388 protein-coding genes, 2 tRNA genes and 23 pseudogenes (2 of these 413 cut by a window edge) are annotated in these 461,373 nt (G+C 70.3%); 184 read left to right on the plus strand and 229 right to left on the minus strand.

Annotated elements, in window-relative coordinates:
* The 3 genes and pseudogenes from BX283_RS01860 to BX283_RS01870 all read left to right on the plus strand — a co-directional run.
* Positions 1 to 154, plus strand: the final stretch of a protein-coding gene (locus BX283_RS01860) for a DUF72 domain-containing protein (RefSeq protein ID WP_101385924.1). It extends 707 nt beyond the left edge of the window; 154 of the gene's 861 nt are visible here — the last part of the coding sequence; its start codon lies off the left edge, out of view; the stop codon is at positions 152 to 154.
* Positions 155 to 554: 400 nt separating this feature from the next.
* Positions 555 to 868: pseudogene (locus BX283_RS01865) on the plus strand (helix-turn-helix domain-containing protein); the annotation flags it as partial.
* Positions 869 to 963: 95 nt separating this feature from the next.
* On the plus strand, positions 964 to 1,395 hold the full coding sequence (locus tag BX283_RS01870) for a VOC family protein (protein WP_101385925.1): 432 nt from the start codon (positions 964 to 966) through the stop codon (positions 1,393 to 1,395).
* 68 nt (positions 1,396 to 1,463) lie between these two features.
* On the opposite strand, the pseudogene BX283_RS01875 reads toward BX283_RS01870, so the two are convergent.
* Positions 1,464 to 1,708 (minus strand): annotated as a pseudogene (locus BX283_RS01875) (transposase family protein); the annotation flags it as partial.
* A gap of 131 nt (positions 1,709 to 1,839) precedes the next feature.
* Here BX283_RS01875 and BX283_RS01880 point away from each other — a divergent pair.
* Positions 1,840 to 2,523: a GNAT family N-acetyltransferase gene (locus BX283_RS01880; RefSeq protein WP_107503661.1), complete on the plus strand. Its 684-nt coding sequence runs from the start codon at positions 1,840 to 1,842 to the stop codon at positions 2,521 to 2,523.
* A 439-nt stretch (positions 2,524 to 2,962) separates the two neighbouring features.
* On the opposite strand, the gene BX283_RS01885 is transcribed toward BX283_RS01880, so the two are convergent.
* The 3 genes from BX283_RS01885 to BX283_RS01895 all read right to left on the minus strand — a co-directional run bounded on the left by BX283_RS01885 (position 2,963) and on the right by BX283_RS01895 (position 4,395).
* Positions 2,963 to 3,400: a DUF2267 domain-containing protein gene (locus tag BX283_RS01885; protein ID WP_373979083.1), complete on the minus strand. Its 438-nt coding sequence runs from the start codon at positions 3,398 to 3,400 to the stop codon at positions 2,963 to 2,965.
* A 71-nt stretch (positions 3,401 to 3,471) separates the two neighbouring features.
* Positions 3,472 to 3,867: a DUF2267 domain-containing protein gene (locus BX283_RS01890; RefSeq protein WP_101385927.1), complete on the minus strand. Its 396-nt coding sequence runs from the start codon at positions 3,865 to 3,867 to the stop codon at positions 3,472 to 3,474.
* 96 nt (positions 3,868 to 3,963) lie between these two features.
* On the minus strand, positions 3,964 to 4,395 hold the full coding sequence (locus BX283_RS01895) for an Hsp20/alpha crystallin family protein (RefSeq protein ID WP_101385928.1): 432 nt from the start codon (positions 4,393 to 4,395) through the stop codon (positions 3,964 to 3,966).
* Positions 4,396 to 4,542: 147 nt separating this feature from the next.
* Between BX283_RS01895 and BX283_RS01900 the strand changes: the two genes are divergently transcribed.
* Together BX283_RS01900 and BX283_RS01910 are read left to right on the plus strand one after the other, a co-directional pair.
* Positions 4,543 to 5,202, plus strand: a complete 660-nt coding sequence (locus BX283_RS01900; RefSeq protein WP_101385929.1) for a type III effector protein — start codon at positions 4,543 to 4,545, stop codon at positions 5,200 to 5,202.
* Between the two features lie 1,091 nt (positions 5,203 to 6,293).
* Positions 6,294 to 6,764 carry a hypothetical protein gene (locus BX283_RS01910; RefSeq protein WP_257581733.1) on the plus strand — a complete coding sequence of 157 codons (471 nt, stop codon included), beginning with the start codon at positions 6,294 to 6,296 and terminating at the stop codon, positions 6,762 to 6,764.
* 314 nt (positions 6,765 to 7,078) lie between these two features.
* Here BX283_RS01910 and BX283_RS01915 read toward each other — a convergent pair whose 3' ends face one another.
* The 3 genes from BX283_RS01915 to BX283_RS40405 form a co-directional block, all read right to left on the minus strand.
* Positions 7,079 to 8,254: a glycerophosphodiester phosphodiesterase gene (locus BX283_RS01915; protein ID WP_101385931.1), complete on the minus strand. Its 1,176-nt coding sequence runs from the start codon at positions 8,252 to 8,254 to the stop codon at positions 7,079 to 7,081.
* A gap of 1,632 nt (positions 8,255 to 9,886) precedes the next feature.
* Entirely contained in the window at positions 9,887 to 11,095 is a 1,209-nt protein-coding gene (locus BX283_RS01925) for a caspase family protein (RefSeq protein WP_101385932.1), read from the minus strand.
* A 255-nt stretch (positions 11,096 to 11,350) separates the two neighbouring features.
* A complete protein-coding gene (locus tag BX283_RS40405) occupies positions 11,351 to 11,518 on the minus strand; it encodes a hypothetical protein (RefSeq protein ID WP_180357012.1) in 168 nt (55 codons plus the stop codon).
* Positions 11,519 to 11,879: 361 nt separating this feature from the next.
* Here BX283_RS40405 and BX283_RS01930 point away from each other — a divergent pair, with 361 nt between their 5' ends.
* The gene (locus BX283_RS01930; protein WP_055568388.1) at positions 11,880 to 12,245 is read left to right on the plus strand and encodes a PH domain-containing protein; all 366 of its coding nucleotides are present in this window, start codon (positions 11,880 to 11,882) and stop codon (positions 12,243 to 12,245) included.
* A 147-nt stretch (positions 12,246 to 12,392) separates the two neighbouring features.
* On the opposite strand, the gene BX283_RS01935 is transcribed toward BX283_RS01930, so the two are convergent.
* Positions 12,393 to 14,705, minus strand: coding sequence for an ABC transporter permease (locus BX283_RS01935; protein WP_101385933.1), 2,313 nt, complete (start codon positions 14,703 to 14,705; stop codon positions 12,393 to 12,395).
* Positions 14,702 to 15,412: an ABC transporter ATP-binding protein gene (locus tag BX283_RS01940; protein ID WP_101385934.1), complete on the minus strand. Its 711-nt coding sequence runs from the start codon at positions 15,410 to 15,412 to the stop codon at positions 14,702 to 14,704. Before BX283_RS01940 ends, BX283_RS01935 begins: the two co-directional genes overlap by 4 nt.
* Before the next feature lie 137 nt (positions 15,413 to 15,549).
* Between BX283_RS01940 and BX283_RS01945 the strand changes: the two genes are divergently transcribed.
* The 3 genes from BX283_RS01945 (at position 15,550) to BX283_RS01955 (ending at position 17,963) form a co-directional block, all read left to right on the plus strand.
* Positions 15,550 to 16,389, plus strand: coding sequence for a sensor histidine kinase (locus BX283_RS01945; RefSeq protein WP_257581735.1), 840 nt, complete (start codon positions 15,550 to 15,552; stop codon positions 16,387 to 16,389).
* Complete coding sequence (locus BX283_RS01950) at positions 16,386 to 17,111, plus strand: response regulator transcription factor (protein WP_101385936.1); 726 nt, start codon at positions 16,386 to 16,388, stop codon at positions 17,109 to 17,111. Before BX283_RS01945 ends, BX283_RS01950 begins: the two co-directional genes overlap by 4 nt.
* Before the next feature lie 474 nt (positions 17,112 to 17,585).
* Positions 17,586 to 17,963: a hypothetical protein gene (locus tag BX283_RS01955; RefSeq protein WP_101385937.1), complete on the plus strand. Its 378-nt coding sequence runs from the start codon at positions 17,586 to 17,588 to the stop codon at positions 17,961 to 17,963.
* A 71-nt stretch (positions 17,964 to 18,034) separates the two neighbouring features.
* Here the strand turns inward: BX283_RS01955 and BX283_RS42360 are convergent.
* From BX283_RS42360 to BX283_RS01985, 3 genes and pseudogenes are all read right to left on the minus strand, one after another.
* Positions 18,035 to 18,269: pseudogene (locus tag BX283_RS42360) on the minus strand (IS630 family transposase); the annotation flags it as partial.
* Between the two features lie 115 nt (positions 18,270 to 18,384).
* Positions 18,385 to 18,537, minus strand: a pseudogene (locus BX283_RS42365) (IS630 family transposase); the annotation flags it as partial.
* A gap of 329 nt (positions 18,538 to 18,866) precedes the next feature.
* Entirely contained in the window at positions 18,867 to 19,445 is a 579-nt protein-coding gene (locus BX283_RS01985; RefSeq protein ID WP_101385939.1) for a TetR/AcrR family transcriptional regulator, read from the minus strand.
* A gap of 167 nt (positions 19,446 to 19,612) precedes the next feature.
* Between BX283_RS01985 and BX283_RS01990 the strand changes: the two genes are divergently transcribed.
* Positions 19,613 to 20,374: an SDR family NAD(P)-dependent oxidoreductase gene (locus tag BX283_RS01990; protein WP_101385940.1), complete on the plus strand. Its 762-nt coding sequence runs from the start codon at positions 19,613 to 19,615 to the stop codon at positions 20,372 to 20,374.
* 120 nt (positions 20,375 to 20,494) lie between these two features.
* Here the strand turns inward: BX283_RS01990 and BX283_RS40415 are convergent, their stop codons facing one another.
* The 3 genes from BX283_RS40415 to BX283_RS02000 all read right to left on the minus strand — a co-directional run bounded on the left by BX283_RS40415 (position 20,495) and on the right by BX283_RS02000 (position 23,514).
* Positions 20,495 to 20,647: a hypothetical protein gene (locus BX283_RS40415; RefSeq protein WP_180357013.1), complete on the minus strand. Its 153-nt coding sequence runs from the start codon at positions 20,645 to 20,647 to the stop codon at positions 20,495 to 20,497.
* A gap of 53 nt (positions 20,648 to 20,700) precedes the next feature.
* Complete coding sequence (locus BX283_RS01995) at positions 20,701 to 20,967, minus strand: GlsB/YeaQ/YmgE family stress response membrane protein (RefSeq protein WP_101385941.1); 267 nt, start codon at positions 20,965 to 20,967, stop codon at positions 20,701 to 20,703.
* 612 nt (positions 20,968 to 21,579) lie between these two features.
* The gene (locus BX283_RS02000; RefSeq protein ID WP_257581736.1) at positions 21,580 to 23,514 is read right to left on the minus strand and encodes a PAS domain S-box protein; all 1,935 of its coding nucleotides are present in this window, start codon (positions 23,512 to 23,514) and stop codon (positions 21,580 to 21,582) included.
* A gap of 705 nt (positions 23,515 to 24,219) precedes the next feature.
* Between BX283_RS02000 and BX283_RS02005 the strand changes: the two genes are divergently transcribed.
* Complete coding sequence (locus BX283_RS02005) at positions 24,220 to 25,275, plus strand: M4 family metallopeptidase (RefSeq protein ID WP_101385943.1); 1,056 nt, start codon at positions 24,220 to 24,222, stop codon at positions 25,273 to 25,275.
* A gap of 667 nt (positions 25,276 to 25,942) precedes the next feature.
* On the plus strand, positions 25,943 to 26,497 hold the full coding sequence (locus BX283_RS02010; RefSeq protein WP_180357014.1) for a YcxB family protein: 555 nt from the start codon (positions 25,943 to 25,945) through the stop codon (positions 26,495 to 26,497).
* Positions 26,498 to 26,816: 319 nt separating this feature from the next.
* On the opposite strand, the pseudogene BX283_RS42370 reads toward BX283_RS02010, so the two are convergent.
* Positions 26,817 to 27,398 (minus strand): annotated as a pseudogene (locus BX283_RS42370) (rRNA adenine N-6-methyltransferase family protein); the annotation flags it as partial.
* 84 nt (positions 27,399 to 27,482) lie between these two features.
* On the opposite strand from BX283_RS42370, the gene BX283_RS02020 reads away from it, so the two are divergent.
* Both BX283_RS02020 and BX283_RS02025 read left to right on the plus strand, forming a co-directional pair.
* A complete protein-coding gene (locus tag BX283_RS02020; RefSeq protein ID WP_257581737.1) occupies positions 27,483 to 29,168 on the plus strand; it encodes a sensor histidine kinase in 1,686 nt (561 codons plus the stop codon).
* A complete protein-coding gene (locus BX283_RS02025; RefSeq protein ID WP_101385947.1) occupies positions 29,165 to 29,842 on the plus strand; it encodes a response regulator transcription factor in 678 nt (225 codons plus the stop codon). The genes BX283_RS02020 and BX283_RS02025 overlap by 4 nt, the downstream gene beginning before the upstream one ends.
* 144 nt (positions 29,843 to 29,986) lie before the next feature.
* On the opposite strand, the gene BX283_RS02030 is transcribed toward BX283_RS02025, so the two are convergent.
* The gene (locus BX283_RS02030) at positions 29,987 to 30,868 is read right to left on the minus strand and encodes a GNAT family N-acetyltransferase (protein WP_101385948.1); all 882 of its coding nucleotides are present in this window, start codon (positions 30,866 to 30,868) and stop codon (positions 29,987 to 29,989) included.
* A gap of 375 nt (positions 30,869 to 31,243) precedes the next feature.
* Here BX283_RS02030 and BX283_RS02035 point away from each other — a divergent pair, with 375 nt between their 5' ends.
* The 4 genes from BX283_RS02035 to BX283_RS02050 all read left to right on the plus strand — a co-directional run bounded on the left by BX283_RS02035 (position 31,244) and on the right by BX283_RS02050 (position 37,979).
* Positions 31,244 to 32,020: an ABC transporter ATP-binding protein gene (locus tag BX283_RS02035; RefSeq protein ID WP_101385949.1), complete on the plus strand. Its 777-nt coding sequence runs from the start codon at positions 31,244 to 31,246 to the stop codon at positions 32,018 to 32,020.
* Positions 32,021 to 32,087: 67 nt separating this feature from the next.
* Positions 32,088 to 34,655 (plus strand): ABC transporter permease, encoded by a 2,568-nt coding sequence (locus BX283_RS02040; RefSeq protein ID WP_101385950.1) that lies wholly within the window; start codon positions 32,088 to 32,090, stop codon positions 34,653 to 34,655.
* A gap of 392 nt (positions 34,656 to 35,047) precedes the next feature.
* A complete protein-coding gene (locus BX283_RS02045; protein ID WP_306822770.1) occupies positions 35,048 to 35,650 on the plus strand; it encodes a hypothetical protein in 603 nt (200 codons plus the stop codon).
* Positions 35,651 to 36,398: 748 nt separating this feature from the next.
* Positions 36,399 to 37,979: a PQQ-binding-like beta-propeller repeat protein gene (locus BX283_RS02050; protein WP_101385951.1), complete on the plus strand. Its 1,581-nt coding sequence runs from the start codon at positions 36,399 to 36,401 to the stop codon at positions 37,977 to 37,979.
* Between the two features lie 563 nt (positions 37,980 to 38,542).
* On the opposite strand, the gene BX283_RS42100 is transcribed toward BX283_RS02050, so the two are convergent.
* Complete coding sequence (locus BX283_RS42100) at positions 38,543 to 40,273, minus strand: aminoglycoside adenylyltransferase domain-containing protein (RefSeq protein ID WP_101385952.1); 1,731 nt, start codon at positions 40,271 to 40,273, stop codon at positions 38,543 to 38,545.
* Between the two features lie 441 nt (positions 40,274 to 40,714).
* On the opposite strand from BX283_RS42100, the gene BX283_RS02060 reads away from it, so the two are divergent.
* The 3 genes and pseudogenes from BX283_RS02060 to BX283_RS02070 form a co-directional block, all read left to right on the plus strand.
* Positions 40,715 to 41,284, plus strand: coding sequence for a hypothetical protein (locus tag BX283_RS02060; protein ID WP_101385953.1), 570 nt, complete (start codon positions 40,715 to 40,717; stop codon positions 41,282 to 41,284).
* Positions 41,285 to 41,398: 114 nt separating this feature from the next.
* Positions 41,399 to 41,836 (plus strand): hypothetical protein, encoded by a 438-nt coding sequence (locus tag BX283_RS02065; RefSeq protein WP_101385954.1) that lies wholly within the window; start codon positions 41,399 to 41,401, stop codon positions 41,834 to 41,836.
* Between the two features lie 158 nt (positions 41,837 to 41,994).
* Positions 41,995 to 42,282, plus strand: a pseudogene (locus tag BX283_RS02070) (IS256 family transposase); the annotation flags it as partial.
* 54 nt (positions 42,283 to 42,336) lie between these two features.
* Here BX283_RS02070 and BX283_RS02075 read toward each other — a convergent pair.
* Positions 42,337 to 42,526, minus strand: a pseudogene (locus BX283_RS02075) (DUF2637 domain-containing protein); the annotation flags it as partial.
* Between the two features lie 397 nt (positions 42,527 to 42,923).
* Between BX283_RS02075 and BX283_RS02080 the strand changes: the two are divergent.
* Positions 42,924 to 44,342, plus strand: a complete 1,419-nt coding sequence (locus BX283_RS02080) for a non-reducing end alpha-L-arabinofuranosidase family hydrolase (protein ID WP_101385955.1) — start codon at positions 42,924 to 42,926, stop codon at positions 44,340 to 44,342.
* 56 nt (positions 44,343 to 44,398) lie between these two features.
* Positions 44,399 to 44,620 (plus strand): annotated as a pseudogene (locus BX283_RS02085) (SDR family NAD(P)-dependent oxidoreductase); the annotation flags it as partial.
* Between the two features lie 24 nt (positions 44,621 to 44,644).
* Here BX283_RS02085 and BX283_RS02090 read toward each other — a convergent pair.
* Genes BX283_RS02090 through BX283_RS02105 form a run of 4 tightly spaced genes read right to left on the minus strand, consistent with a single transcriptional unit; the run spans position 44,645 to position 50,113 of the window.
* Positions 44,645 to 47,098 (minus strand): beta-glucosidase, encoded by a 2,454-nt coding sequence (locus tag BX283_RS02090; RefSeq protein ID WP_101385956.1) that lies wholly within the window; start codon positions 47,096 to 47,098, stop codon positions 44,645 to 44,647.
* Positions 47,099 to 47,109: 11 nt separating this feature from the next.
* On the minus strand, positions 47,110 to 47,928 hold the full coding sequence (locus BX283_RS02095; protein WP_101385957.1) for a carbohydrate ABC transporter permease: 819 nt from the start codon (positions 47,926 to 47,928) through the stop codon (positions 47,110 to 47,112).
* Positions 47,928 to 48,824 (minus strand): carbohydrate ABC transporter permease, encoded by an 897-nt coding sequence (locus tag BX283_RS02100; RefSeq protein WP_101385958.1) that lies wholly within the window; start codon positions 48,822 to 48,824, stop codon positions 47,928 to 47,930. The genes BX283_RS02095 and BX283_RS02100 overlap by 1 nt, the downstream gene beginning before the upstream one ends.
* On the minus strand, positions 48,821 to 50,113 hold the full coding sequence (locus BX283_RS02105) for an ABC transporter substrate-binding protein (protein WP_101385959.1): 1,293 nt from the start codon (positions 50,111 to 50,113) through the stop codon (positions 48,821 to 48,823). Before BX283_RS02105 ends, BX283_RS02100 begins: the two co-directional genes overlap by 4 nt.
* Before the next feature lie 193 nt (positions 50,114 to 50,306).
* On the opposite strand from BX283_RS02105, the gene BX283_RS02110 reads away from it, so the two are divergent.
* Positions 50,307 to 51,344: a LacI family DNA-binding transcriptional regulator gene (locus BX283_RS02110; protein WP_257581741.1), complete on the plus strand. Its 1,038-nt coding sequence runs from the start codon at positions 50,307 to 50,309 to the stop codon at positions 51,342 to 51,344.
* A gap of 117 nt (positions 51,345 to 51,461) precedes the next feature.
* Positions 51,462 to 52,898, plus strand: a complete 1,437-nt coding sequence (locus BX283_RS02115; RefSeq protein WP_257581742.1) for an endo-1,4-beta-xylanase — start codon at positions 51,462 to 51,464, stop codon at positions 52,896 to 52,898.
* Between the two features lie 170 nt (positions 52,899 to 53,068).
* Here BX283_RS02115 and BX283_RS39945 read toward each other — a convergent pair whose 3' ends face one another.
* Both BX283_RS39945 and BX283_RS02120 read right to left on the minus strand, forming a co-directional pair.
* The gene (locus BX283_RS39945; RefSeq protein WP_143676346.1) at positions 53,069 to 53,299 is read right to left on the minus strand and encodes a hypothetical protein; all 231 of its coding nucleotides are present in this window, start codon (positions 53,297 to 53,299) and stop codon (positions 53,069 to 53,071) included.
* Positions 53,300 to 53,418: 119 nt separating this feature from the next.
* On the minus strand, positions 53,419 to 53,595 hold the full coding sequence (locus BX283_RS02120; RefSeq protein WP_373979524.1) for an ROK family protein: 177 nt from the start codon (positions 53,593 to 53,595) through the stop codon (positions 53,419 to 53,421).
* Between the two features lie 291 nt (positions 53,596 to 53,886).
* On the opposite strand from BX283_RS02120, the gene BX283_RS02125 reads away from it, so the two are divergent.
* Complete coding sequence (locus BX283_RS02125) at positions 53,887 to 55,401, plus strand: glycoside hydrolase family 43 protein (protein WP_101385961.1); 1,515 nt, start codon at positions 53,887 to 53,889, stop codon at positions 55,399 to 55,401.
* Positions 55,402 to 55,422: 21 nt separating this feature from the next.
* Here the strand turns inward: BX283_RS02125 and BX283_RS02130 are convergent, their stop codons facing one another.
* On the minus strand, positions 55,423 to 55,656 hold the full coding sequence (locus BX283_RS02130; RefSeq protein ID WP_101385962.1) for a hypothetical protein: 234 nt from the start codon (positions 55,654 to 55,656) through the stop codon (positions 55,423 to 55,425).
* Between the two features lie 78 nt (positions 55,657 to 55,734).
* Between BX283_RS02130 and BX283_RS02135 the strand changes: the two genes are divergently transcribed.
* The 3 genes from BX283_RS02135 (at position 55,735) to BX283_RS02145 (ending at position 59,149) form a co-directional block, all read left to right on the plus strand.
* Positions 55,735 to 57,402, plus strand: coding sequence for a glycoside hydrolase family 9 protein (locus tag BX283_RS02135; protein WP_373979089.1), 1,668 nt, complete (start codon positions 55,735 to 55,737; stop codon positions 57,400 to 57,402).
* Positions 57,403 to 57,426: 24 nt separating this feature from the next.
* A protein-coding gene (locus BX283_RS02140; RefSeq protein WP_373979516.1) for an IS5 family transposase occupies positions 57,427 to 58,214 on the plus strand; the annotation gives its coding sequence in 2 pieces (ribosomal slippage) (positions 57,427 to 57,760 and positions 57,760 to 58,214; 789 coding nt in all).
* The gene (locus BX283_RS02145; protein WP_373979090.1) at positions 58,211 to 59,149 is read left to right on the plus strand and encodes a cellulose binding domain-containing protein; all 939 of its coding nucleotides are present in this window, start codon (positions 58,211 to 58,213) and stop codon (positions 59,147 to 59,149) included. The genes BX283_RS02140 and BX283_RS02145 overlap by 4 nt, the downstream gene beginning before the upstream one ends.
* Positions 59,150 to 59,321: 172 nt before the next feature.
* Here BX283_RS02145 and BX283_RS02150 read toward each other — a convergent pair whose 3' ends face one another.
* Positions 59,322 to 59,651: a hypothetical protein gene (locus BX283_RS02150; RefSeq protein ID WP_101385963.1), complete on the minus strand. Its 330-nt coding sequence runs from the start codon at positions 59,649 to 59,651 to the stop codon at positions 59,322 to 59,324.
* On the minus strand, positions 59,648 to 59,794 hold the full coding sequence (locus tag BX283_RS02155) for a hypothetical protein (protein ID WP_373979091.1): 147 nt from the start codon (positions 59,792 to 59,794) through the stop codon (positions 59,648 to 59,650). The genes BX283_RS02150 and BX283_RS02155 overlap by 4 nt, the downstream gene beginning before the upstream one ends.
* Positions 59,795 to 61,119: 1,325 nt before the next feature.
* On the opposite strand from BX283_RS02155, the gene BX283_RS02165 reads away from it, so the two are divergent.
* The 3 genes from BX283_RS02165 to BX283_RS02175 all read left to right on the plus strand — a co-directional run bounded on the left by BX283_RS02165 (position 61,120) and on the right by BX283_RS02175 (position 64,096).
* The gene (locus BX283_RS02165) at positions 61,120 to 61,563 is read left to right on the plus strand and encodes an NUDIX domain-containing protein (RefSeq protein ID WP_101385965.1); all 444 of its coding nucleotides are present in this window, start codon (positions 61,120 to 61,122) and stop codon (positions 61,561 to 61,563) included.
* Positions 61,560 to 62,078, plus strand: a complete 519-nt coding sequence (locus BX283_RS02170; protein WP_101385966.1) for an NUDIX domain-containing protein — start codon at positions 61,560 to 61,562, stop codon at positions 62,076 to 62,078. Before BX283_RS02165 ends, BX283_RS02170 begins: the two co-directional genes overlap by 4 nt.
* Positions 62,079 to 62,215: 137 nt before the next feature.
* Entirely contained in the window at positions 62,216 to 64,096 is a 1,881-nt protein-coding gene (locus BX283_RS02175) for an ABC transporter ATP-binding protein (protein WP_257584219.1), read from the plus strand.
* A 223-nt stretch (positions 64,097 to 64,319) separates the two neighbouring features.
* Here the strand turns inward: BX283_RS02175 and BX283_RS02180 are convergent, their stop codons facing one another.
* Together BX283_RS02180 and BX283_RS42375 are read right to left on the minus strand one after the other, a co-directional pair.
* Positions 64,320 to 64,577: a DUF6461 domain-containing protein gene (locus BX283_RS02180; RefSeq protein ID WP_306822858.1), complete on the minus strand. Its 258-nt coding sequence runs from the start codon at positions 64,575 to 64,577 to the stop codon at positions 64,320 to 64,322.
* Between the two features lie 414 nt (positions 64,578 to 64,991).
* A complete protein-coding gene (locus BX283_RS42375; RefSeq protein WP_373979092.1) occupies positions 64,992 to 65,120 on the minus strand; it encodes a GNAT family N-acetyltransferase in 129 nt (42 codons plus the stop codon).
* A gap of 184 nt (positions 65,121 to 65,304) precedes the next feature.
* Between BX283_RS42375 and BX283_RS02190 the strand changes: the two genes are divergently transcribed.
* A complete protein-coding gene (locus tag BX283_RS02190) occupies positions 65,305 to 66,030 on the plus strand; it encodes a hypothetical protein (RefSeq protein WP_143676347.1) in 726 nt (241 codons plus the stop codon).
* A gap of 430 nt (positions 66,031 to 66,460) precedes the next feature.
* Here BX283_RS02190 and BX283_RS02195 read toward each other — a convergent pair.
* The 4 genes from BX283_RS02195 to BX283_RS02210 form a co-directional block, all read right to left on the minus strand.
* Positions 66,461 to 66,535: transfer RNA gene (locus tag BX283_RS02195), tRNA-Trp, on the minus strand.
* A 338-nt stretch (positions 66,536 to 66,873) separates the two neighbouring features.
* The gene (locus BX283_RS41305) at positions 66,874 to 67,410 is read right to left on the minus strand and encodes a helix-turn-helix domain-containing protein (protein ID WP_306822859.1); all 537 of its coding nucleotides are present in this window, start codon (positions 67,408 to 67,410) and stop codon (positions 66,874 to 66,876) included.
* A gap of 22 nt (positions 67,411 to 67,432) precedes the next feature.
* A complete protein-coding gene (locus BX283_RS02205) occupies positions 67,433 to 68,860 on the minus strand; it encodes an MFS transporter (protein WP_101385968.1) in 1,428 nt (475 codons plus the stop codon).
* Positions 68,857 to 69,513 carry a TetR/AcrR family transcriptional regulator gene (locus tag BX283_RS02210; protein ID WP_101385969.1) on the minus strand — a complete coding sequence of 219 codons (657 nt, stop codon included), beginning with the start codon at positions 69,511 to 69,513 and terminating at the stop codon, positions 68,857 to 68,859. The genes BX283_RS02205 and BX283_RS02210 overlap by 4 nt, the downstream gene beginning before the upstream one ends.
* Before the next feature lie 181 nt (positions 69,514 to 69,694).
* Here BX283_RS02210 and BX283_RS02215 point away from each other — a divergent pair, with 181 nt between their 5' ends.
* Positions 69,695 to 69,985, plus strand: coding sequence for a hypothetical protein (locus BX283_RS02215; protein WP_101385970.1), 291 nt, complete (start codon positions 69,695 to 69,697; stop codon positions 69,983 to 69,985).
* On the opposite strand, the gene BX283_RS02220 is transcribed toward BX283_RS02215, so the two are convergent.
* The 3 genes from BX283_RS02220 to BX283_RS02235 form a co-directional block, all read right to left on the minus strand.
* Positions 69,982 to 70,488, minus strand: coding sequence for a CAP domain-containing protein (locus tag BX283_RS02220; protein ID WP_143676348.1), 507 nt, complete (start codon positions 70,486 to 70,488; stop codon positions 69,982 to 69,984). The two genes, BX283_RS02215 and BX283_RS02220, sit on opposite strands and share 4 nt — an antisense overlap.
* A 783-nt stretch (positions 70,489 to 71,271) precedes the next feature.
* The gene (locus tag BX283_RS02230; RefSeq protein ID WP_101385972.1) at positions 71,272 to 71,727 is read right to left on the minus strand and encodes an NUDIX domain-containing protein; all 456 of its coding nucleotides are present in this window, start codon (positions 71,725 to 71,727) and stop codon (positions 71,272 to 71,274) included.
* A 76-nt stretch (positions 71,728 to 71,803) separates the two neighbouring features.
* The gene (locus BX283_RS02235) at positions 71,804 to 72,280 is read right to left on the minus strand and encodes a DUF2867 domain-containing protein (RefSeq protein ID WP_101385973.1); all 477 of its coding nucleotides are present in this window, start codon (positions 72,278 to 72,280) and stop codon (positions 71,804 to 71,806) included.
* A gap of 303 nt (positions 72,281 to 72,583) precedes the next feature.
* On the opposite strand from BX283_RS02235, the gene BX283_RS39950 reads away from it, so the two are divergent.
* Positions 72,584 to 72,847: a hypothetical protein gene (locus tag BX283_RS39950; RefSeq protein ID WP_143676349.1), complete on the plus strand. Its 264-nt coding sequence runs from the start codon at positions 72,584 to 72,586 to the stop codon at positions 72,845 to 72,847.
* A gap of 98 nt (positions 72,848 to 72,945) precedes the next feature.
* On the opposite strand, the gene BX283_RS02240 is transcribed toward BX283_RS39950, so the two are convergent.
* Positions 72,946 to 74,787 carry a hypothetical protein gene (locus BX283_RS02240; RefSeq protein ID WP_101385974.1) on the minus strand — a complete coding sequence of 614 codons (1,842 nt, stop codon included), beginning with the start codon at positions 74,785 to 74,787 and terminating at the stop codon, positions 72,946 to 72,948.
* Positions 74,788 to 75,511: 724 nt separating this feature from the next.
* Here BX283_RS02240 and BX283_RS39955 point away from each other — a divergent pair.
* The 5 genes from BX283_RS39955 (at position 75,512) to BX283_RS02270 (ending at position 79,314) form a co-directional block, all read left to right on the plus strand.
* Positions 75,512 to 76,771: an RICIN domain-containing protein gene (locus BX283_RS39955; protein ID WP_143676350.1), complete on the plus strand. Its 1,260-nt coding sequence runs from the start codon at positions 75,512 to 75,514 to the stop codon at positions 76,769 to 76,771.
* Positions 76,772 to 77,113: 342 nt separating this feature from the next.
* Complete coding sequence (locus tag BX283_RS02250; protein ID WP_101385976.1) at positions 77,114 to 77,329, plus strand: hypothetical protein; 216 nt, start codon at positions 77,114 to 77,116, stop codon at positions 77,327 to 77,329.
* A 244-nt stretch (positions 77,330 to 77,573) separates the two neighbouring features.
* Positions 77,574 to 77,921 carry an ASCH domain-containing protein gene (locus tag BX283_RS40425; protein ID WP_180357015.1) on the plus strand — a complete coding sequence of 116 codons (348 nt, stop codon included), beginning with the start codon at positions 77,574 to 77,576 and terminating at the stop codon, positions 77,919 to 77,921.
* Positions 77,922 to 78,477: 556 nt separating this feature from the next.
* Complete coding sequence (locus BX283_RS02265) at positions 78,478 to 78,648, plus strand: hydrophobic protein (protein ID WP_101385978.1); 171 nt, start codon at positions 78,478 to 78,480, stop codon at positions 78,646 to 78,648.
* Between the two features lie 252 nt (positions 78,649 to 78,900).
* The gene (locus BX283_RS02270) at positions 78,901 to 79,314 is read left to right on the plus strand and encodes a VOC family protein (protein WP_101385979.1); all 414 of its coding nucleotides are present in this window, start codon (positions 78,901 to 78,903) and stop codon (positions 79,312 to 79,314) included.
* 169 nt (positions 79,315 to 79,483) lie between these two features.
* On the opposite strand, the gene BX283_RS02275 is transcribed toward BX283_RS02270, so the two are convergent.
* The gene (locus BX283_RS02275; RefSeq protein WP_101385980.1) at positions 79,484 to 80,422 is read right to left on the minus strand and encodes a LysR family transcriptional regulator; all 939 of its coding nucleotides are present in this window, start codon (positions 80,420 to 80,422) and stop codon (positions 79,484 to 79,486) included.
* Positions 80,423 to 80,512: 90 nt separating this feature from the next.
* On the opposite strand from BX283_RS02275, the gene BX283_RS02280 reads away from it, so the two are divergent.
* Entirely contained in the window at positions 80,513 to 81,358 is an 846-nt protein-coding gene (locus BX283_RS02280) for an alpha/beta fold hydrolase (protein ID WP_101385981.1), read from the plus strand.
* A gap of 916 nt (positions 81,359 to 82,274) precedes the next feature.
* Here BX283_RS02280 and BX283_RS02295 read toward each other — a convergent pair.
* Together BX283_RS02295 and BX283_RS02300 are read right to left on the minus strand one after the other, a co-directional pair.
* Positions 82,275 to 82,469, minus strand: a complete 195-nt coding sequence (locus tag BX283_RS02295) for a hypothetical protein (RefSeq protein ID WP_101385983.1) — start codon at positions 82,467 to 82,469, stop codon at positions 82,275 to 82,277.
* Between the two features lie 643 nt (positions 82,470 to 83,112).
* Positions 83,113 to 83,547 carry a peptidoglycan-binding protein gene (locus tag BX283_RS02300; protein ID WP_180357016.1) on the minus strand — a complete coding sequence of 145 codons (435 nt, stop codon included), beginning with the start codon at positions 83,545 to 83,547 and terminating at the stop codon, positions 83,113 to 83,115.
* A 488-nt stretch (positions 83,548 to 84,035) separates the two neighbouring features.
* Here BX283_RS02300 and BX283_RS02305 point away from each other — a divergent pair, with 488 nt between their 5' ends.
* The 3 genes from BX283_RS02305 (at position 84,036) to BX283_RS02315 (ending at position 89,018) form a co-directional block, all read left to right on the plus strand.
* The gene (locus BX283_RS02305; RefSeq protein ID WP_180357017.1) at positions 84,036 to 87,815 is read left to right on the plus strand and encodes a helix-turn-helix domain-containing protein; all 3,780 of its coding nucleotides are present in this window, start codon (positions 84,036 to 84,038) and stop codon (positions 87,813 to 87,815) included.
* Positions 87,816 to 88,002: 187 nt separating this feature from the next.
* Positions 88,003 to 88,128 carry a hypothetical protein gene (locus BX283_RS41315; RefSeq protein WP_257581752.1) on the plus strand — a complete coding sequence of 42 codons (126 nt, stop codon included), beginning with the start codon at positions 88,003 to 88,005 and terminating at the stop codon, positions 88,126 to 88,128.
* Positions 88,129 to 88,577: 449 nt separating this feature from the next.
* Positions 88,578 to 89,018 (plus strand): pyridoxamine 5'-phosphate oxidase family protein, encoded by a 441-nt coding sequence (locus tag BX283_RS02315; RefSeq protein ID WP_101385987.1) that lies wholly within the window; start codon positions 88,578 to 88,580, stop codon positions 89,016 to 89,018.
* A gap of 878 nt (positions 89,019 to 89,896) precedes the next feature.
* Here BX283_RS02315 and BX283_RS02320 read toward each other — a convergent pair.
* The 5 genes from BX283_RS02320 to BX283_RS02340 all read right to left on the minus strand — a co-directional run bounded on the left by BX283_RS02320 (position 89,897) and on the right by BX283_RS02340 (position 94,612).
* A complete protein-coding gene (locus tag BX283_RS02320; protein WP_101385988.1) occupies positions 89,897 to 91,288 on the minus strand; it encodes an amidase in 1,392 nt (463 codons plus the stop codon).
* Positions 91,275 to 91,484, minus strand: a complete 210-nt coding sequence (locus tag BX283_RS02325; RefSeq protein ID WP_101385989.1) for a hypothetical protein — start codon at positions 91,482 to 91,484, stop codon at positions 91,275 to 91,277. Before BX283_RS02325 ends, BX283_RS02320 begins: the two co-directional genes overlap by 14 nt.
* 170 nt (positions 91,485 to 91,654) lie before the next feature.
* Positions 91,655 to 92,587: an MBL fold metallo-hydrolase gene (locus BX283_RS02330; protein ID WP_101385990.1), complete on the minus strand. Its 933-nt coding sequence runs from the start codon at positions 92,585 to 92,587 to the stop codon at positions 91,655 to 91,657.
* Positions 92,588 to 92,730: 143 nt separating this feature from the next.
* Positions 92,731 to 93,951, minus strand: a complete 1,221-nt coding sequence (locus tag BX283_RS02335) for an MFS transporter (protein WP_101385991.1) — start codon at positions 93,949 to 93,951, stop codon at positions 92,731 to 92,733.
* Positions 93,952 to 94,033: 82 nt separating this feature from the next.
* Positions 94,034 to 94,612, minus strand: coding sequence for a TetR/AcrR family transcriptional regulator (locus tag BX283_RS02340; RefSeq protein WP_101385992.1), 579 nt, complete (start codon positions 94,610 to 94,612; stop codon positions 94,034 to 94,036).
* 291 nt (positions 94,613 to 94,903) lie between these two features.
* Here BX283_RS02340 and BX283_RS41320 point away from each other — a divergent pair.
* Positions 94,904 to 94,999: pseudogene (locus BX283_RS41320) on the plus strand (nuclear transport factor 2 family protein); the annotation flags it as partial.
* 101 nt (positions 95,000 to 95,100) lie between these two features.
* Positions 95,101 to 96,573 (plus strand): FAD-dependent monooxygenase, encoded by a 1,473-nt coding sequence (locus tag BX283_RS02345; protein ID WP_101385993.1) that lies wholly within the window; start codon positions 95,101 to 95,103, stop codon positions 96,571 to 96,573.
* Between the two features lie 977 nt (positions 96,574 to 97,550).
* Here the strand turns inward: BX283_RS02345 and BX283_RS02350 are convergent.
* Positions 97,551 to 98,408, minus strand: coding sequence for an aminoglycoside phosphotransferase (locus BX283_RS02350; protein ID WP_143676351.1), 858 nt, complete (start codon positions 98,406 to 98,408; stop codon positions 97,551 to 97,553).
* Positions 98,409 to 99,063: 655 nt separating this feature from the next.
* On the opposite strand from BX283_RS02350, the gene BX283_RS02355 reads away from it, so the two are divergent.
* A complete protein-coding gene (locus BX283_RS02355) occupies positions 99,064 to 99,516 on the plus strand; it encodes a hypothetical protein (RefSeq protein ID WP_101385995.1) in 453 nt (150 codons plus the stop codon).
* A gap of 35 nt (positions 99,517 to 99,551) precedes the next feature.
* Here the strand turns inward: BX283_RS02355 and BX283_RS02360 are convergent.
* Positions 99,552 to 99,698, minus strand: a pseudogene (locus tag BX283_RS02360) (IS5/IS1182 family transposase); the annotation flags it as partial.
* A 90-nt stretch (positions 99,699 to 99,788) separates the two neighbouring features.
* Here BX283_RS02360 and BX283_RS02365 point away from each other — a divergent pair.
* Positions 99,789 to 100,022 carry a sensor histidine kinase gene (locus tag BX283_RS02365; protein ID WP_101385996.1) on the plus strand — a complete coding sequence of 78 codons (234 nt, stop codon included), beginning with the start codon at positions 99,789 to 99,791 and terminating at the stop codon, positions 100,020 to 100,022.
* Between the two features lie 66 nt (positions 100,023 to 100,088).
* On the opposite strand, the gene BX283_RS02370 is transcribed toward BX283_RS02365, so the two are convergent.
* From BX283_RS02370 to BX283_RS02385, 4 genes are all read right to left on the minus strand, one after another.
* Positions 100,089 to 100,547 carry a hypothetical protein gene (locus tag BX283_RS02370; RefSeq protein ID WP_143676352.1) on the minus strand — a complete coding sequence of 153 codons (459 nt, stop codon included), beginning with the start codon at positions 100,545 to 100,547 and terminating at the stop codon, positions 100,089 to 100,091.
* A 226-nt stretch (positions 100,548 to 100,773) separates the two neighbouring features.
* On the minus strand, positions 100,774 to 100,986 hold the full coding sequence (locus BX283_RS41325; RefSeq protein WP_257581757.1) for a DinB family protein: 213 nt from the start codon (positions 100,984 to 100,986) through the stop codon (positions 100,774 to 100,776).
* 188 nt (positions 100,987 to 101,174) lie between these two features.
* Complete coding sequence (locus BX283_RS02380) at positions 101,175 to 102,161, minus strand: helix-turn-helix domain-containing protein (protein ID WP_101385998.1); 987 nt, start codon at positions 102,159 to 102,161, stop codon at positions 101,175 to 101,177.
* A 485-nt stretch (positions 102,162 to 102,646) separates the two neighbouring features.
* Positions 102,647 to 103,654, minus strand: a complete 1,008-nt coding sequence (locus BX283_RS02385; RefSeq protein WP_101385999.1) for a hypothetical protein — start codon at positions 103,652 to 103,654, stop codon at positions 102,647 to 102,649.
* A 560-nt stretch (positions 103,655 to 104,214) separates the two neighbouring features.
* Between BX283_RS02385 and BX283_RS02390 the strand changes: the two genes are divergently transcribed.
* The gene (locus BX283_RS02390) at positions 104,215 to 106,506 is read left to right on the plus strand and encodes a hypothetical protein (protein WP_101386000.1); all 2,292 of its coding nucleotides are present in this window, start codon (positions 104,215 to 104,217) and stop codon (positions 106,504 to 106,506) included.
* 540 nt (positions 106,507 to 107,046) lie between these two features.
* Here BX283_RS02390 and BX283_RS39960 read toward each other — a convergent pair.
* Positions 107,047 to 107,367, minus strand: coding sequence for a hypothetical protein (locus BX283_RS39960; RefSeq protein WP_143676353.1), 321 nt, complete (start codon positions 107,365 to 107,367; stop codon positions 107,047 to 107,049).
* A gap of 298 nt (positions 107,368 to 107,665) precedes the next feature.
* Between BX283_RS39960 and BX283_RS02395 the strand changes: the two genes are divergently transcribed.
* From BX283_RS02395 to BX283_RS02415, 5 genes are all read left to right on the plus strand, one after another.
* On the plus strand, positions 107,666 to 108,358 hold the full coding sequence (locus tag BX283_RS02395; protein ID WP_101386001.1) for a hypothetical protein: 693 nt from the start codon (positions 107,666 to 107,668) through the stop codon (positions 108,356 to 108,358).
* The gene (locus BX283_RS02400; protein WP_101386002.1) at positions 108,355 to 108,699 is read left to right on the plus strand and encodes a transcriptional regulator; all 345 of its coding nucleotides are present in this window, start codon (positions 108,355 to 108,357) and stop codon (positions 108,697 to 108,699) included. The genes BX283_RS02395 and BX283_RS02400 overlap by 4 nt, the downstream gene beginning before the upstream one ends.
* 44 nt (positions 108,700 to 108,743) lie before the next feature.
* Positions 108,744 to 109,913: an acetylhydrolase gene (locus BX283_RS02405; protein WP_257581758.1), complete on the plus strand. Its 1,170-nt coding sequence runs from the start codon at positions 108,744 to 108,746 to the stop codon at positions 109,911 to 109,913.
* 157 nt (positions 109,914 to 110,070) lie between these two features.
* Positions 110,071 to 110,610 carry a hypothetical protein gene (locus BX283_RS02410; protein WP_257581760.1) on the plus strand — a complete coding sequence of 180 codons (540 nt, stop codon included), beginning with the start codon at positions 110,071 to 110,073 and terminating at the stop codon, positions 110,608 to 110,610.
* A gap of 621 nt (positions 110,611 to 111,231) precedes the next feature.
* Positions 111,232 to 111,429, plus strand: coding sequence for a hypothetical protein (locus BX283_RS02415; RefSeq protein ID WP_101386004.1), 198 nt, complete (start codon positions 111,232 to 111,234; stop codon positions 111,427 to 111,429).
* Between the two features lie 458 nt (positions 111,430 to 111,887).
* On the opposite strand, the gene BX283_RS02420 is transcribed toward BX283_RS02415, so the two are convergent.
* The gene (locus BX283_RS02420) at positions 111,888 to 112,295 is read right to left on the minus strand and encodes a RidA family protein (RefSeq protein ID WP_101386005.1); all 408 of its coding nucleotides are present in this window, start codon (positions 112,293 to 112,295) and stop codon (positions 111,888 to 111,890) included.
* Positions 112,296 to 112,433: 138 nt separating this feature from the next.
* Between BX283_RS02420 and BX283_RS02425 the strand changes: the two genes are divergently transcribed.
* Positions 112,434 to 112,814, plus strand: a complete 381-nt coding sequence (locus BX283_RS02425; protein ID WP_101386006.1) for a helix-turn-helix domain-containing protein — start codon at positions 112,434 to 112,436, stop codon at positions 112,812 to 112,814.
* Here the strand turns inward: BX283_RS02425 and BX283_RS02430 are convergent.
* Complete coding sequence (locus BX283_RS02430) at positions 112,747 to 113,394, minus strand: methyltransferase domain-containing protein (RefSeq protein WP_101386007.1); 648 nt, start codon at positions 113,392 to 113,394, stop codon at positions 112,747 to 112,749. The two genes, BX283_RS02425 and BX283_RS02430, sit on opposite strands and share 68 nt — an antisense overlap.
* 80 nt (positions 113,395 to 113,474) lie before the next feature.
* On the opposite strand from BX283_RS02430, the gene BX283_RS02435 reads away from it, so the two are divergent.
* Positions 113,475 to 114,539: a hypothetical protein gene (locus BX283_RS02435; RefSeq protein ID WP_101386008.1), complete on the plus strand. Its 1,065-nt coding sequence runs from the start codon at positions 113,475 to 113,477 to the stop codon at positions 114,537 to 114,539.
* 688 nt (positions 114,540 to 115,227) lie between these two features.
* Positions 115,228 to 115,731 (plus strand): ATP-binding protein, encoded by a 504-nt coding sequence (locus BX283_RS02440; RefSeq protein WP_101386009.1) that lies wholly within the window; start codon positions 115,228 to 115,230, stop codon positions 115,729 to 115,731.
* A 1,229-nt stretch (positions 115,732 to 116,960) separates the two neighbouring features.
* Here the strand turns inward: BX283_RS02440 and BX283_RS02445 are convergent.
* A complete protein-coding gene (locus BX283_RS02445; RefSeq protein WP_101386010.1) occupies positions 116,961 to 117,605 on the minus strand; it encodes a TetR/AcrR family transcriptional regulator in 645 nt (214 codons plus the stop codon).
* 68 nt (positions 117,606 to 117,673) lie between these two features.
* Between BX283_RS02445 and BX283_RS02450 the strand changes: the two genes are divergently transcribed.
* Positions 117,674 to 119,275 (plus strand): FAD-binding oxidoreductase, encoded by a 1,602-nt coding sequence (locus tag BX283_RS02450; protein ID WP_101386011.1) that lies wholly within the window; start codon positions 117,674 to 117,676, stop codon positions 119,273 to 119,275.
* 161 nt (positions 119,276 to 119,436) lie between these two features.
* Here the strand turns inward: BX283_RS02450 and BX283_RS02455 are convergent, their stop codons facing one another.
* From BX283_RS02455 to BX283_RS02475, 5 genes are all read right to left on the minus strand, one after another.
* Positions 119,437 to 119,781, minus strand: coding sequence for a hypothetical protein (locus BX283_RS02455; protein WP_143676355.1), 345 nt, complete (start codon positions 119,779 to 119,781; stop codon positions 119,437 to 119,439).
* A gap of 165 nt (positions 119,782 to 119,946) precedes the next feature.
* A complete protein-coding gene (locus tag BX283_RS02460) occupies positions 119,947 to 120,474 on the minus strand; it encodes an asparaginase domain-containing protein (protein ID WP_257581766.1) in 528 nt (175 codons plus the stop codon).
* A gap of 143 nt (positions 120,475 to 120,617) precedes the next feature.
* Positions 120,618 to 121,388 (minus strand): hypothetical protein, encoded by a 771-nt coding sequence (locus BX283_RS02465; RefSeq protein ID WP_306822771.1) that lies wholly within the window; start codon positions 121,386 to 121,388, stop codon positions 120,618 to 120,620.
* Positions 121,389 to 121,520: 132 nt separating this feature from the next.
* On the minus strand, positions 121,521 to 122,657 hold the full coding sequence (locus BX283_RS02470; protein WP_101386014.1) for a sensor histidine kinase: 1,137 nt from the start codon (positions 122,655 to 122,657) through the stop codon (positions 121,521 to 121,523).
* A complete protein-coding gene (locus BX283_RS02475) occupies positions 122,654 to 123,358 on the minus strand; it encodes a response regulator transcription factor (RefSeq protein WP_306822772.1) in 705 nt (234 codons plus the stop codon). The genes BX283_RS02470 and BX283_RS02475 overlap by 4 nt, the downstream gene beginning before the upstream one ends.
* Positions 123,359 to 123,711: 353 nt before the next feature.
* Here BX283_RS02475 and BX283_RS02480 point away from each other — a divergent pair, with 353 nt between their 5' ends.
* Complete coding sequence (locus BX283_RS02480) at positions 123,712 to 126,624, plus strand: AAA family ATPase (protein ID WP_101386016.1); 2,913 nt, start codon at positions 123,712 to 123,714, stop codon at positions 126,622 to 126,624.
* Positions 126,625 to 126,680: 56 nt separating this feature from the next.
* On the opposite strand, the gene BX283_RS02485 is transcribed toward BX283_RS02480, so the two are convergent.
* The 4 genes from BX283_RS02485 to BX283_RS02500 are packed head-to-tail and all read right to left on the minus strand — an operon-like array spanning position 126,681 to position 132,938.
* Entirely contained in the window at positions 126,681 to 129,248 is a 2,568-nt protein-coding gene (locus BX283_RS02485; RefSeq protein ID WP_257581768.1) for an acyl-CoA reductase, read from the minus strand.
* Positions 129,245 to 130,459 carry an acyl-protein synthase gene (locus tag BX283_RS02490; RefSeq protein WP_101386017.1) on the minus strand — a complete coding sequence of 405 codons (1,215 nt, stop codon included), beginning with the start codon at positions 130,457 to 130,459 and terminating at the stop codon, positions 129,245 to 129,247. Before BX283_RS02490 ends, BX283_RS02485 begins: the two co-directional genes overlap by 4 nt.
* 3 nt (positions 130,460 to 130,462) lie before the next feature.
* The gene (locus BX283_RS02495) at positions 130,463 to 131,635 is read right to left on the minus strand and encodes a GNAT family N-acetyltransferase (protein ID WP_101386018.1); all 1,173 of its coding nucleotides are present in this window, start codon (positions 131,633 to 131,635) and stop codon (positions 130,463 to 130,465) included.
* A 58-nt stretch (positions 131,636 to 131,693) separates the two neighbouring features.
* Positions 131,694 to 132,938: an MFS transporter gene (locus BX283_RS02500; RefSeq protein WP_101386019.1), complete on the minus strand. Its 1,245-nt coding sequence runs from the start codon at positions 132,936 to 132,938 to the stop codon at positions 131,694 to 131,696.
* 402 nt (positions 132,939 to 133,340) lie between these two features.
* Here BX283_RS02500 and BX283_RS02505 point away from each other — a divergent pair, with 402 nt between their 5' ends.
* The 3 genes from BX283_RS02505 to BX283_RS02515 all read left to right on the plus strand — a co-directional run bounded on the left by BX283_RS02505 (position 133,341) and on the right by BX283_RS02515 (position 136,974).
* A complete protein-coding gene (locus BX283_RS02505; RefSeq protein ID WP_143676356.1) occupies positions 133,341 to 134,468 on the plus strand; it encodes a hypothetical protein in 1,128 nt (375 codons plus the stop codon).
* Between the two features lie 95 nt (positions 134,469 to 134,563).
* Entirely contained in the window at positions 134,564 to 135,181 is a 618-nt protein-coding gene (locus BX283_RS02510) for a winged helix-turn-helix domain-containing protein (RefSeq protein ID WP_101386021.1), read from the plus strand.
* Between the two features lie 5 nt (positions 135,182 to 135,186).
* A complete protein-coding gene (locus BX283_RS02515) occupies positions 135,187 to 136,974 on the plus strand; it encodes a long-chain fatty acid--CoA ligase (protein WP_257584225.1) in 1,788 nt (595 codons plus the stop codon).
* A gap of 82 nt (positions 136,975 to 137,056) precedes the next feature.
* Here the strand turns inward: BX283_RS02515 and asnB are convergent, their stop codons facing one another.
* The 7 genes from asnB to BX283_RS02550 all read right to left on the minus strand — a co-directional run bounded on the left by asnB (position 137,057) and on the right by BX283_RS02550 (position 145,398).
* Positions 137,057 to 138,904: an asparagine synthase (glutamine-hydrolyzing) gene (gene asnB / locus BX283_RS02520; protein ID WP_101386023.1), complete on the minus strand. Its 1,848-nt coding sequence runs from the start codon at positions 138,902 to 138,904 to the stop codon at positions 137,057 to 137,059.
* Positions 138,905 to 139,003: 99 nt separating this feature from the next.
* Positions 139,004 to 139,423: an aspartate 1-decarboxylase gene (panD, locus tag BX283_RS02525; RefSeq protein ID WP_101386024.1), complete on the minus strand. Its 420-nt coding sequence runs from the start codon at positions 139,421 to 139,423 to the stop codon at positions 139,004 to 139,006.
* A 42-nt stretch (positions 139,424 to 139,465) separates the two neighbouring features.
* A complete protein-coding gene (locus BX283_RS02530) occupies positions 139,466 to 140,938 on the minus strand; it encodes an aldehyde dehydrogenase family protein (RefSeq protein WP_257581769.1) in 1,473 nt (490 codons plus the stop codon).
* Positions 140,935 to 141,936: an alpha/beta hydrolase gene (locus BX283_RS02535; RefSeq protein WP_101386026.1), complete on the minus strand. Its 1,002-nt coding sequence runs from the start codon at positions 141,934 to 141,936 to the stop codon at positions 140,935 to 140,937. Before BX283_RS02535 ends, BX283_RS02530 begins: the two co-directional genes overlap by 4 nt.
* A gap of 34 nt (positions 141,937 to 141,970) precedes the next feature.
* The gene (locus BX283_RS02540) at positions 141,971 to 143,455 is read right to left on the minus strand and encodes an NAD(P)/FAD-dependent oxidoreductase (protein ID WP_101386027.1); all 1,485 of its coding nucleotides are present in this window, start codon (positions 143,453 to 143,455) and stop codon (positions 141,971 to 141,973) included.
* Positions 143,452 to 144,852, minus strand: coding sequence for an FAD-binding oxidoreductase (locus BX283_RS02545; protein ID WP_101386028.1), 1,401 nt, complete (start codon positions 144,850 to 144,852; stop codon positions 143,452 to 143,454). The genes BX283_RS02540 and BX283_RS02545 overlap by 4 nt, the downstream gene beginning before the upstream one ends.
* A gap of 81 nt (positions 144,853 to 144,933) precedes the next feature.
* Positions 144,934 to 145,398 (minus strand): thioesterase family protein, encoded by a 465-nt coding sequence (locus BX283_RS02550; protein WP_101386029.1) that lies wholly within the window; start codon positions 145,396 to 145,398, stop codon positions 144,934 to 144,936.
* A 447-nt stretch (positions 145,399 to 145,845) separates the two neighbouring features.
* Here BX283_RS02550 and BX283_RS02555 point away from each other — a divergent pair, with 447 nt between their 5' ends.
* The 11 genes from BX283_RS02555 to BX283_RS02605 all read left to right on the plus strand — a co-directional run bounded on the left by BX283_RS02555 (position 145,846) and on the right by BX283_RS02605 (position 156,864).
* Positions 145,846 to 146,271, plus strand: coding sequence for a holo-ACP synthase (locus BX283_RS02555; RefSeq protein WP_180357018.1), 426 nt, complete (start codon positions 145,846 to 145,848; stop codon positions 146,269 to 146,271).
* A complete protein-coding gene (locus BX283_RS02560) occupies positions 146,268 to 147,254 on the plus strand; it encodes an ACP S-malonyltransferase (RefSeq protein WP_218976496.1) in 987 nt (328 codons plus the stop codon). The genes BX283_RS02555 and BX283_RS02560 overlap by 4 nt, the downstream gene beginning before the upstream one ends.
* Positions 147,251 to 147,997, plus strand: a complete 747-nt coding sequence (locus tag BX283_RS02565) for an SDR family NAD(P)-dependent oxidoreductase (protein WP_101386032.1) — start codon at positions 147,251 to 147,253, stop codon at positions 147,995 to 147,997. The genes BX283_RS02560 and BX283_RS02565 overlap by 4 nt, the downstream gene beginning before the upstream one ends.
* 69 nt (positions 147,998 to 148,066) lie before the next feature.
* Positions 148,067 to 148,348, plus strand: coding sequence for a phosphopantetheine-binding protein (locus tag BX283_RS02570; protein WP_218976497.1), 282 nt, complete (start codon positions 148,067 to 148,069; stop codon positions 148,346 to 148,348).
* Positions 148,345 to 148,836, plus strand: coding sequence for a 3-hydroxyacyl-ACP dehydratase FabZ (gene fabZ / locus BX283_RS02575; protein ID WP_101386034.1), 492 nt, complete (start codon positions 148,345 to 148,347; stop codon positions 148,834 to 148,836). Before BX283_RS02570 ends, fabZ begins: the two co-directional genes overlap by 4 nt.
* Positions 148,833 to 149,873: a glycine cleavage T C-terminal barrel domain-containing protein gene (locus BX283_RS02580; protein WP_257584226.1), complete on the plus strand. Its 1,041-nt coding sequence runs from the start codon at positions 148,833 to 148,835 to the stop codon at positions 149,871 to 149,873. The genes fabZ and BX283_RS02580 overlap by 4 nt, the downstream gene beginning before the upstream one ends.
* 106 nt (positions 149,874 to 149,979) lie before the next feature.
* Positions 149,980 to 152,445: a beta-ketoacyl synthase gene (locus BX283_RS02585; RefSeq protein ID WP_101386036.1), complete on the plus strand. Its 2,466-nt coding sequence runs from the start codon at positions 149,980 to 149,982 to the stop codon at positions 152,443 to 152,445.
* Positions 152,442 to 152,825 carry a holo-ACP synthase gene (locus BX283_RS02590; protein WP_101386037.1) on the plus strand — a complete coding sequence of 128 codons (384 nt, stop codon included), beginning with the start codon at positions 152,442 to 152,444 and terminating at the stop codon, positions 152,823 to 152,825. Before BX283_RS02585 ends, BX283_RS02590 begins: the two co-directional genes overlap by 4 nt.
* Positions 152,825 to 153,583 carry an SDR family NAD(P)-dependent oxidoreductase gene (locus BX283_RS02595; protein WP_101386038.1) on the plus strand — a complete coding sequence of 253 codons (759 nt, stop codon included), beginning with the start codon at positions 152,825 to 152,827 and terminating at the stop codon, positions 153,581 to 153,583. The genes BX283_RS02590 and BX283_RS02595 overlap by 1 nt, the downstream gene beginning before the upstream one ends.
* 21 nt (positions 153,584 to 153,604) lie before the next feature.
* On the plus strand, positions 153,605 to 155,494 hold the full coding sequence (locus BX283_RS02600; protein ID WP_101386039.1) for a DHA2 family efflux MFS transporter permease subunit: 1,890 nt from the start codon (positions 153,605 to 153,607) through the stop codon (positions 155,492 to 155,494).
* A 128-nt stretch (positions 155,495 to 155,622) separates the two neighbouring features.
* Entirely contained in the window at positions 155,623 to 156,864 is a 1,242-nt protein-coding gene (locus tag BX283_RS02605) for an acyltransferase (RefSeq protein WP_101386040.1), read from the plus strand.
* 98 nt (positions 156,865 to 156,962) lie between these two features.
* Here BX283_RS02605 and BX283_RS02610 read toward each other — a convergent pair whose 3' ends face one another.
* From BX283_RS02610 to BX283_RS02665, 12 genes and pseudogenes are all read right to left on the minus strand, one after another.
* Entirely contained in the window at positions 156,963 to 159,158 is a 2,196-nt protein-coding gene (locus BX283_RS02610) for an MMPL family transporter (RefSeq protein WP_101386041.1), read from the minus strand.
* A gap of 342 nt (positions 159,159 to 159,500) precedes the next feature.
* A complete protein-coding gene (locus tag BX283_RS02615; RefSeq protein WP_101386042.1) occupies positions 159,501 to 159,743 on the minus strand; it encodes a hypothetical protein in 243 nt (80 codons plus the stop codon).
* Positions 159,744 to 159,959: 216 nt separating this feature from the next.
* Entirely contained in the window at positions 159,960 to 160,574 is a 615-nt protein-coding gene (locus tag BX283_RS02620) for a hypothetical protein (RefSeq protein WP_143676357.1), read from the minus strand.
* A 169-nt stretch (positions 160,575 to 160,743) separates the two neighbouring features.
* The gene (locus tag BX283_RS02625) at positions 160,744 to 160,992 is read right to left on the minus strand and encodes a peptidoglycan-binding protein (protein WP_101386044.1); all 249 of its coding nucleotides are present in this window, start codon (positions 160,990 to 160,992) and stop codon (positions 160,744 to 160,746) included.
* A 335-nt stretch (positions 160,993 to 161,327) separates the two neighbouring features.
* Positions 161,328 to 161,693 (minus strand): peptidoglycan-binding protein, encoded by a 366-nt coding sequence (locus tag BX283_RS02630; protein WP_180357019.1) that lies wholly within the window; start codon positions 161,691 to 161,693, stop codon positions 161,328 to 161,330.
* A 418-nt stretch (positions 161,694 to 162,111) separates the two neighbouring features.
* On the minus strand, positions 162,112 to 162,480 hold the full coding sequence (locus BX283_RS02635) for a peptidoglycan-binding protein (RefSeq protein ID WP_101386046.1): 369 nt from the start codon (positions 162,478 to 162,480) through the stop codon (positions 162,112 to 162,114).
* Positions 162,481 to 162,945: 465 nt separating this feature from the next.
* On the minus strand, positions 162,946 to 163,722 hold the full coding sequence (locus tag BX283_RS02640) for an endonuclease/exonuclease/phosphatase family protein (protein WP_101386047.1): 777 nt from the start codon (positions 163,720 to 163,722) through the stop codon (positions 162,946 to 162,948).
* A 472-nt stretch (positions 163,723 to 164,194) separates the two neighbouring features.
* Complete coding sequence (locus BX283_RS41330; RefSeq protein ID WP_107503664.1) at positions 164,195 to 164,878, minus strand: CHAT domain-containing protein; 684 nt, start codon at positions 164,876 to 164,878, stop codon at positions 164,195 to 164,197.
* A gap of 125 nt (positions 164,879 to 165,003) precedes the next feature.
* A pseudogene (locus tag BX283_RS41335) lies at positions 165,004 to 165,750 on the minus strand (CHAT domain-containing protein); the annotation flags it as partial.
* A 149-nt stretch (positions 165,751 to 165,899) separates the two neighbouring features.
* Positions 165,900 to 166,565 (minus strand): MSMEG_1061 family FMN-dependent PPOX-type flavoprotein, encoded by a 666-nt coding sequence (locus BX283_RS02655; RefSeq protein ID WP_101392088.1) that lies wholly within the window; start codon positions 166,563 to 166,565, stop codon positions 165,900 to 165,902.
* A 389-nt stretch (positions 166,566 to 166,954) separates the two neighbouring features.
* Positions 166,955 to 167,941 (minus strand): LLM class flavin-dependent oxidoreductase, encoded by a 987-nt coding sequence (locus BX283_RS02660; protein ID WP_101386050.1) that lies wholly within the window; start codon positions 167,939 to 167,941, stop codon positions 166,955 to 166,957.
* A gap of 485 nt (positions 167,942 to 168,426) precedes the next feature.
* Positions 168,427 to 168,720: a hypothetical protein gene (locus BX283_RS02665; RefSeq protein WP_101386051.1), complete on the minus strand. Its 294-nt coding sequence runs from the start codon at positions 168,718 to 168,720 to the stop codon at positions 168,427 to 168,429.
* A 603-nt stretch (positions 168,721 to 169,323) separates the two neighbouring features.
* Between BX283_RS02665 and BX283_RS02670 the strand changes: the two genes are divergently transcribed.
* The gene (locus BX283_RS02670; protein ID WP_101386052.1) at positions 169,324 to 169,674 is read left to right on the plus strand and encodes a hypothetical protein; all 351 of its coding nucleotides are present in this window, start codon (positions 169,324 to 169,326) and stop codon (positions 169,672 to 169,674) included.
* Positions 169,675 to 169,911: 237 nt separating this feature from the next.
* Positions 169,912 to 171,909 carry a GDSL-type esterase/lipase family protein gene (locus BX283_RS02675; protein ID WP_180357021.1) on the plus strand — a complete coding sequence of 666 codons (1,998 nt, stop codon included), beginning with the start codon at positions 169,912 to 169,914 and terminating at the stop codon, positions 171,907 to 171,909.
* Positions 171,910 to 172,375: 466 nt separating this feature from the next.
* Here BX283_RS02675 and BX283_RS02680 read toward each other — a convergent pair whose 3' ends face one another.
* On the minus strand, positions 172,376 to 172,720 hold the full coding sequence (locus tag BX283_RS02680; RefSeq protein WP_143676358.1) for a hypothetical protein: 345 nt from the start codon (positions 172,718 to 172,720) through the stop codon (positions 172,376 to 172,378).
* 215 nt (positions 172,721 to 172,935) lie between these two features.
* On the opposite strand from BX283_RS02680, the gene BX283_RS02685 reads away from it, so the two are divergent.
* The gene (locus tag BX283_RS02685) at positions 172,936 to 176,799 is read left to right on the plus strand and encodes a hypothetical protein (RefSeq protein ID WP_257581790.1); all 3,864 of its coding nucleotides are present in this window, start codon (positions 172,936 to 172,938) and stop codon (positions 176,797 to 176,799) included.
* Positions 176,800 to 176,805: 6 nt separating this feature from the next.
* On the opposite strand, the gene BX283_RS42380 is transcribed toward BX283_RS02685, so the two are convergent.
* The 4 genes from BX283_RS42380 to BX283_RS02705 form a co-directional block, all read right to left on the minus strand.
* Positions 176,806 to 177,216 (minus strand): transposase, encoded by a 411-nt coding sequence (locus BX283_RS42380; protein ID WP_373979098.1) that lies wholly within the window; start codon positions 177,214 to 177,216, stop codon positions 176,806 to 176,808.
* 385 nt (positions 177,217 to 177,601) lie between these two features.
* Positions 177,602 to 178,192, minus strand: coding sequence for an alpha/beta hydrolase (locus BX283_RS02695; RefSeq protein ID WP_101386055.1), 591 nt, complete (start codon positions 178,190 to 178,192; stop codon positions 177,602 to 177,604).
* Between the two features lie 181 nt (positions 178,193 to 178,373).
* The gene (locus tag BX283_RS02700; RefSeq protein WP_101386056.1) at positions 178,374 to 178,715 is read right to left on the minus strand and encodes a GNAT family N-acetyltransferase; all 342 of its coding nucleotides are present in this window, start codon (positions 178,713 to 178,715) and stop codon (positions 178,374 to 178,376) included.
* Between the two features lie 74 nt (positions 178,716 to 178,789).
* Positions 178,790 to 179,713: a pirin family protein gene (locus tag BX283_RS02705; protein WP_101386057.1), complete on the minus strand. Its 924-nt coding sequence runs from the start codon at positions 179,711 to 179,713 to the stop codon at positions 178,790 to 178,792.
* 61 nt (positions 179,714 to 179,774) lie between these two features.
* Between BX283_RS02705 and BX283_RS02710 the strand changes: the two genes are divergently transcribed.
* Positions 179,775 to 180,299: a carboxymuconolactone decarboxylase family protein gene (locus tag BX283_RS02710; RefSeq protein ID WP_101386058.1), complete on the plus strand. Its 525-nt coding sequence runs from the start codon at positions 179,775 to 179,777 to the stop codon at positions 180,297 to 180,299.
* Between the two features lie 72 nt (positions 180,300 to 180,371).
* Here BX283_RS02710 and BX283_RS02715 read toward each other — a convergent pair whose 3' ends face one another.
* Both BX283_RS02715 and BX283_RS02720 read right to left on the minus strand, forming a co-directional pair.
* A complete protein-coding gene (locus tag BX283_RS02715; RefSeq protein ID WP_101386059.1) occupies positions 180,372 to 181,418 on the minus strand; it encodes a sulfotransferase in 1,047 nt (348 codons plus the stop codon).
* Between the two features lie 71 nt (positions 181,419 to 181,489).
* Positions 181,490 to 182,659, minus strand: coding sequence for an NAD(P)/FAD-dependent oxidoreductase (locus BX283_RS02720; protein ID WP_101386060.1), 1,170 nt, complete (start codon positions 182,657 to 182,659; stop codon positions 181,490 to 181,492).
* Between the two features lie 151 nt (positions 182,660 to 182,810).
* On the opposite strand from BX283_RS02720, the gene BX283_RS02725 reads away from it, so the two are divergent.
* Entirely contained in the window at positions 182,811 to 183,416 is a 606-nt protein-coding gene (locus BX283_RS02725; protein ID WP_101386061.1) for a TetR/AcrR family transcriptional regulator, read from the plus strand.
* A gap of 84 nt (positions 183,417 to 183,500) precedes the next feature.
* Here BX283_RS02725 and BX283_RS02730 read toward each other — a convergent pair whose 3' ends face one another.
* The 4 genes from BX283_RS02730 to BX283_RS02745 all read right to left on the minus strand — a co-directional run bounded on the left by BX283_RS02730 (position 183,501) and on the right by BX283_RS02745 (position 187,442).
* Positions 183,501 to 185,378 carry a caspase family protein gene (locus BX283_RS02730; protein ID WP_101386062.1) on the minus strand — a complete coding sequence of 626 codons (1,878 nt, stop codon included), beginning with the start codon at positions 185,376 to 185,378 and terminating at the stop codon, positions 183,501 to 183,503.
* Positions 185,375 to 185,899, minus strand: a complete 525-nt coding sequence (locus BX283_RS02735) for a hypothetical protein (protein WP_143676359.1) — start codon at positions 185,897 to 185,899, stop codon at positions 185,375 to 185,377. The genes BX283_RS02730 and BX283_RS02735 overlap by 4 nt, the downstream gene beginning before the upstream one ends.
* A gap of 81 nt (positions 185,900 to 185,980) precedes the next feature.
* Positions 185,981 to 186,577, minus strand: a complete 597-nt coding sequence (locus BX283_RS02740; RefSeq protein ID WP_101386064.1) for an NADPH-dependent F420 reductase — start codon at positions 186,575 to 186,577, stop codon at positions 185,981 to 185,983.
* Positions 186,578 to 186,623: 46 nt separating this feature from the next.
* Entirely contained in the window at positions 186,624 to 187,442 is an 819-nt protein-coding gene (locus BX283_RS02745; protein ID WP_101386065.1) for a 3'(2'),5'-bisphosphate nucleotidase CysQ, read from the minus strand.
* A 139-nt stretch (positions 187,443 to 187,581) separates the two neighbouring features.
* On the opposite strand from BX283_RS02745, the gene BX283_RS02750 reads away from it, so the two are divergent.
* Positions 187,582 to 188,475, plus strand: coding sequence for a LysR family transcriptional regulator (locus BX283_RS02750; RefSeq protein ID WP_101386066.1), 894 nt, complete (start codon positions 187,582 to 187,584; stop codon positions 188,473 to 188,475).
* Between the two features lie 181 nt (positions 188,476 to 188,656).
* Here the strand turns inward: BX283_RS02750 and BX283_RS02755 are convergent, their stop codons facing one another.
* A complete protein-coding gene (locus tag BX283_RS02755) occupies positions 188,657 to 189,394 on the minus strand; it encodes an SDR family oxidoreductase (protein ID WP_101386067.1) in 738 nt (245 codons plus the stop codon).
* Positions 189,395 to 189,489: 95 nt separating this feature from the next.
* Between BX283_RS02755 and BX283_RS02760 the strand changes: the two genes are divergently transcribed.
* Entirely contained in the window at positions 189,490 to 190,353 is an 864-nt protein-coding gene (locus tag BX283_RS02760; protein ID WP_101386068.1) for a LysR family transcriptional regulator, read from the plus strand.
* 140 nt (positions 190,354 to 190,493) lie between these two features.
* On the opposite strand, the gene BX283_RS02765 is transcribed toward BX283_RS02760, so the two are convergent.
* From BX283_RS02765 to BX283_RS02775, 3 genes are all read right to left on the minus strand, one after another.
* Positions 190,494 to 190,988: a hypothetical protein gene (locus BX283_RS02765; protein WP_143676360.1), complete on the minus strand. Its 495-nt coding sequence runs from the start codon at positions 190,986 to 190,988 to the stop codon at positions 190,494 to 190,496.
* 206 nt (positions 190,989 to 191,194) lie between these two features.
* On the minus strand, positions 191,195 to 192,115 hold the full coding sequence (locus tag BX283_RS02770; protein WP_143676361.1) for a hypothetical protein: 921 nt from the start codon (positions 192,113 to 192,115) through the stop codon (positions 191,195 to 191,197).
* 116 nt (positions 192,116 to 192,231) lie between these two features.
* Positions 192,232 to 193,155, minus strand: coding sequence for an oxidoreductase (locus BX283_RS02775; protein ID WP_101386071.1), 924 nt, complete (start codon positions 193,153 to 193,155; stop codon positions 192,232 to 192,234).
* 76 nt (positions 193,156 to 193,231) lie between these two features.
* On the opposite strand from BX283_RS02775, the gene BX283_RS02780 reads away from it, so the two are divergent.
* The 3 genes from BX283_RS02780 (at position 193,232) to BX283_RS02790 (ending at position 196,281) form a co-directional block, all read left to right on the plus strand.
* Positions 193,232 to 194,218, plus strand: a complete 987-nt coding sequence (locus BX283_RS02780) for an ArsR/SmtB family transcription factor (protein WP_373979099.1) — start codon at positions 193,232 to 193,234, stop codon at positions 194,216 to 194,218.
* Between the two features lie 472 nt (positions 194,219 to 194,690).
* The gene (locus BX283_RS02785) at positions 194,691 to 195,176 is read left to right on the plus strand and encodes an ArsR family transcriptional regulator (protein WP_101386072.1); all 486 of its coding nucleotides are present in this window, start codon (positions 194,691 to 194,693) and stop codon (positions 195,174 to 195,176) included.
* A 625-nt stretch (positions 195,177 to 195,801) separates the two neighbouring features.
* Complete coding sequence (locus BX283_RS02790) at positions 195,802 to 196,281, plus strand: transglycosylase SLT domain-containing protein (RefSeq protein WP_101392091.1); 480 nt, start codon at positions 195,802 to 195,804, stop codon at positions 196,279 to 196,281.
* A 661-nt stretch (positions 196,282 to 196,942) separates the two neighbouring features.
* Here the strand turns inward: BX283_RS02790 and BX283_RS02795 are convergent.
* From BX283_RS02795 to BX283_RS02805, 3 genes are all read right to left on the minus strand, one after another.
* On the minus strand, positions 196,943 to 198,169 hold the full coding sequence (locus BX283_RS02795; RefSeq protein WP_101392092.1) for a cytochrome P450: 1,227 nt from the start codon (positions 198,167 to 198,169) through the stop codon (positions 196,943 to 196,945).
* A gap of 164 nt (positions 198,170 to 198,333) precedes the next feature.
* Positions 198,334 to 199,521, minus strand: coding sequence for a cytochrome P450 (locus BX283_RS02800; protein WP_218976498.1), 1,188 nt, complete (start codon positions 199,519 to 199,521; stop codon positions 198,334 to 198,336).
* Between the two features lie 529 nt (positions 199,522 to 200,050).
* Positions 200,051 to 200,440, minus strand: coding sequence for an STAS domain-containing protein (locus BX283_RS02805; protein WP_101386074.1), 390 nt, complete (start codon positions 200,438 to 200,440; stop codon positions 200,051 to 200,053).
* Between the two features lie 347 nt (positions 200,441 to 200,787).
* On the opposite strand from BX283_RS02805, the gene BX283_RS02810 reads away from it, so the two are divergent.
* From BX283_RS02810 to BX283_RS02825, 4 genes are read left to right on the plus strand one after another with little or no spacing between them, the layout of a single operon-like run.
* A complete protein-coding gene (locus BX283_RS02810; protein WP_101386075.1) occupies positions 200,788 to 201,387 on the plus strand; it encodes a chemotaxis protein CheB in 600 nt (199 codons plus the stop codon).
* Entirely contained in the window at positions 201,387 to 203,252 is a 1,866-nt protein-coding gene (locus BX283_RS02815) for a CheR family methyltransferase (RefSeq protein WP_101386076.1), read from the plus strand. The genes BX283_RS02810 and BX283_RS02815 overlap by 1 nt, the downstream gene beginning before the upstream one ends.
* A 22-nt stretch (positions 203,253 to 203,274) precedes the next feature.
* On the plus strand, positions 203,275 to 204,129 hold the full coding sequence (locus BX283_RS02820) for a GAF domain-containing protein (protein ID WP_101386077.1): 855 nt from the start codon (positions 203,275 to 203,277) through the stop codon (positions 204,127 to 204,129).
* A 12-nt stretch (positions 204,130 to 204,141) separates the two neighbouring features.
* Positions 204,142 to 204,873: a GAF and ANTAR domain-containing protein gene (locus BX283_RS02825; RefSeq protein ID WP_101386078.1), complete on the plus strand. Its 732-nt coding sequence runs from the start codon at positions 204,142 to 204,144 to the stop codon at positions 204,871 to 204,873.
* A gap of 1,532 nt (positions 204,874 to 206,405) precedes the next feature.
* On the opposite strand, the gene BX283_RS02830 is transcribed toward BX283_RS02825, so the two are convergent.
* From BX283_RS02830 to BX283_RS02935, 22 genes are all read right to left on the minus strand, one after another.
* Entirely contained in the window at positions 206,406 to 207,119 is a 714-nt protein-coding gene (locus BX283_RS02830) for an alpha/beta fold hydrolase (RefSeq protein ID WP_101386079.1), read from the minus strand.
* A 171-nt stretch (positions 207,120 to 207,290) separates the two neighbouring features.
* A complete protein-coding gene (locus BX283_RS02835; protein WP_257581798.1) occupies positions 207,291 to 208,109 on the minus strand; it encodes a helix-turn-helix domain-containing protein in 819 nt (272 codons plus the stop codon).
* 149 nt (positions 208,110 to 208,258) lie between these two features.
* Entirely contained in the window at positions 208,259 to 209,110 is an 852-nt protein-coding gene (locus tag BX283_RS02840; protein ID WP_101386081.1) for an alpha/beta fold hydrolase, read from the minus strand.
* Between the two features lie 137 nt (positions 209,111 to 209,247).
* Complete coding sequence (locus tag BX283_RS02845) at positions 209,248 to 210,495, minus strand: CdaR family transcriptional regulator (protein WP_101386082.1); 1,248 nt, start codon at positions 210,493 to 210,495, stop codon at positions 209,248 to 209,250.
* 136 nt (positions 210,496 to 210,631) lie between these two features.
* Positions 210,632 to 213,463 (minus strand): helix-turn-helix transcriptional regulator, encoded by a 2,832-nt coding sequence (locus BX283_RS02850; RefSeq protein WP_257581801.1) that lies wholly within the window; start codon positions 213,461 to 213,463, stop codon positions 210,632 to 210,634.
* Positions 213,464 to 213,582: 119 nt separating this feature from the next.
* Complete coding sequence (locus BX283_RS02855) at positions 213,583 to 214,197, minus strand: FMN reductase (protein ID WP_101386084.1); 615 nt, start codon at positions 214,195 to 214,197, stop codon at positions 213,583 to 213,585.
* Positions 214,194 to 215,279: an LLM class flavin-dependent oxidoreductase gene (locus tag BX283_RS02860; RefSeq protein ID WP_101386085.1), complete on the minus strand. Its 1,086-nt coding sequence runs from the start codon at positions 215,277 to 215,279 to the stop codon at positions 214,194 to 214,196. Before BX283_RS02860 ends, BX283_RS02855 begins: the two co-directional genes overlap by 4 nt.
* A 104-nt stretch (positions 215,280 to 215,383) precedes the next feature.
* On the minus strand, positions 215,384 to 216,220 hold the full coding sequence (locus tag BX283_RS02865) for an alpha/beta fold hydrolase (protein ID WP_101386086.1): 837 nt from the start codon (positions 216,218 to 216,220) through the stop codon (positions 215,384 to 215,386).
* 132 nt (positions 216,221 to 216,352) lie between these two features.
* Positions 216,353 to 219,118 (minus strand): AAA family ATPase, encoded by a 2,766-nt coding sequence (locus BX283_RS02870; RefSeq protein WP_101386087.1) that lies wholly within the window; start codon positions 219,116 to 219,118, stop codon positions 216,353 to 216,355.
* A complete protein-coding gene (locus BX283_RS02875; protein ID WP_101386088.1) occupies positions 219,115 to 220,002 on the minus strand; it encodes a carbohydrate ABC transporter permease in 888 nt (295 codons plus the stop codon). Before BX283_RS02875 ends, BX283_RS02870 begins: the two co-directional genes overlap by 4 nt.
* The gene (locus tag BX283_RS02880) at positions 219,999 to 220,964 is read right to left on the minus strand and encodes a carbohydrate ABC transporter permease (protein ID WP_101386089.1); all 966 of its coding nucleotides are present in this window, start codon (positions 220,962 to 220,964) and stop codon (positions 219,999 to 220,001) included. Before BX283_RS02880 ends, BX283_RS02875 begins: the two co-directional genes overlap by 4 nt.
* Complete coding sequence (locus BX283_RS02885) at positions 220,964 to 222,295, minus strand: ABC transporter substrate-binding protein (protein ID WP_101386090.1); 1,332 nt, start codon at positions 222,293 to 222,295, stop codon at positions 220,964 to 220,966. The genes BX283_RS02880 and BX283_RS02885 overlap by 1 nt, the downstream gene beginning before the upstream one ends.
* Before the next feature lie 74 nt (positions 222,296 to 222,369).
* A complete protein-coding gene (locus tag BX283_RS02890) occupies positions 222,370 to 223,122 on the minus strand; it encodes an alpha/beta fold hydrolase (protein WP_101386091.1) in 753 nt (250 codons plus the stop codon).
* Positions 223,123 to 223,257: 135 nt separating this feature from the next.
* A complete protein-coding gene (locus BX283_RS02895; protein WP_101386092.1) occupies positions 223,258 to 223,995 on the minus strand; it encodes a GPR1/FUN34/YaaH family transporter in 738 nt (245 codons plus the stop codon).
* A gap of 16 nt (positions 223,996 to 224,011) precedes the next feature.
* A complete protein-coding gene (locus BX283_RS02900; protein ID WP_101386093.1) occupies positions 224,012 to 225,898 on the minus strand; it encodes an amidohydrolase in 1,887 nt (628 codons plus the stop codon).
* Positions 225,895 to 226,848 carry an alpha/beta hydrolase gene (locus BX283_RS02905; RefSeq protein ID WP_101386094.1) on the minus strand — a complete coding sequence of 318 codons (954 nt, stop codon included), beginning with the start codon at positions 226,846 to 226,848 and terminating at the stop codon, positions 225,895 to 225,897. The genes BX283_RS02900 and BX283_RS02905 overlap by 4 nt, the downstream gene beginning before the upstream one ends.
* A 47-nt stretch (positions 226,849 to 226,895) precedes the next feature.
* The gene (locus tag BX283_RS02910) at positions 226,896 to 227,720 is read right to left on the minus strand and encodes an alpha/beta fold hydrolase (protein ID WP_101386095.1); all 825 of its coding nucleotides are present in this window, start codon (positions 227,718 to 227,720) and stop codon (positions 226,896 to 226,898) included.
* A 208-nt stretch (positions 227,721 to 227,928) separates the two neighbouring features.
* Positions 227,929 to 229,353, minus strand: coding sequence for an NAD(P)/FAD-dependent oxidoreductase (locus tag BX283_RS02915; protein ID WP_101386096.1), 1,425 nt, complete (start codon positions 229,351 to 229,353; stop codon positions 227,929 to 227,931).
* The gene (locus BX283_RS02920) at positions 229,353 to 229,931 is read right to left on the minus strand and encodes a Dps family protein (protein ID WP_101386097.1); all 579 of its coding nucleotides are present in this window, start codon (positions 229,929 to 229,931) and stop codon (positions 229,353 to 229,355) included. The genes BX283_RS02915 and BX283_RS02920 overlap by 1 nt, the downstream gene beginning before the upstream one ends.
* Positions 229,932 to 230,030: 99 nt before the next feature.
* Positions 230,031 to 230,552, minus strand: coding sequence for a DoxX family protein (locus BX283_RS02925; RefSeq protein WP_101386098.1), 522 nt, complete (start codon positions 230,550 to 230,552; stop codon positions 230,031 to 230,033).
* Between the two features lie 5 nt (positions 230,553 to 230,557).
* Complete coding sequence (locus BX283_RS02930) at positions 230,558 to 231,220, minus strand: hydrolase (RefSeq protein ID WP_101386099.1); 663 nt, start codon at positions 231,218 to 231,220, stop codon at positions 230,558 to 230,560.
* A gap of 444 nt (positions 231,221 to 231,664) precedes the next feature.
* Positions 231,665 to 232,381 (minus strand): SDR family oxidoreductase, encoded by a 717-nt coding sequence (locus BX283_RS02935; protein WP_101386100.1) that lies wholly within the window; start codon positions 232,379 to 232,381, stop codon positions 231,665 to 231,667.
* A gap of 143 nt (positions 232,382 to 232,524) precedes the next feature.
* Here BX283_RS02935 and BX283_RS02940 point away from each other — a divergent pair, with 143 nt between their 5' ends.
* A complete protein-coding gene (locus BX283_RS02940) occupies positions 232,525 to 233,472 on the plus strand; it encodes an AraC family transcriptional regulator (protein ID WP_101386101.1) in 948 nt (315 codons plus the stop codon).
* A gap of 56 nt (positions 233,473 to 233,528) precedes the next feature.
* On the opposite strand, the gene BX283_RS41340 is transcribed toward BX283_RS02940, so the two are convergent.
* Both BX283_RS41340 and BX283_RS42105 read right to left on the minus strand, forming a co-directional pair.
* Positions 233,529 to 233,672 carry a hypothetical protein gene (locus tag BX283_RS41340; RefSeq protein WP_257581813.1) on the minus strand — a complete coding sequence of 48 codons (144 nt, stop codon included), beginning with the start codon at positions 233,670 to 233,672 and terminating at the stop codon, positions 233,529 to 233,531.
* A gap of 80 nt (positions 233,673 to 233,752) precedes the next feature.
* Entirely contained in the window at positions 233,753 to 234,412 is a 660-nt protein-coding gene (locus BX283_RS42105) for a hypothetical protein (RefSeq protein WP_306822773.1), read from the minus strand.
* 272 nt (positions 234,413 to 234,684) lie between these two features.
* Here BX283_RS42105 and BX283_RS02950 point away from each other — a divergent pair, with 272 nt between their 5' ends.
* Entirely contained in the window at positions 234,685 to 235,536 is an 852-nt protein-coding gene (locus tag BX283_RS02950; protein ID WP_101386102.1) for an MBL fold metallo-hydrolase, read from the plus strand.
* A 75-nt stretch (positions 235,537 to 235,611) separates the two neighbouring features.
* Here the strand turns inward: BX283_RS02950 and BX283_RS02955 are convergent, their stop codons facing one another.
* Positions 235,612 to 236,418, minus strand: a complete 807-nt coding sequence (locus BX283_RS02955) for an MBL fold metallo-hydrolase (protein WP_101386103.1) — start codon at positions 236,416 to 236,418, stop codon at positions 235,612 to 235,614.
* A gap of 92 nt (positions 236,419 to 236,510) precedes the next feature.
* On the opposite strand from BX283_RS02955, the gene BX283_RS41005 reads away from it, so the two are divergent.
* The 4 genes from BX283_RS41005 (at position 236,511) to BX283_RS39965 (ending at position 238,794) form a co-directional block, all read left to right on the plus strand.
* The gene (locus tag BX283_RS41005; protein ID WP_218976499.1) at positions 236,511 to 236,861 is read left to right on the plus strand and encodes a cupin domain-containing protein; all 351 of its coding nucleotides are present in this window, start codon (positions 236,511 to 236,513) and stop codon (positions 236,859 to 236,861) included.
* Entirely contained in the window at positions 236,849 to 237,430 is a 582-nt protein-coding gene (locus BX283_RS41010) for an AraC family transcriptional regulator (protein ID WP_257584227.1), read from the plus strand. The genes BX283_RS41005 and BX283_RS41010 overlap by 13 nt, the downstream gene beginning before the upstream one ends.
* Before the next feature lie 82 nt (positions 237,431 to 237,512).
* Positions 237,513 to 238,151, plus strand: coding sequence for a hypothetical protein (locus BX283_RS02965; RefSeq protein ID WP_101386105.1), 639 nt, complete (start codon positions 237,513 to 237,515; stop codon positions 238,149 to 238,151).
* A gap of 148 nt (positions 238,152 to 238,299) precedes the next feature.
* The gene (locus BX283_RS39965) at positions 238,300 to 238,794 is read left to right on the plus strand and encodes a hypothetical protein (protein WP_143676362.1); all 495 of its coding nucleotides are present in this window, start codon (positions 238,300 to 238,302) and stop codon (positions 238,792 to 238,794) included.
* A gap of 37 nt (positions 238,795 to 238,831) precedes the next feature.
* Here the strand turns inward: BX283_RS39965 and BX283_RS02970 are convergent, their stop codons facing one another.
* The gene (locus tag BX283_RS02970) at positions 238,832 to 239,665 is read right to left on the minus strand and encodes an enoyl-CoA hydratase/isomerase family protein (RefSeq protein WP_101392093.1); all 834 of its coding nucleotides are present in this window, start codon (positions 239,663 to 239,665) and stop codon (positions 238,832 to 238,834) included.
* A gap of 122 nt (positions 239,666 to 239,787) precedes the next feature.
* On the opposite strand from BX283_RS02970, the gene BX283_RS02975 reads away from it, so the two are divergent.
* Entirely contained in the window at positions 239,788 to 240,189 is a 402-nt protein-coding gene (locus tag BX283_RS02975) for a helix-turn-helix domain-containing protein (protein ID WP_101386106.1), read from the plus strand.
* A 39-nt stretch (positions 240,190 to 240,228) separates the two neighbouring features.
* Here BX283_RS02975 and BX283_RS02980 read toward each other — a convergent pair.
* From BX283_RS02980 to BX283_RS03015, 8 genes and pseudogenes are all read right to left on the minus strand, one after another.
* Positions 240,229 to 241,010, minus strand: a pseudogene (locus tag BX283_RS02980) (FliA/WhiG family RNA polymerase sigma factor).
* 257 nt (positions 241,011 to 241,267) lie between these two features.
* Positions 241,268 to 241,789 carry an RNA polymerase sigma factor gene (locus BX283_RS02985; RefSeq protein WP_257581821.1) on the minus strand — a complete coding sequence of 174 codons (522 nt, stop codon included), beginning with the start codon at positions 241,787 to 241,789 and terminating at the stop codon, positions 241,268 to 241,270.
* Between the two features lie 36 nt (positions 241,790 to 241,825).
* Positions 241,826 to 242,044, minus strand: a complete 219-nt coding sequence (locus BX283_RS02990; RefSeq protein ID WP_101386108.1) for a hypothetical protein — start codon at positions 242,042 to 242,044, stop codon at positions 241,826 to 241,828.
* Between the two features lie 196 nt (positions 242,045 to 242,240).
* Entirely contained in the window at positions 242,241 to 243,173 is a 933-nt protein-coding gene (locus tag BX283_RS02995; protein WP_101386109.1) for an amino acid ABC transporter permease, read from the minus strand.
* Complete coding sequence (locus BX283_RS03000; RefSeq protein ID WP_101386110.1) at positions 243,170 to 243,835, minus strand: amino acid ABC transporter permease; 666 nt, start codon at positions 243,833 to 243,835, stop codon at positions 243,170 to 243,172. Before BX283_RS03000 ends, BX283_RS02995 begins: the two co-directional genes overlap by 4 nt.
* Before the next feature lie 78 nt (positions 243,836 to 243,913).
* Complete coding sequence (locus tag BX283_RS03005; protein WP_101392094.1) at positions 243,914 to 244,747, minus strand: glutamate ABC transporter substrate-binding protein; 834 nt, start codon at positions 244,745 to 244,747, stop codon at positions 243,914 to 243,916.
* A 32-nt stretch (positions 244,748 to 244,779) separates the two neighbouring features.
* A complete protein-coding gene (locus tag BX283_RS03010) occupies positions 244,780 to 245,559 on the minus strand; it encodes an amino acid ABC transporter ATP-binding protein (RefSeq protein ID WP_101386111.1) in 780 nt (259 codons plus the stop codon).
* 181 nt (positions 245,560 to 245,740) lie between these two features.
* Positions 245,741 to 247,459, minus strand: coding sequence for a GAF domain-containing protein (locus tag BX283_RS03015; protein WP_101386112.1), 1,719 nt, complete (start codon positions 247,457 to 247,459; stop codon positions 245,741 to 245,743).
* Between the two features lie 257 nt (positions 247,460 to 247,716).
* On the opposite strand from BX283_RS03015, the pseudogene ppdK reads away from it, so the two are divergent.
* From ppdK to BX283_RS03045, 6 genes and pseudogenes are all read left to right on the plus strand, one after another.
* Positions 247,717 to 250,400: pseudogene (gene ppdK / locus BX283_RS03020) on the plus strand (pyruvate, phosphate dikinase).
* Positions 250,401 to 250,618: 218 nt separating this feature from the next.
* On the plus strand, positions 250,619 to 251,323 hold the full coding sequence (locus tag BX283_RS03025; protein WP_101386113.1) for a CBS domain-containing protein: 705 nt from the start codon (positions 250,619 to 250,621) through the stop codon (positions 251,321 to 251,323).
* Positions 251,324 to 251,425: 102 nt separating this feature from the next.
* Entirely contained in the window at positions 251,426 to 254,119 is a 2,694-nt protein-coding gene (gene adhE / locus BX283_RS03030; protein WP_101386114.1) for a bifunctional acetaldehyde-CoA/alcohol dehydrogenase, read from the plus strand.
* A 69-nt stretch (positions 254,120 to 254,188) separates the two neighbouring features.
* Positions 254,189 to 255,403, plus strand: a pseudogene (locus BX283_RS03035) (globin domain-containing protein).
* Between the two features lie 40 nt (positions 255,404 to 255,443).
* Positions 255,444 to 255,866 carry a hypothetical protein gene (locus BX283_RS03040; RefSeq protein ID WP_101386115.1) on the plus strand — a complete coding sequence of 141 codons (423 nt, stop codon included), beginning with the start codon at positions 255,444 to 255,446 and terminating at the stop codon, positions 255,864 to 255,866.
* A gap of 278 nt (positions 255,867 to 256,144) precedes the next feature.
* On the plus strand, positions 256,145 to 256,609 hold the full coding sequence (locus tag BX283_RS03045; RefSeq protein ID WP_101386116.1) for a pyridoxamine 5'-phosphate oxidase family protein: 465 nt from the start codon (positions 256,145 to 256,147) through the stop codon (positions 256,607 to 256,609).
* Between the two features lie 6 nt (positions 256,610 to 256,615).
* On the opposite strand, the gene BX283_RS03050 is transcribed toward BX283_RS03045, so the two are convergent.
* Positions 256,616 to 257,440 carry a universal stress protein gene (locus BX283_RS03050; RefSeq protein WP_180357024.1) on the minus strand — a complete coding sequence of 275 codons (825 nt, stop codon included), beginning with the start codon at positions 257,438 to 257,440 and terminating at the stop codon, positions 256,616 to 256,618.
* 513 nt (positions 257,441 to 257,953) lie between these two features.
* Here BX283_RS03050 and BX283_RS03055 point away from each other — a divergent pair.
* Positions 257,954 to 258,271: pseudogene (locus BX283_RS03055) on the plus strand (STAS domain-containing protein); the annotation flags it as partial.
* 43 nt (positions 258,272 to 258,314) lie between these two features.
* On the opposite strand, the gene BX283_RS03060 reads toward BX283_RS03055, so the two are convergent.
* Positions 258,315 to 259,361 carry a hypothetical protein gene (locus BX283_RS03060; RefSeq protein WP_257581827.1) on the minus strand — a complete coding sequence of 349 codons (1,047 nt, stop codon included), beginning with the start codon at positions 259,359 to 259,361 and terminating at the stop codon, positions 258,315 to 258,317.
* Between the two features lie 250 nt (positions 259,362 to 259,611).
* Between BX283_RS03060 and BX283_RS03065 the strand changes: the two genes are divergently transcribed.
* Positions 259,612 to 260,193, plus strand: a complete 582-nt coding sequence (locus BX283_RS03065) for a hypothetical protein (RefSeq protein ID WP_101386118.1) — start codon at positions 259,612 to 259,614, stop codon at positions 260,191 to 260,193.
* 162 nt (positions 260,194 to 260,355) lie between these two features.
* On the opposite strand, the gene BX283_RS03070 is transcribed toward BX283_RS03065, so the two are convergent.
* From BX283_RS03070 to BX283_RS03110, 9 genes are all read right to left on the minus strand, one after another.
* Entirely contained in the window at positions 260,356 to 263,049 is a 2,694-nt protein-coding gene (locus BX283_RS03070; RefSeq protein WP_101386119.1) for a bifunctional GNAT family N-acetyltransferase/acetate--CoA ligase family protein, read from the minus strand.
* Between the two features lie 138 nt (positions 263,050 to 263,187).
* Positions 263,188 to 264,201, minus strand: a complete 1,014-nt coding sequence (gene gap, locus BX283_RS03075) for a type I glyceraldehyde-3-phosphate dehydrogenase (RefSeq protein ID WP_101386120.1) — start codon at positions 264,199 to 264,201, stop codon at positions 263,188 to 263,190.
* Positions 264,202 to 264,293: 92 nt separating this feature from the next.
* Positions 264,294 to 265,199 carry a universal stress protein gene (locus BX283_RS03080; RefSeq protein WP_101386121.1) on the minus strand — a complete coding sequence of 302 codons (906 nt, stop codon included), beginning with the start codon at positions 265,197 to 265,199 and terminating at the stop codon, positions 264,294 to 264,296.
* Positions 265,200 to 265,308: 109 nt separating this feature from the next.
* Positions 265,309 to 266,055 (minus strand): pyruvate formate-lyase-activating protein, encoded by a 747-nt coding sequence (gene pflA / locus BX283_RS03085; RefSeq protein WP_180357025.1) that lies wholly within the window; start codon positions 266,053 to 266,055, stop codon positions 265,309 to 265,311.
* Positions 266,052 to 268,310 carry a formate C-acetyltransferase gene (gene pflB, locus BX283_RS03090; protein ID WP_101392097.1) on the minus strand — a complete coding sequence of 753 codons (2,259 nt, stop codon included), beginning with the start codon at positions 268,308 to 268,310 and terminating at the stop codon, positions 266,052 to 266,054. The genes pflA and pflB overlap by 4 nt, the downstream gene beginning before the upstream one ends.
* Before the next feature lie 148 nt (positions 268,311 to 268,458).
* Entirely contained in the window at positions 268,459 to 269,382 is a 924-nt protein-coding gene (locus tag BX283_RS03095) for a carbamate kinase (RefSeq protein WP_101386122.1), read from the minus strand.
* A 4-nt stretch (positions 269,383 to 269,386) separates the two neighbouring features.
* Positions 269,387 to 270,388 (minus strand): ornithine carbamoyltransferase, encoded by a 1,002-nt coding sequence (argF, locus tag BX283_RS03100; protein ID WP_101386123.1) that lies wholly within the window; start codon positions 270,386 to 270,388, stop codon positions 269,387 to 269,389.
* A gap of 29 nt (positions 270,389 to 270,417) precedes the next feature.
* Positions 270,418 to 271,632 (minus strand): arginine deiminase, encoded by a 1,215-nt coding sequence (locus BX283_RS03105; RefSeq protein ID WP_101386124.1) that lies wholly within the window; start codon positions 271,630 to 271,632, stop codon positions 270,418 to 270,420.
* A 47-nt stretch (positions 271,633 to 271,679) separates the two neighbouring features.
* On the minus strand, positions 271,680 to 273,167 hold the full coding sequence (locus tag BX283_RS03110) for an APC family permease (RefSeq protein ID WP_101386125.1): 1,488 nt from the start codon (positions 273,165 to 273,167) through the stop codon (positions 271,680 to 271,682).
* 488 nt (positions 273,168 to 273,655) lie between these two features.
* Between BX283_RS03110 and BX283_RS03115 the strand changes: the two genes are divergently transcribed.
* Positions 273,656 to 274,363 carry a response regulator transcription factor gene (locus BX283_RS03115; RefSeq protein WP_101386126.1) on the plus strand — a complete coding sequence of 236 codons (708 nt, stop codon included), beginning with the start codon at positions 273,656 to 273,658 and terminating at the stop codon, positions 274,361 to 274,363.
* 314 nt (positions 274,364 to 274,677) lie between these two features.
* Entirely contained in the window at positions 274,678 to 275,265 is a 588-nt protein-coding gene (locus tag BX283_RS03120) for a universal stress protein (RefSeq protein ID WP_101386127.1), read from the plus strand.
* 254 nt (positions 275,266 to 275,519) lie between these two features.
* On the opposite strand, the gene BX283_RS03125 is transcribed toward BX283_RS03120, so the two are convergent.
* Together BX283_RS03125 and BX283_RS03130 are read right to left on the minus strand one after the other, a co-directional pair.
* A complete protein-coding gene (locus tag BX283_RS03125; protein WP_101386128.1) occupies positions 275,520 to 276,362 on the minus strand; it encodes a universal stress protein in 843 nt (280 codons plus the stop codon).
* 191 nt (positions 276,363 to 276,553) lie between these two features.
* Positions 276,554 to 277,507 (minus strand): nitroreductase family protein, encoded by a 954-nt coding sequence (locus BX283_RS03130; RefSeq protein WP_257581836.1) that lies wholly within the window; start codon positions 277,505 to 277,507, stop codon positions 276,554 to 276,556.
* Positions 277,508 to 277,727: 220 nt separating this feature from the next.
* On the opposite strand from BX283_RS03130, the gene BX283_RS03135 reads away from it, so the two are divergent.
* Entirely contained in the window at positions 277,728 to 278,639 is a 912-nt protein-coding gene (locus tag BX283_RS03135; protein WP_257581837.1) for a universal stress protein, read from the plus strand.
* Between the two features lie 188 nt (positions 278,640 to 278,827).
* Entirely contained in the window at positions 278,828 to 279,481 is a 654-nt protein-coding gene (locus tag BX283_RS03140) for a CBS domain-containing protein (RefSeq protein ID WP_101386131.1), read from the plus strand.
* A gap of 52 nt (positions 279,482 to 279,533) precedes the next feature.
* Here the strand turns inward: BX283_RS03140 and BX283_RS03145 are convergent, their stop codons facing one another.
* Entirely contained in the window at positions 279,534 to 280,448 is a 915-nt protein-coding gene (locus tag BX283_RS03145; protein ID WP_101386132.1) for a universal stress protein, read from the minus strand.
* Between the two features lie 215 nt (positions 280,449 to 280,663).
* Here BX283_RS03145 and BX283_RS03150 point away from each other — a divergent pair, with 215 nt between their 5' ends.
* The 6 genes from BX283_RS03150 (at position 280,664) to BX283_RS03175 (ending at position 284,458) form a co-directional block, all read left to right on the plus strand.
* Positions 280,664 to 281,296, plus strand: a complete 633-nt coding sequence (locus BX283_RS03150; protein ID WP_101386133.1) for a hypothetical protein — start codon at positions 280,664 to 280,666, stop codon at positions 281,294 to 281,296.
* A gap of 221 nt (positions 281,297 to 281,517) precedes the next feature.
* On the plus strand, positions 281,518 to 282,249 hold the full coding sequence (locus tag BX283_RS03155) for a CBS domain-containing protein (RefSeq protein ID WP_101386134.1): 732 nt from the start codon (positions 281,518 to 281,520) through the stop codon (positions 282,247 to 282,249).
* Between the two features lie 15 nt (positions 282,250 to 282,264).
* Entirely contained in the window at positions 282,265 to 282,876 is a 612-nt protein-coding gene (locus tag BX283_RS03160) for a flavodoxin domain-containing protein (protein WP_101386135.1), read from the plus strand.
* Between the two features lie 19 nt (positions 282,877 to 282,895).
* Entirely contained in the window at positions 282,896 to 283,111 is a 216-nt protein-coding gene (locus BX283_RS03165) for a hypothetical protein (protein ID WP_101386136.1), read from the plus strand.
* Entirely contained in the window at positions 283,108 to 283,572 is a 465-nt protein-coding gene (locus BX283_RS03170) for a Crp/Fnr family transcriptional regulator (protein WP_257581840.1), read from the plus strand. Before BX283_RS03165 ends, BX283_RS03170 begins: the two co-directional genes overlap by 4 nt.
* A 220-nt stretch (positions 283,573 to 283,792) precedes the next feature.
* Positions 283,793 to 284,458 carry a CBS domain-containing protein gene (locus BX283_RS03175; RefSeq protein WP_257581841.1) on the plus strand — a complete coding sequence of 222 codons (666 nt, stop codon included), beginning with the start codon at positions 283,793 to 283,795 and terminating at the stop codon, positions 284,456 to 284,458.
* Positions 284,459 to 284,478: 20 nt separating this feature from the next.
* On the opposite strand, the gene BX283_RS40430 is transcribed toward BX283_RS03175, so the two are convergent.
* Positions 284,479 to 284,634, minus strand: coding sequence for a hypothetical protein (locus BX283_RS40430; protein ID WP_180357026.1), 156 nt, complete (start codon positions 284,632 to 284,634; stop codon positions 284,479 to 284,481).
* A 13-nt stretch (positions 284,635 to 284,647) separates the two neighbouring features.
* Between BX283_RS40430 and BX283_RS40435 the strand changes: the two genes are divergently transcribed.
* The 3 genes from BX283_RS40435 (at position 284,648) to BX283_RS03185 (ending at position 287,769) form a co-directional block, all read left to right on the plus strand.
* The gene (locus tag BX283_RS40435; RefSeq protein ID WP_180357027.1) at positions 284,648 to 284,800 is read left to right on the plus strand and encodes a hypothetical protein; all 153 of its coding nucleotides are present in this window, start codon (positions 284,648 to 284,650) and stop codon (positions 284,798 to 284,800) included.
* Positions 284,801 to 285,106: 306 nt separating this feature from the next.
* A complete protein-coding gene (locus tag BX283_RS03180; RefSeq protein ID WP_373979104.1) occupies positions 285,107 to 286,690 on the plus strand; it encodes a M48 family metallopeptidase in 1,584 nt (527 codons plus the stop codon).
* Between the two features lie 401 nt (positions 286,691 to 287,091).
* Entirely contained in the window at positions 287,092 to 287,769 is a 678-nt protein-coding gene (locus BX283_RS03185) for a pentapeptide repeat-containing protein (protein WP_180357028.1), read from the plus strand.
* A 64-nt stretch (positions 287,770 to 287,833) separates the two neighbouring features.
* Here the strand turns inward: BX283_RS03185 and BX283_RS03190 are convergent, their stop codons facing one another.
* Positions 287,834 to 288,037, minus strand: coding sequence for a sigma factor (locus BX283_RS03190; RefSeq protein WP_373979529.1), 204 nt, complete (start codon positions 288,035 to 288,037; stop codon positions 287,834 to 287,836).
* Between the two features lie 29 nt (positions 288,038 to 288,066).
* Here BX283_RS03190 and BX283_RS03195 point away from each other — a divergent pair, with 29 nt between their 5' ends.
* The 6 genes from BX283_RS03195 to BX283_RS03220 all read left to right on the plus strand — a co-directional run bounded on the left by BX283_RS03195 (position 288,067) and on the right by BX283_RS03220 (position 292,564).
* Positions 288,067 to 288,462 carry a hypothetical protein gene (locus tag BX283_RS03195; protein ID WP_373979105.1) on the plus strand — a complete coding sequence of 132 codons (396 nt, stop codon included), beginning with the start codon at positions 288,067 to 288,069 and terminating at the stop codon, positions 288,460 to 288,462.
* A gap of 277 nt (positions 288,463 to 288,739) precedes the next feature.
* Positions 288,740 to 289,327 (plus strand): hypothetical protein, encoded by a 588-nt coding sequence (locus tag BX283_RS03200; RefSeq protein WP_143676363.1) that lies wholly within the window; start codon positions 288,740 to 288,742, stop codon positions 289,325 to 289,327.
* Between the two features lie 209 nt (positions 289,328 to 289,536).
* Entirely contained in the window at positions 289,537 to 289,785 is a 249-nt protein-coding gene (locus tag BX283_RS03205) for a hypothetical protein (RefSeq protein ID WP_101386140.1), read from the plus strand.
* Between the two features lie 82 nt (positions 289,786 to 289,867).
* On the plus strand, positions 289,868 to 290,293 hold the full coding sequence (locus BX283_RS03210) for a hypothetical protein (RefSeq protein WP_101386141.1): 426 nt from the start codon (positions 289,868 to 289,870) through the stop codon (positions 290,291 to 290,293).
* Between the two features lie 287 nt (positions 290,294 to 290,580).
* Positions 290,581 to 291,810: a hypothetical protein gene (locus BX283_RS03215; protein WP_101392101.1), complete on the plus strand. Its 1,230-nt coding sequence runs from the start codon at positions 290,581 to 290,583 to the stop codon at positions 291,808 to 291,810.
* Positions 291,794 to 292,564: an alpha-ketoglutarate-dependent dioxygenase AlkB gene (locus tag BX283_RS03220; RefSeq protein ID WP_101386142.1), complete on the plus strand. Its 771-nt coding sequence runs from the start codon at positions 291,794 to 291,796 to the stop codon at positions 292,562 to 292,564. Before BX283_RS03215 ends, BX283_RS03220 begins: the two co-directional genes overlap by 17 nt.
* A 175-nt stretch (positions 292,565 to 292,739) precedes the next feature.
* On the opposite strand, the gene BX283_RS03225 is transcribed toward BX283_RS03220, so the two are convergent.
* The 19 genes and pseudogenes from BX283_RS03225 to BX283_RS03310 all read right to left on the minus strand — a co-directional run bounded on the left by BX283_RS03225 (position 292,740) and on the right by BX283_RS03310 (position 327,247).
* Positions 292,740 to 293,768, minus strand: coding sequence for an SGNH/GDSL hydrolase family protein (locus BX283_RS03225; RefSeq protein WP_101392102.1), 1,029 nt, complete (start codon positions 293,766 to 293,768; stop codon positions 292,740 to 292,742).
* Between the two features lie 455 nt (positions 293,769 to 294,223).
* Positions 294,224 to 294,427: a hypothetical protein gene (locus tag BX283_RS03230; RefSeq protein WP_257581846.1), complete on the minus strand. Its 204-nt coding sequence runs from the start codon at positions 294,425 to 294,427 to the stop codon at positions 294,224 to 294,226.
* Between the two features lie 148 nt (positions 294,428 to 294,575).
* A complete protein-coding gene (locus tag BX283_RS41350; RefSeq protein WP_257584229.1) occupies positions 294,576 to 295,181 on the minus strand; it encodes an isochorismatase family protein in 606 nt (201 codons plus the stop codon).
* A 39-nt stretch (positions 295,182 to 295,220) separates the two neighbouring features.
* Positions 295,221 to 296,528: pseudogene (locus tag BX283_RS41355) on the minus strand (MFS transporter); the annotation flags it as partial.
* A gap of 230 nt (positions 296,529 to 296,758) precedes the next feature.
* Complete coding sequence (locus tag BX283_RS03240; RefSeq protein ID WP_101386144.1) at positions 296,759 to 298,867, minus strand: phosphocholine-specific phospholipase C; 2,109 nt, start codon at positions 298,865 to 298,867, stop codon at positions 296,759 to 296,761.
* A 420-nt stretch (positions 298,868 to 299,287) separates the two neighbouring features.
* Positions 299,288 to 300,580: an MFS transporter gene (locus tag BX283_RS03245; protein WP_101386145.1), complete on the minus strand. Its 1,293-nt coding sequence runs from the start codon at positions 300,578 to 300,580 to the stop codon at positions 299,288 to 299,290.
* Complete coding sequence (locus tag BX283_RS03250) at positions 300,577 to 307,728, minus strand: non-ribosomal peptide synthetase (protein WP_101386146.1); 7,152 nt, start codon at positions 307,726 to 307,728, stop codon at positions 300,577 to 300,579. Before BX283_RS03250 ends, BX283_RS03245 begins: the two co-directional genes overlap by 4 nt.
* Before the next feature lie 39 nt (positions 307,729 to 307,767).
* Entirely contained in the window at positions 307,768 to 315,618 is a 7,851-nt protein-coding gene (locus BX283_RS03255; protein WP_101386147.1) for a non-ribosomal peptide synthetase, read from the minus strand.
* A gap of 25 nt (positions 315,619 to 315,643) precedes the next feature.
* Positions 315,644 to 317,317 carry a condensation domain-containing protein gene (locus BX283_RS03260; RefSeq protein ID WP_101386148.1) on the minus strand — a complete coding sequence of 558 codons (1,674 nt, stop codon included), beginning with the start codon at positions 317,315 to 317,317 and terminating at the stop codon, positions 315,644 to 315,646.
* Positions 317,318 to 317,357: 40 nt separating this feature from the next.
* Positions 317,358 to 318,878 carry an AMP-binding protein gene (locus tag BX283_RS03265; RefSeq protein ID WP_101386149.1) on the minus strand — a complete coding sequence of 507 codons (1,521 nt, stop codon included), beginning with the start codon at positions 318,876 to 318,878 and terminating at the stop codon, positions 317,358 to 317,360.
* Positions 318,879 to 318,912: 34 nt separating this feature from the next.
* Positions 318,913 to 320,214 (minus strand): PLP-dependent aminotransferase family protein, encoded by a 1,302-nt coding sequence (locus BX283_RS03270; protein ID WP_101386150.1) that lies wholly within the window; start codon positions 320,212 to 320,214, stop codon positions 318,913 to 318,915.
* Positions 320,211 to 321,302, minus strand: a complete 1,092-nt coding sequence (locus tag BX283_RS03275) for an alpha-hydroxy acid oxidase (protein WP_101386151.1) — start codon at positions 321,300 to 321,302, stop codon at positions 320,211 to 320,213. Before BX283_RS03275 ends, BX283_RS03270 begins: the two co-directional genes overlap by 4 nt.
* The gene (gene hppD / locus BX283_RS03280) at positions 321,299 to 322,357 is read right to left on the minus strand and encodes a 4-hydroxyphenylpyruvate dioxygenase (protein WP_101386152.1); all 1,059 of its coding nucleotides are present in this window, start codon (positions 322,355 to 322,357) and stop codon (positions 321,299 to 321,301) included. The genes BX283_RS03275 and hppD overlap by 4 nt, the downstream gene beginning before the upstream one ends.
* 14 nt (positions 322,358 to 322,371) lie before the next feature.
* Positions 322,372 to 323,139 (minus strand): thioesterase II family protein, encoded by a 768-nt coding sequence (locus BX283_RS03285; RefSeq protein ID WP_101386153.1) that lies wholly within the window; start codon positions 323,137 to 323,139, stop codon positions 322,372 to 322,374.
* Positions 323,136 to 324,857 (minus strand): non-ribosomal peptide synthetase, encoded by a 1,722-nt coding sequence (locus BX283_RS03290; protein ID WP_101386154.1) that lies wholly within the window; start codon positions 324,855 to 324,857, stop codon positions 323,136 to 323,138. The genes BX283_RS03285 and BX283_RS03290 overlap by 4 nt, the downstream gene beginning before the upstream one ends.
* On the minus strand, positions 324,850 to 325,860 hold the full coding sequence (locus BX283_RS03295) for a TauD/TfdA family dioxygenase (protein WP_101386155.1): 1,011 nt from the start codon (positions 325,858 to 325,860) through the stop codon (positions 324,850 to 324,852). Before BX283_RS03295 ends, BX283_RS03290 begins: the two co-directional genes overlap by 8 nt.
* On the minus strand, positions 325,857 to 326,699 hold the full coding sequence (gene ddaH / locus BX283_RS03300) for a dimethylargininase (RefSeq protein WP_101386156.1): 843 nt from the start codon (positions 326,697 to 326,699) through the stop codon (positions 325,857 to 325,859). Before ddaH ends, BX283_RS03295 begins: the two co-directional genes overlap by 4 nt.
* A 3-nt stretch (positions 326,700 to 326,702) precedes the next feature.
* Positions 326,703 to 326,915, minus strand: coding sequence for an MbtH family protein (locus BX283_RS03305; RefSeq protein ID WP_101386157.1), 213 nt, complete (start codon positions 326,913 to 326,915; stop codon positions 326,703 to 326,705).
* Positions 326,912 to 327,247 carry a hypothetical protein gene (locus BX283_RS03310; RefSeq protein ID WP_101386158.1) on the minus strand — a complete coding sequence of 112 codons (336 nt, stop codon included), beginning with the start codon at positions 327,245 to 327,247 and terminating at the stop codon, positions 326,912 to 326,914. The genes BX283_RS03305 and BX283_RS03310 overlap by 4 nt, the downstream gene beginning before the upstream one ends.
* 358 nt (positions 327,248 to 327,605) lie before the next feature.
* Between BX283_RS03310 and BX283_RS03315 the strand changes: the two genes are divergently transcribed.
* Positions 327,606 to 328,583, plus strand: a complete 978-nt coding sequence (locus BX283_RS03315) for a LuxR C-terminal-related transcriptional regulator (protein WP_101386159.1) — start codon at positions 327,606 to 327,608, stop codon at positions 328,581 to 328,583.
* 296 nt (positions 328,584 to 328,879) lie between these two features.
* A pseudogene (locus BX283_RS41360) lies at positions 328,880 to 329,283 on the plus strand (serine hydrolase).
* Between the two features lie 86 nt (positions 329,284 to 329,369).
* Here BX283_RS41360 and BX283_RS03330 read toward each other — a convergent pair.
* Together BX283_RS03330 and BX283_RS03335 are read right to left on the minus strand one after the other, a co-directional pair.
* The gene (locus tag BX283_RS03330; protein WP_101386162.1) at positions 329,370 to 330,272 is read right to left on the minus strand and encodes a GNAT family N-acetyltransferase; all 903 of its coding nucleotides are present in this window, start codon (positions 330,270 to 330,272) and stop codon (positions 329,370 to 329,372) included.
* Between the two features lie 314 nt (positions 330,273 to 330,586).
* Positions 330,587 to 331,666, minus strand: a complete 1,080-nt coding sequence (locus BX283_RS03335; protein WP_218976501.1) for a serine hydrolase — start codon at positions 331,664 to 331,666, stop codon at positions 330,587 to 330,589.
* A gap of 196 nt (positions 331,667 to 331,862) precedes the next feature.
* Between BX283_RS03335 and BX283_RS41365 the strand changes: the two are divergent.
* The 5 genes and pseudogenes from BX283_RS41365 to infA all read left to right on the plus strand — a co-directional run.
* A pseudogene (locus BX283_RS41365) lies at positions 331,863 to 333,704 on the plus strand (DNRLRE domain-containing protein); the annotation flags it as partial.
* 1,701 nt (positions 333,705 to 335,405) lie between these two features.
* The gene (locus tag BX283_RS41370; RefSeq protein ID WP_257584230.1) at positions 335,406 to 335,912 is read left to right on the plus strand and encodes an amidase domain-containing protein; all 507 of its coding nucleotides are present in this window, start codon (positions 335,406 to 335,408) and stop codon (positions 335,910 to 335,912) included.
* 2 nt (positions 335,913 to 335,914) lie between these two features.
* Positions 335,915 to 336,421, plus strand: coding sequence for a hypothetical protein (locus tag BX283_RS03345; RefSeq protein ID WP_101386165.1), 507 nt, complete (start codon positions 335,915 to 335,917; stop codon positions 336,419 to 336,421).
* Positions 336,422 to 336,682: 261 nt separating this feature from the next.
* A complete protein-coding gene (locus tag BX283_RS03350) occupies positions 336,683 to 337,474 on the plus strand; it encodes an N-acetyltransferase (protein ID WP_101386166.1) in 792 nt (263 codons plus the stop codon).
* On the plus strand, positions 337,471 to 337,695 hold the full coding sequence (gene infA, locus BX283_RS03355; protein WP_069759925.1) for a translation initiation factor IF-1: 225 nt from the start codon (positions 337,471 to 337,473) through the stop codon (positions 337,693 to 337,695). The genes BX283_RS03350 and infA overlap by 4 nt, the downstream gene beginning before the upstream one ends.
* Positions 337,696 to 337,747: 52 nt before the next feature.
* Here infA and BX283_RS03360 read toward each other — a convergent pair whose 3' ends face one another.
* Both BX283_RS03360 and BX283_RS03365 read right to left on the minus strand, forming a co-directional pair.
* Complete coding sequence (locus BX283_RS03360; protein ID WP_143676367.1) at positions 337,748 to 338,569, minus strand: hypothetical protein; 822 nt, start codon at positions 338,567 to 338,569, stop codon at positions 337,748 to 337,750.
* 90 nt (positions 338,570 to 338,659) lie between these two features.
* Entirely contained in the window at positions 338,660 to 339,298 is a 639-nt protein-coding gene (locus BX283_RS03365; protein ID WP_101386168.1) for an RNA polymerase sigma factor, read from the minus strand.
* Positions 339,299 to 340,001: 703 nt separating this feature from the next.
* On the opposite strand from BX283_RS03365, the gene BX283_RS39970 reads away from it, so the two are divergent.
* Both BX283_RS39970 and BX283_RS03375 read left to right on the plus strand, forming a co-directional pair.
* A complete protein-coding gene (locus tag BX283_RS39970) occupies positions 340,002 to 340,358 on the plus strand; it encodes a hypothetical protein (protein ID WP_143676368.1) in 357 nt (118 codons plus the stop codon).
* A gap of 14 nt (positions 340,359 to 340,372) precedes the next feature.
* A complete protein-coding gene (locus tag BX283_RS03375; protein WP_257581849.1) occupies positions 340,373 to 342,592 on the plus strand; it encodes a bifunctional polysaccharide deacetylase/glycosyltransferase family 2 protein in 2,220 nt (739 codons plus the stop codon).
* 108 nt (positions 342,593 to 342,700) lie between these two features.
* Here the strand turns inward: BX283_RS03375 and BX283_RS03380 are convergent, their stop codons facing one another.
* A complete protein-coding gene (locus BX283_RS03380) occupies positions 342,701 to 343,144 on the minus strand; it encodes a transglycosylase SLT domain-containing protein (RefSeq protein WP_101386171.1) in 444 nt (147 codons plus the stop codon).
* 430 nt (positions 343,145 to 343,574) lie between these two features.
* Entirely contained in the window at positions 343,575 to 345,203 is a 1,629-nt protein-coding gene (locus BX283_RS03385; protein ID WP_257581853.1) for a class I adenylate-forming enzyme family protein, read from the minus strand.
* Between the two features lie 577 nt (positions 345,204 to 345,780).
* Between BX283_RS03385 and BX283_RS03390 the strand changes: the two genes are divergently transcribed.
* From BX283_RS03390 to BX283_RS03400, 3 genes are all read left to right on the plus strand, one after another.
* Positions 345,781 to 346,272: a DUF2975 domain-containing protein gene (locus BX283_RS03390; RefSeq protein WP_101386173.1), complete on the plus strand. Its 492-nt coding sequence runs from the start codon at positions 345,781 to 345,783 to the stop codon at positions 346,270 to 346,272.
* Positions 346,272 to 346,493 carry a helix-turn-helix transcriptional regulator gene (locus BX283_RS03395; protein ID WP_101386174.1) on the plus strand — a complete coding sequence of 74 codons (222 nt, stop codon included), beginning with the start codon at positions 346,272 to 346,274 and terminating at the stop codon, positions 346,491 to 346,493. Before BX283_RS03390 ends, BX283_RS03395 begins: the two co-directional genes overlap by 1 nt.
* Before the next feature lie 167 nt (positions 346,494 to 346,660).
* Positions 346,661 to 346,867 (plus strand): cold-shock protein, encoded by a 207-nt coding sequence (locus tag BX283_RS03400; protein WP_101392103.1) that lies wholly within the window; start codon positions 346,661 to 346,663, stop codon positions 346,865 to 346,867.
* A gap of 87 nt (positions 346,868 to 346,954) precedes the next feature.
* On the opposite strand, the gene BX283_RS03405 is transcribed toward BX283_RS03400, so the two are convergent.
* On the minus strand, positions 346,955 to 348,274 hold the full coding sequence (locus tag BX283_RS03405) for a CdaR family transcriptional regulator (protein ID WP_257581855.1): 1,320 nt from the start codon (positions 348,272 to 348,274) through the stop codon (positions 346,955 to 346,957).
* Positions 348,275 to 348,517: 243 nt separating this feature from the next.
* Between BX283_RS03405 and BX283_RS03410 the strand changes: the two genes are divergently transcribed.
* Complete coding sequence (locus tag BX283_RS03410) at positions 348,518 to 349,858, plus strand: lipase family protein (protein WP_101386176.1); 1,341 nt, start codon at positions 348,518 to 348,520, stop codon at positions 349,856 to 349,858.
* Between the two features lie 113 nt (positions 349,859 to 349,971).
* Here BX283_RS03410 and BX283_RS03415 read toward each other — a convergent pair whose 3' ends face one another.
* Together BX283_RS03415 and BX283_RS03420 are read right to left on the minus strand one after the other, a co-directional pair.
* Entirely contained in the window at positions 349,972 to 351,192 is a 1,221-nt protein-coding gene (locus tag BX283_RS03415) for a lipase family protein (RefSeq protein WP_101386177.1), read from the minus strand.
* Positions 351,193 to 351,336: 144 nt separating this feature from the next.
* Positions 351,337 to 351,903, minus strand: a complete 567-nt coding sequence (locus tag BX283_RS03420) for a TetR/AcrR family transcriptional regulator (RefSeq protein WP_101386178.1) — start codon at positions 351,901 to 351,903, stop codon at positions 351,337 to 351,339.
* A 150-nt stretch (positions 351,904 to 352,053) separates the two neighbouring features.
* Between BX283_RS03420 and BX283_RS03425 the strand changes: the two genes are divergently transcribed.
* Positions 352,054 to 353,526 (plus strand): MFS transporter, encoded by a 1,473-nt coding sequence (locus BX283_RS03425; RefSeq protein ID WP_101386179.1) that lies wholly within the window; start codon positions 352,054 to 352,056, stop codon positions 353,524 to 353,526.
* Between the two features lie 56 nt (positions 353,527 to 353,582).
* Here the strand turns inward: BX283_RS03425 and BX283_RS03430 are convergent, their stop codons facing one another.
* On the minus strand, positions 353,583 to 354,761 hold the full coding sequence (locus BX283_RS03430) for a cytochrome P450 (RefSeq protein WP_101386180.1): 1,179 nt from the start codon (positions 354,759 to 354,761) through the stop codon (positions 353,583 to 353,585).
* Positions 354,762 to 355,511: 750 nt separating this feature from the next.
* Here BX283_RS03430 and BX283_RS03440 point away from each other — a divergent pair.
* Positions 355,512 to 355,706, plus strand: coding sequence for a DUF1737 domain-containing protein (locus BX283_RS03440; protein ID WP_101386181.1), 195 nt, complete (start codon positions 355,512 to 355,514; stop codon positions 355,704 to 355,706).
* A 25-nt stretch (positions 355,707 to 355,731) separates the two neighbouring features.
* Here the strand turns inward: BX283_RS03440 and BX283_RS41380 are convergent.
* Positions 355,732 to 355,902 (minus strand): annotated as a pseudogene (locus tag BX283_RS41380) (GNAT family N-acetyltransferase); the annotation flags it as partial.
* A 216-nt stretch (positions 355,903 to 356,118) separates the two neighbouring features.
* A complete protein-coding gene (locus BX283_RS03450) occupies positions 356,119 to 356,799 on the minus strand; it encodes a TetR/AcrR family transcriptional regulator (protein ID WP_101386182.1) in 681 nt (226 codons plus the stop codon).
* Between the two features lie 66 nt (positions 356,800 to 356,865).
* On the opposite strand from BX283_RS03450, the gene BX283_RS03455 reads away from it, so the two are divergent.
* Positions 356,866 to 357,975, plus strand: a complete 1,110-nt coding sequence (locus BX283_RS03455) for an NAD(P)/FAD-dependent oxidoreductase (RefSeq protein ID WP_101386183.1) — start codon at positions 356,866 to 356,868, stop codon at positions 357,973 to 357,975.
* Positions 357,976 to 358,099: 124 nt separating this feature from the next.
* Here the strand turns inward: BX283_RS03455 and BX283_RS03460 are convergent, their stop codons facing one another.
* Positions 358,100 to 358,984: a tyrosine-protein phosphatase gene (locus BX283_RS03460; protein WP_180357031.1), complete on the minus strand. Its 885-nt coding sequence runs from the start codon at positions 358,982 to 358,984 to the stop codon at positions 358,100 to 358,102.
* Positions 358,985 to 359,493: 509 nt separating this feature from the next.
* On the opposite strand from BX283_RS03460, the gene BX283_RS03465 reads away from it, so the two are divergent.
* Positions 359,494 to 360,447: a triacylglycerol lipase gene (locus tag BX283_RS03465; RefSeq protein WP_101386185.1), complete on the plus strand. Its 954-nt coding sequence runs from the start codon at positions 359,494 to 359,496 to the stop codon at positions 360,445 to 360,447.
* Positions 360,448 to 360,835: 388 nt separating this feature from the next.
* Positions 360,836 to 361,414: an RICIN domain-containing protein gene (locus BX283_RS03470; RefSeq protein WP_101386186.1), complete on the plus strand. Its 579-nt coding sequence runs from the start codon at positions 360,836 to 360,838 to the stop codon at positions 361,412 to 361,414.
* A gap of 64 nt (positions 361,415 to 361,478) precedes the next feature.
* Here the strand turns inward: BX283_RS03470 and BX283_RS03475 are convergent, their stop codons facing one another.
* From BX283_RS03475 to BX283_RS03485, 3 genes are all read right to left on the minus strand, one after another.
* Positions 361,479 to 361,952: an RICIN domain-containing protein gene (locus BX283_RS03475; protein WP_143676369.1), complete on the minus strand. Its 474-nt coding sequence runs from the start codon at positions 361,950 to 361,952 to the stop codon at positions 361,479 to 361,481.
* Positions 361,904 to 362,671, minus strand: a complete 768-nt coding sequence (locus BX283_RS39975; RefSeq protein WP_143676370.1) for a trypsin-like serine protease — start codon at positions 362,669 to 362,671, stop codon at positions 361,904 to 361,906. The genes BX283_RS03475 and BX283_RS39975 overlap by 49 nt, the downstream gene beginning before the upstream one ends.
* Before the next feature lie 159 nt (positions 362,672 to 362,830).
* Positions 362,831 to 364,672 carry a sugar-binding protein gene (locus BX283_RS03485; RefSeq protein WP_257581857.1) on the minus strand — a complete coding sequence of 614 codons (1,842 nt, stop codon included), beginning with the start codon at positions 364,670 to 364,672 and terminating at the stop codon, positions 362,831 to 362,833.
* 373 nt (positions 364,673 to 365,045) lie between these two features.
* Between BX283_RS03485 and BX283_RS03490 the strand changes: the two genes are divergently transcribed.
* The 8 genes from BX283_RS03490 (at position 365,046) to BX283_RS03525 (ending at position 375,282) form a co-directional block, all read left to right on the plus strand.
* On the plus strand, positions 365,046 to 365,453 hold the full coding sequence (locus BX283_RS03490; RefSeq protein ID WP_101386190.1) for an FKBP-type peptidyl-prolyl cis-trans isomerase: 408 nt from the start codon (positions 365,046 to 365,048) through the stop codon (positions 365,451 to 365,453).
* A gap of 23 nt (positions 365,454 to 365,476) precedes the next feature.
* Positions 365,477 to 367,354: a DUF4157 domain-containing protein gene (locus tag BX283_RS03495; RefSeq protein WP_101386191.1), complete on the plus strand. Its 1,878-nt coding sequence runs from the start codon at positions 365,477 to 365,479 to the stop codon at positions 367,352 to 367,354.
* Between the two features lie 172 nt (positions 367,355 to 367,526).
* Positions 367,527 to 368,132: a DUF3995 domain-containing protein gene (locus BX283_RS03500; protein WP_101392104.1), complete on the plus strand. Its 606-nt coding sequence runs from the start codon at positions 367,527 to 367,529 to the stop codon at positions 368,130 to 368,132.
* Positions 368,133 to 368,462: 330 nt separating this feature from the next.
* Positions 368,463 to 369,722 (plus strand): SLC13 family permease, encoded by a 1,260-nt coding sequence (locus BX283_RS03505; protein WP_101386192.1) that lies wholly within the window; start codon positions 368,463 to 368,465, stop codon positions 369,720 to 369,722.
* Positions 369,723 to 369,727: 5 nt separating this feature from the next.
* A complete protein-coding gene (locus BX283_RS03510; protein ID WP_101386193.1) occupies positions 369,728 to 370,228 on the plus strand; it encodes a universal stress protein in 501 nt (166 codons plus the stop codon).
* A gap of 326 nt (positions 370,229 to 370,554) precedes the next feature.
* Complete coding sequence (locus BX283_RS03515; RefSeq protein WP_101386194.1) at positions 370,555 to 371,232, plus strand: DUF4232 domain-containing protein; 678 nt, start codon at positions 370,555 to 370,557, stop codon at positions 371,230 to 371,232.
* A gap of 342 nt (positions 371,233 to 371,574) precedes the next feature.
* Positions 371,575 to 372,876 carry a DUF11 domain-containing protein gene (locus tag BX283_RS40445; protein ID WP_180357032.1) on the plus strand — a complete coding sequence of 434 codons (1,302 nt, stop codon included), beginning with the start codon at positions 371,575 to 371,577 and terminating at the stop codon, positions 372,874 to 372,876.
* A 495-nt stretch (positions 372,877 to 373,371) separates the two neighbouring features.
* Positions 373,372 to 375,282 carry a PIG-L family deacetylase gene (locus BX283_RS03525; RefSeq protein ID WP_257581862.1) on the plus strand — a complete coding sequence of 637 codons (1,911 nt, stop codon included), beginning with the start codon at positions 373,372 to 373,374 and terminating at the stop codon, positions 375,280 to 375,282.
* Positions 375,283 to 375,387: 105 nt separating this feature from the next.
* Here BX283_RS03525 and BX283_RS03530 read toward each other — a convergent pair whose 3' ends face one another.
* From BX283_RS03530 to BX283_RS03540, 3 genes are all read right to left on the minus strand, one after another.
* Positions 375,388 to 376,653: an MFS transporter gene (locus tag BX283_RS03530; protein WP_218976569.1), complete on the minus strand. Its 1,266-nt coding sequence runs from the start codon at positions 376,651 to 376,653 to the stop codon at positions 375,388 to 375,390.
* A gap of 17 nt (positions 376,654 to 376,670) precedes the next feature.
* A complete protein-coding gene (locus BX283_RS03535; RefSeq protein ID WP_101386197.1) occupies positions 376,671 to 377,210 on the minus strand; it encodes a transcriptional regulator in 540 nt (179 codons plus the stop codon).
* A gap of 192 nt (positions 377,211 to 377,402) precedes the next feature.
* Positions 377,403 to 380,342, minus strand: a complete 2,940-nt coding sequence (locus BX283_RS03540; RefSeq protein ID WP_101386198.1) for a glycoside hydrolase family 48 protein — start codon at positions 380,340 to 380,342, stop codon at positions 377,403 to 377,405.
* Between the two features lie 472 nt (positions 380,343 to 380,814).
* Here BX283_RS03540 and BX283_RS39985 point away from each other — a divergent pair, with 472 nt between their 5' ends.
* Together BX283_RS39985 and BX283_RS03550 are read left to right on the plus strand one after the other, a co-directional pair.
* Positions 380,815 to 381,489 carry a hypothetical protein gene (locus BX283_RS39985; RefSeq protein WP_143676371.1) on the plus strand — a complete coding sequence of 225 codons (675 nt, stop codon included), beginning with the start codon at positions 380,815 to 380,817 and terminating at the stop codon, positions 381,487 to 381,489.
* A gap of 260 nt (positions 381,490 to 381,749) precedes the next feature.
* The gene (locus BX283_RS03550) at positions 381,750 to 383,921 is read left to right on the plus strand and encodes a hypothetical protein (protein WP_101386200.1); all 2,172 of its coding nucleotides are present in this window, start codon (positions 381,750 to 381,752) and stop codon (positions 383,919 to 383,921) included.
* Between the two features lie 4 nt (positions 383,922 to 383,925).
* On the opposite strand, the pseudogene BX283_RS42385 reads toward BX283_RS03550, so the two are convergent.
* The 4 genes and pseudogenes from BX283_RS42385 to BX283_RS42390 all read right to left on the minus strand — a co-directional run.
* A pseudogene (locus BX283_RS42385) lies at positions 383,926 to 384,018 on the minus strand (IS5/IS1182 family transposase); the annotation flags it as partial.
* A gap of 27 nt (positions 384,019 to 384,045) precedes the next feature.
* A complete protein-coding gene (locus tag BX283_RS03555) occupies positions 384,046 to 386,979 on the minus strand; it encodes a BTAD domain-containing putative transcriptional regulator (RefSeq protein WP_101386201.1) in 2,934 nt (977 codons plus the stop codon).
* Between the two features lie 327 nt (positions 386,980 to 387,306).
* Positions 387,307 to 387,450, minus strand: a pseudogene (locus BX283_RS03560) (hypothetical protein); the annotation flags it as partial.
* Positions 387,426 to 387,608: pseudogene (locus BX283_RS42390) on the minus strand (hypothetical protein); the annotation flags it as partial. The pseudogenes BX283_RS03560 and BX283_RS42390, both read right to left, overlap by 25 nt.
* A 777-nt stretch (positions 387,609 to 388,385) precedes the next feature.
* On the opposite strand from BX283_RS42390, the gene BX283_RS03570 reads away from it, so the two are divergent.
* The 3 genes from BX283_RS03570 to BX283_RS03580 all read left to right on the plus strand — a co-directional run bounded on the left by BX283_RS03570 (position 388,386) and on the right by BX283_RS03580 (position 392,431).
* A complete protein-coding gene (locus BX283_RS03570) occupies positions 388,386 to 390,236 on the plus strand; it encodes a M6 family metalloprotease domain-containing protein (RefSeq protein WP_257581866.1) in 1,851 nt (616 codons plus the stop codon).
* 177 nt (positions 390,237 to 390,413) lie between these two features.
* On the plus strand, positions 390,414 to 391,922 hold the full coding sequence (locus tag BX283_RS03575) for a DUF4246 domain-containing protein (RefSeq protein WP_101386204.1): 1,509 nt from the start codon (positions 390,414 to 390,416) through the stop codon (positions 391,920 to 391,922).
* Positions 391,923 to 392,065: 143 nt separating this feature from the next.
* The gene (locus BX283_RS03580) at positions 392,066 to 392,431 is read left to right on the plus strand and encodes a hypothetical protein (RefSeq protein WP_218976503.1); all 366 of its coding nucleotides are present in this window, start codon (positions 392,066 to 392,068) and stop codon (positions 392,429 to 392,431) included.
* A gap of 118 nt (positions 392,432 to 392,549) precedes the next feature.
* Here BX283_RS03580 and BX283_RS03585 read toward each other — a convergent pair whose 3' ends face one another.
* The 4 genes from BX283_RS03585 to BX283_RS03605 form a co-directional block, all read right to left on the minus strand.
* On the minus strand, positions 392,550 to 393,320 hold the full coding sequence (locus tag BX283_RS03585) for a hypothetical protein (RefSeq protein WP_101386206.1): 771 nt from the start codon (positions 393,318 to 393,320) through the stop codon (positions 392,550 to 392,552).
* A 731-nt stretch (positions 393,321 to 394,051) separates the two neighbouring features.
* A complete protein-coding gene (locus BX283_RS03595) occupies positions 394,052 to 394,747 on the minus strand; it encodes a hypothetical protein (RefSeq protein ID WP_143676373.1) in 696 nt (231 codons plus the stop codon).
* Positions 394,748 to 395,008: 261 nt separating this feature from the next.
* Positions 395,009 to 395,353 carry a hypothetical protein gene (locus tag BX283_RS41385; RefSeq protein ID WP_101386209.1) on the minus strand — a complete coding sequence of 115 codons (345 nt, stop codon included), beginning with the start codon at positions 395,351 to 395,353 and terminating at the stop codon, positions 395,009 to 395,011.
* 387 nt (positions 395,354 to 395,740) lie between these two features.
* Positions 395,741 to 396,055, minus strand: a complete 315-nt coding sequence (locus BX283_RS03605; protein WP_101386210.1) for a hypothetical protein — start codon at positions 396,053 to 396,055, stop codon at positions 395,741 to 395,743.
* A gap of 646 nt (positions 396,056 to 396,701) precedes the next feature.
* Between BX283_RS03605 and BX283_RS03610 the strand changes: the two genes are divergently transcribed.
* Positions 396,702 to 396,781, plus strand: a tRNA-Tyr gene (locus tag BX283_RS03610).
* A 96-nt stretch (positions 396,782 to 396,877) separates the two neighbouring features.
* Here the strand turns inward: BX283_RS03610 and BX283_RS03615 are convergent.
* Complete coding sequence (locus BX283_RS03615; RefSeq protein WP_101386211.1) at positions 396,878 to 397,633, minus strand: hypothetical protein; 756 nt, start codon at positions 397,631 to 397,633, stop codon at positions 396,878 to 396,880.
* A 330-nt stretch (positions 397,634 to 397,963) separates the two neighbouring features.
* Here BX283_RS03615 and BX283_RS03620 point away from each other — a divergent pair, with 330 nt between their 5' ends.
* Both BX283_RS03620 and BX283_RS03625 read left to right on the plus strand, forming a co-directional pair.
* Positions 397,964 to 398,350, plus strand: a complete 387-nt coding sequence (locus BX283_RS03620; RefSeq protein ID WP_143676374.1) for a hypothetical protein — start codon at positions 397,964 to 397,966, stop codon at positions 398,348 to 398,350.
* Between the two features lie 262 nt (positions 398,351 to 398,612).
* Positions 398,613 to 398,831 (plus strand): hypothetical protein, encoded by a 219-nt coding sequence (locus tag BX283_RS03625; protein ID WP_101386213.1) that lies wholly within the window; start codon positions 398,613 to 398,615, stop codon positions 398,829 to 398,831.
* Between the two features lie 119 nt (positions 398,832 to 398,950).
* Here BX283_RS03625 and BX283_RS03630 read toward each other — a convergent pair whose 3' ends face one another.
* The 3 genes from BX283_RS03630 to BX283_RS03640 form a co-directional block, all read right to left on the minus strand.
* Positions 398,951 to 399,787 (minus strand): DUF1206 domain-containing protein, encoded by an 837-nt coding sequence (locus BX283_RS03630; RefSeq protein ID WP_257581871.1) that lies wholly within the window; start codon positions 399,785 to 399,787, stop codon positions 398,951 to 398,953.
* A 142-nt stretch (positions 399,788 to 399,929) separates the two neighbouring features.
* Positions 399,930 to 400,913 carry an endonuclease/exonuclease/phosphatase family protein gene (locus BX283_RS03635; RefSeq protein ID WP_107503665.1) on the minus strand — a complete coding sequence of 328 codons (984 nt, stop codon included), beginning with the start codon at positions 400,911 to 400,913 and terminating at the stop codon, positions 399,930 to 399,932.
* A 166-nt stretch (positions 400,914 to 401,079) separates the two neighbouring features.
* A complete protein-coding gene (locus BX283_RS03640) occupies positions 401,080 to 402,774 on the minus strand; it encodes a serine/threonine-protein kinase (RefSeq protein ID WP_257581873.1) in 1,695 nt (564 codons plus the stop codon).
* Positions 402,775 to 403,045: 271 nt separating this feature from the next.
* On the opposite strand from BX283_RS03640, the gene BX283_RS03645 reads away from it, so the two are divergent.
* From BX283_RS03645 to BX283_RS03655, 3 genes are read left to right on the plus strand one after another with little or no spacing between them, the layout of a single operon-like run.
* Positions 403,046 to 405,907, plus strand: coding sequence for a peroxidase family protein (locus BX283_RS03645; RefSeq protein ID WP_101386215.1), 2,862 nt, complete (start codon positions 403,046 to 403,048; stop codon positions 405,905 to 405,907).
* Positions 405,908 to 405,920: 13 nt separating this feature from the next.
* Complete coding sequence (locus BX283_RS03650; protein ID WP_101386216.1) at positions 405,921 to 407,294, plus strand: hypothetical protein; 1,374 nt, start codon at positions 405,921 to 405,923, stop codon at positions 407,292 to 407,294.
* An 18-nt stretch (positions 407,295 to 407,312) separates the two neighbouring features.
* Positions 407,313 to 409,019 (plus strand): thiamine pyrophosphate-binding protein, encoded by a 1,707-nt coding sequence (locus tag BX283_RS03655; RefSeq protein WP_101386217.1) that lies wholly within the window; start codon positions 407,313 to 407,315, stop codon positions 409,017 to 409,019.
* 18 nt (positions 409,020 to 409,037) lie between these two features.
* Here the strand turns inward: BX283_RS03655 and BX283_RS03660 are convergent, their stop codons facing one another.
* On the minus strand, positions 409,038 to 410,717 hold the full coding sequence (locus BX283_RS03660; RefSeq protein WP_143676375.1) for an RICIN domain-containing protein: 1,680 nt from the start codon (positions 410,715 to 410,717) through the stop codon (positions 409,038 to 409,040).
* Positions 410,718 to 411,036: 319 nt separating this feature from the next.
* Here BX283_RS03660 and BX283_RS03665 point away from each other — a divergent pair, with 319 nt between their 5' ends.
* The 4 genes from BX283_RS03665 to BX283_RS03680 all read left to right on the plus strand — a co-directional run bounded on the left by BX283_RS03665 (position 411,037) and on the right by BX283_RS03680 (position 415,450).
* A complete protein-coding gene (locus BX283_RS03665; protein ID WP_101386219.1) occupies positions 411,037 to 411,534 on the plus strand; it encodes a hypothetical protein in 498 nt (165 codons plus the stop codon).
* Positions 411,535 to 411,808: 274 nt separating this feature from the next.
* Positions 411,809 to 413,269, plus strand: coding sequence for a phenylacetate--CoA ligase family protein (locus BX283_RS03670; RefSeq protein WP_101386220.1), 1,461 nt, complete (start codon positions 411,809 to 411,811; stop codon positions 413,267 to 413,269).
* A complete protein-coding gene (locus BX283_RS40455; protein ID WP_180357034.1) occupies positions 413,266 to 414,516 on the plus strand; it encodes a hypothetical protein in 1,251 nt (416 codons plus the stop codon). Before BX283_RS03670 ends, BX283_RS40455 begins: the two co-directional genes overlap by 4 nt.
* Positions 414,517 to 414,646: 130 nt before the next feature.
* Positions 414,647 to 415,450 (plus strand): GNAT family N-acetyltransferase, encoded by an 804-nt coding sequence (locus tag BX283_RS03680; protein WP_257581879.1) that lies wholly within the window; start codon positions 414,647 to 414,649, stop codon positions 415,448 to 415,450.
* A 39-nt stretch (positions 415,451 to 415,489) separates the two neighbouring features.
* On the opposite strand, the gene BX283_RS03685 is transcribed toward BX283_RS03680, so the two are convergent.
* Complete coding sequence (locus BX283_RS03685; protein WP_143676376.1) at positions 415,490 to 416,824, minus strand: hypothetical protein; 1,335 nt, start codon at positions 416,822 to 416,824, stop codon at positions 415,490 to 415,492.
* A gap of 197 nt (positions 416,825 to 417,021) precedes the next feature.
* Positions 417,022 to 417,969: a LysR family transcriptional regulator gene (locus BX283_RS03690; protein ID WP_101386222.1), complete on the minus strand. Its 948-nt coding sequence runs from the start codon at positions 417,967 to 417,969 to the stop codon at positions 417,022 to 417,024.
* 65 nt (positions 417,970 to 418,034) lie between these two features.
* On the opposite strand from BX283_RS03690, the gene BX283_RS03695 reads away from it, so the two are divergent.
* Entirely contained in the window at positions 418,035 to 418,973 is a 939-nt protein-coding gene (locus BX283_RS03695) for a DMT family transporter (protein ID WP_101386223.1), read from the plus strand.
* Positions 418,943 to 419,440 (plus strand): YbaK/EbsC family protein, encoded by a 498-nt coding sequence (locus tag BX283_RS03700; protein ID WP_101386224.1) that lies wholly within the window; start codon positions 418,943 to 418,945, stop codon positions 419,438 to 419,440. The genes BX283_RS03695 and BX283_RS03700 overlap by 31 nt, the downstream gene beginning before the upstream one ends.
* A gap of 59 nt (positions 419,441 to 419,499) precedes the next feature.
* On the opposite strand, the gene BX283_RS03705 is transcribed toward BX283_RS03700, so the two are convergent.
* The gene (locus BX283_RS03705) at positions 419,500 to 419,928 is read right to left on the minus strand and encodes a thioredoxin family protein (protein ID WP_101386225.1); all 429 of its coding nucleotides are present in this window, start codon (positions 419,926 to 419,928) and stop codon (positions 419,500 to 419,502) included.
* A 7-nt stretch (positions 419,929 to 419,935) separates the two neighbouring features.
* The gene (locus BX283_RS03710) at positions 419,936 to 420,385 is read right to left on the minus strand and encodes a DUF4395 domain-containing protein (RefSeq protein ID WP_101386226.1); all 450 of its coding nucleotides are present in this window, start codon (positions 420,383 to 420,385) and stop codon (positions 419,936 to 419,938) included.
* A 441-nt stretch (positions 420,386 to 420,826) separates the two neighbouring features.
* Between BX283_RS03710 and BX283_RS03715 the strand changes: the two genes are divergently transcribed.
* Both BX283_RS03715 and BX283_RS03720 read left to right on the plus strand, forming a co-directional pair.
* Positions 420,827 to 421,489, plus strand: a complete 663-nt coding sequence (locus BX283_RS03715; protein WP_306822774.1) for a hypothetical protein — start codon at positions 420,827 to 420,829, stop codon at positions 421,487 to 421,489.
* Between the two features lie 113 nt (positions 421,490 to 421,602).
* Positions 421,603 to 423,051, plus strand: a complete 1,449-nt coding sequence (locus tag BX283_RS03720) for a PepSY domain-containing protein (protein WP_101386228.1) — start codon at positions 421,603 to 421,605, stop codon at positions 423,049 to 423,051.
* Positions 423,052 to 423,101: 50 nt separating this feature from the next.
* Here BX283_RS03720 and BX283_RS03725 read toward each other — a convergent pair whose 3' ends face one another.
* The 3 genes from BX283_RS03725 to BX283_RS03730 form a co-directional block, all read right to left on the minus strand.
* Positions 423,102 to 424,526: a sulfatase gene (locus BX283_RS03725; RefSeq protein ID WP_101386229.1), complete on the minus strand. Its 1,425-nt coding sequence runs from the start codon at positions 424,524 to 424,526 to the stop codon at positions 423,102 to 423,104.
* A gap of 69 nt (positions 424,527 to 424,595) precedes the next feature.
* Complete coding sequence (locus BX283_RS42395) at positions 424,596 to 424,691, minus strand: putative leader peptide (RefSeq protein WP_373979107.1); 96 nt, start codon at positions 424,689 to 424,691, stop codon at positions 424,596 to 424,598.
* Positions 424,692 to 424,853: 162 nt separating this feature from the next.
* Positions 424,854 to 425,645 carry a DUF4394 domain-containing protein gene (locus BX283_RS03730; RefSeq protein WP_257584233.1) on the minus strand — a complete coding sequence of 264 codons (792 nt, stop codon included), beginning with the start codon at positions 425,643 to 425,645 and terminating at the stop codon, positions 424,854 to 424,856.
* Between the two features lie 435 nt (positions 425,646 to 426,080).
* On the opposite strand from BX283_RS03730, the gene BX283_RS03735 reads away from it, so the two are divergent.
* Entirely contained in the window at positions 426,081 to 427,310 is a 1,230-nt protein-coding gene (locus BX283_RS03735) for a CdaR family transcriptional regulator (RefSeq protein WP_101392108.1), read from the plus strand.
* 183 nt (positions 427,311 to 427,493) lie between these two features.
* Here BX283_RS03735 and BX283_RS03740 read toward each other — a convergent pair whose 3' ends face one another.
* Both BX283_RS03740 and BX283_RS03745 read right to left on the minus strand, forming a co-directional pair.
* Complete coding sequence (locus tag BX283_RS03740; RefSeq protein WP_101386231.1) at positions 427,494 to 428,261, minus strand: hypothetical protein; 768 nt, start codon at positions 428,259 to 428,261, stop codon at positions 427,494 to 427,496.
* 415 nt (positions 428,262 to 428,676) lie between these two features.
* The gene (locus tag BX283_RS03745) at positions 428,677 to 429,198 is read right to left on the minus strand and encodes a MarR family winged helix-turn-helix transcriptional regulator (RefSeq protein WP_101386232.1); all 522 of its coding nucleotides are present in this window, start codon (positions 429,196 to 429,198) and stop codon (positions 428,677 to 428,679) included.
* Positions 429,199 to 429,379: 181 nt separating this feature from the next.
* On the opposite strand from BX283_RS03745, the gene BX283_RS03750 reads away from it, so the two are divergent.
* A complete protein-coding gene (locus BX283_RS03750; protein ID WP_180357035.1) occupies positions 429,380 to 430,690 on the plus strand; it encodes an SgcJ/EcaC family oxidoreductase in 1,311 nt (436 codons plus the stop codon).
* A gap of 179 nt (positions 430,691 to 430,869) precedes the next feature.
* On the opposite strand, the gene BX283_RS03755 is transcribed toward BX283_RS03750, so the two are convergent.
* From BX283_RS03755 to BX283_RS03770, 4 genes are all read right to left on the minus strand, one after another.
* Positions 430,870 to 431,532: a deoxynucleoside kinase gene (locus BX283_RS03755; RefSeq protein WP_101386234.1), complete on the minus strand. Its 663-nt coding sequence runs from the start codon at positions 431,530 to 431,532 to the stop codon at positions 430,870 to 430,872.
* A gap of 348 nt (positions 431,533 to 431,880) precedes the next feature.
* Positions 431,881 to 432,621: an alpha/beta hydrolase gene (locus BX283_RS03760; RefSeq protein WP_101386235.1), complete on the minus strand. Its 741-nt coding sequence runs from the start codon at positions 432,619 to 432,621 to the stop codon at positions 431,881 to 431,883.
* A 208-nt stretch (positions 432,622 to 432,829) separates the two neighbouring features.
* A complete protein-coding gene (locus tag BX283_RS03765; protein ID WP_101386236.1) occupies positions 432,830 to 434,146 on the minus strand; it encodes a phospholipase D-like domain-containing protein in 1,317 nt (438 codons plus the stop codon).
* A gap of 169 nt (positions 434,147 to 434,315) precedes the next feature.
* Positions 434,316 to 434,684 carry a hypothetical protein gene (locus BX283_RS03770; RefSeq protein WP_101386237.1) on the minus strand — a complete coding sequence of 123 codons (369 nt, stop codon included), beginning with the start codon at positions 434,682 to 434,684 and terminating at the stop codon, positions 434,316 to 434,318.
* Between the two features lie 240 nt (positions 434,685 to 434,924).
* Between BX283_RS03770 and BX283_RS03775 the strand changes: the two genes are divergently transcribed.
* Positions 434,925 to 436,286, plus strand: coding sequence for a VWA domain-containing protein (locus BX283_RS03775; RefSeq protein ID WP_101386238.1), 1,362 nt, complete (start codon positions 434,925 to 434,927; stop codon positions 436,284 to 436,286).
* Between the two features lie 162 nt (positions 436,287 to 436,448).
* Here BX283_RS03775 and BX283_RS03780 read toward each other — a convergent pair whose 3' ends face one another.
* From BX283_RS03780 to BX283_RS03795, 4 genes are all read right to left on the minus strand, one after another.
* Entirely contained in the window at positions 436,449 to 436,775 is a 327-nt protein-coding gene (locus BX283_RS03780) for a hypothetical protein (protein ID WP_306822775.1), read from the minus strand.
* Positions 436,772 to 437,338, minus strand: a complete 567-nt coding sequence (locus BX283_RS03785) for an RNA polymerase sigma factor (protein WP_218976570.1) — start codon at positions 437,336 to 437,338, stop codon at positions 436,772 to 436,774. Before BX283_RS03785 ends, BX283_RS03780 begins: the two co-directional genes overlap by 4 nt.
* A gap of 291 nt (positions 437,339 to 437,629) precedes the next feature.
* A complete protein-coding gene (locus BX283_RS03790; RefSeq protein ID WP_101386240.1) occupies positions 437,630 to 437,956 on the minus strand; it encodes a hypothetical protein in 327 nt (108 codons plus the stop codon).
* A gap of 168 nt (positions 437,957 to 438,124) precedes the next feature.
* The gene (locus tag BX283_RS03795) at positions 438,125 to 439,174 is read right to left on the minus strand and encodes a helix-turn-helix domain-containing protein (RefSeq protein ID WP_101386241.1); all 1,050 of its coding nucleotides are present in this window, start codon (positions 439,172 to 439,174) and stop codon (positions 438,125 to 438,127) included.
* Positions 439,175 to 439,448: 274 nt separating this feature from the next.
* Here BX283_RS03795 and BX283_RS03800 point away from each other — a divergent pair, with 274 nt between their 5' ends.
* Positions 439,449 to 440,633 (plus strand): acyltransferase, encoded by a 1,185-nt coding sequence (locus BX283_RS03800; RefSeq protein ID WP_101386242.1) that lies wholly within the window; start codon positions 439,449 to 439,451, stop codon positions 440,631 to 440,633.
* A gap of 67 nt (positions 440,634 to 440,700) precedes the next feature.
* Here the strand turns inward: BX283_RS03800 and BX283_RS03805 are convergent, their stop codons facing one another.
* Entirely contained in the window at positions 440,701 to 441,465 is a 765-nt protein-coding gene (locus tag BX283_RS03805) for an anti-sigma factor (RefSeq protein ID WP_101386243.1), read from the minus strand.
* A complete protein-coding gene (locus BX283_RS03810; RefSeq protein WP_101386244.1) occupies positions 441,462 to 442,031 on the minus strand; it encodes a sigma-70 family RNA polymerase sigma factor in 570 nt (189 codons plus the stop codon). Before BX283_RS03810 ends, BX283_RS03805 begins: the two co-directional genes overlap by 4 nt.
* A 128-nt stretch (positions 442,032 to 442,159) precedes the next feature.
* On the opposite strand from BX283_RS03810, the gene BX283_RS03815 reads away from it, so the two are divergent.
* From BX283_RS03815 to BX283_RS03840, 6 genes and pseudogenes are all read left to right on the plus strand, one after another.
* The gene (locus BX283_RS03815; RefSeq protein WP_101386245.1) at positions 442,160 to 443,704 is read left to right on the plus strand and encodes a DUF4331 domain-containing protein; all 1,545 of its coding nucleotides are present in this window, start codon (positions 442,160 to 442,162) and stop codon (positions 443,702 to 443,704) included.
* Positions 443,705 to 443,953: 249 nt separating this feature from the next.
* Complete coding sequence (locus tag BX283_RS03820) at positions 443,954 to 445,303, plus strand: lipopolysaccharide assembly protein LapB (RefSeq protein ID WP_101392110.1); 1,350 nt, start codon at positions 443,954 to 443,956, stop codon at positions 445,301 to 445,303.
* Positions 445,300 to 446,820 (plus strand): nickel transporter, encoded by a 1,521-nt coding sequence (locus BX283_RS03825; RefSeq protein WP_101386246.1) that lies wholly within the window; start codon positions 445,300 to 445,302, stop codon positions 446,818 to 446,820. Before BX283_RS03820 ends, BX283_RS03825 begins: the two co-directional genes overlap by 4 nt.
* 190 nt (positions 446,821 to 447,010) lie before the next feature.
* Positions 447,011 to 447,892 carry an NmrA/HSCARG family protein gene (locus BX283_RS03830; protein ID WP_101386247.1) on the plus strand — a complete coding sequence of 294 codons (882 nt, stop codon included), beginning with the start codon at positions 447,011 to 447,013 and terminating at the stop codon, positions 447,890 to 447,892.
* Between the two features lie 245 nt (positions 447,893 to 448,137).
* Positions 448,138 to 448,352, plus strand: a pseudogene (locus tag BX283_RS41390) (SAM-dependent methyltransferase); the annotation flags it as partial.
* A gap of 43 nt (positions 448,353 to 448,395) precedes the next feature.
* Positions 448,396 to 448,896, plus strand: coding sequence for a DinB family protein (locus tag BX283_RS03840; protein ID WP_101386248.1), 501 nt, complete (start codon positions 448,396 to 448,398; stop codon positions 448,894 to 448,896).
* A 43-nt stretch (positions 448,897 to 448,939) separates the two neighbouring features.
* On the opposite strand, the gene BX283_RS03845 is transcribed toward BX283_RS03840, so the two are convergent.
* The 4 genes from BX283_RS03845 to BX283_RS03860 form a co-directional block, all read right to left on the minus strand.
* Positions 448,940 to 449,500 carry an ABATE domain-containing protein gene (locus BX283_RS03845; RefSeq protein ID WP_101386249.1) on the minus strand — a complete coding sequence of 187 codons (561 nt, stop codon included), beginning with the start codon at positions 449,498 to 449,500 and terminating at the stop codon, positions 448,940 to 448,942.
* A gap of 64 nt (positions 449,501 to 449,564) precedes the next feature.
* Entirely contained in the window at positions 449,565 to 449,759 is a 195-nt protein-coding gene (locus tag BX283_RS03850; protein WP_101386250.1) for a hypothetical protein, read from the minus strand.
* An 80-nt stretch (positions 449,760 to 449,839) separates the two neighbouring features.
* Positions 449,840 to 450,892, minus strand: a complete 1,053-nt coding sequence (locus BX283_RS03855; RefSeq protein ID WP_101386251.1) for an alpha/beta fold hydrolase — start codon at positions 450,890 to 450,892, stop codon at positions 449,840 to 449,842.
* A 168-nt stretch (positions 450,893 to 451,060) separates the two neighbouring features.
* Entirely contained in the window at positions 451,061 to 451,954 is an 894-nt protein-coding gene (locus BX283_RS03860) for an isopenicillin N synthase family dioxygenase (RefSeq protein WP_373979110.1), read from the minus strand.
* A gap of 166 nt (positions 451,955 to 452,120) precedes the next feature.
* On the opposite strand from BX283_RS03860, the gene BX283_RS03865 reads away from it, so the two are divergent.
* A complete protein-coding gene (locus BX283_RS03865; protein ID WP_101386252.1) occupies positions 452,121 to 452,789 on the plus strand; it encodes a hypothetical protein in 669 nt (222 codons plus the stop codon).
* A 35-nt stretch (positions 452,790 to 452,824) separates the two neighbouring features.
* Here BX283_RS03865 and BX283_RS03870 read toward each other — a convergent pair whose 3' ends face one another.
* The gene (locus BX283_RS03870; protein WP_101386253.1) at positions 452,825 to 453,235 is read right to left on the minus strand and encodes a MerR family transcriptional regulator; all 411 of its coding nucleotides are present in this window, start codon (positions 453,233 to 453,235) and stop codon (positions 452,825 to 452,827) included.
* A 73-nt stretch (positions 453,236 to 453,308) separates the two neighbouring features.
* Here BX283_RS03870 and BX283_RS03875 point away from each other — a divergent pair, with 73 nt between their 5' ends.
* Complete coding sequence (locus tag BX283_RS03875) at positions 453,309 to 454,448, plus strand: alkene reductase (protein ID WP_101386254.1); 1,140 nt, start codon at positions 453,309 to 453,311, stop codon at positions 454,446 to 454,448.
* A 122-nt stretch (positions 454,449 to 454,570) separates the two neighbouring features.
* Here the strand turns inward: BX283_RS03875 and BX283_RS03880 are convergent, their stop codons facing one another.
* The gene (locus BX283_RS03880; RefSeq protein ID WP_101386255.1) at positions 454,571 to 455,173 is read right to left on the minus strand and encodes a PASTA domain-containing protein; all 603 of its coding nucleotides are present in this window, start codon (positions 455,171 to 455,173) and stop codon (positions 454,571 to 454,573) included.
* Positions 455,174 to 455,356: 183 nt separating this feature from the next.
* Between BX283_RS03880 and BX283_RS03885 the strand changes: the two genes are divergently transcribed.
* Positions 455,357 to 456,166, plus strand: coding sequence for a response regulator transcription factor (locus tag BX283_RS03885; RefSeq protein WP_101386256.1), 810 nt, complete (start codon positions 455,357 to 455,359; stop codon positions 456,164 to 456,166).
* Positions 456,167 to 456,252: 86 nt separating this feature from the next.
* Here BX283_RS03885 and eno read toward each other — a convergent pair whose 3' ends face one another.
* Positions 456,253 to 457,560, minus strand: coding sequence for a phosphopyruvate hydratase (eno, locus tag BX283_RS03890; protein WP_101386257.1), 1,308 nt, complete (start codon positions 457,558 to 457,560; stop codon positions 456,253 to 456,255).
* A 164-nt stretch (positions 457,561 to 457,724) separates the two neighbouring features.
* On the opposite strand from eno, the gene BX283_RS03895 reads away from it, so the two are divergent.
* The 4 genes from BX283_RS03895 to BX283_RS03910 all read left to right on the plus strand — a co-directional run.
* Complete coding sequence (locus BX283_RS03895; RefSeq protein WP_101386258.1) at positions 457,725 to 458,147, plus strand: MarR family winged helix-turn-helix transcriptional regulator; 423 nt, start codon at positions 457,725 to 457,727, stop codon at positions 458,145 to 458,147.
* A gap of 239 nt (positions 458,148 to 458,386) precedes the next feature.
* Positions 458,387 to 459,313, plus strand: coding sequence for an alpha/beta hydrolase (locus BX283_RS03900; protein ID WP_373979534.1), 927 nt, complete (start codon positions 458,387 to 458,389; stop codon positions 459,311 to 459,313).
* Positions 459,314 to 459,327: 14 nt separating this feature from the next.
* On the plus strand, positions 459,328 to 460,848 hold the full coding sequence (locus tag BX283_RS03905; RefSeq protein ID WP_101386260.1) for a peptidoglycan DD-metalloendopeptidase family protein: 1,521 nt from the start codon (positions 459,328 to 459,330) through the stop codon (positions 460,846 to 460,848).
* 11 nt (positions 460,849 to 460,859) lie between these two features.
* Positions 460,860 to 461,373, plus strand: the start of a protein-coding gene (locus BX283_RS03910; RefSeq protein ID WP_257581890.1) for a transglycosylase SLT domain-containing protein. It continues 953 nt past the right edge of the window; only the first 514 of its 1,467 coding nucleotides appear in the window; the start codon lies at positions 460,860 to 460,862; its stop codon lies beyond the right edge, outside the window.

Genomic DNA, 461,373 nt, shown 5'->3' on the forward strand with positions numbered 1-461,373 from the left:
CCAGTACACAGCCGAGGAACTCAAACCCTGGGTCCCACGCCTGCGGGCACTCGCCCGTGCCAGCGCCCACGTGCACGCGCTGTTCAACAACTGCTGCGGCGACGCGGCGGTCCGGGCGGCCGAGACGATGGCAGAGCTACTGGCAGCGCGGTAGAGGCCGCGCACACGGGCACTGTCGGTACCGAGCGGCGGTTACCCCTCCTCCCCTGCGGGCGCGCTCACCTGGCGCATTCAACGCCTCACCCAGCAGTCCACTCCGGCCGTCCGAGCACGAGCCGCCCGATACCGGACGGCCCGGGGCACCCGAACGGACCTCGCGGCCCCGCGTCAGCCGCTTCCTGCGCAGCAGCCCAGCTGGGCACGGGGACACGGCAGCCGCTGACCGCCGAGCACTACGCGTCGCCCAGCGGGGGGGCATCGGCCTTGTCGGAGCCACCTCGCCGTTGGGCTGGCTTGGGTACCGTTCTGGGGGGAGACGCCTGAACGGACGGAGGCACCATGCCCTGCCGAACGCTTGAGCCGATCCGGCCCCTCAACAGGTCGGGGGCGAGTTGATGCTGGAAGAAGCCGAGGAGATCGGCCGCCGGGCTCGGCGTGCCCGCCTGCGCCTGGGCATGCCCCAGGCCGACCTTGCCGCCGCCCTGGGCAAATCGCAGGGCTGGGTCTCCAAGATGGAACACGGCCTCATCGAACTGGACCGGTCGGCGTACTGACCCTGCTGGCGGCCGAACTCCACGTACACCCCAACGACCTGATCGGCCGCCCCTACACCAGCTCTCCCGACGAGAACCAGTGGCAGGTCGCCGCGACCTCTATCCTGCGGGAGCTGCGCCGCTACGACCGGGCACCGACGGTCAGCCGAGCCCCCCCCCCGTCAACCTTGTCGGTTCGAGGCCGTCCTCCCGGCTACGTATGGATCCACCCGCCCGGGGAGATGAACAGCGCCCCTGTTATCGTGCGCCGATGTCCATGATCAAGCAGTTCCAAGTGACCTTCGACTGCGCGGAACCTGCGCGCCTGGCCGCCTTCTGGTGCGAGGTGCTGGGGTACGTCGTACCAGCAGTCCCGGAGGGCTTTGCCACGTGGGAGGAGTACCACCGCTCGCTGCCTCCTGAGGATGAGATCTACTTCGCGTGCACTGATCCCTCGGGTGTGGGCCCGCGTGTGCTCTTCCAGCGAGTTCCCGAAGGCAAGGTCGTCAAGAACCGGGTGCATCTCGATGTGCGGGTGGCCACCGGCCTCGTGGGTGAGGAGCGCCTGGCCACACTCGAGGCCGAATGCGCACGACTGATGGCGCTCGGCGCGAAACACGTGCTGACGCAGCGCGCCGACGGCGTCAACGAGTCGTGCATCACGATGCAGGACATCGAGGGCAACGAGTTCTGCCTCGACTGATTCTCCTCCGAGACTGCGAGGGGGGGAGCCGTCTCCCGGGGGCCTCTCAGGCCCACCTGCGGCGGGAGCTATCCCGTGAGAGCGAGGCTGCGCAGTAGGGCGATGCCGAGCATGGCGTGTCGGGCGCCGTCGCCCTGGAGACGGGGTCGCGGAGGATCTTCCAGGTCTTCATGCGGGCGAAGACGTGCTCGACGCGGGCCCGGACCTGTTGGTGCGAGCGAGAGTGCTCGCGCTTCCAGCCCGGCAACTCTTCGCCCAGGGTGCGGCGGTGGGGCGTGAGGAGGCCACTGCCCGGATAGCCGCCGTCGGCCATCCTGCCCCCTGCCACCTACACCGGTTTCAGACCGACCAACAAATGGAGGGGCGGCGTCGCCTGGCGGCGGCGAATGACGGGGGGATGGCTATGCGCCCGTCCACTGGTTGCGGTCATGCTCTAATCGCCGCATGACGAAGATCGAATCAGAGCTGATACGGCGTTGGCTGAACGGCTGGACCGTGGCTCGCTGCCTGCCCGAGGCCGAGCCGGTCGGGTCCACCGGCGACGGCCTGCGGTCCAAGTGCGACCAACCCGGCCGCGAGGTCGAGGTGTTCGCGCTGCGTGCGGACGAGGAGCCCGAGTCCTTGGCACGGCTGGCGACAGCCGTCGCCGCCGCAAGGCAGACCACCTGGCTCACCGTACCTACGCTGCGCCCCGAAACCGTCGAAGCCGTCGTCGGCGCCGCCGGACTGGAGTTGCTCCACCGGTCCGAGTGGTTCATGACGACCGATCTGACCGAGCACCCGCAGCACGCGCCAGCCGCGCCGTACGAGCGCGAGGTCCGCACGGAGGGACCAGTCACAGTCGTCTCCCTCCATGACTCCTCCGGAGGGGTGGCGGCGCGCGGCACCGTCGCCGTGGTCGGCGCCGATGCGATCGCCGATCGCATCGAGACGGACGCGGCGCACCGTCGACGCGGCCTCGGGCGCGCCATGATGAGCGCTCTGGCGGAGACCGCCGTGGCCCAGGGCGCCCGTACCGGTCTCCTCATCGCCAGTGAGGAAGGCCAACGCCTCTACTCCGCCCTCGGCTGGCGCCACGAAGCCGACGTCCTGATCGCCCGGGGACCGGTGGTTCCCTCCAACCGGTAGGGCTGGCTCACACCAGCCGATCTGCCCGTATGCACGGCGCGCTCCTGCGGATTTCACCACGAAGATGGCTGGTTCGGGCGTCAGCCCGACCGTCGGGGCTCGGTCAATCCTCCGAGGCGACGGGCTCCCTCTGGAACTCGCCTCGGTACTGAGCCTGGACGAGTACGCCGACAGCCGTACGGCCACGGCGCGGCCCGAGTGCCGGTGCGTCCTGTCCCTCAGTCCGTCCGGAGCGGCATGCCGTGACGGCGATGCTGTGGGGAACGCCCGGGCTTGCCTGCGCTGCCGCAGCCCATGAGTAACGTTGAACCAGTCGACGGTTGGCGCAGGAACGGGTTGACGGTTGTATCCATCGTCGGCCGCACGAATTCCCTACGGCCTGTGCGACCCGTGCAGGCGTTCCGGGCCTCACGGTTGCGGTGCCGGCGGCCACGGCTGCCTATGCGGCTTGGGTGAGTTCGGCGCGGCCGAACAGCAGGGCGTAGCCGGAGGGGAGTTGGCGCAGGATGCGGGTGATGAGCTCGGGGCCGGCCAAGGCTGCGACGGCATGGAGGACGGAGCCGGTGTCCCAGCGGGTGGTGCCCGCAGCGGTGCCGGCGCGGGCAGCGAGGTCTTTGACGAAGGCCCAGCCGGTCAGGGGCTGGGTGGCGGGGATCTGTGCGGTGAGGATGCGTGCCGCCTCAAAGGGCAGGCGGGCAGCCAGTTCGACGCGTTCGTCGCCCGTCAGCTGGCGTCCGAGTCCGGAAAGGACCAGGCGGAGGGCTTCCTCGGCCCGTTCCCGGGTGGGGTAGGCACCTTCGTAGCGGACTGTCTCCAGCAGCTGCTCGTACGTCATCGCGGGCACGCGCTGCCACGGAGCCCGGTGGTCGCGCATCATGGGGCGAGTGCCTTTCTCTCGTCGCGGTCGCTGACAGCCGCGGGGCCCGGAGAGCGCAGGGTGTGTGGTTGTCAGGTGGGCTGGGGGCGGCCGAAGAGCAGGTCGTAGCCAGCGGGGAGCTGGAGCAGGATCTGCCCCAGCAGGTCGTCGCCGGCTGCGTCGGCGACCGTGCTGAGGACGGCGCTGACATCCCAGGCCGCGGTTTTTTCGGTGGCCCCTTCGATCCAGGCCGCCGTCGCGCGCACGAACCGCTCCGGGGAGAGCGGTTCGGCGCTCTGCAGCGGGTTGAGGAGGATCAGCGCGAAGCCTTCCGGCAGGCGCGCCGCCAGCTTGGCACGCACCTCTCCGACCAAATGCGCGCCCAGCAGGGCGAGCACCACCCGGGCCGCACGCTCCGCTTCGGCCCGCATCCGGTATTGGCCGCGCTCCACCACATCATCGAGGAACGCTTCCCAGCGCAAGGTCATGTCCGCCGCCTTCCTGGTGCGGTCCCACGGGGCTGCGCAGAACGGGCGAGGCCAAGACCATGCACCTGTCCTCCGCCGCCAGGGGTGTCGTCCGGCTCAGCCGGAGATCTCCTTGCGGGCAGATTCCCCGCCGATGCTGATCTTGCGGGGCTTGGCGCGCTCAGCGATCGGGATGCGCAGGGTGAGCACCCCGGCGTCGTAGTCGGCCTGGATGTGCTCGGTGTCCAGGGTGTCGGCCAGCACGATCTGGCGGGAGAACACGCCCAGCGGCCGCTCAGAGAGTTCCATCTGCACGTTGTCGGACTTCACAGCGGGGCGGCGCTCGGCCTTGACGGTCAGCATGTTGCGTTCGACGTCGATATCGATCGCGTCCGTACTGACACCGGGAAGGTCGAAGGCCACCACGTACTCCTCGCCCTCGCGGTAGGCATCCATCGCCATCGCGGACGGCTTCGACCAGGTTCCGGGGCTCATCAGCTGCTGGGTCAGCCGGTCGAGCTCACGGAAGGGGTCAGTGCGCATCAACATGGTGAAACACCTCCAGACGGTCACGGCAGTAGCGGTCACGGCAGTAGCTGTGGCTGCCAATGCGCCTCACAAAACCGTTGTAACATGTCGTCCAATAGATGACAAACATTATGTCATCCTAAGGATGACAATTCGAGGGCGGTGCCCATGACAGCAGCCCGTCACCCCGACTCGTCCAGCACGGACGCCCAGGGACCGGCGTCGTTCCTTGCCGCCGCCGCGGCCCTTCGATCCATAGACGACGCCCTGCGCACCGCCCGCCACGACGCCCCCGAGGCCCCCGACGCGCCCGGCGTAGACCCCGAGCAGGCGCTGGCCTCCTTGCTGCTGCTGCGACAGGTTCGCGAGCAGCTCGCCGGATGGGAGACGGGGCTGATCGATACGGCCCGCCACGCCGGCGCCAGCTGGGCCGACCTCGCCCAGCCCCTCGGCGTCGCCAGCCGTCAGGCCGCCGAACGCCGCTATCTGCGCAACCGTCCCGGCCTCGCCGGGAGCACCGGCGAACAGCGTATCCAGGCCACCCGCGAACGCCGCGCAGCTGACCGCGTCGCTGCCGCCTGGGCCCGCGATCATGCCGCCGACCTGCGCCGCCTCGCCGGCCAGATCACCGCCCTTACCGACCTGCACACCGCCGCCCGCCTCCCGCTCCGCCAGCTCCACGCCGCCCTCGCCCAGGACGACCCCGCAGCCCTCATCCGTCCGCTGAACGCCACTCGCACCCCTCTGGCCACCACCCACCCCGACCTCGCCGCCCGGCTCGACCCCCTGGCCGGGCCCGCCACGACGACAGACACCGCCCCCGACTGACCGACACACCACTCCCCTGGGCAAGGCGCCCCAGCGGGGGCTCCGCACACCCCCGGGGGCTCCTGCTCTGCAATCAATCCCGGTCAGCCGCAGGTGATGTTGGTGGCGTCGGAACCCGCGGCGCCACCGTTCAGGTCGAGGGCGCGCGTTCTCGCGGTCGGCGCCAGCACCACCTGCCCCAGTCACCGCGCATCACGCCATCACGCCGTCCGGCGACCATGCCTGTCGCGCATCCGCCCCTCGTACACGCCCTCGCGGGCTTCACCCCCGTCGGCTTTACGAGGAAGCCCGGCGACGGGATACAGAGGATGCGAACTCCCCAAACCCACGTCGAGGTCCGCGTTGCTGATGTGGACGGCCGCCGCGCGTCCCACGGCGGCCGCCGTGGGCGCGAGGAACGAGGCTCCCTCATCGTCTCCTCGCGCGGCGTCCTCCGTGGTCCGGCGGCTCGCGGGAGTTCCCGCCTAGAACCGGAAGGACTCGGCTGGAGCCGCGCGGACGGTGGTCCGCCAGCCACCGCAGGGCCCGATTTCGCGCTGCGATCACTGAACTGACCGTCGGAGGCGCGCAGTTCACCTGTCCCGTCGACCCCGGCGTGGAGCGTGGACTGCAAGGTGCATGTGGGCCGGGGCCGCCACCCGGGCGCGCAACTCGAGGATACGGAAGGCGGCCCACATGCGCACGCCCTCGGCAATCTGCCCGACCGCCTCGCCGATGCGGTCGATCTCCCTCCGGGGGCAGCGGCGTTACCCGCCCGCCGATTGCAGCCTTTGAGGCCGCACCTCGCGCCGATCGCGTGGACGTACGAGGACTGGCAGCGGTAGTCGGTGATCGGGCGCTGGTTCTTGTCCCGGCGGCGGAGAAAAGCCTGACAGCAACGGTCAACCTCGTCCGCGGTGGCGCCGGTATTCGAGGACCTTGACCGGACCGGTGGAGCGTCCCGGTCTTTCGACCGATGATCGAACCTTCAGCCGGATCAACGTTCCCTCGATCAGGGGTAGTTCGCCGTGATGGTCGAAGACGTCCAGGACCAGACCGTGACTGTGCCGGATACCGGGGCGACCGATTGAACGAGCGGATACGGTTCCCCCATGACGAAAACTGCCCGGACCATGAAACGTACGGGAGCCCTCGGCGCGGCAGCCGCCGTGGCCGCGCTCGCCTTCCCCGCCCAGGCCCACGCCGCTGCCGTCGCCTGCGGCGGCGGGGTGTCGACGCAGGACATCGGCGCCCGGGGCTGTATTTCCGCCGAACGCTGGAAGGACGGGAAGATCTTCTGGCGCGACATCACCGCCCATGCCCTCATCACCAACTCCCGCTCCCACGCCTCATGGGTCGAGTACGAGGCGTACCTCCACGTGCAGGGGGACGGCGACGACTGGATGAAAATGGGCAGCGGCCGGACCCTCGTGGAGCGGCGTTCCACGATCGGCCCGATCGCCGTCGCCACCTCCACCCGCATCTGTGGCCCGGTCAAAATCACGATCCGCGTCCACGTGAGGCCGGCCGGGGGTGCCTGGTCCAACTGGTCCAGCGCGACGACCTCGCAGTGCCAGACCTGACGCTGCCAGACCTCGCAACCCAACGCCCGCGCCTCCACCTCCGCAACCAGCAGGACGGGGGCTCTCCGGGCGGCTGGAACGCCTACGACACAATCGTCGGCGCGCCCCGGACCTGACAGGGGACGGCCTGCGACGGATACCGCCGCGCGCACCGGCGTAGGCAAACTCTGCCTGCACGTCGGCACGGGCAACTCCGCCTCACCCTTCACAAGTCCCGTACGAGACGCAGCGGCGCTGTGTGCGCCTGCGACCGCTCCCCCCTCTCAGGAGTGCTCGGGCGGATGGAATACGGGCGCTGGTCGGAGGCGGGCGGGTCAGTGCCGACGGAATTCCTCGGCGGCCAGCAGCGCGGTATCCGGGTCGTCGGAGAACAGGCCGTCGATGCCGGTCGCGAAGAGCGCCTTGCAGTAGGCGAGCGACCTGCCGTAGTCGCCGGGGTTCTTGCCGACTCGGAAGTCCAGCGGCAAGAAGCTGTTCTCGTTCCGCAAGGTATAGGGGGTGAGGAACAGTCCCGCGGCGTGTGCGTCGCGGACGAGCGTGGTGGGCTTGCCGAGTCTGCCCTTGGCGTCCTGTGTGATGATCTGCGTCAGCGAGGGACCAATGCCCTGGGCGAAGCCGGCGATCCACTTGAGCCCCTTGGGCCTGAGAAGGTCGGCCGTGGTCCGCGGGTCCCCGGACTCGACGAAGTCCGCGGGTCTGACGGACGGCTCGTCGAGCAGGACGACCTTCGGGCACTGCACACCCAGCTCGTTGAGCCGCTCAAGACTGCTGGGCTCGAAGGACTGCACGAGGTTCGGAGCGTGCACAGTGTGCCGGCCGTAGCGGCGCAGCAGCTTGGCAAGCGGCTCCTCGATACCCAGGCCCAGTTTGCGGAAGTACGTAGGGTGCTTGATCTCGGGGCAGATCCACAAGGGACGCCCGCGGCGGCGTCCCTCACGCTCCGCCCACTGAAGGACCTCTTCGAAGGTGGGTACCTCCCAGTAGCCGTTGTACAAGGTGTTGTGTTGGCGGAGGAGGGGGATACGCTCCTTGGCCCGCAGAGTCTTGAGCTCGGCGAGCGTGAAGTCCTCGGTGAACCAGCCGGTGATTTTCTTGCCGTCCACGGTCTTGGTGGTCTTGCGTCCGGCAAACTGGTGATGGTCGGCGACGTCAGTGGTGGTGGAGATGTCGGGCTCGTGCCGGCACACCAGGTGCCCGTCCCTCGTAGGGACGAGGTCACCGGCTTCGATGACGTCCGCACCCATGTCGAGGGCGAGTTGGTAGGCACCGAAGGTGTGCTCCGGGCGGTAGCCGCTGGCACCTCGGTGGCCGACGACGAACGGTACGGGCAGCCTCGCGAGCCCCCCGGAGGCTGCCGGCGGGGCAGCCCGGTCCGACGGCTTGGGACCAACCGCGTTCGCCTGTCCCGCTCCGGCCAGTACCACCGCTCCGGTGCCCAGGGCCGCGGCTCCCAGCACCGTCCGCCGCCCTGGCTCCTGCCGTTTATGCATGCTTGCGCTCCTTTTACTCTGTGTCCGGTCCGCACGGCCCAGTGAAGATCTCGGCCTCTCAGAGATCTCCGGTGCGTCAACCTGCTCCGGGAGACCGCCTCACACGTCCCTCAAAGCACCTTGATCGTAAACATGGGCGGCTGATGCCCAGGAGACGCAGGGCCGCGACTTATGGACGCAACGCACATCGGCTCTGCGCACAGCCCCGGTGACCGCAGGGCCGACCAAGCACAAGATCATGGCGGCAGGCGCGATGGGGCCGCGCCTGCCGCCATGCGTACGTCGTCGATACTGACGGCCACCACAGGGCTCCCGGACCAGGCGTTGCCGCGTGTGGGCAGAGCTCGCCGGTGATGCCCGACAAGGTTCGCTTCACCCCCGCCTGCGCGGAGACCACGCCAACCCGCCTCGAACACGTCTCGAACGGCCCTTATCGAATCGACCGTCGGAGAACCGGAACCGCTCCGATCCGATCCCATCCGAAAGCCTCACCGGCCGTCGCCTTGAAGCGAAATCCTCAGTAGCGGATTCTCGTTGCGTCGCGGGCTGGGCGACGACGTTTGCCCCGCCAGAGAACCGGCGTTGCTTTCAGAAGCCTTCACAGCGTGCGATCACGCCCAGGGTCAGTGTCGGAGCAGCCAGAGCACGCGGTCCCACGACAGAGCGTGGTAGACGATCAGCACGCCAGCGAGCGTGATGGCCAGAACATGGGACCCCGCCGGTTCACCGAACAGGGATACGCCTTCAGCTTCCCGAAGGCCGGCTGACCGCGCCCCGGCATCGCTCTCGACGCCCCGGCGCCCCTATGCCCGCACGTGAGCAGGCCGTACGCCGCTCATGACCGCCCTTTCCCCACTTCGTGACGAAGCGAGGACGAGCCACCGCCCGACCCCGCCGAAAGATTCCGCTAGAAACATGAAGAACACCGTCACCCCCACCCGCCCCGGCCGGCGACCAGAGCCACACGGCCGGGACCGCGGCCAACGCCACCAAGCCGCGCAAACTGCTGTGGATGGGCGACTCCATCGACGAGGCGCAGGCCCCAGCCCCGGGCGCCGCGATCAAAGCGGGCGGGGCCGAGTTCGCCTCGATGGCCGCCGCGGGAGGCGGCGGCGTCATCGGTGAGATAGCCGCTCCCACCTGGAAGGAACTCCCGAAGAAGTTCGCCTCCTTCAAGCCGGACGTCGTGGCCCCGCCCTCACATCGGCACTGGGACCGTCGACATCACCCAGCTGACGGCACGCGGCGATGCAGTGTCGGATCACCGCCCCACGCAGCCCCATGACAGCGGCGACAGTGAACTCCCCACGTACAGCCAGCTACATCACTCACGTTGAGTGACGGCTGGGAGTCGGAAACTCCTGACCCCATGGGCACGACCACCTCGCCACCGGACACTGCCTACCGCAGGGTCGCTGCCATGAGGGTGACGTTCCCACCTCCGTATTGCCTCTCGAGTGTGATGTTGACTTCCAACAGTGAGGGTTCTGGGGTGCGGAAGACCATTTCGTACACCTGGAAGTAGTTCTCGTTGAGGGGGCCGGTTCGTGTGTCCGAGGTGACGGAGTAGGCGTGTGATTCGCTGTTCTTGAGGAAGGCGGAGAATCGGATCGCGCCCTGGCGGTGGGAAACCTACAGGCGGAACACACGGGTCCTGGCGGTCGTCGGTACGAGGATGCGGAATCCTGCGCCTGGGCCGCCCTGGTAGACCACGGAACGGACCTCGCTCGCCGACTGGTTCGGGGCGGCGCCTCCCCTCCACGAAAACGACACCGGCTGGCGGCTGGCGTGAAGCCTGACCGGTGCCTCGGTGCCGAGTGCCCTGTAGTCCCCGATGACGAAGGAGTCCGCTCTGCGAGTCACGCAGTAGACGTTGTACTGACGGCACTCTGACTCTGCGGGCCCGCCGGAGAATTCGGCCGTGACATTACGGTCCTTGGGAAGGTAACCCCACTGCACCCAGTCGATCCTGCCTTCCTCCGACAGGTCGACATTGCCGGTGAAGCTACCCCTGGAACCGCGCAGCATGCTGTCGGCGGCGGGCGAGGACTCTGAACTCCTCCCACCCTTCGCATCCTCGCCCATAAAGGTTCCGAGCACCGCGATGGCCACGGCCACGGCCGCAACTGCGACCATCAGGACCAGCCCACCGATGACCTTGCCCAACCGCTGCTCGTCGCGCGCCGACTGCTCCGGTGCCGTGCCGGGCAGCGGCTCCCTGTACTTGCAGTTGCGCGCCAGAGCAAGCCGGGCGGCGCTGCTCGGGGCGACCAGCTGCGGGTGCGTTTTGTTGCGTAGGCGCATCCTCGTGTACAGGTGGGCGTGCAGGGTCGCCAGGTCCAGCAACGGAGGGCCCTGCCGGATTCCATCCGACAGGAGCGCCAGGAGCTCGGCGGTAAAGTCGGTGAAGGTCCGGTCGCCGGGCGAGCGTGCCTGCTCGTTTCGCTTCGTGGCGGTCAGCAGGAAAATGCCTTCCACGGGCGCTTCCTCGGGCGGCGACGATTTTGCTCCCATCCCGTCTGCCGAAGCCGCGCCGCTATAGCAGCAGTCCAGGATGACAATGTTGCGCTCCGCACCGGACCGCGGATTCCGAAGGATGCTGACGACGGAGCTGTAGGAGAGGGACCGGTACGGCCTGCTGCTGGAGGACTTGGGCATGGCCAGGTGGAGCCTGTCGTTTCCGTCCATGTCGAGTAGGCCGTGTCCCGCGTAGTACAGCACGAAGGTGTCCTTGGTCTTCTCCACGAGGGAGTAGACCTGATCAAGTACCTCCTCGGCGTGCGACGGCTGCAGAACGACGCACTGCTCCTCAGGCAGACCCCAGATTGCCGGGTCCGTCAACGCCGCCCGCAGACCCTTGAGATTGTTCGCGACCGCGGTTGGTCGGTGAGGTCACTGTCGTTGTGGGCGGGCACACCGACCAGTAGGCACCAGGAGGACGCCGGATCGGGAAGTACGGCCATTCTTGTGGCGGTTACGCGTGGTCCGAAGCGGAGGGGAGGTTTGCGAGCACTACCCGCCTTGGCGCGCCAGGGGCGCGGACGGCCCGCCCGGCGCCCAAACCCCACACTCCGTCGCGCAGACGTTGTTACCTCTCTACGGCAGGCCGGACTTGAGCCCGAACTCGGCCGAGCCCAGCGCGAACACCATGCCCGGCTCTGCCTCGACTCCGCCCAGGGCCTGCGAGAGGAGAGCCGCGAACTCCTTCGTGACTCTCAGTTCCGTGTCTGTGATCTTGAAGGACAGGTCGAGTACGGGGATCACCGCACCCCCCTCTCTCCCTCCGCGTCCGCTCCCGGCGCAGCACCGGGCGCCTCAGCGCTGGCGCCGGCGCCGGGCACTGGCGTCGACACCCCCCGAGGCCCCTGGCTGTGCGGGGAAGCAAACCTCAGGGGCAATCCTACGGAGGCTCACTGGTCGACCTGGCGACGCCGACGCCAGCAGTAGGCCTGCACCAGCCACCCTCGGGCGGCGCGAGCCGGGCCCGGAACACTTCCGCATACTCACCAAGACCCCACAGTCGCAAGGGTATTCGACTCCCTTCACTCGCCACCGTATACAGTGGCAAGATCCCGTATTTCACCGAGGATGCGGGGCTACAGATCCATCGAGTGGGGGGCCTGACATGGCACTGTTCGGAAACGCGCACACCGTCGACCCGATGAAGGCGCAGAGCGAGTACGGGCGGCTGCTCGGCCACGGTGAGCAGGTGCACGCCGCGTACACGCTCATACGTGACACCATGCTGTTCACCGACCGTCGTCTGATCATGGTCGACAAGCAGGGGATCACCGGCAAGAAGGTCGAGTATCACTCGGTGCCGTACCGCAGCATCACTCACTTCGCCGTGGAGACGGCCGGCCACTTCGACCTCGACGCGGAGCTGAAGATCTGGATCTCCAGCAACCCGACGCCCCTGCAGAAGACCTTCACGAAGGGCGTCGACATCTACGAGGTGCAAGCGATCCTTACGCAGTTCGTGGCCCGCTGACGCCCCCGCCGCAGCGGGAGCAACACGCGGTGCGGCAACCCGCTGGCTTGCGAGTTCGAACGTGGTAGCCGGGGGGACGTACTCGGGCTGTGAGGGACGTGGTTGATCGGTCGATGGTGGCGCATCCGTTGTTCACGGGTGGCTGCTCTACTCGGTGTGCAGCACCGAGGCGATGGTCATCCGGGCCGCCGACCTGGCCGGGACCAGGGCACCGAGGACGGCGATCGCCACACCGGCCAGGAGCATCGTGGCCAGCTGCGGCGCGTGCCACACGTCCTTCATGTACGGGGGGAAGTCGACTACCCCGACGTGGTCCACGACCAGGCGGTGCGCCACGATCCCGAGCGGGATGCCGAGCAGCCCGCCGACCGCGCCCAGCCCGGCGACCGAGGTCACCGTCATCACCACCACCTGCCGCGGGGTCATCCCGATCGACTTGAGCATGCCCAGGTCCCGGCGCCGCTCGCGCGTGTTCAGCAGGACGGTGTTGAAGACACCGAGCGACGCGACGAGGGTCAGCAGCACCGTGAACACCGTGGAGAAGGTGACGACGGTGGTGGTGCCGGCGTTCGCCGAGTCCGCCACCGACGCGCGCAGGCCTGGGTCGAGCGCCTCGACCGCCTCGGCGTAGGCGCGAGCGTCAGCGCCGGGAGCGAGCCGTACCGTGTACTCGGTGGCGTGGGCGGCGTCCGGGGCGAGCTGGGCAAGGCTTTCCCACGTGGCCTCCAGGGCCCGGGCGTTGCCCTCGATGAGCTGACCCACGACCGTCGCGGTGATCTTCCTGCCGTTCAGTCCCAGCGTGACCCGGTCACCGAGCTTCAGCCCGCGCTGGGTCAGGAACGCCGGCCCGGCCACGATCTCGCCCGCCGCGGCCGGGGCCCGGCCCTTGACGATGGTGTGGTCGTACAGGGAGTCGTCTCCGCGGTAGAAGTCGGCGAAGACGGGCTGGGTCTGCCCGGTCATGTATGCCTGGGCCAGCGCGCGGGCCCGTACCCCCCGCGCGCCGGGCAGCGAGCGCAGTTGCTTTTCGATCTGGGTGTCACTGAGGCGGGGCGGGGTCCGGTCGTCGCCCGATCCCCCGGTCCTCACGTGGATCCTGGCGCCTCCGTCCTCCCGGCCGACCTCGCTGTACGCCACCATGGTGCTGGTCAGTCCGGTCGCCAGGGTCACCGTGGTGACTCCGAGGACGATGGCCGCCAGGGTCAGCAGGGTGCGGGCGGGGCGGGCGAAGGGCTGGCCCAGGCCCAGGCTGACCGGGCGCGGCAGCCGGGTGGCGCCGAGCAACCGCTGAACGCGCAGCCCGCGCCCGGTCCGCGGCGCGCCGCCCGCGCTGATGGCCCGTGCGGCGGGCAGCCGGTGGGCTCGCAGGGCGGGGACCAGCGCGGCCAGCAGGACCAGGGCGGGCATGCCCACGAGGCAGGCCACGGACACCCACGGGCTGATGTCGCCGACCGAGGCCCGGCCCACGTCGATGCCGGTGAACGCGACCTTCAGGATCGGCCCGGCCAGCGCGTTGCCCAGCAGAGTGCCCAGCACGCAGCCCACCACCGCTGGTACGGAGAGCATGGTCAGGTAGACGGCGACGACCTGGTTGGGGGTGAAGCCCAAGGCCTTGAGCACCCCGATGTGGCGGTAGCCGGAGACCACCGCTCCGCTGACCACATTGCCTACGATCAAGGTGGAGACCAGCAGGCCGAGGACGCCGAAGAGCGTCATGAACGGGAGGTAGGAGTCGGCCAGCGCGGAGAAGGCCTGCTTGAGGGTGAGGTAGGTCTGTGTGCCGGTCAGCGAGTCCTTGGGCAGTCCGCTGGTGGCCCGCGCCAGGGCAGCGCTCAACTCGGCCTGCGTGGAGGAGTCGGTGAAGCGGTAGAGCATCTGGGCCGAGGCCGGGTGCAGTGCGGCCATCTGCTCGGGCGAGACCCAGGCGCTCGCCGACTTGCTCATGCTGGCGGCGAATCCGACGACGGTCAGTTTCGCACCGCCGGGTATCTCCAGTGTGCTGCCGAGGAGTTCCCTGCCGGGTGAGCCCTGGACGGACCAGTTGACGACGATCTCACCGGGAGCGGTGGCCCAGTGGCCCTCCAGCAACTCGATCCGGTCCACGGGGCCCGCCGGGTCGGCCCGGCCCACCACGGTGAGGGTGCCGCCCGCCATCCAGAGCCAGTCCTTGGGGATGTCGACGACGGCCTGCCCGAACGGTCCGGCCGCGGCTTCCACCCCGGGCTGATGGGCGGTCCGCGCCAGTTGCTCCCGCGAGACCTTCGTGGTGTCGAAGGCCGCCACCGTATGGGCACCGCGCTGTTCGGCGAACGCCTCGTCGAAGGGGCTCGACGCGGCGCCCAGCAGCGCCAGCGCGAGCAGGACGGTCGTGGTGGAGCAGAGCACCACGAGTCCGATGACGAAGGTCTGGAGCCGACGGCGCTTCACGGCCGCTCGCGAGGCTCTCCATACGGCGCTCACGCGGCCACCTCCAGCGTGCTTTCGCGGGCGACCCGGCCGTCGGCGACTTCGATCAGCCTGCTGGCACAGCGGGTGGCCAGCTGCGGGTCGTGGGTGACGATCAACAGGGTCTGGCCGATCTGGTTGAGGTCGATCAGCAGATCCATCACCTGCTCGCCCGACCGGCTGTCGAGGGCGCCGGTCGGCTCGTCGGCAAGGAGCAGGGCCGGGCGGTTCATCAACGCCCGGGCCACGGCGACGCGTTGGCGCTCGCCGCCGCTCAGCGTCGCCGGATAGTTGTTCCGGCGCTCGGCGATTCCGAGCTCGTCCAGGAGCTCCAGGGCGCGGCGGCGTGCCTGCCGGGCCGGGGTGCCGGTCAGCTGCGCGGCCAGGGCCACGTTGTCCAGGACGGGCAGATCGTCGATGAGGTTGAAGAACTGGAAGATCATGCCGACGTTCCGTCGCCGGAACAGCGCCAGGCCCGTCTCGTTCAGTTTCCCGAGGTCGTGGCCCTGCACCTCGACCGTGCCCGAGGTCGGCCGGTCCAGGCCGGCCACCATGTTGAGCAGAGTGGACTTGCCACAGCCGGAGGGACCCATCACGGCGACCGCGTCGCCCGTCCGGATCTCCAGCGAAAGGCCGTCCAGGGCCTTCGCGTCGCCGTACTCCTTGTGTACGCCGTCAAGCCGCACCACTACGGGCCGGGCACTGCCGTGATCAGTTGTCATGGCTTGAACTTAGGCCGGAGCCGATCACGGGGCGTCACCCCCCGGATGTATCCGTCCGGGCAGGTCATCCTGGGGATGTACGGGGCTGCGTCCGGGGGCCGATGCGGAGCGTGCCGTACACCTGCGAAGATGATCAGGTGGGGGAATCATGGACGATCTGGCTGGTCATCGCGTTGGTGGCGGCAGTTGGCGCCGATGGGTGGCTGGGTGTGGCGGCGCTGCGGGCGCGGCGGCGGCACCGGGCGGCCATCGAGGAGCGCGGCTGGCTGCTGGAGCGGGAGCGCGAGAGCGCGACGCGGAGCGCGGTGGATGCCGAGCGGGCCAGGATCGCCGCCGAGCTCCACGACATCGTCAGCCACAACGTGAGCCTCATGGTGGTCCAGGCCGGGGCGGCCCGCGAGGTCCTTGCCACGATGCCCGCGGAGGCGGCGGCCGCGATGAGCGCGGTCGAGACCGCGGGCCGGAACACGATGACCGAACTGCGCCACCTTCTCGGCCTGCTCGCGCCCGCGCAGAACGGCGAGGACGACCCCTACGACGTGGACCTGTCGCCGCAGCCGAGCCTGAGCCGGCTCGGCCCGCTGGTCGACCGGATCGCCTTTGCCGGCCTGCCCGTGGAGATGCGGATCTCGGGTGAGCCGCGCCCGCTGCCGACCGGGATCGATGTCACCGCTTACCGGATCATCCAGGAGGGTCTGACCAATGCGCTCAAACACGGGAACGGGGCGAAAGCCGAGGTGACGGTGCGGTACGCGGACCACTACCTGCGCGTCGAGGTGTTGAACAGCGGACCCAGCGTCCTGTCGGGCGGCGCATCCGTGCAGAAGGAGCCCGGCCGGGTCCGGGCCGAGGGAACGGGACGCGGGCTGCTCGGCCTGCGGGAGCGGGTCGCCGTCTACGGCGGCGACCTGGACGCCCGCCGCCGCCTCGGCGGCGGCTACCGCGTCCGCGCCCGGATCCCGCTGGACCGCCCATGACGACGCCCGCCGAGCGCGCCCCCCGCGTCGTGATCGCCGACGACCAGGAGCTGGTACGCACCGGCTTCCGCCTGATCCTGACCGCCCGCGGCGTCGACGTGGTGGGCGAGGCCTGCGACGGGGCCGAGGCCGTTGCCGCCGTGCGGAGGCTTGCGCCCGACGTCGTACTGATGGACATCCGGATGCCCGTCATGGACGGCCTGGAAGCCGCCCGCCGCATACTCGCGCAGGCCCCGGGCTGCCGTGTGATCATGCTGACCACCTTCGATCTCGACGAGTACGTCTACGCCGCCCTCGCCGCCGGGGCCAGCGGATTCCTGCTCAAGGACGTCACCCCCGCGCATCTGGCCGCTGCCGTACGCCTGGTCGACACCGGTGACGCCCTGCTCGCACCCTCGATCACCCGCCGCCTGGTGGAGCGCTTCACCCCCAGCGCCCCCAGAACCGGTTCAAGCCTCGCAGCCCCGGCCGTCCACCGGGACCTGGCCGCGCTGACGCCGCGCGAGCGCGAGGTCCTGACGCTGATGGGCCGGGGGCTTTCCAATACCGAACTGGCGCAGGAGCTGACGCTCAGTGAGGCGACAGTGAAGACCCATGTGGCCCGGATCTTCGCCAAGCTGACCCTGCGCGACCGGGCCCAGGCCGTCGTCCTCGCCTACGAGACAGGGCTCGTCTCACCGGGCGAGTCCGCTGACACCGCCAAGCCATGGGGGCGAAATTGAGCGTCGCGCGGTGATTACGTGGGGCACGGCGCGGTCGGCGGTGACTACGAAGCTTCGGCGGTGGCTTCGGCGGAGCGTGGATGCGGCCCGCTGACCGGCAGTCCCATTCGACGGGGCCACGCGGATGACGCCTACTTCGTGGTGACCTGCAACGTCGTAGCGGGCGCCCGCGTCACGCGCAGCGGCCGCCGTCCAGCTCGGTTCAGCGGTGTTCCCCCAGCACTCTGCGGGAGGGCCGCCCCGTGGTGTGCGCGACGGGCCCGACGCCGGGGTCACCACCGCGCTGGCTCTGACCGCCAGCCGCAAACGACCGGCGGTCAGGGTTCGTGACCGCTGTCTTCTTCCGCTTCGGCCAACTAAGCACGATCTTGGTCTTGTCCAGTGCTGTGACCAGCATGGTTCACCGTGATCGGAAGGCGGCTTGGGGGACGAGCACACGCGAAATGGCTGCTGTCACTCTGGTATTACTGGGGCATGCAGGAAGAGACCGCACGCTCCGCGATCGACACGTTCATCTCCGCTTTCAACGCCTCGGACGACAGCTATGTGACTTCCCTGCTCTCCCAGGCCCTGACCTCAGACGTGGTCTTCTGGGGACCGTTGGGTCGCAGCGAAGGAATCGCGGCGGTCGAGCGGTTCGTGCTGGACATCCGGCGCCACCCGGCGGGGACCGGCACGATGGTGCGCTGCTCAGCGGTGGACATGCCTGACGAATGGGCCCGGTACCAGTGGGTCTTCACCACGCCTGATGGAGGCCCCCGCCTGGCGGGAACGGATGTCGTCCATCTGCGACGGAGCCTCATCGACCAGATCATCGTCTTCGCGGGAGAGATCGAGCCGTCCGCCTCCTGAGTCGTCCTTCTGTCGCTGTCCTTCTCCTGAACTTGCCCCTTCGGCGTTCGGGAGCTGCGGTTCGCGGTTGGTCAGGCTGCGGTGGTGAGGGGGCGTCCGCCCCAGCGGATGCCCCTTTCGCTGCGGATGCGGGCGCGTTCCTTGCGCTGGGCGGCGAATACGTCGGGGTGGCGGGCGTTGGTGTTGTGCCAGCGCAGGTAGCGGTGCAGTGCCTGGGTTTGAGCGGGGTGGCTGCGGTGGTGGGGAGTTGGCCAGGGTGAACTGCCGCAGCGGGCCGAAGCGGGCCTCGATCGGGTTGGCCCAGTAGGCCGGGGCCCCGCAAGGGCACCGCCAACACCCTGGCCGCGCTCAAGTCGATCCGCGCCACCCAACCCGACGGCGCCCCCCCGATCTACATCATCCTGGACAACCTCTCCGCCCACACTGGCGGTTGACGCCCCACAGGTGGTCGTCGCCCACGGAGTAGCAGCCGTGGAAGTAGGTTACGCCGTGGGGTGCGGTGGTAGGTCGCCGGCAGCCGGTTTGGCTTGCCCTGCTTCGCCCAGCAGGAGCCTGCGGTGGGCCGGATCCCCAGGGCCCGAACTCGTGCCCCTCCTGGTCGGTCAGCTGCGTACACGGACAGGCTCAGCCACCGCGCCTCCAGCGGCCGGATCGGACGTCACCGCACATCCAACCGTCGCGACCGCCAACCCGGCGAACCTTCCCGGTCAGAGCACCAGGTGTCGTAGACCGTCTACCGGGAGCACGCCGAACACGTCAGCGGTCTGCTGGACGGCTTCCGCCCGCTCGTTGTAGAGCCGTTTGGCGAGCGCGGCCCCGTCCTCGGTAAGGCTTCGGTCAGCGCGCGCCGGCCCGGCCGCGGGCTCGCACGCAGGCGAGCTCGTCGGCACTTCCGGCATGGCATCAGTGCGCCGTGCCGTACCTGAGTCCGTCGAGGGTGAGGTCGAGGAGGCGTTCGGCCTGCTCGCGCTCCTCGGGCTTTCCCGAGGTGAGGGCGACGCCGGTGAGGGCGGCAAACATGACGGCCGGGCTGACGTCCGACCGTATGGTCCCAGCGGCCCTCGCGGCGTCCATGAGCGAGGTGAGGGCGGTCATGATCAGCTCACGGCTGTGCGCGTAGGGGTTGACGCCGGAGTCGACGACGGCGCGGAGGGCCTCGGCCATCCCCAGTTTCGCGGTGGCGTAGTCGATGAAGCGCCCCATCCAGGCGCGGAGCGCCTCGCGGGGCGGCATGGCCGCCAGGAGTTCGGAGGCGGCCTCGCACAGCCGGCTCAGCTCCTTGCGGTAGGCGGCCTCGATCAGCGCCTCCCGAGTGGGGAAGTTCCGGTAGAGAGTGCCCGAGCCCACGCCCGCCTCCTTGGCGATGCGCTCAAGGTGCGCCTCCAGCCCTTCTTCGGCGAAGACGCGCACAGCCGCGGAGAGGATCTTCTCCCGGTTGCGCCGCGCGTCGGCCCGCAGCGGTCGCCCGGTCTCTGCAGTCACGGGAGGGCCCTTCCTCATCAGATGTACGTGGAGGAGCCTCCACTCTTGCTAAGTGGAGGTGCCCCCACTTATGGTTCGAAGAACCGGCGACGCCTCCACTTACGGAGTGTAGAGCACGTACCGCCGCCGTCCGCAGGGTGCGGGCCAATCACTCAGGGGAGAAAACGATGAGCCTCCCGCTCGAAGCCAAGGTCGCCGTGGTCACCGGCGGCGCGTCCGGCGTCGGCCTGGGAATCGCCCAGGAATTCGTCGACCAGGGCGCCCGCGTGGTCATCACCGACCTTCAGCAGAAGGCGTTGGACGAGGCGGTCGCCACGGTCGGCCCGAACTGTTCGGGCATCGTCGCCGACGTCACCAAACTCGCCGACATGGAGGCGATGTACCAGGAGGTCATCGCGCGCCACGGACGCCTCGACGCGGTCGTGGCCAACGCCGGCATCGGCGCCCACGCCCCGCTCGGCGCGATCACCGAGGAACAGTTCGAGCGGACCTTCAACGTCAACGCCAAGGGCGTCCTGTTTACCGTCCAGCCGGCGATCCCGCTGCTGCCGGCCAGCGGCACGGTCGTCATCATCGGCTCTACCGCCTCCATCCAGCCCCCGGCCGGCATGGGCCTGTACGGCGGCGCCAAGGCCGCCGTGCGCGCCTTCATCCGGTCCTGGATCCAGGACATCAAAGGCACCGGTATCCGCATGAACGTCCTCAGCCCCGGCGCCGTGGACACCGAATCCCTGCGCCGCGCCCTCGGCATGGCGCAGGGCGCCGACGCCGTTGCCGCCGCGGTCCAGAAGATGGGCGAGGGAAACCCCACCGGCCGGATCGCCGACCCCCGCGAGATGGGCAAGGCCGCGGCCTTCCTCTCCAGCGACGCCTCCAGCTTCATCACCGGTGTCGAGCTCTTCGCCGACGGCGGCATGGCTCAGGTCTGAGAGCCTGCCTTTCAACCTCGGGTGATCGTGGAGAGGTCTCCGGCGCACTCAGAAGCAGCAGCGGTGTGCCGTGGGCCACGGGGCGGGCGTGGCCCACGTGGCCACAGGGCTGACGGGCTCTCAGGGCCTTAGCGTGCCGTCGAATTTGTACCAGTCGGACCAGCCGCTGCCGGAGAAGGTCTGCCAGCGGTGCCACACGCCCCCGGCACTGTCGACGCCGAACAGTTCTACCGAGGTGCCGAGCTCGGACTTCAGGGATGCGGACGTCCCCACAGGGGCCCGCGCGGGAAATCCGGGCCCGGACAGATGTGGAGCGCCGGTCGCCCTCAGCGCGAACGCTGTCCGGTGACGAGGCGGTACACCAGGAGCACGATCACCGAGCCGACGATCGCGGCGATCCACGTCGAGAGGTGGAAGAAGCCGTTGATGGAGTGCACGCCGAAGATCACCTTCCCGAGCCAGCCGCCGAGCAGACCGCCGACGATGCCGATGAGCATGGTGACGAGGCAGCCGCCCGGGTCCTTGCCGGGCGTGAGTGCCTTGGCGATGGCACCCGCGATGAGGCCGATGAGAATCCAGGCGATGATGCCCACGGTGTGCGTCCTTTGCTGTAGGTGGCGCTGTGCAGGGCCCGTCGGGGGTTCCGCCGGGGCTGTCCGCCGGCTGCTCCACGCGGGCGACCGGCGACATACGGATATCCGTTCGCGACCACTCCACACGGGACCAAGGTCCCATTCCCCCGACTGGCCCACCCGGCACCCAACCCGGTCGACCGCCGATCCGGTGACTGGTCCGCCGTCGATGGCAACCGGACCAGGTCCGCGGGCACAGGTCAGCCGGGACCCACGCTCCCTGGCGACGCTGCGGCCAACACGCGCCGTCCCTCGATACCCGCCCGTACTGTTCCGGCCGACCGCCTGTCCTCCCCGTACTGCCAGCCGACCGGCATGATCACGTACGGTCACACCACCCGGCACCGCCCAGGTGGGCCAGCAGAGCGGGGGCCATCCGCATGACCATGCACCACAACCGCCGCGACACGAACTGGGGCCTCACCGAGGGCGACCTCGCCTGGGGCACCACCGCCGCCCGCGACACCCGGTGGGACTGACGCACTGCACTCGACTGCCGCCCCCAGTGTCCTGTACGAGCGAACCCCGCGAGTTCCGCGTCGAGTCTGAGAGGGACCCACGGAAAGCTCTCGTTCACAGACGCAGGGTGAACCAGGTGGTCTTTCCCTCATCGGTGGGGCGTACGCCCCAGGTGTCCGCCAGGGCGCGCACGAGGTTGAGGCCGCGGCCGGATTCCTCGTGTTCATCGGCGCGGCGGGGCGCGGGCAGGTGGGGGCTGGCGTCGCTCACTTCGACGGTGAGTTCTGTGGCGGTGCGGCACGCGCGCAGGGAGAGGGGGCCCTGGGCGTGCTGCACGGCGTTGGTCAGGAGTTCGGACAGCAGCAGACGTGCGTCGTCGGCCTGCTCGTGGCAGTCCCAGGACGCGAGGGCTTTGGTGAATAGGGCGCGTCCTTCGGGGACGGCCTCCGGGCGGGCGGGCAGTTGGGCGGTGAGGGAGGCCAGCGGCGGGGCGGGCAGTTGGGCGAGCAGGAGGGTGACGTCGTCGTCGTGGCCTTCGGCGTCGGGTCTGAGCGTGGCCAGGATACGGTCGGCCACCCTCTCCAGGGAGGGCGTCTGGGCGCTGAACAGAGCTGTGCAGGTGGCGGCGAGTTCACCGAGGCGGTCTTCGATGTCGCAGTCGGGGGTTTCGATGAGGCCGTCGGTGTAGAGGACGAGGGTGGCGCCGGGTGGCACGGTGGTAGTGGACTGCTCGTAGAGGATGTCGCCGACGCCGAGCGGGGCGTTGATGGGGGTGGGCAGCGGGCGGGCCTTCTGGCCGGGTGCGGCAACCAGGAGCGGGAGATGGCCGGCGGAGCACATGGTTACCTCTGCTTCGTCGGCGGCGACGACGAGGTAGCAGCAAGTGACCAGTTGGTCGGGGACATTGAGGTCCGTCACACAGGTGTCGAGTGTCTGGATCAGGCGCCGGGGCTGCATGCCGGTCTTGGCCAGGGCATGGGCTGCGGAGCGCAGCTGGCCCATCGCGGCGGCCGCTTCCAGGCCGCGACCCATCACGTCGCCGATCAGGATGCCGACGCGGCCTGCGCCCAGGGGAATCAGATCGAACCAGTCGCCGCCGACGCCGGCCCCTTGGGTGGCGGGCCGGTAGCGGCTGGCCGTGACCAGGCCCGGGACGGCGGGCGGAGTGCCCATGAGGCTGCGCTGCAGGGTGAGGGCGACGTGGCGCTGCTGTTCGTACAGAGCGGTCAGTTCGGCCTCGGCGGCCTTGCGGTCGCTGACGTCACGTACGGCGGCGGAGACCAGCAGCCCGTCGGTGGTCTCCAGAGGGCTCAGGCTGATCTCGACCGGGAACTCACTGCCGTCCTTGCGCAGCCCGTACAACTCCAGCCCGGCCCCCATCGGACGCACCTGACGGCTGCCGGCATAGGCATCGCGGTGCTGACCGTGGTGGCCGCGCAGATGGGTTGGGACGAGTAGTTCCACGGGCTGACCCAGGAGTTCTTCGCGCCGGTGGCCGAACAACGCCTCGGTCTGTGCGTTGACGAGTCGGATGGTTCCGTTGCCGTCCACGATGACCATGGCGTCCGGCGCCGCTTCCAACAGGCCACGGAAGCGCTCCTCGGCTGCCTTGCGGTCGCTGACGTCACGGACGGCGGCGGAGACCAGCAGCCCGTCGGTGGTCTCCAGAGGGCTCAGGCTGATCTCGACCGGGAACTCACTGCCGTCCTTGCGCAGCCCGTACAACTCCAGCCCGGCTCCCATCGGACGCACCTGACCATTGGCCGCGTAGGCATCGCGGTGCAGCGTATGGTGCGCCCGTAATCGCTGCGGCACGAGGATTTCCACGGGCAGCCCCAGGAGTTCGTCGCGCTGGTAGCCGAACAGCGCCTGGGTCTGCGCGTTGACCACTTTGATGGTTCCGGTGTCATCGACGATGACCATGGCATCCGGCGCCGCCTCCAGCAGGCCACGGAAACGTTCCTCGGCGACTTCCGGCGCGACGGGCTGCGCCGAGGCCGCGAAGGCACAGTGGTGTCGCGCCGCCTGCGCAGCGCGAGGCTCGGGCACTGCACTCGTCGTGTCGTTCATGTCCGTCCCCGGCCGCCCTGCGTCAGTGATGCGGGACATCCCAGCGCACGCACCGTCACCCCATCCGCGTTTGTCCCTAACTGGCATTTGTGGGACGGTCCTGGCCCTTCGTCACCCGTTTATGAGCGACTTCGGGTGACTGGCCGCCGCAATGTCAGACCTCCGGCCGCCGAAGCACCCGCGGGGGCAGCGCGGCGCAGCTGCCCGGCCCCGCGCCCCCCCGTTCGGCCTTCGTCTTGCGCACCGGTCCCCCATGCGGGACGCCGACCACGCCCTGCCGACCGCACAGGCTGTGCGCGTCGACCGGTGGCGCCGTTCAGGGGTGAGACGGTGCGGCAATCGGGTGCCGCGCAGGCCCACCGCGGGCTGAACAGCAGACAGTTGCAGCAGCGCAGCGTCCCGGGCCCCGCCGCCACGCCCGACGACGCCCCACACACCGAGACCGATGATCAGCAGCAGCCCGCTGGACTCGATGACGGTGGTGACCCGGTACCGCTGGTCACCGGGCCGGGGCTGCCTTGCCGTATGACCTTGAGGGCCGACAGGCAAACCCGGGCGACGGTCCCGCACCCGCCCGCGTCGCCAATCTCGTCCTGGGCCTGGTCAAAGCGGGGTCACGTACGCAAGGATCGCCGCCGCACCACGCTCGCCACCTCCCCGCCACCCCATCACAGGAGGATTCGTATGGCACGCCGCACATCCCGCGGCCTCGTCGCCGCAGCCGCTGCCACCGTGGCGCTCCTCACCTTGGCCGGCCCGGTCTCGGCCATTCCCTCGGGAGCCGGCACCGCCGCCGGCGGCGCGCTGCCCCAAGCCCGGCTGTTCATGGTCAACCCCGTCCAGTCCTCCGGCGACCAGACGCTGACCGACGGCAAAGACGGCAACGCCGCTGTGCCCGCCTCCGCGTACGCCGTGGCCGCGTTGCGCAATCTGGACGCCAGCGGCTCACTCTCGGGCCGGTGGGCAACCGTACGCTCGGACACCGGCGCCTCGGCGCGGCTGGCGGACGTGGGGACGTACAGCCGCAGGGACGACCAGTTCGAGCAGGTCATGGCGTACTTCTGGGTCAACGAGGCACAGGAGTACCTGCAAAGCCTGGGGTTCGGCAGCGAACTGCCCGGCGCCAACGACCGAGCGCAGCCCGTGCGGATCAACCAGTGGGGTGCAGACAACTCCTTCTTCACCGACAAGAAAGCCGAGATCCGCTTCGGCAAGGGCGGGGTGGACGACGCCGAGGACGCCGAAGTCATCGTCCACGAGTACGGGCACGCCGTGCACAACGCGCAGGTTCCCGGCTTCGGCGCCTCGCCGCAGGCCGGCGCGATCGGCGAGGCGTTCGGCGACTACCTGGCCGTCACGGTCGGCGCGTACGCCGACGCCAAGTACGGCTGGCCGCTCAAGACCGACCTGGCCTGCGTCGCCGACTGGGACTCAGTCGCCTACAGCACGGCTCCGCACTGCCTGCGCCGCATCGACGGGAACAAGGTGTACGCGGACCAGGTCGGGGAGGTCCACGCGGACGGAGAGATCTGGTCCCGGGCGCTGTTCGACATCCGCAAAGCCCTGGGTGCCCGCACGGCCGACCGGATCATCGTGAACGCCCAGTTCGACTTCCGCGCGGACACCAGCTTCCAGGACGCGGCACTGACGACGATCACGACCGCGCAGCGCATGTACGGAGCGAGCGCCGCGGACACGGTACGCGCCGCGTTCAAGGCCCGGGAGGTTCCCGGGGTCTGATGGCGCTGCGGCCGCAGGTAACTTCCCACCCTGCTGGGCCGCTCGGTAGCGCTGGCCGTATGCGGTGCCCTGCCCGGCCGTGACCAGGCAGTGTGCGGCCATCCCGAGGGCGACCTCCTGGTCATCGGGCTCCTCGGGATGCGTCCAGCTCAGCGAGTGGTGCCACAGCTGCTACGTACGGCACCTCGCCGACCTCTCTCTCGGGGGCGACTGTGCGCATCGCCTTGTCCATGCGCCGTTTGTGAGTCCGTCCTCAAACCCGAGATCGGCCTCGGCGGTCGATCTCGTGAACGGCCGGGTGGAGGTTTCGCAAGCGTCGGTGCGAGATCAACCGCCGAGGCCGATCTGAGGGGTGCCGCCTGCTGGCCGGCCCCGGGCGCATGACCCTCAGGTGCCAAGCGCCTGCCGACAAGGGGCCCATCCGAGCCAACGCGGCTGATGGAGAGCCGATGGCGAGTCAAGCGGCGGGGCGCTGCGCCCCCTCCAACCTGTCGGCTCGACGATTCAAGCTTCGGAAGTCGGGGTGAAACGACGATGAACCCGCAGTTCAATCGCGCAGGGGCTGTGCGCCGTGCTTCTTGGTGGTCACGCATAATGAGCTGGGAAATCGGCAGACAGCATGCTCCGGCTCGGCTCACTGGCGATCCAACACACCAGGGAGACAACGATGAGTACGGAAGCCGGTCAGCTCGATGCGGCCGCGACGGTGCAGGTGGCCTACCAGGCGACAGCAGCGGAGTGCCAGGAGGCGATACGCGTCCTGGTGAAAGCCTCCCCCGCCGGTCGGCGCAGCAGGTGGATCTTCACCGGGATGGGGCTGATCTTCCTGGCGCTGGGCCTACGGGTCGACGATCCCGGTGCTGCATGGGACGTGGGGTCGCTGGTGTTCGGCACCGTCACCCTGGTGTTCTTCCTGGCGATCGCGCCGCGTCTGCAGGCACGTCAGGTCTACCGGCAGGGCCAGGCGCGAGGACAGCGTTATATCACCGTGGACAGCTGGGGAGTGACGGCTGCGACGCAGGACGAGCGCCAGTGGTCCTCCTGGGCCATGTTCAGCCGCTACCTGGAGACACCCCACCTCTTCGTCCTGCTGAGTGCCGACCAGAAGTGCATGACCTTCCTGCCCAAGCGGGCGTTTCACACGCCCGACGACACCGACCGGCTGCGGCAGATCCTGGACCGGCACCTTCCCTCTGCTGCCCCCACCACTCCTCGCGGGTGAGCGATCGCACCCGATTCGCGGCATAACCCGCCGCAGTCGGTGTGCTACCTCTTCCCACTCGGCTCCGTCGCGCGCACGGCAGGCCTATCCAGCCACATCCATTGGTCGCTTGGGGTGACGGTGAGGCCAAAGCGGGTCCGTTCGGGCTCGCCTGCCCTCTGCCACCACTCCAGCGCGGCTTCTGCTTCGTCCCACAGACGGCGCGGCCCGTGCTGTGCCACCTCCACATGAACGAGCAGTCACCGATGACCGGCCCGGAGGCGGTGGTGTCGGCATGGACGTCGAGGGCGACCAGGACGCCGTTGTACAGGCCGGTGCCCCAGGGGAGCACGATCCGGCCGCCGGAACGTGTCCGGCTGACGAGTGGGGAGGGCACGCTGTCGAGGGCGCAGGTGACGATGGTCCGGTCTACCGGCTGTAGTTCGGGCACGCGAGCGGTGCCGTCGCCAGTCAGGATGCGGGGATGGTGTCCCGTCTTGGCCAGGTGCTCGCGGGCATCGTCGGCGAGCACGGGGTCGATCTCGATGCTGGTGACCTGCTCACCGCCGAGGCGGTAGGACAGCAGTGCGCTGTTGTAGACGGTGCCGGTGCCGATTTCCAGCACCGTCATCCCCTCGGCTACCTGGAGGGCTTCCAGCATGCCGGCCACCACACGGGGCATGCTGGATGAGCTGGACGGGACGAGCGCGAGTCGATCGTGTTCGTCTTCGACTTGGGTGACCAGCGCGACGTCGTCGTAGACCAGGGAGAGCCACCGGCAGGAACTCCGCCGTAGCCGCGTCCCCGCCAACGCGAGCCGACCCCGCAGACCGGAAGCTCCGTTGCGGAGCCAACAAAGACGGTAACGAGCGGCGTCGCACAGCTGACGTGGAGCGAGACAGCGGGCCCTGCGCCGGCGCATCCTCCCGTCTCTGTCTTTCGGCAGAGACACACATCCCCCGTGCGGCGCATGCCGTCGCGGGTTCCGGTATCGATACTGGTCAGCGTGCCCCACACTCTCGCCTCCCCTGTCGCCCTCAGCCGTTCGCCCGGACCGGGCCGGGCTGCACGCGCGGCGGCGGAGACGGCCGGGGTGGTGCTGGCCGGGTTCGGTGTGTGGCTGGCACTGGAGCGGCTCGGGTTTCTGGACCGCCCGTATCTGGAGGGGTCGGCGCTGGCCGTCGGCGCCGGTCTGTTTCCGCTGCGCCAACGCTTCCCCGTCGCCGTTGCGCTGCTCCTCGCCGCTCTGACCGGGCTCGCGCCCTGCGTCGGCCCCGTCGCGGCGGTGGCCTCGTACACCGTCGCGCGCGGGACCGTCCGGGCGCGGCAGCGCGCGCGGCTGCTGGCCGCGGCGGGCGCCGTGGTCGTGGCGTGCGCGACTGTGTCCGCGCCCTGGCTCGGTCCGGGATCGGTTCCGTACGGGCTGGCGCTCGGCCTCGTCCTCGCGCCGACCGCGGTGATCGTTCCCGGGCTCGTCGGCACGTCGTACGGGCAGCAGCGGCGTCTGGTGCGGGCGCTGCGCGAGCGCGGGGACGCGGCGGAGCGGGCCCGCCGGTTCGCCGACAGCGAGGCCCGCCTCCATGAGCGGTCCCGTATCGCCGCCGAGATGCACGACCTGGTGGGGCATCGGCTCAGCCTCATCTCGCTGCATGCCGGCGGCCTTGAGCTGGCCCTGGACCGGGCCGATCCCGAACTGCGCGAGGAGGCCGTCCTGGTCCGGCGGACCACCCAGGACGCCATGCGCGAGCTGCGTCAGTCCCTCGGGGTGCTCGGGCCACTGGGCCGGGACACCGGAGCGGACGCACTCACTGACGCCACCGGCACCCGCGCCGACATCGAAACCCTGGTGGCGGAGTCCCGCGACGGAGGCATCGCCGTAGGACTGGACTGGACGGGGCCGGACCTGGACACCCGCCCGGCGCGGGTGCGCCGGGCCGTGCACCGGGTGGTACGGGAGTCCCTGACCAACGTGCACCGGTACGCCAGCGCGGCCCACGTCACCGTCACGGTGGTGCACGGCGAGGAGACCGTACGGGTCAGCGTGCGCAACGGCGCCCCGCCCGCGCCCGTGGTCCGCGCCGCACACATCGGCAGCGGCCGCGGACTCACCGGCCTGCGGGAGCGGGTGGAGCTGCTCGGTGGAACCTTCGACGCCGCTCCCCTGCCGTCCGGCGGCTTCCACGTGGACGCGGCCGTACCGGCCGAGCCCGGTGACGCCCCGGCCCCCCAGCGGCCCGGCTCCGGAGCGGAGACAACGGACGGGGTGCCCGGCACCGTCGGTGACCCAGCAGGCGTGGTGCCGGGGCGCCCCACCGCACAGGCACTGACGCTCCTCCTCGGCCTCGGCGCGTTGTGCGTACTGATGGTCCTCGGGACCGCCTTCGTCTACGCCGGCGCACCTCACAAGGACGCCGGACCGCTCCCGCTGCCCCGGGTGGGCATGACCTACCAGGAGGTGACCGGGCTCGGCGTCCTGGACAACCGGGCGGTCCGGGCCGCGGCCACCGGCCACGAACCGCCGCGCCCCGCCGGTGCGGTCGGCTGTGTCTATCCGTTCACCGGCGCCACCGAGTCCCGCCCCGGCGCCCTCACCATCGCCCGCTACTGCTTCGACAGCGCCGAGCGCCTCATCGCCATCGACCGGTTCACCGTTTTGTCGGTCCAAGACGCCTCACCCTGGGAGACCCCGTGACCGAGCCCAACCGGCCGATCCGTGTCCTGCTCGCCGACGACGAGGAGATGATCCGCCATGGAGTACGCCTGATCCTGCGGCACGCCGACGGCATCGAGGTCGTCGCCGACGCCCCCAACGGACAGCAGGCCGTCGAGCTGGCCGCCGCACACCACCCCGACGTGGTGCTGCTCGACATCCGTATGCCGGTGTGCGACGGGCTGGCCGCGATCGCCCCGCTGCTCGCCCTCGACCCCGCGCCGCGCGTGGTGATGCTGACGACCTTCGGCGACGACGACAACGTCGTCCGCGCGCTGCACGAGGGCGCCGCGGGCTTTCTCCTCAAGGACGACGGCCCGCAGGAGCTGATCAGCGCGGTACGGGCGGCCGCCGCCGGAGACGCCGTGCTCTCCCCGGGCGTGACAGGGACGGTGATCTCGCGGATGCTGCGCGCCGGGGCCCCGTACAACGCCGGCGGTGCACTCGTGGACGAGCGCATCGCCCGGCTCACCGGCCGGGAGCGGGAGGTGCTGGCGATGCTCGGCGAGGGGCTGTCCAACCACGACATCGCCGCGCGGCTCGGTATCGGGCTCGGCACGGTCAAGACCCATGTGGGCGCCATCCTGGACAAGACCGGTTCGGCGAGCCGCGTGCAGGCCGCGCTCCTGGCGCATCGCACCGGCCTGGCCTCCTGACGCCCCCACCCGCCAGGGGGATCCACTGCGGCGTGCTGCGAACGGATTCGCCTACCTCACCCCCTGCCCCGACGGTCGCGTGCTCATCGAAAGCATGGACGGGTCGGGCAAGGTGATGTCCGGGCCCGGCCCGTCCGTCCGCCGCTAAAGGTCGAGTTGGTACTGGTGTGTCGTGTGCGTGGGCGTATAGCCGAGGCTGTCGTTGATCTGTCTCATGTGTGTGTTGCTTTCGGCGGTGTCAGTCAGGAGGCTTCCGAGGCCTGGATAGCGCCCACGGGCGTATCGGATCGACTCGGCCTTCATCCATCGGCCGAGGCCGTGTCCACGGTGCTCGGGCAACACGCCGGTGCCGTAATGCTGGCCATCACCTCTGCCATCGCCCGGGACGACCAGTTCGGTGAACCCGGCGATCGAGTCGTCGGAGGCGTCGACGGCAACGACGGTGTGCAGGTGGTCGCCACGCTGTTCGACAGCCTTCGCCGCGGCCCGGACGCGGTCCACGTCCCAGGTCACCGTGCCGTAGTCGGTGTCGTCCATGGGCATGTCGTCCATGGCGCGACGCGAGGCGGCGAACGTCTCGGCGAGGCCGTCGGGCACGGTTCCGTGCCATGACATCAGCCGGTAGCCCGGATACGGACGCTCGATAATGCGGGCGAGGGCGGTGGTGTCCGCGTCGGCGAGCGGCAAGCGGGAGAACCTCAGGGTGAGGACCTTCCTGAAACCGCGCGCCGAAGCGAAGTGGTCGCCTGGCGATCCGGCCTCGGCCTGCGCGATGACGCAGCGTCGGGCATCGGCCCGGGCAGCGGCCACGGCGGCGTCGAGGAGCTGCGAGCCGACGTGCTGGCGTCGTTCCGCGGGGTGGACACCGAGGGTCAGTTCGGCCAGGTGCTCCTGTCCGGGGCTGTTGAACAGGCGCAGAAAGGCGGTTCCGAGGGGGATGGCGTCAGCGTCGGACGCCAGCCATGCAAGACGCCGGCTGTTCGCGCCGTGAGCGGGGTCGGTCAGTGGGGTGATGCGAGACGACAAGGTGTCTCCGTCGTGAGGAAGTGGCCAGGGTCAGTACGCGGACTCAACTGCTGGGCACTCCTGCGCATGTGCTCCACACCTCCTCGTCGACAGCACCGGTCCCGAACAACATCGGACGGCTGGGAGAACCTAGCTGTCCCCTCGTCTCCTCAGCAACGGGTTAACTACACGTCCTGGCGGGCCCTCCCGTACGGCAGGCATCCGTCAGCCGCTCCTCTGCCCTTCGGTAGAGAAAAACCCCGAGCCGCCGGTCTTTCGGCAGAGGTCAACTCCCGCCTTCAGCGCGATGTTTACGCAGTTCAGGGCCGTGAGGATGGACACGTCCCCCGGCCCGCCGAACTCCTGGCGGGCCGCCGCACTGCAGGCGGAGTATCCATGTCACAGACCTTCCCTCCCTCCCGTACCACCCTCACGGAACCGGCCGCCCGCGCTTGCGGCCTGACCAAGACGTACGGGAAGGGCGAGACCCGGGTCACCGCGCTGGACGCGGTGTCCGTCGAGTTCGCGCGCGGCCGGTTCACCGCCGTCATGGGCCCCTCCGGCTCCGGCAAGTCGACGCTGATGCACTGCATGGCCGGTCTGGAGTCCGTCACCTCCGGCTCGGCCCGGATCGGCGGAGTCGAGCTGTCCTCCCTGGACGACCGACAGCTCACCCAGCTGCGGCGCGAGAAGGTCGGATTCGTCTTCCAGGGCTTCAACCTGCTGCCGACCCTCACCGCCCTGGAGAACATGACGCTGCCCCTGCGTCTGGCCGGCCGTCGGCCCGACGCCGCGTGGCTGGACACCGTCGTCACCACCGTCGGCCTCGCGGACCGGCTCGCGCACCGCCCCGCCGAGCTCTCCGGCGGTCAGCAGCAGCGCGTCGCCGTGGCCCGCGCCCTGGTCTCCCGCCCGGAGATCGTCTTCGCCGACGAGCCGACCGGAAACCTCGACTCCCGCTCCGGCGCCGAAGTACTCGGCTTCCTGCGCGACTCGGTACGCGAGCTCGGCCAGAGCGTGGTGATGGTCACCCACGACCCCGTGGCCGCGGCCCACGCCGACCGTGTGGTGTTCCTCGCGGACGGCCGTCTGGTGGACGAACTGCACCAGCCGACCTCGGGGGCCGTGCTGGACCGGATGCTCGCGTTCGAAGCCCACGACCGGGCCCGCTGACCGCGCCCCGCCCGGTCCCCTCTCGTCCACGTATCTCGTCCACGTAGAAGGTCTCCGAAAGCCCACCATGCTGCGAACAGCCCTGCGCAACGTCCTCGCGCACAAGGCCCGTCTGATCATGACCGTCCTCGCGGTCGGTCTCGGGGTCGCGTTCATCTCCGGCTCGCTCGTCTTCGCCGACTCCACCACCTCCGCCTACCGCGCCTCCATGGCGAAGAACTACGCCGGCATCGCGGTCACCGTGGACCCGAAATACCCCCCGGGCACCCCCGCGGACGCCCGCGCGACCGTCCTGGACGACGCGCTCGTACGCAAGCTGGCCACCGTGCCCGGTGTCAGCGCGGTCCGCCCGACGGTCGACGGGTCCGTCACCCTGGCCGCCAAGGACGGCTCGCCGATGCGCGCCGACAACGCCATGGGCAAGCTGGCCGCCGCCTATCTCCCCGGCGCCGACGGCATGGACAGCCGATACCGGCTGACGGCCGGGCGCGCACCGCGCACCGGCGGCGAGGTGGTCCTGGACCAGGGCACCGCGAAGGCCGGCAAGTACGCGCTGGGTGACACCGTCACCCTGGCCACGGACGGCCCCGTGCTGCGGATGCGGCTGGTCGGCACTGTCTCCACCGACGACACCCGGGTCACCTCCGGCGGCACCCTGGCGGTGTTCGACCGGACCACCGCGCAGAAGCTCTTCGCCACCCCGGGCTGTTACACCGGCATCGACGTGTCCGCCGCGCCCGGCACCGACCAGTTCACGCTCGCCCAGCGCATCGGCGCACTGCTGCCGGCCGACCGCGCCGAGGCCACCACCGCCACCGCGAAGGCCAATCAGCAGTCGATGTTCATCGACACCAAGACGCGTAGCTATTCACGGCTGCCCATGATCTTCGCTGTGGTGTCGCTGTTCATCGGTTCGTTCCTCATCATCAACACATTCACCATGCTCATCACGCGGCGCTCCCGCGAGATCGCACTGCTCCGCGCGATCGGCGCCACCCGCCGCCAAGTGGTCCGCTCCGTGCTCGCCGAGGCGGCCCTGGTCGGTCTGGTCGCCTCCGCGGCGGGGTTCGTCCTCGGGCTCGGCGTCGCCACCGTCCTGCCCGGCCTGCTCGGTACCGATGAGGATCTGCTGCCCCGGGGCCCGCTGGTGATCGGGGCCGCCCCGGTGCTCGCCTCCCTCGCCGTCGGCGTCGGCGTCACGGTCCTGGCCGCCTGGCTGCCCACCCGGCGCGCGGCCAGGATCGCCCCCGTCGAGGCGATGCGCACCGCCGAGCAGCCCGCCTCCACGGCGCTGTCCCGCCTACGGGGCGTCGTCGGCACGGCCGTGCTCCTCGTCGGCGCGGGCCTGCTCTTCTCGCTCAACGACGCCAAGGACGCCAAGGACGCGAACCTGCAGACCGCGATGCTCGGCTGCGGCATCCTGGTGACCGGTCTGATCGTGCTGGCGCCGCTGCTCGCGAGCCCGGTGATCCGTCTGTTCGGCCGGCTCACCGCCCGCCTCGGTGTCGTCGGCGACCTCGCGAAGGACAACGCCCTGCGCGATCCCCGCCGTACCGCGGCCACCGCCGCCGCCCTGATGATCAGCACCGCGCTGGTCTCCGGACTCGCCGTCATCGACCACTCCTCCAGCCGGGCCCTGGACAGTCAGGCGGCTGCCGGTCTGAGCGCCGACTACGTCATCAGTACCCGCAACACCACCACCGCCATCGACACGGCCGCCCTCCGACGGGTCGCCGACCTGCCCGGTGTGCGGACCGCTTCGGCCGTCGCGGACTCCACCATCTCCACCGGCGCCTTCGCCCGCCAAGTCTCCGGCGTCGACCCGAAGACCGTGGGCAGCGTCATGAAACTGCACTTCACGAGCGGTTCCGCCACCGACATCGGACCGGGCCGGATCGCCGTCTCCACCGGCTTCGCCCAGGAGAACCGGATCAGCACCGGCCAACAGATCAAGGCGAGCATCGGCCCCGGCGAGGGCGACCGCGAAAAGCCGTACACCGTCGTCGGGATCTACCAGGACAACCCCACCGCGCAGGACGCTCTCGCCTACCGCGGCGACGTGCAACAGCACGGCTATCTGCGGAACTCCGTCCAGCGCATCCTGGTGGCCACCGACCACCACACCTCCTCCCCGGGTATGGAGAAGCGGTTGCGCGGCGCCGTCGACAACAGCCCCCTGCTGAAGGTCCAGACCCGCAGCCAGCTCGTCCAGGAACAGGCCGGTGTCGCCGGCGGCCTGATCACCATGGTCTTCGGACTGCTCGCCATCGGCGTGATCATCTCCGCACTCGGCATGGTCAACACACTCGCCATGTCGGTCGCCGAACGCACCCGGGAGATCGGCGTGCTGCGCGCCATCGGCATGGACCGCACCGGCATCCGCCGCATGATCCGCGTCGAATCCCTCACGGTCGCCGCCTACGGCACGCTACTGGGCCTCACCGGCGGCCTGTTCGGAGCGTGGAAGGTCAGCGGACTGGCCAACGGAGCAATCCCCCAGTACGCCTTCAGCCTCCCGTGGGGCACCCTCGCCCTGGTCGTCGCCCTCTCCCTCGCCGTCGGCGCCGCCGCAGCCGCCCTCCCCGCACGCCGGGCCGCCGCACTGAGCCCCATGCAAGCCGTCAGCGACTCCTGAGGGAGGGCAAAGTGCCGCGCACGGCGGCGTCCTTGACGGCGACGGCAGGTCCGGTCAGCACGACGGGACGCGGGCGCTCGTCGGCGCGGGCGAACTGGACGACGTCGTCGCGGCGGCCGAGGCTGATGTGGGTGAGGAGGTAACCGATCCGTACGGGGCCCCGGTTCGCTGCCCGTCAGCCGGGCCGCCAGGACGTCGGCGAGGCCCTGCCAGAGGACGTACAGGCACGTTCACCTTGGGGATGCACGCCCTTCTGAACTCGGTCTGGGAGGGCGTCCTCGGCTATTCGACGGCGTTCACGGCGATCAACGTGGAGTGGCCGAGTACATGCGCAGCGACCACCGCCACAACTCGGAACAGTGACTGTCAGTGGCGTCGGCTTGGATAGGCGTATGACTGTTCATGACGTAGCCCGTGTGCTGCCGGACGTGGGTGTGCTGCGGGACCTGTGCCGCTCGATGGCCATGGTGGAGGCCGTGCTCAGCCCGGGCGGGGAGCGCCAGTACGCCTTCACCGCGGGCTGGTCGCAAGCCGAGGAGGCGGCCTCGATGCGTAACGGTACGGGCGACGAGTATGACATCGTCTTCGCTCCCGAGGGCGCCTACATCCGGGGGTTCGATCACGAGTCGCCGATGAGCCCCTACCACCGTGACGATGTGCCAGAGCCCTGGCCCGGCGTGGTGGACTGCGTTCCCGAAGAGTTGCGCCGCTTCGTGGACGAGCCGGCCTTCACAGACGAGGACGGCACCCCCGTCGTCACCGTGTGCCTGTGGCGCCTGAACGGAAGCAGCCACTGGCAGACCGGGACGATCGACTTCCCACAAGGCCATCCGGACCCGGACGGCTCCGAGTGGCTGTTCCCCCTGCTCGTCGACCCAACGCCGGAAGGTTCGTGGAGTTCGCCGAGTACTACTACGAGACTCCCGTCGATCCGAATGCGGTGCGGCACGTCTATGACCTGCGGCCGCTCACCCGAGACATCGCTGAGCGCCTGAACGCGCAGGCGTCCCTCGCTGAAATCGCCCGGGCGGCCGCGGAGATCGGCTATCCCGTGGACGGCACGGTGGCCTGAACCCCCCGGTGGTGCGGGATCGGCACCGGTCAGGTCGGCCAGACCACCGGGGCAGATCAGGCCGATGACCCGCTGGTGTGCCTGCCCTTCTCTCCCCTCCCAGGATGCCGCTCACACCCAACGGGGGGTTTTCTGCGCGCAGCGCCCCCTGCGCGTCTCTCGTCACGCGCGGGAGACGGTGTACGGCGCTTCGCCGTAGCGCGCTCCATCGCACGCAACCGTGTGCCCTGTCGTCTGTATGGCCAGATCTGGTCTGTCGGCGGACACTCCCCACACGCGCCGTACCGAGACAAGAGTGCTCCACAACTGGCTGTCTGCAGTAGTCCGGGCGTAGGTGGCCCGGCGCTCTGCTCCACCAATTGCGGTACGCGTCCTGGCTCGCGCGTACGACGCAGGAAGGGGCCCTTCGTACCGGGAGCCGTCAGTGGTGGACTCTGCCTTGTTGGCCTCCACGCGCGTGGTGATTGTCGCGGTTCCGACCGGGACGGTGTCAGTCGGCAACCGCGTCTGTCCGGCCGAGCGCGCACGTGCTGCTCGGGTGAGCGGAGTTGACCGAGGCCGGTTTCCGGCCGCACCCCTGACACGGTGTCAGGCACGGACGCGGCCACGACAACGGCCACGGCAAGGGCACACCTTCCGCATCATCCCCCCTTCGCGTCAGGAGGTCCGTCATGCGACAACTCGCCATGATGGCCAAGGCCGTGGCCGTGGCCGCGGTGATGGTTCTCAGCAGTGCACTGGCCCCTTCGGGAGCGGCGGTTTCGAGCAGCCCGGGATGCTCGGGCCCGATGGCGCCCGGGGGCGACTGGCCGATGTACGGGAAGGACTACGCCAACACGCGCACGCAGCAGGCCGAGAGAGGGCTGCCGCCGGCCAAGGCCGCCACCCTCGCACCGCGGTGGGTCTACGACACCGGCAACCCGTCACAGGTGGTGGGCTATGAGGATCTCGCCGGCACACCGGCCGTCGCACGAGGATGTGTGTACGTGGGTGACGCCGCCGGCGACGTGGCCGCCGTGAACGCGGACACCGGCCGCCGGGTGTGGCGGACGCACATCGATCTGACCATCGCCGAGACCGGCGCCCGGGCAGGCGTCGTGGTCTCCACGATCGCCGTCGACGGGCAGCGGGCATTCGTGGCGGTGAACAAGTCCGGCGGCCCGTACGTACTGGCGCTGGACGCACAGACCGGGGAGCAGGTGTGGCAGAGCCCCCCGCTGGACTCGCAGCCCGGCGCCTACACCCACGCCAGCCCGATCGTGTACCGGGGGGCCGTCGTCGTGGGCTTCTCCGGCCCGGAGGGAGTACCCACCGCCCAGGGTGGTTTCACCGTCCTTCGGGAGTCCGACGGCCAGCTCCTCAAACACACCTACACCATCCCGGCCGCCGACCAGCTGGCCGGTGATGCCGGCGGCGGAATCTGGAGTACTCCGGCCGTGGACACGGCGACCGGATACGCCTATGTCGGCACCGGCAACCCCTTCAGCAAGCAGCACGAGAACGAGCGGTCCAACGCCATCCTCAAGATCGACCTGATGCAGAGGAGGCCGACCTTCGGCACCATCATCGCCTCCTACAAGGGACTGATCGACCAGTACGTCCCCATCGTGCGCGACCTGGCGCGGCCGACCTGCATGCTGCTCCCGGAAAATCCCACGATCCCGCCCTTCCCGCCTTTCCTCCCCCCGTTCGAGGAAGCCCGCGACAGTGTGGGCTGTCTGCAACAGGACCTCGACTTCGGTGCGGCGCCCAACCTGATGCGCGGCCCGGACGGCACACTGCTCGTCGGTGAGCTGCAGAAATCGGGGGTCTACCACGTGGTCCGGGCGGACTCGATGGCGGCCGAGCGCCGGATCCTGCTCGGCGTCAGTTGCCTGGTGTGCAACGGTGCCTCCACCGCCTACGACCCTGTGGCCCGCCGGGTGTACGCCGATGTGTCCCCCGGCACGCTGATGGTCGCCTTCCCGCCCGACGCGAGCACGGCCACCTGGCTCTCGCCCGTCGGGGACGGCATCCACTACCAGCCGGTCGCCGCCGCGGACGGCGTCGTGTACACAGTCGACTCGATCGGCTTCCTCGACGCCTACGACGCACGCACCGGCCTTCAGATCCTCCGCCGGCCCCTGGCCGTCGACGGCGCGATCGACGCCGTCGCCGCGCTCGCCAGCAACGGGGTCTCCGTGGCCAACCACACCGTGTACGTGGCCGCGGGCAGCCGGATCATCGCCTACCGGCCACTCGGCCTCCCGTAACTGCCTCCTGTAACGGCACGGCCTCTGTAACTGGGGCAGGCGAGGAGGAGTTCTGGTGCAAGCCATCGGATGCGGCGACCGGCAAACCGGACCAGATGGTGCGCACGGCGCTGTCCCCGGTGAGGTGTGCGGGCTGGACGTCCCGGCCATGGTGGCTGGCCGGGACGTCCAGCCCGCAGAGTGTCACGGGCAGCGGCGGACACAGTGGATCAACGTGCGGTCATCAGTCGTGTCGGCAGGACGTCGGCACCGGGACCGCCGTAGATCCTCAGCCACACCCGACCTGTCTCGCCCGGCTTGAGCAGGCGGTCTTTCCCGTCCTGGGACTCCGTCAGCGAAGGGGGATTGTTCGGCAGCCCGGTTCTGGGGTGCCGAACAATCCTGATGTCGATGCGGGACGCGCACCGGGAAGCCCCGGGCCAGTTGTTCGTGTCACCACAGGCCGCGAGGCAGCGGTCAACGGCTGGGGCGTACCCGACCGGACCTGCCCGGAGCCGTGACGAGCGGATGCCACCACTGCTCGCCCGCGCCCGCACGCCCGCCGCAGACCTGCTCCCGCCCACCTATTCCCGCGCCACCTTCCGCGCGGCACATAGCAGGCACAGGCCCTCCGCCGACGGCGAGGCGGTCAAGTCCCGGCAACTGGCGCACTGGTCCCGCATCACCCGGCCGTCGTACAGGCACACATCGACTTCGGCATCGGGCCGGGCGGCGATCGGGGTGTTGTTCAGAATAGAGTTGTGGCCGCAGTCGGCGCACCGTTCGGGTTCGTACGCCGGTGCCAACGGGGCGAGCTCCGAGGCCGCGTACTGGGTGGCGAAGCCGAACTCCCGGTCGCACAGGAGGCAATCGATCCTGTCGTCGCCCCCCAGTACGGCGAACTGGCCGCAGTACGGGCAGGGGACGACGGCCTCCTCGTGCGACAGCCACGCGATCGCACGCCGGCGCTCCTCGACGGCCTCGCGGATACGCTCCGTGGCCGCGCGCACCCGCCTCACAGAACGCCGTACGCCACGCGCGTGCTGGCCGAAGACGTCCTGCGCCAGCTGCCCGAGGATGTCGGTCTCCACCAAGGCGAGCGTCAGGTCGAGCACCGGAAGGGCCCGGCACCTGATCGCCGTCAAGCTGTCGCTGTCCTCGTCCGACGACAGCAGAACCCGGTTGCGTACGTGTGCGAAAGCCATCAGGTCGGCGCGCGCCGCCTCGATGTCCGTGTCGCACCAGCTGTCAGCGACCTCTGCCGCCTCGTGCAGCCCGAAGGGCTCGTACTCACCGCGCGTATGCCGGTTGCTGTCCCGCTCCCCGTTGCCGACGGGCCAGACGTCGCCCAACGGGCGCATGGCCATACGCCCTCGCAGGAGGGCTTCCGCCGCCGTGTGGAGATGGAGCACGGGGTACGCGACCTCGTCCCGGTCGGGTTCCCCGGCGAGGGCGACCGCAGCGTGCTCCAGCATGCGCAGCCCGTTGGCGACCAGAGGGTACCGCCTGTTGACGAAGAGTGCCTCCTCTTCGGCCGTCGCATCCCAGAACCGGTCGATCTCGGTGACCATCCCCTCCACGCATGGCCGCACCCGGGCCCTCAACTCCCCGCCCCAGCCCTCCCCGTTGCGACCGTCCCTGCTCCCCCTGTCCATGGCACGCTCCAGGACCGGACGGTGTTCCGGCGCGAGGTGCGCCAGGGCCCAGTCAGCCGCGGCGCTCTTCGACCGGACCTCGCCGGTGGCCAGAAGGCACCAGATGCGGGCCAGGCCCAGTAGGGCGCCGCGAGGATCGCCGTCCAGACCAGCGACCAGACGCGTCACGCACGCCGCACTCGCCTCGACCACGTCCGCATGCGGCACCGGATCCAGGATCAGCTCCGGCCGGGGGCCGGTGAGAGGGCGGGCGCCCGACAGCGCCATCGTGACGTCGAGGGCCACGGCGGGCATCTCCCCCGGCCGCGTCTCCTCGCCCGCCTCGAACTGCGCGCGCAGCCCCTCGCCGTAGTGGAAGTCGCCGTTCGCCGGGTACCGCCAGGGGCGGATTTCGGACTGTACGACGACGGTGAGGCTGATCGGCCGCCGCGCCCCCTCGTCGGCCCCGTCCCTCAGATGCGTCCCGGAGATCGTGAGCAAACCGCGCAGCAGGGCCTGCCGTTCCTCGTCACGCAAGCTGCGCTGAGCGACGACGAGGACGTCCAGCTCACCGGCCGCCTGGAGGCCACCGGACACGGCGGAGCCGTGCAGGTAGCCACCAATGACCTCGGGACCCCATACGTCGTCGAGCAGCTCAACGAGCTCGGCAATCTGTTCCATTTCCCCAGTGTCCACTGCCGAACAGGCCGGTCGCACCAGAGTTTCCGCAGGTCGGACTGGCTAACTGGAGTGGGGGTGGCGCCGGGCCGATTGACCGCTACCGCTCTCGGCGAGACATACTGCCGACTTCCCCGAGTGATTTCCGGGCCTTTTCGTGCCTCTGACAGGCCCCAGCATCCCGAATCCCCTGCATCCCCCAGCAATTGAGAACGGCTGCCCCCCTGCTGACCTGGCCTTAGGACGAACCTAGGACGACCGACGGACGCACGTTCCTAGCATCACCGCAGCGAGGCTCACCGAAGAGCGACCACTTCGGTCGGCGCACCTCCCAGCGGATGCAGCCAGGGCATCGCCAGCGTCAGTCGACGCTGCTTACGTGCACGACGAGCGTGACGGCGTCACGACGGCCGCCACTATCGACACAAGGGGGAAACCAAACCCATGCGCAAGCTCAACAAGGCCAAGCGCGCCATCGCCATGACCGCCGCGACGCTCGCGGCCGCCCTCGGCGCCACCCTCACAGCCTCGGGAAGCGCCAGCGCGACCATCGGCTGCACCGGCGGCGACGGCTGCAGCCACCAGACCACCATCTACATGGATGGCAGGGCGTACTCGCCCACCCATGAGTGGTGGGGGCCGTTCACGGTGCTCAAGATGCAGAGCGACGGCAATCTCGTGCTGTACTGCCAGGGGAAGGGGAGCAGCAAGGCCGTCTGGGCCACGGGCACCGCCTACCACCGCGCCTACCCGTACGTCCTGTTCGAGGGCGGGGCCGGCGGCGGGAGCATGGTCGTCTACGACTCCGTCCTGATCAACACACCCAACGGTTCCTACTTTCAGAACCAGGCCGAGTGGTCCTCGCTCACCAAGCCGCCCACCCACAGCACGAGCGGCACCAGGGCCATCGTCCAGGCCGACGGCAACTTCGTGATCTACGACGCCAACGGCAACGCCCTCTGGCACTCGAACACGTACCACGCCTGCCCCGGCACCGAGGGCTACTGGGGCTGAGGAAGCCGAACGAGGCGCGGCGGGAGGACCCGTCGCGCCACCAGCCTTGATCGCCGTACATCAGCGAGCTCATGCACCAACTCCCACACCCACCCCGCAGGAAGGCATCCCGTAATGCGGATCGGACGCGCACTCACCGGCGCCAGCGCCGCTGCGGCCCTCGCCGCCGCAACCCTCATCAGCCTCAGCCCCTCCGCGCAAGCGGCCGGCGGAACATGCACGCCCCTCACGCGCCTCGCGTACGGCTGGACCGTCCAGGAATGCGTCGAGACCACCGGCTACCGGGGCTACACCAACCAGACGGTCACCGACAGTGGTGCGTCGACCGACGTGCGGTTCTACGACGAACTATGGAGCGACTGCACCGGCGCCTGGAGCGTCGTCGCATCCAACTACCGCACCGGCGGAATCCATGCCGTCCCCAAGCAGGGCCCCTTCCACGCCAGCGACTCGTGGTCCTGCACCCACAACGCGCACTACAAGGCCCACGCATACGAGACCGAGTCCGGCCGCGTGGTCGGCGAAGTGTGGACGGGCATCATCTCGACCTGATGCCCGGGGCGCTGGTGCCCCGGACAGGCCCGTGGACAGGGCAACGGGGCACCGCCTGGACGAGCCCGGCCGCCGCTTCCCGAAGGGGCAGCGGCGGCCGCAGTGCCGGGGGCGGGTCGTGCCCCCGGCACTGTCATCGCAGGCCGGTTCACCGACCTCTGCTGTTCGAGGCACCACGCCCCGAGCCTGTCCGTGAGGGCGCCCGGCGGATGCTGGCCGCTGCGCTGGAAGCCGAAGTCAACGCATACATAGCCGAGTCGGCCCACGAGAAGGACGAGAACGGGCGGCGCCTGGTGGTGCGCAACGGCTTCCACCAGCCTCGGGAGGTCACCACAGCTGCCGGCGTCATCGAGGTCAAGGCCCGGCGCGTGAACGACCAGCACGTCGATGAGGCCACCAGCGAGCGCAAGCGGTTCTCCTCGGCAGCGCGGCCGGCCTGTCGCCGCCCACCGTGATCAGGCTGACCGCCCAGCGGCAGGCCGAGCAGGCCCGGCGCCGCCTATCACCCAGCGCCTCAGGCGCACCCCCTCCATGTGCTCGTCGGCGCTGATGTCGGCGGTCCGGCCCGCCGCGTGGCGAGCGGCCTCCACCGCGACGACGAACAGGACCGGGATCACCGCGTGCATCCGCACGCGCAGCCGGTCAGGCCGCGGCACTGTTGAAGGCGATCGTGGGCGCCGCCAGCTGCCACGGGACGCGTCGGCCGGGCAGACGGCGAACGGCGCGACCCGCGAAAACTATCGGCCCATTTCTCGAATCATGCGAGAAGCATTGACGTCGTTCTCCAGTTCCCTATGATCCTGATTGCTCGATACTTCGATCCTCGTTCGATATCCCGAACACGCTAGAGCCGCCCCACTACCGCGCAGGCGCCTACGAGTCACCGCCCCAGCCAGCCAAGTCACAAGGAGCACTCCGCAGGATGCCGATGTCATGTCCTCATCACCTCCATCGCCGCCTCCCCTTCGCCGCACGTCGACGCGCGGCCCGGTGCCCACCCATCGCTCCGAACCGCACCACATCGACAGTCCGCACAGCCCCTGGCGGGGCCGGCCGGAACCGCTTCTTCAAGGATGACGAGGTCCCCATGCGCAGACGAAGTTCCAGCCGCGGACGCCTGTCCACGGTGCTCGCCGCCGCGGTCACGGTCCTGATCGCGTTAGCGGCCATGCTCGTCGCCAACCCGGCTCAGGCAGCCGCCAGTGGCGCCTTGCGCGGTGTTGCTTCAGGACGGTGTCTGGATGTGCCGGGCGCCAGCCAGACCGACGGCACAGCCCTGCAGATCTGGGACTGCCACGGCGGGATCAATCAGCAGTGGACCTCGACGGACGGCAACCAGCTGACCGTGTACGGCAACAAGTGCCTGGACGTTCCGGGCCACGCCACCTCTGCCGGTACCCGCGTGCAGATCTGGACCTGTAGCGGCGGTGCGAACCAGCAGTGGCGAGTGAACGCCGACGGCACGGTCGTCGGCGTGGAGTCCGGGCTGTGCCTGGACGTTTCGGGCGCCGGTACGGCCAACGGCACGACGGTGCAGATCTGGACGTGCAACGGTAGCAACAACCAGAAATGGACCGGTCTGTCGGGAACGCCCCCGCCCAGCACGTGTTCCCTGCCGTCAACATACCGGTGGACATCGACAGGTGTGTTGGCACAGCCCGCCAACGGATGGGCCTCGCTGAAGGACTTCACCAGCGTGGTGCACAACGGCAAGCACTTGGTCTACGCGTCGAACGTGTCGGGATCGTCCTACGGTTCGATGGCATTCAAGCCCTTCACCAACTGGTCGGACATGGCATCGGCCGGCCAGACCGGGATGAGCCAGGCCGCGGTGGCGCCCACGCTGTTCTACTTCGCGCCCAAGAACATCTGGGTCCTGACGTACCAGTGGGGTGCGTGGCCCTTTATCTACCGCACGTCGAGCGACCCCACCAACCCCAACGGCTGGTCCGCGCCGCAGCCGCTGTTCACCGGGGGCATCCCGGGCGCCGCCCCGATCGACCAGACCCTGATCGCCGACGGCCAGAACATGTACCTGTTCTTCGCCGGTGACAACGGCAGCATCTACCGAGCGAGCATGCCGATCGGGAACTTCCCCGGCAACTTCGGCTCGTCGTACACGACGGTCATGAGCGACACGGTGAAGAACCTTTTCGAGGCGCCGCAGGTCTACAAGGTCCAGGGCCAGAACCAGTACCTCATGATCGTCGAGGCCCGGGGAGCCAATGAGCAGCGCTACTTCCGCTCGTTCACAGCCACCAGCCTGAACGGTACGTGGACACCACAGGCCGCCACCGAGAGCAACCCCTTCGCGGGCAAGGCCAACAGCGGCGCCACCTGGACCAACGACATCAGCCACGGTGACCTGGTCCGCAACAACCCCGACCAGACCATGACCATCGACCCCTGCAACCTGCAGTTCCTCTACCAAGGAAAGAACCCCACCGCGAGCGGCCCCTACGACCAGCTGCCCTGGCGGCCGGGCGTCCTCACCCTGCAGCGCTGACCTGCTGCTCCGCGGACCTCACCATCTGGTGAGGTCCGCGGGCTCGTCGACGCGCGGTGTACGGCGCGCAGGCTTCTCTCCGCGCCGACCGCTACGCACCAGTTGAAGGGCCCCCAGCCGCGCGTCGGCTGGGGGCTCCTGTCGTCGCCCTGATCACCGGGGCCTCAAGCGGCATCGGCCACGCCACTGCGCCAGAGCTCCCCCGGAAGGGTGCCGTTGGGGCCTTGGTCTGCCGCAGCGAGGAACGACTCACAGGGCTCGCCCCGGAGACCTCCGAAGCAAGCGGCCAAACATCGCCCGCGCTACCCCGTCGCACCCCCGCCCGGACCGCCGCCCGTGTCCGCGGGATCGTCGACTGGTCGGCCGTCGTCGCACTGAAGTGCCGGGCGGACAGTGAAGACCGGGTGCAGGCGACGGGTGTGGTCGCACGTGTGGACGGGTCCGGTGAGACGCAGCGGTACGGTGAAGCGGGCGTCGGTGCTGGAGGCGGAGATACGCAGTTCCAGCGCGCCAGGTTCGACGATCCGGTGTCCCTCGCGGCCCGTGAAGGAGGCCAGGTCGGCGGGGAGCTCCAGGTCCACGCGGCACCGGGCGCCCGCGGCCAGTTCGATACGCCGGTAGCCGATCAGCCGCTGCACCGGCTGGACCACGCTCGCTGCCGGGTCGTGGAGGTAGAGCTGTACGGTCTCGCTGCCTGACCGGTCGCTCGTGTTGTGCAGTTCGAAGCCGAGCCGGAACTCGCCGTCGGTGCCGGTCTCGTCGGTCTCGACCGCCAGCGCGGTCCAGGTGAAGTCGCTGTAGCCGAGCCCGTGTCCGAAACCGTAGGCGGGGGTGGGGTCGGTGCTGGAGACAGCGCTCGCCTGGGCGAGGCGTGCGGCGAGGTACGTGGACGGCTGGACGGCGGGGTGGGCGGGGATGCTGACCGGGAGCCGCCCCGACGGGTTGACCCGTCCGCTCAGTACGCCCGCCACCGCGCGCGTGCCTCCCTCGCCGGGGAAGAAGCACTGCACGATCGCCGCCGCCTCGCTCACCGCGCGTCCCAGCGCGTACGGCCGCCCGGCCAGCAGTGCCACCACGAGCGGGGTGCCGCAGTCCAGGACTGCCTCCAGCAGCTCGCCCTGGCGGCCCGGAAGGTCGAGTGAGGCGGCGTCACAGCCCTCACCACTGGTGCCGCGGCCGAACAGGCCCGACCGGTCACCGAGGGCCAGCACCACCACGTCCGCCTCGCGTGCCACCCGGACGGCCTCGGCGATGCCGCTCGCGTCCTCGCCGTCGACGCTCACCCCGGGTAGCGTCCACAGCTCGCTGCCGGCGAACTCCGCCTTCAACGCGTCCTGCAAGGTGGGAAGTTCAATGCCCAGGGGCGTCCCCGGGTGCTGGCCGCCGACGTGGACCGGAAAGGCGTAGCAGCCGAGTACCGCAGTGGGTTCGTCGGCGTTGGGGCCGATCAGTGCGATCCGGGCGGGGTGGCGCAGGGGCAGGAGGCCGTCGTTGCGCAGCAGCACCACGGCCTGTTCGGCGAGTTGGGTGGCGAGGGTCCGGTTGGCGGGCGGGTCGAGGTCGACCGTGCCGCGCAGCGCCTCCGGTTGGCTCAGGTCGCGACCGGCGAGGGCTTCGGGCACGCCGGTCCAGTCCGGGTCGAGGAGTCCGAGCTGGGCCTTCTGGGCGAGCACGCGGCGCAGCGCCCGGTCGATCAGCTCCTCCGATACTGCCCCGGCTTCCACCGCGTCGAGCAGGGGCTGCCCGAAGGTCTTCACGGTCGGGAGCTCAACGTCGACGCCGCTGGTGAGGGCCAGGGCGGCGGCCTGCGCCCAGTCCTCGGCGACACCGTGCAGGCTCTTGAGGAAGGCGATGCCGAAGTAGTCGGCCACGACCGTGCCGGTGAAGCCCCAGGTGCCCCGGAGCAGGCCGGTGAGCAGGGCTTCGTCGGCGGCGCTGGGGATGCCGTCGGTGTCGGTGTAGGCGTGCATGACCGAGCGGGGGCGGCCTTCGCGGATCGCCATCTCGAACGGCGGCAGGATGGCGTCGGCGCGTTCGCGCGGGCCCATGGAGACGGGGGCGAGGTTGCGTCCGGCGCGGGAGGCGGAGTAGCCGGCGAAGTGCTTGAGGGTGGCGACGACACCGGCGGACTCCAGGCCCTGTACGTATGCGGTGGCGATGGTGCCGACGAGGTACGGGTCTTCCCCGATGGTCTCCTCGGTCCTCCCCCAGCGAGCGTCGCGCACGACGTCGAGGACCGGCGCGAGGCCCTGGTGCACTCCGACGGCCCGCATGTCGCGGCCGATCGCGGCGGCCATCCGCCGCACCAGTTCCGGGTCGAAGGAGGCACCCCAGGACAGCGGGACGGGGTAGGCGGTGGCGCCCCAGGCGGCGAACCCGGCGAGGCACTCCTCGTGGGCGAGGGCGGGGATGCCGAAGCGGTTGGCGGCGGCGATCCGGCGCTGGGTGCGCAGCAGCGAGAGTGCGCCGAGCGCCGGGTCGACCGGTGCGGTGCCGAAGGGGCGGGTCAACTGGCCGAGCCCGTGGGGAAGCAGGGCGTCGAGGTCGAGCGGGTCCTCCATTTCGTGCTGGTGCGGGGCGACTTCGCCGCCCTCGTCGCTGGCACCGACCCATACGCCGATCAGCTGGGCGGTCTTCTCCCGCAGGGTCATCGCCGCGATCAGGGCGTCGGCCCGGGCCTCCGGGGTGAGCGTGGGGTCCCGCCAGGCGGGTACGCCGTCCGGCACGCTCGCCGGGGTGGCGTCCGGGGCGGGCATCGCAGTGGCGCTCATTTTCCTCCCACGCCCATCAGCCCCTGGACCAGGGCGCGACGGGCGAACAGGTAGACGACGAAGATGGGGATCATGGACAGGACCACGGCGCTGAGGAGTCCGGGTACGTCTACGCCGTGTTCGGTCTGGAACTCGTACAGGCCGAGGGTGATGACCTTGGTGGAGTCGGACTGGGTGAGGATCAGCGGGAACAGGAAGCCGTTCCACGCCTGGAGCGCGGCGAAGACCACGATGGACGACAGGCCGCCTTTGGACAGCGGCAGGACCAGCTGCCGGAAGGTCCGGGCCGGAGAGGCGCCGTCCATGGCCATCGCCTCGTACAGTTCGGGGCTGATGTCGCGCATCGCACCGGTCAGGATCAGGGTGCAGACCGGGAGGCAGAACGCCGCGGTCGGCAGGATGACACCGATCAGGTGATCGTAGAGGCCGGCCTTGCTGATCAGATAGAACATCGGCACGATCACTGCCTGGGCGGGGATCGCCAGGCCGAGCAGGAACAGCCGGAACACCCAGCCGGTGGCCCGTCTCTGGGATCGTACGATGGCGTACGCGAGCGGCGGGACGACCAGCAGCACGATCCCGACCACGCTGGCGGTGACGGTGAGGGTATTGCGGAAGTCCTCGCCGAAGCCGTTGGACAGGTCGGTGAGGTAGTTCTGCACGGTCCATTGCGCCGGCAGGCTGAGCGGGCCCTCGGTGGAGTAGTCGGAGCGGGTGCGCAGGGTGGCGAGCACCAGGACGTACAGGGGCAGGCCGACGAGCAGCAGCCACACCAACGAGCCGAGCCCGGCGAGGTAGTTGGGGCGGGTGCGCATCACAGGCCCTCCGCCGTACCGTGCATCCGGTCGTAGCCGGAGAACTTGACCACGGCCAGTGAGATCAGGGTGGCGACGACCACCAGGACCAGGGCGATGGCCGAGCCGGCGCCGAAGTCGAAGCTCTTGAAGGCCTTTTGGTACATGTAGAAGGAGCTGACCGTGGAATCGGTGCCGGGGCCGCCCTGGGTGAGGATCAGCACCGTGTCGAAGGTGGTGAGTCCGCCGACCACCATCAGCACCATCGAGGTGATGATGGTGTTGCGCAGGTGCGGCAGGGTGATGTGGAAGAACTGGCGGACGGTGCCCGCCCCGTCCACCGCGGCCGCCTGGTAGAGCACTTGGGGGATGGCGCGGGCGCCGCCCTGGTAGATCAGCGCGTGCAGCGGGGTGAATTGCCACACCCCGACGAAGGTGAGCACCGCGATCGCGCCGCTGCGGCTGCCGAGGAGGTTGCCGTCGCCGAACAGCCAGGTCAGGCGGGACGGCACGCCGAAGTTGGGGTCGAGGACAGCCCGCCACACCACGGAAACGGCGGTCGCCGACAGCAGCAGGGGTACGAAGTAGATCGCCGAGAGCACGGCCCGGTTGCGCTGGTGGCCGGCGGCCCAGACGCCGAGCAGGATGCTGACCGGGGTCTGGGTGACCACACCGAGGCCCGTGAGGAGCAGGGTGGTCCAGATCGACTGGATCATCACCGGGTCGTGGACCAGTGCGGTCCAGTTGTCCAGGCCGTTGAAGTGCGGTTCGGTGATGCCGTCCCAGCTGGTGAAGGAGAGAAGGGCGACCAGGACCAGCGGCACGATCGCGAAGAGCAGGAAGAACACCGCGGCGGGCGCCGCCCAGAGGAAGCCCGGTCGCGTCACCCCCGCGCCGGACTTCGGGGCGGCCCTCATGCGGTGGGCAAGGCCTGCATGGCCTTGACGAAGCCGTCGGCGTCCAGCTTGCCGTCGAAGAACTGCTGGATGGCGGTGTGCATTCGGGTGGACGCGCTCTGCGGGTAGGCCTGGTCCCAGGAGAGCTGGAACGAGGGGGCGGCCTTGACCAGCTTGTACTGGTAGGTGGAGTACTCGGGGTTGGCCGAAGAGCCGAGGTGGTTCACGGTGTTGACGGTGGTCGGCAGGTTGCCGATGGCGAGCTGGGCCTTGACGAACTCTTCGGAGTACATGAGCTTGAGGAACTCGGCGGCGGCCTCCGGGTGCTTGGTCTTCTTGAGCACCGAGTAGAAGTTGTTGGTGTTGCCGACCACGTCGGCCGGGTCGCCCTTGCCGCCGCTCACGGTGGGGAAAGGGGTGTAGCCCAGGTTCGACTTGGCGAAGTCCGGGTTGGCGTCCTGCTGAGTGGAGTAGTACCAGGAGCCCATCAGCTCGAAGGCGGCCTTGCCCTTGGCCACCAGGGCCGGGGAGCCGCCGTCGGTGAACTTGACGGAGTCGAAGTGGCCGCCGAACGCGCCGGAATCCGCAAGCTCCTTGAGGGCGGCGAGCGCCTTGCGGCTGTCCTCGCTCGCCCACGCCTCCTTGTCGCCGCTCACCGCACGCTGGAAGAGGCCGGGCCCGGCGATCCGGTCGTACAGGTACTCGAACCACATCAGTGTGGGCCACTGGTCGGCGCCGCCGAGCGCGATCGGGGTGATGCCCTTGGCCTTCAGTGTCTTGGTGGCGGCGAGCAGCTCCTCCCAGGTCCGCGGCGGCGTCAGTCCGGCGTCGGCCAGCACCTTCTTGTTGTGGAACAGCAGCACCGGCTGGGTGCCGCGCATCGGCACGCCGTACGGTTTGCCGTCCACTACCGAGGAGTTGAAGACCGCCGGCAGGAAGTTGTTCTTCAGTCCTGGGTCCTTGGCGATGAAGTCGTCCAGGGGGAGCAGCAGTCCTGCCTTGGCGAACGGCTGGATGGAGCCGCCGCCCCAGTGGAAGAAGATGTCCGGGGCCTGGCGGGTGTTGATCAAGGTCTGCAGTTTCTGCTGGTAGTCCGCGCCGGGGACGGTGTCGAGCACCACCTTGACCTTGGAGGTCTTGTTGAAGGTGTCGACGATCTGCTTCTCCACCTTGTTGGCGGCGTCACCGTAGACCATCACGTGGATCGTCCCGGATCCCTTGCCGGAGGAGGTACCGCCCGATCCGCACGCTGCGGTCATGCCCAGGACGAGTGCGGTGGCCGCGGCGGTCGCGGCGAATCTCGTGCCCATACCCTGCCCATCATTCGAATGTTTCGGCCATACTTGCGAATGTTGGAGGAAACCTAGGATCGCTCCTGTCCCCCGTCAAGGGTTCCGGCAGGAACCGGTGCCATCGGCCGCCGACATCGGCCGACCGGCTAGCATCCGTGCCGTCGGCCACCCACAGCGGATTTCGCCCCTCGGGGCGGTACAGGAGGGGCTCGTGACCCAAGCGGCGACGCTCGCGGAGATCGCACGGGAGGCGGGGGTCTCGGCCCCCACTGTTTCGAAAGTCCTCAACGGCCGGTCCGATGTCGCCCCGGCCACCCGGGAGCGGGTCGAGGAGCTGCTGCGCCGCCACGGCTACCGGCGGCGGCGCGGCACCCAGGCCAGTCCCCTGCTCGAACTGGTCTTCCACGAGCTGGAGAGCGCCTGGGCGATGGAGGTGATCCGGGGCGTCGAGAACGTGGCGCGCGACGAAGGCCTGAGCATCGTGCTCTCGGAGTCCTCCGGGCGGCTCACCCCGGGGCAGTCGTGGGTGGACGGGGTGCTCGCCCGCCGCCCCACCGGCGTCCTGCTCGTCCTGTCCGGCCTGAACCGCTCCCAGCAGGAGCAACTGGCCGGCCGCGACATCCCGTTCGTGGTGATGGACCCGGCCGGCGACCCCGGCCAGGAAGTGCCCGCCGTGGGGACGACCAACTGGGACGGCGGCCTCGCCGCCACCCGCCACCTCCTCCACCTCGGCCACCGGCGGATCGGGCTCATCGGCGGTCCGGCCGGGATGATGTGCGGCCGGGCCAGGGCAGACGGCTATCGGGCAGCGCTCGACATGGCGGGCATCGCGTACGACCCGGAGCTGGTCCGCGAGGGCGACTTCCACCACGAGGCGGGCCGCCGGTTCGGGCTTGAGCTCCTGGGCATGCCCGACCGGCCCACCGCCGTGTTCGCCGGGAACGACCTCCAGGCCCTCGGGCTCTACGAGGCCGCCCGCGAACGGGGGCTGCGCATCCCCGAGGATCTCAGCGTGGTCGGCTTCGACGACCTGCCGCTGGCCCGCTGGGTCGGTCCTCCGCTGACCACCGTCCGCCAGCCGCTGACCGAGATGGCCGAGGTCGCCGCCCGCATGGTGATCGACCTCGCCCACGGCACCCGGCCGGGCACCCTGCGGGTGGACCTGGCCACCAGCCTGGTCGAGCGGAGCAGCACCGCCCCTCCACGAACCCCTCCCCGGACGGTTGACGGAGCATCAGCCGGGTTCTAACCTCACTCGACAGAATCGGCGGAGACTTCGAAACATTCGACCCGTCTCCGCGCGGTCAGCGTTCCCTGTCCCACCGCACGTCCCTCTCTTCTCCCCCACAGAGAAAGGACCACGCCGGTGTCCGTCCGGACGCTCCGTCTCCCCAGCCCCACACACCCCCGGCGCGCCCTTGGCGCAGCCGCCGCCACCGCCGCCGTAGCCCTGGCCGCCGTCACGCTCCTGCCGACCGGCCAGGCCGGCGCGGCAGGTACCACCCTGCGCTCGCTCGCCGAGGCGAACGGCCTCTACTTCGGTACCGCCATCTCCCAAGGCGACCTCAACAACGCCCCCCTCACCGCCGTCGCCGGCAGCCAGTTCGGCATGCTCACCCCCACCAACGAAATGAAGTGGGACACCATCGAACCCTCCCGGGGCAGCTTCAGCTACGGCCCCGCCGACCGTCTCGTCTCCTTCGCCCAGACCCACTCGATGCGGGTGCGCGGCCACACCCTGGTCTGGCACAGCCAGCTCCCGTCCTGGGTGAACAGCCTCCCCGGCTCGCAGGTGAAAACCGCGATGGAGAACCACATCAACAACGAAGTGACCCACTACAAGGGCAAGCTGTACGCCTGGGACGTGGTGAACGAACCCTTCAACGAGGACGGATCCTTCCGCACCGACGCCTTCTACAACGCGATGGGCAGCGGTTACGTCGCCGACGCGCTACGCACCGCCCGCGCGGCCGACCCGACCGCCAAGCTGTACCTGAACGACTACAACATCGAGGGCCTTAACGCGAAGAGCGACGCCATGTACAACCTGGTGAAGTCGCTCAAGGGCCAGGGCGTCCCCCTGGACGGCGTCGGCTTCCAGGCGCACTTCATCCTCGGCCAGATCCCCTCGTCTTTCAAGGCCAACCTCCAGCGGTTCACCGCACTCGGCGTCAACGTCGCGATCACCGAGCTCGACGACCGTATGCCACTGCCCCCGAGCGCGGACAAGCTCGCCCGACAGGCCGGCGACTACGCGTCCGTGGTCAACACCTGCCTCACCGTCAGCGGCTGTGTGGGCCTCACCCAGTGGGGCGTCGGCGACCCGGACTCCTGGATTCCCGGCACCTTCCCCGGCTACGGCGCCGCCACCCTGTATGACGCCAACTACCAGCCGAAGCCGGCCTACACGGCCTCGGCCAACGCCCTCGGCGGCGGCACCACCAGCCCGACCCCCACCCCCACTCCCACTCCCACTCCCCCGGGCGCCTCCTGCCAGGTCAGCGGCAAAGTCAGCCCCTGGAACACCGGCCTGACCGAGGACATCACGATCACCAACACCGGTTCGACCGCACTCAACGGCTGGGCCCTGACCTACACCCTCCCTGCTGGCCAGACCGTGACCAACAGCTGGAACGCCTCACTCACCCCGGCCACCGGCCGGGTCACCGCCACGAACCTCAGCTACAACGCCACCCTGGCCCCCGGCGCCGCCACCTCGTTCGGCTTCCAGGCCACCCATACCGGCGACACCGCCTTCCCCACCTCGTTCAGCCTCAACGGCACCGCCTGCACAACCTCCTGAAGTGATGCCCGCGACGGCACGTCTGCCTAAACGGTGTGCGTACCTGGCTGCCGTGTCGATCACCGCAACCACCTGCGTCCTACGGGCACACCGCGCCCGGCATCGCCACCAGCCCGGCCCGCGCCACCGCACCAGCCCGGCCCGCCACGCCACCGCTGGCACTGCTCCCTTCAGCGCACGGGCAGCCGGGTGGGATCGGCGATGATCTGCTGGACCATCACCAGTGCCGCACCCCGTACGGGGCCTCGCCTGCCCAGGGTGGAAGGGCACAGCGCCTTGGGAGTCCAGGGCCGAACAGTGACGCGGGCGACCAGTTCGGCGCGTACCGACAACAAAAGCCAGTCGGCGAGTTCGGTGCAGGCGTCGCCGAGGACGGAGGCGTCGGGGTCGATCAGGTGCACCGCCGAGGCGAGGGCGAGGCCCAGGGCTCGCCCTCGCCTCGTCGAGGGCGCGCAAGGTGGGTGCGTCCCCGGCGCTCGCCCGCTCGACCAGCGGAGCGACCAGGTCACCGGCGACCGGGTCACCGGCGCCCGTGTCGGCGAGCCCGGCCACACGGAGCACAGCCGTCCCCCGCGTACAGTTCCAGGCAGCCGCGTGCGCCGCAGGCACAACGGGGCCCTTCCAGGTGGACGGGCAGATGGCCGACTTCGCCCGCGAAACCGTGGGCGCCCCGCAGTAGTTGACCGCTCAGGATCAGTGCGGCCCCTCTTCCGGGCGCGGTCTCCTCGTACTCGCCGCCTCGACGAAGTCGCCTTCACCAGGCCACCGCCCTCCTCGGCCACATCCACGCCTCCGAGGGCTCCACGAACTCCGACCCCAGGCCGGCACCTCGGCCCACCAGGCCGTGGCCGTCCAAAAGGCACCGCGCGCCGACCTGCCCCACGCCCTGACTGCCTGGCCGCTCAGCATCCCGGTCTGCGACGCCCCGTGCCCCCGTGCGCGCCGATGAGCCAGGGCGTCGGCTCCCTCCGCGAAAGGAACTCATCCCATGCCAGGCCAGCAGGCAGTGGACCGCACCGTCACCAACCCCGTGATCCCCGGCTTCCATCCCGACCCCAGCATCTGCCGCGTCGGCGACGACTACTACCTCGTGTGCTCCAGCTTCGAGTACTTCCCCGGCGTGCCCGTCTTCCACAGCCGCGACATGGTGCACTGGACCCAGATCGGCAACGCCCTCGACCGGCCTAGCCAGTTGCGCCTGCCATCAGACTCCCCCTCGTCGGGCGGGATCTACGCACCCACCCTGCGCCACCACGACGGCCGTTTCTGGCTGATCGTCACCAACGTGGCGCACGGCGAGGGCAACTTGCTGTTCACCGCCACCAATCCGGCCGGCCCCTGGTCCGAGCCCATCAGGCTGCCCGGCGTCCACGGCATCGACCCGGACATCGCCTGGGACGAGGACGGCACCTGCTACTGCACCGTCGCCGGGGTGTCCCAGGTCCGCATCGACCCGCTCACCGGCCTGACGTCCGGCCCCTCGCAGCACCTCTGGTCCGGTACGCCCGGCGCCCTGGCCCCCGAAGCGCCGCACCTGTACCGGATCGGCGCCTCCTGGTACCTGCTCATCGCCGAGGGCGGCACCGAGCGCGGACACGGCGTGTCCATCGCCCGCGGCCGTACGCCCTCCGGCCCGTTCGAGCCGTGCCCGGCCAACCCGATCCTGACACACCGCGGCACCAGCCACCCCATCCAGAACACCGGGCACGCCGACCTCGTGCAGGCGCCCGACGGTTCCTGGTGGATGGTGCTGCTCGGCGTGCGCCCGCAAGGCGGCACCCCCGGCTGGCACGTGCTCGGCCGCGAGACTTTCCTCGCCCCGGTCGACTGGGTGGACGGCTGGCCGGTCGTCGGCGAGCTCTCCACCGAGCAACCCGCACCCGGCTGGCCGCTCAAGCCCGGCCCGGACACACCGGTCCGGGACGACTTCGACCACACCGAGCTGCACCCGCGCTGGATATCGGTACGCGAACGGCCCGCACGGCTCTGCACCACCGTGGAGCGGCCGGGCTGGCTGACCCTCCGCGCCGCCGGGAGCTCACTCGACGAACCGGACGCGGTGTTCGTCGGCCGTCGCCAGCAGCACCTGTCCTGCCGGGTGCGCACACTGATCGACCCGGCGCAGGGACGGGGCGGCCTTGCCGTCCGGCTCGACGAGCGGCACCACTACGAGATCGAGGCAGCCGCCGGAGTGGTCAAGGTGTTCGCCCGCATCGGCCCGCTGCGCCCCGAGGCGGCGGCCCTGCGGGTGCCCGACGGGCCGGTGATCCTCGGCGTCGAGATCACGCCGCACCCCCCGCAGGACGCGCGGACCGGTCCCGACCTCCTCTCCTTCGGAGTCGAGGAGGCCGACGGCACGCTCACCGTGCTCGCCACGCTCGAAGGCCGGTACCTGTCCACCGAGGTGGCGGGCGGCTTCACCGGACGGGTCATCGGCATGTACGCCTCGGCCGGGACCGTCCACTTCGACTGGTTCGACTACGAGTCGCATCCGGATTCCTGACGGTCCGTCAGGCCCCCCCACTCACGAAAGGGACGACACGTGAAGGACATAGAACAACCAGCGCACCGCCGCGTCCGGAGCCGCGGCCGCCTGGCCCGCCCTGCTGTCGGCGCTCGCCGTCGTGCCCGGGCTGACCGGCACCACGGCACTCGCCGCGCCCGACAGCACGAGGGAACCGGCACGGGCGACGGCCAGAGTCCCCTCCTCCGCCGTGGACGCCGTCGCCAAGATGCGGCCCAGCCGGAACCTGGGCAACCAACGTCTCGTATTTGAGGGTCCGTCACCTCTCCTGCCTTGCAGGCATCTTGACGCGTACCCCACAAGGCTGGCTTGATGGGATGGGAGCGCTCCCATATCCCCTTCCCGTCCCCACCCCCACCGAGGAAGGCCCCACCCGTGCCTCCTGCCCACACTCGTCGTCGCCTGTCGCACCACGCGGCCGCCGTTCTCGTCGGCCTCGCCCTCGCCGCCGGTGGTCTCACCGCCACCGCGTTTCCGGCGCACTCCGCCGACGCGACCACCGCCGCCCTCGCCCAGTCCGCCGACAGCCCCGTGCGGGTCAACCAGCTCGGCTACCTGCCCGACGGCCCCAAGCAGGCCACTGTGGTCAGCTCCGCGTCCGGACCGCTCGCCTGGCAGCTGCGCAACGGCTCGGGTGCGGTGGCGGCCTCCGGCTCCACGACAGTGCACGGCGCCGACCAGGCGTCCGGCCAGTCCACCCACCTGGTGGACTTCGGCGCGTTCGCCGGCACCGGGACCGGGTTCACTTTGACCGTCGGCGGCCAGGTCAGCCATCCGTTCGACATCTCGGCGTCGCTGTACGACGCGCTGCGCGCCGACAGCATGTCGTTCTTCTACCAGCAGCGCAGCGGCATCGCGATCGACGCCGCCCTCGCGGGCAGCGCCTACGCCCGCCCCGCCGGACACCTGGGCGTCGCCCCGAACAAGGGGGACACCAGCGTCCCGTGTCAGGCGGGCGTGTGCGACTACCGCCTCGACGTGCGCGGCGGCTGGTACGACGCGGGCGACCAGGGAAAGTACGTGGTCAACGGCGGGATATCCGTCTGGGAGATGGTCAATTCCTTTGAGCGCGCCAAGCGTTCGGGCGGTGACGCGGCGGTCGGTGACTCCACCCTGCGGGTGCCGGAGCGCGGCAACGGCATACCGGACGTGCTGGACGAAGCCCGCTGGGAGCTGGACTTCCTGCTGCGGATGCAGGTCCCGGCGGGCAAGCCGATGGCCGGGATGGCCTTCCACAAGGTGCATGACGACCAGTGGACCGCACTGCCGACCCGTCCCGAACTCGATGACGCACAGCGCGAGCTGCACAAGCCGTCGACCGCCGCCACACTCAATCTGGCGGCCACCGCCGCGCAGTGCGCCCGGGTGTACGCGCCCTACGACGCCGGCTTCGCGGCCCGCTGTCTGGACGCGGCCCGCCGCGCCTGGACAGCCGCCAAGGCCAACCCGAACGTGTTCGCCCCCGCGACCGACAACACCGGTGGCGGGGCGTACGAGGACGCCGACGTCAGCGACGAGTTCTACTGGGCGGCGGCCGAACTCCTCGCCACCACCGGCGAGTCGCAGTACCGGGACGCCGTCACCTCCTCCCCGCACCACACCAAGCCGGTCGACGCGTTCTGGTGGGGCGGCACCGCGACGCTGGGCCGGATCACCCTCGCCACCGTGCCCGGCGTGGCCCTGCCCTCCGACGACATCGCCCGGCTGCGCTCTCTCCTGACGTCGGCCGCCGACAGCCACCTGTCCACCATGTCCGGCCAGGGCTACGCGGTACCGCTCGCCACCACCGGGTACGTGTGGGGCTCCAACAGCGCCGTCACCAACAACGCGATGGTGCTGGCCGTCGCGTACGAGCTGACCGGCCAACAGCGCTACCGTTTCGGGGCATTGGAGTCCCTGGACTACCTGCTCGGCCGCAACGCGCTCGACCTCTCCTACCAAGCTATTTCGTTTGGTGTGATCTTGCGGGATGCTGGCTGAGTGGCAAGCCAGATTGTTGAGCGGATGGTGCCGGACGGTTTGTGGGAATTGTTCCAGCGGGTGGTGCCGCCGGCGCCGGTTCGCCCGCAGGGCGGCGGGCGCCGACGCCAGCACGGCGACCGTGAGGTCCTGGCCGCGATCGTCTTCGTGGCCACGTCAGGATGCACATGGAACCAGTTGCCGCCCGGCTTCGGGCCGTCGGGCGTGACCGCGTTCCGGCGGTTCACCGAGTGGTCCGAGGCCCGCGTGTGGGCCAGGCTCCACCGCCTCGTCCTTGACGAACTCGGTGCTCAGGGCGAGCTGGACTGGTCGCGGTGCGCGATCGACTCGGTCAGTGTCCGGGCGACAAAAGGGGGCAGCTGACGGGACCGAATCCGACCGATCGCGGCAAGAACGGCTCGAAGATCCACATGATCGTCGACCGGAACGGACTGCCGATCTCGATCGGCATCTCCGCGGCCAACCTGCACGACAGCCAGGCCTTCGAGGCCTTGGTCCGTGGCATCCCACCCATCCGATCTCGTCGTGGACCCCGTCGGCGACGGCCGGACAAGCTCCACGGCGACAAGGGATACGACTATCCCCACCTGCGACGATGGTTACGCTCGCGAGGCATCACGCCTCGCATCGCACGCCGGGGTGTGGAGAGTTCTGAACGCCTGGGCCGGCACCGGTGGGTGGTGGAGCGGAGCATCGCCTGGTTTGGCGGATGCCGACGACTCCACCGCCGATACGAGCGCAAGCCCGAACACTTCCTCGCCTTCACCGCCCTCGCCGCCACCCTCATCTGCCACCGCAGGCTCCCCAAATGAAATGTCCTTTACGTCACCGGCTACGGAGAGCGCTTCGCGGAGAACCAGCACCACCGCTTCTGGGCGCACCAGAACGACGCCGCGCTGCCGCACCCCCGGCCGGCTCCTTCGCGGGCGGGCCGAACGCGGGCCTTGAGGACCCCGTGGCCAAGGCCAAGCTCCCGGGCTGCGCCCCGGCCGCGTGCTACGTGGACGACATCGGCTCGTACTCGACCAACGAGGTCGCGATCAACTGGAACGCCTCTCTGGCGTGGCTGGCGGCCTTCGCGGCGGAGCGGCGCGGGACCCCGGCGACGCCCTCCGCCCAGGTGACACCGACGGCGGTGACGGTCCCGGAAGGGGGTTCGGCGACGGTGGGGGTACGACTGTCGGGCGCGCCCGCGCAGAACGTCACCGTGACGGCAGCCCGGAGCTCCGGCGACCCTGACCTGGCCGCCGGGTCGGGGAGCACACTCATCTTCACACCGGCCAACTGGGCGACGGAGCAGCGGGTTTCGGTGTCCGCCGCACAGGACGCGGATGCGCTCGCGGGCACCGCGACGTTCACGGTCGGCGGACCAGGGGTGAGAGCGACGACATTCACCGCGACGGAAGCGGACGACGACACAGCACAGCCGGGGCCGTCCTGCTCAGTGACGTACAAGGTCGACAACTCCTGGGGCGACGGATTCACGGCGACGGTGACCGTGAAGAACACCGGGTCGTCGACGGTCTCGGGCTGGACCCTCGGGTGGAACTTCGCGGGCGATCAGCGGATCACCAACGCCTGGAACGCCACGGTGAACCAGACGGGTGCCGCGGTGACGGCCAGGGACTCCGGCTGGAACGGCACGCTGGCGCCCGGGGCCGAGGCGAGTTTCGGATTCCAGGCGACGTACTCGGGTGCGAACCCGGCGCCGACACGGTACTCCCTCAACGGTGCCCTCTGCTCCTGAGTGCCTGAGTATCGGCCCCGCCCGGTGGGCCGTCGCCCGCGTCCATGACGACGCGCGCGGCGGCACCACTGAGCCGACGATGAGCGGCGAGTCGCCCGGACCGGCGAGCAGTTCACAGCCAGCGCGTACAGGCCGTCCGAATGGGCCCAGCTGGCCAAGGACTTGGGCGTCGTCAAGCTTCCGCCCGCACCTCTACGATCCGCTCGAAGATGAACTCGTGCTTGAGAAAGGACACGTCGTACTCGTGCCCTCCGACGGGCGGGATCAGTTGCGCGGCCTGGAGCAGCCGCCAGCCGTCACGCAGAGCCGCCACGCCCGAATCGTAGGGCGGCTCGTCGCTGTCGCCCGTGGTCGGGGAGGTCAGACCGGTCCCGTCGTACTGTGACCAGCCGACGACCCAGGAGTCCAGGGCGGAGGTGGCCAGGTACAGCACCAGCACTTGCTGCCGCAGTACCGAATCGCCTGCGGCCTGCCAGGCGGGGATCGTGGTCTCGACGGTCATACCGCAGCCCCCTCGGGACGGTTGGCGACCCTGGTGACCCAGTAGTCGAGGTCGAAGGCGCTGCCACCGGTCAACTCGCGCCACAGCAGGACGCGGTTGTACTTCTCCAGGCGCCCGGTGGCCTGCCCGTACCACGGCAACAAGCCTTCAGCACCTCTACACCCATCCCACCCCCGCTCAGCGGCGCGCCGCCTGGATGATGGCCTGCTGGGCCCTGGATTGCATTGCCCGCTCCTTCCCCACACGGACTGGGTGCGCTGCACGGTGCCCCACCCCCGCCTGCTTCACCACGTACGCGACCGATGGGGCTGGCAGCACGTGCGCAGCGGACCCGGCCAGGACGGCGGCGACGTGCACTTGCTCCAGCACCGGCCCGAAACCAAACCCGGCCTCCCCGCACTGATCACACCAGCACGCCCACCCCGCCGAGCGAACGCTCGTCAGCTGGCCTTGGCCGCTGCTGTGCCCAGGGGCCCTCACGTGGAGGCCGGTTCGCTCCAGGGCCTGCTCAACCAGATGGGCATCGCCTATGTGGGCTCCGGTGTCCTGGGCAGCTCCCCCGCCGCCCACCAGTACAGCGCCCGCCAGCTCCTTCTTCACACTGGCGTCCGCCTACCCCATCACACGCAGAACAACACGCGCAGTCGGCCGCGCGCCGAAGCCCGCCGCATCTTCGACACCCTGCCCCTGGGCCCCGGTGCGCATCCTGCCCGTCCAGCCACCCACCGCACCCCTGCCCACCGACACCGGGGGCGGTGAGGAGTGGCGGTGCACCGCCGTGGCCCGCAGTCAGGACGCACTCACCGACTTCCTCCTCCGCCACGGCGAAGGAGTAGCGCTGCTGGCCGAAACCGACCCCCCGGCCATGCCCTGCAGGTGGGAATCCTGCCCGAACGCAGCGGACGTGCCCGCGCACTCACCCTTCCCGCACAGGCCCACCCCCTGAGCGAGGACGCCCTTAACCTCGCCCGCGACATGGCCCGCCGCGCGCACGCAACCTGCCAACGAAAGACAACCACACTGACCAGCTCACCGGCGTCAGAGACACCGCCCTGCCCCGCGCCCCCAGTGGGTGCTGCACAGCTCGGATACCGCGCCAAACCGGTTCGTCGTCACCGGCCGCACCAACAACACCGCCTGGTGGTAGCACGGCACCGCCGACGAGAGCCGCCAAGACACACACAAGAAGCGCCTGATCACGGCCCGCTTCACCGGCCTCCGCTGCCACGACTGTGAGCAGGCAGCGGCTTCCCCACCGCAGAGCCGGTGCGCAATCACCGGATCGGGTACCGGCTCCCGGGCGGGTGGTTCGAACATCGCAATTGTGGCGTGCTGGGCCCGCATCGGCGGGGACAGCACGCCACATGGAATATTTGTCCGAGTATTCGCCCGGTCGTCACCGTTACGCGTGGCGGCCCGGCCCAGTTTTCCGAGCACCTGTCCGCACCCGTGCACCGGAGGAGCTCTCATGCCCTTGCAGACCGCCATCGTCGGCGTTCACCTCTTGTTCGAACAGTCCGGCCAGGTACTCCTCCAACTGCGGGCCCCGTCCGCCCCGTTCGCCCCCCATACATGGCATGTCCCCGCAGGCCACCGCGAAAAGGAATCCTCAGTGGCCTGCGCGGTCCGTGAGAGCACGGAAGAGCTCGGCGTGAGTGTCGATCCCCAGGACCTGCGCCTGGTCCACGTCCTCGATCACTACGACGCGGGCTCCGCTGCCCCGCGTATGCAGTTGTTCTTCCGCGTCCTTGCCTACCGGGGCACGCCGAAGGTCTGCGAACCCGACCGGCACACACGGGTGGCCTGGTACCCGTATGCGTCGCTTCCCTCCCCGCTCGTCGACTACACCGCCGTCGCCCTGACCGCGATCGCCGCCGGCCGCCCCTACACCGACATGGGGTGGGGCGCATGAACACCGTCAAGCCTCAGCGCGCGATGGCCACTTCGGCGGCCGCCGCGTTCATCCAGCGCGCCGACGGTCGTGTCCTGCTCGTCCACCATGCCGGGACCCGGCGCTGGGTGATGCCGGGCGGAAAGGCCGACGACGGCCCCCACGGGGGTGAGACTCCGCTTCAGTGCTGCGAACGCGAGGGCCGCGAGGAGACCGGTGTGGCGGTCACCGCGGGCCGTCTGCTGGTGGTGCAGTGGCTGCCCGCGGGCCGCATCGGGGCATACGGGCACCAGCCGTTCGCCTGCCACCTGTTCGTCTTCGCCGCGACCATCCACCCCGACGCCCGCATCCGCGTACCGGCGAGGGAACTGCTCGGATGGGACTGGTGGGATCCGGCCGAGGCCTCGGGCGCGATGTGCGCGACGAACGCGCGGCTTCTGGCGGCGGCCGTCCGCGCGGCCGCCCACACCGGTGCGGCGCCGGTCTACCTGGAAGGGCTGGCGCCGTCCGCACCGGCGGGAGGTGACCGTCCGTGAGGTTCTTCCGGAAACCCGAAACCGTCGACACCGCGGTGGTGTCCGCCTCCGAGGAGGCCCTGTTCGGCGGGTCCCTACGCTACGACCTGGGCTGGAACAAGCATGACGAGGCGTTCCTGGAGCTGAATCTGCGAGCCATGCTCGTGCGGTTGCCGCGGCTCATCGCCCTCACGGTCAAGCTGGCGTGGCAGGCCGACCGCCAGGCGCTGCGCCTGGTCACAGGCGCGGAGGTCGGCCGGGGCATCTGCCAGGCTGTCGGGCTGGTCGCGGTGAACCGGGTCCTGGCGCACATGCTGGCGGGCGGGACCACGGCCCAGCGGCTCTCCGCCGCGGGTACGGCCATCATGGTGGCCGCCGTCGCCGCCGGTGTGGGAGCGGTGCTGCGGGCCGCTTCGACCGCCGGGACGGGGCGGCTGGAGCCGAAGGTGGAGCGGGTGGCCACCGAGCAGTACCTCGCCCACACCGCCACCGTGGAACTGGAGGCCATCGAGGACGACGAGTTCCACCGGCTCCTCGACAGCGCTTCCTACGGGGCCGGATCGGCGCGGCGCCTGGTCAAGTACGTGCAGAACATTGTCACCGGCCTGATGTCGCTCGCCGCGGCCGCCTCCGTGCTCGTGGTCCTGCACCCCCTGTTGATCGTCCTGCTGGTCGCGATGACGGTGCCCAGCTCCTGGTCGGCGCTGACGGTGGCACGGCGCCGTTACGCCTCCTTCCAGACGTGGGTCCAGCACTCCCGGGCCGGGCAGCTGATCAGCCGGCTGCTGATGTCGACTGAGGCCGCCGCCGAGATCAGGGTCCACCACGTGGGGCCGTATCTACTGCACCACTACCGGCAGATGTCGATGGCCCAGGAAGCCGAGCAGCACCGTCTCGCCCGCCTCGCCGCACGTACCGGGCTGATCGCCGCCGCGTGGACGGGACTTGCCACCGCAGCCGCCTACGCCACCCTGGGCGTCTTGCTGTGGAGCGGCGCGATGGCGCTGTCCGTGGGCGGCACGGCCGTCCTGGCCATCCGCTCCGGTTCTGCCAGCCTGTCCAACCTCGTCCTGCAGATCAACTACTGCCACGAGGAGTCCCTGTTCGTCGCGGACCTGAACCAACTGTGCGAGGAAGCCACCGCCCGGGCCATTCCCGACGGGGGCCGTCCCCTGCCATCGGCGCCACGCGAGATCCGTTTCGAGGATGTGGTGTTCAGCTACCCCCGCAAGGCAGGCAGCGCCACCCACAACGGGGCGGGACACAAGCGGGCGCTCGACGGTGCCTCCCTGACCATTCCCACCGGCAAGATCGTCGCCTTGTGCGGGGAGAACGGCAGCGGCAAATCCACCCTGGTCAAACTCCTCGCGGGCCTCTACCAGCCCGAGACCGGACGCATCTGCTGGGACGACGTGGACACCCGCACAGCCGACCGCCAGGAACTCGTCTCCCGCATCGCCATGGTCGGCCAAGACTTCTACCGCTGGCCCTTCACCGCCCAGGTGAACATCTGCATCGGCCGCTCCGACATCCCCGCGAGCACCGAACGGCGTGACCGGGCTGCCCGCTACGCGGGTGCCGAGAAGCTGATCGCCGAGCTGCCCAACGGCTGGAAGACCCTGCTCGCCCGCGGATACAAGGACGGGCACAACCCCTCGGGTGGGGAATGGCAAAGGCTCGGGATCGCCAGGGCCCACTACAGGCGGGGAGAGATCTTGATCGTCGACGAGCCTACCTCTGCCCTCGACGCGAAGGCGGAACAGCGCCTGTTTGACGAGTTCCGCAGCCTCGCCGACGAGGGCCAGACCGTCATCCTCATCACCCACCGCCTCGGCTCCGTACGCGCCGCCGACCTCATCCACGTCCTCGACCACGGCCGCGTCGTCGAAAGCGGCACCTTCGAGGAACTCCTCTCCGACCACACCCCCGGCCCGAAGGCCTTCCGAGCCCTGTACGAACTGCAGGCTGCCCAGTACCAGTCCGCTGTCATCCCGCACCCGCCTGTCCGCACCGTCCCCGCTGAAAAACCAGCCCCGTAAGCGCACCGACCGTCTCAGTGCGGCCCCACTGCTTCCACGGGCATGGGGCCGCCCACTGACGCGCGACTGACTGTCGGGATGTGTGCCCATCGGCTGAATGCGCCGCGGTACGACAGGAGCACGCGTCGGCCTCGGTGGCGGAACCACGACCGGCGGTCTGCTGAGTCATCACTCAGCCCGAGTGCCGCACCGTAGAACGCGAGGGAGGTCATGGCCGGGTGCCTCACCGGATCGGCGCGCTGGCACAGCTGAAGGTGGTGTCCTGGAGGAGTTCGGGTGTGATGCGGACTCCGGTGAGGTGTTCGGCCAGGGCGAATGCTGCCTCCGCGGCCAGGTGTTCTGCGGTGTCGGAGGTCTCGTCCCAGAACTGGAAGCCGCTGCGGTGCATGGCTTCAAGAAGTTCGTCGGGAGTTGTTCCCCAGCGACGGTCGGGCACTGCGGGCTCGACCGTCAGGCGCTCGGTCGTGTCCTCGGCCCACAGGAACGAGTCGAGCCGCTGATGTTGACGAAGTGCGAGACCCGCTGCCGCTCAGCACCACGCCGGTCACGAAGCTCCGACTCGCACCGGGCAAGCCAGAGATCGGCCAACTCTTCGATTAAGGAGCCGAGATGTGCATGCGAGACGCCGCAGAAGGCAGGATGGGTCAAGGCCGCACGAGCCCACTTCTTGGTCACACTCGAAAAAACCGTGCGGTCACTGCCACGTCACGGCTGCCCGCCAATGATCAATCGTGTGGCTCTTCTGCGGGAAACTGTCCGACCTGGGAACTTCCCTGCGTGAGAGCAAACGCGGCCGGCCAAGCACCGGACCGAGCATCAGGGCCTCAGCAGTCCACCCACCCACCAGTCGTGCGGCTGGCCGTCGTTGGCGATGCCGCGATTGCGCAGTGTCCCTTCAGACGGTGAAGCCGAGTTTCTCGGCGACGACACGCGAGGCAGTGTTCCCAGCCATGGCCCACCACTCGATGCGGTGGACGTCGAGGGTGTCCCAGCCCCAGTCACACAGGGCCCGAGCGGCCTCCACCGAGTACCCACCCCAGATCAGCTGCCCCCGAGATGGAGCTACTCCCACCTCAATCAAGCCGTCTTTCCGGGTCGGCAATGCCTCAAAGTGAAGCTACGGGGCGACAATAGCGAGAGCACGATGAGCTGTCTGTACACAAGGAGCTCCTGGGTACTTCGGCAGACCACTGAGTCACATCAACCAGTTGCCGACGCTGCACGGTAACTTCGATCGTGGATCGGAGAACACGATGAATAGGCCACCCGATCCGCAGCCACCACCACATCCGGACCCGGACCGGGGCCATCTGCTGGCGCGCACCGGCGTGCGCTGGACCATCATCGGTGTGCTGATCAGCGCGGTGCTGACGGTGGTCGGCTGGGTGGTCCAGGCGCAACTGAACCACCAGCCTCACACGGGCGGCGGCCCGTCTCCGATCGTCTCCACTGCGAGCAACGTGTCAGGCCCCAGCGAAACCGCGACTCCGCCCGCCGACGGCCTGACGACCGCCGAGCACGAGCTGCGCGACTCCCTCAACAGCGACCAGTGGCAACGGCAGAGTTGTGAGCACGACAAAGCCCCCGGCGCGAAGGCAGCCCTGCTGTGTTCAGTGACCACGGAAGGCGGCACATTGAAGGCAGACATCGTGACGTACCTGTCCAAGGACAAGCTGCAGGAGGTGTACCGGACTTACGCCAGAGGGCTCCCCTTGGGCAACTGCGACGTGAGCCGGAACGTCCACGGCTCCTGGCACGAAAAAGACTCCACCATGCCCACCGGAGACATGGCTTGCTTCACCCTCGCCAACGGGCAATACCTCATCACCTGCACGTACTACGACCGGCCCGCGCTCTTCCAGGTCAGGTACGCCAGCGCTGAGGCGATCACCCGGTGGTGGCAGACCCTGGACCCGGTCTTCCGCACCGGTTGACACTCCCAGATTCCTTTGTCGGCGCGGCCCACACGGCCCTGGACGAGGTCTGGCATGCCTGGTGGCGCTCCGTCCTGCACGGTTATCCCAGTACTTGCCGCATCAGCGAGGTTCTGGAAGTTCTCTCCCTCTCCACCGGCACCCTCACCCCCTGGTCGGCCCTCGGGAGCGCAACCCAGACCGAGACCGCAAACCTCCACCTCAGTCACGCACTTGACGTCTGGCTTCCGAGGATGATCTCGCCGACCTTCAACTCGGCTTCTACGGCGAACTACATGCCACACCACAACCGCTGCCCTGGCTGCTGTCCCTGGAGGCCGCATCGGCCCACCCAACTCAGGGAAGTCGAGCGCATCGCGGTCAGCTGAGCGACCCTGCTGAGGAGATGCGGCCGCCCGATGAGAGGCGTACGGCGAATCGGCTGCGCAGACGGAGCCGACCGGATTCGAACCGGCGTCCTCACGGTTTTGGAGACCGCGCGCGTCGACCTCTGCGCTACGGCCCCGCCTGCCCTCACACCCTATCCGAGCCGCGCTGTCGACTCTTCCCCCGTGCCGGGACCGTGCCTGTACGCGCCCTGTGCAAGGGCGACACAGGCGGCACTTGCTCAACCCCGCCGGGCGAGCTCGTCGGCGTCAACAGCCGTTCATGGCAGGGCGGCTGCCTCGGCGCCCCCCCCCACCGCCGAGACCCGCACCGGCGCCATCTCCGCACACATCGACAACCTCGGCGCCTGGATACAAGACACTGTCCGCCGGCTTGCCGCACAACGCGACATCAACGGCGACGGTCGCAGCGACATCGGCATGATGTACCGATTCGCCGACGGCGCGATCAAGATGTTCATCGGTGCTCGCCGACACGGCCGGACACATTCAGCCCTTCACCAGCAGCTACAGCGTTCCCGCCAGCGCGGGCTGGGACTGGAACGCGATCCGTCTCCCGTAAACCACTGTTCACGTGCGTCCGCCAGTGCACATGCGTCCGCCAGTCAAACGCTATGGCCGTCGCAGCCATCCTACGGATCTGCTCGGGCGACCAGCACAGAGCCGGCTCGGCCTCCACCAGGACGCGCAGAGCGGGCCGTTGAGCAAGGTTGGCCTGCTTGGGCCTACGACCGCGTCCGTAGGAGGCTGCATCGGCGAAGGCGGCTCGGTAGCGGTCCCGGCTACCGTTGCGGGCGATCTCGCGGAAGACAGTCGAAGAGGATCTGCCCAGCCGCTTGGCCAGCTGCCGGGCCGATTCTCCCGCGGCGATGCCGCGGGATGCCTCCTCCCGCTCGCCGCCCCTCAGATGCCGCTCTGACGGCGTCTGCCGGGGGGAGAGGCGGACGCCACCGCCCTGCTTATCGGAGATCGGCCTGGTACATGTCCGGATCAGCCTGAGTGTGTTCGGCGGTTGCTCAACTGCTTGTGTGTCGGGCGGGTGCCGCCTGTGATGTTGGTGCTTGCGTCGGGCGGATGCGGGTCGTGCCGTCTCCTTCCTGGTGGGCCGGGCGCCGGGGCAGTCGCGACGCGGGCAGCAGGCCGAGAGCGGCGAGTGCGGCCAGGATCAGCAGAGTGGAGCTCATGGTTGAAGCAGCTGCGCCAGATGCGCTGGCCGCGACGGCGATGCCGAAGGTCGGCCCGATGTTCATGGCGGTCTGCTTGAGTCCGCTGACGACCCCGGCGTACCCGGGTGGCGCGTCACCGACGACGGTCCCGGTGGCGGTGACCATCACAGTGGCGAACCCGGCACCCATGGCGGCAAAGACCACAGCCATGGCCATCCATGTGCTGGCGGGACCGAGCCGGGACAGCCCCGCGATGCCGACCACGACGAGGACCGTACCGGCCATCGCGGTGCGGCGCGCACCGTACCGGCGCAGTGCGGCGACCGCGGCGGGTGAGCCGAGGACCATGAGCACGGTCAGCGGGAGTACGCGCAGACCGCTGTCGAGCGGGTCAAGTCGAAGTACGTCCTGGAGGTAGAAGGTGGCCCTGAACAGCGCGCCGAACAGGCCGGCAGTGATCACCAGCAGGATCGCCATCGACGCTGTCACCGGTACGGACCGCGCTACGGCAGGTGGAACGATGGGGTGCGTGGTGCGGCGTTCGTGCCAGATGAGCACCGTTGCGACGCCGGTGACGGCGAGGAATGCGAGCAGCGTCGTCGCGGCGGTCCACCCCCGTGCGGGTACGTCGGCCAAGGCGTGGACCAGGATGGCGAGCGCGACTGCCAGCAGGCCGGCGCTGGTCAGGTTGAGCCGTGGAGAGTCGGCACGTTGAGGTGCCGGTGTGCGTACGGCGAGGGCGAGGACGGCGATGACGAACGTGAGCGGCACGTTGACCCAGAAGACGGCGCGCCATCCCAGATGAGCCACGAGAACACCGCCCAGGAGCGGACCGGTTCCTGCCGCCACCGCGATTGCACTGGTGCGGATCGCGATCGGCTTGCCGAGCTGGTCCGCGGGATACGCCAGCCGTAGCAGCGCGAGCGTCGCAGGCTGGAGGAACGCGGCGAACCCGCCCTGCACCGCGCGCAGGAGGATCACCCAGCCGACGGTCGGCGCGAGCGCGATCCCGGCCGAGGCAACCCCGAAACCGAGGAGGCCGACGAACAGCAGGCGCGAGTGCCCATACCGATCCCCGAGGCGCCCGGCGATCACGAGCAACGCGGCCACGGCGACCAGATAGCCGGTGCTCGTCCACTGGATCTGCACCACGCTCGCGCCGAGCTCACGCTGCATCCCGGGCTGCGCCATGAGCAGGATGGTTCCGTCCAGGGCGACGATCGCCGCGCCGACCACGCTGACCAGAAGTGCAATCTGCCGCTGTGCGGGGGCGGTCATGAGGTCACCGGGCCGAGATGGGCGTCCAGAACTGCCGTGATGAGCCGGTCGCGTTGGTCGTCGCCGGGGTCACCGCCCAGCGGTGGGCCGCCGAGGGCGAGTTGCAGGCTGCCCCATGCCCACAGCTGGGCCATGCCGTGCAGGTTCGACCACAGGACGGCGGCGGTCACCTCAGGCCGCGGTCCAGCCTCGTTCGGCCCGTCGGCGCATCGCGCGGCTTCCCTCTCCGATAGGCATCGGGCGACGAGTCCGGTGAAGTGCCTGAACAGCGGGAGGGTCGACTCGCGCAGCCTCGGTTGGTCCGATGCCTGCGCCGCGCCGTCGAGCAGGTCGTGCCGCCACATGAGTTCGAACATGCCGCGGCGTTCCAGCGCATACCCGACGTACGCCCGCGCGAGAGCCTCCAACTGGCCGCGCGGTGTGGTCGGCCCGGCGACCGCGGCCTCGAACATCGCTGCGAGGTCCTCGAAGCCGCGACGGCCGATAGCCGAGAGTAGCGCGTGGTGCGTGGGGAAGTACCGACGCGGCGCACCGTGCGACACCCCTGCTCGACGAGCAATTTCCCGCAGGCCCACGGACGCGGAGCCCTCGGTCAGTACAAGTTCGACCCCGACGTCGATCAACCGCTCCCGAAGGGAGCTCTCATCAGTCATAGACAGTGTCTACCCTGCATACGTAGACACTGTCTACTCGTTGGATGGGCGATCATCCCGCCCAGCAAGAGGCGGGATCCGCCTCGGCTCGCTCACCCACGGCGGCAGCTGACCGGGAAGGGTCACACCCTTGCCCAGTTCAGCGAACAGCCTGCGAAGCGCGTGACTGTGGTCCCGCCCTATGGTCGAGCGAGATGGGCAGTACCGAGATCTGCGCTCGTTCGTCGTACTGCGGGGCGGGCCGCTCCTGGAGACCCGCAACGCCTGGGAGCCGTATCGGCTGCTTGATCCCGCCGGGGTCGTCGAGCCGGTCGCGGTGTACCTGAAGCACTTACCTGACATCGGACGGCCCGCGACGACGCAGCGTTGCGGCCTGTTTGTTCTCTCTCAGGTCGTCGATCCCGTTGGCGGGCAATTAGGCGAGGCGTTCGTGACCGGGACCGGGCTGCACCGCGATGGCGTCCGATTTTAGAACGGCCCCGTCTTCCTGCCCATGTCCAGCGTCCAGTAGTGGGTCCATGGGCCACCTTGGGAATAGCCAAAGCCAGCCTCGCGGGTGTCGTCTGGCGTATACCAGTCATCAAACAGGATGGCATTGCGATGCCCCCAGCCCCACGCCTCGTCATCTTGCATCCAGAAGCGCACGACCTTCTCGGCTGTGTCGAATCCCACGGCTACGTTCTCCGCCCGCCAGGTATGGAACCCCGCCTGCTCAATCGGCTGTCCGACCTCCCAAACCAGTATCCCGTCAGGACCGCGGTGCATGTTGAGATCGTCAACAACCCAGTTCTTGTCCTGGCCTTTCAAGAAGTCGCTGTGGGCGCGCGCTATCTGGGTCAGCGCTCCGGAAAGCATGAAGTCTGGGACGCCGGGCGGCATGGTAGCGCCTGCGGAATTCCCGTGAGGTGGGTAATTTTCCGGATGTGTACGTGCGTCTGTGACGAAGCACTGTAGTTCACATTCCTCGGCAGACATAGCGGTCATCATGAGGTCCCATCGCCAAGGGAGAACATCCACGTCGCGTGGTGCATGGCGATTCTCCTTGCATGCGTAGGGCGTGCACGTACGGCCTGGCTAGCTAGGTACAGGCTTCAGCAACCAGAAAATCGCTGAGATGAGCTCCGTCGCTAACGAAATTTCCAGCCTGATGCGCCTAATTGGCGGGAGTGCAGTCATCACTCATTGCCGCCTCACTCTTCCAGGACATCACCGCCCCAACACCTTCGCAAATTCACAGGAAGGATCGTCAAAGAAGGTGCCCTTCTGGGGACAAGGTGGGGATCTTGCCCAGGGAGTTGCATAACGCCATCAAGTATTTACCCCACCTGCCTCGTTTGGCGGGCGTCGTTCCGTAGCGGCCCAGACGGGACAACCGCCTGGGCATGCAATTCGGGGCATCCGCGGAGGCTGCTCCCGCCCCCGTTCCCGAGGCCGTACACCCAAGGCGTTCATGGCTGCGACCAGCACCGTCGCCCCGTAGCGCACGGCCAACTTGCAGCACCAGTACAGGATGTGGCCGATGGTAGGCGAGGCCGCGGATCGAGCCGTCTGAGCTCTGGGAGGCTCAGAGGAACGAGGCCGGAGGATCCGTTTCGGCTTTCCCCGTGTCGAGTTCGCGGGCCCGCAGAACGGTGAGGGCGGCGTGGGCAGCCCTGGACAGGCGAGTGCGGCACCAATCGCCTCAAAAGACACCCGCCGTGGCTACGAGATACGACGAACTCGCCGTCCACTACGAGGCAACCATCCTCGTCGCAGCCATCAACGAGTGGCTGTGAACGTCGCCTCGGCACGGCCCAGCATGCGCACAGCGTCGGCAGCCGCAGGCGACAGCACCGTGTCATCCTGCACGTCGGCCAGAGGGATCCATGCTGCCGCCTCAGTAGAGCCAGCGACCTCACTCACCGTCGGTACCCCTGCCTTGAGGGCCACAGCGTAGAACAATGCTGTCAGGCTCCAGCTCACGCCGCTTCTCTGGGCTGAGTACGTCCTCGCCTCGAGCAGGTGAGCCTCGGTCAGTTCAAGGCCCGTCTCTTCCAAGAGTTCGCGGGCCAGTGCCTCGACAGGCTGCTCGCCCGGATCGATCCCACCACCAGGCAAATGCCACAGCCCCGGCTGGAAGACGGGCGAAGCATCCGACAACCGAGCCAACAGCAGTCGATCATCTTCCATAGCGATTGCGTACGCCGAAATGCGGGTCCTCACCTGCGACTTCACGAGCTCTGATCCTCCCTGTATCGAACCAAGTCAGACGGAACCTTAACGCCATCAAGATCGACTTTCTCAACAGGCCCTAGCGGCTTGGTGAGGTGAAGCCTCCGGCGACGAGGCGGGGGATGATCAGGTTGTGGAGGGGCTGGATGGCTTTGAAGTACAGGTGCCCGGCTTGGTTGTGGTAGCGGATGACGGTGGTGAACACGCCCTCCAGTCCGCCGGTGGGAGTCGGGCGCACGGCGAAGGAGGCGCGGAAGCCCAGGTGCTTGTCGTCCTCGCCGCCCAGCACTTCTTCCTCGCTGACCGTCCGCACCAGGATCGGGCCCAGCTTCCGTCCGGGCTCGATGCGGATGTCCGGCACGGCGACGCGTGTCTGGGTGTGGAGCCCGAAGGGTGCGGTGATCTTGTCGCGTATGTCCAGGAGCCGGTGCACCCACTCCGGGGTCGCGGCGAGGACCTGGTGGGCGAACTCGGGGGCACTGGTGCCTTCGGGGATGTCCACGGCGACCGCGTCGACGTGGTCGTAGCCGCCCAGACTCGCCACTGCACTGGCCATGACCGGTCGGGCGTTCCTTCGGACGCGGGTGTCAGCCACGGCTCTTCAGCTCCCCGGACAGCGCACGCGCCGACGTATCCCTGATCGAAGACATCACAACGGACTCCCTCTGACGACCCGTGCCGTGCCCTTCAAGATCCTAGCCACCCCCGGATGTCGGGCATCCGGCCGACCCCGCACAGGCCGGGGTGCGGCGGGGCCGGCAACTCCTCAGCCCTGGCGCGCTTACGGTGCCCCGCCGGGCAGATTCGCTCCGTCAGCGGCCGCGGGGCAATGCCTTATGTGCGGACAAAAGCGTGGCTGGTGCACCGGGCAGCTCGCGCGGCCACCGGCGGCCCGTGGTTCGGCATGCCCCTCTACGCCGTCGCCAACGGCGAGGTCATCCCCGAGAAAGCTGAGCCCGACCGGCTCACCGCACGGCCGCCGACGGGCAAGGGCCCGCTGGGCCGTCCTATTGTGGATCACTCCGGGGAGCGGGACGATGGCGCCCATGGTCTCTCAAGAAACGCCCACCCGTCCCGCAAAGGCAGCGCCACCAGCGGCCCGATCAGCCCGCCGGAAGCCTGACCCCGCACCCGGCCCCGCAGGCCGTAGGCCCCTCTGCGCTCGCAGCGAAGCCGACGTTCCGGGGCCGGGGTATGCGGGGTCGAGGTCAGTCCGCGGGCTCAGGTAGCGGAAGCCCTGACGGCACCTTTCCCTCGGTAGTCCGCGGGCTTGGTCTGCGTCTTGTCTTTGTGGGGCTTGCGCTGCCCGTGAGGCGTCGTGGGCGTTGCGGCGGCCCTCTCCTTCTGGTCCCGCAGCTTGTGGGTGCGGTCGGTGACGCAGGTGTCGTATCCCCCACACTCCCTACGGGCCTGCTGATACAGGGGGTCCGCGTTGGACTTCTTCGCCTTCCTCGTTGACTCCGCGATCGCCTTCGCGTTCTGCTGGCGCAGCTTGTGAGTGCGCTCCCTGACGCAGGTGTCGTAACCCCCACACTCCGTACGGGCCTGCTGATACAGGGGGTCCGCGTTGGACTTCTTCGCCTTCCTCGTTGACTCCGCGATCGCCTTCACGTTCTGCTGGCGCAGCTTGTGAGTGCGCTCCCTGACGCAGGTGTCGTAACCCCCACACTCCCTACGAGCCCGCTGATACAGGGGGTCCGCGTTTGACTTGGCGGCGACTGCTTTTGCCGTGTCGAGCGCCTTCTGCTGCTTGATCAGCTCGGGAGCGATCTCGCGGGTGGCGCCCTGGGTGAATCCCTTGTGTTCGAAGGAGCGGAACAGGACCTCGATTTCGTTGTTGTCCTTGATCTCGTTGTAGTCGTCGATGATCCGCTTACGCAGATCTGGGTTGTTGCGTGCCTGCTCCAGCAACTGCTGGTTCCTGCGGTCCAGATAGGCTGCGTAGTCCTGGCTGATGCCGTCGGCGATGACCGCGGCAATGGCGTCAGTCATCTGGTGGGTGCCTGTGCCGCCCCGGAAGCCGGTCCTCGGCACCTTGACACTGCGCCATCCCTTCAAGGACGTCGTGGCCCTCCACGACGCCGAGGGGCCGGTGGCGGTCGTGCTCTTGCTTGCCCTGGTCTGCGTGGTCGCGTTCGCTGTGGTCGAGTTGGTGGTCGGGGTCGACTTGGCGGTCGGGCCCGTGGAGGCTGGTCCCTTCGGGGGCTTCTTGGGGTCGCGCGGTGTGGTGCGCGTCCCTGGGGTGTCGTCGTCATCATCCGGCGGCTCCTGGAGCCGACGACGTTCGGCCTCGGCCTCAGCCAGGTTCACTCGGGCCGTCTTCAGCTGCCGCACCTTCTCCCGGCGGCCCGGACGGGCCTTCTTCGTCTCCTCCTCCAGGCTGCTGACCTTGTCCTTGAGGTCGCTGATCCTCCTGTCGAGGCCTTGGATCTTCGCCTCGGCACTTTCCGCGTCCGGCTGAGTTTCCTTGACCGCGAGGTACTGCTTGAACTTGTACTTGTACGCCTTGCGAGCCGCCTCCAGATCCTTGCCAATCTCTTCCCGTTCAGCGTCAGTCCGGGCCTGCGCGGCTTTCTGGGTCAGATCGTGGATCTCGCCCGCAGCCTTGGTCAGTTGCTTGCGCAGCCCGGGCAGGGTCCCCTGCGACCGATGGTGGTACTCCAGTACGCCCCCCACCAGTTTCGGCGTATCAGAGACCGAGAGGCTGAGGCTGTCGCCTCCCATCTTCTTCAGAACGAGCTGGACGAAGCCCTGCCAGCCCAACTTCGGCTTGTATTTAGGGTCGTGAGGGTCCAGCGCGCCCCCGACCAAGGACTCGTACATGAACCACTTCAGACCTTGCCAGCGGCTGGGCTCATCGCCGGAGGAGTCCGAGGTGGGATGCGGCGGGCGTGGAGCGGCCGTCGCCGTCGCCATCGGCCCGATGAGAGCGAAGCCGACCACGGCAACGACCGCCACCAGGACCGCCCGCAAGAGCGCGGGCCAGCTACGCGGCTGCCGATGCAGCCCCCAACCGACCGTTCGCTCCCGGTGGGAGCCGGGATTACGCCATGGGATGTTCACGGGATTCCTCCTGATGCGAGTGGATGGGTGCAGGGCGGCCGGATCCGCCGCGGCTTCGACCTGTGGCCTCACTCCGCCGTTCTGGACTGCTGGAGGAAGCCCTCGCCACGCACGCCGTCGAACGGCCCCGCAGCGGTACGAGAAGCCTCCGGGGCCGGCGCCCCGGGCACAACGGATCACGGCGTCCGGGACAGTCCGGGACGCCTCCCGACCAGGTCAGCACCTACATCAGGACACTCCAGGACACCGTCGGCAGGCGCTGCACGGTCCTGCGAAGCAGGGATGTTCCTGATCCGCCCCCGTGTGGGCTGCCGCACCATCGGCACTCGCGCCGCCGCCGGCCGACACTCCCGAGTTGCGGGCCTGGCAGAGCGCCGCCGCGACGTTGCCCCGCACCCCCCTGGGCAGATCCATGCCGGGGCCCGCCACCCCGCGCAGCCGCCTGGCCCCGGCGACCGCGGGCTGCTCTACGGCGGCCCTCACATCGGGCTGCACATCGGCAACCCATGTGCCATCCACTCCCACCAGGCTCGCAACCGCGCTGTCCCAAGCCGCGCCACGCACTTCCCACCGATGGGCTGTCCGCCCGACAGCACGGGCGGGCGCCCTCGCGGACAACCGGCACCGCATCGTCGGGCCGACACAACGATGCTGAAACAGAGTGCTGATGGACGGATCGAATGCCTTTAAGCTCCCTTGCTACTTACGAGATAGGGGAGCGGTGATGGGACAGGGGCCCGATCCGGCAGCGGCACACAGCCCTGCCCAATTCGTTGAGCTGATGCGGCAGTTACGCCGTTGGGCGGACCTCAGTTACCGCCAGCTGGAGCGACACGCAACCGACGTCGGCGACGTCTTGCCGCGTGCGACGATCTCCGCCGCCCTGAGCCGCGACGAACTGCCCCGCGCCGAACTCCTGGCCGCCTACATACGGGCGTGCGGCGGTGACGAAGACTCAGTGACCGCATGGCTGAACGCCCGCAGACGCCTCTCCATATCCGGCTCTACGACCTCTACGACACCACCGCTTAATCCAGCAGGCGAGGACACACAGCGGACCCCCGCCGACAAGAACGACGACACGCAGCAGAAAACGGTGCGGGTTCCGGGGGAATCAGCAGCTGACCAACAGGTTCCGGGCGCCGACCCAGCCAGCGAGCCGACGCCGCACAAAGCGGCTGCCCCGGCCGACGACACCACCCGCCCAGCGAACACTGCGTCCAAGCGGCCCCGACGAGGCCAACTGACCGCGATCACCGCCATCGCCGCGTGCACCGTCGCCGGGGTACTTGCGCTGGTGGCGTTGTGGCCATCCGACGACGGTTCCGATGACCACGCCGGCCGCGCGCCCCAGAGCGCCCGGCCCGGCAACCCCACCGCTACCGGCACCGCATCCAGGCAGCCGCCTGCTCCGGCCACCGAGCGCCGGACGGCCACAGCCGGGCCCACCCTCTCCCCCACCGTCTCACCGGCCGAACAGGAGAAGACGGCAGCTCCCCGTCCCAACCGCAGCTCTGAGTCTGGTTCCGCTCGGCTGCCGGCGGCCGGCTGGACCCTCATGCACCCGGCAGCCTCGGCCTCCCTGTGCCTCACCGAGGGACGCGAACGCAACGGCCGCACCAACCGGGAAATCGCCGTCCAGCACCCCTGCGCAAACGCCCCACTCCCCCGCGTCTACCTCGAAAAGCTGAGCGGGCCCACCTACCGCATCCAGTGGCACAACCCCGACCCCGGCAAGGGCATCGGCTGCCTGGCCGTCGACGGAGCCTCCGCCGCTCCCGGCGCCCTGATCGCACCGCGAGACTGCGCGGACAGCAACAGCCAGAAGTTCCGCCTGGAACCTGCCGACAGCGGCTTCCGGCTCCGCCCCCTCCACAGCGGCCTGTGCGTGGGCTTACTGCCTCCGCTCACCGACGGCGCCGAAGCCATCCAGACCGACTGCACCACAGACACCAGCCAGGCATTCACCTTCACCCGAACCTGACAGCCTGGCTATGGCTCCCGTTGTCCGCCCGGAGACCGGGGCACGGGCCGACGAGCAAGGGCAGGCTCTACCAAGTGCGGTCGCAGGTGCGACCGCACTTCCCGCAGCGGAGTGCAATCAGCCGGTCCGCGACGGTGAAGAATACGTAGGCTCCATGTGCCCCGCCGTCTCGGCCCGTACGCGTTGTCTGCGCTGACCGCAGGAGGCGCTTCCGCCCGACGCCTACGGTCCGCTGCGGATGTACTGACGAACGATGCCGTTGCCCGTCTGCAAGTGAAAACCGTGCCGCTCCAGTAGAGCGTCGGCTTCTTTCTGGGGGAGAAGCCGGAACCGGAGCCGCTGGTGGGACAGGACCTCCTCCTGCCTCTTGATGTGGTAGTCCTTGGTGTACCGGCCCTCGGGATCGACGTCGACATACTGGACGTAGAGCAGGCCACCAGGCAGGGGGCGTTCTGCGAGGACGTGCGGTCCCTGGACGCCGAGGGGAAGCAGTCCGCCGGGTTTGATGGCCGCGGCGAGGTTCTTGAGGCCTGTGGCAGCCGCTTCCCCGTTGTGTGACGTAGGTGAAGCCTGTGCTGCCGAACTCCACGCGCAGGTTTCCCTGTTACCGCGGTCCGCCGCAGCGCTACCATCGACCACTTTGTCCTTCGCCCTCGACACGCTGCGCCCGCCCTGCCCGGCCCAGCCGGCCCGAGCCGCCTTCGTCGAGTGCTGGGACCGGAACGTTCACCCGCCCAGGGCCCGGGGCATCCACCGGATTATGGGACACATGGGGTTTGCTCGTTCGGTTAGGGTGCGTCGAATGGACGACAGCACTTCACTGCAGCACTCAACGGCGACTCGGCCCCTGTACTTCCATCCTGACTATCTCGATGCCGTACGCGCCGGACAGAAGACGACCACCATACGTTTCCGTGACCCGGTGGAGACAGGCCAGGTGAGCCTGGTGTTCGAGTTGGACGACGAGGTGGCACTACCGGGTGTCGTCACGCAGGTCACTGCTAAGACGATGGCTCAGCTGAGCGAGTCGGACGCCCGAGCGGACGGCTTCCGGGACCTCGCCGAGCTTCACGACAGACTGCGGTTTCACTACCCCCAGATCGAGCCGACCGACACCATCTCCATCGTGCACTTCCGGTTGGCGAAATGAGTGAGTGACCTCAGGCATCGACTGGAGCGCCTCCCCGCGGGATCACGCCACTTCGGGACGTGGGCGACCCCAGCTCCGCTGACCATCCCTGCGGATGCGGGCACGTTCATGGCGCTGGGCGGCCACGACGTCGGGGGCAGGCATTGTTGTTGCGCCAGCTCATGTGGGCTTGCAGGACCCGGGTCTGGAACGTACGTTACGCGCGGTCGCGGAGTTCGAGCCGGTACGCATCCACTCGGCCTGGCCGTCCCGCAGAAACCACAGAGCCACCTGACGCGAGCCGTGCCCGAAGGCAGAGCGTCACCCAAGCGCCCCTCCAACTCCTCGCCACCTGCATCCCGCTCCCGTTCGCTCCCCACTCGCAGCCGACCGGTGCAAACCCCGAGCGAAACCACGTCAGCCCCCAAACCGCCGCGACGCGCGCCCAAACCACCAAATGCCGCAGCCCGGGCCACCTGCCTGGCGCATGTTCCCCCTCAGCCGTTGCTGGAACTTCTGTTTTTCCGTGCATGCAGAGGCGGTGTGAGGGAATCCGCTGGCCAGGAGGTTGATATCGATGGTTCCCCTGCTTCTGGTTCTTCTGCTGGCTCTGCTTCTCTTCGGTGCGGGCTTCGCCCTGAAGGCACTGTGGTGGATCGCGGTGATCGTGCTGGCCGTGTGGCTGTTGGGCTTCGTTGCCCGGTCCGTGGACAGCGGCGGCCGTAGGGGCCGCTGGTACCGCTGGTAGGTGGGCAGGCACCCCCTTCGCGATGAGGATCACCGCGGGTGACACGGGCATGAGGTGGGACCCAGCCAAGGACGGCTGGGTCCCACCTCATGCCCGCGATCACTTCTCCTGGGGAGCGTGAGTCGGCCCGGGCGTATCGGGCGCAGGGCTGGGTACGTGCACGGTGCACCGGCCCCGTAAAGGGCGGCAGTTGGAACCCTGCGCCTCCAGCTTTACGGGGCCGGTCCTTTGATCTTGTGGCAAGATCGCGGGATGCTACGACTCACCGACTTCATCATCGACTGCCCGGACACCATGAAGCTGGCAGCCTTCTACTCCGAGGTGACGGGGCTCCCGGTCAAGGAGAGCAGCAACGAGCACTGGGCCGGTATCCAGTTCGGCGAGATCGAACTGGCCTTCATCCAGGTGGAGGACTACCGCGCCCCGCGGTGGCCCGACAACGAACACCCCAAGCAGTTCCACCTCGACTTCGAAGTCGACGACATCGAGGCCGAACAGCACCGCGTCCTCGCCCTCGGCGCAACCCTGCAGCGGGACTGCGTGGGCCCCGAGGGCTACGGCTTCCGCGTCTACACCGACCCCATAGGCCACCCCTTCTGCCTCTGCCGCAACAAGGGTGTCGTCTGGACCGATCAGGGTCCCACCTGGCCCAAGCACGACCACTAGGCCAACGCGTTCCGCCGGTGCGGACCGTGTCCCGGCCGGAGGGATCCGCGGCCGCCGTGAGATCTCCATGATTGAGTGCCCCCTCGGCACACTCCAGGACGATCCACGACCTCCTCCCGCTCGTCCAGCGAGGCAACGTCAGGTAGGAGTCGAGGCGCTGTCGCCTTCTTCATCGTGGTCCGAGTGGGCCGAGCCGGTGGTCGAGCGCGGCACCGACCGCGGGGCAGTTCTGGCGGATGATGTCGAGGAAGGCGTTCAGCGCCGGGGAGCGGTCCCGGGCGTGGAAGGACAGGACCAGATCGGGCAGAGGTGTGTGCGGGGTCACCTCGCAGAACCAGGTGCCCCGTCGTGGGACCGTCAGCATGCGGGAGGGTCCCAGACCGACGCCCATCCCGCAGGCAGCGAGGCCGATGATGGTGTGGATGTCCCTCGCGACGGTCGCGCCGGAGAGCGCCGGGGAGTCCTTGCCCAGCAGGGTCCGCAGGCCGGTGACGACGGCGGGCTCATCCTCGCCCGGCGCCACGATCAGCGGCTGTCGCCGCAGTTGGTCCACGTCCACCGACGACTGCCCCGCGTACGGATGCGTGCTGCCCACCACCGCGACCAGGTGGTCGTGCCCGATCGGGACCGAGACCAACTGCTCGGCCCCGACCCCTCGTGGACGGCCGCGGCCGATCGCCACGTCAAGTTCACCGGCGACCAGCGCGTCCGCGCTGCGGCTGGTCGCCATCTCGTGCAGTTCCAGCCGCACGTCGGGCCGTTCGCGGCCGAACCGGCCGAGGACGTCCGGCAGGGGGTCGAGCAGTGCCGAGGCGATGAACCCCAGGCGCAGCCGTCCCGTCTCGCCGCGCGCTGCCCTCGCCGCGTCGACCGAGGCCGCCGTGATCTCGTCGAGCGCCCTGCGGGCCCGGAGGAGAAAGGCCGCACCCGCGGCTGTCGGGAACACCCCCTGGCGGGTGCGGTCGAACAAGCGGGCGCCAACTTCTCGTTCGAGGTCAGCGATCTGCTTGGACAGCGGAGGCTGCGCGATGCCCAGCGCACCGGCCGCCCGGCCGAAGTGTGCGTGCTCGGCGAGGGTCAGTGCGTATCGCAGGTGCCGCGCCTCCATGCCAGCCCCATTCATATCTCATATGTATCGTGGGGCAGCTTGTCAGATCTTTCGATGGATGATCAGAGTCGGGTCGCGTGGAATGCGGTCATGACTGCTTTTTCCTCCACAGACACCGTCTTCGTCTTCGTGCACGGGGCCTGGCACGGTTCCGGGCAGTGGGCGGCGACGCAGCGCGCACTCGCCGCACTCGGTGCCGCGAGCATGGCCGTCGACCTGCCGGGGCACGGCTTCGACGCGCCGCTGCCCAGCGGATACCTCCAGCCGGGCCAGCCGGGCCTGTTGACCGAGAAGTCCGCGCTCGCCACCGTGACGATGGACGACAGCGCCGAGGCCGTACTGGACACACTGCGCCAGGCTCGCCACCACCGTCGTGTCGTACTCGTCGCGCACAGCGCGGGCGGCGGCCCCGCGTCACTCGCCGCCCAGCGCGCACCCGAACTCGTCGACGAGATCGTCTACCTCTCAGCCTTCGTACCCGCCGGACGACCCCGGTTCTTCGACTATCTCAGCTCGCCCGAGAACGCCACGGCACGAGGCCAGAGTCTGAACCTCGGCGACCCCGAAGAACTGGGCGCCGTACGGATCAACCCGCTCTCGCAGGACCCCGCCTACATCGAGGAACTGCGGCAAACCCACTACCACGACACCCCCCTGGACCGCTTCGGCCGCTGGCGCTCGGCACTGAGCCCCGATCTACCGCTGGCGATCCCCACCACCCCGGTCATCGTGACCCCGGGCCGGTGGGGGCGTATCCCGCGGACCTTCCTGCGCTGCGCGGACGACCGGGCACTGCCGACGGCCGTGCAGGATTTGATGATCGCGGAAGCCGACCGGGCCATGCCCGGCGACCCGTTCACCGTGCGCACCCTCCCGGGCAGCCACAGCCCGTTCGCCGCCCGGCCCCATGAGCTCGCCGCGGCGCTGCTGCCGTGAGCGGCGGACGCCTCGTGCTGCCAGTGGTGCGCAGCGCCGCTCATCGGCTCAGCAGCGGGACGCCACACGGCACTGCCCGTGCCGGCCATCGGCGGAGTCACGTTCGGCGCCTTCACCGCCTCGGTGTTCACCCTGGTCCTGGCTGCGGTGCACCGCCCCGCCGCCAGCTCGATCTCCGGACTGCTGCCCACAGCACAGCAGCTCGGCGGTTGCATCGGAGGGACCTCAGCAGGACTCGCGTATAACGAGTACGGCCACACCCCTTGGCTTCACCAACCCTGATGCCGTACCGGAGGCCCTGCCTTCATACATCCACCCAACCAAGATCACCCGGTCAGGCACCCTCTTCGATCACAACCATCCTCCGCGTGCCCGACCGCGGCCGGGGGCGGGGTCGGGTGACGCGGCGACCACTTCAAGATCATCCGATCAGGAGCCCCGTTCGATTCGCAGCCTCGCCAGTCGGTACGACAACGGCTCCTGAAGCAAGGTGAGATGGCGCGGAACGTCAGGACGGCTCGTCGCGCTGGCCAGGATCCTGTGGCGTCCGGTCCCCAAGACTCCTCCTCTGTATTCGGCGGAGGGGAACGTGCGCCTAATCCAGGCGTTGGCGTGGTTCTTCATCGTGGTCTCAAGGTCGTTCGCGATCAGCACCTGGGCTGCCTCGGTGCACCCGTCACGGACCATGCCTGAAGCTTTGTCCGGGAGATCGGCAAGTTCGATGAAGACCGGGTGGGTGACGAACGTGAGCCTGCGGCTGGCAGCCTCGCTCGACACTGGCGGCAAGGACATGGGGCGCGGCATGTGTAATGGCCAGCCCGTGACCGAAAGGCCACGGGCCTGAGGCTTCTTGCCCGATGCCGGGCAGAGACGGGGATAGCGGTACTGACGGACGAACCGTCCATGCATCTGCCCCCTAGGGGGCCGGTTGTGCGACCACCCCAGTCAGCCACCAGGCGACGATGAGCCCGCCCGGCAGGACGAGCAGCGCCGTGGCGAACATCCAGGTGACCGCCGGAGCGGTGCGTGCAGCCAGCTTGCGGCAGAGGAACAGCGCCAGCACGAAATAGAGGGCGAGAGGAATGAGAAGCAGGCCAAGACCGGCACCCACAGCGTCACGCCCCTTCCATGGCACAGGAGTTGAGGCCGGACCGGGGACTCCGATACGCGGTGGTTTCCCTGACGTCTTGCCCTGACACGAGCCACCCCATTTTTGAACGCGTTCAACTCAGGGGTGGATCATAGCTCTGGGAGCGCAGGCCAGGAAACCTGCATCCGCTGGAAACATCTGGCATCCCCCTCCGCTGCGCCCCGTGCAGGAGATCCGGACACGGCCGCGAGACTGAGCAGATGGGACACAGCGTGAGTCATCCGGCGTAGCTCCAGGTCACCGCGTTACTTCGGGATGCGAGCCGAGAGAACCTACAGATTCAACCTATGCCCTACCTTGCCGCGCGTGTGACGGAGCACGGCAGTTTACGAGGGTTCGTAAGGAGTGCGCTGGTCGCGAGACCAAGCAAGCGCGGTACTCCGTGAGGATGGAGCACGACACGTTTACGAGTCAGGTCCTGGAACCGCCACTGCGGGTATCGGCTCGGAATTTGGTGCCGCGCGATCGGCGGGGGCGTTGCGGATGAGGCTTACGACGTGGTCGGCGAGGACTCCTTGGGCCGGGCTGTGCCGCGAGGCCAGCCTGACGAGCGCTATCTCCATAGAGGTGGCCAGCCAGTGCCCGGCCCCTACCCTGGTTGCTGTCAGCAGTACCGCAGCCGCTCCCAGGTGGCCGGGCCCACCACGCCATCGGCGAGCAGCCCGTGGTCGGCCTGGAAATCCTCGACCAGGGATTCCAGGTGAAGGCCGAAGAAGCCGTCCACGTCCGGCACCGAGTAGCCGCACTGGAGCAGCAAAGCCTGTACCTCGCGGACCGGGTCCCCGATACACCCCCGCCGCACCAGCGCCGTACCCGTGTCGTAGCCGCCCTGATGGGCGATCGGTGCGGGCCTCGCATCAACCCATATCCCGCCCAACTCCAGCGGCCACCGCGCTTCGTTGTCGAGGCCGGTCAAAGGCACCGCCACCAGAAGAGCAGTACCGCAGGCCAGCACCACCCACAGCAACAGATCCCACATCACCAGCCCCCCCCCCCCCGCCCCTTCCACGATCTGTACTGCCAGCACCGTCTTCTCCACACCCAGGGCCATCCCGGCTCCGGTCTCCGTTCGGTGCTCTCGCGTCCTGGACGGACGGCTCGCGCCCAGGACACGACAGCCAGCGGCTGGACATCTTTCGGTCGCACCAGCCCGGGAGGGGTAAGAGAGCCGGCCGGTTCTCCAAATACATCCCTCCTGACTCCTGCCAAGGCCCATGCCCTGACCCCATGAGCAGCCCTCACCGCGCCGCGCCCGGGCTGCGGTGCCCGCGACCGTGTCGCCGACACCGGCCCGCGCGGCCCCGCGCCGCCGGTTCCACGGCCTGAGCGGGGATGCCGGTCACCGACTCCAGCAGGCTCGCCGTTGTTCAGCACTCCGCTCCCCTGCTGGTAAACAACCCCTTGCCACCCACTGCCCGCACCGGCCAGAGGTGGCCGACACCCGCCTTGCCCGCCGCGCCGAGCTGTTTCTAACGTGGGCCGTTGATCACCCACGAGCTCCGATCCGTTACAGGGGGAAGACGGACAGTGGCACGACCCGAAAAGCCCTTGGACCCGGACGCAGGACCCGTCGCGGAGTTCGCCCACGCCCTGCGCCACTTGCGTCGCGACGCGGGCCTGTCCTACCGGGCCATGGCGCAGAAGACCGGCTACTCGGTAACCACGCTCTCCCAGGCCGCAGCAGGTGAGAAACTTCCCACCTTGCCCGTCGCCCTCGCCTACACCGAAGCCTGCGGCGCCGGCCTGGACCGGGCTACATGGGAGCAGCGCTGGCACGAAGCCGAACAGGCGGTGCGGCGCGCGAGCGCGGCCGTCCGCACCGAAAAGGAAGCGGACGGTCCCGCTCCCTACCGGGGACTTGCCCGCTACGAACCATCCGACGCCACCCTGTTCTTCGGCCGCGACACCCTCACCAACGACCTCACCACCCTGGTGGCCCGGGAACGGGTCAGCGTGGTCATCGGCCCGTCCGGCAGCGGCAAATCCTCCCTGCTGCGCGCAGGGCTCATCCCCCGCCTCCAACACCCCGACCCTGATCACACCACCGGGATACCTATCGCAGCCCTGCGGATCTGCACCCCAGGGCCCCACCCCGCCAACACCCACGCGAAACTGTTCACGTCATGCGACACCGCAGCGACCGGCGAGGGCGACGCGGACACCGTGGTGATCGTCGACCAGTTCGAAGAGGTCTTCACCCTCTGCCAGGACGCGGACGAGCGCGAGGCGTTCCTCGATCTCATCCTGACCGCCCGGGAGCCCGGCAGCCGCCTGCGGGTCGTGCTGGGCGTGCGCGCCGACTTCTACAGCCACTGCCTCCACCACGCCCGCCTCGTCGACGTCCTGCGCGAAGCAGCCCTGCCCGTCGGACCCATGAGCCCGGACGAACTGCGCGAGGCGATCACCAAACCCGCCACCGCTCAGGGCCTGATCGTGGAACGCGCCCTCACCACCCGCCTGATCGACGACGTTTGCGCCGAGCCCGGCGCCCTGCCGCTGATGTCGCACGCCCTGCTGGAGACCTGGCGCCACCGCACCGGCCGCACCCTCACCCTCGACGCCTATCAGATAGCCGGCGGCCTCGACGGCGCCGTCGGCCACACCGCCGAAACCCTCTACGCCACCCTCGACCACCACCAAGCCACCCTCACCCGCCAGATCCTGCTCCGCCTCATCACCCCCGGCGACAACGCCCCCGACACCCGCCGCCCCATCGAACGCACCGAACTCGACTTCGACAGCCCCAGCGACACCACCGCCGTCCTGGAGGCACTGGCCCACGCCCGCCTGATCACCCTCGACGACGACCACATCGACCTCGCCCACGAGGCCCTCATCACCGCCTGGCCCCGCCTGCGCACCTGGATCGACGAGGCACGCGCGCGGCTGCGCCTGCACCGCCAGCTCACCGACGCCGCCCGCACCTGGCAGCAGCTCGGCCGAGACGCGGGCGAGGTATGGCGCGGCCCCCGGCTGACCGCAGCCGAAACAGCCTTCCCTGGAGCCGGACAACACGATGAACTCAACGTGCTGGAACGGGAATTCCTGACAGCGAGCCTGGCCGCCCGCACCCAGGCGCAGCATGCAGCGGCCCGCTCACGGCGCCGCACCCGCACCCTGCTCGCCACCCTCGCCGCCCTCGTCACCCTCGCCCTCCTGGCAGGCACCATCGCCTGGCAGCAAAACCGCAGCCGCGCCGAGCAGCACAGGGAGTCAGTCGCCCGCAGCGCCGCCGCACTCGCCGAGAGCCTGCGCCTGACGGATCCGCAGACCGCCATGCACCTGAGCCTGGCAGCCTGGGAGATCGCTCATATTCCGGAATCGCAGGCAGCCCTCTTGACCTCTGCCCACACACTCGACCAAGACGCCTACGATGTCGCCGACGTCGATGAGGGATCCGGCCTCTTCCTCGACCGATACGGGCGCATTCTGATCACCCGTTCCACCACCGGGAGCGTCGTCCGCCGCGACGCGGACAACCGTCGCACGCTTTCCTCAGTCTCTCTGCATGACCGCATCATGGATGTGAGCCCGAACGGCGAAACGCTGCTGGTGTCCAATCAGAACGGCGTCCGGCTCTGGCGCCCCGACACGGTCGAGCGGGCTGCCGTCCCGTTCGCGGCGTCGGCCCTCGCCGTCGGCCGCTTCCAGGCCGACGGACGCGTCGTCGTTCTCACCGACTCCTACAGCACCCCCACTCTCCAAGTATGGAATGTCGCCGACCAGCGGCTGCTGTTCCGCGACACACTCAAGCATCCGCTCGACCCGGCACACACAGCCGTCAGCGACGACGCACGCTACCTCGCCGCCTGCCCGCCGGATGGCACTCTCCAGGTGTGGGACATGGCAGCCAGACGCCGTCTCCAGCCACCGCCCCCTCGCTATGACTGTCCCCGCAATGCGGCATTCCAGCACCTGCACTTCCTTCGTGGAGGGCACAGTCTGGCAGTCGTGGACGACATCGGCATGCGCTCGTGGGACCTCGCCACGGGCCACCAGGAATGGCGGAAGGGCCTGCGTGGCATCAACGACGCCGCGTTCAGCGCGGACGGTAGGTTCCTTGCCACTGCCACACCCAACGAGATCTTCCTCTGGAAGACTTCCGCTTTGTCATCCGCCCTCCTGCGCTACCCGATGGCCCATGAGACTGCCAGGAGTCTGCGACTGGACACCACCAGGGGGTTGCTGCGGTACGTCGACGCCCGTTCCTCGACGACGGTCCGGTCTTTGGACCTCCGAAGCGCACTGCACGCCGCGGAGAGCCAGACACCAGTCGACACAGCCCGGCTCAGCCCTGACGCCAAGGTGCTCGCCACGAGCGTACGGCGAGGGGACAAGGTGTTCTTCCAACTGAGGGACGCAGCCACTGGCCGCGTCAGCACCGATCTTCCGCCCGTAACCTGCCCCAGGAACAGCGCTCAATGCCGCGGACGAATATTCTTCAGCGGCGACAGTCGAACGCTCGCGTACGGCCTGGTAACACAGTGGCCCTCGTACCCCCCTATCCACTTTGCCCTGTTCGACGTCGCACGACGGCGCAACAAGCCCACGCTGGCCCTCACACCAGCCAATACGTCCCCCCGGGGAATCGCCGATGTTGCCCTGACCTCCTCGGGCACCGCCCTGCTCGCGATCCGGCTCGACCAGCCCAGCCAGTACAGCCTGGAGCGTTGGAGCACGCTCGACGGGACGGTGTCTCCCATAGCCGACAACGTCGGGGCAAGCTTCCTGTTGCCTCCGACCGACCATCAGGCCGTCACGAAAGGCGGTCTGGTCACGGACCTTCAGACGGGACGCACCACCGTACATCCACACGCCAACGACCTTCAGGAAACCACGGCGACAACCAACCACGGCATCGCCGCCGGGGATTACCCCAGGATCCTCTTTTGGCCCGACACGACACGACAGGACACGGCCCCCTTCTCAGCCCTCATGCACAGCGGCGATGCCCCCGACACCAGTGACACGAGCAACACGCCAGTCACCGTCTCGGCCATCGCGGTATCCCCCGACGGCCACAGCCTTGCTGCCGCCGCCACCAACCGGACGCTGCAACTGTGGGACGTCCACAGCCGCCGCCCCCTGGGAATCCCCCTCCCCGCCGACGGCGGCTTCATCACCTCGCTCGCCTTCAGCCAGGACGGCCGCACCCTCTACTCCGCAAGCCAGCAGACACCCTGGCACGCCTACCCCCTTGACCCACAGCGCCTGATCGCCGCCGTCTGCACGCGGACACACACTCCTCTCACCAGAACGGAATGGAAACAACTCATCCCCGACACCCCGTACCGAAAGACTTGCTGAGCAGAGTCGGGGAACGGCGCAGTGGCTCATGCTCTGTCTCCACCGCGCCACTTCCAACCAGGCATGCGATTCTCCCGCACTCGGCTTACCGACATCGTTCACGACCGGCATGCCCGGGGACGGACGCGGTGCGCGAGGCGAGACCGAACTGCTGACCGCAGCCGCGAAGGGGAACCGGCGGAAGGTTTTGACGTTCCACAGCCGGGCCGCCGAGGCCGAAACCATGGCCCACGGTGTAGTCGGGGTCGCCGAGCAGCTGGGCGCGCATGAGCCGCGCATGTTCCCGCCGACCGAGCGGGTCTGGGCCGACTAGCTATGCGGCGAACACCCTCCCCTCCACTGGCGGGCGGTGCTGGACACCTTCGCCGACGACCTCATCGAACCAGAAGGCTGATGCCATCACCGAGTCAACGGTGTTGTCTGTTGCCCAGCACGCAGCTGATTCACAGCCGGTTGAGAGCAGGGCCGCCGTCTCGGGCCAGGGGCAGGAGGGGGCTCGCAGGCCACTGTGGACGTACGGCAGGCCCCGCCCCTTGTCGTCAGAGGCGGGCAAGGCGGCTGTCCGCAGGCCCCTTGTGCCCGAGGTACCACCCTTTCCCCCTCCCCGGGATCGCCATGTGGGCGGTCTACTTCCGCTGGACTACTGGGGTGCTGGCGCACAAGTACGCCCAATCCAAAGGACACTTCCGCCATCGGACCCAGGATCCGCCCAGCCGACTGCCTCCCCCCCCAGCCCCCTCATGAGCCGCTAGTCTGACGGTTATGCGTCCGATGACTCACGAGGAACGCGCTGCCTTCCTCGCAGAACCACACGTCGCAGTCCTGAGCGTCACAGCCGAAGCACAACGCGCTCCACTGACCCTCCCGATCTGGTACGAGTACCAGCCAGGCCAGCTCGTCAAAGTGATCACGGCACCCCACCTGCGCAAGACCCGGCTCATCAAGGAAGCCGGCCGGTTCGCGTTGTGCGCGCAGCGCGCCGAAGTCGACGACTACCGGTACGTGTCGGTGGAGGGCCCGGTGACCGAGATCAGGCCGACCTCCAAGCAGGAACGCTTCGACATGGCCGCGCGTTACATGGGACCAGGCCGCGCCACCGACTACATCAACGCAACCGAGGAAACCGCAGCCGCCAACATCGCGATCTACATGCGGCCCGAACGGTGGAACACCTTCGACTTCAGAGTAAATCTCGACAACTAGCAAGTCGCGGTGAACCGGGTCTGCTAACCGGTTAACGCCCGCGCGCGGACCCAATTCCGGCAGCACGGACAGGCGCAGGCATGTCCAGGCCATTTCGGACCCCGGGCACGCGGCAAGCTGATCAGTGCACACCAGCACGATCGGAAGCAACAGCAGCGGAAAGCCCGGCGTTCCCCGCCGTGGCCCCCCCTCAACTGGGTCTCGCAAGATTTTCGATCTTGCGAGACCCCAGAAAATCGCCACGTATGGCCAGCTCGGTTCCCCCTCGGCAGTCACACTCAGTAGCTTCGGTGCCGTCTGGGTTCCAGAGCCGCTGGCCTGGCGATTGCCTCGGACATCGCGGCAGGAGTGGTGTGATACGAGTGGGAGATGGAACGAGCGCGAGGGCGGATCGGCACGGAGTTCGACCGGCGGGCAGCGACGTACGACGCCAGTGCCATGCACCGGTTGCCGGCGCGCGAAGCCGTCCGCCTGGTCCCGCCACGCCCGTACGCATGGGTCCTTGATGTGGCCACGGGAACAGGACTGGCCGCGCGGGAGGACGCCACGCTGTCGGGCGGAGGGGGGTGTACCGGTCACCGCGGTCCGCGTCGCCAAGCGGCCACGGGGTCGCCGCCGCGCCGCTGGAGGGCTACCTCCCGTTGCGTAAGCGCCTCACCATTTCCCACTGACGGGCAGTCAGCGGCGTAGAGATGTGGGCAGGTCCGCTCCTCCTCAACGGGCGGCCCACTCTTCACTGGTGGTGCCTGTCCCCCGAGCGTGCGCCAGCCGGCCACGCAGCCCCTGCGGGATGCTCGGGCGGCACCAGTTCGCGCCCGGAGCGCGGGCGCGCTACCTGGCCAACGAGGTCCCGCGCGTTGGCCAGGTAGCGCGAATGGTCAAGCGGCTGTGGCGAGTGCCCGGGCGGGCTGCGTCTGCTCGTAGGCGTGGCCGACTCGCAGGAGCGTGGGCTCACCGAGGGGCCGGCCGAGCAGCTGCATGCCGATGGGCATGCCCTCCGCGTCATGGCCGACCGGAACGGTCAGGGCGGGTACTCCGGTGATGTTCGCGGGAGCGCAAAGGCGCACGTAGGCGTCGGAGACGCTCTCGGTCGTGCCGTCGGGCCAGGTGACCGTCTCCTGGTCGGCCCCGGCCGCGGGCATCGGGACGCTCGGGGCGGCGATCAGGTCGACCTCCTCCAGCATCCGTGCCCACTCGGCGCGCATGAGCGTGCGGGAGCGTTGAGCGCGTATGTAATCACCGGCGCTCATCAACTCGCTTGCCTCCAGGAGGATGCGGACGTCCTCCTGGTACAGCTCGGGGACCGTGCGCAGGCTGCCTTCGTGGTAGGCACCGGCCTCCGGGACCATCAGGCCCCACTGGGTGGCCTGGATGTAGCGGGTCATCGGGATGTCGACCTCGACGAGATGTGCGCCCAGGGCTTCCAACTGCCCGATGGCGTGCCGGACGGCGGTCGCCACCTGCGGGTGGACGTGGTCGAAGTAGTACGTGCGCGGCAGGCCGATGCGCAGCCCCGTCAGGTCCGTGCCGGTACCGGGCCGGTAGTCCGCGGCGGGCACGGACAGCGAGGCGGGGTCGCGCGGATCGTGTCCGGCCAGCGCGGTCAGGACCAGGGCCGCGTCCTCGACGGTACGGGTGATCGGGCCGACGTGATCCAGCGACCAGGACAGGGAGGTCACGCCGTGACGGGGGACGAGACCGTAGGTCGGCTTGAGGCCGACGACCCCGTTGAGCGCGGCGGGCACCCGGATCGACCCGCCGGTGTCGGTGCCCAGGGCGAAGGTCGCGGTGCCCGACGCGACGGCCACCGCGGAGCCGCCGCTGGAGCCACCGGCGACCCGGCCGCGGTCCCAGGCGTTGCGGGTCTGCGGGGTGGTCAGGCCGAAGGCGAATTCGTGAGTGTGGGTCTTGCCGAGCAGGACCGCACCGGCTGCGCTCAGACGCGCGGCGACCGTACTGTCCGCTGTCGCGCGATGTCCGGCGCGGACCCGGGAGCTGGCCGTGGTGGCCATCCCGCAGACATCGATCAGGTCCTTGAGTCCCATCGGGATGCCGTGCAGCGGACCCCGGTAACGGCCTTGCGCCACTTCGTGTTCGGCGTCGACCGCCACCCGGCGCGCCTGCTCCGCGGCGACCGTGACGTAGGCGCCGAGGTGCGGCTCCGCCTTCTCGATGCGATCGAGGACGGAGTCGACCAGTTCGACGGGGGACAGTCGCCCGGTACGTATCGCGTCCGCGGCGGCGGCAAGGGACAGCTCATACGGCTGCATCGTGCTTCTCCTCTCCGGCGCGGTAGGCGGCGGCGGACGGGACGTCGGCGAAGTCCAGTTCGCGCAGGACCGCGACGACGCTGTGGATGTGGTTGGCGACCGCGGCGACCGCGGTGTGGCGCTCGGCCGGCAGCACAAGTCCGGCGCGGGCGGCCCAGCGGGCGGCCTCCGGAGGTGTGAGTTCGACGGCGGACATGGATGTTCTCCCTCTCGGTGGGGGCTTGGAGCGTCGGAGTAACCGAGGCCCCTAAAGGCCAAAGGCCAAGGATTCGCTTGAGGTAACTGCGGGCGCCGCGGCTGCTCGACGGCCGTGAGGGCCGCCGGTCGAGCGGGGCCGGTCGCGTTGTCAGGCCGCGGTGGCAGGGGTCAGGGCGCGGTGGCCGAGATCTCGCTGCCGTGCTCGGCGAGCAGCCGGTAGCGGCCGTTCTCCCGGCGGACGGTGCCGGCCGTGGGCTGCGGGAAGTGGGTGCCCAGGAGCAGCGTGTCGGTGTCTGCCACGGCGTCGAGCAGCCGGGAACGGGTGCGGACCGCCTGGGCGGGGTCGATGTCGACGCAGCTGCTCACGTGAGGGTGGGACAGCTGCACGGGGTGGTGGATGCTGTCGCCGGTGATCAGCGCGCGGCGGTCGCTGCCGCGCAGTTCCACGGCGACCTGCCCCGGGGTGTGGCCCGGGGCAGGGATCAGGAGGACGCCCGGCGCCACCTCGCGCCCCTGCTCGGGCACGTCCACGAGGTCGTACTGTCCGGCGGCGCGGACGGGGGTGATGGAGTCGCGGAACATCTGGCGGCGGGCCAAGTCCAGGTCGGTGGCGGCCCAGTGGTCCCATTCGGTGCGGCTGGTGAGGTAGCGGGCGTTGGGGAAGGTGGGGACCCAGTCCTCACCGGCGAGGCGGGTGTTCCAGCCGACGTGGTCGGTGTGCAGGTGCGTGGTGATCACCAGGTCCACGGACTCGGGCGGGAAGCCGGCCGCCGCCAGGCGCTGCAGGAAGTCGGTGTCGAGACCGTTCCAGGCCGGGTTGGCGCGCGGCTTGGCGTTGCCGATGCCGGTGTCCACGACGATCCTCAGCCCGCCCGCCTGCACCGCGAAGCTGTGGCTCGCCAGGCGGGGCACGTCGGCGTCGGCGAAGTCGGGGCGCAGCCACGATGCCTCGTCCAGCACTTCCTTGGTGGCGTCCGGCAGCAGCCAGGGTCCGGTCTGGCGCGGCAGTTCGATCTCGTCGACGCGGCGTACGGCGATGTCGCCGAGGCTCCATCCCGTACTGGTGGAGGGGATGGTCTGACGGGGCGTGGCGGTGTTCATCGGTGGGTCCCTTCGGATGGGCGGCGCGGAGTGGGGCTGGGGGTGCGGGAAGGCAGGACTCGGTGCGGAGTGGGGCTGGGGAGGGTGCTGGATGGCAGGACTCGGTGCGGAGTGGGGCTGGGGGTGCCGGAGGCAGGACTCGGTCAGCCGGTGCTCGGCTGCCGCACGGCGCGGGCGAGGCCGGTCAGGGTCAGCAGGACGACCGTCACGGCGTAGAGCGAGAGGGCCGTCTGCAGGCCGTACAGGTTGGTCAGCAGACCGGCGAGGACTGCGGGGACGCTCATGGCCAGGTAGCTGAGGACGTAGTAGGCGGCGAGCGTGCCGGCGCGTTCGTCAGGGGCGGCCGGGGACAGCAGCAGGCGCAGGGCGCCCTGGGTGACGGCCCCGAAGCCGATGCCCGCCAGGGCGGTGCCGGCGAACAGGGCGAGCAGGCTGTGCAGATGGGGCCCGCTCAGGGTCAGCAGGGCCCCCGGGATCAGGACCGCGGTGCCGACGGAGCTCGCGGTGCGGGCGGGCAATCGCCGCGCGGCGTGGACGGCGAGGCCGGCTGCGGCCGTCAGGGTGAAGAAGACCAGGCCGCCGGTGGCCCGGGGCATGTGCGGGGCGATGAGCCGGGCGAGCGAGGGACCGAGGGAGGAGTAGAAGCCGCCCAGCGCCCAGGCGGCGACGACGCCGGGGGCGAGGAACCTCATGGCCGGGCGGGAGGCTGGGGCGACGGCGATGCCGGGGCGCAGGGAGCGCCACGCACCGGAGTGGGGACAGGCGGTCTCGGTGGTGAGAAGCACTGCGGCCGCCTGCGCGGTGAACAGCAGGAGCAGCAGGAGGTAGACGGTGTGGGTGGGAGCGGGGGCGTACTGCGCGAGGGCAGTGGCCGCCAGTACACCGGCGGCCATGCCGGCCACGGGGGTGATTCCGTTGGCGAGCGTCGCCCGTCCCGGGCGGTCGGGGTCCTCGAAGTCGAGCAGCGCGGCTCCGGCGGCGCTGGTGGCCACGCCGGTTGCCAGGCCCTGCAGGATCCGGGCGGCGATCAGCGCCGTCACGCCCTGGGCGGTGGCGAAGACGGCCATCGCCGCGGCCTCCGCGAGCAGCGCACCGGTGAGGACCGGGCGCCGGCCCAGGTGGTCCGAGAGCGTGCCCGCGGTCAGCAGTGCCCCGAGCAGGGCGAGTGCGTAGGCACTGAACACGACGGTGAGCGTCATCGCCGAGAAGTGCCATTCGGCCTGGTAGAGGGCGTAGAGGGGGGTCGGTGCGCTGGAGGCGGCCAACAGGGCGACCAGGACGGAAGCGTGGAGGGGGAATGAGCTGCGGCGGCTCAGCACCGGCAGGCGGCGGGAAGGGGACGACGGGGCTAAGACGCTGAGCATGGAGCACCTCTCACACCTAAAGGCAAACGCTTTGCTTTAGGCAGAGTAGGCCCCGCATCCCCAAAACGCAAACTCTTAGCTTTTAGCGCCCAGGGGAGGCACCTCCCTGGTCGAGCACCGTCGACACGAGGCGGTCGGTGTAGGCCTCCGACAGGTCCGAGGGCCGGAACAGGATGCGGTACACCAGGGGCGCGACGACGACGTCCAGCAGAGTCTCCAGATCGGGCACGGCCTCCCCGCGCCCGGCCGCGCGCACGCCGATGGCCTTCAACTGCTCGGCTGCGTAATCGGAGCAGCGCACCGCATTGCCCTGCTCGGGGTCGCCCAGCAGGGCGTCGCGGATGTACGTGCGGCCCGCCGTCGAAGACATCTCCTCCGCGAACTGCACCGCCCACGCCTCCAGGTCCGCCCGCAGGCTGCCGTGGTCGGCCGGCGCGCCATCAGGGCGCAACCGCTCGACGGCCACGTCGGACAGCAGCTCTCGCAGGTCCCCCCAGCGCCGGTAGACGGTGGACGGCGTCACTCCCGCACGGGCGGCGATCAGCGGCACGGTGAGCCCATCCCGCCCCACCTCCGCCTCCAGATCACGGACGGCCTGATGTACGGACTGCTGGACGCGGGCGCTGCGCCCGCCGGGGCGTGTGGTCGCTCGGGCACTCATGCGCACAGCTTAATGCGAAGAAGTTGCGTCTGGGGCGACCAGACCCCCGGGACCCGTCCGTCGCGGAACATCGCAGAGCCGCAGGAGTTGTTCACACCTCAGATTAGCGTGCGCGACGCACGCTTTTCCTGTACGGTGATAAGCGTGCTTCAGGCACGCATCTCTGATCGGCGTACGGCGGACCGCTCCCGCACCCAACCGAAGGAATCGCCATGAACCGCACCGACATCCGCGCTGCCCTCACCGACCTGCTCCTCACCCCGGGCCTCGACCTCGACGACGCCGCACGGCGAGTTCGCCCCCGACGGACGCTTCCGCCGCATCGAGGAGACCACCCTCATGCTCGAAGGCGCCGACGCCGACCGGAACCTCGGCAGTGCCCGCTGAGCCACCCCGCACACCTGACGCCACGCGGCCGCCGCTGCCGCGGTGCATCGGCGCGCCGCCGTCACGGCGCATCACCCGAAATGTGAGAGGAAGTGGTTGTCGTGCTCGACGTGCTCATCGCCGGGGCCGGCCCGGTGGGGCTCTGGCTCGCCGCGGAGTTGCGCCTGTACGGGGTGGAGGTGACCGTCGTGGAACGCCGGGCGGCACCGGACGGACGGTCGCGCGCGGTCGGCATGCAAGCCGGCACGCTGGACACCTTTGCCACCCGCGGCCTCGCGGAACGGTTCATAGAACGCGGCACCCCAGTGCCGACCGGTCACTTCGGCGCGGCGACCACCCGGCTGGACTTCTCCACCGTCGGGGCGGTACACCCCTTCATGCTGGCCCTCGGTCAGTCCGTCACCGAACAGCTCTTGGAGGAGCACGCGGTCGCCGTGGGCGCCCGGGTGCTGCGCGGGCAGGAGGTCGTCTCGCTCACCCAGGGGCCGGACGCCGTCGAGACGGCGATCCGGGCCGATGGCACCCACCGGACCGTGCTGGCCCGGTGGGTGGTGGGCTGCGACGGCACCCGCAGTGCGGTGCGCCAGGCGGCCGGCATCGACTTCCCCGGTCAGGACACCACCCTGACCGGGTGGCTCGCCGACGTCGAACTCGACGATCCGCCCACCGCGCCGCTCGCCGCCACCGGGCCGGCCGGTTCGTTCCTCGCGGCCCCGATCGGCGACGGCGTCCACCGACTGGCGGGCCTCTCCACGGCCACCATGCACCACGGCACCGGCGATCCGCTGACCCTGGAGGAGGTGCGCGAGCAGACCCGCGCACTGCTGGGACGGGACCTGGGCATCCGCAACCCCCGATGGCTCTCGCGCTACGGCAACGCCACCCGCCAGGCCGCGCGGTACCGGGCCGGACGGGTTCTGGTGGCCGGGGACGCGGCGCACATGTTCTTCCCGGCCGGTGGGCAGGGCATGAACCTCGGCATCCAGGACGCCACCAATCTGGGCTGGAAGCTGGCCGCCACCCTCCAGGGCCGGGCGCCCGACGGACTACTCGACAGCTACGACACGGAGCGCCGGCCGGCCGCCCGCGCCGTCATCGACAACACCCGCGCGCAGCTCGCCCTGTTCGCGGCGGCGAGCCCGGAGCAGATCGCGCTGCGCGAGGTCTGGTCCGCCGCGCTCACCGAACCGCGGACCAACCGCCAGTGGGCCCGCCGAATTGCCGGATTCGACGACCCGCTCCCCGTCGGCACCACACCCTGCGGGCACCCGCTGAACGGCACCCGACTGGCCGGCCTCGCCCTGGACACGGCCGACGTACCCACCGCCCACTCGTTGATGCACCACGGCCGACCACTCCTGCTGGACCTCGACGGGACGCGGACACCGTGCCCCGCCGATGGCCTGGAGCAGCGGACGGGAACCGTCAACGCCGAGGAATCCCACCCGATCTGGCGGGACGTCACCGCCGTTCTCATCCGGCCGGACGCCCGGATCGCCTGGGCCAGCACCGACACCGACGCTCAGCGCCGGGCCGCGGACTGCCTCACCGCCCTGCGCACCTGGTGCCGCTGAACGCCTCGGGGTGAGCCCCCTGCCCCACTCCGTTGGCTCTCTCACGGATCAGGCTGGATCAGCGGGCTCCGCCCCCTGCCTCCGGGCGGGGATACCCTCATCCGTACGTACGTGCATCGCAAGGCTCCGTACATACGTACATCGCAAGGCGGAGAAACTCCGGGCGCCGGGCCGAACCCCGCGACGCTCGGCAGGCGCTTTCGAACGGGCCAAGGGGCTCGGCGGCAACTGCACGTTTCCCTTGGGGGTTCCCGGACTTGGGGAGAGCCAAATCCGAGGCCATGGCCCTCACTCCGGAACCGGCGACGTGCATGCCGTCGACAGCCACAGCAGCCCGGGCACCGCTCCTGAGTGCTGGTGTCGGCTGGTCTGCTGGGAGCGGAGATGGTGTGGGACGGCCGCCGCCCATTCGGGTGACGGCGGCCGTCGTGGCGCGCGAGGAACGAGGCTCCCCCCTCGTCGCTTCCTCGCGCGGCTGTCCTCCACGGGCCCGACGGAAGCGGGAGTATCCGCCGTGTACTCGCCCGGAGGACGGCGGCTGGAGCTGTTGTCGTCGGCATCGCGGCTCCGGCCGACCCTATTCGGCTGTACGGTGCCGGGTTGTCGTCCCGGCGCGAGGGCGGCCGCCGGCGTTCCGGGGCGTCATACCGCCCTCCGCGGCAGGATGATAAAACACGTGCCGCATTGATCGGAACGGCCTCTGAACAGGCAGTTCTTGGGGTTAATGACAGGTGGGGACGCCCGGCCGGGCGTCCCTCGCCGCGGTCCCCTTTTGTGCGCCATGCAGCTGTCTCCGTCGGCGGAGACAGCCTTACAACACGGACGTCGCCCTTCTGATCGCCAACCAACCCGCACGGTCATAAGGCCGCACGTCAGAAGAAGGGACAGCCACCGGGGGCGGCAGTCATATCAGGGCGCGGCGGTCTGTTCAGCTTTGGCCTGGGCCTGGGCGAGGCGGGAGGACTGCGCGTCGCTGCCTACGGCGCGGCGGCATCCCGGCTGTGTTCGCCTGTCTCGCCGGCGGCGATGTCGGCGCAGTAGTCGGCGAAGGCGCGGGCGGCGGTCACGGTGCGTTCGAGGCCGGTGGTGCCGTATGCCTGCCAGTCCTCCCAGGAGCGTGCTTCGGCCTCGGCGAGGACGCGCAGGCCGTGGCGGGGTGCCGTGGCGTAGGCGGGGATGTGCAGGGCACGGGCGTGGGCCTGTTCGGGGGTGTGGTGGCCGTCCAGGACGAGGCGCAGGGCCCAGATGGCGGCGTCGGCCCAGGCGGGGCCGCGTGCGGCCCAGGCCCAGTCGATGAGCCATGCCCGGCCGGGGGCGATCATGACGTTGGTGGCGGTCGGGTCGGTGTGCAGGAGCCGGTCTCCGGTGAGCAGGTCCTGGTCGTCGGGGTCGCAGTAGGGACCCCAGCGGTCCCAGGCGGTCATGAGGGGGATCTCAGGGGCGGGGCGGGTGGCGAGGTCGCTCAGAAGGGCCGCGGTGGGTGCGAGGTGGGCGGAGCCGGGGTGGAAGTCTGCCCACGGGCTCGCGGTGAGGCCCTCGAAGGCCAGCAGGTGCCAGCCGCCGACACGGGCCTGCCACAGCAGGCGGGGTGCGTAGGGCGGCAGGTGGGGGTTGATGGCGGCTTCGCGGTCGAGTTCGCCGGCGCGCTCGTGATCCTGCGGCAGGCCCTTGATGAAGACGCGTTCGCCGCCGTGGGGCGGGGTAAGGAGGGCGGCGACACCGCTGCTGTCACCGCACTCCATATCCGCGACCACGCAGCCCTTGCCGGTCCGCTCAGTGATGGCCGCCCGAGCAGGTTCTGGGAGCTGGGCCAGGGGGCGATGGGCGACGCGCACGCCTCAGCCCCCGGTCAGGGGCGGGTTCGGCGGGAACGGCGGATTCTTGTCCGGCCCGGGACCGCTGGGCGGGCGGCCCGGCGGCGGCTGGGACGGCGGACGGGCCGGGGGCTTGCGCGCGGTCAACAGCATCCGCCAAATCTAGCGGCACCACGCCAACGGGACGCCCATGTGGTCAACTTGCGATGCCGGCACCCGGGTTGCGGCCAGGCCAGTGCGCGGCGGGCAGCCTGTCGCCTTCCCAGAGCTGACCCGCAGGTCGTGAAGCTGGCCGACGCGCTGCGCCTCCCCCTCCACTGTGCCGCCGGCCAGGCGCGGTCCTGCCCACTCGGCGGGCCGACCGTGACAGCAGCCGGTCGTGGCGCCGGTTCACCGCGCACGGACCAGCTCGTCGCGCCGACCGGAACAACCCGAAAGGTGGTGTGCGCGCTCCGCGCAGCGGGTCCGAGGTCCACAGCCCCGGCCGACGCGCCCGACTGTCGCCGCCCGACCCGTCAACTCCGTTCTCTGGATTGCACGTTGACCAGCCGTCGCCCCACGATTTCAAGTCGTTCACGCGAGAATCACTTGATCTTCACATGGTCTGTGCAATATCACATGTCATGTGAGCCACTCGGGATCCGCCCGACGGCCCCTCCTTACAAGGAGATCCACCATGAAGCGTTCGATGTTCCTCACTGCCACGGTCGCGAGCCTGAGCCTCGCCGCCCTCACCCCGGCCATCGCCGTCGCCGCCCCCGCGAGCACCCCCGAGACCGTGGTCTCCTGTGGCAACTCCGGCCTCCAGTCCGGCCTTTCGACCCGCCTGTGCGCCGAAGTCACCGGCAACACCGTCGTGTTCTTCGGCAAGGTCGGCCTCGCCGGCCCGCCCTCCCCGGGCAGCCCGGCCCCCACACCGAAGGAACTCATCACCACCTTCACCGCCATTGCCGACGGCGCTCCGCTGCCGAAGGTCACCAAGGACGCCCTTTTCAACAACACCAACCTGGACGTCCAGGGCCTGAGCGCCAATGTGGCCTGCGGCTCCACCATCCACGCCACCTTCGGTGTCGCCAGCTACCCCTGGACGGCGCGTCCGGTGACCCACGAAGTGACCGTCGCCTGCTGACCCGCTCCCCGTGTGCGCCTGGGCCGACAGGGAGCGATCGACGCAGCATCCTTCGCGAATCGCTTGCGCGCGTGGAGGCCCGGCTTCGACCCGAGGTGGTGAATCACGAGGTCGGCAGCCGATTTCGACACCCCGAACAGCGGGGCCAGCTGTCGCAGCGTGAGGTCGGCCGCCACATACGCACGGCCGGACCGGTTCCCCTCCCCACCGGTCCGGCCGGGTCCTCGGCGACGGGACCCGGGCCCAACTGGTCCGGGTCCTGGGCAACTTGCTTGGACAACGCCCAGCGTCATGCCGTCACCGCGGTCGCCGTGCGGCTCCGCGCCGCAGGCGGCCAGGCCGTCCTCACCTTCACCGATGACGGCTGCGGGGTGCCGGACGCCGAGCCCGAGCGCGTCTTCGAGCGGTTGGTGCGGCCCAAGGCGCCCGCAGCCGGGACGAGGGCGGTGCCGGGGCTCGGACCGGCCGCGCCCGCGACGTCGTGGAGCGGCACGGCGGCACGCTGACGGTGACCGCCGCGAGGGACGCGGGCGCGGCGTTCGAGACCCGGCTGCCGTTAGCGCCGCCGGTTGTCAGCGATGGATCGTGAGGCAGGCCACGTCACGACCTTCTATGGAGCCGCAGACCTTGTTGTTCTGGTTCATGTAGACGTAGTAGTCGAAGCGCCAGGCTCCGCCCTTGCCGAGCCAGGGCCCGTAGTGGGTCTGTCCGTCCCACGTACTGGAAATCACACCTCGGCCCGTGAAGTTGCCCTTTTCGTTGGTGACGACCGCGTAATTCACGTAGAGACCGCTGCCATTGACGTAGAGACAGGTGGTGCCGTGGCATCCGGTCGCACTGAAGGCGCCCGTACTCGCGTCACGGTTGACGGTGACGGTCGTACCGGCGTTGCCCGCCGTCACCTTGACCACGGCCGCGGCCGGAGCCGGTGCCGGGGAGGTTCCGGTGGCGGCGTTGGCCATGGTGGGGGTGAGGGCGGCGCCGACGAGGAAGGCGCCCAGAACGGCCGTGCGCGGCAAGGCTAAACGCATGTCTGACTCCTTTGTTGAAGGCTGCTGTGCCACCGGGTCGGCTCTTGGAATGGCCCGGTTCAAGGAGTGTGCATGGTGAGGTGGCGGTGGGTCTTTGGCTGACAGTGCACGGTTCTTTGGGATTCAGCGCAATCGGATTCGTCTGTTCCAGTCGGCTCCAGTTCGGGTCGCCCCAGGTTCAGGTTCTGGTCGGTTCAGGAGCCGGTCGGTTCAGGAGCCGGTCGGTTCAGGGGCCGGTCGTCCCGCCGATCTGTTCCCTGATCGGATCGGCGCGGCCACGGTTCCGGGCGTACTCCTCGATCATGTGGATGAGGATCCGGCGCAGGGACACGCTTGGCTCACCCAAGACCGCCGCGTTCTGCGCCGAGAGGGTGCCCGGCTCGTCCAGCGTGGCGTCGGCGATGAGTTGACGGCTGAGGGCGACCTCGCCACGCGCCACCGGGTCAGTGCGTCGTCCTTGATCCCCTGGCCGGACGCGAGGGCGAACCAGGGTCCCCTTCCTTGCCCAACGGGAACTTCATGCCCTTCACCTTCGCACGCACCACTGACAACGCACGGTTCCCGGCGACGCGGAAACGCGAGGCCCCCGGCCGACGCCCGTACCAACCCACGTAACCGAGCTGGTCGCTAGCGAGGGGCCGGGCCCTCACCAGACTCCGGCGTCCGTGCCCGGAGCTCGCTCGGCGTGAGGCCATAGGCGCCTCGGAACGCCCGGCTGAAGTCGGCGGGCCGGTGGAAGCCCCACCGGGCGGCGGTCTCGCCGATCGTGCGGTGCCGCAGTCTCGGGTCGGCCAGGTCCCTGCGGCAGCGTTCCAGGCGGCGGCGCCGGATCGTGGCGGCGACGCTCTCCCCCGAGGGTTGGAAGAGCAGGTGCAGTGAGCGCAGCGAGATGTGGTGCTGGGCGGCGACCACGGCCGGGGTCAGACCGGGGTCGGCAAGGTTGCGGTCGATGAAGGCCGTGATGCGCGCCGCCAGTACTTCTCGGCGGGTCTCGGGCGAGAGCCGCCGTGTGGCGTCGACGCGCTGGGCGAGAAAGGCGGAGGCGAGGTCCAGAGTGACGGTTCCCAGGGTGTTCAGGTCCTGGGGCCGGCAGGCGCTGGCCTGACCGAGGACCTCGGTGAGGAAGGCGGCGAGGATGGCGCCCATGCCACGGGTCGCGGGCATGCGCTGGGCGACGAGACGGTCGATCCGGTCGGCCGGGAGAGAGAGGGCCGAGCGCGGCAGATGGACGATGATTGCTTCGGCGTGGTCTCCGCAGACGCCGCCGTCGAACGGCTGCGAGGTGTCCCAGAGCAGCAGGTCTCCCGCCCGGGCGGCGGTGTCGTTGCGGCGCTGCGAGAGCCACATGGGGTCGCCCTTGATCAAGGTGAGTTCATAAACCTCGGGGTCGGACTGGCGGATGAGCGACCGGGTACGCAGAGATCGGATCGGCGCGAAGTGCATCGCCGTCACCTTGACGAGGCCCAGGTCCGCTGTCTCGGCCCCGGCCTGGAACGCGGCGGCGTGATCGCTGGTGATGATGGTGCGGGCGACGTCCTGCCAGACCAGGTCGCACCACCAGTCGAATCGTTCCGCTGCCGGTATCGGGTCCGTGGACACGCTGGCGACCGGCATGGACTCTCCCGTGGTCAGCGGGACGGACGGGCGCGCGACCCCCGGCGTTCCCGCTGCCGTCCGAGGGCGGTGAAGGTGTGTCCCAGTGGGGTGGAGCGGCCCGTTGGGGGCAACGGTAGTGGACCGGGCCTCGCGCATTGGATCCCGTTTTCCGCCAGCTCTGGACGCGTGGCAGGACGCGTGAAAGCCCTGTGGGCGAGGCCGGGCGGGGGGCCGCGTCAGGTCCGCTGTTCGGCCGACCGGGCCCCAGTCCCCGCAGCGATCGCGCCATTGATCGTGTCCCGAGCGGACCGCCGCGTCGAGCGGGGTCGGTTCGTCGTAGCCGACCCAGCCGAGGTCGCCGCGTCGCTCCAGGAGGTAGGCGGCGGTGGGCCGGCTACCGCCATGGCAGGCGCACCAGAGGGCCTCGGAGACTTCGGCGGGGGGCACGGGTGTGGCGTCGGGGGTGAAGTGGGACACGCGGCGGCTATACCACTGCTGGGTGCTCAGGCATCACGTACGAAGGCTGACGGTGTCTGGCCGTTCTGCGCCTGCTGAGCTCGTTCGGCCATCATCCTTGCCAGTACTTCCAGACGTGATGTGGCGAAGGGCTGGCGATCGGTATCGGTGCCCTGGATGGACAGGACGACTGTGCCGACACGTAGAGTGATGAAGCCTCCGCCGGGACCGTCTTGGGTGCCATGTCCGGCTACGGCCCACTGCTCGTCGCCGATCTTCGGCATCGGAACCGTCAAGCCATCTGTCTCCGCCCGGCCGCTGCCATCATGCGATTTCTTCACCGCGTTGAAGAAATCATGTGCTTTTTCCGCATTGCTGCAAGCCGCGGCGAGGAAGGACACTTTGGCTTCCGGATCCCCCATCAGATAGTCGACAGATGCCGCGACGATCAATCCCGGCCCCTGAGCCGCCGTCAGGGTCTCGGCCGGCCTAGGCTGCGTCCACTTCACGGGCAGGCTCCCTTGAGTGGGCAGCACTTGGTGCAGGGAAACGCTGTTGAGGGCCGTGACGGCCTCGTCCCGTCCGGGGCCGCTACCTGTGATCATCCGTGCACCGCCGTAGATGCCGATGGCCACAAGGGCGACGAGAACCAGCGCAGCAGCCAGCAGCGAAAGCCGGTTATTTCGCGTGTTGTTGAACGTCACAGGACCCAAAGAGATCGTGTTCCGGCCGCGTAACGTCGCGTTCTCAAACGTGATGCTGTGCGTCGTGGAGCGGGGAACCTCGGCAGGTCGGGGCCCGGCCATTGCTTCGGATAATCGCCTGGCGAAGTCCGGATCGCTGTCCACCTCGGCTTGGAGCAGTGTACGCAGCTCGCTTATGGCATCCGGGTCCCGTTGCCCGCCAGCGACTGCATGCATCGCGGTGCGCCCGCGGTCTGTTGTGGCGAGTCGCTCCCGCACCACGTCGGAGACCGCCTGCCCTACCCCGGTTCCGGCAGCAACCGCCGTACCATCGGCCATCTGCGTGAAGATCTCAAGCACCCTGTCGATCATGCGCCACCCCCTGTAGCCGACACCACACATCATTGTCACCTCGGGAAGACCCGTACGAAGGGCAGTTGCAGATTCCCGATCACCAGCCACCGATCACCAATCCCGGTATTTCGCCCGCCCGCAGGTGCCGAGACGACCCACCAGGATCTAAACAACCGTCAGTGATACGCACTTCGAGTGTCTGGAGAACCCGGTGGACCCGGGGAACCAGATGCCCGATCCCGAGCCGGATTCGGAGCCGGACGATGGCTAGGGCGGAGAGCACGGCCTCGGAGTTGGCCGCCGAGCTGCGTGCGCAGTGCGCCACTGAAATAGAGACTCGAGGCGAGGGGCATTTCAAACGGGCGGCTACCGGTCGGGCACGTCCTTGATCACACAGGTGGCCGACGGTGCGGTAGGGCCACATGACGGGCAGACGGCCGAGCCATCCACCAGCGCGGTGTGCTGCTCCGCCGTCCCGCAGACATTCCAGGCATCCGACTGACATGAGAGGACCGTCTGGCGGATCAGGCTGTGCGCCTGCGTGCGCTGGTCAGATGAGCGGCTCTTGACTGCTCGTCATGTGGAAACGTCTCACGCGCGCCCTGGCCGTCGTGGCGCTCGTCTTCCCCGGCTCCCTTGCAGCGGCACCGGGCCAGACCGCTCAGGAGACGTGCGACGCGGCGAAGCTCCATCTGGATCGGGGGTCTCTTGACCGGGCGAAGGAGCTCTACGCGTCGGTGAAAGCCGAGGCCGGCAACCAGAGCTGCGCAGCGGAGGGTCTGCGGAACGTAGCCGGGCGGCGCCGTCAGGCAGCAGCGTTCGTCACCGAAGGGCAACTGGCCATTCGCTCCGGGCACCTCGCCGAGGCGAAGAAGAAGTTCCATTGTGCCCTTGAGCGCGATGTGAACAGTGTGGCTGCGGAAACTGGGCTCGCACGGGTTGCCGACCTGGACAGCCGCCCTCTGCCTACGGCGGCATCGAACGGCAGTCGCTTCTATTCCGACTGGGCACTGCCGGTCGGGCGTCTCGCCGTGTTCGCGGTGATCGGGCTGCTCATCCTCTACGCCCTTTCCGGGCTGCTCTCACGGGTACTGGTGAACGTCGATGCGGTGGCCTGGCCCGTGGGGGCCACCCGGGCCGCCCAAGGGCTCGGGCTCCTCCTGCTGTTCGCCGCCGCGGTCATGACACCCCTGCTCGCGATGTTCAAGCCCTTCGCTCCCGGATGGACCCAGTGCTGGATCGGGGCCGCGGTGCTCTTCGGCGTCGGCATGGCGGCGGTGGTCCTGGTGCTGTGGGGCACCAGCCAACAGCATGAGGCGCCTGAGCCCGTAAGCACGGGAACCGCCCAGAAAACCCGGCGCGAGAAGCTGGATCAGTGGATGGTCCGGCAGCGGCGTGGCTGCAGAAGTTGGCCGTTGTTGCTCTCGTCTGTCGTTGCGGTGACGGCCGCCGGGATTCTCTTGGCGCTGGTGGGCCCGCGGCACGCGTACGGTGTGCGGCTGCTACTCGTCCACATCGCCTTGGCTTTGATCGGCGTGCTGCTGACGGCCGTGTCGTTCGGGCTGAAGCTGCATCTGCAGGTGGAGGTCCAAAGGGCCGACGGGTCGGTGAACGCCGCCGCCTCCGACTACCTGCTCGCCCGGATGAAGGGACTGGGCACCGAAACCCCGCGGGTCCTGGGCAAAGCCGCCTCGGCACCCACCAGCACTCCGCTGAGCCGGATTCCCAGCGAGGAACTCAGCGTCCTGCCCGCAGGCAAGGTCGTCGGGGCACTCTCCCAGCTGTTCTTCGCGCTCAGACCCGACCTCACCTGGCGCGCCAGAGTCACCTTCGTCGACGACAACCGGGTCGCCACCGCGCTGTCCCGGAACGGCAAGCATGCCGCGAGCACCGTGTTCAGCCGGGCGGAGCTGGGGCTACCGGACGACGGCGACAAACAGTGCGCCAATGCTCAGATGCTCACCGGGGCCGCCGCGTTCATCCTGGTCCACCTCAGTGAGGTCCACCCCGCGCTGCGAGAGGATCTGTTCGGCGCACAGCGGTGGAAGAGCGTGGCCCTGCAGGTCATCGCCAGAAGCAAGTCGCTGCTAGCCGACAGCCCCGAGCGCATGGCCACGCGAGTGGACCTGCTGGCCAAGGCCGTCAATGAAGATCCGGGCAATGACCTGGCGCGATTCGAGCACGTGTGGGCCGTCTACGGGGCCCAGCCCTACACGCAAATGGACTTTGCCGCCTTCGCCGCGACCCTCGGTGCCGAATACAAGAACCGCCTTCTGTCTCGCGTCGAGGACACAGCGGAGGGCTGGATCCCACTGAAGATCCGGGTCCTCTACAGCATTGCCGCCCAGCGGCTCAACGCCTACATCGCCTCTGATGCACCCGATAGGGACCAGGAGCGGGCCCACGCGCGCGAGGCGGCCGATGAACTCAGGCGGCTCTGCGAGAAGACGGACTGGAAGCGCAAGGAACTGCGCCGCCAGACAGAAACTATGCTCCCCCACGCCCTGAATCTGATCCACTGCCTCAACGCTGTCGATCCCACAGAAGAGACCAGGACAGCAGCCAGAGGGGCGGCTCAACATCCACACCCAGGGCAACCCATTTCCCCCCGGCTGGCCTACGAATACGCCTGCCTGCACATGTTCATCGCCCAGCAGCCCGACCTGGCTGCCTCGCTCCGTGACATCCAGCGCACGTACGCTCTTCAGGACCTCCAGAGCGCCCTTCTGACGGACGCCAACAGAACCGACGCGCTCGGGGACCCGTGCTTCAAGGAGCTGCGAGGGGACGAACGGTTCAAGAAGCTGACCCGTATTACGCAAGCTCCGCCCCCAGGGACGCCTCCCTCTGCGGATGGGTCCGCGCAGTGACGCCCCGCGGAGAGGGCATCGCACCTTCGCTGGCGCCCCTACCGTAGAGCGGGGAGAGTGGCCCTTCCCGGACTCCGGTCCGCGACGGACCCCACACCCCCGGACCCGGACGGCTTTGCCGAGTTCCTCAACCAGGCCGCGGATCTCGCAAGCCAGGCTGTTGAACGCGGATACCGCCTCTACTGCTGGATCTGTGGGCGGCGCCCCTGTTCGCCACCGCCCGCCGGCGCACCGTCGCCGAACTGCTCGCCACGTCACCACCACCTCGTCGTTCTGCGCTGCGGCCGGTGTCCATGCCGAGCAGCGTCCGGAGAACAGTTACGCACGCCTAGTCCTGAGCGTCGGCGCCGCTTTCCGGCGGCGGTGCGCTGGGCGCTGTGAATCCGCGCCCGGCCCGCACAACGCACCGCTCGCATCACTTGCTCCGGTGTGATGCGAGCGGCGTGGCGGGGAGTCACCGCACCTGGACCGCCTTCCTCCGGCGAGAACTGGTGCATGCGCGGAGTGGTCGGGCTCGGCCGATCAGGGCGGGCTGTCACCTCATGAGCCGGGCATGAATGTCGAACCGTACGGGCCGTTCTCGTAATAGCAGATGCCAGCCCTGGCGGCAGGTGCCGCTTGCGGTGCGGCGGTGGAGGTGGCCGGTGCCGCCTTGAGACATGTGACCCGCGCCCCGGCGTGTTCGGCGTACGTGAGCGCACATCCGGGCAGGGACATGGAGGCCAGTTCCTGGGTGATCGCTGCTTTGAGCGCGGGCCCTGGCGCAGTGAGCGACGGGGCGGTCAGTGCGGACTGGGTGGCTCCGGCGGGGCTGCCCCACAGCACCGCGGTCACCAGGGCCGCCGCACCTGCCAGCGGCATAGCAGAACGTTTACGCATGGTGTTCCCATCCCTTCGTCGATCCCGATCGAGCTACATGTCACGAGCCCCCGGCATACTCGGCGCACCCTGTGCCACCATCCTGGTTCCGCTCGACGGCCCAGCGTTTCCAGATGGGGATGAACCTCCTGGTTCCGTGGGTGCGTTCGACGATTTCCAGGTCGATGCTGATAGAACGTCTCTTGCCCCAACTAGTTTGTGATGCAAAGCTGATGGCGTGGCAGACGCATCAGTGCCGTCTTCGGACGCTCCTCACGAAGTCCTTGCCAGCCTCGGCGAGTTGACCCGCCGAGTCCGCGCCGCCCAACGCGGCACCTGGTTCCCTCTACTGCTGCTCGGCGCGCTCACGCTGGGCGGCATCCTGGTCAACCGCTTCACCTTCCACGTCGAGACCCTTCCCTGCCCGGCGACCGACCCCGAGGCAGGCCTCAACTGCACCGGGGAGACGCAGGGTTCGCCGTACTACTGGGACCTCGGACTGGCCCTCGCCTACGTCGCTACGGCGTTCTTCTACATCCGCCGCTCCCGCGACCGCGGAGTCGGCACCCCGGTCCAGCCGTACATCCTTACCGGGATCACCCTGCTCGGCCTGGTGACCGCCACCACGTTCTGGGCCACCCGTCACGGACTCCCGCAGCCCGGCGACCCGGTCGACTTCTGGGGTTGGCACCTCGGCCCCAACTCCGAAGCACCGCCGTTCATCGGCATGCTCGTCGGCAACGTCACAGCCGTCGGACTGCCGCTACTCGTACTGTCCTGGGTGGAGCGCAGCGGGGCCCTGCTGCTGCTCGCCCTGGCGTACCTGGCCCTCATTCTGGTGCCGTTCCTCACCCACTTCCAGCTCGTCCAGTTCATCCCCGTCACCTCTCCCTGGTCCGCCGCGCCCCACCTTGGCCTCCAAGCGGTGCTCCTCCTTCTCGGCGCCCTCGGCTTCGGCCTGGCCGAGCGATCCCGCCGGCGCGACGCCTCATGACCTCCGAGCCCGATCAGCACCCCGTCAACGGCCTGAACGACGTGGTCCACCAGCGCGTCCGCCTCGGCATCCTCACCGTGGCCCACCAGGCACGCCGTGTCGAGTTCGGCTTCCTGCGCACAGCACTCGCCCTCACCGCCGGCAACCTCAGCCAGCATCTCGCGGTCCTGGAGAAGGCCGGACTGGTCGAGATCGAGAAGGGTTACGAGGGCAAGCGCGCCCGCACCTGGCTCTCCCTCACCCCCGCGGGCGAGCGCGCGCTGCGCGACGAGGTCACCCAGCTCAAGCGACTCATCCAGCAGATCGAGACACCCGCCAAGAACGCCGGGGAGGACATGTGACCACCACACCAGTCAGCTTGAAAACGGACCTGACGCGCCGACGCATGCTCACAGCAACGCTGGCCGCCGGCGTCGGAGCCGCCTTACCGCTCGGCTCGGCGGGCCACGCGCGGGCGGCAACGGCTGCCACCGGCCTGGCACGGCTCACGCTGCCCGCCGCCACTGGACCGTACCCGGTAGGCACTGTTCCGCTGCACCTCATCGACGCCTCACGCCCGGACCCCGTGGCCGGTCCCGGGCACTACCGCGAGCTGATGGCCACCGCCTGGTACCCCGCGCGGGACGTCGGGCGGTACCCGGTGGCGCCCTGGATGCCGCCCGGCGCCCTCAAGGCATACCTCACCGACGTCGGGTTCGGCGCACTGGTCCCCCTGGCGCCGCTCACCGCAGGCCACGTCGGCGCACCGGTGCTGCGGTCGGCCCGGCGGCTGCCCGTCCTCGTGTACTCGCACGGCGCGCACAGCCACCAGGGCGACCACACCATCATGGTCCAGGAGCTCGCCAGTCACGGATACGCGGTCGTGACGGTGGCTCACCAGTACGACACGTACACCGAGTTCCCCGATGGCCGCGTCGCCGTCCCGCTGGACGACCGCGATGCGCCGACCCTGCCCGGGGACTTCGCCGCAGACCTGCGCTTCGTCCTCGACAGCGTCGAGCAACTCGCCGCCGGATGCAATCCGGACGCCGACCGGCGGAAGCTACCAGCCGGGCTGCTCGGCTCCCTCGACCCGCGGCACACGGGCGCGTTCGGCTGGTCGAAGGGCGGGACAGCCACCGCCTGCGCCACGCTCGCGGACGAGCGCATCCGGGCCGGCCTGAGCCTCGACGGCCCGATGCAGATGAACCCGCCGCTGACCGGGGACCTGGACCGGCCGTTCATGATGATGTCCGCCGAGTTCACCCGGGCCACGGACCCCGAGGCCGCCGCGTTCTGGTCCCATCTACGGGGCCCGCGGCTGAACATCCAGGCCGTAGGCGCCGCCCACATCTCGTACGGCGACAACGAGGCACTGTTCCCCCAGGTGGCGAAGCTGTTCGGATGGAGCGGACAGCAGCTCCAGGAGGTGATCGGCACCCTCGACCCCGACCAAGCAGTGAAGATCCAGCAGGCGTACCCGCGCGCCTTCTTCGACCGGCATCTACGACACCGCCGGAGCCATCTGCTCGACGGACCCGTCCCGTCCTTCCCCGAGGTGAAGTTCATCCCCTGAGCGAAGAGGAGCGACCCACTGGGGGGCGCTCCCCTTCACACGCAGCGCCCAGCAGCTAGGCAGGTGGCCAATCAAGGCCCTGGTCAAGTGGTCTCGCACCCAGTACCGCACGTAAACTCTAGTTTGCATATGGTGGTTCGGGAACTATAGTTGTCACATGATGGTCTCTGAGATCACCCCGGAAGAGCAGGTAGAACTCCACAAGGCGCTGTACGACGCCTTGAATCCGCTGGCCTCGGCGATTCGCTCCCGACAGACCGGGCTGCCCGCGGACCATATGTGGGAAGCGCATCCCATCGACGTGGCGCTGTCCGTCCTGGCCGCTTGGAAGGTGATGGACGTCGAGGTCAGGCGGTTGACCGCGCACGCGGCAGCAACCGCTGGCTCCTACGGCGCCAGTTACGAGCAGATGGGGGCCGTCTGGGGCATCACCCGGCAGGGTGCCCGCAAGAAATGGCCCGACGCTGTCAGCCGCTCAGCGCCCGCGACAGCGGGCAGAAGTACGCTCGCACTCTTCGGGGGGACTGCCGAACTGGTGCAGACGCCTTCCGGCGACTGGAGTTGGACAGGTGTGGGCGCTGATGGAGCATCCGCCGCGGTCACCGATGGGACGCGCTACGCGACCGCGGAAGAAGCCGCAGCCCATGCGGGCGTTTTCCTCAAAGAACACGCCCTCGACCCAGTCGACCGTTCCTAGAGGTAGGCAACGTTCGCCCTGGGGGTGTGGGCGGCCGCCGACGGTGTCCCACCTGCCCGGCGGGGCACCGTAAGCCCGCCAGGGCTGAGGAGTTGCCGGCCCCGCCGCACCCCGGCCTGTGCGGGGTCGGCCGGATGCCCGACATCCGGGGGTGGCTAGGATCTTGAAGGGCACGGCACGGGTCGTCAGAGGGAGTCCGCTGTGATGTCTTCGATCAGGGATACGTCGGCGCGTGCGCTGTCCGGGGAGCTGAAGAGCCGTGGCTGACACCCGCGTCCGAAGAAACGCCCGACCGGTCATGGCCAGAGCAGTGGCGAGCCTGGGCGGCTACGACCACGTCGACGCGGTGGCCGTGGACATCCCCGAAGGCACCAGCGCCGCCGAGTTCGCCCACCGGGTCCTCGCCGCGACCCCAGGGTGGGTGCACCGGCTCCTGGACATACGCGACATGCCGACGCGATGGAGCGCAGGAGTGATCACGAAGGTGCGCGGAAGCGGTAACAGCACTCCCCTTTATGGCGTGCACGCTACGCCATACGGGGTACCTGCATGGCTGGCGGCCAGATGCGGCGGACAAGCTCAGGTGCCACTGTGGAGGGACCGACGAAAGGGACGATCGCTGTGAGCACTCACAAAGAGAGGGAAGGCGACCCGCGGGTCGACGAGGAGGCACGGGAGCGGTCATCCGAGCAACGGAACATCACCGCACCGACCCCGCCGGACGTACGGGCCAAGGACCACCACGAGGACACGGACGACGACACGGGCGAGGGCAGGGACGGCGGGGGCGATCAGTCAGCGGCCGATCAGGTGCCCTGACTCCCCGACCGCTCCCCCGGATCACGTGATGACGAGACGATCACGACGAGGGCCGCTTCGCACGGGCGGCGGTGGCGGATGAAATAGGGACTGTGGGCCAGGGTGGTCCCGGCGCGAATGGTGTACGGGCCGACCCGCCTATCGGTAGGGGCAACCCGTGTGCGAATCCAGCCGGAGGGACAGGCGCAGCGGTGTTGGTGAACGGCGATGGCGGGATCTTCCACGCCTCCCGCGACACCTCAGACAAGTGGTCAGGGTTCGACAACTCCAGCGGTCAGATACGCCACGGCGTCCCCGGGTCTACGTCTCTCGTACCCGTCCCCGGATGCGCTGCACACCCGAGGGGCGACGGTGTCATTGGCGGCGACCTACGGACAGCGGTGGTCGATGCGATGGGTCACGCGTACACCGGCGACTCCTGGCCTGATTGCGGGACCAGTTCCGGCGCTGCGCGCTGGTCAGTCGACGACCGCTATGGCTTCGACCTCGACAAGGAGGCCGGGTTCAGCCAGGGCGGCAACGCCGATGCCGGTGAGCGGCGCGGTCGGGGTGATCCCGAGCTTCTCCGCAGCCCGCGCGATCCCTTCGGCGAACAGGGGCATCTTCTCGGGCGCCAAATCGACCGCGTAGACCGTCAGCTTCACCACGTCACGGAAGGAAGCACCGACCCCGGCGAGTGCGGCGGCCACGTTGAGATAGCACTGCTCGACCTGGGCGGCCAGGTCGCCCTCGCCGACAAGTGTCCCCTCTGCGTCCCACGCGACCTGCCCGGCGACGAAGACCTGCTTCGTGCCCGTCGCAGTCGCCACCTGCCGGTAGAGGTCGACCTTCACCAGCCCGGCGGGATCCGTCAAGTCGATTGCCACGCCCACTCCTTGTCGTCACGACCCGAAGGCACACCTCCGCTCACACGGATGCCTCGTGGTCCCTTGTGGTTACTGGGTAACCGTAGGAGAGTGTGCAACGACGTGGAAGAACGCACTTTTTGGTAACGGGGGAACCGCATGGTGACCAAGCAGGTCAACGCCTCAGGTGACGATGCGGACCTGCGGCGCGCAGACTCGCTGGCACGCGAGATCTTCTCGGACGTCGCCAACAAGTGGGCACTTTTGATCATCGAGGCGCTTGGGGAACGCACCCTGCGCTTCACTGAATTGCGCAACGAGGTCGAGGGGGTCAGCCACAAGATGCTCACCCAGAACCTGCGCATGCTGGAGCGCAACGGTCTCGTCCATCGCGTGGTGCACCCCACGGTGCCGCCCCGGGTCGATTACTCCCTCACCGAGCCGGGCCAAGCCCTGCGGAAGACCGTCGACGTCATGTGCGACTGGACACACCGCTACCTTCGCCACATCGACGTTTCACGCCAGCGCTTCGACGCCTGACCTCAACGTCCGTGACAGAGGGCAGAACAACAGGCGGCCCGTAGCGATCAGACGGCACTGGAGCGATTGCCACGATCTTCCTGCTGCGGGGTGCAGATTGACCGTGGTTCCCGGTCGGGGGCGGGCAGCGAAGGCGCACCACGATCCGCCCGCCCGGCCGGCACTGCTCCAGCCACGCGGCCGGGACGGTCCGTACGCCGCAGGTGGCGATGGTCCGGTCGTACGGTGCCCCGGAGCGGTATCCGGCAAAGCCGTCCCCGCACACCACGGTGACGTCACCCAGACCATGCCGCTCCAAGGACATGCGGGCGGTGTCGGCAAGCGCCGGGTCCACCTCGACCGTGGTCACCGACCCAGCGCCCAGACGGCGCGCCAAGAGCCCGGCATTCCAACCGGTACCGGTACCCACCTCCAAAACCCGCTGCCCGGGCCGCACATCGAGATCCCTGAGCATCGCGGCGACGACGGACGGAGCGGACGCCACCTGCCCCCGCTCCGCCCCCTGGCGTCTGCCGTCGTCCCACTGAGTCACCAACGGATCATCGGACTCGGCCGCGGCATTCCACCGCGCCGGATCCACAGTCCGGTCCCGGCCCGACCGCGCCCGTGGCCCCGCGGTGCGTTCTGAGCGGTGTCAGTGCCCGACCGCATACTGACGCCATGCAGATCACTGAGGACACAATCAAACGGGCCTGGCGCCAGATAGCCGCGGGCTCTGACCTGCTCGACGACGCCATGCTCCCGCCCATCGGCACCGCACCCGGCCCCTATGCCCAGCACGCAGCCAGCGTGAGCGGTCTCTTCCTCGTTTTGGAGAAGGACGGCACGGTGCGCGGCTACCACGGCCACCGGGAGGTGTTCGCCACCCAGGACCTTGACCAAGTGCTGTACATGGTCGCCGAGGAAGCGGTCGGTCATCTCGCCGAGCACATCGCGGCCCGCTCCCCGGGCCGCGGGCCGGTCACCAACCTCGTGACCGGGCAGGCGCAGTTACTGGAGCAGATCAACCCCGCCTGGGCCCAGAGGTTTCGCGGCGGCCGTCTGGACGATACGCCCCCGGCGCCGCCTTGCGGACGCGACCCATTGGAGCGCCTCGCCTGGATCGCCGATTCCTGGCGCGATCAGGACCCCTACACCAACCTTGTCTTCTTTCGCGGCGTGGGCATCAGTGCCGAGCAGATCGCCCTGCTCCACGGAGCCGATTCCGCACACACCGCCGCCGGAATCTGCCTGGCGGACCTGCGCAGCATGGACGGCAGCGGCCGCGATTACTGGGAAGTCGCCTGGCAGACCTTCTGCTTCGGGCAGGCAGGCGACTGGGTGTTCCTGATGTACCACGAGCTGCCGCCCGGTGTCCGCGTCGACAGCGCGGCGCTTTCCCGGCTCGGCGTCACCGAGACCGTGTGCCTGAGCGCGACCGCCGCGAAGGGCATCTACACCTTCGACTACACACGCGACGGCCGGCGCGTCGACGACGGCTGGGGGGTCCTGGAACTGATCTGGTACCGGCGTGGCCGCGCCCCCTACTACCGGGGCGGCGAGCTCGACTTCCTCAACCAGGCCATCCGCCGCGCCGAGTTGGAACACCCCGAGCTGGTCAGCGAGTTCGAACTGTACTTCCACGCACTGGATGACGCACTCGGCCTGCGCCTGCCCCGACAGGACATCCAGGATGGCACGGTGCGGGCCGCACAGTGGGCACACGACGCCCCGGGGCATGACTGAGAGCGGTGTGTTGCGGTGTCCGGAGCCGCCTTGCTCACTAGTCGCGCCAGGCCTTCTCCGCCAGGACGCGTTTGGGTACGCCACGGTCTCGTTGAGGGTGCGCGGCGCAGGGAGCGGGGCGTGACCGTCGGCGATCCGGTTGTCTGGCGTGGTGGGCGGACGTCCCCGGAGATGACCGGCGACCGGCCGCTGCGGCTTCGTCGGCGCCGAGGCGGAGCCCACGCCGCGGTCGAGCCCACGCCGCGGTGGTCCGGGGGCTGGGAGGCGTCCGAGGCATACCCGAGGCACACCTGAATCTCTTGGAGTGCGCCGCGGTGTGGGTTTTGATGGTGATACGCGAAGAATTCAGCGACGCCTAGCAGGATGCGGGATATTCAGCAGCAATGCATTTCCGCCTACCAGCGAAACCGGCGGGTTACCTTATCCCCTTCCTGAAACCCCTGGAGATGACGCATACCCTCACCCTTTTGCCGATTTCCGGAATTCCAGCCGCCTCTGTTCTCCTTTTGAGCGGCGGCGGGAATCTCCAACGGTGATTCCGGCATGTCGGGACCTGGCCCGTTCCTGCGGGCGGGGGGTGTGCCCAGCGGTGGGCCGCCACGACAGGAGCAGGGCGGACACCGTCGGCAGCAGCCAAGGCTGCCGCTCCGATCGCGACAGATGTCTTCCCGGAAAAGGAGACGGACCCATGCGCTCGGCCATTCGCCCTGTCTGCCGGCACATCCTGAGGTCCTCGCCGATCTATTGCCTTCCCCTCGATCCCGGCTCCGCCGGTGCGGCCCGCGGATATGTGCATGCGTTCCTCGGCGGCGCACGACGTGATGCCCTTGAGGAGGACAGCCTCCTGATCGTTTCCGAACTGGTGACCAATGCTGTCCGCCATGGCGCCGGGCCGGTCTGGTTCTGTCTGCGGCACGTCACCCAGAGCGACGGTGCGGAAGCGCTTCATGTGCTCGTCGGCGATCACGGATCGGGCTGCGATCGTGACGCCGGGGCGACCGTCGAGGCAACCGACTCCACCTCAGGACGAGGGCTGTGCATTGTCGACGCGCTGGCCAGCAGCTGGGGATCCACCCAGGCGCAGGGCCATCACATCATGTGGGCCAGCCTGGAGATCATGCCCTCTTCGGGGGCTTCGTCGCAGCACCGGGAGCCGTGTGGCCCGGTGTCCACGGCACTCGCGGCGGCGTGAGAGGGCCCTCCCGTGAACCCGACGCGCCGTCCTCGCGCAGCGGCCGGGGTGCCCGATGCCACAGGAACCACCGCGGTCGCGGCCAGGCGACAGCCCTCGGCGGTGCCTCACGCCTCGCTCTCCCCCGCCGGTCCCCCGACCATTCGGGTGCCCTCCGTGCCCTTCGGCTGCACGGGTCGTCCACGCACCCACCCGTACCGGCCATGGTGGTGGCGGTACCAAGGAAAGGTGCGGTGGGTGACGAGGAGTTGCGTATGCGATCGGTAGCCCGCACGTCGGGACTTGGTTCAGCGGTGATGGTGATCGCTCTCCTTCTGGCCGGCTGCGGCGGTAGCGGCGGCGATGGCCCGACACACTCGGCTCCTGGGCCTACTTTCCGTTGCCCCGGCGCGTAGAGGTGGTGCAGTTGTTTCTGGCGGTCTTCCAGCACAGCTACCGTTGCGCCGGAGATACGCTGGCCGCGTTCCGCCGGAAGCCACTCGGCTCCCGCGGCACCGTCGAGCCACGCGGCACACAGGTCCGCGATGCCGTCCGTGCAGGACAGGGCCCCGTAACGGTGTTCCGTTGCTCTGGGAGAGGCGTGCGCGATGCGGTTCATGGCTTCGACGGCGGAGCCGTAGGTCCACGGCGCGCTCAGCACCTCGGAGTGGCCGGTGGCGGTGTAGAGCCAGTCCGGCCAGCCGAGCCGCTCCACTTCGGTGCGGGGCACCCCGTGCAGGTGAGCCATGGCCAACTGCGCGCTGGTCTCGGGGGTGATCCGCCCTGACTCCCAGCGTGCGACCTTCTCCCGGCGGGCAGCCATGGTTCCGAAGCCGAGTTCCGCGTGTGTCTGGGCGACGAGCATGGCGTACGCCCCATGGGTCATGCCCTTCTGCTCCCGCAGCAGTGCCAGCGGATGCCGGATCTTCTGCACGTTCATGAAGGCCCCCTGCTGGAGGAATGGGCACGCCCGGTGTTCCGGCGGTCGCACCACGGCCTGTCGTGAACGCTGCCCCCCCCTGCGGTGCGGCCTCCTGCATAGGAAGGAACTTTTCAGCCTTTGCCCGCTCTTCTCATGATAGGCAGGACACACTCCGCACTCAACGCGTCACGGGTCACGGGTCACGGGTCACGGGTCACAGGTCACAGGTCACGGGTCACGGCACAGGGTGTGGCCACTCTGCCTGCGGTGAGCAACCGACAGCGTCCCGCCCGCAGGGCGCAGAGAGTCGCCGCAGCGCTGCTCGGACTCACACGCCCGTGTCGGTGTCACCGTCGGCGAGGACGCTACGGACAGCGCCCAGCAGCCGCGCGCAGCGCCGGGTCATCGCGTCGGGCGACTCGTCGGGGTGGTTGATCCACCAGCGGACCAGTGCGGTACACAGGCCGCGCCAGGCGTATTTGAGGGCGTCCGCGTCGAGCGGGTCACCGGCTCCGGCGGTGTGCAGGAGGTCGGCGGTGCCGAGGGCGGCAAGGTCGTCGATCGCGGCACGATAGGTGGCCGCGCGGTGGGCGGCGTCGCTACCGGGCGGCAGTGACGGGTCGTAGAGGACGAACCATGCCTCGCGCTGGCCGTCCAGGGCAGTGAACAGGGCTTCCAGCACGCGCAGGGGCGTGGGCGGCGCGCCGGCGGCATGGCGTGCCATCGCCTTCTCGATGGCACCGAGCAGACGGTCGCCGACGGGGTCGAGGCAGGCGAGGTAGAGGTCCTGCTTGCCGCCGAAGTACTGGTGCAGGAGCGGCTTGGTGACGCCGACGCGGGTGGCGATGGCGGCCACCGTGGTGGCTTCGTAGCCGTGGCGGCCGAACTCCTCGGTGGCCGCGGCCAGGACCTGCCGTTCGCGCTCGGCCCTCGGTACGCCCTTGGTGCCAGCCCTGGAGGAGAGCGTTGTCATGGGACCAGATCTTACCCTAGGGTAATTTACCGAAGGGTCAATTCCTCGGAACCCGCTGGAGCGCATCCATGCCTGCTGCCGCGACCCACCCCCGCACCTCCCGCAGCCGCTCCTGGTGGGGGTGGGGCTACGCCGACGCCCACCCCGACGATGCCCAATGCGCCGCGCTCGGCGCCCTGTTGCCGGGCACCCTGGCCCGACCGCTGCCCATACCCCGCGTCGCCGACCTCTCCATCGGCCGCCCCGCCGCCACTCCCCCACCTGCCCTGGCGCACCTGGTCACCAGCGACCCGCGGGCACGCGCAGCCCACGCCATGGGCAAGGCCTACCGCGACGTCATCCGCGCCCTGCGCGGCCAACCCGGGCGCATACCCGACCTCGTCGCCCACCCGACCACCGACCACGAGGTGGCCGACCTGCTGGACTGGGCCGGTGACCACGGTGTGGCCGTCATCCCCTTCGGCGGCGGCTCCTCGGTGGTCGGCGGCGTCGAGTACCGCGGCGACACCCACCGCGCCGTCCTCTCGCTCGACCTCACCTCGATGGACCGCGTCCTGGAAATCGACCGCGCCGGCCACTCGGCCCGCATCCAGGCCGGTGCCCTCGGCCCGCTGCTGGAGGACCAGTTGCGGCCGCACGGCCTGACCTTGCGTCACTTCCCGCAGAGCTTCGAGTTCTCCACCCTCGGCGGCTGGCTCGCCACCCGCGCCGGTGGCCACTACGCCACCGTCCACACCCACATCGACGACTTCGTCCAGTCCCTGCGCGTGGTCACACCCTCCGGGGTCAGCACTTCCTGGCGGCTGCCCGCATCCGGCGCTGGCCCGTCGCCCGACCGGCTCTTCCTCGGCTCCGAGGGCACACTCGGTGTCATCACCGAGGCCTGGATGCGCCTACAGGAACGTCCCCGCCACAAGGCCTCCACCTCCGTGACGTTCACCCACTTCCACCAGGCCCTGGACGCCGTGCGCGCCATCGCCCAGTCCGGCCTCGCCCCGGCCAACTGCCGCCTGCTCGACCCCGGCGAGGCTCTGCTGTCCGGCGCCTCCCACGACGGCTCCAGCGTCCTGGTCCTCGGCTTCGAATCCGCCACCACCGCGGTCGAGGACCGCCTCGCGGACGCCCTCGACATCGCCCGCGGCCAGGGCGGCCACGCCCAGCCGTCCACGGACCGTGAAGCCCCCGCCGACCCGGCCGTCAGCGCCTGGCGCTCGGCGTTCCTGCGCATGCCCTACCTGCGCGACGGCCTCGCCCGCATGGGCGCCGTCGTCGAGACCTTCGAGACCGCGGCCACCTGGGACAGGATTCCCGCGCTGATCGACGCCGTACGTACCGAGGTCGCGGCCGCCGCCCTGAAGGCCACCGGACGCCCCGCCACCATCAACTGCCGCCTGACCCACGTCTACCCGGACGGCGCCGCCCCCTACTTCACCGTCGCGGTCGCCGGCCGCCCCGGTGCGGAAGTCGAGATCTGGGACGAGATCAAGGCCGCCGCCACCGACGTCCTGCACCGCCACCGCGCCTCCGTCACCCACCACCACGCCGTCGGCCGCGACCACCGCCCCGGCTACGACCTCCAACGCCCCGAGCCCTTCGCACTGGCCCTGCGCGCCGCGAAGAACGCCCTGGACCCGCACCACATCCTCAACCCGGGCGTCTTGATCGACTGACCGACACCACGCGTTGGACGGGACCTGGGCTCAGCATGCACGGGGTCGCCCCCGCGCTGCGCGGTCGCACTCGTCATCACGCCGGCGTCCCGGATCAACAGCAGGGGCGGGCCGGGTGTCTCTTTCCGCGGGAGTTCATCCCGCGGAAAGAGAGACTCGGTTTACGGGTAGGTGAATACGGCAGTCGCCACCCAGGTGCCATTCTGGGCGTAAGCCGCCACATAGGCATGGCGGCCAGACTGCAGGGAGCCGGACCGATAGGGCTTCTGCGTGAGGTCGAAGGTGACGTCTCCATTGTCGGTGGCCAGCACGAGGGAATCGCTATTGACAGCGGAGATCTTCCCGCTGAAGCCCACGGTCGCGGACCACGCCGAGTCGGCCACACGACTGAGCTGCGCAGCGTGCACTGTCGGAGCCGCCTGCGCCGTCGGGCCGCACACGGCCAGTGCGCCCACCATCCCCACGGCCACAACGGAAATCTTGGCTATCTTCCCGGAATTTCGCATCGCACTTCCCTTTCACATGGGTGCCCAGTCGGACGAGCCGAACCCCGTCAGGTACGGGCCGGATGCCCGGACGCTAACAGCACCCCTTGCACGAATGCGATTTCCTTTCGCATACCTTTCACAATTCCCCGTACGCGGATGAAGTCGTCCACTGGAGAACCGAGTTCAGCACGCGTACGCCTCAAAGGTCGCGCGCACCGCCGCCGTGTCGGCGCCCTGGGCCAGCAGCGCGTGGAGCAGGAGCCGTGCCTGGTACGGGCCGAAGCCCCCCGCACCGATGAGGCCTCGGCCCAGGAGGTCCTTCTCGGAGCCGGGGAAACTGTATGTGCGGGACAGGAGAGGCCCGTTGCCGATGCGGGAGGCGAGAACCACGGGGATGCGGGACGCGAGCTGGGTGAGCGGCTCGACGAGGCGTTCGGGAACGTGGCCGGCACCGAAGGCCGCGACCAGCAGCCCGTCGCAGTGCCCCACCCACACGTCCAGGAGAACGCCGTCGTCGCCGAGTACGACGAGGCAGCCCGCGCCGTGCGGAGCGGGATCGGCCGCGGCCAGGACGGCGGAGTGAATATTGGCCGGGCCATCAGCACCGGGCAGGGTCGGGTTGCGCATCGCACCCGTGACGATCATTGGCTGAGGGTGGTCGTGGTAGAGATCGAGGAAGAAGGCTGCCACATTCCTGACCGATACCGTCATCTCTCGGCTCTTCTGTCCGGATTTGGCCCAGCTCTGTCCCACGAGTGGTGCACGCAGGCTATCGGGCCGACGCCATACGGGTACGCGACTCAACGCCCGCCCCTCCACCCCGTACCAACCTCCGGCCCCATACCCGCGTCCGGTCACCAGAACTGCGCCAGGGCGCCTTCTTTGAACGCGTCCGGCGACACACTGATGTCCCCGGCGAAGGGGTGGTCGAGGACGAGGACGAGCAGCAGGCTGAAGCTCACCAGTGCGGCGACCGAGCCGACGAACAACAGCCGCACCCGCGTGCTCTTGTTGCCGTACAGGAACGTGAGCGGGATGATCACGAATGCGCCTCCGTACGCCAATACCTTGAACAGTTCCGGCAGGGACTGCTGGGCTTTGGTGATCCGGGCACGGCGCTCCGCGACGACCTTGTTGATGTCCCTGATGGTCTCGCCGTAGAAGGCCTTCTCCCGCTCCGTATCCGGCTCGAACGAGTTGAGCGTGGCGAACATCTCCCGTATGGCCGGCTCCGTGGCACCGTACTTGGGGCTGCCCTTGCGCATGAGCGGCCACTGCACGTCCGCCACGGCGTGGACGTAGGCCCCGACGGCGTGCTCCATACGCGCGCGCTGTGCGGGCGGGAAGGCCTGGGAGTCCCGGACCATCTGCGCCAGGGAGGTGGACTCGCTGGCGACGACCGTCTCGGCCTGGTCGGCCCCGGTCCACAGCGTGACGACGACAAAGGCGAGGATGATCCCGTAGATCGCGGCGAACATGCCCAGTCCCGCGCCGATCATGTCGTTGTGCTCCCCCCCGGCGAGCGCGGGGTGCCACCGGTACGTCAGCACACTGCCCGCCAAGGCCAGAACGACGACGGTGCCGACCATGATCAGGGTCAGGGCCAGGGTGGACAGATGGTTCAACAGCCAGAGCTCCATAAGCAGTTGTCCTGCTCGACTGCGACCCCGGCATGCATGGCCCGAGGTCAAACCACCTGGACGGGCGAGCGACCTCGAGGAGGCCGACATGGCTGAGCGCGAGTGGGACACCCAGGGTTACACGGTGCCCCCCGCCAACCCCGAACCGACCGGGAGAGTGGCCCTCACCACGAAGCCACCGGCGCCATCCGGCCCCGCGCTCAAGAAACCCCCCAGCAGATGGACACGCTCGCTCAGGCCGATCAGGCCGTGGCCACCGCTCGGCAGATCCAGGGGCGCGGCGCCTGGCGCAGGTGCGGCATTGCGAATCTCCACCCGCAACTCATTGCCCTCGCAGCGCAGAGAGACGCGGACTTTGGAGCCAGGGGCGTGTTTGCGGACGTTGGTCAACGCCTCCTGCACGATTCGGAAGGCTGCTCTCTCCACGCCCTCCGGACACGATGCGCACGCCTGGTCACAGATGTCCGCGTCCACCTCCAGAGCGCTCTCGGCGATGAGCCGGGGAAGGTCCGAGAGGCGGGGCTGCGGCCGACGCTCCACCGAACCCGCTCCCCCGGCTCTCAGCACACCTACCATGTGGCGCAGTTCGTCCAGGGTTCTGACGGCGAGCGTACGAATCGTGTCTGCGGTCTCTCGCGCCACCGGATCCACGCTGCTCATACGCAACGCTCCGGCCTGCAGGCTGATCAGGCTCACCTGATGGGCCACGACGTCGTGCATCTCGCGGGCCAGCTGCGTGCGCTCGGTGGCAAGCACCTGCTCCGCCAGGAGGCGGTCCTCCCGGCTGCGCCCCTCGGTGAGCTCCCTGAGTCGCACCGCGAGCTCACCGCGCAGCGCGACCGCCCGCCCGAGGGCGACCGCGGCGATGGGAGCGGCCAGGGAGCTCTCCACCCAGGCCCAGTCCGTTGCCCTGTCGTGCAACTCCGCCGCCTCCATGGGATACGGCAGGAACATCACAGCCATCGTGAGCAGAGCACAGGCCGTCAGCAGCAGGCGGCTCGGCTTGAGGCGGCTGACGGTGTACAGGGCGATCAGCCCCGCAAGCCAGGCACTCCCCATGAACTGGCCCGGGAGGGTGAGGAGCAACGTGACGACCGGCATGCGCAGCCGGGCGATCAGCACCACCCCGGCCAACACCGAGAGCGTCCGCTCCAGAGAGTTGAGGCCGGGGGCCCCGATGAAGGTGTCGCCAACCCCCAGGACCACCGGCCCGAGGAGGTACAGCAGACGCCGCTGAGCAGCGGTGAGCGTCATAGCTGATGCCGGGGCTCGTCCGCACGGCCCGCCACCAGCCCGGCCCGCTCCGCGATGACGGCCGCTTGTACGCGGTTGAGTCCGCCCAGCTTCCCGAGCAGCGCGCTCACGTGGTCCTTGACGGTTCCGTGCGCGAGGTGCAGCCCGGCCGCGATCTCCGCGTTGGAGAGCCCCTGCCCGAGCAGTACGAGCACCTCCCGCTCCCGGTCGGTGAGTCCTTCCACCGCCCGCTTCGCCTGCTCGGAGCCACCGGCCCCGTCCACGTATCCACCGATCACCGTGCGGGCCACGCCGGGGTCGAGGGTGCTTCCCCCGGCGGCCAGTACACGGACGGCCTGGGCGAGCTGTTCCGGCTCGGTGTCCTTCAGCAGGAAGCCCGACGCCCCCGCACGCAGCGCGGTGGCGAGGTACTCGTCCGTGTCGAACGTGGTCAGCATGGTGACGGCGGGCAGCCGCTCCCCCAGGGCGGCGGTGAGCTGGCTCAGTACGGTCAGCCCGTCCACGTCCGGCATCCGGATGTCCAGCATCACCACGTCGGGCCGCTGCGCGAGGACGGTGTCCACCGCCTGGCCTCCGGCGCAGTCCGCGACCACCTCGATGTCAGGCGCTGCACCCAAGATCATCCGCAGGCCCGAGCGGACCAGCTGCTCGTCGTCGACGACGACCACGCGGATCGCCCGATCTTCCCGTTCCGATCCCACGCGTCCGACTCTAGGTCCCTTATGTCCACCGCGCCGCGCGGAACGGGGAAGCCCTGACCCCGCCGGGTGGCGGGGGCCGAGGCCGACACCAGGGGGATCCGTCGGCGGCCCCGCGCGGGCCATGGTTGTTCTGTGGCCCCACCTGCGCGCCGTACGCACCCCGTAAGGCGCACTGACCAGCGGCCCACCACCCCAGGCACTCTCCGCCCACCACTCCTCGGGCACACCCTGCCTGGCATCCTCCCGGCAAACGCCTCCCCCCAGGGCAGGCGGAGACCGCCGGCGAGGCCCCACCACCCGATCGGCGCCCCACCCGGCGCACCGACGGGACGGCGAGGAAAGGCATCTCTCGTATGTCGCACACAGGCCGCTGTCCGGCGACCGAGCACCGGCATGAGGCATCCCTCCTGGCAGGACGCGCGCAGGAGCTGCGCGCACTGCGCGAGACCGTCCGCACCTCCGCCGCCGGCCACCCGTCGCTGATCCACCTCGTCGGCGAGTCGGGCATCGGCAAGACCTCGCTGATCCAGGCCCTCACCGGCACGGACTTCGCCACACCCATCCTCGTCGGCAGCGCGTGCGGCGCTCCGCTGGAGCGGGACTTCTCCTTCGGAGTGGTCCGCCGACTGTTCGGCGATCTGCTCGCCAAGATCGACGAGGCTTCCCGCGAGGCGCTGCTGGACCTGGCCGGACGACCGGCGAGGCTGGTGGTGGACGATGCGGGCTTCGACACCCGCCGCACCAGTACGTACGCGACGCATCACGCGCTGTACAAGCTGATTGTCACGCTCTCCGAGCGCGCGCCGCTGCTCCTCGTCGTCGACGACGCCCACGCCGCCGACGCCCCCTCGATGCGCTTCCTCGCCTACGCGGCCCATCGGCTCCACGACCGCCCCGTCACCGTGCTCATCTCCACCACGGACGGCGAGCAGCCCTACGCGGAGGAACCTCTTCTCGCTCTCACCGACCAGGCGCGCGAACTGCGGCTCGCCCCCATCAGCGGTGAGGCCGTGGCCGAGGTCGTCCACCGGTCGGTGGGGGATGCGAGCGCGGACGTGGTCGCGGCCTGCACCGAGGTGACCCGCGGTAACCCCTTCCTGCTGACGGAACTGCTGCGTGTACTGGGGCCGGAGACTCCCCTGGACGACCTCGACGCCGACGAGGTGCGCCTGCTCGGCTCGCCGGCCGTGGCGGCACGTCTGCGCGCACGCTTCCGTGCCCGCCCCGACACCGAGGCCCTGGCCCACGCCGTGGCCGTGCTTGGCGACGGCGCCGAGTTCGACATCGCCGCCGACCTCGCGGACCTGGCACCGGCCCAGGCCGCACGCGCCCTGGACACCCTGGTGGCGATGGCCGTGGTGCCCAACTCCCACCCGCTCGGTTTCACCCACACCTTCGTCCGCAACGCCGTCCTGGACAGCATCCCGGTCGGTGCGCGCCTTACCGCGCACGGGCGGGCAGCGCAGCTGCTGCGCGCCGCGCACGCGCCCTCCGAGCAGGTAGCCGCCCATCTCCTGCGCTCGGGGTCCTCCGCCGCGCCCTGGGCGTGCGAGGAACTGCGCCGCGCGGCCAGGCTCGCGGCGGGCCGCGGTGCCCCGGACGTCGCGGCCACCTATCTGCGCCACGCCCTCAAGCTGCCGTCGTCGCCGGTCGAGCGCAGCGCCGTGCTGTGCGAGCTGGGCAGCGCCGAGCTGTCGTACGCGCCCCACGAGGGCATCGGCCATCTGCGCGCGGCGCTCGCGGCAGCCGCGGACGCCCGCCAGGCGGCGCAGGCGGCGCTCAAGCTAGTGCCCGCGCTGTGCATGCTGGCGGCCCACGAGGAAGCGTCAGAGATCGCCGACACCGTTCTCGCCGAACTCGGCGACCAGGATCCCGACCTCGCCTGGCGACTGGAGGCGGCGGCCATGATGCCGCAGTTCCTGCGAATGTCCACCGTGCCCACTGCCCTGCGCCGCGTGGAGCGCATGGGCCGCCCGGCCCTCGGTGACCTGGCGCTGCGCCGCGCCCAGCAAGGAATGCTCGCCACCATGACGGCCTGGCGCGGGGAGCAGCGCGAGAAGGTGGTGCGCTGTGCCCGTGAGGCGATCCGCAGCGCCGACCAGAACTTCTTCCGGCCGCCGTCCTACTACACGCTGTTCGCCCTGGCCCGCACCGACGCCTCGGCCGCCATCGACGAGGTGTACGCCGTCGCCGACCGGATCGCCGAGGGCAGCCGATGGCCCCGGGCCACCGCCATCATGGCCATGGCCCACGGGCTCAGGGCCCTGCACGCGGGCGACCTGCACGAGGCCGTCCGGCGTTTCGCCTCCGCCCTGACCTCGTTCAAGGACTACGGCATCGATGTGCGCGGCGACCACTGCGCCGTCACTTGCGCCGTCTGGTTCACCGACGTCCTCGTCTCACTCGGGCGGCTCGACCAGGCACGCGACCTCCTCGCTCGCCACATGGACGCGGCCGACGACATGCCGGAGACGCTGGACCACACCTTCCTCCTGTACGCGCGAGGCCGTCTGCGCCTGGCCGAAGGGGATGCCCGGGGTGCGGTGGACGATCTGGAGGAGTGCGGCCGACGGGCGGAGGTGTGGCAGATGCGCAACCCGGCGGTGCTGCCGTGGCGCTCAAGGGCCGTACTGGCCCACCTCGGGCTCGGGCAGCGCGAGCGCGCCCGTGAGTTGGCCGAACAGGAGCTGGAGCTGGCCCTCGCCTGGGGCACCGACGGCGTCGTCGGCGTCGCCCAGCACGCCCTCGCCATGGCGGTGGGCGGCGGCGAGGGGCATGAGCTGCTGACGGCGGCGGTCGCGCGCCTGGCGACCTCCCCCCGCCGCCTCGACCACGCCGCGGCGCTGCTCGACCTGGCGGCGCTGCCGCCCGCGCACGGCACCGGCGACGAGGCCCGTGCAACCCTGCACCAGGCGATCGCCCTGGCCTCCGAGTGCGGCGCCGAGCCGCTGGTGCGGCGCGGTGAGCGGCTCCTCGCACAGATCGGCGGCGGACGGCGCAAGGGGCGGCGTGGCAACGCTCCCCACGGTCTCACCCCGCAGGAGCACCAGATCGCGCTCGCCGCGGCGCGCGGCGCCACGAACCGGCAGATCGCCCAGAACCTGTGCGTGACCGTCCGCAACGTGGAGTTCCACCTCTCCAGCGCCTATCGCAAGCTCGGGGTGAAGCGGCAGGGGCTGGGCGTTCTGCTCCTGGCGGGCACCGCTGCGGAAACACCGAAGGCTCCGGAGGCGCTGGGAGACCCGGAGCCGGCCGGGGCCGGCTGAGAGCCTGTCTCCCCTGACCCCACGGGCACCGCCGGTTCGGCGGTGCCCGCCGTGCGTCAGGCCGGCAGCCGCCGGTCCACCACCGTGCGCAGCTTCCCGCTCGCCGCGCTGCGTTCGAAGGCCCCCGAGCCCACTGCCTCCACCGACAGGTCGAGCAGCCTCTCGGTGGTCACCGCTTCGTGCAGCTCCGGGTAGTGGGCGAGCAGTGTCGCGACGACCGTGGTCGGATCCACCGCGCCGTGCTCCTCCATCCGGACCGTGATCCGTTCCCGGCTCGGAGCCGTCTCCACGACCATCTGGAGCTCACCGCAGTAGCCGAGGTGCTCCGCCACGATGCGGGCGATGCGCCGGTAGTTGATGAAGTACGTTCCCGCGCGGACCACGTCCCCGGTGCGGCCGAGCAGCTCGAAGCGGGGTGTGGTGCGGCCGCACCCGCACGCGCCCTCGACCCACCGGCCCAGGTCACCCTGTTCGTAGCGGGTGATGGCCGGTGCGCTGCGGGTGTGCGGGGTGAACACCAGACGGCCGATCCCGCCCTCGGCAACCGGCCGGTCGGAGTCGACTTCGAGGATCTCCAGCGTGAACAGGTCGCTGAACAGGTGGTGGACGCTGCCTTCGGCGTGCGGGCACTGGTGGCCCATCGTGCCCAGGTCCGTCCCGCCGTACACGAACGAACGGATCAGCTCGATGCCGAAGCGCTCCTTGAGGTGGGCGCGCTGCTCGGCGCTGAAGTGCTCTCCGCCGTAGAAGATCTTCTTTACCCCGCCGTACTCCGCCAGCACGTCACCGGCGTGCCGGAACAGCTGCCAGATGTACGACGGCATCGCGAGCAGGGTGTTGGCGCGGTGGCGCACGATGAGCCGGGCGTCGCGTTCGTAGTCGCTGCCGGCGCAGATGGGCAGTTGGACCGCGTCGATCGCCTCCAGCAGGCCGTGGCCGTACAGGAAGCTGGCGTACATGTCACCGGAGTACAGCAGGTTCGCGACGCGGTCGGTGCGCACGTCCAGGCCCGCCGCCACCAGGCCCTCACCGGCGCGGCGCGTCTGGGTGCGGAAGTCCGCGTACGTGTACAGGGACACCGCCGGGGTGCCGCTGCTACCGCCGCTGGCGAGATGGAGTTGGGCCTTCTCGGGTGAGACGGAGGTGTTGAGCGCTTGGACTTCGGCCTTGCCCAGGACGGGGCGCGCGGGGTCGGGACGCTGCCACAGCGGGGGTACGGGCTCGGTGTCGGCGGGCGGGCGCAGATCGTCGAGGCAGGTGTCGTGGGTGAACCGTTCGTCGAGGCGGACGCTGACGCGGCGGCTGTAGCGCTGCAGGGGGTAGAGGCCGTCGTGCGGTTCACCGGCGTAGCTGTCGAGCATCGAGCCGATCGGGGTGACGCGCAGGGCGCCGGCCGTGAACAGCTGGGCGGCCAGGCCCGGAACGTCGCCACGGGTGGCGGCGAGGCCTGCCGTCTGCAGGAAGCGGCGCATGGGGCGCAGCGTCGCGACGATCCGCTCACGGGGCAGCGGTTTGACCCATACGGTGCGGTACAGCGGGGAGGCCCGCAGCGCGCTGCGGTGGTCGACGAGGATCCGCCAGGCTCCGGTCGGGCTCTCGTGGACGCGGGTCAGGCCCAGGTGCTCCTCCGTCTTGGCGACGAGCACCGTGGTGGTGATCTCCGCCTGTTCGTGCACGGCGGGACCGGCCGACGCGCCCCCACGCCTGTCCAGCGCCTCGCCCAGCCGGTGGGCGAAGGCGGACAGCTCCTCGCGGTCGGCGGTGTCCAAGTAAACGACCTGCGGGCTGGAGCAGGCCTGTTGGTCGAGTCGGCAGACGCTGTCGGCCAGACCGTCCAGCGTCTGCCGGTCGCTCCACAGCTCGGAGGTCACGTACGCGAAGGAGATCTTGTGGCCGAACGTGATGAGCCTGCATCCCGCCGGTACCTGCGCGGCCACTCCGGCCGTCGCCGCCTCGCCGCCCCAGGCCGCCACCGCGTCGGCCGGTGCGCAAATGCGCCGGAGCCAGTCGGTGCGCGAGGAGGGGAACCGCAGGACGATCAGGCGGTCGGGTATGCGGCCGTCCGGGTCGAGTGCGCCCAGGGCATGCAGCAGGTGGTGGGTGAACAGCGAGTCGCCGCCGCTCACCTTGACGACGTTCACGTTGCCTGCGAGCAGCCCCTCGACGGCGCTGAAGATCCCCACGATCGGATCGTTGCTCGCCGTGACGTGCGTCAGCAGGCCCACGGGCTGCCAGGACTCGAAGACGGGCGTGCGGAAGTCGGCGCGCGCCAGGCTCTGCGGCGCGGTGCCGCCGAGCTCTGCCACGACCTTCTTCTCCAGACCGTCGCGGCGCAGGAAGTCCGCGATCTCCGCCAGACTCTGCTCGGCCGATGCGCGGTCCTGCCCCGCTGCCACGAGGTGGCCGGCCAGGGCGGCGTAAGTGGGATGGTCCGGCGTGGTCAGTACGGTGCTCAACCGGTCGCAGGCCGCGATGACCTGACGGGCCGACAGGGACCGGCTCAACTCGTCGGCCACCAGGGCGGAAAGGTCCCCGAGGCGCTTGTCGGCCTCGGCGTCGCCGATCCAGGTGCCCTGCCAGAGGTGGTCGTGCGCGATGTCGTTCACGTGGCTCATCCCGTTCATGACGCTTCCTTGCTGAGCAGCTCGGCCGCGGCAACGGCGCAGCTGCGGTTGGTGCTGGTCCCGGCCCTGCCATGGATCTCGAACCAGGGTGTGGCGAGCCCGCAGCCGCACTCCTCGCCCCGGTGGATCGACACCAGGTCCCCCATCACGACGCTGTGTACGGGTACCGAGGTCATGAACGGGGCCACGCAGTGGAGATACCCCTGCTCCCCGAACGGCAGGGGACGCAGGGTCCGCACGTCGCGGGCGAAGATACGCGACCACACCGGGGCGTGCAGGCGGTGCCGGGCGCATTCGGCGTAGGTGACACCGTGCTCCACCGCCCCGTAGCTGTCCCGGACGCGGTGGTGGGGTATGCCGAGCTGTTCCTCGACACGGTCGTACAGCTCCTGCTTGCCGATCTGGCGTCCGGTGTGGCCCTTCCAGCCGCCTCCCAGGTAGATGAAGGAGTCCGCACGCAGGGTGAGCGGGGGAACGCCCATGGCCCGCATCCGTTCCAGGGTGAACCACAGGAAGGAGGGGAACCCCAACAGCCGTACGGGAAGGTCCTCTTCGGCGTAGCGCAGCAGGGTGTCGACACAGCCGAAGGCGTCGAAGACATGCTCGTCGCCGACCGCGCGCAGGGCGTAGGCACGGCGGTTGACCGGGGCCAGATCGCACAGGAAGTTGTCGGTGAAGGCGGTGCCGAGCTGGAGCCGGTCGGTGGGCTCGTAGCTGTAGAGCAGGTAGTTGTTCGGCTGGTCGGGGGTGACGAATCCGTAGTGGTCGAGCACGAAGGCGGCCATCCGCATCACCGAGCCGATGGACCAGCGGTCGAAGAACATCTGCGACTTCTGTCCGCTGGTGCCCGACGAGGTCAGATGGGCGGCGACGTCCTCCGGTGGTATCGACGTCACCTCGTGGGACTTGAAGAAGTTGGCGTGGATCAGCGGCAGGCCGACGGCGTCGTCCGCGGTGCGCAGCGCCGTCGCGCCCCGGCGCTGGTGCTCCTGCCACACCCGGCCGTAGAACGGGGAGCGTTCGGCGTGCCAGGCGGTGACCTCGTTGACCGCGGCGGCGAACAACTCGTCGACGGCTGGGCCTGTCGCGTACGGCTCGCGCAGATCACCGAGCCGCTGCAACTGCCCGAGTGCCGTCGCGTCCGGTACGGGCAGCGGGTCGAAGTACTTCAGATGCGCGGGTCGCGCGTCCAGAGCCGAGGAGGTGGTCATGGTTCACCCTCGCTTCACGGTGTCGGAAGGATTCGGGCAGGCGGGGGCCCGAACATGGCTGTGCTGTTGCACGTACGGCGAGAACCGCTCGTCAACGTCGAGTGCGTCCGCGTCCACGCGCGCGGTGGTGTGACCGAGCAGCAGGTAGTCGTGCCATATCCCGTCCTCCAGGCGCATCGCGGGATAGAGAGCGGTGGGGGTGAAGCCGTGGGCGAGGTGCTGCTCGATGCGGTTCCTGTCGTGCAGGGGCAGTACCGCCTCGATATAGGCGGCCCCTCGGTCGGCCATCTCCCGCAGGATGTCGCCGAGTGCCTCCTCCGGGTCCTCGGGGGACGGATGGCCGCCCAGGAGCAGACCGTTGCCGGCGACGGCGTCGATGACGGCGTACGCCTCGAAGCGGCCGTCGGGCGTCATGAGCAGTGTGTTCGGCCGGTGCAGCGGCAGGGCGGGTGCCGTGCCGGATGCTGCCCGTGCGAAACGTTTCAGGACGAGCCCGGCGTCGTGACTCACCTCGAGGTCGGTGTCCGTCCGGGTGCGCGCGGCCACCAGCTCCGTCGCCACCTGGAGGTCGTCGAAGTCGACACCGTGGCTGCGCGCCGCTTCGAGCAGGGGCGCCAGTTCCCTGGGAACCGTTCCCGGCGCCCGGCGGCGGGTGGGGATGCCGTCCCGGTAGCGGACCAGCAGGGCAAGGGTCTCCACCTCGCGCAGGGTGACCGCGCCGGGGAGCACACCCAGGGGGTGGAAACCGTGCCGCAGCAGCAGTCGCTGCGGGGCGGGCGAGACGCACCGCGCGGTGGCGTACACCGAGTCCAGACGCCCGTCGGCGCCGAACGCCGAGTCCATCAGCGTCTCCAGCAGCAGCCCGGCGATGCCCGCGCCGCCGTGGTCCGGATGCACGACGATTCCCTCGACCTTGCCGATGCGCAGCGGCATGTCGCTGCGCAGCAGTGCCGATCCGACCAGCTCACCGGTCGCCGTGTCGCGGGCCACCCGCCAGTCCACGGTGGAGTCGTCCATGGCAGTCACCATGGCGACCGGGTCCGTTCCCAGAGGCAGCGGATAGCAGTCGCCGTACACCGCTTGGTACAGGTCCCGCAGCGCGGCCACGTCGTCGGGGACGGCGGTGTCCACCAGGACCCTGGTGTGTGCGGCGGGTCGGGCCAGTGTGGTGGTCATCGTGATTCCTTCTGTGTCGCGGTGTCCGAGCACTGCTCGTGGAGGTCGGGGCGCCCGGTTACGGGATGGGGGCCGAGTGGCCGCGCAGCGCCAGGACGGCGGCGATCGGCAGCAGCCCGGCGGTCTGGACGAGGAAGAGGGCCTGGGTCGGGACCAGGTCGCCGGCCAGGCCGAAGAAGAAGGCGGCGACCGGGAATCCGGCGCCGAGCAGGGCCAGCATCGCCGAGAAGAACGCGGCCTTGGCGGCAGTGGGCACGGCGCGCTGGAAGGCGGCGACGAACACCACGTTGGTCGCGCCCACGGCCCAGCCCGCCACCGCCAGGGCGACCAGCACCACACCGCGCTGGGCGGTGAGCGCCGGTACGGCGACCGCCAGGCCGAACAGTGCCACGCACCCACTTCCGATGAAGGCGGGATGGCCCCGCAGGTGCTTGCCGGTGAACACACCGATCAGCAGCCCCAGCCACAGCGCCCCCTCCAGCATCCCCAGCGTGAGGGCGGGGGCGTGCAGCACGTTCTTCGTGTACAGCGGAAGGATCACGAAGGTGGCCGTGATGAAGAAGTTGGCCGCCGCGAAGCAGATCAGTGCGAGCCTGACGAAGGGAAGGCCGGCCAGCAGGCGCCAGGCGCCGAGGATGCCGGCCTCTACCCCGTCGTCGCCGTCCACCGGCTGTGGCCGGGGGCGGACGGTGGCCACGAAGACGGCCGCGCCCAGGTAGGCGGCCGCGCTGACGAGCACCACACCGGTCAGGCCGATCCAGTCGACCAGGACCGCACCGAACAGGGCCCCGGCCATACCTACCAATGAGTAGCTCGACTGCTCGAAGGCGGTGGCGTCCTCGATGTCGTCGTCCTCGACCAGTTCCGGTATGGCCTTGGTCAGACACGGGTCGAACAACGCCTGGCAGGCGGCCAGTCCGAACATCGCGGGATACACGGCCAGGGTCGGCACGTCGGCCAGGACCCCGTAGGCCGCGAGCACCGCCATCAGCACCGCACCGCCGAGCACCGCGACACCCAGCACGGTGCGGCTGGGGTGGGCCGCTATCGTGCGCGCGACGAGCGGCGCGAAGGCTACGGGTGGGAGCGCCGCACATACCAGGAACAGCCCGGAGGCGAGCCCCCGGTCACCGGTGGCGACCTGCCCCAGGAGCCACCACAGGGCGCCCATCTGGTACATGCGTGTGGCGCTCTGGCTCAGCAGTTGCGCGGCCCAGGCACGGGCGAAAACGGCGTTGCGTGCGATCAGCGGCCTGCGTGGGCGGGTGATGGCAGCACGGGGAGCAGTCAGCTCACGCGTCATGGATGCACTCTTTCGTCGGGGTTCTCGCCGGCCGACTGGCCCAGGGAGCGTGTGCGCTTTCCACACACCACTCTCCGCCTGAAATGAGTCGATTTCATCCGCGCGCCGGCTGCAGTTACCCCGCCGATCGGCGGGGTGCGCAGCCGGGACACCGGCCGCCACGGGAAGCCTGCCGCAGGAAAGACGCGCCGTCCCTACGGTGAGCACCCCAGAAAACCCGACGTCTCCCACCGAAGGGGTAGGCCTTCGGTACCGAAGGCCTACCGCCACGCGGACCGCGGATGTCTGTGGTGGTGACCGTAGGGACACCACGTCCAGGCGCTGCCAGGCTCGAAGACACCAGCTGCCCACCCGTGCGCCAGGACCTCCCGCCGGACAGCCCGTCCCCTCCCCCTCCACGAGATGCGTCTGCCGATGTGCCCTACACACAAGAGCCCGATCACCCACCCGCTCTCCTCGCTGCGCAGGAAGGAAGGACTCTCGCACGCCGCATACGCCCAGCTCATCGCCCGTAAGCACGCGGAACTCGGCTTCGGCACCATGGCCGCCCGCCGGGAGAAGATCGCCCGCTGGGAGTCGGGGAAGGTCACCCCGGAACTGACCGCGCAGTTCACCATCGCCCGCCTCCACGGTGTGCCCCGCGCCGAAGTCCTCCGCCTGGGCTGGCCGCACTGGCTCCACGTCGCCGACGAGCCGTCCGTGCCGCTGTGTGCCCCCTGGACGGCCGAAGAAGCCCTGCGCTCCTTGCGCGCCCTCACCCGCTCCGTGCGGACCCCCGCCCCCGACGACGCCCACTTCACCGTCTGCGCGGGCTCCGTGGACCAACTGCTCACCCACTGGCAGGAGTCCTCCCGTACACAGCCCCCGGCACCGCAACGCGCGGGCAGGCCACCGGCCGAGGACACCGTGACCGCCCTGGAGGCGCGCCACCGCCAGCTGAGGGAGCTGTGCCGCACCGAAGCCCCGTCAACCAGCCGCGTGCTGGCGGACGCCGAGCTGCGCATGGTCACCGAGCTGCTCCACAGCGCTTCCTACGGAACGGAGTTGGGCGCGCGCCTGCTGACGGCCGCCGCCCACGCCGCGTGCCTCACCGGCCTCCTGGCGTACGAACTCGGCGACCAGGCACACGCGCAGGCGGCCTACGTGGCGGCACTGAGAGCCGGCGTACTGGCCCGTGACCCCGAGCCGGGGCTCTGGGCGCTGGTCCTGCTCGCCGCCCAGCAAGCGACCCAGGGAGCCCCGGACAACGCGCTGCGCCTACTCGCCCCGGCCGACCAGCCGCCCCACGGACCCGCACGCGCCGCATCGCCCCTGCCGGCCGTCGTGCACATCACGCGCCAGGCGGCCCGCACCCTGCTCGAGCCGGTGGCACACACCGCGCCGGACGACGACTTCACCGCCACTGAGCTGGACGTTCTCATCCGCCACACGTTCACCTACGATGCCCTGCCCGCCACGGCCATCGCCCCGCAGGCACACCGAGGGCACACCTCACCCTCTGGAATCTCCTCCCGCGAGCGGCTTGTGTGAATCCTGCGCCGCGACCCCTCCGGTCCGGCCTCCCGGGCACACCTCCCGTCCTTAACGGTCCAGCAGATCGCGTCCCCGTTCCAAGGAAGGCAACCGTGACTCTCCCCCTCACCCTCCCCGGCCCTCCCCGCCCCCACCGCCTGCCGCCCCCGGGCCGCCCCTTCCCCGGCACTGCGGCGCGGACCCCGACCACCGCGGTCCACATCCTGCGCTGGCCCGAGCAGTCCCACCAGCTCGACCAGTGCCGGGCCCAGGGCGTTCCCCGCCTGCTCCTCGTCGCACCGACCGCGCCTCCCCCGCACTGCGTCGACCAGCTGGAAGACTGGATCCGCACACCCGCCGACCCCCAGGACCTCCAGGCGCGCCAAGCCGCCCTCCAGATGCGCGCGGCTCCCCGGGACCCGGTCGTCGACCACCACGGGATCCTGCACTTCGCCGACCAGGCAGTGCCGCTCGGGCAGGGCGAAGCGGAGCTGGTCCGTATGCTGCTCGCCTCCTACCGCACCACCGTCAGCCGCGAGGACCTGACACGGCGCATGTGGCCCGAGGGCGAGATGCCCCGCCGCAACGCCCTGGACGTACGCGTCCTGCGGCTGCGCCGACGCCTCGCTCCGCTCGGCCTGGTCATCAAGACGGTGTGGGGCAAGGGCTACATGCTCGACACCCAGCCGGACACCCAGGCCGCCTACCGCCGCACGCCGGGAGGCGAGTGACCACCATGCCCCGCACCCCTTCCACCCTCGCCGACCTCGCACCTCTTGGCGCCGAACGCTGGCCGCAGGCCCCGGCCCTGCGCTGGCGCACTCCGGAGGGAACACCGCGCCACCTCACCTTCGCCGAAGCCCACGAGGCCACCGACGAGATCGCCCGCGGGCTGCTGGCCCTGGGCCTCGCCCCCGGCGACCGGGTGGCCATCCAGAGCCGGCTGCGCCCCGAGTGGACCCTCACCCTCCTGGCCGCCGCCTCCTGCGGCCTGGTCCTGGTCTCGCTGCTGCCCACCACCGTCCCCGAAGAGATCGTCCACGTCATCAACGACTGTGACGCGAAGGCGGTGATCTGCGAGGACGGTGAGCAGCTCGGCAAGATACGCACCGCTCTGCCCCGGCTGCCGGGACTGCGCCACATCATCGTCATCGACGCGGACCCCGGCTCCACCGACCCGCCGACGACACTCGACGAGCTCCGCGGCGCGGGAACCCATGCGGTGCCCGCCGCCGCACTCGCCCGACGCCGTGCCGCGGTCACACCCGACGACCTGCTGGTCATCATCTACACCTCGGGAACCACCGGCCCGAAGAAGGGCTGCGCCCTCTCCCACGGCAACTATGTGGCGGTCCTGCGGGCACACCCCTCGCCACCACGGCGCTCACCGGACACCGCGCACGGCTCCATCTTCGTCGTCACCGGCCCGCACACCATCGCGCTCCTCATGCAACTGCTCAGCTGGTGGTCGGGATACACCTTCACCAGCTTCCAGGGCGCCTCGCCCGACACCATGCCGGCCGAGCTGCGCGCCACGGCACCCGCCATCGTCCCGCTCGTCCCCCTCGCACTGGAGATGATCTACCGGTCGGTCCTCGCCTCCCGCTCCGCCCGCGAGCGCACCGAACTCATCGACGCCGCACGCACCGGCCTGCGCGTGCGGCGGATGCGGGCCGCGGGCGAACCGGTGCCGGCCGAACTCCAGGAGTGGTTCGAGCACACCGACAGCACCCTGTTCGCCGAAGTGCGCGAGCGCTTCGGCGCCAACCTGCGCCGCGCGACCGTCTCAGGAGCACCGGTCTCCGCGGACCTCCTGTCCTTCTTCGTCGGCTGCGGACTTCCCCTGGTCGAGTGCTACGGAATGACCGAGACCGCGGCCGCCGCGACCACCAACACTCCCGAAGACAACCGTCTGGGCACCGTCGGCAAACCCCTGCCCGGTGTCGAGATAGCCATCAGCGACGACGGCGAAGTCCTCATCAAGGGCGACCACGTCTTCCACGGCTACTGGGGCTACGACGAGGGCGAGTTCGGCACCGTCCGCGACGGCTGGCTGCACACCGGCGACCTCGGCGAACTGGACCCGGACGGCTATCTGCACCTGACCGGCCGCAAGAAGGAACTCATCCAGCTCTCCAACGGCATGGCCGTCACCCCCCACCCCCTGGAGCGGGAGCTGCGCACCCACCCCCTCGTCTCCCAGGCCGTGCTCTACGGCGAGGCCAGACCCCACCTGGTCGCGCTGCTCACGCTGGACGCGGAGCGCGCCGCCCAGTGGGCCGCCGAACGCGGTCTGCCCACCGATCCGCGCGCCCTGGCCGCCGAACCGCTCCTGCTGGAGGAGATGGGCCGCGCGGTGGAGGCGGCCAACAGCACCCTCCAGGAGTACTTCCGTGCCAAGGCGTTCCACGTCCTCGACCGCGATCTCAGCATGGCCGACGGAGAACTGACCATCTCCATGAAGGTCGCCCGCCCCGTCGTGCACGCCCGCTTCCGCGAGCTGTACGAGTCCCTCTACCCGTAGAAACCAAGGGCACAAGGAAAGGGCCCCGGTTCGGTCTGGCAGCCGAACCGGGGCCTTCCTCATGCCCACCGCGCCTCTCCTGTCAGCACATCACCAGCTCCGGCTTGTACAGGTCGAGCCAGACGTGCAGGTCGAGGAGCTTCTCCAACACCAGGCGCTGTCCCGGCGCGTTCGCACAGGCCCCCCACGGTGTACTGGCCGCCCGCACGGCGGCCTGGCGGTCCACCAGGGCGAAGACCGCCGCGTCCCGCTCCGCCAGGACGTCCAGGGCCTGCCGCTGCAACGCCTCGATGTAGCGGACGTCCCGCGTCATGGGGTACGGGCTCTTGGTGCGGCGCCGAACCACCTCCGGCACGACGTGGCCGGTGGCCGCGCGCAGAACGCTCTTCTCCCGCCCGTCGAAGACGTGCAGGGGCCAGGGGATGTTGTACGCGTACTCGACGATCCGGTGGTCGCAGAAGGGCACCCGCACCTCCAGGCCGGCGGCCATGCTGAGGCGGTCCTTGCGGTCCAGCATCCCGCCGAGGCTCCGCGTGAGGTGCAGATAGAGCAGTTCACGGGCTCTGCGCCGCTCCGCTCCCTCACCGTCGAGGACGGGGGTCGCCGCGACGGCCTCGCGGTAGCGCTGCTCGGCGAACTCCGGTATGTCCAGCGCCCTTTGGCACTCGGCCCGCAAGAACGTGCGCTCCTGCCGGACGCCGCCGGTGGCGGCGGTCAGCCAGGGAAAGCCCGCGCTCGCACGCAGCGCCGGGTCATGGAACCACCAGTACCCGCCGAACATCTCGTCGGCTCCCTCCCCGGACAGCGCGACGGTCGAGTGCTCGCGCACCGCGCGGAAGAGCAGCAGCAGCGAATGGTCCATGTCGCCGCGCCCGATGGGCAGGTCCCGGGCCGCCACACAGGCGCGCCGCACGTCGAGGTCGGCGAGCGCCGCCGGATCCAGGACCAGGTTGGTGTGGCGGGAGCCCACGTGGTCGGCCACGGCCCGGGCGTAGGCGGTGTCGGGGCTGACGTTGTGTTCGTCGGGGACGAAGTGGTCGCTGTGGCCGACGAAGTCGACGGAGAAGGAGCGCAGCGCATCACCGCCGTAGGCGAGTTCACGGGCGGCCAGCCCCGTGATGGCGCTGGAGTCGAGCCCCCCGGACAGCAGGGTGCACAGCGGCACATCGGCGACCAGTTGCTCCCTGACGGAGCCTTCGAGCAGAGCGCCCAGATGTGCGGCGCTCGCCTCCCGGCCGTCCGTGTGATCGGTGGCTCGCAGCTCCCAGTAGGACCGCTCGCGCAGACCCGAGCGGTCGAGCACGGCGATGTGTGCGGGCGGGAGTTCGCGCATGCCCTTCCAGACGGCCGCGCCGGGGGTCTTGACCCCGAGCATGATCTCGCGCAGTCCGTCGAGGTCCACCACGGGGCGGATGTCCGGGTGGGCCAGCAGCGCCTTGGGCTCGGAGCCGAAGACCACGCCACCAGGTGTGCTCTGGTAGTAGAGGGGTTTGATCCCGAGCCGGTCACGGACCAGGAGCAGTCGTTCGGTGCGCCCGTCCCACACGCCGAAGGCGTACATGCCGGTGAGGTGGTCGACGACGGCCTCGCCCCACTCCAGGTAGCCGCGCAGCACCACCTCGGTGTCGCTGGCGGTGGTGAACCGGTGGCCGCGGGCGCGCAGTTCGCCCCGCAGCTGGCGGAAGTTGTAGACCTCTCCGCTGTAGGTGAGCGCCACCGTGCCGCCGTCGGTGGCGGCGGTCATCGGCTGGGCGCCGCCGGCCAGATCGATGATGGACAGCCTGCGGTGGCCCAGCGCCGCGTGCCGGTCGGACCAGGTGCCTCCGGCGTCCGGTCCGCGTCCGGTCATCGTGGCTGTCATCCGGTCCAGCAGATGACGCCGTCCGGCGAGGCCACCGTCGTACGACACCCATCCAGTGATTCCGCACATCTGTTTTCTCCGATGCGGTTGTGCAACGCGCCGCCGGGGCAGGGGCGGCGTCGGGGCGCGGCCCCTGCCCCGGCGGGCGGTTACGGGGGGGGGAGGGAGCTAGTCGACGAAGATGTGGTCGCCGCGCAGGGTGGTTCCGTCGGGCGTCGCCTCGGCGGGGTCGGAGCCGAGGGAGACGACTTTGTTGTCCGCGTCGACGAAGACGACCTTGGGTTCGACCTTGGTGGCCTCGGAGGCCTCGACCAGCCCGTACGCGATGATGATCACCAGGTCGCCGGGGCTGATGAGCCGGGCCGCGGCCCCGTTGATGCCGACCACGCCGGAGCCGCGCGGGCCTTCGATGAGATAGGTGGAGAGCCGGTTGCCGTTGTTGATGTCGACGATGTCCACCTTCTCGCCCGGCAGCAGGCCGGCGGCGTCCATCAGGTCGGCGCACAGCGTGAGGGAGCCGACGTAGTGGAGGTCGGCCTGGGTGACGGTGGCACGGTGGATCTTGGAAGTGAACATGGTACGGAGCATGGGAACCGTTTCCTGTCAGTACGGGAGGGGTGGGGGGAGAGTTCAGAGCTGGACGGATTTGACTTCGAGGAACTCCTCCAGTCCGAAGACGCCGTGTTCACGGCCGTTTCCGGACTGCCGGTAACCACCGAAGGGAGCGCGGGGGTTGAAGCCCCCGCCGTTCACCTCGACCTGTCCGGCCCGGATGCGCCGGGCCACGGCCAGGGCGCGGTCCGGGTCGGCCGACCACACCGCGGCGGCGAGCCCGTAGGGCGTGGCGTTGGCCAGCGCGACGGCCTCGGCGTCGGCGTCGTCCTCGACGTCGTCCTCGTAGCACTCGATCACCAGCACCGGGCCGAAGACCTCCTCGTGCTGGACGTCCATCGCGGTGGTGACGTCGGACAGGACCGTGGGGCGGACGTAGTAGCCGTACGGCTGGTCCTCGGGGGGCTCCGCGCCGCCGGTGATCAGCGTGGCGCCCTGTCCCAGGGCCCGTCGGACGTGGCGCAGAACCCGGTCGCGCTGTCCGGCGGAGACCAGGGGGCCGAGCTGGGTGCCGGGCAGCAGGGGGTGTCCCACCTGGGTCGACTCGGCGGCCTTCGCCGCGGCCCGTTCGACCTCGCCCTTGCGGCTGCGGGGCACCACCAGACGGGTCAGGGCGCAGCATGTCTGCCCGTTGTTGACGAAGGCGGCGGCCACCGCCCGGGGCACGACGTCGGCGACATCGGCGTCCGCGAGCAGCACCGTGGGGCTCTTGCCGCCCAGTTCCAGGGCGACCCGCTTGACCGTGTCGGCCGCGGCCCGGGTGATCGTCCTGCCCACCGCGGTGGAGCCGGTGAAGGAGACGAAGTCGACGTCCGGGTGGGTGGCGAGGGCCTGACCGGCCACCGGCCCGGTCCCGCTCACCAGATTGACGACCCCGGCGGGCAGCCCGGCTTCGTCCATGATCTCGGCCAGGACGAAGACGCTCAGCGGCGCCGCCTCGCTGGGCTTGATCACCACGGTGTTGCCGACCACGAGGGCATAGGCGGCCTTCGCGGCGACCTGGAACAGGGGGTAGTTCCACGGCGTGATCGCGCCCACGACGCCGAACGGTTCACGGATGAGGAGCGAGGGCCCTTGGGGCTGTTCGTAGGGGTAGGCCTCCCCCACATCCGCGGCGGTGCGGAAGGCCAGGGCCGCGAGGCCGACCTGGGCCAGGCGGGCGAAGCCGATGGGTGTCCCCACCTCGCGGGCGATCAGCTCGGCGAGGTCCGGTGCGCGGCGCTCGATCCCTTCGGCGATGCGTCGCAGATACGCGGCCCTCTCTCCTGCGGGGGTTTCGGCCCAGCCCGCGAACGCCCGCCGTGCGGCGCGTACCGCGGCGTCGACGTCCTCGGGTGTGCCGCCCGGTGCCGAGCCGATCACCTGCTCGGTGGCGGGCTCGACCACGTCGATGACGCATCGCCCGGTGGAGGCGGTCCAAGCGCCGTCGAGGTAGATGTGGCGGTGGTGCATGCCGGTGCCCCTTCCTGTGGGCCGGGTGTGAGTGGTCATGAGGCCGCACCCCGGCATCGCGGGCGGGGGTGGCCCGGCGGCGCGGTCGGGGGGTGGTCGCGCACGGAGCGTTCGATGTGTCTCAGCGCCGTGCGGAAGGCGGTGAGGTGCGGGAGAAGGAAGAAGATGTGCAGCGCTCCCGGCATACGGCGCACCACCGCGGGCACCCCGTCGCGCTCCAGAAGCCGCGCGTACTCCTCCGCCTCGTCGCGCAGCGGGTCGTGCTCGGCGGTCAGGACGAGCGCCGGAGGCAGCCCGGCGAAGTCGTCGGCGAGGAGCGGGGCGGCCAGCGGGTCGCGGGCCGCGTCCGGATCGGGCACGTACAGGTCCCAGAACCGCTCCATCGCCGCACGGGTGTTGAGATAGCCGTCGGCCTTCTCGCGGTAGGAAGGGAAGGGGTTGTCCCGCGCGGGCGCCAGCGGAGGGCAGATGAGGATCTGCAGGGCGGGGCGGGGCCCGCCCTCCCGCAGTGCCCTTCGGCAAGCGGCGGCGGCCAGGTTGGCCCCCGCGCTCTCACCCGCGACGATCAGATGGCCGGGGTCGGCGCCGAGCTCGGCGGCGCGTGCGGCGAGCGCGCACAGGGCCGCGTACGCGTCCTGCGCGGGCCCGGGGAACTGGGTTTCGGGGGCGAGGCGGTACCCGGCGCTGGCGATGACCGCGCCGGTCGCGTTGGCCAGTCGGCGCAGGGACCTGTCGACCAGGTCGACATCGCCCGCGGCCCAGCCGCCGCCGTGGAAGAACACCAGGAGCGGACGCGGCCCCGGACGCGGCTCCGGCTGGTACACCCGGACCGGCAGCAGGCCCGCCGGGCCGGGTACGAACGTGGCCAGGACGCGGGCCACGGGCTCCGGATCCCCTTGCGCCTGCCGCAACCGGCCGACCAGCAGGCGCAGTTCGGGCACGTCGGCGCTCTCCAGCGGCGGGAACCCCTGCTCGCGCAGCGCGTTGAGGATGAACTGCGCGTCCGACTGCGGGTGCGGTGGGGGGTGCGTGGTCATGGCGCTCCTTGCGGTGGGTGAGCCGGGCACGGCGTCACGGCCGGCGCTGGTGGGGCAGGGGGGAACGGAAGTCGGCGAGGTTCAGGCGCGCGGTGCGGCGCCGGTACTCCGCTGTCTGGCCGGGCCAGTTGTTGGTCACGCGGCCCGAGGCATGCCGGTACCAGCTGGTGCAGGTCGCCCACACCGAGCGCCGGGTGCGCCGGGTCATCTCGGCGTCGAAGGCCTCGGCGACCTCGGGCCTCACTTCGAGGTAGGCCAGCTCGCCCTTGGCGAGTTCGAGGACCGCCGCCTTGATGTAGCGGATCTGGCTCTCGATCATGTAGACGGCCGAGCCGGCGCCGATGTTGGTGTGCGGTCCGTAGACGAGGAACAGGTTGGGAAATCCCGGCACCGTCATCCCCAGGTGGGCGCGGGCCCCCTCGCTCCACAGCCGCGAGAGCTCCGCGCCGCGCCGTCCGCGCACCCGCAGCGGGCTGAGGAAGTCGGTGGTGGCGAAGCCGGTCGCGTACACGATCGTGTCGACCTCGTGCCGCAGGCCGTCCGCCGTATGGATCGCCGTCTCGGTCAGCTCCGTGATCGGTTCGGTCACCAGGGTGACATCGGGGCGTTGCAACGCCGGGTAGTAGGTGCTGGAGATACCGACCCGTTTGCATCCCACGGCGGTGGTCGGGGTGAGCCGTGCGCGCAGTACGGGGTCGGTGAGCTGCTTGCTCAACTGCGCCTGGCTGCCGCGGCGGGTCAGCCCGGCCGTGGGCCAGCGCCGGGTCAGCCCGCTCACCAGCGACTCGTTGAAGAGCCACCACCCCAGGCGCGCGGCCTTGTGCCGCAGGTCCCGCACCGGGCGGGGCAGGCGCCGCGAGCTGCGCAGGCGGCGGTCCCACTTGGGGACGACATACGGGGCCGAACGCTGGAAGACGGTCAGGTGGGCCACCTCGTCGGCGATGGCCGGAACGATCTGGAGGGCGCTCGCTCCGGTGCCGACGACGGCCACGCGCCGGCCGCGCAAGTCGTGGCCGTGGTCCCACCGCGCCGAGTGGAAGGCGTGTCCAGTGAAGCGTTCCGCGCCGGGTATGCGGGGGACGACCGGCCGGTTGAGCTGGCCGCAGGCGGCGACGAACACCTCCGCCTCGATCGTCTTCCCGGCCGCGGTGCGCAGCCGCCACAGCAGCCGCTCCTCGTCGAAGACGGCTTCGACGACTTCCTCCCCCAACCGCAGATGGGGGCCGAGACCGTGGGCGGCCACACATGAGCGCAGGTAGTCGAGGATCTCGGCCTGCGGGGCGTACCGCCGTGACCAGGGGTAGCGAGGGCCGAAGGAGTACGAGTAGAGGGAGGCGGGCACGTCGCAGGCCGCGCCGGGGTACGTGTTGTCCCGCCAGACGCCACCGATCCCGGGCGCCTTGTCCAGCACGACGAAGTCGTGGTGGCCGGCCCGCTTGAGGGCGATGGCCACACCCAGGCCGCCGAATCCCGCGCCCACGACGGCGACCCGTACGCGGCGGTCGGCAGCGGTGTTCACCGCTCGTCCTCAGTCGGGGCGGGCGGGATGTTGTGGTTGAAGCGGAGCAGGTTGCCGGGGTCGTACTGGGCCTTGAGCTTGGCGAGGCGCTGCAGGCGGGCGTCGTTCCAGAACGCGTTGACCCGCATGTCGGCCTCGTCCTCGCTGAGCAGGTTGAGGTAGGCGGCGCCGGTGCCGAACGCCCTCAGCTGGGCGCCCGCGTCACGGACCCAGCCCCGGCAGCGGTCGTTGTCGGCCGGATCCGGCCACTGGCCGACGATATGGATCAGCCAGCTCTCCTCGCGGTGGGCGAAGGCGGTGGCGTCGGCGGGCACCCGGGTGGGCTCCGCGTCGAACGGGATCACCTGGAGCACGGTCTGGGGCGAGGGGAGGTTCGCACCGATGCGCGCCACGGTCTCCCGCTCGGCGGGACCGAACCGCGGCAGGAACTCGCTGGTCCAGTACTGCTGGTGGTCGCGCGGGTTGGCCGGGTCCAGCATCGACTGGACGTGGACGAGCGGCATCGGGGCGATGACGTCGACGAGCGGCTCACCGAACTCGCGGAAGCGCCGCACCACGTCCCAGCCGTCCTCCACGTCACCGGCGTAGCGCAGGAAGAAGCCGACGACGGACCGGCCCCGGTGCTCCTCGGGGAAGAACTCCAAGGACGGCACCCGCAGGAAGACGACGTCGGTGCTCAGCTCGTCCGGTGTGTCCGCGATCTGCTGGTGCAGGAACTCCAGGACCGCCGGGGCCTCTTCGACCGGGTAGGCGACGATGCCGGCCAGCATCATCGGCCCCACCGGGTGGGCCCGGTACTCGAACGAGGTGACGACGCCGAAGTTGCCGCCGCCACCGCGCAGGGCCCAGAACAGCTCCGTGTGCTGGTCGGCGCTGGCGGTCACCAGCTCCCCGTTCACCGTGACCATGTCGACCGAGAGCAGGTTGTCGCAGGTCAGCCCGTACTTCCGCTGGAGCATGCCCATGCCTCCGCTCAGCGTGAGGCCCGCGATGCCGGTCTCGGAGACCTGGCCGCTGGGCACGGCCAGGCCGTGGACCTGGGACTCGCGGTCGACATCGCCCAGCGTCGCGCCGGCCTGGGCGCGCACGGTGCGGCGCTCGGGATCGACGTGGACCGCCCGCATCAGGGACATGTCGATGAGCAGCCCGCCGTCGCAGGTGCCGTGGCCGGCGATGCTGTGGCCGCCGCCGCGTACGGCGACGGGCAGGCCTTCCTCGCGGGCGTGGGCCAGGGCCGCGAGGACGTCGGCGGTACCGAGGCAGCGCACGATGAGTGCGGGCCGACGGTCGATCATCGCGTTGAAGACGCGGCGCACGGTGTCGTACTCCGGGTCGTCCGGGGTGATCAACTGTCCTTGCAGTGCGGCTCGCAGCTGCTCGAGGGCGGGTGAGTTCATGCCTTGCCTCCTGGGGGCGTTCGGCGGTGGCGTGAGACGGCGGACGGCACGGGCGGGCCGCCGGTGGTGTCGGGGTGGGGGTCAGGCGTGCGAGGCGGCCGCTTCGGCGCGGCGGCGTTCCATGAACTCCTCGAACTTGTCGTGGAGTTCGTCGGTGGCACGCATCAGCCGGCCGGTGGCCGGATCGACGAGCGAGTGCACCGAGTGGGCTTCCGCCAGGAGACGTCCGCCGTTGGTGCGGTAGATCTCGTAGTGGCACTCGAGATGGCGCCGCGGGGTGACCGCCCAGGTGCGGATGGTCAGGTCGTCCAGGTACTTGGCCGGCTCGTGGAAGCGCGCCCGGAAGTTCGTCGTGGTGATCGTGTAGTTCCAGAAGTCGACGCCCACGGCGAGGGCGAACGCCTCTCGCCCCAGGTCGAACCACGGAACGTAGCTGGCGTAGTAGGCATGGCCCTGCACATCGCATTCGCCCCAGCGGACCCGGGCGGTCGTATCGATGTGGTTCCAGCCCTCGATGGCGGAGACCGTTTCAACCCAGCGCGGCATGACGCCTCTCTTCTCTCACGGGGGTTCAGAAAAGGCACGCCCGGAGGAATCCGAAATTCCTCGACGGGCGCCGAAATGCGGAAACCAGCCGCATCGGCACTTGCAGGCTAGACAGGTACGGATAGAGCCGTCAACAGCCATCCAAAAGCATTACCCAGCGCCTTCCACCATGACGCTGAGCTGTGAAATCTTACACATTTATGTCACCTCTTACAGCCTCACAGAAGAGGGCTTTCACAGCAGGTAAGAGACATGGACAACCATGACAGATCGGTTGACACAAATGCTCGACGGAACCTAACTTCATTTCCGGAAGGGATCACCGGGCAGCACCGGAAACCCGAATTCGCTTTCCGGCCGGACCCTCCCCCATTCCGTTCTTCCGTTTCTCCGGCCATCGCGCAGCGACAGGAGTCGTCGATGGAAATGTCAGAAATTCTTCGCGCCATGCCCCACGACGTTCACGCGGCGGGCATCGACCTCGTCGACCTGTGCCGCTGGGACCTGGCGGTCGCCCGGACCAAGGGGGAGCTCCTGCAGCGCGTCTTCACGCTGGCCGAGCGCCGCACCGCCGAGGACCGCGCCGACGCGGACACACCGTACGAGCGGCTCCTGGGCAAGGCGTTCGGCGTCAAGGAAGGCGTCGTCAAGGCCGTCGGCGGCCTGCCGATGGACACCGCCTTCAAGGACATCGAGGTCGAGGTCGCGCCCGGCGAACCGGTCTGGCCCATCCGCCTGCACGGCGCACTGGAGCGCTGGGCGACCGAGTGCGGGGTGGAGATGGTGGGCGGCGCACACGACCTCGGCGACGACATGGCCGCCGCATGGGCCGCCGCCCACGCACCGGCACGGCCCGAAGGCACCACGCCATGACCGACACCCCGACCGCCTTCGTCTTCCCCGGACAGGGCAGCCAGTTCCCCGGCATGGGCCGCGAGGCCGACCGGTTCGGGGCAGCGGCCACCCAGGTCGTCGCCCGCGCCGAGGAGGTGACGGGCCTGCCGGTCGCGGAGCTGATGTCCACGGCCGACGCCCGCACCCTCACCGACCCCGAGATCGCCCAGGTCCTGGTCTTCGTCTGGTCGGCCGCGGCACTGGCCTGCCTCACCGACCACGGACTGCGGCCCTCCTGCGTCGCCGGGCACAGCCTCGGTGAGTTCACCGCCCTGTACGCCGCCGGGAGCCTGGACCTGGACACCGCGCTGCGGTTGGTCTCCTGCCGGGGCCGGGCCATGCGCGACGCGGCCCGCCTGTCTCCGGGGTCCATGGCCGCGATCGTGGGGCTGCCCCTGGACCTGGTCCGCGCGATATGCCGCGAGGCCTGCCACGGCACGGACCTGGTGACGGTCGCCAACGTCAACTCCCCCCGCCAGGCCGTCGTCTCCGGCAGCACACCGGCGGTACGCCGCGTCGTCGAACGGGCCCAGGCACTGGGGGCGCTGCGAGCCCGGCAACTGGCCGTCGGCGGGGCCTACCACTCCCCCCTGATGGCACCGGCGCTGCCACCCCTGGCCGCCGAACTGGCCCGGGCCCGGCTCCACCCGCCCCGCACCCCCCTCATCTCCAGCACCACCGGCCGCGTGGTCGAGGACATCGAGGAATACCACGACGAACTGCCGTGGCAGATGCTGCGCCCCGTGCAGTGGCGGCGCACCGTCACCACCCTGCGCGACCGGGGCGTCGGCCTCTTCGTGGAGGCCGGACCCGGGCGGGTGCTCACGGGACTGGGGCGCGAGATCGCCCGCGAGGCCACGCACCTGGGCGTGCAGGACGCCCTGCGCACCCCTTCCTCCCCGCCACCGCACCCCAGCGGCGACCCCGTCTTGACCACCGCGACACCGAAGGACAGCTCGTGACCGAACTCGAAGGACGCATCGCGCTCGTCACCGGCGCCACCAAGGGAATCGGACTCGCCGTCGCGACCGACCTGGCCCGGGCCGGCGCCACCGTCCTCCTCAACCACCGCGGCAACCCCGAACAGGCCCAGGCCGCCCTGCGCACCGTGCGCGAGGTGAGGCCGGACGCGGAACTCGTCCAGGCCGACATCTCCCGGCCACAGGACGTGGACCGCATGTACCGGGACATCCGCCGCCAGTACGGCCGCCTCGACGCCCTGGTCAACAACGCCGGCATCACCCAGGACGGCTACGCGGTCATGATGGGCGAGTCCAAGTGGCGCCAGGTCATCGACACCAACCTCACCGGCGCCTTCCTGTGCTGCCGGGCGGCCGGACGGATGATGGCCAGCCGGCGCAGCGGATCCATCGTCACCGTCTGCTCCACGAGCGCCTTCAACCCGCCCGCCGGCCAGGCCAACTACGCGGCCTCCAAAGCGGGGGTCCTGGCCATGGTCAAGTCGATGGCCAAGGAGCTCGGCTCCTACGGCGTACGGGTCAACGCCGTGGTCCCCGGGTTCGTGGACACCGCGATGACCCGCCAGATGCCGCCCGACCGGCTCACCGAGAGCCTCGACGGCGTACCGCTGGGCCGCATCGGCCGCCCCGAGGAGGTGGGTTCCGCCGTGCGGTTCCTGCTCGGCGACACCGCCTCCTACATCACCGGCACCTCACTCGTCGTCGACGGCGGACTCATCAGCTGAACACCGGCCCGCCCGCCGACGCTCCCCACACCCGCACACCCCCATCGCACCTGGAGACACCTCATGGTCATGTCCCTCGAAGAAGCCACCACCCACGCCGCGCGCCGGCACGAGCTCGCCCTGGAGGTCAAGACCCTCCTGGTCGACCGTCTCGCGCTCGACGTCGACCCGGCGTCCATCGGCGACGACCAGCCACTGTTCGGCCGCGGTCTGGAGCTCGACTCGATCGACACCCTCGAACTGGCGATGGCTGTCGAGGACACCTTCGGCGTCACCATCACCGACGACGACACCCACAGCCTGCTCTCGCTCAACCGCCTGCTCGACCACATCCAGACGGAGCAGTCATGAGCGAGCCCCTCACCCCGGGGCGCGGCGCCGTCCTGAGCGCCGACGACATCGCCCGACTGCTGCCCCACCGCCACCCGTTCTTCCTCCTCGACCGGGTCACCGCCCTGGAACCGGGCACCAGCGCCGAGGCGATCAAGAACATCACCTCGTCCGACGCCGTCCTGGCCGGGCACTTCCCCGGCCGCATGATCTACCCCGGCGTCCTGCTCGTGGAGTGCGTGGCCCAGCTCGCCGCCGTCGTCTACGGCACCGCGGGAGCCCTGCGGGCCACCGGCGAGATCGTGGGCGACGTCGCCGACCGCGTCGGCTACCTCGCCGAGATCCGCCAGGCGAAGTTCCTCAAGCCCGTCGTCCCCGGCGACCAGGTGGTCTTCCGCCTCCAGAGCGGCCCGCGCGTCGGCGGCCTCATCTCGGTCACCGGCCAGGCCTCCGTCGGCCGCGACACGGTGCTCACCGTCCGGCTGGCCGTCACCGAACGCGACGCCTGACTCCCCTCCCCCACCCACTCCCCGACTTCCCAGGAGAATCCATGAAGACCGCATACACCCACACCCACGACGAGTACGCCGTACTGCGCGAGTCGTGCGGGCTGCTCGACTACACGGACATCGGCCTGGTACGGGTCTCCGGCCCCGGAGCCGCCGACTTCCTCGGCCAAGTGGCCACTCGCGGCGTCGAGTTCCTCCTGGAGGGCCAGAGCATGACGGCCCTGCTGCTGCGCGCGGACGGCACGCTCCTGTCCGAGATCCTCGTCCACTGCCACACCGGCCACTACCTGGTGGAGATCTGGCCCGCGCAGGCTCCCGAGGCCACCGAGCACCTGCTCACCCGTGGCGCCCTCGCCCCGGACACCACCGTGCAGGACGTGCGCGAGGAGTTCGACGTGCTCGCCGTCGAGGGGCCGGCGTCCTTCCGCATCGCGCAGAAGTACCTGCCCTTCCCGGTGGCCTCCATGGGCTACCGCAGCTTTGTGACCGCCGAGCACGACGGCCGGCCGCTGACCGTCTCCCGCACCGGGGTGACCGGTGAGTACGGCTACAAGTTCTTCGCCCCGGCCGGGGCCGGCGAAGCACTGCGGGCCGAGTTCACCGCGCTCGGCGCCGTGGAGTGCGGCAAGGACGCCGTGGACGTGTGCCGCATGGAGGTCCGCTTCGCCAGCGTGGAGCACGAGGCCGCGGACGGCCGGGCGACCGCCGTCGATCTCGGCCTCCAGTGGATGATCGAACCCGGCAAGGAGCCCGCGGGCACCGGTGACCAGCCGCGCCGGCCCGTCTGCTGGGTCGGCGCCGAGGAGATGACCGAGCGCCCCTCGCACGGCACCGCCGTGACGGCCGGCGACACCACGGTGGGTGTGATCACCCACGCGGTCTGGTCGCCGCGCCTCGCCCGGGTGATCGGCACCGCCCAGGTCGACACGGAAGTGGCCGCCTCCGGCCAGGAGTTCGCCCTGGCCGACGGCACCGCGCTGCGCACCGTCTCCGCCCCCTTCCTCACCGCCACCAGCCTCGACGTCGCGCTGGACTGACGCGGTCCGCGGGGCGGGCAGCGGCCCGCCCCGCCCTCCCCCGGCGCCCCCGCGCGCGAGCACGCCGAGCCCTCGGCACACCACCCTCGGCACGCAAGGAGAAGTCATGAGCCTCAGCAACCACCGCCTCGAAGGCGTGGCCATCACCGGAATAGGCCTGAGCTGTGCGCTCGGCAACGGCGCACAGCACGTCTGGCGCGGTATCCGCGCAGGCGAGAGCGGCATCGCCAAGACACAGCGCCTGGACGTGTCGACACTCAGCTGCCAGTACTCCGGCGAGGCGTCCGCCGCCCCCTCCTCCCACCCCCGGCTGCGCGGACGCGTCGACCGCGCCACCTCGCTGGCCCTCACCGCCGCCCAGGAGGCGGTCGACAGCGCCGCACTGCCCCAGGACAGCCAGGACCCGTACCGCATGGGCATCGCGGTGGGCACCTCCGTGGGCGGTCTCGACCACGGGGAGCAGTTCCACTGGGACCTGCTCCGTGACGGCCCCGAGTCGACCCGCGCCGACCTGCTCTACACCTATCCCCTCTACACCTCCGCGGACGCGCTCAGCATCGCCTTCCGGTTCAAGGGCCCCAAGGTCGTCATCTCCAACGCCTGTGCCGCGGGCTCCAACTCCATCGGCTTCGCCGCCGACGCGATCCGCGAGGGCCGGGCGGACGTGATGATCGCCGGCGGGGTGGACGTCCTCGACATCCTCTCCCTCGCCGGCTTCGACAGCCTCAACGCCCTGGACTCCGAACCCTGCGCGCCCTACTCCCGCAGCACCGGCCTCAACCTCGGTGAGGGCGCGGCCTTCCTGGTCCTCGAATCGGAGTCGTACGCCCGAAAGCGCGGCGCCGACATCCTCAGCCACGTCCTGGGCTACGCCCTGACCAGCGACGCCTACCACGCCACCGCCCCCGACCCGGCGGGCGACGGCGCCAACCGCGCGATGCGCGCCGGACTGGCCCAGGCCGCCCTGGGCCCCGAGCACATCGACTACGTCAACGGGCACGGCACCGGCACCCCCACCAACGACAGCGCCGAGACCAAAGCCGTGGACGCCCTGTTCCAGGGACGCACCGCCGCCCCCATGAGCAGCACCAAGTCGCAGGTGGGCCACATGCTCGGCGCCGCCGGTGCCATGGAAGCCGCCACCTGTGTGATGGCACTGCGCGACGGGGTGCTGCCGCCCACGGTCAACGTCGACGAGAGCCGCGAGCTCACCCGCGACATCGTGCCCAACCGGTCCCGGCCACAGGAGCTGAACGTGGTCGTCTCCAACTCCTTCGCGTTCGGCGGCAACAACTGCTCCCTCGTCCTCGGTAGCCACCCCGCCCCGCCCCGTACTCCCGCCGCCCACCGCGTCGTCATCACCGGCGCCGGTCCGGTGACCGCGCTCGGCAGCGGCCGCCGCGCCTTCCTCGACGCCCTGCGCGAGGGCCGCAGCGGAGTGGGCCCGGCACGGCTGAACGACCTGAGCCGCTCCCGCACCGCCCTGGCCGCCGAGGTCGACACCGCCGAGTGCCGCCGCCACGTCGACCGCGCCTACGCCCGCCGACTGGACCAGATCGGCCTGCTCACCCTCGCCGCCAGCCGACTGGCCCTCGACGACGCCGGGCTGCGCGTCACCAAGGCGGAGGCGGCCCGCATCGGCATGGTGTTCGGTACCTTCAGCGGGCCCGTGGAGACCGTGGAGCAACTGAGCGAGACCATCGGCACCCAGGGCCCCCACCGCGTCAACCCCCGCCTCTTCCCCAACTCGGTGATGAACGCCGCCGCCGGACACGCCTGCCTCGCCCTGCAGATCCGCGGCCCGCTCTCCACCCTCGCCACCGGGTGCGCCTCCGGCCTCAGCGGTCTGGGCTACGCGGCCGACCTGATCCGCCGCGGCGAGGCGGACGTGATGCTCGCCGTCAGCGCCGACGAGCTCACCCCGCTGCTGCACTTCGGCTTCGACCGCGTCGGCCTGCTCGCCGAGGGTGATCCCCGCCCCTACAGCACCACGCCCACCGGCGCCGCTCTCGGCGCGGGCAGCACGGCCCTGGTCGTCGAGTCCCTGGAGCACGCACTCGCCCGGGGCGCGACCATCCTCGCCGAGGTCAAGGGCCACGCCATCACCAGCGACGGCCACCGCGTCGCGGGCAACGACCCCTCGGGCGAGGCCTGGGCGGAGAGCTTCCGCCGGGCTCTGGCCGACGGCGGCGTGGCGGCGTCGGACGTCGGCACGGTCTTCGGCGACGCCCGCGGCACCGCCGCGATCGACCACGCCGAAGCGGCCGCCATCGCCCAGGTGTGGCAGGCGGGCACGATCCGGCTGAGCAACCTCAGCCCGTACACCGGACACGTGCCCAGCACCTCGGCCCTGATGTCGGCCGTCTGCGCCACCGAGACCCTGCGCACCGGCTGGAGTCCCCGCGTCCCCGAGCCCTCCCAGCCGCTCGACGGCCTGCGCCCCTATCTCGACTCCACCGCCCCGAGCGCCGGCAAGGCGTGCGTGGTCACCGCCGCCAACTGGGGCGGCACCTATGTCTCCCTGGTCCTCGCCCCCTGGCACGAGAGCGCCACGGCCAAGGAGGCGGCGTGAACTCCCCCACCACCGCCTGCCCCGCCCTCCGCATCAGCTGGCCGCAGCACTGCCCGCCGCGCGACGACCCCCGCTGGAACGAATGGCTGACCGGCACCGAACGCGCCTACGCGCACTCCCTGGCCCGCGCCGAGGAGCATCTGTCCGCCCGCAAAGCGGCCAAGGAGGCGGCCGCGCAGCTCCTGGGCTGGCCGGGCCCGCCGCCCTGGCAGGACATGGAGATCCGCCGCCGCACGGACCGGGCGCCCGTCCTGACCGTCCGCGGCCCGCTCGCCCGCTGGATGCGCGAGCAGGGACTGGTGACACCCCACGTCTCCCTGACACATGCCCGGGGGTACGCGGCCGCCCTCGCCTGGTACCCCAGCGGCGGGGAGCGGTGATGGGCACGCCACGGCCCTACGACCGGGTGGCGCTGGTGACCGGGGCGCTCGGCGGCATCGGCACGGCCATCACCCGTGCCCTGCTCGACCAGGGCATGGGCGTGGTGGTCACGGACCTGGACGGCGAGGCCTGCCGCACGGCAGCGAACGACCTCAACAGGGGCCCGCTCAGGGGCTGCGCGGCCGGTCACGCACTCGACGTGACCGACCCCGACTCCTGGCAGCGGGTGACCCGGTTCGCCCGCCGCCGCTTCGGCCACCTCGACGTCCTGGTCAACAACGCCGGAACGCTCGGCATCCACGGCCTGGAGAGCTGCACGCCCCAGGAGTGGGACCGTGTGGTGGACACCTGCCAACGCGGTGCCTGGCTGGGGATGCGGGCCGCCGCCCCGTGTCTGAGGTCGGCCGGGGGCGGCTCGATCGTCAACATCAGCTCCATCTACGGCATGGTCGGCTCGGGCGCCTCCTTCGCCTACCACGCCGCCAAGGGCGCCGTACGGGCCATGACCCGCGCCGCGGCCATCGAACTGGCCCCCGCCGGCATCCGGGTCAACACCGTCTCCCCCGGCATGGTCGCCACCCCCATGACCGCGTCCGTCCCCCAGGACTTCGTCAGCGACGTCACCGCACGCACCCCCCTGCGCCGCCCGGCCCACCCCGACGAAGTGGCGGCGGCGGTGCGCTTCCTGGCCTGCGACACGGCCTCCTTCATCACCGGTACCGAACTCGTCGTCGACGGCGGCTTCACCGCCCTGTGACGCCTGGCCCGAGGAGTCGTCATGGAGCAGGACCACAGCCGGGCGCCCTGGGTCGCGCTGAGCGTCCTGTGCACGGGCTTCTTCATGATCGTGCTGGACACCACGATCGTCCACGTGGCCATCCCGGCGATGATGCACGAGATGGCCACGGACGTGGACCACGTCCTCTGGGTCGTCAACGCCTACCTGATCAGCTACGCGGTCTTCATGATCCCTGCCGGGCGGCTCGGCACCCGCTACGGCCCCCGCCGGATCCACCTCGCGGGACTGGTCCTGTTCACCGCCGCCTCGGCCCTGTGCGGCTGCGCCGGCAGTGTCGGCGAACTCCTCGCCTGGCGCGCGCTCCAGGGGCTCGGGGCGGCCCTGGTCACCCCGCAGATCGGCGCCTTCATCGCGGTGCTCTTCCCCGCCCGCCGACGCGGAGCCGCCTTCGGCGCCCTCACCAGCGTCATGGGCCTGTCGATCGTCGCGGGCCCCCTCCTCGGCGGGGTCCTGGTGACCCGCGTCGGCTGGCACTGGATCTTCATGGTCAACGTGCCCGTCGGCATCGCGGTGCTCCTGCTGTCCGCCACCCTGCTGCCCGCACCACCACCGAGCGGCCGCCGCGGCACGGACCTGCTCGGCCTGGCCCTGGTGACCACCGGCCTCACCACCCTCACCTTCGCCCTGCTCGGCAGCGGCCGGCCCCACCGCGGAGCTGCCCTCTGCGCGGGAACCGCCCTCCTGATCCTGTTCTTCGTACAGCAGCGCGCCAACACCCGCTCCCCGCTGTTGCCACACGCGCTCTTCGCCCGGCGCGACTTCGCCGTGGCCAACGGCATCGGCGCCGCCGTGCACTTCGCGGTCATCGGCAGCGCCACTCCCATCGCTCTGCTCCTGCAACAGCAGTTGCACCTCACCGCGCTGCGGTCCGCCCTTCTCATCGCCCCCACCCCGCTCGCCGCCGCGGCGGCGGCGCACATCGCCGGGCGCCTCGCCGACCGCATCGGCGGCAAACCCTTCGTCATCGGCGGTCTGCTGACCTACGCGTACGGACTCGCCCTGCTGGGAGCGCAGGCCCGGCCGGGGATGGACCCCTGGGAGCTCCTCCCGGCGATGCTCCTGGCGGACCTCGGCATCGGCTCGGCCCTGGCCCCCCTCACCAAGATCGCGATGGACGCGGTCGACAGCCGGCACGCGGGCCCCGCATCCGGTGTGCTCAACACCAGCCGCCAGGTGGGCGGCATCCTCGGCGGCGCCGCCGTGGGAGCACTGATGAGCCGTCAGAGCGGGGCGCCCGGACCGAAGTCGCCTCGGCCCACCGGCGGGGCCGGGCCCGCGACGGACTACGCCTCGGCCCTGCACACCACGACCCTCCTCACGTCCGGCGTCCTGTTCCTCGCGGCCCTCGCCGCCGCGACACTCGCCCCGGGCTCACGGCGCCCCCGCCACCCGCGCCGTACGGCGGTCCTGCGGCTGGACACCCTGCCCGCCGTCGTCCGGGAGCAACACGGCTACCAGGCCGTGCAGATCCTCACCGCGATCCGCGTCCCCGCGCGTGGGCGCCACGAGGTCATCGGCTTCGAAGTGGCGGGCGCCGACGGCGCCGCCGCCTGGTCCCGGCTGCTCTTGGGGGTGCACTCCCACGGCCGGGGCCTGGCCTCCGTCCAGTACGTGGTGTGCGACGACGCACCCGGGCTGGCCGCGGCGGTCGGCGCCGAACTCCGCCTGCCGACCCGGCCGGCCAGCGAGACCCGCGGCCCCGCCGCCGAACTGCGCCGCACCCTGCGAGGACACCTGGACACCGACGACCTCGCGCACACGCCCGCGGCCCTGGCCGCCACCGTCGAGCAGGCGATAGCCGCGCAGAACAGGCGGTGGGCCACCGGGCGCCGCCCCCGTCGCAGGACCTGGCGCCCACCTCCCCAATGACCTCCCGATCCTGAGCCACGTAGGCACGGCACAGGAGCGGGATCCCCCGACGAAAACCCCGACCAACTGACCGGAGCACCACCCCACCACCCCGATCAGCCAACCCCCGACCAGACAGAGGAACCCTCATGTCCATCCCCCAGGAACTCTCTTCGCGCAACGCGACCCCAACAGCACACGAAGGGGTCGCGCGCAGGCTCCCCACGCTCACCGGAATGCGCTTCGTCGCCGCGGCGGCCGTCCTGCTGTGCCACTTCTCCCTCTACATCCGCGGCAACCCCGACTTCTGGCGCAACCTCGGCCAGGTGGGCGTCTCGTTCTTCTTCGTCCTCAGCGGCTTCGTCCTCACCTGGTCGGCCAGACCCGGCACGGGGGCACGAGCCGTCTGGCGCACGCGAGCAGCGAAGATCTTCCCCAACCACCTCCTGGTCGCGGCGGCCCACGCGGGTCTCATGCTGCTGACCGGCAAGGCGATCGTCGCCGCACAGATCCTCCCGACGGCGACACTCACCCAGTCGTGGATCCCCGGGTTCGACCTCACGACGGCCATCAGCCCCGTGAGCTGGACCCTCTCCTGCGAAGTTTTCTTCTACCTCGCCTTCCCGCTGCTGCTGACGCAGATCCGCCGCATCCCCCCGAGATACCTGTGGTGGGCGGCCGCCGTCCTGGTAGCCGTCATCTTCACCCTGCCGGTGATCGCCGAACACTTCGTCCCCAACGGGAAGCCGATGTCCCCACTGCTTCCCTATCTCGACAACGACGCCTGGTTCGTGGGCTTCTTCCCCCTCGCGCGTGCCTTCGAGTTCGCCCTCGGCATGGTGCTGGCCCGAATCGTCGCGGCGGACAGGTGGGTCCAGCTCGGCATGGCGCCCGCCGCGGTGCTGTTCGTCCTCGCCTACTGGCTGTCGATGGGATCCGGCCTGTACTCCTTCTCCGCCGCCACGGTCATCCCGATCGGCATGCTGATCTGCGCGGGCGCGGTCGCGGACGTCCAGGGGTGCCCCTCCCCGCTGCGCCACCCCTACTTCGTGCGGCTCGGTGAGATCTCCTTCGCCCTGTACCTGGTGCACAAGCCGGTCATCGACTACGGCACCAAGCTGCTGGGCATACCGCACTTCAGCGGGATGGCCCTGGTGGACCAGGTAGCCGTACTGACTCCGCTGTTCGGCGTGGCACTGCTGCTGGCCTGGCTGCTGTACGTGGGCGTGGAACGCCCGATGATGCGGCACTGGGGCCGGCGGCGCCCCCGCCGCGGCGCGAGCCACCGGGCCGCCTGCCGCGAGTGCCCGGCCCGCACCTGCCCAGGACAGCCGAGCGGCCCGGACCACCTGGACGGGGAGGACCTGACCGGCTCCCCCTCGACACGCTGAGCCTCCCACGACAGTGGACCGCCGCCGAGTTCATCGGCGGCGGTCCACTCCTGTGCGGGGCCGGCGCGCGGCCGCGCCAGCCTCCCTGGCGCACACCGTCAGCGGCGCGCCTCACCGGATCCCTCGTCGAGGCCGATGCGCCGGTGCAGCCGCGCGAGCCAGGCCGGGGCCCACCAGTTGAACCGTCCGGCCAGCCGCATGAAGGCCGGGAGCAGCACCCCGCGTACGACGGTGGCGTCCACGAGCACCGCCAGGGCGAGGCCCAGCCCCAGCGTCTTCATGTACGTGATGCCGGAGGTGAGGAAGGAGAGAAACACCAGGGCGATGAGCGCGGCGGCCGCGGTGACGATCCCCCCGCTCTTTCCCAGCCCGTGGACGACGGACCGGGCAGTGTCGCCCGTGGCGTCGTACTCCTCCTTGATCCGGGAGAGCAGGAACACCTCGTAGTCCATCGAGAGGCCGAAGGCCAGACAGAAGACCATGACCGGCGTGGTGGCGACGATGCCCCCGGTGAGGGCGAAATCGCCGGTGAGCCACCGCATATGCCCCTCCTGGAACACCCACACCAGAGCGCCGAAGGTGGCGGTGAGACTGAGCAGATTGAGCACGATCGCCTTGACGGGCATCACCACGCTGCCGGTGAGCAGGAACAGCAGCAGGAACGTGGTGACCGCGATGAGCAACAGGCAGTAAGGTATGCGGCCGGTCAGGGCGTCCATCGTGTCGCGGAAGGCCGAGGCCGTGCCGGCCGTGGTGACGTCGAAGGGAGCCTTGGCCTGACGAATGTCACGGACCAACGACTGACCCTCCTCGCTGTACGGGTCGACGGAGCCCACCACCGACAGCCAAGTGCCGTCCTGGGCCGCATAGCGCCGGCGCGAGCCGTCTGGCCCGGCGATCCGGTGGCCGTCCGCGTAGGAGCCGGTCCAGGCGTCCACCCGCGCGACGTGGCGCAGCGCCGAGAGCCGCGCGGCGTACGCGTCGATGTCCGCGGCACGGCTCTGCGGTGGACCCGAGTCCCCGGCGACGACCAGGGTCGGATCCGCCTCACGGGCCGGGTAGTCGTGCCGGAGAACGGAGACGACCCTGTGCGCTTCGGCGTCGGCGGGCAAGGACCGCTCGTCGGCGAGATTGAGCCTGACGCCCAGGAACGGCGCCCCGAGCAACAGCAGGACGGCGACCGCGCCCGTGGCCATGGGCACCGGGCGGCGTACGACGAACCCGGCCAGCCGGTACCAGGCGTTGCGCCCCTCGCACGCCGTCCTGCGCCTGGTCCAGGACCAGGTGTTGACGCGTGTGCCGAGGACCGCCAGCAGGGCGGGCAGCAGCACCAGCGCGGACAGCGCGGCGAAGGCGACGACCGCGATGCCCGCGTAGGCGAACGAGCGCAGGAAGTACATCGGGAACAGCAGCAGCGCCGACAGCGACAGGGCGACGGTGACGGCCGAGTACAGCACGGTGCGTCCGGCGGTGCGCACACTGGTGACGATGGCGTCGCCCACCGTGGCACCGGTGGCGAGCTCCTCTCTGTACCGGCTGACGACGAACAGGCTGTAGTCGATGCCCAGGCCCAGACCGAGGCCCGTGGTCAGGTTGATCGCGAACACCGACACATCGGTGAACTGCGTGAGCAGCCCGAGCACGGCGAGAGCGCCGATGACGGCCACGACACCGAGCGCTAGGGGCAGCAGGGCCGCGATCACCCCCCGGAAGACGAACACCAAGAGGATGAGCGTCACAGGGATGATCAGCAACTCCGCGAACATGAGATCTTTCTGGATCTGCTGGTTGAGCTCCCGGGCGACTTCGGCGCGCCCGCCGAACTCCACCGTCAGCCCTTGGAAACCTTGCTCGTACCGCGGGCGAATCTCGTCGAGGTAGCGGCCCACCTGGTTCTCGTCACCCTTCAGATGAGCGAGTACGAGGGCCGAGTCGGATCTCCCGGCGCGCAGCGCGGCGGCCTTGCCTTCGGTCCAGTAGGAGACCGCATCCTGGACACCGGGCTCGGCAGCGAGCCGGCGGGTCAGCTCCACGCCCTCGCGCACGGTATCGGGCCTGTCGACGCCGCCTGGAGCCTTGACGAGCAGAATCAGATTCGGTTCGCCGCTGCCGAAGCGTTCACTGAGGGTGGCGGCGGCCAGGGTGGACTCGGCGCCGGGTACGTCGAATCCGCCCGTGGACAGCTTCGTCGCGGCGGAGGCGCCCAGCGCGCCCGCCACGACGCAGAACAACAGACTCACCCCGAGGACGAGTCTGCGGCGTGCGGTCACCAGTGCGGCCAGCTTGTCGAGCATGAGGTGCCTCTCGGTCGGAGCGGGGCAGCGCGTCACAGCTCCGGTGGCATGCCGGGAGGTCGTCAGGGGGCACCGGGGATCCGGCGGCGTCCCACCGTGACGCGCCTTCGACTGGCCAGGCATGATCGCCCACGGCTGCGGCAGCACGGGAAGGACCGGGCAGCGGCGCGGCCGGTGACATATTCCGGTCACCGGTACATGGGCCAGGCACTCCGAATGAAACCGTCACCCGTCACGACAGGGCAATGGTTCACGGTGTGCCTCGCAGGTGCCTCGTCGTCCGTGGACCGGCCGGCCCTGCTGGCCGCCCTCGCGGGCGCCGCCTGCCGTTCAGCTCTGGAATTAGCGGGTGAAGGCCGTGGCATCGGTGCCGAGCACGTCGCTGAGGGGCGCGTCGAGTTCGCGGATGAGCAGGACGAGGAATGCGATGAGCCCGGAGGTGCTGGACAGCGCCCGCAGGGTGCCGGGGTTCCGGGAGCCGCCACGGCGCAGCGCCGAGGGCGGAACGCCCGCGACTCCGTCGGCGCGGGCCTGCGGTGCGCGGTCCGCCAGCGCCGCGAGCAGCGCGGCAGTGAGGGTGCACACGGCCAGGACCGCTGCTTGCCGGCCGGGCGAACGTCCGTGCCGAAGCCCCATCCTGACCCCCTTCTACCGATGATCGCGCTGAGGTAGGTGGTCACCGGCGGACCGACCACATCGGCCGCAGACGTGCCGTAGTAAGCACATTTTCCGGCCAATACCGCCCTGATGGCTGATCAGCAGGTGCGATCCCGCAGGTTGTCCGGGACCGTCAGGTTGGAATCAGGACCGGTCCCTTCGGACGGGCCTACTCTCAACTCCTCGTCCGTTGTACAGATTCGCGTAGACGTCGCCGGCAAAGCTCATCATCCGGGACTGGAGCGGGCCGGTCGTCGCCGCGTACCGCGCCGCGTCACAAGCCTCGCGCCCGCTGCCGGGCGGGCCGCTGAGCAGCCATTCCTCCACGTCATCGATCAACGCCTGATGGGTCTCGTAGAGGGCATCGGCCAGATCTGTCACCGCGGTCTGCTCCTGGTCGGAGAGCATGAGGCGAAGCACCCACTCGGCTGCCTGCATCTCACGTATCCGCTCGTGCACCGCGGTTCGTTTCTCCTGCAACTCCGCGTCGGTTCCCCGTACGTCGCCGGTCCCACGCAGATGGTCCCGCACGATTCGCATCTGGCGGCGCGCATTGTCCACGGCGAGGATCAACTCCGAGCAGGCGACGCGCTTTTGGGTGATTGTCTCCGCCTCGCGCTGGGCGTCGTGCTGCACCTGGGCCAAATCCAGCTGCGTACGTGCCTGAAGGCGCGTTCCGGCCCAGGACGTAAGCGCCCCGACGATCGCCCCACTGGCGCCCAGCCCCGCACCCATCACCACAGCCCACTGTCCGTCCATGCCCTGACGTTAGGGCGTGTCCGGCGGGGTTGCGGCCGGATCACGGGATCGCCGCACAGATACCACTGATCTTTGACTCGCGGTCCGTGATGGGGTGACGGCCTGGGACGACGGTGTTGTCGCGTTGCGACTGTGTCGCCACCAGACCGTGACCAGCGGCCGATCCGGATCAGCACACCCCAGCACGCAGCAGCGCCCACACCCGGGGACCCGCCTCACCATCCATGGGCAGGCCGTGATCCCTCTGGTAGCGCAGGAGCGCCTGCCCCAGTGCGGAGCCGTAGTAGCCGTCGAGGGGGCCGGTGTAGTAGCCGCAGTACGCGAGCAGGCACTGGAGTTCGCGTACTGCCCTGCCGGTGTCACCTCGCTTGAGCAGAGGAGCGCCCGGGGTGCGCTCGCAGTTGGGACCCGTCAGCACAGATGCGGTGCTGTGCCCCTGCGCGGGGAGCCGGGACGCCGGAGGCGTGTGCCGGGCCGACCGCCAGGCCCGCGATCAGCGCGGCGCCGACGAGGACGGTCGTCACGCGGATGCCCGAGGCGTCCACGGTCGGGCTGGCGCTGTAGAGGGGGAAGGCGGTTTTTGTGCGGAAGACCATGTCCACCGCCCGGGACAACTCACGCTGCGCATAGCGGCTCACGTAGGGGGTACGACGGGCCGCCCGGCAGGGACGGATCCCCAGACCGGCACCGTGGCAGCCAGCGCCCCGTACCCTCATGGCGTGCCGCGCCGACCGACCGTGCCCGGCACCGATGTCAGCAGTGGCGCAGCCGCTCCCAGGTGGCCGGGCCCACCGCGCCGTCCGCACGCAGCCCCTGATCGGTCTGGAATGCCTTCACCAGGGTTTCCAGGGGTGGGCCGAAGACGCCGTCCACGCACGTGACCGGGTAGCCGCACTGCAGAAGCAGGGCCTGCACCTCGCGGACCGCGTCCCCGATACAGCCCCGCCGTAACCGGGCCGTGCCCGTGTAGTAGCCGCCCCGGTAGGGGCACGGCGCCGAGGTGGCGGTGTCCCGGGTCCAGGCCGGCCACTCCGGCCGGACCGTTCCGGTACACGGCGCCACCACCAGCACCGCACACCCCACTGCCAGCGCCACCGCCCACACCAGGGCCCACACCACCGCAATCCCTCCCCCGTCTCTCCCTCGTCCCCCCGGTCGCGTCTGTCCACGAACCCCGTCCCGGCGTCCTCCGGCATGGCCTGGGCGGACGGCTCACGCCCAGGCCACCCCCTTCCGGGTCCCCTCAGTCGGTGACGGCCGGGCCCGGGGGCGCCGCATCGCACCCACGGGCCCGGCCCCCGCCCCCGTGTCTGGCGGACCAACGACGCCGTCAGTCCGCGACGCACAGAGGCAGTCCCCGTGCTGCCCGCTCGGGGATCCCCCCAACTCACCTGCCCTGCGGGCCTGTGGTCTGGGTCGCCCGGGCGATCCGGCTGTATCAGATCCGGACCGCCCGGGCCCGCCGTTCAGCCGCGTGTCCCCCCACGGCCCGCGAGCCACTGGTTCCGCCCGCGGGCCACGCGGCAGCGGGACAGGGTCAGCTGCGCAGAGCGCGCCAGGTGTTGACGCCGACCTGGCCGTCGACAGCCAGTCCGCCGTACCAGCTCTGGAAGGAGCGAACCGCGTTATAGGTGTTGGTTCCGAAGTCACCGTCGACCCCGTCGGGACCGACACTGAAGCCCCACGACAGAAGCAGGCACTGGACCTCCTTGACCCGGTTGCCCGTGTTCCCCTTCACCGTGAGCGCGTTGCCCGAGTAGTAGCCGCAGCCAGTGGCGACGGCGGACACGGAGGGCTGGGCATGGCTGGCGGGAGCCGCGGTGGCGGCCCCGGCCGCACCGACGGACAGACCTGCGGCCAGCACGGTGGCGGCCACTGTGCTGAACAGCTTCCTGCGGTTTAACACGGATTCCTCCTTGAGGGATTGTCCGAATCACGCATCTGTGCTTCGGGGCATCTGGCTGCGCGGGCATCCCGCGCAGCCGCACACCGGGCCCGCCGCACGGGATGCGGTGACGGCCCGCAGCGCCGAGCAGCGGCGCCGGTGAACGAGTCCAGCAGCCCGGAAATTGTTCGGCACCCCGCTCCCGCCAGGGCGAACAACTTTTCTCCCGGCGGGGATACGGCGTACGTCAGGTGGCCGGGGGCGTCTTGAGGGTGGTCGCGGGCCCGGGCGCGGCAACCACCCTGTGCTCCTGCGGCGCCCCCGGGCCCACCACCGGCAGGCGTGTCACAGCTGGATTTCGGCCCAGAGCAGTCGATGGTCGGAGTGGAGGGCGTGGGCGGTGTCGGACCGGTTCACCGTCACCGACGGCGGTACGAAGATGTAGTCGAGTTTGCCCTGGCTGTGCGTGGACTCGCCGGAGCGGCATCAGGTCCAGACGGGCCAGGGAGCCACGATCAAGAAGCCCGGCTTGATGTCGTTCCGGCACGGGCTGCCGACCTCTTTGAACTCGCCATGCGCGCCGCGCCCGTAGCCGAGGGCGTAGAAGTTGTCCGTCGCCCCGGAGAGCGGGTCGTCGTTGAGGTCGCCTCCGAGGAAGTGGGTGTAACCGGCGTACTCGGTGGCGAGGATGCCCTGGGCGACCGAAGCCTCGTGACGGCGGGCCCGCAGATGCTTGCCATCGTTGCCGACGGTCAGATGGGCGGTGCACACGGCGAGTGCGCGCGAAGGTGATCGCAAACACTGCATCTCGCGCTGCTCGAAATCGGGCGGGGACTGGAGGGGGTGGATATCGGGATGATCGGGGTCAGCGAAGCCGAGGTCGTTGCGGACCAGCACGCCGTTGCCGAAGTCGGAGGGGTGGACGCACGTGCTGTTGGGGCCTCCGGCACGCTGCTGGACCGGATGGAATGCCACTGAGTAGTCGGCGAGTTGGCTCTTGAGCCGTGCGACCCAGTCGGCGCACGTCTCCTGGAGGGTCATGAACGCGGGGCGGCGGTCCTTCACGCTGCGGACGAGGGCATCGGCCGCCTCGTCGCCTGTGCCGCCGTGCTCGCTGTTCCCTCCGGCCATGTTGAACTGGCCGATGATCTCGGCGGTTGCGGCGGGACGCGCCGCGCCGGCTGCGGCGACCTGAGGCCAGGCCAGGCCCGTACCGAGCAGCAGGCCGCTCAGTGCCAGTGCGGCTCTATGACGTAATCGCATGGCGATTCACCTTCTGGATTGGGTGTGTTGTTTTCCGGATGCTGTTGCGGCCCGGTGGCTGACTTTCGGAGGTTCTGGACCGGATGCCCGCGAGGGGGCCGGGGCCCGACGAGAGCGGGGCCCCGCCCCCTCGGGCCCCTCTGCCTTGTGAAGACCGGCACGGGCCCCGGGCCCGGTCATCCCGGTCCACCGCCGAGGGCCTGCATCGCCCCCGCAGGCATCTCCCGCCTCGTCCTCGCTGGCTCTTGGCAGCCAAGTCTGGACGGACGTTCCCACCGGCCGAAACCCGTGTGCGCGTGGGCGCAATGTCCCTGGTCAGCAGGCCTTCACTCGGCCGGGAAAGCGAAGCCCAAGAGGGTCTGACGCCTCCGCCCCGTCCCCTCTCCGGGCTCCCGGAGCAGAGGAGGTACGCGATCCTGCGGCGGCGTGCGGGAGGGCCAGGGGATGCCTTGCCGGTCCGGGTACGCCGTCTCTAGCGTGGGGCCGCCCGGCTGCGCCTGCACCGGCAGCTCACCGACGCCGCCCAGGCATGGCGGGAACAAGTCCGGGACCAGGGAGCTCTGCTGCGGGGCGGCCGGCTGGAGGCGGCCCGCGACGCGTTCGCCGCCCCGGATTCGGCCACGCATCTCACGCCCCTGGAGCGGGAGTTCCTCACCACCAGCGGTGCCGCGGTGGCCCGTGAACGCCGGCGGCGCCGGGCGATGGTGGCGTCCCTGGCACTGCTGCTGGCACTGCTGCTGGCACTGCTGCTGGCGCTGGCGCTGGTGGCGGCCCTCCATTTCCTGGCGGCGGCCGACGAATTTTCCGCCGCCGCGACCGGTAGTTGGTGCTTGCGGTCCAGGAACCTCTTGGTCACATGGTGCGGGGGCACCATCTGCCGTTTGAGGGTTCCCGCGACCAGCGGGCCGCCACCAGCCGACCCCAGCCACAGCCGCGCAAGGTGCCATTCGGCGCGCTGGCGCTCATCGGAACAGGCCGGCAGATGGCGGCGGGCGTCGGCGACTGCCTCGGCCACCTCGACCCGGCGGCTGAGCTGCCGGTACAGGCGTTCGGCGAAACGGGTGGCGGCCCGGTCGCTGACCGAGCCGTCCCAGCCCATGACCGCGGGAATCCCGGCGGCCACCAGCCCGGTGGCCATCGAGTGCGCCACCGGCATGCCGGGCTCGGCTGCCGCACCACCACGGTCGCCAGCGCCGGTGGGACCATGCCCGCGGTCACGTCGGGACCAGTGGCGGTCAGGCAAGCCGACACGAACGCCAGCCGCGGCCGCGGAGTCAACAGGCCCACCAGCTCATCCGCGCTCGTCGGACACGCACCCCCGAGATCATCTTCCATCGGCAGGACGGGAGTGGCGGGACTGTCGGGCCCCGGACTCCAGTTGTGCAACCCGTGACACGACAGATGAACCACCGGCATTCCGCCGAGCTCGGACAAACGGAGGCCAAGGTGTTCAGGATTGCCGGAGTCCTCGACGAAGAGATCAAGCCCCGTCTCCCCGACGGCGTTGAGGATGGCCATCTCCTCGGCCTCGAAGTCCAGCTCGTGCTGGCCTCGGGGCGCCGAGGCCATGACCGCCACCCCGAGCCGGTACCCGTCCAAGGGCTGCGCCTGCGCCTGCGCCTGCACCGCGGGGTGACCCAGCCGGCGCGCCACGGCGAACAGCTTCAGCGCCTCGGCGAGAAACCCGCCCTCGGGGCCGGCCAGCAGCTCGTACGGGGCCCGCAGCAGCGCCCACGCCGCTGCGGACGGCTTCGTCGGCGCTCGCACCTCGAACACCAGCGGCGCCGACGCCTCATCCAGCAGACGCGTCAACTGGCCAAGATCGCCGTCGAGCCACCGATACAACTCGCGTCCCACCGCGAGCAACGCCCGGTCCCGGGAACCGTTACGCACGGCATCCACATACTGGCCAGCCACGGCATTGAGCAGGTTGACGTCAGAGGTCTGCAACATCCGACGGGGCCCCACTCGCTGGTCACCAACGACCAGCTCAAACCCAGTGGCGTCCACAACTAACCCGGTAACCATAAGTGATCCTACCGTCGCCGCCCGACACCACTCCTGGTTTCGGCGTACACCGCTATGCGGCCCTGGCGAGACTTTCGTAGGCGAAGATCAGCAGCCGTCGGGCATCACGGCGGACCGCGCAGGCCTTCCGAGGAGGGACGTGGTCCGCCTCACTCGAAGCGCAGACGCAGCGACTCCTCTTCGGCTTCCTCGATCTGCTCGACGGTCAGACCGGGCAGGTTCAGCTGGGCCAGCGTCACCTCGGCGCTGGCGGGCTGGACGTCGGCGGGCACCCACTGCTCCGGCTCCCAGGCGTGGGCGCGCATCAGCGATTTGGGGCAGTGCGGATAGACCTGTTCGACCTGTACGACCAGCGCGGATACGGGAGGTTTACCGACGGGCGTGAGCTGCGCCAGCAGCTCCGGGCGGGCTGAGATGCAGGCGCGGCCGTTGACGCGCAGCGTGGTCGTGCGGCCGGGGATGAGGAAGAGCAGGCCGACGCGTCCGGTCTGCAGCACGTTGTGCATCGTGTCGAGTCGCTTGTTGCCGGTCGCGTCGGGGATCACCAGGGTCCGCTCATCCAGCACGGAGACGAAACCGGCCGGGCCTCCGCGCGGTGTCACGTCCGCCCTGCCGTCGGCATCGGCGCTGGCGATGAACACCAGGGAGGAACAGCCGATCAACGCGCGGGTCTGTTCGGTCAGGTGGTCGATCTCCTTGCGGAGCGCGTGCGGGCTGGGCTGCGCATAGAGCTCGCGCAACTGGTCCTGGCTGGTCAGGGCATCCGCCCGGAGAGCGTCGAAGAGCATGCCGGTCGTCCCCGTTTCGATCATCATGGGGACGACCATAGAAGACGGCCGAGGCAGCGCGCGGGGCGGGTCAGCGTGGATCTCGCCCGCGTTGAACGGTCGCTGCGCCCCGGTGTGCGGCAGGGCGGAGGTCGCCGTACCGGGCCGGATCTCGACGCCCAGGGTTGTGTCAGGGGCACCACGCCGACCACCACGACCTGCGGACGCGGCCCTAGGACCAAGTCAGCTCGCCGGTCAGCACGCGGGCCCGGGTGTCGGCAATGCCCGTCTTCAGCCGTTGCCGACACCCGGGCCCAAGTCGGCTCGGAGCCGCCCCTGTCACGTTGTCCGATCTGGCCCTCAGCCATGACCCGCTCCCCCGCTGCGCAAGGCAGTTGCGCGGGCGGGCGGATCACAACGGTGCTGCCGCGCGGTTGTCACGGTGCTTTCGTGGCCTCGCAGTACTTCTTGATGAGGTCGTACGAGCGCACCCGGGCGTCGATGTCGTAGACAGGTGTGGTCAGCATGAGTTCGTCCGCGCCGGTCTCGGCGGCCAGTTGCGCGAGCCGACCAACGACGGCCTCGGGCGTCCCACATGCCTGCTGGGCACGGAATCCGGCAAGCGCCTGCCGTTCCTCCGCCGTGAACGGATGGGCGGCCGCTTCCGCGGGCGTGGGGAAGGGAATATCGCTGAGGCCTTTGAGGAGGCCGGCCTTGACGACGTCCATGGGCCCGGCTCGCCACGCCGCTTCCCGCTCCGTCTCCGCACAGATCGCCTCCACGCACACCACAACCCGGGGCTGCTCACACCAACGGGACGCGATGAAGTCGGCACGGTAGCGCTCCAGCACCGCGAAGGTGCTGTCGGGCCGGATGTGGTGGGCGACGGCGATCGGCAGGCCCAGTCGCCCAGCCAGGGCGGCGCCCGCGGTACTGGAGCACAACAGCCAAGGCTCCGGCAGAGGGCCGAGTGCCATCTCGTCGACCAGAAAGGACAGGATCGCGGCGACGTCATCGTGGTACTCCGCGTCCGTCGCCGGCCCGGCCCCGCGGCGCAACGCGCGCGCGGTGGCCTCGTCGAAGGTGCCCGGGCCGCGACCGATACCCAGGTCGATGCGGTCCTCGTGCAACGCCGCCAGTGTGGCGAACTGCTCCGCCAGCATGAGGGGCGCATGGTTGGGCGCCAGCACTCCGCCCGACCCGAGCCGGATCGACGAGGTCGAGGCCGCAGCGTGAGCGATCAGGACCACGGGCGGGAACGCGCCGATCGCGGGCGAATGGTGGTGTTCGGCGTACCAGATCCGGTGATACCCCAGCAGTTCCAGCCTGCGAGCGAACACGGCGGTCTCCCGCAGGGTCTCCACGCCACGGGTCCCTGACTCGACCACCGCGACTTCCAGCGCTGATATCGGCACATCGATCATGCCGCCAGCATAAGGAAGGGACCGGTGTCTGCCTCCGGGAGATGCACGACGAATGGATCACCTTCGCCGCGGCTACCTACTCGAGGGCAGCATGGACCAGATCTCCCCCACCGAGCGCACCCATGCACTGCATGACGGTTCATCCGGCACCACCGGGTAGGAGCGACACCACACGCCGACCCGCCACGAAGCTGAGCCCACAACGACGAGCCGACCTCAACGCATTGGGCATGCGCTGGTAGACGCCAGTTCGGGGGACGGGGTGCGGGAACGGGGGTGCAGGCGCCGCAGGGGGCAGAAGCGCACTGTGCGCGAACTGGCGCGCGCTGGTGGAGGCAGGGAGGCCCGTTGATGCCTGGTGCGGCTTCCCTGACGGGGGCGTGCCGTACCGCCGAGCACCAGGGTCACCGCCTGGCCCCCGCCATGGCTGCGGCCCCGCACACAGCGGGACCGCAGCGGAGCTCAGGCGTGATCGTGTGGGTCGGTCAACGTGTGACGACGTTGTGGGCCGGGGTGATCTGCGGTTCGGTGTCGCCGTAACCCAGGTCGGCAAGGATCGGCTGAAGGATCTTCGCGAAGTTCTCCAGAGCTTCCTCGGACTCCCACACATCGACGACTCGCCACCCGCCATCGACGGGACCGGCCACGTGGGAGATCAGCCCGGGGGCGGGGATGTCAGCGAGCGAGGTGAACTCGCCCCCGTCCGTGAGTCGGCTGATGCAGGCGTCGTAGAGCTCCTGCCCGACGCCCGGAATATCGAAGGTGACGATGATGGCCATACCCTCTCCCCTGCTAGCTCACGCTGGTCGGTGACCGCTCGGGCACCACGTTCCGCCCTACCCGGGCGCAGTGCGCACCACGGCCCCGTACGACAGCAGGCAGAAGCATGGGCAGCGCATTGCCAGATCACACGCGCCCCAATCAGCCACCCTGCGCCTCCTTCACACCAGCCGGTCCCGCCAGATTCAGCGAACTGACGCGTCGCTCTTTGCTGCGGCTGATATGCGCGCGCGTCGGTGATACACCTCCGCAAGGCTGGCCGCGTCAGCAAAGCTGGGAGCCAGTCCACACCGGCTCGGAGTGAGTGCCGACCGTCGAGGATCCTCCGACATTCGTGAAGCCTCAGCTGATCGGCTGGCCCGATCGGCCGACCGGGCGCTCGTGACGGCGGTTTGGAGCGTGGTGCCGCCGCCGGTGTCCGACACGTGGGAGACAGTGGGCTCCATGCCAGAAGCCTTCGCCGGGTCAAGGTCGCACCGCCCTCCCCTTCTGACGGCTGCCGCCCTCGCTCCGCTCGTGACGGTCGGCTGCGCCGCGGAAGGTTCGATCCGGCCGACGCGTCGGCCGACGGCCCGGAGCCCGAGACGAAGGACACCTGGGCCATGGCGGTCCGACCTGCACAGAAGCCGCACGTCAGGGGCACCAGCGAGGGCAGGGAGACCCCCGGAATACCGGCCAGCCGTGAACGGCGCCGGGCCGAGGAACTGCCTGGACTCTTCCCGCCCGTTGGCGGCTCGACGCTGCCCCGTCCCGTGCTCGTCCTCGCGACCGGCGGACCGCGCGAAGCCGTCGCCCGCTGCCGCCACACGGTCAAGCCGCTGACCACAGCCCTGCGCACCCGCCTACGCGGTGAGCTCGCCCTCGGCACCGAGAAGACCCTGGCCTGCGCCGCGCTCGCCGCCCCGATGCCCGTCCTGGGCTGCTGGCACCACGCGGCCATCCCTCCCACCTGATCCGGTCCCTTAGCAGCCACCAGGTGCTCGTCATCCGCGCCGCCTGGCCCAACCACGATGAGCTGATGGGGTGTTCACCCGTCGGCAGGGCCGGTTACCTCGAGCCCCGCAGCGCCAGCTGCCAGGGGATGCCCAGCACGTCGAGCATCGTCCGACGTTCTCCAACTCCAACCGGCAGAAGGGCGCAGGAAAATGAACGGTGGCGAGCCGGAGGCGACGGCCCAGCGAAGAGGTCGCATGGCGCTGTGGTGGGGACCGAGGGTCATGTTCGTCGGCGGCGCCGTGCTGCTCGTCGTGGAGTCGAGCCGCGGAGTGCCGCTCTGGGAGCTGCGACTGGCCCTGTACGTCTTCGGTGCCTGCAGTGCCGTCTTCATCGTGCGACAGCTGTGGGCCGGGCACCAGCGAGGGCCGGGCGGAGACACCCCGCGCTGGCTGGTGCGCGCGGCCGCGTTCCTGACCGCCGCCGGAGTACTGGTACTCGTCGCCCACCTGGCGGGTGTCGAAGGGGACGCCCTGCCGCTGGTCGGCTCGGTCCTGCTGCTGCTCGGTCTGGGCTGGTTCGTCGAAGCGTGGCGGGGAGCCAAGCCCGGCCAGCAGAGGCAAGCCCTCCTGTGGTGGGGTGTGTCCCTGTGCGCCCTGACCGTGGTCACGGCGATCGCAGCTGCCTTCCTGCTGCCCAGGACCAAGGGCGGCCTCTTCCTGTCCCTGCTCATCGTCCTCGGCCTGGCCCTCTTCGTGGCCCTGCCGCTCGGGCTGAACGTCCTGTCCGAGTGGGGAGTGCGCCGACTGCGCCGACGGAGCTCTGCCGCGGGAGACGGCGCCGGTGTCGGTCTCGTCGGGTACTTGGGCATCGCCGCGATCGTCCTGTGCGTCCTGGCCGTCGTATGTCTGGGGTATCTGGACTGGGTACTGGCTGCCGTCCTCCTCGCCACGGCGCTGGTGCTGGTGCTGGCCGTCGTCTCCAACACGCACGCAGATGTCGCCCTCGTCCTCGCGGCGCTCTGCCTGCTCGCGGCGGCTCCCCCCGAGCACCCCAAATCACAGGCCCTCCTTCCCGCCGGAGGGCAGCGCGTGCTCGTGGCGATGGGCGACTCCTACATGTCGGGCGAGGGCGCGAGCAGTTACTTCGAGGGGACCGACGACGGCGGCCGCAACGAATGCCGGCGTTCGCCTTCCGCATACGCGGTAGCACTCGCCACAGAGGACCGGCGCTTCGACCGCGCACTGTTCCTCGCGTGCTCCGGGGCGCGGACCTACAACGTCATCGCGAAAGCCGACGCGAACCTCCTCCAAGTAAAGGAGGGAAAGCCCGGCCCCAGGATCGAAGCGCAGGGCGACGAGCCGGGTACCCAGATCGATCAACTCACCAGTCAGGCATCCTCGTTCCGCCCCGCACTCGTCATCGTGGCGCTGGGAGGCAACGACGCAGGCTTCGCCATCCTCGGAGAAGCGTGCATCGCACCCGGCGATTGCGAGGACCAGGAGTCGGCGTTCACAGGCAACCTGCCGAAGGTACGGAAGGCCCTCGCCGCGACGTTCCGGTCGCTCCGGAAGGCCCTGCCCGCCGACGTGCCGATCGTGGCGGTGCCCTACCCGCAGCCGCTCGCCCCAGTCGGCAGATGTACCGGAGTGGCCCTGACGAAGACCGAACGGGACTTCATCCACCGGTTCGTGGACCAGGTCGACAAGACGGTGTCCGACGCCGCGGCCGAGGCCAAAGCGGGCGTCGAGTATCTGGCCGAGATGAAGGACAGCCTCAAGGACCACCAGCTCCAGCTGTGCCAGGCGAGAAAAAGCAAGGCCGGTATCAACTTCGTGGACATCGAATCCGTCAACGGCTTCGCCGCACAGCGCTTCAGCCCGGCCAAATGGATCCACAACAGCCTCCACCCGAACGAGCGCGGCCACAAAGCCATGCGCGACACCTTCACCACCTGGCTCAACAACCACCCCGTACTGCTGCAACACCGCACGCCGGCGCCCACGCCCCACGAGCAGGCCACGAGCCAGGCCCTGCCGACACCCGAGCCCGAATGCAGCATGACCCGCAACGCCGGGAACCCGCACTGCCAGAACCTGATCCGCGCCTGGGAGCTGGAACAGACCCGCGTGCGCTGGCCGTGGCTGGTGCCCATACTGCTCGCACTTGCCGTCCTATGGGTCGCGAGCATCGCCGTCTTCAGCCTGCTCCCCGTAGGGGAACCGCGCCCCAGAGATCCCGCCTCCGTAGCGTGAGTGAGGTAGGGGGCCGTGCGGCTTGCTGCCGTCTGTGCCACCCGCGGGGGCGATCCCAGGACGAGCCGCTGCGGCAGCCGCCACCGCTTCGCCCTGGGCCGATGACACACCGCCCCTTCCACAGCTCGCTCATCCACTGCACGCTGCCCCTGCCCTTCGAAGCCGGGCTTTGCTGGGTGACCAGCCGGAGAACCCGTGCCTTCCGTGAGGCAGTGCACTTGGGCGAGTTCGGCTGCCCCGGAAGGTTCTCAAGGTGCGGGGCTCTGCCGGCGACAAGGCCAGGGCCCCGCACGACGTGCCGACCTCCTGTCGGCACTCAATTCCCCTTCATGGCGCAGGGATACGAGTGGGTTCGTGATCGCCCAGGCCCGGCGGCACTGGACCGGCGTCCCACCGCTCGATTACGCGAGAGCGATGGCATACGCTCGGGCGTTCGTCCGCTCGGAGAGTCCGAGCTCCTGTCGTGTCAGTACCAGCGCTGGAGCTTGTAGTAGCTGACGGCGCTGCCGCCGTCGCAACGAAGAATCCAGCCTGTTCGCATCTCAAGGCTGGTCTTGGCGGCTTCGCATTCCCAGCCCCAGAAGAAGGTGTCGATGGTGTGCCAGCTGGCGGCGGCGATGGGTGACGAGACCGAGGTGGTTCGGATGTCGTTCCCGGCATCGGCTGCCTGTGCGGGCGTGCCGGCAACGCCGACAGCGAGTGCTGCCGTTAGCGCCGCAGTGACCAGAGCGGAACGCATGCGCATCTGTCTTCCTTTCATCGAAAGTGAGAGATCGGTGTCCGACGTCTCTTCAACGCGGACACCGATCACGCTCCCCCTGAGCCGAACCCCCGTGACCGTCCAGCAGTCCGCCGCTGGAGCGTTCTCAGGGTTCGCAACATCGAGTTCAGCGGCTGCCGCATTGTTTGGCAGTGCTGGTCAGGCGCCCAAACAATGGCCGGACGCGTTCTGTCCGGGCCGATGGACGAGTCCGTAGCGTGGCTGGCCCATCTGGTGCGGGAGGCTGGCTGACAGGGGGCGGAGACATGGGGGTGGGGCGTCGTGAGGTGCCGGTGGATCCGGGGGCGGGTCCGGTTCAGCGCTTCGCGTTCGAGTTGCGCAAGCTACGTTCCGACGCGGGCGGCATCACCTACCGGGTGCTGGCGCAGAGGGCCGGATATTCGATCACAGCGCTGTCGCAGGCTGCCGGTGGTGAGCACTTGCCGACACTGCCGGTGGTACTGGCCTACGTTCAGGCGTGCGGCGGCGATCCCGTGGTGTGGGAGGCTCGGTGGAAGCAGGCGGTGGACGAGGCTGCTGCGTCCGGTTCGCAGAACGAGGGGTGCGGGGAGCCGCCGTACCGGGGGTTGGCCCGCTTCGAGCCCGGTGACGCCGACCGGTTCTTCGGCCGTGACAAGCTCACCACCGACATACTGGCGCTCGTGGGCCGGAGACGGTTCAGCGCGGTGACCGGGGCGTCCGGCAGCGGCAAGTCCTCCCTCTTGCGCGCCGGCCTCATCCCCGCCCTGCAAAGAACCCAGGACGTCGCACTGCGCCCCGCCGCCATCCGGATCCTGACCCCGGGCCAGCTCCCGGCCCGCACGCACGCCCAGGCGTTCGACACCGGTCCCGCCACGGATGAGGCTCGGGCCGATGTGTTCGTGATCGTCGATCAGTTCGAGGAGGTCTTCACGCTCTGCCACGACCCGGCCGAACGCACCGCCTTCATCGAGATGCTCCTGACCGCCCGGCAACCAGAGAACCGACTTCGCGTACTCCTTGCCATGCGCGCCGACTTCTACGGCCGCTGCACCGAACACCCCGACCTTTCCGAGGCGTTGAACGACGCCAACCTGCTGGTCGGCCCCATGCGACCGGCGGAACTGCGCGAGGCCATCGTCAAACCAGCCGTAGCCGAGGGACTGACCGTGGAGCGCGCCCTCACCGCACGCCTCCTCGACGACATCGCCGACGCACCCGGCGGGCTGCCGCTGCTGTCGCACGTGCTGCTGGAGACCTGGCGCCGGCGGCGGGGCAAGACACTGACCCTCGCGGGCTACGAGGCGGTCGGCGGCCTGGACGGCGCCATCGCCAAGACCGCCGAGGAGGTCTACGCCGGCTTCACCGAACACCAGGCTCATGCGGCCCGCCTCGTGCTGCTGCGCCTGGTCTCCCCCGGCGATGGCACCCCGGACACCCGAAGGCCTGCCGAACTCACCGAGTTGCAGGACATCGGCGGAGAGGAGACCACCCAGGTCCTTGAGGCCCTCACCCGCGCGCGGCTGCTCACCCTCGACTACAACACCGTCGACCTGGCCCACGAGACTTTGCTGACCGCTTGGCCGAGGCTGCGCGGCTGGCTCGAACAGGACCGTGAACGGCTTCGCGTGCACCGCAACCTCACGGAAGCCGCCCGCTCTTGGGAGGACACGGGCCGCGACGCGGGGGCACTGTATCGCGGCACCCGCCTCGACACCGCTCAGGAACACTTCGGCTCCGGGCACGCCACTGACCTCACCGGCCTGGAAAGCGCCTTCCTCACCACGAGCCTCGAGTTCCGCGATCGAGAACGGCGCTCCACGGCCCGCGCCGCCCGACGCGTACGGCGGCTCAGGGCAGGGCTGTCCGCCCTGGCGGTGCTCGTCCTGCTGGTCGGTGTGATCGCGTGGCGGCAGAGCGAGGCCGAGGAGCAGGAGAGGCTGCGTACCGAGGCTCGTCGTGTAGCGGCCCTGGCTGAGAGTCTGCGGGTGACGGACCCCGCGTCCGCGATGCGGTTGAGCATCGCCGCATGGAACCTCGTCGACCTCCCTGAAACCCGTTCGGCGCTGATGGGTGCCGCGGTACAGAAGGAGCAGGACGCCTTCACCGATCCGAACTCCGATCCCGGGGCGGTCCGGTATCTCTCCGCCGACGGCCGCACGCTGATCAGTGCCGGCGTCGACCAAGTGACGGCGTGGGACGTCCGGACGCACCGGCGTACCGCGTCGTTCCCGGGGCTGGGCAGCCGCCTGACAGAGCTTGGCACGCTCAGTCCTGACGCCCGCGCGGTCACCCTCATACGCGAGGACGGCAGCGTACAGATGTGGGACGTGCGGGCGGGCCGTGCGGCAGGGCCCAGCATGCCGGCCGACGACGGGGGCGAGATCAGTCCCGGTGGCAACATTCTCGTCCTCTATCGCACCGCAGGACCACAGGCGGTGGTCCAGTTACGGGACGTGAGAACGGGGCGGGTTGTACTGGAGCACCGGGAGCAGGATCGTCTGCCCGACGTCCAGCCGGGACAGCTCTCCGACATCCCGGACTTTGTCATGCGACGGCTTCTCCGGCAGCGTCGGATGACGAGCTATCCGCTGCCCGATGTCCAGGTGAGCTCCGATGACAGCCTGATGGCGCTGTGCCTGCCTGGAGCCCGCCTTCAGGTATGGAACATCATCCGGCAGGAGCGGGTGCCGACCACGTGGGCGCCGCCGGCCACCGCCAAGAACTGCGCCGAGGAAGATTTTCAGTTCACTGCCGACAACCAGCGCCTGGTCCTGCGCGGCGCGGCAGGAGTCCGCACCTGGGATATCGCCTCGGGCCGCGAACTGCCCATGATCCGTCATGACGGACTGAGAGACGTCGTATTCAGCCCGGACGGCGCCTTCATGGCCGCCGTGGATGTCGACGAGATCCTGCTGTGGCGAACCAGTTCCCCCAAGGCACCTGTCTTCCGTTACTCCCTCGCCGATGAAGTGGTCAGCGACCTCAGGCTCGACACGGAGGAACGCCGGATCCGCTATTTCGCGGGCCGCTCCCAGACCGTGGTGCGCTCCCTGGCTCTGGAGGGAGTCCTGAACGCCGACTGGCAGAGCCCGACCGCCGTGGCGGCCTCCTTCAGCCCCGACGCCGGCACACTCGCCATCGCCCACCAGGAGACCCGCACCGGCCACGCCCACATCCAGCTTCGCGACAGACGCAGTGGCCGACCGGTGGCGGATCTGCCATCCGCCCCGTGCCCTTCCCGTGACACGGCAGCGCGGGCTCCGATGCCCTGTACGGTGCACATGGCCTTCCGCCCTGACGGGGGCCTTCTCGCCTACGGAGTCAGCGATCCGACGGCATCGATTCCCCCGGAGAAGGTGTTCCTGTGGGATGTCACGGCCCGCCGGGCCGCCGGTTCCGTCACAGTGACGCGCCACGGCTCCAAAATCCCTGGTACTTACGGCAACTCGGTCAACGGAATCGTCTTCCACCCCGATGGCAGAACGCTGCTGACCTCCCGGATACCGGAGGAAGAAGCCATCGAGTACTGGGATACGCGCCGTGGGACAAGGACCCGCGAGATCCCCGCCATCGGCGGTGAAACCCTGGTGATCAAGCCCGATGGACGCCTCCTCGCCACCAGCCACGGTCAGTTCATGGACCTGCAGACTCGCACCGTCACACGCCGCACCCTCACCACCGGCGACACGACCGCTCTCGCCTACAGCCCGGACGGCAGGTACCTGGCATCGGGCGACGAGTCCGGTGGCGTCACCATCTGGGACGGCGACGCCCGCCGCCCCATCGGCGAGCTTCCCCAGCCCCCGGCTCACAACGGCCAGCCCCGGTACGTGTCGGCGCTGGCGTTCTCCCCGGACGGGCGCACCCTGGCCGCTGGAGGCATGGACGGCACACTGCGGCTGTGGGACGTGGGCTCGGGTCGGCAAGTGGGCTCCGCCCTTCCCGTGGGTGATACGGCGGTCCTCGCCCTGGGTTTCAACGCCGACAGCACGACCCTCTATTCATCGGGTGCGAACGTGCCACTCCACACGTACGGCGTCACTGCGGAACATGCGGCAGCCCAGGCCTGCAAGCGCGTCGGGACCGGCCTTGCCCGAGACCAATGGCGCACATATATCCGAGAGGCCTCTTACCGAAAGACCTGCTGAAAACCGTCACAAGCTCCCAGACGGCGCGGCGATCGTCTCCCAGGCCGGGCGAGACTTGGGCGCGAACTGCTCCTCTTCGGGTATCCCGGCAGCCTGGCGCCGCTCGGGACAAGGGCACCAGGAATACTCAGGCAGGCAGAGCCGACGGTCGATCAGTGCCCGCCCCCGGCTGGTTGCGTAGGCGAGGAAGACACCGACCACACGCGCGACGTGACGTGGAACTACGAAGTCACACTCAAGTACTAGCGGCTCGTCCACCAGGCTGCCCCTGTGGCGCTGACTGTTGTGGCCAGTGTGACCAGCCACACCGGTATGCGCTGGATTGTCACGTGCAGTCCCCCGCAGCGGAGTTCGAACTGTGGAGCGTTGGCGCGTACGGGAGCCTGAGACATCGTGGTTCACCTCTCGTTGCGGCATGTGCTGGGCGCGGGTGTCCTACCCGCCTAACGCTACGGATCGTAACTACCCGTACGAACGCATGGATCGGTACACGACCACACGGGGGGCACTATCAGCACAGCGAGAATCAACAGGTCGGGGCGTACCCCGCTCCTTCGAACACTTCGAGACAGGCGCTCGACTTGTCATTCTCGCGCCAAACTCCGCCTAGGACCCGCCAGTTCGGCTCTTGGTTGCCCTTGATGGAACGGTAACAAGAGATCGACTTTTCGCAAATTCGACCCCGTTTGTCAAATGGCTGCGCCGGTTGCCCCACGGAGGGTTTGTCGATGAATTTGGGTGTCATTGGATCACCACCATCCGCATCCCAGGCCGACGACCCCTACGAACTCGTCAGATACCCTCATCGGCTGAGCGAGCCGATGAAGCGGTCCAGCCGAGAGACTACTTGCCGCAGGACCTCGACCGATCCTGCGGCATCGTCCGCAAGCTCCAGGCCATGGTTCGCCGAGGGCACTTCCAGGACGTCGTGTCGCAGGGACGCAGCCATTCGTGAATCCCAGAGCTTGTCGGCGCTTCCGCCGATGAGGAGGGTCGGCTCCATGGCTCGCCGGAGAGCCGCGGCAACGTGGTCGCTGGTCAGGACAGGGGTGAGCCAGGCTGCCGGAATGTTCCTGTCAGCTGTGATGCCGCAGGCGAGGGAGCCCAGGGACTTGCCGACGACGAGCTGACAAGCCCCTGCCTCGGCTTCGATGGCCTCGGTGACCCGCTGCTCCACCCATGCGATCCGGTCGTCCACCGTGAACTGCGCGAACCCATCGGGGATCTGCCACCACAGCTCCTGGACCGTCCAGCCGTGCTGGAGCAGGACGCTCCGGGCGAAGTGCAGCAGCGGCCGGGCAGGCGAGTAGCCGACGCCTGGAACGACAACTGCGACACGGTCTCGGCCTCCGTCGAAACGGGTGGGCACGGCGAAGGGTACGGGATCAGACATGGCCGCAGACTACTAGCGAGTTGATCACGTGTCTCCCGGTGCTCGAACGCCGCCACTGCTGTTCACCGCGGCTCAGTATCGAACGACGACGATCGCGAACTTGGATCGAGGTTTTCGCAGTTCAGTAGTTACGTAGACGGCCTTCGCCTGCTCCTGAGGAGCACTCCTGCCAGGCGGGGCGTCAGCGTCCCAGCTGGGCGTCGAGCCAGGTCTCGACCTCGGGGGTCACCGGGTCGGTGATATCGGCGAACTCCGTATGCTTCTGGAGGAACTTGGCCACGTACGGGCAGACGGGGACGATCCGCATGCCCGAGGCGCGGACGTCGGTCAGGGCCTGCTCGACGAGGATCGCGGCGAGTCCCTGCCCGGCGTACGCGTCGTCGATCTCGGTGTGGAAGAAGACCCGCCGGTCGTCGCGGTCGCGGTACGCGGTCAGGCCCGCGCGCGCCTCGGCGACGAGGATCTCGTAACGGTGACGGGTATCGACGCGACGGACGACGGGGGTGGGGCTCTGCTCGCTCATGAGGGCTCTTTCGGGTGCAGGGGGTTCAGCGGAGTGAGGGGTCCGGGCGGGAAGGGTTCAGCGGCAGGAAGGGGTCACTGGCGGGAAGGGTTCTTGCGAGGGGCGATGACGGCGTTGGGCAGGGCGGGGGCGGGCAACCGGTCGCCCGGGTAGCCGTCGACGCTGCCGAAACGGTCAGAGGAGTGCTCCCACGCCTCCCGTGCTTCGACGATGTCCTGGTGGCTGCGGCCGATGAAGTTCCACCACATCACGATCTCCTCGTCGAAGGGCGGTCCGCCCAGCAGGATCGCGCGAGCCGGGCGGTCGGCGGCGTTGGCCAGTGTCAGCCGGGTACGTCCGGGGCCGGTGTACCCGAGTTCGGCGGGTCGCAGAGGGGAGCCGTCGAGGCGTATGTCGCCCTGGTCGACGAGCAGGCCGTGTTCGAAGTCCGGGTCGACGTCGAGTGTGACGGTGACGCCGGCGTCGAGGACGATCTCGGCGCCGAGCAGCGGGGTGTACGTACGCACCGGTGAGGTGTCGCCCGCGAGCGTGCCGAGGAAGACGCGGATGTCGGCGCCGGCGACGCGCAGGGTCTTGGGCGCGTGGTGCTGGAAGTCGCGTGGGGCGTGGCGGTGTTCGCCGGGAAGCGCAACCCAGAGTTGGACGCCGTGCAGGACCGTGGTGTCGGGGGTCGAGACCTCGGTGTGGGCGATGCCGTGCCCGCCGGTCATGAGGTTGAGCTCACCGGGGCGTACGAAGGCGTGGCTGCCGAGGCTGTCGCGGTGCTCGATTTCGCCGCTGAAGAGCCAGCTGACCGTCTGGAGTCCGGTGTGCGGGTGCGGGGCGACGTCCATACCGCCGGTGTCGGCGACGTGGTCGGGGCCGTAGTGGTCGGCGAAGCACCAGGCGCCTATGAGGGTCCGCGCCCGCTGCGGCAGGGTCCTGCGTACGGTCATCGCTCGCGGTCCGCCCAGCGGCACGTCGCGGGCGGTGAGGACCTCGACGTCCATGTCACTCATCTCCCGACCCCTCTCCTCAATTTTGTTGCGCTTTCAACTATCATGGATGATCATAACCCCGATGGCAACAGGCAAGGAGCGCAAGGTGAGTACAACGGTAGAGGTCACGGCAGTCTCCGGGGCCACCGGTCGGGTCTACCTCGACAAGCAGAGTCCCGCCGCGTACGAGGCGCTGGTGAAGAGCGCTGACGTCGTGCGGACGACGGCGGCCGAGGCGGGCCTCGACCGGATCCTGGTCGAGCTCGTCAACCTCCGCGTCTCCCAGCTCAACGGCTGCGCCTTCTGCCTCGACGTGCACACCCGCGCCGCGCTGCGGGCCGGTGAGACCACCCGGCGTCTGGGTGTACTGGCCGCCTGGCGCGACACCGAGCTCTTCACCGAGCGCGAGCGCGCGGCCCTCGCCCTCGCCGAAGCCACCACTCATCCCGCGGACGCACTCGCCCAGGAGCGCGCGTACGAAGCGGCGCGTGCGGTACTGGACGACGGCGCGATCTCCGCTGTGATCTGGGTGGCCATCACCATCAACGCCTTCAACCGGGTGTCGATCCTGAGCAAGCATCCGGTACGGGAGACCGGCGCCCACTGACCCGCCAGGAGGTCACAGGCCGAATGCGCTGCCGTACGGGCGTACTGGCGGACCCTCCCGGATCGGCGCCGCTCATGTCAGCCCACCCTGCGCCCGGTCGGACCTCAGGGCCTGGGTGCCCGGGACACAGGATTCCTGGAGGGCCGCGAGCTGTGGTGCGGGCAGTCGTCGGGCAGCGCCTCGTCGACTGCTGCCCAGGCGTGCGACGCCGGTGTCGAGCCATCGCGGCAGTGGTTCGACGCCGATGAAGTCCGCCAGGCGGGTCAGCTCCTCTCGGGGTTCGTCGAGGAGGTCCTCGTAGGCGAGGGTGGTCCGCTGGGCTGCGGGCACCTCGTCGAGATGAGCCACGCCCTGCACGATGAGCTCTGACCACAGGGCCCCGAAGCGGGCGACCGGCAGGTCGGAGTCGAGGACCAGGGCGGGATCGAAGCGTTCGGCCAGCAGTGGTGACAACGTGGGTGGCAGGGCGCGGATCTGCTCCTCGGTCAGCTCCTCGATGCGCTCGGCACCGCTGCGGGCGAGGATCTCCCGCAGCAGGAAGATCAGCCGGTAGCCCGTGTGCCGGCTCATGGACAGGGCACAGTCGGGTCCGTCCCTGAACAGGTGGACGAAACGCGCGTGCGGGAAGACCTTGCGGAGCAACGGCACCCGGTGCAGCGAGTAGCCCGATCGCTCGACCACCGCCGTGCGCCCCTCCCGCCCGCCGAGCAGGCCGAACAGAGCGGCGTAGTGCTCTGCGACGGTCCGCCGCGGCCAGCCGCGCACCTGGCCTTCCAGATCGTCGAACAGCTTGTCCGGGTCGTCGGTGAGATGAGGAAGCACCATCAGGGACAGTGCGGGGATGCCCGTGGTGTCGGTCGCGAAGCGTCCGGGACGCCGGGTGTAGAGGAACTCCGGCATCGGGACCCCGTTGCGGATCATCGTCTCGAACTGCGGGTTGGGCTCGGCGAGCAGCCGCCAGAACTCCTCACCGTCCAGCTGACCCGCGGGCAGACCCTGGCTCTGCACCGACGACAGCAGCTCGTTGAGGCTGAGGACATCCGGATGCGCGTGGACGATGCCCGACAGTGCGGTGGACCCACTGCGGCCGGTACCGACAACGAAGGTCAAGGTGCGCATGCCTGAGATCTCCCTCGAAGCCGACTACCGGAATCGCGACCAGACTTCCCCTGCAAGGCGCGCTCTATCCCTCACCGGCCCGACGCGGCGCAGCCGTTCTGGGTCATGTGGGCGAGGGTCTGGGCCGCGCTGTCGGGTGCGAAGGCTCCGGCTATCCCCTCCGCAGCGCCCTCGGCAGCCTCGATGGAGCGGGGCAGCAGGAGGTGTTCGTAGGCGCGGACGGCTTCGTCGATGGCGCCGTGGTTGATCAGGGCGCGGGCGAGGTCGGCGCCGTCGAGCATGGCGAGGTTGGCGCCCATGCCGGAGAACGGCGACATGAGGTGGGCGGCATCGCCCAGAAGGGTCAGGCCGGGAGTGTGCGGCCAGGCGTGGGGAACGGGCAGGGCGTACAGGGGCCGGTTGGTGTAGCCGGTGTCGGTGTCGGTGATGAACCGGAGCAGGTCGGGGCTCCAGCCGGTGAACTCCTTGAGGAGCGCACTGCGGACGGCGTCGGGATCGGCGAGGGCGAGGCCGGTGTTGTGGTGCCAGTTCTCGTCGATGCGCATGCCGATGTAGACGCGTACGTGCTGGCGGCTGTTGCGCTGGGCGATGAAGCCCCGGTTGTTGTCGAGAGCCATCATCGTTCCGTCACCGGTGAGCGCGGCGAGGGCTGGGTGGCGGATGTCCGCCTGGTCGAGGCCGACTTCGACGAAGGTGACGCCGGTGTAGACGGGCGTCGCGTCGGAGAGCAGACGGCGGACCTTCGACCAGGCTCCGTCCGCGCCGACGACGAGGTCCGCCTCGGTGGTGAAGCCGTCGGCGAAGTGCAGTCGGTGGATACCTGCGGCGAGGGGTTCGGCGTGGGTGAGCTTGTGGCTCCAGCGCACGGTGTCGGGCTCGAGTGAGTCCAGCAGGAGGTGACGCAGCTGACCCCGGTCGATTTCGGGGGTGCCGTCTTCGGCGTTGGTCTCGGGCGGGGTGGCGTCGAACAGGACGCGCCCGTCGCGGCTGACCAGCCGCATCTGCTGGCCTTCGGGGCGGGCCGAGGCCAGGAACTCATCCAGTAGTCCGGCTTCCCGCAGGGCGTTCTGGCCGGAGTCGGGGTGCATATCGAGGGTGCCGCCCTGGTCGCGGGCCGTAGCGGAGGCGTCCAGGTCGTAGACGGTGGCGGAGATGCCGTGCCGCTGCAGGATCCGGGCGCAGATCAGTCCGCCGGGACCGGCGCCGATGATCGCGATTCGGGGTGTGGTGGAGGCGGCCATGGTCAGGCTCCGTTCATGGGGGTGCTCAAGAGGAGGTAGGGCCGCGTCCGGGCAGCGCCGTGCGGCTGGCCCCTCCAGAAGAGCACTCCATCCCCAAAAGTGCAACAACTCAACTTTTACAGTTGTTCAACCGAACGCGTAGAGTTGAGGCATGAGCGAGACGACCGCACAGGACGCGTCGATGGGGCGTCGTGAACGCAAGAAGGCCGCAACCCGCCAGGCTCTGGCCGATGCCGCCCTGCGCCTCTTCCTCGAACGCGGCTACGACCAGGTCGGCATCCGGGAGATCGCCGATGCGGCGGACGTGTCCACCACCACCCTGTTCAAGCACTTCCCCGTGAAGGAAGCGCTCGTCTTCGACGAGGACGCCGGGCGGGAAGCCGGGCTCCTGGCCGCCGTGTACGACAGGCCCCAGGGCCAGTCCGTCCTCGCGGCCCTGCGCGAGCACGCCCTCCGCCACCGGGTCGGAACCAGGGACGACGACCCCGCCTTCGCGGACTTCGTCGCCCTCGTGGAAAACACCCCCGCCCTGCGCGACTACGCCCAACAGATGTGGCTGCGACACGAAACCGCACTCGGTCAGGCCATCGCCGAAACGACCGGCCGCCCCGCCGACGATCCGCACTGCGCGGCACTGGCCCACTTCGTCCTGGAAGCACCCCGCACCGCTCGCGGTCGCGCCGACGGCCACGAAGCGGTCAACCGCGCCTTCGACATCCTCGAACAGGGCTGGAACAACATCAGCCCCCAAGCGTGAATGCGCCAGCCTCGTCGCCGAAAGGGCCACCGGGCAGATCCTGGCGGGCCTGATCCGCAGCGGATCTCCTTGTGTTTGCGACTGTCAGCGGGCGACCGTCCATAGGCGGATCTTGTTGTCGGCGCCGGCACTGGCCAGGAGCTTGCCGTCGGTGGTGAAGGCGACCGAGTGAACGGCGCCCGCGTGCCCGACGAGGGGGTGGCCGAGTGGTTGCGGTTCTCCCGGGTCGGTCAGGTCCCAAAGGAGCACCTTCTTGTCGGCACCGGCACTGGCCAGGACTTTGCCGTCGGCGGTGAAGGCAAGGCAGTAGACCGCATCCGTGTGACCAGACAGAGGGGCGCCGATCTGGGTCGGGTTCGCGACGTCGGTCACGTTCCACAGGCGGACCGTCCTGTCCCCGCCTGCGCTGGCCAGGAACTTGCCGTCGGGGCTGAACACCACGCTGTGGACGCGGTTCTTGTGACCGGGGACGGGCGCGCCCGCGGTGGCCGGCGGGGTGGCCACGTTCCACAACAGGATCGAGTTGTCGGCGCTGCCGGTGGCCATGAGGCTCTGGTCGGGACTGAATGCCACGGAGAGGACTGCGTCGGTGTGGCCGGTGCCGGGACGGCCCATCAGTGTCGGCTTTACGGGGTCCGACACATTCCAGAGGCGGAGCGTCCGATCCGCGCTGCCGCTGGCGAGGATGGTGCTGTCGGGATTGAAGGCGACCGAGAAGACGGCGCCCGTGTGGCCGGTGAGGCGGCTGAGCGGTCTCGGTTTCGCGGGATCGGTGGTCATCCACAGCCACACCGCGTTGTCGTTACCGCCGCCGGCCAGGAGGCCACCGTCGGAGCTGAACGTCACCGCGTCGACGTTGTCCGTGGGGGCCGTGAGGGACAGGAGGGGTGCCGCTGTGGCCGGGTCGGTCACCTTCCACAGCCGGATGCTCCGATCGGCACTGCCGCTGGCCAGGATCTCTCCGCCGGGGCGGAACGCCACCGACAGGACGGGGCCCTCGTGAGCGGCGAGGGCTTGCCCGGAAGAGTGGGCACCGGTCACCTTCCTCGCCGGGGAGCCACTCGACGACGCTCCGCTGGCGCCCGATGTGTCGGGATCCGCCCCGCCTTTGAGCAGCCACTCCAGGGCCGCGGCACCGAGGGCCACACCGGCAGTGCAGCCCGCGACCAGAAACCCACGCCGGTTCCACCGGGTCGGCGGCTTCCTCTCGGCGTCGGTCGTACGGCTGGAGTGCGCTGCGGTAGGCGGGCCCTTCACCAGGGTCAGGCCTCCCGCCGTGTTCATCACCCGCCGCTGGGGCAGTGGTAATGACCGGGCGAGGAGGTGGTGGTGCACCGTGTCGTACAACGCGTCGAGGGTGAGCGGATCCGGGCGGCGCAGCGCCGCGAGGAGTGCCTCGGTGAAGGCGGTGTGGGTCGCTCCCCGCAAAGCCAGCGAGGGCTTGGTCGCCGATGACGAGGCGAGGACGTACGTACCGGCGATGTCGATCTGGCCGCTGATCAGCCCTTGCTCACCCCCCATCGGTCCGGCCGCCCGGCCGGAGAAGCAGCAGTCCAGTACGAGCACGCTCACCGCCGCGCGACTGTCGACCATTGCCTCCCGCAGGACGTCGTAGGGGAACGCGGTCACGCTCGTCCGTGCCGGGTCGGTGTGGAACACGGCCAGATGGAGCCTGCCTTGCCCGTCGACGACTCCGTGACCCGCGTAGTAGACGAGCAGGACGTCCGTGGCCTCGTCGGCGGCCTTGGTGACGCGGAGCCCGAAGTCGGTCGGGAGTTGGGGCTCGTCGACCACGAGGCAGTGCTCGTCCGGCAAAGTCCCGTTGACCGGATCCGTGAGGACCGCCCTGAGATCGGCGAGGTTAGCCCGCACCGCCGGGAGCCCGGGCAGTTCGGAGTGCTCGTAGCGGCTCACGCCGATCAGGACGGCCCGCGAAGCAGCCGGGTCCGGGAACCGAGTCACTCCGGCGTCCCCTCCCCGCCCCTGCCTGTCTGCCTTTCCACCAGCAACCGTTCGACGACCTCGACCAGTTCGGAGACGTCGACGCGCTTGCCGTCCACCTCGACGGTGCGTCCGTTCTCGTTGGTGACGGTGATCCGCAGGTCCGCACGGCGATGCTGGAACCAGGTGGCCAGAGCGCCGATCAACGCGCCGACCGCGGCCGCGCCCACGCCGCCGGGACCGAGGGCCACCACCAGGGCGTCCAGCCCTCCACCCATCTCACCCGGCGTGATCGGCGCGTGTTCGACGCGTACGCGTCCGCGCAGCGCGTCCTCGTGTCCCAACCAGTTGAAGAGGGATCTCAGCTCGTCGGGTCCGTCGTGGGTCTCGCCGGACCCGGAGGCGGTACGGATGCGCAACTCTTGAGATGTCGCCGATGTCACCCGCTCATCATCCCGCGCAAGCGCCGGAATCGGGCCGAATCTCAGCACTTCGCCTTCTGCACCGGATGAGCCCCACTCAACGGTGACGAACCGTCGCATTCCTGGAGGGGGGCGGGCGGCTCCTCGCACGTACGTGGTGCTCGAAGCAGCTACCTGCCTCCAGCCGCCCCAGCTCGACAGTCAGCGGGCGATGGAGATCGCGAAGGGGGTGAATCCGGTGGAGCGGATGACGTGCGGTACGAACAGGATCGCGGCCTCTGTGGCGCGGGCGGTCCGGATCCCGCCGAGGTCGGTGATCCAGTCCTTTTGCCAGCCGAGGTCGGTGAGCAGTTCGCGGACGATCTGCTTGGCCTGCGGGTCCTCGCCGGAGAGGAACGCGGTCGGCGTCTGGGAGAGCGTGGCCGGTGAGGTCATCACGGGGAAGAGCATGGTGTTGAGTGTCTTGACGACACGCGTTTCGGGGAGCGCTTCCTGGAGTTGTTCCGCGAGGCTCGAGCCGGGGTAGATCAGATCGGCGGGCAGTCCGTCCGGTCCGTCGGTGGTGGCGTTGGAGACGTCGACGAGGATCTTGTCCCGGAGTTCGTCGCGCAGAGCGGCGAGCCGGTCCAGCGAGCCGGCACCCGGGGTGGCGTTGATGACGATACGGGCAGTGCGGGCGGCATCGGCGGCGGCGCCCGGCGTGCGGTCGGCCACGGTCACCTCGTGTCCTGCCCGGGTGAGGGCTGCGGCGAGGTTGCCGCCGACGCGGCCGTTTCCGAGAACTGCGATCTTGGTCATGATGATCTGGTCCTTCCGTACGTGCGTTGTGGGTTGTGGTGCGCGGTCAGCGCGAGAGCGTGGATACGGCCTCGGCGTGGACACCGGGCGCGGCAGCCACGAAGCTCTGGCTCTGCGGGGTCCAGGGGCGGCCCTCGGCGTCGGAGATCCGTCCGCCGGCCTCAGTGACGAGCAGCGCTCCGGGAAGCAAGTCCGCGCGGGCGCCGGAGTACTGCCAGAAGGCGTCGATCCGGCCGGCGGCCACGTTCAGCAGATGCAGGGTCGCGGGTACGGCGACGCGGACGACGAGCGCGTCGAAGAGCATCGCGGTGATCGAGGAGCCGACGCGCCGCACGACCTTTTCATCCTCGTCCGGCCGGGCCTGGCTGGTGGCCACGATGCTCAGGCCGAGGTCCGCGGTCCGGGAGACGTGCAGCGGCCTGCCGTCGAGGTGGGCGCCCGCGCCGGTAAGCGCGGTGTAGGTCTCGCCGGTCAACGGCAGGTGAACCACGGTGAGCACCGGCTGGTTCTCCCGCACGAGGGTGGCGGTCACCGCCCACTCCGGCAGGGCGTGCAGGTGGTTGACGTTGCCTTCGGCCGGGTCCACGACCCACCATTCGCCGGACGGCAGCGCGCCGCCGTCCAGTTCGTCCTCCACCCAGCCGGCGTCCGGGCGCAGGCGGGTGAGGCGGGGGCGCAGGATGTCGAGGGCCGTGTCGTCGTTGGCGGCGAGCGCGCGCATCAGCTCTTCGCGGGTCTGGTAGCGGACTACCTCACCGAAGCGCTCGCGCAGCGCCGAACCCGCCTCACGCACGGCGATCGCGGTCTCGGCGAGCAGGTCGGCGTCGGAGGCGGCGATGTCAGTGGTCTGAAGCGTTTCGGACATGGTGGTGTTCCCGTCTGAGGAGGGGTGCTGAGGCCGGTGGAGGCCCGAACTGCGCGTTGCTTGTTGCGCTTTCGCCTCAACGGTATGCAGCCCCACAGTTAACTTCAAATGCATGTTAGGCACGGCTAGGATTACTCACATGCAATTGGATTTGAACCTGCTCGCCGCGCTCGACGCACTGCTGGAGGAGGGCAGTGTGGCCGGGGCGGCAGCGCGCCTGCATGTCACCGCCCCCGCGATGAGCCGGAGTCTGGGCCGGATTCGGCGCACCACCGGGGATCAGATCCTGGTGCGCACCGGTCGCACGATGACCCCGACGCCGTATGCGATCGCCGTCCGGGAACAGGTGCATGAGCTGCTGCACCAGGTCCAGGGGGTGCTGGCACCGAGCCGTGAACTCGATCTGGCAACGTTGGAGCGCACGTTCACGCTCCGCTGGCACGATTCCCTGGTCGCGCTGAGCGGCCCCGCACTGCTCGCGGCCGTGCGCGGACAGGCGCCGGGCGTGCGATTGCGCTTCGTCGCGGAATCGAGCATCGACACCCCCGAGTTGCGGCGCGGCGAGGTCGACCTGGAGGCGAACGCCAGCCGCCCGAGCGCACCGGACATCCGTGCCGAGAACGTGGGCGAGACCCGCCTCGTCATCGTCGTGAGGCAGGGGCACCCCCTCACCCGCGCCAGGACCGTCACCGCGAAGCGGTACGCCGCCGCCGAGCACGTCACCGTCTCGCGACGTGGAAATCTCAGCAATGCTATCGACGACGCCCTCGCGCGGCTCGGCCTCACCCGCCGCGTGGTGGCGACGGCGCCCACGGAAGCGGCCGCGCTGGAGTTCGCGCGCGGCTCCGACATCCTGCTCAGCGTCCCCGAAGCCACCACGCGGTCAGCGGCCGCCGACCTCGGCCTGGCCGTACTCCCCCTCCCCCTCGAACTGCCGTCGGCACCGATATACCTGTCGTGGCATCAGCGCTACGACACCGACCACGCCCACGCCTGGCTGCGCGAGCTGGCGCGAACCGCGCTGGCCACGTGAGCAGCGTCGTAGTCGGTGCCGTCCGGCCGGTTCACCCGTACGTCCGCAGTCCACGCGACCCACCACGGCGATCTGCTTGAACGTCAGCAGCGGCTTGTGTGTGCGGGTGCCGGCCGTGGAGCTCCGACACATCAGGCCGGTCCTTGTACCCAGGGGCCGGACGGGCGTTGGCGCCCGCAGGTCACCAGGGGATGACGCCGTCGTCTTCGAAGAACGAACCGGTCGGGCCGTCGTCGGGAAGCGTGGCGAGCCGGATCGCGGTGGCTGCGCCCTGCTCGGGAGTGCGGGATCCGTGGAAGCCGGTGAAGTCGGTCGCGACCAGACCCGGGCAGGCGGCGTTGATCAGGATGTTCGTACCGGCGAACTGCCGGGCGTACTGCACGGTGATGGCGTTGAGGAACGTCTTCGACGGCGCGTAGGCCGCCATGACGGGGCCGATCTCGATGTTCGGGTCCGCCTGCCGGGTCAGGGAGCCAACGCCGCTGGAGACGTTGACGACGCGCGGTGACGTGGAGCGCCGCAGCAGCGGCAGCAGCGCGTTGGTCACGCGGATGACGCCGAGGACGTTGGTCTCCACGACCGTGCGGACCACGTCGAGGTCGAGTGCGGTCGGGTCCTGCACCCACCCCGGGCCGGACTCTCCCGAGATCCCGGCGTTGTTGACCAGGACGTCCAGACGCCCGGCCTGCCGTTCGATCAGTTCCACGGCATCGGTGACACTGCGGTCGCTGGTCACCTCCAGCGGCACCCCGAACGCGTCCACCCCGGCGGCGCGCAGCTTCTCCACGGCCGTCTCGAGCCGGGCCTCGTCCCGGGCTCCCACGCCCACGCGGTATCCGAGGGCACCCAGACCGTTCGCGATCTCGTACCCGATTCCCTTGTTCGCGCCGGTCACCAGCGCAATCTTCGTTTTGCTCATGGCATTGATGCTCACTCACCGACGGCGAATGCGACCAACACCGATACGGCATCCAGTGATACTCGTGGGGTATCACCGGGGAGTACGCTCCGGGCATGGACACCCTGGAGACCCGCGAGCTGAGGTACTTCGTGGCCGTCGCCGAGGAGCTGCACTTCGGCCGCGCCGCAGAGCGGCTCGGCATCGCCCAGCCACCGCTGTCCCGCGCGATCCAGCAGCTCGAACGACGCCTCGGCGTATCGCTGCTGGACCGCAACCGCCGCGGCGTCTCGCTGACCGGCGCCGGAGAGGTCCTGCTGTACGAGGGTCGTGCCGCCCTGCACGCGACCACGGCCGCCGCACGCCGTACCCGTCGCGCCGGTGGCGCCGATCATCCAGGTGGCGCCCGCGATCGCCTGGTGCTCGCGGTCAAGGCCGCCGCGTCCCAAGAACTGCTGCGGAAGCTTCTCGACGCCTACGCGGCCCAGCCCGACGCCGCCGAGATCGAAGTGCTGCCATGCGGTATCGGCGAACAGGAAATACTGCTGCGCGACGGCCGCGCCGACGTGGCCCTCATGCAGACGCCGTTCAACTCCCTCGCCGGGTTCGACAGCGAGGAACTACTGACCGAGGGGCGGATCGCCGTCCTGCCCGCCGGGCACCCTCTCGCCACGCACAAGACCTTGTCCCTGGCAGACGTCACGGACGCCCCTGATCTTCCGCTCGCCCGCTGGCCCCGCGACGGCGCCTACCCTCCCGGCCCCGGCCCCGAGGTCCGCGACCAGACCCAACTGGCCCAGCTGATCGCCCTCGGACGCACCGCGGCCATCTGCCCCGAATCCTCCCGCGCCTGGCTATGGGTCGAACACACTGCCGTCCCCCTCACCGACGCACCCCCTGTCATCACCCACATTGCCTGGCCCCCACACAGCCGCTCCCGCGCCCTGGCCCAGCTGATCCGGACGGCCACCGAGCTATAGCCACCGGGAGCAGACGTCCGTCAGAAGCCACTGCCGCATCTCCCATGGCAGCTCCAGCCCCGTGCGGAGTTCCGATCGGCTGATGGCCGTCAAGCTCCCGGGCCTCTCGTCCGTGATCACCGCCAACTCGCAACATGGCGTCAGCCGGCCGCAGGAACCTCCGGCGTCAGCCTGCCGTTGCGGTAGGTCCAGCTTTCTGTGGCTTGCCCGGACGGGCAGCAGTTGGCGTCGCCTTGCTGGTAGTAGGTGTCGAGAACGATGACTTTCCCAGGAGTCATTTCCTTGACCTCCAGGAAGTTCGGCGGTTCTCCGAGACGGGGCTGACTGCTTGTGAGTGTCCCGAGCAATTCCAACCGGCCCGTTGAACCATCGAAGACCATGACACCCATGGCCCTTTGCCCCGCTGCCGTCGCATTGTGGTTCGCGCACAGGACCGGTAGTGCTGCCTCGTCGTGGCCATCCCCGGTGATGTCGCCATAAGCGATCTTCTCGACGTAGGCGGCCACGTCCTGCGGCATATCCTCCTCCGGGCCGTCGAAGTCGGACGGCACATTGGTAGCCGTGCCGTCGTGCAGGCGAATCGATTTGGGGGACCGGCAGAGAGACCCCGGAATCGTCGAAGACGGCCAGTCCACAGTGTGCAGGTTGACCGAGGACAGCGTCCCAGGCTGTGATGGCTGTGGGTGGGACGTGGTGGGAGTCGTGGTTGCCCTGGCCGGAGATGCATGGGTTCCCTCGTGCAGCCACCTGTAACCGAAGGCTCCGATGACAGCGGCCAGTACCCCCGCCAGGGCGACCAATGAACCACTGCGAACCCGCGCTGAGTTCATTCCGATCACTCCTACTGTCCCTGAGCGTCGATCTCGGCGAAGGGGTCCGTGACCTTCGGCTCCTGTGTGGGCCGCGGCTTCAGATCCTGATTGAGGGTGTACTGCTTCGACGCCGAGCCGGACACGACTTCGAACGGGTCGTCGCCCCGCCCCCCGTCACCGACTTCCAGCTCGCCCGACTCTGCTCCACTCTTCCATTCGATGACGAACTTGAAGCGGTAGTCGTGCTCGTTCGTCATCGGGACAATTACCGCTGTCTCCGGGTCGTCACTGGTGACCTTGTACGGGAAGCTGCTGACGCGCCGTTTTCCGTCGTCATCCTTACCGTCCCTGAACTTGAGCTGTGGCCGCTCAGTATCCAGGTCGACCAGGAAACGGCTCGTATTCGCATCGCCGCATTCTCCAACTGTGCGAAGACGCAACCCCTTAGGGGCATCCTTGACGGATACCGGCTTCACGGTAATGCGTTCGATAACGACCGCCTTCGACGACTTGCCCTGAATCAGCAGATTCACGATCGTATAGTTGGCCGGCTTCGCCTCGTAGCGGGTATCGAAGGTAGACGTCTTCCAGTAGTTGGGATCGCTGCCGCTCCAGCGTTTTCCGAACTCCTGTGTGACCGCCGTCAGGGACGGGGACTTCAGAAACACCTTCCCGCCGCCGCCCACACATACATCCCAAGGGTCCACAACCGTTGCCTCGGCCGTGAACGGAACGCCCTCGTCCACCGCGGGTGAAACGAACCAAGCCTTCACGTGACTCACCATGGAGGAGAAGACGCCCTCAGCCTCACCACTCACGCCTGCTGTCAGTCCAGCTGCGACGGCGGCGGCCACCCAGGTCTTCATCCGCTTGGCATGTCCGGCTTGTGGTGGGTCCTCGCCGCTCTCTCCCTCGGACTGATCCGTTCTGTCCGGTGTCGTCTCTGCCACTTCAACCCCCACTGCTCGCAGAGAAGCACAGTGTGGCGTCAACGGCCCACCCATGTAGGGCTTTTGTAAAAGTGGTCGGCTCCGGGCAGGCGGCGGCAACGGGCACGGCAGGCAGATCAGGAGAAGTGGACCGCGCCGTCATCGGGGTTGCCGGACTCCAGGGCGGCCAGTTCCTCCTCGGACAGGCGCAGAGAGCCGGCCGCCACGTTCTGGGCAAGGTGGTCGAGGTCGCCGGTGCCGGGAATGGGCAGGACGTGCGGGCCGCGGTGCAGCGTCCACGCCAGCCGGACCTCGGCGGTGCTCACCCCGCGAGCGCGGGCGACGGCCCGCACCGTGCTGCTGTCGTCGGCGGGCGCGCCTGCGGTTCGTCCGCTGCCGGCGATCGAGTAGAACGGCACGAAGGCGACGCGTTGTTCACCGCAGAGGCGCAGGAGTTCCTCCTGCTGGGCTGAGCTGCCGATGCCGTACATGTTCTGGACGCAGACAACCGGCGCGATGGCCTGGGCCTCGGCGAGGTGGTGGGGACGGATGTTGGACAGGCCCAGGTGGCGGATGAGTCCGGCGTCGCGCAGTTCGGCGAGCGCGCCGAAGCGTTCGGCGATGGAATCGGTGCCGACGATGCGCAGGTTGACCACATCGAGGTGGTCGCGCCCGAGCTGGCGCAGATTCTCCTCGACCTGGCCGCGCAGTTGTTCGGGGGTGGCGTGCGGCAGCCAAGCACCCGAGGGATCGCGGCCGGGGCCGACCTTGGTGGCGATCACGAGATCGTCCGGGTAGGGCGTCAGAGCACGGTTGATCAGCTCGTTGGCGGAGCGCAGCGACGAGAAGTAGAACGCCGCGGTGTCGATGTGGTTCACGCCGAGCTCGACCGCCCGGCGCAACACCTTGACCGCTTGGTCGCGGTCGCGCGGGACGGCGTCGGGCGCGAACGCCTCGCCGTGCTGGGGCAGGCGCATCGCGCCGAACCCGATCCGGTTGACGGTGCGGTCGCCGAGCTTCCAGGTGCCCGACGCCGCGGCAGTGATCGTCTGTGAAGTCATGGCGTGATGATCGACGCCCAGTACCCTGAGAGGCCATTGATTAACGTATACATGAATCCATTGAGGGGTGGTTGTCGTGGCGGAGCTGGCGTTCTCGGCGAACGATCTCGCGCAGGTGCGGTTCGCCATCTCGCCGATGTGGGAGGTCGCGCCCAGCTTCCGGCTGCTGACGGCGGCCGCCGCGCACCCGGTCCACCGGCCCTGGGTCGAGCAAGTGCGGCCCCGCCTGCTGGCCGCCGGCCTGGACCGCGGATGGCTTGCCGAGCTGGTCGGACCCTCCGGATACGTGCCCGACTTCCTCACCCCGGCCCCCACGGGACCAGCCCCCACGCCGACGGCAGAGTGGGATGCGATCTTGGCCTCTCCCGCCGACCGGGTACGTCACGACCTTGACCACCTCGCCCGCCACCAAGGGCATCTGGGCCCCCGGCTATCGAGCCTTCGCGCCGACCCGGCCTCCCGCCTGGCCAAGGTCACGCAAGAGCTCGAAACGTACTGGGAATTGGCGCTCGCCCCATACTGGGCACGGATCAGGGCCGTACTGGACGCTGACATCTTCCATCGGGCTCGCACAGTCGCCGAACACGGCGCGGGCCACCTCTTCAACGACCTGCATACCTCGGTGAGCTGGGACGACAACACACTCCGACTGCTCCACCGCAAGCGAAACATGCCACGCCACTCCGCCGGCGCGGGACTGCTCCTGATCCCGTCCGCGTTCACCGGACCCGGCCTGCGCACCCAGGTACGGCTGCCGGACCCGCCGCAACTCGCCTATCCGGCACGTGGCGTCGGCACACTCTGGGAGACCCGGCCTGCCAACGGTGTCAGTGCCCTCACCCCCGTCCTCGGCCGCTCACGCACACTGCTGCTGACCGAGTTGGAGACCCCGGCCTCCACCACCGAACTTGCCCACCGAACCGGACTCTCTCCAGCCGGGGTATCCCAATACCTCACCGCACTGCGCAACGCGGGTCTGGTCAGCGCCCACCGCGTTGGCCGTTCCGTTCTCTACGCCCGCACCATTGCCGCGGAGGTGCTCCTTGAAGCCGCCCTGGTCTGAAGGCCCATACGTCAACCTCCGAAGGTCTTACGGAGCCGACTGCTCGGGGGCGAGAAGCCCCGTTCAGGGCAGGTGACTTGGCAGCTGTTGCCTTTCGGGAGGCGGCGGGGTGGTTGATCGGCGGGCGTATCCGACCGGTGCGCGGCGGACGTGACGGGAACGGACCGCCTCTGCGCCCACGACGGCGCCTGGCCCGGCGTGCCGAAGGCACCGGCTCGCCGGTTCACCTGGTCCGATCACGTTCTCACCGGCTCCTCGCTGCCCAGTGTGGACCGGCGCCCCCGCCGACCGGAACCTGTGTGGGCCTGCACGCAATCTCGCCGGTCAGCAGGCCGCCCCCCTGCCGGGAGGTGGAAGCCCAAAAACCATCTGGTGCGGTACGAGCCGGGCACGGCGCGCCGCGCTGCTCGCACGCGGCGGCTGGGAAGCCCTGTTCCACACCCTGCACCACTCAGCGCGCTGGAGCTATCCAGTGCTGGAACTCGACTACCCCGTCGACCAAGAGATGCATCTCCAAGGTCGCGGCCTGGTCCTGCAGCCGTCATTTTTCTGCCGCTACAACGTCACCAGCCTCGCCGACCCGCGACTGCCGCCCGTACTTGTCTACCCCATCGACCACGACCCCGACTGGGCTCTGCCCACCCTCCCCGCGGAACAGACGAGGTCGCTCACCACGCTGCTCGGCACCACCAGGACACAGCTTCTGTACGCGGCGGCGGACGGCATGGCCACCACTCAGCAACTGGCCCACCGCGCCCACACCACACCCCCCAACGCCAGCCGCCACCTCACCGCCCTCCGCGAAGCCACCCTGATCCACAGCCACCGCAACCGCAACACCGTTCTCCACACCATCACCCGCCTCGGCACCGCCTACTCAACGGCCAACAGCCCCCCGTCCCCGTTTGATTGCCACCGCAGACTGCGTGACATCGCGGCGGGTGGGCCGGTGTCGTGATCGAGGTATGTGTGCGCCGTTTCCATCGTGCGAACCCCCTCTGCCTGGCGGTGACGTTCGTCGAGCAGATCGCGGGATTGGCCACCCCGCACAGCCGATACACCCCTCTGCCGCATGGGCTGTTGACACAGATCGGCCGTGCCTGGCGGGCCACCCGGGAGCCCGCCTGCGGGCAAGAGCGACGGAGTCATCTCGTCGGTCTGTGCGTCGGTGGCTCGTCGAGGACACCCCCGCTCGATTTCCCTACCGGGAGCACGAAGTTACCTATCGAGGGTGTTTGTCGGTGGACGGAACAACCAACCTCATCCACCAACCTCTTTGTCTCACAGCCATGGTGTGATCGTGGCGTATCCCGTGAACGCGTCGGCCGACGGTATGAGCCACCTCATATGGCGGGGAACGCCTACGGCTCGCGGTAGCAGGGCTACACCTATACCTCTCCTGGAACTCCACTGCCCCTGAAGAGGGTTGCCGCGGAGCACGAAAATCCGCGCGCCCTTGCCAGCACCGTTCAGGGTTGTTCACCATGTGCGCACACGGTTTCTCTGGACCAACCTCCGTGCATCTGACGAGGTTTGAGTCGAGGCCGTTGTTCATCCACCTCATGCTGGAAGGTACCCCCGTCATGCCTGCTTTCACGTCTGCCCTGACCTGCCTGCCTGCCCGCCTGCGCGTCATGTCCGCAGCCGGCACCGTCGCCATCGCCGCGACGGCGGCACTCACCCTGACCACCGCTTCCCCCGCAACCGCGGCCCCTCGCCCCGCGAGCAAGGCGCAGGTGTCCTCCCCCACCATGGACCAGTGGATCGGCAGGGCTCTGGCCATCATGAAGGCCAAGCACATCCCCGGCTCCTACGCCGGCATCCTGCGAAACATCAAGCGTGAGTCCGGCGGCAACCCCCGGGCCGTCAACAACTGGGACTCCAACGCCCGCGCCGGCACCCCCTCCAAGGGGTTGCTCCAGGTCATCGATCCCACGTTCCGAAGGTTCCACGTCGCGGGCACGGCGTGGGACATCTTCGACCCGGTGGCCAACATCGCCGCCGCCTGCAACTACGCCGCTCACACCTACGGCTCCATCGACAACGTCAACTCCGGGTACTGACCCCTTCGATACGGGCACCACCGCAGAGCCTCTCTGAAGTCGATCGCGCACGTTGCGCCGGTAGTACGACCGTTGCCGGATGGATGAAGCACGTACGGAGACCCATCAGGAGGGTTGCTGCGGTGGTGCCGAGCCAGACGCAGTCGCCGCTTGCCATATCGGGCGGCGACAGCTCGGCGCGTGTGAGCCTGTTGATGGCTCGTTCGACGGTCTTACGTATTCAGCAGGATCATCGCGCCGATCCCGATCGCGAGGTCGCCGACGGGCGTGGCAGGGGCTTGGTCGGCCCAGGCCGCATATGGGTCCGCCCGTCGGCTTCCTCCAGGGCGCGCCGGCAGGGCCCGGCGTCGTCCGCTGATACCGCTCACCCCGCCCAGCGTAGGCCGTCGAAAACTGCTGGGGGCAGACAGCAACTGTGGCCAGTGTCAGTGCAGTCGAGGTGGCGTACGAAGCGCACGGGGGTCCCTCTTTGGTGACCGGCATCGCGGCCAGCCGACGACCCTGGCAACGGCTACCAGCGAGTCGTGTCCCACACCGTGATGTACTGACCGGACGCCAGCGCACGGATCGCACGCGGCCATCACGCGATGCCCAGCAGACCTGTTTCCGACAATAACGTCGCCGCCACCGCCGCCGGGGAACAAACAGGCCCCTGTCCGGTTCAGCGAAGGGTGAGCTGTCCGTGGAACTTCTGGGGCACGGGCGCGAAGCGATACGCCATGGTCACGCGCTCGACGTCGGGCACGAAGAGGTGGTAGCGCGTGCACATCAGGTAGCACAGCGCCATCAGTTGGACGGTGCCGATATCGGCACCGATGCACTTCTTGGGCGCCCAGCCGAAGGGCACATAGCAACCCCTACCGAGGGGGCCGTGCGGGGCGCCGGGCAGGAAACGGTCCGGATCGAAGGCGTCCGCGTCGCGCCAGAACCGGTGATCGCGATGAATCATATGCGGGCTCAGTACATAGCCACGCCCCTCCTCCAGCGTGGTATTGCCGAGGTCGAACGAAGTCCGGGCGTGCCGCATGAGCAGCAGCGGCGGACTCCACATACGCAGCACTTCCTTGACGAAACGGTGGGTGAGCGGCGCTGCCTTCGCCGGGGCGGCGCAGAACTCGTCCGGATCGACCTCCCTGAGTTCGACGGTGAGTTGTTGGGCCCACTTCGGCTGGCGGGCGAGTTCGTACAGCACGCTCGCGGCCGCCGCGCCGGGCGGTCCGCCGATTGCCGTGAGCACCGCGGTGACCACGTCGAGCGCACGGTCCATGCCGAGTACCGGCAGCAGGTCGACGAACGGATCGGCGAGGTCGCACTCCCGTACACGGCGCCCCATGGCACGCTCACGCAGCACCCGCCGTACGACGAGGCCCGCGCGGAACTGCACGGCAGCGAAGTGAAGTTGATGCCTCAGCCCGCTCCCGGGGGAACGGTCTATCAACCGCTTCAGCTTCTGGTCGAGGTCCTGGACGATCGACGCGCTCTCGCGCGCGGTGAGACCCGACAGCGCGACGGGCAGCAGGGCCTGTACGGCGGCATCCTGTGCGAGCAGGACCAGATCGATGTCGTCGCCTAGGTGCCCGTCGATGGTCCGCTGCATCCGAGTGATCAGGCCTGCGTGGTGCTCGGCGGTGGCGAGTGTGTGCAGCTGGGTGCGCCACTCGGCGCGCACGCGGGACCATGGCACCGGCGTGCTGCGGCGGCGCCGGATCATGTCGACGAAGCGGTCGCTCATGAGGAGGCCCTGCCAGTTCGCGGCGCTGACCTTGCGTGCCGCGTCCGGCTCGAAGACGGCGAGCAGGTTGTCGTTGATCCAGAAGACTCCGCCTTCGGCTGCGCTGCGGGTACGCAGGTCGTGCAGGAAGTCGGTGGGATGGTGCGGAGTGGTCACGGTGTCGCCTCTCGCGCCGCGCGGGAAGCCGCCCTCGCAGGCGACCTCCCGCACCCCGATGGATCAGATGTGGTGGTAGAGGTACCAGAAGTGATAGACCCCGCCGTAGCCGGACCGGATGTTGAGGGCCGACTTGGCAGAGCGGTAGAGCTTCCTCATGCTGTTCACCTCCCCCCAGGCGAATCGACGCGGTCACTCAGCTGCGCGGTGAAGCGCGGCGGAGCCAGCGCGGGGCCCAGATGGGGACCGCTCCCCGCTGCTGTGACCGACAGGCGCCAGCTGCGGGTGATGACACGGACCAGGTCTTCCAGCAGTGCCATCGTCACTGTCGCGCCGGCGCAGGTGTGCGGTCCGTATCCGAAGGGCATGAACGCCGGATCGCGCGGGGGCGCCGCCCACCGGCGCGGCACGAACTCGTCGGGACGCTCCCAGTACAGCGGGTGGCGGTGCATCAGATAGGAGCACACGTCCACGTCGTCGTGCGGACTTGCTGCGACCCCGGCCAGATCGTGCGCATCGCTTGCCTTACGGGTGAACAGCCATGCCACCGGCCACAGCCGCATCGCCTCCCGGACGATCCACTCCGGTTCCGCGCTCTCGGTGCCGGGGTGCATACCGACGAGGTAGACCGCCCACCCCAGCGCGAAGCCCACCGAGCCCACCGTGGCGAACAGGAACGACAGATAGACCTCGGCCAGATCGCCCGGCGGCGCCGACGGGCCGCCCCCGGAGACGACCACGTCCAACAGGTCACGTGGATCGCCCGCACGCGCCGCACGGCGCGCCCGGATCTCCAAGGCCAGCACCCGCATGACCCTCCGGCGGAACACGAGCCGCGAGACCGCCGAATGACGCCCGCGCGCGCCCGCGAGCACCGCACGGTCCACCACGTCGTCGACTGCCTGCCGCAGCGGCGCCGGGGCCTCCCGGCACAACAGCACATCCGCCAGGTGCTCGCGGACCAAGAGGTTGCCGGCGTCCGGCCACCTACTGACCGGCGCCAGCCGATCCCTGACCAGGTGGGGCAGCTCGGTCCGAGCGGCATCGAGCCGACGGCGCATCAGCGCGCGTGCGCCGCGCCCGATGTCGACCTGCGCGCCTCGCGGGCCGAAGACCCCGGTACGGGTGTGGAAGAAGTCCGAGGTCTCCACGTACATGCCCTGCCGGTTCCCCATCACGTCACGTGCGGCCTCCGGGCCGACCACACACAGACGCCCGGTCGCGGAGCGCCAGACATCCCGCGTTCCGTCGAACTCCGCACCCAGGTACGCCAGCGGGTCACGGCGCCAGGAGGCCATGCTGCCGCGCTCCGGGGCGGGCTGCTCCTCCCTCGCGCCAGTCGACGACGGCATGACTTCCCTCCTCCACCGTGCGGGGGGAGGTTGCAGACGACAGGACCGCATCCCATCGACGTATCCGCTCCCCCGATGCCGGGCGGCCAGCGTGCTCCGGCGAAGGCCGTCTGTCACTCCCCGCGCCGCTCCCGCCGCACCTCGACCGGCGAACGCACACCGAGCGGACCATGCGACCTCACCGGCCCGAGCCCATGAGCTGCACACCTCACGGAAACGCGATGAACGGCTCACGGCCCCTGCTGTCTGCCCGTTCCCCCGCGCTTGATGACTCGCCTTCGGCCTGGCTGTGTAGAGCAGCCGACCGAGGAGTGACTAGGCAGAGGCCACCAGCAGCCCCGTCCCCTGCCCCACCACACCGCCACACTCCGGGCCGCTCGCGACCGGAAGAGATCGCCACCGGCGTAGACCCTCAGTGACAGGTGTTGACCGATGGGTGGGGCGCAACTGCTGGACACAGAAGCGACGGCTTGTCCGGGGTGGCGGGAGGGGCGCTGCGGGCCATCAGCGGATCAGCCGCTGGGACGGGTCACCCCGGTTCGAGGGCCCCGCTCACGGGCGTACATCCTCCGAGCGCCTCGTCCAGCGTGACCGCTATGAGGAAAGCCTCGGTGAACCCCACAATACGAAGCATCTTCTGGATCAGAGCGTGCGGACAGACGACTGTCAGGAGCCCTCCACGGGCTTCGACACGCCGATGAGCCAGAGACAGCAGCCGCAGCCCGGAGCAGTCGAAGAACTCGACGGGGCTCAGATCGATCACTACCGCCGGGGCCTCGCTGTCCGTCGCCGCGGCCAGTTCCGGAGCGATGTGAAAGGCGGTGGCGATGTCGATCTCACCGTGGAGTTCGACCACCGTGCGCCCCTGGGTGCGGTAGGTGCGGACGAGTGGGGTAGGCGACGAGGTGTCCCTGGGCATGGTGGCATCACCGTGAGTTCAGCGAACTGCCCGCCTCGATCCTGCGGCGGACGACGATTGGGTCCCACGGTCACCGGGAGCACGGGTGACGAAAAAACGGACTGTACGACGAGGATGAGTGTCCTGGGGAACGAAGAAACGGTTCTCGCAAGAGATGTTCACTCTTCAGGCTGATATTCGACCAGATGGCTTGACACAAGCGATGGAGCAAGCAGAGTCAGTGCTTCCTGGCAGGCGGAATCAGGCCGCCCTCATCCGTTCTGGATCGCTGCCGCAAACCCCGCGTCTGTCCGCCCCGCGCTTCGCCTACTCACGCCCTCGTGAACGCTCCGCTAGGCTCCCTCCACGTGACGGCAGAACAGTCTTCCGCAGACCATTACGCCCTCGTCGCCATCGCCTCGTCAGCCGGCGGCATCCAGGGACTCAGCACGGTCCTGGGCGGGCTCGGCCCCGACCTCTCAGTGCCCTTGCTGGTGGTCCAGCACCTCGACCCACGCCACAGGACCGTGATCGCCGACGTCCTCTCCCGCCGCACCGCCCTTCCGGTCAAGCTCGCGGAGGCGGACGAGTACGCGCTTCCCGGAACCGTCTACATCGCCCCTCCCGACCGGCATCTCCTCATCGGCTCCGACGGATCCCTGTCGTTGTCCACCACGGAGCTCGTCCACTTCGTACGCCCCTCCGCCGATCTGCTCTTCGAATCGGCCGCCGGAGCGTACGGACCACAGGTCATCGCCTGCGTGCTCACCGGTACCGGCAGCGACGGTGCCATGGGGGTGGACGCCGTCAAGTCGCGCGGTGGCACTGTGATCGCCCAGGACCCGGTGACAGCGGAGTTCAAGGGGATGCCGCAGGCCGCCGTGGATACGGGAGCAGTCGACTTCGTGCTACCTCTTGACGAGATCCCCGCCGTCATCCGCGGACTTGTCGAGGCTAAGAGGCAGTGATGGAAGAACCGAAGTCGGCTGGAAGCGAAGAGGCGCTGGAGGAACTGCTCGTCTTCATCAGGGAAGCCCGCGGCTTCGACTTCACCGGCTACAAGCGCTCGACCCTGAGCCGCCGCATCCACAAGCGGATGGCCGACGTCGGCATCCACTCCTACAAGGACTACGAGGATCGCCTCGAAACCAGCGCCGATGAATTCGACGCCCTCTTCAACACGATCCTCATCAATGTCACCTCCTTCTTCCGCGACCCGGAAGCCTGGACCTACCTCCAGCGCGAAGTGGTCCCCGAACTGCTCGCGGACACCGCCCCCGACCAGGAGATAAGGGTCTGGAGCGCCGGCTGCTCCAGCGGCGAGGAGGCCTACTCGCTGGCCATCATGTTCGCGGAGGCACTCGGCACCGAGGAGTGCCTGCGCCGCGTCAAGATCTACGCCACGGACATCGACGAGGAGGCACTGCGCCAGGCCCGGTCAGGCCTCTACATGGCGAAGTCCCTGGAGCCGCTCGCCTCGGATCTGCGCGAGAAGTACTTCGAGCAGAACGGCTCACAGTTCAGCTTCCGCTCCGACCTGCGCCGCCGGGTCATCTTCGGACGCCACGACATCACCCGTGACGCCCCGATCTCCCGGCTCGACCTGCTGGTCTGCCGCAACGCCCTGATGTACTTCAACGTGGAGGCACAGAGGCAGATCGTCGACCGCTTCCACTTCGCCCTGCGCCAGGGCGCGTTCCTCTTCCTCGGCAAGGCCGAGATGCTGCTGAACGACACCGACCGGTTCGAAGTGGTCAACATGCGGCAACGGATCTTCCGGCGACGCGCGGGCGACTCCGGGCTCCCGTACCACCCCGCCCCGTTGAAGATCAGAGCTGGGACGGGCGTCGAACTGCACTCGGTGGCGCGCAACCGCCAGCTGCGCGACCTGGTGCTCGACGCGGGCCCGACCCCGTCGATCACCATCGACGGCGATGGAATCGTCGTGGTCATCAACAGTCAGGCGAGGATCCAGTTCACCTTGGCCCCCACCGACGTCGGCCGCCCGTTCCAGGATCTGGAGATCTCCTATCGGCCGGTCGAGCTCCGCTCCCTGATCGATCAGTCCATGCACGAGCGCCGGACCCTTCGGGTCAACAGGGTCGAGCGCAGGGTGGGCGAGGAACTCCAGTACTTCGACATCCTCATCCAGCCGCTGTCCGGCCCCAGCGGTCTGCACGTCGCCACCACCATCTCCTTCACCGACGTGACTGTGGCCACACAGCTGAAGGCCGAGGTCAAGCGGGTGCGCGAGGAGCTGGAAACGGCTTACGAAGAACTCCAGTCGACCAACGAGGAACTGGAAACCACCAACGAGGAACTCCAGTCCAGCATCGAGGAGCTGGAGACGACAAATGAAGAACTCCAGTCCACCAACGAGGAACTGGAGACGACCAACGAAGAACTTCAGTCCGGCAACGAAGAGCTGGAAACCATGAACGAGGAGATGCGCATCCGCACCGAGGAGCTGGACGAGGCCAGGGCATTTCTGCAGGCCGTCCTCACCAGCATCGCCGCGGGTGTGGTGGTCCTGGACAGTGACCTCAAGGTCAAGGGCTGGAACCGGGGCGCCGTCGACATGTGGGGGCTGCGCACGGACGAGGTACTGGACAAGCAGTTCTTCGGGCTGGACTTCGGGCTGCCCACCAGCCTTCTCCAGCCTGTCGTCCAGAGCTGCCTGGACTCCCGTGAGCGTTCCGGACCGGTCGGGGTGCAGGCCCTGAGCCGCATCGGTCGGCCCATCACGTGCGACGTCTTCTGCTCCCCGTTCGACGGCCACAACGGAGGGGTCGTTCTGCTGATGGAGGAAAGCCGAAGCGAGAGCTCGGACTGAGCCCGAGGCGTAGGCTACGAGCATGAACCCGCAGGCTCGCGAAGAACCTGTCGGCCTGGCCATCGTCGCTCGACGTCGCGCCGCCCTGGCGACCGAGCGGGCGGACCGGGCCGATGCGGCGGCCGAGCGCAACGAACTCCTGGCGGCGGAGCCCGGGAACGAATTCCACATGCTGATCGCGGCAACGCAGCGCCGATCAGCCGCGTGCCATCGCTCCTCGGCCAGGCTCCAGGAGGCGTTCGCCCGCCGAGCGGCGGAATGGGACCGAGGAAACGGCACCCGCCCTCTGTTCATGACCGGTGTCGCGGAGGAATGCGGCGCCAGCGGCGTGGCGCTCACCCTCGTCGACGCAGGCCAGAACCAGCTCGCGGTCGCGGTGTCCGACGAATCGGCCCGAGCAGCCCAGGATCTGGAGTACATGCTCGACGAGGGCCCGTCCCGGGATGCGGTGTCGGGCCGTCGCCCGGTGCTCGCCTCGGGGCAGGCGATCGAGACCCGGTGGCCCGCTTACGGCGCCTCCATCACCTCTCTGGGGATCGCCTCGGTGGCCGCAGTTCCCCTGGACACAGCGCACAGCTGTTTCGGGGCACTGGCGGTATTCGACCCGCGGCCCGGCCTCGCCGACCCCGATCGCCTCGCCGAAGTCGCCGACGCCCTCACACGCATCGTTCTCCTCGGTCCCGACGCCGACCCGGAGCTCTACGGCGAAACCGACCACCGAGATGTCGTCCAGCAGGCCGTGGGCGCCCTGTCTGCCAGAACAGGCTGCCGCATCGCCGACGCGCTGGCGCTCATCAAGGCCCAGGCCTACGCCGAGGACATGTCCACCGAGCTGATCGCGCAGGGGATCGTGCGCGGCGACCGAGAACCCCACTGAGGAAAGGTTGTCATGACGCCGGAACAGCGGCTGGCCGACGTGTTCGTAGCCCTGGCGGGCAGCACGACGGACAGCCCACTGGGCATTTCCAGGACCCTCACGATCCTCGCCGCGCGAAGCCCGGCCCTGCTCGGCGCTCGCGCCGCAGCAGTGGTGTACACCCCCGCTGAACACGAACCAGTACAGGTGGCGGGCTCCGAACCCGAGGTGCACCGACTGGAACACGATGCCGCCGGCTGGCGCGAGGGCCCCGGCCACGACTGCCGCCGCGCACGTACGGCGCCCGCTCAGGCACCCCTCGCCGGGCGCCCCGCCACGCAACGCTGGCCGCACTATGCCCCACGGGCCCTGGGGCTCGGCTACCGGAGCGTTGTGGCCCTGCCCCTGCGGGAGCACACCCGGACCATCGGCGCACTGGTCCTCCTGTCAGGTCAGAGCATCGTCTCCGCAGACATGCTGGCGCTCGGGCAGTCGCTGGCGGACTTCACCGCCGTCACTCTGCAGCGCGCGCGTGAAGCCGACCACAGCCGCACCCTCACCTCCCAGCTGGAACTCGCCCTGACCAGCCGCGTGATCATCGAACAGGCGAAGGGTGTCCTCGCGACACGTTTGTCCACGACCATGGACGAGGCGTTCGTCCGGCTGCGCAATCACGCGCGCTCACACCGGCGACTGGTGAGCGACGTGGCGCGCGAGGTAGTCGAGGGACGCGCCGATAACTCGCTCACGGACCCCACCCGCTGACCGACGGACAGCGCAGCGGCGGCCACCCGGACGGGTTCCACGTAAACCTCTCCAGCCGAGCGACCTCCGCGCGATGTGCGGCACGGGTCCGGCGTCACTACATGGGCTACATGTTGCAGAAGTGCTCCGAAAACGCGCCATCGCTGGGTGGGATTCGGTCGCGTTGCAGAACGCCACCGTGGCTGTCCCCGAGTCTGGGTGTTGAACCTCTTCGAGCCATTTTCTCCGGGCTGCTGTCACATGACCTCGTCCGGAGCCTTGAGGCGTTGTCGGTGGCACGGTCAAGACCATGGCCCGATTTCCCCACATGGATGGGAGTGAAGCCCCCGGCCCGCGCGGGAGCGCCGACCAAGGCGCTGCGGCGTCGCCGGCACGGCGGTCGCGAGAGTGGGCGGGCTGCTGCGTCGTGGGGAGTTGACCATGCTCCGGACTTCTCGTTCGACGAGCGCTGGTCCGAGAGTCTCATGCTCCGCCGACTCGTCCGGAAAGCCCTGCTGACGGACAAACCCCCGGCCGATCGACACATCGCCGCCGGTCCAGCCTCCGCAGGGGCCCGGCACTCCCGGCCACCCGGCTCCGCCCGGCCGCTGTCTCAAAGCCCAGAGTGCCGGTGTTCTCACCCTGAGTCTTGTTCTACTCTGCCAGTGAGGGGAGTTGCCCGCCGCCGGCCCCCGCCGGTGGCCGCCCCCTGTGCCTGGCCCCATGACCCCGGGCCTGAGAGACGGCTGGAGCCGCACCACCGGCATGACACGGCTCCAGCCCCGTCCTCTCCGCCTGTTCGAGCCCCGGGACGAACTCCCGCTTCATCCCGGCAGGGCCGGTGAGGACGACTGGTGCGAGGACAGCGTTGGAGGGGAGCCACGCCGCCCTCGCGCTGGCGGCCGCCGCCGGCGAGGCCCATTGCCCCGGCGGCGGCCGTTCAGACCGCCTGCGCAGCACGCGACATGCGTTCAACACCCGCGCCAGGACGCTGCCCTCTTCGCCTTGCCCGCGCGGCCTCGCCATTCCCGCTCCCTCACCCTACGCGCGCAACGGGCCCAGGGCCCCGCGTTAACCGGCCTTTGCAGGTCGTCTCCGCCAACGCGGCAAGCGAACGCCGACCAATCACCCGGCCCCGAATCGCTGCCCCAGCACCAGAAGGGCAGACTCACCGACGACCGTCAGTTCGGCCTGTTCCAGCAACCGCGGCTCCAGCCACCTCCAGTCGCACGAGGCCATGGTCAGCCCCGACGACACACCTGGGCCCTCTCGTCCAGGGGCGGCCGACGTCGCATCGCGGACAGACTCCGTAGCGGAGCACGTGGCCTGTCTGCGGCGGTCGGGAAGACCTGCAAATCGGCTGGACCGAAGCCACCGACATCGACGGCCACTCGGGCCTCTCCCTCACCAACCAGGAAGAGCGGCACCAGTGGAGGCGGCTGCGACCGGCGGCGGGGCGGGATTGGCCCTCCGGTGTATTTCGGGCTGACCCGGCCCAGGGGTGGTGCACCCCCGACGAGCTCCCATCCCCGGTCGCCCCGGAGGCAGCTCGATCAGCTCGTCGCCCGTACGGCATCTCTGATCAGGGCGGCGACCCGTGCGGGCTCGGACAGGACGACGGCATGGGAGGCCTGTGGAAGCTCCACGACGACGGCTCCCGCCCGCGCGGCACCGAAGCGCTGGACCTCGGGGCTGATCGCGCGGTCCGCCCCGGCCACCAGGGCCCAGGACGGTTTCGTGCGCCACGCCGCCGCTGACGCGCCCTCGGTGAACGCGGTTGTGGCGATGGGGCGTTGGGCCGCCGCCAGGATACCGGCCACGTCCTCGGGCACGTCCGCCGCGAAGACGCCGGGATAGGCCACCTCCTCGATGGTGACCTCGACCCCGAAGTCACCGTCCAGGAGCGGGTACGTCCACTTCTTCAGGCTGCCCGTCAGCGGGGACTCGGGGAAGCTGCCCTGGAGTTCGCCCAGGCTCTCGCCCTCGTGGGGCACGTAGGCGGCCACGTAGACGAGCCCCACGACGTTCTCCGCCATCCCGGCCACGGTGATCAGAGCGCCGCCGTACGAGTGGCCGACGAGGAGGGCCGGACCCTCGACCTGCGCCAGGACGGAGGCGAGGTAGGCGGCGTCCGACGTCAGACCCCGCAGCGGGTTCGACGGAGCGATCACCGGGATGCCGCTGCTGCGCAGTTCCGAGATGACGCCTATCCAGCCTGTCGCGTCGGCGAAGGCACCGTGCACAAGAACAACGGTGGGGTGGGTCATGCGAGCTCTCTTCTCCCTGTCGGGCCACCATGTGGGACATCGTCACCACGGCCAGGGCGCGGCCCGGAAACCAGCGAGAAGTCCGTGCGACTGTTACTCACGGTAGAGGCGTGCAAGCGGCACCACTTGACCCTGCACGCAACCGCGCTGTCATGACCGCGCACACGCGTCTCAGCGCCTTCCCCCGTCCTGGGCACCGGCATCGGCCGGTGCGAAGGCAGAGGTCGCCAGCGCCTGCCATTGGCTGGGGCTCATGCCGTAGGCGCCGCGGAACGTACGGCTGAAGTGCGAGGGGCTGCTGAAGCCCCAGCGGTGCGCCACCGCCGCCATGGTGACCCTCCGGTGGGAGCGGCCCAGCTCGAACCGGCAGAATTCGAGCCTGCGCCGGCGTACCCACTGGCTCACCGTGCTGCCGTCGTTCTGGAACAGTTTCTGCAGGTACCGCACGGAGATGTGGTGGGCGCGGGCGATCGACTCCGGTGACAGATCCGGGTCCATCAGGTGTTCTTCGATGTAGGCGTGAATGCGCGACAGCATCTCGTTGCCCGCCCCCGACGCATCGTCGGCCTCGTCCGTCGCGTCCGTTTCCAGGAGCTCCATGACCAGGACGGAGAGCAGGTGGACGGCCGTCCGGGCACGCCGGTCCCCGATGGTGGACCGACGGAACTCCGCCTTGGCGGCGAGCGCGGTCAGGAAGTCGGACGCCAGCGCCCCGATCCCCTCTCCGCCGCGTACGGGTACACCGAGCACCTGCTTCAGTTCCGCCTCCGTCACGCCCAGATAGCAGCGGGGCACTCGGAAGAAGATCATCTGGCAGTCCTCGCCGAACCGCAGCAGGTGCTGCCGGGCCGGGTCGCAGAAGACCAGGTCGTTCGGCTCCAGCAGGGTCGTGGCACGCTCGCGGACGACCGTGACGGACCCACGGACGTGGACGCCGAGGTAGACGTGGCTGTGGTCGTCGGTGTTGCCGTGGTTGTCGGTGGCCGGCATTTCGGAAAGCATCTGGACCAGCCACCCCGAGCGGGAGGAGGGCGAGTTCGCTTCGGATGCCTGTCTGGGCACCCGTTCGGGGGCAGGTGACATCAGGGTGAGAGTCATGGGGATTCCTAGCCTTAGGTTCGTGCGGAGCAAAGGGGGATTCACACCCCCGTCGCCGGTTCCTCGGCCAGGAACTTCTCCACCACCGCGTTGAAGGCCGGTGGATTCTCCAGGAAGGGGAAGTGCGAACTCGCCACGTCGGAGGCGAAGACGTGCAGGCGTGCGCCGGGAATCCGCTCGGCGACGAAACGCTGCGAATCGGGGTGCACATGGCTTCCCTCACAGCCGATCACCAGGGCCGGTACATCGATCCGGGCAAGCACGTCACGCCAGTCCTGCGCGCAGTGGTCGAACAGCAGCGGTACGCCCGCGTAGGCGGGTGTCGACCTGACCTCCTCGGCCACGAAGGCCAGCACCTCGGGGTCGGGTTCGCCGGAGAACATACCGCGCACGAAGTCGGCGAGGACCGTGTCGCCCTCCGGCCCCGCGAGTGCCGCGCCCAGGTACAACAGCCCCGACACGTCGAAGATGGCGCCGCAGTCGCGCTGTTCCCGCTCGGTCATCCAGGGCACGGCGGCGACCGCCGCGGGCTGGTCGACGGCGACGAAGCGCCGGATCCGCCCGGTCCCGTACTGGTCGATGAAGCTCCACCACACCGAGACGCCCATGGACCAGCCCAGTGCGTCGAAACGGGCCAGGCCGAGGTGGTCGACGAGTTCGAGCACATCGCGTGAGAGCCGGGCGATGCGGTAGCCGTGCCGCGGTTTGCCTGACTTCCCGTGGCCGCGGAAGTCGACGGTGACGACGCGACGGCCGGGCGCCAGCCCCTCGATCTGGTGGCGGAACATCGCCTGCGTCTGCCCCCAGCCGTGCAGCATCACCAGCGGAACGCCGTCGCCGCCGGTGTCCTGGTAGGCGAGCCGTGCGCCGTCCGTCGTGATCAGTTCTTTCATGACCTCTCCCCTGGTCAGAGGCGGTATGTCGGTCCCGCCATCCCGGACATCATCGAATGGGGCCCGCCGCCCGCACCACCGCGAGCTGTAGGAATCGGGACGTGGATCCTCCTCGTTTTGTCGAAGCAGGGACGCGCTCAGGCGGCCCTGCCGTCACCCGGGGCGAGGAGTTCCTCGATCCGCAGGCCGAGGTGCAGGGTGAGCCGGTGGGCGCCGTCGTCGAGGTCGAGTCCGGTGATCTCCTGGATCTGGCGCAGGCGGTAGTAGAGCGAGGTGCGATGGATGCCCAGCGTCTCCGCGGTCCTGGGGATCGAGCCCGCGTGTTCGAGGAAGCAACGCAGGGTGTCCCGCAGGCGGTCGCCGCCATGGGCCTCGCTCAGGGTGCGGAGCGACTTCGGTACCAGGGACATGTTCAGGGCGTGCTCGGGGAGTTGCAGCAGGACGGCGAGCTCTCCCAGGAGTTCCCAGTCACCAATGCTGTTCAGGGAGGGCAGTCGGCGGGCGGCGCGGGCCGCCACGAGAGCCTGTTCGTACGATGTCCATGCGTCCTCCAGGCCTGTGTGGCGGCCGCCGACGCCGATCACGGGATCCGCCGACGGGTCCAGGAAGGTGCGCAGTTCGTCGAGGATGCGGGCGGACTGGGCGGCGACCTCGCCCAAGCCCGGCGGACGGTCCCGGAGTTGGAGCAGTATCGCCCGCTCCTTGCCGATGGCGATGAGCCCCTGAGCGGAACGTGTCTGGCGCAACCCCTCCAACGCCGCCCACAACGCGGCCTCGGAGTGCCGCACGAGCTCGGTGGCACAGCTCAGCTGGACGACGGTGACCAGGACGTGCTCCGCCGCCCCGAGCAGCCCGACTTCCTTGCCGCGCCGGCGCGCGGTGGTACGTGCGGCGACATCGGCGCCGACGAGTGCGAGGGCCAGCTCCCGCTCGTCCGTCTTCCGGTTGTCGGCGGCGATGTGCTCTCCGTACATTTGGGCGGCCATGGCATCCGCGGCTTGGGCGATGGCAGCGGTCTCGTGCTCCCGCAGCGTCTTCTCGGGCGCGACCACCACGAGCAGCCCGAGGAGATGCCCGCGCCGGCGCAGCGGCGCGACGTAACGGGGAAGCAGTCCGAGGTCGTCACGGCCGTCGATGAAACCGGGCCTGGACCACTGGGTCACGCCCTGGGCGAGGACGTGGCGGATGGCGGCGTTGTCGGCGCGGCCCTGCAACAGGGTGGTGATGCGTACCGGGTCCTCGTCGCCGAAGTGGCGGCTCGTGCAGATCATACGGACCAACGGGTCGTCGACGGCGACGGACCGGCCGAGCCGCTCCGCGAGCTCGTCGACAAGCGCCTGGAGCTCGGGGCTGCCAGGGCGGGCTCGTTCGAGCCGTGCGGTCATGCGCTGTTCCTCTTTCGACCAAGGGTTTCTGCGGACTTCTCCGTTCCGCAGTTCTTGATCAGTTTGAGGAAGTGGCGACGGCGGCACATCACATGAATCGTGCATTGCCACGGCACCCTCGTGGGATACGAAGCGGCTACTCTCCGCTGTCGCGATGTATGGCCAGCCGGGTCAGCTCCAGGCGCGAGGTGACGTCGAGCTTGGTGAAGGCCCGGCGCAGGTGCGAACTCACCGTGTGCGGTGACAGGGAGAGGTGTTCGGCCGCCTGTCGGTTGGTCAGCCCCCGGGTCACGAGCCGTACGACCCGTATCTCCGCGACCGTCAACTCGGGCCATGCGCCGTCGAGTTCGGCCGTCGAGGGCCGACGGCGGACACCGGCGGCCCGCAGCCGCCGGCGCACACGTGCGACGTCCCGCTCGGCGCCCGCTCGCACATACAGCGTGAGCGCTGTGTCGAAGTACGGCACCGCTTCGGAGCTGCGGGTGGCCGCCAGCTTGCGTCCGGCGTCCTCCAGCGCCGAGGCCCGGGCCAGCACCCGAGGGCAGTCCTCGTACAGCCGCACGGCGCGTACGAGAGGGGCGAGGTCGTTGTCGAGGAGTCCGCGGGCGTGCGCGGCAGTGGCGGCGAGGAAGGTGAGGTCGGGGTTGAGCACCGCGCGCCGCTCGGCCAGGGCGACCGCCTGCGCGGCCCGTTCGTGCGCGCCGGTGCGCAGCGCCAGACGGACGAGCACCGGGGCGTCGGCAGGGTCGATCAAACCGGCGTAGGCGGGCCGGTCCGCGGCGGGCGACGCCATCACCTCGTCGAGTTCGGCCATGGCACGGTCGGGCCGGCCCTCGAAGTCGGCCATCAGTGCCAGCATCCAGGAGCCGAAGTGCCGCACGACGGGTGCGCCGTCGCTGCGCATGCGCCGCGCCTGTGCCGCGTACGCTCGGGCGGTCTGCGGGTCGTTGGTATGGAGGGCGACGCGCATCATCACGTACCGGCCCGTGACGTCGGCGAAGTTGCCCGGGCCGAGATCGTCGGCCGCCTCGGACGCGGCTTCGGCGTCGGCCCGGGCCTCCGTCAGCCGTCCGGCTTCCAGAAGGACGCGGGAGCGGGTCATGAGCCACATACGGGTGGCGGCCGTCCGGCCCTGCTCCCGGGTGATCCGGATGCCCTCCTCCGTGGCGGCGAGCGCCTCCGCGGTGCGTCCGGTGGTGTGCGACAGGAGAGCGTGCCACAAGGCCTCCGGCACCCACAGCGAGGTGCTGACGCCCAGGGCGTCGGCCAGCGCGGCGGACCGCTCGGCCTGCCGGAACGCCTCGGTCAGGTCCATGCGGTGGAAACTGACGGCCGAGCGGACCGTCGTCAGCGTGGCCTCGGCGGTGCGGTCCCCCGCCGCCGCCGCGCTCTCCCACGCCTGGGCGGCGATCTGCTCGGCTGCCGCGTGCTCGCCCGACATCGACAGGCCGACCGCGAGCATGGCGAGCAGCCGTCCCCTCGCGGCCACGGAGATCCCGGGCAGTGCCGCCCCGGCGCGGGCCTGCCGCACCGCCTCGCAGAAGTCGAACGGTACGGCCAGGCGTGCCAGGGCGAGGCGGATGCGTGCCTCGTCCTCGGGCCCCAGACCGCCGGCCGCCAGGGCGGAGGATCCCAGCTCACGCGCCTGGGCGGCCCGGCCCGTCTGCCACAGCAGCGGGATCGTCTCGGCGATGACCCGCGGCCGCTCCGGCGCGTCCGCGGCGGTGAGTTCCAGGGCCTTGAGGCTGCTTTCCGCGGCTCGTCCGGGAGCGGTGGCCGCGAGTTCCGCCGCGGCGGTGCGCAGCCGGTCGGCCTCCGCGGTGTCCGCTGGGCCCGCTGTCCCTGCCGACGGCCCGGGACGGCCGACGGGAAAGGCCGCCCTTTCCGGCGGCAGCCCGGCGGCCTGACGGCGAAGGGCCTGACGCAGGGGCAGAGGGAGCCCGGCTTCGACCGCCTCGCGAATCAGGTCGTGGCGGAATGCGAGGCGATCGCCGCTCTCGGCGAGCAGATCGGCGTCGAGGGATTCCCGTACGGCTGTGATGAGCGCCGCCGAGGACCTGCCGAGCAGTTCGGCCAGCAGCGCGACGGTGACCGGGCCGCCCACGGCCGCCGCCGTCTGCACCAACTCCCGTGCCTCAGCGGACAGTTGGTCGAGGCGGCGCACGACAGAGGGAAGTTCGCGTGGGGCGGGAACTCCGGCCGACAGCCTGGCCGTGCCGTCGTCGATCGTCACCGCCTCCTCCAGTAGCGAGCCGAGCAGCTCGACCAGCAGCTGTGGCACCCCCTCGGCGCGGTGGGCGAGATGGAGGAGGTCCGGGTCAGGAGTAGCGCCCAGGACCTCCTCGGTGATCTGTGCGATCGCCCGGTCCCCCAGCGCTCCGAGGACCAGCTCGTGTGCGCCCGCCTGACGGATCCGGTCCAGGGTCGTGCGCACTCCCGGCGGCACGCTGCCGCCGCGCACGGCGACCAGCCACAGGATCGGGTGGGACGAGAGGCCCGCCGCGAGGGTGTGGAAGGTGAGAAGGGTCAGGTCGTCGCACCACTGGAGGTCGTCGAGGACGACGAGCAGGGGTCCCCTGCGCGCCGCCTCCCGCAGGCCGTCCGCCATCTCCTGAAGCAGCCAGAACCGCTGGCCGGGTGTCGTGGCGAGATCCCGGAGCCGCTGAGCGCCCGACAGCGGTTCCACGTCGGCGAGTACGCCTTCGAGGAGCGGGCCCAGCGGTACGAACTGTTCGTCGGGGTCCGCCGCCCCCTCGAACACCCGCGTCCCGCGCCGCCTCGCGGCCGCCGCGGCCTCGGCGAGGATCCTGGACCTGCCGATGCCGGCGGGGCCCTCGACACGGACGATCCCGCCCTCGCCCCGGTCGAGCGCGTCGAGCCGCGCCTCGATGAACGCCAGTTCGGTGTCCCTGCCGCGCAGGGGTATCCGGGGGCCGTCGGGCTCGTCGCGAGCGGTCCTCGTCGTCACTTGGTTCACGCTCACTCCGCCGGCCTGGGCCGCACGGGACGGCCTCGGTCCTCATGCGGTACGGCGGAACAGTATGAACCATATGAACTGTCCCGCCGTCGCCCGGCCCAGGGCCCGGCTCAGTCGAAGCGCAGGTCGGCGAGTTGCCTTTCGAGGGCGGTGACGTCGTCCTCGGGCTCCTCCGCGACCGGGCGCGCCGCCATGAGCACGGCGAGTTCGGCGCCCGCCCGGCGGATGCGGCCGGGCAGGCCGTCGGTGTACTCGTCCCCGCCCGAGCCCCAGTCCTCGGAGGCCGCGAACACGGCGGTGGGGACGACGACGGCACGGAGATAGGCGAAGAGCGGCCGCACGGCGTGCTCCAGGGCCAGCGAGTGGCGGGCGGTGCCGCCCGTCGCCGCGATCAGGACAGGCTTCCCCGTGACGGCGTCCGGATCGATCACGTCGAAGAAGGACTTGAACAGACCGCTGTAGGAAGCCGCGAACACGGGAGTCACGACGATCAGACCGTCGGCCGCCGTCACCGCCTCGATCGCGGCGCTCAGTGGCGGCGGGGGAAATCCGCTGACGAGGTGGTTGGCGATGTCACCGGCCACCTCGCGCAGCTCCACGACGTGGGTCGACGCCACCTGCCCCCGGGCGGCGAGTTCGTCGCGGGCCGACTCGGCCAGCCGGTCGGCAAGCAGCCGGGTGGAGGAGGGGGTGCTCAGCCCCGCGGACACGACGGTCAGCTTCACGCGGCGGACACCTCGCGGACGGCTCGCAGGGACGCGTGCGTCGGGGCCTGCGGCACGTCGGCCGGGCGCCCCTTCGCGAATTCCCTGCGCAGCACGGGCACGACCTCTTCGCCGAGGATGTCGAGCTGTTCAAGGACGGTCTTCAGCGGCAGGCCCGCATGGTCCATCAGGAACAGCTGACGCTGATAGTCCCCGACACTCTCCCTGAACGACAGAGTCCGCTCGATGACCTGCTGGGGAGAGCCCACCGTCAGCGGGGTCTGCTCGGTGAAGTCCTCCAGCGACGGGCCGTGGCCGTATACCGGCGCGTTGTCGAAGTAGGGGCGGAACTCCCGTACGGCGTCCTGGGAGTTCTTCCGCATGAAGACCTGGCCGCCCAGTCCGACGACGGCATCCTCCGGCCGGCCGTGACCGTGGTGCGCGAACCGGCGCCGGTACAGCTGCACCATGCGCCGGGTGTGGTCGGCCGGCCAGAAGATGTTGTTGTGGAAGAAGCCGTCGCCGTAGAAGGCGGCCTGCTCCGCGATCTCGGGGGACCTGATGGATCCGTGCCACACGAAGGGCGGGATGCCGTCCAGGGGTCGCGGTGTCGAGGTGAAGGCCTGGAGCGGCGTACGGAACGTGCCCTCCCAGTCCACGACGTCCTCGCGCCACAGCCGGCGCAGCAACGCATAGTTCTCCTTGGCGAGGTTGAGGCCCTGGCGGATGTCCTGGCCGAACCACGGATACACCGGGCCGGTGTTGCCGCGCCCCAGCATGAGGTCGACCCGGCCGTCGGCCAGGTGCTGGAGCATCGCGAAGTCCTCTGCGATCTTCACCGGGTCGTTGGTGGTGATCAGCGTCGTGGACGTGGAGAGGATCAGCTTCTCGGTGCGGGCGGCGATGTAGCCGAGCATGGTGGTCGGCGACGACGGTACGAACGGCGGGTTGTGGTGCTCGCCGGTCGCGAAGACGTCCAGGCCGACCTCCTCGGCCTTGAGCGCAATGGCGACCATCGCCTTGATGCGCTCGTTTTCGGTCGGAGTGCGACCGTCGGTGGGGTCGGGGGTCACGTCCCCGACGGTGAAGATGCCGAACTGCATGGGGTGTCTGCTCTCCTGAGCTCGTCCCGGTTCCCTCGCCGGGAACTGGGGGGCGGGGTGACGCCGGAGCTCCGGTGCCACCCCGGCGGTTCGACGGTGCGGGGTCACTTCGCCAGGAAGGCGAGAAGGGCCGCGTTGACCTCTTCGGCGTGGGTCCACAGCAGACCGTGCGGGGCGCCCTCGATCTCGACGTAGTCGGCCGCCGGAAGCGCCGCGTGGAAGGGGCGCGCGGTGCCCTCGGCAGGCAGGATGCGGTCAGCGGTGCCGTGCAGGATCAGGGCCGGCACGTCGACGGCGGGGATGTCGGCGCGGAAGTCGGTGTACCAGGTAGCCGGGGCGGCGGACGCGGCGAAGGAGCCGCCGCGGGCCGCGGTGTTCCAGCTGTGGCGGACGGCCTCCTCGCTGATGCGGGTGCCCAGGTTCTCGTCGAGGTTGTAGAAGTCGTTGAAGAAGGCCGTGTAGTAGGCGTACCGGTCGGCCTTGACGGCGGCGACGACGCCGTCGAAGAACTCCTGCGGGGCGACGCCCTGCGGGTTGTCGTCGCTCTTGAGCAGGCAGGGTTCCAGCGAGGCCAGGAAGGCGGCCTTGGCGACCCGGCCGGAGCCGTACGTGGAGAGGTAGCGGGCGACCTCGCCGGTGCCCATGGAGAAGCCGACCAGGACGGCGTCGTTCAGGTCGAGGGTCTCCATCACGGTGTTCAGGTCGGCCGCGAAGGTGTCGTAGTCGTAGCCGGTGGTCGGCTGCGAGGACTGCCCGAAGCCGCGGCGGTCGTACGTGATCACGCGGTATCCGGCCCCGAGCAGCGCGGCGCTCTGGCGCTCCCAGGAGTGGCCGTCGAGCGGAAAGCCGTGAATGAGGACGACCGGCTGCCCGGCCCCCTGGTCCTCGAAGTACAGCTCGACGGGGTTGGTGTTCTCCTGGCCCACGGTGATGAACGGCATGGGGTGTTTCCTCAGTTCGGGTCGACTGTCCGCGCGTCGGAGCGGCGCGGTATGCCCGTCACGCTAGGACCGGCCCCGCACCTCCTGTTGTCGTCCCGCGCACCACACCTTGCACCGGGGCGCAGAGGTTGCTCAGCCGCCGGTGGCTGTCGCGGTGTCGTCTTCCGCGAGGACGATCCGAGCCAGGTGGACCCTGGAGCGCACCGCGAGCTTGCGGAAGATCGACGCCAGATGGGTGTTGACCGTGTGCGGGGAGACGACGAGGGCCTGCGCGGCCGACCGGTTGGTGTGACCCGCGGCGATCAACCGGGCCACCTTGCGTTCCGAGTCCGTGAGCGCGTCCCAGCCCTGGTCGGCGCGCGGCCGCGGGCCTCTGGTGCGCCGGCCGGGGCTTGTGGCCCGTTCCAGATCGGCCCGGATCCGGTCGGCCTCGGCGTCGGCCCCCGCCTGGGCGTAGATGTCGTACGCCCTGGTCAGGGCAGGTGTCGCAGCGGCGTCGCCCACGGTCAGCAGCGCGCGTCCGAGGTCGGCGGATGCGGCGGCGAGGGGCAGCGGCCGCGGGCCGGTGAGGAGGATGCGCACCGACTCCTCCAGGAGTTGGTGGTCGGCGGTCACCAGGGCGGCCGCGTGGGCGGCCGTCCCCTGGGCGCTCGGCACGGTGGGGTTGCGGGCGGCGTGTTCGCCCGCCTGGGCCGCGAGGTCCTCGGCCAGGTTCCGGTCCCCGCCGCGCAGGGCGATCCGCACGGCCTGGACGAGATGGGGGCGCAGGAGCCGCCACCGCAGGAGGGGGTGGTCCCGCTGCACCGAGCGGACCCGTTCGGCCGCTGCCGTGTGGTCGCCGTCGGCGTCGGCGACCACGGCCTCGAAGTACTGGTGCGCGGCGTGGTTGCCCGTGTTCGGCCGGTCGGCGACGGTCGCCCTCACGACGTCCAGGTGTTCGCGTGCGGCTTCGCGGTCGCCGCGCAGCAGCGCGAGAAGACCGCGGTTGACGCGGATGTTGACCAGGTTGCCGGGCACATCGAGGTCCGCTTCGAGCCGTTCGGCGGTGACGAAGTCGGCGTCCGCGTCGTCGAGTCGGCCGAGCCCCATGTTCAGGGTGGCCTGGGCCCAGATCAGCATCGCGGGGCGCAGGGGTACATCACCCGCCGTCCGCAGCAGTCGCCTTACGGCATCGAAGTCGTCCAGGTGGATCCGGGCGACGGCCTCCTCGGGAAGGAAGGCCGTGTCGAACACGCTCAGCGCCGTGTGGTGTTCGACGGCGGCGGCACAGTCGCCCGCGTTGAGTGCCGTCTCGCCGAGCCCCCACAGGGCGAGGACGCGAGCCTCGCGGTCACCGGCCCGCTCCGCCTCGGCGAGCGCCAGTTCGCCGGTCTCCCGCGCAACCCCGAGGTCGCGGCCGCGGGAGCGGGCCAGGGCCTGCCGGGCGGTGAGCCGCGCGCGGATCACCGGGTCGGTGACGGCTGCCAGCGCCGCCGTCGAGCGGCGGGTCAGCTCGTGGACGTCGTCGAGGTGCCACAGCGTGTCGCCCAGTACGCACTGCAGACGGGCGAAGACGTCCAGGGACGGCTGCCGGGCGAGCAGCCCGTCGCCGGTCCTGCGTGCCTGGGTGTACCGGCCCGCGCGGGTCAGCGCGACGATGGCCCGCTCGCCCACGTCGAACAGCATGGGCGCATGGGGCGGTACGAGTTCCAGGGCCCGGACGGACAGGTCGGCGGCGAGGTCGGGCATCACGGCGATCACGTCCTGGGCGGCCGTGCCGAGCAGTCCGATCGCCTCCATGTCGCCGGGTTCGGCGCTCTTCAGCAGATGCGGGACCGCGTCGGTGGAGCTCCGGCCCGTCGCCACGAGCCGACGCGCGGCCTCCCGGTGCAGCGCCCGGCGTACAGAGGGGGCGAGGTCGGCGTACACGGCCTCCCGGAGCAGGTCGTGGCGGAACAGGAGGCGGTCGCCGTCGTCGTGAAGGACAGCGGCGGCGATCGCCTCGTCCACTTCGGCGCCGAGTGTGGAGGCGGGCCGGGCGCACAGGGCGGCGGCGTCCGCGAGCGAGAACGCGCGGCCGAGTACCGAGCCGATCCGCAGGAAGTGGAGGGTGTCCGGCCGCAGTTCGGCCAGTCGGCCGCGCACGCCGAGGACCAGCCGCTCGGGCGGTTCCGGCCCGTCCGCGCCCGACGCGGCGATGCCCGAGAGCATCTCGGTCGCGAGGAAGGGATTGCCGCCCGCCCCGTCGAGAAGCTCCGCGACCCGCGCCGGCGCCTGCGCGCCCAGGACGTCGTGTGCCAGCTCGGCCAGGGCCGTCTCGGACAGCGGACGCAAAGCAAGGGTCGTCGTCCGCGGCCCCTGCCCGTACAGTTGCGGGTCCTCGCGGCCCGTGAGCAGCCACAGCACCGGGGAGCTGAGCAGCCGTGCCGGCATGACGCCCAGGGCGAACCGGCTCAGCGGGTCGGCCCATTGCACATCGTCGACCGCGATCAGTACGGGCGTGTCCGCCGCACGTTCCTCGATCAGCTGGGCCAGCCGTTCGACGAGCCAGACGCGCTGGTCGTGGTGGTCGGCGAGGTCGGCGAAGTCCGTACGGGCCAGCAGCGGCGGGTCACCGTGCAACAGGCCCGAGGCCAGTGAGGCCAGCGGTGCCAGCTCGTGCAGTTCCTCGGCCCGTCCATGGCTGACGACGAATCCCTGGGCCCTGGCGAGCGAAACGGCCTCCTGCAACAGGACGGTCTTGCCGATCCCGGGCTCGCCCAGCAGGACCGCGACCGCTCCTTCCCCGCCGTCGCGCACCGCCTCGACCAGGGCGCGCAGTTGCTCCAGCTCGGCTTCGCGGCCCCGCAGCCCGGGCCGGCTCACCCCCGCGCCCCCGGGCGCCGCCACGCGTACCGCTTCGGCCCGCTGGGGGCTCATCCCTTGACCGATCCGGCGAGCAGCCCCCGCGCGAAGTGCCGCTGCAGGGCGAAGAAGACGAGCAGTGGGACGAGCGCCGCCACGAAGGCTCCTGCGGTGAGCCGCTGCCACTCGTTGCCGTACGTCCCGGCCAGGCTGGCCAGTTTGACCGTCATCGGCGCGGTCTCGGCCGTGCCTCCCGACAGGGTCAGGGCCACCAGCAGGTCGTTCCACACCCAGATGAACTGGATGATGGCGAAGGTGACCAGGGCCGGGCGGGCCAGTGGCAGCACGATCCGCAGCAGCAGCGTGCCGTGCGAGGCGCCGTCGACCCGGGCGGCCTCGATCAGGTCCCGGGGCAGCGCTGCCAGGAAGTTGTGCAGGAGGAACACCGCGAACGGCAGCGCGAAGACCGTGTGGGCGAACCAGACCTGGCTGAACCGCGCGGGACCGGTGAGGTGCCATGCAGGCAGGAACAGCCAGCCCTGGGAGAAGAGCTTCAGCAGAGGGACGAGCGCCATCTGGAGCGGCACGGCCTGGAGCGCGAAGATGCCGACGACGAGCGCGTCGCGCCCCTTGAAATCGATCCAGGCCAGGGCGTACGCCGCGAAGAAGGCCAGCACGAGCGGGAACAGCACCGAGGGAAGGGCGATGACGATGGAGTTGACGAAGTACTCCGCGAGCCGCCCCGACCCGTTCCCGCCGCCCGAAAGCACCGCGCCGTAGTTGTCGAGCGTGAGGTGCGGCGCACCGAACACGGTCCACCAGCCCGTCGTCTTGATCTCCTTCTCGGGGCGGAACGAGGAGAGCAGCAGAGCCAGGGTCGGTGTCGTCCACAGGACCGCGATCACCACGGCGAGCAGCGTGAAGGCGCGGGAGGCCAGTCGCTCCCGGACGCCGCTCACCCCGCCCTCCGCCGCGCCCGGACCTGGTAGGCCACGAAGGGGGTGACGAGGACGAAGAGGAGTACGGCAAGCACCGCGCCGTGGCCCGTTTCGCCGTAGCGGAAGGCCTGGTTGTACATGTCGTGGGCGATGACGTCCGTGTCGAACTGGCCGCCGGTCATGGTCTTGACGATGTCGAAGGCCTTGAGCGTGCCGATCGCCTGGGCGAGGACCACGACGATCAGCGTCGGTCTGATCGACGGCAGGGTGATCCGCCAGAAGATCTGCCGGGCGGAGGCGCCGTCGAGTCGGGCCGCCTCGATCACCTCACCGGGAACGGCCCTGATCGCACCGGCCAGCAGGACGGCCGCGAAGCCCGCCTGGGTCCACACCATCACCACGATGAGGAACAGAACGTTCCAGGGCGAGTCGGCGAGCCATTGCCGTGGTTCGCCGCCGAACGCGACGACGAGCTGGTTCAGCAGCCCGATCTGCCCGTCCTGCGCGGGTCGGTAGGCGTAGACGAACTTCCAGACGACACCCGCGCCAACGAAGGAGATCGCCATCGGCATCAGGAGGAGGGACAGCGCGAACGCCCTGAACCGCGACCGTACGACGGCCGCCGCGTACAGGAGACCGACCGCGGTGGCCGTCAGCGGTACGAGCACCACCCACGCAACGGTGTTGCGCAGCGCCACCAGCGCCCGGGGGTCGGTGAAAAGCCATTCGTAGTTGTCCAGCCCGGCCCACGCCTCTCCCCCACGGCCGGTGAACGACAGCATCAGGGTGCGCAGAGCGGGCAGGAGCAGACCCACCGTGAGCAGCAACAGCGCGGGAGCCAGCAGGATCAGGGCCGCGGACCTCCTGCGTACCGGCCCCCGGTGCAGCACCAGAAGGATCAAGCAGACCACCGCCGCGAAGGCGGCGACGCCCTGGAGGAGATACAGCAGCTTGGGCCGCTGGGCGACGACATCGAACGACATCAGTGGCTCGGCCAGGACCGTTCGATGGAGTCGGCCACCTGCTGGGTGCCCTTGCCGCCGATCCAGTCGACGGCGCCCTTCCAGAACGTGCCCGCGCCGACCGACGCGGGCATCAGGTCCGAACCGTCGAACCGGAACTGCGCCTGGGGATCCTGGAGCAGCTGGATGGAGAGCCTGTCGACCGGGGTGGCGGCGTTCGCCGGGTCCACACCCCGGTTCGCGGAGACGAAAGGGCCCTTCTTCATGCGTGCGTTCGCGAAGTCCGCGGAGGCCAGATACTCCTGGAACGCCCGCACTTCGGGGCGGTCGGCGAACGCCGCGGTGAACACCCCACCGCCCAGTACGGGGTGGGCGGTCGGCTCGGCCCCGGGCAGCAGGAAGGCGTAGACGTCCTTGTCCGGTCCGATCTGCGTTCCCTTCGGCCACAGATCGGCGTAGAACGAGGCCTGGCGGTGCATCGCGCAGTCGCCGGAGAGGATCGGTGTGCCGGCCTCCTGGTAGGAGATCGACGCCACCGACCGGGCCGGACCGAAACCGCCGTTGGCGTACCGGTCGTTCTTGAGGATGGACCCCACGGTGTCCATGGCCCGGATCACCCGCGGGTCATTGAACGGGATCTTGTGGGTGACCCACTGGTCGTAGACGCCGGGGCCCTGCTGGCGCAGCAGGACGTCCTCGATCCAGTCCGTCACGGGCCAGCCGGTCGCCTCGGCGGACTCCACGCCCGCGCACCACGGCTTGACCCCTGAGGCCGCGACCTTCTCCGTCACCGCCATCAGCTCGGACCACGTGCGGGGAACGCTCAGTCCCCGCTCCCGGAAGAACTTCGGGGAGTACCAGACGAACGACTTCACGTTCGCGACCAACGGCGTGCCGTAGAGGGTGCCGTCGACGGTCGCGTAGCTGTTCCAGTCCGCCGACCAGCCCTTCTTCGCGAGGGCCACGACCCCGGCGCCGGCGGGCTTGAGCTTGCCCGCCCGGGCGAAGCGTTCCAGGAGGCCAGGCTGGGGGAAGAACGCCATGTCGGGCGCGCTCCCGCCGTCGACCCGAAGCTGGATCTGCGCCTCGAACTCCCCGTCCCCCTCGTACTGGACGTCGATGCCCGTGCAGTGCGCGAAGTCCGCCCAGGTCTCTTCGAACAGGTCGGCTTCCCGGTCCCGGTTCTCCCCGTAGACGGTGACCTTGGTGCCGGGGTGCTCGCCGTACCGGGCGTACGGGCCGCAGTCCGCGGTGGAGTGCGACCGCGAAGCGCTGTCCTGGGAAGCACCGCAGGCGGCGCCGAGGGCGGCAACGGCGATGACGGCGAGCGCGGTCCTCACGCCGAACCTCATGGGTGGATCTCCTCCGATCGCCCGCCGAGGCTCTCGGGGGCGATCAGAAGCTACCAGCGCTCGAACAACATCGACTAATCGTTCGAGTCGGCCTGATCGGACCCATCGACGGTGGACCGGATCGCGTCCTGGATCAGCTCCGCCACAGCCTTGGGCCGGGCCAGCATGACCAGGTGGGAGGAGTCGACCTCGACGGTGGTCATACCGGCGCGCTCATAGCCGAAGCGCTCCACATCGGGGTTGATCGTACGGTCGCGGGAGGCCACCAGACCCCACGAAGGCTTGGTCTTCCACGCGGCGACAGGCGCCGCCTCCGTGAAGGCACGCGCGGCCAGGGGACGCTGGGAGACGGCGAGCACCGCGGCGAGGCCGGGCTCGACGTCCGCGGCGAAAAGGGCTGGGAACCGGTCGACCGCCACCGAGACGTCGGTGCCGCTCTCCGTGGAGCCGGCCACCGGGAACGGGGTGTAGACGAGCGCGTCGGCGAGGCCGGAGTCGGGGAAGCGGCCCTGCAGCTCGCCCAGGCTCTCGCCCTCCTCCAGCGCGTATCCCGCCACGTACACCAGTGCACGGACGTTGTCCTGTGTCCCGGCGAGGGTGATGACGGCGCCGCCGTAGGAGTGCCCCACCAGGATCACGGGGCCGTCGACGGCACGGATCACCGAGGCGATGTACGCGGCGTCCTCGACGAGGCTGCGGTTGGGCACCGCCGGGGCCACCACGTCCACGCCGGCGGCGGTCAGTTCGGGAATGACACGGGCGAAGCTGGAGGCGTCGGCGAAGGCGCCGTGGACCAGGACGACGGTGGGACGGGCGTGTTGGGGCATGGGGGAACTCCTCGGGATGGGGAAGGTTTGGGGTTTGCGTCGTGTCTCACAGGCCGAAGCGGGCCCGGTGCCCTCGGGCACCAGGTCGGCGTTGTGCTCCTGCGCGGTCGTGGTGTGAGGTGGTGGCGGGTGCGGTCACAGCGTGCGGCGCACGCCCGCATGGCGTTCCAGGTTGCGCAGCTGGACGGCCAGGCCGCCTTCCATGGCGAGGTGGGCGGGGCCGCTGCGGCCGATCGGCAGGACCTGCTCGCTGCGCATGTCCTCGAGCATCAGGGCGAACGCCGTGTACATCGCGACGAGCGCCACCACGAGGCCGAGCGCACCGGAGGTGCGGGTCAGCCACTCCGTGCCGGTGACCCCCGCGAGGCCGGTGGCCAACCAGCGGGGCAGCGAGGCCGCGAGGACGAACCACAGCGCGCGCTTGGGCCGGGTCACGGCGGTCATCAGCGCCCCGAAGCACAGGAGCGCCAGGTTGAACACGCCCAGGACCTGGAGGCCGTCGTCCGCGCCGGTGAGCATGATGAGCGAGTAAGGCAGCCAGCTGCCGGCGAACACCGCCATCAGCGTCGCCGCGATCACGTCACGGGCGCCGAAGGCCAGGACGCTGACCAGGAGTTGGAGGACGAAGGCCGGCAGCACGGTGAACGCGACGGCGGCGCGGGCCGCCTCGTCGAAGATCCCGAGCTGGAGGCAGCCCGTCATCACGGAAGCGATGGCTATCGTGAAGAAGCCGAGCGGCATGGGTGAGGCGATGGGGCGCAGGGTGATCCGGGTCATCGACCTGAGGTCCGGCTCGAAACGGCGCTCCGGGACGACGTCCGGCTGGGTTGGCGCGGTGTCGCCGTCGTCGGCGGCGGGGGAGGCTGCGGTCATCGGGTGGATCTCACTTTCAGTGATCGAAGCAGGGGTCGACGAAGGACGGCGTCGTCCCGGGAGCGGCGCCGCGCGCGACGCGCCAGTGGCGGTGCTGCTCGGACTCGGCGACGGCCTCGGCCACGCGTGACGCCTGGCGGGCACCCGACTGGTAGCCGCCGAAGTGGGCCACCGGGCTCCACTGGGGGCTCACCGGCGGGACCGCCTCGTCGAGCCCCTCGTACTCCGCGGTCGCGTAGACGATGCGGCCGCCGACGACGGTCAGGACGGACTCGATACCGGGAATGACGTCCTCGGGCACGGTGAGGTAGTCCTCGGAGAGCATGGCGAGATCGCCGTACGAGCCTTCGCGCAAGGTCCCCTTGACGTCCTGCTCACCGGTGAGCCGGGCTCCCCCACGGGTGTAGAGGCCGAGGGCGGTCTCCCGGTCGACCAGGTTCGCGGCCGGGTAGAGGGCCCCGCCGCCTACGGTGCGCCCGGTGACCAGCCAGTGCAGTGCCACCCACGGGTTGTACGAGGAGACGCGGGTGGCGTCGGTTCCGGCCGCGACGGTCAGGCCCCGGTCGAGCATGGCCCGGACCGGCGGGGTGTGGGCGGCTGCCTCGGCGCCGTAGCGGTCCAGGAACGCCGCGCCCTGGAAGGACATCCGGTTCTGCACCGAGACGGCGCCGCCCAAGGCGGCGATCCGGTCGAGGCTGTCGGCCGAGACGGTCTCGGCGTGGTCGAAGAGCCAGCGGTTGCCGCCGGGGAACAGTCCCTCCGCGGCGAGTTTCTCGAAGACGGCCAGGTCGCGACGGATCGTCTCGTCGTAGGTCGCATGGAGCCGGAAGCCCCAGCCGTTCTCCAGGAGGAGCCGGACGGCGCTCTCGAATTCACTCTCGTACCCTGCGGCAAGCTCGGGCCGGGGCTCGGAGAAGTTCTCGAAGTCGGCGGCCGCCCAGGTCAGGTTCTCGCCCGCGCCGTTCAGCCGGAGCCATTCGTCCCCGTCCCCGGGCTTGACCATCTCGGTCCAGCGCTTCAGGTCGGCGAGCTCCTGCCCGGCCGTCTGGGGAAAGAGGTGGTAGGCGATCCGCAGGGTCAACTCCCCCGACCTGGCGAGGTCGACGACCGTGGCGTAGTTGTCGGGGAAGTTCTGGAACCCGCCGGCGGCATCGACCGCGGACGTCAGTCCGAAGCGGTTCAGCTCACGCAGGAAGTGACGCGTCGACGTCCGCTTGTCGGCCTCGGCGAGAGCCGGGGCCTTGGCCAGGGTGGAGTACAGGACCAGAGCGCTCGGAGCGGCGAGCAGGACGCCGTTGGGTTCACCGTCCCGCCCCCGCACGATCTGCCCGCCGCGCGGATCCGGGGTGTCCCGCGTGAATCCGGCTGCCTGCACCGCGGCCCGGTTCATCAGGGCCGACTGGTACAGATGCAGAACGAAGACCGGGGTGTCGGGGGCGGCGGCGTTCAGCTCGGCGACGGTCGGCATCCTGCGCTCGGCGAACTGCTCGGCGGTCCAGCCGCCCACCACCCGGATCCACTGCCCCTTGGGGGTGCGGCCCGCCTGCTCGCGCAGCATCGCCAGGGCGTGCCGCAGGCTTCGAACGCCGTCCCAGCGCAGCTCCAGGACGTAGTTCAGGCCGCCCCGGATGACATGCAGATGCGAGTCGTTCAGGCCGGGGATCACCCGGCGGCCGAGGGCGTCGACGACCCTCGTTTGCGGCCCGACGAGGTGGGCGAGGTCGTGGTCGTCACCGAGGGCCGCGACCCGGCCGTCGCGGATGGCGACGGCACGGGCCTCGGGGCGGTCCGGGTCACCGGTGAACACCTTGGCGTTGCGGACCAGAAGGTCGGCGTGCTCGGGCTGCCTCCGCGCGGCGGGAACGAGGCCCGCCACCGGCATGCTCGTCGACGGCCCGGTCATGCGAAGGCCTTGCGCAGCGTGGCGGTGGCGAGACCGATGGCGAGTTCCGCGCCCTGCGTCTCGCGCAGCGCGTTCAGCATCACGAAGTCGTGGATGACGCCCTGCACGCGCAGGGCGGTGACGGGGACGCCGGCGGCACGGAGCTTCGCCGCGTACGCCTCGCCCTCGTCGCACAGGACATCGGCCTCGGCGGTGATGACCAGGGCCGGCGGCAGTCCGGTGAGCTGCTCGGTGGAGGCGCGCAGCGGGGAGGCGGTGATCTGGGCGCGCTCGGCCTCATCGGTCGTGTACTGGTCCCAGAACCACCTCATGGCCTCGCGGCGCAGGAAGTACCCCTCGCCGAACCGGTGGTAGGAGCCGGTGTCGAAGCCCGCGTCCGTGACCGGGTAGAACAGGACCTGCTGGACGAGCGTGACATCGCCGCGCTGCTTGGCCATGAGGGTGAGGGCGGCGCTCATGTTGCCGCCGACCGAGTCGCCCGCGACGGCGATCCGCGTACCGTCGAGGTCCTTGTGGTGGCCCTCGCGGGCGACCCACTGGGCCACGCTGTAGTTCTGCTCGATCGCGACGGGATAGCGCGCCTCGGGCGAGAGGTCGTACTCGGGGAACACCACGGCCGCACGGCTGCCGACGGCGAGTTCGCGCACGAGCCGGTCGTGGGTGTGGGCGTTGCCGAAGACCCAGCCCGCGCCGTGGATGTAGAGGATGACGGGAAGCGGCCCGGTGGCGCCGCGCGGCCGGACGATCCGGGCGCGGACGTCGCCAGTGGGGCCGCCGTGAACGGTGATCCACTCCTCGTCGACGGCGGGCAGGGGAACACCCTCGCCACTCTGGACGTCGTCCACGGCCTTACGGCCCTCGGCGACGGGGATCTGGTAGAGGTACGGCGGCTGGGCCGTGGCCTCGGCGAACGCCTGGGCGGCGGGTTCGAGGACCGGACGGTTGTTCATGAGGGGTTTCTCCTTCTGGGGATGTTGGGATGGGGCAGGTCGAAGGCTCAGCGGGTCGCCCGTACGGCGTCGAGGATCACGTCGGTGACCACAGCCGGACGGGAGACGGCCACGGCGTGCGACGCGTCCACTTCGGTGATGTGCGAGCCTGCGCGCCGGGCCATCCACCGTTCGGCAACCGGCGGGATGTTCTTGTCGGCGGTCGCGACCAGCGCCCAGGACGGGATCGTCTTCCAAGCCGCTCCCTGGGCCTTCTCCTCCAGCGCGGCGGTGGCGACCGGGCGCTGCGTCGCGGCCATGACGGCGGCCTCGGCGCCGGGAACGTCCGCGGCGAACTGCCGGGGGAACTTGGCCCGCTCGATGACGAGTTCGCTGCCGGTGCCACCTCCCGGCAGCGGGTACGACCGCGGGTTCACGGCGTCACCGAGGGTGGATCCCGGGAACTTGGCGGCGAGCTCGCCCGCGCTCTCGCCCTTGTCCGGGGTGAACGCGGCGATGTAGACGAGGGCCTTCACCCGGCTGTCGCCCACCGCGGCGCCACTGATGACGGCGCCGCCGTAGGAGTGGCCGACCAGGACGACGGGTCCGTCGACGGCGTCCAGCGCACTGCGCAGATAGGCGGTGTCCGCGGCGAGACCACGCAGCGGGTTGGCGGGGGCGAGGACGGGGTAACCGGCGCGCTGCAGCCGCCTGATCGTGCCGTTCCAGCTGGAGGCGTCCGCGAACGCCCCGTGGACCAGGACGATCGTGGGCCGGGAGCCGTGCCGATCGGCGGCGGCGGCCGAGTGACTCACGGGTGCGGCCGCGCCCAGGGCCACCAGCGTCGCGGGCAGGACGGCGGCAAGGGTGAGGGTGCGCCTCGTGGGGTGCATGGAGGTGTCCTTGTCGGGTGGTGAAGGGGGCGCTTGTCGGGTTCCCAAGGGTTCGGGGGTGCGCGGCCGAGCTGGCGCGTGCGGGCGCCGACCGGTCGGGCGGGTGCACGGGCGAGCGGGTACGACGGTCGGCCGCGCGGGTACGGCGGTCGGGCAAGCGGGTGCGACGCTCGGCCGAGCAGGTACGACGGTCGGGCGGGATCTCGCCTCAGCGGCCGTAGGCCTCCAGGAGCCGGAGCCAGACCTCGCTCACCGTCGGGAAGGCGGGCACGGCGTGCCACAGACGCTCCATGGGAACCTCGCCCACGATGGCCACGGTGGCCGTGTGGATGAGTTCGCTCGCCATCGGGCCGGTGAGCGTGCAGCCCACGACCAACCCTCGCGCCTCGTCGACGACGAGCTTGGCCAGGCCGCGGTAGTCGTCCGCGTGGAGCGCGGCGCCGGCGACATCGTCGATGCGGTACTCCACCGTACGTACCGTCAGACCCGCTTCGCGTGCCGCGCGTTCGGTGAGACCGACGCTCGCGACCTCGGGGCGGGTGAAGACGGCCTGGGGGACGGCGACGCGGTCGGCCTCCGCGCTCCACGGCTGGTGGCCGCCGGTGACGGCCGGGCGTCCCGCGGCCCGCTCGGCGATCGCCGCCGCGCAGGCGCGGGCCTGGTACTTGGCCATGTGGGTCAGCGACGCACGGTGGTTCACGTCGCCGACGGCATAGAGCCATTCGCCCTCGGCGGCGGTGACCCGACAGGTGTCGTCGACCGGGAGCCAGTCGCCTGCGGGCAGCCCGACGGAGGCCAGACCGAGGTCCGCGGTACGCGGTCGGCGGCCGACGGCGGCGAGGACCTCGTCACAGTCGAGGACCGTGCCGTCGTCGGTGCTCACGCTCACCGTGCGGGTGTCGGCGTCACGGGCGACCCGGACGGCCGACACCCCGAAGCGGATGCTGACGCCCAGATCGCTCAGTCCCCGGGCGACCTCTTCGCCCGCACAGGGTTCCCAACCGCCCAGCAGGGCCTGGCCGCGGACCAGCACCGTGACGCGGGAGCCCAGCGAGCGCCACGCGGTGGCCATCTCGCAGGCCACCACTCCCCCGCCGATGACGACGAGCCGCTCGGGCACCGCGTCGGCGGTGGTGGCCTCTCGGCTCGTCCACACATCGATCCGGTCGAGCCCCTCGACCGGCGGAAGGGTGGCTTCCGTGCCCGTGCAGAGCACGACCGCACGTCGGGCCCGCAGGGCACGGACCGTGCCGTCGGCCCGGGTCACGTCCACCCGGCGCTCCCCCGCGAGCCGTCCATGTCCGCGTACGAGCGCGATGCCCGCACCTTCGAGCCAGTCGGCCTGGCCGGTGTCGTCGCCGCGCCCGGTGAAGCGGTCACGGCGGGCCAGGACGCGCGCCGGGTCGAGGGCTGCCGTGACCGCCTGCCGTGTTCCCTCCACCGAGCGGGCCGCCGCTCGCGCGGCGCCGGGTCGCAGCAGCGCCTTGCTCGGGACGCAGGCACGGTAGGAGCACTCGCCGCCGACCGCCTCGGCCTCGACGACGACGGCGCTCAGCCCCGACCGGACGGCCCCTTCGGCGACGACCTCGCCGGCCGGTCCGCCGCCGACCACGATGACGTCGTACGTATCCATCAGCCCCGCACCAACGGGGTGTCCACGAGGTGCTCGGCCAGGAACCACACCTGCGCCTCGCCGGTACGGATCACATCCGAGACCAAGAGGTCGGCGCTGCCCTCGTCGCCCTCTCCGGAGAGCCGGGCGGCGGCGTCCCGGGCGTCGATCAGGATCCGCTCGTGCGCATCGAGGAGCCGCGACAGCATGACGGGCACCGGCTCGACGCCGTCCGGCGGACGGGGAATCGCCGTCAGCTCCGCGACGTGGCGAGGGTCCCCGACGGCGACGCCGCCGAGGCTCTGGACCCGCTCGGCCAGCGCGTCCACGATGGCCAGTTGGGCCTCCGCGTGCTTGTCCAGCATCAGATGGAGCGAGTAGAAGGTCGCCCCGCGCATGAGCCAGTGGTGCTTCTTGTAGAGGGAGTGGAGGATCTGCGTGTCGGCCAGGACCCGGTTCAGCCGCTGGCAGCCGTACATGCGGGTGTCGTGGCCGAGGCCGATCGGCAACTGCTTGAGCGTGCCGAACGCCTGGGTCTCGGCGCCCTTCTGGTGCAGCAGCGGCTGACCGCCGCCGTGCGGAGGCGTGAGGGTGTCCATCGAGTGCTCCTGAGGAGGAAGAGAGAGGGAAGGGTCCGGCCACCCGGTCAGGGGTTACGCGGGCGGCCGGACCCGGTCTGCGCGGCTCGCGCCGAGCGCTCAGCGACTGCCGGGGGCAGCGGCGTTCCGTGCCGCCGGGGCGGACCGGTGCAGGACGAGCCGGGTGAGGAGCCCGCTGCCGAGACCGGCCGCGAGCGCGAGGGCGGCCCACCACACCGGGTAGGGCGTGAGGCCGAGGACTGCGTCCAGGGACCAGGCGCCGGGGCCGGTGGCGGCGAGGGCGATGACGGTGCCGATCAGAACGAGCGGATACTCGTACCCGTCATTCTGCACCCAGAGCCCGTGGCGCCATTTCACGGTGAGCGCGACCGTCATGACCCCGGTGGCGCCGGTCGCGGCGAGCGGCGTCAGGAGGCCTGCGGCGAGCAGCAGGCCCGAGCCGATCTGACCGGCGCCCGCCGCCAGCGCGGTGAGGGCGCCACCGCGGAAACCGTCGGCGCGGAACTCCTCGGTGCCGCCCGCCAGTCCCTTGCCGCCCAGGTGCGAGCTGACCTTCTGCACACCGTGGCCGGCGACGAGCAGCCCCACCAGCAGACGCAGGATCAGAATGCCGGTGTCCACAGGGGTCAGCCGGCCGCGTGCGCGCCGATGACGCTCTGCGCGTACACGACACCCAGGCCGTACGCACCGGCGTGGGCCTTGACGATCTCCATGACCGCGCCGTACGACTCCTGCCGCGCCCAGTCGCGCTGCAGCTCCAGAAGGACCTGGACCCAGGTCACGGGCACCGCGCCGGCGGCGATCATCCGCTGCAGGGCGTGCTCGTGGGCGGCCGGGCTGACGCCGCCGGAGGCGTCGCTCACGACGTACACCTCATACCCCTGCTCCAGCGCCGAGAGCGCGGGCAGCACCAGGCAGACCTCGGTCCACAGACCTGACAGGATGATCTTCTTGCGCCCGGTCGCCTTGACCGCCGCGACAAGCGCCTCGTCCTCCCAGGCGTTCATGGTGGTCCGGTCGATGACCTCGTGCTCGGGGAACACCTCGGCGAGCTGCGGCAGCAGGGGCCCGGAGAACGACTCGGCGGCGACCGTGGTCAGAACCGTCGGTACGTCAAAAGCCTGAGCCGCCTTGGCAAGGCCCACGGTGCTGTTGATGATCGCGGCACGGTCGCCGCTGCCGGTGCCGAAGAACATCTGCGGCTGGTGGTCGACGAAGAGCATGACCGCGTTGTCCGGCGTGAGCAGGTCCGAACTGGGGGCAGCCTGCACCTTGTTGATATCAAACATGAGGGGTCCTTTCGCAACCATCGGTAGCGCGCCCGCCGCGTCCGCGGCTCGGCACTTCCTCAAGCTACGAGCTCCCCGACCGGCCTCGTTGACCTCCTGCGCCCAGGAAATGGCACGACAGCGCACAGCCCGCCAGGGACGAAGCTCTTCGCCGAGGGTGTGACGCTCGCCCGCCGCCTGCACGACGACGCCGCACGCCTCGCCCGGGCCCCTCATCGACCGGTCGATGTTCCTCGTCGCGGCACAGGCCTTCCCACCCGCGTATGCCGACTTCGCCGAAGCGGTGGCCCTTCTCCACGACCGCTGATCGCGCCGCCGGGGCCCGCGTCCTCGTGCACGGCACGGGGACACGGGCCCAGCCGGCGTGGTGCCACCAGTACCGGACCCCGACCAGTACGGCGATGTGACTTCGCGGTCTACCCCCTGAGGGGCGGAGACCCGCTGTCACACCAGCGCCGCTCCGCCGTCTATCGCGAGCGTGGTGCCGGTGACGTAGGCGTTGGACAAGGCGAAGAGATAGGCCGCCGCGGCTTCCTCGGCAGTGCCGACACGCCGCGTGAGCAGCTCGGATCCGGCGTCCTGGAGGAAAGCCTCCGGGTCCGGGACACTGCCGTCCCACAACTCGGTGCGGATCACACCGGGCTGGATCACGTTGACGCGCAGAGGGGCGAGTTCGACGGCGAGTGCCCGGGAGAAGGCCTCGATACCGCCGGTGATACCTGCGGTGAGCGCGGTTCCGGACAGCGGGCGGATCGCGAGTACGCCGGAGCTGAAAGTGATCGAGCCGCCCTCACGCAGTCGCGGTGCGGCGTACTTGGCGCAGAGGAACGCGCCCCAGAACCGGCGCTCGAAGACGGCCCTGGCCTCCTGCGGGGTGGTGTCGACCAACGGCTTGATCAGCAGAGATTCGCCCGCGGTGTAGACGAGGTGATCGAACTCCCCCACCTGCTCGAAGAACGCGGCGATGGCGTTGCCGTCGGCGACGTCCAGGCGGCGCCCTTCGGCCGCCTTGCCCAACCGCCTCGTCGCGGCGTCCACGCGGTCCTGATTGCTGGAGGCGACCACGACCTCCGCGCCGGCCGCCGCGGCCTGTCGGGCTACCGCGAAGCCGATGCCGGAGGTTCCGCCGATGATCACGATCTTCTTGCCGGCCAGAGACATGGGATCCATTCCTTCGTCGATGCAGTGCCGGGGTTCGGCGACTGCCGTGGCAAGAACGTACGCCTCCACATCGAGACATTGAATGACTAGAAGTCTCGATTCCCTGTCACATCGTCTCGCCATACAGGCACTAGAGTGGTGCAATGGACATCCTGAGCGACACACTCGAAGTCCTGCGCACGGGACGCCCGATGGTGACTCGCACCGACGCGCACGCCCCATGGGCCCTGAAGTTCCAACCCATCTCAGGAGCCGGATTCCACGTCGTCGTGGAAGGACACTGCTACCTGCTGCCACCGCACGGCCAACCACTCCCGCTCGGACCCGGCGACATCGTGTTCCTCCGGCGCGGCAGCGGACACACCCTGTGTGATGTGCCGGGCCGCGATCCGGTGGACTTCGTACCGGAGCGCGTGGACCGTTCCTCGCCGATCGGCCAGGTCACCATGGACGGGTCTGGGCCGCACACGGTGCTGGTGTGCGGCGCGTACGCCATCGACGTCGATCGCCCGCATCCGCTGTTCAGCGATCTGCCGGAAGTCATCCACCTCCCCGCGGTTCCGGGCCGCCACCCGGTGCTGCGCTCGGCGGTCGATCAGCTGTGCGCCGAGTTCCACTCGCCGCAGCCGGGTTCGGACGCGGTCGTCACGGCGCTCATCGATCTGCTGCTGCTGTACATCCTGCGGTCGTGGTACGCCGAACTGCCGAAGGAGCGGACCCGGGGCTGGACGGCCGCGCTGACCGACCCGGCAGTCGCCCCGGCCCTCAAGGCGATCCACGCCGATCCCGGCCATCCCTGGACCGTGGAGACGCTGGGCGCCCGCGCCGGGCTGTCCCGCGCGGCGTTCGCCCGCCGCTTCGCCTCGGTGGTCGGCGAGCCGCCGTTGACCTACCTGACCAACTGGCGGATGGCCACCGCGGCACGGTTGCTGCACCAATCACCCGCCCCGCTGACCACCATCGCGCAGCACACGGGGTACACGTCGGAGTTCGCCTTCGCCAAAGCGTTTAAACGACACTTCGGATGTCCGCCGGGGGCCTACCGCAAGCAGGTCAGGACGGCAGGTGACGAACGACGTGGAGGCAACTGACGGCGAGGGCAAGGACATCACCGCGGCGGATGGAGAAGCGGCGGTCGCTGCCGAAGCTACATGAAGCACTCCAGGATCAGGGGCAGGTCCTCCAGCCACTCCCGCACCTGGGCCCGCCTGCGAGCGGCGAGCAGGCACCCGTGGGTGGCGCCGTTGTGGAGGCGGACGGTGACCCTGACGTCTTTGGGACCCTCGGGCACGTACTCGACGGTTCTGATCTCGACCCAAGTGCACCGCCGTCTCCCGGCCTCCGAACCCAGGGCGACGCCCACAGCGTCGATCAGGAGGGAGCCAGTCGGGCCGGTCGCCACGAATGCGGGGCCGGCGTCGGCCGACGCCTCACCCACAGGAGCAGGCTCGGTCGGGGCCTGGTGCGACGGGACGGCACTGGGCGGTGCGTAGGAAGGCAGCGGAGGTACCACCACCGTGGGCGAGTACGTTGCGGTGGCCGGCGCGAACAGGCCCGGGAGATACCGAAGTCCAGAACCCGGGGGCCGTCCGAGGCCATGATGATGTTGCCGGGCTTCAGGTCACGGTGCACCAGGCCGCAGCCGTGGATCGCCGCCAGCGCCTCGGCGAGGGCCGCGCCCAGCTGCCGCAACCGCGCCTCGTCCATCGGGCCCTCTGCCTCGAGCAGTGCGGCGAGCGTGGGCCCGGGAAATACGCCGTGGCCAGCCAAGGCGCCGCTGCCGCCGGGTCCGCGTCCACCACGGGGGCCGTATGGAAGCCGCCCACACTCCGCGCGGCTGCGACCTCCGCACGGAACCGCTCCCGAAAGTGGGGATCGGCCGCGAGCTCCGGGCGCGCCACCTTCACGGCCACTGCCCGTCCACCGCGCGAACGCGCGAGATAGACGGTGCCCATCCCACCGGCCCCCAGCTCCCGCTCCACCGTGTACGCGCCGATACTCTCCGGCAGGCCGGCCCCCCGTCCGCCCCATACCCGATGCGCTGTGTACCCCCTGTGCTCCGGCGCCTCAGTATGGCTTACCACCCTGCCTCGCAACGCGCAGGTCCGGGGCCCCAACTCCAGGTATCGCCACCCCCCAAGGTCCGGGCGCCAGGCACTCTTGGGTGAGGTGGCGGTGTTCATGCCGGCCCCTCTGTCCGGAGCCGACCGCCGACCACTACGAGTGCTGCGGTTGACGATAGCCCGGCACGGGGCTGCACTGGAGTAGGGACCCTGCGGCGACCGCGCCTAGGGAGATCAGCAATGACAACTACGGACACGTTCAACCTTCTGCAGCCGTACAAGATCGCCGAGGAGACGTTCGTCATCCCGTGGGCCCTTGAGGCCCCGCCGGTCGGCCACTTTCCGATGAACTCGATGGTGATCCGAGGAGCCGAACCGATCCTCGTGGACACCGGAGCGCCCGCGGTGCGCGCCCAATGGCTGGAGGCAGCCTGGTCCGTCGTGGATCCTCTGGACGTACGGTGGATCTTCCTCACCCACGACGACCGCGACCACGCCGGCAACCTCCTGGCGGTCCTCGCCGAGTGCCCGAACGCGACCCTGCTGACCACGTGGTTCTCCCTCGGTCGCATGGCCGAGGAGTGGGAGACCCCCATCAACCGGTGCCGCTTCATGACAGACGGCGACACGATCGACGCGGGCGATCGCACCTTGGTCGCCAAACGACCACCCCTGTACGACAACCCCACGACCCGCGCTCTCTTCGACCGGAAGACCAACGTCCTGTGGGCCGTCGACACCTTCGCCACGAACGTGCCTACCCCTATACCCGAAACCGCAGCGCTGTCGCCGGACGAGTTCCGCGACGGCCAGTTTTTCGGCGGCAGGCTGGTCTCCCCATGGGTCGCCCTGCTGGACGCCCAAAAGTTCGGGACGGTCGTCGCCGACTTCCAACACCTGAACGCCGAGGTCATCGCCGGTTGCCACTGCCCTGTCCTGCGCGGTCCCCAGATCCCTGAGGCTTACCGACTTCTCCGGCAGCTCCCCGAGATCCCGCCGTGGACAGAGTTCACCCAGGCCGACTTGGACCAGTGGATGGCAGCCGCCGAGAGCTCGGTGCCGCCGGAGCAGCCGCGGCCGTCCGGGACGTGAGCGGGCGCCGCCTGTTCGTGCCAGGCGTCGGGGCGCAGATGGGTTCACAGGCAGGTCCTGAACCTCGCCGGAACTTCAGCAGCCGCCGCCCACCCCTCCCTGCTCAGCGTTCGTCGGCTTCTCTGCGGTACCGCACACTTCCGCCCTCGTACGCAGTCGACCGCGTGCGTCGAGCTTCTCCAGCCGGTGCTGCTCCCTGGCGGCCCAGCGCTCCACACGTGCGGGGTCAAGCGGCCCGCCGTGGCCGACGTGCAGCGTGCTGGGCTTGAGCGCGAGCATGGCGCGCAGGCTGGCCAGGTTGGCGACCGGGTCGTCGTGGAAAGGCGGGTTGGCCGGCCTTCGGCGGGCCATGCCGAGGAACGACGTGGCGATCAAGTCGCCCGCGACGAGGTCGCCTTCGTCGGTGAGCACCGATATCGACCCGGCGGTGTGCCCCGGGGTGGGCATGATCCGGGCGTCGACGCCGTGCTCGTGCAGTGCGGTGGCGCCGTCGATCAGCAGGTCCGGGCGGAACGGCTCCGCCTGCTCGTGGAAGGCGTCCAGGCGGTCCAGGAAGCGGCCGAACCGCCCGGTGGGAAGGTAGGGCTCCCGGATCCGGCCGGTCGTGTAGGGACCGAGATCCGCGATGTGCGCGAGCACCGGGGCGCCGGTGGCCCGGCGCAGTTCCGCGGCGGATCCGAAGTGGTCGATGTGGGCGTGGGTGATGACGATCGCCGAGACGTCGCCAGGACCGATGCCGTGCTCGGCGATCCGCGCAAGGATCTTCGCACCGCTGCCCGGGATACCGGTGTCGACCAGAACGGCGCGGCGTCCCAGCAGCAGGTACGCGTTGACGTTCCGCCTGCCCATGACCGGGACCGGGATGACTGTGGTGTGTGCCATGGCTTCGACGCTATGCCCGCACTGCTGAGCTGTTCCATGCCTGTCCAGCCCATATTCCTAGCTGTTCGTCTCAACGTATGTAGTGTGCGGGTATGGATGTCCTCGCCGACGTGCTGTCCGCGACGAAAATCGGCGGCACCGTCACCGCCAGGGTGCACGCCTCCGGGCCATGGGGGATCGAGTTCCCCCACCTGCCCACTGCCACCTTCCACCACGTCACCCAAGGCACCTGCTGGCTGCGCCGCCCGGGCGCCGAACCACTCCCCCTGATGGCGGGCGATGTCGTCCTGCTCCCGGCCGGGACGGGCCACGCGATGGCCGGTGCCCCGACGGGCCCGACGATCCGGTTCGACGACGTCACCCGGGGGCACCACGGCGGACCGGCCAGCCCCATCGACTTCCCCGGCCCCGGACCCCAGACCCGCGTCGTCTGCGGCGGCTAACCCACGCCTCCCACCCCCTGCTGGCGCTGCCGCCCGTGCTGCTGCTGCGCGCCGACCCCTCGGCGCGTCGGCACGACCTCACCGAGACGCTGCGCATGATGACCGCCGAACTGGCGGACCCGGCACCGGGCTCTCAGACCATCACCGACCGGCTGGTCGACGTTTTGTTCGTCCACATCCTGCGCGAGTGGGCGGCACTGCGCGACACCTCGAACGACGACGGCGCCGCCTGGTGGACGGCCCTGCGCGACCCCGAAGTCGCCGCCGCGGTCTCCCTCATCCACGAGGAACCCGGCCGGGCATGGACCGTGGACAAGCTGGCCCGCGAGGTCGGCGTATCCCGAGCCACCCTGTCCCGCCGCTTCACCCGCCTCGTCGGCGAACCGCCACTGGCATACCTCACACGCTGGCGCCTGGAGATCGCGGCACGAAGGCTCCGTGAGACCAACGACTCCGTCACCCGCATCGCCAACACGGTCGGCTACACCTCGGAATTCGCCTTCTCCCGCACCTTCACCCGGCACCGCGGCACCCCACCCACCCACTACCGGGCCACCCACCGCCCTTGACGATGGCGGGTGCGAGTTGCCGGTTCTCGTGTTGCGTGGAACGCTAAAAGCAGTATCCGAATGCCCGGATCGGAGGATTCCGATGCGTCTCGGACCCTTGACCGGCCTGGTGGCCGTTGTTCTGATCGCCGTCGCTTTCGGTGTGGGTGGCGATACGCCGGACGTCGGTGATTCCGGGCCGCAGGTCAAAATGTTCTTCCAGGAGCACGACACACAGCAGGCGGTTTCCCTCTACCTGTTGGTCTTGGCGGGAGTCTTTCTGGTCTTCTTCGCCGGTAGCCTTCGGCACCACCTCGCCGAGTCCGACCAGCACGGCTGGCTGCCCCAGGTCGCCTTTGCCGGAGGGATATTGTCGGCCAGCGGTTTCTGGGTCGCATCGGGCGTGACGCTCGCGCTGATCGACGCAAGTGATGAGCAGAAAGTCAGCGGTCCGGCCCTCCAGGCCTTGAATGCCATCGGCACAGACCTCTTCATTCCCTTCGTCGCCGGAATCGGCGTCATGGTGCTCGCCGCCGGACTGGACACGGCGCGCAGCGGAACCCCCTTGCCGCGCTGGCTGGGCTGGGCCGGAATCGCCCTCGGCGTGCTGATGTGCATCCCCTGGGTCGGCTTCTTCGCCTTCCTCGTATCGGGGCTGTGGATCATCGTCGCCAGCGTGCTGCTCGCCCGGCGGCCGAATGTCCCGGACGCGACGAGGACCTCGAACACATCGGCCTCCTGACACTCCAGTACCCCATCTGACACTCCAGTACCCCATCCCCGGCCCCACCCGCGGACGTCAACCTGCCGCTCCCCTCCCCCATCCGGGGGAGCAGAGGTGGGACTTGGGCAGGAGGTGGTGGTGCCAGGCCCTGCTGCACGATGGCGGCATGACCGGAACTTCCAGGAGACAGCAGATCTCCGCACTTGCCGCGTGCGCCGGCGCGCTTGCCTACACCGTGAGCAAGGTCGACCTCGCGCGGGACGGTGAGTTGGGCATGCCCGGCTTCCCCGCCCCGCCGAAGGCCTACACCGAAGTCTCCGATGTCGCGGCCGCGCAGCTGGGCAACGCGGGCCTCGGTCTGTTGATGGCATTCGTCGCCCTGCTGCTCGTCCGTCCGCCGACCCTCCGCTCCGTCCGCTGGGCCGCACTCGCCGTTTCCTGGACGGGCATCGCGATGGTCTGGGCGGGCGTCATCGGTTTCGGCGCGCGGGCAGCGGGGGTGGCCCCAGGCTTGGGAGAGACACCACCCCACATGGCGACGGCGGTGGCGGCTCTGGCGGTGGGCGTGCTGTGGGTGGCGGGCTGGGCCGTGGCCGCGGTCGGTGCCGTACGGCCACGCGACCGGAACCGTCACAACAGCACGCTCAGCACCCTCAGTTGAGGCCCCCCGGGTGAATGCCGGCGGCCTCGTCCGGTTCCTATCCCGCCAGTCCCCGGAGCAGGCCCTCCAGATCGCGCTCGCCAGCGGGGGTCTGGGCACCATGGGCCAGTCCGCCTCGGATCAACCGCTCGGCCGCGGGGCGAACGAACTGGCCGGCCCAGGCGTCGTGTTCCCGCAGGAGACCCTCGGCCAGGTCCTCGGGGACAAGGGCGCCCTTGGCCGCCGCGATCACACCCTCGGGCAGCGCGGCGATGTTACGGGCGAGGCGATCGACGAGGTCGTCGAGCTCACCGGCGGGGACGGCCCGGTTGACCCAGCCGTAGCGCTCCGCGGTTTCGGCGTCGTACAAGTCGGCACTCAGCACCACCTCCAGGGCGCGATTGCGGCCGACCCGGCCGGCGAGGTACTGCGTGCCTCCTCCACCGGGGACGATGCCCATGAGCGCCTCGATCTGGCCGATCCCGGCGCGCCCGATCGCCGCGAACGCCATGTCCGCGGCCGCGACGAACTCGGCCCCTCCGCCGCGCGCCGTCCCGGCAAGCTTGACGATGGTCACCTGAGGCTGGTGCCGGAGCAACTCCCCCAGGGCCTGGAAGACGTTGACGCAGTCGGGAAGGTCGGCCGCGAGCTCGTCGAAGGCATCCGGCGTGTCCACGAGCGTCATGTCGACATGGGCGATGAAGAACTCCGGGTTGGCGCTGTCGAACACGATCACCCGGACCGACTCGTCGTTCCTCAACGCGGTCAACAGGTGCCGCAGTTCGCTCATCAGGGCCACGTTCAGGACGTTCACGGGTGTGTTGTCGAGAGTGACGCGGACGATGCCGTCCTCGCGACTCACCCGCAGCGTCGCGTAGGCGTCGTGGTTCATGGGGATCTCCGATCGGTACCTGGTATGCATCTAGGTTCCTGATGCATACTCACAGTGCGTTGGTGGGCGACCGGCGTCAATAACGCACTTTCGGCATCGCAAGGATCACGGAGGATACCGACATGGCCATCTCTCGAACCGGTGCCGACACCGGTGCCGACACCGGCATCGGCACCGTCTACCGGGCCGACTGCCCCAGCCGCCCGATCCTCGACCAGATCGCGGACAAGTGGTCGATGATGGTGATGGCAGTCCTCGACAAACCCACTCGGTTCAACGAGATCAAGCGCCGCCTTGAGGGCGTGACCCAGCGGGTCTTGACCCAGACCCTGCGCCGCCTGGAACGCAACGGCATGATCGTGCGTCGCGTGCTGCCGACCTCGCCGGTCGGGGTCGAGTACTCCCTCACCCCACTCGGCGAATCCCTGCGGGAGCCCTTCGGCCGGTTGTACGACTGGACGGTCAACAACGCGGATGAGATCCGGGCGCACCAACTGGACTACGACCAACGCCTTCAGGGCTGAGAACGCCCGACTCCGATCCCCCAGCTGCATCCAGTGGCGTCAACGCTCTTCAGTGCCGAAGCTTGCGAGCTTCGCCCGCAACTGCAGCACTGACTTCGTATAGATCTGGCTCACCCGGCTCTCGGTCACCCCCAGTACGTTCCCGATCTCAGCCAGCGTGAGCCCCTCGTAGTAGTACAGCGTCACGACAGTCTTCTCCCGCTCGGGCAGCGTATTGATGGCCTGCGCCAGGAACCGCCCCAGTTCGCGGTCCTCGCCGCCCTCCCCCCGGCGTACAGCAGACCCTCCAGCGCCGCCACGTTGGCCAGCGACAACTGGCTGAACACCTTGTGGAGTTCGTCCACCGCGATCCCGAGTTCACCGGCGACCTCCGCCTCCGTCGGCGTCCGCCGCAACCGCGCCTCCAGCGTCGCGTACGCCTGCTCGACACTGCTCGCCTTCTGCCGCACGGACCGCGGGAGCCGGTCCAGCGCCCGCAGTTCGTCGAGCATCGCGCCCCGGATCCGGGTGATCGCGTACGTCTCGAACCTGACCTCGCGGTCGACGTCGTACTTCTCGATCGCGTCGATGAGACCGAAGATCCCGGAGACGACGAAGTCCGCCTGCTCCACGTGCGACGGCAGACCGACGCTCACGCGCCCTGCCACGTACTTGACCAGCGGCGAATAGTGCAGGATCAGCTGCTCGCGCAGCCGCTCGTCCGCCGTCGCCTTGTACGCCCGCCACAGCTCGTCGAGCGTCGAGGAAGCGGGCGGCCGCCCGCTGCCGCCTACAGCCAGTGACGTCGACGACTGCACGCCGAGCGCGGTGGCGCCCAGCACCGCGGTCCGGGCCGTCTGCTGCTGTACGTAGGTCTGAGCGGTCGAGGTGACTGCCGCATCCACGGCAGCGTGGTCCGCAAGAGTCTCAGAAGTTGTCGCCTCATGCCGGAGCCGTTCCTTGAGCGAAGCCAGGGATGCTTCCGTTTCCGCCGGTGACACGGTCTGCGCCAGCGCCGTCTCGGTCGCGCGCAGCATGTCCGGGACCGGGGCATCCTCCGCCGGCTGAGGAGAATCAGATCGCTCCTGCTGCTGCTTCGTCACTGGAGTTCTCCTCCCTCTCCGCCTCCGCCGAACAGACCCAACTGCTTGAGTTCGACCGCGAGCGGTCCGAGTTTCCGCCGTGCCTCGCTCCGGTGCTTGCGCACAGTCGACGCCTCGATCCCCAGCCTCTCGGCGATGTCGGCAGTGGACAAGTCGGCCAAGTAGGAGAGCACCATCACCTCGCGCTGACTACCGGGGAGATCCGCGATCGCTGCGCATACCCGGAGGAAGCCTTCCTTCACATCCATGAGTTCGGCCGGGTCCGGGCCACGCCCCGGCCGCTCGATGTCGTCGACGAGAGCGGTGCCCGAGTGGCGCTCGCACAAGTCGAACGCTTTCCGTACCGCGGTCGTGGTGAGCCACGCACCCCAGCTCCGCACCGGGGCGCCATCGGGGTCGTTCATACGGCACCAGCACGCGATGAATGCTTCTTGCACGGCGTCGTACGCCAAAGCGCGCTGGGCACCACACACCAGGGAGACTCTGGCGAGCAGCCGCGGAAACCACTCTCGGTACACCGCGTCGAACTCCTCCTCGGAAAAATGTCCGGAGATTCAGTCCTGCTCGTTGTCGGGAAGCCGCACGGCCCACGAGACCCCGTCCTGGTCGGTGACCTCAACAGAACCTCCGCCACTGGAGAGTTGGTCCAGCACCACCCTCAGCGTTTCACGCCGGACCACCTCGCGGACCCCATAGGCATAGGCACGTGCCGCGATCCCGGCCGCGGCGCCGGCACCGGTCGCCAGGCACGCCCATCCCCAGAGTGTGAGCACCGTGGTCTCCCCCTCTTCCGTCCCGCTCGTGTCGGGAACCTCCCGACACCGCGTAAGAGGGAAGCGGCCTCAAAACGCGTAGGCGGAGCGTCCGGGAAGCCCAGAAGCCATCCCATCGAGCGGCCATTCGCACACCCGTAAGACACTCAAGGCGCTGTGACCCGGGGCCTGGGTCATGCCGGGACGGGCGCGGCCGTCACTTGCCGGAGGTGCCGCCCGCTCCGCCGAGATCGTCATGGCTCGCGTGCTCGCCCGGTGTCGCCAACTGGTCGACGGCGTCCGCGGTGACCACCGCGCCGGTGGACCTCTTGCCGCGCCTCAGCCTGCCTTCCAGCCAGCTCGCGAAAGACGTGAGCGCGAAGTTCAGTACGACGAAGACCACCGCGACGACGGTGAAGCTGGCAATGGTGTTCGCACCGTAGTTCGCACTCATCGGGCGGACCGACGCCAGCAGCTCGGAGAAGCCAAGGAGCGCACCGCCCAGCGCGGTGTCCTTCACGATGACCACCAGCTGACTGACGATCGCCGGCAGCATCGCGGTGACCGACTGCGGCAGCAGCACGTGGCGCATGACCTGGTTCTTGCGCATCCCGATCGCCTTGGCCGCGTCGGTCTGGCCCCGAGGGAGGGACACGATTCCCGCTCGTACGATCTCCGCGAGCACGGAGGCGTTGTAGAGGACGAGGCCGGTGACCACGGCGTACAGCGGCCGGGTGTCGGAACTGACATCGGTGTACTCGGAGTACGCCGCGTTCGCGAACAGCATCAGGATCAGCACCGGGATGGCACGGAAGAACTCCACGACGGTGCCGGCCACACCCCGCACCCACCAGTGGTCCGAGAGCCGGGCGATGCCGAACAGCGCTCCGAGCGGCAGCGCGATGACCATGGCGAGCGAGGCGGCGATCAGCGTGTTCTTGAGCCCCGGCAGGAGGTACGTCTGCCAGGCGCGGGAATCCGTGAAGAAGGGCCGCCACTTGACCCATTCGAGCTGGTTCTTGTCGGCGAGACTCCGGGCCACCCACCAGATCAGGGCGGCGAGGGCGATCAGGAACACCACCGTGAGCAGGACGTTGTGCCGTTTGGCACGCGGCCCCGGGGCGTCGTACAGGGGGGACGAGGATCTCATCGCTTGACCGACACCTTCTTGGCCACCCAGCCGAGGAACAGTCCGGTCGGGAGGGTGAGGCAGATGAACCCGAACGCGAAGATGGCGGAAATGAGGATGAGCTGAGCCTCGTTCTCGATCATTTCCCGCATCAGCGCCGCAGCCTCGGCGACACCGATCGCGGCGGCCACCGTGGTGTTCTTGGTCAGGGCGATCAGCACGTTCGCCAGCGGGCCCACCACGGAACGGAAGGCCTGCGGAAGGACGATGAGCCGCAACACCTGGGGAAAGCTCAGGCCGATGGCACGCGCCGCCTCCATCTGGCCGACGGGCACCGTGTTGATGCCGGACCGCAGCGCCTCGCAGACGAACGACGAGGTGTAGGCGATCAGACCGAGCACGGCGAGCCGGAAGTTGATCGTCGTGAAGTCGTCGGCGCCGAGCGTGACGCCGAGCGTCTGGAACAGGCCCAGCGAGGTGAAGACGATGATCACGGTGAGGGGGATGTTCCGGACCACGTTGACGTAGGCGGTGCCGAAACCACGCATCAGGGGCACCGGGCTGACGCGCATGGCAGCCAGCATCGTTCCCCAGATCAGAGCGCCGACGGCGGAGTAGAAGGTGAGCTGCACCGTCACCCAGAAGGCTCCCAGCAGGTCGTAGCCCTCAAGAAAATCGAACACGGTCTCCCGGCCTTCCGCGTGAGTGAAGGGCGAGGCGCGCCGCCGCGAGGGCGGCGCGCCGTCCGTGGGTCACCCGCTTCAGCTGACGACGACGCCGATCTTGGGGGCGGGCCCGCTCTGGAAGTTGGCCGGACCGAAGTTCTTCTGGACGGCCGCGGCCCAGGCGCCGTCCTTGACCATCTTCTCCAGGGCGGTGTTGATCTGCGCCTTGAGGTCGCTGCCCTTCTTGACGCCGATGCCGTAGTTCTCATTGCTCATCTTGAAGCCGCCGAGCTTGAACTTGCCCTTGAACTCGGGCTGCGCGGCATACCCCGCGAGGATCGAGTTGTCGGTGGTCAGGGCGTCGATGACCTTGTTCTCCAGCCCGGTCAGGCATTCCGAGTAGCCGCCGTACTCCTGCAGCTGAGCCTTCGGCGCGATCTTCGTCTTGACGTTCTGCGCCGAGGTCGAGCCGGTGACAGAACAGAGCTTCTTGTTGTTCAGGTCCTCGGGCTTCTTGATGGAGTCGTCGTCCGCCCGGATCAGGACGTCCTGGTGCGCAAGGAGGTAGGGGCCGGCGAAGTCGACCTTCTCCGCGCGCTTGGGGGTGATCGAGTACGAGGCGGCGATGAAGTCCACATCGCCACGCTGGAGCAGCGTCTCGCGGTCGGCGCTCTTGGCTTCCTTCCACACGATGTCGCCCGGCTCGTGGCCGAGCTCCTTGGCGACGTACGTGGCCACGTCGACGTCGAAGCCCGTGTACTTGCCGTCAGGGGTCTTCAGACCGATGCCCGGCTGGTCGAACTTGATCCCGATGGTGACCTTCTTGCCGCCCGAGCTCTTGTCGCCGCCGTCGTCCGAGCTGCAGCCTGCGGCGGTCAGGGACAGCACGAGCGCAGTGGCGGCCGCGACAGTGACCTTCTGAAACTTCATGATGATCATTCCTAGTGCTCAAGGGCCCGGGATCAGTGGTGAAGGATCTTCGACAGGAAATCTTTGGCCCGCTCGCTGCTCGGGTTGCTGAAGAACTGAGTGGGCGTCGTCTCCTCCACGATGCGGCCATCCGCCATGAACACCACGCGGTTGGCGGCCGAACGAGCGAATCCCATCTCGTGGGTGACGACGACCATGGTCATTCCGTCATGGGCGAGCTGCTGCATCACTTCCAGCACCTCGTTGATCATCTCGGGATCGAGCGCAGAGGTCGGCTCGTCGAAGAGCATGATCTTCGGATCCATGGCCAGCGCTCTGGCGATCGCGACGCGCTGCTGCTGGCCACCGGAGAGCTGCGCGGGGTACTTCTCCGCCTGGGAGGCGACACCCACCCGGTCGAGCAGTTGGCGCGCCCTCTCCTCGGCGGCCTTCGTGTCCTTCTTACGCACCTTGACCTGGCCGAGCGTCACGTTGTGCAGCACGGTCTTGTGCGCGAAGAGGTTGAAGGACTGGAAGACCATGCCCACATCGGCCCGCAGCGCGGCCAGCTCGCGGCCTTCGGCGGGCAGGGGTTTCCCATCGATGACGATCTCACCGGAGTCGATGGTCTCCAGGCGGTTGATGGCGCGGCACAGGGTGGACTTCCCGCCCCCGGACGGCCCGATGACCACGACCACCTCACCCCGGGCGATGGTCAGATCGATGTCCTGGAGGACATGCAGGTCGCCGAAGTGTTTGTTGACGTTGCTCAGCACGACCAGATCGCCCGGGGGCGGGGCGGGGTTCTCCTTGATCACGGCTTCTCCGCTCATTGGCTTCATGGTCCGTCTGCCAAAGGGAGGCCGCACGCCGAGAGGGGGGTTTTGCGGCTGTTCGGGACTGCCGGTTTGTTGCCTGGGAGCAGGGGACGGCCCTCACCGCACCGCGGGAAACCCCACAGGCCGTACCGAGTGGGAACCCGCACTGGCCGTCAACGGCCGACGGTCACACGGCCTACGGCTTGCGCAACGGCGCCTGCCACACCAACGCGGTCCCGCCGTCCCGGCCTTCGCCCAGCTCCAGGCGGCCGCCCAACTGCTCGGCCCGCTCCGCCAGGTTGCGCAGGCCACTGCGGCGGCCGCCGGACGGGATACCCACACCGTTGTCGGTGACCGACAGCCGTACCTCCCGCCCATCGGTCACCAGGACGACCTCGGCCAGGGACGCCTGGGCATGGCGGACGATGTTGGTCAGGGATTCGGAGAGCACCGCCACCAGGTGGTCGGCGATCTCCTTGGGGACGTCGGTGTCCAGCAGGCCTTCCATCCGCAGGCTGGGCGCGAAGCCCAGCATCGGCGCCGCCTCCCCCACCACCCGTACGGCGCGCGCCCGCAGCCCCGCCTCGCCCTTGCCGTCGCGGGTGCGCAGGCCGAAGATCGCCGACCTGATCAGCTTGATGGTCTCGTCCAGGTCGTCGACCGCGCGCGCGACCCGCTCGCCCGCCTCACCGTGCTCGATGAAACGGCCGACGCTCTGCAAGGTCATACCGGTGGCGAACAGCCGCTGGATCGCCAGGTCGTGCAGGTCCCGGGCGATACGGTCACGGTCCTTGAGTACCGCCACCTCCTCGGCGTCCCGGCGGCGCTCCGCCAGCTCCATCGCCACGGCGGCCTGCGCGGCGAACGCCTGAAGGGTCCCGGTCTCGTTCGCCGTGAACACCGGCCGACCGGCCTTGCGCGCCAGCAGCACCACGCCTCGCGCACCCGTCTCGCCCGTGCCGATGGGCACGGCGACGGCGGGGCCGAGTCCCCCGAAGCGGGGAGGCTCCGGGGAGATCCGCTCATCCTGACCGATGTCCGTGCTCGTCACCGGCGTGGCGCTGGAGAACGCCAGCCCCATCAGGCTCTTGTCCATGGGCAGGATCAGCCCCCGATGCGCCTCAGCGTCCATCCCCACCGCGATCTCCACCGCCAGCGACCCGCTGTCCTCCATCGGCAGCGCCACCGCCGCGAGCGCCGAACCCGTGATCTCTCCCGCCCGCTCGGCGATCACCACCAGGACCTCGCTGCTCGGATCACCCGACATCAGCCGGTGCGTGATCTCCGCGTTCGCCTGCAGCCAGCGCTCGCGCAGCCGCGACTCCTCGTACAGCCGGGCGTTGTCGATGGCGACGCCCGCCGCGACGGCGAGCGTGAGCGTGACCGACACATCCTCCTCGTCGAACTGGGCACCGCCGCGCTTCTCCGTCAGATACAGATTCCCGAAGATCTGGTCGCGCACCCGGATGGGCACGCCGAGGAAGGTGTTCATCGGCGGGTGGTGGGCCGGGAAGCCGTAGGAGGAGGGGTGCTCGGAGATCTTCGCCAGCCGCAGCGGCTCAGGATGCCGGATCAGCTCACCCAGAATGCCGTGCCCCTCCGGATAGGGGCCGATCCGGGCGATCTGCTCCTCGCTGATCCCCACCGTGTGGAACGCGGACAGACTTCTGCCGTCCGGGCCGATCACACCCAGCGCCGCGTACTCGGCGTCGACGAGCACCGCCGCGGCCTCGACGATCCTGCCCAGCACCTGCTCCAGATCGAGCTCACGGCCCACCGACAGCACTGCCTCCAGCAGGCTGTGCACCCGGTCACGGGTCCCCCGCGCAGCATCGAGGCGGGCCTGCAACTCCTCCAGCAGCTCATCCAGCCTCAGCTGCGGCAGCCGGACCCGGGCCTCCTCGGGGCTTCCCACCTGCGATCCTCCAGGTCCGCTCGACACACAGGCCCCCAGCGTCCTGTCATCTGCCACGGTATCGGCTCGTCGTCCGAGGCAACAGCGAATCTATTCGAGTACCCCCGTCCACGCGTCAATAACGTCCTCTCCTGGCTTTGGGCCGATCGGCCCTGGGGCGGGGACCGACAGCACCTGCGCCCGGGGCCCCCGCGGCCCGACGCTGGAGCTGTACGCAGCCCGAAGCCCACCGAACGACGACGGAGGAGACCGGCGCCATGGTCCGTTACGTGTACGACTTCGCGGAAGGCGGCCGTGACCTGGCCGACCTGCTCGGCGGCAAGGGCGCGAACCTGGCCGAGATGACCCGGCTGGGACTGCCCGTCCCGCCGGGCTTCACCGCGACCACCGAGGCCTGCCGCGCCTTCCTCGCCACCGGCGCCGAGCCCGACGGGCTGGCCCGCGAGATCACCCTGCACCTGGCCGCCCTGGAACGGGCCACGGGGCGGCGCCTGGGGCAGCCCGACGACCCGCTGCTGCTGTCCGTCCGTTCCGGCGCCCGCTTCTCGATGCCCGGGATGATGGACACGATCCTCGACATCGGCCTGAACGACGACTCCGTCCTGGGCCTGATGAAGACATCCGGAAACGAACGCTTCGCCTGGGACTCCTACCGGCGACTCGTGCAGATGTTCGGAAGTACGGTCATGGGGGTCGACGGAGCGCTCTTCGAGAGCACCCTGTCCGCCCTCAAACGGGCCCGGGGCGCCGCGGACGACCTGGGCCTGACCGCGACGGATCTGTCCGGCCTCGTCGGGGCGTTCAAGGACCTGATCCTCCGCGAGACCGGCACGCGCTTCCCGCAGTCCCCCGAGGAGCAGCTGCACCGGGCCGTCCTCGCCGTCTTCGAGAGCTGGAGGGGCGAGCGGGCACGGGTCTACCGCCGCCGCGAGCACATCCCCGACGACCTGGGCACCGCGGTCACCGTGCAGACCATGGTCTTCGGCAACCTCGGCCCCGACTCCGGCAGCGGCGTCGCCTTCACCCGTGACCCGGCCACCGGCCGACCGGGCCCCTACGGCGACTACCTGTCCAACGCACAGGGCGAGGACGTCGTCGCGGGCATCCGCAACACCGTCCCGCTGACCGCCCTCAAGGAGATGGACCCACACGCGTACGAGCAACTGCGCGGGCACATGCGGACGCTGGAAACCCACTACCGGGACCTGTGCGACATCGAGTTCACCATCGAGCGCGGCCACCTGTGGATGCTGCAGACCCGAGTGGGCAAACGCACCGCCGAAGCCGCGTTCACCATCGCCACCGAACTCGTCGAGGAGGACCTCATCACCCGCGACGAAGGCCTGGCCCGGGTCGACGGGAACGGCCTCGCCCGGCTGATGTTCCCCCGGTTCGACGCCGCGGCCGTCGGTGAGCCCCTCGTACACGGCGTCCCGGCGTCACCGGGTGCGGCCGTGGGCGCCGCGGTCTTCGACTCGGCCGAGGCCGTACGCCGCGCCGCCGCCGGCGAGAAGGTCGTCCTCGTACGCCAGGAGACCACCCCGAGGACCTGCCGGGCATGATCGCCGCACAGGCGGTAGTCACCAGTCGCGGTGGCAAGACCAGCCACGCCGCCGTGGTAGCCCGCGGCATGGGCACCGTGTGCGTGTGCGGCGCCGAGCACCTGGGCGTGGACTCCGCCGCACGCCGCTTCACCGTGGGCGACACCGTCGTCGAGGAGGGCACGCTCATCTCCGTCGACGGCTCCGCGGGCGCCGTGTACCTGGGCGCCGCCGCGCTCGTGGACTCCGCGGTGATGCGGTACTTCGAGACGGGCGAGCGGCCCGCCGGAACGGTCGACGCCGTGGCCCGCGCCATGGAGCGCGCCGACGAGGTGCGGCGTCTGGAAGTGCGGGCGAACGCCGACACCCCCGAGGACGCCGCCCGGGCCCGGCGCTTCGGCGCGCAGGGCATCGGGCTGTGCCGCACCGAGCACATGTTCCTCGGCGAACGCCGCAGGCTGGTCGAGGCGATGATCCTGGCCCGCGACGAGACCGAGCGCGAGCAGGCGCTCGGCGCCCTGCTGCCCCTTCAGCGACAGGACTTCATCGGCATCCTGGAGGCGATGGACGGCCTGCCCGTCACCATCCGGCTCATCGACCCGCCCCTGCACGAGTTCCTGCCCGACCGCACCGATCTCGCCGTTCGCATCGCCACCGCCCAGGCCCGGGGCGCGGCACCCGATCCGCACGACACCGCACTGCTCGACGCCGTCAACCGCATGCACGAGGAGAACCCGATGCTCGGCCTGCGCGGTGTCCGCCTGGGCCTGATCGTCCCGGGACTGGTCGCCATGCAGGTGCGTGCCATCGCCGAAGCGGTCGTGCAACGTACCAGGGCCAACGGCACTCCCAGGGCGGAGATCATGGTGCCGCTGGTCGGCGCCGTCGAGGAACTGCGCATCGAACGAGAGGAGGTGGAACGCGTCCTCGCCGAGGTGTCCACGGAGTCCGGCATCCAGGTGCGGTGCCCGGTCGGCACCATGATCGAGCTGCCCCGCGCCGCGCTCACGGCGGGACGGATCGCCGAGGAGGCGCAGTTCTTCTCCTTCGGCACCAACGACCTGACCCAGACCACGTGGGGCTTCTCCCGCGACGACGTCGAGGCCGCGTTCTTCTCCGCCTACCTCGACAAAGGCATCTTCACCACCTCGCCGTTCGAGACGCTCGACCGGGCGGGAGTCGGCCGCCTGGTGCGGATCGCGGTCGACGAGGGCCGTGCCACCCGGCCGGAGCTGAAGATCGGCGTCTGCGGGGAACACGGCGGGGACCCCGACTCCGTGCACTTCTTCCACGCCGCGGGCCTCGACTACGTCTCCTGCTCGCCCTACCGCGTCCCCGTGGCACGCCTGGAGGCCGGACGGGCCGCGCTCGCCGGGACGGCGACGAGCGACACCCGGTAGAGGTGCGACCGGGACCTTGTACCCGCGCCGCGACGGCCGCCCGGCCGTCGCGGCGCGGGCGGGTCGGCCCCCTTCCCAGGACGGCTCGGCCCCTGCCCCGACGAGGGCCGGGGAGGCAGCCTGGAGCCTCGTACCGAGGCCGGACGGGACGCATCCGCCGGACCACAGCTCCGCGGGTCGGGCCGGCCCCGACAGCGGACGAGGAAGGAGTGGGTGACATGGCCCGCATCATCGGTGAGGTGATGACCCGCGAGGTCGTCGAGGCGCACCCCGAGACACCGTTCAAGGACCTGGTACGGCTGCTGGACCGGCATCGCATCAGCGGGCTGCCCGTCGTGGACGAGGACGACAAGGTCGTCGGGGTGATCTCCGAGACGGATCTGATCCACCATCAGGCGGTCCGTTCCACGGACCTGCCGGCACGACGCTTCCGCCTGGCTCCACCGCGCCGTCGCTCCGCCCGTCGCACCGCCGCCCGCACGGCGCAGGAGCTCATGTCGACACCCGCGGTCACCGTGCACCCGGAACAGCGGATCACGGATGCCGCGCGGGTGATGGAACGCCACGGCGTCGAGCGTCTCCCGGTCGTCGACGAGGAGGACCGGCTCATCGGCATCGCCACCCGGCGGGACCTGCTGCGCGTCTTCCTGCGTACGGACGACGAGATCCGCCAGGAGATCCTCGACGCGGTGGCGACCCACGCCCTGGGCCTGCCGACCCACGAGGTGAACGTCTCGGTCCGGGACGGCATGGTCACGCTCCAGGGGTCCGTGGAGCAGCGCGCCGACATCCCGTCGGCGATCCGGCTGGCGTACCGGGTGGACGGGGTGGTCGGCGTCGTCAACGGGCTGAACGTCCACCCGGCCCCGGGGCCACTCGGCCCCTCAGCGGGACCAACGGAACCTGGGGGCGGGCACCACTGACGAGGGAGGCTGCTGGTGGAAGCGGCACCGAGCCCCTTCAGTGCCGCGCCGTTCGCCGCCGCCACCGCGGCGCAGCCCTCTCGATCACGGAGGCCCGCCCTCATGACCCGCCACGACAACCCGACCGCGACCGCCGAGGCCGTCGACGCACCGACCGACATCGCCATCGCGGTGGACCGACTGGTGGCCAACGCGCTCAAGGCGCTCGCCGACTACGAGACGCTCGATCAGGAGCAGGTCGACCACATCGTGAACAAGGCCTCGGTCGCCGCCCTGGACCAGCACACCGCACTCGCGCGGCTCGCGGTGGAGGAGACCGGACGCGGCGTCGTCGAGGACAAGGCCGCCAAGAACATGTTCGCCTGCGAGCACGTCACCCACAGCATGAGCCCGATGAAGACGGTCGGCGTCGTCGCCCGCGACGACATCGAGGACATGATCGAGATCGCCGAGCCCGTCGGTGTGGTCTGCGCGGTCACCCCCGTCACCAACCCCACCTCCACCACCATCTTCAAGGCGCTGATGGCGCTCAAGACCCGCAACCCCATCGTGTTCGCCTTCCACCCCTCCGCGCAGCGCTGCAGCGCACAGGCGGCACGCCTCGTCCGCGACGCGGCGCTCGCCGCGGGCGCGCCCGAGCACTGTGTGCAGTGGATCGAGACCCCCTCCGTCGAGGCGACCGGCGCCCTGATGCGGCACCCCGGCGTCTCCCTCATCCTCGCCACCGGCGGCAACGCCATGGTGAAGGCCGCCTACTCGGCCGGCAAGCCCGCTCTGGGGGTGGGCGCCGGCAACGTCCCCGCGTACGTGCACAAGAGCGCCGAACTGCGCCGGGCCGTCAACGACCTGATGCTGTCCAAGTCGTTCGACAACGGCATGATCTGCGCCTCCGAACAGGCCGTCATCCTCGACAAGGAGATCTACGACGCGGCCCTGGCCGAATTCCGCACCCTGCACGCCCATCTGGCGACCGCCGAGGAGAAGGAGAAACTGGCGGCGTTCCTCTTCCCCGTGGGCGCCACGGGCGCGGGCTGCGCACCCAAGGTCAACTCCGCGGCCGTCGGCCGCAGCCCGGCCTGGATCGCCGAGCAGGCCGGCTTCTCCGTACCCGACGACACCTCACTCATCCTGGTCGAGGCCGACCGCGTCGGCCCCCAGGAGCCACTGACCCGGGAAAAGCTCTGCCCCGTCCTCGCCGTCCTGCGAGCCGACTCCCCGCAGCGTGCCTTCGACCTGGCCGCGGACATGGTCGCCTTCCACGGGGAGGGCCACAGCGCCGTCATCCACACCGAGGACAGCGCGCTCGCCGAGGCGTACGGCAAGCGCATGAAGACCGTCCGGATCATCGTCAACGCCCCCTCCTCCCAAGGCGCGATCGGCGGCATCTACAACAGCCTGATGCCGTCACTGACGCTGGGATGCGGCTCCTGGGGCAGCACATCGGTATCGAACAATGTCTCCGCCGCCCAGCTCCTGAACATCAAGCGCGTCTCGGTGCGCCGCAACAACCTGCAGTGGTTCAAGGTCCCCCCGAAGATCTACTTCGAGCCGCAGGCCATCCGCTACCTCGCCGACATGCCCGACATCCACCGGGTCACCGTCGTCACCGACGCGACGATGACCCGCCTCGGACTCGTCGACCGGGTCCAGCGCGTGCTGCGACAACGCCAGGAGCCGGTCACCATCCAGGTCATCGACAGCGTCGAGCCCGAACCCAGCATCGACTCGGTCCGCCGTGGGGCCCGTCTGATGGGCGACTTCCGCCCGGACACCATCATCGCGCTCGGCGGCGGCTCCCCCATGGACGCGGCCAAGGTGATGTGGCTGCTCTACGAGCAGCAGGCCCAGGGCAAGGACGTCGACTTCGCCGACATGCGGCACAAGTTCTCCGACATCCGCAAGCGCGCCTTCCGCTTCCCCGTCCTGGGCAAGCTCGCGCGGCTCGTGTGTGTGCCCACCACTTCCGGCACCGGTGCGGAGGTGACCCCGTTCGCCGTCATCTCGGACCCCGCCACCGGCAAGAAGTACCCGCTGGCCGACTACGCGCTCACCCCCAGCGTGGCCATCATCGACCCGCTGCTCACCACCGCGCTGCCCCGCGCGCTGGCCGCCGACAGCGGCTTCGACGCCCTGACCCACGCCATCGAGGCGTACGTGTCGGTCTACGCCAACGACTTCACCGACGGCCCGGCCCTGCACGCCATCCGGCTGATCTTCGACAACATCGAGGCGGCGGTGAACGACCGCGCCGCCCGGCCCCGGGCCCGGGAGAAGATGCACAACGCCGGCACCATCGCGGGCATGGCCTTCGGCAACGCCTTCCTCGGCATCGTGCACGCGATGTCCCACACCCTCGGTGCCACCTTCCACATCGCGCACGGGCGCACGAACGCGGTCCTGCTGCCGCACGTCATCCGCTACAACGGCACCGTGCCCGGCAAGGTGACCGGCTGGCCCAAGTACGAGAGCTACCGCGCCCCCGAACGCTTCCAGGACATCGCCCGCACCCTCGCCCTGCCCGCCGCCACACCGGCCCAGGGCGTCGAGTCGCTGGCCTCGGCCGTGGAGCGACTGCGTGACGCCGTGGGCATCGAGCCGACGTTCCAGGCCCTCGGCGTCGACGAGCGCGCCTTCCTCGACGCGCTGCCCCAACAGGCCCTCAACGCCTACGACGACCAGTGCGCGCCCGCCAACCCGCGGATGCCGATGCTCGACGACATGCAGGCACTCATGCGCGCGGCCTACTACGGCCGCACACCGGATCAGCCGGACCGCGAGCAGCCACCGCGCCCGTAGTCCGCCTTCGTCCGCGGTTCCCTCTCACCTCGCGACTCCCCTTCGTCCGCCCCGCTTCCTGGAGGCTCCATGCTGTCCGCGGAATCCACCGCCCTCGTCCGGGCCACCCTGCCCACCGTGGCCGGAGCACTCGACGAGATCACCACCCACTTCTACGCCACGATGTTCCGGGACCGCCCCGAGCTGCTCGACGGCATGTTCAACCGTGGCAACCAGGCCAACGGCGCCCAACGCCGCGCCCTGGCCGGGTCGATCGCCGCCTTCGCCACCGCCCTGCTCGAAAATCCCGACACCCGCCCCGACACCCTGCTCGCCCGGATCGCGCACAAGCACGCCGCCGTCGGCGTCACCGACGACCAGTACACGATCGTGCACAAGTACCTGTTCGGCGCGATCGCGGACGTCCTCGGCGACGCACTCACCCCGGACGTGGCGGCCGCCTGGGACGAGGTCTACTGGCTGATGGCCGGCGCCCTGATCAGCCGGGAAGCCCTCCTCTACCAGGACGCGGGCGTCCGGCCGGGCGAGATCTGGCGGCCCTGAACGGTCGTCGAACGCCGCACCGAGACCGCCGACGTCGTGTCCCTCCTGCTCCGCCCGGCGGACGGCCAACCGGCACCCCGCGCTCGCGCGGGCCAGTACCTGAGCGTCCGCGTGCGCATGGCCGACGGGACCCACCAACTGCGCCAGTACAGCCTGTCCTCGGACCCCGGCCAGGACCTGCGCCGCATCACCGTCAAGCGCGTCACGGGCGACGCCCGCGAGCCGGACGGCGAGGTCTCCACCCTGCTGCACGACCGCGTCAGCCCAGGAGACGAACTGACGCTGTCCGCACCGTTCGGCGACGTCTTCCTCGACGAACCGGCCGACGCCGCCACCCCGCTCGTCCTGGTCTCCGCGGGCATCGGCTGCACCCCCATGACCGGCATACTGGCCCACCTCGCCGCCCTGGGATCGACACGCCCCGTCCTGGTCCTGCACGCCGACCGCTCCCCCGCCGAGCATGCCCTGCGCGCCGAGACCCACGACCTCGTCGGCCAACTGCCCGGAGCCCGCGCCCTCTTCTGGTACGAGCACCCCGACCCGGAGGAACCCGACTCCCGCACCGGCCTGATGAATCTGGAAGGCATGGAACTCCCGGACGACGCCACGGTCTTCCTGTGCGGCCCGCTCCCCTTCATGCGAGCGGTACGCGCACAGCTACGAAGCGCCGGGGTCCCCGCACTCCGCATCCGCTACGAGGTCTTCGGCCCCGACCTGTGGCTGCCCGACACCATTTCCTGAAGCGCACCGAACCCATCCGGCCTCCCGAAGGAGAAACCCCATGACCACCGACCACACCGAACCGGCGACCGCGGTCCGGCTGCGCTCCGACGGCCCCGTGGACGAGCAGACCCTGACGTACGCCCGTACGAAGATCGACGTCCTGGTGAGCAGAGCCGGCCTGCCCGCCGTCACCGGTGAGGTCCGCATCGTACGCGCCACGGCCCACCACGCGGCCCGCCCCTGGTCGGCCACGGCAGACCTCTACGTCGGCGGTCACCAAGTGATCGCCACGGCCGAGGAAGCCACCGGCGCCGAGGTCGTCGACCGGCTCCAGGACCGCCTCCACCGCCGGATCGACAAGACCGTCCACGCTTGGGACAACGGCCACCGCACGAGCACCCCGCCGTGGCGCGGCGCCGGGCGACCCATCCGTCCCGGCGCAGGCTCCCCGAGCACCCCACAGAACCGCCACACGGCATGAACCTGTGGGGCGGCGGCTCGGCACACACGCGCCGGGACGCCGTCCGCAGGATGTGCGAAGCGGAGTTACGCGCACCACCGGTGCCCCACCCTCGGCTCAGGGGACACCCGGCCCCCCGACAGGGACGTTCGGCACCTACGTGGACGGCGCCGCCCGGCCGACACTGACCACAGGAGCGGCGCCGATCCCCCGCGGTGCCCCTCCGGCGCGGTGAGGCCGGATCGGCCCGCCCAGGACGGACAGAGAACGGCGAGTGACCCGACCCTACGGATGCTGCCATGACTGGCTTCTACGACCTGACGAACAGCTCGCAAGGGCACCGAAGCGTCCCACTGGACAGCGACGCGGCGCTGCGGCTCCTGGGCAGCGTGTCCCTGGGCCGGATCGTCTTCACCCAGCACGCGCTGCCGACCGTCCGCCCCGTCAACCACGTCCTGGTCGAGGGCGACATCGTCATCCGCACCCACGGTGACGCCTCGCTGACCCGATACACCCGCCAGACCGGGGACCAAGGGGCGGTCGTCGCCTACGAGGCCGACGACATCGACCCCGACACCCACCTCGGCTGGAGCGTGGTCGTCACCGGCTACGCCCGGCTGGTCACCGACGCACAGGAGGTGGCCCGCTACCGGGCGCTGCTGCGCCCGTGGGGGACACAGCCCATGGACCACGCCGTTCGTATCCACCCCGACCTGATCACCGGAATCCGTCTCACGGCCGACGGACCCAGCCCGTTGCGCTGAACGGCCTCAGCGGTACGGGACCACGGTCACCGGGCAGTTCGCGCGGCGCAGCAGACGGCGCAGGACCGGGCCCCGGCGCACCGGCAGGATCGAACGGCGGCGGGCACCGATGACGACCACGGCGGCCTCCCCGCCGGCCGCCACCAGCGCCTGTGCGGGGGTGCTGCGGACCGTTGACGTCCGCACCACGACATCCGGGTGCCGGTCCCGCAGTCGGGTGAGGAACCGGCGCGCCAACGCCTCCTCCATCCGGGCACCGTGCCCTGGGCTTTCCTGGCTCCCGCCGCGCACAGCCACGGACGAGGCCCGGGAGGTGGCGTGCCGACGGCTCGGCGCGTGCACGACGCACAGCCTGGCACCGCGCCGCTCGGCCTCCTGGAAGGCGTACTCCGCCACCTCCGCGCCCGTCCCCTCCGCCAGCCCCAGCACCACGTCCCGCCCGTCGCCGTACGGGTGGTCCCCCCGTACGAGCAGCAGCGGGCCCTGGGTGAGCCCGGGCAACCTCGTGCTCACCGCGCCGAGTGCCGTGCCGGCCACCGCGCCAAGACCCGCCGTCCCCACCACGGTCACATCCGCGTCGGCGCTCGCACACGCCAGAGCACGCGCCGCACCACTTTCCACGGCGGCTGTCGCCACCGGAAGTCCCGGATGCCGCTGACGCACGCGCCACACGGCGGAGCGCAGGACCGGTGGGGCTTCGTCCCGGTCCGCCACCGCGTACAGCACACGCAGCGAGATGCCACGCCGTACGGCTTCCGCCGCGGCCCAGTCCAGTGCCCTCATGGACACCAGTGAGCCGTCCACTCCGACGACCACGTGATGGCGGGTCATGGCTGCCTCCCCCTTCTGAAAGAATCGGTTGGGGACGCCGCCGCCCCACACGGGCACCGGCTCCACGGACGATGGTCGTCGTGCGACGCCCCTGTCGGCAGCCGCCAACAGGCCCACCCAGAACGCCGAACGGCCCCTGATGCAGGGCCCGTTCGCTTCCTGACCGGGCCGACCGACGCGACGCCACCGGGCAGTTCGCCCCGTCAGGGCTTCGGGACAGCGACCTCGTCGTGCGACGCCCCGCCGAGCATGCGGTGACGCAGGAGACCAGCACCCGGTCGCCGGGCCGTACGGCCCACATCGCTGCCGGCCTCCACCATCTCGCCGACCGCCTCGTGGCCCAGGGCCGTGTGCCGCCCCCTGGATCCAGCTTCTCCAGTGGGCGTCGGCCGCGCTTGGGCCGTCCGGCCCGCAGACCTGGCCACCGCAGGGGGCACACGGGCCCTGTCGGACCGTCCGGCAGGGACCGAACAGCCCTTCCACGCACCCGCGCGGCCCCGCTTTCCTCTTGTCATGACCAACAGCCCCACGAGGTCCACGCCGTACCGTGCGCAGCGCGTCATCGGCGGGCCGACCCTCGTGACCCTGCAAGGCGAGATCGACATCCTCGCGGCACCGCGGCTCACCGCACGCCTGGACGCACTGACCGAGAGCCCGTATTCCGACCTGCTGCTCGATCTGCGCCCCGTCGCCTTCATCGACTGCGCCGGGCTGAGCGTCCTGTGCCGGGCACGCAACCGCGCGCGGGCCGGTCACGGCCGACTGCGGCTGATCAGCGACAACGCCCTTTTCCTGCGCATCCTGCGCTGCACGGGCCTGGCCGGCCTCTTCGACGTGCTGCCGAGCTGGCCCCCTGACGTGCCCACCGCATCGGTCACAGACCGTCCCGCCTGTACGGCCGGCTCGGGCGGCGCGGCGGGCGATCCCCGGCCCGAGCGGTCCGCCCCGGGGCCCGACCTGCCGCCCGGCGCGGAGTGGCGGGGCCTTCCGGGCCGTACCCGAGGCGCATGAGCAGTTGGGGATGCGCACCGCCGCCGGCGACGCGCAGGGCACCTCTCAGGTCCCGCCACTCCACAGCCTGATGCATCAGGGACATCCGCAAGCCGTACGCCGTCGCGAGAAGCCACACATGCTCCAGCGCCTGTCCGGCGCGCAGCCAGTCGACGCGACGGTCGTGGCCGGTGGCCAGCAGGGCGACGACCGGATCCACCTCGAAGGACCGTGCGGAGAGCCGCTCGGGGCGCCGCTGTGCGGTGAAGTCGCGCAGCGGGAGCCGCCCCCACCGGTCCTGCGGGCCCAGCACGTTCCAGGGCAGGCCCACGTCCGGGACCGGTCCCCGGTCCAGGTGGACCCAGTGGCGGGTCTCGGCCGCCCGGTCCGCGTCGAGCCGGTTGCGATGTTCCGCCTCGGCCGTCAGACGCAGCATCCGGCCCCTTTGCGCACCCTCGCAGAAGGACAGCGCGGCACCTTCCCCACGCGCTGCCGCTTCGAGTTCGGTGCGTACTCCCACGGGCAGCGAAGACCCGGAAAACGGGAATCGGCTGCTGTGGCGGCGCCAGATCGCCTCGTACAGGTCGACGCCGAGCACCTGGCCCTCTCGGGCGGTGGGCCGGGCGGGCCGGACGGTGGCGAGCAGGCCGGGGTCATCGGGGCGGGGCAGCAGGCGGGTGACCGGTACCCAGCCGAAGTGGTCGAGGGCGACCCGCAGGTTGAACACGCAGGCCCCGACCGACAGGAGCAGAGCGCGGCCGGTGGGGTCCACCAGCCGCAGGCCCCGTTCGGGAGCGGCGCGGACCTCGAACGTCACGGTGTCGCAGTCCAGCCGGAAACGCCACGGCTGGGCGTTGTGGATCGAGGGCGCGGACACTGCTGCGGAAAAACAGGTCTCCAGGGCCTCGGCGTCGAACGACGTGCTCTCCATGGTCCCCTCCACGCACCTGGGCGCCGGACAGTTCTTACCGTCCGTCCTCCCGAGCGTGGGCGCCCCGCCCCGCCACCGGCAGGGGTCGAGGGACCCGCGCCATGGCCCGGGCGGTCCCCCGCGCCTCATGGGCCGAACGGCCCTGACCCGGGAGACGGTTGGCCCCCGCGGCACCCCGGCGGCCCCTGCCCCCGGCACGGCCGCGGCTGTCACCTTCGGACACACGACCACGAGGGGGAGGTGCCGACCGATGAGCGGATCCGAGTACGCGAGGCAACGGCTGTGGCGGTGGCGGAACAATCCGCTGCGGCGACGCCACGACATCGTCGAGGCCTGGCTCGTGCTGGCCGTGTGGACGGTGGTGGTCGTGGGCGGCACCGTCGCGGGGCTGACCACGGCCCACGCCGCGGACGCGATGTTCGCGCGACAACGGGCCGAGCGGCGGTCCGTGCGGGCCGTGCTCCTCAGCGACGTCCCACGTGACCCCAGCGCGCCTCGCGGAACCCCCGACCGCCGTATGGCACCGGTGCGCTGGACGGCGCCCGACGGTTCGCCCCGCACCGGCCGGGGCGTCGTGAACGCCGGTCTCACAGCCGGATCCCAGGTCACGCTCTGGCAGGACAGCCGGGGCCGGCTCACCCTCCCGCCGACAAGCTCCACAGCGGCAGCCATCGAGGCGGGATCCTTGGGGACCGCTGCCGCGGCCGTGCTCGGCGGCCTGGTCTTCGGCGCCGGGACGATCGCCCGGTGGCGGCTCGACCGTCGCCGTATGGACGCGTGGGGATGCGAGTGGGAACTCGTGGGACCGCGCTGGGGCAACAAGACCGGCTGAGGGGCTCCTCGCCCCGATCGCTCTGCCCACCTCAAGGGCGGCCTGCACCGACGACGCCGCCCCCGTATCCCCTCTCCGGACCTGCCCGGTCACTCGGCAGGTCCGGAGAGGGCCCGCTCGCGGAGAGCCCGCCCCACGGCGCCGCGAGGTGGCCCTCCCTCTTCAGCGCAGCCGGCGCAGATACGGGTCCTGCGGGTGGCGCGGCAGCAGACGCACCCGCGCGTCCAGGACGGTGACGCCGGCCGGTGCCGCCAGGACCGGGTTGAAGTCGGCTTCGGCGAGCTGCGGCACGTCCGCCGCCAACCGCGACAGCCGAAGGAGCAGCTGCTCCAGTGCTTCCAGGTCGGCGCAGGGGCTGCCGTTCGCGCCCAGCAGCAGGGGGGCGCACCGCGGTGACGTGAGCAGCTCGTGCACGTCGAGGTCGGTGAGCGGGGCCAGGCGGGCCGCGTGGTCGGCCAGTACCTCGGTGGCCGTGCCTCCGAGGCCGAACAGGACGAGCGGGCCGAAGACCTCGTCCTGGACGACGCCCGCGAACAGCTCGGTGCCGCGGTCGGCCAGGGGTTGCAGGACCACGCCGGTCATCAGTCCCGCGAAGCGGGTTTCCAGGTCGCGGAAGGCGGCCCGCACCTGGGAGTCGCCGCGCAGGTCCAGATGGACCGCGTGCTGCTGGGTCTTGTGCAGCAGGCCGGGCCAGTGGGCCTTCATGACGACCCGGCCGTCGAAGCCGCGCAGCCGGTCGGCGGCGAGGACGGCGTCGTCCTCGGTTTCGGCCCAGGCCCACGGAATCTGCGGAATGCCGTAGCAGCCCAGCAGGTCGGCACAGGTACGCGGGTCGAGCCAGCCTCCTTCGGGGTGCGCGGCGAGGTACCGCGCCACGACCGCGCGGGCCTGTGTGGTCTCGATGCCGTCCAGGTCGGGGACGGTGCCCACGGGCTGGGCCAGCCACGCGGCGCGGTCGGCGGCGTGGCCCAGGGCGCGGGCCGCCGCCTGCGGTTCGGCGTAGGAGGGAACCGTGCCGCCGTCCGCAGCGGGCAGCAGCCGTACGGGCAGGTCCTGTTCCAGGCGTACGGCGAGCACGGGCCGCGCCCGGCGTCCGGGGGCACCGGTGAGGGAGCGTACGAGATCGTCACCGGTGGCCTGGGCGACCGCTGTCGGCACGAGGGCCACCACCACGGCGTCGATGCCGGGGCAGCGGGTGAGGCGGTCCACGCACGCCGTCAGCTGTTCCTCGGACACCGCGGCGGTGGCGTCGACGGGGTTGCCGACGGCCGCGCCTTCCGGGAGCACATCCAGCAGTTCGTCGATCGTCGCGGGAGTGAGCGGGGGCAGGGCAAGTCCCGCCTCCGCGCAGGCGTCGGCGGTGAGTACGCCGGCTCCCCCCGCGTTGGTGACGATCACGACCCGGCGCCCTGCCGGCAGGGGCTGGGAGTGCAGCAGGGCCGCGGTTTCCAGGAGTTCACCGACCGAGCGGGTCGCGGTGACACCGGCCTGGGTGAACAGCGCGCCGCGGGTCATGGTGCGGGTCGCGGCGGCCGCGGTGTGGGAGGCGGCCGCGTTGCGGCCCGCCTCGGTACGGCCCGCGTCGACGGTCAGCACGGGGATGCGGCGCGTCACGCGGCGGGCGGTGCGGGAGAAGGCACGCGGGTTGCCGAACGATTCCAGGTGCAGCAGGGCCAGGTCGGTACGGCCGTCGCTCTCCCACCACTGGAGCATGTCGTTGCCGCTGACGTCGTACTTGTCGCCGAGGGAGGCGAAGGAGGAGACGCCGATGCCCAGCCGGGACAGCCCTTCCAGGAGCGCGATGCCGACCCCGCCGGACTGGACCGCGACCCCGGCCGTCCCGGGGCGCGGATGACCGGCGGCGAATGTCGCGTCCAGGCTCAGTCCCGCTTCGGTGTTCGAGATGCCCAGGCAGTTGGGTCCCACCAGCCGCATGCCGTAGGTGCGGCAGGCGGTCCGCAGCGACTGGGCCTGGGTGTGGTCGAGTCCGGCGGTGACGGTGACGAGGGCGCGCACCCCGGCCCGGCCGCACTCCTCGGCGACTGCCGGGACCGCTGCGGCCGGTACGGCCACGACCGCCAGATCCGGGGTCTTGGGCAGGGCCGCGACCGATGGGTAGGACGGCACCGAGAGAACCGAGCTGACGGCGGGATTCACCGCGAACAGGTGGCTGGTGTAGCCCCCGGTGCGCAGGTGGTGGAGGATCGCCCGGCCCACCGACCCGGGCTTGCGGCCGGCACCGACGACGGCGACCACGGAGGGCCGCAGCAGGGGCAGCAGGCTGGCCACATCGGCGGCCCGGCCGCGGGCCTCCACGGCCGACAGGTAGGTGTCGTCCTGGTCGAGGTGGGCGGTCCACCGCACCTCGGGGCCCTCGAAGCGTCGGGAGGTGCGCAGGCCGAGGTCGGCGAACAGGCGCAGCACCTCGTGGTTCTCGCTGAGCGCGTCGGCCGTGAAGGTGGTGATGCCCTCCGCCCGCGCCGCGGAGACCAGGTGCTCGACGAGCAGGGTACCCACGCCCCGGTGGTGCAGACCGTCGGCGACGGCGATGGAGATCTCCGCGGTGTCCTGGTGCCCGTCCGTCTCGTATTCGGCCAGGCCGATCACCCGGCCGTCCACCTCCGCCAGCAGGGCCCGATACCCCGGGCGGGTGGCGGCGCAGGCACGCTCGGCGGCCCTGGCCGCCGAGCTTCGGCTCGTCGTGAAGAACCGCAGGCGCAGGTTCTCCGGGGACATCTCCTCGTACAGCCCTTGCAGTTGGTCGTGGTCACCCGGCAGGGCGGACCGTATGCGCACGGTGGTGCCGTCCGCGAGCAGTGCGTGGACCGGGGGGCGCTCGAGCAGGTCGTCCGTCATCGCAGGTCTCCTCCATCGCTGTCGGTACGTCGATCGTCCGCCGGCACGCAGGGCCCTCACATGGGCCGCATGGAGACCGGCCGGGGCCGGCCGGCTCTCCCCTCGCAGCCGACCGACCCCTCTTCGCTGCGCGGTGGGTCAGTCGTCCGCGACCAGGGCCGTCAGGTCCAGGAGGCGGTTGGTGTAGCCCCATTCGTTGTCGTACCAGCCGAAGACCTTGGCCAGGGTGCCGTTGGCCTGGGTCAGGGCCGGGTCGAACACGCAGGACACCGGGTCGCCGATCACGTCGCGGGACACGATCGGGGCCGTGGAGACGCGCAGGATGCCGTTGAGCGGGCCGTCCGCGGCCGCCTCGAACGCGGCGTTGATCTCATCCGCGGTCGCCTCCCGGCGTAGGACGACGGCGAGGTCGGTGAGCGAGCCGTCCTCCACGGGCACCCGCACCGCGATCCCGTCCAGCGCCCCGGCCAGCTCCGGCACCACCAGGCCCACGGCACGCGCTGCACCGGTGCTGGTGGGGATGATGCTGAGGGCGGCCGAGCGGGCCCGGCGCAGGTCCTTGTGCGGGCCGTCCAGGAGCGACTGGTCGTTGGTGTAGCCGTGGATGGTGGTCATCATTCCGCGCTCGATACCGAAGGCGTCGTCGAGCACCTTCACCATCGGGGCCACGCAGTTGGTGGTGCACGAGGCGGCGGAGATGATCCGGTCACGATCCCGGTCGTAGGTACGGTCGTTGACTCCCATCACGATGGTGGCGTCCACGCCCTTGCCCGGCGCCGACAGCAGCACGGTGTGGGCTCCGCCCTTCAGGTGCAGGGCCGCTGAGTCCCGGTCGCGGAAGCGGCCGGTGGACTCGACGACGACCTCGGCGCCGTAGTCGGACCAGTGCAGCGCGGCCGGGTCGCGCTCGGCGGTGACGATGATGCGGCGCCCGTCGACCGTCAGGGAGCTCTCGTCGTGGCGGACGTCGCGCCCGATGCGCCCGAACGTCGAGTCGTACTCCAGCAGATGGGCGAGGGTGGCGGGCGGGGCGATGTCGTTCACGGCGACCACCTCGACGTCCTGGGTGCCCGCTTCGGCACGGTCCAGGGCGGCGCGCAGATAGGTGCGCCCGATACGACCGAAGCCGTTGATGCCGACGCGTACGGTCATGGCAGGGTGTTCCTTCCGAAAGTGAAGGGAAGATCAGGCGTCGCGGGCCCGTGAACAACCGGGCCCTTCACACCCACCCCCCTCGGAGTAGGTCAGTCGTGGGGGACGACGGCCACGGGAGCGGCACTGTGGTGCAGTACGGCGTGCGCCACATGGCCGATATGGGCGCCGAGCGGGCCGCGCCGGGTGCGCCGGCCCACCACCACCAGGGAGGCCCGCTGCGCCGCGTCCACCAGCAGCTCGGCGGCGCTGCCGTAGCCCGACTCCTCAACGACGTCCACGTCCGGGAACTTGTGCCGCCACGGGCGCAGCACCTCCGCCAGGGCCTGCGATTCCCCCAGACCGAGGGCTTCGTACAGGGGAGGACTCGTGACCATCCCGTACGCGTAGGACGCGGGCGGGAACCAGCCGTGCACGGCGTGCAGGGAGGTGGCACGGCGCCGGGCGGCGTCGAACGCGAACTCGATCAGCGTGTCGTCCGGGCTGCGGGTGTCCAGGCCCAGGACGACGGGCTGGAAGGGCGCCGCGGCGCTGGGCACTCCCGCCGGGTCCATCTCGTGCTCGTCGGCGGCGGACTCCCCCGCCCGGACCAGCACCACGGGCCGCTTCGTGTGGGCGACCACGTTCAGTCCGATGGAGCCGATCAGGAAGCCACCGATTCCGCTCAGACCACGCGAGCCGATCACGAGCAGTTCCGCGGTCTGCGCCGCCTCGCAGAGCACCGCACCGGGGTGTCCGGACAGTTGCTCCCTGCTCACCTCGACGCCGGGGTGGCGCAGCCGGAGCCCCTCGGCGGCTTCGCGCGGGATGCGCTCACTCCAGTGCTGCTGGGTCTCGCCTCCCACCAAGGGCGCCTGGGCCACGGGCTCCGGAACCGGCTCCCACACGTGGATGATCCTCAGTGGCAGGTCACGCAACTTCGCCTCACGGGCCGCCCATTCCGCGGCGGCCAGGCTCTCGGGCGAGCCGTCGAGACCTACGGTGACAGTGCGGAGCATTCTTTCTACCTCCTGTGTGCAAGGGATCCGATATCAGCGTCGTCCGCGCGGCGTTCTCGGGGCAGGGCCCACTGGTCCCCATTCGGGGCCGACGGTCCCTGCGCGCTGGTCAGCAGGCCGCCACACCGTGCTCGCGGAAGCGCGCGCGGACGCGCTCGATCATGGCCGTATCGGGGACCGGCTGATCGCGCAGCGGGAAAGGGATGCCCAGCGCGTCGTACTTCGCGGCGCCGAGCTTGTGGAACGGCAGGACGTCGACCCGCTCGGCCATGCCCAGACCCGCGACGAAGCGGGCCAGGGCGTCCACCCGCCGCAGGTCGTCGGTCCAGCCGGGGACCAGCACGTACCGGATCCACATCGGCACGCCGAGGCGGTCGAGACGGGTGGCGAAGTCCAGGGTGGGGGCGAGCTCGCCGCCGGTCAGCTTCCGGTAGGTGTCGCTATCGAAGGACTTGATGTCCAGCAGCACCAGGTCGGTGTCGGCGAGGAGTTCGTCGGTGGCGCGGGCGCCGAGGAAGCCGGAGGTGTCCAGCGCGGTGTGCAGCCCCGCCTCCTTGCAGCGGCGCAGCACGGCGGCGGTGAACGCGGGCTGGAGCAGGGGCTCTCCGCCGGTGAGGGTGGCGCCGCCGCCGGCCGTGGTGATGAACCCCCGGTACTTGTCGATCTCCTCCATCACCTCGTCGACGGACACCCGGCGCCCGTCCCGCATGTGCCAGGTGTCCGGGTTGGCGCAGTACAGGCAGCGCAGCGGGCAGCCGCTGACGAAGAGGACGAACCGGGTTCCGGGGCCGTCCACGCCGGTGGACAGGTCCCAGGAGTGGATCCGGCCGGTCACGCGGTCGGTGGCGGTGTTCACAGCGCTCCGTGGAAGGTCCGGCTGATCACGTCGAGCTGCTGCTCTCGGGTCAGGCGGACGAAGTTGACGGCGTATCCGGAGACCCGGATGGTCAGGTCCGGGTACTTCTCTGGGTGCTCCATGGCGTCCTGGAGGGTGGCGCGGTCGAGCACGTTCACGTTCATGTGGAAGCCGCCGGCGCTCATATAGGCGTCGAGGATGCCCACCAGGTTGCCCGCACGCTCCTGCGGCACGTGCCCGAGCCCTTCCGGGGTGATGGTCGTGGTCAGCGAGATGCCGTCACGGGCCTGCTCGTAGGGCAGCTTGGCGACCGAGAGCGCGGAAGCGGCCACACCGTGCCGGTCACGGCCGTTCATCGGATTGGCCCCGGGCGCGAAGGGCTGTCCGGCACGGCGCCCGTCGGGGGTGTTGCCGGTGTGCTTGCCGTAGACGACGTTCGAGGTGATCGTCAGCACCGACTGGGTGTGCTCGGCGTCCCGGTGGGCGGGATGCCTGCGGACCTTGGCCATGAAGGACTCGACCAGGCCGACGGCCAGGGCGTCGACGCGGTCGTCGTTGTTGCCGTAGGCGGGGAACTCCCCCTCCACCTCGTAGTCCACGGCCAGCCCCGTGGCGTCCCTGATCACCCGCACGCGTGCGTACTTCGCGGCGGACAGGCTGTCCGCGGCGACCGACAGACCGGCGATGCCGCAGGCCATGAAGCGGTGTACGGGATGGTCGTGCAGCGCCATCTCGATGCGCTCGTAGGCGTACTTGTCGTGCATGTAGTGGATGACGTTGAGGGCGTTCACATAGGTCCGGGCAAGCCAGTCGAGCGTGCGGTCGTACGCCGCCGCAAGCTCGTCGTAGTCGAGCACATCGCCGGTCAACGGCGTTGCTTCTGGGGCGACTTGTTCGCCCGTGAGCTCGTCCCGGCCGCCGTTGACCGCATAGAGCAATGCCTTCGCCAGATTGACCCGGGCGCCGAAGAACTGCATCTGCTTTCCCACCGCCATGGCCGAGACACAGCAGGCGATCGCGGTGTCGTCGCCGGTGCGCGGGCGCATCAGCTCGTCGGACTCGTACTGGATGGAGCTGGTGTCGATGGACACCCGCGCGCAGAACTCCTTGAATCCGGCGGGCAGCCGCGGCGACCACAGCACGGTGAGGTTGGGCTCGGGGGCCGGGCCGAGGTTGTAGAGCGTCTGCAGAAAGCGGAAGGAACTGCGGGTGACCAGCGGGCGGCCGTCGGCGCCGATGCCGCCGATGGACTCCGTCACCCAGGTGGGGTCGCCGGAGAACAGGGCGTCGTACTCGGGGGTGCGCAGGAACCGGACGATCCGCAGCTTGATGACGAAGTCGTCGATCAGCTCCTGGGCGCCGGACTCGTCGAGCAGGCCCTCCTCCAGGTCCCGCTGGAAGTAGACGTCGAGGAAGGTCGACGTGCGGCCCAGCGACATCGCTGCGCCGTTCTGCTCCTTCACCGCGGCGAGATAGCCGAGGTAGAGCCACTGCACGGCCTCGTGCGCGTTGGTCGCGGGACGGGAGATATCGCATCCGTACGTGGCCGCCATCCGGGCGAGCTCACCCAACGCGCGGATCTGCTCGGCCAGTTCCTCCCGGTCACGGATGACGTGCTCGCTGGACGGCCGCTCGTCCAGCAGCGCCTTCTCGGCCCGCTTGGCCTCGATCAGCCGGTCGGTGCCGTACAGCGCCACGCGCCGGTAGTCGCCGATGATCCGGCCCCGGCCATAGGCGTCGGGCAGTCCGGTGATGATCCCGGCCCTGCGCGCGGCGCGCATCTCGGGCGTGTAGGCGTCGAAGACGCCGTCGTTGTGGGTCTTGCGGTGGATCCCGAAGACCTTGGTGACGTACGGGTCCGGTTCGTACCCGTACGCCTTGAGACTGTTCTCCACCATGCGCAGACCGCCGCCCGGCATGATCGCCCGCTTGAGCGGGGCGTCGGTCTGCAGGCCGACGATCAGTTCGCGGTCGCGGTCGATCCAGCCGGGGGCGTGCGAGGTGATCGTGGAAGGCGTGGCGGTGTCGACGTCGAGAACGCCCTTGCGGCGCTCCTCGGGGAAGCGGGCGCTGACCTTTTCCCAGACGGCTCGGGTGCGGTCGGTGGGCCCGCTGAGGAATGAGGCGTCGCCCTCGTACGGGGTGACGTTGGCCTGGATGAAGTCACGCACGTCGATCCGCTCGCGCCAGGTGGTCCCGTCGAAACCTCGCCAGGATCCGGTAACCCGGTCTCCGGCTGTCATGGTGGTGGTCATCGCCATCCCTCTCCACAGTCCTCGCTGGCTCTGCACTTCGCATGCTTGTCGCTCGCGTCTGCCGCAGGGAGTGCCACAGGGGGCGCCCTCCCCAGGCCGTCCGGCCCCGCCTCCGAGGGGCCGAACGGCCTGGGTGTGCCGCCGCCCCTCAGCCGGCCGCGAGATCCGGGCGGACCAGCGTGCCCGACCTGCCGTGCACGATCTCGTACGCCGCGTCGAGCGCCCCGATGGCGGCGATTCCTCCGGTCCGCTCCACGAAACGGGCGGCGGCCTCGGCCTTGGGCCCCATGGAGCCGTCCGGGAAGCCCTCGCGGCGCAGCTCGGCCGGGGTGGCGTCGAGAACGGGCTGTTGAGCGGGGGTCCCGTAGTCCTTGTACACGCACGGCACGTCGGTGAGGACGAGCAGGAAGTCGGCCTTCACCTCCTCGGCGAGCAGGGCGGCGGTGAGGTCCTTGTCGATGACCGCCTCGACGCCCGTCAACGCGCCTGTAGTGGCGTCGGCGGTGACGGGGACGCCACCGCCTCCGGCGCAGATGACCAGCCCCCCGCTGTTGAGCAGCTCATGGACGGTGTCGGTCTCCATGATCCGTTCGGGCGTCGGCGAGGGCACGACCCGGCGCCAGCCCGTGGTGTCCTGCGCGATGTGCCAGCCGCGCTCGCGGGCGAGGGAGCGGGCGGCGTCATGGGGGTAGACCTGACCGACGAACTTCGTGGGCCGTGCGAAGGCCGGGTCGTCGGCCCGGACCAGGGTGTGGGTGACCAGGGCCGTGATGCGGCGGCCGGGAAGGACGTCGTGCAGCGTGCAGGCCAGCAGGGAGCCGATCATTCCCTGGGTCTGCGCTCCGAGCAGATGCAGCGGGTAGGGGGCGCTCAGCGCGGGGTCGGCCGCGCTCTCCACGGCCAGCAGGCCGACCTGGGGGCCGTTGCCGTGGGTGATGACGAGTTCGTGTTCACGGGCGAGGGCGGCCAGTGCGGTGGCGACCCGGTCGATGTTGGCCTGCTGGACCGCCGCGTCGGGGCGTTCACCGCGGTGGAGCAGAGCATTGCCTCCGAGGGCGACGACGATACGCACGATGTCAGTCCTCCAGGGTGGCGACGAGTACGGCCTTGATGGTGTGCAGCCGGTTCTCCGCCTGGTCGAAGACGATGGACTGCGGCGAGGAGAAGACCTCGTCGGTGACTTCCAGGCCGTTGAGGCCGTGCGTGTCGTAGAGGTCGCGGCCGAGGCGGGTGCTGCGGTCGTGCAGGGCCGGCAGGCAGTGCATGAACTTCACGTCCGGGTTGCCGGTGAGGGCGAGGGTCTTCTCGTCCACCTGGTAGGGCAGCAGCAGTTCGATGCGCTCCTGCCAGGTGTCGGCGGGCTCGCCCATGGAGACCCATACGTCGGTGTGCAGGAAGTCGGCGCCGCGTACGGCGGTCTCGACGTCCTCGGTGAGGGTGATACGGGCTCCGCTGCGCTCGGCGAGCGCCCGGCATGTGGCCACCAGTTCCGTGTCCGGCCACAGCTGCCTGGGGGCGGCGATGCGGACGTCCATGCCGAGCAGAGCTCCCATGGACAGCAGGGAGTTGCCCATGTTGTTACGGGCGTCGCCGAGGTAGCAGTAGGCGATGTCCCGCAGGGACTTGGCGCTGTGCTCGCGCATGGTGAGGACATCGCACAGGCTCTGGGTGGGATGGGCGGTGTCGGTGAGGCCGTTGTAGACGGGGACGCCGCTGTGGGCGGCGAGCTCCGTGACGATCGGCTGGCCGCTGCCCCGGTATTCGATCGCGTCGAACATCCGGCCGAGCACGCGGGCGGTGTCGGCGATGGACTCCTTGCCGCCGATGTGGGTTTCGCCGGGGCCGAGGTAGGTGGTGGCGGCTCCCTGGTCGGCGGCGGCCACCTCGAAGGCGCAGCGGGTGCGGGTCGAGGTCTTCTCGAAGATCAGCGCGAGGTGCCGGCCGGTGAGGCGAGGGCGCTCGGTACCGGCGCGTTTGGCGTCCTTGAGGCAAGCCGCGAGGTCGAGGAGGTGGTGGATCTCCGCGGCGGTGAAGTCGAGTTCGCTCAGGTAGGAGCGGCCTCGCAGGGTGACGGTCATGGTGGTGTCCTTTTGCCGGGTCGGGTGGGTCAGGAGGCCGGGTCGCGCTCGATGGGGCAGCTCATGCAGCGCGGGCCGCCGCGCCCGCGGCCGAGTTCGGCGCCGGCGATGGTCACGATCTCGATGCCCTGCTTGCGCAGGTAGGTGTTGGTGGTGACGTTGCGCTCGTAGCCGACGACGACCCCGGGAGCCACGGCCAGGAAGTTGCTCCCGTCGTCCCACTGCTCGCGCTCGGCGCCGCGGTGGTCCTGCGGCGCGGACAGCATCCGCACCTTGTCCAGGTCCAGGGCCTCGGCCAGAGCGGTCGCCAGGTCGGAGTCGGCCCGGACGTCGAAACCGCGCTCATGGGCGGTGCCGGGCAGCAGTGTCCACGAACGCAGGGAGTCGGCAAGACCCGGATAGATGGCGAAGGCATCCCGGTCGACCATGGTCAGGACCGTGTCGAGGTGCATATAGGCGCGCGTGGCGGGCAGTTGGACGGCGATGAGCCGCTGTGCCGTACCGGTGGCGAACAGCCGGGCCGCCAGGTTCTCCACCGCCTGCGCGGTGGTGCGCTCGCCCATGCCGACCATCACCGCACCGTTGCCGAGGACATGGACATCGCCGCCTTCGAGGGTGCCGGCACCGCCATCGAGGAGCGGTGCGGGTGCGACGCCGGCGAACATCGGGTGGAAGCGGTAGACGGCCTCGGCGTGCAGACTCTCGCGGCGGCGGGCGTGCTTGGCCATGGGGTTGACCGACAGACGGTCGTACACCCAGCAGGAGTTGTCGCGCGGGAAGAGGTGGTTGGGCAGCGGGGCGAGCGCGAAGTCATCGGCGTCCAGCGCGTTCCAGACCAGGCTGTGCGGGGTGGCCAGCGGCAGGTCGCTCTTGAGGAGTCCGCCGATCAGGTGCTCGGCCAGGGTCTGCCCGTCCAGCTCGCCGCAGAGTCCGCGCACCGGGTCGATCAGGGCCGGCCCGACGCCGGCGGGGGTGACCACACGATCCAGCAGCCAGTCGCGGGCCTCGGGGATGTCGAGGGTCTGGGCCAGCAGGTCCGCGAAGTAGTGGACGCGGGTGCCGTGGTCGCGCAGCACCTGGGCGAAGGCGTCGTGTTCCTCGCGGGCCCGCTTGGCCCAGAGGATGTCGTCGAAGAGGAGGGCGTCGACGGTGCGGGGGGTGAGACGGGAGAGTTCGAGGCCGGGGCGGTGCAGGATCACCTGACGCAGGCGGCCGACCTCGGAGTCGACGTGGAACGTGTTCATGGCGGTCTTTCCTGTTGAAGAAGGGTGGCGGTCGGGGAGAGGGAAGGTCAGTCCTGGCGGCGGTGGGTGTGGTGTCCGCGCGGACCGCCGACACGGTTGGTGTTCAGCCCCGGGGAGGGCCGCTTGGCCGGGGGCGGTGTCTCGGGCGCCCGCTCCTCGCGCGGGGCGGGGGCGAGCCCCGACGCGTTCGCGTCGCCGTACACGCCCTGCCCCCGCTTCAGCCAGATGTAGACGGGCACACCGAGCAGCAGCACGAACAGCCCGTAGTAGACGGTCTGGTAGCCGCTGCCCTGCACCGACCAGTAGGAGAAGGCCATCGCCACGCAGGCGATGCCCACGTCGCGGACGAGCCGGCGCGGACTCAGGCTTTCGCGTCCGCGCACCAGCAGCCAGTACAGCTGGGCGGCGGCGGAGAACAGATAGGGGATCACCGCGGTGAGCACGCTCAGGAGCACGATCTTCGTGAACACGTCGTCGAAGCGCGTGTAGCTGATCACGGTGATCAGCGAGGCGAGTGCGGTGGAGGCGATGATGCCGAAGGCCGGAACGCCCTTCTCCCCGCGGAGCCTGGCGAAGGCTTCGGGGAAGAGGCCGTCGCGGGCGGCCGCGTACGGCATCTCGGCGCACAGCATGGTCCAGCCGTTGAGCGCGCCGATACCGGAGACGATGGCGGCCACGGCGACGGCGTCACCGGCCCAGCTGCCGCCGACGATGTTGTTGGCCGCGTCGGTGAACGGGGCCGTGGAGGAGCCCAGTTCGGTGTGCGACACGGTACCGAGGACGGCGAGTGTGCCCAGGATGTAGATGACCGCGCAGACGAGCGTGCCGTACACGGTGGCACGCGGCACGTTCCGCTCGGGGTCCCGCACCCGCCCGGCGACCACGGACGCGGCTTCCAGGCCCAGGTAGCTGAACAGGGCGATGGCCCCCGCCGCGGAGATCGCTCCCAGCGCGGAGTGATCGCTGGCGTTGAAGGGTCCGAAGTTGTCCGGGTCGATGAAGAAGATCCCGATACCGGCCATGAAGATCAGCGGGATGAACTTCAGTACGGTCGTGATCACCTGGAACGCGCCGGTGTTGCGTACTCCCGTGAGGTTGATCGCGGCGGGAATCCACAGGCCGGTCAGTGCGAGTGCCACGGAGACCCACGTCTTGTGGCCCGTGTTCACGAAGACCTCGACGTATCCGACCCAGGCCACGACGATCGCCGCGTTCCCGGCCCACGCGGTGATCCAGTAGGACCAGGCGTTCAGGAAGCCCGCGAATTCACCGAAGGCCTCCCGGGCGTAGACATACGGTCCGCCGCTCGCCGGAACACGCTTCGACAGGGAGCCGAAGGTCGCCGCCAGAGCCAGCGCACCCAGGGTCACGGCGACGAAGGCGACCAGGGAGATGGGGCCGTAGGCGGCGAGGGCGGACGGCAGCGCGAAGACGCCGGTACCGATGATGCTGCCGATCACCAACGCGGAGGCGGCGGGCAGGCCGAGAGCCGCCTCGGGCGCCGCACGCTCGCCGCCCGTCGTAGTCCTGGACATGGTTGTGCTCCTTGTACAAGTCGCTGGGATGTGCCGATCCGCCGACGATGCTTCTGTGCCGGGCCGGATCGGGACAGCGGCCGGACGGACCAGCACGGGTCCCGAAGGTCCCGGTCCGCGAGGGGCCGCGCGGCCCGCCGGGGCGACAGCTGCTCGGCACGCGCCCCGGCGAGCGCCCGGCCGCAGGACACGCCGACAACCCGGCCGGATCCCGCGCGCCGCATCCGCCTGCCGGGAGGGTGCGGTGACGCCCCCCCCCCCGCGGGCCTGCTCCCGCCGGTCCGCTCGGTGCGCGGGAACAGGGGCTGCGGAGGAGCGTTGCTCACGAGGCCGATCCCCTGTGCCCGGTCCGCGGGAACAGGGGCTGCCGGCTCGGCGTCTCCGGAGGAGTTGGGCCTGTCGGCCCTAGTACATTCGGTCCCCGCGAGTCATGATCGGCACCAGGGACAGCCCGCAGCCTGTCCTCCACCAGGGAAAGAGGGGCCGCCATGCCAGAGTCAGCCGCACGCACGTTCACCGAGCAGGACCCCATCCGGGTGTTTCTGCTGGACGACCACGAGGTCGTTCGCCGCGGGCTGGCCGATCTCCTCGACGCCGAGCCGGACATCCGCGTCGTCGGTGACGCCGGCAACGTCGACCAGGCGCTCGCGCGAGGCCCCGCGCTGCGCCCCGATGTCGCTGTCCTGGATGTACGGCTGCCGGACGGCAACGGCATCGCGGTCTGCCGCGAGCTGCGCGACCAGATGCCGGAGCTGGCCTGTCTGATGCTGACCTCGTTCGACGACGAGGAGGCCCTGCTCGACGCGATCATGGCAGGCGCGTCCGGGTACGTCCTCAAACAGATCAAGGGATCCGACCTGGTCTCGGCGGTCCGCACGGTGGCCTCGGGCCAGTCGATGCTGGACCCCGCCACCACGGCCCGCCTGATGCGCTCGCTCCGGGCGGACCCCGCGGAGAGCCCCGCCGTGCCGTCCGAGCTGGCGAGCCTGTCGCCGCGGGAGAGAGACATCCTCGCGTTGATCGGCGATGGACTCACCAACCGTGAGATCGGCAAGAAGCTCTACCTGTCGGAGAAGACCGTCAAGAACCACATCTCCCGTCTCCTGGCCAAGCTCGGCGTGCAGCGCCGGGTCCAGGCAGCGGTCCTCGCCTCCCAACTGGAACAGCAGGACAGAAGCGAGCGCCCCGGCGCGTGAGGCGGGGCGGGGCCGTTCCGGGCGGCCGGGCCCCGGACGGGCGGCGGCAGCTGAGCAGCGCGATCGCCCCGCTTCCGGTCGGCTCCCCCCGGGACGGCCGGACGATCCCGTCCCCGGCCCTGGTCCGGCGGCCGGGGACGAATCCCGCTGCCCCGACCCCCTTCACCCCGGCTCCACGCCGCCTCTCGCCCTTCCGGGACCAGGAGCGCCAGGAACATAGGACCACTGGGTACCGGCTGGGCCTCTCGGCCCCTGTCGCGTCGACCCGCCTCGGGCGAGCATGAGGCAACAGGCCGTCCACGGCTGGAGGAGTCATGACAAAGCCCACCACCAAACGCGGCATCGTGGTCGGCGTCGACGGCACCGAGGAGTCGATGGCCGCACTGCGCTGGGCCGCCCAGCAAGCACGTGTGCTGCACACGGATGTGGTGGCCGTGCACGCCTGGGAGCCGATCGGCCCCCTCCACGCCCCCTACGCCCCGGCCTCAGCCCGCCCCACTGCCGCCGAACAGCGCGCCCGAGCCGCCCAGTTGCTCGCCTCGACGCTCCGCACGGCCTTCGGCTCGCGGACGGATGGAACCGTACGCGCCGTCCTGGCAGAAGGGCCGCCCGCACGGATGCTGCTCCACCACGCACACGGCGCCCTGCTGCTCGCACTGGGGCTCAAGTCCCGTGCGGAGTACGGGGCCACGCCGCTCGGGCCCGTCGGCCGCGAGTGTCTGCGCCATGCCGCGATCCCCGTGGTCGCCGTGCCCGTCGCCGAGCGGCCGGCGCGCCCGGACGCATCCGCACGCCACACCGTGGTACGCCCTCTCCTCGTCCGGAGCGACACCGCCCGGCGGACCGAACGCGGCGCCTCCCCTCCCACGGGTCCGTCATCGCCATCCGTGGCCGTGCGGTAACCAGCTCGCGGCTGACTGGCAGCGAGGCCTCCGGGCAGCGGGCGCGGCCACCTCGTCCGCGTGGACGAGGCAGAGGGGGGCGGTGGCGGCGTGCGGCCTCCGCTGCTCCCCGCCGCGCCGCCTGACGGGCCGACAGGGAGCCGTCGACACCGACGAAGACCGAGCTGACCTCCGGGTTACGGCGCCTTCCCTCGTTCCTCCTCGCCGGGGCGGCTGAGCACCTCCCCACGCACGCCGTGGACCGGGCCCCGCCTTCACTCGTGCGGCACCACCGCCACCGGGCACAGCACGTGGTGGATCACGGTGTGGGCGACCGGGCCGAGGCGGTCGGTGCGGCGGCCGATGACCAGCAGACTCGCACGGGTGGAGGCCATCACCAACTGGCGGCCGGCCCGGCCGTGGACCGTGCGCTCCACCACCTCGGTCTCGGGGAACTTCCGCCGCCACCGCGCCAGCGCGGCCGTCAGGGCGCGGGCCTTCTCCGCCGCCGGGTCCACCGCGTCCGCCGACGGCACCAGGGGAACAGCCCAGGCGTGCCGGACATGGAGCGGCGCCTGGCGGGTGGCCGCCGCATCGAAGGCGTACGCGAACAGCTCGTCGCACGGGTGGTCCAGGTCCAGGCCGAGGACCACGGGCCGGAACGCTCCGGTGCCCGACCCGCCCTGCCGCTCGCCCTCGGGGCACTCCCCCGCCCGTACGAGCACGACCGGGCCGGCGGCCCGCGCGGCCGCCTGCAACGCGACCGAGCCGACGAGGAACGCGGCACAGCCGGTGAAGCCGCGCGAGCCGAGGACCAGCATCTCGGAGGTGGCGGCTGCCTCCAGGATCGTGGCCGTCGGCGGACCGGGCGCGACGACCGGATGGATCTCCAAGCCGGGGTGGCACTGGGCGAGTTGGACAGTCACTCGATCCAGCGCCGTACGCTCACGCGCCCCCGGGACGTCCAGTTCGGGCAGGCCCGTCGGGGGGGTGGGTTCATCGTCCACATGGAGAAGGTGCAGCGGCAGACCACGGCGCACCGCTTCGCGGGCCGCCCAGTCCGCCGCGTCCACGCTCTCGCGCGAACCGTCGACGCCTGCGGTGATGTGGCGTTGCATGATCAACCTCCGGTGATCCGTGGGCGAGCACGCGGGGATCAGCCGTGATGGCGAGTGCGCAGGCGCGACCGGACGGAGTGATACCGGCGGCCCGCCGGACAGGCACCACGACCCCGTCCGCACCATCGCACCGGCACGTCAGCGCAAGGCAGGGGTGAACCGGCCCTGGACCGGGGGCCGTTCGGCCCGGATCATGCCTGATGGATCGTCAGTACGTCCCGCACAGCACGCCGCGGGCTGCGCGCACCCATCGGACCGTAGCCGAGCCTCAGGACCATCTGCACATGCTGCATGGCGGAGATGGGGTCCCGGGCGGCCCACCGCAGCTCCCCGCGTTCCAGGGCCTGACTGCTCAGGCCCGCCGCCAGATCGTGACACGTGGCGAGGAGCAGGACGCGCTGCAGGGCCTGGCCCGAGCGCAGCCAGGCCACCGGGGTGTCGTCCGCGGTGCCCAGCAGGGCGAGCTGGGGAGCGGCCTCGAAGTCGGCGGTGCCCCCGTCCGCCACGATCCGCCCGGCCCAGAAGTCCCGCACCACGGCGCCCCCGACCCGCTGGCGGGGGCCGAAGGCGTACTCGGGCACGCCGTCGACGGGCCTGTCCGAGGTGTCCTTGCCCGGCCGGGTCCACCGCTCCAGCTCGGCGGCGCGGTCGCGGTCCTCCGCGTCGTACCACCGAGCCTCCTCGCTCAGCCCCAGCACCGACTGGACGTGCCACGGTCCGGGCACCACCAGCTCAGCGCCCTCCGCCCGTGCCGCTTCGGTGAGCGCGTCCCAGACCTCCTGCGGAACGCGGGTGTCGGCGAACGGGTGGCGGCTCGTGTGCCTGCGGTGCACGGCCGGGTAGAGGCCGTCCAGATCCGCGTCGGCGTGCGGTGTCCTGAGCATGCGCACCACCGCCAGCAGGCCCGGCCGGGCGGGATCGGGCAGCAGCAACACCTCCGGCTCCCGGCCCCGGTGGGCGATCGCCACCCGCAGCGTGAACAGTGCCGCCCCGCAACTGATGTGCAGCGCCCGCCCGTTCGGGTCCGCGTACGGCAGGTCTCGGCCCGGATCCGCGTGCAGTTCCAGCACGTCGTCCGCCGGGCGGAAGACGAAAGCCCAGGGCTGGGCATTGTGCAGGGAGGGCGCGGTCGTGGCGTCCCTCACGAGAGCCGCCACCGTCCGCGTGTCACATACGGGCTTCACTGTGATCGCCGTCCTCTCCCGTCCGGCAGGCACGCTTGTCGTTGCCTGTGGCTCACGTTCCGCCGCCCGGGGCGTGTGTCCCAGTGCCGAACGGGCACGCATGGAGGCCGGATGGCCCGGACAAGGGCCGAACCGGCCCTGTCGCACGGGCGTCGGCTGCGCGAAGGTCTCAGCAGAGGTCATGCCGTACGAGAGCGGAGAGGCGGTGGCTGCCATGGGCATGCCGTTGGTCGTGGGCGTCGACGGATCCGCGTCGAGCCTGCGTGCACTGGACTGGGCCGCGGACGAGGCGGAGCGCTTGAGGCTGCCCCTGCGGATCGTCCACGCCTCGCTCTGGGAGCGGTACGAGGTCGCCGAGCCGTCCGCACACGGCGTGGCGATCCCCTCGGCCCAGGTGCCGGACGAGACGCTGCCGAGCTCCGCGGTCGCGCGCGTTCGACGCCGCGTTCCCGACCTGGAGGTCCATGCCGAGGAGATGGCCGAGGATCCGGAGACCGCTCTGCTGGAGCAGGCCCGCAACGCCAGTGCGCTGATCACCGGGTCGCGCGGGCGGGGTCCCATCGCCGAGCTTCTCCTGGGGTCCGTGAGCCTCGCCGTGGCGGCCCGTGCGCACTGTCCTGTCATCGTGGTGCGCGGCGGCGAGGACAACTTCAAGGCCCGGCACCACCGCATCGTGCTCGGCATCGGGGACAGTGCCACCACCGGGGCGGCAACGCTGTTCGCCATCCGGGAGGCACAGTCACGCGGCTGCCTGCTGGAAGCCGTACGTGCCTGGCGCTGCCCGGCCAACGAGAGCGTGGACGATCCGCTACTGGCCGCCGGGTCCGCGCACGAGCACCGTGAACGGGCGACCGAGCTGATCGCCGACGCCCTGCGCGACCCCGTCGCCGGCCACCCCGGAGTCGAGGTCGTCCCCGCGGCCTGTGAGGGCCCGGCCCACAAGGTGCTTCGCGACCGGTCGGCCACGGCGGACCTCCTTGTCCTGGGTGCCCGGCGGCGCCACGGCCACCTCGGCCTCCAGTTGAGCCGGGTGTCCCACACCCTGCTTCACCACGCCGGCTGCCCGGTGGCCATCGTCCCCCAGCACGGCTGACGACGGCGTACTCCACTGGACTCAAGTACGAGGGGTACGACGCCGCTCAGGAGCGCCCGCGCGAGTCCTTGCTCCCGCGCACGAGGGCCTCACCAGGGGCCGATGAGCCCTGCGGACCGCCCCCTTCGGCCCTCCCGCCCGCACCGGCCACGTGCCACGCTGACCGGGAGAAGGTCCGGAGGTACGCCATGACCAGCAGGTACACCGTCGCCATGGTGATGACCCAAGCCGTCGTCACCGTGTCGCGCAGCGCGCACTTCAAGGAGATCGTGACCGCGATGCAGCGGTGGAGGGTGACCGGTGTGCCGGTCCTCGAAGAAGACGGCCGGGTGGCCGGGGTCGTCTCGCAGGCGGACCTCCCGGTCAAGGAGGAGTTCCATGGGCACGGCCCCGGCCTGATCGAGCAGGCGGGCCGCCTCGCGGACACCCGCAAGGCCGGTTCCACGCGGGCCGCGGACCTGATGACGTCCCCGGCCGTGACCATCGGCCCCGACGCCACGCTCCCCCAGGCCGCCCGTCTCATGGCCCACAGCCACGTGAAGCGGCTGCCCGTGGTCGACGGTACGGGCCGCCTGGTGGGGATCGTGAGCCGTGCCGATCTGCTCAAGGTGTTCCTGCGCTCCGACGACGAGCTCGCCGCGCAGATCCGTCGCGAGGTCGTCGTCCCGCTCTTCCCCGTCTCGCACCGGGCCATCCGTATCGACGTCGCCCACGGCATCGTCACGCTCCGCGGTGACGCCCGCGACAGCGGCCTGATCCCCACGGCGGCACGCCTCGTCCTTGGCGTCGAAGGCGTGGTGGACGTCAAGTACGAACTGTCGGCCTCACAGCACGCTTGCTGATCGGGCCGGGGAGCGGCTGCTCCTGGGCCGGCGACGACCCGGCACCTGGCGTTCAGCGATGTGCGACCACCGCGACGGGAGTGCGTGCGTGGTGCAGGACCCCGTGCGTCACCGGGCCGATATGGGTGATTCCGCTGCGGATGCGCCGCCCGACCACGAGCAGCGCGGCGTCCTCGGCCGCCTCGACAAGGCGTTCGGCGGGCCGGTCCGCGACACACCGCGTCTCGATGCCCACCGAGGGGAACTTGGCCCGCCACGGCTCCAGTACGTCATCCAGCGCATGCGCCTCCGCGGCGCCCAGATCGACGATGTGCCGGGGGTCGACCGCGGCGGGGTCGTACCCGAAGACGGGCGGCGGCGTCCACGTGTGGACGACCCTCAGGGCAGCACCGCGTGCCGCGGCGGCTTCGACGGCGTAGTCGATCAATGTGTCACAGGGATGGGAGAAGTCGAGTCCGAGCACCACGTCGCCGGACCCCTCCTCCGCCCCGGCCGGCTCGACGGCATCGTCCGGCCGCTTCGGCCGGACGAGGACGACCGGACGCGCTGCACGGGCGAGGACGGCCATCGAGACGGAGCCCGTCAGGAAACCCGTCAGCGCGCTCGGCGCCCGTGACCCCAGGACCAGCACCTCGCCTTCTGCGGCGGCCGCCAGCAGGACATCGACCGCCTGGCCGGGAATGAGCTCCGCGGTGATCTCCACGCCCGGGCAGTGGTCGCGCAGTTGCTCGAACACCTCGTCCAGCATGCGTCGGGCCCGGCGTTCCTCGCCGTCCGGCCCGTCCGGCCCCTCCCACAGCACTGCTGCGGCGCCGAGCGGCGCGTACCCGACGACTGGCTGCCACGCCTGCCAGGCATGTACCAGCGTCAGCGCGAGCCCGCGCCGCTCAGCCTCGCCCGCCGCCCACACGGCAGCGGCTCTCGACTCGGACGAGCCGTCGATCCCGGCGATGACCGAACGTGCCATGACACCCTCCCGTGGGCACGGAGCAATGACGAACGGTTCCACCCTGCTCCCCGTTCCGCGTGGGCCGCGAGGGCCGAACGGCCCCGACCTGTCCCGTACGAAGGACCAACGGCCCCACGGGGTGCCCCGAACGCCCCCACCACAGCGGCCACGTCCGACGCCACATTGTCCATGTCGAACCACTGGGCGTGAACATGAAGAGAGGGCTGAGAACCATGGCCGTACACGGGCACCCGCATCCGCACGCACGCAACCGCTTCTCCTTCCGCCTCAAGAGCAGGGCGGACACCACGGCACGGGCCGCATCGGCCGAGCGTGCCGTGGCCTCGTCGCAGACCCTCGGGCGCACTCTGGCCGGACTGCGGTTCGTGACGGCGTTCACCTTCCTGTGGGCGTTCTTCGACAAGACCTTCGGCTGGGGCTACGCCACGCATTCCGGCAAGGGCTGGATCGACGGCGGCTCCCCCACCAAGGGCTTCCTCAGCGGCGTCGCCGCCGGCCCCATGGAGTCCACCTTCCACGACTGGGCCGGGGACACCTGGGCCGACTGGCTGTTCATGCTGGGGTTGTTCGGCATCGGTCTCGCCCTGGCCGGCGGTGTGGCCCTGCGGCTCGCCGCCGTGGCGGGCACCGCGCTGATGACCCTGATGTGGATCGCAGAATGGCCGCCCGCCCGGCATCTGTCCGACGGTTCCCTCAGCGCGTCCGCCAACCCCCTGGTCGACTACCACGTGGTGTACGCGGCCGTCCTGATCCTCCTCGCCGTCTTCGGCGCCGGACGTACCTGGGGGCTGGGCAGGCTGTGGGAGCGCCTGCCGTTCGTCGGCGACCGGAGCTGGCTCCGGTGAACCGCGAAGCTCCGGTCCCCAGCCCCCTCGGCCGGGTCTCGCGGCTGCCGGGAGCACCGCGGCAGCCCTGGCACGCGACGGGGCCGAACCGCTCCCTGGGATGGGTCGTTCGGCCCCTGGCAGCCCCCCAGGCACGCAGCCAGGCTCGCCATATGGTGAGCCGCTCCCCGGCCACCCACCCGACTCCCACCCGCGATGCCCGAGACAAGGAGGCACCCTCCATGAAACACGCCAAGGTCGGCTCGGTGATGACCAGTGACGTGGTGAGCGCCCGGCCCGGCACCCCGTTCAAGGAGGTTGCCCGACTCCTGGCAGAGCACCGCATCAGCGGGCTTCCGGTCGTGGACGACGACGACAAGGTCCTCGGGGTGCTCTCGGAAACGGACTTGATGGCCCATCAGGCCGAAGCCGAGGATCCCTACGAGCCGCCGCGCCGCCTGCACGCACCCGCGCTGGGACACGCGGCACGCTCGCGGCGCGCCAAGGCACGCGCCCGGACCGCGGGCGAGCTGATGTCCTCCCCCGCCGTCACGGTCCGCGCCGACGACACCATCGCCGGGGCCGCCCGCGTCATGGCCCAGCACCGCGTCGAACGCCTGCCGGTACTGGACACCGAGGACCGGCTGGTCGGCATCGTGACCCGCCGCAGCCTCCTCCAGGTGTTCCTGCGCGCGGACGAGGAGATCCGCGCCGAGGTGATCCGGGACGTACTGGTCGGAACGCTGTGGCTGGAGCACGGTGCGGTCGACATCACGGTCGAGGACGGCGTGGTGACCCTCACCGGACAGCTGGAGCGGCGCAGCGAAGTACCCGTGGCCGTGCGGGTGACAGGCATGGTCGACGGCGTGGTCGACGTGGTCGACAAGCTGGGATACCGGACCGACGACTCCCATCTGCATCCCGACGAGCCTGCCATGCGCGGCATCGCCGACGACTGGATGCGCAAGCTGTGAAAGCAGGTGTCCGTCATGAGCATCAAAGCACTTGTCGCCTATGGCTCCACGAACGGTTCCACCGCACAGATCGCCGAGCGGATCGGCGAGGTGCTGCGCGAGCACGGCCTGGACACCGAGGTGCGCCCGGCCGTGCAGGTAGGTGACGTGGCGCCCTACGACGTCGTGGTGATCGGCGGCGCCGTGTACGCGGGCCGCTGGCACCGGGACGCGCGCCGCTTCGCCCGACGCAACGCCGACCAGCTGTCCCGTAAGGCGGTATGGCTCTTCAGCAGCGGTCCGCTCGACGCGTCCGCCGCACAGCGGTCGATACCGCCGGTGGCCGGCGCGCGGCGTGCGATGGCCCACCTCGACGCGGTGGAACACCGTACGTTCGGCGGCTGTCTGCGCGAGGGCGCGAAAGGCCGCATCGCCCGTTCACTGATCACCTCCGGCCGTGGCGGCGACTTCCGCGACTTCGACAGCGTCACCGCCTGGGCCGAGCGGATCGCCACCCAGTCCTCGGCGCACGCGCCGAGCCCGAACGGGGCGACCTGCGGACCTGACCGGCCCGCCCAGGAGGGCCGTTCGCCCGCTGCCCCGATTGGTCCGGCCCGCCGACGCCGGGAGCACACGCCCGAGCCGTAGGAGCCGAAGGAGGGACCCGATGACCGTCACCACAGTCGCGCCCCTCCTGGGCCGGGCAGGGCTCGGCACCCTGGTCGCGGATCCGGTGGCGGACGGCCCTGGCGTCGGCCGCCACCCCGACCCGGGCTGCCGACACCTTCGCGCCCGCTGGAGCCCGGCCGCCGTCGACACCACCCAGGAAGTCGCCGCCTACCAGACGGAGTCCGCCCCACCCCGAGAGGAAGCACGACCATGACCACCAAACAGGCCAACCGCATGACGATCGCGCTGCCCGGCCCGTACCAGAAGCGGCTCGTGAACATCGCCCGTGAGGTGAGCTTCCCACCGGGTGCCCGCCTCTTTGAGGAGGGCCGCCGGGCCGATCGGTTCTGGGTGGTCCACACCGGCACGGTAGCGCTGGACATGCGCGTCCCCGGACGCCAGGCAGCCGTCATCGACTCGATCGGCGCCGGCGAACTCGTCGGCTGGTCCTGGCTGTTCCCGCCGCACCTCTGGCACTTGGGCGCCGAGGCGGTGACACCCGTGCGCGCCTACGAGTTCGACGCGATCACCGTCCGCCTCATGTGCGACAGCGACCCCCGGCTCGGCTCCTCGGTCGCGCTGTGGGTCGGCCAGGTCCTCACCCACCGACTGCAACAGGCCCGCACCAGGCTGCTCGACCTGTACGCACCGTACGGGAGCGGGGTCCCGCGATGACGTCACACCCGCCCGGCCCTGTGACCCACCCGCGCCACGCACAGAACCCCGCTGTGGCCGCCGCCCCGCGCTCGACCGCCCGGTCCACTGGCGCGGCCGCTACGGATGCCTTCGGTTCCAACGGCCCCTCAACGCGGCCGCGTTCGCCAAGGAGGCCGCGCATCTCCTCCTCGACCCACTTACTCGACCTCACCGTCGACCGTACCTCTGGAGGCACACCATGACCGCGGAGTTCGGGGCTTCGCCCCACACCGTGAGCGACGTGATGACCCACACCGTCGTCTCGATCGGCCGCGACGCCCCGTTCAAGGAAATCGTGGAACTGATGGAGCAGTGGCAGATCAGCGCCCTGCCGGTAGTGGAGGGCGAGGGCCGGGTGATCGGCGTCGTGTCGGAGGCGGACCTGCTGCCCAAGGAGGAGTTCCGCGGTGACCGACCCGACCGTCTGTCCCAGCCGCAACGCCTCTCCGACCTGGCCAAGGCGGGGGCTGTCACCGCCGGTGAGCTCATGAGCACCCCGGCCGTGACCGTGCACCCCGACGCCACTCTCGCCCAGGCAGCCCGGATCATGGCCGTCCGGAAGGTCAAGCGACTGCCCGTCATCGACCAACTGGGCATGCTCCAAGGAGTGGTGAGTCGCAGCGACCTGCTCAAGGTGTTCCTGCGCCCCGACGACGACATCGCCGCCGAAGTGGCTCGCACCGTGATCGCCTACCTCTTCCCACGGCAGACCGTCACCGCCACGGTCGAGCAAGGGACCGTGACCTTCCACGGGCCGATGCCCGACCGGACGCTGGTCCCGATCGCGGCGCGGCTCGCCCAGGCCGTCGAGGGGGTCGTGGACGTCCACATGGACCTCTCCCAACCTGCCGCGCCCGCGCGATGACACCCATCGCGGAGTAGCCGTCAGCCGATCCGGTAGCCGTTGTAGACGTAGCCGCCCTCCAGCTGAAGGTGCCACCACTGGTTGCCCGCGTCGCTGATGCACGACTTGTCGACCGCGCGGTAGTAGTCGTCGAGGTAGCCCGTGACGCTGGAGCTACCCGCAGGCGACGTATGCACGGGAGTGCCCTCCTTGAACAACATGTATGTGCTTGAGATGGATGTGCACGACCAGGTAGCGGTGGCGTTCGCGGTCGCGGGCGCGGCCAGTACGACGGCAGCCAGGGCCGTGGTGATGCCCAACGCTTTGAAAGTGCCCTTCACGTTTCTCTCCCCCTTGGCTTGAGGCACATCACACAGTGGTGTACAAGAGCCAGCCTGACGCGTCAATCTGCGTTCCCCGTAGTGAGGTACCGGCCAAAACGCCCCCGCCTCCGGACACCTCGCCGCCGCTCACACCTGCCCCCAGGTGGTGTGCCCGAGGACCAGGTGGCAAGTACCTGCTGCCGACCTGCGACCTGTCGGCCTGGCCATTGAGTTGCCGTAAGTGACCGCCGGGCCCCATGATGCGGCAGGCGGCTCCCGCCACACACTTCAGCACCGCTGTCATCCCGTGGGGGGATCTGTCCAAATGGGCGCTTCACTGCGCGCCTTGCGCGCTCTCGTCCTGCTCGCCGGCTTCTACCTGCTCGGCGTCTTCCTGCTGGCCGCCCTCGCAGGCGCCGACTACGCCGTCTCCACCTGGTTGCACGGCCCCATCGTCTACGACGTCATCATCGGCTCGGTCGTCCTCGCGATCCCGATCGTGCGCGGCCTGTTCATGCTGCGCACCCCCAAGAGCGATCCGTCGGCCGGCGTCACCGTCAGCGTCACCCAGGCCCAGGAGCCCGCCCTGTGGGAGGCTGTGCGCGACGTCGCCCGGCAGGTCGGCACCCGCGCGCCCGACGAGATCGTGCTGATCGAGAAGGTGAACGCGGCCGTCAGCGAGGAGTCCTCGCTGCTGGGCCTGCGGCCCGGTACCCGTCGCCTCTACCTCGGCCTGCCGCTGATGATGGGCATGGACGAGATGCAGCTGCGTGCCGTGCTCGCCCACGAGATGGGCCACTACGCCAACTTCGACACCCGTCTCACCCCCCTGATCGCCCGCGGCCGCGCCCAACTGATCCGCACCATCGCCCACTTCCACGAGCGCTCCCACACGAAGCTCGCCAAGGAACGCGCGAGGCAGGAGAAGCACGCCGCCAAGCGCAGGGCCAAGGGCAGACGGGCCACGATGATCGACACCCCGGGCCTGGGTGCGACGTACCGAGGCATGGCCAACGTCTACACGGCGTACGGCAACTTCTACCTGCGCACCTCCCTCTCCGCCGCCCGCCGCCAGGAGCTCGCGGCCGACCTCGCCGCGGTCCGGGTCGCCGGGCGCGACTCCACCGCCTCCGCCCTGCGCGAGCTGAACGCCCTCGGCTCGGCACACGACTTCTACATGAGTTCGTACGCCACCCTCGGCATCAGCGCCGGCCTGCTGCCCCGCCCCGGTCAGGTCTTCGGCGGACTGCGCAAGCTGCTCGACGCCCGCGCCACGGACCTGGAGAAGCTGCGCCAAGAGCTCCCGACCGAGCCCACCTCCCCCTACGACTCCCACCCCGCGCTCGCCGAACGCGTCGCCCGCATCGAGGCCCAGCCCGACGACAGCCGCGCCGGAGAGACCGCCCGCCCTGCCGTACAACTCCTGGCCGACGCGGACGCCGCGCTGGCCGCGCTGGAGCAGGCCGTCCTCACCCCGGAGACCCTCGCCCTCAAGCGCGTGGACTGGGAGGACCTCGTCCACGAGTCGATGACGGTGTACGTGGGCCAGGGCGCGGAGGAGATCCGCGAGGCCCTCACCGCCGAGGGCGCAGGACCGGAGCTCGCCGCCCTGCTCGACGCGATCGACGCCGACCCGGCGGTGCGCTGGCGGATCGCCGACCGCCTCCCTAAGCCCGAGCAGGCGGCTGCCGCGACCGGCGACGCCGTCCGCGACTACGCCCGCCCGGTCCTGCGGCGCGCCCTGAACCAGCTGATCACCGTAGAACTGACGGCACGCGGCGCCGCCCGCTGGCAGCTCTCCTGGTCCGACCCGGCCGCCCTGCGCTACCCGACGGACGGCTTCGAGGACCAGCTGGACCTGGCCCTGGACGCGACGGTCGCGGACCTCCCCGACACCGAACTCCTGCGAAAACTGGTGCTGGCCGGGTAATCGTCTGATCGCGCGACCGCGCTCACCACCTGACCACCACCCCGACGGTCACCGTCACGGCACAACAAGCTCGCGGCGACCGGCACGGGATGGGAGCACGCGCGTCTCCTGTCATCCGACGCAGGACCGCCACCGCTCGGAGGAAGAGGCCGACGATGGCCCAACCCGATCGCCCAGGGGCGATGCTTCCTGTGGTTCAGTTCGGAACTCCCGCGTGCCTCGCCGACCTGGTTGTCGTCGCCACCTAGCATCGAAGCATGTGGAGACCCAGCCGGGCGGTCCTGCATCGCCTCTTGGCCAGAGCCCGCTCCGGGCAGCGACGTCCGCGTGGAACGGCAGCGTCGGCGCGGCGCCGGGACTGGCTGGCGTGGGCCGGCGTGGGGACAGCGGTCGTCGCGGCCGTGGGCGCGCTGGTCTTCAACGCACTGTCAGCGGCTTCCACGAGCAGCCAGATCGAGGTCACCCGGCAGGGCCAGGTGACCGAGCGGTTCAGCAAGGCCGTCGAACACCTGGGCTCCGCCGGCATCGATGTCCGCCTGGGCGGGGTATACGCCCTGGGCCGGGTGATGCGTGACTCCCCACCGGACCAGGCGAGCGTCGTGGAAGTACTCTCGGCGTTCGTCCGCAACAAGGCCGGAACGGCCGCGGATTCCGTGGCCGACGCACCGGCCGCCCGCGCCGCCGTCCGGCAGCCGGGCACCGACATGAAGGCAGCCCTGAGCGTGCTCGCGCGCCGCAACCCCAAGCACGACGCACCCGGTCAACGTACCGACCTGACACGCACCAACCTGAGCGGCTTCGACCTGCGCGGCATGGACCTGCACGACGCCGATCTGGGCGGGGCGGACCTGCGCGGCGCGAACCTGCGCGTTGTCAACCTCTCCGGCGCGGATCTCGGTTTCGCGAACCTGACTGGTGCGGACCTGCTCCTCGCTGACCTTCGCGGTGCGCAGGCGTTCGGAGCGAAATTCACCGACGCCAGGCTGGACGACGCACACCTGGAGAATGCGCGCTTGCTCGACCTAACGGGAGCACATGTCAACGAGGGCACGACGGGCCTGCAAGGACGGCGACCTTGAGGATGCCGGTGACACGGCTGGTGCTGCGGCGCCGCTGTCGCAGGGGTCGCCCCGCGTACGCGTGTCATCGGGCGCCTACCCCAGCGATGGGCATTGCGCGCCTTGTTCGTGGCGATGCGATGCCACACAACCACGGCCGCAGCGACCCGCCGTGCGCCTCTGTTCTCTCCCGGGTGCGCCGAGCCTCCAGGAAGGTATCGGACATCACCTCCTCAGCTGCCGACCAGCCGCCCGTCAGCCGGAAAGCATGGTTGTAGACCCCTGGCAGTCAGCCGCGCACCGTGAGATCGTCCGCAGGTGACCGACGCTGCTGGTGAAGCAAAGCCCCTGAGACGGCCGGACGACCGCGCTGCGTCCGCCCTGCGCTTCGCGACGGAACTCGTCGCGTGGGTGGCCACCCTCTGGGCCCTGGCCAGTCACTCATGGCTGCTTGCCGTCCTGTCCGTGCTGACCCTGATCGGCCTTCCGACGTTGTTCTCCACCCCGGGGGACAAGGCCAACGTGATCATCGCGGTGCCCGGCTGGGCCACGATCCTGCTGGTGCTCCTCCAACTCACCGCGGCCGTGGTCTCCTCGTGGCTGGCCTGGCCCGCCTGGGCAGCGGCCCCCGTGACCTTGCTGGCCGCCGCCACCCTCGTCACGGAACGACGACGCTGGCGCTGGCTGGTCTCCACGGACCGACTCGCCAACTGAAGCGCTGCTGGCACCCGGCGGAACAGCCCCCGCCCGTACCGTTCAGCCCGGACGGCGCCAGGGCGTGCGCGGCTCCCGCCTCGCGCAAGGCCGCCCAGCGCGACGATGACCCACGCACTGCTTGCCGGACGCCCACCGGATGGCTCCCAGGGTGGCGCGCACGGCCGCTCCATCCCGCTCGAACCTGGTGGGTCGGCGACTCCGTGCCGGTCGTCGAGGGATGGGCCGCAGTCTGTCGGGGAACGGCGTGGTGGATGAGCGACGAGGGGAGAGGGTCATGGAGGCGGGAACCGTTGCGGTGTTGGTGGCGGGCATGGGGGTGTTGGGCACGTTGCTCGCGCCGTTGGCCACGGCGTGGGTGAGCGCACGATCACGGTCACAGGAGTTCGAGTTGCGCCGGCTGGCCGACGGGGACGCGCGACGCCACGAATCCGTAGCGGCAGACCTGGAGCGCCGACGGGCGACCTACATCGCCCTCAACACCAGCGCCCGCCTGTGGCGGATACGGCTGATGGAGGACCTGAACCGGTTCCCCGACCGCCCCGGTCCGTCCCCGGAGACGAATGAGGCCCGCCTGTCGTTCCAGAACGACTTCGCGCAGGCCCAGATGCTCGTACCGGACGGTGTACTGGACGCCGCCAACCGCGTACGGATCGCTCTGGCCGATGCGTACAAACGGCTCGGGCGGCTCGACGAAGGTTCGCCACCCGAAGATCACACCTGTGAGGAACTGCGTGCGCTCCTGCTGGGGATGTGGGATGAGATCACGCAGATGCAGGCGGTGATGCGCAAGGACCTGGGGGTGGGTTCCGGAGACCCCGTGCCGTCGGAGCGGCCAGGAGCGTACCGGCCGCCGCTGGCCTAGGTGTATGGGCCGCAAGCGTTGCGGCGCCGTCGAGCTCCCCCGCGGGCAGGGTGGGCGGGGCGCTGTCGCGGGGTGCCTGACGCTCACGGACCAGCAGCGCAGCCGCCCCGCCGACGCGTCACCACCACCTTGCCCCCGCAGCCGGCTGCCGTTTTGGCATCGCAAAGATCCACCCGTATCCCCAGTTCACGACGGTCGTTGCCCAGGGCATGAAGAAGATCACTTCTGTCGCCGCGCTGGTCCTTGCCGGCGCCGCTCTCGCCGCCCCCGCCCACGCCGACGGCCCCAACGACCCGAATTCCTCGGGCCCCGTCCACGCGGCCGACAACTGGAACTTCTCTGCCGGTGTCGTCTGCATGCAGGAAACCGCCATCGTTCCGGCCCTCGGCGGCACCCCGGGCTTCGTCGGAGACGTTGACAACAACTGCGCCAACGGGAACGTCATTGATCACTCCTAGCCGTAGCCAGAACGCCACCGCACCCGCCGGTGACAGCCGAAATGCACGGACCCGAACAACCGGTCACACACGGGGAGTAACCATGTTCAGCATCCCTCGCCGCTACACCGCCATGGCCGCCGCAGGCGCACTCGTGGCCCTCGGTCTTGGCACCTCCCTCGCCGCGCAGGCCGACGCGCCCAAGGCCAAGGCCCCCGCCATCGCGATGTCCACCATCCAAGGGTGCAACACCGGCGTCTCGGCGCCGGTAAGCGACCGGCCCGGCCACGTCAGCGCCGGTGCATCCAGCAGCGGCTGCGCGAACAACTGGACCTTCACCGCCCAGTTGCAGAGCTCACGCTGGTGGGGCTGGGCCAACGACGCCGAGGAGCAGTGGATCGGCAGTGCCAGCCGCGGCCTGGGCGCAAGCTGCGCCGGTGTCCACGACCACCGAGTGATCCTGCGTTGGAGCAGCGGTCCGGCCAACGGCACCAAGATCGGCCCCGTCAGCAATCTCAACTGCGGCTAAACCGAGTGCGCTGACGCACGCCGCCCCCACCCCCTTGGCCACGAGGGGGTGGGGCGGGGGGCGGCGTGGGTGAACCGGAGACGGCCTCACCACCTCACCGAGCAGCCGCACCCACCGCCCGTACAGCAGAACCCCGTTGCCCGCTGTCGAGCCCCATGAGAACATCAAGGTTCATCGGTCCGTCTCTTTCGTTTACGCTGCTCAACGCGAATGAAAGGGTGCGGGCCGTTGCCGTGTCCACGGCTTTGAGGGACCCACCCAGATCTGCGAATGACAGGTACCGCTTGATGTCCACAACAGAGCTGTCTGAAGCCCGCATCGAAGATGCGAGCAACACCTTGGTTGCGCCTACGATGTTGCAAGACAATGACTTGATCAGGGACTTCTTCGGGTCCGTCATCACGCCAGAGGACCTTGCTTCCGGTTCGCCCGACCTCGCACAGAAGACCGTCTACCTGTGTGGCGGTATATCAGGGCTGAGTAGCCGCCAACTGCAGGCAGCCGCCCGGGTATTCGTCATCCGCGAGCTGTCACACGGCTACCCCGAGGACACCGACAGCCCGTGGACGCTCATCGACCTCGGCCGGGTTCCCATCCGCGTACAGGGCGTCGGCGTGTACTATCGCCGCTTCTTCCCACTCGACGCCGATCACTTCGGACAGATCAGCGCGGAGCACGCCTTCCAGTCCCTGACAGAGTCCACCAAACCTGGCACAGCCCATCGCAGCGGAATCTATCTGACGCCCGTCACACGCAACGGCGACAAACTGCACTTCCGTCTGCTCCGGTGCTCCACGAACCTCTCAGGGCCGACCGAGAACTTTCGCCAGACCGACACGCGCATCGTCGAGGCTCTGAAGCGCGAGGCCGCCACCCTCTTCCGGAACCACGCACCGCTGAACCACGTCCTCGCCCAGATCTACCACAACACCCTTGCCACAGCCGAGCGCAAGCAGTCCAAGGCCAAGATCTCGGCCCACGCCGACAAGACCAAGGACATGCCCGTCAACGGCATCATGGCCTTCTGCACCTTCTATGACCGGCTCGACAAGCTGCAGCCCCTCGCCGAAGACGCCTTCGACTATGGGGTGAAGGGCGTCAGCGCGCTGACCAAACTCCATTTTCGCCTCAAGGATTCGACCGAAAAGCACGACGGGGTCGCGCTCCCGCCGCAGTTCACCGTGCCCCTTTATCCCGGCTCCGTGTTCTTCATGCCGCTGTCCACCAACCGTCTGTATACACACGAAGTCCGGCCCTCACCATTGGACGCCGACTTGCTCCCGACCCGCCTGGGATACGTGGTGCGCTGTTCGAGCGCCGAAGCCGTTCACAAGGACGGCCAAACGTTTCTCAAGATAGCCGGGGACTTGGCGAAGCTGGAGCCGCCGACACCGGCCGGCATGGACGAACTGCGCGGGCTGTACGCCGAGGAGAACAGAACCTCGTCCTTCATAGACTACGGCGACAAGTTCCTCTTCAGCATGAACACAGGAGACTACCTTGCGCCCCGAGTCTAGGTTCTTGGATGAGATCCTCTCGTGCGAGTTGCCACCAGAGGGAGACCTCTTCGCGGACCTGTCCGCGTCAGTTCACTGGGAAGACGTAGGAAAAGGCCGACGAGGCGCCGTACTTACCAATATAGACGAGGCGAGTGGGGTGCCTCTCGTACGTACCACTACCCAATACAGCAACCCGACGCAGCATTTCCAGGCCGTGCACGAACGGCTGGCGCGACGGGTTCAAGAACGTGCGGCGCTCCCAGTCGGCTTCAACAACGCTCTCATCGAGAGCTACACCAACGCTTACACCACCATGGGCAGCCATTCCGACCAAGCCCTCGATCTGGCCGACGAGTCATTTATCGCCGTCTTCTCCTGTTACCAACACCCCGAAGCGATCCCGCCGAGGAAGCTGATCTTCGAGTCAAAGGGGTCCGATGGCGAGAAATTCGAGATCCCCCTCACCCACAACAGTGTTGTCGTGTTCTCTGTCGACTTGAATCGGCGACTCAGGCACAAAATCGTCTTGGACACGTCCGTCCAGGCGGCGGATAACCAATGGTTGGGTGTCACATTCCGAACATCCAAGACCTTCGTTCGGTTTCACGACGGGCAGGCACACCTCGCGCAGGGTGCGCGCCTCACGTCGGCCGACGACGAGCAGAGGCGCGAGTTCTACCAACTACGGCGCCGTGAGAACAAGGAAACGGACTTCGTCTACCCCCTGCTGACGTACACGGTCAGCGAGAGCGATCTGATGCCGCCCGTCTGATCTTGAGGGGGCGCGCCGTGCCGCAGTCGCTACGGCTTCATGTCGCGGCGCTCCCCCGGGCGTCCCGTAGCGCCGCGGGTGAAGCCCCAGGTCGCCGCGGACCTGGGGCCTCGTTCAGTAGCGGGTGACGCACGTCAGGGCATGGGTCATCCGGGTTCGGTGCTGTGTGGCCTGGTCAGCGGTTGAGGACTTCCTCGATCTTGGCGGCCACGCGCTCGGCCTGGATGTCACGGCCCTTCTCGTTGGGGTGCGCGTACCACGGGATCGGCTGATTGCCGAGTTCGAGCATCGAGTTCTCCAGCAGACCGCCGATGCCCCGGTTGGCACCGTCGCACGCTGTGTTGCTTCCGGTGTGGTTGTAGAGGTCCACGAAGTCGGCGCCGTTTTCGGCAGCGACCTTCTTCATGGCGTCGTCCAGCCGCTTCTGGACCTGGTCCAGGATGGGCAGCGCGTTTTGAGGAATATCGGCGAACGGCAGTTCCGTCTGACTGGGAGCCGCACTCAGGCACTTGCTCGTGTCCTGGGGCACGAGTCGGGGGTAGCCGACCAGGACCCTTTCGGCGTCCGGGGAGAAGTAGCTCGTGCGCTGAAGCATCTCGTCCAGGTCGTATTCGACCTGCTCGAACTTGTAGTCCAGCCATTCCTTTCCGTCGCCCGACGTGAAGAAGTCCCGGCACTCGCCAGCCGGTGAGTCGGCGTCCACTGGCGCTCCGGGCAGCAGGGCCTGATCCCGGAGCTTGGCGGAGCACTGCTTGAGGATGCTGTTGAAGCCCAGCGTGTTGCCACCCATGCCGCCCACGACCAGCCGAGTGTCACCCTTGAGCGCGCCCTGCTGTGCCGGGACCTTCAGGCCGCTACCGGGTTGCAGCAGCTCCTGCTCGTTCCAGAAGTGATGGATGAGTGCGCCTCCGCAGGAGACGTCCGACTGCACGTTGAGCGTGACGCCCTTGTCCGCCAGACGCCGGGTGGCGACGGCGGGATAGTTCTCCGTGGCCTGGAAGCAGAAGGCCCTCTCGCCGTCCTCATGGAAGGGAGCGATGCCGAAGTTGGCGGTGTACGAGTCACCGAAGAAGACAGTCGGTACCGGGTCGGCGGGCGCCGCGTCGGCGGTTCCCGCCGGGGCGGCGAGCGCCAGGCAACTGCCCAACGCGACGGCCGCGGCGGCCAGTCGTCGTGCCCGTGGAGTGGTCGTCGTCTTACGCATGACCGAAGGCATGCCTGTGCCCTTTCGCCGGGACCCACAAGGTGAGCGATCGGATCAGAATGTTCCGTATTCATGCATATGCGGAACGCGATGTTCCAGTGACTGCGGGCCACAACCAGGTGTTTTCGGACAATCCCTCCATGTCTTTCCATCTGGCCTGGCCAGAAGGGTGTATGGCCGACGCGACGGATGTCATCGCCATCCGAAGGGGGCGTGAACCGCACGGCGAGGCTGCGCGGTTCACGGGCCGAGGCGTCTCTCGGCGGGCAACGGCCTCGCACGCGAAGGCGACAACCGAAGAACAGTTCCATGACCGATACGCCCGCCTCCACGTACTCGGCCGGAAGCCTGCCAGCGGTGCATCGATGCGGATGCGGATGCGGAGGAGCTCAGCACCTGCCGGGACTCGTGAACGAGGACAGACGGGAAAAGATTCACGGCGAGCAGCGAAGCCGTCAGGGTGAGCAGGGGTGCGACGAGGTCTTCGCGGCCATACCGGTGTCGTCGTCCTCGTTGAGTAGTCTCGGCCGCAGGCAGCGGTTGGCCGCGAGGCCGGCGAGCAGGGCGATGACGGCGACAACGATGACGAGGAGGCCACCTCCAGGGCGTGGGCAGGCAGGAATACCCTGGACCAGGTGCGTACAGGGCATCGTGATCATGTCGTGCTCATCGGCACACCCTGACCGCGAAACGAGCATCCGCCGCCGAACGGGGATGCCCCATCCGCCAGAAGGGCCCCGGCGACGGCAAGGCAGCCTTCGCCACCGGCATCAACGCATGGCCCGGCGACTCCCGCGCGCGGCCGTATCAGGCGTCCGGCACAGACGTATGGCTCAGCGGCCTCTTCCGCGGCGAGGCCGTGAAGTCCACCTCTGCGGAGGGCAGGACCCGGACACCGCGTTCGGGAAAGTCGATGTGCCGGTAGATCTCGTTGTGATGGGCGATCGCCTGGTCCGGCGGGGCGAAGTCCGTCGGCTGGGAGCGGACCGAGGTGGTGTGGCCATCCGCCACGAGCACCAGGTCGTAGCCGTGGCTGAGGGCCTGACGGGCGGTCGTCTCCACGCAGTTCTCGGTGGCGAAGCCGGTGACCAGGACCTCGGTCACGCCGAGCCTGCTCAGGATCTCGTCGAGACCGGTGCCCAAGAAGGCGTCCGCGCAGGTCTTCGTCACGACCGGATCTCCGCTGTGCGGCGCCAGCGGCGGCAGGACATCGCCGCATCCTCGCTGTTGAACCGTGATGACGGGAATGTTCGCCGCCCGCGCCCGGGCGCTGAGCTGCGCGATGGTCGCGACGATCGTGTCGGGGCGGTGCATGAGGGGCCTCAGGTCGCCCTGCATGTCGATGACGAGGAGCGCGGCGCGGTGCGGCGTTGGTGGCAGCGGTTTGTGTGGCTGCCCCTCGCCCGAAGCCACGGACAGTGTCAAGGCGTCGTTCGGCGCCGCATCCGCTACGCGCGTACGGCCTGCCAGAAAAGCGGCACCCGCGATCGGAAGGATCAGCAGCGCGTACGCTCCGGCGAACGCCGGGAGCCGACTCGCCCATGCCGCCGAGAGTGCGGTGAACAGAGCCGACGTCACGGCCAGGACCAGGGTCTGGCCCAGGCTCTGTGCAGTCTGCATCGCGCCGCTCGCGTAGCCCTGCCGGTCAGCCGGACTGTGCGCGAGGGAGAGCAGGGTCAGTGACGGGGTCGCGAGCCCCATGCCCACGGCGGCGATCGCCATCGAGGACGCCGCTGCGGCCGGGGGCACCGCCGGAAGGGTGCACAGTGCCGCCACCGCCACAGCTATCGCCATGATGGAGGCTCCGACGGCGACCAACCGGTGCCGGGGCACCCGGTTCTGCAGGCGGCCCTGCACCCAGGAGGCTCCGGCCCAGGCAAGGGCCGCCCCCGTAAACGCCAACCCCGTCACCACACCCGGCACATGTCGTGCCGTGCTGAGCATGAGGGGAACGAAGGCTTCCAGCGTGAAGAACGCGCCGGAGGTCAGCGCCCGCAGGAGTACGGTGGCGGGCAGCCCGGATCCTGCTCGCCAGGTGTGCCGTGGCAGAAGCTTCGGGGCACACACCACGAGCAACACCAGTCCGGCCGACGCACACACCGCGTGCCAGACGTTCCAGGCGGACACACCGTATTGGGTGAGAGCCGCTGCGACACTGACCGCCACGGTGGCGGGCAGGGCGGGCCGCCGCACGGAGGTGTCGACCTCCCCCGGTTCTCGCGTTCCTGCCTCTTTCGCTCCTTGCTGTGCCGGTTGTCCGCGAAGGAGCAGTACCGCGGCCGCGGCAGGGATCAGGGTGAACGCGGCGACGCCGAAGAACACCACGCGCCATGACCACGACGCGGCCACCAGCCCGGCGAGCGGCGGGCCGGCCAGGGACGGTACGATCCAGCACGCGCTCATGAGGGACAGAGCGCGGGCGCGCAGCCGGTCCGGGTAGGACTGTCCGATGGCCGCGTTGATGGAGACCGCCACCATGCCCGCCGCGATCCCGTCGGTGAAGCGTCCCAGCGCCAGTTGCCAGATGGTGGTGCTGGTGGCGGAGACGAGGAGCGTGGCGACGGTCAGGACCACTCCGGCGGTCAGCGGCTGCCGGGCCCCGGCGCGGTCCGCCCAGGCCCCGCCGAGCACACCGCCGAGCAGGCTCGCCGCCACGAACGCCCCGGCCACCAGCGGATAGAGACCGACCCCGTCGAGGTCTCGCGCGGCCACCGGCAGCAGCGGCATGACCGCCAGTGCCGCGAACCCGGTCAAGAACATCACCGCGGCGAAACTCGCCGTGACTGCCAGATACGTACGGGAGAAGAGTCCCGGGGCCGGAGAGCTGTCCGACGGTTCACGAGCGTCACTGGTCACCGGCAGCAAGCTACGGCCCTGCCCTGGTCCAGGCCAACGCTTTTCTCCGGGACCGCATCCAGTTCACGGATGCCGGATCGCCGAAAGCGCGCTGAACCAGGGCGCCCCACCCGGCTCACCGCCGGGCGGGCCGGTCAGCCGGAGACGCTCGGGCGGCCGTTCTCGATATGGCCCATCAGGCGCCTGCGGAACGGGCTCCCGCCGTCCACGGTCACTTCGAGGTCGTACCAGCCGTGCGCGTCGGCGGCCGAGTGGACCACCGTGCGGCTGCGGCCCGGCTTGACCTTCACGGAACGCGTCCAGTCACGCAGGTCGGCCTCGTCGGCGTAGCCGAGCGGCCGTACGACGAAGGTGACGGGCCGCTGTCCGCGGTTGCGCAGGGTGAGGTGGACGTCCCTTTCATGGTGGTCCAGGGAGGAGGTCACCTCGGCGACGTCCGCGTCGCCGGCGCCCTCGAACTCGCGCCGGAAGCCGTTCGGCCCGGTGACCGTGAACCGGTAGGCGCCGTTCACCGGCACGGTCCACTGCCCCTTGCCTCGCACGTCCTTGTGCTGCGGCGCGGCGAACTCCTTGGCGTACGGGTAGAGCGCGAAGTGGACGCTGGCCCGCCCGGTGTTGCTCAGCTGCACCTGGAGGGCGCCGCCCGCGACCTTCGCGTACGCGTCCGGCTGGTAGGGCAGCGGGCGGGCAGGCCGGGTGCCCTCCTCCTGCACGGGCATCTGCTGGTGTGCGGGCGGCTCGGGGCGCCAGCGGCCGCTCAGCGGCGGAATGGATCCCGGCCGGTGCACGGAGGGCTGCTGCCTGCCGCGCTTGAAGTCGAAGGCCGAGGTCAAGTCGCCCGTGACGGTGCGCCGCCAGGCGCTGATGTTGGGCTCGCGCACCCCGGTCCAGCGCTCCAGGAGGCGGATGACGGAGGTGTGGTCGAAGACCTCGGAGCAGACGTAGCCGCCGACGCTCCAGGGCGAGACCACGAGCATCGGCACCCGCGCGCCGAGGCCGGTCGGCTTGCCCTGCCACTGCTCGTCGGTCACCTCGGGCGGGGCCACCGGCGGCGGTACGTGGTCGAAGAAGCCGTCGTTCTCGTCGTAGTTGATGAGGACCACGGTGTGCCGCCACACGTCGGGGTGCTTGCCGAGCGCGTCGAGCACCTTGTAGACGATCGTGGCGCTGTGTACGGGCGAGGAGACGCTGGGGTGCTCGGAGTCCAGCGCGGAGGGCACCAGATAGGAGACCTCCGGCAGGGTGCCGGCGGCGACGTCCTTGCCGAACGCGTCGGCGAGCGTACCGGTCGGCACCCGCCTCAGGCCCCGCTCGAACAGGCTGCGTTCGGCCGGGGTGAGCGTGGCCACGCCCTGGTCGAGCAGCCCGAGGAGCCGTTGGCGCTCAGCCTCGTTCGGGGCCTCGCGCACGACGGAGTAGAAGGACTCCATGTACGTGTGCCCACCCGTCCTGGCCAGCGCCTTGCGCGCGATCGCCTTGAACGTGGTGAAGAACTCGATCTGGTTGTCGGTGAAGTTCTCCCACTCGGTGTACGTCTTCCAACTGCGCCCGGCCTTCTCCAGCCGCTCGGCGTAGGTGCCCCAGTCATACCCGGGGTGGGTGCCTTCGTCGTAGGCGTCGTTGCCGACGGCCCGCTGGCCGTTCGGCTCGTATCCGGTCTTCCCGCTCCACAGGTGGTTGCGGTTGGGGCTGGTGGAGCTGTGGATGGAGGAGTGGTAGGCATCACACACGGTGAAGGTGTCGGCGAGCTCGTAGTGCAGCGGGATGTCCTGGCGGTCGTAGTACGCCATGGTCGCCGAGGTCTTGGCGGACACCCAGTTGTCCATCCAACCGCCGTTCCAGGCCTTGGCACCGCCGGACCAGGAGTGGTCGAGGGCGCCTATGTACTGGAGGTCCTTGTGCTGGGTGGCGGCGGCGCCGCGTACGGAGAAGGGCAGGACGGTGCTGCCCAGTGGCCCCGGCTGCTCGAACACGGGCTTTCCGCCCGGGAGTTGAAGGGCATTGCGGTCACCGAAACCGCGGACTCCGCGCAGGGCGCCGAAGTAGTGGTCGAAGGAACGGTTCTCCTGCATGAGGATCACGACGTGCTTGACCGCGCTCAGCCCGCCGGCCGGGGGTCCCGCGGACATCGCGGTCTGCAGCGAGGGCGGCAGCAGGGAGCCGGCCGTGGCCGCACCGAGGGCGCCGCCGCCCAGTGCGAACAGTCGTCGCCGTGACATGCCGCCTGCGTTGTCCGTGGTCAACTGACCCTCCTGAGCCGTGCGAGGTATGTACAGGGAGGAACGCTATCGACCCCGGGTGTCCACCAGAAGACCCCACCTCGCCCTCCGGGTAAACGTCCAACCCTCCACCTGCGAAAGTCCAACAGTCGGGGCGGCACCTTCTCCCGCCTCGTCATGACGGGCCGCCACGCCGGGCAGGTGTGGATCGAGGCCGCGGCCTGCTGGAGTGGACAGTCGTACCAACGAGCCACTGCCGGGTGCGTGAACGTGATGTCCCGGGCGTGCCGCGGTGTCAGCCGATGCCGCGTCCCTTGAGCGCAGCCGCGAAGGCGCCCACCTCGTAGAGGGCGTCGAAGCCGCGGGATACAACTTCGTCATCCCCCACTACTGAGCGCTGATTGTCGGATCTCCCGCCCCGCGGCGCCCCCGGCACCGCGTCGGCTACCTCGGAACCTCCGTCTCTGTCTCCGGTACCGGCAGGTCCCGCAGGGTGCGCAGGGGGCCCTTCAGCAGAAGCAGCGCGCACAGGGCGTTGCCCGCGTACAGGATCCACAGGGCGGCGCGGTCGCCTGCGGCCGTGCCCAGGGCGCCGCCCAGCAGGCTGCCGACCGGGACCGTGCCGTACATCACGAAGCGGATGCCGGAGCTGACCCGGCCGAGCATCTCGGGCGGGCAGTACGCCTGGCGGAAGCTGACGATGACGATGTTCCCGGCAACGATCCCGGCCATCATGCAGAACTCGCCCACCAAGAACGCCAGCAGACCCACGCCGTCGCTGGTCAGGGGGATCAGCAGGCCGAAAGGACCGGCACCGAAGGCGCACAGCAACACCGCGCGGGCGGTGCCGACCCGGCGGGCCAGACGCGGTGAGAGGACCGCGCCCAGTACGCCGCCGAGCCCGGCCAGGGCGATCAGTACGCCGATGACGGTGCCGTCGGCGCCGACCGTGCGGCTGAGGAAGAGGATCACCAGGGACTGGGCACCGGCGAGGAAGAGGTTCATCGCCGCGTCGCACACCAGGATCGTGCGCAGGAACGGGTCACCGGTGAGGAAGGCGACGCCGTCGCGGATCTCACGGAGCAGCGTCTTCTTTCCCGGCGCGCGTTCCTCACCGCCCGGCGGGCTCTCCGGGGTGCGGATCCGGGCCAGCAGGACCGCCGAGATCAGGAAGCTCAGCCCGTCGGTGAGGAAGCCGACGGCCGCGCTTCCGGCCTGGGCCAGCGCGCCGCCCGCGCCCGGGGCGACGACCTCGGCGGCGGACTCGCTGGTCTGCAACCGGGCGTTGCCGTCCGCGAGTTGCCCGGCGGGCAGCAGGGCCGGCAGATACGCGCTGTAGGCGGCCCGGAAGAACACATCGGCCGTGCCCAGCAGGAGGGACACCACCAGGAGTTGGGTGGTCGTCAGGGCGTCCAGCCAGGCCGCGACGGTCAGGGAGAACATCAGGGCCGCCGAGACCGTGTTGCACACGATCATCACGGGCCGCCGTCGCATCCGGTCCGTCCAGGCGCCCACCGGCAGACCGATGAGCAGCCAGGGCAGCCATGCGGCGGCGTTGAGCAGGCCCATGGTGAACGCCCCGGCGCCGAGCGCGTTCACCGCGATCAGCGGCAGCAGGACCCGGGTCGCCGCGCTGCCGAGCTGGCTCACCGACTCCCCCGCCCACAGCAGGCGGAAGTCCCGGTGGCCCAGGGGGCCCGGCGTCTTCTGCGGCCGGGCCGACGTCGCCGCGCTCATCGGCGCACCAGCGCTTCACCGAGCAGCCCATCGGCGGGCAGCGACTCGCCGGGCAGCGCCTGGCGCAGCAGCGCACCGATCTCGGAGGCCGGTTTGGGCGTCATCATCTCGCCGTGGGTGCAGGGCGCCTGATGGTGGGTGATCCGGCCCGTCAGATAGGGCCGCCAGGTCCGCGGATCCGGTGTGCCGGGCTCGTGCGCGGCCGACACCAGGGTGAGGTCCCCGTCGAACACGGCGGGGCGGTGCCCGGCCGCGAGCGTGTCGTGGTGGGCGAACGTCTCGCCCAGCGCCGCGACCGTCTTCTCGTCGAGCGCTGCCAGCGGGCCGTCCTGTGTACGGGCCGTCCGCAGGAAGTCCGGCAGGGACAGCGGGCCGGTGGCGGGCACCGGGCCAGCCGGGTAGCCGAGCGATTCCAGCAGTTCGCGCAGCGGGTCCGCCATCGCCGCCGCCTCCTCCGCGCCGGGGTAGCCGTCGAGGAGCACCGGGGCCGCCACTTCCTGTCCCGCCTCGCGCAGTCGTACCGCGACCGCGTGCGCGACCAGGGCGCCGAAGGACCAGCCGAGGAGGTGGTAGGGGCCGGACGGCTGGACGGTGCGGATGAGGGCCGCGTAGTCCTCGGCCATCTCCGCCACGCTCGCCGGGCGCGCCCCCGCCTCGCTGAGCGCGCGGGCCTGGAGGGCGTGCACGGGACGGTCGGGCCCGAGGTGGTCCAGGAGTTCCCGGTAGACCCAGCCGATCCCCGCACCCGGGTGGACGCAGAACAGCGGCGGCTGTGCGCCGGTGCCGGGCTGGAGGGTGATCAGCGGCGCCGTCGGCTCGTCGTCGGTGCGGCCGGTGGCCGCGCGGGCGGCGAGGCCCGCGACGGTCGGGGCGGCGAACAGGTCCTGGACACCCAGCTCCTCGCCCAGCGTCTCGCGGACGCGGGACATCAGCCGGGCGGCCAGCAGGGAGTGCCCGCCGAGCGCGAAGAAGCCGTCGTACGCGCCGACGCTGCCCCGCGGCAGGTCCAGGACCTCGGCGAACAGGTCCGCCATGGCCTGCTCCCTGGGGGTGCGCGGAGCCGCACCTGCCGTACGGGGGCCCTGGGGGGCGGGCAGCGCGGCCCGGTCGAGCTTGTCATTGGGCGTACGTGGGAACGCCTCCAGCACGACGAACGCCGAGGGCACCATGTGATCCGGGAGTACGGCGCCCAGGTGGGCCCGCAGTTCGTCCGCTTCCACGGCCGCGGCGACGCCCTGCGCCGGGACGGTGTAGGCGACCAGCCGGTCGCCGCCCGGCCCGTCGCGCCGTACGGCGACCGCCGCCTGGGCGACGCCCGGGGCGCTCGCGAGGGCGGCCTCGATCTCACCGAGTTCGATGCGGAATCCACGGATCTTGACCTGGTCGTCGGTGCGTCCGAGGTAGTCCAGGACGCCGTCGGCCGTCCAGCGGACCAGGTCGCCGGTGCGGTACATCCGTGCGCCCGGCTCGAACGGGCAGGCCACGAACCGCTCGGCGGTCAGCCCCGGCCGGCCCAGGTAGCCGCGGGCGAGCCCGGCCCCGGCAAGGTAGAGCTCGCCGCGTACACCCGGGGCCACCGGGCGCAGGGCCTCGTCCAGCACATAGGCGCGGGTGTTGGAGACGGGCTCGCCGACCAGGGGGCGTGCGCTGCGGGAGATCTGCCACCACAGGGCGTCGACGGTGCACTCGGTCGGTCCGTACAGGTTGAAGGCGACCAGGTTGTCGGTGTGGCGCAGCCGGGTCCACAGCTGCTCGTCCGCAGCCTCGCCGCCGATGAGGAGCACGCTCGGCGGGGTGTCGAGCAGTCCCTCCTCGACCAGTTGCGCGGCGTGGGTGGGGGTGACGTCGACGACGTCGAGGGCGGTCGCCGCGATGTGGCGGACGAAGGCGGCCGCGTCGCGGCGGACGCTGTCGCCGATCAGGTGGAGCTCGTGCCCGGCCACCAGCCACATCAGGCCGTCCAGGGACGCGTCGAAGGAGAGCGAGGCGGCGAGCGCCACGCGCAACTGCCGGCCCCCGGTGGCCTGTTCGGCCGTGGTCATGGTGTGGGCGCGGTGGAAGGCGTGGAGGTTGCGCAGGGCCGCGTGGTCGACGACGACGCCCTTGGGGCGGCCGGTGGAGCCGGAGGTGTAGACGAGGTACGCGGCGTCGCCGGGGCGCGGCGCCCGGTCCGGTCCGGCAGTGGAGTGGGCTGCGGTGGCCGGCTCGTCGTCCAGGAGGATCCGGGGCAACCGGGCAGTGCCGTCCAGAGGCAGACGGGCGGCGGTCGCGCTGTCGCTGACCAGGAGTGCCGGGGCGGAGTCGGCCAGCATGTGGGCGATCCGCTCGTCGGGGTAGTCGGTGTCGAGGTGGACGAAGGCGGCGCCCGCCTTGAGGACGGCCAGCAGGGCGGCGACGGAGTCGGCCGAGCGGGGCAGCGCCAGTGCGACCACCCGCTCGGGCCCGGCGCCGGCGGCGATCAGGAGCTGGGCGAGGCGGTTGGCGCGGGCGTCGAGCTCGGCGAAGGTGAGCCGGGTTCCGTCGTGGACGAGCGCGGTGGCCTGCGGGGTGCGGGCGGCCTGCGCCGCGAACAGCTCGGGCACGGTGGCGGCCGGCACGGGCAGCGCGGTGTCGTTCCACCCCGTCAGCAACCGGTGGCGGTCCGCCTCCGTCAGCGGGTCGGCGTCCGCGACGGGCCGGTGCGGCTCGGCCGCCAGCTGCCCGAGCACCCGGGCCAGCCCGGTGGCCACCGTCTCCGCGGTGGCCCGGTCGAAGAGTTCGGCCGCGTACTCCACGTGTCCGGCGATGCCCGCCGGGGCGCCGTCGGCGGTGGAGCGCTGTTGGATGTCCACGGTCAGGTCGAACTGGGCCACGTCGAAGCGGAACGGCTCGGGGCGCACGTCCAGGCCGGCCAGCTCCAGGGCTCCGTCGCTGTCGTCCTGCACTTGGAGCATGACCTGGAAGAGGGGGTGGCGGGCGAGGGAGCGCTCGGGGTTGAGTACCTCCACGACCCGCTCGAAGGGCACGTCCTGGTGCTCGTACGCCTGCAGATCCGCCTCGCGGACGCGGCCGAGGAGGTCGGCGAAGGTGGGGTCGCCCGATACGTCGGTGCGCAGCACCAGCGTGTTGACGAAGAACCCGACCAGGTCGTCCAGGGCCTCCTCACCGCGCCCGGCCACCGGGGTGCCGATCGGGATGTCACTGCCGGCGCCGAGGCGGGACAGGAGCACCGCGAGAGCGGCCTGGACCACCATGAACACGGTGCAGCCGTGCTCGCGGGCCAGTTGGAGCAGGTTCGCGTGGAGGGCGGCGTCCACTTCGATGGGCACGGCCGCGCCGGTGAAGCCCGGCGTGGCCGGGCGCGGCCGGTCGTAGGGCAGCGCCAGCTCTGCCGGGGCATCCGCCAGCGCGCCGCGCCAGAAGGCGAGTTGACGGGCCATCGGCGCGGCCGGGTCGTCCTCCTGGCCCAGCAGTTCGCGCTGCCAGAGCGTGTAGTCGACGTACTGCACCGGCAGCGGAGCGAACTCGGGCGCACGCCCGTCGCGGCGCGCCTCGTACGCCTGGGCCAGATCGTTGAAGAGCGGGCCCCAGGACCAGCCGTCCAGAGCGATGTGGTGCACGACGAGCGCGAGGACGTGCTCGTCGTCGGCCGTGCGGTAGAGCGCCGCGCGCACCGGCGGGCGGGCCGCCAGGTCGAACGGCTCGGCCAGCAGGGCTTCGAGTGCGGCGCCGGGCTCCTCGGGCCCGCACGCGACGAGGTCGGGGCGGACCGTGGCGTCGGCGGCGGGCAGCACCCGCTGGTAGGGCTCGCCGTGTGTTTCGGGGAACACCGTGCGCAGCGCCTCGTGGCGGCCGGTCACATCCGTGAGCGCCGCGGCCAGGGCGTCGGTGTCCAGCGGGCCGCGCAGCCGCAGGGCGAACGGGCAGTGGTAGGCGGCGCCCTGGCCGGCCCGGCTGAGGAACCACAGGCGGCGCTGGGCGGGAGACAGCGGCGGGGCGGCGGGGCGCTCCAGTGCCGGGGCGAGCGCCGGACGCGCCCGGTCAGGGCCGTCCGCGCTGCCGAGGCGAATGGCGAGCCCGGCGACGGTGGGGTGCTGGAAGAGGTCGCGGATGCCGAGCTCGGCGCCGAGCGCCGAACGGACCCGCGAGAGCAGCCGGGTGGCGAGCAGGGAGTGTCCGCCGAGGTCGAAGAAGCTGTCCTCGGCGCCGATCGAGGGCACGCCGAGCACCTGGGCGAACAGGGCCGCCAGGATCTCCTCGCGCAGGCCGCGCGGGGCCCGGGAGGCGCTCTCGGCGCTGAAGTCGGGCGCGGGCAGCGCGGGGCGGTCCAGCTTGCCGTTGCGGTTCATGGGGAAGCTCTCCACGGCCACGAACGCCGAGGGGATCATGTGGTCGGGCAGGTGCTCGGCGAGCTGCTTGCGCAAGGTGGCCGCCTGCACGCTGTGGCCCGCGGCCGCGATGACGTACGCCACCAGGCGCTTGCCGCCCACGCCGCCGTCGCGGGCGATCACCGCGGCCTGGGCGACCTGCGGGCAGCGGCGCAGCGCGGCCTCCACCTCGCCGGGCTCGATGCGGAAGCCGCGGATCTTGACCTGGTCGTCGGCGCGGCCGAGGTAGTCGAGCGCGCCGCCGGCCGTCCAGCGGACCAGGTCGCCGGTGCGGTACATCCGTGCGCCCGGCTCGAACGGGCAGGCCACGAAGCGGCCTGCGGTCAGGGCGGGGCGGCCCAGATAGCCGCGGGCCAGGCCCGAACCCGCCAGGTAGAGCTCGCCCGCGACGCCCGGGCCGACCGGGCGCAGCCGCTCGTCCAGGACATAGGCGCGGGTGTTGGCGAGGGGGAGGCCCACCAGCGGCTCCTGGCTGTCGGCGGCGTCCCACCACAGGGTGTCGACGCTGCACTCGGTGGGGCCGTAGAGGTTGTGGCAGAGCAGGCCCTCGGCGGCGCGGACCCTGCTCCACAGGGCCCGGCCCGCCGCCTCGCCGCCCAGCAGCAGCACGCCCGGGCGGTGGCCGGGCCCGTCCAGCAGGCCTTCCTCGACGAGCTGTTCGGCGTAGGTGGGTGTCACGTCGAGCGCGTCGATACCGGTCGCGGCGATGTGCCGGACCAGGGCGGCGGCGTCGCGGCGGGTGTCGTCGTCGACGAGGTGCAGCTCATGGCCCGCCACCATCCACAGCAGTCCCTCCCAGGAGGTGTCGAAGGAGAGGGCCGCGGTCAGCGCCATGCGCAGCGGGCTGCCGTCGCCCCGCTCCTCGGCGCGGGCGATGACCCCGGCGCGGTGGAAGGCGTAGAGGTTGCGCAGTCCGGCGTGGTCGATCACCACGCCCTTGGGCTCACCGGTGGATCCGGAGGTGTGGATGACGTAGGCGGCGTGGTGCGGGTGGATCGCGCGGCCCAGGTCGCCGGAGGGGAAGTGGCCGGGGGCGTCGACGAGGACGTGGCCTGCGGCCGTGGCCGGCAGGTGGGGTGCGGTGGCGCGGTCGGTGACGACCGTGGTCGAGGTGGCGAGCAGCTTGGCGATGCGCTCGGCCGGGTAGTCGGTGTCGACGGGCACGAACGCGGCTCCGGCCTTGAGCACCGCCAGCAGCGCGATGACCGACTCCGCCGAGCGGGGCAGCGCCAGAGCGACCAGGTCCTCGGGTCCCACGCCGTGCGCGACCAGGCGGTGGGCGAGGGAGTTGGCCCGGCTGTTGAGTTCGGCGAAGCTGAGCGCGGTGTCCCCGAAGACAAGGGCGGTCGCGTCCGGCGTGCGCTGCGCCTGTGCCTCGAACAGCTGGGGCAACATCTGCTCGGGGACCGGGGCCGCGGTGTCGTTCCACCCGCTCAGGACCAGGTGGCGCTGCTCGGCGCTGAGGGGGTCGGCGAGCGCGGCCGGCCGCGCCGGGTCGGCGGCCAGCTGTTCCAGTACGCGGCTCAGCGCGGCGGCGATCGAGGTGGCGCTCTCCCGGTCGAAGAGGTCGGTGGCGTACTCCAGCGCTCCGGTGATTCCGGCCGGCGTGCCGTCCGCGGCCCGCCTTTCGTGGAAGTCCACGGTCAGGTCGAACTTGGCGACGTCCCAGCCGACCGGCTGCTCGGCGCAGGCCACCCCGGGCAGCGCGAACGCCGGGCCCGCGCCGCTCTCCAGGGTCATCATGACCTGGAAGAGGGGGTGGCGGGCGAGGGAGCGCTCGGGGTTGAGCGCCTCCACGACCCGCTCGAAGGGCACGTCCTGGCGCTCGTACGCCTCCAGATCCGCCTCCCGCACCCGCTCCAGGAGCTCGGCGAAGCTGGGGTCGCCCGACACATCGGTGCGCAGCACCAGGGTGTTGACGAAGAACCCGACCAGATCGTCCAGCGCCTCCTCACCCCGCCCGGCCACCACCGTGCCCAGCGGGATGTCCTCCCCCGCCCCCAGCCGCGACAGCAGCACCGCGAGACCGGCCTGGAGGGCCATGAACAGGGTGCAGCCGTGCTCCTGGGCCACCTCGGCCAGGCGCGCGTGCAGGGCGGCGTCCAGCTCCACCGGCACCGAACCGCCCGCGAAGCTCGCCACCGCCGGACGCGGCCGGTCGTACGGCAGCGCCAGCTCCGCCGGAAGCGCGGCCAGCTCCTGGCGCCAGTAGCCGAGCTGCTCGGCGATCACGCTCTGCGGGTCGTCCTCCTCGCCCAGCGTCTCGCGCTGCCATGCGGCGTAGTCGGCGTACTGCACCGGCAGCGGCGCGAACTCGGGCGCACGCCCCTCGCGACGCGCCTCGTACGCCGTGGCGAGGCCGCCCAGGAGCGGGCCCCACGACCAGCCGTCCGTGGCGATGTGGTGGATCACCAGGGACAGGACGAACTCCTCGCCTCCCAGCGCGAACAGAGTGGCCCGTACCGGCAGTTCACCGGTCAGGTCGAAGACGTGGCCCGCCTCGGCGGCGAGGGCGGCCGGCAGGGCGTCCTCGGTCATCTCGACCCTGCGCAGGGTGGGGGTGCGGTCGAGGACCTTCTGTACGGGCTCGCCGTCCACCTCGGGGTAGACGGTCCGCAGCACCTCGTGCCGCAGGGCCACGTCCTCCAGGGCCGCAGCCAGCGCCACCCAGTCGAGCCGGCCGCTCAGGCGGGTGGTCAGGGGGCAGTTGTAGGCCGGGCCGGTCTCGGCCATCCGGTTGAGGAACCACAGCCGTCGCTGGGCGAAGGAAACGGGGTACACGGGATTCTCCTGGAAAGTGCGCGGGGACGACGGGGTGGGTCAGCCGAGACGGCGCGGCGCGGGACGCGCCGCGGGGGCGGTGGCCAGCCGGGCGGCGGTCTTGGCCGGGGTGGGGTGCTGGAACAGGTCGCGGATCTTCAGCTCCAGGCCGAGTTCCGTCCGGACGCGGCTGATCAGGCGGGTCAGCAGCAGGGAGTGGCCGCCGAGGGCGAAGAAGTTGTCGTCCGCGCCGACCTCCTCGCGGTCGAGCACCTCGGCGTACAGCTCGCGCACGCGCCGCTCCAGGTCGTCGGCCGCGTCGGCCCGCTGGGCCGTGCCGGTCGCGGTCGCGCTCTTGTCCTGCGGCACGCGGCGGGAGAGCCCTTCGAGCGCGCTCACCTTGTGCTCCGGGTGGTCCGCGAACTGCCGCAGCGCGGTGAGCAGGTCGTGCGCCAGCCGCTCGGCGCCCGCCGCGTCGAACAGCTCGGTGGCGTAGGTCAGTTCGCCGCTCATGCCGAGCGGGCTGCCGTCCTGCGCCCGGCTCTCGACGACGTCGACACCGAGGTCGAACTTCGAGACCGCCGACTCGATGGGAAGGCCTTCGGCCGCGACGCCCGCCAGCCGTGGCAGGGCGGGAGCCTCGCTCTGCACTTGGAGCAGCACCTGGAACAGGGGGTGGCGGGCGAGGGAGCGCTCGGGGTTGAGTGCCTCCACGACCCGCTCGAAGGGCACGTCCTGGTGGGCGAAGGCAGCCAGGTCGCCCTCCCGGACGCGGCCCAGGAGTTCGGCGAAGGTGGGGTCGCCCGACAGATCGGTGCGCAGCACCAGGGTGTTGACGAAGAAGCCGACGACGCCGTCGAGCGCCTCGTCGGCGCGCCCCGCCACCACCGTGCCGATCGGGATGTCGGCTCCCGCGCCCAGCCGCGACAGCAGCGCGCCCAGGGCCGCCTGCACGACCATGAACACGGTGCAGCCGCCCTCACGGGCCATGGCCGACAGCCGCGCGTGCAAGTCGGCGTCCACCTGCACGGGCACCGATCCGCCCGCGAAGCTCGCCACCGCCGGGCGCGGCCGGTCATATGGCAGGGCCAACTCCGCCGGCATGGCGGTGAGCTCCTTGCGCCAGAAGCCGAGCTGACGGGAGATCAGGCTGCCCGGGTCGCTCTCCGCCCCCAGCGTCTCGCGCTGCCACAGGGTGTGGTCCACGTACCGCACGGGCAGCGGCGTGAACCGCGGCGCGCGGCCGTCGCGGCGCGCCTCGTACGCGGTGGCCAGATCGTCCAGGAGCGGGCCCCACGACCAGCCGTCGGTGGCGATGTGGTGGATCACCAGGACCAGGACGAAGTCCTCGGCGCCGAGCTCGAAGAGGTGGGCGCGTACGGGGAGTTCCTCGGCGAGGTCGAATGCGCGGCCCGCGGCCCGGCGCACGGCCTCGGTCAGACCCGCCTCCTCGATCCGCTCGGGCTCCAGCGCCACCGCCGCGTCCGCGCCGGTGAGCAGGCGCAGCCCCGGCTCGCCGTCGGTCTCGGGGAAGACGGTGCGCAGCACCTCGTGCCGGGCGGTCAGATCGCTCAAGGCCGCGGCCAGCGCCGCCGTGTCCACCGGGCCGCGCAGCCGGTAGGCGAAGGGGACGTTGTAGCTCGCGGAGTTCTCCTCGGCCTGGTGGACGAACCACAGCCGCTGCTGGGCGAAGGAGAGCGGCGGGCGGGCGGGAAGCTCGTGGCGGCGCAGCGGCGGGCGGGCGCCCTCGGCGCCTGAGACGAGCTCCGCGAGGGCCGCGACCGTCTGGGCCCGGAAGACGTCGCGCAGCGACAGTTCGACACCGAGCGCCGTGCGGATGCGGCTGACCAGGCGGGTGGCGAGCAGCGAGTGGCCGCCCAGGTCGAAGAAGCCCGCGTCGGCGGGGACGGTGGGCAGGCCCAGCAGTTCCCCGAACAGGCCCGCCAGGATCTCCTCCCTGGGGGTGCGCGGGGCGCGGCCGGCGGCGGCCGTGAGCGCGGGGGCGGGGAGCGCCCGGTAGTCGACCTTGCCGTTGGGGGTGAGCGGGAGTTCGTCCAGGAGGACGAGGTGGGAGGGGATCATGAAGTCGGGCAGCAGGCCCGCCAGTTGGGTGCGCAGCTCGGCCTCGCCCGCCTCGCCGACCACATGGGCCACCAGGCGCTTGTCGCCGTCGTCGGCGGTGTGCACGGTGACCACGGCCTGGCGCACGCCCGGGCAGCCGGCGAGCGCCGTCTCTACCTCGCCCGGCTCGACCCTGAAGCCCCGGATCTTGACCTGTTCGTCGGCGCGGCCGAGGAACTCCAGCTGGCCGTCCGACCTCCAGCGGGCCAGGTCGCCGGTGCGGTACATACGGGCTCCCGGGGCGCCGTGGGGGTCGGCGACGAACCGCTCGGCGGTGAGCGCCGCCCGGCCCCAGTAGCCGCGGGCGATGCCCGCGCCGGCCAGGTAGAGCTCGCCGGGGGTGCCGGGCGCCACCAGGCGCAGCCGCTGGTCCAGGACGTAGGTGCGGGTGTTGTCGAGGGGACGGCCGATCGGCACCGGGCCGTGGACGTCGTCGGTGACCAGGTGGGAAGTGGCGCACAGGGTCGCCTCGGTCGGTCCGTACAGATGGCGTACGGCGATGCCGGGGCAGGCGGCGCGCACCGCCCGTACGGCGGCCGCAGCCACCACGTCGCCGCCGGTCAGCACCTCCCGTACGGTGGCGAGGATCTCCGGACGCTCCTCTGCGACCACGCGGAAGAGTCCGGCGGTGAGGTGGACGGCGGTGATCCGCTCGTCGTGGATGAGCGCGCCCAGCGCGGCGACCGTCAGGTCGCGTTCGGGGGCGACGACGACCTCCCAGCCCGACAGGAGGGCCACCCAGATCTCGTAGTCGGCGATGTCGAAGGCGTGCGGCGCGTGGAAGAGGACGCGGTGGCTCTCGGCGCTGTGCCAGCCGCGGTCGGCGACGAGGTCGAGCAGGTCCTTGTGGGTGATGGCGACGCCCTTGGGCTCGCCGGTGGAGCCCGAGGTGTGCATGAGGTAGGCGAGCTGCCCCGCCAGGACCCGGGGGCCGGGGGCGGTGCCCGGACGGGCCGGTGCGTCGGTGGCGGTGACCCGGACGGTACGGGCGTGGCCCGCCTCGAACGTCTGGAACTCCTCGTCCACCAGCAGCACCGGGCAGCCGGTGTCGGTGAGGATCCGCCGCATGCGGGCCTCGGGGTAGCCGGTGTGCAGCGGCACATACGCGCCGCCCGCCTTGAGGACGGCCAGCATCGCCACGACGACGTCCGGGGAGCGGCGCATCAGGAGGGCGACGGGGGTCTCGGCGCGCACGCCGAGCGCGGTGAGGCGGTGGGCGAGGGCGTCGGCGCGGGCGTCGAGTTCGCGGTAGGTGAGGTGGGTGGTGCCGAACGTCAGGGCGGTGGCGTGCGGGGTGCGGGACGCCTGGGCCTCGAAGGCCCGGTGCACGGTGTCGGGGGCGTCGTGCGGGCGCGGCGCGGCAGGCAGCCACTCGCCGAGCAGCCGGGCGCGCTCGGCCGGCAGCACGGTCTCCAACTGGGAGATCCGGCCCCGGGGCGCGCGGGCCATGGCCGTCAGGATCGCGCGCAGCCGCTCACCGAGGGCCTCCACGGTGCGGGCGTCGAACAGCTCGGTGCGGTACTTGACCACGGTGTGCAGTCCGCCGGTCCGCTCGGTGAGCTGGAGGGCGAGGTCGAACTCGGCCTCCGTGACGTCGACTTCCTCGGTCCGCGTCTGAAGACCGGCCAGCTCCAGGGCAGCGGCCGTGCCGGCCCGCCGCATGGTCAGGGCGACCTGGAAGAGCGGGTGGCGGGCGAGTGAGCGGCGCGGGTTGACCGCCTCCACCACCTGTTCGAAGGGGACGTCCTGGTGGGCGAAGGCCGCGAGGTCCGCCTCGCGGACGCGGCCCAGGAGTTCGGCGAAGGTGGGGTCGCCCGACACGTCGGTGCGCAGCACCAGGGTGTTGACGAAGAAGCCGACCAGATCGTCCAGCGCCTCCTCGCCGCGCCCGGCCACCACCGTGCCGATCGGGATGTCCTCCCCGGCCCCCAGCCGCGACAGCAGCACCGAGAGCGCGGCCTGCACCACCATGAACACGGTGCAGCCGTGGGCGCGGGCCAGGGCCTCCAGCTCGCGGGTGAGGGCGGCGTCCAGATCGAAGGCGTGGGCGGCGCCCGCCGGGCTCGCCACGGCGGGCCGGGGGCGGTCGGTGGGCAGGGCCAGCTCCTCGGGGAGCTGGGCCAGGGCCGTGCGCCAGTGGGCGAGTTGCTCCTCGCCCTGCTCCCGCAGCAGGTCCTGGTGCCACAGGGTGTAGTCCGCGTACTGGACCGGCAGCGGCGTCCAGTCGGGCCGCTCGCCTTGGGTGCGGGCCCGGTAGGCGCGGGCGAGGTCGCCAAGGAGCGGGCCCCAGGACTCGCCGTCGGTGGCGATGTGGTGCAGGGCGAGGACCAGGGTGTGCTCGTCGGGTCCGGCGGTGAGCAGGACCGCGCGCAGCGGCGCCTCGGCGGCGAGGTCGAAGGGGCGCGCGGCGATCTCGGCGACGTCCGCCAGGCCCGCGTCGCGCATCTCCAGCTCGGGCGCGGCGTCCTGGAGGATCAGCTGACGCGGCTCGCCGTCGGTCTCCGGGTAGAGCGTGCGCAGCGTCTCGTGGCGCGCGGCGACGTCGGCCAGCGCGGCCCGCAGCGCCTCGATGTCGAGCGGGCCGGAAAGGCGGGCGGCGACCACACTGTGGTAGGCGGGGTTCGGCCCGTCCAGGCGGTTGAGGAACCACAGGCGCCGCTGGGCGGCGGAGAGCGGCAGCGTGGCGGGGCGCTCGGCGGGGCGCAGCGCGGGGCGGGCGCGTTGGGCGCCGTCGAGGCGGGATGCCAGCGCCGCGACCGTGGGCGCGCCGAAGATCTCGCGGATGCCCAGCTCCACGCCGAGCGCGCCACGGATCTGCGCGACCAGGCGCATGGCGAGCAGCGAGTGGCCGCCCAGCTCGAAGAAGTCGTCGTCGGCGCCGACCTCGGGCAGGCCCAGGACCGCGGCGAACAGGCCCGCCAGGATCTCCTCGTGGGCCGTGCGCCGGGCGCGGCCGCCCGAGCGGTGGCCGGGGGCGGGCAGGGCGCGCCGGTCGAGCTTGCCGTTGGGCGTCACCGGCAGGGAGTCGAGGAGGACGACGGCCGGGACCATGTGGGCGGGCAGGGTTTCGGCGAGGGCGGCGCGCAGGGCGGCCGGGGAGGGCTCGGCCCCGGCGGCGGGCACCGCGTAGGCCACCAGGCGCGGGTCCCCCGGCCGGTCCTCGCGGACCACGGCGGCGGCCTGGGCGATGCCCGGGCAGGCGGCCACGGCGGTCTGCACCTCGCCGAGTTCGATGCGGAAGCCCCGGATCTTGACCTGGTCGTCGGTGCGGCCGAGGTACTCCAGGACGCCGTCGGCCGTCCACCGCACCAGGTCGCCGGTGCGGTACATCCGCTCCCCCGGCGCGAAGGGGCAGGCCACGAACCGCTCGGCGGTCAGCCCCGGCCGGCCCAGGTAGCCGCGGGCGAGCTGCACACCGGCCAGGTAGAGCTCTCCGGCCACGCCGGGCGCGGTCGGCTCGAGCCGGCTGTCGAGCACGTAGGTACGGGTGTTGGCGGCGGGGCGGCCGATGGGCACGGTGGCGGCGCCGGGGCGGCACGCCCACAGGGTGACGTCGACGGCGGCCTCGGTGGGGCCGTACAGGTTGTGCAGCTCGGCCGTGGGCAGGGTGGCGAAGAACGCGTCCTGGGTGGCCGGGGCGAGCGCCTCGCCGCTGCTGAAGACGCGGCGCAGCGAGCGCGCGTGGATCGCCTGCGGCTCGCGCAGGAAGATGTCCAGCATCGACGGCACGAAGTGGGCGGTGGTGACCGACTCGCGGGCGATGAGGTCGGCGAGGTAGGCCGGGTCCTGGTGTCCGTCGGGCCGGGCCACCACCAAGGTGGCGCCGTGCAGCAGCGGCCAGAAGAACTCCCACACCGACACGTCGAATCCGAACGGGGTCTTCTGCAGCACCCGGTCCTCGGGGGTCAGACGGTACGCGCGCTGCATCCAGGCGAGCCGGTTGACGATGGCGCGGTGGGAGATCAGGGCCCCCTTGGGGCGGCCGGTGGAGCCGGAGGTGAAGATGGCGTAGGCGGGGTGGTCGGGGTCCATAGCCGGGCGGGGCACCGGGGGCGCCTCGGGCAGCGGGGCGTCCAGGCGCAGGGTCTCCACTCCGGGCGCCCGGTAGTCCGTGCCGATCAGCAGGGCGGGCCGGGCGTCGGCGAGGATGTTGTGGTTGCGTGCCTCGGGCTGGCCCAGGTCCACGGGCAGGTAGGCGGCGCCCGCCTTGAGGACGCCGTAGAGGGCGACGACGAGATCGGCGGAGCGCGGCAGCGCGATCGCCACCAGACTCTCGGGGCCGATCCCCCGGGCGGCCAGGACGTCCGCCAGGCGGCCGGCCCGCTCGTCGAGTTCGCGGTAGGTCAGCCGCTCGCCCTCGAAGAGGACGGCGGTGGCGTCGGGGGTGCGGGCCGCCTGGGCCTCGAAGAGCTCGGGCACGGTGGTGGCGGGCAGGTCGGCGGCGGTGTCGTTCCACCGGGTCAGGACGCGGTGGCGCGCGTCGTCGGTGAGGGTGTCGAGGGCGGCGAGGGAGGCTGTCGGATCGGCGCTCCAGCGCTCCAGGATCCTGGCGAGCCGGGATCCGAGGTCGCCGGCGCGGTCCCGGTCGAGGAGGTCGGGGTGGTGGCTGAGCCGCAGGCCGAGCGCGGCGCCCGGCTCGACCACCAGGGTGAGGGGGAAGTGGGTGGTGTCGCGGAAGGAGATCCGCGTGTCCAGGTCGAGGCCGGGCACGTCCAGGCGGTAGTCGCCGAGGGGGAAGTTCTCGAAGACCAGGTTGGTGTCGAAGAGCGCGGCCGGGGAGTCCGCGAGGCGCTGGATCTCGGTGAGGCCGATGTGGTCGTGGTCGAGCAGGTCGGCGCGCTGGCGCTGGAGGAGGCCGCACAGGTCGGTCAGGGAGGCCGTCGCCTCGATGCGGGCGCGCACCGGCACGGTGTTGATGAGCATGCCGATCATGTCGTCGGCGCCGGGCAGTTCGGCGGGGCGGCCGCTGACGGTGCAGCCGAAGACGACGTCGTCCTGGCCGGTGGTACGCGCCAGCAGGGCCGCCCAGGCACCCTGGACGACGGAGGTGAGCAGCAGGCCCTGCTCGCGGGCCCGCGCGGTCAGGGCCGCCGTCCGCTCCTCGCTCAGCCGGAAGGTGACGTCCTGGGGGGTGGCGCCGGGCGGGAGCGGGCCGCCGGGGGCGAGCCGGGTGGGCTGGCCGAGGCCGGCCAGCGCGGTGCGCCAGGCGCTCTCGGCCGCCGCCCGGTCGCGTCCGGCGAGGTGGGTCAGATAGTCGCGGTAGGACCGTACCGGGGGCAGCTCCCCGGTCCCGTACAGCGTGAACAGCTCCTTGAAGAGCAGGGCGAACGACCAACCGTCAAGCAGGATGTGATGGGCCGTCACCAGCAGTCGGTGGCGCTCGGGGCCCAGCCGCAGCAGGGTGAAGCGCAGCAGCGGGGGGCGGCGGCTGTCGACGCCCAGCTGCCAGTCCTGCTCGGTCAGTTCGGCGGCGCGGGCCGTGGCCTCGTCCTCGCCGAGGTGGCCGAGGTCGCTCTCCTGCCAGGCCAGTGGCATGTCGCGGCGGACCACCTGGACGGGGTCGCCGTTCTTGCGGTGGGTGAAGGAGACCCGCAGGTTGGCGTGGCGCCGCAGCAGGGTCTCCGCCGCCTCGCGCAGCCGGGCCGCCTCCAGCGCGCCTTGCAGGTCGACCGAGAACTGGGCGATGTAGAGGTGCCGGGAGTCCTGGTCGTACCCCGAGTGGAAGAGCATGCCCTCCTGGAGCGGGGACAGGGGCAGGATGTCCTCGACCGCCGACTGGCTGGTGTTCATGGTTGGTTCGCTTCCCGGTGGTGGGTCAGAGGGCTTCGAGGGAGGCCGCGAGGTCGTCCAGTTCGTCCTGGTCGATCGCGGCGAGGGTGAGGTCGGCGGCCACGGCGGCGCCGGAGCCGGGCCGTTCGGCGTGGACGACGAGTGCGGCGAGCATCCGGAACCAGGTCTCCGCGAGCGCGCGCAGCTCCGGCTCGTCGAACACCCCTGGCGCCCAGGCCCAGTCGGCGTGCAGGACCGGCCCGCTCGCCGTCTCCAGCACGATGGCGTTGACCTCGACGGGGTGCGCCATGGGCATGCCGGGGCCGGGGGCGTCCAGGCGGGCGCCGTACTCGGGCAGCATCTGCCAGTCGGCGTCGCTGGTCGCCGGGAAGCGGCCCAGGTAGTTGAAGCCGAGCCGCGGGCGGTCGGCGGCGGCCAGCGGCTCTCCGGCCGGATGCAGATGGCGCAGGAGGCCGTATCCGAGGCCCTTGCCGGGGATCCGGCGCAGCTGCTCCTTCACCCGCCGCAGCGCCACACCCGCGGTGGGGCCGCCCGACTCGGCGTCGGGGGCGGCGAGGCCGTCGAGGTGGAAGCGGGTGGGGAACAGGGTGGTGAACCAGCCCACGGTACGGGAGCAGTCGGCCTGTTCGGCGATCTCCTCGCGGCCGTGGCCCTCCAGGTTCACCAGGACGTCGCCCGGCTGCCTGAGCCAGTGGGCCAGGGCCAGCGCCAGGCCGGTCAGCAGGATCTCGTTGGCGTCGGCGCCCAGCCGCTCGGCCGCCTCGGTCAGCAGAGGCCCGGTGGTGACGGCCGGCAGGGTGAGCGTGAGGTGGGCGGCGCGGTCCTCGTGGTCGCGGGCGGGGTCGAGCGCGCGCTTGCCGAGCACCGCCGTGCCCGGGCGCACCGCCTGGCTCCAGTACGGCAGTTCCTCCAGGCGCCGTTCCGCCTCGGCGACCTGCATCTGGGACCAGCGCCGGAAGGAGGTGGGCACAGGGTCGAGGGCGGGCACGCGCCCGTCGGCGACGGCCTGCCAGGCCCGGGCCAGGTCGTCGATGATGATCCGCCAGGAGATACCGTCGATGACCATGTGGTTGACGACCAGGGCCAGGCGTCCTGGCGCGGTGGGTCCGGCGTCGAACCAGACGGCCTGCACCACACGGGCGTCGGCCAGGCTGAGCCGGTCGCGGGCGGCGTGCACCTCCGCCTCGACGGCGTCGGCGGTGTCCGCGACCACCCGGGTCAGGCACTGCTCGGCCCGTACCGCGCCGGCGGGCAGCGTGTGCGGCCCCTCCTCACTCACGCGCAGCCGCAGCATGTCGTGGCGGTCCAACAGCGCCTGGAGCACGGCGCGGGCGCCGTCGAGCGTGAGCTCGGCCGGAGTGCGCACCACCAGGTACTGGTGGTAGCGGTCGGCCGGGCCGCCGCGCTCGCGCAGCCAGTGCATGATCGGCGTGGGCACGACGGGGCCGACGCCGTCCTGTTCGCGGGGGCGGGCGGGCCGGGTCACGGGCTTGGCGGTCGCGGCGAGGTGCGCCACGTCCGGCTGGGAGAGCACGTCGCGGACGGTGATGGCCCAGCCGGCGCGGCGGACGGCGCCGACCACCTGGACGGCGATGATGCTGTCGCCGCCCAGCCGGACGAAGCTGTCCTGGGGGCCGGTGCCGGGCCGGACGAACAAGTCGTCCAGCACGCCGCACAGGATCTGCTCCTGCGGTGTCACTCGCGTTCCCTTCCTTGGATGTTGGTGGAATCTGGGGGTCTCAGACGGTCCGGCCGGCGGCGAACAGCGTGCGCAGCCGGGCCCGGTCGACCTTGTTGTTGGCGGTCACCGGCAGCTCCTCCAGCGCCTGGAAGTGCTTGGGGACCATGTACGCGGGCAGATGGGCCGCGCAGGCCTCGGCGAGCGTTTCGGCGTCGGTGTCGGCGGTCCCGGTCCGTGTGTAGGCGGCGGCCAGCCGGGTGGAGCCCGCGAGCGTCACCGCCACCACCACGGCCCGGCGCACGCCCGCCACGGCGTTGAGGACGGCTTCGACCTCGCCGGGCTCGACCCGGTAGCCGCTGACCTTCAGCTGGTCGTCCGCCCGGGCCACGAAGTGCAGGTCGGTGCCGTCGAAGCGGACCAGGTCGCCGGTGGCGTAGCAGCGGCGCTCGGTGCCGTCCTGGTGCGGCAGGGTGCGGAACTTGGCGTCGGTGAGTTCCTGGTCGCCCAGGTAGCCCAGCCCCACCGGCTCCCCGGCGACGAACAGTTCGCCCTGCTCGCCGGGGGTGAAGGGCCGCAGCACGCCGGCGGACCAGCACAGCAGTTCCGCCGCGGCGACCGCCCGGCCGATGGGCGGGTGGTCGGGCCAGTGGGCCGCGTCCGCGGGCGCCATGCGGTACTCGGTGACGACATGGGTCTCGCTGGGCCCGTACTCGTTGACCAGCGTGACGCCGCCTGCCGCGCAGAACTCCCGTACCTCGGCGTTGACGACCAGCCGCTCGCCGGCCACCGCGATCTCCCGCAGGTCCGGCATCGGGTCGTCCTCGAAGGCGGCGGCCGTGGCCAGTGCGTGCAGCCCCACCACCGGCAGGAACAGCCGGGCAACCCGGTGTTCGCGGATGATCTCCATCAGCGTGAAGGGGTCCTGGCGCTGCTCGTCGTCCACGACCACCAGACGGGCTCCGGCCAGCCAGGTGGCGACGAGTTCCTCGTAGCCGACGTCGAAGCCGATGGAGGACGCCTGCAGGGTGTGCGGCGGGCGGTCGTGGGTCCAGCGGGCGCGGTGCCACTCGCCGAGCGCGGCCAGGACGCGCGGCGGCACGGCCACCGACTTGGGTTCGCCCGTCGAGCCGGAGGTGGGGATGACATAGCCGACCGGTCCCTCCAGCACGTCCTCCAGGGGGGCGGTACGCAGCTCCTTGAGCGTGCACTCGGCCGGGCCCAGGCCGGTGGGCGCGGTGGCGTCGGCGCGGACCACCAGGTCGCTGAAGCGGGCGATCTTCGCGGCGCGGGGGGCCGGCATGGCGGGGTCGACGCTGACCACGCCCGCTCCGGCCCGCCAGGCGCCCAGGACCGCCGCGCAGCGCGCCCAGGAGCGGTGGGCGTGGACGGCGACCACGTGGCCCGGCCCGATGCCCCGGGCGGCGAGCCCGCCCGCGATCTCGGCCGAGAGCCGGTCGAGTTCGGCGTAGGTGTGCTCGGCGCCCTGGTCGACGACGGCGACCGCGGTGTGGTGGCGCCGCAGGGCGGCGACCAGGAGGTGACTGAGCGGCCGGGTCGGGCCGCTCGCGTCGGTGGGCATGGGATGTCCTTCGTTCCGGTTGCGGTGGGGGCGGTCAGGCATGCGGCGCTCCCCCGGTGTGCTCGGTGATCAGGGCGGCGAGGCGATCGAGCCCCGCCTCGATCTGATTAGTGGTCAGATAGCTGCAGGAGAGGCGGAGTTGGTGTGCCGAGCGGGTGTCGTCGCCGAAGTGGCGCATCGGGGTGAAGAGCACGCCGTGCTGTACGGCCGCCTCTTCCAGGAGTGCGTCGGTGACCGGGAACGGCACACTGACCACCACGAAGAATCCGCCCGCGGGGGTGTTCCAGGAGACGCCGGGCAGGTCCGCGAAACGCCGCTCCAGGCCCTTGAGGAGGCAGTCGAGGTTGCGGCGGTAGACGGCGATCGAGCGCGTGTTGGCGCGCAGCAGGCTGCCGCCGTGCTCCAGGAGCATGCCGCCGACCAGGGCCTGGCTCACCGGCGAGGTGTTGACGGTGACCATGCTCTTGGCCCGGGAGAGCTCGTCGGCGAGCAGCCCGCCGCCGGCGACCTTCTGGTCCGCCACGGCGAAACCCACCCGGGCGCCGGGGAAGCAGGTCTTGGCCAGGGACCCCAGGTAAACGACCCGCTGGCCGGTGTCGAGCGCCTTGAGCGTGGGCGGCCGCTCGCCGTCGGCTGCGGTGAAGTAGCCGTAGGGGTTGTCCTCCAGGAGCAGGATGTCCTCCTCCTCGGCGATCTCCAGCAGACGGTGGCGGGTCGCCAGGTCCAGGGAGTGGCCGCTGGGGTTGGAGAAGTCGGGCACCAGGTACAGGGCCCGGGGCCGCTCCCCCGCGGCGCGCACGGCCCGGATCCTCTCGCTCAGGTCCTCGGGCCGCAGCCCGTGGGGGCCCTCGGCGACGGGCCGCACCGGCAGGTCGAGCAACCGGGCAGCGCCCGTCAGGCCGACATAGGCGGGCGTCACCGCGAGCACCACGTCGCCCTCGGCGGCCTTCAGGGCGCGCAGCACCAGCCACAGCGCCTCCTGGGCGCCGACGGTGACGACGATGGCCTCCGGGTCGACGGCGATGCCCTCGTCCAGTTCGAGCTGACGGGCGATCAGCTCGTGGACGACGCCCTTGGTCCGCCCGTACTGGAACAGCTCCCGCCGCACCCGCACCTCGTCGTAGCCCTTGTGCTCGGCGAGGTGGCGGGCATAGGCGTCCAGATAGCGGTGCAGGTCGGCGACGTCGAAGGTCTCCTCGGTGGGCCGGCCCGGCGCGAAGGAGATCGCGTCGGGGTAGCGGCCCGCCACCTCGTTGAGGAAGGTCATCGACACGAGCGCGGGATCGGCGAGCGAGGCGTGCAGATCCGCGCGGTCGAGCAGTACGGGTGAGGTCATCGCCGCGCCCCCCGCACATGCAGGTACCGGGCGTCGGCCGGTGCGGCGCAGCCGGAGAGCGCCAGCGCGGAGCGCAGTTCGCTCTCCACCAGGGCCAGTACCTCGCGTACGCCCTGCTCGCCGTCAGCGGCCAGGCCCCACAGCACGGGACGGCCCAGCAGCACGCCGTCCGCGCCCAGTGCCAGCGCCTTGAGGATGTCGGTGCCGCCGCGGATGCCGCTGTCGAAGAGCACCCGGCAGGCGTCGGGGACGGCTTCGCGCACAGCGGGCAGCAGTTCGGCCGCGGCCGCCGCGCCGTCCAGCTGACGGCCCCCGTGGTTGGAGACCACCACGGCGTCGGCGCCCAGTGCCGCTGCGCGGGCGGCGTCGCGCGGGTCCAGGACGCCCTTGACGATCAGCGGCAGCCCGGTGGCCGCGCGCAGCCGCGCCAGGTCGTCCCAGTCGAGGTCGTCCGCGAACGCCTCGGCGGTGTGCTCGGCCACGGCGGAGCTGCCGGCGCGCCCCTGACGGGTCCGGCCGGTCGCGGCCGGGTCGAGATGGGCGGGCGCCACCTCGGGCGGCAGGGCGAAGCCGTGGCGCAGGTCCCGCAGCCGGCGCCCCATCACGGGGACGTCCACGGTCACCATCAGCGCCGAACAGCCCGCCCGCTCCGCCCTTCGGACCAGTTCGGCGGTGGCCTCGCGGTCGCGCAGGCAGTAGAGCTGGAACCAGGTGTCCGCGCCGACAGCGGTGATCTCCTCGACCGGCACGCTGCTGAGCGTGCTGAGCACGAACGGCACCCCGGCCGCCTTGGCCGCGCGGGCCGTTGCCATCTCGCCGTCGGGGTGGAGCAGGCGCTGGTACGCCATGGGGGCCACGGCCAGCGGCAGGGCCGCCGCCGTGCCGAGCAGGTCGGCCCCGGTGGTGCGGCCCGCCGGTCCGGTCAGCACCCTGGGCACCAGGGTGACGCGGTCGAGGGCGGCGCGGTTGGCGGCCAGGGTCAGCTCCTCGCCGCTGCCGCCGGTGATGAAGTCCCACACGTCCGCGGGCAGGATCCGCTCGGCGCGGTCCGCGAAGTCCTGGGCGGCGACCGGTGCGTGGGCGCTCATCGCAGCGCTTCCTTGGCGTTCAGGCGCTCGGCCTCCACCGCCTCGTACAGGGCCTTGATGTTGCCGTTGCCGAAGGTGCGGGCACCGAACCGCTCGATCACCTCGTGGAAGAGGGTGCGCCTGGGGTGGGTGGAGCGGGTGAAGATCTGGAAGAGCTGGCCGTCGTGGTCCTCGTCGACCAGGACGTGCAGGCCGTGGAGTTCCCCGATGGTGTGCCGGGTCAGCTCCAGGCGGTCGGCGAGCATCGCGTAGTAGGTGTCGGGCACGGAGAGGAACTCCACGCCGCGCTCGCGCAGGGTGCCCACCGCGTGGACCACGTCGCGGGCGGCGAACGCCAGGTGCTGGACACCGGAGCCACCGTGCTCGGCGAGGAAGCGGTCGATCTGGCCGGGCTGGGCGCTGGTGTCGGGCTGGATCAGGGTGAGGGTGACCTCGCCGGTGGCGCTCTGCACCACCTTGGAGTCCATCGCCTGCGCGCCCACCTTGATCAGCTCGCCGAAGATCATCCGGAAGCCGAGCACCCGGGTGTAGAACTCGACCGTGCGCTCCAGCTCCCCGGGAAGCAGGCAGATGGCGAAGTGGTCGAGCTCGTCGAGGAGTTCGCCCTCCGGGGCGGGGGCGTCCGCCAGGGCGGTGAAGCCCGGCGGCAGCCCGTCGCGGCCGGGCTCGACGAGGGTGTGCACCACATCCCCGAAGCCCGCGATGACAGCGGTGCTGCGGCCGTCCTCGTGGCGGCCGGGCACGGCCAGCGGCACCGCTCCCCGGGAGACGGCCTCGTCGAAGGCGGCCGGGACGTCGGCGACGGTGAGCGCGATGTCGGCGACCCCGTCGCCGTGGGCCAGGACGTACTCGGCGCCCCGGTGGCGCGGCGAGCGGGCCTGGGTCAGGACGAGGGTGATACGGCCCTGGCGCAGCGCCAGGGACTCGGCCTCGGCGGAGGCCGCGCGGGCCACCGGGCGGAACCCGTAGGCCTCGGTCAGTTCGGCGGCGGCGGCCGTCAGGTCGGCGACGTAGTGCTCGACATGGCTGATGCCGAACGCGGGTGCATAGGTCATGGTGGTGCCGTTCGTCAGTGGGTGGTGGCGGGAGCGCCGAGTGCGGCGATCCGGGTGGGCAGGGCGTTCCAGAGGGCGGGGGTGTAGAAGTGCCCGCCGGGCAGCACGTCGTGGCGGAACGCGCCGGTGGTCAGACTCGCCCAGCGCGGGCCTAGGTCGTCCCCGATGACCGGGTCGTCCGCGCCCGAGAAGACCTGCAGGGGTACGTCGACGCGGGTGCCGGGGGCGAAGGTGAAGGTGTCGCGGGCCCGGATGTCGGCGCGCATCAGCTCCACGGCCATCTCGGTGAGTTCGGGCTCCTCAAGGACGTGCGCGGGCAGCAGGCCGTGGGTGCGCATCCAGTCGAGGAGTTCACCGTCGTGCTGGCTCTGCGCGGGGAACCGGTCCCGCTCGCTCAGGCCCTGGTCGGGCGCGTTGCAGGCGGAGACCACCAGCGCCTGCGGCACCGGGGTGCCGGCCGCCGCGAGGCGGGCGGTGACCTCGAAGGCCATCCAGCCGCCCATGCTGTGCCCGAACAGGATGTACGGGCCCTCGGCCGCGACCTGGGCGACGGCGTGCGCGGCGTCCGCCGCCAGCTCGTCCCAGCTTTCCGCGCACTCCTCCAGGAAGCGGCCCTCACGCCCCGGGTAGCAGACGGCCACCAGGTCGGTGTCGTCGGGCAGCGCCGGGATCCAGGAGTGGAAAGAGGCCGTGCCGCCGCCGCAGAAGCCCAGGCAGACCAGGGTGCGGGCGGGTCGGGTGCGCTGGGTGAGGCGGACCACGGTGGTGTCCTGGGCGCTCATGAGGCACCGCCCGCCCGGACCGACTCGGCGTGCCGGGCCAGATCGCTCAGCCGGGGAAAGCGGTAGACGTCCTTGGTCGGCAGGACGATCCCGGTGGCCCGTTTGAGCCGGGCGACCACCCGCAGCGCCACCAGCGAGTGGCCGCCGAGCGCGAAGAAGTTCTCGTCCGCGTGGACGCTGCCGCGCCCCAGGACCTCCGCCCACACCTCGGCGATGAGCTGCTCCAGCTCGCCCTGTGGTGCCCGTCCCTCGGGGGTGGCGACTGCCGTGACGTCGGGCAGCGCGGCCGTGTCGACCTTGCCGCCGGGGGTCAGCGGCAGCGCGGGGAGGGTGACGAAGGCCGAGGGCACGACATGGCCGGGCAGCGTGGCCGCGCAGTGCGCACGCAGCTCCTCGTCGCTCACCGACGTGTCCGGCGCGACGACGCAGTACGCCGCCAGCAGGGTGTCCCCGTCCGGGCCGGTGCGCAGCGCGGCGACGGCGGCGGTGACCCGCGGGTGCTCGCGCAGCCGGTCCTCCACCTCGCCCAGCTCCACCCGGAAGCCGCGGACCTTGATCTGCCGGTCCGTACGGCCGAGGAACTCCAGCGTGCCGTCCGGTAGGCGGCGCACCCGGTCGCCGGTGCGGTACATCCGGCCGCCGTCGGCCGCGAAGGGGTCCGCGACGAACCGCTCGGCGGTCGGCCCCGGGCGTCCGGCATAGCCGACGGCCACGGCCGGGCCCGCCAGATACAGCTCACCGGTATCGGCCGGGGCCAGCGTCTCGTCGAGCACATGGGCGCGTATATGGGCCAGGGGCCGGCCTATGTGGGGAACGGACCCGGAGATGGGGGTCACGGTGGCGTCGACGGTGCACTCGGTCGGCCCGTACAGGTTCCAGGCGTCCTCGCCTTCGGCGAGCGACCGCCACATCCGCTGCGGTACGGGTTCGCCGCCCAGCAGCAGCCGCAGCCCGCGCCCGCCCAGCCGGGAGCCGACGAGCTGCCAGTGCGAGGGGGTGAAGTCCACGTCGGTGACGGCGTGTTCGTCGAGCAGCGCCGCGAGGCGCGCCGGGTCGGTGCGGTCGTCGTCGGAGAGGAGCACCAGGGTGTCGCCCCGGCAGACCCGGACCCACTGCTGCACCGAGGCGTCGAAGGACAGGCTGGCGTTCCAGCCGACCACGCGGTGCCCGGCCGGGTAGACGCCGCGCTCCTCCAGACCCGCCACCAGCGCGCTCACCGCACCCCGGGTGACCTCGACGCCCTTGGGGCGGCCGGTGGAGCCCGAGGTGTGGATGACGTACGCCGCGTTGAGCGCGCCCACGGCCAGGTCGTCGAAGCGGTCCTGGCCCGCCTCGTCCGTCCCCTCCGGCCCCAGTACCGGCAGGCCGTCGGCCCACGGCAGGGCGCCGGTGTCCGTCACCACCGCGCGCAGTCGCGCGTCGGCGGCGGTGAAGGCGAGCCGGTCGGCGGGGTAGGCCGGGTCCAGCGGCACATACACGGCCCCCGCCCGCCATACGGCCAGCGGCGCGACGGCCCAGTGCACCCCCCGGCGGGCGCTGACGCCCACCCGGTCACCACGGCCGACGCCCAGCGCCCGCAGCCGCCCGGCAAGACGGGCCGTGCGCTCGCTCAGCTCGGCGAAGGTGAGGGAGGCGTCCGGGGCGTGGATCGCGATCCGGTCCGGGACCGTCGCCGCGGTGGCGAGGAAACGCGCCACCAGGTCCTGCGGCTCAGCCATGGGACACCACCGGGGCGGGGGCGACAGTCGGGGCGCAGTCGCTCACCGCGACCGGGTCGCCCATGGCGACCAGGATGCGGCGCTCGCCCCGGTAGGGGTCGCGGGCGTGCGCGGTCAGGACGTTGTCGACGAGCATCAGGTCGCCCGGCTGCCAGGTGTGGCGCACGGTCGCCCGGTCGTAGGCGGCGTTGACGGCCGCCAGGTCCTCGGCGGTGAGGGGGACGCCGTCGCCGATGGCGGTGGAGAACGGCAGGCCGTCCGGGCCGAGTTCCTCCACCAGGACCTCGCGGATGTCCTCGTCCAACGAGAACGGGCTCCAGAACGCGAGGTGGTTGAACCACACCTCCTCACCGGTGTGCGGATGGCTGATGATGCCGGGCCGCACCTGCCCGGTGCGCAGATGACCGTCCTCGCCCCACTGACAGGAGATCAGGTTCTCGGCGCAGTACCGCTCGACGTCCTCGGCGCGCTCGGCGCCGAACGCGGCCTGCCAGGCGACCGACAGGGTTTCGGAGTAGTTCCGCGTCAGCACCCAGCCGTACGCGCGCATCCGCTCGACCAGCTCGGGCGGCAGCTGGCGCAGCACCTCACGGCAGTCGGCGACCGGAGTGGCTCCGCCCTCCTCGGGCGCGGTCAGGCAGCCGAAGAGCAGCAGCCCGGGGAAGGTCAGGGTGTAGCTGTTCTCGTTGTGCGGCCGGATCGCCTGGGCGGCGGGCAGGTCGGTGGAGGAGAACACGCCGCTGCCGTAGTCGCTGCGCGGGGTGGCCTTCTCCCGGTAGGGGGTCGCGGTCGCAATCAGCTCGTCGCGGACCAGCGCGAAGTCCTCCACGCTGCGGATCGGCAGGCCGCGCAGGTAGACCGCGCCGAAGCGGTGGAGTCCGGCACGCAGCTCCTCCCAGTGGGCGGCGAGCCAGTCACGGGCGGCCGCCGCGTCGGCGAGCTCGGGCGCCTCCACGGTGGCGGGGGTGCCGGGCTCGGTGAGCCACTTCAGTGCGTCGCTCATCGCGCACCGCCCGGCGCCGCCGTGGCGTGACGGAGCTCCAGAGTGCAGCACTTGACGCTGCCGCCGCCCTTCAACAGCTCCGACAGGTCGACACCGATCGGCGTGAAACCACGGCCGGCGAGCCGGTCCGCGAGGTTGCCGGCCGTCTCGGGAAGCAGCACATTGCGCCCGTCCGACACGGCGTTGAGCCCGAACACCTCCGCGTCGGCCTCCTCGGCGAGCAGAGCGTCGGGGTACAGCTCGCGCAGCACCTCGCGGCTCTCGGGCGAGAACGCGCCCGGGTAGTACATGACTTCGTCGTCGTCGAGGACGGCGAGCGCCGTGTCCAGGTGGTAGAAGCGCGGGTCGACCAGGGTGAGGCTCACCACGGGTGCGCCGAGCACCCGCTCGGCCTCGGCGTGCGCGGCCAGGTCGGTACGGAAGCCCGTACCCGCCAGGACGCGGCCCCCGGCGACCAGGTAGTCGCCTTCGCCCTCGTTGGTGTGGCGGGCGGCGTGCACCACCGGGTAGCCGTGCCGCTCGAACCACGCCTGGTAGGCGGGGGCCTCGTCGGTCCGCTCGGCGTGGCGGAAGTTGGCGACCAGGACGCGGTCGTCCAGGACGGTGGCGCCGTTGGCGGAGTACACCATGTCGGGCAGACCGGGCACCGGGTCGATCAGTTCGACGGTGTGGCCGAGCTCTTGGTACAGCGCGTACAGCCGCTCCCACTGCAGTACCGCGAGCGCGGTGTCGGTCGGCTTGGCCGGGTCCATCCAGGGGTTGATCTTGTAGGTGACGGTGAAGTGGCTGGGGCGGCACATCAGGTAGTGCCGGGGCCGGGCGGTGCGCTGGATCGTCATGGCTCAGGCCTCCTTGGTCGCGGCGATCAGGCTGGCCGGGCGCAGATCGGTCCAGGTCGTCTCGATGTGGTCCAGGCACGCCTGGCGAGCGGCCGGGCCGTGGGTGGTGTGCCAGCCGGCGGGTACGGCGAGCGAGGCGGGCCACAGCGAGTGCTGGTTCTCGTCGTTCACCAGGACGAGGTAGACGGCCTCTTCGTCCTCGAAGGGGTTGGTCACGGGTACTCCTCTTGTGTCAGCGAAGGAAGGTCGGGGCAGAGGGGGTCGGTCAGGGGCGGGACGGCGGCGATGCGCCAGCCGCCGCGCAGCGGGGACATCGCCAGGCCTCTGCGGCAGATGGCCAGCGCCGTGGAGCGGGTGCTCCCCGCCCCGGTCGCCGCGATGAACAGCCCGAGGTGGAGGCGGCCCGGCCCGTCGGCCTGGACGCTGATGTGTTCCAGACGTTCGCCGCGGGCCGCCGCCGTCCACAGCAGGTCGACCAGGTGGGCGCTGTCCGCCGCGCTGATCTGCGCGGCATCGGCCGCGTCAAGGGTGATGACGGTCAGCTCCACTGCGGAGCACGTCAGTGCCGGGCCGGGCCGTGACCGGCCACCGCGGAGGTCGTAAGGAGGGCATACGGGCAGGAAGAAGTCATGGAGATGCCTCGGCAGGAAGGGGAGGGAGAGTCTTCGGTGACCGCCCGGCGCTGCGCCGCGGCGATGGCTCCATCCTGATCGGCGCCGCTCCCCGTGGGAACAGGTTTTGGCTGGTCAGAAGCGGACAGGCCGCTTTGTGACACCCCGCCGAGCCCCTCGCATATGCGTGTAGACGCGAGATCTATGGGCTGTAGATGGACGCGTCCCACACTGGTCGCGGATCGCGCGGAACAGCGGGTCCACCGGGGAATCGGCACACGATGGGGGTAGGGGAATGTCCACGACGCTCGGCCTGGAAGCACTGGACCGGACGGTGTACCAGATGATGCTCGACCGGCCTGCCCTGGGCGTGGCCGAGCTCGCCGCCGAGCTGGCTGTCGCCCCGGACCAGATCCATGCCTGTCTCGACCGGCTGTTCGCGCTGCAACTCGTACAGGCGTCGTTCGAAGCGCCCAGCCGGTTCACCGTGGTCGATCCGGTGCTCGGGGTGAAGCGGCTGCTCGACCAGCAGCACGACGAACTGCTGCGGCGCCAGCACCAGATGGCCAGCAGCCATCAGGCGCTGGTCCGCATCCTCGCCGGCTCGGGCGGCCCCGCACAGCGAGCGGACGGGGTCGAACTCCTGGCCGGGCCGGACGCGGTACGGCGACGGTTGGAGCGGCTGGCCCTGGAGGCCCGGCACGAGATCCTCACCTTCCAGACGGACCTCCCCCAGCCGCCGACGGCACTGCGGACCGTCCACGAGAGCCATGCGCACGCCCTGCGGCGCGGGGTGGCGGTCCGTACCGTCGGCCCGGACAGCATCCGCGACGACGCGACGACCGTGGCGCACACCCGCGCGCTGGTCGCCCAGGGCGGCCAAGTCCGCACGGTGGCCACGCTTCCGACCCCACTGGTCGTGGTCGACGGCACGTACGCCCTGGTCCCGGTGGACCCTGCCGACAGCGGCAAGGGCGCGCTCCAGCTCGCCGCCCCCGGCATGATCGCTCCCCTGCTCGCCCTGTTCGAGCAGGTCTGGGGCACGGCCGTCCCGCTGGTCGGCGACCCTGCCGGAGCCGGCCGCGTGCCGAGCGAGCAGGAGCGGGCCCTGCTCACCCTGCTCGCCCAGGGCCACACCGACGAGTCCGCCGCCCTCCAACTCCACATCTCGGCCCGCACCGCCCGCCGGATCATGGCATCGCTCAACGAACGGCTGGGCGCCCGCAGCCGCTTCGAGGCGGGACTGCGGGCGGCACGGCTCGGCTGGGTGTGACCGGGGGTACCGACCCGGCCGGGGCCGGCAAACCAAGGTGTGACCATGGTGGTTGAGTCCCTGCGGCACCTGGGTGGAAGACACCGCGGGTAGCGGTGGATCGGTGGACGGGCTGCGGCGCCGGGACCCGTCATCTTTCCCGGCGTGCCTTCGCCGGTAGTTGCGCCGCCGGCGCATTCACCCTCGCCACCGCAAACGCGACCGGTCGATCGGCTGCGGCGCCGGTCGGCAACGTCAGTGGCCTCCATGCCGCGATCAGCGGCCTCGAGCGCCCCCAAGCCGCCTCCTCCCAGCTGATGGTGAACTGGCTGAAGGGGCACTGGTACGGCACCGCAGGCGCCGCCGACCTCACGAGCGGACGGCCGGCACGAGCGGATGACCGATTCCGTGCGGGGAGCGTGACCAAGGCTTTCGTCGCGACAGTCGTTCCGCAGCTGTGGGCCGAGGGCCGCCTCGATCTCGACGCACCGATCACCCCCGGCCCTTGGTCGACACCGTGACGTACGACTCCCTCAAGTTCACTCCCGGCACCAAACAGGAGTACCGGGGCATCAACTATGTGTTCTTGGCCCTGCTCATCGAAGAGCTGACCGGACAGCGCTATGGCGATGCGATCGCCCACCGCATCCTGCCCCCTCGGGCTGACCCGCACCCTGATCCCGGCAGACGCCCCCGGGGCGCCTTGGGCACCAGCGCGTGAAGCCCCGGCGCGCGGAAGGCTCGCCGCCAGGGCGCCCTGGGTGAGCAGAGCCGTGAAGACCTTCTCCGAGGATCCGAAGGAACAGCCTAGGAGCCCGTACGGGCGGTGGGGTGGAAGTTGATGCGCTCGCGCACCACGGGGAAACCTGCCTTGGTGAAGTTCGCGGCCATGGGGAAGTTGCCCCGGTCCGTGGCTGCGGCGATGGCCTGCGCACCCTGTTCCACCAGGAAGTGGGTGCACTCGGCGAGGAGGTCGTAGGCGTAACCGTGGCCACGGTGTTCCGGCAGGACGCCGATGTAACCGATGATCGGCCCGGAGGGGTTGTGTGCCGGGATATGGATGCCGGCCAGTTCGCCTTCCGGGGTGCGGGCGAGCTGCCACCACTCTCGCGGGGACGGGCACCAGTGGAAGAATTCCAGCTCTTCCCGCGCGGCCTGGTCCAGGCCTCCCTCCTCGATGGCCTTGAGCGCGTGGGCGTCCAGCGTGGATGCGTGAATGCGGCGCAGCGCGGCGAAGAAGACCGCGTCGTCGGGCTCGGGGCCGAAGAGGAGGCGTCCCGGCCGCTCGGGCAGCCCGTGTTCCGGGGTCCAGCGGTACAGGAAACGCTCCACCAGGAGCTCGTAACCGGCGGCCCGGGCGGCCGCGAAGCGCGTTTCGGCGGCCGCGACCAGGGCGGGCCGCTCACGCCAGTCTCCGGGCAGGTTGAGCTCGAGTTCGACCTGCCATGGGGCGGAGCGCAGGAGTTCGGCGCCCGCCTCCACCTCGCCCTCGGCGACGTCGAACCAGTTCAGGTTGACGGGTTCTGCGTCATCGGGGCCGCCCCACCAGGCGCCGCGAGCGACGACGACGCCGTCGCGCAGGGCCACTCGCTTCCAGTGCGGGCGATGCGTGGTCTTCTCGTGCGCGGCACGGGCGTTCAGCGGGTCGGGGTGTGCGTCGAAGAGATGAGCGTCGCTCTCGTCGAGCGTGCGGATGACCGTATCGGTCATGGGTTCCTCCGGGATCGCGTACTAACAGGAGCGCTCCCGGTCGGATCAGAGGTGCCACACCGGGGTAGTGGGGAGGGAGCGCTGGATGACGGTGAACTGCACGGCACTCGCCTCCTTCCATTGGCCTCACGCGGTGTGGTCCGGAGCCAGACGTTACTTGATCACCGACGGTCCCGTCCACGGAAATCACGAACCGTGCCGACGAAGCCCCCCGGCCGTCTCTCCCGGATCGCAGGGGGCCCGGCCGCCCCGGCAACGGCACCTCGCCGCGTCGCCTCGTTGCCGGGACCACGGCGCCGCAAGCGGGTTCGCTGTCAGAGGGCGCAGTAGGCGTTCAGGGCGGCTTCCTGGGTGTGGGCCTGGCCCGGGGTCCCCTGGAGGAGGTGGTTCTCGTTGTTGGGCTCGACCACCTGCTTGGTGCCGTCGTCGCTGGTGAGGTGGAGGCTGAAGTAACCGGGGACCGCGCCGTTGTGGTACCAGGCTGTGCGGCCGCAGGGGGTGTCGATGCGCATGAGGCCCAGACCGTATGCGGCGCCTGTCGTGCCGGTGGGGACGGTGGTCTTGAGTTCGGCCTGCTGCGCGGGAGGCAGCAGGGTGCCGCCGACGAGGGCGCGTTCGAGGGTGCCCAGGTCGTCGAGGGTGGAGACGATGGCACCGGCGGTCTGGGTGGCCTGGACGCTGGTGACCGTCATGTCCAGGATGAGCGGCCCGGCCAGGAAGTAGCCGTGCAGGTAGTTGCCGTAGAGATTGTTGTCCGTGGTGGGCAGGGTGGTGTCGGCCAGGCCGAGGCGGTCGAAGATCCGGGTCTTCATCTCAGCGGCGGGCTCGTTGCCGGTCACAGCACGGATGATCATTCCGGCCAGCACGTAGTTGGTGTTGGCGTACTCCCACTTCTGGCCCGGCTGGGCGTTCGGCGGGCGCTTGCGCAGCGCGCCGTCGACCAGCCGCTGGGGCGTCCAGTTGGGGTTGACGGTGTATCCGTCGATGTTCATGGTGTAGTCCGGCAGGTTCGACGTCTGGTTGAGCAGTTGCCGGATGGTGATCTTCGAGCCGTCGTAGCCGTTGGCGTTGACGGCGTTGGGCAGCCACTTCGCCACCGTGTCGTCGAGGGAGAGCAGGCCGTCGGCCTCCAGCAGCAGGACGGTGGCGGCCGTGAAGGACTTGGTGTTGCTGCCGATGCGGAACTTCGCCTTGGGATCCGCGGGAACGCGGGTGCCGCGGTCACCGACGCCCGCCTGTATGTACTGGGCCCGGCTGCCGTCGCGCACCATGCCGACGATGCCGGGATAACCGTCGGCGATGCCCTTGTCGGCTCCCGACTTGAGGGCCACGGCCGCCTCCGGAACCGCGGCGGCCGCCGGGGTGATACCGGCAGTCAGGCCGAGGCCGCACACCGCGGCAATGACGCTTGCGGGTCTCGGCGCGCCCTGGCGCTGTCGGCGTCGGTGGTGTCGTGATCAGCATCACTCGTCACTAAGGACCGATATAAGCGGTATATGTCGGTAATGGCGTCAAGAGAGCATCAACCTCTCCTTTAATCTCTCCAATTGCTTTGTGATCTCTTGACCAAGGATTGCCATTTCCATGAACATAGCTTCGCCGGCCCGCTGGGCCCGACGAGCACGAAGAGCTACGGGGACGCTGCCGCGCGCAGCGGTAGTCGCACTGTCGCTGACCCTGGTGGGCACGTCCGCCACGGCCGCGCCGCTGCTCCCGTCCAGCCCTCGGCAGACCCCCCGGGCCACGCCCACCCCGTCGCACGCGGCGGACGTCCCGTCCGCCCTGGCCGCGGCCAAGCGCTCGGGGAGCAGGGTGGAGGCGCTGTCCGAGCGCAGCCAGACCTCCACGACCTGGGTCAACCCGGACGGTTCCCTGACCACCGAACTGACCGCGGGCCCCGTCCGCTTCGACCGGAACGGCTCGTGGGTGGCCGTCGACACCGACCTGGCCGAACAGGCCGACGGCACGGTCGCGGCCAAGGCACACCCCGCCGCCCTCACCCTGGCCGGCAAGGGCGGCAGCCGCGCGCGATCCCTGAGCGCCGCCCGCACGGCGCCCGCCCGTGACCTGGTCACCCTCGGCGAGGGCGAACGGCAGGTCACCCTCCAGTGGAAGGGCGGGCTGCCCGAGCCGTCCCTGCGCGGCAACCGAGCCACCTACGCCGACGCCGTGCCCGGCGCCGATGTGATCGTGGAGGCCACCCGGACCGGTTTCGAGCAGTACGTCGAGATCAAGCAGCGCCCGGCCGCCAAGGACTACAGCTATACCCTTCCGCTGCGCGCCAAGGGGCTGCGGGCCACCCAACGGCCCGACGGCAGCGTGCTGTTCACCGACCGCAAGACCGGGCACGAGCGGGCCGTCATGCCCGCGCCGGTCATGTGGGACGCGACCGTCGACGAGCGCTCCGGCGAGCACACACGGCGGGTGCCGGTGCGGATGAAGGTGGAGCAGAAGGGCGCCTCGCTCGACCTCGTCGTCACCCCCGACCCGGCCTTTCTCGCCGACCCCGCCACCCGCTACCCCGTCACGGTCGACCCCTCGACGTCCGCGCTGAGCAACGTCTTCGACACCTACGTCCAGCAGGGCGAGACACGCGACTGGTCCACCGACACCGAACTCGACTTCGGCAACCCCGGTACCAAGAACGCCAACGGCACGCCGCGCATCGCCCAGTCGTACATCACCTGGGGCACCGCTCCCATCGCCGACGCCCTGGTGAGCAGCGCCAAGCTGAGCCTGTGGAACTTCCACTCGGCCAACACCGACTGCAAGGCGCAGCCCTGGCAGGTGTGGGCCGCCGACGCGGCCACCACCGCGAGCCGCTGGACCAACCGGCCCGCGCTGCGCACCAAGTCCGCCACGTCCTCCGAGACCAAGGGCAACCCGTCCTGCGGCGCCGACGGGTGGATCAACGCCGACGTCACCTCGCTCGTGCAGTCCTGGTCCTCGGCCAAGGCGCCGCAGGCGACGATGGGCCTGACCGCGGCCGACGAAGCGTCCGTGGCGCAGTGGAAGCGCGTCAACTCCGCGAACGCCACCAGCAACCCGCCGAAGCTCACGGTCACGTACAACTTCCGGCCGCGCTCGGGCAGCAACCGCCAGGCCGGTCCTCCCTACGTCAAGGACGCCTCGAACACCTGGCAGGTCAACACCACCACCCCGACCCTGCGCGACACCTTCTTCGACAAGGACGGCGACCGCGTCAACGGCACCTTCGAGGTCGTCGACGCCGCCACCGGCAAGCGGGTGGGTGACTACCTCGTGTCGCCGTACGTGGACTCCGGGCGGGCCGCGGCGGTGACGCTCCCGGACGGACTGCTCAAGGACGGCGGCACCTACCGCTTCCGCACCAGCCCGTACGACGGCAGCCACTACAACCTGGCGTGGTCCGACTGGGCGACCTTCACGGTCGACACCTCCCGCAGCCCCGCCAAGCTGCCCGACATGCCGCAGTCACTGGAGGCGGGCGCGACCGACACCCTCACCCCGCTGCTGTCCGGTCTGGTCTCCAACCCGGCACAGGGCCGGGTGCGCGCCGAGTTCGTCCTGCGTGACGCCGACGGCAAGCAGCTTCCGGGCGTGACGGTCCCCGAGGCGTGGGTGGACAGCGGCGGCCGTGCGGCTGCCCGGGTCCCCGCCGGGGCGCTCAAGGACGGCACCGCCTACCTGTGGGCGATGCGTGCGTGCACCGAGGCGGGCTGCTCCGCCTGGTCCTACGAGGAGGAGCTCACCGTATCCGCGGGGCCGGCGCCGCAGCCGCCGACGACCACCTCCGTGACCCTCACCGGTACTGCCGCACTGCAGGACGCCACCGTGGGCATCGGTACGCGGGCCTGCGCCGAGGGCTGTTCGGCCGTGAACGACGCCCGTCTGACCCTGGGCGGCGGCACGGACGCGGAGCGGGCCGTCTGGATCAAGCCGGACCTGACCGCGATACCCGCGGGGGCCCGCGTGACCAAGGCGCGGCTGCAGCTCACTCCCGCCGAGTGCGGCACAGCCACCTGCGCCGCACGGCCGGTCGAGATCTCCCAGCTGGTCGAGCCGTGGGCGGCGCCGTACAGCGGCACCGCGCTGCTCAGCCTGCTGGACGACGCGCCCTTCGCCGAGGCCGCACTGCCCGAGGCCCAGGACCTGGCGCCGATGGTGCAGTCCTGGCTGGAACAGGGCCCGGTCGAGGGCTTCGCGCTGCGGTTGCCCGCTGCCGAGCGCGGTGCGGTCGTGGCCTACCACTCCAGCCGTTCCACGGACGCCGCGAAGCGCCCGCAGCTGGTGATCGAGTACGTGGTGCCGAAGGCGCCGACCGCTCCGGAGGACCTCAAGGTCACCGCCGGTGACGGCGGCCTGCTGGCCACCTGGAACCCGCCGAGCGACCTGGGGTCGGCGTCGGACGGCGCGGAGTACGACGTCGTCGTCACCAAGGCCGACGGCAGCCAGGCCGCGAAGGTCACCACCTCGGAGCCGCGTGCCGTGCTCGCCGGCCTGGCCAACGGCACCGCCCTGCGCGTGGCGGTCAGCGCCCGCACCGCCCATGGCGCGAGCGCTCCGGTCACCTCCGAGGCGAAGACCCCCGCGGCGGTGCCCGGCGGGGCGGCCGCCTACCGGGGCATCGTGCAGCAGTACCTCGACGCGCGCGCCGCGATCCTGCGCGGCACCCAGCCGACGGCGGCAGCCGCGCTGGCAGCCAGCTCCGCCGGGGCCTCCTTCCAGGACCTGCTCAACGGTCAGTCCGCCGACCTGATCGAGACCCGTGAGTCGCTCGCCCGGCACGGCAGCCGCTATACGGAGATGACCAACACCCTCTCCGAGGTCCTGGTCGGCATCGACGACAGCGGCACCGTGTTCCTGCGCGCGCTGATCGACGACAAGGCCGTCCTGAGCAAGGGCGGCACGTCCACGGAACCCGAAGAGGGCCGCCGCGAGCAGCGGTTCACCTTCAGCACCAACAGTGGTGCGCCGCTGCTGCACCTGGAGGCGGACGCATCCGCCGCGGAGAAGGTCCTGTCGAAGTCGGCGGCCGCCGAGAACGGCCTGGAGGTGAGCGCGGACGCCGAAGGTCCGATCAGCGAGGTGCCGGACGTACCCATCGAACTGGACGCCGAGGGCTTCCCCGTCGAGGCACCCCCGGTGAGCGGGATGGGCGTGCTGCGCGCCGCCCAGGTCAGCGGCTCGGGCACGGCCAACTGGGCTTCGCGCAACCTGGGCACCAAGTGGGAGTACGGCCAGGACTGCACGAACTTCGTCTCCAAGGCCCTCTACTACGGGGGTGGGATGAAGACCAGGGGCGGCGGTCGCAAGCACGATCGTGCCTGGTGGCAGCAGTACTATTTCTTCGGCACCGTCAAGAACAAGAGCTACACCTGGTCGGGTGCCGAGAACTTCCGCCGCCACATGATCAACTATCGGGGGGCGCAGTTCATCCACTCGGTGAGCGCACGCCCTGGTGACATCGTGCTCTTCAAGTGGAAGAAGGAGCGGGTGTACAACCACGTCGCCGTGGTCTCGGCCAACCGCCATGGCGTCCAGCTCCTGCAGCACGGTGGCGTGGGACGGACCAGCCTGGCCGCGGCGATCGCCCGCTACCGCAAGAGCAGCAACTACATCGAGCGCGTCATCATCCTCCGACCGAGGTCACGCAGTTGATCATGAAGATGCCGAAGAAGCCCTTCGTCCTCGCCCTGCTCGCGGGCGCCGCCACGACGGCGTGCACCTCGGACGCGGCGAACGACTACCAGAGCGACTACTCCCGCCACGAACCGCTGCGCGTGGTGGGCTACCCCTCGCGGGGCAGCCTGGAGGTGGTGCAGAAGACGGTGTGGCGCCTCAAGGACGGCAAGGCCGAGACCCTGGCCGATCTCGCCGTCGAGGACGGCAAGGCCGCCGACACCACGGCCCGCAACTGGATCGGGGCGTTCGGCAAGGCCGCCGCGGGAAAGGTCACGGCGGACTTCTACGACGAGGGCTCGACCCGGCAGGTCGTCGTGCTGTACTTCGCCGCGACCGGCCAGAAGAAGGCCATCGAGGTACGCATCGGCGGGGACGACACCTGGGGCGTCACCCTCGACGAGACCGACCCCGCCGAAGCGGCCAAGGCACCCGACTGGGCGCCCGCCACCCCCGGCGGCACCGGCTCCCACTCGAGCGGCAACTGAGCACATCCACGCGCCCCGCACCCCTGGCCCCGCGGCCGGGGGCGCGGGGCGCTTCGTCGTTCTCGCCCCCCGTGCAAAAGGGTTTGGCCGAGGTGAGGCCCCGCTGCTACTTTCGCGGTGGACCGTGAATTCGTCGTATGGAGGTGAGCCCCGTGAACACAGTTACCCAAGGGTGCTCCCCTTACCCGTCACGGTCCGGCGGCTGACGTTCGGTGTCGCCAGGAGCGCCTGAGATCAAGGCACTCCTGGAAGGAGACTCCGATGAACACAAAGCCCTTCACCTCTGGCCTGAGCAAGAACGCGGTGACGATCACACGCGTCGCGGACAGGCAATGGCACGCCCTGGATGACGACTTGGTGGTCGGCCGCGGGTATGCGCAGCACCGGCCCGACGGACGTTTGTTCGTCAGTATCGACACCTGGCACGACGCCCCCTTCGACCAGCTTGCCCAGGCGATGCTGGCGGAACTTCCCGCGCCGCTCTGCACGGTGGTCGACGAAGCCGACGTCGAGCTGACGGCCCGCTGGCAGCGGGCCGGATTCACCATCCGGCGCCGCGAGTGGGAGTACGAAGTGCCGACCGACCCACGGGTCACCGGGCTCGGAGCAGTCCTGCCGCCCGCGGGCGTGACGATCGTGCCCGCCGGTCAGGCGGACGAGAGTCTGCTGCGAGCGGTGGACCGAGCGATCCGCGACGAAGTCGAGGCGGGCGTCGGGTGGCAGTCGATGCCCGTGGAGGTCATTCCCCGTACCGAAGGCGACACGATCGTCGACCCGTCGATGTACACGGTCGCCGCGACGCCGGACCGCTACCTGGGGCTGATCCGGGTGGTGAGAGTCAAGCGGCCACGCATCGGGCTGGTCGCGGTCCAGTCCGGCAAGCAGCGCCGCGGCATCGCGCGGGCGCTGCTCGCCCACGCGCTGGGAACGCTGCACCGCTCCGGGTGCGCAGCGGCCTGGGCGGAAGTCGACGAGTCCAACCAAGCAGCCTCGGCTCTGTTCGAGGGCATCGGCGCCCGCCCGATGAACAGCAACCTGGAGCTGGTGCGATGACCAAGCACAAGAACGTCATCGAAGTCGAGGGCAAGGTCGTCGAGTGCCTGCGCAGCGCCATGTTCACTGTGGAGCTCGAGAACGGCCACCAGGTGCTCGCACACATCAGCGGGAAGATCCGCAAGAACTACATCAAGATCATGCTGGAGGACCGGGTGCTGGTGGAGCTCCCGCCGTACGACCTGACGCGCGGCCGGATCGTGTTCCGGTACCGCAACTAGCGGCAGTCATCCCCTGGAACGCGCGCCCAGCGAAGCAGCGTGTGGGAGGGCACTACTGCGGGTGCTTCCCCGTCCCCGGCTCACCGCCGCTCCGCTGACCGCTGCCGGATGGGCCATGCGTACCGCCGGGGTTGCCCCCGGATGTGCCGGTACCGGAGGCTCCGGACTTGTCCGGAGTGCCGTTGCCGGGGCCTGCGGGATGCTGGGCGCGCTTATCCGTGTCGGTCGGTTTGCGGGGGGTGGCCGTCGCACGCGTCAGTTCCTCGGCGCAGTAGGCGGGGACCTTGCTCTTGCCGCCGGCGGCGTCGACGAGCCGCTGCCAGGCCGTCCCCTTGGGCGTTTGGCCGTCCTTCAGCGTCTGTTCATAGGCGCGGCAGCGATCTGCGGTGTCCTCGGCAGGAGAGGGACGGTCCGTCGGGCCGGAGCTGCGGGGTGGCGCCGACAGGGCCGCACCGCCGCGCGCGGTCGGGGTACTTGCCGACGGCCGGGCGGTCGCCCGGTCAGCATCGGTCCCGTCGGAGGGCGAGGTGGCGGAACCGATCGCCGCGACCGCGACACCGCCCAGAGCGAGGCTGGCGAACACCACGCCGAACGTCATTCGCAGCGGGTGCCGGACACCCCGCTCCTCGGGGCGACGCCAGTCGTCACAGCGCCGGGTGCGTGCCGGAGCGGCAGCGCCATGGGCGGCGGCCCGGAAGGCATTCAGGGCACGCCGCTCGGCCTCGGGGTCGAGGTCGTCGGCGCGCAGAGCGGCGGCCAGCACCGCTTCCAGCGCGCCGAAGCCGTGCGCGTCCCCGGGGTCGGATGCAGGGCCGCCAGCGCGTCCATGCCGGTGACGGACCGGAACTCCGTCGCCGCTCAGCCGCTCACCCATGTTCTCTTCCGTTCCCGTATGACCGTTTCAATTCGTTCCCGACGCATGGCCGCATGCGTTCAGATCGATCGATGGTGCCCTTGGCGGTGTTCATGTCGACTTTCCCAGCGCGTGGGAAGCCTCATTCGTCACACCGGCCTCCGCCTCGGAGCCCACGCCCAGCTGGCGGCCCAGGCGCTTGAGCCCCCGGTGGGTGGCTGTGCGTACCGCTCCCGGGCGCTTGCCCAGGGCGCGGGCGGCAGCGGGGCCGTCCAGGCCGACGACGACCCGCAGGAGCACCGCCTCGGCCTGGTCCTGCGGCAGCGTGCGGACCAGCTCCAGGGCCTGTTCGGTGGAGAGGGACTCCAGAGCCTGGTCAACGGTGTTGTGCGGCGCGGGCAGATGCAGGAGGTCCTGTTCGGTCCCGCCGACCCGGGGCCGGGCGCGCTGGCGACGGAGGTGGTCCAGTGCCCGGTGCCGGGCGATCGTGGCGGTCCAGCCGCGAAATCCCGCCCCATCGCCCTTGAAGCGCCCGAGGTCACGGGCTATCTCCAGCCAGGCGTCGGAGGCGACGTCCTCGGCGTCGTTGCCGACGAGAGCACGTAGATAGCCCAGCAGGCCCGGCTGCACGATCCGGTAGGCCACCGCGAAGGCGGCCTCGTCACCTTCCTGGGCCCGCGCGACCGCCGCGCCCAGTTCCCCGTCGTCCGCCCGTATGCGCCGGGATTGCTGTACCTGGCCCAAGACCATCCTCGTTCGCACCGGGTTCCTGGCGAGCCCGTGTCATCCGCCGCGCTCCGGTCACGTCGACGTCCCCATGATGAACAGCGCCAGCGGCGACAGAAGTGTCACCGCGCACCGGCGGCCCCTCACGCCCCGGCACCGCGCACGCGGCGAAATCAGCGGACCGGTGCGGTAGCCGGGGACGACAACAGCGCGTCCGCATCGACCTCTCCACCCACCCCCTGTCCGGATCAACCCTTTCCAGTCGGTTCATCCGCCCTGTGGGAACGGGGGTGTAACACTTCCGGCCACGTTCGCTCTTTCCCCGTGGGCGACCATGCCGGTCGGCCGGGACAAGGAGACACGACGGGTGCGGTGGACAGACGACAGCGGAACGGCGTACGGCGAGAACCCGGACGGCGATGCCGGATACACCTATGTCTACAGCCGCGAATACGGCGGGGGCTTCGTCCCTGACACGTCTGCGCAGCCCTGGGACGCAAGGCAAACCGCGCAGTGGACACCACCACAGGCACACACCTCCTCCGCGTGGGAGCCCGCGTGCACGGACACCCTCACCGCACAGCTGCCGGTACTCGACACTCCCGAGCAATCCCAGCCCCAGCCCCAGCCCCAAACGGATATACCCCCACATGAATCAGGGCAGCCCGTATTCGTCGATGCCTCCGGACGACGCCAACGTCACGTTTTCCGCGCGGCCGGGCTGCTGATGATCCCTGCCGTCGGTTACGTCGCCCTGCTCACCAGCACGATCCTGGGCGGCCCCACCATCAACTCCCCCATCTTCCCGAAGGGGGCACAGGCCCACCCGGCCGCACCCAGCGCGACCGCTCCCGGCTCGCCCACTGCTACCGCCCCCACCTCCAAGACCCCAACGCGCAAGAGCCCCGGAACCACTGTCCGCCGGGTACCCGGCCCCAGCGGCCGCCCGGTCTCCGCCGTCCCCGCACCCGCGGCGCGGCGCACATCCGCACCCACCGCGAGCGCCGCCCCGACCGCGACCGCCGCGCCTGCCCCCTCCCCCAAAGGACGCGCCGTCGGCTCGTCCCACAAGCCCGTGAAGTGACCCAAGGCTCTGACGTGACCGCTCGCCGACACCGCACCGCTCCCGCCGGCCACCACGCCCGCGCCCGTGCCCGCCGCATCACCCCCCGCACCCACTGGGTCCTGCTCTGCGTGCTCGCGGTGACCCTGTCGACGGCCCTGCTGCTGCAGGGCTACACCCACCACATGTTCGGCATCACCCAGGACGACGTGACCCGCTCCCAAGGCCGCGCCGATGCGGTGCCCAGCCAGGTGGTCCACGGCGGCCCCGTGATCGCGGATGCCTCCGGGGCCGCGCGCACCGCCCACGTCCAGGACCGCACCATCGCGCTCACCTTCGACGACGGACCCGACCCTCTCTGGACGCCGCGCATCCTGGACGTCCTGCGCCGCAACCACGTCCACGCGACGTTCTTCGTCGTCGGAACCCAGGTCGCCGCTCACCCGGACGTGGTACGCCGCATCGTCGCCGACGGCCACCAGCTCGGCATCCACACCTTCACCCATCCCGACCTGTCCGAACTCGCCCCCTGGCAGCGCTCCTTGGAGCTGAGGGAGACCCAGCTGGCGGTCGCCGGCGCCGCCGGGGTCACCACCGCGTTGTTCAGGCCGCCGTACTCCTCGAAGTCCGACGCGCTGGACAACGCCGCATGGCCCGTCCTCGAACAGGCCGACCGGGCCGGCTACGTCACGGTCCTGTCCACCCAGGACGCCGAGGACTGGCAGCGCCCCGGCGCGGACCGCATCCTCGCCAACGCGACACCGCGCGGCCGCGCCGGGCAGATCCTGCTGATGCACGACGGCGGCGGCGAGCGGTCCCAGACCGTCACCGCGCTGAGCGCCCTGATCCCACGGCTCAAGACGCAGGGCTTCCGCTTCGCGACGGTCGGCGACGCGGTCGGCATGGCCGACCCGGCCCGGCCCGCCGGATGGACCGACCACCTCCAGGGAATGGCCTTCATCAAGGTGCTGCAGGCCGGGGACTGGGCCGTATGGCTGCTGGGCGGACTGATGTACGCGGCCGGAGCGGTCAGCGTGCTGCGCGCGGCGATCCTGCTGATCGCCGCTCGTCGGCACCGGCGCCAGCGTATGAGGCGCCGCGGCCGGTCCTGGGGAGCGCCGGTGACCGAGCCGGTCAGCGTCATCGTTCCCGCGTACAACGAGAGCGCCGGGATCGAGGCGGCGGTGCGCTCCCTGCTCGCCTCGGACCATCCGGTGGAGATCATCGTGGTGGACGACGGTTCCACCGACGGCACCGCCGATCTGGTCGAGTCGCTGGGTCTGCCGGGGGTGCGGGTGATCCGGCAGGAGAACGCGGGCAAACCCGCCGCGCTCAACACCGGACTCACAGCCGCCAGTTGCGAGCTGGTCGTCATGGTCGACGGCGACACGGTCTTCGAAGCTTCCACCGTCCGCACGATCGTGCAGCCCTTCGCCGACCCCCGGGTGGGCGCCGTCTCGGGCAACGCCAAGGTCGTCAACCGCGGCGGTCTGCTCGGCCGCTGGCAGCACATCGAGTACGTGGTCGGCTTCAACCTCGACCGCCGTCTGTTCGACCTCGCCGAGTGCATGCCCACCGTCCCCGGAGCCGTGGGCGCGTTCCGCCGCCGGGCGCTGCTCGCTCTCGGCGGCGTCAGCGACGTCACCCTCGCCGAGGACACCGACCTCACCATGGCGCTGTGCCGCGACGGCTGGCGTGTGGTCTACGAGGAGCGGGCGGTGGCCTGGACCGAGGCACCCGCGTCGCTGAACGCCCTGTGGCGGCAGCGCTACCGCTGGTGCTACGGCACCCTGCAAGCGATGTGGAAGCACCGCGGCGCACTGGTGCAGCGCGGTGCCGCAGGAAAACTGGGCCGCCGCGGTCTGGTCTACCTGCTGCTCTTCCAGGTGCTGCTGCCGCTGCTCGCGCCCGTCGTGGACATCTTCGCCCTCTACGGGCTGCTCTTCCTCGATCCGATCCGGATCATCGGGCTGTGGCTGGCCTTCCTTCTCCTGCAAATGGCGATGGGCCTGTACGCGTTCCGCCTGGACAGAGAGCGCCCCGGCCCCCTGTGGAGCCTGCCGTTGCAGCAGTTCGTCTACCGGCAGCTGATGTACCTGGTGGTCATCCAGTCGGTCTTCACCGCGATGTCCGGCTCCAGACTCAAATGGCAACGCATGGAGCGCTACGGCAGCCTGCGGGCTCCGGGCGTGAAACCCGCGGGTGACGACCGCGCTCCAGTCGTTACCTATCCGAACCCGCACGAGGAAAACTAGGTCCTGCCGGTGGGGTGATACGCGCCTCCGTAGATGCAGATGCAGAAAGACGCTCGGCCGGGAATGTCCCGGCCGAGCGTCTTTCTTGCGTGTGCTGCCGCTGGTGGCTTAGTACCAGTGGTGGGCCTGCCAGAAGTTCCAGGCGCCGACGGGGCTGCCGTAGCGGTCGTTCATGTAGTCCAGGCCCCACTTGATCTGGGTGGCGGGGTTGGTCTTCCAGTCCGCGCCGGCCGAGGCCATCTTCGAGGCGGGCAGGGCCTGGACCAGGCCGTAGGCGCCCGAGGAGGAGTTCGTGGCGGTGTGGTCCCAGCCACTCTCGTGGGAGACGATGTTGCTGAACGCCGCGAACTGCGCCGGGTCCTTGATCATCTGCTGGGCGATCGCCTTGGCGCTCACCGGGGCCGCCTGGGCGGGAACGGTGGCGAGCAGGGAACCGGCGGCACCGAGGGCCACGACGGTACCCGCGAGGGTCTTCTTCGAAGCGGCGATGCGGCGGATGACGGACTGGGACACAGGCAGGCCTTTCACAGGGGACGAGGACGGTCGCGGCATGCCAGGGGCATGCGTGAGCCACTCACGCGAGGGAGAGGGGTTCGTCTGCGGCGGGAGGAAAACACCCGGGCCGCTCGGCGACTCATCCAGTTCTACCGACCCCCGACCGCCCTGGCAACGACCCCTCTTACTAGGCGGCCTCGCAGCCGGGGACCAGCGGCCCCCGCCCGCCCGGGACGGGATCCGTGCAGGTGAGAGCCCGTCCCAGGGACCGCCGTCGGGGCCGTGGGGGGCTACTAGCCTCCTACGTATGTGACGTGGGTCCTATGGGCCGAGTCACCCCCAACCCACCCAAATGTCACGAAAAGTAACCATCTATACCCTTCCGAGATGCCGGTGAGACAGGGCGACCACCTCGGAAACAGAGGAAGACGGCGGACCGGACACACGGCTTCACAGGCCTCCGTCACGCCCCCGGCGGAAGCGGCACCTACCGAGTGTCCACGGCCGTACTCGTCCACGCCGCGCGCAGCGCCTTCTTGTCCACCTTGCCGACCTTGGTCGTCGGCAGCTGGTCGAGCAGGACCGTCTTGCGGGGCGTGTACAGGTCCCCCAGCTCGGCGGTCACCGCGTCCGCGACCGCGTCCGGGTCGACATCGGCGCCCTCGGCCGTGGCCAGGAAGATCTGTACCGCCTCCCCGTAGGCCTCGTCCGGCACACCCAGCGCTGCCGCGTTGCGCACCCCGGGGAGCGTGAGCAGGAAGTCCTCCAGGACCCGGGAGTAGACGTTGTCGCTGGTGCTGCCGGTGACGATGATGTCCTTGGCCCGGTCGACGAGGTAGAGGTATCCCTCGGCGTCGAGGTAGCCCATGTCCCCGGTACGCAGCCAGTCGCCGAAGAACGCCTCTGCGGTGCGCTGCGGGTCCTCGTAGTAACCGAGCATCACGGCCTTGCCCCGGACACACACCTCGCCGACCTGCCCGGCGGGCAGCACCGTCGTGCCGTCTTCGTCGCGGATCTCGATCTGGGTGTCGGATATCGCGCGGCCGCAGCTGCGCCAGAGCTCGGGCCGGCGGGCCACCTGCGAGGCGAGGTCCTCCGCGTCGAAGGCGGCGATGCCGAGCGCCTCCGACTGCCCGTAGCCCTGGCCGATCACGGGCCCGAAGACCTCGACCACCTGCTGGAGGCGGCTGGGCGAGGACGCCGCGCCGCCGACGACGATCCGCCGCAGCGCAGGCAGCGCCCCCACCTCGCACTGCGGGTGGTCGAGCAGCGCGTACAGCATGGGCGGGACGAACATGGTGGCGGTGATCCGCTCCTCGCGCAGTACCGTCAGGGCCGCGCCCGCTTCGAACTCGGGCAGCACGACGAGGGCGCATCCGGTCACCAGTGCCTGAAGCGAGGTGAGGTGGCCGCTGGCGTGTGTGAGCAGCGTGGAGACGAGTACGCGGTCCGTACGCGGGTCCATGGTCGGGAAGAAACCTGTGGAAAGAGCGTCGCGCCCGTCCGCCTCCAGGCCCTCTGTCAGCACGTCGTACAACCGGTGGCTGTGGGCCGCGAGCTTGGGGCGGCCCAGGGTGCCGCCGGTGTAGAGGACGGTGACGGCTTCGTCCGCCGCCGGGGCGGGCACGCCCTCGGGGCGCGTCACGGGGCACCGGGCCGCCACGGCCAGGAGATCCGTACAACCCTGCTCACTGGGGCCGACGCTGAGCAGTACGGGTGCGTGGACGCTGCGCCCGGCCGCGTCGGCGGCGCGCGCCGCGAAGACGGGGTCGGTGACCACGGCGCGTGCCTTGGACTGCTCGACCAGCGCGGCGAGTTCGCCGGGCCCCGGCTCGGGCGGCAGGAACACCACGCGGCAGCCGATGAGATGGACCGCGAGCTGCACCAGGACGGAGTCCACACGGTTGGCCAGGAACAACCCCACACCGTCGCCCGGCGCGAGCCCCTGCCGCCTCAACGCGTGCCCCAGACCGAACAGCCGCTGCCGGGCCTCCCTGCGGGTCAGCCGCTGCGCACCCTGGACGAGCGCCTCGGCGTCCTCGTCCTCCTGCCAGTGCTCCAGGACGTGGTCCAGATACGTCCGCGACCGGGATGTTTCCTGCGCGTTAATGATCATGAACAAATGCAACCACGCCACTCAGGAGCCGCGACTTCATAGGGGACAACTTCAGCCATCTGCAACTGGAGCCCTATGTTCCGGTATGGGATGGTTGCCCGGCTCCCGACAGTCCGGGTCCGCAAGGGGGTGGCACCCCGGAGCCCCGGAACGCCGCCCCGCACTCCCCCACCCCCGACAAGCCGTACGCGACCGATTTTGGCGCCAAAGTACGGCCAAGCCGTGACGAACCCCCTCCGACGCGGGCCGCCACGCGTCTGCGCAGAGACGCCGGGCGTGCCCCGTCAGGATGCTGTGCACATCTTGGCGCCTGCGACCACATGATCCGCCGGACGGGCCGCAGCCCGCCCCTTGGGCAGCCCACCGGGCATACAGGACTCCGGCGTGGCCGGGCGGCATTCGGCGTGTGCAAGTGAAACTGACCTCGGCGAGATCGAGACGGCTCACGCAACCGCCGCGCCCTGGACGGCGACGTCCGCCGCCGCGCGAAGCTGCCACCCACCCCCCCCGTCCCAGCCCTTGCCCAACCTATCGATTTTCGATAGGTTTCCATCGTGATTCGATGGAAGGGCAAGTCATGGGAAAGCTGACCGTGCGTGCGCTGCGCGCCGTGCTCGTGGTGGTCCTCACCGGAACCGCGTTCGTCCAGGCAATGATGATGTGGACATTGATCAGCGGGAACGACCCGGAGGACGGCACGGTCCCGCTGACCGCGCTGCGCGTGATCACGATCGTGGGCATGGTGTCGGTCCAGGTCGCCCTGGTGTGCGTCTGGCGGCTGGTGGCGATGGTGCGACGCGGGACCGTGTTCTCCCACGCCGCCTTCCGGTACGTGGACGGCATCATCGGCGCGATCGTGGCGGCTGCCCTCGTGTGGTTCACGGTCACGGCCGTCAACGCGCCGGGCCAGCGGGACGACCCGGGCGTCACCCTCATCATGGGCGGGATCGGCGTGGCCATCCTGGGAGTCGCGCTCCTCGTGCTCGTACTGCGGATGCTGCTCGCCCAGGCCGTCGCCCGCGACGTCGAAGCGGCCCGGATGCAGGCCGAGCTGGACGAGGTGATCTGATGCCGATCACCGTCGACATCGACGTGATGCTGGCCAAACGCAAGATGTCCGTGGGCGAGCTCGCGGACCGCATAGGGATCACCCCCGCCAACCTGGCAGTACTCAAGAACGGCCGCGCCAAGGCGGTGCGCTTCGCGACGCTCGCCGCGCTCTGCGAGGTACTCAAGTGCCAGCCGGGCGACCTGCTGCGGTGGGAAGCCGAGGAGGCCGCAGGCGAATGAACCCTCAGCGCACGATCTGACACCGCCGTTCCTCGGACCATCTCCGCCTCACGTGAACTCAGAGGCAGGGACAGGGCGCGCCGGATGGCGGCGTTCACCGGTGGGGTCCATGATCGGGGGCGATGGACGCGGCGAAGTACGCCGCAGCACGACTGAAGGACATGAGCATGGCTACAGGCAAGGTCAAGTGGTTCAACGCCGAGAAGGGCTTCGGCTTCATCGAGCAGGACGACGGCGGGCCGGACGTGTTCGTCCACTTCTCCGCCATTCAGACCCAGGGCTTCAAAGAGCTCTACGAGAACGACCGCGTCTCCTTCGACGTCACCCAAGGCCCCAAGGGGCCCCAGGCAGAGAACGTCGTCCGCGAGCAGTAGACCGCACGCGCGGCCTGGCGGCCGCTGCACGGGACCTGGACCTTCGGTCGCGTGCAGCGGCCGCCCGCAACGTGCGCTGCCGGAGCGCTATGTCCGGGCCGACCACCAGTTCAGCGGCTTGGGCGTCATGGGCCGGTTTGCGTCCGGTGTGGCCTGGCGTACGGCGTCGTGGGCGGCCAGCGCCGCCCGCAGGGTCAGCACGTCGGCGCCGCGGGACGCGTCCAGGCCGGTGAGTTCGGTGGCCTTGCGCAGGCGGTAGTCGACCGTGTTCGGGTGCACCTGGAGCCCGGCTGCGGCCCGGCGCCGGTCGAGACCCCGCGCCAGGAAGGCGCGCAGCGTGTCGAGCAGTTCCGGGCGGGAATCCAGCGGGTCGAGCAGTGCGGCCAGCCCCGCCCTGGCCGGGCTCGGACGGCTCAACTGGTACTCCAGCAGGACGTCGTCGAGCAGGTACAGCCCGGGCCCCCGGCCTGACGCCTCCGCCACTGCGCACACCTCCCCGGCCAGCCGGGCGGCCTCCGCGACCCCTTCGGGCGCCGCCACCGTCGCCGCGGCCAACAGCTCGGCGCCGCACATCTGGCCGAGTTGCTCCACGAGGCGGGACAGCCGCTCCCGGTCCGCCGGGCCGAACTCGGCGGGGGGTGTCTCGTACGGGATGAGCGCGAGCCCGCCCTCTCCGGACAGCACCGACAGCGGCACGCCCGTCGTCTGGCGCTGGAGTTCGTTGCGCAGCCGCCGGAGCTTGCGGCGGGCGGCGACCGAGTGATTCACGCCGGGCACCAGCTCGTCCGGGTGCGGCCCCACCGCGATGCTCAGCACCAGATAGCACGGCGGCAGCCGGATGCCGGCCCGGTCCGCCGCGCCCTGCGGATTGCCGCCCTCCAGCAGCCGGGACAGCAGCGTCTGCAGAGCGACCTGCTCGTCGCCGAGCGCCGTCTGCCGCTCCTGTACGTACCCGGCCGCCACCTCGCAGCTCACCAGTCGCAGGTACGCGAGCAGTTGGCGCTGCACCAGCAGTACGTCTGCCAGGTCGCCCGGTTCGGCCGCTGAGAAGACCTGGGCGGCACACTCCTCCGCACCGAGGTGGTAGGCACCGACCACGGCCTCCAGCGGCACGCCCTCGTCGGCACGCCGGGCCGAGGACTCGCGGATGGCCGCCGCCTCGGCCTGGCCGGGCATCTCCCCGGTGGACAGGACCGCCGCGAAGGTCCGTATACCGCGCGTCACTTGTTTGGCGATGTCACCGCCGAGGTGCTCCGCCGGCAGCGTGCCGTACACCGGCAGCTGCTCGACCAGCCTGACCATCACGGCGCGCTCCAACGCACTAGAGGCGTCCTGGAGCCGCTTGTGGACCGGCACACCGCCGAACCGCGGCACCTGCATGCCTTCCGCGGCATTGGATCCGGTCACAATCCACCTCGCACATCTCTGTTCCCCACCCCGGAGACTCGGCCGCGTGTCGGCCCCATGATGTTTCCGGGACATCACCTACTGGTTGGTAACACGACTGGCTGGTGGATGGCCAGATGTGGCAGGACCTCGGCCGCGTCATTCACTGCATTTCCCTGCCGGGGACCGCCGCCCCGGCAGGCCCGAGGTGTCGCGCACCGGCCCCCCTGCCGGCGCGTCGCTCCCCCAGGAATCGAGGACCGCATGTCCAAGGCAGCTGTTCGCCTGATCTCCGTCGCTGTCGCCGCCGCAGCCATGGCGGCCACGCCCGCCGCCAGCGCTGTCGCAGCCACGCCGGCCGCCGCGACGGCCTCGGCAAGCGACCCGTTCTACGCCTACGACGGCAGCGAGCCGCTGTCCGCGTTCGCGCCGGGCACCGTACTGAAGACGCGGACCCTGCAGTACCACGTCCTGGGCATCCCCACCCCCCTCAAGGCGGTCCAGCTGCTGTACCGCACCACCGACGCGCAGGGCCGCCCGGCCGCCAACGTGACCACGGTGGTGCGCAGTCTGACGGGTGACAGCAGCAAGGCCGTCTCCTACCAGTCGTTCTACGATTCGCTCAACCCGGAGGACAGCCCCTCCCGGGCGATCGCCGGCGGCGTCACCCTGGGCGGTGCCATCCCCAACGCGGAGGCTCTCTTCATCGCGCCACTGCTGTTGAAGGGCTACAACGTCGTCATCCCGGACACCGAGGGGCAGCAGGCGAACTTCGCCGCCGGACCGGAGTACGGGACCAACACCCTGGACTCCATCCGCGCCGCGACGAAGGCGGCCGAGACCGGGCTCAACTCCACCACGTCCTTCGGCCTCATCGGCTACTCGGGCGGTGCCATCGCGACCAACTGGGCCGCCGCACTCGCGCCGAGCTACGCGCCGGACGTGAACCGCCGACTGGTCGGCTACGCCGAGGGCGGCCTGCTCGTCGACCCGGCGCACAACCTCAAGTACGTCGACGGATCGCTGGTCTGGACCGGCGTCATCCCCATGGCCGTCATCGGTGTCTCCCGCTCGTACGACATCGACCTGAAGAGCTACCTCAACAGCTACGGTCTGAGCGTCTACAAGGACCTGGAGCGCGGCTCCATCGTCGACGCCCTCGGCCGCTACCCGGGGCTGACCTGGAAGAAGATGGCGAAGCCGGAGTACGCCAACCCCAACTCGATCCCCGCCTTCGTGACGGCGATGAACAAGCTCAACCTCGGCTCCGCCGGCACCCCGTCCGTCCCCGGGTTCATCGGCCAGGGCGACGGAGGCGTCCTCGAGGGGACCTTCAGCAACCGCCCGGGCATCGGCACCGGCGACGGCGTGATGGTCGCCGGCGACGTGCGCTCGCTCGCCCGGCAGTACTGCGCCACCGGCGGCTCCGCGGTCAAGTACAGCCAGTACGAGGTGCTCAGCCACACGGGTGCGACCCTCGCCTGGGCGCCCGTCGCGCTGGGCTGGCTGAACGACCGCTTCGCCGGCCGTACCGCGCCGTCCGACTGCGGCCGGATCTCCGGCGGCAACTCACTCGCCCCGGAGGAGCCCGCTCCGCAGTCGTGATCCGCGGCTGACCTCGGCTGTCCGGCGGCGCGCGGATGGGGTGTTCGCGGCACCCTTCGCGCGTCGCCGGTCGGAGGTGCCTCCGCTCGACCGGCCCTTGCTGGTGGCGCGCTTCAGTCGGTCTTCGCCGACTCGTCGAAGAACCTGACGATCCGGGGCAGAGCCTGTCGCAGCGATCCGCTGTGGTCGTGGTCACCGACGTCGGTCAGCCGGGGGGCAGCGCCGTTCCTCACCAACTGGTCCGCGCAGTACGTCGCGTGACTGAAGTCGACGTCCTTGTCGCCCCGGCCGTGGAAGATCTCCACCGGTACGTTCGGCCGCCAGTCGCACGTGTGGTCCATCGGGCGCAGTTTGTCCTTCAGGACACCGCCCGGCTCGCGGATCTTGTTCAGGAAGTCCTCGGTGAACAGGTCCTTGGAGGCCGCCGGGAGTGTGTCGACGATCTGCTCGGTGGTGTGATAGCCGTCGAAGAGACCCTCCACCTTGTCGGCGTAGTGGGAGTTGAAGACATCACCGGGTGACGTATAGAGGCCGTACATCTTGTTCCAGGCGGTCACGAAGTACGCGAGGTAGATGCCCGATTTTTCGATCTTGTCGTCGGCTGCGGCGGCCTCGAAGGCCGAGAGGTCGTAGGGGCCGCTGACCGGGGCGAGCGCCCCCAGCCGGAAGTAGCGGTCGGCGCCCTCCTGTTGAAGCGCCCGGCCGACCAGCATGGTCGCGGGGCCGCCCTGCGAGAATCCGCTGACCTGCACCTTCCGCTTCAGCTCCCGGCCTTTGCGGTGGGCCAAGGTCCGGGCCGCACGCAGGCCGTCCACCGAGGCCGCGACGGTGGCCCGAGGGTCACCGTAGGGGTGGAAGCCTTCGCCCGATCCGAGGCCCACGTAGTCGGGGGCCGAGACGGCCCGCCCGGTCGAGGCGAACAGCAGGGCGGTGAGCCGGTCGTTCGACTTCGGATCCTCCGAGGCGACGTCCTTGCGGTAGACGGTGGTGCCGTGCAGCCAGGAGACAGTGGACAGGTAGCGCGTCCCGTTCGTGGGCAGGACGACGAGTTGGCTCGCGGTCGTGGGGGCGCCCGCGCTGTCAGTGGTGCGGTAGGTGACCCGATAGGCGGTCACGCCGTAGCGGACCTGGGACGAGTCGAAGGTTCCCCGGAGTTCCCCGGCCACTTCCTGCGCTGTGAGATCGGCGGCTTGCTCGACGGAGACGACGGCCCCACCTCGTGCCGGCTCGCCGTGGGAGTCGGCCACCGCCGAGACGGGAGCCACCAGGGCCGACACACTGCCGAGGACCGCCGCGCCAGCCAGAATCCGGATTCTTGTTCGCCGTGAAGTCATGGATGGATCCTGCCTGTTGGCTGCCGCACCGGGACATGGAGTGACCCCCCGGGCCGCAAGGGGGAAAACCTCCTCGGGGTCCGTAGGGGATGCCCCTCCACGGGACATCCCCGGCCGTCGGCTTCACCCGGGGCCGGACCGAGGTCACAGCAGTCGGTCGACCAGCCCGTCGACGTATTCCGGGGTGAGCGGGCCCATGTCGAACAGGACGCGGATATACATCGGGGCCAGGATGTGGTCCATCACGCCGAACGCGTCGGGGGCGTCCTCGCCGCGCTCGCGGGCGCGATCGAGCATGGACTGCAGCTGCCGGGTGCGTTCGGCGCGGAGTTTGTCACCGGCCTGCAGGCCCTGCTGACCTCTGTTGGACAGGGCGACGGCCAGGCGCAGTACCGCCAGTCCGTCGGGTCCGGTGATCTCGCGGGCCACTTGGGCCGCGTAGGTGCGCAGGTCACCGGCGAGGCTCCCGGTGTCGGGCATCGGTGACCGCGCGTTGAGGCGGGTGAGCGCCACGTCGGTGAGCAGGGTCTCCAGGTTGCCCCACCGGCGGTAGATGCTGCTGTCGGCCACCCCCGCGCGGGCCGCGACGTCGCCGACGGTGAAGTTGCCGTAGCCGCGCTCGCTGATCAGGTCGGTGACGGCCTGGTGCACCTCCGCGGCGACGCGGGCACTGCGCCCGCCGGGCCGCCGGGCTCGCTGTTGCTCGTTCATGCCCCCCACCTTAACGCAGTCGGCACTTGCGTTTGCGAGGCAACCTCCTTACAGTCTCCTAACGCAGTCACCGACTGCTTTAGAGCGCTCAGGTGTATCGCCACCCGTGTCGACCGCAGTCGGGCGCCACCAACGAGGGAGAGGAACCCCATGCCTGCATCGCATGCGGCGGACGTAGGCAGTCGACCGAACCGGGCCGTGCTGCTCGCGGTGACCTGCCTGGGCCAATTCATGGTCCTGCTCGACAACACGATCGTGGGAGCGGCGCTGCCCGATATGCAGCACCGGCTGCACACTCAGCTCACCGGTCTGCAGTGGATCGTCGACGCGTACGTACTGCTGGTCGCCATGCTGCTGCTGTCCGGCGGCATCTTCGCCGACCGGTTCGGCCGCAAGCGGGTGTACCTCACCGGCGTGGCCGTGTTCACCGCCGCGTCGCTGCTGTGCAGCCTCGCGCCCTCGGTCGGCTGGCTGGTCGCCGGCCGGGTGTTGCAGGGCATCGGGGCCGCGGCGCTGAGCCCTGCCTCGCTGGCCCTGCTCGCCGCCGCGTATCCCGTACCGCAGGAACGCGTCAAGGCGATCGGGTTGTGGGCCGGACTCAGCGGGATCGGTCTGGCCGCAGGCCCCGTGGCCGGCGGCGTGCTGACAGATGCCTTCGGCTGGCCCGCCATCTTCCTGGTCAATCTGCCCATCGGCGTGGTCCTGCTGCTGGTCGGTCTGCGCAGCCTTGAAGAGGCCCGCAATCCGAACGCCCCCGCGATCGACATCCCGGGCACGGTGCTGTCCGTACTGGGGGTGGGGGCGATGACCTACGGGCTGATCGAGGGTGGTGCCCGCGGCTGGACCTCACCGGTCATCCTGGGCAGCTTCGCCGCGGCAGCGATCCTCCTCGCCGCCTTCGTCGCCGTCGAAGCGCGGCGCTCCGCTCCGATGCTGCCGCTGCGGCTGTTCCGGCAGCGGCTGTTCACCGTGTCCAACACCGCCATGGTCGTGGTGGGGTTCGCGCTCATGGGCTCGTCGTTCTTCTTCTCCCAGTTCTTCGTGTACGTCCAGGGCAGCTCGATCCTGCGCGCCGGCCTGCAAACCCTCCCCGTCTCCCTTGCCATGGTGATCGTCAGCCCGTACGCGGGCCGGCTCGCCGCCCGGTACGGCTTCCGCATCGTGGTCACCACCGGCCTGGCCCTGGCCGGCCTGGGACTGCTTGCGCTCGGCATGGTGCACGCCGACACCGGTTACGGGAACGTGTGGTGGCGGCTGGGAGTCGTCGGGACCGGCTTCGCTCTGACCCTGTCCCCGCTGACGGGAGCCGCCATCCAAGCGGTCAGCACGCAGGAAGGCGGCCTCGCCTCGGGCATCAGCAGCACCACCCGGCAGATCGGTGCGGTGCTCGGGGTGGCGGTACTCGGAGCCGTCGTCCGCCATCGGCAGTCCGGCGGCGCCTCCTTCGAGACCGGCCTCAACAGCGCCTTCATGGCGGCCGGCGCCATCACCTTGGCCACCGCCGTGTTCACCGGCCTGTGGCTGGCGAGGTCCAAGCCCGCGGAAGACCCTGCGGCGCCGCAGCGTTCCACCGATCCAGTTGCGGTCACCACCTCGAACGAGGCATCCGCGCACAGCCATTGACGGCGACACGGACCTTGGGCGGGAGGCGCCGTCCCCCAGACGAGGTCGCGTTTGGTCTAGGCCAGCAGGGGCAGCGAGGCCAGCCCCCGGACGAGACGGGTACGCCGCCACTCCAGTCGGGCGGGCGGTACGGCGAGGCGGATTCCGGGGAATCGGGTCAGTACCGCTCGCAGGGCGATCTCCACCTCGGCCACGGCCAAGGGGGCGCCGACACAGCGGTGGATGCCGTGACCGAACGCGAGATGAGCGGCCGCGTCCCGGTCCGGGTCGAGGTGGTCCGGCTCCGGGAACCGGGCCGGGTCGCGATTGGCCGCCCCCAGCGCGACCAGCACCGGGACACCGGCCGGGATCTCGGTGCCGCCGAGCGTGACGGCCTCCGTGGTGAACCGGAAGGTGGCCATGCTCACCGCCGAGTCGAATCGGAGCAGTTCGTCCATCGCGGCAGAAACCCTGTCCGGGTTCTCCCGGAGGCGAGCCAGCACGCCCGGATGCTGGAGCAGCGCCAAGAGGGCGTTGCCGAGGGCATTGGTGGTCGTCTCGTGTCCGGCCACGAGCAGCAGCACGGCCAGGGAAACCAGCTCCTCCTCGCTCAGACGGTCCTCTCCGTCCCGGGCCGAGATGAGCCGGTCCAGGAGCGAGCTGCCGGGGTCCAGACGCTTCGCGGCGATGAGGTCCGTCATGTACCCGGCCAACGCGTGTGAAGCCGCGTCGATGACGTCGGGCTCTCCCTCCGCGAACAGTTCCGCGGACCAGCGCTGGACCGCGGGCCGGTCGGCCTGCGGCACTCCGAGCAGTTGGCAGATCACGATGACCGGCAGGGGAACCGCCAGGCGGGCCACGAAATCGAGCGGCCCGCCGACGGGCCACTGGTCCAGCAGTTCGTGGGTGGTCCGGGCGATGAAGGGACGCAGTTGTCTGACGGCCCCGGTCGTCAACTCCTTGGTCACCAGCTTCCGCAGCCGGGTATGCCTGGGCGGGTCACTGGCCAGCATGGTGTGAGCCACCGCCGGATGCAGGCGGCGCCGCGACTCCTTGCCCGCGAAGAAGGCGCTCGTGTCCTTCGACAGACGGGGGTCACTGAGGGCCTCCCGGGCCTCCGCGTAGCCGGTGACGAGGTAGTTGGCACGCCCTCCGGAACCAGCGGGCACGGACTGGACCGGACATGCGGACCGCATGGCCGCATACGTGGCATAGGGGTCCCGGGAGACATCGGGATCCTGGGCTGACTCGGTCATGGCCTCAGACTCCGACAGACCATGGTGGGTTTCGACGGAGCCCTCCCCCGTATCCGCCGCTTCGTCGGCCGTCCGCGGTACGACTCTCTTGGCGCGCTGCCCGCTGAACTGTCTCAGCCTCGACACCCCCTCCGTACGACTTGATCCACCTCCTCACAAAATAGCCGGTCAGCGCGCACTTACTTGTGGATTGAGGTGGGTTGGGGACGGCTCCGGGACCGCTCGGGGTTAGAGACGTAGTGCGTTCGCGGGCAGCTCGGAGGTGTGGGGACGGGAAACGTGCGAGGGTTGCGACTTCTGCCCTGCATGGCCCGGCCGGAAAAGAGGCGCGTCTGGGAGTACCACTCGTTCTGCGTGATCAGCGCACCGACCGTGTTGTCGATCCTGGTCTGCGGCTCGCTGCCCTGCTGCCAGAACGCACAGGGTGTGATGGCGGCCCGAAGTCGCCGTACAGCGGATACCGGGCCTTGTCGCGGATCGCCTCGCGGCGGTACCGCCTGTCGCGAGCGGCGTTGGGGTGCTCTGCCCGGCGCCCCGCAGGTCGAAGCCGACGAGGTCGTAGCGCCGCTTCACTTCCGCTGGGAAATTCGCCTTTCGGGGCCCATGGGCACATCGCGGGAAGGCGGGAGAATTCACTCTCCCGATCGGGGGAGGCGGCCAGCGGGCCGCCCGGTCATACCGAAACGGCTGGTCGCTGCGGGCAGAGAGAGACTGGCCCGGTGAACGGGTGCGTCTGGCATCCTTCACCTCATGAGCACGCCACCAAACGGACTGCCCATCTACCGAGTCTTGACCGGGCCGGACGACGCCACGTTCTGCCACCGTGTGAGCGAAGCGATCGGTCTTGGCTACGAACTGTATGAAGGCCCCGCCATCTCCTTCAACGGCGAGAGAGTCATCGTCGCTCAGGCGCTGCTCTGGCCGACACGGCCGCAGGGACGGTGAATCACACACATCTGCTGATCCAGCGTCACGCCAGGTCCTTGCGCATCAGCGTGCACATCGTCTCGTACCGCTGGAGCGAGCCGTCCTCCGCCTCCACGTCCCAGGAGTCGAGCTCGCGGCCGAAGGCCCGGTAGCCCAGGCGTTCGTAGAGGGCTCGGGCGCGCGGATTGCGCTCCTCGACGCCCAGTTCGGCAGGTCCGCGTCGGTGAGGCCGCGCACCGACAGGTGCAGTCTGATCTCGGTCATCGCCGCATCCCTTCGACTCCGACAGCGGCCGTCTCCCATTTCAGCAAGCCGGTCCCCGAGCCTCCAAGGGGTTTCGGACCGGCCCCGACGTCAGCCGGAAGGGCATGTCGGCCACGGTCGGGGCGGCACCCTGGCCCCGGGCCGCACTACGCCCCCCGACCGCGCGTCAGCTTGAGACGCGGGCCTCGATGCCGTCGAGGAGGAAGTCGAGGCCGGTCCGGAAGGTTTGGTCGGCGTCCAGGTGGGGGCCGTCGTGGACGAAGGAGGCCAGCGCGGGAAATCGGCCGGTGTCGAAGGTCCGCTGGAGATAAGGCCCGAAGGTGGCCTGCCACTGCTCCTGGTCCATCCCGGAGACCCGCTCGGCGCGCCGCTCGGTGATCTCCCGCCGTACCGCGCCGATCACGTACGCATTGACCGCGGCGACCGCCGGTACGACCGTGTCCAGGTCGACACCGCCCATCGCGGCCAGCACGGCCTCTCCGCTGGCCAGCGTGTTCGGCCCGAGCTGGGGCCGCCCGCCGAGCAAATCGGCGAGCCATTCGTGCCGGTGGGCGGCCTGCCGGGTGGTCTCGGCAAGGGAACGCAGCACCTCTCGCCAACTGTCTCCGGCCGGCTGGATCTCCGCGTGGACCGCGTCGACCATCAGGTCGAGCAGCTCCTCCTTGGTGGCGATGTAGCCGTACAGCCGCATCGGGCCGACGTTCAACACCGCGGCGACCTTGCGCAGCGACACCCCGTCCAGGCCGTCCGCATCGGCGAGTTGGATCGCCGCCTGGACGATCCGCTCCCTGCTCAGCGGGGCCGGCATCGGTCGCTCCGGCGGCTCCGGCCGCTCCCACACCAACATGCCGACGACAATACAGCGTTGGGAGCGATACAGTGTATTGAACAATACAGTGAATCGGGGGCAGCTATGACCATCGCCATCGTCGGAGCCGGCCTGGGCGGCCTGGCCCTGGCCCGGGTACTGCACGTGAACGCCATCGACGCGGTGGTGTACGAACGCGAGTCGTCGCGTGATGCGCGCGGTCAGGGCGGCATGCTCGACATCCACTCCGGGCAGCGGGCGCTGCGTGCGGCTGGTCTGATCGACCAGTTCCACGCGATCGCCCGTGGTGAGGGGCAGGACATGCGGCTCCTGGAGCCGGACGGCACCCTGCTGCTACAGGAGGACACTCCCGAGGACGCCCCGCTTGAGCGACCCGAAGTAGACCGTGCCGACCTGCGCAACCTGCTGCTGGACTCCCTTCCTGAGCACGCGGTGCGCTGGGGGCACGCGTTCGAGTCCGCCGACAACGGCGTGCTGCACTTCGCCGACGGCAGCAGTGCGACGTACGACCTGTTGGTCGGCGCCGACGGCGCGAACTCCCGAGTCCGTTCACTGCTCACCGACGCTCGACCGACGCACATCGGCCAGAACGTCGTCGAACTCGGCATACCCGATATCGACCGCACCCACCCCGACCTCGCGGCGATGGTCGGGCGCGGCAACTACTGGGTGCTCGGCGACGGGAAATCCCTGGCAGCACAGCGCAACGGCGACGGCCGCGTTCGCATCGGCCTCAGCTTCTACAACACCGCCGAGGACTGGTTCGCCACCAGCGGGATCACCTTCGACGATCCGGCCGCCGCCCGGGCGCGGCTGATCGAGGAACTCAGCGGCTGGGACTCGCGGTTCACCGCACTGATCGCAGCCTGCGACGACACGGTCCTGCCCCGGTCGATCAACACGCTCCCCGTTGGCCTGACCTGGCCGTCGACGCGGGGCGTCACGCTGATCGGCGATGCCGCGCACCTGATGCCGCCAGTGGGTGAAGGAGCCAACATGGCGCTGCTCGACGGCGCTCTGCTCGGCCTCGCGCTGGCCGCGCACCCGGACGACCATCCCGCCGCCGTCAAAGAATACGAAAGCGAGATGTTCGAACGCACCGGCGCTGCCGCCCGGATGTCCGCGGACCTGCAGGAACTGATGATGTCGCCGGATGCCGCCCAGAAAATGCTCGCGTTCTTCCAACCCGGCTGACGACAACCGCGTACGTACGCCCCGCTGTGTCCCGTCACCGTGAGCGAGCCCAACCTGTGACGGGACCGGCTACCACGCCCGTGGCCACGGTAGCCGTTCGCCAGCAGACGCTCGCTTCCGGGGATCAGCCGACGATGCGGGACCGCAGCTTGAACAAGGTGACCGCATCGAGCCCGAGCCCTTCCGTAAGGAAGGCGCCGAAGCTTCCGTAGTCGGCCACCGTCTGCGCCCTGAACGCCCCCAGGTAGCTGCTGCGCACCTGAAGCAAAGGGTCGAGCAGGTCCGGGTCCTGCATGAACCCCGCGGCCTTGAGCTGGCTCTTCAGTGCGGCGTCCGATGCCGCGCGGAGTTGATTGCTGAGGAGGTAGTCGCCCTCGGACGTGGAGGCCGGAACGCCGACCGCGCGCAGGATCGTGTCCGCGAGGATTCCGGTGCGGTCCTTCCCGGCGGAGCAGTGGAACATCAAGGGCTTGTTCGCGTTCGCCACGGTGCGGATCGCTGTCCCGAGCGCGGCCCGGTTCGCCGGGTTGGTGACGAAAGCACGGTAGAGCGCTTCCATCCTCGCTTCGGCCTTTCCTCCGCCGAGTTGCTGCTGCTGGTACACGGGGTCCTTGCTGCGCACCACCATGCCGATGAACGCGAACAGCGACGTGTCGTCGACCGGCTGGACGATGGAGGTCACACCAGTCGGAAGCCGGTCGACGCCGTCAGCCTGCACCTCGGGCCCGGTACGCAGGTCGATCACGCTGCCCAGCCCCAGGCCGGCGAGCGCGTTCACGCCCTCGGGCGGCAGCTTCGACAGGGTCTCCGAGCGGTACAGCACACCCCAGCGGGTGGTCTTGCCGTCGTACGTGCGGTAGCCGCCGACGTCCCGGGCGTTGACCGTGCCCGGTACCGCCAGCACCCGCGAGCTCGTGACCGTGCTGTCGGCGGGACGGACGTGGTGCGCGGCCGGGGATGCCTGCGCCGTACCGTATGCCAGGGGTATCACCAGGGCCAGGGTGAGCACAGACGTGCTGATGGCGCGTCTCATCGGTGCCACGAGAGGGCTCCTTCCATGGGGGAGCCGGGAACGTAGCGCGTGGATCTTGTGCCTGGAAGGCTCACGCATCAAACAACGGCCCCGCCGTGCGCCGTGACAACCCGTCAGTTCCGTAACGCACAGTTCCGGCTGTGCAGGCAGCGGCGTCAGATACCGGCCGAGGACCTCAAGACGCTAAATGTGATGGCTGGGTGTGACTGGTGTGATGATCCGATTGTTCGCGAGGCGTGAGTACGCGCCTGTGCTTCCCTCCCTTTAGAGCTTTTCGCCTCGATGTGCACGCCGAGGGCCGGAGGTCGCCCGGACACGCGGCCGACGGTCCGGGATCCTCCTCGGGCGTTGCCGGATCCGGGAGGTGACGGTGCGTCAACCGGTGGGGACGCCGGGGGAGGTCAGTCACCCGGGGTTCCCTCCTCGGTCGGCACTCATGGGAAATATCGCGCGTGGTCCGAGTTCCGCACTACTCAGGAGCCGTCTTGCACATACCTAGATACGTCACCGCCATCTGTGCCGCCGCCGCGGCGACGGTCTTGGCCACCTCCACGTCCGCGGCAGCGGAGACCGGCCCGGAGCAGGGCAATTTCCTTCCCGCCATGGTCTATTCGATCCTCCGTCTCGACATCGATCCGCCGGGCGCCAACGACTGGAACTGCCGTCCCAGCGCCGCCCACCCGCGTCCCGTCGTCCTGGTCCACGGCACCTACGAGAACCGCTACAACAACTGGTCCCGGATGTCCCCCGAGCTGAAGGCCCAGGGCTACTGCGTATACGCCCTCGACTTCGGCGACACCGACGACGCCGGGGTGGCTCTCGCTCCCACCGTCAAGGGCTACGGAGACATCAAGGACTCCTCCAAGGAGCTGGCCTCCTTCGTGGACAAGGTGATCGCCGCCAGCGGCTCCGGCCAGGTGGACCTCGTCGGCCACTCCCAGGGCGGGACCCTGTCCCGCTGGTACCTCAAGGCCGACGGAGGCGCGAACCCGGCCGATCCCTCGAAGAACAAGGTCAAGAAGGTCATCCAACTCGGCGCGACCAATCACGGCACCACCATGAGCGGTATCGAGACCCTCGCCGACAAGCTCCACATACTGAAGTCCGGGGAGAAGCCCCTCGGGAAGGCGGGCGTCCAGCAGTACGTGAAATCCGACTTCATCAAGGAGCTCAACGCCGACGGGGACACCGTTCCCGGGGTCGACTACACCGTGATCGCCACGAAGTACGACGAGATCACCACCCCCTGGCAGAGCACGTTCATGACGGCGGGCCCGGGAGCAACGGTGCAGAACATCACCTTGCAGGAAGGCTGTTTCGTCGACCTCTCCGCCCATCTGAGCATGTCGTACAGCCCGCGTGTGATCGGACTGGTCAAGCAGGCCCTGGACCCCTCAGCGCCGGCGGCTCCCTGCGTGCCGAGGGCGCCCGCCTTCTGATTCCGGCCCAAGGTCCGCCTGGGCCGATCTCGATCGCCAGTCGGCCGCCTGGGGCCAGCCGGTGGGGGTCAACCTGAGGGGTAGCCGCGACGGCGGCTACCCCGGCGGGTGGACGGAGGTGTACGCGGAGGTCCATTGAGGCAGGGACGCGGTCGGCAGCCAGGTGTCCCTGTCGCCACACCTCAACACCCACGCGCGTTCGGCAGCCGGTACCAGATGCCGATCCGTGCTCGCCGTGCTTCCCTGGAAGGGATTGCCGCGGCGCTATCGGTGGCCCTCTGTCACGGCTGGAGTCCGTCAGCCACAGTCGCAGAGCCCTGGAACGGGCCTGCTCGACGAGCCAACGTCTTTCTCACCTCTCTCGTAGAGTCACGAGAGGAGCATCACCATGCGCAAAAACACTCGGACTCGCCGTCTTTTGACGGCCTCGACAGCGCTTGTGGCCGCGGGCATCCTGTTCTGGCCCGATGCTGCGGTTGGCCATCCGGCCTCTCCCGATACCCCGGCAGGGATAACGGGAGATTTCCAGCTCGTCAACGCGGAGACCGGCAAGTGCGCGACAGTCGCGGGCGGTGTCTCCACCGACAACAATGTCAGACTCGTCCAGTTCAACTGCGACACGCACCCCTCACGCCACTGGTTCATCAGCAACAACAACGGCAATGGCAGGCAGTTCGTCAATGGACAGACCCGCAAGTGCGCGACAGTTGCAGGCGGCGTCTCCACGGAGAACAACGTTGAACTCGTCCAGTTCAACTGCGACACGCACCCGTCACGCCGCTGGTACGTCACCAATGGGAACGGCAGCTCATACCAGCTCGTGAACGCGCAGACCCGCAAGTGCATGACCGTCGCGGGAGGCGTCTCCACCGACAACAACGTCCCGCTCGTGCAATTCACCTGCGACACGGACCCCTCGCGCCGCTGGATCCTACGGCGCGTCTCGAGCACGCGCTTCGACGAGTGACGCACCGCTGACCCGCTTCCGCTGCGGCTGGACCACAGCGGAAGCGGGCGACCGCTTGTTTCCTCTACTGGAGCTTCCACTGCATGGAGTCGAGGCCGTCCGCGGTGGTGCAGGAGGGGCCGTCAACTGGCCCTCGCCCGTGGGGGCGTTCAGGCACAGGTCGCCCTGCTTGCTGCGGATGCTGTACCAGCCGGGGCGGTTGGGAGTGGCGCGGAACCGCCAGAGCTGGTTGTCGGACCCGGACCCGCTGCCGTTCACCCTGGTGCGACCGGGCGGTGTCGTTGGAGAAGTTGTAGTCCAGCACCCGGGCGTTGGCTCCGGTGAGACCGCTGCGCTCGGTGTAGCGGTTCTCGATGAGGAAGTAGCCGCCGCCCTGGTCCCACAGATGCCACTGCTGGTTCTCGGTTCCGGTGGAGTGGTAGCCGTAGATGGCAGTGCCGTTGGCGGTGCTGTACTGGTACAGGTCCGCCAGGTTGTTGTTCCAGTTGGTCAGGGTCGTGACCTTGTTGTGGGCAGGCTGGCCGTTGGTGCCCCGCATATTGCTGAAGACGGCGAGGGCGGCGTCGCGCCAGGCCGCGGCGCCGGGGTCGTTGCCGGCGCTCCCGGAGTAGTCGCCGATCTGGATGGGCCCGCTGTGGAGGGTGTCGCCGTTGAGGAGGGGCCGCCGCTCGCGCCGCCGGAAAGGTCGCTGTCGCCGGTGCAGGGGCCGCCGCTGCCCATGATCTGCGGCGGGTTGTCGCAACCCCAGTAGGGCTGCTTGACACGCATGTGGAACTGGTTGCTGCTGCCGGGTATGCCCGCGAACACGACCTGTCGCGGCAGCGAGCCGATGTTGAACTGGTAGCCGGAAGCACCGACGGCGTCCTGGACGTGGGTGCCGTTCTGGGTGTTGAGCGCCAGGAACGCCGTGTCGTCGGTCTGCGGGGCGGGGCCCGTGAGTCTCCCGACGACCCCGAGGCCACGGATGGTCCACTTGCCGTAGGGGGCGTGCTCGCCGTTGGCGTCCACGTAGTAGCCGGGGGTGAACTCGTACTCGGTCTGCGGATTGATGCGCCCCTGGTCGTCGTGGGGAATGCAGTGCCGTGCGGTGGCGACCATGTCCTTGTTGTTGCTGGTGATGACATTGCCGGTGCACGCGAAGATGTCCCACCAGCCGGGTTTCTCCTCGCTGGGCACGGCTATGCGGACGCGGCCGGTGGTGGCCCGCAGTCCAATCGACAGAAGCCAAACGAATGCCGCCCTCACCCGTGCCACCACGCCCTCTCCCTTGACCTGACACGCACACAACTGCTGGCAAGCGGGCGTGAGTCAGTGGGACACCGGCTCAGGTAGAAATACCTGACTGCTGGGACTTTCCGCACGGCTCCCGGTAGCGCCTGCCCGATCGCGGTGGGCGGTCTCGATACGAGCCGGTGATCAGCCCTCTTGCCGTGGTCGTCGCGGACCGCCCGCGAGAGGCACACCGGTGCGCCGGGCCTGCTCGACGGATGCCGTGGAGCGGCTGCTCCGGGCGGCGTCCTGCGGGATCCGCGCGGGCTGCACGGGTTGGTCGGGCGGCGGGACGTATCCGGGCAGGCTCAAGGTGCCCCAGACGTAGGGATCGGCCTGGGCGCTGCCGAACGGGGACCAGGCCAGACGCGTCTGCCCCGTCCGGTCCGCCGTATCGGAGTCATAGAGGAGGATGTTGACCGCCAGCCGTTCAGGATCGGCGGGGGCGGGCAGGGCATCGAGCGGAATCCTGACCTCGACCGCGTACCCCTTGTACGGATCGGTCACGGCGGAGGCGACGGCCAGGTCCGGGGCGGTGCGGCTCGCGGGTCCCTGGCGGTTGTCGGCGTCGCGTTCCGCGCAGGGTCCCCCGCCATCCTTGGTGAAGGGCAGGATGCCTGTCTTGAAAGTGGTCGAGGTGTCGTCGGAGCGGCCTTGCGGGTCGAGGGCGATCTCGACGGCGTCGGTGCGCCAGTGGCGTTTGCAGTCGGCCGCGGCGTCCAGCGCGTACCCCTTGATGTCGTCGGTGACCCGGACGAACACATACAGGTCATCGGCCCGGCGCGAGAAGCGGACGTCCGCCGCGCAGTCCTTCTCGTCGGCACATCGCTGGCCCTCCCAGTGGCTGAGCCGCAGCGCCGGACCGGGGTACTCCCCTGGTCCGGCGACACCATCCACGACCGGAGCCTCGGCCACGGAGGGCGCGCTGGCGGAGGGGTTGGCCGGATACGCGGGCTGGGCGTCGTTGGCGAGCCAAGGCATCCGCATCCGCTGGGCCCAGGCGCGGAAGTCGGCGTACAGCGGGCGCAGGCCCGGCTGTTCGCGTGTGGCGGGAGCCTGTGGTGTACGGCTGTCGGCCAGGACGGTGAACCACTCGCAGGGCAGCTTCGCCCGTGGGGTTTCGACCGTCGGCGGCAGGGCGGCGAAGCCCTGGGTGGCGTACTCGCGGGTGGCGTCCCGCTCGATCTGCGCCCAGGTCTTTCCCGCGTGTCTGCGCGCTGTCGTGCCGGTCCACACACCGATGACGGGGAGCCCGGTGTGCGGGTCCTTGGCCCGGTACTTGCTGCACTTCTCCCCCACGGGCCCCGGGAAACCGCCGTTCGTGGCGAGCAGTCGGGACGGTTTCCAGGCCGCGTACTTCTCCCGTGTGATCTGCCCGGGGAAGGCGGTGGGGTCGCCCGCGAGCCGGAACGCCTCGACAGCCAGCCGTGCCGCCTCCTGGTGTCCGCCGTGCTGGCGGAACGGGCGCGGATCCATGACCACCACTTCGCGCGGGGTGGTCGCCCGGATCAGCCGGACGAGCCGCGAGAGCGTGTCCGTCGCCGGCTGGGACGAGGGGTTCCAGACCGTGGCGGTCAGCGGAGCGGAGAGTGTGTACCAGAAATCCGGCTTGTCCAGATAGAAGACATTGCGGATGCCGGCCCGCCGTACGGCCTTGCGCTCCTCGCCCTCACGGATCAGGCCGAGAGCCGCCCCCTCTTCGGTACCGACCGCGTTCCCACCGCCCTCGCCCCGGGTGATCGTGACGACGCCGGTACTCAGGCCTCGCCGCTCCTGCCACTGGCCGAAGGTGGCCAAGGATGACGACTCGTCATCGGGGTGGGCTCCGACGAACAGGACATCGGTGTGCGCCGGATCCGTCCTCCCCAAGGAGCCGGTCGGCGCCGGAACTGCCCGTGCCGTCTCTGCCGCCAGGGGCAGCACGCTGACGACCATGCCGAGTGCCGTGCACCCCGCCCACAGCATCTGTCGGACCCCGCATCGCAGCAAGGCGGCTCTCCCTCCACGGGCAGTGTGCGACTCACCGGCAGTGTGCGACGAGCGGCGCCTGATGTCATCGGCGCACGCACGTCATCAGGCCAGCCTGCCAGTCAGGGGCTGCATCTGTGTCTCGCCTCGCCTCATCTCGCCTCATCTCGTCTCGTTCGGGCGATTGCTGCGTGACCCGTGCATGGAGGTCGGGTTCATCTGCTGCGCGAAAGATCACCAGGCGTGGGCGGGCGCTGGATGCGGTGCGCTCCGGGGAGCAGCATTCTCGGTAGCGTGGCCACCTGCTGCATGGGGTGTCCATGTGTGCCTGGTTGGTCCGTGTGTGCCTGGTCGGTTCGTGCGCGGGCTTTCGATGAAGCGTGATGAGGCTGCAATGAGTGAACTGACGAAGCCCGCGGTCGACGTTCCGGAGGGTGACGCTCCTACTGAGCTGACCATCCGGGACCTGGTCGTCGGGGAGGGGCCGGAGGTGAAGCCGGGCATGGTGGTCAAGGTCCACTACGTCGGGGTGACCTTCGAGTCCGGGAAGGAGTTCGATGCCTCCTGGGACCGGGGCGAGCCCTTCAAGTTCGCCCTGGGCAGTGGCAGGGTCATCAAGGGCTGGGACCGGGGGGTGAAGGGGATGAAGGTCGGCGGCCGGCGCGAGATCATCGTTCCCCCGCGTCTGGGCTACGGCAATCAGTCGCCCTCGCCGTTGATCCCGGCGGGTTCGACGCTGGTCTTCGTGGTGGATCTGGTCGACTCGTATTCCGGCACCACCGGGTGGAGCAGCGCCCAGTAACCCTGGCCGCTTCTGTACGGGCCATGGTGACGTGCTGGGCTGCCCGAAAGGCTGCCCCGGCGGCACTGTCCGCGCGTATATCCGGCGACTACAACGGTGAGGAAGGGAGCCGCGGCCGAACGCTGACCCCTCACCGCAGTGCTGCCGGTGCTGCCGATCGGCTGCGATTCGGGCGATCAGGATCGGGACATGCCATGCGCGCGCACGATGAAGACCACGGAGAGAGGACCGGGAGCAAGGCACGGCCTTCGCGCTCGGCGGTGTCCGTGCCCGGGAGTGCGGCACGCGTCCCCAGGAGCGCCTCCGAGGTCACAGCACTGAGTGGCCAGGTGGGCAACCGTGTCGTCGCGCGCCTGTTGAAGGAGGAGCGGCACACCCACGGTGCCGGCTGCGGTCACGACGCCGTCGAGGACGGTGCCGCGAAGGCGCAGAGCGCTCTGATCGCCGAGGCGATCAGGTCGGAGAGCAGCCAGATCCCCGATCCGCTGCGCGGCAGCGCCGAGTCCTTCTTCGGCACCGACTTCTCCCGTGGTCGCCTCCATGACGGTCCGGTTGCCCAGCGCGCCATCGAGGCCATGGGCGCCCGGGCCCTCACCATCGACAACCATGTCTTCCTCCCCCCGCCCGGGGCCCGGGACATGGCGCTCATCGGGCACGAGTTCAGTCACCTCAACAAGAATCTCAACGGCGAACCCGAGACGGGCACCGACAACGGCGCCGGGCTCAAGGTCACCGACCCCAACCAGCCCTCCGAGCGGACAGCGGACACGGAGGGCGACGCCTTCGCCGCGGATGTGGCCACGGCCCCCTCGGTCACCGCGCAGCGCTCGGTGGCAGCGGACTCCGGCGCCGAGCCGGTACGGGCCGAGCTCGTGCAGCGCGCCGCGCGACCGGAGAGCGATGCCATGGACGTCGACCACTTCGGGTCCGACGAGGATCTGGACGAAGCGATGACGGATGCGTTCGACCGCCAGGACGCGGTCGATTCGGCAGAGCTGGACCGCCTCAAGAAACTGGGCCAGGTGGGACGGCATCGGGAGTTCCTCCGGCTGTTGCGCGGCCATTTCTCCGCGTCCGGCGGCAAGTGGAAGATCGAGAAATCCACACCCGAGGGCGACTTCGAGGCGGCGACAAGAGAAAGAGGCAAGGCGAAGGCGCACGGTTACGAGGACCAGCCACAGGTCCGACGGCTGCGGTGGATCTCGACCGTCATCAAGGAGTATCTGACGACCGTGAAGCTCCCGCCGATCGAAGTGCAGGCGGCGATCGACGATTCGGGTCGGCTCGTCGTCGCGGCCAATGACAAGAGCGCCAATGAACACCTGGCCGAGCTGGCCGCGAACGGCGGAGCCACGGATTCCCTGGGGCACATGCTCGGCAACGCCGACCGCCCCCAGGCGCGGGCGGGCAGCGCGATGGACGAAAGGGCCAGGATCGACCGGGTCAACCGGCACTTCGACCAGGCGTCGGACATGCACAGCGGCGCGGCGCCGGTGCCCGCTGCTCTGCGGACCGCTCTCGCCCAGGGCATGGTGGTCGCCGCCGGAGGCGAGTCGGGGCAGCACGCGGAGCTTCGTATCCTCGCGAGCAACAACGGCAAGACGCCGCCGTATCTGGGCGGAACCAAGAGGCCGTGTGCCACCTGCTTCGCCACCCTCTACCCCCATGGCTCGCCCAAGGGCGGCGACGGGAAGGAGCTCGTGCGTCCGGGAAGGTTCTATTCCAGGGAGGACGCCAACCGGACGGTCCCGGGATACAAGGACAGCACCACGGTGTCTCCCAAGGACCGGGCGCAGCAGGTGTTCGCCTGGATCGACAAGTCCGTCGCTCAGACCTATGACTCCTTTGCGCGCAACAATGCGCTCCTTCGGGGACAGGGCTCGGATTCGGATACGGACTGACCTGCGAGAAGCGGCCAGCGACACCGCGCGCCGAAGTCGCCACCGGTGACGACAGGAGGGACTTCTCTCGACGCACACAGCGTCGAGAGGTAGCCCACGTGGGGGAGGCGGATCCTCCATGCGGACGACGTACGGTCGTCGCGGCGCGGACCATGATCGAGTCATGTCAGTCATGCATTCCCTGGACGACACCGTGCCTCCCGTGCGGCATCGGACAGTCCGCCTCCGCCTGAGCAACTGGCCTGGATACGCCGCGGCGGCATGGGGGGTCCTGTTCGCGGTACCCAGTTTCGTCTGGGCGACGGGCAATGCCTTCGGCGCGCAGTCGACGGTGGCGCCGTCGTTGGTGAAGCTCGCTCGCGACGGCGTGCCGTGGTTCGTGGCCGTCCTGTTGGTGACCGGCTTCCTGAAGCTCTTCGGGGCACTGATCGGCCTCGGCCTGACGCGACCGCGGGGCTCGCGGATCGGTCGGCTCATGGTGTTCTGCGGCGGCGGCGCGGCGACCCTGCTCACGTGGCATGGCGGCCTCTTCGTCATCCACGGTGTGCTGGTCAAGGCTGGGGTTGTCTCTGTTGAGCCAGATCTGGCTGGGCTGACCGGTTGGTACCTCTACCTGTGGGGCCCGTGGTTCATCATCGGTGGGCTGACCTTCGCATGGGCCACCGCGCTGCATGTCCGCCAAAGCGACGATCGGTGCAAGCTGCGACTCCACGGCGCCGTGGGTGCGCTCGGAGCCCTGGTCCTGTCCTTGGCCTCGACGGTTACCGGGATCGGTTGAGAACTATCCCGTAACCGCTGGTCACGGGTTTGATGCACTTGGTGCAGCTGGTGTGACCACAGCGTTGGCGCCGCCCTGGACACCCCCATCCCAGGTCTGAGTCCACGTCAGTACGGCAAGCTCGTCACCCGCATTGCGACGCGAGGGCGGGGACTCCGGACCCGATCCGGATCAGGTACGCGCACTGCTCGACCGCCCGCCCACCAGGAACGCGCCGCCCGGCTCGCCTCACTCGAGCCGGTCTGTAAGCTGATCTTCTCCGAGAAGGCCGAGTGATCTTGCTGCCGCCGCACCGGACGAAAGGGCCGGTCGGCCGGAGAGGACAAGGCGGTGAGTACTGCGCTGGCGGAGGCTCTGTCCGCCGTTCTCCTTGTGGCCGTACTGGCATGCGCGGTGATGCGCCCGTTCGGCTGGCCGGAGGCGGTCGTCGCCGTCCCGGCCGCCGGTGTCGTCATCGCCACCGGGGCGATTTCGCTTGACCACGCCGCTGACGAGGCCGCCCGGCTGGGGCCGGTGATCGGGTTTCTGGCAGCCGTGCTCATCCTGGCCCAGCTGTGCGACGACGAGGGGCTGTTCCACGCCTGTGGTGCGTGGATGGCCCGCACCGCGGCGGGACGGCCGCGCCGCTTGCTGGCGCAGGTGTTCGCCCTCGCCTCGGTGATCACCGCGGTGCTCAGCCTGGACGCCACCATCGTGCTGCTGACCCCCGTGGTGTTCGCCACCACCGCCCGGCTGGGCGCCCGGTCCAGGCCACACGTGTACGCATGCACCCACCTGTCGAACACCGCGTCGCTGCTGCTGCCGGTCTCCAACCTGACCAACCTGCTGGCGTTCGCGGCCAGCGGGCTGAGCTTCACCCGGTTCGCCGCCCTGATGACACTGCCCTGGCTGGCGGCCATCGGCGCCGAGTACGTCGTCTTTCGCCGGTTCTTCGCCACCGATCTGGACGCCGGCGCCACGGCCCCGGCCACCACCCAGCCACCCGAGGTGCCGGTGTTCGCCCTGGCCACGGTGGCGTGCACCCTCGCCGGCTTCGTGGTCACCTCCGCATTCGACATCAACCCCGCCTGGGCCGCCGGGGCGGGCGCCGCCGTCCTCGCGGTCCGCGCGCTGGCCCAGCGCCGCACCACCCCCACCGCCGTCCTGCGCGCCGGCGCGCTGCCGTTCCTCGCCTTCGTCCTGGCGCTGGGCATCGTGGTGCGCGCAGTCGTCGACAACGGACTCGACACCGCCCTGGGCAAGCTGATCCCCGATGGGACGGGCCTTGCCGCGCTGCTGGGCATCGCCGTGCTGGCCGCGGTGCTGGCCAACGTGATCAACAACCTGCCCGCGGTGCTGGTGCTGCTGCCGCTGACCACCGCGGCCGGGCCCGGCGCCGTCCTCGCGGTGCTCCTCGGAGTGAACATCGGCCCCAACCTCACCTACGCCGGTTCGCTGGCCACCCTGCTGTGGCGGCGCATCGTGCACGCCCACGACGCCGAGGTGGAGCTGAAAGAGTTCACCAGGCTCGGCCTGTACGCCGTACCCGCAAGCCTGGGCGCCGCGGTACTGGCACTGTGGGTCTCACTGACCGCGATCGGAGGAGGCTGAACCCCATGGCCGTGGTGGTCTGGATCGTCGAGGGCACCTGGCCCGCCTGCGTGGACGCCGCCCGCACCCATACCCCCGAGGGCACGGACATCGTCCTGCTCCATGTCACCCCGGCCGACATCCCCGGCGCGGCGCACGGCGCCTTCGCGGGCCTGCTCGGCCGCGGCCACCGCGAACGCGACCCCGGCACAAGGCTGGAGCACCTGGCCACCGCCTCCGCCGACCAGTTCCTCGCCGACGCCGCTCAACGTCTGGGCCGCCCATGCACCAGACAGGAGCACACCGGCCGAGTCGAGCGGGAAGTCGTCGCCGCCTCCGCCGACGCCGACCTGCTCATCCTCGCCCGCGACGGCGACCGCGCCCACCTCGGACCCCGCAGCCTCAGCCCCGCCAGCCGCTTCATCGTCGACCACGCCCCCTGCCCCGTCCTGCTGGTATGGCCCGAAACCGCACCCGGCATCGCCACGATCCCGCCCCCACCACCGCCGCCTCCGCACCACCGGTAGCGCCGATTCCGCCCACGCGAGGTATCCACAACCCCCGCAGCGCGGCCCAGGGAGCGCAGGCGTGCGGAGGCAGCCCTCACTCGGCTTCGGCGGTGATGCGGTCGCTGAAGGCGACCGGCGGTGGCGAGCAAGTTCACCTCGGAGGACAGGGCCCGAGTGGCCGAACTCGGGCCAGACCGACGGCCGTACGGCGACACCTTGGCGAGCCAAGCGGCAGACCCTTACGCCTGTGACAGAACGAGGACATCGTCGAGGACCGCCTGTGACTCGGTGCGAGATACAAATACTTTCGACCATACGCACCGCGTCACTTCAGGGGGAACACCGTGAACTACACCCGCAGCACCGCTCTCATAGCCCTCGGCGTCGCCGCCACCCTCTCGCTCACCGCCTGCGGCAGCGACGACTCCGCGAAGGACTCGTCCTCCAAGGGCTCCTCGTCCGCGTCTCCTTCGTCCGCGAACGGTGGCTCGGAGTCGGAGAGCGGCTCCAGCTCCCAAGGCTCGCAGACCGGTGCCGCGAAGCCGGGCTTAGGCGAGGACACCGCGTCGCGCCCCGGCGCACCGAAGACCGGCGGCAAGGCGACAACCGGCGGCAAGGTCTCGTTCTGCAAGACGGCGAACCTGGCCATCAGCGCCAGCAACGCCGCGCCCGACAAGACCTCCGGCAGGATCGACATCACCATGGTCAACCGGGGCTCGACCACCTGCTCCGCGACGGGCTTCGCGGGCGTCGACATCAAGGACGCCGACCACACCTCGAACCCCATCCAGCGCGGCCACGCCCAGCCGCGTATCACCACCCTCAAGCCCGGCGAGGCCGCTGTCTTCAACCTCGCCTACGACATCGACACCACCGGCCACAGCCTCGCGTCCCCGACCGACATCCTGGTGACGCCGCCGAACGAGACCCACACCGTGAGCCTGAAGTGGCCCACGCGCGCGGGAAAGATCAAGGGCGCCTACACCGACGTCGAGGTCTACCCCACCCACACGACCGAGTAGGGGTGGTGACCGCCGCTTTGCTGCTACGAGTCGTGGGGGCCAGTGCGGGCGACGTGAGCCGGCCGACCACGACTGTGGCCTGTTGACTCCTTTCGGCGCAGGTTCGGGGGCGCCATGCTCGTTGATCTGTGAACGGTATGCAGCGGACTCACCTCAGGATCTCCGCGTGGGCCGTGGCCGAAAGACCACGGGTGGAGAACTGACGAGGACGGAACACCGGGCCGGCGTCCGTTCATGCTTGGGGCAGGAGCGGGCGGTGGGCCATGGCGGCCTGCCGCGTCCAGTCGGCCCGAGGGGGGCCGCCGGGGCAGGGTCGCAGCCCTCCGAAAGGGGACCATCCCCATGTCACACAGACCTCTTCGCACGAGCGAGAGCAGATCCTCGGCAGCGCGGCTGCGCCGAGGCGGCCTGACCAGGCGGCTGACCACACTGGTTCTGCCCGGCACCATGGCGTTCGCGCTCGCCGGCGCCGGTCTGGTCGCACTCGCCCCACCGGCGCTGGCCGCGACCACGGTCACCTTCTCCTACACCGGCGGCGCCCAGTCCTTCACCGTGCCCGACAAGGTCTACTCGATCAGCGTGGACGCCTTCGGCGCCCAGGGCCAGGACGGGCCCGAGGGCGGCAGCGCGGGCGGCCTGGGCGGCGAGGCCCAGAGCCGGCTGGCTGTCACGCCGGGACAGGTCCTCCAGATCAACGTCGGCGGCTCGGGCGGCTACGGCGGCGCGGGCGCCGCAGGTTCGGGCACGGAACCCGCCGCCGACGGCGGCGCCGGAGGAGGCGCCTCGGACGTACGTCAGGGCGCGGGCGGCCTGAGCGACCGGATGGTGGTGGCCGGTGGCGGCGGAGGCGGCGGCAACTGGATAGGCACCGCCGTCAGCGGGGCCGGCGGCAGCGGAGGCGGCGCCGGCGGTACGGCCGGCGGCAACGGGAGCGACGGGGCGGAAGGCGGCGGGGCAGGTACCGCCAGTGCGGGCGGTGCCGGTGGGCTCGGCGCGAACGGTGCCCCCACCGCGGCAGGCGGAGCCCCGGGCCTCGGAGGTACGGGCGGCGCCGGTGCCAGTGGCTCCGGTGGAGGAGGCGGTGGCGGGGGCTGGTTCGGCGGCGGAGGTGGCGGCGGCATCATGAGCAGCCCCTCCGCCACCGTCGGCTCGGGAGGTGGCGGCGGAGGCAGCGGCTACGGTCCGACCGGCACCGTCTTCCACACCGGTGTGCGTTCGGGCGACGGCTCGGTGACCCTCACGTACACCCCGGCCGCTGCGGACATCGACGTACACCTCACCGCCCGGCCGCAGCTGGGCATCCTGGTGCCGTACCTCCGCTACACCTTGACGGCCGACAACACCGGACCGGACGCCGCCGTCTCGGCCACCATCACCGCGTCCCTGCCCCGGGGCACGACCGCGACCGGCCTCTCCGCCGGATGCACCACCAACCCGGGGACCGTCACCTGCACCTACGAGGCCATCGCCAGCGGTGCCGGCACGGCCAAGTCCTTCGACGTGCCCCTGCACCTGCTCTCGCTGGGCCGCGTGTCGGTGACCGCCACACGCACCGCGTCCACTCCCACCGACCCCAACGCCGCCAACGACAGCGCCACGGCCAACTGCACCGTGATCTCCATCCTCCTGGCCACCTGTTCCTGACACCCCGGAGGCCGCGCAGGGTGGGCCCGAGCGGGTGCCGGGCCCACCCCCAAGCATGAATTCCGGCCACCGACGGGAGAGTTCGGGCCTTGGCGCTATGCCTCACGCACACGGGCCGGCAAGCGGATGCCGCCGAGACAGACCCGCCGCCAAGGCCGGACAGGGCGACTTAACAACTTCGCATGCCAATGTCCGGACAACTGTTACATCGCCGATGGGGTATCTACGTGCGCTCTTCGTAGCGTCAGCTCTGCCGCTCACGCCCCAGCACCGCCCAGTCGTGCTCGCTCCCCCGTACGTCCCGCCCGCCCATGCACCCGCGAAAGACCTCCCGTGCCGCCACAGCCCGCCCGCCGCGCCCTCGTCGCCGGTCTCATAGCCCTTTCCGCGGCGATATCGGCCTGCGCTCCCGCCCCGTCGACGGTTGCTTCTGCACCCGTCCACCAGCGCGCCACGGTGCAAGCCGCCCGGGACGGTTCGAACGGTGTCCGGGTCATGCAGATCCTCGCCCACCCGGACGACGACCTGTACTTCATGAACCCCGAGCTCCAGCAGTCCATCGACGCCAACGACCAGCTCGTCAGCGTCTATGTGACCAGCGGTGAAGCCGCGGGCTTCAACAAGATCCCCGGCCGCAAACCCCCCAAGCCCAACGTCGCCAACTACGCCGGTGCCCGCCGCCAGGGCCTGCGCCAGGCGTACGCGTTCATGGCGACCGGCGACACCAAGGCACCCTGGACCAGGCAGGTCACCACCCTGCCCGACGGCACCCCCATAGAAGTGGACTCCCTGAGCCACCACCCCGGCATCCGGCTGGTCTTCCTCGGTGTGTCCCAGCACTCCCCCGCCCACGGCAAAACCCCCAGCCGTGACCTGCGGCACCTCTGGGAGGACCCCCGCACGGTCACGCGGACCCTGGTGGGCACCGGCTCCCCCGTCCGGGCATCGCACCAGGTCACCCGCGCCGGACTGATAGACGCGCTGGTCCACCTCATGGACAGCTACCGGCCCACCCTCGTCCGCACCATGGACCCCGACCCGGACATGCAGGTCCGCGACGCGAAGCACCGCGCCCACCACGACCAGCGGGGCTACTCCGACCACCCCGACCACACGGCTGCCGCGCTGTTCACCTACGCCGCCCTCGACCGCTACCGGTCCCCCCACGCCGTCACCGCCTTCCGCGGCTACTACAACGAGCGCTGGCCGCAGGGCCTCCCCGCGCAAGTCATCCGCGGCAAGGCCAACGTCCTCAACGCCTACGGAGGCTCCCCCAAGGGCTGTGACGACAAGGAGTTCGGCGGCTGCGGTGACTACGACGTCGGCCGGGACCGCTCGTACGGCACCGGCTGGCTCCAGCGCACCTCGCTGCGCTACCCCACCGCCGCCCCGCAGCTGCGGCAGGGCGCCGACGGGCGGCTGACCGCGTTCGCCGTCCTCGGCGGGCAGGCGGCCATGTGGCAGGAGACCGAGCCCGGCGGCGGACAGTGGACCGCTCCGAAGCTGCTGGCCGGCAAGGGGCTGCTGCCGGGCCTGACGGCCTCGCCGACACGGGACGGCCGCTGGCAGCTGTTCGCCGAGCGCGTCGTCTCCCTCGGTGCAAGGGCGAACGACAACCGGCGCGAGATCGTCACGACGGAGCAGACGCAGCAGGGCGGGCCGTTTGGCGCCTGGGTCTCGCTGGGCACCCCCGACCGCGACGCCGAGCACGGCCGCCGGGTCGGCGGGCCCGTCGTGACCCGCGGCGCCGATGGCACCACCTGGCTGTTCGTACGCAACTGGGCCAAGGGGGTCTCCGTCCGCAGCCAGCCAGTCGGCGGCACCTGGAGCGACTGGTCGGACCTGGGCGGCGCCGAGGTCCAGGAGGGACTCAGCGCCGTCACGGACGCCAAGGGGGTTGTCCATGTCTTCGGCGCCGGACACCACACCGTTCGCCACTGGGCGCAGCGGAGCCCGGGGGGACCGTTCGTCCTCGTACCGACCGGGCTGCCCGCCCCAGCCGATCCGCCCACCGCGCTGGCCCGGCCCGACGGCTCGCTTCTTCTCGCCTTCCGCGCGGCCAGGACCGCCCGTGTGCTGGTGAGCACCCTCCCGGCCGGTGGCGGAGCATGGCGCGACGAACGCGTCGACCTGGGCAGCCGTGGCTATGGCGCGCTCGCCCTGCACTCCATACCCGGTGGAGTGCTGCTGGCCGCCCGCAACAACGACGGCGGTACGAGCCTGGTCACGCTGGGCACCGGGCACACCCCACAGTGGAGCACCGTCCCCGGAGCCGTGGTGGGCGCGGCCTCGCTAGCAACCGATGCCGCCAACCGTCCCGTCCTCGCCCTGCTGGCCCCGGATGCGACACTCCGCACCCGCGCCGTATCTCAGGGGAAGTCCGTGGATCAGGCCACGAGTTGGTAGTCGGGCCGGTCGGAGGTGGGGTGGAGCCGTCCGTGCTTCCGGGCGAGGTGACACGTCCAGTACTCGCCGGACGGGCGTCGCGGGTGGCCGCATTCCCGCGGAGCCCTAAACGGCACTCTGCTCAACGAGGTCTGCCGATTCCGGGTGGCCTTGACCGCCGGTGGAGGCAGCGCCACGCAGCGCCGCCTCCACCCGGCGGTTGGTGGTCATGGTCGACGTGACGGCGGTCATGGCGAGGAGAAGGCCGGCGGCGGTGTAGAGCGGGGTGCGTACGTCGTAGGTGGTGGCCAGCCAACCGCCCAGGAAGGCGCCGAACGGGGCGGCGCACATGCCGAGCATGCGGGAGGTGGAGGCGACCCGGCCCATCAGGTGGGCGGGGACGATGGCCTGCCGGAGGGAGGGGGCGAGCACCATCGTGGCGCCCATGCCCGCTCCGCAGACGGCGAGCGCGAGGCCGGCGACGTACGGGTTCGGGGCAGCGGCCAGGCCCAGGATGGCGAGTCCCTCGATTGCGGCCGTGCAGGTCAGCGCGGTGCCGGTGCCGAGGCGTCGGCCTAGGAAGGAGGCGATGCCCGCGCCGAGCAGCCCGCCGGTGGCCTCCGCCGTGAGCAGCAGGCCGAAGCCGAAGGCGCCGATGCCGAGACGGTCGTGCGCGAAGAGGGCGAGTACGGTCTCCAACGCGACGAAGGCGATGTTCCCGACCGCGGGACGCAGCGCGAGCCCCAGCAGCAACCGGTCCCGGAAGACGTACGAGGCGCCGGCCCGCGCCTGTCTCAGCAGCGACTCACGGGCCTGGGGTACAGGCCGGGGTGTGGCGGGCAGCGACCGTACGAGCGCCGCGGAGAGCGCGAACGACACCGCGTCGGCGAGCAGCGGAACCGCCCGGCCGAGCGCGAGCAGGGCACTGCCCGCGGGCGGCCCGGCGAAGCCGGACGCGGCGGTCTGGGCGCCGCGCAGACGGGAGTTGGCGCGCTCCAGGTGCGCGGGGTCGCGGCCGAGCAGATCCGGCAGATAGGCCGTGGCGGCGGTGTCGAAGAAGAGTCCGCCGAGGCCGAGGAGGAAGGCGACGGCCGCGAGCAGGGGAATGCTCAGCACGTCGAGCGCGGCCGCTGCCGCCGGTATCGCGAGCAGCACCGCACGCAGCGCGTCCGTGACCCACATCGTGCGCCGACGGTCCCAGCGGTCCACCAGCGCACCGCCGAGCACCCCGAAGAGCAGCCACGGCAGCGTTCCGGCGGCCGTGACAACGGCGAGCGCCATCGGGTCCCGCGTCAACGTCAAGGCGAGCAGCGGCAGCGCGGCGTGCGAGACCCCATCACCGAGCGAGGACACCGTCTGAGCGGTCCACAGCCGTCCGAACCCGGTCGGCATCTTGCGAATGTCTGTGGTCACTTGGCGTCCCCTTCGGCCTGCACGTGAGAAGTCGGGTGGAACAACGCGAAGACGAGCGACGCGTCGGGAAGCGACGGGTCGGACAGCTCCCGGTACTCGTCCGCCAGCGCCTCCAGCCGCGCCCCCAGCTCGGCGAACTGCTCATCGGTGAGCCGCAGATGCGCCATCCGTACGTGCCGCTGGCCGTCCGCCGGCGCCGCCTCCAGGTCGGCCACCGCATGCCGCATCAGCATGTCCGGACCTCCCTCGCCCGGATCCGGCAGCTCGATCGACCGCGCGGCCATGGCGTAGTACCGCTCGGTGACACCCCGCACCTTCCGCGTCCGCACCACCTTCACCAGGCCGGCCCGCTCCAGCAGTCGTACGTGGTAGCTGGAACTCCCCTTCGCGAGGCCCACTCGCTCGGCGATCTGGGTGATCGTCGCGGGCTCGAAGCGGAGCACGGCCATGATCCGGTGGCGCGTGAGATTGGAGACGGCGCGTAGCTGCTCGTCCGTGGTGACGTGGAACGTCTCGGGAAGATCATCGGTTGGCATGCCCCCAATGGTCAACACTTCTTGACCATTGGGCAAGGGGTTTCCCCGACCTTCCGTGGGATGCGCCTCGGAGAGCGCGGATGACGGGTTGTCAGCCCGGACGCAAGGCGCCCGTCTGCGGCAAGAAGAAGCAGGCCGGAGGCACCCCGGGAGGGGTACCTCCGGCCCGGTACGCGGAGCCGCGAGGCGGGGCTATTCCAGGAGCTCCGCGTACGAGCCCATGGCGAGCGCGATGTCCGCCTGGGCCCAGAACCGGTGATAGGTGAAGACGGGCGCCGCGCCGCCCGCGAGATAGGCCTCGATCTTCGACCAGGCCGGGTCGTTCTTGTAGAAGGACCGCAGGGAGGAGAAGGTCGACTGGGAGTCGATCTTCTCGCCGCCCGGCATGGTGCCGGTCCAGCCGCTGGGCACGTACACCGGGTCGCCGAACCGCTTGTAGTCGGTGCGGGTCTCCGGCACGGCGATGCCGAGCGCGTCCTGGTCGTGGTCCCACATGCCGTCGAGGAGCGCCTTGGCCGTGCTCGCGGCCTTGGTGTCACCGGACTTGGCGGCGTAGTAGGTCAGCGTCTTGGCGTAGGCGGCGGCCACACCGACGTCGTCGGTGTAATCGGTGACGGTGACGTGCAGGCCCGCGTTCGCGCCGGGCGTCGCCGGGTTCCAGGTGTCGGGCTTGCCCGACCACTCCAGTGTGGCCGGGATACGGAAGGTTCCGTCGGGGTTGACGGTCGTCTTGGACAGCGCCCAGCCGACCCACTTGTCGAGGACGGCCTTCGCCTTCGTGTCGCCCGTCTCCTTGTAGTACTCGGCGACGCGCTCCATCGACCACGCCTGGAAGCCGAACCACTGGTTGGACGGCGGGTCGTGGTAGACGGGGGCCTCGTCGTAGTACATGCCGTAGAAGGTGGGTGTACCGGCCGGGGCTGCGGCGTACCGGCCCTGCCAGCTGTTGGTGGCGCCGCCCGCGATGGCGCCGTCGGCGGACTGCAGCCAGCGGTAGAACTCCAGCTGCCGCCCCAGACTGGTGCCCCAGTCGGACGCTCCGGTCGCCGACTTGGGCTTGAGATCGGCGTACGAGCTCAGCGCCCAGGCGGCGAGGGGGTTCTGGTATCCGCCGTGTACGTGGCTCGATCCGATGCGCCAGGCCCAGCCCGCCGACGTGTCGGTCGCGCCGCCCCAGGCGTAATACCAGGACAGCAGGTAGCTCGAACTGTTCTTGCCGCTGCCGGCCGGGCAGACGGTCGGCCCCACGCAGTCGCCGATCTTCTTGAAGTACTTGTCGTACATGGCGTAGCGCAGGTAGTCGCCCATCTTGGCGGCCTTGGACACGGTGTCCGAGACGGCGCCGCCGTTGCCCTGCTGCTTGGCCCACACGTCGGCCCAGTAGGCGGCCTGCACGGCGCGCGCGTCGGCGTCGGGCGCGTCGGTGAACTTCCACTGCTTCGCATAGGAGTTGTCACCGGTGAACAGGTCCAAGTACCCGTTCTTTCCACCGTACTTGAAGGTGTCGCAGGTCGGTTGCGGCACGGTCTCCCAGACGGATTCCTGGGCGCCGCGCTGGAACGTGTTGATGTAGGAGGGCCCGGTCGCGGCCGGACCCGCTTCGCACTTGCCGGGCTCGTTCCCGTACCCGTAGACGTTGTCGACGTCCTGCAGCCAGTGCATTCCGTACACATCGTCCGTGCCGTACGCACTCTTCAGCTCGGCGGCGATCGGGTCGGCCCCGACGGACACACCGGTGTCGAGCTTGGCCGGGTACTGGGAGGGCAGGTCCCACTCCGGCGCGTACGTGGCCGGTTTCGAGGCGCTGTAGAAGGAGTTGGTGGGCTGGTCGGCATGAGTGGGGATCATGTACTTCTCCATGACGCCCCACGCCCCGTTGAACTTGGACCAGTCCCCGGTGACCTTTCCGTACATCGCCTGCAGCCAGATCAGATAGCTGTACGCCTCCGAGGTGCTCTCGTGCCCCTGGTCGGGCGCCTCGACGATCAGCGTCTCGACCGAGTGGTAGGGAATGCCCTCGGGCGAGAAATAGCCGTTCGCGGGGTCGGTGATCTTCACGTAGAGGGAGAGGAAGCGTGCGTTGTACGTCGTCGACGCGGCCAGTTCGGTGACGGTGGCCTCGGCCTTGGCGTGGCCCGGGGCGGTCGCGGCGAAGACGGCGGATCCGGTACCGGTGGCATTGGCGGTGATGGTGGCGTGCTGGACGGTGTTCCAGTTGGACGGGGTGAAGGTCAGACTCGCCCCCTCCGTGACGGAGAGCCCGCTGTTGCCCGACGCACGAGCGACGCTGACCGTCACATTGGCGCTCGGCTTCGTCGACAGCCTCACGTCCAAGGTGCCCGACTTGCCTTGCTGGAGGGCGAGTTGCGTGGGTGTGACGACAACGGCCGGACCCGCCGCGACGTGTATGCCGACTGGGGCGGACTCGGCGGACGCGCCCAGGCTGTCGTAGGCCTTCGCGTAGAGCGAGTAGTCGCCCGCCGCGAGCCCGGTGGCGCCGAGGGTGAAGGGCGCCGTGGTGTCGGAGCCGAGCAGGGTGGTGCCGCTGTAGAACTCGACCTTGCCCACGGTCGCCCCGTCGGCCGCGGCCGCGGTGGCCGCGAGCGGAACGGTGTCGCCGACCGTGTAGGTGGCACCCGCGGCGGGGCTGGTGAGCACGGCGACCGGCGGCTGGTGGGCCCCGGCGCAGGTCGTGCCGTTGACGGCGAAGGCGGTGGGTGCCGTGTTCGTACCGCTGTAGCTGAACTGACCGCCGACGGAGACGGCGGCGCCCGCCGCGACCGTCTTGTTCCAGTCGGCGTTCTTGACGGTGACGGCGGTCCCGGACTGCGACCAGGCGCCGTTCCAGCCGTTGCTGAGCTTCTGGTTGCCGACGTATGAGTACGTCAGGGTCCAGCCGTCCAGCGGGGCGGTGCCCCGGTTGGTGAGGGTGAGATCGGCGGTGAAGCCGGAGCCCCAGTCGTTGGTGTTCTTGTAGTCGACGCTGCACTCGACCGTGGCAGCGCTGGCAGACGGGGGGCCGACTGCGGCGAGGCCCAACGGCAGGGCGATCGCCGCGATCAGCGAGGTCCACAGACGTCGTCCGTGACTGCGCCGCCCCGTGCCGGGGGGTGTTCTCTTTCCAGGTGGCATGCGCGAGCCTCCTTGGCGGCTCGGAGGGTGATATGGGGGTTGTGCACAAGCCTTGAACCCGTGGGAGCGCTCCCAGAATCGTGTCGAGGGGCCTTGGGGTCAAGGTGTTCGACAAGTCGAAGTAAGCCGAAGACCCGGTGGGCGACGGGGGGCGCAGTACGTCGGCGGGCCATGCGGGGCGGCAGCAGGGGCGGGGCCGACCCCTCCGACCAGCGACAGCACGCCGGGTGAGGGGGCGACAGCCGATCTGCGGCTCGGGCCGGTGGAGGAATCTCCCATCGATGGGGCGCGCGATGTGAGGCGTGCCCGATTCCTCGTCCCCTCAACTCTTGACGCGATGGCAAGCACACGATGGGCAGTTCGACTCAGATCGCGCCCGGGCTCAGCACCGGGCGATCCCCACCGGGGGATTTGCCCGACACATGGCTTACCAGCAAGGTGCGCAAACAGGCGGAGCACTAGGGTCGGCCTCGTGCCTCAACCGAGACAGCGGATCTGGCTGCGGGCGGCGATGCTGCTCACGGGCCTCCTCATCGTGCTGATCGCGCTCACGGCTTGCGATGCGGGCTCTGGTGACAGTCCGGGTGATACGGACACGTCCACTGCTTCGGGCGATACGGACACTTCTGGGCGGGATACAGCCGGATCGGAGACTTCTGGCGGTGAGGATAACGGCGGCTCGGAGACTTCCGGCGGTTCAGGCGGTGTGAGCAGGTCAGGCGGATCGGACCAGGTCGTATTCCAGAAGCAAGCCGAGCGGGACAGGGCAGGGCTGTTCGAAGGGCAGTTGGGCTACGACCCGCCGTCGCCTGTGGACGTCAATGACACCTCCGAATTCACGGTGACGCTCAGCGCCCTCGACAGCACGCAGCCCCCACCGGATCACGGTGTGGCACGTCGAAACCTCCTGGTGGGCGGAGCCCAGGGCGCCGAGCTCACCGCTCCGGACGGGGACGTCGACATCGAACTCAACGGCTCGAACCACCAACTCCTCACACGCACCAACTGCGTTGAATGGCAGTGGAGCCTCACTCCGCGGAAACCGGGACACCATCGGCTGAACCTCGTAGTCGAGACCTACCAGGGTGCGTCCATTAGAGACTCCGGACACCAGCACCAGTCCAACAGGCCAGCACCACCTTCATGAGCGAACCGCTCCGAGTCGGGACCACGAAGGTCGATTCCCGTGCAACCGTGAGTTCAGATCAGGCGTCGAAGAGGTCAGTGCGCACCGAGGTACGCACCGCACCTCTTCGTTCCCGAGCGCCTCCAACGGCGGTGAACAAAGCCGTTGTTTCGGGATATTCGGTTGCATAGGGCGTACAACCGTCCAGCCTTCTCACAGGTCTTGGTAGGCGTCGCGTGCCCCGCGGCACCCGCACGCTCTTGCCCGAGGAGGCCCACCTCATGTCACGCGCCCACGTCCGCACACCCCGGCTCCGGCTGACCGCCGCCATCGCCGTCACCCTGGCCGCCACCGCCGCCGGCACGCTCGCAGGCCCGGCCACCGCCGCGACGGCAGCCCCCGCCGGTGCGGCCGCGGTCGCGCGGCAGGGCGCCGGGGACGCGGTCTTCCCGTTCGTCAACAGCGCCCTCGTGACCGCCGGACCCAACGGGTTCCTCGCCCTCCGGACGGACGACGTAGTCTGGACGCGGTACGCCGACGGCTCCACCACCACGTTCCCGAAGAGCCCTGGGGTCACCTACCGGGGCTCTGCCGGAGCCGACATCGTCGTGGCGAGCGAAGGAACCCGCAACACCGTCCACGACATGGCCAACGGCGGCACCCCTGTCGTCATCGACAGCCCCTACGAGCTGCGCGAGGTCAACGGCTCGACGCTCGTGATGGTCGACACGGCCACCAAGGAGCTCCACCTCGTGAGCCGGGCGCCCGGCGGCGAGGTCGTCGACCGCAAGGTGACGGGGATGCCTGCCGGAGTGCCCTGGACGTTCTACGGCTCCGCACCCGGTACGGTCGCCGTGCAGACCTCGGCGCCCAACAGCGGCTTCCACCTCGCCCTGGTCGACGTGGCCACGGCCGCCACCGTCGAAACCTACGACCTCGACCGCTACAGCGGTTTCGCGCAGGTCACGCCCGGCCACGTGCTCTGGGAGCCGGCATACGGCCAGACCAGGATCGTGGACCGGAAGACCAAGCAGGCCCAGACCCTCCCCTACCGGGCGCAGATCGCCCTGGGCGGCGACTGGCTGGCGATCACCGGTGGCGACAAGGTCGTCGTGGACGGGGTCACCTACCCGAACAAGCCGATCGTCCTCAAGTCGCTCAAGGACGGCCGCAAGGTCCCCCTCCTCGACCTCGCGAGCGTCGTGGCCCCGGTCGGCGACGGCACGCTCCTGGTGTCCGGCGGCACCTTCGCGCAGGGCCAAGGCCTCTTCCGTATATCGCTCGACGCGAGCGGCACCCCGGTGTCCACCATGATCGGGGACGGGCAGAACCCCCTGGAAATGATCTTGAAGCAGGTGAACGTTCCGGACGAGTACCGCTTCGACGGCACCGACAAGCGCGTCACCTGGCAGGCCAACCAGCCGGACCTGGGCGTCTCACTGACCCTGACCCACACGGCCACCGGCCGCACGGTGTCGCTCTGGAGCTACTACGACACCTACATCCGCTGGGACGGCAACCTCGACCAGGTGACCGGCGCCTACAACGGCGCGTACACCTGGAAGATGACCGCCTACCCGGGATCCGGTGTCGGCCCTTCCGCCGTGAAGACCGGTACCACCACGGTGAACCGTGGCACCGCGCCACGCGACTTCAACGACAACGCGCACGCGGACGCCCTCGTCCGCGACAGCTCGGGCAACCTCTCCGCGTACGACCTCAGCCAGCTGCGCGCCATGGGCAACAGCTCCGACTGCCATGACGAGGGCTGCCCGCCGGTCGTCCACGACCCGAAGCCGGACGTCCTGGGCACCGGCTGGAACACGTACACGCTGATGGCCTCCCCCGGAAACGTGGCGGGTTCAGTCTCGGACGACGTCGTCGGCCGGGACCGTGACGGTGTGCTGTGGCTCCACCAGAGCGACCACCAAAAGCTCCTGCCCCGCACGAAGATAGGCGGCGGCTGGAACGTCTACACCCAGATCACCGGCGGGTCCGACCTCAACGGCGACGGCCGGGGCGATCTCCTCGCCACCGACAGAGCCGGTGTGCTGTGGTTCTACGCCTCCACCGGCAACGCCGCCGCCCCCTTCAAGACCCGTCAGAAGATCGGCGGCGGCTGGGGCGTCTACAACCTCCTCACCGCCCCGGGCAACATCGCGGGCGCCTCCGGCGGCGACCTCCTCGCCCGCGACAAGGACGGTGTCCTCTGGCTCTACCTGGGCAAGGGCGACGGCACCTTCACCGCCCGTCGCAAGGTCGGCGGCGGCTGGCAGAAGTACACCCACATCATCCCGGCGGGCAGGAACAGCAACGGCGTGGCCGACATCTACGCCATCGGCGCCTCCGGCTCCGCGCTCTACTCCGGCCGCGACAGCACCACCCGCCCCTTCGAACCGGCCCACACCCTGCCGCTGCGCAGCGACTCCACCCGCTTCAGGACCTTCTTCTGATCCCTGTCCTACGCCTTTGCCCCCACACTCCGCGGGCACGGACCGGATCGGCCGGCGCCACCGGCTCGATCCGGTCCCACCTCACATCAGTGATCACTTAGCGGACATCACAGGCGTGGCCGCCTCACGGCGACGATGGTCGCGCCGGCGCTTCCGTCTGGTTCATGTCGCCGATCATCTGCCACAGCCGCTGCGCCCGCCCTCGGTGCTGGTCCGCCAGGCGGTGGTCGCCGTCGGCGGCGTCCAGGTCGCCTATCAGTTGCCAGCACGTGGCCTCGTCCTGGCGGTCGCCGTGCCGGTGGAACAGATCCGCCGCGCGCTCCAGCGCCGGACTCGCCCGGTCCCGGTCGTGTTGACCGGCGTACACGCGGCCGACTTCCAGCAGCGTGTACGCGGCGCACCGTTCGTCGGCCAGTTCCTCGAAAGTGTCCAACGCCTGCCACAGGCAGCGCAGCGCCTGGTCCGGATCGCCGCGCCGGTCGTGCAGCCGACTGAACCGCCGCAGCACCACGGCCACGCGATGCCCGTCGCCCAGCGCCCTGGCCTGGGTCAAGGCCGCGTCGAACCAGAACTCCGCCTCGTCGAGTTCGCCCTGCATGAGCTTCATCACGGCCATGGAGCAGGACAGCTGCGCTTCGATGTGCCGGTCGCCCTCGCCGACCGCGATGGCCAGCGCGCGCTCGACGCGTGCGAGGGCTTCGTCGTCGCGGCCCTGTACCCGGCTGACCGTACTCAGCATGGCCATCGAAAGCGCCTCGCCCCGTTTGTCCCCACCGTCCTGGCACAGCCCGAGGGAGGACTCCAGGGCGCGAGTGGCCCGATCGAACTCGTCCTGGTAGATGTGCAGTTGGCCAAGACCGCGCAGCAGTACCGACGCGCCGCGCGCGTTGCCGGCGGCCTCGGCCACATCCAGCGCGAGCCGGTGGCCGTGCTGCCAGTCCTGATAGAGACACCGGTGGTCGTAGTAGGTCGCCGCGCCGGCCGCCAGCTCCCAGGCCAACTCGTCCAGGCCCCAGTCCGCGGCCAGTTTCACCACGCCGAGCAGGTTGTCGCGTTCGGTGTCGAACCAGCCGACCGGATCGGCCAGCAGCCGGTCCACGATCCCCTCGGGCAGCGACCGGCGCGGTGCCAAGCCGGGAGCGGCGGCCAACAGCCCGCCCGGCAGCCGATCGGTGCCGCGCCCGATCAGGTCAAGCCAGACGGACAGTACCCGGGTGATCGCGTCCCGCTTGTCCGCCATCGGCATCGAGGCCGCGATCTCCACCGCACAGGTCCTGATCAGGTCGTGCAGCCGATAGCGCGGCTCGCCGAGGGCGTCGGTGGCGGTCAGCCGGACCAGGCTGGCGTCGACGAGGGTGTCCAGCACTTCCTCGCCGTCCGAGCGGTCCAGCAGCGGACCGACCACCCAGCCGGGCAGGGTGTACGCGCCGAGCAGACCCAGCAGGCTCAGCGCGCGCACCGCGTCGGCCGACAGCAGCCGCAGGCTCAGCTCGACGCTGGCGCGCACGCTGAGGTCCCCGATCCGCAGCTCGGCCAGCCGCCGTGACTCATCCTCGATACGTTCCCGCAGCACCCGCAGCGACCAGGCCGGGCGGCCCGTGAGTTTGCCGCTGGCGATCCGGATCGCCAGCGGTAAGTTGCCGCAGCAGTCGAGGATCGCGTCGGCCTCCTCCGGTTCCCGCTCGACCCGCTGGCGGCCTACGATTCCGGTGAACAACTCCCGCGCCTCCGCCGGGCTCAGCACGTCCAGGTCGATGTGCCGAGCGCCGGGAAGTTGCGTCAGCAGAGTGCGGCTGGTGATCAACACGGCACAACCGTCGGCCGCGGGCAGCAGGGGCAGCACCTGATCGGCGTGACCGGCATCGTCCAGCACCACCAGCATGCGACGGTCGGCCAGCAACGACCGGTAGAGCGCGGCCCGCTCGGACAGGCCGTTCGGGATCGCGCTGCCGGCGATCGAGAGCGCGCGCAGTGCCTCGGCCAGCATCAGCCCCGGGTCCCGCGGCTCGTCCGACGTCGCCGCGAGGTTGAGGTAGAGCTGGCCGTCGGGGAATGCGGCGCTCGCCAGCCGCGCGGCGTGCGTCACCAGGGAGGACTTGCCGACACCGGGACCGCCCACGATGACGGCCACCCGGGCTCGGTTCGACGCCGACCCGTCGAGCAGTCCGGCGATCTCGGCCAGTGCCTCGGTCCGGCCCACGAAGTCGGAGACGTCAAGCGGCAGTTGGCGCACCGGCATCGCCATGGCCGGCCGGGCGGCTGCCGCGCCAGGGCTCGCCGGTGGTGTGTCCGAGGGCCTGCTTGCCGGGCCCGGAGCCGCCAGGGTGGGATCGGCGGTGAGGATGCGCTGGTGCAGGGCCTGGAGCGGCGGGGTGGGATCGACCCCGAGTTCGTCGGCCAGTGTCCGCCGCAGCCGCTCGTACACCTGCAGCGCCTCGCCTTGTCGCCGGCACCGGTAGAGAGCGACCATCAGGTGTTCGGCGACATACTCGTCGTAGGGGTGCTCGCGGAGCAGAGCGGTCAGCTCCTCGATGACCTCGCGATGACGCCCCAGGTCGAGTTCGATGGACAGGCACTGTTTGTGCGTGGCCGCGCGTTTCTCGTTCAGCCGTGCCGCATCGATCTCCAGGGCCCGGCTGGACACGTCGGCCAGGGCGTTTCCCCGCCAGCAGGCCAGCGCCCGCCGCAGCGCGGCAGCCGTATCGACCGGGGCCGTGTGCTGTTCGGCGAGGTACCGCTCGTGGTCGAACTCCAGCAGGTCGAGCTGGTGCCGTGCCAGGTGGATCTCGTAGCCGCCGCGCCGGGTGCTGATCACGGAGCCGGGCGCTCCGCATGCCACGAGGTTGCGGCGCAGCCCGGAGACAGCGTCCTGGACCTGACGGACCGCAGTGGCGGGCACGTTCTTGTCCCACATCACGTCGACGAGCCGTTCCATGGCGACGACGTTGTTGGCGTCGATCAGGAGCGCTGCCAGCATCTTGGCCTGTCTCGGCCCGTTGAACCGGACCGTGTGTCCGGTGATCTGGGCGTGTAACGGCCCCAGCACGCCGAATCTCATGCATCCCCCGGCACCTGAAGTTTGCGCCGCCCCCTGGCTGACCTCACGTCAGGACGAATCTAGGACGACCGACGGACCCACGTCCATAGCCTCACCGTAGCGGGGCTCACGGCACGGCGGGTGCGCACCTACGTCCGGCCACCGCAATCGGCGGAACAGGCCGCGGCCGCCGCCAGTACAGCTGTGGCGGGCCGGGCGCGACGAACAGGGCGATGTCGGCGGCAGGCCTGTGCGTCACGAGCAGAGGGAATGGGGGCTGTCCAGGGGCCTACCGGAGCGCGGGGCCCCCGGACTCGCCGGTGCGCGGTGTCCGCAGCGGACGCCGACTCAGATGTCGAGGAAGCGGACGTCCTTGGCGTTGCGTTGGATGAACGAGCGCCGTGCCTCGACGTCCTCGCCCATCAGTACCGAGAACAGGTCGTCGGCCTGGGCCGCGTCGTCCAGGGTCACCTGGCCCAGGACGCGGTGCGCCCCACTTGATCTTGTAGAGCGACGGGCGCCACAGGTACAAACTTCTTGTCCCGGGCATACCGGTTGACGACCGCCGTCAGAGCGGTCCGGAAGCCTTCTTCGTGGGTTCCGCCGTCGTGAGTGCGGATCGCGTTCGCGTACGAGTACACGCTCTCGGCGTACTGGCCATTGCATCGCGATCTCCAGTTTCGGCGCGGACGGCACCGGCGTCTTCCACGTCGACGACGAGCACGACGGCCGCAAGGTCAAGGCGCGCTTCATCTGGTCCGGCATCACCGCCGACCGCGCCCACTGGGAGCAGGCGTTCTCCCTCGACGACGGACAGACCTGGATCACCAACTGGCACATGGGCTTCACTCGGCGCGCGGCCACAGACCGCCTCGCATAACCGCGGCGGCGACGTCTACGGGGCCTCCTCGCCATCGTCACGGCGCGACCCGGCCAAACGCCTGAGCGCCGCAGTCGGCGATCCCCGCCGACTGCGGGGCTCAGCCACATCTGGTGCGTCGCGTCGCCATGACACCGGGCCTCGGACGGGTGCCGGGATGTTCCGGCCGCGATGGCCCGCCTTCGGCCGCCGACCGGTCAGGCTCGCGCAGGCACTCTGGCGTCACACCTGCCCACGGCCCTACCGTGGCACGGGGACACATCCGCACCACAGTTCGTACCGTTTGTCATGGACGCGCCATTCCCTGCCCTGTCATTCACCACACCCCGTGACCTTGATGACTCCCGGCAAGAGGTGAGCCATGTTCGTGCACCGCAGACGCCCGCATCGACCCCGTCGACTGCGCCGACCCAGTGTCGTCATCCTGCTCCTCGGATTAGTCGCAGCCGTCGCAGCCGGGCCCGCCCGGGCTACGCCGGATACCGCGCCCTGGGGCGCGCCCCTGGTCCGGCCGCTCGACCCTCAGCACTGGCGCAACCCCGACGACATGACCTGGGCCGAATACCGCTCCGTCCCGGGCACGGACTGGGCCAACCCCAACCGCCAGCCCACTCAGCGCAAGTTCAAAGGCGCCCTCGTCCTGCTGGACTACTCCGACGAGGACTTCTCGGTCACCAAGCCCGCCGGCGCCGCCAAATTCGGCAATCCGCTGCCCAGCGCGGCCGGCATCCCCCGCGCCCAGGTCCCCAAGTTCTACGAGGACTTCCTCAACAAGCCCGGCACGCTCAACCACGGCCACACCATCAACGAGTACTGGATGGAGGATTCCGGCGGCCGCTTCGGAGTTGGCCTGACCGCCTTCGGCGCCTACCGTATGCCGGGCAAGTCCTACCAGTACGGCATCGAGCCCGGCATGAACCCCGACGCCTGCCCCGTGGGCGCGACCTGCGGCAAGGACATCCGCGCCGACGGCAAACGGGCCTGGGTCGCCGACGTGGGCGCCGGCAAGGCCGCCGAGTTCGACTTCGTCTTCTACCTCATGGCCGGGGTGGACGAGTCCTCCGCCTGGCAGGAGTTCGGACAGATGAAGTTCGCCTCCGCCCAGGACGTACCGGCCGCCTGGGGACCCCCCTCCCCCATCGCCTCCGGACTGAACGCGGCACGGACCCGCTATGTGCCGTGGACGTCCTGGCAGGCGGCCGCCCGTATCTGGCCCAACGCCGCAAACGGCTCCTCCACCCAGGCCGAGAGCTCCGGCATGGCCACCTTCGCCCATGAACTCAGCCACATCCTGGGCATCGGCGACAACTACAACAACCCCTACGGGACGCCGCTCAGCCGCTCCTACACCGGCATCTGGGGCATGCTCTCGCGCGGCACGTTCAACGGCCCCGGCGGACCGCACACCCGCTGGCAGATACCCGCCACCGCGGGCGGCTCGATGGGCGCCCAGCACGTCCTGCGCGACAAGCTCAAGCTCGGCATGGTCGACGAGAGGAACGTCCTGCGACTGGACCGCGATGCCCTCAAGAACTCCGGCCCCGTCGTCGCCCGTGTCACCGCCCGCTCCGCCCCGCCCGGAGAGAAAGGGCTGACCGGCGTCAACATCACCATGGCCCGCGACCTGTCCCCGGCCTGCGACCGGGCCACCGACCCGCTGTGCGACGGCGGCGGCTACGACAACTACACCGTCGAGGTCGTCGACCGCATGGGCATGGACTCCTTCACCCCGGACAGCGGCGTCCTCCTCAGCAAGACCAAGAACGCCGACCGCGCGCCGTTCGCCTGGGTGATCGACGCCCACCCCGAAGACATCAACCTGGTGGACTTCATCCGCCCCGACGGCACGCCACAGAAGATCACGATGGGCGACTACCGGCAGCTCAGCGACGCGCTCTTCCACGCGGGGGCCAACTCCGGCAGCTCGTACGAGTACGTCGACCAGGCCAACCGGCTGCACTTCTACGTCCTCAACGTGCGACGCGACACCACCGGCGTGCTCTCGTACGACATCGGCATCAAGTCCCTGGACGGAGTCGGCCCGCAGACCCGCGCGGTCGCCCTCAGCAAGGGCTCCGTCACGAGCGCGCCCGCCCCGGGCCGGGCCGAGTGCACCTTCAGCCTCACCAACACCGGGCAGCCCGACCCGCGCAACCAGCCGCACCTGTCCTCCGACATCTACCGCCTGACCGCCACCACCTCGGCGCGTGGCTGGTCGGCCTGGCTCCCCAACCGCCTCGCCGTCGCGGCCGCCGGCACCTCCGTCCCCGTCGACGTCGCCGTCACCGCCAAGCCGGACGCCGAACGCACGGGCGCCGTCATCCTCACCGCCCGCTCGGAGAGCGACCCGACCAAAACAGCCCAGGCCACCTGCGCACTACCGAAACCGGCCAGGTGACTTCTCCCGCACAGGGGCGTGGGGCGACCGGGCCGGATGCGGCCCGATCCGCCCCACGTCCGCCCACGTCGCCCCAACCGCAAGGGGCCGCAGGCGAGTTGAGGTCCCACGGCTGCGATGTCAGTCCGCTGAAGTATCCTTCCGGCCACCGCACACCGACTGGGAGGATCCAGAGAATTGACCGGCCTGTCTGCTTTCCCGCTGCCCTTTCGCGCATCCCGTTCGCTGTCGTTCGCGACACCTCGAACGCTGCGGGAGCTTCAGATGATGCAGTGCAGCTCACACATCCGGGCGAAGCCGGGTTGGTTCGACAAGATGAACGACGCTGAAATCGTCGCCAGGTGGACGCAGGAAGCTGTTGCCCAAGGCCTCACCGAAGCACAGGTCCGTTACGTCCTTGCCGAACTCGTGCATTACGCCGCGCTCCGGGACGGACGGACAGGCGTCGAGGTGTCCGCCGTCGACGGGGTGTGGCAGTCGGACACCCTGGTCGACGAGAAGCTCAGATCCCGGCTGCGTGAGGCGGTTCAGGTTCTGGAACAGGTCCCCGACGCGGAGAAGGACTGGCATCCCGGATCGGACAGCCAGGTGCTGGATCTGGTCCATCCCTCACTCTTCTGCCTGGTGAGAGAGGCGAGTGGCGCGCCCGAGCGGGCTTGGGAGAACCCGACGGACCACTATTCGCAGCACGAATTCTCGGAGAAGTTCCAATGGCTGCCCACGGAGGTCGACGTCAGTGACGACGGCGATGTCTCCTTCCGTTCGTACGTCAACAACGTGCACCCCGAGCATCACCGTGAACTGGCCGCTGTCCTACCGGATGTGTTCGCACGCCTGCGCCCGCTGCTGGAGAACGTACTCACCGATCTGCGCCATCCGCGGCCCCCGCGGATCGAGGCCGATCCTTACGGATGGTACGACTCGGAGCCGGAGTATCCGGACAAGTCCTCCTACAGTGATGACGAGGCCTACGCGGAGGCCCGTCGTGTGTGGGAACAGGCCCAGGACGACTGGTGGGAGAACCGCCGCCCGCTCATCCCGGACGCCCCGGCCTTCACCCCGCCCGAGGTGCCCGACGCATCCGCCCGCGTCGACCTGCGCGGTCGCCGTCTCCAGGTGATCGTCAAGCTCGCCACCATTCACCTCACCCCGGACAAGCCCGAGTACGCCGGCGGTTCCTGGCACGTCGAGGGGATGCTGAACGAGCGGATCGTCTCGACCGGCATCTACTACTGGGACAGCGAGAACATCACCGAAAGCCGGCTCGGCTTCCGAGCGGCACTCGACGACCCGGACTACGAACAGAACGACGACAACGGCATGCGTGAGGTCTACGGCCTGGAGAACGAGGACGCACTGAATCAGATACTGGGATCGGCATCGACCCCAGCGGGCCGCTGCCTGGCGTTCCCGAACATCCTGCAACACCGCGTCGACTCGTTCCGCCTCACGGACCCCACCCGTCCGGGATATCGCAAGATTCTGGCGTTCTTCCTGGTCGACCCGTCGGAAAGGATCGTCTCGACAGCCGATGTGCCACCGCAACAACCGTGGTCCGACACCTCGACCATGACGCTCGAACAGGCAAAGAACTACCGCGAACAACTCATGCAGGAACGCAAGTTCTTCGTCGACGAACACAACGAGCAGGTCTACGAACGAGAATTCTCCCTCTGCGAGCACTGAACCTCATCCTTCGAGGGCGCGCCCTGCCTGCTCCTGGACTACGTCGGCCAGAGAGCCTGATCTTGTCAGACACCCTTTCCTGCCAGGGCATCCCGACTACGCTTGCCATGATCACGGCCAAGATCGAGCGAGGGGGGACACCCATGCCGTACGAGACCGGCGCGAGAGTGAAGCTGGCCAAGGATGTGCAGGTCACCACACACGACACAGCGTTCAGGGTCGGCTTCCCCGGTCCCCTGTTCCTGGCCGAGGGCCTGGGTGGCGTCGTCACGGGCTCGGCGAAGGAAGCCGGCGGCTTCGCCCAGGAGCAGGCCGCGCTCCTCGATGAGCAAATACGCATTGCTCGGCTCACGAGCAACGCGGCCGGCATGATCGAGCAGATCCGTCAGCAGGTCTTCGGGCCTGGAGCATACGACGCCGGAGCCGGCGCTCAGATCAGATACCGGGTGCGCTTCGAGAACGGGTTTGTTCTCGACGGTCTTGGAGAAGACTCGCTGACCAAAGCCTGAGTATGGTGCCGGCCGGTCGAGCCCCGGGTGGGCGCGCGGGCAAGGGGGCGGGCGCGCGAAGTAGCGCACGGTGGCCGGTGAAGGAACCTCACCGGCCACCGAGCTGGTGCTGCCCTGTTCAGCTCGGGTAGGCGATCGAACCCAGCGGCGGGCAGGGGATGATCACGGTGTCGGCGCCGGGGCGTTCGACGAAAGCCCGGGCCGCGGCGGCCTGCTGGCGGCGGGAGTCCAGGTCGTCTGCGTCCCAGGCGTCGCGTCTGGCACGGGGGTAGTCCCAGGTGTCGTCGATGAGACTGAGGCTGGTATTCCCGGCACTGCGCTGGAACTCCGCCTTTATAACGGCCTGTTGGAGTGCGGTCTGGGTCGCGGCGAGATCGATGCGGGTGATCAGGACTCCGGGGGTGTTCGGTTCGCGGGTCGGCATGGGGGCCTGCGGGAGCGATGACACCCCGGTGTCGAGGCGGCCGAGGTTGTCGACGGCCATCTGCTGGGCGGCCTTCGACATGATCTGCATTTCCTGGTGCAGCCAGAAGAACTCGTCGAGGTCGGCCTGGGTGATGCGCATTCGCTGGTACAGGGCCTGGAAGCGGGGATCGTGATGCAGCGGGCGTATGGGGGCGACGTGGAGCGCCACGCAGTCGTTGAAGCCGAAGGACACCGCGGCCTCGTAGTGGAGGATGGCCTGTTCCATCTGCCCCTGCACGCATGCCAGATCACCGAGGGTCGCCCGGCCCGCGGCGGCGAGCCACGAACCGTCCGGGCCCAGCGCCGTGGCACGCTCGACGACGTCATGGAGGCCCCTGGTACCCGCCACAGCGGGCCCCTTGACCATGAGCTCCACCAGTACTTCATGAAGACGGGTGGCCAGTGAGTTGACGGTGTCGACCATGGATCTCCTCGGACCTCGGTGGTGAAGAGCGCAGGGGCGCTGGGTTTGTGGCAACCCTGTGGAGATGACGGTCGGAGGACGTGAGAGGTTCCCGGATCGGGAACGACGACCCCGCCCCCATCGAACGACAGCTGCGGACAGGCGAAAAGCAGAGGCGAACCCCGCTGGCGCTACTCGGCCACCGGGTGGTCTGCGAGCCAGTCCTGGAGTTCGCGGTGGCGGAACTGGTACGCGGCGCCGGAGACGCGCAAGGGGCCTCCCTCGTAGGCCCAGTGGAGAAAGACGCCCAGTCTCAGGGGCAGTCGGAGCTGGGAGCAGAGGAGAAAGACCAGGTAGCGGCGGCCGGCTCCGGCGACAGGATCAACCCGGCTGCCAGGCCGGTCGCGAATCCGGCCGCGAGCCAGCCCGCCCGCGAACGCGAACGCCACTCCGAGCGTCGGACTTCCTCGGCGAACAAGCCGCTTGGAGAAGCGTGGTTCAGCGCCACGAGCGGGGCGGTGCAGGCAAGGGCGAGGGGAAGGGCCAGCAGGGCGTCGGTGGTGCGGACGCGAACGCTGCCGGCCATGGGCCAGAGCCGCAGCAAGACGATGTCGGTCCCGCATCGGGGAGTGTCGCTGGCGAGGTGCGCTGCGAGGGCGGCGAGCCAGCGGTGGGTCTGGTCGCTCGGGTAGCGGCCGGGGCGGGTGGGGTGCTGACTGGTGGCGGCAGGCAGGTACAGGGCGAGCAGGTGGTCACGGACGGCGGTGGGGCAAGGCGAGGGTGAGCAGCTGGTCGGGGTGGCGGAGGTGGGCGAAGGTGGCGGGGTCGCGTTGCTCGTAGGCGGTGGCGGCCAGGTTCAGCCGCCAGGGTGTGCCCAGGGCGCGGGCCGGCGTGCCGCCCGGGGCGGTGGTGAGGGTGTCGATGACAGTGGCCCAACGGGCGGGGCTGGTGGTACGCGCGGTGAGGTAGGCGGCGGCCTGGACGGGGGTGACAGGGCCCAGTTCGATGCGGGCCGCCTCGCGCATCTGCACGTCCAGGGCGGCGAGTTCGGCGTACTGGGGAGTGCGGCAGGTCAGGACCACGGGTGCGTTGCCTGTGGGGTCCTGGTAGGCGCTGAGCTCCAGGGCGCCGGCGGCACGGCGCCGGGCGGCGGGGGTGGTGGAGGTGTCCATCTCGTCCAGACCGTCGAGGACCGGCAGGACACGGTGTCTTTGGACCAGCTGCCGGGCATCGGCGAATCTGAGCTGGCCGGGGAACTGCTCGTGGATCTGCTGGGCGCGCTGCTGGGCCTCGGCGGCGGCCACCGCGGCGGCCAGAGTCTTGGCCTTGACGTCCATCTTGGCCGCCGCATCGGTCCGGTCCTCGCGGTAGGCGGCCCAGGCCAGGTAGGCGCCAGGGCAACGGCGGTGGCGGCCATCCGCGCCACCTGGAACCGCTTGGACAGCCACAGCGCCACAGCCGCGGCCACGGCCTGCAAAGCGAGGTAGACAACGGCCACCCGGCGCGTGCGTGATGCCCCCATGCGGCACATCTTCCCGCTTCGCCCCCGCGCCACGGGGGCCACTCCTCGTAAATCGCTCCGGGTGATGGCCGCAGAGGACGGAGAGCGGCTCGGCGCCTGCCGGAGCAACTACCGCTCCCCGAGCGACCGGTCCACCTGGGCCGCCCGGTTCCGGCCGTACGCGCGCCCTCACCTGGGCTCGCGGGAGTCACGCCATGCCCAGCCAGCCTTCCAGCACGGCCTCGCGCTCACGGGATCGCAGGACTTCGCCGGGCTGGGCGTCGTTCCACCAGGTCATCAGGGCGGCAGGCGACGACTCGCCGCGCGTGAAACGGGCGAGCAGCCCCAGAGACAGGTCGACTTCTCGCTGGGTGTACGCGATCGCGGCGCCGGAGAACACCGGGCACTCGATGCGCTCCCCTTGCGTCGTGGTGATGGCGGCCGTCATCTCGGCCGGGCTGCCGGGAACCCACGCGTCGAGGGCCGCGGCGGCCACGGACAGTCCGCGGGCCGCCCACCGTACGAGCGTGGATCGGACCGGGACTTCCGTCACTTGGAGATCCATCACAGCCGACCAGCGCCACGCCTGCGGAGCGGGGCCGGTTATCCGCACACCCACTGGTGAGAGCAGCACACCCGGTACCCCTTCTGCGGGAGGTGTGCCCAGGTACACCTTTTCCCCGCTGACCCAGAAGAGGCCCACCGTGCTACCCGTTCGGTCGGCTGCACGGGTAGGCGGTGACGGTTCCACATTCAACTCCATCTCTTGGGCCGCTGCGCGGCGGTCATGCCGAAGCCACCGACCATAGACGCACCATGATCAGGACCCACCGTAATCGCGCCACCAGGGCTTTTGCCAGTCGCTCACCGATGGGGAAGGGGTCCCGCCCGACCGTCGACCGGTCCTCAGCCACGCCACATCGACGGCCGCGGCCTGGCGCTATTCGCCGACCGCGTTCACGACCAGGCGGTGGGCTGTGGTCAGGGTGAGCTCGGGTACGGCCTTGCGCAGAGTGATCACACGTTGGACATGGTCACTTCGGGAATCGACTCCGGCGTCGGCCAGGATGCCTCGCACCCATCGCCCCAGAAGGTCGTCGTCGGTGGCCCGGCAATACGTCTCGATGATGTCGGCAGCCCGTTCCAGCCCGGCCTGCTCCCCGGGCACCGCCTCGGCCAGAGCAGTCCGCACGGCCGCAAGGATGTCGGGCCCGTCGCGCAGCACGACGGGGGACGTCTTCTTCTCAAACAGCATGACTTCTCCTCGTAGGGACCGGGACGGCGCGGTGCCCGGGGGTGGTCGGGTCGGTCCCGATGCCGGGGTGCCGCAAGAACGGCGAAGCATGTGGCACCCTCCCCTCAGGTTCGAGCAACTTCGTCCGGGAAGAGGGCGGTGCCGCATATTCCGTTGCCCCGCCACCACTTGCGTCAGTGCCGTCGTACGGACGTCCCTGGGCGCCACAGCAGGGTGACGCCGTGATCGCATGATGCTGTGTCAACACGTCCGGGGCCTAGGGAGTTGAGCCAGATCAGAGCTTCAGACCTCCCATCGGCCGGAAACCTCCGCGCGGTCGGCCAGGCACCCTGGCCGGGACACGATGCCATGGAGCGCGGTCCGGCACAGGGGCAGCTTTCGCAACACGCCCTGGCTTGCCTCTGGGCGCCTACAGCCCTCGCCCCAGGCCCGACCAGAACGATCGCGACCACCCGCAGTCACACCGCCCCATTGGCCAGGGCCCTGGCGATGCACCCCGGCGGCTCGCAGCAGCCGGTCTGCCGCGACCTGCTGGTGGCGCGGGCGGGGCCCAGCGCGGCTTCGCGTATCCGGCCGTCGCCAGGCCAGTTCACGTACCCCGACGTCCACACCGATCCAGGGCTGCGCCCGCGTTCGGGGCTGCCTCGGATGAGCTGGGCATCGGCGAGCCCACCTCCCTGTAAAGGAGACGCTTCGGCTGTGCAGGTTCAACTCCTGCCTCAGCCACCGACCGCACAGACCGCACAGACCTGTGGGCCCTCCGACGCGGCCGGCAGCTCGGCGTCGCCTCGATGCCGCCGCCCGCGGCGGAGGGTACGTGGGTCAGGCGGTCTTCGACGCGGCTGCCGTCAGCTTCGTCGCGGCCTTGGCCAGGGCCTTGCCGAACGCTTCCTTGCCCCGGTCCCCGTGGTCGCTGTAGTTGTTCAGGACCGTCGTGATCGCCCCGTGGCTGCGTACCGTACCGAGGTCGAAGTCCATCTGCATGTCGCCGGAGACGACGGTGACGGCGTAAGCGATCGACTCGTCGCCGTACGTCGGCTGCTGGGCGGCCTTCTTCACCTTCACCGTGGCCTTCTTGCCGCTCTCCTTCGCGGTGAAGACGGCGCATTTCTCGACCGCCGCCCGCAGCCCGGCCATGGCCTTCTGAGCCTCCGCCCGCGGGTAGCCGCTGACGTCCTGGGCGACCGTCGTCTGATCGCCCTTCTTCGTGAAGACGACCTCGGCGTTGGCCTTGTGGTCCTCCACCAGCCGCCCCGTGTTGAGGATCATCGTGATCGGCGCACACTCGGGCTTGGAAGGGCTGTTGATCTGGTCCTCCCCGCCCTCCGACTTGTCCAGGCCCGTGTTCGGCTCCAGCTTCCAGCCGGACGGCAGGTCGCCGAGGCCTACGAGCGCCTGCTGGGCCTGGTCGGCCGTGATGTAGGCGGGAACGGAGGGCGCGCCCTTGTCCTTCTTGGCACCGGAACCCGAGGGCTTGTCCGGACCGGAGGCGGAGTCGGAGCCACCGCCGCAGGCGGTCAGCAGCAGCGAAGAGGTGGCCAGAGCCACGAGAGCGGTCCAGCGGGGGCGAACGTGCACGGGGGTTTCCTTTGAAAATCGTTCGAGAGGCCAAAAGGCCGAACGTAAGTATGCATGTGCGCCTGTGGCACCCCCCTTCGGGCACTCTCATGCGTGGCGCCGGTATCGGAAGCGCCCACAGGTCGGGCTCCCGTAGCGGCTCGGCTTCTCCACCGGCCCCCTACCCGTATCGCATCGGCGCCCGTGCCGGGTCGGTGCCCGTGCCGGTCCGGTTCCGGACCCTCATGCATAATGGCGCCTCGCACATCTCCTTTCGGAGCATTTCAGACACCGTCCGCGAAACCGGCATCATTCGGGACTACGGGCAGCATCAACGGGGCGGGAAACAACTTGAGCACGAGCAGGACAGCGCTGGCCATGGCCGCGCTGTGCATAGCGGCCGGGGCATCCGTGACGGGCTGCGGCACGAACGACGAATCCCCTTCCCCGGCGAAGTCGGCCTCCCCCGCCCGGACAGCAACCCCCAAGGACCGGTCCCCCTCGGGCGGACTGCGCCAGGAGCGGGACGAGGTCGACGCGGATCTGGACGCGGCCGCAGCGCAGGCCCAGCTCACCGGGCTCTCCCCGGATCCCTACCCGAATGCCACCTCGCCCACCGAGCGCAAGCTGGCCGATTGCAGCGCGCTCTGGTCGGGCACCACGGGCCGGGCCCTGGCCGAGACCACGGGCGGCAAACCGTTCGCCACCGCCATAGGCGCACTGGAGAAACGCGGCTGAAAGCTCACCTCCCGCCAGCAGGACGGTGCCGTCACCCAGACCGTCCTCGCCAAGGGTGAGTGGACCGTCAAGGGCAAGCTCTCCGAGAGCGACCGGATCGACCTGATCTCCTTCGTCGGCTACCACTCCAGCTGCGCTAAGGACATCGCCGCGCTCCCCGCCCCCGGGGCGAAGACATGAGGACCATCCCACCCGGCTGAAGGGCGCCATCGAGGACACGGTCACCGGGTTCGCGACGGACGGCGGGGGCGGCCACTGCACCGTGAGCGCCACCAGCGGAGGCATCTACCACCTGACCGCGGGCGCCCTGTCCACCGACGCCATCTGCCCGGACGGCCTTTACGGCGTGGAAGAGGCAGGCTTCTCCATCGCCGCGCCCGACCTCTGGTCCTTACTGGACCACTTGCGCACCAAGCTCGGCGAGGCCGTCGGCATCCAGGCATCGTGGGTAGCCCGCCAGCCGCGCTCCGCGTCGGAGTGAGCATCGACCGGCCTGCCCGCTGCGCCACGCCGCTCAAGTGGCCTGGCAGGAAAGCCAGTTCGAGGTCAGCTCCGGCGGCATTGGGTGCGGGCCTGGTGACCGTTGCGAGCCACCCCTGTTCAAAGGCGGCGCCAGCGCGCCGACGCGAAGGAGAACACGCCGAAGAGGATCAACCCGACCGCGACGGCGACCAGCAGCCACGGGCCGGCCGGGGTGTGAGCGAAGCTGCGGAGCGTGGCATCCACCCCCTTGGCCTCGTTGGCGTCGAAGCGGACGGCCGCGCTGAGTATGAAGATGCCGGCCGCGGCGAACACCAAACCGCGCGCCACGCCTCCACCCACCCCCAGGCCGGTCACGACCTGCCGGGTGCGGTGGCTCATCGCGCCGAGATCGAGCCGTCGCAGGAACTTGCGCATCGCCGCCCGTATCGCGAGCACCGCACCGATGCCGATCAGGAGGCAGCCCGCGGCTCCCACCAGGACTTGGCCGTACGACAGCTTGAGCACGGTCGCCGTCCAGTCCTGCGACTTCGCGTTTCCGCTGGAACCCTGGCCGCCACCGGCGGCGAACTCGGCGGTTCCCCAGCAGACCGAGGCGTAGAAGATCGCCCGGCCACCGTCGAGGAGTCGTGAGGCCGCCTTCCGCTGCGGCCCCTTGCCCAGGACTGCGCGGGAGCCGCGCCACAGGGCCATGCAGCCGAAGCCGACGACCAAAGCCCACAACATCACCTTGCCGAACGGCTGCGCCGCGACCTGGTGCAGCGCACCCTCACGGTCGGCCGACTGCCCGCCGCCGCCGAGGGCGATCCGCATCGCCAGGGCGCCGATGAGCACGTACACGACTCCCCGTGCGACGAATCCCGCCCGCCCCGCGGCGGTCAGCGTCTCCTTTTCCGCAGACCGGCTCGCGGAGCCTGCCGTTCCCCGGCCTCTTCTCGGTGCGTAAGACGACGTCACGAACTCCTCCCTACAGCATGGGCACGAGGCACCTACTGGCCATCGAGTGCCCCGATACAGGAACTCGACACCAGTCGGCCGTGGTGCGGCCCCCACCCGCCGCACCACGGGCATCCGCATGCGCTCACCGCGGAGAAGCCCCTCACTGCCCCGTCGACACCGTCACCGTCGCGTCCACGATCCGGTGGTTGGAGCAGGGGATGTACACGCCGTTGCGGTTGGTGCAGCGGTCGGTGGCGATGGGGTGGGTGTCCTCGTCGTAGGAGACCAGCCGGCTCGCGGGTACGAAGACGTGGTCCACCTTGGCCTTCTGGCCGCACTTGCCGAGGAGCGCGCCCTCGGTGCTCTGCTCGCCCCAGCCGGGGCATACGGTGTCGAGGTCGTCGAGCTCATGGAACGCACCCGTGTTGCCGCCGTTGTCGGGGGTGGCGACGCTCGGCGCGTACCAGCTGTCGAGCAGCGGGTCATGGGGCTGGGTGTTGAAGTCACCCGCCGTGATCACGGTGCCGCCGGCTGCCGTGAACTCGTTCATCTTCGCGCGCACCGCGTCGAGCTGCGCCGCCTTGGCCTCGGCTTTGAAGGTGATGTGCGTGCCGCAGAACCGCAGTCCGCCGGGCTGCGAGGCCACCGGCACGCACAGCAGCTTGCGTGCCTTGTCACCGTCGGCGGGCAGGGTGATCCGGTCGGTACCGCTCGGGGCGAACTTGCTGAACACGGCGACCCCGTACGGCTCCACCGCGCCACCGGTGTCCGTGTGGCACCCGGTGTTGTCCACGTCGGGCATCGGCTCGAACCGCGCGAAGTTGGTCGGGCTGTGCGGCCAGCCCGCGTCCTGCAGGCCCTTGAGGATGGCGCGGTACTGAGCGGGGCAGACCTCGTTGAGGGAGACGAAGTCGGGGTCGCGGAACTTGACCGAGCCGAGGATCGCGTCGACCAGACCGTTGGTGGTGGACCCGAAATTCGACTCGTCACCGGCCACGTTCCAGTGCCAGACCTTGTACGTCGTGGTGCTCGCGACACCCACCGCAGCGCCCGGCTCCTCCGCCACCGCTCCTGCGGGCGCAGCCCCTACCGTGAGACCCACCGCGCCGACGAGCGTGAGCAGGATGGTACGAAGTCTGCGCATGTTTCCCCCACCAGGTTCCGGATTTGCCGGGGAGATTGTCTGCGGGAGTGATCAAGGCGTCAAGGCAGGGCAGTACGACGTCCAGGCGAGGAACTCCGGTGATATCGCGGTGTGGAGACGCACCGTCCGCTGTGATGCCGCCCGCCTCCAAGAACCACACGCTCACTCAGCAGCGGGCGAGCGAGCCGCTCTTCAGCGTGGACTTCTCACTGAACAGCCAGCCTTCGGTGTTCGTGCCCTGGATACGGGCGTAGATCCACTTGTTGCCCTGGGCGTTGGTGACGTAGCAGTGGTAGTAGACCTTCACTCCGGTCTTGAGCACGGTCACGTAGGAGCACACCGCGTACGGCCCGGTGTAGAGATGGGTGGTTTCGGACGCGTAACCGTAGCCGTCGCTGCGGTTCGAGTGGGCCCAGCCGGTGCACGACGTCGAGACCGGGACGGGCTCCTTCACCGTGGGACTGGGCTTGGCCTTCGGTGAGCCGGACGGGTTCGCGGACGGCTTGCCGGCGCTGTTGCCGGGCTTCGGCGTGGGCCCTGTCTCCTGGTCCCCGCCCTTCTTCGAGGGCGTCCCGGACGACGTCTCACCGGGGCCCATGGACGTCAGGTCTCCCGAGGACGGCGGGCCGTCGCTCGTGCCGCCCGTGGCCCCGTCGGCGGGAGTACTCGCCGTGGAGTGCGCTGTGTTCGCCCCGCCGCCGTCCCCGTCTCCCTGCATGTCCACCAAGGCGTACGCGGCTCCGCCGCAGGCGAGGACCGTGGCGGCCGCCGCCGCGACGACGGTCCGGGTGCGGCGGCGCCGCGCGCGGACAACCGTGGTATCGGTGTCGGGACGGTTGCCGTGACCGGCGGGTATGCCCGGCGTCATGCCCTGCTGCGGGTGGGCACCGTAGACGTCGGTCGGCGTGTAGGCGGCGACCGGCTCGGGGGCGGGCGGGGAGAACGGCGTGGCGGGACCGAAGCCCGGCGGAGTGACGGGCTGGACGGGTGCCGGAGCGGGGTCCGCCGTCCTGCCCGCGGCGACCGCCTCCAGCATCTCGCGTGCCTGGCCGGCGTCGGGCCGGTGCAGCGGGTCCTTGGCCATCAGCGCCCGCAGGACCGGGGTGAGCGGTCCGGCGCGCCGGGGCTCCGGCAGCGGTTCGCCGACGATCGCCGCCAGCGTGGACCACACCGACGTACGGCGGAAGGGCGAGGAGCCCTCCACAGCCGCGTAGAGCGTCATGCCGAGCGCCCAGATGTCCGACGCGGCACCCGGTTCCCGGCCCTGTGCGCGCTCCGGCGGCAGATAGTCGAGGGAGCCGACGATCTGCCCGCTCTGGGTCAGCTTGGCCAGGGCCTCCTCGCCGGAGGTATCCATGCTGGCGATACCGAAGTCGGTGAGCACGACCCGGCCGCTGCGCTCCAGCAGTACGTTGCCGGGCTTGACGTCGCGGTGCAGGACCCCGGCCCGGTGTGCCGCGTCGAGCGCGTCCATCAGCTTGGCGCCGATCGCGGCCGCTTCGCGCGGGTCGAGGTGGCCGCGCTCCGCCAGCACGTCGTCGAGGGAGGGTCCGTCGACCAGCTCCATGACGATGACCGGCAGCCCCTGCTCCTCGACCACGTCGTGCACGGTGACGACACCGCTGTGCCGGATACGGGCGGCGGCCTGGGCCTCCCGCTGCATCCGGACGCGCAGATCGGCCAGTTCGGCCGGGGAGGCGTCGGTGTAGGCCCGTACGACCTTGACGGCGACCTCGCGGTTCAGCAGCTGGTCCACCGCCCGGGCGACCACACCCATGCCACCGCGCCCGATCATCGCGGTCACCCGGTATCGCCCGCCCAGAACCACTCCGACCAGCTCCGCGCCGTTCGCCCCCGTCACCTGTCACGCTCCTTCGTCGCCCTGCCCAAGATCCACCGTCTGGCGGGAACCAGCCTAGGGGTAGGCGTGTGGCTGGTTCGAACGGCCCCGCCCTGGGCGCACAGGCGGGTCTCCCCTCCACCGACCTCGGATGCGACCACGCGGTCCGGAGCCAAGGTCCCGCCCCCGTCTCCCCGCGTGTTCGCCCGTCTGCCCCGCTCCGCACGACAGTGGCCCCGAGCTGGGGCAGCGTCGTGAGGAGTGCACGGAAGTCCCCCCGGAAGAGGCTCGCATGGACGAGGTCGCACAGTACGAGCGCTACGCCGGCGGCAGCCCGGAAGCCGAGCGGCTGGTCTTCGAGCGGCTGGCGCGTGAGCTCCTGCGGGTTCAGCTCAAGGTGAAGAAGCGCGGCGGCGCCGCCTCTGTCGACCGGGCCTTCCACGCCAAGGCGGTCCTCGGGGTGGAGAACGCCCGGCTCACGTTCCGCGACGATCTTCCCGAGACCCTGCGGGCGGGTTTCGCCAGGCCCGGAGCCGAATACCCGGTCACGGTCCGGCTGTCCAACGCGAGCGGGGCCCGTCAGCCCGACTTCGCGCCCGATCTGCGCGGGGCGGCACTGCGCGTCGAGGTGGGCCCCGGTGAGACCCACGATCTGCTGATGACGAGCTTCCCGGTCTCCCACGCCCGCGACGCGGTGGAATTCGTCGCCTTTGCCAAGGCCATGGCAGGTGCCGACTCGCGGCTGCGCAAGGGGTACGCCCTGTTCCTCAAGCTGCCGTTGGCGGTCGGCTGGTCGACGGCGGCCCGTATGCGGCGCAACGTCGTCGCGGGAACCAGGCGTACGGTACGCAGCCTGGCTCTGGAGACGTACTGGAGCCGCGGCGCGATCCTGTGGGGCGATCGTGGACCGGTGCGCTATCAGCTGCGGCCCGTCGCGGACGCCCCGGCGGCTCCGGCGGCGTCGCGCACCGATCCCGACTACCTGCGGCGCGAGCTCTCCCAGCGGCTGCGGCAGGCGGACGTCGTCTTCGAGCTGTGCGTGCAGCGTTACGTGGACGCCCGGAGCACCCCCGTCGAGAACGGCGCGGCCGAGTGGACGGAGGAGGCAGCGCCCGTAGTGCCGGTGGCCACGCTGACCATCCCGCGTCAGGACATCCACACCGCCGAAGCCCGCGCCTGCGCGTCGCGGGTCGACCTGCTGGCGTTCAACCCGTGGCACACCTCGGAGGGCTTCCGGCCGCTGGGCAATCTCAACCGGGCCCGCAAGGCCGCCTACGAGGCCAGCAGCGCACACCGCCTGGGCCGGCGCTTCCTGACCGTCGAGCCACGGCGCAACACTCTGCTCGGGGCGCCGCTGCGGGCCTTCTTCCGCACCGTCAACCGCTTCGTCCCGTGGCACCGCTTGCCCACCCCGCTCGGTCTGCTCAACCTCATGGCCTTCCGGCAGACGCTGCGCCGGCACAACCTCATCGACACCGAGGCCCACGAGGCTCCGCCCGAAGCCGAGCCGGTGGACGGTCCGATCGATGAGGAGCTGCTGGTCAGACGCAGTTACGACGGCACGTACAACGATCTGTCGGCCCCGGGGATGGGTGCGGTCGGCGCGACGTTCGGGCGCACCATGCCGCCCGTCCACCGCCCGGACCGGTTCGACACGCCCAATCCGGTGACCGTCAGCAGGGAACTGCTCCAGCGTCACGCGTTCATCCCCGCGACGTCTCTGAACATCATCGCCGCGGCGTGGATCCAGTTCCAGGTGCACGACTGGGTCAAGCACAGGAGGCTTCCGACCGGTGTCAAGAGCGTGGAGGTGCCGCTGCCGCCCGGTGAGACCTGGCAGAACACCCCGGGCGGACCTCGGGAGAAGGTGATGCGCTTCGGTGCGGACGAAGCGGTGAGCGCACCCGGCGGCGAGCAGTCACCGATCGTGTTCGCGAGCGACGTCTCGCACTGGTGGGACGGTTCGGAGATCTACGGCGGTGACGAGAGCGCCGCGAAGTCGCTCCGGGAGCCCGGTGGCGGCGCCGCCCTCCGGCTGGAGGACGGGCACCTGCCGAACGGCTCCAGCAGCGGCCCGCTCACCGGATTCACCGACAACTGGTGGCTCGGCCTCAGCTCCATGCACACCCTGTTCGCCCGCGAGCACAACACCGTGTGCGAAGCCCTGCGACGCGAATACCCGCGGATGGACGAGGACCGGGTCTACCACACGGCCCGGCTGATCGTCTCCGCGCTCATCGCGAAGATCCACACGGTCGAGTGGACCCCCGCGATCCTCGCCACCAAGACGCTCGACATCGGCATGAAGACCAACTGGCAGGGACCGCCGAAGAACTGGCTCGACCAGCTGGGCGTCTGGCTGCTGGAGACGAACGGACGGCAGGGCATCCCCAAGACTCTCCCCGACCACCACGGTGCCCCGTACTCCCTCACGGAGGAGTTCGTCACCGTCTACCGGATGCACCCGCTGATCCCCGACGACTACGAGCTCGTCGACCACCGGGGCGGCCGCCGGATCGACACCCTGGGCTTCACCGACCTCCAGGGCGCGGCCGCCGAGCCCCTCATCCGCAAGACCGGGCTTGTGAACACCCTGTACTCGCTGGGCATCGCCCACCCCGGAGCGATCACCCTGCACAACTTCCCGCGCGCCCTGCAGGCGTTCCAGCGGGACGGGGAGGTGATCGACCTCTCGGTGGTCGACCTGGTGCGCACCCGGCGCCGCGGGGTCCCGCGCTACAACGACTTCCGGGCCGGGCTGCACAAGCCGCGGATCCGGCGGTTCGAGGACCTCTCCTCCGATCCGGAGACGGTCGCACGGCTGCGTGACGTCTACCGCTCGGTGGACGACATCGACACCGTGGTCGGGCTCTTCGCGGAGAATCCGCCCACGGGCTTCGGCTTCAGCGACACGGCCTTCCGGGTGTTCATCCTGATGGCCAGCAGACGGTTGCAGAGCGACCGCTTCCTCACGGTCGACTTCCGGCCGGAGGTCTACACACCCCTCGGCATGGACTGGATCGAACGCAACGGCATGACGAGCGTCATCCTGCGGCACTGCCCCGAGCTGGCGGGCGTCCTGCCGCGCGGGGCCAGTGCCTTCGCGCCCTGGCGCCCGGTCCAGCCGGTCCGCAACGGCAGCGGCCGCGGCTGAGCGGGAGAGGACCATGACCGCATCGGAGAACGCGGGCCACCCCGGCCTGGAGGACCTGCTGTCCCGTCCCCTGTGGCAGACGCTCTTCGAGCGGCGCACCCACCGGGTCAGCAGGGGCGCGTCCGTGCCGGCCGGGTCGATGAGCTACGACTCCCCGCACAAGCCCCAGCCGCTGGGCGAGCTCGAAGAGGCGGTGCTCATCGCCCTCACCGGCTCCTCGGGACTCACCATGCCCGACCGGCCCTTCGAGGACCCCCGCGACCACCAGCCGATCATGGCCAAGCCCAACCTGAACATGACGGGCCGGACCGCGGGCAGCCCCGACAACGCGCAGGCCACCCACTTCTTCATGATCAACGACACGGGCACCTACTACCTGAGGAAGTTGCCGCCCTCCCCCGTCCGCGCCTTCGACCCCGACACACTCATCGAACGCGCACGGCAGTCGAAGGTGCGGGTCCTGGACCACCGCCTGGACGTCGCTGCGGGGATGCGGGACTTCCCGGCCTACCTCGACTCCAACCGGTTCCTGTCCAACCTCCCGGGCACCACGCTCTTCCTGCCGGTGGTCGACCTCTCCCACCAGTACATCAACGCGCTGATGTACCTGCTCACCCAGCCCGAGGGGGCCCGTCCCACCCTCGTCGACGACCGCAACTTCTACCGCCCGGCCGGGGTACGGAAGTGGGTGCGCAGCGGCTTCCTCAACCCCGACGTCAAGCTGCCCCTCGGTTCCCTGGGGCCGATGCGCACCCAGATCGAAGCCGACCTCCTGCTGCAGAACATGATGCTGACCGCGGACGCCATGGGACTCGGCGCCTGGATCCACGCCTCGATCAGCCCTCAGATCCTGCTGGGCGACCCGAAGTTCTCCCGCGCCTACGGCCGCATGCTGGGCTTCGACTTCGCCACGCCCAGGTTCCGCCCCGCCGACATCCTGCGCTGGCAGGTGCCGCTGCCGAAGTACACCAAGCTGCGTTCCCATCCGGTGGGGCTGCGGGCCGGCGGCGAACACCTCATCAAGAGCGCCTGCCCGCCCAACTACCCCTCGATGCACGAGGCCGTGGACGCCGTCGTCCGCTCCAAGTTCGGCGAGCGGGGCATCTACACCGACAAGGACCTCTTCGCCCGTATCTACAAGGACGACTACGCGCAGCGGTACCTCACCGAGGCCAGTGAGTACGACCGCCAGGTGATCGCATGCGCGCGGGACATCTGCGTGTACATCCACGAGACCCACGGGCGGTTCCCGGCACACACCGACGCCATCCACGTGCCCGGCATCTGGTTGCAGGCCCACCACGTCGAGTCCGAATACTACGAGCGCTTCTTCCGGCACGGCCTGACCGACGCCCACCGTCGGCACGCCGCGCACTGGGACGGATGAGGCGATGAGGGAGATCCGGTGAAAGTCTACGAGGCCATCGTCAAGGGGCTGGAGGGCATCGGCGTACAGGCGGCCTTCGGCGGTGCCGGGGAGAACGCGGCGGGTCTGATGCTGGCGCTGAAGCATTCCCAGCGCATCAGGCCGATCATCACCCGGCACGAGCAGGCCGCGTCCTTCATGGCCTGCGGATACGCCATGTACACCAACCGGCTGGGCTTCTGCTTCGCGACCGCCGGGCCGGGCGCGTTCAACCTGTTCTCGGGGCTGGCCGTGGCCATGTCCGACTCCTACCCGGTCCTCGCGGTCTCGGGGTACGCGAACATGGAGTGGCGCGGATGGGGCTCGCTCAACGAGACGTCGGGACTGAACCGCACGCCCGACTCCCAGGCCATGTTCGCGGCCACGACCAAGAAGTCCTTCCTGCTCACCGACATCGCCGACACCTGCGACGTCCTTGAGGAAGCGGTCAACACCGCGTTCGAGGGAAGGCCCGGGCCCGTACACATCCACGTGCCCGAGAACCTGACCCACCGCGGTGTGGAGGTGACCGGCTTCCGCCCGATCGGACTCGACGTACGACCGGTCCTGCCGGACCCGGCGCGGGTGGCGGAGATCGCGGCGGTACTGGCGGACGCCCTGGCACAGCGCAAGCGCATCGTGGCGCTCGTCGGCTTCGGTGCGGTGCGCAGCGGGGCGGGCCCGGAGATCCAGCGGCTGATCGAGCGGTTCCAGATCCCGCTGCTCACCACCTTGGACGGCAAGGGCATCGTGTCCGAGGGGCACCCGCTCGCGGTGGGCGTCTTCGCCGACAGCGGCCATTCCAGTGCGTGGAAGGCCTTCCGCGAGGCCGACGTCGTGCTGTGCGTGGGTAATTCCCTCAACCAGCACGCCACGTTCAACTACCGCGAGGACCTGTTCGAGGACAAGCTGCTCATCCATGTGAACATCTCCGAGGGCGAGTTCCACAAGGCCTACCGCCCCGACCACACCCTGTTGTCCGACGCGCGTCCCGCCGTGGCCGCCCTGGCCGACGCACTGGAGCGACTGGTCGGCGAGGTACCGGCGGTCGAGGTCGAGGGCCAGGACTACGAGGCGCGCAGGATCCACCATCTGCCGGGGAAGATCCACCCCGGTGAACTCGCGCAGTCGATCGGCCGCATGCTGCCGCCCGGGGGTGTGCTGCTCGCGGACGCGGGCGCCCATCTCGCGTGGCTCGGGTACTACGTGGAGCTCGAACAGGGGCAGAACTTCCGCAAGGCGGGCTCCTTCGGGCCGATGGCCGGGCACGTCAACGGAGCCATCGGCCTCAAGGTCGCCCACCCGGACCGCACCGTCGTCGTCGGCTGCGGCGACGGATGCTACTCGCTGTCCGGGTTCGAGCTGATGACCGCCGTCGAGCACGAGATCCCTGTCATCTGGGTCATCTTCAACGACGGGGAGTTCAAGCTGATCAAACTCTTCCAGCTGGTCACGTACGCCGAATCCGGTCTGGTCGAGTTCCGGAACCCGGACTTCGCCGCGTACGCCCGCGCGTGCGGCGCGGACGGGTACCAGGTGGAGACGCTGGAGGAGTTCGAGGACGCGTTCCGCGCGGCCCTGGCCTCCGGCCGCCCCTCGCTCATCGACGCCAGGATCACACGCTGGGCCGTGCCGCACTACAGCCCGTCGCCGGACGGCGTGATCGACAGCCTCGTCGAGACCGTCGAGGCACGCTTCCGGGACTGACGGCCCGAGTCCGCGAGACTAGGTCTGCCACATGAGCCAGGGGTCGTCACGGCAGTCCTCCTGGAGCACCGGCTCGTTGTCCCGCGAACCCGCCCTGGAACCCGCGCACTTGCCGCTGTGGACGTTGACCAGCTGCCAGGCCCGGAAGGCGCTGCGGTAGCGCAGCGTCCAGAACTGGTCGGGGAACAGTCCCTGCCGGTCGCCGCACAGATAGTGGGTGACGGAGACGTCGTTCTCGACCCTGGCGCCCTGGACGGACAGACAAAGGCCGCTCAACCGGTTGCGGACGGAATAGACGGCGGGTGGACCGGCCGTCTCCCGGGTGAGGTGCCACTGCTGCGCGGGGTTCTCACCGCAGCCGCTCTGGACCATCCCGTCCGCAGGGGCCGGGGTTCCCGCCGGAACGGCCAGGCACAGGTGGCTTCCGGCGTTCGCCAGCCGGAACAGGCCGTTGGGGGCGTCCGGCGCCTCCGGCGTGGACGTGGGTGCCGGCGTGGGGCCGGTCGCGGCAGGCTTGGCCGCAGCGGGCGGCGAGGGCGGCGCAACGAACCCGCCTCCCTGTGCGGGCGCCGTCGTGGCCGCGGGCCGGGTCGCGGTCGGCGGGGGCGCAGCCACGGAGGTAGGGCTGCCGGGCGGGGTGGTGAGCGGAGTCGCGGATCGGCCGGTGTCGGCGGAAGGCGACTGGTACTGCAGCAGGTACGGCTGGACCTCCCGGGAGGCGGGCGCGGGCGCGGCGGGCCGCTCCCGTTCCACGACGACCACGGCCGTCGCCGCGGACACGGCGACCGCCAGGACCGTGAACACCGCGAGGACGGCGGTCACGGCCAGCGACGAGCGGACCCGGCCGCCGCGCGGGGCGGCGACGACGAGCTGCCCGGCCGCATCTGCCGGTACCGGCGCCGGGGGCGTGATGTCGTACGGCAGCGGCGGCAAAGGCGTCTGCGCGATGACCGGCGCCGCGGAAGGACGGTCGGTCCGCTCCAGGACGACACCTTGCAGGGGCGGGCCCTCTGCCGCCCGGTGCTCCCGCCAGAGGCACTCCACTTCGTGCCCGGTGTCGGCCAGCGCATCGGCCGTTCGCGCCAGCGCCAGCACCAGGTCGGTGCCGGCTGCCACCGAAGCCGTGGACCCGGCGGGCAGTGCGGCCCGGCTCTCGGCCCGCGCCTGCCCGAGGATGTGCCGGGCACCGCGGCGCAGGGACCGTACGGCCTCCAACTGCCGCAGGGCCCGGTCCACGAGGCCGTCCGCCGTCGCCTCGGAGCCCTCCTCCGCGTCCGGCGCCGACGTGTCGGCCGCCTCGGGCGCGCCGCGCCGCTGCTCCGGCTCCGGCGCACCGGCCCGCAGGTCCTCCTTGTCCCCGAGCAGTCTGCCCACCAGGGAGAGCAGGCTCCGTACGAGCCCTTCGGCCTCGGCGAGATCGGCCTCGGCACGCCGTAGCGCCTCGTCGAGTTTGAGGCCGGGACCCGCCTCCGCCTCGGCGACGAGCGCCGCTTCGTGCAGTCGGTGTGCCCGCTGGAGCAGCGCCTGGCGGCCGCGGCCGTCGCGTACCCGGTCCCGTACGACGGAGTTGAGCCTGCCGAGGGGAATGATCCGGGCGCCGCTGCGGTAGTCGCTCCACATCGTCTTGCCGCCGCCGTACCGCTGGGCGAGCTCACGGACCGTCAGCTCGGCGGTGAGATCCCCCAAGAATCCGGCCAAGGCATCCGCCGCTCGCGTCGCCCCCTTCGGTGCCCCTTGCGGTCGCCCTGTTCTACGCATGTCGATCCCCCAGTTGTCCGCGGACAACCCCGCTTGTCCGCCCCCTTCCCCCCGGCTGACCTGCGCGGATCACGTCGGGGCCGCGCGGCCAACTCCGTCGCCCGGCAGAGTCGGGCCATGGAACGCCACCAGGGAACACCCGTTCCATGGTGCCGTCCACCGCATGGCCTGCCGTTGGCTGGATCGCATCGGTCAAACGGCGCGCGTGCGACCCATTGGTCACCGATCCGGCGACCCACCACACCTATCAGGGGGATGCATGAAGAACCGCGGGCGTACACGCGCCGCTCTGGTCGCGCTCGGCGTGGCCGCCTCCAGTCTCACCTTCTCCGCCATCGGCGCGACCGAGGCCCAGGCCTGCGGCACCCACATGCTCGGGCCGTCGCACACCATCTGGGGCGGGAGCCGGAGCATCGGCACCTACTACCTCGGGTGGAACGACTGCGACAAGACCGTATACACCGAGGCGCACATCTGGAACACGAACTGGACGCACTCCTCCGGCCAGATCCTCGTCCACAACTCCGGCAGTTGGAGCCTGGGCCCCGACAAGCCGGTCGTGGTCTTCGACGGCACGGCCTGGTGGACCACCACGCCGCTGTCCATCTACAGCAACCCGAGCAGTGATCGTCGCTACAAGGGCTCGGTGCAGATCAACAACTCGAACGGCACCGCCCGCTGTGTCGGCACCACGCCGACGTGGGACTTCAGCGGCGCCGGCGTCGTCGATCCGGGCTCCGGCGACATGCACTGCTAGCCACAGACTGCCGTGGCCGGGCACGCCGTGATCTTCCCGCGGCACGAGAACGCACCGGCCCCGGCGGAACCAGAAGGTCAACTCAACCGAACCAACCCACGGAGGAATCATGATCGCGCTCTTCGGACGCTACTTCCGCTACGCGGCCAGCACGATGACCGCCGCTGTCTTCACCAGCGGCTGACGGTCCGCGCGTTGATCGCCACTGACTGAACCCGAGCGGGTGGCCGGTGCCTCACCGGCCACCCGCGCCATGAGGAAGGAGGTCGGGCACGTGTTCGGGACCATGATCCGGCAGATCCAGTACGGCGCGCAGATGCTGCGCGGCGGACGCCTGACCGTGAGCGGCCTGGAGGGTACCGTGGCCGATCTGCGGGCGACGATCGAGGAGTTCGGCGAGCCCGGCGAGGAAGCCGCCGTGATGCTGCCGGGCGGCACGGAGCCGGATCCGCAGATCCAGCGGACGATGGCCGACCGCAGGCTGAAACTGACGGTACGGCAAGCTGCCGCTCACGTTCCCTACTACCGCCGCCTCTTCGCCGAACTGGGCCTGAGCCCCCATGACCTCTCCCTCGACACCCTCGCGCTGCTGCCGCCCACGCCGAAGTCGGCGCTGCGCGCCGCGTCGTCGGCCTTCGTCTCCGAGCGCTCCGAACCGGTCCTGCTGGCCCAGACCACCGGGACGACCGGCACGCCGACGAGTGTGTGGTTCTCGCGGTACGAACTCGAACTCGCCGCCGCGCTGTCGGCCATGTCGTTCCTGATGGGTTCCGCCCTGCGCAGCAGACACATCGTCCTGAGCACGATCAGCTCCCGGGCGACCCTGGCCAAACTCACCGTCCAGCGCGCGCTGGCGATGGTCGGCGCCGGATTCCTCGCCATGGGGACCGTGGACCCCCGGATCATCATCGACCGACTCGCCACCCCCATGCGGCTGCCGGGCAAGGAACCCCAGGTCACCCACCTCATCGTCACCGCATCCGCCCTCGGCGGCCTCGTCCAGACCGCGGAACGCGACGGCTGGCACCCCGCCGACTTCGGTCTGCGGCAGATCCTCGTCGGCGGCGAGGTGCTCAGCGACCCGCTGCGCAGCCGCGCCGAGGAGGCGTTCGGGGCGCGGGTCACCGACACGTACTCGATGACCGAGACCCTGCCGACCGCCGGGCTGGCCTGCGAGGAGGGCCACCTCCACCTCTCGGCCGAACAGGCCCACATCGAGGTGCTCGACCCCCTGACCCACGCCCCGGCCGGGCCCGGCGAGACCGGCACCCTGGTCGTGACCCCGTACACGCAGTACCGCGACACCACGCTCCTGCTGCGCTACGACACCGGCGACCTCGTCCGCCGCCTGCCCGGCGCCGAACCCCCGACCTGCTCCCTGCACGGCATGCCCGCCACCTCGCGGATCCTCGGGCGGCACAGCAACGGCCCCGCGGAGCTCACCCCACGTGCCGTCCTCGACCGCCTCCAGGCCGAACGGCGGCTTCCGCTGCCGACCCGGTACGCGGTGTCGCCAGGTCCGGACGGCCCCCGGCTGTATGTGGTCGCGGACCGCCCGTCGGCGGCGCTGCTGGCCCGGGTCGAGGAACGGGTCGACGACCTCCCGTTGAGCGGCGTCATACTGCTGGAGGATCCCGACGAACTCCCCGAACCCTGCCGCGTCAGAGCCGATCTGACCGAGCACAGCTTCGAGCTGCCCTCCCCACGTCACCAGCCGGCACGGAGTGCCCCATGAGCCGACTCGCCCAGGCCCTCACCCTGCTGACCGCGCTGGCGGTGCTCATCGCACTCGCCGCGCTCTACCTGCGACACGTCCGCATGCCGCGTCCACCGGTGGGCCGCTTCGTCCGCTCGGACATCGCGGTGATGACCGTCACCCTGGTGTCGATGCCCCCGATCTACCTGCATCTGCCGCGGGCTCTGACGGCCTGTGCGTTCGGCGCGGTCTTCCTGGGCGCCTGTTCCATGGGCCTCGCCCCGGTCGTGGGCGGCCGGCGCGGCGCGGCCGGGACGCTGGCCCTCGGTGCGTTCATCCTCTGCGCGCATCTGGCGGGATGGGTGCCCGTGCGGATCGCCGCGGGGGATCTGCTGCTGGCTCTCGCGGTGATCGGGGTCAGCAACCTGTGGGCGCAGACCGGTATGACCGCCGGGCAGGTCGCGGCGCTGGCCGGTCTCCTGGCACCGTACGACCTGCTGGCCACGGGGCTGACCTCGGTCACCGCCGACCTCGTGCACCACTTCGCGGGTATGCCGCTCGGACCGATGCTCGCCGTCGACGACGGCACCTCACCCATCGGGGCAGGGCTCGGTGACTGCCTGTTGCTGGCCCTGTGGCCGCTCGTCGCCGCCAAGGCCTTCGGGCGGGTGGCCGGCTGGTGCGGCGCGGTCATCGGACTGTGCGTGGTGTCCGTGGTGCTCGCGGGAGCCGTCGCGGGCTGGGTTGACGGCGGTGTACCGCTCCTGACCGGGCTCGGCCCGTGCATCGTCGCGCAGTACGCCTACTGGCGCACACGGCGAGGACCCGAGCGCCGCACCGTCGACTGGCGCGGCACCGCCGTCGAGCCGTCCGCCGACCCCTTCCACGGGCAGGACGCGGCCGTCGCCCTGGCGATCGCCGACCAGCACCGCGACGCAGGATGGCTGGCCGTGACCGAGGGCCGTGCGGTCGGCCACGCCCCCTCCCCCGGCGGCGCCCGCCGCGCGGCCCGCGAGGCCGGGCATACCGCGATTCCGGTGGTCGTCGCAGTGCGGCCACGCGGTACGGCAGCGGAAGCGCAAGCCCTCCCTGCGGTCGATCCTCCCCGAACTGGGGCCGGGCAGGCTGCACTTCCCCGAACTGGGCCTGGGCGGGCCGCACTTCCCCGACCAGTCGGTGGCGGTGACGACGCGGAACGGATCGCGCGAGTACGACCGCCTCATGCGGGCTCGGGCGAGATCGCAGCAGCAACCTCAGCAGACGAATGGCCCGGAAATCTCGGTTGAGATCGGCCCAACTATCCGGGACATTGCGTCGTTAGGTTGGAGGCACGACGAGGACCCGAGCCGACTTCGACCCGGGCCCCGCCCGCACCTTCGCCTGCATCACCGCACAGTCACCGAACAGGAGCCACCCATGGCCGACACGCCGCAGACCACCCCCGACGCCCATGTCGAGGACCGGACCGGGCAGGACCGCCCGGATCACCCCGCGGCCTTCGACGACGCGGCCATACACCAGGCCCGCAACTCCGCCGCGCTCTGGGCCGCAACCGGAAAGTCCCGCGGCCACGAGGTGGTCCGCCGACGCGGCTTCCTGGCCGTGCTCGGCGACCAGCGCGCCGGAACGCGATTCCTGCTCCAGGAATCCGACCTCGACCCGCACGAGCTCGCCGAGTTGACCGAGCTGGCCGCCCGATCGGCCGGACCGGTGGATGCCGAGGATCCGTTCAGCTCGACCGACCTGAGCCATCTGGGCATGCGGAACTGGCAGATGCCGATCATGGTGCGCCCGCCCAGCCCGGTCCCCGCCCCCTCGATGGAGGTGATCCGGGTCCAGGGGACGCAAGAGCTGGAGGCCGCCGAGCGCATCGTGATCGATGGCTTCGAGCTGACCAGATTCACCCCCTACCGCCCCGGTGAGTTGTTCCCCGCGACGCTGACCGAGCGGCCGGGCGTGGACGTGTTCCTCGCCGTCCTCGACGGCGAGACGGTCGGAGCCGGTGTCACCGTCGTCCACGAGGGGTTCGGCAGCCACTACTGGGTCGGCACACCCTCGGCACACCGCTCCCGCGGCGCCGGGCGGGCCGTCATGCTCGGCTCGCTCGCGCCCATCGCGGACCTGCCGGTGACACTCACCGCCTCACGGCTCGGCCGTCCACTGTACGAGTCGCTGGGCTACACCGCCGTCACCGCGTCGACCTGGTGGTCCTCACAGTGACCGTCGCCGAGGCCTGACTGGGCGGAGCCGTGGTCGTCGTCATCGGTCCGTCTCCTCGATGGCCGCGGAGCCGGGGTCCGCGTGGGGGTCGAGCCGGACGGTTCGGGTGGGGCCTTCGCCGGACGGGTGCGGTTCGGTCAGGTCGGCGGTTGCGGGGGCCGGGCGGAGAGTCGCGCGGACGTGGCCGCGCACCCAGCGCGGGCCTCGGTGCAGCCGACCGAAGTAGGCGGCTGCGGCGATGGCCAGGAGCAGTGCCGCACCGAGGGAAGCGGGGCCGACGACCCACCCGACGGCAACACTCTGGTCGCCACCGCCACCGCCACCGCCAGTACCGCCGTTGTCCGTTCCCCCGTTGTCGGTACTGCCGTTGTCCGTGCCGCCATTATCGGTGCCGCCATTGTCCGTACCACCGTTGTCCGTTCCACCATTGTCGGTACCGCCGTTGTCGGTGCCGCCATTGTCAGTACCGCCGTTGTCGGTGCCATCGTTGGCCGTGACCGTGAACGCGGAATCGTCGTACTGTTCGGGATAAGCCGCGCAGACGGCCCGCACCATGTGTTTGCCCGGCTGCGCGTCGGCCGGGACCGTGATCTCCGTGGTGAAGCTGTCCGGCTCCTTGACGGCGGCGGAAGCGAACGGCGACTCGCCGCCGTCCCACAGGAAGTCGACGTTCGGGCACCTGAACCCGGTGCCGGTCGCCTTCAGGGTTGCGTTTGTTTCGCCCTGCTCCGGGTCAAGGGAGAGGACAGGGTTCGCGGGGCTCTCGACGACGAGGTAGGCGTCCGCGTAGACGTCCGGTTCACCCGTGCATGCGGCCCGGAAGGTGTACGTATCCGGGGGCGTCGGGTCCGGGACGACCTCCTTGTACGAGAAATCGCCGTTCTCCGTCACGGGGATCGCGGATGCGATGGCGGGCCCGTTGAGCACGTAGAGGTCGACGGTCTTGGCGGAACACTGCGCGAACCCCTTGCCCTGGACGTTGACGGGGGTTCCGACCGATCCATGGTCGGGGTCGAGCGTCAGCGTCTGGTGCTCGTCGGTCGTGGTGCCGCCACCGCTGGTCACGGTGAACTCATCATCCGCCTGATAGGCGTTGCCGGAGTCGCAGGCCGCCTCGATCGTGTGGTGCGGCCCGACCGTGGCGTCCTGTGGGACCTTGATCGTGCCGGAAATCTTAGGGATATGCACCTCCGCGGGTGTCGCGTGTTGGCCGTCGAAGGTGAGCGTCGCCTGGCCGCAGACATCGAATCCGGTGCCGGTGACCGAGACAAGTGTTCCGGGCGGTCCCTCATGGGTGGAGAGGGTGAGTTCCTCCACCCTCAGCCGCGTACCGACCGCCGCCAGGGACGTGGAAACGAGGGGTCCCACGCTCATCGCGGCGCTCAGAAGTACCGCAATCAACGATCGACGCACCAGCCGCACAGTGGAGAACATGGGGGAAGGTGGGGGTGGGGGGACCACCTCCCATTGTCCTCCCGCGCCGGTCAGGGCACCAGCCAGCGCGGGTCCGGCACCGCAGTGCCCGTGAAGCCGGATGCCGGTTGCCGGATCCCGGATGGCAACGCGCCGCTTTACGCTTCGTCAGGCGGTGTCTCGCTCGCACCCAACCTCACGTTGCCGTCGCGGTTCTGGATCGTCGCGGCCGCATGGTGGAGTTCGTTGAGCACCATCCGTACGGCTCGCCGTGCGGAACGTTCGGGCCGGTGCAGCACATCGATGTGGCGTCGGGTGTGCACACCGCTGAGCGGCCGGAAAACCAGCGCGGGATGCGGACGAGTGGTCCAGCGTGGCATCAGAGCCAGGCCGCCTCCGGCAGCCACCACTTCGGCGACCACGGCGAATTCGTTGATGCGATGGACGATGTTGAGCCGCCGGTTCGCGGCGGTGGCGATGGCGTCGATGGTCGCCATCAGGGGAAAGCCGTCGTGGACCGTGATCCAGGGTTGATCGGCGACGTCGTGCGGGGTGAGGCGTCGTTTGGCGGCAAGGGGGTGGTCGGCAGGCAGGGCGATGTCGAGCGGTTCGCGCAGCAACGTGCCGGCGGCGACCCAGGCCGGCCAGGGTGGAGCGTGGTCGAGACGGTGGGCGAGTACGAGATCGTAGTCCCGGGTCAGCGGCGGGAAGTGGTCCTGCGCGACGTCCTCGTCGGCGAGCGAGAGCTGCGGGCGCTCCGAGCCGCCGCTGCCGCGCAGCAGCAGCGGGAAGAACGCGGCGGCCGCGCTGTGGAAAGCCGCCACCGACACCCCCAGGTCCGGCCGGGCGATGAACTCCTCGATGGTGTGCCGTGCCCTGGCCAGCGCACTCTCCACCTCGATGGCCGCTCCGGCCAGGGCCTCCCCGGCGTCGGTGAGCACCAGCCGCCGTCCGGCACGCTCGGTGAGCGGGACGGGGATCGAGCGTTGCAGCAGTCGCAGCTGCTGGGAGACCGCCGAGGGAGTCATCATCAGCGCCTCGGCGGTCGCGGTGACGCTTCCCAGTTCGCCGAGCTCCCGCAAGATCTGCAACTGTCGTTCGTTCACCCTCTCAGTGTAGTGATACTTCAAGATCTCTTAAGAGTCTCGTCCTTGGCTTCAGAGTGGAAGCGATGCAGCGTAGGGGGGTGTTCCACGCCCGCCGCACTGACGCAGTGCTTCTGCTCGTCGCCATCGTCTGGGGCTCCAGCTACCTGGCCGCGAAGACAGCCACCCACGCCCTGCCCGTCCTCGTCGTGCTGTTCGCGCGGTATGCGATCTCCGGGATCGCCTGCCTCGCCCTCGTCGCCCTCCGGCAAGAAGAGCGCTGCACGCGAGATGAGATACGTATCGGCTCCCTCCTGGGGGTCACCCAGGCCGCGGTCCTGGTTCTCGAGACGTACGGCGTCGCGCACACCAGCGCCGCCAACGCCGGCCTGATCATCAGCCTCACCATCGTGCTCACCCCGCTGCTGGACCGCACGGCGGGCAACGGCCGACTGCCCCCGCACTTCTTCGCCGCCACAGGCGTGTGCCTGCTGGCCGTGACACTGCTCATGGCCGGCAGCGGCTTCCACGCTCCCCGCACCGGCGACCTGCTGATGCTCGCCGCCGCAGGGGTGCGCGCGGTGCATGTCGCGCTCGTGGGGCGGTTGACGCAGGGCCGCGCTGTCCGGCCCTTGCAGCTCACGGCCGTCCAGACGGTTCTCGGCTCGGTGCTGTTCGCCGTGCCGGCCTCCAGCGGCCTGCCGAGGCTGAGTGAGGTCGATGCCGCAGTCTGGGGCCAGCTCTTCTATCTGGCCCTGCTCTGCAGCGTGTTCGCCTTCCTCGCCCAGACCTGGGCGGTACAGAACACCTCCGCGAGCCGGGCCAGTCTGCTCCTGGGCACCGAACCCGTCTGGGCCGTCGCGGCCGGGATCGGCCTCGGCGGCGAAAAGGTCACCGTCCTGGCCGCCCTCGGAGCAACGCTCATGGTCACCGGAACGTACTGGGGACAGAGCATCGAACGTACCCACCGCACCGCCCGCAAAGAGGAGTTCCCATGTCCGGCAACGACACCTACGAGCGTCTGATCCACCTGCTCGACAGCACGTCAACCCCGTACAAACTCATCGACCACGAACCGGAAGGCACCACCGAAACCGTCAGCGCACTGCGCGGACACCCGGTGTCGGAAGCAGCGAAATGCCTCGTCCTCATCGTCAAGATCGACCGGCGGGTCACTCGTTACGTGCTCGCGGTCGTCCCCGGCGACCGGCGTGTGGACCTCAACGCCATCCGCGCACTGTTCGCAGCCCGCTACGTCGGTTTCTGCGACGCGGCGACGGCCGAGCGGCTGGCCCATGCCGTCCCCGGCACCGTGCTGCCCTTCAGCTTCGACCCCGAACTCGAACTCGTCGCCGACCCGGACGTCATCGCCCAGCCCTGCCTCTACTTCAACGCCGCCCGCCTCGACCGCTCGCTGGCCATCTCCGGGGCGGACTACACCAGAGTCGCCGAGCCGCGCGTCGAACACATCGCCAGTCCCGTAGGGAACTGACACTTCGCGCTTGACGCCGCGTCAGGCTCCGCCGCCCGCACCCGTTGCGAGCCGCTCCCTCAGTCCGCCAGGGCCAGCTCCACCGCCGACGCCACGTCGGCCCTGGTGGGCGGGCCGGAGGCACGGCGCACGACGCGACCGGCGCGATCGAGGACGAGCACCGTGGGCGTGCGCAGCACCTCGACGCGACGGACCAGGTCAAGCCGCGCCTCGGCGTCGATCTCCACATGGCGCACGCCGGGCGTCCGGGCGGCCACGTCGGCCAGCAGGCGCCGGGTGCCGGGGCAGCTCGCGCAGAGGGCCGTCGAGAACTGCACCAGCGTCGCCCGCTCGCCGAGCGCCGCACCCAGCTCGTCGGAGGACAGCTGCAGCGCGTCGCCCCGGCCGCCGTCGCGCAGCCTGCCGTCGCGGCGGGCGCGGGCCAGCCCGAAGACGGTCGCGGCCGCCAGTACGACGGCGGCCACGATCAGCCCGGTCGGATCGCTCACGGCTGCCTCACCCCTGGCTCAGCCGGGCCCGGCCGCGGACGCCGAGCAGGTAGAGCTCGCAGCCCAGGCAGTAGCCGAAGGCGGCGTTCAAGAAGGCCGCCGCGAGTGCCGCGGCGCTCGCGGCGATGCCGAGCCAGGTGGCGCCGGACAGGTAAGCGGCCGCCCCGACAACTGCGAAGCCCAGGCCGACCGCCTGCGCGAACCGCGGCGGCCGCTCGTCTTCCAGCTCCCGCGGCGGCCCGAGACGGGGACGGACCAGCCGACGGTAGAGCCAGCCGTACGGGGACCAGCGCAATCCCAGAATCGCCCCGAGGGCGAAGACGACGGCCTGCGCGACAAGCAGCACGCCGCTGCCGGTGGCCAGGACCAGAAGGAGGACGAGGGTCGTGAGCCCGGCGGCGAAGCGCGGCCCGCGCGGGTCGATTCGGACGGGCACACCGGGGGTGGGTTCGGGCATGACGTACTCCGGGACGATACGGACGGATCCAGATGAATCGGGCGCGCAGAGTCAGCGACACCCGGCGGACCACACCCGGCCGAAGTCGATGTGGGCCCTGATGACCAGGAACGTCGCGGAGAACATACCGCCATTGCAGCAGCGACCCCCGCCGCGGTCAATCACCGCTCACCTGCTGGGCATACGGGCCACCTCTCGCGGGGAGGTACGTGAATATCCTCCCGTAATGCCCTGTATACCTCTTTGATCCTTCCTGTGATTCAACCCACCATGGCGCGGCGGCCTCCCCCCTCCTCGGCAGGGCCCCGCGCGCCGCCCGGAGCAACTCCCGCCCGCCGCCCGCCCACTGACCTCTCGGCAGGAAACCGCCTGTCCCCCGGCCACCGGGAGCCCCTCGTGCGGCGCACCGGCGGCCCGGTGAGCACTGGATAAGTTGTGCCGGTGCACGGACCGGACAGCTGGCTGAGGCGGGCCTCCAAGGGCCTGCTCTGCGCTTCCGTGTGCCTGCTACTGGGCGCGGTCGGTCACGTCGCCGCCGGCGGCCGGCTGCCCGGGCCCGGTGGGCTGGGTCTCGTCTTCGCCGCTCTGACCGTTGTGGGCACCGTCCTCTTCGGTGGTCGTCGACGGCGCTTCGACGTGACCACGCTCGCGCTGGGCGCGACGCAGTTCGGCCTCCACCTGGCGTTCCACCACCTGTCGATGCCGGACGGCAGCCCCTCGCCCGCGATGACCGCCATGCCCGCGATGCCTGGCAGCGCCAGCCAGCAGCACGCGATGCCCGGCCACGCACCGGGCGCACATGTGGGCATGGACATGGCGGGCATGGCCCACGCCGGCTCCGGACATGTGATGACCGCCGGGATGACACTGGCGCATGCCGTTGCCACGCTCGGGACGGCGCTGTGCGTCATCTACGGGGAACGGATGCTGCGGCGCCTGGCCGCCCTGGTCCTGCCGCGTCTGCGCTTCGCCACCCCGCCATCGCTCCCCGTACCGCCAAAGCGGCAGCTGCCACCGCCTCCCGCGACCGGCCACGTCCGCCTCGGCGTCCTGTTCACCCGCTGCCGCCCCCGGCGAGGCCCTCCCCCGGTGATTCCCGCCTGATCGCTCGTACGCGATCACGACACCCGCCGCTCTCGCGGCGGCTCCCATCACCTATCGGCTTCGCTGTACGCGCCGCCCGCAACGGGCCTCGCGTACCCCTTTGGGGAACACGCATGTCTTCAACCATCATTGATCAAGATCAGCAGAGATCTGTTTCACCGGCCGAGCCGGCGCCTCCGAGGCGCTCCCGGCAGGCCGTACGGGCCCTGCTGGTACGGCTGCACTTCTACGCCGGGGTGTTCGTCGCCCCCTTCCTGCTCGTCGCCGCGCTCACCGGCCTGATCTACACGTTCGCGCCGCAGCTCGACCAGCTCGTCTACGGCGACCAGCTGCGCGTCGAACGGGTCGGCGAGCAGGCGCGTCCGCTGTCGGAGCAGATCGCCGCGGCACGTGCCGCGCATCCGGAGGGCAGCCTCGCCTCCGTCGTCACCCCGGCCGAGCCGGATGACACCACGCGCGTGGTGCTGTCCGTGCCCGAGCTGGGTGAGAAACAGCGCACGGTCTTCGTCGACCCGTACACCGCGAAGGTGCAGGGTGAACTCACCACGTCGTGGGGATCGACGCCGTTGACGTCCTGGCTCGGTGACCTCCACAAGAACCTCCACCTGGGCGAGACCGGACGCCTCTACTCCGAGGTCGCCGCGAGCTGGCTCTGGGTGATCGTCGCGGGTGGTCTCGTGCTGTGGATCGGCCGCGCCCGCGGGCGGCGCGCGAAGTCCGCACGGGGCGTCCTGCTGCCCGACCGCGCCGCCCGCGGTGTACGGCGGACCCGGAGCTTCCACGCGGCGACGGGCGTCTGGCTCGCGCTCGGCCTGTTCTTCCTGAGCGCCACCGGTCTGACCTGGTCCCACTACTCCGGCGACCGCTTCGGACAGCTGCTCGACGCGGCCAAGGGCCACGCGCCGGAGCTCGACACCCTGCTGCCGGGCGCCCAGCCCGCGGCCGAGGCAGCGGGCGGCGAGCACGCGGGCCACGGCGGCCACGGCGGTGCCGCTAAGAGCGCCGACCCGGATCCGGCCGCCTTCGACGCGGCCCTCGCCACTGCCCGCAAGAGCGGACTGGGCGGCACGGTCCAGGTGACGCCCGCCGCCGACGCCTCCAGCGCCTGGACCGTCGCGCAGAAGGACAACGTCTGGCCGGTCCATTACGACCAGGTCGCCGTCGACACCGCCAAGGGCGAGGTCACGGCGCGCACCCGGTGGGCGGACCACCCGCTCCTCGCCAAGCTCAGCAAGCTGGGTGTGCAGGGGCACATGGGTGTGCTCTTCGGCGTCGTCAACCAGATCGTGCTGGCCGTCGTGGCACTCGGCCTGGTTCTCGTGACTTTCTGGGGCTACCGGATGTGGTGGCAGCGCCGCCCGACGCGTGAGGACCGTGCCGCCCGCCTGGGCCAGGCGCCCGCTCGCGGCGCGTGGCGCGGCCTGCCGCTGCCCGTCCTCGTCCTGGGTGTCCCGGCGCTGGCCGCGCTGGGCTGGGCACTGCCGGTCCTGGGCGTGACCCTGCTCGCCTTCCTGGTGCTGGACGTGACCATCGGTCTCGTACGCCGGGCCCGGTCGGCCTAGCGGACCGGGGAGGGCCTGCCCGGCGGGCCCTCCCCGGATCGGGCCCGGCGTCACTCGCCCGGATACGGCAGCAGCTCCTTGTCCGTCCGCTCCCACGCCGCCTTCAACTCGCCAAGGAGCTTCGGCTCGTCCACGGCGCGGTCGGCCTGCTCCCGCCGGTCCTCGGCCAGGTTGAACAGCTGGTCCTGACCGCCCTTGCCCCGGTAGTACTTCCAGTCCCCGCGCCGCAGCGCCCGCTCCCCACGCACACGCCAGAACAGCTCGCGCTCGGCGAGTCGCTCGCCCTTCAGGAGATAGGGGGCGAGGCTCGTCCCGTCCAGCTTGTACGCCGGATGCGGCCGTGCCCCGCCGATCTCCAGGAGCGTCGCCGTCCAGTCCGGGGTGAAGACCGGCTCATGGCTGACCTGCCCGCCATCAAGCCGCGCGGGCCACCGCACGATGGTCGGCACGCGGATGCCGCCCTCCCGGAGCGAGGACTTGTTGCCCGACAGGGGCCAGTTGTACGAGAAGCGCTCACCGCCGTTGTCCGACGCGAAGAACACGAGGGTGTCCCGCTCCTGCCCGGACTTCTTCAAGGCGCGCAGCACCTCACCGATCGACCGGTCCAGGTCCTGCACCATCTCCGCGTACTTCTCGACGGAGCCGCCGTCCTGGTGCCAGAGTGCCCCCTTCTGGCCCGCCTTGATCCTGCGTACGATCTCGGCGCTCTGCTCCTCGTCCCCGTCCGCGATCCACGGCCAGTGCGGGGTGGTGAAGTTGAGGTTGAGCAGCCACGGCTGATCGCCGTGGTCGCGCTGGACGTACTCACTCGCGCGCTCGGTCAGGATGCGCGTGTAGTAGCGCAGATCCTTGTACTCGGCATCCCCTTCCCGTACGTCTCCCTCGTACAGGTCGTACTCTCCGCCGAGCCCCAGCTTCGAGTAGTACTCCAGAGCGCCGCCGAAGTTCCCGAAGAACTCGTCCCAGCCCGACTTCGTGGGCGAGTAGTCCGGCAGGTACCCGCAGTGCCACTTGCCGATGAGGGCAGTCGCGTAGCCCGCGTCGCGCAGCAGCGAGGCCAGTGTGGGATGCGTCGGTTCGAGCCCGACGGACCTGTCCGCGATCGGCTCCGCGAGACCGCCCTTCGTACGTCCGGGGAAGCGTCCGGTGTACAGGCTGAACCGTGTCGGCGAGCAGGTCGCGGACCCGGAGTAGGCATCCGTGAACCGCACCCCCTGCCGCGCGAGCCGGTCCAGGTTGGGGGTCTTGATGTGCGGGGCGCCGTAGGAGGAGAGATCGGCCCAGCCGAGGTCGTCGCCAAGGATGAAGAGGATGTTGGGCCGACGGGCGCCCCGGTGCGGCGCGGCCTTGAACGGCCTTTCCTCCGGCGGGGTCTGTGCCTGGGCATCGGCGGCGGACAGGCCGACGGCGGCGGCGCCCGCCGCGACGGCACCGCCGAAGGCGCGCCGGGACAGCTTGGATTCGTACGAGGACACAGTGCGCTCCTGAGCAGGGCACGGCGCACCACGGCGTCACGTACCCGAGAGATCCGAAAGGGAGTCGGTTCAGGCAGCGCGACGACAGATGGCGCTCGCGACACGGACCAGGTCGACGTGGCGGCGCTCCACAAGCGTGACCGTCGGGTCACCGGGCAGCTGCATGAGCCAGGAGCCTCGCCGAGGGCCTGTATACCTGTCAACGAAAGGGCCCGCCTGTTAACAAGGGCTTCGCACTCCGGGCACCGCAACGGGCACAGAGTCGAGAGTCGTTGAGCCTCGCCGCGGGGACCCGGGCCGCGGCGAGGAGGTGCGTTCCGGCAACGCTCAGCTTCCGGTGAGGGTAATGGCCAGGTCCGTGATGTTCAGGGGGAACTGGCCCACGGAGGTGGCTTCACCGGTGAGGAGGTTGATGTTGTAGAGCGACGGCATGTTCGAGCCGTACGGAGTGAGTGAGGCGAAGGCGATGTTCGAGGTCGTCTTGCCGTTGGTGAGGTTGCTGAAGATGTCCAGGCCCGCGTTGGGACCGGCGTCGATGGTGAGGGATCCGGTCGGGGACAGGGTGCCGTTGTTGGCCGGTGCCTGGATGACGACGTGGTCCGCTTTGGTGTCGATGTCGAACAGCGTTGCCGCGGTGGCCCCGTTGAGGTCGTTGTTCGTGTAGGCGGCCGCGGTGACTCCCCTGGCCGGGCCGGTGGCCGGAGGGGTGGTCAGGATGGTGTCCTCGACCGTGGTGTGGTCGTAGAGGTTGTGCCGCAGGTTCTGACCGTTGTCGCTGATCAGGCGCAGCCGGTCGGCCGCCGGATTGAAGTCGATGTCGAAGTTGGTTCCGTACAGCGCGACCTGAAGCTGGGAGACCTTGGTGACGACCACGTCCGAGGTGGCCGGAGGGGTCTTGATCGTGTAGATGCCGCCCTGGTCGCCGACTCCGTACATCAGGCCGTCCTGGGGCCGGTAGTCGATCCCGATCAGCTTCTGGTCGCCGACGAGGCCGGTGACGGCTCTGACCCAGTCGAGCACGGTGGGCCGGTCGGTGGTGAAGGTGGCCATCAGGGTGCCGTCGCCGGTGATCCCGAACGCCCGCAGGCCGGCGGCGGCGCCCGAGGCGCTGCTCGGCATGCTCAGCGTGAGCGTGGTGGATACGGACACGACCGCGACGGCCGCGGCGATTCCCCGTCTGACCCCGGTGCTGACTCTTGTTTTCATTCCTGCCTTCACTGGTGTCTCCCTTCAGTTGGAGCTCAAGCCCGCACATGGCGGGCGTACGCATGCGAAAAGGGGAAGTGCTTCAAAGAGTGATTCGCCGACTGATTCGCGGAGTGCGGTATGGGCGATCTCCGCGACGCTTCCCCGTGCGGGGTTATGTGGTTCCCATTAAGCCCACGCCGCCACGGGCCTACAAGCAGATAGGGCGTCAAGAACGTCACCTCACGGGAAGTTTGCGCCCTTTGACAAACCCGTCGCCGATACACCCGTCATCGATTTACGCGGAGTGATGAACGTCGTCCGGTTTTCGACTGCCGAAGGTTCACCGCGACGGACATGCTCCCGTCCATGGGGAGTCTCTTCGCGGAGCTGGCCCGGCAGGCGTCTGCCAACGCGCGCCGGGAGGTCGAGGCGTACGTACGCGAGATTCCGGAGCTCGGGCTCCTGGACGCGTCCCCCCGGGACAGGGCCGAGACGCTGGAGTACGCGCTGTGGCTCCGGCGCCGCACGAACGAACTCGCCCCGAGCAGCGGCATGTTGACCGAGGACGACCTCGCCTACATCGCCTCGATGGGCGAGACACGGGCCGATGCGGGAATGTCGCTGGAGTCACGGCAGCAGGTTCTGCGACTGCATACCGCACTCATGCTGCGCGAGATCAACGAGGCGACCGATGCCCAGCGCGGCGGCGGTGTCGACGAACTCATGCAGATGATGGGCTGGTTCGCCCCGCAGGGCGTGCGCGGCATCGGCGCCTACTGCCAGGGCTTCGTGAGGGTGCTGCGCCGCCGTCTGCCGTACGTCGAGCAGGTCGCTCTGCTGGCCAGGTCGTTGCTGACCGCGGACCCCATGGCGGCGGAACTCGCTCTGGCCGTGGGCATGGAGCTGCCCGAGCACTGCGCGGTGACGGTGATCCGGGTGCCGGACCGCCTCGGCGGCGATCGTGACCTGGAAGGCGAGATCGAGGCACTGGTGAAGACGCACCAGGTGCCGGTCGTTTGGTGCCCGCAAGGCGCAGGTAAGGGCGGTGAGCTGATCGCGTTGGTACCCGTGGTGCCCGGCACCGCCGAGCCCGTACGGCGGCACGCCGCACCCGACCACCTCGTGTCCGACCGCGTCTCCGATCTCGTACGGGACTTCGCCGAGGCCCTCGGCCGCCCCTGTGCCGCCGGCACCGCCACCGCACCGGCGTCCGAGCTCGCCGACGCGCTCGACCGGGCCCGGCGGATCAGCCGGGCGGCCCCGCTGCGGCGGGCGTCCGCGCGGCTGCGGCCGCACACCCTGGCGGACGTCTTCGTCGAACTCGCCGTCGCGGACGTACCGTTCGCCGACGACTGGCTCCAGACGGTGGCCCGGCGCCTGGCCTCCGGCCCGGACCTCCTGGTCACGCTGGACGCTTACTACGGCTACGACATGAGCCGCGGGCCCGCGGCGGCGGCACTGAACGTCCACCCGCGTACCCTGGACTACCGCCTGCGCCGGGTACAGGAGCTCACCGGCATCGACCCGGGCTCGACACACGGCGTGCGGATCCTCAGCTCAGTCGTCGCGCGACGCCTGTCGGGAGCATGGCGCTGAACCGGACGCGCGCCCCCGGGAACCAGGAGAACTTCCGTGCCACGGAGGCGCACTCGGCCGGTCGCTCCGGCTCGGTGCGCCCGCCAGGAGCCGCCGGCGCACCGGTCACGGGCTGTCAGTTTTGCAAATCCGCCAGCTTCCTCTTGGCTTCGGCGTCGGCCGCACGCCGACGCCTTCGTCCCGTCAGCCGAGCTTCTTCACCTGCGCGTCGATCACAGCCTTCGGCTGCTCCGCCTTGCCGGCGAGGCTCTGGGCGTAGAAGGTGGCGAGCGTGGAGCCCTTGCGGACGGCCACCAGGTGGGCCGTGCCGGTCTCGCCGTCCAGGTCCGCGGTGAGGGTGAAGGCGACCGCCTCGTCACCCGCGGTGTAGGAGGCCGGGGCAACCTTGGTGAAGGAGGTCTTGTCGCCTCCGGCGATCAGGGCGAAGCCGCCCGCGCAGTCCGTGCCCGCCTTCTTCAGGGCCGCCAGGGCATCGGCCGCACCCTGGCCGTTGTAGGAGGCCACGGTGTCGGCGGTGATCGTGGCACCCAGGGCGTTGAGGCCGGCCTTCGCCTTCTCCTCGGCCGAAGCGTTCGCGCCCGGCGCCTTGGGCACGGCCATGACCTTGCGGGTGGCGGTCGCACCGGGCTTACCGGCACCGCGCAGCGCCATCACGTCGACCAGCGGCGTGCACGCGGCCTTGTCGGTGGTGACGGTCTTGGCCGTGGCGAAGTCCGCCTCGGTGGCCTTGGTGACCTTGTGGTCCTTCAGGTCGGCCTCGGCCAGTACGAGGTTGTCCACCTCGGCCTGCGACAGGGCCTTGCCCGCCGGGGCCGCGGACGTGCTCGCCGAGGTCTTGCCCTTCGGCTCGTCCTTGGCCGCCTTCCCGTCCGAGCCGCAGGCGCTGACGAGCAGGGCCAGCGAGAGGGTGGAGACGGTGACAGCGGTACGGCGGACGGTGGTGCGGCGCATGATGGGATCAGCTCTCTCTGGATCAGGGGACGACGACGCCTGCACACGGGCCCACCATGCCGTGGACCTGCGGAAACGTCGTGTGCAGATCAATTTATGCGCCGTCGCATCAGGGAAGGCCGCCCCGGTGGGCCGGCGCCCCCGATCGTGATGACGGCGCAACCTCACCTGCATCCGATCGAGATGGAGATCCGTACAACCTTCCCGCCTGCTGCCACGGGCACCGCCAAGGAGCGGGCCGACGCACATGTCCCGCGCCCCAACGAATGCGGCGCGGGACAAAGAGCGAGGGTAAGGGACCGACTGCCGCCGCCCGGGCTCGGGGCGGACCAACGGCGTTACGGGAAGGGTGTGATCGGTACCCCGACGACGACCGGGACCGTTTCCGTGTGGCCGTTGGCGTCCAGGGCGTCCGTCAGGCCGTTGTCTGCGGTTGGTCGCCGAGGGAGATCAGCAAAGTGCGCAGGAGCCGCTCGAGTTGTGTGCGCTCGGTGGGGGCCAGCCCGCCCAGGAGGCGTTCCTCGTTGGCCAAGTGGTGTTGCACGAGGACCTCGATGGCGCGGATGCCCGCGTCCGTCAGGGAGATGAGGACGCGGCGCCGGTGAGTGGGGTCGAGCTCGCGGTCGACGAGGTCCTTGTCGACGAGCCGGTCGATGCGGTTGGTGAGCGCCGCCGAGCTGACCATCGCGGCCGTACTGAGCTCTCCCGCGCTGACGGTGTACGGCGGGCCCGAGCGGTAGAGCGTCGCGAGGACGTCGAACTCCCACGGCTCGACGCCGTACTGCGCGAAGTGCTCTTTCAAGGCCCGCTCAAGCAGGCGGGAGGCACGCGACAAGCGGCCGATGACGGCCATCGGCGAGCAGTCGAGGTCGGGCCGGACCTCCTGCCACTGCCGGATGATCGCGTCCACGCCGTCGCCGGGTGGGGTTGCCGCCATGTGTCCTCCCTTGGGGCTTGCCGCCTCGCGCCGACGGCACGCCGAACCGATTTCACCCCGAGCTTAACACTTCGACGTCGAAGTGTTTGACGTCAGCCAGACCCCGTGGTTAATATTTCGACATCGAAATTTTCGACCTGGCGTCCAGCAGGGCGCTCGGCTTCCGCGAAAGGTGATCCCCGTGAAGGTCCTTCTCATCGGCGCCTCCGGCTACATCGGCTCCGCAGTCTCCGCGCACCTGGCCGACGCCGGTCACCAAGTGGTCGCGCTGGTACGCGCCGACCGCCCGGACGCCGGACACGAGCAGCGCGTCGGAGATTTGACCGACCCCGCCTCCCTCACCCGCGCCGTCACCTCCGACATCGACGCCGTCATCAACCTCGCGCCCCCGACCGGCGACGCCGCGGTGGACGCCGCGGCGATCACCGCGCTGACCGACCCGCTGCGCGGCACCGGGCGCGCGTTCGTCTACGCGAGCGGCGTATGGGTCCTCGGCGCCACCGGCCCGGCCGCCGCCGACGAGAACGCCCCGGTCAACCCGCTGCCGATCGTCGGATACCGCCCGGCCATCGAGCGCCAGGTCCTCGACACCGCCGACGCCGGTGTGCGGGCGACGGTGATCCGCCCCGGCATCGTGCACGGAAACGGCGGCGGTATACCCGCGCTGCTCGTCGACCTCGCCCGCAAGCACGGGGCCCCGAGGTATGTCGGTGCGGAGGCCGTGCACTGGCCGATGGTGCACGTCGACGACCTGGCCGACCTGTTCGTCGCCACCGTCGAGAAGGCGCCCGCCGGCAGCCTGTGGCACGGTGTCTCCGAATCCGCGGTCCCGGTACGCGACCTGGCGGCAGCGGCCGGAGCGGCGGCCGGGGTCGACGGCGAGCCGCAGTCGTGGCCCCTGGAGGACGCCCGCGCGGAGCTCGGCGCACCGTTCGCCGACGCGCTCGCCCTCGACCAGACCGTCAGCGGGGACGCGGCGCGTGAAGGCCTCGGCTGGTTGCCTCGGCACGCGGGAGCGCTCGCCGATGTACGCGAGGTCTCGTACCCGCGGGTGGACACGGACGGCATCGAGGTGTTCGGTGCGGCCGACGGGCAGCAGGCCGACGTCGAGGCCATCGTCCGCTTCGTGGCAGGCGTCCAGTACGCGCAGCAGAACGAGCTCGTCGACGCGTTCATGAGCAACTTCCGCAAGCAGCACCCGGTGTGGACGACCGCACACGGCAAGCGGCTGTCCGGCTGGGACGAGATCGACGGCTTCACGCGCCAGGTGCTGCCCGGCGCGATGAAGGAGTCGACGGCCACCTACGAGGTCGTGCGGATCCTGTTCGTCCGCCCGGACGTCGCCGCGGTCAACGTCCGCCAGCGGCCGGTCACCCTCGACGGGCAGCCCATCGGGGACCAGCCGGAAGGCCGCCCGATGTACGTCCTCGCCAAGGACAACGGCCGCTGGCGGATCGCGGCCGCGCAGAACACCCGGGTCCTCACCGGCTGACGCGCCGGGCGCCCGCCCCTCGCGGCTCGACTCCGACGGCACCCCGTCGGAGTCGGCCCGGCCCATCCGGCCGGAACCTGTTCTGTAACGAAGAGCACCCGGCGGGACATCGTGGTTCTCGTCCGCGCCGGGCGACACCTCGGCCCGGGTCCCCCTCGGAGGCACCCGCGCGGGAGGGCTCAGACGCGGCTCCTGGCCGCGGCCAGCGCCTCCTTGACCTCCCGCGCCACACGGGCCGCGTCCTCCGGGTTGTTCACCACGTCGGTGTGGTTCATGTCGACGACGAGGACGTCGCTGGCCGAGTAGTGCCGGTGCACCCAGTCGTCGTAGCCGGACCACAGAGTGCGGTAGTACTCGACCAGCGCGTCGTCCTGCTCGAAATCGCGGCCCCGCAGCCCGATGCGGTGCAGCACCGTCTCGAAGTCCGCCTTCAGGTAGACCATGAGGTCGGGTGCCTTGCGGTACGGCAGGCCGTCGATCTCACGCATCATCTCGGCGAGCAGTCCCTCGTACACCCCCATCTCGAGGGAGCTGATCCGGCCCAGATCGTGGTTGACCTTGGCGAAATACCAGTCCTCGTAGATGGACCGGTCCAGGACGTTGTCGCCCTGCTTGTACGCCTCCTTGATCGAGGCGAACCGCGTCTGCAGGAAGTACAGCTGGAGCAGGAACGGGTAGCGCTTCGCCTGGATCTCCTCGGGGCTCGCCGTGTAGAACAGCGGAAGGATCGGATTGTCGTCCACGCTCTCGTAGAAGACCGTGCTCCCCAGCTCCTTGGCGAGCACCTCGGCCACGCTCGTCTTGCCGATCCCGATCATGCCTCCGACGCAGATCACTGCCATACCTCACTTCTCCCCGGGGTCATCTGTGCGCGGGCGGGAGGCCCACATCGCCGAGACGCATGCCAACGGGGTCACCCACTCCCCCACGGCCTTCGTGCTCAGCATCATGTGGTCCTCGTCCAGGCCAGAGCCCCGGCGCAAGCCGGGGCTCTGGAACAGCCGGACCGGCCGTTGCGCACCTGCCGCGACGCGCCCACCCTGTCGCGGCCACCCTGAAGAATAAACGGCCACGCGCCCCCCACCTGCCAGAGCGCCACCGCCCGCCCCATCGGCACGGCTCGGATCAGCAGAACCCGTCGTAGCCGAAGGACCTCACCCCCGAGGGCGCGACGGGCCGACGGCCCGGCCTCACTTCAGGTGCCGGGTGAAGAACCGGGCCGCGGCGTCTCCCGCGAACTGGGGGACGCCGGTGTGGCCGCCCATGTTGGCGTGCAGCGTCTTCTCCTTCGAACCGAAGGCGTCGAACAGGTCCAGGGCCGCCTGCCGGTCGTTGCCCTCGTCGTCCCACTGCAAAAGGACGTGCAGCGGAACGGTGACCTGTCGGGCCTCCTCGAACATGACGCGAGGCACGAGGCTCCCGGCGAACAGAACGGCGGCCGAGACGCGCGGCTCGACCGCTGCCAGCCGGGTCCCGATGGAGATCACTCCCCCCGAGTACCCGACCGGGCCGCCGATCTCGGGCAGCGGCAGGAGGGCGTCCAGAGCGGTCTGCCACTCCGGGACCGCCTGGTCGACCAGCGGGAGGACGAGCCGGTCCACGATCTCCTCGCCGACCGGCCCGCCGGCCTCCATCGCCCGGCGCAGGTCGGCCCGGGCCTCTTCGGCGGCGGCCCAGCGGGGCCGCTCCCCGCTTCCGGGGAGCTCGATGGTGGCCGCGGCGAAGCCGTCCGCCGCGGCCTGCCGGGCCCGGGCCACCAGCCGGGAGTACATCTTGTGCAGGCCGAGCGGGGGGTGGCCGAGCAGGATCAGCGGCACCGGTGCGGACGCGGACGCCGATGCGGGCGTCCACAGGATGCCGGGGATCTCGCCGAGGGTGAATCCGCGCTCGAGGACGCCGTCGTCGAGACGCTGTTCAGAAGTGAAGTGCATGGTCGTGCCTTTCGGGAGTGCACAGAACGGCGCTCCCGGACGACCTATCGCCCGACCGTGACCCTGGAGGGGAGCACCCATGTCGATACTGCGTTCACGGGTACCACCTCCTCGTTCTCTCGCACGGCCTCCGGAAAGGTAGCAGCGGCCTCCGTGGCCCGCCAACGGGTTTTCGCGGAGGCTCCGCACGGCCGCCCTCGGTCGGGCGTCAGCCGGTGGATGCGACGCGGGCCATCTGCTGGTCGGCCAGGGCACGCTGGGCGCGGAAGTTCTCGCGGTAGGCGTCGTGCACCGCCGCGTCGTCGTACTTGAGCAGCGCCTCGTCGTTCGTCGTCAACGCGCTCTTCGTGTACGGGTGGCTGCCAGTGAAGACGATCTTCTGGTCGGCCTTGCCGAGGTATGTCCCGTCGATCAGAAGGAACTTGGAGTGCGTCGCCATCGCGTTGCTCGTCTTCGGGTCGCCGTCGCCGTCGTCCGCGTCGTCCAGTCGGTGCAGGGCGATCCCGCCGAACCTGGTCGGCTTGGACAGTTGGTCGGCGATCGCCGTACCGCCCCCTTCCACGTCGAGGTAGCGGTAGACGATGTCGACGTAGCAGCCCGCGTCGTCGAGCTCCCACAGCTTCTGGGCGACCTCGGGCCGGGTGATCTGGTGCATCGCGACCCGGATGACGGTGCGGCCGTCCTCGGTGCCGTGGCCCGGGGAGTTCCCGTAGCAGGCGGGCTGCCCGTTCACCGGGTTGTCGACGGTGTTGAGGATGTTGAGGATCGGGTCGGAGGCGGCCCGGGGAAAGAAGTACGCCTTCGCGTTGCCCGCCGGATACTCCGTCGGGTAGTCGGCGACCTGCGCCTTCGTCCCGGCCTGGGCGGCCGCGAGGTCGTTGAAGTAGCCGGTGTACGCGGTGTACAGCGCGGTGTTGCCGACCACGGTCAGCGCGTCGTTGAAGGCGTGCTGCCGGTCCCACGGGGTCTGGTTGGCGGACGTCTGTACGACCACGTCGTCGACCGGGACCGTGCCGGTGCCGCTGCCGGTGGTGCGGGAGAAGAGCACGAACTTGTTGTGGTTGACGCCGTGGAAGGAGTCGCCCGGGTTCGGGTCCTTGGCAAGGCACGCCTGGTTCGCCGCGCACACCCGCACCCATGAAGTGCCGGAGCCCGTCGCGGGCTTGAGGCCTTCGACGAGCTTCGGGTACGTGACCTTGCCCGCCCAGTGCAGCAGGCTCTCGTTGTCCAGGACGACCTGGACGTTCACGCCGCGCTGGTGCGCCGCGGTCAGCCGGGCCGCGAGGTAGTCCGAACCGAGCACGTACATCGACATCTTGATGTCCGAGCCCTTCTGGGCCCCGTCGACGAGCCGGGCTATGTGGCCGAACACCGCGTCCTGGGCGGCCGTGTCCCCCGTCGGGTCGTTGAACACCGCGCCGGTGGTGACGAGCGGCACCGGAGCGGCAGCGGCGGGGGCGGGAGCGGCCGCGAACAGGCCGGACGCCCCCAGCGCCAGGGCGAGCAGAGATCGGGTCTTCTTCATGGCGCACACTGTAACCAGCCGTATACCCAAGCCCGGGCACCCCCATCTTGCCCGGAACAGCAGGTCAACGCCCCGTCGCGGGTTGCGGGGTGGGCTCACATGCGGTGTGCCCACCCGCCCCGCTGCGCTTGCTTCGGCCGCGGGGCAGGGCTGCGTTCCGAAGGGGCGATCAGGCGACGCGCTTGAGCGTCCAGGCGTTGTTGTTGAAGCCGGAGTTCGGGAAGGCGACGCAGGAGCCGCTGTAGTACGAGGCCGTCTGGACCCAGCCGGCGGGGTAGTACGCGGATCCGCAGGCCTGGACGACGGTGCCTATGGGCAGGCCGGTGAGCTGCTTGATCTGCTTGATGTTCGGCGCGAAGTTCTGGCCGCCGCAGGCGTTGCTGTAACCCCAGTTGACGTCGACGTACCCAGCCGGCGTGGCGGTGCTCGCGCAGGTGGTCGTCACGTCGCCCGGAGCCGCCTGGGCGGGTGCGGCCGTGAGGGCGAACACCGCGGCAGCACCGGCGAGGGCGATGGTGGTGGTGCGCAGACGGGTCATAGGGGGCTCCTTGGATCGGGAAGCGACCGACACGAAATCGACACACTGTTTTTACGGTCTGCCCACAATCTTCAACAGTCGGTTTCCGGCCTCAAAGATCACGCCAACACACCTGGACATGGACGAGGAGCGGGCGAAGCCGCTACGGGGTGAGTCACGGCCCGCCGACCGCGACACAGGGAGCGCAATCGCGTTGATCAACACTGGCTCCACGGCACCGAATCCAGGCAAAATGGCTGGATGACATCTACCTTCATGGTTCCGGGCGCCAACATTCAGGTGGCCGCCTCCGTCGTACGTACCGAACTCGCCTGGAAGACGGCGGACGGCGGCCCCGACGCCGACGCCTCCGCGCTGCTGCTCACTCAGGACGGACGGGTCCGTGACGACAACGACCTCGTGTTCTACAACCAGCCGCGCCATGCGTCCGGCGCCGTACGGCACTTGGGCAAGCGCGACGACGCGGACGCTGTCACGGACACGGTCGAGGTGGATCTCACCGCGTTGGAACCGGATGTCGCGCGAGTCTCCCTGTGCGCGTCTGCCGACGGCGGAACGTTCGGTGAGCTCAGGGAGCTGCGGATGCGGCTGCTGGACGTCGGGACCGGTGCGGAAATCGCCCGCTTCGACATGGCGGCGACGACCGAAACCGCGTTCATCGGCGGGGAGCTCTACCGCCGCGGCGAGGAATGGAAGTTCCGGGCCGTGGGGCAGGGATACGCATCCGGGCTGGCCGGACTGGCGACGGACTTCGGCATATCGGTGGCCGAAGAGCCGGAACCCGAGCCGGCGGTGACCTCCAGACCGGCGTCCATACCGTCGCAGGCGGAGCCGCGAGGCGAGGAGAGTCTCCCCGTCGACATGCGCAAGCGTCTGGATCTGCGCAAGCAGCAGGTTGCCGTATGCCTCACCAAGCACGGTGCGCAGGGCGCCAGAGCACGAGTGGTGCTGGTCCTCGACGCCTCAGGATCGATGACCTCTCTCTACAGCGACGGCGTGGTCGCCGATGTGGTGGAGCGGATGGCCGCGGTGGCCGCCCAACTGGAGGACGACGGCACACTGCAGGTCTGGGCGTTCGCCACGGAATCGACCCCGCTGCCCGACCTGCGGATCAGTGAACTGCCCGACTGGCTCCAGGCCCACGTTCCGTCCGGGCAGGGCCCGCGGTACCACCGGCTCGTGAAGTACCGGGGATTCTTCGGCCGCAAGGGCCGCGAGGAGTTGCAGGACATCGGGTGGCAGAACGACGAGCAGAAGGCCATCGCCCAAGTCCGCGCCCACGTCCGGGAGAACCCGGCAGCGGTGCCCACCCTGGTGCTCTTCTTCTCCGACGGCGGGGTGTACAAGGACGCGCAGATCGAGCGGGAGTTGCGCGAGGCCGCCAAGGAGCCGATCTTCTGGCAGTTCGTGGGGCTGGGGCAATCCAACTACGGCGTGCTGGAACGATTCGACACACTGACGGGCCGTCACGTCGACAACACCGGCTTCTTCGCGGTCGACGACATCGCGCAGCTCTCCGACGAGGAGCTGTACGACCGGCTGCTGTCGCAGTTCCCCTCCTGGCTAACGGCAGCCCGCGCGGCGGGCGTTCTGCCCGCGTAGCCGGTGAGGACTCTGACCCGAACGTGGGAGGAGTCCCATCCAGGTCGCGTATCGCCGGCACCCTTGAAGTGCCTTCCCTGTCCGGCCGCTGATCCGCCGCCCACCGGTGTGGGTCGGCGGATCAAGCCGGGAGGGGAGCAGGGTTGACTGCGCCGAGACCGTTCAGGGCTTGGCGCGGGTCAGGTTGCAGCTCCCTTCCGTGCACGACCGGCGCAGCCGCCCGGCCGAGACGGTCTCCACGAGGCCGATCGCCCAGCACATCGGGCAGCCGCGCAGCGCGATCAGGCCGACCGGGGCGAGCAGCAGGCTCGCCAGGCCCACGACCGGCAGCAGGGCCAGGGATCCGGCGAGCGCGCCGAAACCGACGGCGCCGCGGGCCAGATGGCGCGGGACGGTGCCGCTGGCGAAACCGCCGCGCGTCGGCGCGGCGCGTACATCGGCGGAACCGGGCGCGGCGGTGCGTGTCATCGTGATCGAGTCGTGCGTCATCGTCGGTTCTCCTCGTCGCGGACCGATTCGCCGCCCAGCGCCTCGCGTACCGCCGAACGGGCCCGGTGCAGGCGGGACTTCATCGCGGCGGTGCTCAGCCCGAGCCGGTCGGCGACCGTGCGGCCGGGCAGGCCCTGGATGTCTCGCATGACCAGCACCTGCCGCTGGTCGTCGGGCAGAGCGGCGACGGCGGCCGCGACGCGTTCGGCCTCCAGGCGCAGCAGTACGTCCTCCTCCGCGGATCTCGTGGCGCCGCCGAACGCGTCGAACCGGCCCGACGCACCGAGTTGGTCGGGCTCCTCGGCCGGTCCGCGGCGGAGCAGTGCGCGGCTGCGGCGCAGGCACTCGTTGCGGACGATACGGAACATCCACGATGCCAGCGCCCCGGAGGCGCGCAGCATGCCGATCTTGCGGTAGAGGATGATCAGCGCTTCCTGGGCGGCATCCTCGGCGTCCTGGGGTGTGGAACACAGTGTGTGCGCGAAGCGGTGTACGTGCGGGTAGGAGCCGTCCACGAGTGCGGTGAGGGCTTCGACGTCGCCGCGTTGCGCCGCGGCGACCATGCTCCCGCCGGGCCAGATGTGCTCAGCCACGCTGACGCCTCCGGCGGCGCAGCAGCGTGACGGTGCACGCGCACAGCAGCAGCGCGGCGGCCGCGGCGGCGATGACGACGGTGGTCATGAGGTCCTCCTGGTGGAGTGCGGGGCGGACACGGTCGTCCGCTCGCCCATAAGAGACGCGGCGCGCACGAAAGGATTCACCCCTGTCCACGGGCGACCGTGGCCGGCGGCGGGGGTCAGCTGACCCCCGCCGCCAGTGTGACGTCGACACCCCGCCCGAGCGGTCAGGTCGGGTCAGCGGACCTGGATCGTGATGTACGAGATGTTCTGCCGGTACGGCGCCGCACACGAGGCCTTCGAGGTCTGGTACCACTGCACCCACGAACCGTAGAACGTGTACCTCTCCCCGTTGACACCATCCAGGCAGGTGATCACCACACGCTGTTGACCAGGTCCGTAGTGGCAGGTGGAACTCGCAGTGGCGTGGTCCAGCTTCGTCGACTGGCAGCCGTGCGGGGCAGCGCTCGCCGGGGTGGCGAGCGCGACAGGCGCCGCGACGGACACCCCTGCGAGGAGCAGCGGTGCGGTGAGCAGAAGGGGCGTTTTCTTGCGGCGGCGCATGGGATTCCCTCCGGTCGGTTCCTTTCACGGTGACGCATGTCACTTCAGGCTAGAAGGCAAGAGCGGTCGCATGAGGCGCCAAGTGCCCGATGGCTCAAAGTAGACCTTCTTCCGCAACCCCCGTGACCGCCAGGACCGCCCGCCGGGCCGGCCCCGTGTCGCCGGACATCAACACGCCGTGTCGTACGGGTACCGGCACGGCTCGCCGTCCTCGTCGTGGGCGAGGCCGACGAGTGTGGAGTAGCGCTGGGTGGCGCGGTATTCGCTGGGGGACATCCCGGTGGCCGTGCGGAAGGCGCGGGAGAAGCCGTCGGGTTGGGGGTAGCCCCAACGTGCCGCGATGGCGTGGATCGTGAGGTGCTGCAGGGCCGGGTCGGCCAGGTCTTTGCGGCAGCGGTCGAGTCGTTGCTGTCGGATGAGGGCCCTGGGTGTGGTGCCGTTGTCCTGGAAGACGCGGTGCAGGTACCGCAGGGACAGGTGGTGGGCCGCGGCGATGGTTTCCGGCCCCAGGGCGGGGTCCGGCAGATGCTCGGCGATGAAAGCACTCATCCGCAGGAACAGCGCCCGCTGACCGGACGCCCCGGATACGGCAGGGCCGCCGGATGAAGCGTCGTGGTCGAGATGGTGCGCCAGTACCGTCGACAGCAGATCGAGCGCGGTCGACTCCAGACGGCTGGCGTCCTGCGGTGTGTACTGGGCGTACTCGTCGGCAAGTCCGGTCAGGAACTGGCCGAACAGTCGGCCGACGCCCTGTGTCCATGGCAGGGACAGCCCGTACAGCCGGGTGAACTGCTCGCGCGGGAGGCGCAGCAGCTTCTTCGGGAACTGGAAGATGAGATGCCTGGCGGGGTTGTCACCGGCGCGGATCTCGATGGGCTGGGAGCTGTCGCCGAAGCCCATCTCTCCACGTGTGAGCAGGGTCCGCTGCCGGCACTGCTCGATGCCCACCGCTCCTGACGTGGCAAGGATGACCCGGAGCATCTCCGGGTCGGACTGCCGTACGTGCCGGGGTGTCCGTTGCGCGATCACGGAGGCGTAGGAGGAGACGACGGAGACCTGCCCGGCGCCCAGGGGCATCATCTCGATCCGCGCTTTGAAGGTTCCCGCCTTGAGAGAGGTGACGCGCTGGGGCACCTGCGCCATGGCCATGGCCCCGGCCCACGCACCCGGCCGCTCGCTGACGGGAAACTCGGCGGTGTCGACGACTGTTGAACGCATCCCTACCTCACACACTCTGGCAACAGTGATCCAAAACAGCCAGCAAAGTGCAGACCGGTCGAGGACCGACAGAGCGTTCCACGCCAACAACCATGCGCTGGGAGCCAACGACGTCCTCAAACCCCCCGGCCAGAATGAGGTGTCTTCGTAAAGACAGCGGTCCCTCCCCCACGACCGGGTCACCGCGCCCAGCCGACTGCTCCAGGGCGCTGCCCGGATCCGCCCGCCTCATGCCCCGGAACGCCAACCCCCCACGTGTTGAGGAAGGTCGTCCATGACAGACGTGCTGCGCGCGCCCAATGCGGCGCCCCAGCGGGACAGGAAATGGCTGCCCGCGACCCGTCCCACCCGGCTGCCCTCACTGACCGGACTGCGGTTCCCCGCCGCGCTCCTGGTCTTCGTCAGCCATGCCGCCGCGAACGTCCCCCAGGTGCGCATGGTCCAGGACAACAGCCTGGCCATGGACCTCAGCAAGGCCACAGAAAACGCCGGTCCGCTGGGCGTCGCCTTCTTCTTCGTGCTCAGCGGCTTCGTACTGACCTGGTCCGCCCGCCCCGACGACACCGCCCGGGCCTTCTGGCGCCGCCGGTTCGCCAAGATCTACCCGAACTACGTGGTCACCTGGGGCCTGGCGATGCTCCTCTTCGCCTCCGCCTACACCCCGACCCGGGTGGCGCTCGCCAACCTCTTCATGGTCCATACGTGGGTACCGGACCTCCAGTACCTTCTGAGCGTGAACATGGCGAGCTGGTCGCTGGGTTGCGAGCTCTTCTTCTACGCCTCGTTCCCGCTGCTGCACCGCCTGTTCCTGCGTATCGACCCGGCGCGCCTGAAGTACTGGATCGGCGGAGTGCTCGCGGCGATCATCCTCACGCCCCTGTTCGCCTACCAGATGGTGCCCGACTCGCCCGCGATCCAGTTCAGCCCCACGGCGTCGGCGGACGCCTCGGTGAAGCAGCTGTGGTTCGCGTACAACCTCCCGCCGGTGCGCCTGCTCGATTTCGCACTCGGCATGCTGGTGGCGCACGCGGTACTGAACGGCCGCTGGCGCAACATCGGCCTCGCCTGGTCGAGCCTGCTTCTGGCGGGCAGCTACTGGCTCGCCCAGGAGTCGGACATGCTCTACGCCCAGCGCGCCACCTCGATCATCCCGATCACCCTGCTGATCGCGGCGGCCGCGATGGCCGATGCCGAGGGTAAGTTCACCCTCTTCCGCACCCGCACCATGGTCTGGCTCGGCGAAATATCGTTCGCCTTCTATCTTCTGCACTCCATCGTGCTCATCTACGGGCGCAAAGTCCTGGGACACGACCTCTACTCGACACCCGTGGCCATGGCACTGACGGCCGGGCTGCTCGCGGTATGCGTCCTGACATCCTGGGCCTTGTACGCACTGGTCGAGCGGCCGATCACCCGCCGCTGGTCGACATCCCGGCGGGTCAGGGCCTTGTCGGCCTGAGCGGGTTCATCAGCGGGCGGTGCGAACAACGAGCCGGACTGCCTGCTGATGAACCGGTACTTGGCACTCACTCTCCGAACGCATCTGATACCAGGGCAAGTTGGACGAGCGGCTGGGTGGTGGGACGCGGCGAGCCGCCCTCCGGTTCATCGGTCACCGCCAAGGCCCTGCTCCCGACAGCCAGTCCGGTGACCACGACCGGCTGTTCGCCGTGCAGCAGTCCGGCCGAGCGCGGTGCCGTGTCCCGACCGGCCATCACCCACAGTTGCCGGACGCGTCCTTCGGGGGGTGCGCCGAGTCCGGACACGGTCACCACGGCGCGGTGCAGACCGGGCGCGGTGACCGCGCTGATACCGCGGCCGCGCCCGTCCCGCTCCGTACTGGTGCGCGCGTCGGGAGCCGCGAGCACCTCGCCGATCGACCGCGACCGGGCCCGTTCGGCATCGAGCCGGTCCTGGGTGCGGTGCAGCTGCACCCCGAGCAGCACGGCACCGATCAGCGCGAGCGCGGCGGTCCCGGCCGTGGCGAGTACCAGCGGGCGGCGCACGGCGGGCGTGCGCGGCGACGGCGCGGGCGACGGCCGCTCCTGCTCTGTCGCACGTACGTCCCTGAGCACCCGCTCCCGCAGCGCGTCCGGGGCCGGGCGCGCGGTGGCGCGGCCCAGGCGCTCGGTCCCGGCGGCGAGCTCGCGTACCTCCGCGGCGCAGGCGGCGCAGTGGGCCAGATGGCGTTCGAAACGGCGCAGCTCGCGCGGCTCCAGGGCGTTGAGGGCGTAAGGGGCCGCGAGGGAATGGACACGTCTGATCCTGCTCAGCGGGCTGAAGGGGCTCATACGGCGCTCTCCAGACATTCGCGCAGCCGCAGCAGACCGTCCCGCATCCGCGTCTTGACCGTGCCGAGCGGGACGGACAGCCGCTGGGCGACCTCCCGGTAGGTGTAGCCGTCGTAGTACGCGAGCGTGACCGACTGGCGCTGGAGGGCGGTGAGCCGGTCGAGGCAGCGGCGGACCCAGTCGCGTTCAAGACCGCTCTCCACCTCCTCGACGACCTGGTCGAAGGCGGGCACCTCGGAGCGCCGGGCGGCCTTCTCCTCCCGCTCGCCCGCCGCCCGCGCCGAACGCACCCGGTCCACGGCCCTGCGGTGCGCGAGGGTGAGCACCCAGGACAGGGCGGTGCCGCGCCCCGGGTCGAAACGGGCGGCGCAGCGCCACAGTTCGAGGAGCACCTCCTGGGCGACCTCCTCGGACTGGGCGGGATCCCGCAGCACCCGGCGCACCAGTCCGTAGACCGGCCCGGACACGAGGGAGTACAGCTCCTCGAACGCCTTCTGGTCCCCGCCGGCCACCAGGACCAGCAGCCTGTCGGCCTCCACCGGCTCCCCTCTCTCCGCGGGCGCCATTGTCCCGTCGCGGGTCCTTCGGAGCGAGAGGCGCACATGGATTGCCCGCGCCCCCAATCCGCTGCGAGCCGGGCTCCGAATGGCTTCTCGTCAAGCACTTCACCGCACGTACGAGAAGGACGGAAGCGATGACACCGAACACCAGGAAGAGGCCGGCACGCTCCATCGCCGTACTGGCCGCTGGTGCGCTGGCCGCCGGGGGGCTCGCGGCCGCCGCCATCCCCGCACTGCGGCCGGGGGCGGCCACCGCCTCCAGCCACCGGGAGGCCCCGCTGATCTCCGGGCAGCCCCAGTACGACAACACCGATGTGTACGCCTTCGTCAGCCCGGACCGGCCGGACACGACGACGCTCATCGCCAACTGGACCCCGTTCGAGGAACCGGCGGGCGGCCCCAACTTCTATCCGTTCGCCGACGACGCCCAGCACGACATCCACATCGACAGCGACGGAGACGGACAGGGCGACCTGCTGTACCGCTGGACGTTCAGGAACCACACCAAGAACGGCAACACGTTCCTCTACAACACGGGCCCGGTGACCTCCCTGGACGACCCCGACCTCAACTTCACCCAGACGTACGACATCGAACTGCTCAAGCTGAAGGACCAGAAGGTCGTCTCCACCACCAAGCTCGCGCAGGGCCTGCCGGTGGCGCCGTCCCACGTCGGCAAGGCGTCCATGCCGGACTACGGCGTGCTGCGCTCGCAGGCGGTGCGCCAACTGCCAGGCGGGACGACCGCGTTCGCGGGCCAGGCGGACGACCCGTTCTTCCTCGACCTGCGGGTCTTCGACCTGCTCTACGGCGGGAACCTGTCCGAGGTCGGCAAGGACACGCTCAAGGGCTACAACGTCAACACCATCGCCCTCCAGGTGCCGACCGCCCAGCTGCGGCAGTCGAAGCAGCAGCCGGTCATCGGAATCTGGTCGACGACCCAGCGCAAGAACGCCTCGGGCGGCTGGAGCCAGGTGTCCCGGCTCGGGATGCCGCTGGTCAACGAGGTCGTGGTACCGCTCAAGGACAAGGACAAGTTCAACGCGTCCGCGCCGTGGAACGACGCCGACTTCCTTCCGTACGTCACCCAGCCGGAACTGCCGGGGCTGATCGAGTCGATCTACAAGATCAAGGCTCCGGCGCAGCCGCGCAACGACCTGGTGTCGGCGTTCCTGACCGGGGTGAAGGACCTCAACCAGCCGCCGAACGTCCGCCCGGCGGAGATGATCCGGCTCAACACCGCCATAGCGCCGAGCAGCTCGCCCAAGCGACTGGGCGTCCTGGACGGCGACACGGCGGGCTACCCCAACGGCCGTCGGCTCACCGACGACGTGGTGGACATCTCGCTCCAGGTGGTGGAGGGCGAACTGACCGGCGCCAAGAACGACTTGGGCGACGCGGTCAACGCCAACGACGCGGCGTTCGGCAAGAGCTTCCCGTACGTGGCGCTGCCGGCCTCCGGTTCACGGGGCCCACTCACGCGCAAGGGCGGCCAGAACACCGCCGAGGGGAGCGACGGGACGCGCACGCAGCTCACCGGCGGGGCGCGCCCCAGTTCGTCCGGCGGCGGTGACGACACGCTCCTGATCGCCTCGGCGGCGGGCGGCGCGGCGGGCGCCGCGCTGATCGGCACGGGGCTCGTGTGGTGGCGGCTGCGGCGGCGGGAGGTCAGCGCGTAACGGTCGTCCAGTGGGAGCCCTGGCCGCGCCGGGGACGGCCCGGGCCCCACGTGCTGACCCGCCTCGCCGGTAGCCCTCGCGGTGGTCCCTGGCCCCGGCCGCACGGCGGAGTCCAGCCCCGGGCTCCGGCCGCACGGCGAAGTCCAGCTCCTGGCCCCGCCGTGCGGTCGGCCGCCTCCCGCGCCCCTGCGGGGCGCGATGGAGACCGCCCTCTCGCACCGCTTCTTCCGCCTGCCGAAAGGATCCGACATGACCAGCACCCAGGCCGTGCCCCCGTCCCGGGGGCGCGGGACGGTCCTGCGCCGGAGCGCCGTCGCCCTGGCGCTCGCCGCCGGGCTCAGCGTCGGGGCACTCGCCCTCGACGGCCGGGACGCACCGCGCGCTCCCGCCACGGCCGCCGCCCCCGCCGGCCGCCTCGACCCGGCCGACCTGCCGGGCGGCATCACCGCTCTCCAGGCCCATCTCAAGGCGCAGCCCAAGGACGCCACCGCGTGGGCCTCGCTGGGCGCCGCCTACGTCGAACAGGCGCGGACCAACGGCGACCCCACCCGCTACGCGCAGGCCGAACGGGCTGTGGAGCACTCGCTCGCACTGCGGCCCACCGACAACGACGGCGCACTCGCGGGGCGCGCCGCGCTGGCCGCCGCCCGTCACGACTTCACCGGCGCCCTCACCGCCGCCGACGCCGCGCTCGCCGTCAACGGCTACGACGAACTCGCCCTCGCGCTGCGCGTCGACGCCCTGGTCGAACTCGGCCGCTACGACGAGGCATTGGCGGCGGCCCGCACCGCCGACGCCCGCAGGCCCGGCATCCCCGTCTTCACCCGGCTCGCGTACGTCCACGAACTGCGCGGCGACACCGACGCCGCCCGCCGGATCCTCACGCAGGCCCTCGACTCGGCCACCGGCCCCGGCGACCGCGCCTATGTGGCCACGGCACTGGCCCAACTCGCCTTCAACACGGGCCAGTTCACAGAAGCTGGCCAGCGTGTCGACACGGCACTACGGGCCGCCCCCGACTACCTGCCCGCCCTGGAGACCCGTGCCCGCGTCCAGTACGCGCGGGGCGACCTGCGGGCGGCCACCCTCGGTATGGAACAGGTCGTCGCCCGCTATCCGCTGCCGGGCCAGCTCGTCGCACTGGGCGAGCTGTACGAGGCGGCGGGGCGGGGCGCGGACGCCCGGACCCAGTACCGCCTGGTCACCGCCTGGACCGCGCTGGCCCACGCGCACGGCGTCGACACCGACCTGGACACCGCCCTGGCCGAGGCGGACCACGGGGACCCGGCGGACGCGCTGCGCGCGGCCCGCGCCGAGTGGGCCAAGCGCCAGACCGTACACACGGCGGATGCCCTCGCCTGGGCGCTGCACGTCAACGGACGCGACGCCGAGGCCCTCCCGTACGCCGAACGGGCCACCGCACCCGGCTACCGCAACGCCGCTTTCCTCTACCACCGAGGCGTCATCGAGCGCGCCGCCGGAAACACCGCCGCGGCCCGCCGCGACCTCGCCGCCGCGCTGGCCCTCAACCCGGCCTTTTCGCCCACCGGTTCACAGCTGGCCCGCCAGGCCATGGCCGCCCAGAGGGGGACGTCATGAACCGGCCCCGGCCCCTTCGGCGACTCCGGGTCGGCACGGTCGTGGGAGGAGCGGTACTCGCCGTCACCGCCCTCGTCGGCCCCCTCCTGACGTCCACCGCGTCGGCCGCCGCCCCCGCGCATCCCCTGGGCAACTTCACCGTCAACCACTACGAGGGCCTGGTGGTCGCCCCCGGCAGGCTCACCATCGACCACGTCGAGGACCTCGCGGAGATCCCCGCCACCCAGGCGCGGGCCGCCGAGATGACCGCGGACGAGCGGTCCACCTGGGCGGCCGAGCGGTGCCGGGCCGCCGCTCGGGGCAGCACGGTCACCGCCGCCGGACAGCCCGCCGCCCTCACCGTGCAGAGCGGCTCCGCGCAGGTCCGGCCCGGCCAGGCCGGGCTGGTCACGCTTCGGCTCGAATGCCTCCTCGCCGCTCCCCTGCCCGACACGGCGGAACTGACCGTGGACTTCCGCGCGCCCGCCCGGCACGGCCCCGGCTGGCGCGAGATCACCGCACGGGCCGATCGCATGACCCTCAAGGCCGCCTCGGCGCCCACCCGTTCGGTCTCCGACCGGCTCACACGCTATCCCGCCGACCTGCTGTCCTCACCGCCCGACCGGACCTCGGCCGAGCTGCGCGCCGTGCCCGGCGGACCGCCGCTGGCCACCGACTCCCCCGGCCCCGCCGCCACCGGAGTGCTGCCGCGCGGCGCCGACCGCTGGACCCGGGCGCTGACCGGCCTGGTGGCACGACACGACCTCACCGCCGGCTTCGCCGCCCTCGCCCTCGGCACGGCGCTGCTGCTCGGCGCGCTCCACGCGCTCGCCCCCGGACACGGCAAGACGATGATGGCGGCCGCCGCGGCCGCGGGCGGACGCGGCTCGCTGCGGCAGGTGCTGACGCTCGGCGCCTCGGTGACCCTGACCCACACCCTGGGGGTGTTCGCGCTCGGCGGCCTGATCACCGCGGGCTCGGCAGCGGCACCCTCGGTGGTGTCCTGGCTGGGCGTGGTCAGCGGCGCGCTGGTGACGGGCGCCGGGACCGTGCTCGTACGCAGGGCCTGGCGCAACCGGCGCCAACAGAAGGAACACCCGCACGCACACGGGCACGGACACGGACACGGGAACAACTCGCGGCACACACACGGCCATTCACACCTGCACAACGACCACCACCATCACGATCACCCCAGGTCCGGCGGCCTGCGCGGAACCGTCCTGCTCGGATTCGCGGGCGGGCTCGTGCCCAGCCCCTCGGCCGTCGTGGTGCTCGTCGGGGCGGCGGCGCTCGGGCAGGCGTGGTTCGGGGCGCTGCTCGTCCTCGCGTACGGCGCCGGGCTCGCCCTCACCCTGACGGCCGCCGGGTACGCGGCGATCCGGATCGGGGAACGCCTCGTCCGGCTGGGGCGGACACGGGCGCACGGACGGCTCGTCGCGACAGCCAACCGGTTCGCACCGCTCGGCACCGCGTTCGTGGTGTTCTTCCTGGGCTGCGGGCTGGTACTCAAGGGGGCGGCAGCCGCCCTGGGCTGAGCCGCTGCTCGGGAATGGCCCCTCTTCCCTTCGACGGCTCCACAGCCGGATCGACGGCTGCACAGCCGGACCCGACACGAGCCCGTGACCTGGATCACACCCATAATCACTGCGCGACGCAGCGAATCCGATTATTCTTCTGCGTAGCGCAGCCAATGCGTCTCGCAGACATAAAACCCCTTGGAGAATCATGCTCACCGTCGCCGTCACCGGAGCCACCGGCGCCCAGGGCGGAGCCACCGCCCGCGCCCTGCTGTCCGCCGGCCACCGGGTCCGCGCCCTCACCCGGCGGCCCGACTCGCCCGCCGCCGACGCTCTGCGCAGCCTGGGTGCCGAGATACGTCACGCCGACTTCGACGACCGCCCCTCGCTGGACGCCGCCCTCGTCGGAGCGGATTCCCTGTTCGCGGTCACCACCCCGTTCGGCACCGACATCGCCACCGAAGTCCAGCAGGGGATGGCGCTCATCGACGCCGCGGCCGAGGCCCAGGTCGAGCACATCGTGTTCACCTCCGCCGCCCACGCCGACCGCGATACCGGGGTCCCGCACTACGACAGCAAGCAGCTCATCGAGGAGCACCTGCGTGCGGCCGGAGTGCCATGGACGGTGATCGCCCCGGCCGCTTTCATGGACAACTACGCCGGCGGCTGGACCCTCGACGGGCTGCGCGACGGCACCTTCGCCTGGCCGATGCCCGCCGACCAGCCCTTCACGCTCATCTCGGCCGCCGACATCGGCGCCTTCGCCGCGCTGACCCTCCAGCGCCGTCACGAGTTCACCGGCCGCCGCATCGACATCGCCTCCGACGAACTCACCCCCGCGCAGATCGCGGAGATCCTCGCGACGGCCACCGGCGTCGCGATCGCCCACCAGCAGGTGCCCCTGGCCTACGTCCGGACCCACTCGGAGGACCTGGCAGCCATGTTCGCGTACTTCACCGCCGTCGGCCTCGACGTCGACGTCACCGGACTGCGCCGCGACTACCCCGAAGTCGGCTGGCACACCTTCACCGACTGGGCCGTCACCCAGGACTGGCCCACCCTCCTGTCCCAGGCGCCCGCACCCCACTGACGCCCCTGCCTGCCGCTGGAGCGCATGACCCGCAACCTCGAAATGACGACGGCCGCGGCCTTTGACCAAGTCGCCGTCAACAGGGACACGGGCAACGAGAATTCACCCGTCCACCTTGCCATTACCGCAAGATTCCGTGCCAGGCCGTGGTGCGCCTGCCCACACTGGGCACCCACCGACGCGAGGAGTCCTGATGCGCACCACCGATGCGGTCACGTTCTGGGACCGCCACTACGCGGCCCGGCCGGCGGTCGACAAAGCGCACGGCCGCCCATGCCCTGCACCCGGGCGGACGGCTGCTCGTCGTCGACCACGGCTCGGCCGCGCGCTGGTCCTGGGGCCAGGACCCCGACACCCACTACCCCAACCCGCGCGAGGTCGCCGCCGGACCGCGACCGGGCCGGACGGGCGCACCGCCGAGGTCACCGACCACGTCCTCCTCGTCCGCCACGCCGTCTGACACGGGGCCCTGCACCGCCGACGACGAAAGAAGGCGATCCCCGATGCCCAACGCCACCGGCGGAAACCGCCGTCGCGACACCCCACCACCCCGGACCGGAAGCAGCGAAACCGAGGTGCTGCGCGGATTCCTCGACTACCTCCGGACCTCCATCGCCGCGAAGGTCGACGGCGCACCCGAGCCCCAGGCGCGTACGGCCGCAGTGCCCTCGGGCACCAACCTCCTCGGCTTGCTCAACCACCTGACGTACGTCGAGCGCTCGCTGTTCCTCGGCGGCGACGTGACCGACTGGCAGGCCACCTTCCAGGCCGCCCCGACGGACAGCGTGGCCGATGTCGTGGCCCGCTACCGGGACACCGTCGAGCGCGCGAACGACGTGCTCGACGGGTGCGCCGACCTCAGCGCACCCGTCCCTCGACGACGGCCGGGGCGCGCCGGTCCCAGCGTCCGCTGGGCCTTGACGCACATGATCGAGGAGACCGGCCGTCACGCGGGCCACGCGGACATCCTCCGCGAACTCATCGACGGCTCCACCGGCCGCTGACGCGCCTTCGGCGCGAGCGCGGTGGTCGAGCCGGTGCGGTGGTTCAGTGGGCCGGTGCGGGGTCGGTCCTCTTGCGGGCGCGGTACGCGGCGGCCTTGATCTTGTTGCCGCACGACTCCATCCCGCACCACTGCCGGCGCATACCCCGTGAACGGTCGATGTACGTGCGGGTGCACTCCGGGTTGCCGCACTCCTTGAGCAGGGGGACGTCCGGCCCGCTCAGGAGCTCCACCGCAAGGCGGGCCACCAGGGAGAGCGCTTCCTCCGGTGTTGCCTGCGTCCATCGCCCCGACGGGGTCAGCTGGGGCACCGCGGAGGGTTTGCGTGCGGCGTTGTTGAGTACGGTCAGTGCCGCCCTGTCGTAGTCTTCCGCGAGTCGACGGGCGGTGACCAGCCGGTACATGGCTTCCCGTACGGTCGTCGCCTCCTCGACGTCGGCCTCCCGGCTCGGGGAGACCGCGTCGACGATGCCCGACTCCACGTACCACGCGTTCAGTCTGTCCGGCGTCGCGAACATCTCGAAGCGCAGCGAACGGCGTGCTCGGAGCGTGGCGACGAAGTCGAGCGCCGGGTTTCCGCAGACGAAGACATGGTCGAGGTTCACATCACCATTCTGGCAGGTGACGGTATACCCGGCAAGCTCCGCCACCTGCCGGAGCGGGACCCACTCACAGCCCCAGGTCGACGGCGAGGCAGGAGAAGGACCTCCATGAGCCCTCGGGGTCGTGGGCGTACCGTGCGGGGTCGCTCGGTACGGCCACCTTCTCCTCGACCATGTCCTCTTGGCGGATGCGCTCCGGCAGGCTGCCGAACCGCGCTCGTCGCGCCGCCGCGCCACTGTCCGTTATCTGCACGCTTTCCATGACTGGACTCCGTTCGGTCGCTGACTGGACTGGCGGAACAAGCTCACGTACGTCACCTGACCCACAGGTGACGCGGGGATTCACATGCGGCTCACATCGACGACGGCCTGCGCGAAGGCGGCGGGCGCCTCCTGCGGCAGGTTGTGGCCGATTCCCTTCAGGCTCCTGTGCTCGTACGCGCCGGTGAACCTGTCCCGGTACGAGGAGCCGTTGCCCGGAGCGGTGAAGGGGTCCCGTTCGGGGTCGAGGGTGATGGTGGGAACCCCGATGACCGGCCGCGTGGCGAGCCGCTTCTCCAGTGCGTCGTAGCGGCGTTCCCCGTCGGCGAGGCCCAGCCGCCAGCGGTAGTTGTGGATGACGACGGCGGCGTAGTCGGGGTTGTCGAAGGCCGCGGCCGTGCGGTCGAAGGTGGCGTCGTCGAAGTCCCACGTCGGGGAGACGGTGCTCCAGACGAGCCTGGTCAGATCACGGCGCAGGGTCTTGTCCTCCATGGCGAGCCTGCCTCGCTCGGTGGCGAAGTAGTACTGGTACCACCAGGTGTGTTCGGCGCCGGCGGACAGTGGTTTCAGGTTGGCCTCAAGGTTGGTGATGAGGTATCCGCTCACCGAGACGAGGGCCTTGCAGCGGTCGGGCCAGAGCGCGGCGATGATGTCGGCGGTGCGCGAGCCCCAGTCGAAACCGGCCAGAACCGCCTTCTCGATCTTCAGGGCGTCCATCAGGGCGATGATGTCGAGTGCGATGGCGGACTGCTGGGCGTTGCGGACCGTCCGCCCGGAGAGGAAGCGCGTCGTGCCGTGACCGCGCAGGTACGGGACGACCACTCGGTAGCCCGCCTCGGCCAGCATCGGGGCGACGTCGACGTAGCTGTGGATGTCGTACGGCCAGCCGTGCAGGCAGATGACGGCGGGGCCGTGGGCGGGGCCCAGTTCGGCGTAGCCGACGTCCAGCAGCCCGGCCCTGATCTGCTTCAGATGCGGAAAGGCGGCGTGCGCCGCAGGGGCCGCCGTCGATGCCGTGGACGCCTGCCGCGGGGCGGCGGACGCGGCCCGCGCCCCCTGCACACCCGTCAGCGACACAGCAGCCGCACCCGTACCCAGTCCCACAGCCGTACTGAACCCACGCCTGTTGATCATGTGACGCCCCTCGTTCGCTCACGTGTACCGGCGGTGCGCGCACTCCGACTGTCGCATGAAAGCCGTCACCGGTCAAACCGGTGACGCAGCGATTTCATGCCTCAACGATCTCGGACACCAGCTGGAAGGGGGCAAGTCCTACCGTGTCGGACGGTCCCTTCGTGCCGTTCAGTCCGCCGAGATCGCGTCCAGCTGGGCCCGCAGGTAGGTGTGGGAGTCGATGCCCCGGACGTCCGTGCCGGGGTCGCATTCGTAGAAGTACACCAGCGACATCAGTTCCTCCGCCGGGATATCGGCGGGCGGTGGAAGCACCCGGTGGCGGCCCGGCTTCCAGCGGCCGTCGGACCAACGGGCCATCAGGTCACCGATGTTGACGGTCAGCGCGGCGGGGTCGTACGGCGCGTCCTGCCAGCCGTGTTCGTCCGTGAACACCTGAAGTCCGCCCTTGCCGTGCTGCCGGTCCAGGACCGTGACCGTGCCGAAGTCGGTGTGCGGCCCGATCCGGAACTGGCCCGGCTGCGCGGCGCCGACGGTGTCCGCCCCGGGGTACCAGTTGATGTTGAACCCCCAGGTGGGGTGACCGGTGTGCCGCGTGAAGAAGTCCTCGGGACGGACGAGGGCCACGGCCAGGAGCTCCAGGAGGCGGTCGGAGAGCGCCCGCATCCCGGTGAGGTAGTCGTCCAGCAGCGGCTTGAGGGCCGGGACCTCGGCGGGCCAGACGTTGGGCGCGAACCACTCGGCGTCGACGGCGGCCTTGCCGGTGGGGTGCTCGGCGGCGAAGGACAGCGACTCCTTCAGGTCCGGCGGGCTCTCGGTGCCCTCGGCATAGCTGTTGGCCTCGGCTCCCGGGCCCAGCCAGCCCCGTCCGCCGACCTTCACGGCGTACGGCTGCTTGGTGGGGGCGGGGAGGTGGAAGAAGGCACGGGCGTGCTCGCGGATGGTGGCGGGCAGGGACGGATCAATGCCGTGGCCCGTGACCAGGAGGAAGCCGGCGTTCTGGAGAGCGCGGTCGATCCGGGCGGGGTCAGGGGCGGTCAGATCGATGGTGGGGATGAGGTCCACGGGGGAGATCTCCCCCGGCGTGCCCCTTCCCCAAACTCGGGGCCCCGCCGGGCAGGGGCGCCTGCCTCTGCCCGGGAAAGGGGTTGGGCGCCGCCCCCTCCAGACGAACGGCGAATAGGGTGTTGGGATGGGGCGGTGACGGCGCACGGCAGGAACGGGGGCCGCGATGGGTGACGTACCGGACGCACGTGAGGAGCTGGACCGGCTGGGACGCGCCCTGCGTGCGCAGTTGGTCGAGCTGATCACCGACCTGACCCCTGGCAGCGACCTCGGCCTGCTGTTCCTCGACGAGCCGACGGTCGCCGACTGGCACGACCCGCTCCGCCACCACTACGCGGCCCTGTTCCGCGGGGAGCGTCCTGCGAGCGTCGGCGCCGCCGACCTCACGTCCCGCGCAGCCGCCCTGCTCGACTCGGCGGGCTGGCAGGTCACCGCGTCGCAGGACGGTGACGGCCCGAGGCGTTGGAGCGTGCTCACCGGTCGCCATGACTTCGGCAGCATCGAGATCCGTGTGGCTCACCACATCTCCGCCGTGATGTTCAGCGGGCAGACACCGGCGCTGGCCCTGCGCACGCCGGAGGAGTTCACGTGGCCGGAGCCGCTGCGCACACCCGAGACGCTCACGCCCGGATACCTGCTCTGCTACGAGTGCGACGGCCTGGGCGCGTGCCCCGGATGCGGGGGACGCGGCTGGTGGCCCGACGAGGTGCACGGACGGACCAACTGCCGCGAATGCCGCAGACAACGCGTCTGCGCGATCTGCCGGGGCGCGGGGCAGCTCGCCGCCTCCCTGCTGAGCCCGTACCAGAGGCGTTATTACTCCGGATCGGGATAGGGCCTGCCGGCCTGCCTGGGCCACCGCCGACCTCGCTACCCTCGGGCGGCCCCCATCGCGTCGGCGCCGGAGACGGCGGCGGCATCCGTTGCGACCGAGGCCGTGGCGATGACTTCGTCCAGGACGTCGCGGGAGCGGATCAGGTCGGTGATCATTCGGTTGATACGGTCCCGTTCCGCGGCGAGTTCGTCGACCAGCCGTGGCGTGGCGATCTCGCTCGGGGCGCCGTCCGTGTCCCGCATACAGGGGAGCAACTGCGCGATCTTCTTGCTGTTCAACCCCGCGGCGTAGAGCGCCTGGATGCGGATGACCCGGTCGACCGCCCACTCGCCGTACTGCCGTTGGCCACCCGGCGTACGCTCGGACCGCAGCAGCTCCTGCATCTCGTAATAGCGCAGCGAACGCTCGCTCACCCCGCTGCGCCGGGCCAGTTCACCGATCCGCATTCCCCACCTCGCATGTCGACCCAGGACTGAAGGACTTGAACCTGACACTGATGTCAAGTTCTACGGTACCGGCATGACGAACACAGCAGTTGACTCCCGCCTCTTCGAACCCGCCCGCCTCGGCTCCCTGCACCTGCCCAACCGCCTGGTGATGGCGCCGATGACGCGCAACCGCGCCGGAGCCGACGGTGTCCCGCAGCCGATCATGGCCACCTACTATGCCCAGCGTGCCTCCGCGGGGCTGATCATCGCCGAGGCCTCCACGCCGAACGCCGTGGGACAGACCTACCCCAACATCACCGCGATCCACAACGAGGCGCATGTCGCCGGGTGGCGAGGTGTCACCGATGCCGTACGCGCCGCGGGCGGCCGGATGTTCCTGCAATTGCAGCACGGTGGCCGGGTCGGCCACCCCGACACCAGCGGACTGACACCGGTCGCGCCCTCGCCGATCCCGCTCCCGGAGACGATCTTCACCCCCGGCGGGCACCAGCCCTCCGTCGTGCCGCGTGAGATGACCGTCGAGGAGATCCACGCCACCGTGGCCGACTTCGCGGCCGCCGCCCGCAACGCCATCGACGCGGGCTTCGCCGGAGTGGAGGTGCACGGTGCCAACGGCTACCTCCTGCACCAGTTCATGGCGCGGGGAACCAACCACCGCACCGACGCCTACGGCGGCTCGGTGGCCGGACGTATCCGGTTCACGGTCGAGGTGGTCAAGGCCGTCGCCGACGCGATCGGCCCGGAGCGGGTAGGTCTGCGGATCGCGCCCGGAGTCACCGTCAACGGCATCGACGAGGGCGACACCGAGGACATCTACCCGGCGCTCATCGCCGCCCTGGCCGATGCCGGCCTTGCCTACCTGCACGTCGTCTTCGCGGATCCGGACCAGCCCCTCTTCCAGGAGATCCGGCAGACCTGGCCGGGCACGCTGATCGCCAACCCGGTCCTCGGGTGGGGGAAGCCGTTGCCGGCCGACGGCGGAAAGCACGAGGGCGAGCGGCTGCTCGCCGCGGGAGCCGACCTGATCTCCTTCGGCCGCCCGTTCCTCGCCAACCCCGACCTGGTCGAACGCCTGCGCGTCGGCGCACCGCTCAACCCGGTCCGGGACCGGGGCCTGATGTACACGGGCGGTGAGGCCGGGTACACCGACTATCCGGTGCTGGCCGCCGTCGAACACCCGGCCGGGACGCCCGAACTCGTCGGAGCATGACCCTCGCGCCCCAGGGGCCGCCTACAGAGCCCTGGTCACCCGTCGCGGGTTTCCGGCAGGCCCGCGGCCCGGACGGTGGGGAACCGGCCGTCCGTGCGGACCGCCGGTTCCTGACCGTCAACTCACCGGCACGTCCCTCTCGGTGGCAGCAGTCCGATCGTGAGGTCCACCACGCTCCCCGGGACGGCCAAGGTGCCGGCGCCCGGAGTCTGATCGGCGACGGTGTGGTCGTGATTGCACGTCTGGTCGACGAAGCTGGTCACCCTGCCGACGACGAAGCCCGCGGAGTTCAGGATCGACTTGGCCACGGTCTGGGTCTCCTCGCGCACGTCCGGCACCCGCGCCAGGTTGAGCTTCTGCCAGGTCGAGCCGTTGGACCACCTGATGATGTTCGGCGCCTGCAGCTTCGCGCTGTAGGTGGCATCGTCGGGGAAGGTGACCAGGATGGTGTCACTGTTGATCACGACACCGCTGGCGGTCGGACGGTGCTGGGAGGACATGTCCACCGTCAGGATGTCGTTGACGTCCGAGATCACCGGCCGCGCGGATCCCCCGTCGGTGAACGTGCCGTTGACGTCAAACAGCAGCGGTGTGGCCGCCGCGACGGGTCTGATGGGCGCGGAGGGGAACTGGGCGGCGTGGCCGGCTCCTGCTCCCGCCACGTTCAGGGCCGTGGCCAGGGCCGCCGCGAGCAACCCTCCGAAGATCTTGTTGCGGATTCGCATGATGCCTTCCCCCTCGGGGCCGGTTCGGATGTGAGCGGGTACCGGCCCTGCTCCCCCGCGTCAGGGCCGGTCGCGCTCAGCATGGGCGGCCCCACAGCCCGGCTGCCATACGAGGCTCTGCGTATGCCGCGGACCACGCCGCGCCGGTAACCTGAGACCGGCCTTCGGGCGAAGGGGGACCTGATGGGACGCTCGTCATCGGTCAGCGACCGGGATCTGCGCACACTGGCGGGGATCGTCTCCGAGAAACGCACCGACGAGCCGTCGCGGGGACTGCCGCCGTCTCTGCTCTGTGACCTGATGGGCCAGATCCGCTGCGACGAACTGACCTTCGCGGGCTTCGACAGTCACCGGGAGGCGTGGTGGCTGACGCAGGTCGGCCCCGATGGCGACGAGACGCCCGACGAGGCCGCCGACTCGACGCACTGGGAACACTACTGGGACTGCCGGCCCTGCAGTTACCCCGACCGCAGCGGCGACCTGCGCAGTGTCGTGACGATCGCGGACTTCTACTCGGCCAGGCAATGGCACAGCACCGGCATGTACACCGACTACTACCGGCCGCTGGGGGTCGAGCACGAGCTCATGCTCTGCATGCCCGCCGGAGCACCCGGGACCGACGGCCGCGGCCGGACGTTGCGGATGTTCCTATTCCGCGGGCCCGGCCCGGACTTCTCCGAGCGTGACCGCGCGCTGCTCACGTTGCTGCGGCCGCACCTGTACGAGGCATACCTGGACGCCGAACGGCGCCGGCACCCCACTCCCCGGCTCACGCCCCGGCAGTGGCAACTGCTGCACCTGCTCGCCGCGGGACACACCAACGTCCAGATCGCCCGTCGGCTGGGCGTGTCCGAAGGAACCGTGCGCAAGCACCTGGAGAACGTCTACCGGCGGCTACAGGTCTCCAACCGCATGGCCGCGGTCACCCGCGCGTTCCCGGAAGGAGTGGCCGGCCCGCGCCCGCACTCCGAGGTACCGCACGAGCGGGGTTGACCGGACCCCGGCCGCCCCACCAAGCGAGCGGGCCCCCGATCACGATCGGGAGCCCGCTTGGTCCCTACCGTACCTCTGCCCGCTGTTCACGCCCGGCGCAGCGCGGAGCGGCCCGCGAAGCGCGCCGAGTCGCCCAGCTCCTCCTCGATCCGGATCAGTTGGTTGTACTTCGCCGTGCGGTCGGAGCGGGAGAGCGAGCCGGTCTTGATCTGGCCGCAGCCGGTCGCCACCGCCAGGTCCGCGATGGTGGTGTCCTCCGTCTCGCCCGAGCGGTGCGACATGACGGCCGTCCAGCCCGCCTGGTGGGCCGTGGCCACCGCGCCCAGCGCCTCCGTCAGGGTCCCGATCTGGTTGACCTTGACCAGGATCGAGTTGCCGACGCCGGTGCGGATGCCCTCGCGCAGCAGTGTCTCGTTGGTGCAGAACACGTCGTCGCCGGTGAGCTGACAGCGGTCGCCGACGCGCGCGGTCAGCTCGCGCCAGCCGTCGAGGTCGTTCTCCGCCATCGGGTCCTCGATGGAGACGATGGGGTAGGTGTCGATGAGCTTGGCCAGGTAGTCGGCGTTCTCGGAGGGGGTGCGGCGCACCCCCTCCCCCGCGTAGTCGTACACGCCGTCGCGGAAGAACTCCGACGACGCCGGGTCCATGATCAGGCCGATGTCCGTGCCGGGGCGGTAGCCGGTGCGCTCGATGGCTGCCATCACGAAGTCGAGCGCCTCCTCGGCGGTGCGCAGCGCGGGTGCGAAGCCGCCCTCGTCACCGACGCCCGTGGAGTGCCCGGCGGCCAGCAGGTCGCGGCGCAGGGTGTGGAAGACCTCGCTGCCCATGCGGACGGCCTCGGCGAAGGTGTCCGCGCCCACGGGCGCGATCATGAACTCCTGGAAGTCCAGCGGATTGTCGGCGTGGGCGCCGCCGTTGACGATGTTCATCATCGGCAGCGGCAGGAGGTGGGCGTCGGCGCCGCCGAGGTAGCGGTAGAGGGGCTGACGGTGGGCCGCCGCGGCGGCCTTGGCGGTGGCGAGGGAGACGCCGAGGATCGCGTTGGCGCCGAGCCGGGACTTCGTGGCGGTGCCGTCGAGGGCGACCAGCGCGGCGTCGAGCCCCGCCTGGTCCGACCCGTCCCGGCCGCGTACGGCTGCCGCGATCTCCCCGTTGACGTGGGCCACCGCGCGGTCGACGCCCTTGCCGTGCCAGCGCGCGGCGTCACCGTCGCGCAGTTCCACGGCCTCCCGTGCACCGGTGGAGGCACCGGAGGGGACAGCCGCGCGCCCCAGGGATCCGTCCGCCAGGACGACGTCGACCTCGACCGTGGGATTGCCTCGGCTGTCGATGATCCGGCGGGCGGTGACGGTCTCGATGGCGGCGTTGATGGTTCCGCCTGTCTTCGCGGACATGGGAGGTCCTTCCCGTTGTCGTGTGCCGTGGCCCCGGCTGCGACAACGCTGGCGCTGAGCCCGACAAGACCAAACCATACAGCAATGCTGCACAGTTTTGCTGTACAGCATTGCTGTGCAGGTCAGGTCCCCAGCCTTTGCTGACCAACGGGGTAAAGTGCCCTATGCCCACCTCGGAAGCCGCCGCCATCGCCGTCGAACTGCGCACCGCGATGGGCAAACTCACCCGACGCGTCAAGGACGAGGACCGCATCCCGCTGGGCCAGGCCGCGGTGCTCGGCGCACTCGACCGCAACGGCGCCATGACCACCAGCGACCTCGCCGCCGACCAGCGCGTACGCCCCCAGTCCATGGCACGCTCGGTGGGGCTCCTCATGGAACAGAACCTGATCACGCGCCGCGCGCACCCCACCGACGGCCGCAAGTCGCTGGTCGAGCTGTCGGACGCGGGCCGGGCCGCGCTCGAAGCGGAGCGCGGCCGCAGGGCCGGTTGGCTCGCGCAGGCCATCGAGGCCGAACTCACGGATGAGGAGCGGGCGTTGCTGGCCCGGAGCGCCGCCCTGCTGGAGCGGCTCGCCACCCGCTGAGCCCCTGCGGCGCGGGACAGCGTCCCTTGAGCGAACAGGCCCTAGCCCACACGGGCGGTGCCTGTCATTCCGTAACCTTCCGGGTTCTCCGCGCGCCGAGCACATCACTACCCTCCGAAGCGCCTGTCACACAGCGGTCGGTCCCACCGTCGCCGCGCTTCCCCCAGGAGGTCACGTTGACCGCGCACCACCCCACCCGCAGGAGCATCCTCAAGTCCGCCGGCGGGCTCACCGCCGCCATGGCCCTCGGCGCCGGAGGCGTGCTCGCGGCAGCGACGACGGCAGCGGCGGCCGACGACGGCTTCGGCCTGCACATCGTGGACCGCAACGAGAGCGACCCGAGGATGTGGTACTACCGGTTCCAGACCGACGCGATCGGCTGGAACCCCGGGGTCAACGTGCTGCTGCCCGACGACTACCACTGGAGCGGCCGCACCTACCCCGTCCTCTACCTCTTCCACGGCGGCGGCACGGACCAGGACTTCATCACCTTCGACCGCGAGGGCATCCGCCAGTGGACCGCCGGAAAGCCGATCATCGTGGTCATGCCCGACGGCGGCCACGCCGGCTGGTACTCCAACCCCGTCAGCTCCAACGCCGGGCCCCGCAACTGGGAGCACTTCCACATCGGCCAGCTGCTTCCCTGGGTGGAGGCCAACTTCCGCACCTTCGCCGAGTACGACGGACGGGCCGTGGCCGGGTTCTCCATGGGCGGGTTCGGCGCGCTCAAGTACGCCGCCAAGTACTACGGCCACTTCGCGTCCGTCAGCGCCCACTCCGGCCCGGCCAGCCTGCGCCGTGACAGCGGCCTCGTCGTGCACTGGGCCAACGCCTCCGCCGCGGTCCTCGACCTGAACGGCGGCACCATCTACGGCGCGCCGCTGTGGGACGAGGCCCGGGTGAGCGCCGACAATCCCGTCCAGCGGATCGAGAGCTACCGCAACAAGCGGGTCTTCCTCGTCGCCGGTACCAGTCCCGACCCGGTCAACTGGTTCGACACCGTCAACGAGACCCAGGTGCTCGCCGGGCAGCGGGAGTTCCGCGGTCTGCTCGACCGGGCCGGGATCCCGCACGAGTCGTACGAGGTACCCGGCGGCCACTTCATCCGCCACGACCTGATGCAACGCGACATCGACGGCATCATCGACCGCCTGCGCAAGGCGTGACGGGAGGACGCCCCATGTCGTTCACCACGTCGCCGCGGCACGCGCTGCGCCTGGGGCTGGTGGCGGTCGCGGCCCTGCTGCTCGGCCTGCTGGTCACCGCTCCTCCGGCGAGCGCCGCCCGGGCCGCCGGCTTCGTCGGCGCCTGCCCGACCACCGGTTTCATCTCCCAGTACTACAGCGCCGAACACAACGGCATCGACATCGCCAACGACCGCGGCACCCCGATCTACGCCGTCGGCGACGGCGAAGTGACGATCTCCGGGTACGAACCCGGCTACGGCCAGTGGATCCGCGTCCTGCACCCCGACGGGACCATCACCGAGTACGGCCACATGTACGAGCGGGACGTCCAGGTCGGCGACCGCGTCGTGGCCGGTCAGCAGATCGCCCTGATGGGCAGCGAGGGCCAGGCCACCGGCCCGCACCTGCATCTGCGGGTGTGGGCGGACCCGGGTGCGAGCGTGCGTACCGACCCCATCCCGTATCTGGCGGAACGCGGCATCGACATGCCGTGTATGCCCGGTACCGGCCCGCACCCCAAGCCGTTGGAGTATCCGGCGGAGTCGGGACGGGTGGTGTCGGCCCGTTCGGCGGACGGCCGTCTGGAGGTCTTCGCGGCCGGAGCCGACGGCGTGCACCACGCCTGGCAGCTGGGGGTCAACGGCGGCTGGTCCGAGTGGGAGCCGCTGGGCGGACCGGGCGGCGCGGAACTGGCGATCGGCCCGAACGCCGACGGCCGCCTGGAGGTCTTCGCCATCAACGGCGATGTATTCCAGCACCGCTACCAGCTCTCACCTTCCGGTGCCTGGTCCGGCTGGGAGAACTTCGGCGGCGGCGGACGCGACATCGCCGTCGGCGCCAACGGCGACGGACGCCTGGAAGTCTTCGCCTCCGGACCCGTGGGTGTCTTCCACAAATACCAGAGCGCGCCGAACGGCGGCTGGTCCGAGTGGCAGCCCACCGGCGGCGGTCCCGCCAACAGCCGCATCGAGATGGAGAAGTCACCCGACGGGCGCCTCGAAGCCTTCGCGATCAACGGTGACGTCTTCCAGCACCAGTACCAGTCCGCGGTCAACGGCGGCTGGTCGGCGTGGGAGAACTTCGGCGGCGGCGGACACGACCTGACCGTGGACCACAACCAGGACGGACGCCTGGAGGTCTTCGCCTCCGGACCCGCCGGAGTCTTCCACAAGTACCATACCAACAGCACCAGTTGGTCCGGCTGGGAGTCGACCGGTGGTCCTGCCGACTCGCAGCTGACCAGTCAGCGGACCGCGGACGGCCGGGTGGAGGTCTTCGCCCTGAACGGGACGGTCGCCCAGCACTTGTGGCAGACCGGCGTGAACGCCCCGTACGGCCAGTGGGACACCTTCGGCGGCGGCGGTACGGAGGTCACCGCGGTGGCCAACGCGGACGGCCGTATCGAGGTCTTCGGCACCAGTCGCGCGGGCGTCCACCACAAGTGGCAGACGGGCTTCGCGACCTGGTCCGAGTGGGCCTGGCTCAACAACACCTCCGGCCCCGCCGTCAATTGAGGAGACAGCAGGTGACAACTGTGCAGCAGGCTCGCCGAGCGCCCCATCGCGTCATCCTGGCGACACTCGCCTCGTTATCGCTGGGGGCGGGCGTCCTGGTCGGCGCCTCACCGGCGTACGCCGCGCCGAGCGATCTGTGCGCCCAGACCGGCTACCAGGCCGGTTTCCGGGGCGAGAGCCTGGTGACGGCCGTCGCGGTCGCCCTCGCGGAATCCAGCTGCGACCCGACGGCGACCAACGTCCAGAACAACACGCCTCCCTCCACCGACCGCGGCCTGTGGCAGATCAACAGTTACTGGCACCCGGAGGTGAACGACGCCTGCGCCTTCGACCCCCAGTGCAACGCAAACGCGGCCTTCACCATCTCCTCCGGCGGCACCAACTGGCAGCCCTGGTCCACCTACAACGCGGGCGCCCACCGGCGGCACATGGACGAGGCACGGGCCGCGGTGGACCGCCTGGGCCACCACGAGCCCGGGCCCGCCCCGCTGGTGTATCCGGCGGAGTCGGGGCGGGTGGTGTCAG

Origin of the sequence: Streptomyces sp. TLI_146, from assembly GCF_002846415.1 — a bacterium.
In the GTDB taxonomy this organism is placed as follows: domain Bacteria; phylum Actinomycetota; class Actinomycetes; order Streptomycetales; family Streptomycetaceae; genus Streptomyces.

Bases quoted from the DNA above. Each gene is read 5' to 3' on its own strand.
- asnB (WP_101386023.1), bottom strand. From the start codon at position 138,904: ATGTGCGGAATCACTGGATGGGTGTCGTACGACGGTGGCCTCGCCGGA.
- BX283_RS02170 (WP_101385966.1), top strand. From the start codon at position 61,560: ATGAACACCGTCAAGCCTCAGCGCGCGATGGCCACTTCGGCGGCCGCC.
- BX283_RS02380 (WP_101385998.1), bottom strand. From the start codon at position 102,161: ATGCCGGTCGCCAGCGTGTCCACGGACCCGATACCGGCAGCGGAACGA.
- BX283_RS03265 (WP_101386149.1), bottom strand. From the start codon at position 318,878: ATGCCCACCGACGCGAGCGGCCCGACCCGGCCGCTCAGTCACCTCCTG.
- BX283_RS03350 (WP_101386166.1), top strand. From the start codon at position 336,683: ATGAACACAAAGCCCTTCACCTCTGGCCTGAGCAAGAACGCGGTGACG.
- BX283_RS02220 (WP_143676348.1), bottom strand. From the start codon at position 70,488: ATGTCTGCCGAGGAATGTGAACTACAGTGCTTCGTCACAGACGCACGT.
- BX283_RS02050 (WP_101385951.1), top strand. From the start codon at position 36,399: ATGCGACAACTCGCCATGATGGCCAAGGCCGTGGCCGTGGCCGCGGTG.
- BX283_RS39955 (WP_143676350.1), top strand. From the start codon at position 75,512: ATGGGACAGGGGCCCGATCCGGCAGCGGCACACAGCCCTGCCCAATTC.
- BX283_RS02965 (WP_101386105.1), top strand. From the start codon at position 237,513: ATGCGTCTCGGACCCTTGACCGGCCTGGTGGCCGTTGTTCTGATCGCC.
- BX283_RS03895 (WP_101386258.1), top strand. From the start codon at position 457,725: ATGCCCACCTCGGAAGCCGCCGCCATCGCCGTCGAACTGCGCACCGCG.
- BX283_RS03490 (WP_101386190.1), top strand. From the start codon at position 365,046: ATGAGTGAACTGACGAAGCCCGCGGTCGACGTTCCGGAGGGTGACGCT.
- BX283_RS03210 (WP_101386141.1), top strand. From the start codon at position 289,868: ATGTTCAGCATCCCTCGCCGCTACACCGCCATGGCCGCCGCAGGCGCA.
- BX283_RS03170 (WP_257581840.1), top strand. From the start codon at position 283,108: ATGACCACCAAACAGGCCAACCGCATGACGATCGCGCTGCCCGGCCCG.
- BX283_RS02935 (WP_101386100.1), bottom strand. From the start codon at position 232,381: ATGTCTCTGGCCGGCAAGAAGATCGTGATCATCGGCGGAACCTCCGGC.
- BX283_RS03245 (WP_101386145.1), bottom strand. From the start codon at position 300,580: ATGAGCGCGGCGACGTCGGCCCGGCCGCAGAAGACGCCGGGCCCCCTG.
- BX283_RS42380 (WP_373979098.1), bottom strand. From the start codon at position 177,216: ATGCCGCAACGAGAGGTGAACCACGATGTCTCAGGCTCCCGTACGCGC.
- BX283_RS02340 (WP_101385992.1), bottom strand. From the start codon at position 94,612: ATGAGTGCCCGAGCGACCACACGCCCCGGCGGGCGCAGCGCCCGCGTC.
- BX283_RS02570 (WP_218976497.1), top strand. From the start codon at position 148,067: ATGTCCCTCGAAGAAGCCACCACCCACGCCGCGCGCCGGCACGAGCTC.
- BX283_RS40445 (WP_180357032.1), top strand. From the start codon at position 371,575: ATGTCACACAGACCTCTTCGCACGAGCGAGAGCAGATCCTCGGCAGCG.
- BX283_RS02105 (WP_101385959.1), bottom strand. From the start codon at position 50,113: ATGGGCACGAGATTCGCCGCGACCGCCGCGGCCACCGCACTCGTCCTG.
- BX283_RS03840 (WP_101386248.1), top strand. From the start codon at position 448,396: ATGCCCAACGCCACCGGCGGAAACCGCCGTCGCGACACCCCACCACCC.
- BX283_RS02710 (WP_101386058.1), top strand. From the start codon at position 179,775: ATGGCAACAGGCAAGGAGCGCAAGGTGAGTACAACGGTAGAGGTCACG.
- BX283_RS03430 (WP_101386180.1), bottom strand. From the start codon at position 354,761: ATGACCGAGTCAGCCCAGGATCCCGATGTCTCCCGGGACCCCTATGCC.
- BX283_RS02280 (WP_101385981.1), top strand. From the start codon at position 80,513: ATGACTGCTTTTTCCTCCACAGACACCGTCTTCGTCTTCGTGCACGGG.
- BX283_RS02665 (WP_101386051.1), bottom strand. From the start codon at position 168,720: ATGGCCATCATCGTCACCTTCGATATTCCGGGCGTCGGGCAGGAGCTC.
- BX283_RS03710 (WP_101386226.1), bottom strand. From the start codon at position 420,385: ATGCCCGAACCCACCCCCGGTGTGCCCGTCCGAATCGACCCGCGCGGG.
- BX283_RS03775 (WP_101386238.1), top strand. From the start codon at position 434,925: ATGACATCTACCTTCATGGTTCCGGGCGCCAACATTCAGGTGGCCGCC.
- panD (WP_101386024.1), bottom strand. From the start codon at position 139,423: ATGCTCCGTACCATGTTCACTTCCAAGATCCACCGTGCCACCGTCACC.
- BX283_RS02425 (WP_101386006.1), top strand. From the start codon at position 112,434: ATGGTGACCAAGCAGGTCAACGCCTCAGGTGACGATGCGGACCTGCGG.
- BX283_RS02215 (WP_101385970.1), top strand. From the start codon at position 69,695: ATGGTCGAGCGAGATGGGCAGTACCGAGATCTGCGCTCGTTCGTCGTA.
- BX283_RS03785 (WP_218976570.1), bottom strand. From the start codon at position 437,338: ATGGTCGCCGCGGCGCAACGCGGCGACGTCGAAGCCCTCACCGCACTC.
- BX283_RS03105 (WP_101386124.1), bottom strand. From the start codon at position 271,632: ATGAACACGTTCCACGTCGACTCCGAGGTCGGCCGCCTGCGTCAGGTG.
- BX283_RS03805 (WP_101386243.1), bottom strand. From the start codon at position 441,465: ATGAGCCCCTTCAGCCCGCTGAGCAGGATCAGACGTGTCCATTCCCTC.
- BX283_RS03825 (WP_101386246.1), top strand. From the start codon at position 445,300: ATGAACCGGCCCCGGCCCCTTCGGCGACTCCGGGTCGGCACGGTCGTG.
- BX283_RS01940 (WP_101385934.1), bottom strand. From the start codon at position 15,412: ATGACAACTGATCACGGCAGTGCCCGGCCCGTAGTGGTGCGGCTTGAC.
- BX283_RS39960 (WP_143676353.1), bottom strand. From the start codon at position 107,367: ATGCCGCTGGCAGGTGCGGCGGCCCTGGTGACCGCGGTGCTGTGGGGC.
- BX283_RS02385 (WP_101385999.1), bottom strand. From the start codon at position 103,654: ATGATCGACAGGGTGCTTGAGATCTTCACGCAGATGGCCGATGGTACG.
- BX283_RS02715 (WP_101386059.1), bottom strand. From the start codon at position 181,418: ATGCGCACCTTGACCTTCGTTGTCGGTACCGGCCGCAGTGGGTCCACC.
- BX283_RS02760 (WP_101386068.1), top strand. From the start codon at position 189,490: ATGGACACCCTGGAGACCCGCGAGCTGAGGTACTTCGTGGCCGTCGCC.
- BX283_RS02550 (WP_101386029.1), bottom strand. From the start codon at position 145,398: ATGCCGCGCTGGGTTGAAACGGTCTCCGCCATCGAGGGCTGGAACCAC.
- BX283_RS02585 (WP_101386036.1), top strand. From the start codon at position 149,980: ATGAGCCTCAGCAACCACCGCCTCGAAGGCGTGGCCATCACCGGAATA.
- BX283_RS01895 (WP_101385928.1), bottom strand. From the start codon at position 4,395: ATGTTGATGCGCACTGACCCCTTCCGTGAGCTCGACCGGCTGACCCAG.
- BX283_RS02320 (WP_101385988.1), bottom strand. From the start codon at position 91,288: ATGCAGCCGTATGAGCTGTCCCTTGCCGCCGCCGCGGACGCGATACGT.
- BX283_RS02535 (WP_101386026.1), bottom strand. From the start codon at position 141,936: ATGACCACGCACCCCCCACCGCACCCGCAGTCGGACGCGCAGTTCATC.
- ddaH (WP_101386156.1), bottom strand. From the start codon at position 326,699: ATGACGATCCAGCGCACCGCCCGGCCCCGGCACTACCTGATGTGCCGC.
- BX283_RS03390 (WP_101386173.1), top strand. From the start codon at position 345,781: ATGGGAAAGCTGACCGTGCGTGCGCTGCGCGCCGTGCTCGTGGTGGTC.
- BX283_RS03820 (WP_101392110.1), top strand. From the start codon at position 443,954: ATGACCAGCACCCAGGCCGTGCCCCCGTCCCGGGGGCGCGGGACGGTC.
- BX283_RS02775 (WP_101386071.1), bottom strand. From the start codon at position 193,155: ATGACTTCACAGACGATCACTGCCGCGGCGTCGGGCACCTGGAAGCTC.
- BX283_RS03230 (WP_257581846.1), bottom strand. From the start codon at position 294,427: ATGATCACGATGCCCTGTACGCACCTGGTCCAGGGTATTCCTGCCTGC.
- BX283_RS02840 (WP_101386081.1), bottom strand. From the start codon at position 209,110: ATGAAAGAACTGATCACGACGGACGGCGCACGGCTCGCCTACCAGGAC.
- BX283_RS42100 (WP_101385952.1), bottom strand. From the start codon at position 40,273: ATGGAACAGATTGCCGAGCTCGTTGAGCTGCTCGACGACGTATGGGGT.
- BX283_RS03080 (WP_101386121.1), bottom strand. From the start codon at position 265,199: ATGCTCCGCACTGTCACCGTAGGTCTCGACGGCTCGCCCGAGAGCCTG.
- BX283_RS02805 (WP_101386074.1), bottom strand. From the start codon at position 200,440: ATGCCCAGGGACACCTCGTCGCCTACCCCACTCGTCCGCACCTACCGC.
- BX283_RS02695 (WP_101386055.1), bottom strand. From the start codon at position 178,192: ATGTCTGATCCCGTACCCTTCGCCGTGCCCACCCGTTTCGACGGAGGC.
- BX283_RS02145 (WP_373979090.1), top strand. From the start codon at position 58,211: ATGAAATGTCCTTTACGTCACCGGCTACGGAGAGCGCTTCGCGGAGAA.
- BX283_RS02400 (WP_101386002.1), top strand. From the start codon at position 108,355: ATGACCTCCGAGCCCGATCAGCACCCCGTCAACGGCCTGAACGACGTG.
- BX283_RS03470 (WP_101386186.1), top strand. From the start codon at position 360,836: ATGCGCAAAAACACTCGGACTCGCCGTCTTTTGACGGCCTCGACAGCG.
- BX283_RS01890 (WP_101385927.1), bottom strand. From the start codon at position 3,867: ATGACCTTGCGCTGGGAAGCGTTCCTCGATGATGTGGTGGAGCGCGGC.
- BX283_RS03365 (WP_101386168.1), bottom strand. From the start codon at position 339,298: ATGGTCTTGGGCCAGGTACAGCAATCCCGGCGCATACGGGCGGACGAC.
- BX283_RS03535 (WP_101386197.1), bottom strand. From the start codon at position 377,210: ATGCCAACCGATGATCTTCCCGAGACGTTCCACGTCACCACGGACGAG.
- BX283_RS03605 (WP_101386210.1), bottom strand. From the start codon at position 396,055: ATGCTGTTTGAGAAGAAGACGTCCCCCGTCGTGCTGCGCGACGGGCCC.
- BX283_RS03685 (WP_143676376.1), bottom strand. From the start codon at position 416,824: ATGAGCGTGGGACCCCTCGTTTCCACGTCCCTGGCGGCGGTCGGTACG.
- BX283_RS03800 (WP_101386242.1), top strand. From the start codon at position 439,449: ATGACAGACGTGCTGCGCGCGCCCAATGCGGCGCCCCAGCGGGACAGG.
- BX283_RS03665 (WP_101386219.1), top strand. From the start codon at position 411,037: ATGAAGAACCGCGGGCGTACACGCGCCGCTCTGGTCGCGCTCGGCGTG.
- BX283_RS03145 (WP_101386132.1), bottom strand. From the start codon at position 280,448: ATGGCACGTTCGGTCATCGCCGGGATCGACGGCTCGTCCGAGTCGAGA.
- BX283_RS03160 (WP_101386135.1), top strand. From the start codon at position 282,265: ATGAGCATCAAAGCACTTGTCGCCTATGGCTCCACGAACGGTTCCACC.
- BX283_RS01955 (WP_101385937.1), top strand. From the start codon at position 17,586: ATGCAGGAAGAGACCGCACGCTCCGCGATCGACACGTTCATCTCCGCT.
- BX283_RS39970 (WP_143676368.1), top strand. From the start codon at position 340,002: ATGATCCCTGCCGTCGGTTACGTCGCCCTGCTCACCAGCACGATCCTG.
- BX283_RS02370 (WP_143676352.1), bottom strand. From the start codon at position 100,547: ATGCGTTTAGCCTTGCCGCGCACGGCCGTTCTGGGCGCCTTCCTCGTC.
- BX283_RS03415 (WP_101386177.1), bottom strand. From the start codon at position 351,192: ATGACTTCACGGCGAACAAGAATCCGGATTCTGGCTGGCGCGGCGGTC.
- BX283_RS02060 (WP_101385953.1), top strand. From the start codon at position 40,715: ATGCGCAAGCTCAACAAGGCCAAGCGCGCCATCGCCATGACCGCCGCG.
- BX283_RS02660 (WP_101386050.1), bottom strand. From the start codon at position 167,941: ATGATCGATGTGCCGATATCAGCGCTGGAAGTCGCGGTGGTCGAGTCA.
- BX283_RS03440 (WP_101386181.1), top strand. From the start codon at position 355,512: ATGAGCACGCCACCAAACGGACTGCCCATCTACCGAGTCTTGACCGGG.
- hppD (WP_101386152.1), bottom strand. From the start codon at position 322,357: ATGACCTATGCACCCGCGTTCGGCATCAGCCATGTCGAGCACTACGTC.
- BX283_RS02355 (WP_101385995.1), top strand. From the start codon at position 99,064: ATGAAGCGTTCGATGTTCCTCACTGCCACGGTCGCGAGCCTGAGCCTC.
- BX283_RS02500 (WP_101386019.1), bottom strand. From the start codon at position 132,938: ATGACGCGTGAGCTGACTGCTCCCCGTGCTGCCATCACCCGCCCACGC.
- BX283_RS02150 (WP_101385963.1), bottom strand. From the start codon at position 59,651: ATGACCGTCGAGACCACGATCCCCGCCTGGCAGGCCGCAGGCGATTCG.
- BX283_RS02515 (WP_257584225.1), top strand. From the start codon at position 135,187: ATGCCCCGCACCCCTTCCACCCTCGCCGACCTCGCACCTCTTGGCGCC.
- BX283_RS40425 (WP_180357015.1), top strand. From the start codon at position 77,574: ATGGACGACAGCACTTCACTGCAGCACTCAACGGCGACTCGGCCCCTG.
- BX283_RS03010 (WP_101386111.1), bottom strand. From the start codon at position 245,559: ATGAGCGGAGAAGCCGTGATCAAGGAGAACCCCGCCCCGCCCCCGGGC.
- BX283_RS02720 (WP_101386060.1), bottom strand. From the start codon at position 182,659: ATGGCCGCCTCCACCACACCCCGAATCGCGATCATCGGCGCCGGTCCC.
- BX283_RS02620 (WP_143676357.1), bottom strand. From the start codon at position 160,574: ATGGACGGACAGTGGGCTGTGGTGATGGGTGCGGGGCTGGGCGCCAGT.
- BX283_RS02705 (WP_101386057.1), bottom strand. From the start codon at position 179,713: ATGAGTGACATGGACGTCGAGGTCCTCACCGCCCGCGACGTGCCGCTG.
- BX283_RS02135 (WP_373979089.1), top strand. From the start codon at position 55,735: ATGGGATGGGAGCGCTCCCATATCCCCTTCCCGTCCCCACCCCCACCG.
- BX283_RS03790 (WP_101386240.1), bottom strand. From the start codon at position 437,956: ATGCGCCGCCGCAAGAAAACGCCCCTTCTGCTCACCGCACCGCTGCTC.
- BX283_RS41005 (WP_218976499.1), top strand. From the start codon at position 236,511: ATGGATGTCCTCGCCGACGTGCTGTCCGCGACGAAAATCGGCGGCACC.
- BX283_RS02820 (WP_101386077.1), top strand. From the start codon at position 203,275: ATGAACCCGCAGGCTCGCGAAGAACCTGTCGGCCTGGCCATCGTCGCT.
- BX283_RS03780 (WP_306822775.1), bottom strand. From the start codon at position 436,775: ATGACGCACGACTCGATCACGATGACACGCACCGCCGCGCCCGGTTCC.
- BX283_RS03735 (WP_101392108.1), top strand. From the start codon at position 426,081: ATGGGGAGTCTCTTCGCGGAGCTGGCCCGGCAGGCGTCTGCCAACGCG.
- BX283_RS02685 (WP_257581790.1), top strand. From the start codon at position 172,936: ATGGGGGTGGGGCGTCGTGAGGTGCCGGTGGATCCGGGGGCGGGTCCG.
- BX283_RS02090 (WP_101385956.1), bottom strand. From the start codon at position 47,098: ATGCCCGCCCCGGACGCCACCCCGGCGAGCGTGCCGGACGGCGTACCC.
- BX283_RS01930 (WP_055568388.1), top strand. From the start codon at position 11,880: ATGGCACTGTTCGGAAACGCGCACACCGTCGACCCGATGAAGGCGCAG.
- BX283_RS03120 (WP_101386127.1), top strand. From the start codon at position 274,678: ATGACAAAGCCCACCACCAAACGCGGCATCGTGGTCGGCGTCGACGGC.
- BX283_RS03025 (WP_101386113.1), top strand. From the start codon at position 250,619: ATGGCCCGCATCATCGGTGAGGTGATGACCCGCGAGGTCGTCGAGGCG.
- BX283_RS02915 (WP_101386096.1), bottom strand. From the start codon at position 229,353: ATGGATACGTACGACGTCATCGTGGTCGGCGGCGGACCGGCCGGCGAG.
- BX283_RS02005 (WP_101385943.1), top strand. From the start codon at position 24,220: ATGGCACGCCGCACATCCCGCGGCCTCGTCGCCGCAGCCGCTGCCACC.
- BX283_RS03755 (WP_101386234.1), bottom strand. From the start codon at position 431,532: ATGGCAGTGATCTGCGTCGGAGGCATGATCGGGATCGGCAAGACGAGC.
- BX283_RS03830 (WP_101386247.1), top strand. From the start codon at position 447,011: ATGCTCACCGTCGCCGTCACCGGAGCCACCGGCGCCCAGGGCGGAGCC.
- pflB (WP_101392097.1), bottom strand. From the start codon at position 268,310: ATGACCACCACCATGACAGCCGGAGACCGGGTTACCGGATCCTGGCGA.
- BX283_RS02335 (WP_101385991.1), bottom strand. From the start codon at position 93,951: ATGCTCAGCGTCTTAGCCCCGTCGTCCCCTTCCCGCCGCCTGCCGGTG.
- BX283_RS02315 (WP_101385987.1), top strand. From the start codon at position 88,578: ATGCGTCCGATGACTCACGAGGAACGCGCTGCCTTCCTCGCAGAACCA.
- BX283_RS03530 (WP_218976569.1), bottom strand. From the start codon at position 376,653: ATGCCGACCGGGTTCGGACGGCTGTGGACCGCTCAGACGGTGTCCTCG.
- BX283_RS03730 (WP_257584233.1), bottom strand. From the start codon at position 425,645: ATGCCGAGCAGCGCCTCGGGCGCCGCCGCCGGCCTGCGGGCGTTCGGG.
- BX283_RS03385 (WP_257581853.1), bottom strand. From the start codon at position 345,203: ATGATCATTAACGCGCAGGAAACATCCCGGTCGCGGACGTATCTGGAC.
- adhE (WP_101386114.1), top strand. From the start codon at position 251,426: ATGACCCGCCACGACAACCCGACCGCGACCGCCGAGGCCGTCGACGCA.
- BX283_RS02610 (WP_101386041.1), bottom strand. From the start codon at position 159,158: ATGCTCGACAAGCTGGCCGCACTGGTGACCGCACGCCGCAGACTCGTC.
- BX283_RS02125 (WP_101385961.1), top strand. From the start codon at position 53,887: ATGCCAGGCCAGCAGGCAGTGGACCGCACCGTCACCAACCCCGTGATC.
- BX283_RS02100 (WP_101385958.1), bottom strand. From the start codon at position 48,824: ATGAGGGCCGCCCCGAAGTCCGGCGCGGGGGTGACGCGACCGGGCTTC.
- BX283_RS02830 (WP_101386079.1), bottom strand. From the start codon at position 207,119: ATGACCCACCCCACCGTTGTTCTTGTGCACGGTGCCTTCGCCGACGCG.
- BX283_RS02330 (WP_101385990.1), bottom strand. From the start codon at position 92,587: ATGAACACCGCCACGCCCCGTCAGACCATCCCCTCCACCAGTACGGGA.
- argF (WP_101386123.1), bottom strand. From the start codon at position 270,388: ATGACCGTCACCCTGCGAGGCCGCTCCTACCTGAGCGAACTCGACTTC.
- BX283_RS02175 (WP_257584219.1), top strand. From the start codon at position 62,216: ATGCTCGTGCGGTTGCCGCGGCTCATCGCCCTCACGGTCAAGCTGGCG.
- BX283_RS03275 (WP_101386151.1), bottom strand. From the start codon at position 321,302: ATGAGCGCCCACGCACCGGTCGCCGCCCAGGACTTCGCGGACCGCGCC.
- BX283_RS02010 (WP_180357014.1), top strand. From the start codon at position 25,943: ATGAGTACGGAAGCCGGTCAGCTCGATGCGGCCGCGACGGTGCAGGTG.
- BX283_RS03700 (WP_101386224.1), top strand. From the start codon at position 418,943: ATGTCCGGCAACGACACCTACGAGCGTCTGATCCACCTGCTCGACAGC.
- BX283_RS02825 (WP_101386078.1), top strand. From the start codon at position 204,142: ATGACGCCGGAACAGCGGCTGGCCGACGTGTTCGTAGCCCTGGCGGGC.
- BX283_RS03745 (WP_101386232.1), bottom strand. From the start codon at position 429,198: ATGGCGGCAACCCCACCCGGCGACGGCGTGGACGCGATCATCCGGCAG.
- BX283_RS02560 (WP_218976496.1), top strand. From the start codon at position 146,268: ATGACCGACACCCCGACCGCCTTCGTCTTCCCCGGACAGGGCAGCCAG.
- BX283_RS02870 (WP_101386087.1), bottom strand. From the start codon at position 219,118: ATGAGCCCCCAGCGGGCCGAAGCGGTACGCGTGGCGGCGCCCGGGGGC.
- BX283_RS02595 (WP_101386038.1), top strand. From the start codon at position 152,825: ATGGGCACGCCACGGCCCTACGACCGGGTGGCGCTGGTGACCGGGGCG.
- BX283_RS02905 (WP_101386094.1), bottom strand. From the start codon at position 226,848: ATGAACAACCGTCCGGTCCTCGAACCCGCCGCCCAGGCGTTCGCCGAG.
- BX283_RS02460 (WP_257581766.1), bottom strand. From the start codon at position 120,474: ATGACGGTATCGGTCAGGAATGTGGCAGCCTTCTTCCTCGATCTCTAC.
- BX283_RS02675 (WP_180357021.1), top strand. From the start codon at position 169,912: ATGGCGCTGTGGTGGGGACCGAGGGTCATGTTCGTCGGCGGCGCCGTG.
- BX283_RS03580 (WP_218976503.1), top strand. From the start codon at position 392,066: ATGCCGTACGAGACCGGCGCGAGAGTGAAGCTGGCCAAGGATGTGCAG.
- BX283_RS02435 (WP_101386008.1), top strand. From the start codon at position 113,475: ATGCAGATCACTGAGGACACAATCAAACGGGCCTGGCGCCAGATAGCC.
- BX283_RS03870 (WP_101386253.1), bottom strand. From the start codon at position 453,235: ATGCGGATCGGTGAACTGGCCCGGCGCAGCGGGGTGAGCGAGCGTTCG.
- BX283_RS03450 (WP_101386182.1), bottom strand. From the start codon at position 356,799: ATGTTGGTGTGGGAGCGGCCGGAGCCGCCGGAGCGACCGATGCCGGCC.
- BX283_RS02205 (WP_101385968.1), bottom strand. From the start codon at position 68,860: ATGACCGCCCCCGCACAGCGGCAGATTGCACTTCTGGTCAGCGTGGTC.
- BX283_RS03200 (WP_143676363.1), top strand. From the start codon at position 288,740: ATGGAGGCGGGAACCGTTGCGGTGTTGGTGGCGGGCATGGGGGTGTTG.
- BX283_RS02640 (WP_101386047.1), bottom strand. From the start codon at position 163,722: ATGCGATTACGTCATAGAGCCGCACTGGCACTGAGCGGCCTGCTGCTC.
- BX283_RS03650 (WP_101386216.1), top strand. From the start codon at position 405,921: ATGACCGCATCGGAGAACGCGGGCCACCCCGGCCTGGAGGACCTGCTG.
- BX283_RS02505 (WP_143676356.1), top strand. From the start codon at position 133,341: ATGCGTCTGCCGATGTGCCCTACACACAAGAGCCCGATCACCCACCCG.
- BX283_RS03215 (WP_101392101.1), top strand. From the start codon at position 290,581: ATGTCCACAACAGAGCTGTCTGAAGCCCGCATCGAAGATGCGAGCAAC.
- BX283_RS03040 (WP_101386115.1), top strand. From the start codon at position 255,444: ATGACCACCGACCACACCGAACCGGCGACCGCGGTCCGGCTGCGCTCC.
- BX283_RS03345 (WP_101386165.1), top strand. From the start codon at position 335,915: ATGAAGATGCCGAAGAAGCCCTTCGTCCTCGCCCTGCTCGCGGGCGCC.
- BX283_RS03270 (WP_101386150.1), bottom strand. From the start codon at position 320,214: ATGACCTCACCCGTACTGCTCGACCGCGCGGATCTGCACGCCTCGCTC.
- BX283_RS02390 (WP_101386000.1), top strand. From the start codon at position 104,215: ATGTGGAAACGTCTCACGCGCGCCCTGGCCGTCGTGGCGCTCGTCTTC.
- BX283_RS03510 (WP_101386193.1), top strand. From the start codon at position 369,728: ATGGCCGTGGTGGTCTGGATCGTCGAGGGCACCTGGCCCGCCTGCGTG.
- BX283_RS03070 (WP_101386119.1), bottom strand. From the start codon at position 263,049: ATGACGGACGACCTGCTCGAGCGCCCCCCGGTCCACGCACTGCTCGCG.
- BX283_RS02895 (WP_101386092.1), bottom strand. From the start codon at position 223,995: ATGACCGCAGCCTCCCCCGCCGCCGACGACGGCGACACCGCGCCAACC.
- BX283_RS02920 (WP_101386097.1), bottom strand. From the start codon at position 229,931: ATGGACACCCTCACGCCTCCGCACGGCGGCGGTCAGCCGCTGCTGCAC.
- BX283_RS39965 (WP_143676362.1), top strand. From the start codon at position 238,300: ATGACCGGAACTTCCAGGAGACAGCAGATCTCCGCACTTGCCGCGTGC.
- BX283_RS03290 (WP_101386154.1), bottom strand. From the start codon at position 324,857: ATGGCTGAGCCGCAGGACCTGGTGGCGCGTTTCCTCGCCACCGCGGCG.
- BX283_RS03050 (WP_180357024.1), bottom strand. From the start codon at position 257,440: ATGACCCGCCATCACGTGGTCGTCGGAGTGGACGGCTCACTGGTGTCC.
- BX283_RS02755 (WP_101386067.1), bottom strand. From the start codon at position 189,394: ATGAGCAAAACGAAGATTGCGCTGGTGACCGGCGCGAACAAGGGAATC.
- BX283_RS02835 (WP_257581798.1), bottom strand. From the start codon at position 208,109: ATGCCGGCCACCGACAACCACGGCAACACCGACGACCACAGCCACGTC.
- BX283_RS02485 (WP_257581768.1), bottom strand. From the start codon at position 129,248: ATGAACGGGATGAGCCACGTGAACGACATCGCGCACGACCACCTCTGG.
- BX283_RS03500 (WP_101392104.1), top strand. From the start codon at position 367,527: ATGCATTCCCTGGACGACACCGTGCCTCCCGTGCGGCATCGGACAGTC.
- BX283_RS02495 (WP_101386018.1), bottom strand. From the start codon at position 131,635: ATGACCACCACACTGGCCCGACCCGCCGCACACACCAGGGTCCTGGTG.
- BX283_RS03585 (WP_101386206.1), bottom strand. From the start codon at position 393,320: ATGGTCGACACCGTCAACTCACTGGCCACCCGTCTTCATGAAGTACTG.
- BX283_RS02740 (WP_101386064.1), bottom strand. From the start codon at position 186,577: ATGACCAAGATCGCAGTTCTCGGAAACGGCCGCGTCGGCGGCAACCTC.
- BX283_RS03525 (WP_257581862.1), top strand. From the start codon at position 373,372: ATGCAGATCCTCGCCCACCCGGACGACGACCTGTACTTCATGAACCCC.
- BX283_RS02890 (WP_101386091.1), bottom strand. From the start codon at position 223,122: ATGCCCCAACACGCCCGTCCCACCGTCGTCCTGGTCCACGGCGCCTTC.
- BX283_RS41370 (WP_257584230.1), top strand. From the start codon at position 335,406: ATGGGCGTGCTGCGCGCCGCCCAGGTCAGCGGCTCGGGCACGGCCAAC.
- infA (WP_069759925.1), top strand. From the start codon at position 337,471: ATGACCAAGCACAAGAACGTCATCGAAGTCGAGGGCAAGGTCGTCGAG.
- BX283_RS02700 (WP_101386056.1), bottom strand. From the start codon at position 178,715: ATGAGCGAGCAGAGCCCCACCCCCGTCGTCCGTCGCGTCGATACCCGT.
- BX283_RS03810 (WP_101386244.1), bottom strand. From the start codon at position 442,031: ATGGCGCCCGCGGAGAGAGGGGAGCCGGTGGAGGCCGACAGGCTGCTG.
- BX283_RS02745 (WP_101386065.1), bottom strand. From the start codon at position 187,442: ATGTCCGAAACGCTTCAGACCACTGACATCGCCGCCTCCGACGCCGAC.
- BX283_RS03550 (WP_101386200.1), top strand. From the start codon at position 381,750: ATGTCACGCGCCCACGTCCGCACACCCCGGCTCCGGCTGACCGCCGCC.
- BX283_RS03410 (WP_101386176.1), top strand. From the start codon at position 348,518: ATGTCCAAGGCAGCTGTTCGCCTGATCTCCGTCGCTGTCGCCGCCGCA.
- BX283_RS02845 (WP_101386082.1), bottom strand. From the start codon at position 210,495: ATGACCGCACGGCTCGAACGAGCCCGCCCTGGCAGCCCCGAGCTCCAG.
- BX283_RS03475 (WP_143676369.1), bottom strand. From the start codon at position 361,952: ATGCGGGGCACCAACGGCCAGCCTGCCCACAACAAGGTCACGACCCTG.
- BX283_RS01880 (WP_107503661.1), top strand. From the start codon at position 1,840: ATGACGAAGATCGAATCAGAGCTGATACGGCGTTGGCTGAACGGCTGG.
- BX283_RS03205 (WP_101386140.1), top strand. From the start codon at position 289,537: ATGAAGAAGATCACTTCTGTCGCCGCGCTGGTCCTTGCCGGCGCCGCT.
- BX283_RS02790 (WP_101392091.1), top strand. From the start codon at position 195,802: ATGCCTGCTTTCACGTCTGCCCTGACCTGCCTGCCTGCCCGCCTGCGC.
- BX283_RS03255 (WP_101386147.1), bottom strand. From the start codon at position 315,618: ATGAACACCAGCCAGTCGGCGGTCGAGGACATCCTGCCCCTGTCCCCG.
- BX283_RS03110 (WP_101386125.1), bottom strand. From the start codon at position 273,167: ATGTCCAGGACTACGACGGGCGGCGAGCGTGCGGCGCCCGAGGCGGCT.
- BX283_RS02095 (WP_101385957.1), bottom strand. From the start codon at position 47,928: ATGCGCACCCGCCCCAACTACCTCGCCGGGCTCGGCTCGTTGGTGTGG.
- BX283_RS03855 (WP_101386251.1), bottom strand. From the start codon at position 450,892: ATGATCAACAGGCGTGGGTTCAGTACGGCTGTGGGACTGGGTACGGGT.
- BX283_RS02235 (WP_101385973.1), bottom strand. From the start codon at position 72,280: ATGGCCAGTGCAGTGGCGAGTCTGGGCGGCTACGACCACGTCGACGCG.
- BX283_RS01885 (WP_373979083.1), bottom strand. From the start codon at position 3,400: ATGATGCGCGACCACCGGGCTCCGTGGCAGCGCGTGCCCGCGATGACG.
- BX283_RS42395 (WP_373979107.1), bottom strand. From the start codon at position 424,691: ATGCAGCTGCCCGGTGACCCGACGGTCACGCTTGTGGAGCGCCGCCAC.
- BX283_RS02970 (WP_101392093.1), bottom strand. From the start codon at position 239,665: ATGAACCACGACGCCTACGCGACGCTGCGGGTGAGTCGCGAGGACGGC.
- BX283_RS02270 (WP_101385979.1), top strand. From the start codon at position 78,901: ATGCTACGACTCACCGACTTCATCATCGACTGCCCGGACACCATGAAG.
- BX283_RS02455 (WP_143676355.1), bottom strand. From the start codon at position 119,781: ATGCGAAATTCCGGGAAGATAGCCAAGATTTCCGTTGTGGCCGTGGGG.
- BX283_RS03150 (WP_101386133.1), top strand. From the start codon at position 280,664: ATGGCCGTACACGGGCACCCGCATCCGCACGCACGCAACCGCTTCTCC.
- BX283_RS03425 (WP_101386179.1), top strand. From the start codon at position 352,054: ATGCCTGCATCGCATGCGGCGGACGTAGGCAGTCGACCGAACCGGGCC.
- BX283_RS03400 (WP_101392103.1), top strand. From the start codon at position 346,661: ATGGCTACAGGCAAGGTCAAGTGGTTCAACGCCGAGAAGGGCTTCGGC.
- eno (WP_101386257.1), bottom strand. From the start codon at position 457,560: ATGTCCGCGAAGACAGGCGGAACCATCAACGCCGCCATCGAGACCGTC.
- BX283_RS02735 (WP_143676359.1), bottom strand. From the start codon at position 185,899: ATGCGACGGTTCGTCACCGTTGAGTGGGGCTCATCCGGTGCAGAAGGC.
- BX283_RS03770 (WP_101386237.1), bottom strand. From the start codon at position 434,684: ATGACCCGTCTGCGCACCACCACCATCGCCCTCGCCGGTGCTGCCGCG.
- BX283_RS03285 (WP_101386153.1), bottom strand. From the start codon at position 323,139: ATGAGCGCCCAGGACACCACCGTGGTCCGCCTCACCCAGCGCACCCGA.
- BX283_RS02860 (WP_101386085.1), bottom strand. From the start codon at position 215,279: ATGCAGTTCGGCATCTTCACCGTCGGGGACGTGACCCCCGACCCCACC.
- BX283_RS03380 (WP_101386171.1), bottom strand. From the start codon at position 343,144: ATGCCGCGACCGTCCTCGTCCCCTGTGAAAGGCCTGCCTGTGTCCCAG.
- BX283_RS02815 (WP_101386076.1), top strand. From the start codon at position 201,387: ATGGAAGAACCGAAGTCGGCTGGAAGCGAAGAGGCGCTGGAGGAACTG.
- BX283_RS02275 (WP_101385980.1), bottom strand. From the start codon at position 80,422: ATGGAGGCGCGGCACCTGCGATACGCACTGACCCTCGCCGAGCACGCA.
- BX283_RS03905 (WP_101386260.1), top strand. From the start codon at position 459,328: ATGTCGTTCACCACGTCGCCGCGGCACGCGCTGCGCCTGGGGCTGGTG.
- BX283_RS03885 (WP_101386256.1), top strand. From the start codon at position 455,357: ATGGGACGCTCGTCATCGGTCAGCGACCGGGATCTGCGCACACTGGCG.
- BX283_RS02995 (WP_101386109.1), bottom strand. From the start codon at position 243,173: ATGAGATCCTCGTCCCCCCTGTACGACGCCCCGGGGCCGCGTGCCAAA.
- BX283_RS03720 (WP_101386228.1), top strand. From the start codon at position 421,603: ATGTCTTCAACCATCATTGATCAAGATCAGCAGAGATCTGTTTCACCG.
- BX283_RS42105 (WP_306822773.1), bottom strand. From the start codon at position 234,412: ATGGGGCGGACGGGGGGCCGGCCTGCCGGAGAGTATCGGCGCGTACAC.
- BX283_RS03315 (WP_101386159.1), top strand. From the start codon at position 327,606: ATGTCCACGACGCTCGGCCTGGAAGCACTGGACCGGACGGTGTACCAG.
- BX283_RS03420 (WP_101386178.1), bottom strand. From the start codon at position 351,903: ATGAACGAGCAACAGCGAGCCCGGCGGCCCGGCGGGCGCAGTGCCCGC.
- BX283_RS02940 (WP_101386101.1), top strand. From the start codon at position 232,525: ATGGACATCCTGAGCGACACACTCGAAGTCCTGCGCACGGGACGCCCG.
- BX283_RS03765 (WP_101386236.1), bottom strand. From the start codon at position 434,146: ATGAAGAAGACCCGATCTCTGCTCGCCCTGGCGCTGGGGGCGTCCGGC.
- BX283_RS03635 (WP_107503665.1), bottom strand. From the start codon at position 400,913: ATGCGCAGACTTCGTACCATCCTGCTCACGCTCGTCGGCGCGGTGGGT.
- BX283_RS01915 (WP_101385931.1), bottom strand. From the start codon at position 8,254: ATGCATAAACGGCAGGAGCCAGGGCGGCGGACGGTGCTGGGAGCCGCG.
- BX283_RS03795 (WP_101386241.1), bottom strand. From the start codon at position 439,174: ATGCGTTCAACAGTCGTCGACACCGCCGAGTTTCCCGTCAGCGAGCGG.
- BX283_RS03295 (WP_101386155.1), bottom strand. From the start codon at position 325,860: ATGAGCGACGCACTGAAGTGGCTCACCGAGCCCGGCACCCCCGCCACC.
- BX283_RS01900 (WP_101385929.1), top strand. From the start codon at position 4,543: ATGACAGCAGCCCGTCACCCCGACTCGTCCAGCACGGACGCCCAGGGA.
- BX283_RS02670 (WP_101386052.1), top strand. From the start codon at position 169,324: ATGGCGGTCCGACCTGCACAGAAGCCGCACGTCAGGGGCACCAGCGAG.
- BX283_RS02450 (WP_101386011.1), top strand. From the start codon at position 117,674: ATGCCTGCTGCCGCGACCCACCCCCGCACCTCCCGCAGCCGCTCCTGG.
- BX283_RS02065 (WP_101385954.1), top strand. From the start codon at position 41,399: ATGCGGATCGGACGCGCACTCACCGGCGCCAGCGCCGCTGCGGCCCTC.
- BX283_RS02910 (WP_101386095.1), bottom strand. From the start codon at position 227,720: ATGCACCCCACGAGGCGCACCCTCACCCTTGCCGCCGTCCTGCCCGCG.
- BX283_RS02470 (WP_101386014.1), bottom strand. From the start codon at position 122,657: ATGACGCTCACCGCTGCTCAGCGGCGTCTGCTGTACCTCCTCGGGCCG.
- BX283_RS03065 (WP_101386118.1), top strand. From the start codon at position 259,612: ATGAGCGGATCCGAGTACGCGAGGCAACGGCTGTGGCGGTGGCGGAAC.
- BX283_RS03330 (WP_101386162.1), bottom strand. From the start codon at position 330,272: ATGACCGATACGGTCATCCGCACGCTCGACGAGAGCGACGCTCATCTC.
- BX283_RS41330 (WP_107503664.1), bottom strand. From the start codon at position 164,878: ATGCCGGTGGCGCACTCGATGGCCACCGGGCTGGTGGCCGCCGGGATT.
- BX283_RS03060 (WP_257581827.1), bottom strand. From the start codon at position 259,361: ATGGAGAGCACGTCGTTCGACGCCGAGGCCCTGGAGACCTGTTTTTCC.
- BX283_RS03045 (WP_101386116.1), top strand. From the start codon at position 256,145: ATGACTGGCTTCTACGACCTGACGAACAGCTCGCAAGGGCACCGAAGC.
- BX283_RS02165 (WP_101385965.1), top strand. From the start codon at position 61,120: ATGCCCTTGCAGACCGCCATCGTCGGCGTTCACCTCTTGTTCGAACAG.
- BX283_RS02975 (WP_101386106.1), top strand. From the start codon at position 239,788: ATGGCCATCTCTCGAACCGGTGCCGACACCGGTGCCGACACCGGCATC.
- BX283_RS02900 (WP_101386093.1), bottom strand. From the start codon at position 225,898: ATGACCGGGCCGTCGACGAGCATGCCGGTGGCGGGCCTCGTTCCCGCC.
- BX283_RS03225 (WP_101392102.1), bottom strand. From the start codon at position 293,768: ATGCGTAAGACGACGACCACTCCACGGGCACGACGACTGGCCGCCGCG.
- BX283_RS02555 (WP_180357018.1), top strand. From the start codon at position 145,846: ATGCCCCACGACGTTCACGCGGCGGGCATCGACCTCGTCGACCTGTGC.
- fabZ (WP_101386034.1), top strand. From the start codon at position 148,345: ATGAGCGAGCCCCTCACCCCGGGGCGCGGCGCCGTCCTGAGCGCCGAC.
- BX283_RS03005 (WP_101392094.1), bottom strand. From the start codon at position 244,747: ATGAAGTTTCAGAAGGTCACTGTCGCGGCCGCCACTGCGCTCGTGCTG.
- BX283_RS03850 (WP_101386250.1), bottom strand. From the start codon at position 449,759: ATGGAAAGCGTGCAGATAACGGACAGTGGCGCGGCGGCGCGACGAGCG.
- BX283_RS03455 (WP_101386183.1), top strand. From the start codon at position 356,866: ATGACCATCGCCATCGTCGGAGCCGGCCTGGGCGGCCTGGCCCTGGCC.
- BX283_RS03555 (WP_101386201.1), bottom strand. From the start codon at position 386,979: ATGAGATTCGGCGTGCTGGGGCCGTTACACGCCCAGATCACCGGACAC.
- BX283_RS02600 (WP_101386039.1), top strand. From the start codon at position 153,605: ATGGAGCAGGACCACAGCCGGGCGCCCTGGGTCGCGCTGAGCGTCCTG.
- BX283_RS02865 (WP_101386086.1), bottom strand. From the start codon at position 216,220: ATGCCGTTCATCACCGTGGGCCAGGAGAACACCAACCCCGTCGAGCTG.
- BX283_RS02885 (WP_101386090.1), bottom strand. From the start codon at position 222,295: ATGAGGTTCGGCGTGAGGACCGCGCTCGCCGTCATCGCCGTTGCCGCC.
- BX283_RS03900 (WP_373979534.1), top strand. From the start codon at position 458,387: ATGGCCCTCGGCGCCGGAGGCGTGCTCGCGGCAGCGACGACGGCAGCG.
- BX283_RS02480 (WP_101386016.1), top strand. From the start codon at position 123,712: ATGTCGCACACAGGCCGCTGTCCGGCGACCGAGCACCGGCATGAGGCA.
- BX283_RS02955 (WP_101386103.1), bottom strand. From the start codon at position 236,418: ATGGCACACACCACAGTCATCCCGGTCCCGGTCATGGGCAGGCGGAAC.
- BX283_RS02325 (WP_101385989.1), bottom strand. From the start codon at position 91,484: ATGTCCGCCGTCGAACTCACACCTCCGGAGGCCGCCCGCTGGGCCGCC.
- BX283_RS03360 (WP_143676367.1), bottom strand. From the start codon at position 338,569: ATGGGTGAGCGGCTGAGCGGCGACGGAGTTCCGGTCCGTCACCGGCAT.
- gap (WP_101386120.1), bottom strand. From the start codon at position 264,201: ATGACCGTACGCGTCGGCATCAACGGCTTCGGTCGTATCGGGCGCACC.
- BX283_RS02040 (WP_101385950.1), top strand. From the start codon at position 32,088: ATGCTGCGAACAGCCCTGCGCAACGTCCTCGCGCACAAGGCCCGTCTG.
- BX283_RS03540 (WP_101386198.1), bottom strand. From the start codon at position 380,342: ATGCCACCTGGAAAGAGAACACCCCCCGGCACGGGGCGGCGCAGTCAC.
- BX283_RS02490 (WP_101386017.1), bottom strand. From the start codon at position 130,459: ATGACCACCTCCTCGGCTCTGGACGCGCGACCCGCGCATCTGAAGTAC.
- BX283_RS03760 (WP_101386235.1), bottom strand. From the start codon at position 432,621: ATGCACTTCACTTCTGAACAGCGTCTCGACGACGGCGTCCTCGAGCGC.
- BX283_RS02605 (WP_101386040.1), top strand. From the start codon at position 155,623: ATGTCCATCCCCCAGGAACTCTCTTCGCGCAACGCGACCCCAACAGCA.
- BX283_RS03865 (WP_101386252.1), top strand. From the start codon at position 452,121: ATGGGTGACGTACCGGACGCACGTGAGGAGCTGGACCGGCTGGGACGC.
- BX283_RS03875 (WP_101386254.1), top strand. From the start codon at position 453,309: ATGACGAACACAGCAGTTGACTCCCGCCTCTTCGAACCCGCCCGCCTC.
- BX283_RS02265 (WP_101385978.1), top strand. From the start codon at position 78,478: ATGGTTCCCCTGCTTCTGGTTCTTCTGCTGGCTCTGCTTCTCTTCGGT.
- BX283_RS02405 (WP_257581758.1), top strand. From the start codon at position 108,744: ATGCTCACAGCAACGCTGGCCGCCGGCGTCGGAGCCGCCTTACCGCTC.
- BX283_RS03680 (WP_257581879.1), top strand. From the start codon at position 414,647: ATGGCCGACACGCCGCAGACCACCCCCGACGCCCATGTCGAGGACCGG.
- BX283_RS02545 (WP_101386028.1), bottom strand. From the start codon at position 144,852: ATGAACTCACCCGCCCTCGAGCAGCTGCGAGCCGCACTGCAAGGACAG.
- BX283_RS01870 (WP_101385925.1), top strand. From the start codon at position 964: ATGTCCATGATCAAGCAGTTCCAAGTGACCTTCGACTGCGCGGAACCT.
- BX283_RS02800 (WP_218976498.1), bottom strand. From the start codon at position 199,521: ATGCCGTCGTCGACTGGCGCGAGGGAGGAGCAGCCCGCCCCGGAGCGC.
- BX283_RS03880 (WP_101386255.1), bottom strand. From the start codon at position 455,173: ATGCGAATCCGCAACAAGATCTTCGGAGGGTTGCTCGCGGCGGCCCTG.
- BX283_RS01910 (WP_257581733.1), top strand. From the start codon at position 6,294: ATGACGAAAACTGCCCGGACCATGAAACGTACGGGAGCCCTCGGCGCG.
- BX283_RS02045 (WP_306822770.1), top strand. From the start codon at position 35,048: ATGACTGTTCATGACGTAGCCCGTGTGCTGCCGGACGTGGGTGTGCTG.
- BX283_RS02080 (WP_101385955.1), top strand. From the start codon at position 42,924: ATGCGCAGACGAAGTTCCAGCCGCGGACGCCTGTCCACGGTGCTCGCC.
- BX283_RS03135 (WP_257581837.1), top strand. From the start codon at position 277,728: ATGCCGTACGAGAGCGGAGAGGCGGTGGCTGCCATGGGCATGCCGTTG.
- BX283_RS02410 (WP_257581760.1), top strand. From the start codon at position 110,071: ATGATGGTCTCTGAGATCACCCCGGAAGAGCAGGTAGAACTCCACAAG.
- BX283_RS02210 (WP_101385969.1), bottom strand. From the start codon at position 69,513: ATGACTGATGAGAGCTCCCTTCGGGAGCGGTTGATCGACGTCGGGGTC.
- BX283_RS03570 (WP_257581866.1), top strand. From the start codon at position 388,386: ATGACCTGGGCCGAATACCGCTCCGTCCCGGGCACGGACTGGGCCAAC.
- BX283_RS03815 (WP_101386245.1), top strand. From the start codon at position 442,160: ATGACACCGAACACCAGGAAGAGGCCGGCACGCTCCATCGCCGTACTG.
- BX283_RS03175 (WP_257581841.1), top strand. From the start codon at position 283,793: ATGACCGCGGAGTTCGGGGCTTCGCCCCACACCGTGAGCGACGTGATG.
- BX283_RS02530 (WP_257581769.1), bottom strand. From the start codon at position 140,938: ATGACCACTCACACCCGGCCCACAGGAAGGGGCACCGGCATGCACCAC.
- BX283_RS02930 (WP_101386099.1), bottom strand. From the start codon at position 231,220: ATGTTTGATATCAACAAGGTGCAGGCTGCCCCCAGTTCGGACCTGCTC.
- BX283_RS03495 (WP_101386191.1), top strand. From the start codon at position 365,477: ATGGTGACGTGCTGGGCTGCCCGAAAGGCTGCCCCGGCGGCACTGTCC.
- BX283_RS01950 (WP_101385936.1), top strand. From the start codon at position 16,386: ATGACGACGCCCGCCGAGCGCGCCCCCCGCGTCGTGATCGCCGACGAC.
- BX283_RS02440 (WP_101386009.1), top strand. From the start codon at position 115,228: ATGCGCTCGGCCATTCGCCCTGTCTGCCGGCACATCCTGAGGTCCTCG.
- BX283_RS40455 (WP_180357034.1), top strand. From the start codon at position 413,266: ATGAGCCGACTCGCCCAGGCCCTCACCCTGCTGACCGCGCTGGCGGTG.
- BX283_RS03645 (WP_101386215.1), top strand. From the start codon at position 403,046: ATGGACGAGGTCGCACAGTACGAGCGCTACGCCGGCGGCAGCCCGGAA.
- BX283_RS01990 (WP_101385940.1), top strand. From the start codon at position 19,613: ATGAGCCTCCCGCTCGAAGCCAAGGTCGCCGTGGTCACCGGCGGCGCG.
- BX283_RS02950 (WP_101386102.1), top strand. From the start codon at position 234,685: ATGACAACTACGGACACGTTCAACCTTCTGCAGCCGTACAAGATCGCC.
- BX283_RS03165 (WP_101386136.1), top strand. From the start codon at position 282,896: ATGACCGTCACCACAGTCGCGCCCCTCCTGGGCCGGGCAGGGCTCGGC.
- BX283_RS02655 (WP_101392088.1), bottom strand. From the start codon at position 166,565: ATGATGATCGAAACGGGGACGACCGGCATGCTCTTCGACGCTCTCCGG.
- BX283_RS03125 (WP_101386128.1), bottom strand. From the start codon at position 276,362: ATGCAACGCCACATCACCGCAGGCGTCGACGGTTCGCGCGAGAGCGTG.
- BX283_RS03695 (WP_101386223.1), top strand. From the start codon at position 418,035: ATGCAGCGTAGGGGGGTGTTCCACGCCCGCCGCACTGACGCAGTGCTT.
- BX283_RS02035 (WP_101385949.1), top strand. From the start codon at position 31,244: ATGTCACAGACCTTCCCTCCCTCCCGTACCACCCTCACGGAACCGGCC.
- BX283_RS03140 (WP_101386131.1), top strand. From the start codon at position 278,828: ATGACCAGCAGGTACACCGTCGCCATGGTGATGACCCAAGCCGTCGTC.
- BX283_RS03155 (WP_101386134.1), top strand. From the start codon at position 281,518: ATGAAACACGCCAAGGTCGGCTCGGTGATGACCAGTGACGTGGTGAGC.
- BX283_RS02880 (WP_101386089.1), bottom strand. From the start codon at position 220,964: ATGTCGTTCGATGTCGTCGCCCAGCGGCCCAAGCTGCTGTATCTCCTC.
- BX283_RS03740 (WP_101386231.1), bottom strand. From the start codon at position 428,261: ATGCGCCGCACCACCGTCCGCCGTACCGCTGTCACCGTCTCCACCCTC.
- BX283_RS02725 (WP_101386061.1), top strand. From the start codon at position 182,811: ATGAGCGAGACGACCGCACAGGACGCGTCGATGGGGCGTCGTGAACGC.
- BX283_RS03395 (WP_101386174.1), top strand. From the start codon at position 346,272: ATGCCGATCACCGTCGACATCGACGTGATGCTGGCCAAACGCAAGATG.
- BX283_RS02750 (WP_101386066.1), top strand. From the start codon at position 187,582: ATGCAATTGGATTTGAACCTGCTCGCCGCGCTCGACGCACTGCTGGAG.
- BX283_RS02445 (WP_101386010.1), bottom strand. From the start codon at position 117,605: ATGACAACGCTCTCCTCCAGGGCTGGCACCAAGGGCGTACCGAGGGCC.
- BX283_RS03115 (WP_101386126.1), top strand. From the start codon at position 273,656: ATGCCAGAGTCAGCCGCACGCACGTTCACCGAGCAGGACCCCATCCGG.